At 72.7% G+C, this 457,966-nt stretch carries 390 protein-coding genes and 11 pseudogenes (2 of these 401 only partly in view); 218 read left to right on the forward strand and 183 right to left on the reverse strand.

All coding sequences use genetic code 11. The features are described from left to right. Positions 1 to 736 carry the 3' portion of a hypothetical protein gene (locus tag OG309_RS35030; protein ID WP_329427194.1) on the forward strand. Its footprint begins 65 nt before the window's first position, so 736 of the gene's 801 nt are visible here — the last part of the coding sequence; the start codon falls outside the window, past its left edge; its stop codon occupies positions 734 to 736. 22 nt (positions 737 to 758) lie between these two features. On the opposite strand, the gene OG309_RS35035 is transcribed toward OG309_RS35030, so the two are convergent. Continuing rightward, positions 759 to 2,084, reverse strand: coding sequence for an SWF or SNF family helicase (locus tag OG309_RS35035; RefSeq protein ID WP_329427195.1), 1,326 nt, complete (start codon positions 2,082 to 2,084; stop codon positions 759 to 761). Further along, positions 2,081 to 5,146 carry an SNF2-related protein gene (locus OG309_RS35040; protein ID WP_443067648.1) on the reverse strand — a complete coding sequence of 1,022 codons (3,066 nt, stop codon included), beginning with the start codon at positions 5,144 to 5,146 and terminating at the stop codon, positions 2,081 to 2,083. Before OG309_RS35040 ends, OG309_RS35035 begins: the two co-directional genes overlap by 4 nt. 265 nt (positions 5,147 to 5,411) lie before the next feature. Between OG309_RS35040 and OG309_RS35045 the strand changes: the two genes are divergently transcribed. The 3 genes from OG309_RS35045 (at position 5,412) to OG309_RS35055 (ending at position 8,903) form a co-directional block, all read left to right on the forward strand. Continuing rightward, entirely contained in the window at positions 5,412 to 6,518 is a 1,107-nt protein-coding gene (locus tag OG309_RS35045; RefSeq protein WP_329427197.1) for a fatty acid desaturase family protein, read from the forward strand. Between the two features lie 42 nt (positions 6,519 to 6,560). Further along, positions 6,561 to 7,124 (forward strand): MOSC domain-containing protein, encoded by a 564-nt coding sequence (locus OG309_RS35050; protein WP_329427199.1) that lies wholly within the window; start codon positions 6,561 to 6,563, stop codon positions 7,122 to 7,124. Positions 7,125 to 7,283: 159 nt separating this feature from the next. Further along, positions 7,284 to 8,903: a phospholipase D-like domain-containing protein gene (locus tag OG309_RS35055; protein WP_329427201.1), complete on the forward strand. Its 1,620-nt coding sequence runs from the start codon at positions 7,284 to 7,286 to the stop codon at positions 8,901 to 8,903. Positions 8,904 to 8,961: 58 nt separating this feature from the next. Here OG309_RS35055 and OG309_RS35060 read toward each other — a convergent pair whose 3' ends face one another. From OG309_RS35060 to OG309_RS35080, 5 genes are all read right to left on the reverse strand, one after another. Next, complete coding sequence (locus OG309_RS35060) at positions 8,962 to 9,348, reverse strand: hypothetical protein (RefSeq protein ID WP_329427203.1); 387 nt, start codon at positions 9,346 to 9,348, stop codon at positions 8,962 to 8,964. Between the two features lie 353 nt (positions 9,349 to 9,701). Further along, entirely contained in the window at positions 9,702 to 10,619 is a 918-nt protein-coding gene (locus OG309_RS35065) for a MurR/RpiR family transcriptional regulator (protein WP_329427205.1), read from the reverse strand. A 139-nt stretch (positions 10,620 to 10,758) separates the two neighbouring features. Then, a complete protein-coding gene (locus tag OG309_RS35070; protein ID WP_329427206.1) occupies positions 10,759 to 12,129 on the reverse strand; it encodes a tannase/feruloyl esterase family alpha/beta hydrolase in 1,371 nt (456 codons plus the stop codon). 300 nt (positions 12,130 to 12,429) lie between these two features. Further along, the gene (locus OG309_RS35075) at positions 12,430 to 13,284 is read right to left on the reverse strand and encodes a hypothetical protein (RefSeq protein ID WP_329427208.1); all 855 of its coding nucleotides are present in this window, start codon (positions 13,282 to 13,284) and stop codon (positions 12,430 to 12,432) included. A gap of 273 nt (positions 13,285 to 13,557) precedes the next feature. Then, positions 13,558 to 14,160: a class I SAM-dependent methyltransferase gene (locus tag OG309_RS35080; RefSeq protein ID WP_329427211.1), complete on the reverse strand. Its 603-nt coding sequence runs from the start codon at positions 14,158 to 14,160 to the stop codon at positions 13,558 to 13,560. A 184-nt stretch (positions 14,161 to 14,344) separates the two neighbouring features. Between OG309_RS35080 and OG309_RS35085 the strand changes: the two are divergent. The 9 genes and pseudogenes from OG309_RS35085 to OG309_RS35125 all read left to right on the forward strand — a co-directional run. Continuing rightward, positions 14,345 to 15,103 (forward strand): annotated as a pseudogene (locus OG309_RS35085) (MHYT domain-containing protein); the annotation flags it as partial. 299 nt (positions 15,104 to 15,402) lie between these two features. Then, positions 15,403 to 18,207: a nitrate- and nitrite sensing domain-containing protein gene (locus OG309_RS35090; protein WP_329427215.1), complete on the forward strand. Its 2,805-nt coding sequence runs from the start codon at positions 15,403 to 15,405 to the stop codon at positions 18,205 to 18,207. Beyond that, complete coding sequence (locus OG309_RS35095) at positions 18,204 to 18,638, forward strand: roadblock/LC7 domain-containing protein (protein WP_329427216.1); 435 nt, start codon at positions 18,204 to 18,206, stop codon at positions 18,636 to 18,638. The genes OG309_RS35090 and OG309_RS35095 overlap by 4 nt, the downstream gene beginning before the upstream one ends. A 12-nt stretch (positions 18,639 to 18,650) precedes the next feature. Continuing rightward, positions 18,651 to 19,067, forward strand: a complete 417-nt coding sequence (locus tag OG309_RS35100; RefSeq protein WP_329427218.1) for a DUF742 domain-containing protein — start codon at positions 18,651 to 18,653, stop codon at positions 19,065 to 19,067. Then, positions 19,048 to 19,662, forward strand: a complete 615-nt coding sequence (locus OG309_RS35105; protein ID WP_329427219.1) for a GTP-binding protein — start codon at positions 19,048 to 19,050, stop codon at positions 19,660 to 19,662. The genes OG309_RS35100 and OG309_RS35105 overlap by 20 nt, the downstream gene beginning before the upstream one ends. A 117-nt stretch (positions 19,663 to 19,779) precedes the next feature. After that, complete coding sequence (locus tag OG309_RS35110) at positions 19,780 to 20,202, forward strand: roadblock/LC7 domain-containing protein (RefSeq protein ID WP_329427220.1); 423 nt, start codon at positions 19,780 to 19,782, stop codon at positions 20,200 to 20,202. Positions 20,203 to 20,261: 59 nt separating this feature from the next. After that, a complete protein-coding gene (locus OG309_RS35115; RefSeq protein WP_329427222.1) occupies positions 20,262 to 21,338 on the forward strand; it encodes a DUF6397 family protein in 1,077 nt (358 codons plus the stop codon). 174 nt (positions 21,339 to 21,512) lie between these two features. Continuing rightward, positions 21,513 to 22,370 carry a sulfurtransferase gene (locus OG309_RS35120; RefSeq protein WP_329427223.1) on the forward strand — a complete coding sequence of 286 codons (858 nt, stop codon included), beginning with the start codon at positions 21,513 to 21,515 and terminating at the stop codon, positions 22,368 to 22,370. A 119-nt stretch (positions 22,371 to 22,489) separates the two neighbouring features. Beyond that, positions 22,490 to 23,239 carry a DUF4097 family beta strand repeat-containing protein gene (locus OG309_RS35125; RefSeq protein ID WP_329427225.1) on the forward strand — a complete coding sequence of 250 codons (750 nt, stop codon included), beginning with the start codon at positions 22,490 to 22,492 and terminating at the stop codon, positions 23,237 to 23,239. A 28-nt stretch (positions 23,240 to 23,267) separates the two neighbouring features. Here the strand turns inward: OG309_RS35125 and OG309_RS35130 are convergent, their stop codons facing one another. Then, the gene (locus OG309_RS35130; protein ID WP_329427226.1) at positions 23,268 to 23,618 is read right to left on the reverse strand and encodes a hypothetical protein; all 351 of its coding nucleotides are present in this window, start codon (positions 23,616 to 23,618) and stop codon (positions 23,268 to 23,270) included. A gap of 241 nt (positions 23,619 to 23,859) precedes the next feature. On the opposite strand from OG309_RS35130, the gene OG309_RS35135 reads away from it, so the two are divergent. Further along, positions 23,860 to 25,692 carry a serine/threonine-protein kinase gene (locus OG309_RS35135; RefSeq protein ID WP_329427228.1) on the forward strand — a complete coding sequence of 611 codons (1,833 nt, stop codon included), beginning with the start codon at positions 23,860 to 23,862 and terminating at the stop codon, positions 25,690 to 25,692. Between the two features lie 256 nt (positions 25,693 to 25,948). Then, entirely contained in the window at positions 25,949 to 27,496 is a 1,548-nt protein-coding gene (locus OG309_RS35140) for an ATP-dependent DNA ligase (protein ID WP_329427229.1), read from the forward strand. A 27-nt stretch (positions 27,497 to 27,523) separates the two neighbouring features. Here the strand turns inward: OG309_RS35140 and OG309_RS35145 are convergent, their stop codons facing one another. After that, complete coding sequence (locus OG309_RS35145; protein ID WP_443067613.1) at positions 27,524 to 28,078, reverse strand: DUF6328 family protein; 555 nt, start codon at positions 28,076 to 28,078, stop codon at positions 27,524 to 27,526. An 89-nt stretch (positions 28,079 to 28,167) separates the two neighbouring features. Between OG309_RS35145 and OG309_RS35150 the strand changes: the two genes are divergently transcribed. From OG309_RS35150 to OG309_RS35160, 3 genes are all read left to right on the forward strand, one after another. Beyond that, on the forward strand, positions 28,168 to 28,545 hold the full coding sequence (locus tag OG309_RS35150; RefSeq protein WP_329427231.1) for a hypothetical protein: 378 nt from the start codon (positions 28,168 to 28,170) through the stop codon (positions 28,543 to 28,545). A 264-nt stretch (positions 28,546 to 28,809) separates the two neighbouring features. Beyond that, positions 28,810 to 29,598, forward strand: coding sequence for a polysaccharide deacetylase family protein (locus tag OG309_RS35155; RefSeq protein WP_329427233.1), 789 nt, complete (start codon positions 28,810 to 28,812; stop codon positions 29,596 to 29,598). 397 nt (positions 29,599 to 29,995) lie between these two features. Further along, the gene (locus OG309_RS35160; RefSeq protein ID WP_329427235.1) at positions 29,996 to 30,424 is read left to right on the forward strand and encodes a hypothetical protein; all 429 of its coding nucleotides are present in this window, start codon (positions 29,996 to 29,998) and stop codon (positions 30,422 to 30,424) included. A gap of 10 nt (positions 30,425 to 30,434) precedes the next feature. Here OG309_RS35160 and OG309_RS35165 read toward each other — a convergent pair whose 3' ends face one another. The 8 genes from OG309_RS35165 to OG309_RS35200 all read right to left on the reverse strand — a co-directional run bounded on the left by OG309_RS35165 (position 30,435) and on the right by OG309_RS35200 (position 36,862). Further along, positions 30,435 to 31,160, reverse strand: coding sequence for a rod shape-determining protein (locus OG309_RS35165; RefSeq protein WP_329427237.1), 726 nt, complete (start codon positions 31,158 to 31,160; stop codon positions 30,435 to 30,437). A 103-nt stretch (positions 31,161 to 31,263) separates the two neighbouring features. Next, positions 31,264 to 32,451 carry a globin domain-containing protein gene (locus OG309_RS35170; RefSeq protein ID WP_329427239.1) on the reverse strand — a complete coding sequence of 396 codons (1,188 nt, stop codon included), beginning with the start codon at positions 32,449 to 32,451 and terminating at the stop codon, positions 31,264 to 31,266. A 75-nt stretch (positions 32,452 to 32,526) separates the two neighbouring features. Next, on the reverse strand, positions 32,527 to 32,973 hold the full coding sequence (locus OG309_RS35175) for an RrF2 family transcriptional regulator (RefSeq protein WP_329427241.1): 447 nt from the start codon (positions 32,971 to 32,973) through the stop codon (positions 32,527 to 32,529). A gap of 36 nt (positions 32,974 to 33,009) precedes the next feature. Continuing rightward, entirely contained in the window at positions 33,010 to 33,801 is a 792-nt protein-coding gene (locus OG309_RS35180; RefSeq protein WP_329427243.1) for a hypothetical protein, read from the reverse strand. Between the two features lie 143 nt (positions 33,802 to 33,944). Next, a complete protein-coding gene (locus OG309_RS35185) occupies positions 33,945 to 34,349 on the reverse strand; it encodes an SHOCT domain-containing protein (RefSeq protein ID WP_329427245.1) in 405 nt (134 codons plus the stop codon). A gap of 180 nt (positions 34,350 to 34,529) precedes the next feature. After that, entirely contained in the window at positions 34,530 to 34,985 is a 456-nt protein-coding gene (locus OG309_RS35190) for a peroxiredoxin (RefSeq protein ID WP_329427247.1), read from the reverse strand. A gap of 34 nt (positions 34,986 to 35,019) precedes the next feature. After that, a complete protein-coding gene (locus OG309_RS35195) occupies positions 35,020 to 35,598 on the reverse strand; it encodes a PadR family transcriptional regulator (protein WP_329427250.1) in 579 nt (192 codons plus the stop codon). Between the two features lie 40 nt (positions 35,599 to 35,638). Beyond that, entirely contained in the window at positions 35,639 to 36,862 is a 1,224-nt protein-coding gene (locus OG309_RS35200) for an FAD-dependent monooxygenase (protein ID WP_329427251.1), read from the reverse strand. Between the two features lie 176 nt (positions 36,863 to 37,038). Here OG309_RS35200 and OG309_RS35205 point away from each other — a divergent pair, with 176 nt between their 5' ends. The 5 genes from OG309_RS35205 (at position 37,039) to OG309_RS35225 (ending at position 40,720) form a co-directional block, all read left to right on the forward strand. Further along, entirely contained in the window at positions 37,039 to 37,542 is a 504-nt protein-coding gene (locus OG309_RS35205; RefSeq protein ID WP_329428715.1) for a TetR/AcrR family transcriptional regulator, read from the forward strand. Between the two features lie 123 nt (positions 37,543 to 37,665). Beyond that, positions 37,666 to 38,151 (forward strand): SRPBCC family protein, encoded by a 486-nt coding sequence (locus OG309_RS35210; RefSeq protein WP_329427253.1) that lies wholly within the window; start codon positions 37,666 to 37,668, stop codon positions 38,149 to 38,151. Positions 38,152 to 38,299: 148 nt separating this feature from the next. Further along, positions 38,300 to 38,863, forward strand: a complete 564-nt coding sequence (locus OG309_RS35215) for an MBL fold metallo-hydrolase (protein WP_329427254.1) — start codon at positions 38,300 to 38,302, stop codon at positions 38,861 to 38,863. A 154-nt stretch (positions 38,864 to 39,017) separates the two neighbouring features. Continuing rightward, positions 39,018 to 40,364 carry a L,D-transpeptidase gene (locus OG309_RS35220; RefSeq protein WP_329427256.1) on the forward strand — a complete coding sequence of 449 codons (1,347 nt, stop codon included), beginning with the start codon at positions 39,018 to 39,020 and terminating at the stop codon, positions 40,362 to 40,364. Between the two features lie 38 nt (positions 40,365 to 40,402). Then, entirely contained in the window at positions 40,403 to 40,720 is a 318-nt protein-coding gene (locus tag OG309_RS35225) for a CU044_2847 family protein (protein ID WP_329427257.1), read from the forward strand. Positions 40,721 to 41,002: 282 nt separating this feature from the next. On the opposite strand, the gene OG309_RS35230 is transcribed toward OG309_RS35225, so the two are convergent. The 6 genes from OG309_RS35230 to OG309_RS35255 all read right to left on the reverse strand — a co-directional run bounded on the left by OG309_RS35230 (position 41,003) and on the right by OG309_RS35255 (position 48,105). Further along, complete coding sequence (locus tag OG309_RS35230; RefSeq protein ID WP_329427258.1) at positions 41,003 to 43,525, reverse strand: ATP-dependent Clp protease ATP-binding subunit; 2,523 nt, start codon at positions 43,523 to 43,525, stop codon at positions 41,003 to 41,005. A 132-nt stretch (positions 43,526 to 43,657) separates the two neighbouring features. Beyond that, complete coding sequence (locus OG309_RS35235) at positions 43,658 to 43,822, reverse strand: hypothetical protein (protein WP_329427259.1); 165 nt, start codon at positions 43,820 to 43,822, stop codon at positions 43,658 to 43,660. 53 nt (positions 43,823 to 43,875) lie between these two features. Beyond that, positions 43,876 to 44,691: an ABC transporter permease gene (locus OG309_RS35240; RefSeq protein WP_329427261.1), complete on the reverse strand. Its 816-nt coding sequence runs from the start codon at positions 44,689 to 44,691 to the stop codon at positions 43,876 to 43,878. A 40-nt stretch (positions 44,692 to 44,731) separates the two neighbouring features. Next, complete coding sequence (locus OG309_RS35245; protein ID WP_329427263.1) at positions 44,732 to 45,634, reverse strand: ABC transporter permease; 903 nt, start codon at positions 45,632 to 45,634, stop codon at positions 44,732 to 44,734. Between the two features lie 9 nt (positions 45,635 to 45,643). Continuing rightward, entirely contained in the window at positions 45,644 to 46,843 is a 1,200-nt protein-coding gene (locus tag OG309_RS35250) for an ABC transporter substrate-binding protein (RefSeq protein ID WP_329427265.1), read from the reverse strand. A 167-nt stretch (positions 46,844 to 47,010) separates the two neighbouring features. Beyond that, entirely contained in the window at positions 47,011 to 48,105 is a 1,095-nt protein-coding gene (locus OG309_RS35255; RefSeq protein ID WP_329427266.1) for an ABC transporter ATP-binding protein, read from the reverse strand. A gap of 125 nt (positions 48,106 to 48,230) precedes the next feature. Between OG309_RS35255 and OG309_RS35260 the strand changes: the two genes are divergently transcribed. Both OG309_RS35260 and OG309_RS35265 read left to right on the forward strand, forming a co-directional pair. Then, positions 48,231 to 49,073 (forward strand): FadR/GntR family transcriptional regulator, encoded by an 843-nt coding sequence (locus tag OG309_RS35260; protein WP_329427268.1) that lies wholly within the window; start codon positions 48,231 to 48,233, stop codon positions 49,071 to 49,073. Beyond that, on the forward strand, positions 49,024 to 49,821 hold the full coding sequence (locus OG309_RS35265; protein WP_329427269.1) for a cache domain-containing protein: 798 nt from the start codon (positions 49,024 to 49,026) through the stop codon (positions 49,819 to 49,821). Before OG309_RS35260 ends, OG309_RS35265 begins: the two co-directional genes overlap by 50 nt. A gap of 64 nt (positions 49,822 to 49,885) precedes the next feature. Here the strand turns inward: OG309_RS35265 and OG309_RS35270 are convergent, their stop codons facing one another. Further along, positions 49,886 to 51,484 carry an extracellular catalytic domain type 2 short-chain-length polyhydroxyalkanoate depolymerase gene (locus OG309_RS35270; protein WP_329427271.1) on the reverse strand — a complete coding sequence of 533 codons (1,599 nt, stop codon included), beginning with the start codon at positions 51,482 to 51,484 and terminating at the stop codon, positions 49,886 to 49,888. Positions 51,485 to 51,659: 175 nt separating this feature from the next. Here OG309_RS35270 and OG309_RS35275 point away from each other — a divergent pair, with 175 nt between their 5' ends. Further along, the gene (locus OG309_RS35275) at positions 51,660 to 52,262 is read left to right on the forward strand and encodes a tetratricopeptide repeat protein (protein ID WP_329427272.1); all 603 of its coding nucleotides are present in this window, start codon (positions 51,660 to 51,662) and stop codon (positions 52,260 to 52,262) included. Positions 52,263 to 52,299: 37 nt separating this feature from the next. Here the strand turns inward: OG309_RS35275 and OG309_RS35280 are convergent, their stop codons facing one another. From OG309_RS35280 to OG309_RS35290, 3 genes are all read right to left on the reverse strand, one after another. Beyond that, positions 52,300 to 53,061, reverse strand: coding sequence for a class I SAM-dependent methyltransferase (locus OG309_RS35280; RefSeq protein WP_329428716.1), 762 nt, complete (start codon positions 53,059 to 53,061; stop codon positions 52,300 to 52,302). A gap of 111 nt (positions 53,062 to 53,172) precedes the next feature. Continuing rightward, complete coding sequence (locus tag OG309_RS35285; protein WP_329427274.1) at positions 53,173 to 53,505, reverse strand: cupin; 333 nt, start codon at positions 53,503 to 53,505, stop codon at positions 53,173 to 53,175. Between the two features lie 82 nt (positions 53,506 to 53,587). Beyond that, on the reverse strand, positions 53,588 to 54,865 hold the full coding sequence (locus OG309_RS35290; RefSeq protein WP_329427276.1) for an MFS transporter: 1,278 nt from the start codon (positions 54,863 to 54,865) through the stop codon (positions 53,588 to 53,590). Between the two features lie 89 nt (positions 54,866 to 54,954). On the opposite strand from OG309_RS35290, the gene OG309_RS35295 reads away from it, so the two are divergent. Together OG309_RS35295 and OG309_RS35300 are read left to right on the forward strand one after the other, a co-directional pair. Further along, on the forward strand, positions 54,955 to 55,869 hold the full coding sequence (locus tag OG309_RS35295) for a LysR family transcriptional regulator (RefSeq protein ID WP_329427278.1): 915 nt from the start codon (positions 54,955 to 54,957) through the stop codon (positions 55,867 to 55,869). 4 nt (positions 55,870 to 55,873) lie between these two features. Then, positions 55,874 to 56,752: a DMT family transporter gene (locus OG309_RS35300; protein WP_329427279.1), complete on the forward strand. Its 879-nt coding sequence runs from the start codon at positions 55,874 to 55,876 to the stop codon at positions 56,750 to 56,752. Positions 56,753 to 56,754: 2 nt separating this feature from the next. Here OG309_RS35300 and OG309_RS35305 read toward each other — a convergent pair whose 3' ends face one another. The 8 genes from OG309_RS35305 to OG309_RS35340 all read right to left on the reverse strand — a co-directional run bounded on the left by OG309_RS35305 (position 56,755) and on the right by OG309_RS35340 (position 64,465). After that, positions 56,755 to 57,918, reverse strand: coding sequence for an oxygenase MpaB family protein (locus OG309_RS35305; RefSeq protein WP_329427281.1), 1,164 nt, complete (start codon positions 57,916 to 57,918; stop codon positions 56,755 to 56,757). A 52-nt stretch (positions 57,919 to 57,970) separates the two neighbouring features. Then, positions 57,971 to 59,041, reverse strand: a complete 1,071-nt coding sequence (locus OG309_RS35310; protein WP_329427283.1) for a polyprenyl synthetase family protein — start codon at positions 59,039 to 59,041, stop codon at positions 57,971 to 57,973. After that, positions 59,034 to 59,312 carry a polyprenyl synthetase gene (locus OG309_RS35315; protein ID WP_329427284.1) on the reverse strand — a complete coding sequence of 93 codons (279 nt, stop codon included), beginning with the start codon at positions 59,310 to 59,312 and terminating at the stop codon, positions 59,034 to 59,036. Before OG309_RS35315 ends, OG309_RS35310 begins: the two co-directional genes overlap by 8 nt. 110 nt (positions 59,313 to 59,422) lie before the next feature. Continuing rightward, positions 59,423 to 60,775: a M20 metallopeptidase family protein gene (locus OG309_RS35320; protein WP_329427286.1), complete on the reverse strand. Its 1,353-nt coding sequence runs from the start codon at positions 60,773 to 60,775 to the stop codon at positions 59,423 to 59,425. Between the two features lie 113 nt (positions 60,776 to 60,888). Next, complete coding sequence (locus OG309_RS35325; RefSeq protein ID WP_329427288.1) at positions 60,889 to 62,541, reverse strand: acyl-CoA dehydrogenase family protein; 1,653 nt, start codon at positions 62,539 to 62,541, stop codon at positions 60,889 to 60,891. Then, positions 62,525 to 63,166 (reverse strand): TetR/AcrR family transcriptional regulator, encoded by a 642-nt coding sequence (locus OG309_RS35330; RefSeq protein ID WP_329427289.1) that lies wholly within the window; start codon positions 63,164 to 63,166, stop codon positions 62,525 to 62,527. Before OG309_RS35330 ends, OG309_RS35325 begins: the two co-directional genes overlap by 17 nt. Before the next feature lie 43 nt (positions 63,167 to 63,209). Next, positions 63,210 to 63,740 carry a hemerythrin domain-containing protein gene (locus OG309_RS35335; protein WP_329427291.1) on the reverse strand — a complete coding sequence of 177 codons (531 nt, stop codon included), beginning with the start codon at positions 63,738 to 63,740 and terminating at the stop codon, positions 63,210 to 63,212. A 140-nt stretch (positions 63,741 to 63,880) separates the two neighbouring features. Then, positions 63,881 to 64,465: a TMEM165/GDT1 family protein gene (locus tag OG309_RS35340; protein ID WP_329427293.1), complete on the reverse strand. Its 585-nt coding sequence runs from the start codon at positions 64,463 to 64,465 to the stop codon at positions 63,881 to 63,883. A 375-nt stretch (positions 64,466 to 64,840) separates the two neighbouring features. Between OG309_RS35340 and OG309_RS35345 the strand changes: the two genes are divergently transcribed. The 4 genes from OG309_RS35345 to OG309_RS35360 all read left to right on the forward strand — a co-directional run bounded on the left by OG309_RS35345 (position 64,841) and on the right by OG309_RS35360 (position 70,134). Next, complete coding sequence (locus tag OG309_RS35345) at positions 64,841 to 65,518, forward strand: TetR/AcrR family transcriptional regulator (RefSeq protein WP_329427294.1); 678 nt, start codon at positions 64,841 to 64,843, stop codon at positions 65,516 to 65,518. Next, positions 65,515 to 66,888: an MFS transporter gene (locus OG309_RS35350; protein ID WP_329427296.1), complete on the forward strand. Its 1,374-nt coding sequence runs from the start codon at positions 65,515 to 65,517 to the stop codon at positions 66,886 to 66,888. Before OG309_RS35345 ends, OG309_RS35350 begins: the two co-directional genes overlap by 4 nt. A 38-nt stretch (positions 66,889 to 66,926) precedes the next feature. Then, positions 66,927 to 68,063 carry a PP2C family protein-serine/threonine phosphatase gene (locus tag OG309_RS35355; RefSeq protein WP_329427298.1) on the forward strand — a complete coding sequence of 379 codons (1,137 nt, stop codon included), beginning with the start codon at positions 66,927 to 66,929 and terminating at the stop codon, positions 68,061 to 68,063. A 199-nt stretch (positions 68,064 to 68,262) separates the two neighbouring features. Continuing rightward, positions 68,263 to 70,134 carry an alpha/beta fold hydrolase gene (locus OG309_RS35360; RefSeq protein WP_329427299.1) on the forward strand — a complete coding sequence of 624 codons (1,872 nt, stop codon included), beginning with the start codon at positions 68,263 to 68,265 and terminating at the stop codon, positions 70,132 to 70,134. Between the two features lie 53 nt (positions 70,135 to 70,187). On the opposite strand, the gene OG309_RS35365 is transcribed toward OG309_RS35360, so the two are convergent. From OG309_RS35365 to OG309_RS35390, 6 genes are all read right to left on the reverse strand, one after another. After that, positions 70,188 to 70,406, reverse strand: coding sequence for a heavy-metal-associated domain-containing protein (locus OG309_RS35365; RefSeq protein WP_329427301.1), 219 nt, complete (start codon positions 70,404 to 70,406; stop codon positions 70,188 to 70,190). Positions 70,407 to 70,517: 111 nt separating this feature from the next. Further along, positions 70,518 to 71,882 carry an NtaA/DmoA family FMN-dependent monooxygenase gene (locus tag OG309_RS35370; RefSeq protein WP_329427303.1) on the reverse strand — a complete coding sequence of 455 codons (1,365 nt, stop codon included), beginning with the start codon at positions 71,880 to 71,882 and terminating at the stop codon, positions 70,518 to 70,520. Next, positions 71,879 to 73,030 (reverse strand): LLM class flavin-dependent oxidoreductase, encoded by a 1,152-nt coding sequence (locus tag OG309_RS35375; RefSeq protein WP_329427304.1) that lies wholly within the window; start codon positions 73,028 to 73,030, stop codon positions 71,879 to 71,881. The genes OG309_RS35370 and OG309_RS35375 overlap by 4 nt, the downstream gene beginning before the upstream one ends. 354 nt (positions 73,031 to 73,384) lie before the next feature. Continuing rightward, the gene (locus tag OG309_RS35380) at positions 73,385 to 73,969 is read right to left on the reverse strand and encodes a nucleosidase (protein ID WP_329427306.1); all 585 of its coding nucleotides are present in this window, start codon (positions 73,967 to 73,969) and stop codon (positions 73,385 to 73,387) included. 37 nt (positions 73,970 to 74,006) lie between these two features. Next, positions 74,007 to 75,443, reverse strand: coding sequence for a vWA domain-containing protein (locus OG309_RS35385; RefSeq protein ID WP_329427307.1), 1,437 nt, complete (start codon positions 75,441 to 75,443; stop codon positions 74,007 to 74,009). Next, positions 75,440 to 76,309, reverse strand: a complete 870-nt coding sequence (locus OG309_RS35390) for an AAA family ATPase (protein ID WP_329427309.1) — start codon at positions 76,307 to 76,309, stop codon at positions 75,440 to 75,442. The genes OG309_RS35385 and OG309_RS35390 overlap by 4 nt, the downstream gene beginning before the upstream one ends. A 304-nt stretch (positions 76,310 to 76,613) precedes the next feature. Between OG309_RS35390 and OG309_RS35395 the strand changes: the two genes are divergently transcribed. Then, positions 76,614 to 77,753, forward strand: coding sequence for a PP2C family protein-serine/threonine phosphatase (locus OG309_RS35395; RefSeq protein WP_329427311.1), 1,140 nt, complete (start codon positions 76,614 to 76,616; stop codon positions 77,751 to 77,753). An 83-nt stretch (positions 77,754 to 77,836) separates the two neighbouring features. Next, positions 77,837 to 78,205 carry a luciferase domain-containing protein gene (locus tag OG309_RS35400; RefSeq protein ID WP_329427312.1) on the forward strand — a complete coding sequence of 123 codons (369 nt, stop codon included), beginning with the start codon at positions 77,837 to 77,839 and terminating at the stop codon, positions 78,203 to 78,205. A gap of 15 nt (positions 78,206 to 78,220) precedes the next feature. Here the strand turns inward: OG309_RS35400 and OG309_RS35405 are convergent, their stop codons facing one another. Continuing rightward, positions 78,221 to 78,709 carry a PaaI family thioesterase gene (locus OG309_RS35405; protein ID WP_329427314.1) on the reverse strand — a complete coding sequence of 163 codons (489 nt, stop codon included), beginning with the start codon at positions 78,707 to 78,709 and terminating at the stop codon, positions 78,221 to 78,223. Between the two features lie 137 nt (positions 78,710 to 78,846). Between OG309_RS35405 and OG309_RS35410 the strand changes: the two genes are divergently transcribed. Further along, positions 78,847 to 79,320: a winged helix-turn-helix transcriptional regulator gene (locus OG309_RS35410; RefSeq protein WP_329427316.1), complete on the forward strand. Its 474-nt coding sequence runs from the start codon at positions 78,847 to 78,849 to the stop codon at positions 79,318 to 79,320. Between the two features lie 114 nt (positions 79,321 to 79,434). After that, positions 79,435 to 80,325 (forward strand): YhjD/YihY/BrkB family envelope integrity protein, encoded by an 891-nt coding sequence (locus tag OG309_RS35415; RefSeq protein WP_329427317.1) that lies wholly within the window; start codon positions 79,435 to 79,437, stop codon positions 80,323 to 80,325. 2 nt (positions 80,326 to 80,327) lie between these two features. On the opposite strand, the gene OG309_RS35420 is transcribed toward OG309_RS35415, so the two are convergent. Both OG309_RS35420 and OG309_RS35425 read right to left on the reverse strand, forming a co-directional pair. After that, positions 80,328 to 81,158 carry an ABC transporter permease gene (locus tag OG309_RS35420; protein ID WP_329427319.1) on the reverse strand — a complete coding sequence of 277 codons (831 nt, stop codon included), beginning with the start codon at positions 81,156 to 81,158 and terminating at the stop codon, positions 80,328 to 80,330. Next, positions 81,155 to 82,066 carry an ABC transporter ATP-binding protein gene (locus OG309_RS35425; RefSeq protein WP_329427320.1) on the reverse strand — a complete coding sequence of 304 codons (912 nt, stop codon included), beginning with the start codon at positions 82,064 to 82,066 and terminating at the stop codon, positions 81,155 to 81,157. Before OG309_RS35425 ends, OG309_RS35420 begins: the two co-directional genes overlap by 4 nt. A gap of 132 nt (positions 82,067 to 82,198) precedes the next feature. On the opposite strand from OG309_RS35425, the gene OG309_RS35430 reads away from it, so the two are divergent. From OG309_RS35430 to OG309_RS35440, 3 genes are all read left to right on the forward strand, one after another. Continuing rightward, on the forward strand, positions 82,199 to 83,419 hold the full coding sequence (locus tag OG309_RS35430; RefSeq protein ID WP_329427322.1) for a sensor histidine kinase: 1,221 nt from the start codon (positions 82,199 to 82,201) through the stop codon (positions 83,417 to 83,419). Continuing rightward, a complete protein-coding gene (locus OG309_RS35435; RefSeq protein ID WP_329427324.1) occupies positions 83,416 to 84,132 on the forward strand; it encodes a response regulator transcription factor in 717 nt (238 codons plus the stop codon). The genes OG309_RS35430 and OG309_RS35435 overlap by 4 nt, the downstream gene beginning before the upstream one ends. Before the next feature lie 109 nt (positions 84,133 to 84,241). After that, complete coding sequence (locus tag OG309_RS35440; RefSeq protein WP_329427326.1) at positions 84,242 to 84,742, forward strand: NUDIX hydrolase; 501 nt, start codon at positions 84,242 to 84,244, stop codon at positions 84,740 to 84,742. A gap of 80 nt (positions 84,743 to 84,822) precedes the next feature. On the opposite strand, the gene OG309_RS35445 is transcribed toward OG309_RS35440, so the two are convergent. Continuing rightward, positions 84,823 to 85,347 carry an AMIN-like domain-containing (lipo)protein gene (locus OG309_RS35445; RefSeq protein WP_329427327.1) on the reverse strand — a complete coding sequence of 175 codons (525 nt, stop codon included), beginning with the start codon at positions 85,345 to 85,347 and terminating at the stop codon, positions 84,823 to 84,825. A gap of 170 nt (positions 85,348 to 85,517) precedes the next feature. On the opposite strand from OG309_RS35445, the gene OG309_RS35450 reads away from it, so the two are divergent. From OG309_RS35450 to OG309_RS35460, 3 genes are all read left to right on the forward strand, one after another. Then, positions 85,518 to 85,754, forward strand: a complete 237-nt coding sequence (locus tag OG309_RS35450) for a hypothetical protein (protein ID WP_329427329.1) — start codon at positions 85,518 to 85,520, stop codon at positions 85,752 to 85,754. A 74-nt stretch (positions 85,755 to 85,828) separates the two neighbouring features. Beyond that, the gene (locus OG309_RS35455) at positions 85,829 to 86,326 is read left to right on the forward strand and encodes a peptidylprolyl isomerase (protein ID WP_329427331.1); all 498 of its coding nucleotides are present in this window, start codon (positions 85,829 to 85,831) and stop codon (positions 86,324 to 86,326) included. Between the two features lie 297 nt (positions 86,327 to 86,623). Then, entirely contained in the window at positions 86,624 to 87,775 is a 1,152-nt protein-coding gene (locus OG309_RS35460; protein WP_329427332.1) for an epoxide hydrolase family protein, read from the forward strand. On the opposite strand, the gene OG309_RS35465 is transcribed toward OG309_RS35460, so the two are convergent. The 4 genes from OG309_RS35465 to OG309_RS35480 form a co-directional block, all read right to left on the reverse strand. Further along, complete coding sequence (locus OG309_RS35465) at positions 87,768 to 88,523, reverse strand: alpha/beta fold hydrolase (protein ID WP_329427334.1); 756 nt, start codon at positions 88,521 to 88,523, stop codon at positions 87,768 to 87,770. The two genes, OG309_RS35460 and OG309_RS35465, sit on opposite strands and share 8 nt — an antisense overlap. Positions 88,524 to 88,710: 187 nt before the next feature. After that, complete coding sequence (locus OG309_RS35470; protein ID WP_329427336.1) at positions 88,711 to 89,547, reverse strand: NAD(P)H-binding protein; 837 nt, start codon at positions 89,545 to 89,547, stop codon at positions 88,711 to 88,713. A 122-nt stretch (positions 89,548 to 89,669) separates the two neighbouring features. Further along, a complete protein-coding gene (locus tag OG309_RS35475; protein WP_329427337.1) occupies positions 89,670 to 89,918 on the reverse strand; it encodes a type B 50S ribosomal protein L31 in 249 nt (82 codons plus the stop codon). A 118-nt stretch (positions 89,919 to 90,036) separates the two neighbouring features. Further along, positions 90,037 to 92,553 carry a SpoIIE family protein phosphatase gene (locus OG309_RS35480; protein WP_402543721.1) on the reverse strand — a complete coding sequence of 839 codons (2,517 nt, stop codon included), beginning with the start codon at positions 92,551 to 92,553 and terminating at the stop codon, positions 90,037 to 90,039. A gap of 161 nt (positions 92,554 to 92,714) precedes the next feature. Between OG309_RS35480 and OG309_RS35485 the strand changes: the two genes are divergently transcribed. Next, positions 92,715 to 93,479 carry an alpha/beta fold hydrolase gene (locus tag OG309_RS35485; RefSeq protein ID WP_329427340.1) on the forward strand — a complete coding sequence of 255 codons (765 nt, stop codon included), beginning with the start codon at positions 92,715 to 92,717 and terminating at the stop codon, positions 93,477 to 93,479. A gap of 83 nt (positions 93,480 to 93,562) precedes the next feature. Further along, the gene (locus OG309_RS35490) at positions 93,563 to 93,877 is read left to right on the forward strand and encodes a hypothetical protein (protein ID WP_329427343.1); all 315 of its coding nucleotides are present in this window, start codon (positions 93,563 to 93,565) and stop codon (positions 93,875 to 93,877) included. On the opposite strand, the gene OG309_RS35495 is transcribed toward OG309_RS35490, so the two are convergent. Continuing rightward, positions 93,868 to 96,885: a protease pro-enzyme activation domain-containing protein gene (locus tag OG309_RS35495; RefSeq protein ID WP_329427345.1), complete on the reverse strand. Its 3,018-nt coding sequence runs from the start codon at positions 96,883 to 96,885 to the stop codon at positions 93,868 to 93,870. The two genes, OG309_RS35490 and OG309_RS35495, sit on opposite strands and share 10 nt — an antisense overlap. 349 nt (positions 96,886 to 97,234) lie before the next feature. On the opposite strand from OG309_RS35495, the gene OG309_RS35500 reads away from it, so the two are divergent. Next, positions 97,235 to 98,899: a GMC oxidoreductase gene (locus OG309_RS35500; RefSeq protein WP_329427347.1), complete on the forward strand. Its 1,665-nt coding sequence runs from the start codon at positions 97,235 to 97,237 to the stop codon at positions 98,897 to 98,899. Between the two features lie 57 nt (positions 98,900 to 98,956). On the opposite strand, the gene OG309_RS35505 is transcribed toward OG309_RS35500, so the two are convergent. The 4 genes from OG309_RS35505 to OG309_RS35520 form a co-directional block, all read right to left on the reverse strand. Next, on the reverse strand, positions 98,957 to 99,436 hold the full coding sequence (locus tag OG309_RS35505; protein ID WP_329427349.1) for a carboxymuconolactone decarboxylase family protein: 480 nt from the start codon (positions 99,434 to 99,436) through the stop codon (positions 98,957 to 98,959). Further along, on the reverse strand, positions 99,433 to 100,512 hold the full coding sequence (locus tag OG309_RS35510; RefSeq protein WP_329427350.1) for an NAD(P)H-dependent amine dehydrogenase family protein: 1,080 nt from the start codon (positions 100,510 to 100,512) through the stop codon (positions 99,433 to 99,435). The genes OG309_RS35505 and OG309_RS35510 overlap by 4 nt, the downstream gene beginning before the upstream one ends. A gap of 100 nt (positions 100,513 to 100,612) precedes the next feature. Next, entirely contained in the window at positions 100,613 to 102,460 is a 1,848-nt protein-coding gene (locus OG309_RS35515; RefSeq protein WP_329427351.1) for a hypothetical protein, read from the reverse strand. Positions 102,461 to 102,542: 82 nt separating this feature from the next. Continuing rightward, positions 102,543 to 103,061, reverse strand: coding sequence for a GNAT family N-acetyltransferase (locus tag OG309_RS35520; protein WP_329427353.1), 519 nt, complete (start codon positions 103,059 to 103,061; stop codon positions 102,543 to 102,545). A 155-nt stretch (positions 103,062 to 103,216) separates the two neighbouring features. On the opposite strand from OG309_RS35520, the gene OG309_RS35525 reads away from it, so the two are divergent. After that, complete coding sequence (locus OG309_RS35525) at positions 103,217 to 103,999, forward strand: L,D-transpeptidase family protein (RefSeq protein WP_329427355.1); 783 nt, start codon at positions 103,217 to 103,219, stop codon at positions 103,997 to 103,999. A gap of 117 nt (positions 104,000 to 104,116) precedes the next feature. Here the strand turns inward: OG309_RS35525 and OG309_RS35530 are convergent, their stop codons facing one another. The 3 genes from OG309_RS35530 to OG309_RS35540 form a co-directional block, all read right to left on the reverse strand. Beyond that, positions 104,117 to 104,566, reverse strand: coding sequence for a DUF523 domain-containing protein (locus tag OG309_RS35530; protein ID WP_329427356.1), 450 nt, complete (start codon positions 104,564 to 104,566; stop codon positions 104,117 to 104,119). Positions 104,567 to 104,618: 52 nt separating this feature from the next. Next, positions 104,619 to 105,986, reverse strand: a complete 1,368-nt coding sequence (locus OG309_RS35535) for an NAD(P)/FAD-dependent oxidoreductase (RefSeq protein WP_329427358.1) — start codon at positions 105,984 to 105,986, stop codon at positions 104,619 to 104,621. Between the two features lie 313 nt (positions 105,987 to 106,299). After that, a complete protein-coding gene (locus OG309_RS35540) occupies positions 106,300 to 108,348 on the reverse strand; it encodes a phosphocholine-specific phospholipase C (RefSeq protein WP_329427360.1) in 2,049 nt (682 codons plus the stop codon). Between the two features lie 230 nt (positions 108,349 to 108,578). Between OG309_RS35540 and OG309_RS35545 the strand changes: the two genes are divergently transcribed. Both OG309_RS35545 and OG309_RS35550 read left to right on the forward strand, forming a co-directional pair. Next, on the forward strand, positions 108,579 to 109,004 hold the full coding sequence (locus OG309_RS35545) for an ester cyclase (protein WP_329427361.1): 426 nt from the start codon (positions 108,579 to 108,581) through the stop codon (positions 109,002 to 109,004). A 60-nt stretch (positions 109,005 to 109,064) separates the two neighbouring features. Beyond that, positions 109,065 to 111,101, forward strand: coding sequence for a prolyl oligopeptidase family serine peptidase (locus tag OG309_RS35550; protein WP_329427363.1), 2,037 nt, complete (start codon positions 109,065 to 109,067; stop codon positions 111,099 to 111,101). Positions 111,102 to 111,183: 82 nt separating this feature from the next. Here the strand turns inward: OG309_RS35550 and OG309_RS35555 are convergent, their stop codons facing one another. The 3 genes from OG309_RS35555 to OG309_RS35565 all read right to left on the reverse strand — a co-directional run bounded on the left by OG309_RS35555 (position 111,184) and on the right by OG309_RS35565 (position 113,607). After that, entirely contained in the window at positions 111,184 to 112,434 is a 1,251-nt protein-coding gene (locus OG309_RS35555) for an amidohydrolase (protein WP_329427365.1), read from the reverse strand. Between the two features lie 127 nt (positions 112,435 to 112,561). Further along, positions 112,562 to 113,236 carry a class I SAM-dependent methyltransferase gene (locus OG309_RS35560; RefSeq protein ID WP_329427367.1) on the reverse strand — a complete coding sequence of 225 codons (675 nt, stop codon included), beginning with the start codon at positions 113,234 to 113,236 and terminating at the stop codon, positions 112,562 to 112,564. Positions 113,237 to 113,295: 59 nt separating this feature from the next. Beyond that, positions 113,296 to 113,607, reverse strand: a complete 312-nt coding sequence (locus tag OG309_RS35565) for a hypothetical protein (protein ID WP_329427369.1) — start codon at positions 113,605 to 113,607, stop codon at positions 113,296 to 113,298. Positions 113,608 to 114,045: 438 nt separating this feature from the next. On the opposite strand from OG309_RS35565, the gene OG309_RS35570 reads away from it, so the two are divergent. The 6 genes from OG309_RS35570 (at position 114,046) to OG309_RS35595 (ending at position 120,521) form a co-directional block, all read left to right on the forward strand. After that, on the forward strand, positions 114,046 to 115,263 hold the full coding sequence (locus OG309_RS35570) for an RNA ligase (RefSeq protein WP_329427371.1): 1,218 nt from the start codon (positions 114,046 to 114,048) through the stop codon (positions 115,261 to 115,263). Between the two features lie 2 nt (positions 115,264 to 115,265). Next, on the forward strand, positions 115,266 to 116,180 hold the full coding sequence (locus tag OG309_RS35575; RefSeq protein WP_329427372.1) for a phosphatase domain-containing protein: 915 nt from the start codon (positions 115,266 to 115,268) through the stop codon (positions 116,178 to 116,180). Between the two features lie 231 nt (positions 116,181 to 116,411). Then, positions 116,412 to 117,728 carry a radical SAM protein gene (locus OG309_RS35580; RefSeq protein ID WP_329427373.1) on the forward strand — a complete coding sequence of 439 codons (1,317 nt, stop codon included), beginning with the start codon at positions 116,412 to 116,414 and terminating at the stop codon, positions 117,726 to 117,728. 117 nt (positions 117,729 to 117,845) lie between these two features. Then, positions 117,846 to 118,799, forward strand: coding sequence for an adenosine kinase (locus tag OG309_RS35585; RefSeq protein ID WP_329427375.1), 954 nt, complete (start codon positions 117,846 to 117,848; stop codon positions 118,797 to 118,799). Between the two features lie 29 nt (positions 118,800 to 118,828). After that, complete coding sequence (locus OG309_RS35590) at positions 118,829 to 119,521, forward strand: ribonuclease H family protein (RefSeq protein WP_329427377.1); 693 nt, start codon at positions 118,829 to 118,831, stop codon at positions 119,519 to 119,521. Positions 119,522 to 119,795: 274 nt separating this feature from the next. Further along, positions 119,796 to 120,521, forward strand: a complete 726-nt coding sequence (locus OG309_RS35595; RefSeq protein ID WP_329427379.1) for a GNAT family N-acetyltransferase — start codon at positions 119,796 to 119,798, stop codon at positions 120,519 to 120,521. 30 nt (positions 120,522 to 120,551) lie between these two features. Here the strand turns inward: OG309_RS35595 and OG309_RS35600 are convergent, their stop codons facing one another. From OG309_RS35600 to OG309_RS35615, 4 genes are all read right to left on the reverse strand, one after another. Next, positions 120,552 to 120,965 carry an STAS domain-containing protein gene (locus tag OG309_RS35600; protein WP_329427382.1) on the reverse strand — a complete coding sequence of 138 codons (414 nt, stop codon included), beginning with the start codon at positions 120,963 to 120,965 and terminating at the stop codon, positions 120,552 to 120,554. Positions 120,966 to 121,134: 169 nt separating this feature from the next. Continuing rightward, positions 121,135 to 122,055, reverse strand: coding sequence for a universal stress protein (locus OG309_RS35605; protein WP_329427384.1), 921 nt, complete (start codon positions 122,053 to 122,055; stop codon positions 121,135 to 121,137). A gap of 239 nt (positions 122,056 to 122,294) precedes the next feature. Beyond that, positions 122,295 to 123,941: an FAD-dependent oxidoreductase gene (locus OG309_RS35610; protein ID WP_329427386.1), complete on the reverse strand. Its 1,647-nt coding sequence runs from the start codon at positions 123,939 to 123,941 to the stop codon at positions 122,295 to 122,297. A 36-nt stretch (positions 123,942 to 123,977) separates the two neighbouring features. Then, a complete protein-coding gene (locus OG309_RS35615; RefSeq protein WP_329427388.1) occupies positions 123,978 to 124,931 on the reverse strand; it encodes an AurF N-oxygenase family protein in 954 nt (317 codons plus the stop codon). 367 nt (positions 124,932 to 125,298) lie between these two features. On the opposite strand from OG309_RS35615, the gene OG309_RS35620 reads away from it, so the two are divergent. Both OG309_RS35620 and OG309_RS35625 read left to right on the forward strand, forming a co-directional pair. Beyond that, positions 125,299 to 125,643 carry a nuclear transport factor 2 family protein gene (locus OG309_RS35620; protein ID WP_329428718.1) on the forward strand — a complete coding sequence of 115 codons (345 nt, stop codon included), beginning with the start codon at positions 125,299 to 125,301 and terminating at the stop codon, positions 125,641 to 125,643. A gap of 79 nt (positions 125,644 to 125,722) precedes the next feature. Beyond that, positions 125,723 to 126,631 carry a sigma-70 family RNA polymerase sigma factor gene (locus OG309_RS35625; RefSeq protein ID WP_329427389.1) on the forward strand — a complete coding sequence of 303 codons (909 nt, stop codon included), beginning with the start codon at positions 125,723 to 125,725 and terminating at the stop codon, positions 126,629 to 126,631. A 67-nt stretch (positions 126,632 to 126,698) separates the two neighbouring features. On the opposite strand, the gene OG309_RS35630 is transcribed toward OG309_RS35625, so the two are convergent. Continuing rightward, positions 126,699 to 128,291: a serine protease gene (locus OG309_RS35630; RefSeq protein ID WP_329427391.1), complete on the reverse strand. Its 1,593-nt coding sequence runs from the start codon at positions 128,289 to 128,291 to the stop codon at positions 126,699 to 126,701. Positions 128,292 to 128,424: 133 nt separating this feature from the next. Between OG309_RS35630 and OG309_RS35635 the strand changes: the two genes are divergently transcribed. Both OG309_RS35635 and OG309_RS35640 read left to right on the forward strand, forming a co-directional pair. Beyond that, a complete protein-coding gene (locus OG309_RS35635; protein ID WP_329427393.1) occupies positions 128,425 to 129,450 on the forward strand; it encodes an RNA polymerase sigma factor in 1,026 nt (341 codons plus the stop codon). Beyond that, entirely contained in the window at positions 129,447 to 130,505 is a 1,059-nt protein-coding gene (locus tag OG309_RS35640) for a CU044_5270 family protein (protein WP_329427395.1), read from the forward strand. Before OG309_RS35635 ends, OG309_RS35640 begins: the two co-directional genes overlap by 4 nt. Here OG309_RS35640 and OG309_RS35645 read toward each other — a convergent pair. Then, positions 130,450 to 131,706: an MFS transporter gene (locus OG309_RS35645; RefSeq protein ID WP_329427397.1), complete on the reverse strand. Its 1,257-nt coding sequence runs from the start codon at positions 131,704 to 131,706 to the stop codon at positions 130,450 to 130,452. The two genes, OG309_RS35640 and OG309_RS35645, sit on opposite strands and share 56 nt — an antisense overlap. 275 nt (positions 131,707 to 131,981) lie before the next feature. On the opposite strand from OG309_RS35645, the gene rpmG reads away from it, so the two are divergent. Further along, a complete protein-coding gene (gene rpmG, locus OG309_RS35650) occupies positions 131,982 to 132,146 on the forward strand; it encodes a 50S ribosomal protein L33 (RefSeq protein WP_046910080.1) in 165 nt (54 codons plus the stop codon). A gap of 2 nt (positions 132,147 to 132,148) precedes the next feature. Further along, positions 132,149 to 132,271 (forward strand): type B 50S ribosomal protein L36, encoded by a 123-nt coding sequence (gene ykgO, locus OG309_RS35655; RefSeq protein ID WP_329427399.1) that lies wholly within the window; start codon positions 132,149 to 132,151, stop codon positions 132,269 to 132,271. A 69-nt stretch (positions 132,272 to 132,340) separates the two neighbouring features. Here ykgO and OG309_RS35660 read toward each other — a convergent pair whose 3' ends face one another. The 3 genes from OG309_RS35660 to OG309_RS35670 are packed head-to-tail and all read right to left on the reverse strand — an operon-like array spanning position 132,341 to position 133,547. Beyond that, a complete protein-coding gene (locus OG309_RS35660) occupies positions 132,341 to 132,925 on the reverse strand; it encodes a GNAT family N-acetyltransferase (protein ID WP_329427401.1) in 585 nt (194 codons plus the stop codon). After that, positions 132,922 to 133,125 carry a hypothetical protein gene (locus tag OG309_RS35665; protein WP_329427402.1) on the reverse strand — a complete coding sequence of 68 codons (204 nt, stop codon included), beginning with the start codon at positions 133,123 to 133,125 and terminating at the stop codon, positions 132,922 to 132,924. Before OG309_RS35665 ends, OG309_RS35660 begins: the two co-directional genes overlap by 4 nt. Then, on the reverse strand, positions 133,086 to 133,547 hold the full coding sequence (locus OG309_RS35670; protein WP_329427403.1) for a hypothetical protein: 462 nt from the start codon (positions 133,545 to 133,547) through the stop codon (positions 133,086 to 133,088). The genes OG309_RS35665 and OG309_RS35670 overlap by 40 nt, the downstream gene beginning before the upstream one ends. A 387-nt stretch (positions 133,548 to 133,934) precedes the next feature. Here OG309_RS35670 and OG309_RS38195 point away from each other — a divergent pair, with 387 nt between their 5' ends. After that, a complete protein-coding gene (locus OG309_RS38195) occupies positions 133,935 to 135,158 on the forward strand; it encodes a chitosanase (RefSeq protein WP_402543710.1) in 1,224 nt (407 codons plus the stop codon). A gap of 400 nt (positions 135,159 to 135,558) precedes the next feature. Here the strand turns inward: OG309_RS38195 and OG309_RS35685 are convergent, their stop codons facing one another. Next, the gene (locus OG309_RS35685; RefSeq protein ID WP_329427405.1) at positions 135,559 to 135,915 is read right to left on the reverse strand and encodes a hypothetical protein; all 357 of its coding nucleotides are present in this window, start codon (positions 135,913 to 135,915) and stop codon (positions 135,559 to 135,561) included. A 243-nt stretch (positions 135,916 to 136,158) separates the two neighbouring features. On the opposite strand from OG309_RS35685, the gene OG309_RS35690 reads away from it, so the two are divergent. Next, positions 136,159 to 136,863, forward strand: a complete 705-nt coding sequence (locus tag OG309_RS35690; RefSeq protein WP_329427407.1) for a restriction endonuclease — start codon at positions 136,159 to 136,161, stop codon at positions 136,861 to 136,863. A 51-nt stretch (positions 136,864 to 136,914) separates the two neighbouring features. Here OG309_RS35690 and OG309_RS35695 read toward each other — a convergent pair whose 3' ends face one another. Next, positions 136,915 to 137,469 carry a GNAT family N-acetyltransferase gene (locus OG309_RS35695; RefSeq protein ID WP_329428719.1) on the reverse strand — a complete coding sequence of 185 codons (555 nt, stop codon included), beginning with the start codon at positions 137,467 to 137,469 and terminating at the stop codon, positions 136,915 to 136,917. A 48-nt stretch (positions 137,470 to 137,517) separates the two neighbouring features. On the opposite strand from OG309_RS35695, the gene OG309_RS35700 reads away from it, so the two are divergent. After that, entirely contained in the window at positions 137,518 to 138,135 is a 618-nt protein-coding gene (locus OG309_RS35700) for a TetR/AcrR family transcriptional regulator (RefSeq protein WP_329427408.1), read from the forward strand. Positions 138,136 to 138,190: 55 nt separating this feature from the next. Here OG309_RS35700 and OG309_RS35705 read toward each other — a convergent pair whose 3' ends face one another. After that, positions 138,191 to 138,862, reverse strand: coding sequence for an FAD-dependent oxidoreductase (locus OG309_RS35705; RefSeq protein ID WP_329427409.1), 672 nt, complete (start codon positions 138,860 to 138,862; stop codon positions 138,191 to 138,193). 319 nt (positions 138,863 to 139,181) lie between these two features. On the opposite strand from OG309_RS35705, the gene OG309_RS35710 reads away from it, so the two are divergent. Continuing rightward, a complete protein-coding gene (locus OG309_RS35710) occupies positions 139,182 to 140,054 on the forward strand; it encodes a SigB/SigF/SigG family RNA polymerase sigma factor (protein WP_329427410.1) in 873 nt (290 codons plus the stop codon). 100 nt (positions 140,055 to 140,154) lie between these two features. On the opposite strand, the gene ehuA is transcribed toward OG309_RS35710, so the two are convergent. The 8 genes from ehuA to ectA form a co-directional block, all read right to left on the reverse strand. Next, complete coding sequence (ehuA, locus tag OG309_RS35715; protein WP_329427412.1) at positions 140,155 to 140,943, reverse strand: ectoine/hydroxyectoine ABC transporter ATP-binding protein EhuA; 789 nt, start codon at positions 140,941 to 140,943, stop codon at positions 140,155 to 140,157. Then, complete coding sequence (gene ehuD, locus OG309_RS35720; protein WP_329427414.1) at positions 140,933 to 141,568, reverse strand: ectoine/hydroxyectoine ABC transporter permease subunit EhuD; 636 nt, start codon at positions 141,566 to 141,568, stop codon at positions 140,933 to 140,935. The genes ehuA and ehuD overlap by 11 nt, the downstream gene beginning before the upstream one ends. Continuing rightward, positions 141,568 to 142,314, reverse strand: a complete 747-nt coding sequence (gene ehuC, locus OG309_RS35725; RefSeq protein WP_329427415.1) for an ectoine/hydroxyectoine ABC transporter permease subunit EhuC — start codon at positions 142,312 to 142,314, stop codon at positions 141,568 to 141,570. The genes ehuD and ehuC overlap by 1 nt, the downstream gene beginning before the upstream one ends. 13 nt (positions 142,315 to 142,327) lie before the next feature. Beyond that, complete coding sequence (gene ehuB, locus OG309_RS35730; protein ID WP_329427416.1) at positions 142,328 to 143,251, reverse strand: ectoine/hydroxyectoine ABC transporter substrate-binding protein EhuB; 924 nt, start codon at positions 143,249 to 143,251, stop codon at positions 142,328 to 142,330. A gap of 50 nt (positions 143,252 to 143,301) precedes the next feature. Next, the gene (gene thpD / locus OG309_RS35735; protein WP_329427418.1) at positions 143,302 to 144,201 is read right to left on the reverse strand and encodes an ectoine hydroxylase; all 900 of its coding nucleotides are present in this window, start codon (positions 144,199 to 144,201) and stop codon (positions 143,302 to 143,304) included. 57 nt (positions 144,202 to 144,258) lie between these two features. Further along, the gene (locus tag OG309_RS35740; protein WP_329427420.1) at positions 144,259 to 144,663 is read right to left on the reverse strand and encodes an ectoine synthase; all 405 of its coding nucleotides are present in this window, start codon (positions 144,661 to 144,663) and stop codon (positions 144,259 to 144,261) included. A 48-nt stretch (positions 144,664 to 144,711) separates the two neighbouring features. Continuing rightward, positions 144,712 to 146,001: a diaminobutyrate--2-oxoglutarate transaminase gene (ectB, locus tag OG309_RS35745; protein WP_329427421.1), complete on the reverse strand. Its 1,290-nt coding sequence runs from the start codon at positions 145,999 to 146,001 to the stop codon at positions 144,712 to 144,714. A gap of 99 nt (positions 146,002 to 146,100) precedes the next feature. After that, the gene (gene ectA / locus OG309_RS35750) at positions 146,101 to 146,628 is read right to left on the reverse strand and encodes a diaminobutyrate acetyltransferase (protein ID WP_329427423.1); all 528 of its coding nucleotides are present in this window, start codon (positions 146,626 to 146,628) and stop codon (positions 146,101 to 146,103) included. A gap of 538 nt (positions 146,629 to 147,166) precedes the next feature. On the opposite strand from ectA, the gene OG309_RS35755 reads away from it, so the two are divergent. Continuing rightward, positions 147,167 to 147,631, forward strand: coding sequence for a hypothetical protein (locus tag OG309_RS35755; RefSeq protein ID WP_329427425.1), 465 nt, complete (start codon positions 147,167 to 147,169; stop codon positions 147,629 to 147,631). A gap of 72 nt (positions 147,632 to 147,703) precedes the next feature. Here OG309_RS35755 and OG309_RS35760 read toward each other — a convergent pair whose 3' ends face one another. Next, complete coding sequence (locus tag OG309_RS35760) at positions 147,704 to 148,297, reverse strand: CGNR zinc finger domain-containing protein (protein ID WP_329427426.1); 594 nt, start codon at positions 148,295 to 148,297, stop codon at positions 147,704 to 147,706. Between the two features lie 66 nt (positions 148,298 to 148,363). On the opposite strand from OG309_RS35760, the gene OG309_RS35765 reads away from it, so the two are divergent. After that, positions 148,364 to 149,590, forward strand: coding sequence for an MFS transporter (locus tag OG309_RS35765; protein WP_329427428.1), 1,227 nt, complete (start codon positions 148,364 to 148,366; stop codon positions 149,588 to 149,590). Positions 149,591 to 149,676: 86 nt separating this feature from the next. Here OG309_RS35765 and OG309_RS35770 read toward each other — a convergent pair whose 3' ends face one another. From OG309_RS35770 to OG309_RS35790, 5 genes are all read right to left on the reverse strand, one after another. Continuing rightward, positions 149,677 to 150,135, reverse strand: coding sequence for a GNAT family N-acetyltransferase (locus OG309_RS35770; RefSeq protein ID WP_329427430.1), 459 nt, complete (start codon positions 150,133 to 150,135; stop codon positions 149,677 to 149,679). Positions 150,136 to 150,339: 204 nt separating this feature from the next. Continuing rightward, a complete protein-coding gene (locus OG309_RS35775) occupies positions 150,340 to 150,756 on the reverse strand; it encodes an SRPBCC family protein (RefSeq protein WP_329427432.1) in 417 nt (138 codons plus the stop codon). Next, the gene (locus OG309_RS35780) at positions 150,753 to 151,067 is read right to left on the reverse strand and encodes an ArsR/SmtB family transcription factor (protein ID WP_329427433.1); all 315 of its coding nucleotides are present in this window, start codon (positions 151,065 to 151,067) and stop codon (positions 150,753 to 150,755) included. The genes OG309_RS35775 and OG309_RS35780 overlap by 4 nt, the downstream gene beginning before the upstream one ends. A 106-nt stretch (positions 151,068 to 151,173) precedes the next feature. After that, positions 151,174 to 151,365 (reverse strand): ferredoxin, encoded by a 192-nt coding sequence (locus OG309_RS35785; protein WP_329427435.1) that lies wholly within the window; start codon positions 151,363 to 151,365, stop codon positions 151,174 to 151,176. 14 nt (positions 151,366 to 151,379) lie between these two features. Continuing rightward, positions 151,380 to 152,570, reverse strand: coding sequence for a cytochrome P450 (locus OG309_RS35790; protein WP_329427436.1), 1,191 nt, complete (start codon positions 152,568 to 152,570; stop codon positions 151,380 to 151,382). A gap of 611 nt (positions 152,571 to 153,181) precedes the next feature. Here OG309_RS35790 and OG309_RS35795 point away from each other — a divergent pair. The 3 genes from OG309_RS35795 to OG309_RS35805 all read left to right on the forward strand — a co-directional run bounded on the left by OG309_RS35795 (position 153,182) and on the right by OG309_RS35805 (position 157,237). Continuing rightward, positions 153,182 to 155,386: an RICIN domain-containing protein gene (locus tag OG309_RS35795; protein WP_443067614.1), complete on the forward strand. Its 2,205-nt coding sequence runs from the start codon at positions 153,182 to 153,184 to the stop codon at positions 155,384 to 155,386. Between the two features lie 63 nt (positions 155,387 to 155,449). Continuing rightward, the gene (locus OG309_RS35800) at positions 155,450 to 155,818 is read left to right on the forward strand and encodes a VOC family protein (RefSeq protein WP_329427437.1); all 369 of its coding nucleotides are present in this window, start codon (positions 155,450 to 155,452) and stop codon (positions 155,816 to 155,818) included. 186 nt (positions 155,819 to 156,004) lie between these two features. Continuing rightward, positions 156,005 to 157,237, forward strand: coding sequence for an alginate lyase family protein (locus tag OG309_RS35805; RefSeq protein ID WP_329427438.1), 1,233 nt, complete (start codon positions 156,005 to 156,007; stop codon positions 157,235 to 157,237). A 61-nt stretch (positions 157,238 to 157,298) separates the two neighbouring features. Here the strand turns inward: OG309_RS35805 and OG309_RS35810 are convergent, their stop codons facing one another. Further along, the gene (locus OG309_RS35810) at positions 157,299 to 157,844 is read right to left on the reverse strand and encodes an HAAS signaling domain-containing protein (RefSeq protein ID WP_329427439.1); all 546 of its coding nucleotides are present in this window, start codon (positions 157,842 to 157,844) and stop codon (positions 157,299 to 157,301) included. A gap of 640 nt (positions 157,845 to 158,484) precedes the next feature. Between OG309_RS35810 and OG309_RS35820 the strand changes: the two genes are divergently transcribed. Then, positions 158,485 to 159,678 carry a hypothetical protein gene (locus OG309_RS35820; protein ID WP_329427441.1) on the forward strand — a complete coding sequence of 398 codons (1,194 nt, stop codon included), beginning with the start codon at positions 158,485 to 158,487 and terminating at the stop codon, positions 159,676 to 159,678. 75 nt (positions 159,679 to 159,753) lie between these two features. On the opposite strand, the gene OG309_RS35825 is transcribed toward OG309_RS35820, so the two are convergent. Continuing rightward, positions 159,754 to 160,317 (reverse strand): antibiotic biosynthesis monooxygenase, encoded by a 564-nt coding sequence (locus OG309_RS35825; protein WP_329427443.1) that lies wholly within the window; start codon positions 160,315 to 160,317, stop codon positions 159,754 to 159,756. A gap of 127 nt (positions 160,318 to 160,444) precedes the next feature. Between OG309_RS35825 and OG309_RS35830 the strand changes: the two genes are divergently transcribed. Then, complete coding sequence (locus OG309_RS35830) at positions 160,445 to 161,455, forward strand: alpha/beta hydrolase (protein WP_329427445.1); 1,011 nt, start codon at positions 160,445 to 160,447, stop codon at positions 161,453 to 161,455. Between the two features lie 48 nt (positions 161,456 to 161,503). Here the strand turns inward: OG309_RS35830 and OG309_RS35835 are convergent, their stop codons facing one another. Next, positions 161,504 to 161,911, reverse strand: a complete 408-nt coding sequence (locus tag OG309_RS35835; protein WP_329427447.1) for a hypothetical protein — start codon at positions 161,909 to 161,911, stop codon at positions 161,504 to 161,506. A gap of 233 nt (positions 161,912 to 162,144) precedes the next feature. On the opposite strand from OG309_RS35835, the gene OG309_RS35840 reads away from it, so the two are divergent. Together OG309_RS35840 and OG309_RS35845 are read left to right on the forward strand one after the other, a co-directional pair. Continuing rightward, positions 162,145 to 162,513 carry a BlaI/MecI/CopY family transcriptional regulator gene (locus OG309_RS35840; protein WP_329427448.1) on the forward strand — a complete coding sequence of 123 codons (369 nt, stop codon included), beginning with the start codon at positions 162,145 to 162,147 and terminating at the stop codon, positions 162,511 to 162,513. Next, entirely contained in the window at positions 162,510 to 163,424 is a 915-nt protein-coding gene (locus tag OG309_RS35845) for a M56 family metallopeptidase (RefSeq protein WP_329427451.1), read from the forward strand. The genes OG309_RS35840 and OG309_RS35845 overlap by 4 nt, the downstream gene beginning before the upstream one ends. Positions 163,425 to 163,445: 21 nt before the next feature. On the opposite strand, the gene OG309_RS35850 is transcribed toward OG309_RS35845, so the two are convergent. Together OG309_RS35850 and OG309_RS35855 are read right to left on the reverse strand one after the other, a co-directional pair. Continuing rightward, positions 163,446 to 164,483, reverse strand: coding sequence for a C40 family peptidase (locus tag OG309_RS35850; protein ID WP_329427453.1), 1,038 nt, complete (start codon positions 164,481 to 164,483; stop codon positions 163,446 to 163,448). A 465-nt stretch (positions 164,484 to 164,948) separates the two neighbouring features. Beyond that, a complete protein-coding gene (locus OG309_RS35855) occupies positions 164,949 to 166,271 on the reverse strand; it encodes an MFS transporter (RefSeq protein ID WP_329427455.1) in 1,323 nt (440 codons plus the stop codon). Positions 166,272 to 166,481: 210 nt separating this feature from the next. Here OG309_RS35855 and OG309_RS35860 point away from each other — a divergent pair, with 210 nt between their 5' ends. The 6 genes from OG309_RS35860 (at position 166,482) to OG309_RS35885 (ending at position 171,979) form a co-directional block, all read left to right on the forward strand. Continuing rightward, positions 166,482 to 167,870 carry an MBL fold metallo-hydrolase gene (locus OG309_RS35860; RefSeq protein ID WP_329427457.1) on the forward strand — a complete coding sequence of 463 codons (1,389 nt, stop codon included), beginning with the start codon at positions 166,482 to 166,484 and terminating at the stop codon, positions 167,868 to 167,870. Between the two features lie 122 nt (positions 167,871 to 167,992). After that, positions 167,993 to 168,595, forward strand: coding sequence for a rhodanese-like domain-containing protein (locus tag OG309_RS35865; protein ID WP_329427459.1), 603 nt, complete (start codon positions 167,993 to 167,995; stop codon positions 168,593 to 168,595). After that, positions 168,592 to 169,434 carry a sulfite exporter TauE/SafE family protein gene (locus OG309_RS35870; protein ID WP_329427460.1) on the forward strand — a complete coding sequence of 281 codons (843 nt, stop codon included), beginning with the start codon at positions 168,592 to 168,594 and terminating at the stop codon, positions 169,432 to 169,434. Before OG309_RS35865 ends, OG309_RS35870 begins: the two co-directional genes overlap by 4 nt. 50 nt (positions 169,435 to 169,484) lie before the next feature. Further along, on the forward strand, positions 169,485 to 169,751 hold the full coding sequence (locus tag OG309_RS35875) for a metal-sensitive transcriptional regulator (RefSeq protein ID WP_132916395.1): 267 nt from the start codon (positions 169,485 to 169,487) through the stop codon (positions 169,749 to 169,751). Positions 169,752 to 170,057: 306 nt separating this feature from the next. Continuing rightward, the gene (locus OG309_RS35880; RefSeq protein ID WP_329427468.1) at positions 170,058 to 171,368 is read left to right on the forward strand and encodes a threonine/serine exporter family protein; all 1,311 of its coding nucleotides are present in this window, start codon (positions 170,058 to 170,060) and stop codon (positions 171,366 to 171,368) included. A 164-nt stretch (positions 171,369 to 171,532) separates the two neighbouring features. Beyond that, on the forward strand, positions 171,533 to 171,979 hold the full coding sequence (locus OG309_RS35885; RefSeq protein ID WP_329427470.1) for a DUF7144 family membrane protein: 447 nt from the start codon (positions 171,533 to 171,535) through the stop codon (positions 171,977 to 171,979). Positions 171,980 to 172,027: 48 nt separating this feature from the next. On the opposite strand, the gene OG309_RS35890 is transcribed toward OG309_RS35885, so the two are convergent. Further along, complete coding sequence (locus OG309_RS35890) at positions 172,028 to 172,666, reverse strand: response regulator transcription factor (protein ID WP_329428721.1); 639 nt, start codon at positions 172,664 to 172,666, stop codon at positions 172,028 to 172,030. Between the two features lie 8 nt (positions 172,667 to 172,674). Then, positions 172,675 to 173,970, reverse strand: coding sequence for a sensor histidine kinase (locus tag OG309_RS35895; protein ID WP_329427471.1), 1,296 nt, complete (start codon positions 173,968 to 173,970; stop codon positions 172,675 to 172,677). 174 nt (positions 173,971 to 174,144) lie between these two features. Here OG309_RS35895 and OG309_RS35900 point away from each other — a divergent pair, with 174 nt between their 5' ends. After that, entirely contained in the window at positions 174,145 to 174,684 is a 540-nt protein-coding gene (locus tag OG309_RS35900; RefSeq protein WP_329427473.1) for a hypothetical protein, read from the forward strand. An 84-nt stretch (positions 174,685 to 174,768) separates the two neighbouring features. On the opposite strand, the pseudogene OG309_RS35905 reads toward OG309_RS35900, so the two are convergent. Then, positions 174,769 to 175,530 (reverse strand): annotated as a pseudogene (locus OG309_RS35905) (collagenase); the annotation flags it as partial. A 344-nt stretch (positions 175,531 to 175,874) separates the two neighbouring features. Between OG309_RS35905 and thpR the strand changes: the two are divergent. After that, positions 175,875 to 176,459 carry an RNA 2',3'-cyclic phosphodiesterase gene (gene thpR, locus OG309_RS35910; protein WP_329427475.1) on the forward strand — a complete coding sequence of 195 codons (585 nt, stop codon included), beginning with the start codon at positions 175,875 to 175,877 and terminating at the stop codon, positions 176,457 to 176,459. Between the two features lie 28 nt (positions 176,460 to 176,487). Here thpR and OG309_RS35915 read toward each other — a convergent pair whose 3' ends face one another. Next, positions 176,488 to 177,078, reverse strand: a complete 591-nt coding sequence (locus tag OG309_RS35915; protein WP_329427477.1) for a TetR/AcrR family transcriptional regulator — start codon at positions 177,076 to 177,078, stop codon at positions 176,488 to 176,490. 51 nt (positions 177,079 to 177,129) lie between these two features. Here OG309_RS35915 and OG309_RS35920 point away from each other — a divergent pair, with 51 nt between their 5' ends. Beyond that, the gene (locus OG309_RS35920; protein ID WP_329427479.1) at positions 177,130 to 177,879 is read left to right on the forward strand and encodes a class I SAM-dependent methyltransferase; all 750 of its coding nucleotides are present in this window, start codon (positions 177,130 to 177,132) and stop codon (positions 177,877 to 177,879) included. A gap of 12 nt (positions 177,880 to 177,891) precedes the next feature. Here OG309_RS35920 and OG309_RS35925 read toward each other — a convergent pair whose 3' ends face one another. Then, positions 177,892 to 179,163 carry a GNAT family N-acetyltransferase gene (locus tag OG309_RS35925; protein WP_329427480.1) on the reverse strand — a complete coding sequence of 424 codons (1,272 nt, stop codon included), beginning with the start codon at positions 179,161 to 179,163 and terminating at the stop codon, positions 177,892 to 177,894. A 297-nt stretch (positions 179,164 to 179,460) separates the two neighbouring features. Here OG309_RS35925 and OG309_RS35930 point away from each other — a divergent pair, with 297 nt between their 5' ends. Genes OG309_RS35930 through OG309_RS35940 form a run of 4 tightly spaced genes read left to right on the forward strand, consistent with a single transcriptional unit; the run spans position 179,461 to position 182,550 of the window. Next, the gene (locus OG309_RS35930; RefSeq protein WP_329427481.1) at positions 179,461 to 180,597 is read left to right on the forward strand and encodes an ABC transporter permease; all 1,137 of its coding nucleotides are present in this window, start codon (positions 179,461 to 179,463) and stop codon (positions 180,595 to 180,597) included. After that, on the forward strand, positions 180,594 to 181,274 hold the full coding sequence (locus OG309_RS35935; protein ID WP_329427482.1) for an ABC transporter ATP-binding protein: 681 nt from the start codon (positions 180,594 to 180,596) through the stop codon (positions 181,272 to 181,274). The genes OG309_RS35930 and OG309_RS35935 overlap by 4 nt, the downstream gene beginning before the upstream one ends. Further along, positions 181,172 to 181,714 carry an alpha/beta fold hydrolase gene (locus OG309_RS38200; RefSeq protein WP_443067615.1) on the forward strand — a complete coding sequence of 181 codons (543 nt, stop codon included), beginning with the start codon at positions 181,172 to 181,174 and terminating at the stop codon, positions 181,712 to 181,714. Before OG309_RS35935 ends, OG309_RS38200 begins: the two co-directional genes overlap by 103 nt. Then, positions 181,711 to 182,550 carry a crotonase/enoyl-CoA hydratase family protein gene (locus tag OG309_RS35940; RefSeq protein WP_329427484.1) on the forward strand — a complete coding sequence of 280 codons (840 nt, stop codon included), beginning with the start codon at positions 181,711 to 181,713 and terminating at the stop codon, positions 182,548 to 182,550. The genes OG309_RS38200 and OG309_RS35940 overlap by 4 nt, the downstream gene beginning before the upstream one ends. 27 nt (positions 182,551 to 182,577) lie before the next feature. Here the strand turns inward: OG309_RS35940 and OG309_RS35945 are convergent, their stop codons facing one another. From OG309_RS35945 to OG309_RS35960, 4 genes are all read right to left on the reverse strand, one after another. Then, positions 182,578 to 183,123 (reverse strand): GNAT family N-acetyltransferase, encoded by a 546-nt coding sequence (locus OG309_RS35945; protein ID WP_329427486.1) that lies wholly within the window; start codon positions 183,121 to 183,123, stop codon positions 182,578 to 182,580. 793 nt (positions 183,124 to 183,916) lie between these two features. Beyond that, a complete protein-coding gene (locus OG309_RS35950) occupies positions 183,917 to 184,144 on the reverse strand; it encodes a hypothetical protein (RefSeq protein WP_329427487.1) in 228 nt (75 codons plus the stop codon). Between the two features lie 28 nt (positions 184,145 to 184,172). Beyond that, positions 184,173 to 185,534 carry a hypothetical protein gene (locus OG309_RS35955; RefSeq protein WP_329427489.1) on the reverse strand — a complete coding sequence of 454 codons (1,362 nt, stop codon included), beginning with the start codon at positions 185,532 to 185,534 and terminating at the stop codon, positions 184,173 to 184,175. 46 nt (positions 185,535 to 185,580) lie between these two features. Further along, complete coding sequence (locus OG309_RS35960) at positions 185,581 to 185,880, reverse strand: hypothetical protein (protein WP_329427491.1); 300 nt, start codon at positions 185,878 to 185,880, stop codon at positions 185,581 to 185,583. A gap of 444 nt (positions 185,881 to 186,324) precedes the next feature. On the opposite strand from OG309_RS35960, the gene OG309_RS35965 reads away from it, so the two are divergent. Continuing rightward, a complete protein-coding gene (locus OG309_RS35965) occupies positions 186,325 to 186,867 on the forward strand; it encodes an NUDIX domain-containing protein (RefSeq protein WP_329427493.1) in 543 nt (180 codons plus the stop codon). Positions 186,868 to 187,100: 233 nt separating this feature from the next. Then, the gene (locus OG309_RS35970; protein WP_329427495.1) at positions 187,101 to 187,598 is read left to right on the forward strand and encodes a hypothetical protein; all 498 of its coding nucleotides are present in this window, start codon (positions 187,101 to 187,103) and stop codon (positions 187,596 to 187,598) included. 31 nt (positions 187,599 to 187,629) lie between these two features. Here OG309_RS35970 and OG309_RS35975 read toward each other — a convergent pair whose 3' ends face one another. After that, positions 187,630 to 188,313, reverse strand: a complete 684-nt coding sequence (locus OG309_RS35975) for a helix-turn-helix domain-containing protein (RefSeq protein WP_443067616.1) — start codon at positions 188,311 to 188,313, stop codon at positions 187,630 to 187,632. Between the two features lie 181 nt (positions 188,314 to 188,494). Between OG309_RS35975 and OG309_RS35980 the strand changes: the two genes are divergently transcribed. Next, a complete protein-coding gene (locus OG309_RS35980) occupies positions 188,495 to 189,685 on the forward strand; it encodes a cytochrome P450 (RefSeq protein WP_329427499.1) in 1,191 nt (396 codons plus the stop codon). Here OG309_RS35980 and OG309_RS35985 read toward each other — a convergent pair. Continuing rightward, positions 189,646 to 193,608: an nSTAND1 domain-containing NTPase gene (locus OG309_RS35985; RefSeq protein WP_329427502.1), complete on the reverse strand. Its 3,963-nt coding sequence runs from the start codon at positions 193,606 to 193,608 to the stop codon at positions 189,646 to 189,648. The two genes, OG309_RS35980 and OG309_RS35985, sit on opposite strands and share 40 nt — an antisense overlap. Before the next feature lie 161 nt (positions 193,609 to 193,769). Here OG309_RS35985 and OG309_RS35990 point away from each other — a divergent pair, with 161 nt between their 5' ends. Next, positions 193,770 to 194,174: a peptidase inhibitor family I36 protein gene (locus OG309_RS35990; protein WP_329427504.1), complete on the forward strand. Its 405-nt coding sequence runs from the start codon at positions 193,770 to 193,772 to the stop codon at positions 194,172 to 194,174. Between the two features lie 162 nt (positions 194,175 to 194,336). Further along, entirely contained in the window at positions 194,337 to 194,999 is a 663-nt protein-coding gene (locus OG309_RS35995) for a HutD/Ves family protein (RefSeq protein ID WP_329427506.1), read from the forward strand. A gap of 6 nt (positions 195,000 to 195,005) precedes the next feature. On the opposite strand, the gene OG309_RS36000 is transcribed toward OG309_RS35995, so the two are convergent. Together OG309_RS36000 and OG309_RS36005 are read right to left on the reverse strand one after the other, a co-directional pair. Continuing rightward, positions 195,006 to 196,457, reverse strand: a complete 1,452-nt coding sequence (locus OG309_RS36000) for a purine-cytosine permease family protein (protein WP_329427508.1) — start codon at positions 196,455 to 196,457, stop codon at positions 195,006 to 195,008. A gap of 160 nt (positions 196,458 to 196,617) precedes the next feature. Then, positions 196,618 to 197,004, reverse strand: coding sequence for an ArsR/SmtB family transcription factor (locus OG309_RS36005; protein ID WP_329427510.1), 387 nt, complete (start codon positions 197,002 to 197,004; stop codon positions 196,618 to 196,620). A gap of 93 nt (positions 197,005 to 197,097) precedes the next feature. Between OG309_RS36005 and OG309_RS36010 the strand changes: the two genes are divergently transcribed. Next, the gene (locus OG309_RS36010; RefSeq protein ID WP_329427511.1) at positions 197,098 to 199,074 is read left to right on the forward strand and encodes a heavy metal translocating P-type ATPase; all 1,977 of its coding nucleotides are present in this window, start codon (positions 197,098 to 197,100) and stop codon (positions 199,072 to 199,074) included. 34 nt (positions 199,075 to 199,108) lie between these two features. Here the strand turns inward: OG309_RS36010 and OG309_RS36015 are convergent, their stop codons facing one another. Beyond that, the gene (locus tag OG309_RS36015) at positions 199,109 to 199,711 is read right to left on the reverse strand and encodes a DUF1700 domain-containing protein (protein WP_329427513.1); all 603 of its coding nucleotides are present in this window, start codon (positions 199,709 to 199,711) and stop codon (positions 199,109 to 199,111) included. Then, positions 199,708 to 200,082, reverse strand: a complete 375-nt coding sequence (locus OG309_RS36020; RefSeq protein WP_329427515.1) for a PadR family transcriptional regulator — start codon at positions 200,080 to 200,082, stop codon at positions 199,708 to 199,710. The genes OG309_RS36015 and OG309_RS36020 overlap by 4 nt, the downstream gene beginning before the upstream one ends. A 308-nt stretch (positions 200,083 to 200,390) precedes the next feature. Between OG309_RS36020 and OG309_RS36025 the strand changes: the two genes are divergently transcribed. Further along, the gene (locus OG309_RS36025) at positions 200,391 to 201,521 is read left to right on the forward strand and encodes an AraC family transcriptional regulator (protein ID WP_329427516.1); all 1,131 of its coding nucleotides are present in this window, start codon (positions 200,391 to 200,393) and stop codon (positions 201,519 to 201,521) included. A 115-nt stretch (positions 201,522 to 201,636) separates the two neighbouring features. Continuing rightward, positions 201,637 to 203,169, forward strand: coding sequence for an alpha/beta hydrolase (locus OG309_RS36030; RefSeq protein WP_329427518.1), 1,533 nt, complete (start codon positions 201,637 to 201,639; stop codon positions 203,167 to 203,169). Positions 203,170 to 203,246: 77 nt separating this feature from the next. Here OG309_RS36030 and OG309_RS36035 read toward each other — a convergent pair whose 3' ends face one another. Further along, positions 203,247 to 203,714, reverse strand: a complete 468-nt coding sequence (locus OG309_RS36035) for a MarR family winged helix-turn-helix transcriptional regulator (protein ID WP_329427520.1) — start codon at positions 203,712 to 203,714, stop codon at positions 203,247 to 203,249. A 248-nt stretch (positions 203,715 to 203,962) separates the two neighbouring features. On the opposite strand from OG309_RS36035, the gene OG309_RS36040 reads away from it, so the two are divergent. The 6 genes from OG309_RS36040 (at position 203,963) to OG309_RS36065 (ending at position 209,210) form a co-directional block, all read left to right on the forward strand. Beyond that, entirely contained in the window at positions 203,963 to 205,210 is a 1,248-nt protein-coding gene (locus OG309_RS36040) for an MFS transporter (RefSeq protein ID WP_329427521.1), read from the forward strand. A gap of 76 nt (positions 205,211 to 205,286) precedes the next feature. Beyond that, positions 205,287 to 205,727, forward strand: a complete 441-nt coding sequence (locus OG309_RS36045) for a GlcG/HbpS family heme-binding protein (protein WP_329427522.1) — start codon at positions 205,287 to 205,289, stop codon at positions 205,725 to 205,727. Beyond that, entirely contained in the window at positions 205,724 to 206,071 is a 348-nt protein-coding gene (locus OG309_RS36050; RefSeq protein WP_329427524.1) for a nuclear transport factor 2 family protein, read from the forward strand. Before OG309_RS36045 ends, OG309_RS36050 begins: the two co-directional genes overlap by 4 nt. A gap of 17 nt (positions 206,072 to 206,088) precedes the next feature. Next, complete coding sequence (locus tag OG309_RS36055) at positions 206,089 to 206,931, forward strand: aldo/keto reductase (protein ID WP_329427526.1); 843 nt, start codon at positions 206,089 to 206,091, stop codon at positions 206,929 to 206,931. A 101-nt stretch (positions 206,932 to 207,032) separates the two neighbouring features. Beyond that, complete coding sequence (locus tag OG309_RS36060; RefSeq protein WP_329427528.1) at positions 207,033 to 208,043, forward strand: aldo/keto reductase; 1,011 nt, start codon at positions 207,033 to 207,035, stop codon at positions 208,041 to 208,043. A gap of 129 nt (positions 208,044 to 208,172) precedes the next feature. Continuing rightward, positions 208,173 to 209,210 carry a vWA domain-containing protein gene (locus tag OG309_RS36065; protein WP_329427529.1) on the forward strand — a complete coding sequence of 346 codons (1,038 nt, stop codon included), beginning with the start codon at positions 208,173 to 208,175 and terminating at the stop codon, positions 209,208 to 209,210. Between the two features lie 381 nt (positions 209,211 to 209,591). Here the strand turns inward: OG309_RS36065 and OG309_RS36070 are convergent, their stop codons facing one another. Next, positions 209,592 to 210,854, reverse strand: coding sequence for a cytochrome P450 family protein (locus tag OG309_RS36070; RefSeq protein ID WP_329427531.1), 1,263 nt, complete (start codon positions 210,852 to 210,854; stop codon positions 209,592 to 209,594). Positions 210,855 to 211,085: 231 nt separating this feature from the next. Here OG309_RS36070 and OG309_RS36075 point away from each other — a divergent pair, with 231 nt between their 5' ends. The 4 genes from OG309_RS36075 to OG309_RS36090 all read left to right on the forward strand — a co-directional run bounded on the left by OG309_RS36075 (position 211,086) and on the right by OG309_RS36090 (position 214,977). Beyond that, the gene (locus tag OG309_RS36075; RefSeq protein WP_329427532.1) at positions 211,086 to 211,868 is read left to right on the forward strand and encodes a hypothetical protein; all 783 of its coding nucleotides are present in this window, start codon (positions 211,086 to 211,088) and stop codon (positions 211,866 to 211,868) included. 215 nt (positions 211,869 to 212,083) lie between these two features. Further along, positions 212,084 to 212,239, forward strand: coding sequence for a hypothetical protein (locus OG309_RS36080; RefSeq protein WP_329427534.1), 156 nt, complete (start codon positions 212,084 to 212,086; stop codon positions 212,237 to 212,239). Between the two features lie 464 nt (positions 212,240 to 212,703). After that, positions 212,704 to 213,204 (forward strand): DUF1269 domain-containing protein, encoded by a 501-nt coding sequence (locus OG309_RS36085; RefSeq protein ID WP_329427535.1) that lies wholly within the window; start codon positions 212,704 to 212,706, stop codon positions 213,202 to 213,204. A 132-nt stretch (positions 213,205 to 213,336) separates the two neighbouring features. Further along, entirely contained in the window at positions 213,337 to 214,977 is a 1,641-nt protein-coding gene (locus OG309_RS36090) for a hypothetical protein (protein WP_329427536.1), read from the forward strand. A 91-nt stretch (positions 214,978 to 215,068) separates the two neighbouring features. Here the strand turns inward: OG309_RS36090 and OG309_RS36095 are convergent, their stop codons facing one another. From OG309_RS36095 to OG309_RS36105, 3 genes and pseudogenes are all read right to left on the reverse strand, one after another. Beyond that, positions 215,069 to 215,515 (reverse strand): discoidin domain-containing protein, encoded by a 447-nt coding sequence (locus OG309_RS36095; RefSeq protein WP_329428723.1) that lies wholly within the window; start codon positions 215,513 to 215,515, stop codon positions 215,069 to 215,071. Further along, positions 215,489 to 216,280, reverse strand: a pseudogene (locus tag OG309_RS36100) (Tat pathway signal sequence domain protein); the annotation flags it as partial. The pseudogene OG309_RS36100 and the gene OG309_RS36095, both read right to left, overlap by 27 nt. A 159-nt stretch (positions 216,281 to 216,439) precedes the next feature. Next, positions 216,440 to 217,495 (reverse strand): YncE family protein, encoded by a 1,056-nt coding sequence (locus OG309_RS36105; protein WP_329427538.1) that lies wholly within the window; start codon positions 217,493 to 217,495, stop codon positions 216,440 to 216,442. A 148-nt stretch (positions 217,496 to 217,643) separates the two neighbouring features. On the opposite strand from OG309_RS36105, the gene OG309_RS36110 reads away from it, so the two are divergent. From OG309_RS36110 to OG309_RS36135, 6 genes and pseudogenes are all read left to right on the forward strand, one after another. Continuing rightward, a complete protein-coding gene (locus tag OG309_RS36110) occupies positions 217,644 to 218,597 on the forward strand; it encodes a LysR family transcriptional regulator (RefSeq protein ID WP_329427540.1) in 954 nt (317 codons plus the stop codon). 263 nt (positions 218,598 to 218,860) lie between these two features. Further along, positions 218,861 to 236,659: an SDR family NAD(P)-dependent oxidoreductase gene (locus OG309_RS36115; protein ID WP_329427542.1), complete on the forward strand. Its 17,799-nt coding sequence runs from the start codon at positions 218,861 to 218,863 to the stop codon at positions 236,657 to 236,659. Positions 236,660 to 236,825: 166 nt separating this feature from the next. Further along, a pseudogene (locus OG309_RS36120) lies at positions 236,826 to 247,010 on the forward strand (type I polyketide synthase); the annotation flags it as partial. Beyond that, positions 247,010 to 259,108: a type I polyketide synthase gene (locus tag OG309_RS36125; RefSeq protein WP_329427545.1), complete on the forward strand. Its 12,099-nt coding sequence runs from the start codon at positions 247,010 to 247,012 to the stop codon at positions 259,106 to 259,108. The pseudogene OG309_RS36120 and the gene OG309_RS36125, both read left to right, overlap by 1 nt. After that, a complete protein-coding gene (locus tag OG309_RS36130) occupies positions 259,105 to 259,560 on the forward strand; it encodes a nuclear transport factor 2 family protein (RefSeq protein WP_329427548.1) in 456 nt (151 codons plus the stop codon). Before OG309_RS36125 ends, OG309_RS36130 begins: the two co-directional genes overlap by 4 nt. Positions 259,561 to 259,689: 129 nt before the next feature. Then, positions 259,690 to 260,058, forward strand: coding sequence for a PRC-barrel domain-containing protein (locus OG309_RS36135; protein WP_329427550.1), 369 nt, complete (start codon positions 259,690 to 259,692; stop codon positions 260,056 to 260,058). 102 nt (positions 260,059 to 260,160) lie between these two features. On the opposite strand, the gene OG309_RS36140 is transcribed toward OG309_RS36135, so the two are convergent. Next, the gene (locus tag OG309_RS36140; RefSeq protein ID WP_329427552.1) at positions 260,161 to 260,973 is read right to left on the reverse strand and encodes a universal stress protein; all 813 of its coding nucleotides are present in this window, start codon (positions 260,971 to 260,973) and stop codon (positions 260,161 to 260,163) included. A 324-nt stretch (positions 260,974 to 261,297) separates the two neighbouring features. Here OG309_RS36140 and OG309_RS36145 point away from each other — a divergent pair, with 324 nt between their 5' ends. The 9 genes from OG309_RS36145 to OG309_RS36185 all read left to right on the forward strand — a co-directional run bounded on the left by OG309_RS36145 (position 261,298) and on the right by OG309_RS36185 (position 272,057). Next, on the forward strand, positions 261,298 to 262,758 hold the full coding sequence (locus OG309_RS36145; RefSeq protein WP_329427554.1) for a basic amino acid/polyamine antiporter: 1,461 nt from the start codon (positions 261,298 to 261,300) through the stop codon (positions 262,756 to 262,758). Positions 262,759 to 262,801: 43 nt separating this feature from the next. Continuing rightward, positions 262,802 to 264,067 carry an arginine deiminase gene (locus OG309_RS36150; RefSeq protein ID WP_329427556.1) on the forward strand — a complete coding sequence of 422 codons (1,266 nt, stop codon included), beginning with the start codon at positions 262,802 to 262,804 and terminating at the stop codon, positions 264,065 to 264,067. A gap of 391 nt (positions 264,068 to 264,458) precedes the next feature. Further along, positions 264,459 to 265,814, forward strand: coding sequence for a lamin tail domain-containing protein (locus OG309_RS36155; protein WP_402543975.1), 1,356 nt, complete (start codon positions 264,459 to 264,461; stop codon positions 265,812 to 265,814). Between the two features lie 257 nt (positions 265,815 to 266,071). Next, positions 266,072 to 266,749 carry a macro domain-containing protein gene (locus OG309_RS36160; protein ID WP_329427559.1) on the forward strand — a complete coding sequence of 226 codons (678 nt, stop codon included), beginning with the start codon at positions 266,072 to 266,074 and terminating at the stop codon, positions 266,747 to 266,749. A gap of 70 nt (positions 266,750 to 266,819) precedes the next feature. Then, entirely contained in the window at positions 266,820 to 268,487 is a 1,668-nt protein-coding gene (locus OG309_RS36165; protein ID WP_329427561.1) for an ADP-ribosyltransferase domain-containing protein, read from the forward strand. A gap of 234 nt (positions 268,488 to 268,721) precedes the next feature. Continuing rightward, a complete protein-coding gene (locus tag OG309_RS36170; protein WP_329427563.1) occupies positions 268,722 to 270,386 on the forward strand; it encodes an acyltransferase in 1,665 nt (554 codons plus the stop codon). Between the two features lie 62 nt (positions 270,387 to 270,448). After that, the gene (locus OG309_RS36175; RefSeq protein ID WP_402543664.1) at positions 270,449 to 270,991 is read left to right on the forward strand and encodes a hypothetical protein; all 543 of its coding nucleotides are present in this window, start codon (positions 270,449 to 270,451) and stop codon (positions 270,989 to 270,991) included. Positions 270,992 to 271,104: 113 nt separating this feature from the next. After that, complete coding sequence (locus OG309_RS36180; protein ID WP_329427567.1) at positions 271,105 to 271,443, forward strand: thioredoxin family protein; 339 nt, start codon at positions 271,105 to 271,107, stop codon at positions 271,441 to 271,443. A 221-nt stretch (positions 271,444 to 271,664) separates the two neighbouring features. Next, a complete protein-coding gene (locus OG309_RS36185) occupies positions 271,665 to 272,057 on the forward strand; it encodes a hypothetical protein (RefSeq protein WP_329427568.1) in 393 nt (130 codons plus the stop codon). 101 nt (positions 272,058 to 272,158) lie between these two features. Here the strand turns inward: OG309_RS36185 and OG309_RS36190 are convergent, their stop codons facing one another. The 3 genes from OG309_RS36190 to OG309_RS36200 all read right to left on the reverse strand — a co-directional run bounded on the left by OG309_RS36190 (position 272,159) and on the right by OG309_RS36200 (position 275,985). Next, entirely contained in the window at positions 272,159 to 273,676 is a 1,518-nt protein-coding gene (locus OG309_RS36190) for a glycosyl hydrolase family 18 protein (protein WP_329427570.1), read from the reverse strand. Between the two features lie 363 nt (positions 273,677 to 274,039). After that, positions 274,040 to 275,329 (reverse strand): ATP-binding protein, encoded by a 1,290-nt coding sequence (locus OG309_RS36195; protein WP_329427572.1) that lies wholly within the window; start codon positions 275,327 to 275,329, stop codon positions 274,040 to 274,042. Beyond that, positions 275,326 to 275,985, reverse strand: coding sequence for a response regulator transcription factor (locus tag OG309_RS36200; RefSeq protein WP_329427574.1), 660 nt, complete (start codon positions 275,983 to 275,985; stop codon positions 275,326 to 275,328). Before OG309_RS36200 ends, OG309_RS36195 begins: the two co-directional genes overlap by 4 nt. 89 nt (positions 275,986 to 276,074) lie before the next feature. Between OG309_RS36200 and OG309_RS36205 the strand changes: the two genes are divergently transcribed. Genes OG309_RS36205 through OG309_RS36220 form a run of 4 tightly spaced genes read left to right on the forward strand, consistent with a single transcriptional unit; the run spans position 276,075 to position 279,860 of the window. Further along, positions 276,075 to 276,572 carry a hypothetical protein gene (locus OG309_RS36205; protein ID WP_329427576.1) on the forward strand — a complete coding sequence of 166 codons (498 nt, stop codon included), beginning with the start codon at positions 276,075 to 276,077 and terminating at the stop codon, positions 276,570 to 276,572. Beyond that, entirely contained in the window at positions 276,569 to 277,732 is a 1,164-nt protein-coding gene (locus tag OG309_RS36210) for a peptidoglycan-binding protein (RefSeq protein ID WP_329427578.1), read from the forward strand. The genes OG309_RS36205 and OG309_RS36210 overlap by 4 nt, the downstream gene beginning before the upstream one ends. Then, on the forward strand, positions 277,729 to 278,595 hold the full coding sequence (locus OG309_RS36215; protein WP_329427580.1) for an ABC transporter ATP-binding protein: 867 nt from the start codon (positions 277,729 to 277,731) through the stop codon (positions 278,593 to 278,595). The genes OG309_RS36210 and OG309_RS36215 overlap by 4 nt, the downstream gene beginning before the upstream one ends. Next, on the forward strand, positions 278,592 to 279,860 hold the full coding sequence (locus OG309_RS36220; protein WP_329427582.1) for an ABC transporter permease: 1,269 nt from the start codon (positions 278,592 to 278,594) through the stop codon (positions 279,858 to 279,860). Before OG309_RS36215 ends, OG309_RS36220 begins: the two co-directional genes overlap by 4 nt. Before the next feature lie 250 nt (positions 279,861 to 280,110). On the opposite strand, the gene OG309_RS36225 is transcribed toward OG309_RS36220, so the two are convergent. Next, entirely contained in the window at positions 280,111 to 281,169 is a 1,059-nt protein-coding gene (locus tag OG309_RS36225) for a mechanosensitive ion channel family protein (RefSeq protein ID WP_329427584.1), read from the reverse strand. A gap of 292 nt (positions 281,170 to 281,461) precedes the next feature. Between OG309_RS36225 and OG309_RS36230 the strand changes: the two genes are divergently transcribed. Beyond that, positions 281,462 to 284,839 carry a FlgD immunoglobulin-like domain containing protein gene (locus tag OG309_RS36230; RefSeq protein ID WP_329427586.1) on the forward strand — a complete coding sequence of 1,126 codons (3,378 nt, stop codon included), beginning with the start codon at positions 281,462 to 281,464 and terminating at the stop codon, positions 284,837 to 284,839. A 142-nt stretch (positions 284,840 to 284,981) separates the two neighbouring features. On the opposite strand, the gene OG309_RS36235 is transcribed toward OG309_RS36230, so the two are convergent. Continuing rightward, positions 284,982 to 285,539 carry a TetR/AcrR family transcriptional regulator gene (locus tag OG309_RS36235; protein WP_329427589.1) on the reverse strand — a complete coding sequence of 186 codons (558 nt, stop codon included), beginning with the start codon at positions 285,537 to 285,539 and terminating at the stop codon, positions 284,982 to 284,984. Positions 285,540 to 285,544: 5 nt separating this feature from the next. Beyond that, a complete protein-coding gene (locus tag OG309_RS36240) occupies positions 285,545 to 285,907 on the reverse strand; it encodes a DUF1304 domain-containing protein (protein ID WP_329427591.1) in 363 nt (120 codons plus the stop codon). Between the two features lie 205 nt (positions 285,908 to 286,112). On the opposite strand from OG309_RS36240, the gene OG309_RS36245 reads away from it, so the two are divergent. From OG309_RS36245 to OG309_RS36270, 6 genes are all read left to right on the forward strand, one after another. Continuing rightward, positions 286,113 to 286,700: a 3'-5' exonuclease gene (locus tag OG309_RS36245; RefSeq protein WP_329427593.1), complete on the forward strand. Its 588-nt coding sequence runs from the start codon at positions 286,113 to 286,115 to the stop codon at positions 286,698 to 286,700. A gap of 234 nt (positions 286,701 to 286,934) precedes the next feature. Next, a complete protein-coding gene (locus OG309_RS36250) occupies positions 286,935 to 288,161 on the forward strand; it encodes a hypothetical protein (protein WP_329427595.1) in 1,227 nt (408 codons plus the stop codon). 28 nt (positions 288,162 to 288,189) lie between these two features. After that, entirely contained in the window at positions 288,190 to 288,915 is a 726-nt protein-coding gene (locus OG309_RS36255) for a hypothetical protein (protein ID WP_443067617.1), read from the forward strand. A 112-nt stretch (positions 288,916 to 289,027) separates the two neighbouring features. After that, a complete protein-coding gene (locus tag OG309_RS36260; RefSeq protein ID WP_329427598.1) occupies positions 289,028 to 289,390 on the forward strand; it encodes a helix-turn-helix transcriptional regulator in 363 nt (120 codons plus the stop codon). Between the two features lie 112 nt (positions 289,391 to 289,502). Next, positions 289,503 to 290,696: a PP2C family protein-serine/threonine phosphatase gene (locus tag OG309_RS36265; protein ID WP_329427600.1), complete on the forward strand. Its 1,194-nt coding sequence runs from the start codon at positions 289,503 to 289,505 to the stop codon at positions 290,694 to 290,696. Next, complete coding sequence (locus OG309_RS36270) at positions 290,672 to 291,007, forward strand: hypothetical protein (RefSeq protein ID WP_329427602.1); 336 nt, start codon at positions 290,672 to 290,674, stop codon at positions 291,005 to 291,007. The genes OG309_RS36265 and OG309_RS36270 overlap by 25 nt, the downstream gene beginning before the upstream one ends. A 239-nt stretch (positions 291,008 to 291,246) precedes the next feature. Here OG309_RS36270 and OG309_RS36275 read toward each other — a convergent pair whose 3' ends face one another. The 11 genes from OG309_RS36275 to OG309_RS36325 all read right to left on the reverse strand — a co-directional run bounded on the left by OG309_RS36275 (position 291,247) and on the right by OG309_RS36325 (position 300,669). Further along, on the reverse strand, positions 291,247 to 291,798 hold the full coding sequence (locus OG309_RS36275; RefSeq protein WP_329428725.1) for a hypothetical protein: 552 nt from the start codon (positions 291,796 to 291,798) through the stop codon (positions 291,247 to 291,249). Positions 291,799 to 292,029: 231 nt separating this feature from the next. Further along, the gene (locus tag OG309_RS36280; protein WP_329427605.1) at positions 292,030 to 292,869 is read right to left on the reverse strand and encodes a class II glutamine amidotransferase; all 840 of its coding nucleotides are present in this window, start codon (positions 292,867 to 292,869) and stop codon (positions 292,030 to 292,032) included. A 79-nt stretch (positions 292,870 to 292,948) separates the two neighbouring features. Then, positions 292,949 to 293,842: an SDR family oxidoreductase gene (locus OG309_RS36285; RefSeq protein WP_329427607.1), complete on the reverse strand. Its 894-nt coding sequence runs from the start codon at positions 293,840 to 293,842 to the stop codon at positions 292,949 to 292,951. Between the two features lie 31 nt (positions 293,843 to 293,873). Beyond that, positions 293,874 to 294,503: a flavodoxin family protein gene (locus OG309_RS36290; protein WP_329427609.1), complete on the reverse strand. Its 630-nt coding sequence runs from the start codon at positions 294,501 to 294,503 to the stop codon at positions 293,874 to 293,876. Between the two features lie 267 nt (positions 294,504 to 294,770). Beyond that, positions 294,771 to 295,178, reverse strand: a complete 408-nt coding sequence (locus OG309_RS36295; protein ID WP_329427611.1) for an STAS domain-containing protein — start codon at positions 295,176 to 295,178, stop codon at positions 294,771 to 294,773. Then, positions 295,175 to 295,492 (reverse strand): hypothetical protein, encoded by a 318-nt coding sequence (locus tag OG309_RS36300; RefSeq protein WP_329427613.1) that lies wholly within the window; start codon positions 295,490 to 295,492, stop codon positions 295,175 to 295,177. Before OG309_RS36300 ends, OG309_RS36295 begins: the two co-directional genes overlap by 4 nt. 666 nt (positions 295,493 to 296,158) lie before the next feature. Continuing rightward, positions 296,159 to 297,069, reverse strand: a protein-coding gene (locus tag OG309_RS36305) for an IS5 family transposase (RefSeq protein ID WP_329427615.1) whose coding sequence is annotated in 2 segments (ribosomal slippage) — positions 296,159 to 296,997 and positions 296,997 to 297,069 — 912 coding nt in all. Because the reading frame shifts where the segments join, the coding sequence is not laid out codon by codon here. A gap of 31 nt (positions 297,070 to 297,100) precedes the next feature. Beyond that, the gene (locus OG309_RS36310) at positions 297,101 to 297,673 is read right to left on the reverse strand and encodes a S1 RNA-binding domain-containing protein (RefSeq protein WP_329427617.1); all 573 of its coding nucleotides are present in this window, start codon (positions 297,671 to 297,673) and stop codon (positions 297,101 to 297,103) included. Between the two features lie 123 nt (positions 297,674 to 297,796). After that, positions 297,797 to 298,117 carry a hypothetical protein gene (locus OG309_RS36315; RefSeq protein ID WP_329427619.1) on the reverse strand — a complete coding sequence of 107 codons (321 nt, stop codon included), beginning with the start codon at positions 298,115 to 298,117 and terminating at the stop codon, positions 297,797 to 297,799. Positions 298,118 to 298,554: 437 nt separating this feature from the next. After that, the gene (locus OG309_RS36320) at positions 298,555 to 298,851 is read right to left on the reverse strand and encodes a hypothetical protein (protein WP_329427621.1); all 297 of its coding nucleotides are present in this window, start codon (positions 298,849 to 298,851) and stop codon (positions 298,555 to 298,557) included. A gap of 756 nt (positions 298,852 to 299,607) precedes the next feature. Further along, a complete protein-coding gene (locus tag OG309_RS36325; RefSeq protein ID WP_443067618.1) occupies positions 299,608 to 300,669 on the reverse strand; it encodes a MerR family transcriptional regulator in 1,062 nt (353 codons plus the stop codon). 880 nt (positions 300,670 to 301,549) lie between these two features. Here OG309_RS36325 and OG309_RS36330 point away from each other — a divergent pair. Both OG309_RS36330 and OG309_RS36335 read left to right on the forward strand, forming a co-directional pair. Next, positions 301,550 to 301,675 carry a hypothetical protein gene (locus tag OG309_RS36330; RefSeq protein WP_329427623.1) on the forward strand — a complete coding sequence of 42 codons (126 nt, stop codon included), beginning with the start codon at positions 301,550 to 301,552 and terminating at the stop codon, positions 301,673 to 301,675. A 592-nt stretch (positions 301,676 to 302,267) separates the two neighbouring features. Further along, on the forward strand, positions 302,268 to 302,951 hold the full coding sequence (locus OG309_RS36335) for a hypothetical protein (protein WP_329427625.1): 684 nt from the start codon (positions 302,268 to 302,270) through the stop codon (positions 302,949 to 302,951). Positions 302,952 to 303,514: 563 nt separating this feature from the next. Here the strand turns inward: OG309_RS36335 and OG309_RS36340 are convergent. Next, the gene (locus tag OG309_RS36340; RefSeq protein ID WP_329427627.1) at positions 303,515 to 304,816 is read right to left on the reverse strand and encodes an MFS transporter; all 1,302 of its coding nucleotides are present in this window, start codon (positions 304,814 to 304,816) and stop codon (positions 303,515 to 303,517) included. Positions 304,817 to 304,952: 136 nt separating this feature from the next. Between OG309_RS36340 and OG309_RS36345 the strand changes: the two genes are divergently transcribed. Continuing rightward, the gene (locus tag OG309_RS36345; RefSeq protein WP_329428728.1) at positions 304,953 to 305,834 is read left to right on the forward strand and encodes a winged helix-turn-helix transcriptional regulator; all 882 of its coding nucleotides are present in this window, start codon (positions 304,953 to 304,955) and stop codon (positions 305,832 to 305,834) included. Positions 305,835 to 306,048: 214 nt separating this feature from the next. On the opposite strand, the gene OG309_RS36350 is transcribed toward OG309_RS36345, so the two are convergent. Together OG309_RS36350 and OG309_RS36355 are read right to left on the reverse strand one after the other, a co-directional pair. Continuing rightward, positions 306,049 to 306,378: a hypothetical protein gene (locus tag OG309_RS36350; protein WP_329427629.1), complete on the reverse strand. Its 330-nt coding sequence runs from the start codon at positions 306,376 to 306,378 to the stop codon at positions 306,049 to 306,051. Between the two features lie 597 nt (positions 306,379 to 306,975). After that, positions 306,976 to 309,003, reverse strand: a complete 2,028-nt coding sequence (locus OG309_RS36355) for a tetratricopeptide repeat protein (protein WP_329427630.1) — start codon at positions 309,001 to 309,003, stop codon at positions 306,976 to 306,978. A gap of 176 nt (positions 309,004 to 309,179) precedes the next feature. Between OG309_RS36355 and OG309_RS36360 the strand changes: the two are divergent. Further along, a pseudogene (locus OG309_RS36360) lies at positions 309,180 to 309,475 on the forward strand (hypothetical protein); the annotation flags it as partial. Positions 309,476 to 309,524: 49 nt separating this feature from the next. On the opposite strand, the gene OG309_RS36365 reads toward OG309_RS36360, so the two are convergent. Then, entirely contained in the window at positions 309,525 to 310,265 is a 741-nt protein-coding gene (locus tag OG309_RS36365) for a class I SAM-dependent DNA methyltransferase (RefSeq protein ID WP_329427632.1), read from the reverse strand. Positions 310,266 to 310,523: 258 nt separating this feature from the next. On the opposite strand from OG309_RS36365, the gene OG309_RS36370 reads away from it, so the two are divergent. After that, positions 310,524 to 311,288, forward strand: a complete 765-nt coding sequence (locus OG309_RS36370; protein ID WP_329427634.1) for a maleylpyruvate isomerase family mycothiol-dependent enzyme — start codon at positions 310,524 to 310,526, stop codon at positions 311,286 to 311,288. Between the two features lie 136 nt (positions 311,289 to 311,424). On the opposite strand, the gene OG309_RS36375 is transcribed toward OG309_RS36370, so the two are convergent. Next, a complete protein-coding gene (locus OG309_RS36375) occupies positions 311,425 to 311,943 on the reverse strand; it encodes a hypothetical protein (protein WP_329427635.1) in 519 nt (172 codons plus the stop codon). A gap of 434 nt (positions 311,944 to 312,377) precedes the next feature. Between OG309_RS36375 and OG309_RS36385 the strand changes: the two genes are divergently transcribed. Further along, the gene (locus tag OG309_RS36385) at positions 312,378 to 312,887 is read left to right on the forward strand and encodes an NmrA family NAD(P)-binding protein (RefSeq protein ID WP_329428730.1); all 510 of its coding nucleotides are present in this window, start codon (positions 312,378 to 312,380) and stop codon (positions 312,885 to 312,887) included. 324 nt (positions 312,888 to 313,211) lie between these two features. On the opposite strand, the gene OG309_RS36390 is transcribed toward OG309_RS36385, so the two are convergent. Next, positions 313,212 to 314,204, reverse strand: a complete 993-nt coding sequence (locus tag OG309_RS36390; protein WP_329427638.1) for a GlxA family transcriptional regulator — start codon at positions 314,202 to 314,204, stop codon at positions 313,212 to 313,214. Positions 314,205 to 314,256: 52 nt separating this feature from the next. Here OG309_RS36390 and OG309_RS36395 point away from each other — a divergent pair, with 52 nt between their 5' ends. Further along, a complete protein-coding gene (locus OG309_RS36395; protein ID WP_329427640.1) occupies positions 314,257 to 314,652 on the forward strand; it encodes a cupin domain-containing protein in 396 nt (131 codons plus the stop codon). A gap of 251 nt (positions 314,653 to 314,903) precedes the next feature. Here the strand turns inward: OG309_RS36395 and OG309_RS36400 are convergent, their stop codons facing one another. Continuing rightward, complete coding sequence (locus OG309_RS36400; RefSeq protein WP_329427643.1) at positions 314,904 to 315,236, reverse strand: hypothetical protein; 333 nt, start codon at positions 315,234 to 315,236, stop codon at positions 314,904 to 314,906. Between the two features lie 515 nt (positions 315,237 to 315,751). On the opposite strand from OG309_RS36400, the gene OG309_RS36405 reads away from it, so the two are divergent. From OG309_RS36405 to OG309_RS36485, 17 genes are all read left to right on the forward strand, one after another. Beyond that, a complete protein-coding gene (locus OG309_RS36405) occupies positions 315,752 to 317,542 on the forward strand; it encodes a hypothetical protein (protein ID WP_329427644.1) in 1,791 nt (596 codons plus the stop codon). Between the two features lie 289 nt (positions 317,543 to 317,831). Next, entirely contained in the window at positions 317,832 to 318,644 is an 813-nt protein-coding gene (locus OG309_RS36410; protein WP_329427646.1) for an SAM-dependent methyltransferase, read from the forward strand. A gap of 183 nt (positions 318,645 to 318,827) precedes the next feature. After that, complete coding sequence (locus OG309_RS36415; RefSeq protein ID WP_329427648.1) at positions 318,828 to 319,916, forward strand: alpha/beta hydrolase family protein; 1,089 nt, start codon at positions 318,828 to 318,830, stop codon at positions 319,914 to 319,916. A 195-nt stretch (positions 319,917 to 320,111) separates the two neighbouring features. Beyond that, complete coding sequence (locus tag OG309_RS36420) at positions 320,112 to 321,032, forward strand: hypothetical protein (protein ID WP_329427650.1); 921 nt, start codon at positions 320,112 to 320,114, stop codon at positions 321,030 to 321,032. Between the two features lie 541 nt (positions 321,033 to 321,573). Continuing rightward, positions 321,574 to 323,253, forward strand: a complete 1,680-nt coding sequence (locus tag OG309_RS36425) for a condensation domain-containing protein (protein ID WP_329427652.1) — start codon at positions 321,574 to 321,576, stop codon at positions 323,251 to 323,253. Between the two features lie 917 nt (positions 323,254 to 324,170). After that, positions 324,171 to 325,559: a hypothetical protein gene (locus OG309_RS36430; protein ID WP_329427654.1), complete on the forward strand. Its 1,389-nt coding sequence runs from the start codon at positions 324,171 to 324,173 to the stop codon at positions 325,557 to 325,559. A gap of 83 nt (positions 325,560 to 325,642) precedes the next feature. Then, positions 325,643 to 326,149: a TOMM precursor leader peptide-binding protein gene (locus OG309_RS36435; protein ID WP_329427656.1), complete on the forward strand. Its 507-nt coding sequence runs from the start codon at positions 325,643 to 325,645 to the stop codon at positions 326,147 to 326,149. Then, entirely contained in the window at positions 326,146 to 327,345 is a 1,200-nt protein-coding gene (locus OG309_RS36440) for a YcaO-like family protein (protein ID WP_329427658.1), read from the forward strand. Before OG309_RS36435 ends, OG309_RS36440 begins: the two co-directional genes overlap by 4 nt. 15 nt (positions 327,346 to 327,360) lie before the next feature. After that, positions 327,361 to 328,146 (forward strand): SagB/ThcOx family dehydrogenase, encoded by a 786-nt coding sequence (locus tag OG309_RS36445; RefSeq protein WP_329427659.1) that lies wholly within the window; start codon positions 327,361 to 327,363, stop codon positions 328,144 to 328,146. Beyond that, positions 328,133 to 329,188, forward strand: a complete 1,056-nt coding sequence (locus OG309_RS36450; RefSeq protein WP_329427661.1) for a JmjC domain-containing protein — start codon at positions 328,133 to 328,135, stop codon at positions 329,186 to 329,188. The genes OG309_RS36445 and OG309_RS36450 overlap by 14 nt, the downstream gene beginning before the upstream one ends. Positions 329,189 to 329,190: 2 nt before the next feature. Continuing rightward, complete coding sequence (locus OG309_RS36455; RefSeq protein ID WP_329427662.1) at positions 329,191 to 330,306, forward strand: insulinase family protein; 1,116 nt, start codon at positions 329,191 to 329,193, stop codon at positions 330,304 to 330,306. After that, positions 330,306 to 330,878 (forward strand): hypothetical protein, encoded by a 573-nt coding sequence (locus OG309_RS36460; protein ID WP_329427664.1) that lies wholly within the window; start codon positions 330,306 to 330,308, stop codon positions 330,876 to 330,878. The genes OG309_RS36455 and OG309_RS36460 overlap by 1 nt, the downstream gene beginning before the upstream one ends. Next, entirely contained in the window at positions 330,872 to 332,125 is a 1,254-nt protein-coding gene (locus OG309_RS36465) for an MFS transporter (protein ID WP_329427667.1), read from the forward strand. The genes OG309_RS36460 and OG309_RS36465 overlap by 7 nt, the downstream gene beginning before the upstream one ends. Continuing rightward, on the forward strand, positions 332,122 to 333,579 hold the full coding sequence (locus OG309_RS36470; RefSeq protein WP_329427669.1) for a class I adenylate-forming enzyme family protein: 1,458 nt from the start codon (positions 332,122 to 332,124) through the stop codon (positions 333,577 to 333,579). The genes OG309_RS36465 and OG309_RS36470 overlap by 4 nt, the downstream gene beginning before the upstream one ends. Then, positions 333,576 to 334,058 carry an acyl carrier protein gene (locus OG309_RS36475; RefSeq protein WP_329427670.1) on the forward strand — a complete coding sequence of 161 codons (483 nt, stop codon included), beginning with the start codon at positions 333,576 to 333,578 and terminating at the stop codon, positions 334,056 to 334,058. Before OG309_RS36470 ends, OG309_RS36475 begins: the two co-directional genes overlap by 4 nt. Then, positions 334,055 to 335,482 carry an AMP-binding protein gene (locus OG309_RS36480; protein ID WP_329427672.1) on the forward strand — a complete coding sequence of 476 codons (1,428 nt, stop codon included), beginning with the start codon at positions 334,055 to 334,057 and terminating at the stop codon, positions 335,480 to 335,482. The genes OG309_RS36475 and OG309_RS36480 overlap by 4 nt, the downstream gene beginning before the upstream one ends. Positions 335,483 to 335,536: 54 nt before the next feature. Further along, positions 335,537 to 336,556, forward strand: a complete 1,020-nt coding sequence (locus OG309_RS36485) for a serine hydrolase domain-containing protein (protein WP_329427674.1) — start codon at positions 335,537 to 335,539, stop codon at positions 336,554 to 336,556. A gap of 282 nt (positions 336,557 to 336,838) precedes the next feature. On the opposite strand, the gene OG309_RS36490 is transcribed toward OG309_RS36485, so the two are convergent. Continuing rightward, positions 336,839 to 337,267: a hypothetical protein gene (locus OG309_RS36490; RefSeq protein WP_329427676.1), complete on the reverse strand. Its 429-nt coding sequence runs from the start codon at positions 337,265 to 337,267 to the stop codon at positions 336,839 to 336,841. Positions 337,268 to 337,510: 243 nt separating this feature from the next. Between OG309_RS36490 and OG309_RS36495 the strand changes: the two genes are divergently transcribed. Next, positions 337,511 to 338,536, forward strand: a complete 1,026-nt coding sequence (locus OG309_RS36495) for an ArsR/SmtB family transcription factor (RefSeq protein WP_329427678.1) — start codon at positions 337,511 to 337,513, stop codon at positions 338,534 to 338,536. A gap of 43 nt (positions 338,537 to 338,579) precedes the next feature. Here OG309_RS36495 and OG309_RS36500 read toward each other — a convergent pair whose 3' ends face one another. Next, positions 338,580 to 339,404 (reverse strand): class I SAM-dependent methyltransferase, encoded by an 825-nt coding sequence (locus tag OG309_RS36500; RefSeq protein WP_329427680.1) that lies wholly within the window; start codon positions 339,402 to 339,404, stop codon positions 338,580 to 338,582. A gap of 98 nt (positions 339,405 to 339,502) precedes the next feature. Between OG309_RS36500 and OG309_RS36505 the strand changes: the two are divergent. Next, a pseudogene (locus tag OG309_RS36505) lies at positions 339,503 to 339,906 on the forward strand (pyrroloquinoline quinone biosynthesis protein PqqE); the annotation flags it as partial. 143 nt (positions 339,907 to 340,049) lie between these two features. Here OG309_RS36505 and OG309_RS36510 read toward each other — a convergent pair. After that, positions 340,050 to 341,093 carry an Lrp/AsnC family transcriptional regulator gene (locus OG309_RS36510; protein WP_329427682.1) on the reverse strand — a complete coding sequence of 348 codons (1,044 nt, stop codon included), beginning with the start codon at positions 341,091 to 341,093 and terminating at the stop codon, positions 340,050 to 340,052. Positions 341,094 to 341,206: 113 nt separating this feature from the next. Between OG309_RS36510 and OG309_RS36515 the strand changes: the two genes are divergently transcribed. From OG309_RS36515 to OG309_RS36525, 3 genes are all read left to right on the forward strand, one after another. Continuing rightward, positions 341,207 to 342,457, forward strand: a complete 1,251-nt coding sequence (locus OG309_RS36515; RefSeq protein ID WP_329427683.1) for an MFS transporter — start codon at positions 341,207 to 341,209, stop codon at positions 342,455 to 342,457. Next, entirely contained in the window at positions 342,454 to 343,761 is a 1,308-nt protein-coding gene (locus OG309_RS36520; RefSeq protein WP_329427685.1) for an amidohydrolase, read from the forward strand. Before OG309_RS36515 ends, OG309_RS36520 begins: the two co-directional genes overlap by 4 nt. Before the next feature lie 84 nt (positions 343,762 to 343,845). Next, on the forward strand, positions 343,846 to 345,315 hold the full coding sequence (locus OG309_RS36525; protein ID WP_329427686.1) for an amidase: 1,470 nt from the start codon (positions 343,846 to 343,848) through the stop codon (positions 345,313 to 345,315). A gap of 344 nt (positions 345,316 to 345,659) precedes the next feature. On the opposite strand, the gene OG309_RS36530 is transcribed toward OG309_RS36525, so the two are convergent. Both OG309_RS36530 and OG309_RS36535 read right to left on the reverse strand, forming a co-directional pair. Further along, entirely contained in the window at positions 345,660 to 346,385 is a 726-nt protein-coding gene (locus OG309_RS36530; protein WP_329427688.1) for a response regulator transcription factor, read from the reverse strand. A gap of 3 nt (positions 346,386 to 346,388) precedes the next feature. Continuing rightward, positions 346,389 to 347,543: a sensor histidine kinase gene (locus OG309_RS36535; protein WP_329427690.1), complete on the reverse strand. Its 1,155-nt coding sequence runs from the start codon at positions 347,541 to 347,543 to the stop codon at positions 346,389 to 346,391. 620 nt (positions 347,544 to 348,163) lie between these two features. Here OG309_RS36535 and OG309_RS36540 point away from each other — a divergent pair. Then, positions 348,164 to 349,300 (forward strand): erythromycin esterase family protein, encoded by a 1,137-nt coding sequence (locus tag OG309_RS36540; protein ID WP_329427693.1) that lies wholly within the window; start codon positions 348,164 to 348,166, stop codon positions 349,298 to 349,300. 162 nt (positions 349,301 to 349,462) lie between these two features. On the opposite strand, the gene OG309_RS36545 is transcribed toward OG309_RS36540, so the two are convergent. The 3 genes from OG309_RS36545 to OG309_RS36555 form a co-directional block, all read right to left on the reverse strand. Further along, positions 349,463 to 349,810 carry a MazG-like family protein gene (locus OG309_RS36545; RefSeq protein WP_329427695.1) on the reverse strand — a complete coding sequence of 116 codons (348 nt, stop codon included), beginning with the start codon at positions 349,808 to 349,810 and terminating at the stop codon, positions 349,463 to 349,465. A gap of 688 nt (positions 349,811 to 350,498) precedes the next feature. Beyond that, entirely contained in the window at positions 350,499 to 351,104 is a 606-nt protein-coding gene (locus OG309_RS36550; protein WP_329427697.1) for a GOLPH3/VPS74 family protein, read from the reverse strand. A 170-nt stretch (positions 351,105 to 351,274) separates the two neighbouring features. Further along, positions 351,275 to 354,211, reverse strand: a complete 2,937-nt coding sequence (locus tag OG309_RS36555; RefSeq protein ID WP_329427698.1) for an AAA family ATPase — start codon at positions 354,209 to 354,211, stop codon at positions 351,275 to 351,277. Between the two features lie 700 nt (positions 354,212 to 354,911). Here OG309_RS36555 and OG309_RS36560 point away from each other — a divergent pair. The 3 genes from OG309_RS36560 (at position 354,912) to OG309_RS36570 (ending at position 357,633) form a co-directional block, all read left to right on the forward strand. Then, positions 354,912 to 356,528 (forward strand): S8 family peptidase, encoded by a 1,617-nt coding sequence (locus OG309_RS36560; protein WP_329427700.1) that lies wholly within the window; start codon positions 354,912 to 354,914, stop codon positions 356,526 to 356,528. A gap of 219 nt (positions 356,529 to 356,747) precedes the next feature. After that, positions 356,748 to 357,206: a DUF4279 domain-containing protein gene (locus tag OG309_RS36565; RefSeq protein ID WP_329427702.1), complete on the forward strand. Its 459-nt coding sequence runs from the start codon at positions 356,748 to 356,750 to the stop codon at positions 357,204 to 357,206. A 61-nt stretch (positions 357,207 to 357,267) separates the two neighbouring features. Then, positions 357,268 to 357,633, forward strand: a complete 366-nt coding sequence (locus OG309_RS36570; protein ID WP_329427704.1) for a hypothetical protein — start codon at positions 357,268 to 357,270, stop codon at positions 357,631 to 357,633. An 83-nt stretch (positions 357,634 to 357,716) separates the two neighbouring features. On the opposite strand, the gene OG309_RS36575 is transcribed toward OG309_RS36570, so the two are convergent. Continuing rightward, positions 357,717 to 358,379 carry an HSP18 transcriptional regulator gene (locus OG309_RS36575; protein WP_329427706.1) on the reverse strand — a complete coding sequence of 221 codons (663 nt, stop codon included), beginning with the start codon at positions 358,377 to 358,379 and terminating at the stop codon, positions 357,717 to 357,719. A gap of 129 nt (positions 358,380 to 358,508) precedes the next feature. Here OG309_RS36575 and OG309_RS36580 point away from each other — a divergent pair, with 129 nt between their 5' ends. The 3 genes from OG309_RS36580 (at position 358,509) to OG309_RS36590 (ending at position 359,933) form a co-directional block, all read left to right on the forward strand. Further along, positions 358,509 to 358,943: an Hsp20/alpha crystallin family protein gene (locus OG309_RS36580; RefSeq protein ID WP_329427708.1), complete on the forward strand. Its 435-nt coding sequence runs from the start codon at positions 358,509 to 358,511 to the stop codon at positions 358,941 to 358,943. Positions 358,944 to 359,048: 105 nt separating this feature from the next. Beyond that, a complete protein-coding gene (locus tag OG309_RS36585) occupies positions 359,049 to 359,444 on the forward strand; it encodes a DUF2267 domain-containing protein (protein ID WP_329427709.1) in 396 nt (131 codons plus the stop codon). A gap of 45 nt (positions 359,445 to 359,489) precedes the next feature. Further along, the gene (locus OG309_RS36590; protein WP_329427711.1) at positions 359,490 to 359,933 is read left to right on the forward strand and encodes a DUF2267 domain-containing protein; all 444 of its coding nucleotides are present in this window, start codon (positions 359,490 to 359,492) and stop codon (positions 359,931 to 359,933) included. A 308-nt stretch (positions 359,934 to 360,241) separates the two neighbouring features. On the opposite strand, the gene OG309_RS36600 is transcribed toward OG309_RS36590, so the two are convergent. Further along, positions 360,242 to 361,132, reverse strand: a complete 891-nt coding sequence (locus OG309_RS36600) for a squalene/phytoene synthase family protein (protein ID WP_329427713.1) — start codon at positions 361,130 to 361,132, stop codon at positions 360,242 to 360,244. A 373-nt stretch (positions 361,133 to 361,505) separates the two neighbouring features. On the opposite strand from OG309_RS36600, the gene OG309_RS36605 reads away from it, so the two are divergent. Next, positions 361,506 to 362,804, forward strand: coding sequence for a phytase (locus OG309_RS36605; RefSeq protein ID WP_329427715.1), 1,299 nt, complete (start codon positions 361,506 to 361,508; stop codon positions 362,802 to 362,804). Between the two features lie 380 nt (positions 362,805 to 363,184). On the opposite strand, the gene xdhC is transcribed toward OG309_RS36605, so the two are convergent. The 3 genes from xdhC to OG309_RS36620 are packed head-to-tail and all read right to left on the reverse strand — an operon-like array spanning position 363,185 to position 367,888. Continuing rightward, a complete protein-coding gene (xdhC, locus tag OG309_RS36610; RefSeq protein ID WP_329427717.1) occupies positions 363,185 to 363,988 on the reverse strand; it encodes a xanthine dehydrogenase accessory protein XdhC in 804 nt (267 codons plus the stop codon). Position 363,989: 1 nt separating this feature from the next. Continuing rightward, positions 363,990 to 366,398 (reverse strand): xanthine dehydrogenase molybdopterin binding subunit, encoded by a 2,409-nt coding sequence (xdhB, locus tag OG309_RS36615; protein ID WP_329427719.1) that lies wholly within the window; start codon positions 366,396 to 366,398, stop codon positions 363,990 to 363,992. Beyond that, positions 366,395 to 367,888, reverse strand: a complete 1,494-nt coding sequence (locus OG309_RS36620; protein ID WP_329427721.1) for a xanthine dehydrogenase small subunit — start codon at positions 367,886 to 367,888, stop codon at positions 366,395 to 366,397. Before OG309_RS36620 ends, xdhB begins: the two co-directional genes overlap by 4 nt. 923 nt (positions 367,889 to 368,811) lie before the next feature. Here OG309_RS36620 and OG309_RS36625 point away from each other — a divergent pair. Beyond that, positions 368,812 to 369,084 carry a hypothetical protein gene (locus tag OG309_RS36625; RefSeq protein WP_329427723.1) on the forward strand — a complete coding sequence of 91 codons (273 nt, stop codon included), beginning with the start codon at positions 368,812 to 368,814 and terminating at the stop codon, positions 369,082 to 369,084. Between the two features lie 244 nt (positions 369,085 to 369,328). On the opposite strand, the gene OG309_RS36630 is transcribed toward OG309_RS36625, so the two are convergent. The 4 genes from OG309_RS36630 to OG309_RS36645 form a co-directional block, all read right to left on the reverse strand. Next, entirely contained in the window at positions 369,329 to 370,549 is a 1,221-nt protein-coding gene (locus OG309_RS36630; protein WP_329427725.1) for a metallophosphoesterase, read from the reverse strand. A gap of 214 nt (positions 370,550 to 370,763) precedes the next feature. Further along, the gene (locus OG309_RS36635) at positions 370,764 to 371,969 is read right to left on the reverse strand and encodes a vWA domain-containing protein (RefSeq protein WP_329428733.1); all 1,206 of its coding nucleotides are present in this window, start codon (positions 371,967 to 371,969) and stop codon (positions 370,764 to 370,766) included. A gap of 143 nt (positions 371,970 to 372,112) precedes the next feature. Beyond that, a complete protein-coding gene (locus tag OG309_RS36640; RefSeq protein ID WP_329427727.1) occupies positions 372,113 to 373,378 on the reverse strand; it encodes a MoxR family ATPase in 1,266 nt (421 codons plus the stop codon). A 253-nt stretch (positions 373,379 to 373,631) separates the two neighbouring features. Then, positions 373,632 to 375,134 carry a hypothetical protein gene (locus tag OG309_RS36645; protein ID WP_329427728.1) on the reverse strand — a complete coding sequence of 501 codons (1,503 nt, stop codon included), beginning with the start codon at positions 375,132 to 375,134 and terminating at the stop codon, positions 373,632 to 373,634. Between the two features lie 341 nt (positions 375,135 to 375,475). Here OG309_RS36645 and OG309_RS36650 point away from each other — a divergent pair, with 341 nt between their 5' ends. Beyond that, positions 375,476 to 376,693 (forward strand): phospholipase D-like domain-containing protein, encoded by a 1,218-nt coding sequence (locus tag OG309_RS36650; protein WP_329427730.1) that lies wholly within the window; start codon positions 375,476 to 375,478, stop codon positions 376,691 to 376,693. Here OG309_RS36650 and OG309_RS36655 read toward each other — a convergent pair. Continuing rightward, the gene (locus OG309_RS36655) at positions 376,684 to 377,607 is read right to left on the reverse strand and encodes a YihY/virulence factor BrkB family protein (protein ID WP_329427732.1); all 924 of its coding nucleotides are present in this window, start codon (positions 377,605 to 377,607) and stop codon (positions 376,684 to 376,686) included. The genes OG309_RS36650 and OG309_RS36655 overlap by 10 nt on opposite strands. A gap of 134 nt (positions 377,608 to 377,741) precedes the next feature. On the opposite strand from OG309_RS36655, the gene OG309_RS36660 reads away from it, so the two are divergent. Continuing rightward, the gene (locus OG309_RS36660) at positions 377,742 to 377,981 is read left to right on the forward strand and encodes a hypothetical protein (RefSeq protein WP_329427733.1); all 240 of its coding nucleotides are present in this window, start codon (positions 377,742 to 377,744) and stop codon (positions 377,979 to 377,981) included. A 109-nt stretch (positions 377,982 to 378,090) separates the two neighbouring features. On the opposite strand, the gene OG309_RS36665 is transcribed toward OG309_RS36660, so the two are convergent. Both OG309_RS36665 and OG309_RS36670 read right to left on the reverse strand, forming a co-directional pair. Next, positions 378,091 to 379,524 (reverse strand): MFS transporter, encoded by a 1,434-nt coding sequence (locus OG309_RS36665; protein ID WP_329427735.1) that lies wholly within the window; start codon positions 379,522 to 379,524, stop codon positions 378,091 to 378,093. Next, the gene (locus OG309_RS36670; RefSeq protein ID WP_329428734.1) at positions 379,521 to 379,883 is read right to left on the reverse strand and encodes a MarR family winged helix-turn-helix transcriptional regulator; all 363 of its coding nucleotides are present in this window, start codon (positions 379,881 to 379,883) and stop codon (positions 379,521 to 379,523) included. Before OG309_RS36670 ends, OG309_RS36665 begins: the two co-directional genes overlap by 4 nt. A gap of 233 nt (positions 379,884 to 380,116) precedes the next feature. Between OG309_RS36670 and OG309_RS36675 the strand changes: the two genes are divergently transcribed. After that, complete coding sequence (locus OG309_RS36675) at positions 380,117 to 381,481, forward strand: glycosyl hydrolase family 28-related protein (RefSeq protein WP_329427737.1); 1,365 nt, start codon at positions 380,117 to 380,119, stop codon at positions 381,479 to 381,481. A 212-nt stretch (positions 381,482 to 381,693) separates the two neighbouring features. Then, positions 381,694 to 382,296 (forward strand): hypothetical protein, encoded by a 603-nt coding sequence (locus OG309_RS36680; protein ID WP_329427739.1) that lies wholly within the window; start codon positions 381,694 to 381,696, stop codon positions 382,294 to 382,296. Here the strand turns inward: OG309_RS36680 and OG309_RS36685 are convergent. Beyond that, positions 382,255 to 382,887, reverse strand: coding sequence for a TetR/AcrR family transcriptional regulator (locus OG309_RS36685; RefSeq protein ID WP_329428736.1), 633 nt, complete (start codon positions 382,885 to 382,887; stop codon positions 382,255 to 382,257). The two genes, OG309_RS36680 and OG309_RS36685, sit on opposite strands and share 42 nt — an antisense overlap. A 77-nt stretch (positions 382,888 to 382,964) precedes the next feature. Between OG309_RS36685 and OG309_RS36690 the strand changes: the two genes are divergently transcribed. The 5 genes from OG309_RS36690 to OG309_RS36710 all read left to right on the forward strand — a co-directional run bounded on the left by OG309_RS36690 (position 382,965) and on the right by OG309_RS36710 (position 393,548). Next, positions 382,965 to 384,611: an FAD-binding oxidoreductase gene (locus OG309_RS36690; protein WP_329427740.1), complete on the forward strand. Its 1,647-nt coding sequence runs from the start codon at positions 382,965 to 382,967 to the stop codon at positions 384,609 to 384,611. 383 nt (positions 384,612 to 384,994) lie between these two features. After that, a complete protein-coding gene (locus OG309_RS36695; RefSeq protein ID WP_329428737.1) occupies positions 384,995 to 386,731 on the forward strand; it encodes an immunity 49 family protein in 1,737 nt (578 codons plus the stop codon). An 891-nt stretch (positions 386,732 to 387,622) separates the two neighbouring features. Then, on the forward strand, positions 387,623 to 388,630 hold the full coding sequence (locus OG309_RS36700) for an FG-GAP repeat domain-containing protein (protein ID WP_329427742.1): 1,008 nt from the start codon (positions 387,623 to 387,625) through the stop codon (positions 388,628 to 388,630). Further along, positions 388,627 to 391,053 carry an FG-GAP-like repeat-containing protein gene (locus tag OG309_RS36705; RefSeq protein ID WP_329427744.1) on the forward strand — a complete coding sequence of 809 codons (2,427 nt, stop codon included), beginning with the start codon at positions 388,627 to 388,629 and terminating at the stop codon, positions 391,051 to 391,053. The genes OG309_RS36700 and OG309_RS36705 overlap by 4 nt, the downstream gene beginning before the upstream one ends. Before the next feature lie 443 nt (positions 391,054 to 391,496). After that, a complete protein-coding gene (locus OG309_RS36710) occupies positions 391,497 to 393,548 on the forward strand; it encodes a serine/threonine-protein kinase (RefSeq protein ID WP_329427746.1) in 2,052 nt (683 codons plus the stop codon). Positions 393,549 to 394,079: 531 nt separating this feature from the next. Here OG309_RS36710 and OG309_RS36715 read toward each other — a convergent pair. Further along, the gene (locus tag OG309_RS36715) at positions 394,080 to 394,550 is read right to left on the reverse strand and encodes a Dps family protein (protein ID WP_329427748.1); all 471 of its coding nucleotides are present in this window, start codon (positions 394,548 to 394,550) and stop codon (positions 394,080 to 394,082) included. A 121-nt stretch (positions 394,551 to 394,671) separates the two neighbouring features. On the opposite strand from OG309_RS36715, the gene OG309_RS36720 reads away from it, so the two are divergent. Further along, a complete protein-coding gene (locus OG309_RS36720; RefSeq protein WP_329427750.1) occupies positions 394,672 to 394,848 on the forward strand; it encodes a hypothetical protein in 177 nt (58 codons plus the stop codon). Positions 394,849 to 395,333: 485 nt separating this feature from the next. On the opposite strand, the gene OG309_RS36725 is transcribed toward OG309_RS36720, so the two are convergent. Together OG309_RS36725 and OG309_RS36730 are read right to left on the reverse strand one after the other, a co-directional pair. Continuing rightward, positions 395,334 to 395,993: a response regulator transcription factor gene (locus tag OG309_RS36725; protein WP_329427752.1), complete on the reverse strand. Its 660-nt coding sequence runs from the start codon at positions 395,991 to 395,993 to the stop codon at positions 395,334 to 395,336. Positions 395,994 to 396,022: 29 nt separating this feature from the next. Then, positions 396,023 to 397,264, reverse strand: coding sequence for a sensor histidine kinase (locus tag OG309_RS36730; protein ID WP_329427754.1), 1,242 nt, complete (start codon positions 397,262 to 397,264; stop codon positions 396,023 to 396,025). 142 nt (positions 397,265 to 397,406) lie between these two features. Between OG309_RS36730 and OG309_RS36735 the strand changes: the two genes are divergently transcribed. Together OG309_RS36735 and OG309_RS36740 are read left to right on the forward strand one after the other, a co-directional pair. Next, entirely contained in the window at positions 397,407 to 398,600 is a 1,194-nt protein-coding gene (locus OG309_RS36735) for a serine hydrolase domain-containing protein (protein WP_329427755.1), read from the forward strand. A 62-nt stretch (positions 398,601 to 398,662) separates the two neighbouring features. Continuing rightward, entirely contained in the window at positions 398,663 to 399,838 is a 1,176-nt protein-coding gene (locus OG309_RS36740; protein WP_329427757.1) for a serine hydrolase domain-containing protein, read from the forward strand. A 209-nt stretch (positions 399,839 to 400,047) separates the two neighbouring features. On the opposite strand, the gene OG309_RS36745 is transcribed toward OG309_RS36740, so the two are convergent. Together OG309_RS36745 and OG309_RS36750 are read right to left on the reverse strand one after the other, a co-directional pair. Then, on the reverse strand, positions 400,048 to 400,617 hold the full coding sequence (locus OG309_RS36745; RefSeq protein WP_329427759.1) for a hypothetical protein: 570 nt from the start codon (positions 400,615 to 400,617) through the stop codon (positions 400,048 to 400,050). 45 nt (positions 400,618 to 400,662) lie between these two features. Beyond that, positions 400,663 to 401,016 (reverse strand): abortive infection family protein, encoded by a 354-nt coding sequence (locus OG309_RS36750; RefSeq protein ID WP_329427761.1) that lies wholly within the window; start codon positions 401,014 to 401,016, stop codon positions 400,663 to 400,665. A gap of 337 nt (positions 401,017 to 401,353) precedes the next feature. Here OG309_RS36750 and OG309_RS36755 point away from each other — a divergent pair, with 337 nt between their 5' ends. The 9 genes and pseudogenes from OG309_RS36755 to OG309_RS36790 all read left to right on the forward strand — a co-directional run bounded on the left by OG309_RS36755 (position 401,354) and on the right by OG309_RS36790 (position 408,023). Then, entirely contained in the window at positions 401,354 to 403,261 is a 1,908-nt protein-coding gene (locus OG309_RS36755; RefSeq protein ID WP_329427763.1) for an RNase A-like domain-containing protein, read from the forward strand. A gap of 10 nt (positions 403,262 to 403,271) precedes the next feature. Further along, on the forward strand, positions 403,272 to 403,931 hold the full coding sequence (locus OG309_RS36760) for a hypothetical protein (protein ID WP_329427764.1): 660 nt from the start codon (positions 403,272 to 403,274) through the stop codon (positions 403,929 to 403,931). 24 nt (positions 403,932 to 403,955) lie between these two features. After that, complete coding sequence (locus OG309_RS36765; RefSeq protein ID WP_329427766.1) at positions 403,956 to 404,363, forward strand: WXG100 family type VII secretion target; 408 nt, start codon at positions 403,956 to 403,958, stop codon at positions 404,361 to 404,363. A 22-nt stretch (positions 404,364 to 404,385) separates the two neighbouring features. Beyond that, positions 404,386 to 404,688 carry a WXG100 family type VII secretion target gene (locus OG309_RS36770; protein ID WP_329427768.1) on the forward strand — a complete coding sequence of 101 codons (303 nt, stop codon included), beginning with the start codon at positions 404,386 to 404,388 and terminating at the stop codon, positions 404,686 to 404,688. A 1-nt stretch (position 404,689) separates the two neighbouring features. Continuing rightward, positions 404,690 to 405,022 (forward strand): RNase A-like domain-containing protein, encoded by a 333-nt coding sequence (locus OG309_RS36775; protein WP_329427769.1) that lies wholly within the window; start codon positions 404,690 to 404,692, stop codon positions 405,020 to 405,022. 8 nt (positions 405,023 to 405,030) lie between these two features. Continuing rightward, positions 405,031 to 405,693 (forward strand): contact-dependent growth inhibition system immunity protein, encoded by a 663-nt coding sequence (locus tag OG309_RS36780; protein WP_329427771.1) that lies wholly within the window; start codon positions 405,031 to 405,033, stop codon positions 405,691 to 405,693. Between the two features lie 348 nt (positions 405,694 to 406,041). Further along, positions 406,042 to 406,326 (forward strand): annotated as a pseudogene (locus OG309_RS38205) (NAD(P)-binding protein); the annotation flags it as partial. A 51-nt stretch (positions 406,327 to 406,377) separates the two neighbouring features. Next, positions 406,378 to 407,574 carry a hypothetical protein gene (locus tag OG309_RS36785; RefSeq protein ID WP_329427773.1) on the forward strand — a complete coding sequence of 399 codons (1,197 nt, stop codon included), beginning with the start codon at positions 406,378 to 406,380 and terminating at the stop codon, positions 407,572 to 407,574. Between the two features lie 14 nt (positions 407,575 to 407,588). Next, positions 407,589 to 408,023 carry an ester cyclase gene (locus OG309_RS36790; RefSeq protein ID WP_329427775.1) on the forward strand — a complete coding sequence of 145 codons (435 nt, stop codon included), beginning with the start codon at positions 407,589 to 407,591 and terminating at the stop codon, positions 408,021 to 408,023. A gap of 170 nt (positions 408,024 to 408,193) precedes the next feature. On the opposite strand, the pseudogene OG309_RS36795 reads toward OG309_RS36790, so the two are convergent. Further along, positions 408,194 to 408,934, reverse strand: a pseudogene (locus OG309_RS36795) (TIGR03557 family F420-dependent LLM class oxidoreductase); the annotation flags it as partial. Between the two features lie 527 nt (positions 408,935 to 409,461). Here OG309_RS36795 and OG309_RS36800 point away from each other — a divergent pair. The 15 genes from OG309_RS36800 (at position 409,462) to hypE (ending at position 424,343) form a co-directional block, all read left to right on the forward strand. Continuing rightward, positions 409,462 to 411,159 carry a hydrogenase maturation protein gene (locus OG309_RS36800; RefSeq protein WP_329427776.1) on the forward strand — a complete coding sequence of 566 codons (1,698 nt, stop codon included), beginning with the start codon at positions 409,462 to 409,464 and terminating at the stop codon, positions 411,157 to 411,159. Between the two features lie 57 nt (positions 411,160 to 411,216). Next, entirely contained in the window at positions 411,217 to 412,299 is a 1,083-nt protein-coding gene (locus tag OG309_RS36805) for a hydrogenase expression protein HypE (protein ID WP_329427778.1), read from the forward strand. 90 nt (positions 412,300 to 412,389) lie between these two features. Continuing rightward, positions 412,390 to 414,174: a nickel-dependent hydrogenase large subunit gene (locus tag OG309_RS36810; protein ID WP_329427779.1), complete on the forward strand. Its 1,785-nt coding sequence runs from the start codon at positions 412,390 to 412,392 to the stop codon at positions 414,172 to 414,174. Continuing rightward, complete coding sequence (locus tag OG309_RS36815) at positions 414,171 to 414,728, forward strand: hypothetical protein (protein ID WP_329427781.1); 558 nt, start codon at positions 414,171 to 414,173, stop codon at positions 414,726 to 414,728. Before OG309_RS36810 ends, OG309_RS36815 begins: the two co-directional genes overlap by 4 nt. Next, the gene (locus OG309_RS36820) at positions 414,725 to 415,384 is read left to right on the forward strand and encodes a DUF5947 family protein (RefSeq protein ID WP_329427783.1); all 660 of its coding nucleotides are present in this window, start codon (positions 414,725 to 414,727) and stop codon (positions 415,382 to 415,384) included. The genes OG309_RS36815 and OG309_RS36820 overlap by 4 nt, the downstream gene beginning before the upstream one ends. Beyond that, complete coding sequence (locus OG309_RS36825) at positions 415,381 to 416,019, forward strand: DUF6084 family protein (protein WP_329427785.1); 639 nt, start codon at positions 415,381 to 415,383, stop codon at positions 416,017 to 416,019. The genes OG309_RS36820 and OG309_RS36825 overlap by 4 nt, the downstream gene beginning before the upstream one ends. Beyond that, positions 416,016 to 417,413 (forward strand): hypothetical protein, encoded by a 1,398-nt coding sequence (locus tag OG309_RS36830; protein ID WP_329427787.1) that lies wholly within the window; start codon positions 416,016 to 416,018, stop codon positions 417,411 to 417,413. The genes OG309_RS36825 and OG309_RS36830 overlap by 4 nt, the downstream gene beginning before the upstream one ends. After that, positions 417,410 to 417,934 (forward strand): hydrogenase maturation protease, encoded by a 525-nt coding sequence (locus OG309_RS36835; protein WP_329427788.1) that lies wholly within the window; start codon positions 417,410 to 417,412, stop codon positions 417,932 to 417,934. Before OG309_RS36830 ends, OG309_RS36835 begins: the two co-directional genes overlap by 4 nt. Before the next feature lie 20 nt (positions 417,935 to 417,954). Next, positions 417,955 to 418,071, forward strand: coding sequence for a DUF6893 family small protein (locus OG309_RS38210; protein WP_402545665.1), 117 nt, complete (start codon positions 417,955 to 417,957; stop codon positions 418,069 to 418,071). A gap of 138 nt (positions 418,072 to 418,209) precedes the next feature. Beyond that, the gene (locus OG309_RS36840) at positions 418,210 to 418,605 is read left to right on the forward strand and encodes a hydrogenase maturation nickel metallochaperone HypA/HybF (RefSeq protein WP_329427790.1); all 396 of its coding nucleotides are present in this window, start codon (positions 418,210 to 418,212) and stop codon (positions 418,603 to 418,605) included. Between the two features lie 2 nt (positions 418,606 to 418,607). After that, positions 418,608 to 419,303, forward strand: coding sequence for a hydrogenase nickel incorporation protein HypB (gene hypB / locus OG309_RS36845; RefSeq protein WP_329427792.1), 696 nt, complete (start codon positions 418,608 to 418,610; stop codon positions 419,301 to 419,303). Beyond that, positions 419,300 to 421,747, forward strand: a complete 2,448-nt coding sequence (gene hypF / locus OG309_RS36850; protein WP_329427794.1) for a carbamoyltransferase HypF — start codon at positions 419,300 to 419,302, stop codon at positions 421,745 to 421,747. Before hypB ends, hypF begins: the two co-directional genes overlap by 4 nt. A gap of 10 nt (positions 421,748 to 421,757) precedes the next feature. Further along, a complete protein-coding gene (locus OG309_RS36855) occupies positions 421,758 to 422,075 on the forward strand; it encodes a HypC/HybG/HupF family hydrogenase formation chaperone (RefSeq protein WP_329427796.1) in 318 nt (105 codons plus the stop codon). Continuing rightward, positions 422,072 to 423,256, forward strand: coding sequence for a hydrogenase formation protein HypD (hypD, locus tag OG309_RS36860; protein ID WP_329427797.1), 1,185 nt, complete (start codon positions 422,072 to 422,074; stop codon positions 423,254 to 423,256). Before OG309_RS36855 ends, hypD begins: the two co-directional genes overlap by 4 nt. Next, positions 423,249 to 424,343 (forward strand): hydrogenase expression/formation protein HypE, encoded by a 1,095-nt coding sequence (gene hypE / locus OG309_RS36865; RefSeq protein WP_443067619.1) that lies wholly within the window; start codon positions 423,249 to 423,251, stop codon positions 424,341 to 424,343. Before hypD ends, hypE begins: the two co-directional genes overlap by 8 nt. 2 nt (positions 424,344 to 424,345) lie before the next feature. Here the strand turns inward: hypE and OG309_RS36870 are convergent, their stop codons facing one another. The 3 genes from OG309_RS36870 to OG309_RS36880 all read right to left on the reverse strand — a co-directional run bounded on the left by OG309_RS36870 (position 424,346) and on the right by OG309_RS36880 (position 425,805). After that, positions 424,346 to 424,576: a hypothetical protein gene (locus OG309_RS36870; protein WP_329427798.1), complete on the reverse strand. Its 231-nt coding sequence runs from the start codon at positions 424,574 to 424,576 to the stop codon at positions 424,346 to 424,348. Beyond that, entirely contained in the window at positions 424,560 to 424,817 is a 258-nt protein-coding gene (locus tag OG309_RS36875) for a DUF6400 family protein (RefSeq protein ID WP_329427800.1), read from the reverse strand. The genes OG309_RS36870 and OG309_RS36875 overlap by 17 nt, the downstream gene beginning before the upstream one ends. A 382-nt stretch (positions 424,818 to 425,199) precedes the next feature. Continuing rightward, positions 425,200 to 425,805, reverse strand: a complete 606-nt coding sequence (locus OG309_RS36880; protein WP_329427802.1) for a hypothetical protein — start codon at positions 425,803 to 425,805, stop codon at positions 425,200 to 425,202. A 1,596-nt stretch (positions 425,806 to 427,401) separates the two neighbouring features. Between OG309_RS36880 and OG309_RS36885 the strand changes: the two genes are divergently transcribed. Continuing rightward, entirely contained in the window at positions 427,402 to 427,941 is a 540-nt protein-coding gene (locus tag OG309_RS36885; RefSeq protein ID WP_329428739.1) for an SMI1/KNR4 family protein, read from the forward strand. Positions 427,942 to 428,006: 65 nt separating this feature from the next. Here OG309_RS36885 and OG309_RS36890 read toward each other — a convergent pair whose 3' ends face one another. Further along, positions 428,007 to 428,738, reverse strand: a complete 732-nt coding sequence (locus OG309_RS36890) for a transposase family protein (protein ID WP_329427804.1) — start codon at positions 428,736 to 428,738, stop codon at positions 428,007 to 428,009. 445 nt (positions 428,739 to 429,183) lie between these two features. On the opposite strand from OG309_RS36890, the gene OG309_RS36900 reads away from it, so the two are divergent. Continuing rightward, positions 429,184 to 429,561 carry a hypothetical protein gene (locus tag OG309_RS36900; RefSeq protein ID WP_329427806.1) on the forward strand — a complete coding sequence of 126 codons (378 nt, stop codon included), beginning with the start codon at positions 429,184 to 429,186 and terminating at the stop codon, positions 429,559 to 429,561. A gap of 273 nt (positions 429,562 to 429,834) precedes the next feature. Here the strand turns inward: OG309_RS36900 and OG309_RS36905 are convergent, their stop codons facing one another. From OG309_RS36905 to OG309_RS36915, 3 genes are all read right to left on the reverse strand, one after another. After that, positions 429,835 to 429,966 carry a hypothetical protein gene (locus OG309_RS36905; protein ID WP_329427807.1) on the reverse strand — a complete coding sequence of 44 codons (132 nt, stop codon included), beginning with the start codon at positions 429,964 to 429,966 and terminating at the stop codon, positions 429,835 to 429,837. A 134-nt stretch (positions 429,967 to 430,100) separates the two neighbouring features. Next, positions 430,101 to 430,493 carry a hypothetical protein gene (locus OG309_RS36910; protein ID WP_329427808.1) on the reverse strand — a complete coding sequence of 131 codons (393 nt, stop codon included), beginning with the start codon at positions 430,491 to 430,493 and terminating at the stop codon, positions 430,101 to 430,103. Positions 430,494 to 431,266: 773 nt separating this feature from the next. Continuing rightward, on the reverse strand, positions 431,267 to 431,860 hold the full coding sequence (locus OG309_RS36915) for a hypothetical protein (RefSeq protein WP_329427810.1): 594 nt from the start codon (positions 431,858 to 431,860) through the stop codon (positions 431,267 to 431,269). A gap of 202 nt (positions 431,861 to 432,062) precedes the next feature. Between OG309_RS36915 and OG309_RS36920 the strand changes: the two genes are divergently transcribed. Continuing rightward, the gene (locus OG309_RS36920) at positions 432,063 to 433,199 is read left to right on the forward strand and encodes a hypothetical protein (RefSeq protein WP_329427812.1); all 1,137 of its coding nucleotides are present in this window, start codon (positions 432,063 to 432,065) and stop codon (positions 433,197 to 433,199) included. Between the two features lie 131 nt (positions 433,200 to 433,330). After that, a pseudogene (locus OG309_RS36925) lies at positions 433,331 to 433,450 on the forward strand (hypothetical protein); the annotation flags it as partial. Between the two features lie 129 nt (positions 433,451 to 433,579). Here the strand turns inward: OG309_RS36925 and OG309_RS36930 are convergent. The 4 genes from OG309_RS36930 to OG309_RS36945 all read right to left on the reverse strand — a co-directional run bounded on the left by OG309_RS36930 (position 433,580) and on the right by OG309_RS36945 (position 435,954). Beyond that, entirely contained in the window at positions 433,580 to 433,882 is a 303-nt protein-coding gene (locus OG309_RS36930; RefSeq protein WP_329427813.1) for a hypothetical protein, read from the reverse strand. After that, the gene (locus tag OG309_RS36935) at positions 433,879 to 434,094 is read right to left on the reverse strand and encodes a hypothetical protein (RefSeq protein WP_329428764.1); all 216 of its coding nucleotides are present in this window, start codon (positions 434,092 to 434,094) and stop codon (positions 433,879 to 433,881) included. The genes OG309_RS36930 and OG309_RS36935 overlap by 4 nt, the downstream gene beginning before the upstream one ends. A gap of 1,073 nt (positions 434,095 to 435,167) precedes the next feature. Further along, positions 435,168 to 435,536 (reverse strand): hypothetical protein, encoded by a 369-nt coding sequence (locus tag OG309_RS36940; RefSeq protein WP_329427815.1) that lies wholly within the window; start codon positions 435,534 to 435,536, stop codon positions 435,168 to 435,170. A gap of 247 nt (positions 435,537 to 435,783) precedes the next feature. After that, positions 435,784 to 435,954, reverse strand: a complete 171-nt coding sequence (locus OG309_RS36945) for a hypothetical protein (protein WP_329427817.1) — start codon at positions 435,952 to 435,954, stop codon at positions 435,784 to 435,786. 472 nt (positions 435,955 to 436,426) lie between these two features. On the opposite strand from OG309_RS36945, the gene OG309_RS36950 reads away from it, so the two are divergent. Both OG309_RS36950 and OG309_RS36955 read left to right on the forward strand, forming a co-directional pair. Beyond that, complete coding sequence (locus OG309_RS36950) at positions 436,427 to 442,678, forward strand: DNRLRE domain-containing protein (RefSeq protein ID WP_329427819.1); 6,252 nt, start codon at positions 436,427 to 436,429, stop codon at positions 442,676 to 442,678. An 81-nt stretch (positions 442,679 to 442,759) separates the two neighbouring features. After that, positions 442,760 to 443,248, forward strand: a complete 489-nt coding sequence (locus OG309_RS36955; RefSeq protein ID WP_329427821.1) for a hypothetical protein — start codon at positions 442,760 to 442,762, stop codon at positions 443,246 to 443,248. Between the two features lie 134 nt (positions 443,249 to 443,382). Here OG309_RS36955 and OG309_RS38215 read toward each other — a convergent pair whose 3' ends face one another. Next, a complete protein-coding gene (locus OG309_RS38215; protein ID WP_402545681.1) occupies positions 443,383 to 444,153 on the reverse strand; it encodes a hypothetical protein in 771 nt (256 codons plus the stop codon). A 575-nt stretch (positions 444,154 to 444,728) separates the two neighbouring features. On the opposite strand from OG309_RS38215, the pseudogene OG309_RS36965 reads away from it, so the two are divergent. Further along, positions 444,729 to 445,070 (forward strand): annotated as a pseudogene (locus tag OG309_RS36965) (response regulator); the annotation flags it as partial. Between the two features lie 263 nt (positions 445,071 to 445,333). Further along, positions 445,334 to 445,501 (forward strand): hypothetical protein, encoded by a 168-nt coding sequence (locus OG309_RS36970; protein ID WP_329427825.1) that lies wholly within the window; start codon positions 445,334 to 445,336, stop codon positions 445,499 to 445,501. A 134-nt stretch (positions 445,502 to 445,635) separates the two neighbouring features. On the opposite strand, the gene OG309_RS36975 is transcribed toward OG309_RS36970, so the two are convergent. The 3 genes from OG309_RS36975 to OG309_RS36985 all read right to left on the reverse strand — a co-directional run bounded on the left by OG309_RS36975 (position 445,636) and on the right by OG309_RS36985 (position 448,244). Further along, a complete protein-coding gene (locus OG309_RS36975; RefSeq protein WP_329427827.1) occupies positions 445,636 to 447,144 on the reverse strand; it encodes a SulP family inorganic anion transporter in 1,509 nt (502 codons plus the stop codon). A gap of 14 nt (positions 447,145 to 447,158) precedes the next feature. Then, the gene (locus OG309_RS36980; protein WP_329427829.1) at positions 447,159 to 447,740 is read right to left on the reverse strand and encodes a carbonic anhydrase; all 582 of its coding nucleotides are present in this window, start codon (positions 447,738 to 447,740) and stop codon (positions 447,159 to 447,161) included. A gap of 69 nt (positions 447,741 to 447,809) precedes the next feature. Then, positions 447,810 to 448,244, reverse strand: coding sequence for a hypothetical protein (locus tag OG309_RS36985; RefSeq protein ID WP_329427831.1), 435 nt, complete (start codon positions 448,242 to 448,244; stop codon positions 447,810 to 447,812). 365 nt (positions 448,245 to 448,609) lie between these two features. Between OG309_RS36985 and OG309_RS36990 the strand changes: the two are divergent. After that, positions 448,610 to 448,965, forward strand: a pseudogene (locus OG309_RS36990) (cryptochrome/photolyase family protein); the annotation flags it as partial. Between the two features lie 484 nt (positions 448,966 to 449,449). Here OG309_RS36990 and OG309_RS36995 read toward each other — a convergent pair. After that, positions 449,450 to 450,064, reverse strand: coding sequence for a TIGR03086 family metal-binding protein (locus tag OG309_RS36995; protein WP_329427833.1), 615 nt, complete (start codon positions 450,062 to 450,064; stop codon positions 449,450 to 449,452). Between the two features lie 207 nt (positions 450,065 to 450,271). Between OG309_RS36995 and OG309_RS38220 the strand changes: the two genes are divergently transcribed. Continuing rightward, entirely contained in the window at positions 450,272 to 450,358 is an 87-nt protein-coding gene (locus OG309_RS38220; protein WP_443067649.1) for a hypothetical protein, read from the forward strand. 203 nt (positions 450,359 to 450,561) lie between these two features. Here the strand turns inward: OG309_RS38220 and OG309_RS37005 are convergent, their stop codons facing one another. Both OG309_RS37005 and OG309_RS37010 read right to left on the reverse strand, forming a co-directional pair. Next, positions 450,562 to 451,218, reverse strand: a complete 657-nt coding sequence (locus OG309_RS37005; protein ID WP_329427834.1) for a response regulator transcription factor — start codon at positions 451,216 to 451,218, stop codon at positions 450,562 to 450,564. After that, positions 451,215 to 452,354 carry a sensor histidine kinase gene (locus OG309_RS37010; RefSeq protein WP_329427836.1) on the reverse strand — a complete coding sequence of 380 codons (1,140 nt, stop codon included), beginning with the start codon at positions 452,352 to 452,354 and terminating at the stop codon, positions 451,215 to 451,217. The genes OG309_RS37005 and OG309_RS37010 overlap by 4 nt, the downstream gene beginning before the upstream one ends. A 162-nt stretch (positions 452,355 to 452,516) precedes the next feature. Between OG309_RS37010 and OG309_RS37015 the strand changes: the two genes are divergently transcribed. Both OG309_RS37015 and OG309_RS37020 read left to right on the forward strand, forming a co-directional pair. Continuing rightward, complete coding sequence (locus tag OG309_RS37015) at positions 452,517 to 453,002, forward strand: DUF6326 family protein (RefSeq protein WP_329427838.1); 486 nt, start codon at positions 452,517 to 452,519, stop codon at positions 453,000 to 453,002. 398 nt (positions 453,003 to 453,400) lie between these two features. Beyond that, positions 453,401 to 453,778, forward strand: coding sequence for a hypothetical protein (locus tag OG309_RS37020; protein WP_329427839.1), 378 nt, complete (start codon positions 453,401 to 453,403; stop codon positions 453,776 to 453,778). Positions 453,779 to 454,003: 225 nt separating this feature from the next. Here the strand turns inward: OG309_RS37020 and OG309_RS37025 are convergent, their stop codons facing one another. Further along, a complete protein-coding gene (locus OG309_RS37025; RefSeq protein WP_329427841.1) occupies positions 454,004 to 455,254 on the reverse strand; it encodes an MFS transporter in 1,251 nt (416 codons plus the stop codon). Here OG309_RS37025 and OG309_RS37030 point away from each other — a divergent pair. Beyond that, positions 455,253 to 455,600, forward strand: a complete 348-nt coding sequence (locus tag OG309_RS37030; RefSeq protein ID WP_329427843.1) for a hypothetical protein — start codon at positions 455,253 to 455,255, stop codon at positions 455,598 to 455,600. The genes OG309_RS37025 and OG309_RS37030 overlap by 2 nt on opposite strands. A 189-nt stretch (positions 455,601 to 455,789) precedes the next feature. Here OG309_RS37030 and OG309_RS37035 read toward each other — a convergent pair whose 3' ends face one another. Continuing rightward, positions 455,790 to 456,371: an IS5 family transposase gene (locus OG309_RS37035; RefSeq protein ID WP_329427844.1), complete on the reverse strand. Its 582-nt coding sequence runs from the start codon at positions 456,369 to 456,371 to the stop codon at positions 455,790 to 455,792. A 928-nt stretch (positions 456,372 to 457,299) separates the two neighbouring features. Here OG309_RS37035 and OG309_RS37050 point away from each other — a divergent pair. Beyond that, on the forward strand, positions 457,300 to 457,966 hold the 5' portion of the coding sequence (locus OG309_RS37050; RefSeq protein ID WP_329427845.1) for a substrate-binding domain-containing protein. The gene runs 377 nt beyond the window's last position; the window shows 667 of its 1,044 coding nt (coding positions 1-667); the start codon lies at positions 457,300 to 457,302; its stop codon lies off the right edge, out of view.

The following is a 457,966-nucleotide window of genomic DNA, read 5'->3' on the forward strand; positions in this document are numbered from 1 at the left end:
CGCTCTGCTCGTCGCGGCGCTCGCCGCGGTCCTGCTCCTCTCGGTCGCCCTCACCGCGCGCGACGGCCACGACGTCCGCGCGCCGCGTGCCGTCGGCTCCGCTCGCGCCGGGGCCGGCACGGCGGCTCCGCCGGACGCGGGACCCGCCGGAGGGCGTGCCGACACCCCGTACGACACGCCCGGCCAGCATCCCTCCGCGCAGGGCGAGAGCCCCTCGCCCCTGCCGACGCGGACGGCCGCGCCGACCCGATCGGCGAAGCCCCGCCAGGCCCGCACCGCCTCCTCGTCACCCACCGGCTCCGGTTCCGGTGCGGGTTCCGCCCCCACGGCGACCCGCGGGACGACCGCGCCCCCGCGGTCCACCCCGGGCCCCTCGGCGGCGCCCTCCGGCACCCCGTACGACCGGCTGCGCGTCGGCGACTGCTTCGACATCGACCGCGACGCGCCCGGCACCGTCGTCCGCCGCACCTGCGGCAGGCCGCACGACGCCCAGGTCGTCGCCCGGCTGCGGCTCACCGGCCGGTACGCCGACGACGGCGCCGTACGGGACGCCGCCGCCGTCCTGTGCCGGGGGCTGCTCCGCCGCAAGGCCGCGGACCAGCCGCTCGGCACCCGCTGGACGACCTTCGTCCAGTACCCGTACCGCACCAGCTACCTGCTCGGCGACGACACCACCGTCTGCAGCCTCGCCGCCCCTTCCGGCTCGGGCCGGCAGCTGACCGCGCCGCTGCAGTGACACCGCCCGGCGGAGGCCCCGGTCAGGGCGCCGCCACGGCCGCGAGCGCCGCCGCCGGGTCCTGCTCCGCCGGGCCCGCCGGGGTCCAGCGGCCACGCTCCTTGCGGTACGGCCACCAGCGGCCGTCCACGCCGAGCCGCAGCTGGGCGTCCGCCGCGGCGACCGTCCAGCGGGCGGCGCCGACGGGCCGCAGCTCCGGCCGCTCGCCGTCCTCCCAGGCCTCCGCGAGCTGCGCACCCGCCCGCACCAGCACCTCGGGCGCCGGGACCCGCTCCTCCTCCAGGACCTCCAGCGCCGCCGCGCCGCCGTACCGCCAGGCCCGCACGGCCAGATCGAGCTCGGTCCGCCCGCGCCCGGACCCCTCGGCGAGTCGCGCCGCGATCCACGGCACGGGATCGCCCGCGGCGAGCCGTACCGCGTCCTGGGACGGCGACAGCGGGGCGTCGTCGAGGGCACCGGCGAGCATCCGCAGGGCCCGGGCCGCCGCGTCCCCCGCCAGGAACTCCAGTGCCACCGGGTCGATCCCCGGCTCCGGGCCGTTCTCGGTGTCCAGCGACGGCGGCTCACCCGCCGCCGCGGGCGGGAACGGCAGGTCGGGCAGCGGCGGCAGGATGCCCCCGGCCGCGAACGCCTCCTCCGCCGGCACGGCCGCCGCGTGCGACCCGCCGGACCCGCCGACCGACCCCGCCAGCGCCGACACGCCCGAGTCACCGGACCAGCCGGGCGCACCCGGTCCGCCGACCCCCTCAGGGCCCTCCGCCCCGACGGCCCGCGCCGCGCTGCGCTCCTGCAGCGCGTCGAGCAGCGCCCGCTCCCCGCGCCCCCGCATCAGCAGGAGCACGAACGGATCCTCGTCGAGCAGCCGCGCCACCTGGTAGCACAGCGCCGCCGTGTGCGGGCAGTGGTCCCACGCATCGCAGCCGCACTCCGGCTCCAAGTCGCCTACTCCCGGCAGCAGTTCGAGTCCGGCCGCCGCGGCGTCCTCGACCAGGTGCGGGGGCATCTCCCGGTCGAGCAGGGCCGCGATGTGCCCCGCGCTGTCCACCGCCAGGTCGAGCAGCCGGTCCCACTCCGCCCCGGACAGCTCCTGGAGCAGCACGTCGCTGCGGTACGCCGTGCCGTCGCGGTCCTGCACCACCGCCGTGATCCGGCCCGGCCGCACCGACACCGCGCCGACCGCCCCCGCCCGGGCGTGTCGCCGCCCCTGCTTCAGCTGCTGCCCGTCGAGCGCCGTGTCCTCCAGCGCCTGCAGCCACGCCCGGCCCCACCAGGTCCGGGCGAACGCCGAACCCTGCACCGACGGCAGCGCCGCGAAGGTCCGCTCGTCCTCGGTCCCGTACTCGCTCATCGTCCGTCCTCCCCGCGCAGCCGCACCAGCTCCGCGAGTTCCGCGTCGGTCAGTTCCGTCAGGGCCGCCTCGCCCCCGCCGAGCACGGCGTCCGCCAGCTCGCGCTTGCGCTCCAGCATGGCCGCGATCCGGTCCTCGATCGTGCCCTCGGCGATCAGCCGGTGCACCTGCACCGGCTGGGTCTGGCCGATCCGGTACGCACGGTCCGTGGCCTGCGCCTCCACCGCCGGGTTCCACCACCGGTCGTAGTGCACCACGTGCTCGGCCCGGGTCAGGTTGAGCCCGGTGCCCGCCGCCTTCAACGACAGCAGGAAGACCGGGACCTCGCCGGCCTGGAAGCGCGCGACCATCGCCTCCCGCGTGGCGACCGGCGTGCCGCCGTGCAGGAACTGGGTGGCCACGCCACGCCCGGCGAGGTGCGCTTCGAGCAGCCGCGCCATCTGTACGTACTGCGTGAAGACGAGGACGCTCGCGCCCTCCGCGAGGATGGTGTCGAGGAGCTCGTCGAGCAGTTCCAGCTTGCCCGAGCGGCCCTCCACCCTCGGGCGTTCCTCCTTGAGGTACTGCGCCGGGTGGTTGCAGATCTGCTTGAGGCCGGTCAGCAGCTTGACCACCAGGCCGCGCCGCTCCATCCCGTCGGCCTCGGCGATCGCGGCCAGCGTCTCGCGGACCACGGCCTCGTAGAGACCCGTCTGCTCCTTCGTCAGGGCCACCGCCCGGTCGGTCTCCGTCTTCGGCGGCAGCTCGGGGGCGATCCCCGGATCCGACTTGCGGCGCCGCAGCAGGAACGGGCGCACGAGCGAGGCGAGCCGCTCGGCCGCCGCGGGGTCGCGGCCGCCCTCGACGGCGGAGGCGTAGCGGGTCCGGAACGCGCCGAGCCCGCCGAGCAGCCCCGGCGTCGTCCAGTCGAGGATCGCCCACAGCTCGGAGAGGTTGTTCTCCACCGGCGTGCCCGACAGCGCCACCCGCGCCGCCCCCGGGACGGTGCGCAGCGCGCGGGCGGTCGCCGAGTACGGGTTCTTGACGTGCTGGGCCTCGTCCGCGACGACCAGGCCCCAGGTGCGTTCCGCGAGCCGCCGCGCGTCGAGCCGCATCGTGCCGTACGTGGTGAGGACGAACTCGCCGTCGGCGAGGGCGTCCAGGTCGCGCGCCGGGCCGTGGAAGCGGCGCACGGGCGTGCCGGGGGCGAACTTCTCGATCTCGCGCTGCCAGTTGCCCATCAGCGAGGTCGGGCACACCACCAGGGTGGGGCCCGCGGAGTCCGGGTCGGTCTGCCGGTGCAGGTGGAGGGCGATCAGGGTGATCGTCTTGCCCAGGCCCATGTCGTCCGCGAGGCAGCCGCCGAGCCCGAGCGAGGTCATCCGGTGCAGCCAGCCGAGTCCGCGCAGCTGGTAGTCGCGCAGGGTGGCGGCGAGCGCGGCGGGCTGCTCGACCTCCTGCGCGCCGCCCTCCGGGTCGGCGAGCCGGGCCCGCAGCCGCTCCACCCAGCCGGTCGCCTCGACCTCGACCCGCCGCCCGTCGACCTCGGTGGTGCCGGTGAGCACGGCGCCCAGCGCGTCGACCGGGGTGAGCTTGCGGTCCTGGTGCGTACGGGCCCGCCGCAGCTCCTCGGGATCGACGAGCACCCACTGGTCCCGAAGCCGTACGAGCGGCCTGCCCGCCTCGGCGATCCGGTCGAGCTCGGCGCGCGTGAGCTCCTGGTCGCCGACGGCGAAGCGCCAGTCGAAGGAGAGGAGGGCGTCGGCGGACAGGAACGAGGGGAGGCCGTCCCCCCGGTCGCGCCCGTCACGTCCGCCGGGCGTGCCGTCCGGCTCGCCGGATGCGCCGAAGGCGGCTCCGCCGAGGGCTCCTTCGGCTCCTGCGTGTGCGTCCGTGGGGCCGATCACGGCGCGGGCCGTGAGCCGGTTCGCGAGCTCGCGCGGCCAGTGGACGCGGACCCCCGTCGCGGTCAGCGCGCGGGCCGCGGGGCCCAGGAGCTCGGCGATCTCCTCGTCGGCGAGGTCGACCGCGTCGGGGACGGCCGCCGAGAGCAGCGGGGAGAGTGCGGGCCAGGCCCGCGCCGCCCGGCGCAGCGCGAGCAGGGCGTCCATCCGGGCCCGGGGCCCGAAGGCGGCCCCCGCCGGTGACGCCCCGGCCCACACCTCGGCAGCGTCCGCGACCAGGGCGGGATCGGCGACCGAGTGCATCTGGAGGACGGCCCGGAAGGAGGGACCGGGGGAGGGGGAGGTGGTGCCGGTCTCGGCCGGCTCCGCGGGTCCGGGGGCCCCGGCGGACCGCTCCGCCGCCTCCGCCCCCACCAACTCCAGCCGCAGAGACAGGCGTACGCCCGCGTCATGACCCGCCGCCACGTCCGCCGCCCAGCCCCGCTGCTGCGGCAGCTCCTGCGGCTCGTGGCTCTCGTCGGCGGCGAAGGCGGGGCCGCCCGCGGCGAGGGGCGCGGCCGGGGTGCGCGGGAGCACGTCGGCGACGGCGTCGGCGAACGCCCGCAGCAGCCCCTCCTGTTCGGGGAGCAGCAGCGGTTCGTCCCGCGCCCCGGCCGCCAGCGGTACGGCGTGCGCGGCCGGCGGCATGGAGGCGGCGAGGTCGCGCAGCGCGCCCAGCTCCTCGGGCCCCAGCGGCCCGGCCCGCCACGCGTCGCGGTCGGTCGCGGTGAGCCCGGGCAGCAGCAGCCCCCGGGCGACCAGGCCGAGGGAGAACAGGGCCGCGGCGCCCCAGAACGCGGCCGCGGGCGAGGCGTCCCCGGCGGACCGCGCGCGCACGAGTACGGGCAGGGCCTCCCGTACGGGCAGGAGCAGTGCGGGCACGGTGTGCGGCAGCACGTCGTCGCCGAGGACGGTCAGTTCGGCGGCGGCGTGCGCCGGGGGCCGGAACTCCGGTCCCCAGAAGGCGATCCGGCCCGCGCGGGGCGGGTCGGCGGGCAGGAAGACGGCGGAGCAGCGGCGGAGTTCGTCGGGGTCGGGGAGGGAGGGGGCGGACGACGGGGACCGCGGGGACGACGGAGAGGGCGGAGGCGGCGACGGAGACGACGGAGGGTTCGGCTCAGACGAGGACGACGGCGACAGCGACAACGCATTCCTCAAATTTGACTACCGGTGGGTCGAGCGGCCGAGGGTACCGGAACGCGCCACCCTCACGCGCCGATCGACACCGTGATCCGGGTCACCCCGTCCCGCCCGGGGTGGGGCAAGCCCCACCCCCCACCCCAGGGCCGCCCCCTGACGGGCCCGGGTGGTGACGCCATGGCCCGCAGGGATCACCGGTCCGTAGGTTTCGAGTGGCCGCCACGACCCGTGCGGCGCCCCCTTCCACGGATCCCGGAGCCCGCCCATGTCCCAGGCCACCGCGACGCTCGCCGCGCCCCTCGCCGCACCCGACCCGCGACCCGTCCGCCGCCAGGGCAAGGGTGGCGGCAGCGAGTTCGCCCCGCTGCTGCGCACCATCAAGGAGCAGGGGCTGCTCGAACGCCGGCCCGGCTGGTACGCCCGGGGCATCGTGGTCAACCTGCTCGGCATCGCCGCCGTCGTCACCGGCCTCGCGCTCGTCGGCCCGTCCTGGTGGGCGCTGCTCCTCGCCGTGCCGCTCGGGCTGCTCTCCGCCCGCGTCGCCTTCGTCGGCCACGACGCCGGCCATGCCCAGATCACCGACCGGCGCGGGCTCGGCCGCGTCATCCAGCTCGTCCATGCCAACCTGCTCCTCGGTATGAGCCGCGAGTGGTGGAACGACAAGCACAACCGCCACCACGCCAACCCGAACCACCTCGACAAGGATCCGGACGTCGCCGCCGACATCCTGGTCTTCGCCGCGCACCAGACCGGCGGACGCACGGGCCTGCGCGGCTGGCTCACCCGCCACCAGGCCTGGCTGTTCTTCCCGCTGACCACCCTGGAGGGCATCGCCCTCAAGGTGTACGGCGTCCAGGCACTGCTCGCGAAGGACGGCCCCTACCGCACCCGCCGCGAGCGCCTCGTCGAAGGCGGCCTGCTCCTCGCCCACCTCGTCGGCTACGCGACGCTGCTCCTGACCCTGCTGAGCCCGCTCCAGGCCCTCGCCTTCGCCCTGATCCACCAGATGCTGCTCGGCGTGCACCTGGGGATGGCCTTCGCCCCGAACCACAAGGGGATGGAGATGCCGGACGCCCACCCGGACGGGGACTCCTGGGGGCATCTGCGCCGCCAGGTGCTGACGTCCCGCAACATCCGCGGCGGGGTGCTCACCGACTGGTTCCTCGGCGGTCTCAACTACCAGATCGAGCACCACCTGTTCCCCAGCATGCCGCGGCCGCACCTGCGCCTCGCCCAGAGCGCGGTGCGTGCGCACTGCGCCGAGGTCGGCATCCCGTACACGGAGACCGGTTTCGTCGCCTCGTACCGCGAGGCGCTCGGCCATCTGCACGAGGTGGGCGCCCCCCTCCGTGCGGAGGACCACGTCGCATAGGGTCGAGGCGCGCGACACCCGAGGAGAGGGGAGCTCCACGTCATGAACGGTCCGAGCAGTGAGAACGAGCCCGTGGTCACCACGGTCAGCAGCAACGGTGTCTACTCCTTCACCAAGCCCAACCGGGAGAGCATCACGCTCCTCGCGGGCCTGGGCGTGGAGGGCGACGTGCACGCCGGGGTCACCGTCAAGCACCGCTCCCGCGTGGCCAAGGACCCGACCGTGCCCAACCTGCGCCAGGTCCACCTGATCCACGCGGAGCTCTTCGAGGACGTGGCCCTCGCCGGGTTCGAGGTCACCCCAGGCGCCCTCGGCGAGAACGTCACCACCCGGGGCATCGACCTCCTCGGCCTGCCGACCGGCACCCGGCTCCACCTCGGCGCCGAGGCCGTCGTGGAGGTCACCGGGCTGCGCAACCCGTGCGCGCAGATCGACAACTACCGGCACGGACTGCTGAAGCAGGTCCTCGGCCGCGACGAGGAGGGCCGCATCGTCCGCAAGGCGGGCATCATGTCGGTCGTCCTGACGGGTGGCGAGGTGCGCCCCGGCGACACGATCCGCGTGGAGCTGCCGGCGGAACCGCACCGCGCGCTGGAGATGGTCTGACGGAGGCGAATGGTCGGTCGGATGGCTGGATGGCCGGATTCCGACCGGTTCGCGTGAACCAATGAGTACTTACTGGTAACTTGCGCGAGTTGATCAAGGTCGGGGGGCCGCTTCGTGGTGCCCTCCGGCCTGAGCCACTCCCCATTCCAAGGAACCACATTGGCACGCACCGTCCGCACGACGGCCCTCGCCCTGACCCTCTCCCTCGCCCTGTTGCCGGCCGCGCCGGCGACCGCCGCGGCGCCCGCGCCCGCGCCTGCGACCGCCGCGGCCGCCGCCACCCCGCACCTGGACGCCGTCGAGCAGTCCCTGCGCCAGGTGTCCCCGGGTCTCGAGGGCTCCGTCTGGGAGCGCACCGCCGGGAACAGGCTCGGCGCCTCCACCCTCGGCGGCTCCGACTGGCTGCTCCAGACCCCCGGTTGCTGGGGCGACCCCTCCTGCGCCGACCGCCCCGGCTCGCGCCGCCTGCTGGAGAAGGTGCGCGAGGACATCGCGCAGGCACGGCAGAGCGTCGACATATCCACTCTCGCCCCGTTCCCCAACGGCGGCTTCCAGGACGCGATCGTCGCGGGCCTGAAGGAAGCGGCGGGGAAGGGCAACCGGCTGACCGTGCGCGTCCTGGTCGGTGCCGCGCCGGTCTACCACGCCAACGTGATCCCCTCCTCGTACCGCGACGAGCTCGTGGCCAAGCTGGGGCCCGACGCCGCGAACATCACCCTCAACGTGGCCTCGATGACGGCCTCGAAGACGGGCTTCTCCTGGAACCACTCCAAGCTGGTGGTCGTGGACGGGGAGACGGTGATCACCGGCGGCATCAACAGCTGGAAGGACGACTACCTCGACACCGCCCACCCGGTGAACGACGTCGACCTCGCCCTGTCCGGTCCGGCCGCGGGCTCCGCGGGCCGCTACCTCGACACGCTGTGGGACTGGACCTGCCGCAACAAGAGCAGCTGGAGCAGCGTCTGGTTCGCCTCGTCCAACGGGGCCGGCTGCCTGCCCACCCTGCCCCGGACGGCGGCCCCGGCCGGCGGCGGTGACGTCCCCGCCATCGCGGTGGGCGGCCTGGGCGTCGGCATCCGGCAGAGCGACCCGGCCTCGCCGTTCAAGCCGGTCCTGCCGGACGCCTCCGCCGCCAAGTGCGGCCTGACCGGGCGCGACTACACCAACGCCGACCGGGACTACGACACGGTCAACCCGGAGGAGAGCGCCCTGCGCGCGCTGGTCGCGAGCGCGACCGAGCACATCGAGATCTCGCAGCAGGACCTGAACGCGTTCTGCCCCCTGCTGCCCCGCTTCGACATCCGGCTCTACGACACCCTCGCGGCCAAGCTGGCCGCCGGCGTGAAGGTGCGCATCGTCGTCAGCGACCCGGCCAACCGGGGTGCCGTCGGCAGCGGGGGCTACTCGCAGATCAAGTCGCTGTCCGAGGTGAGCGACATCCTGCGAAGTCGCCTCACGGCCCTGACGGGCGACGACCGCACGGCGCGGGCGGCCATGTGCCAGAGCCTCCAGCTCGCGTCGTTCCGCGCCTCCTCCAAGGCGACCTGGGCGGACGGGAAGCCGTACGCCCAGCACCACAAGCTGGTCTCCGTCGACGACGCGGCCTTCTACATCGGCTCGAAGAACCTGTACCCGTCCTGGCTCCAGGACTTCGGGTACGTGATCGAGAGCCCCGCCGCCGCGCGGCAGCTCGCGGACGGCCTGCTCGCCCCGCAGTGGACGTACTCGCAGGCGACCGCCACGTACGACTACGCGCTCGGCGTCTGCCAGGGCTGACGGACGCCCCGGACGCCGGACGAGCTCCGTCCGGGCCGGGAACGTGCGTTCCCTCCGGTCAGCGCCTGCGCTGACCGGAGGGACCCACGAGGAGCGCTTCGGAGACCAGGCGCACGCCCCGGGAGAGCCGTCCCAGCTGGTCGAGCTCCATGGCGTACATCCTGATCGCGTTCTCGATGACGACCTCGGCCACGCCCATCCTCGGCAGCTCGGCCCGGCTGGTCTGCAGGGCCGCGCGCACCGTGCGTATCTCGTGCTGGAGCTGCAGCTGCACGTGCCGGGTCAGCACGGCGGGGTGGCGGGTGAGGGTCGCGTAGCCGCCGTAACGGGCCGGGAGCAGGTCCCGGAGCCATCGGGTGGCGGTCCGTTCCCAGTCGTGCGTGCCGGGGGCCTTGACCTGGAGGGGCCAGTCAGGGCTGCGCGTGAGGGTGGCGGTCTGGGACATTCTCGTCACTTCCGAGGGTGTCGAAGCTCTGATCGAGACGGTGAGGCAGGCGGCCTCGGCCCAGGGGGGGTTGGCCGAGGCCGCCACGGGCGTTCCATGCGATCCGCCGGCCTGAACGTCACCCGGTCGCACCGCGAGGAGGTGCGGCGCGCTGGGTGGCTGATTCGACGAGGACATGGGGTCGTCCTCCCTGGCTCCTGGCGGATCCGGAACGCCGGAGTCAGTAAATATATATACCGTCGAGTACGCAAGGGTATGAAAAATTTCATGCAGATCGCGGTGCTGAATATCCCTCTGCGAAGGACGCCGCGCCGCCTCCGTGGAGACGGGTTCCGCACCGCTGTGACCTGCTGCTAGAGGAAGAATCCGTGCTGGTCGGCGACCTGCTCGTACTGTTCGAGGCGGGCCTGGGTCCGCTCGGGATCGGCGTCGGCCATGGCCTGGAGAAGCGCCGCCGAGAGCATGCCGGGAGCCGCGTACGAGTCGAAGACCAGACGCGACCCGGTGCCGGCGGTCAGCACCACGTCGGCCTCCTCCACCAGCGGGCCGACCGTCGGGTCGGTGATCAGCACCACCCGCAGGCCGGCGCTGCGGGCGGCCCGCAGGGCGGCCAGGGTCTCGTGGGCGTGCCGGGGCATGGCGAAGGCCAGCACCCAGCCGCCGCCGGCCGCCCGCGCCTGGAGCAGCGCGTCGTAGGCCACGCTGCCGCCGCGCGTCACCAGCCGCACGTCCGGGTGGATGCGGCGGGCGGCGTACGCGAAGTACTCCGCGAGCGAGACCGAGATGCGCAGGCCCAGGACGGTCAGCGGGACCGAGTACGCCAGCTCGCGGCCGATCTCCAGGACCTGGTTCGTGTCGGCCAGGAGGCGCCGGACGCTCTCCAGGTTCTCGATCTCGGCGTCGACGGCGGCCTGGAGCTCGTTCTGCCGGATCTGCTCACGGCTGTCGGGGGTGCCGGCCACCGCGCTCAGGGCGATGGGCTGCAGAACGTCACGCAGGGCGGGATACCCGCTGAAGCCGAGGGAGACCGCGAAGCGGGTCACCGAAGGCTGGCTGACGCCGACCCGTTCGGCGAGCTCGGTGATGGAGAGGAAGGCGGCCTCGGTGAGGTGGTCGATCAGGTACTGGGCGATCCGCCGCTGGCCGGGGGAGAGCCGGCGTCCGTCGAAGAGCGCGAGCAGCCGGTCGGCGGGCGCCTTCTCCTGCCCCGGCGGGGTTCCGCCGGGCGTGATCGCGGCCGCCTGCGCGCGTGCCTGCTGCCCCGATGACACCGGCGGACCTCCCTCTCATGTCGCTCGTGTTCCAACATAGCCCACGCCCTGCAGGCGGATGATCATTGCGCCGTGCGGGGCGGTGCCGGTGGTCCGCGCTGGACCTCTCCCGCCGGGCCGATCTCGCGCTCCCGGGCCACTACCCTTGCACGGAGCAGGAGTTGACCACGTCGCCGTCCGTCGGCCGGGCGATCACGTGGTCCGCGGGCGGCGTCTCGCCCGCCTCGACCCAGCGCGTCAGCGCGGTGAACGCCGAGCGGTAGCAGGGCAGGATCGGCCGCAGCCTGTCCGGGTACGTGTCGTACAGGCCGTCCGTGTGGGTGCCGTCCTGGACCGTGTAGGAGTGGTGCAGCGCGCCCCGCCCCCGGCCGTCGATCATCCGCGCGTACACGTCCGAGTCGGTGGCGATGGGCAGCAGCGTGTCCAGGTCGCCGTGGAGCGTGATCAGCGGCCTGCCGATGCGGCCGGTCAGCGCCACCTTCGCGACCGCCCTGCGGACGGAGGCCGGCCGGCTGGCGTAGGCGTACGAGGCGTCCGACGCGCACGGCGCGAGGATCTCCGGCAGGGTCGTGCCGGCCGTCGCACCCGGGCACTTCGGGTCGTACGAGGGGTCGAACTCGGCCCGGAACATCTTCTGGGTCAGGCCCCAGTAGGCCTTCTCGTGGTACGGCCACAGGAAGCGCGAGCCGGGCGCGAAGCCGGCGCGGATCAGGTCCTCGTCGGAGGCCGTGCCGAAGGTGCGGGCCACCGTGACCGGCAGGCTCGTCAGGAGGTTGGGGCCGCGGGTCGTCCAGAGCACTCCCTCCCAGTCCACGCCGCCGTCGTACAGCTCGGGCCGGTTCTCCAGCTGCCAGCGGGTCAGGTAGCCGGCGTTGGAGATGCCCGTCATGTACGTGCGCCGCGGCGCCTTCCCGTAACGCTGGCGCACCGCCTTCTTCGCGGCCTTCGTCAGCTCGGTCACCCGGCGGTTCCACTCGGCGACCGCGTCGCCGGGCTCCCGCCCGTCCGTGAAGAAGTCGGCGCCGGTGTTGCCCTTGTCGGTGGCCGCGTAGGCGAAGCCCTGGGCGAGGACCTGGTCGGAGATCAGGGTGTCCGAGGAGTACTGCCGACGGGTGCCCGGGGCACCGGTGACGACGAGGCCGCCGTTCCACTCGTCGGGCAGCCGGATCACGAACTGCGCGTCATGGGCCCAGCCGTGGGTGGCGTTGGACCGGGAGTCGTCCGGGAAGTACCCGTCGATCTGCACACCGGGCACGCCGGACGGATTGCGGGTCCCCTTCGCCGAGAGTCCCGCCTGGTCGGCCATGTCGGTGTAGGGGGTGCCGGCGAGTCCCGCCGTCGTCAGATCGGCCAGGCACGCGGACTCCTGGTGCTCGGCGCCCGGCACGGCCGGCCGGTCCTGGTGGGCGCAGTGCGCGGGCACCCGCGCCCCGGCGGGGGCCGCGGGCCCGAGGACGGTCAGCCCCGTCAGGAGCGCGGCGAGCAGCGGAACGCCTGGGGACAGGCGCATGGTGGGCCTCCGGAGTGACGGCGGTACGGATGCCCGGCGCCGTACGGACGTGCGCCGGGGCACGCCCTGGTGCGTCGGCGTACACCTCGGCGTGCCGCCACATCGTGCGCGGGACGCCGATCACCGGACCATGGGGCCGGGCCACACCTCGGCCCACCGTGCCATGTGGACCTCGGGGGTCTCCCCGGCGCCCGCGAGGGCCCTTGCGAGACACCTGCGAGGGGCTCAGCGAGGGGCTCGGCGAGGGGACCCCGTACGACGGACTCGACGAGGAACCCCGCGAACGGCTCGGGAGGGCCCCTACGAGGGCCGGACCGCCATCGCGTCGAGTGCGTCGAGGAGCGCGGGGAGCTTCGGTCCCGGGGTCACCGGAAGCACCTCGTTCGGCTCGGCGTCGAGGAGGACGAAGGCCATGTCGCCGGTCCGCGCGACCAGCGACCAGCCGGGTCCGTCCGCGCGCAGCATCCGCGCGTCGCCCCCGGCGAAGCTGGACCGGACCCGCCCGACGGGCGGCGCCTCCTCCAGGTAGGCGCCGAGCTCGGCGAGCGCGCGGCGCACGCCGTCGTCGGGGCCGGGGGGATGGGAGGCGTCGGCACCACGACCGGCACCGTCCGTGGCGGCCGCCCCGTCCCCGGCGTCCTCCTCGTCCGCGGAGTCCATCCGCACGCGCCACTCGGCCCACTGGAGGGCTACCATGTCCGCACCGAGCCGCCGCTGGGCAGGCCCCCACGCCCCCTCGTCCGGCGGCGTCAGCGGAGCCGGGGAGCCCTCCTCCGGCTCGGGATCGTGGGGGGCGGGAAGGCCCTGCGCGGCCGCGGCGACCGCGAGGGGCCAGCCGGGGAGCGCCGAGACGACGGAGCGCTCGTCGGGGGAGAGGTCGTACTCCATCCCGCAGTCCCAGGAGGAGATGGCCACCGCGACCAGCGACACGTCGTCGACGATCACGGTCCACCGGGCGCCCGTGCCGTCCTGTCCCAGGACGAGCCCGTAGCCCTCGGCGTACGGTTCGAGTCCCAGGGCGGCGCAGGCAGCCGGGTAGTCGTCACCGAGCACGGTGGGAAACCGCGCGGGTGTGAGCAGCGCCGCCGTCAGCACGAACAGCGCGTCGTCGTCGCCGTCCGCCGCGCCGGTCACGGCGGAATCCGGTTCACCCACGGCAGCCTCCCCATCTGGTCGTCGGCGCACCCTAACCAGTGAGTAACCCGCCCGTCGAGAGCTGCCGCCGGAACATCCCGACGGGCGGGTGGGGGCGCGCGGGCGTGCAGCGCCCCTGGAGTCAGCCGCGCTCGAAGACGGCCGTCAGGGTGCGCCCTCCTGCTCGAAGCGGATCGCGCCCTCGCCCCCGGAGCGGTCCCCGTCGCCGCGGTACGGCTTGCCGTCGAGCAGCCGGTCCGTCCTGCCGCACCGGGCGGACCGGCATTCCGTCAGTCACTCCGCACGGCGCTCCGCGAGGGCCAGGTAGCGGTCGTCCTCGTCCACGTAGCTGCTCAGTGTCCACCCCGAACCGGCCAGCAGGATGCGGAGGTTGGGTTCGGCGCGGAGGTCGTCGGGGGTGATCCGGCGCCCGTGGCGGGCGGCGAGCGCGGCGCGGCCGATCGGGTGGAAGAGCGCGAGCCGTCCGCCGGGCCGGACCACCCTGGCCAGCTCCCGCAGGTCCGTGGCCGGAGCGGCGAGGTGCGAGAGGAGTCCCGCGCCGAACACGGCGTCGAGTGAACCGGCACGCAGCGGCAGCCCGGCGACATCCGCGAGGAGCAGGGTGGCGGCCTGCCCGCGCCCCGCCCGTACCGCCTCGTCCAGCATCTCGGGCGTCAGGTCCGCACCGATCACGGTGCCCGTGGGGCCGACCGCCTCGCGCAGCGGGGGCAGTGCGCGGCCGGTGCCGCAGCCCGCGTCGAGCACCGCGTCACCGGGGCGCAGTCCGAGATCGGCCACGGCGGCTGCGTAGGCGGGGCCGTCGTCGGGGAACCGGGAGTCCCAGTCGGCGGCACGTGCGCCGAAGAACTCGCGTACCTGTGTGGGGTCATCGCTCATGCGCCCATGATCGCGTACCCGGTCGTCACCCGCAGGTGTGAGGTTCCGCCCCCGCACGAGTGAACGTTCTGTGTGCACGTTCGAGTGCGCCGTGATCGTTCGGGAACGTCTCTCTGTCATATTCCATCAGCTTTCGAAATGCGCCCCTTGTGCGCCCCAGGGGGCGCACTAGCGTCCCTGAGTCATGGGACACCTGGACCACGCCACCTTCGGCTGGCTGACCCCCGTGCTGTCGTACGCGATGGCCTGCATCGGCGCCGCCCTCGGCCTGCGCTGCACCGTACGCGCCCTCGACGCCACCGGCCGCTCACGGCGCAACTGGCTGATCACCGCCGCCTCCGCCCTGGGCACCGGCATCTGGACGATGCACTTCGTCGCGATGCTCGGCTTCGGCGTGACCGGCACCGACATCCGCTTCGACGCCCCGCTCACCCTCCTCGGCCTGCTCATCGCCATAGGTGTCGTGGGCGTCGGGGTCTTCGCCGTCGGATACGGACGCGACAGCCGCCGCTCCCTCCTGATCGGCGGCCTCACCACCGGCCTCGGCGTCGCGAGCATGCACTACATGGGCATGGCCGCGCTCCGGCTGCACGGACAGGTCCGGTACGACCCGATGCTCGTCGCCCTCTCCGTCCTCATCGCGGTCGTGGCGGCCACGGCCGCGCTCTGGGCGGCCCTCAACATCCACGCACCGGTGGCCGTGGCCCTCGCCTCGCTCGTCATGGGCGCCGCGGTCACCAGCATGCACTACACCGGCATGCTCGCCGTCCGGGTCGAGGTCACGCCCTCGGCCGCACCCCTCCCGGGCGCCACCGCCATGCAGTTCATCTTCCCGCTCGCCGTCGGCCTCGGCTCCTACCTCTTCATCACCTCGGCGTTCGTCGCCCTCTCCCCGACGGCGCGCGAACGCGCCGCCTATGCCTCCGCCGGCCGCCTCACCGAACCCGACGACCGCGCCGTCGACGTCGCACCCCCCGGCTTCCACCCCGCGCCGCACGACCCCCGCGACACCGTCCCACCGACCCGCGCCTACCCGTCCGGCCCGGTCGACGACACCCCCGCGGACCCGCGACACGCGCGGGCCTAGCCGGGCTCGCGGAACAGGCCGACTCGTCCACACAGCCCCCAGAGGGAGATGTCCGCCATCCGGAGCGCCACAGGCGCCGTCCCCGCACCGTAAGCCCCGAGCACCAGGCGGACCGCCCCTTACCGGCAGACCGTGAACGAAGGAACGAGGAGGCCATGCGAACTCCCCGCAAGACCCCGGAGGCCGAACCCCCGCCGCAGGCCTCCACAGCGGCCCGCGGACGCCGCGCCCACGCCGGACGGCCCGCCGACGAGACGGTACGGAGCGAGCCCGCCGCCCCCCGCCCGCCCGCCGCCCCCGCACCCACCGGCGTCCGAGGCACCGGCGCCCCCGCACCGGGAGCCCCGGCGCGCGGCCACCTGCGCGGGCTGCGGCCCCGTACCGTCCGCGCGAAGATCGTCTCCCTCCTCATGGTCCCCGTCGTCTCCCTGCTCGCCCTGTGGGGATTCGCCACCGTCACCACCGCCCAGGACATCGCGCGCCTCCGGCTCCTCCAGTCCGTCGACGCCGACATCCGGCAGCCCGTCCGCGCCGCCGTCACCGCGCTCCAGGACGAACGCCGGGCCGCCGTACGCCAGGTCGCCGCCCCCGGCGCCGGGCGCGTCGCCGAGCTCAAGGACCGGATCGCCCGCACCGACACCGCCGTCGCCCGGCTCCGCCTCGACGCCCGGCACACCGTCGGCGACACCGGAAACCTCCCCGAGGACGTCTCCGGGCGGGTCGCCGCCTTCGTCACGAAGGCCGAGGGACTGGGCCTCCTCCGCACCGCGGCGGCCGACGGCCGCGCCGACTGGGACCAGGTCTACGCCGCGTACACCTCCGCCATCTCCGCCGGCTTCGGCGTCGACGGCGCGCTCACCGGAATCCAGGACCCCCAGGCCGGATCCGACGCCCGCGTCCTCCTCGAACTCGCCCGCGCGGGGGAGATGCTCGCCCGCGAAGACGCCCTCCTCGGCTCGGCGCACCTCACCGGGCGGCTCGACGGCGACCGCCTCCGGGCGTTCGGCGGCGCCGTCGACGCCCGCCGCGCCCTCGTCGACGCCGCCACCGCCGACCTGCCCGCGCCCCAGCGCACCGCCTGGCACGCGCTCACCGCCCAGCCCGGCTACCGGCAGCTCACCGCGGCCGAGGACCGCGTCCGCGCGGCCGACCCCGGCCGCCGGGCGGCCCAGGCCGCCCCCTCCGGCGACTGGGACGACGCCCACGCCCGCGTACGCGACGGCATCGCGGGCGTTGAGGCGGGCGCCCACCGCGCCGCGGCCGAGCGCACCGACCCGTTCGGCGGAGGCGCCTTCAGCACCGGAGGCGCCGCCGTCCTCCTCGGCCTCGCCGCGGTGGCCGCCTCCCTCGTCATCTCCGTCCGCATCGGCCGCGGCCTGGTCGTCGAACTCGTCAGCCTGCGCAACTCCGCTCTGGAGATCGCCCGCCGCAAACTCCCCGCCGCCATGCGCCGACTGCGCGCCGGCGAGGAGATCGACGTCCAGGCCGAGACCCCGCCGGGACCCGCCCCCCAGGACGAGATCGGCCAGGTCGGCGAGGCACTCACCACCGTCCACCGGGCCGCGCTCTCCGCCGCCGTGGAGCGCGCCGAGCTCGCCAACGGCATCTCCGGCGTCTTCGTCAACCTCGCCCGCCGCAGCCAGGTCCTGGTGCACCGGCAGCTCAACCTGCTCGACACCATGGAGCGGCGCGCCGACGACCCCAACGAACTCGGCGACCTCTTCCGGCTCGACCACCTCACCACCCGGATGCGCCGTCACGCCGAGAGCCTGATCATCCTCTCCGGCGCCGCCCCCGGCCGCGCCTGGCGCACGCCCGTGCCCCTCACCAACGTCGTCCGCGCCGCCGTCTCCGAGATCGAGGACTACGCCCGCGTCGAGGTCCGCCGGCTCCCCGAGACCGCCATCGTCGGCGGCGCCGTCGCCGACCTCACCCACCTGCTCGCCGAACTCATCGAGAACGCCGCCCAGTTCTCCCCGCCGCACACCAAGGTCCGGATCAGCGGCGAACCCGTCGGCAACGGCTACGCCCTGGAGATCGAGGACCGCGGCCTCGGCATGGGCAAGGACAGCCTCACCGAGGCGAACGCCAGGATCGCCCAGTCCGAAGCCCTCGACCTCTTCGACAGCGACCGGCTCGGACTCTTCGTCGTGAGCCGCCTCTCCGCGCGGCACGAGATCGCGGTCCACCTGCGCACCTCGCCCTACGGCGGCACCACCGCCGTCGTCCTCCTCCCCACCGACCTGCTGCAGGGCGCCCTCCCGCCCGGCCGGAGCACCGCCCCCGACCGCCCCGACCCGGCCGTGAACGGTCCCGGACCCGCGCGCGAGCCCGAAATCCGGCACGCCTCCGGTGCACCCGTACGCGAGGAGCCCCCTGCCCCCGCCCCCGTCGCCCGCACGGCCGGGGCCGTCCACGGGCGGGACCCCGAAGCGCCGCGCCCGCCCCGGATACCGGCGCTTCCCGCGCCCCGGGAAGGACGGGGAGCGCCGATATCCGGGGACAGCCCCGAGCAGGGGCAGCCTCCTGCCGGCGTCACCGCCATCGGCCGCCGCCCCCGCTCCGTCCCGCCGGCGCCCCCGGCACGGCCCGCGCCCGTCCTCCCGCCGCCACCGGCCCCGCCCGCCGGCGCGACCGACGGCCGGGCTCCCGAGGCGGACGGCCACGAGGGACCGGACCCGAGCGCGGACCTGCCCCGACGGGTGCGGCAGGCCAGCCTCGTACCGCAGTTGCGCGAGGCACCGGCCTCCGCCCCGTACAGCGCGGCGGACCCCGCGCCCACCACGGCCGAGCGCACCCCCGAACAGGTCAGGGACCGCATGACCGCCTACCGCGACGGCTGGCAGCGCGGCGGCGGCCCCACCCCCGGCACCCCGCTCGCCAGCAGACGCCCCTTGGGCACCGGCCACCACGGCCGTCCCGCATCCAGCGCCCCCGGCAGTGAAGGAGACGACGCATGATCGACCACGAGAGGATGTCCCACCACCGCTCCGGCGAGCTCGACTGGCTCCTCGACGACCTCGTCACCCGCGTCCGGGAGGTCCGCCACACCGTCGTCCTCTCCAACGACGGTCTCGCCGTCGGTGCCTCCAGCGGCCTCAGCCGCGAGGACGCCGAACACCTGGCCGCCATCGCCTCCGGCTTCAACAGCCTCGCCAAAGGCGCCGGACGCCAGTTCCACACCGGCGGAGTGCGCCAGACCATGGTCGAGATGGACGACGGCTTCCTCTTCGTCGCCGCCGCCGGAGACGGCTCCTGCCTGACCGTGCTCAGCTCCGCCCACGCCGACATCGGCCTCATCGCGTACGAGATGGCCCGCCTGGTGAAACGGGTCGGCGAACACCTGCACACCCCGCCGCGGCTCACCGTGCCCCCACCGGCCGCCGGCTGACCGGAGACCGCCATGAACGTGGACAGCACCGGCGCGCCCCAGGACGGGCCGGGCAGCCGGTGGTACGACGCCGAGGCCGGGCCGCTCGTCCGGCCGTACGCCCTGACCGGCGGCCGCACCAAGCCCGGACCGAGCAACGTACGGTTCGACCTCATCGCGCTCGTCGTCGTCGACGACGACCCGCCGGGCGGGGCGGAGGAGTCCCTGCTCGGCCCCGAACACCGGTCCCTGCTCGCCCTGTGCCGGGTCGAGACCCAGTCGGTCGCCGAACTCTCGGCCGACGCCGACCTCCCGGTCGGCGTCGTGCGGGTCCTCCTCGGCGACCTCCTCGAAGCGGGATTCGTGCGGGTCAGCAGACCGGTGCCTCCCGCGCAGCTCCCTGACGAACGCATCCTGAGGGAAGTAATCGATGGCCTACGAGCGCTCTGAGAGCACCCCGGCGGGCGGCGTGGACACCACGGCCCTCGCACTGAAGATCCTGGTCGCCGGCGGGTTCGGGGTCGGCAAGACCACCCTGGTCGGCGCGGTGAGCGAGATCCGGCCGCTGCGGACGGAGGAACTGCTCAGCCGGGCCGGGGAGTCGGTGGACGACACCGGCGGCTGCGCCGAGAAGACCACCACGACGGTCGCCATGGACTTCGGCCGCATCACCATCCGCTCCGGGCTGGCCCTGTACCTCTTCGGAACGCCGGGACAGGACCGCTTCTGGTTCCTGTGGGACGAGCTGTCCCAGGGGGCGCTCGGCGCCGTCGTCCTCGCCGACACCCGGCGCCTGGAGGACTGCTTCCCCGCCGTGGACTACTTCGAGCACCGGGGGATCCCCTTCGTCGTCGCCGTCAACTGCTTCGCCGGCGCCCGTACGTACGGCGCGCACGACGTCTCGCGCGCGCTGGACCTGGACCGCGGAACCCCCGTGGTGCTCTGCGACGCCAGGGACCGCGACTCCGGCAAGGAGGTGCTGATCCGCCTGGTCGAGTACGCGGGCCGGATGCACACCGCACGGCTCCTGGACTCGGTGGGCTGAGGCCCGGAGGGCGTCGCGCCACCGGGGCGGCGCGCAGGTCGTGACGGGTGCTTGCCCTGCCCACGACAGTGCGTAAGGCTGGCAGGTGACACGCACCAACAGGGGGAGGACCACACAATGGCGTTGGACCGAGGACTCGACTGGCTTCTCGACGACCTGACCGGTCGGGTCGAATCCATACAGCACGCGCTGGTGTTGTCGAACGACGGCCTGGTCACCGGGGCGAGCAGCGGACTGGCACGGGAGGACGCGGAACACCTCGCCGCGGTCTCCTCCGGTCTGCACAGCCTCGCCCGCGGCTCCGGCCGGCACTTCAAGGCCGGCCGGCCACGGCAGACCATGGTCGAGTTCGACGAGGCACTGCTCTTCGTGACGGCGGCCGGCGACGGCAGCTGCCTGAGCGTGCTGAGCGCCGCCGAGGCCGACGTCGGCCAGGTCGCCTACGAGATGACGCTGCTGGTGAACCGGGTGGGCGAGCACCTGGGCGTGGCGGCGCGGCAGCCCGGCGGCGAGGTTATCCACAGGCCGAGCGAAGGATAGTCACCAGCGGTTACGGTCATCACCGAGAGTATTCAGGACTCGCGGGGGAGACCGACGACATGACCACGCAGGACCGCACGACACCGCAGGTACGCACCACCACGCAGGACCGCACGACATCACAGCACCTACGCACCACCACGCAGGGGAACGGCTCGCAGGCGGTGACGCCGGGGCGGGCGGCGGAAGAGCTGGGACTGCGGCGCGACGAGTTTCAGCTCGCCGTCCAACTGGGCATCGTCCGGACGGTGTCGGCGGCGACGGGCTCCGCGTCCGCCGCCGGCCCGGACGGGCCAGGCGCCGGTGCGCGCCGACGCGTGCACCGGAGCGAGATCGAACGCCTCAGAGCAGCCCCGGACTTCCCCGAAGGGCTGCGCGAACGGGTCCGCGTCGTCGGCGCCACGGAGGGCGCCCGACTCCTCGAAGTCACCCGGGACCGCTTCACCCGACTCGCCAGGACCGGGCACTTCAGCCCCCTCCGGTTCTACGTCAACCGCTACCGGGCGGTCGTCTGGCTCTACCCGGCCGCGGAACTCGCCGAGTTCGCCCTGAACCACCCCGGGCTCCTGAGCGGCCGCCTCCCGCTCGACGTGCGCTCCAGGGAGGACGGTCACGAGGACTGGCGGCCGCGTAACTGGCGTGCCCGGCGGCTCGGTTCGCTGCTGCGGGCGAGCAGGGACCCCTGGGTGCGGACGGCCGCGATCGCCTCGCTGCTCGACCCGCTCCAGGTGGCCGAGGTCGTCGACGACCCCTACGAGCGCGCCTATCTGGACCGCCTCCGCCCGGAGCCGCCCGCGTGGCGCCCCACGGGCCCGACCGCCCGTGAGAGGGCCGACCGCCTGATGCTCGCCGACGACCCGGACGAGATCCTCTGGCACCGGATGAGCCTCGCCCTCGCCCTGGACGAGGCCCGCGCCGACCGCCCGGCCCCACTCCCGGACGGACGCGGGGCACCACGCGTCGCCGTCGTACGGCGGGAGTCGGAGCCCGCGCGCGAGGATGCCCGGAGCGCCGCCGCCGCGACCGGGTCTCCCGGTCCGGTACGTCCGGCGGGCGTCGCCCGGCCGCCGGGGAGGCGCATGCGACGCGGCCTGCTCGACCGGCTGCGCCGGCGCAGGGAGGTGGGGCGCGGCTAGGGCGTCTGCTTCGGATCTTGCCGGGCCCGCGCCTGGTCCGCGACGCGCGGTGCGACTCGGGCCGGTCGGGTCGGACTCGTGCTGAGACCCGGGGCGGGTTGGGGCCGCGGGGCGTAGGAGGATGGCGGCGGGGCCGCTGTTGCCGAGGGCCGACGACTTCGCCGGAGGTGCCGTATGGACGCAGCCCGATCGCTCACGCTCACGCCGCCCGGGCCGCTGGTCGGTGCCGACTGGCTCGCGGCGCGCCTGGGAGCACCCGGGCTGGTCGTCTTCGACGCCTCCGTCGGCGCCCACCGCGGCGCGGAGCGCAGGATTCCGGGTGCCCGCCCCTTCGACCTCGACGGCGCGCTGTCCGACCACGCCGCCCCCGCCCCGCACACCATGCCCGGCGCCGCCGCGTTCGCCGAGGCGATGCGCGCCCTCGGCGTCGACGACACCGCCACGGTGGTCGCGTACGACGGGGCCGGCATCTACTCCAGCGCCCGCGCCTGGTGGATGCTGCGCGCCATGGGCTTCGACCGGGTCGCCGTCCTCGACGGCGGGCTGCCCGCGTGGCTCGCCGCCGGGCAGCCGGTGGAGGAGCACGGGCCGGCGTACGAGGGCCCGCGCGGGTCCTTCACGGCCCGTCCGCGGGCCGGGCTGCTGGTGGACGGCGCCACCGTCTCGGCGGCCCTGGCCGACCCGGCCGCCGCCGTGCTCGATGCCCGTACCCGCGGACGCTTCGCCGGTACCGCCCCCGAGCCCCGCCCCGGTCTGCGCGGCGGCCACATGCCGGGCGCGTTCAACCTTCCCTTCGGGGAACTCCAGCGCCCCGACGGCCTGATGCGGCCCGCCGCCGAGCTCCGCGCGGCGTTCGAGGGGCTGGTGGGGGAGCGGGAGCGGCTGTACTTCAGCTGCGGCTCCGGGGTCACGGCCTGTGTGCTCGCGCTGGGCGCCGAACTGGCCGGGTACGAGGACCTCGCGGTGTACGACGGCTCCTGGAGCGAGTGGGGCGTGCCGTCGCCGGACAGGCCGGTCACCGTGGAGGTGTAGACGGCTCGCCGCGTTCCCTCGTACGGGGCCCGACGCGTCTTCGGGGTGGTGCCAGCCCCACCCCGAAGACGGGCACAGCCACCATGGTCGGCCCGCTACCGCACGGGCACGATCAAGTCATGACCAGGACCTCGCGCACCGCTTCCGTCTCCCTCACCGTCACTCTGGCCGCCGGACTGCTCCTGACCGGCTGCTCGTTCGACGACGGCCCGAAGAAGACGGCGAGCGCCGACGCCACGGTCACCGAGGCCATCACCGCGGTCGACGTCTCGGACGCCCGAAGCGGCTCCATCGAAGTCACCCCGGGCACGGGGCCGGGCGTCACGGTCCGCCGTACCGTCCACTACCGCGGCGACACCGTGCCGGAGCCCGCCCAGCGGGTCTCCGGCGGCGTACTGACCCTCACCAACGGCACCTGCTCCGACAGTTGCTCGGTCGACTACCGGCTGGAGGTGCCGGCCTCCGCCAAGGTCACGCTCGACAGCAGCAGCGGGGACATCACGGTGGCGGGGGTCGCGGCGGCCGAGATCGAGACCTCCTCCGGCTCGGTCAGGGCCGACCGGATCGCCGGCCCGCTGAAGATCAGTACCTCCTCGGGCCCGATCACCGCCGAGAACCTGGGCGCCCCTAGCGTGGACGCCCACTCCGACTCGGGCGACGTCCGCCTGGTCTTCCCGAAGGCTCCGAACTCGGTCGCCGTGGAGACCACCTCGGGCGATGCCACGGTGCAGGTCCCCCCGGCCCCGTACCGGGTCGACATCGACACCTCCTCCGGCTCGCGAGAGATCACCGTCCCCACGGACCCGGCCGCTCCCTCGCACCTCTCGGTGAAGACGACGTCGGGCGACGTCCGCATATCCCGGCTCTGAGCCCCAGCCCTAGGCCGTTTCGTTCGGATCACCTGGAGGACCAGAGGAGGATGCCCGCGACGTGCACTCCGGCCGAGCGGACCGTCGCTGTCTGCTCGTGGCGGGTGTCGATGCCTCGCCAGTGCTTCAGGCGGCTGACGCAGCGGTCGACGGTGTTGCGCTGCTCGTACGCCTCGCGGTCGAAGGCCGACGACGCGCCACCCCAGTTGCCCGGCGGCGCCCCGCCGCCCCGGTTGTCGCGCCGCAGCCGGTGGCCGCGCTGATCGGCGGGAGCGGGGAGGGCCGCCTGGATCCCGCGGTTGCGCAGGTGCTCGCGGATCGCGAGGGAGGGGTACGCCTCGTCAGCCGCTTCGACGAAGGCCGACGTCCGGAACTCCACGCGGTCGTCGTGGACGGTGGCTCTGGTGGCGGCCGACCACCTCGTCCCTCGTCGACCGCGTGCGCGTGCGCGTGCGCGTCCGCGTCCGCGACCAGGCCACGCCTTGCTGGTGCCGGAGCGACCGGGCTCCGGGCGCTGCACCGGCCGGGTGCACCAGGCAGGCCGATCATTGGGTACCCTCGCGGTTGACTTCGGGGGCGTCGGCAGGAGCTGAATCGCCGTCAACAGGGGATGGTTCCTTATGGGCAGTGCACCTTCGGCCGACTTCTTCCAACCGCTCAGGGCCGACGATCCGGCCGTCGTGGGCGGCTACCGCCTGGCGGCCGTCCTGGGGGCGGGCGGCATGGGCAAGGTGTACCTCTCGTACACGCCGGGCGGCCGGCCCATCGCCATCAAGGTGATCCGGGCCGAGTTCAGCGAGGACCCCGAGTTCCGGCGCCGCTTCCGGCAGGAGGTGCAAGCCGCGCAGCGGGTCCAGGGCCTCTACACGGCGCCGGTCATCGACTCGGACACGGAGGCCCCCCAGCCCTGGCTGGCCACGGCCTACGTGCCCGGCCCCTCGCTCGCCCACGCCGTGTCCCTGTATGGCGCACTGCCCACACGCAGCGTGCTGTTGCTGATCGTCGGTGTCGCCGAGGCCCTCCACGTGATCCACGGCGCGGGCATCGTCCACCGCGACCTGAAGCCCGCCAACGTCCTCCTCGCCTCCGACGGCCCGCGCGTCATCGACTTCGGCATCGCTCGGGCCGCCGACAGCACCGCCTTGACCAACACCGGCGTCAGCGTCGGTACTCCGGCCTTCATGGCGCCCGAACAGGCCTCGACCGGTACGGTCACGTCGGCCACCGACGTCTTCGCCCTCGGCCAGATCGCGGCCTTCGCCGCCCTCGGGGCCTCCGCGTACGGCGACGGGTCCTCGCACGCCGTGCTCTACCGGATCGTCCACGAGGACCCCGACCTCAGCGGGCTGCCCGGCGAACTGCGGCCCGTGGTGGCCCGCTGCCTCAGTCGTGACCCGGCCGACCGCCCCTCTCTGACCGAGGTCATCGAGCTCTGCCACGAGGCCGCGGACGAACCGCTGCGCCAGGGCGAGCACTGGCTGCCGCAGGCCGTGGTGGGTTCCATCACCGAGCGGCTCAAACTGCCCGCCCCCGCGCCCACCCCCGCGCCGACAGGTGCGCCTCAGACGCCGACCGAGGTCTCCTCACCGTCGCCGGCCCCGGGCACGCCTGCGCCGTCCGCCGCCGTGTCCCCGTACACGCCGACCGGCTTGGCCGCCGCGCCGACACAGGCCGCGCCGACGCAGCCCGCTGTGGGGACGCCGCCCGCCTATCCGACGCCGCCCCCGTACGCGCAGCCCACCCAGCCCCAGCACTCGTACCCGCAGCCCACCCACCCCCAGCACTCGTACGCGCCGGGCTACAGGACGCCGCCGGCCTTCCACGCCCCGGGATTCGCGCCGCCGCAGCCACCCCGTCGCAAGCGGACAGGGCTGATCGTCGCCGGATCCATCGTGGCCGCGGTGATCGGACTCGCGGTCATCGGCTCCCTGCTGCCGGACGGCAAGGACAAGACCGGCGACTCCAAGGCGTCCGGCGGTGGTGCGACGGGCGCCGGCGCTTCGCCGGGCTCGGGCCAGAAGCAAGCCGACCCGAAGCCGGTCTCTTACCAGGGGATCGACGTGCCGCAGAACCACCAGCTGCAGCTGGCCGACAGCCCGCCGCGCCCGGCCGAAGAGCCGACCGGCGCGGGCGTGCTGTACGGGCACGCGGACCTCTACTACTACCGGGACACCCTTTTCGGGGACGAGAAGGTGGGCTCCTCGAACGGGAAGCTGGTCCTGCTGAAGAACTCCGAGAAGGGCTCGCTCAAGACCTGCCGCGAGGTGACCCGATTCACCGAGAAGCTCGGTCTCGACCAGCTCACGAACGGATCGCAGATCTGTGTGCTGAGCAAGGCCGGCCACATCTCGTTGGCGACCTACCGGGGCAGGTCCGGCGAGAAGGATTCGACCACGTACGTCAAGTTCGACCTCACGATCTGGCGCAACGCCGAGGACGTGCAGCAGGACTAGGCCTCGACAGCGGCAACGGGGCGCGTGTGGCGCGGTCGCCCGGGTCCCTGGCGGCCGCGTTCCGAACAAACCTCGCGCCCGAGCCCCGCCCCCTGTCCGTCGCCGTGGCCGACACGGTCCGCACGGGCGGGGCGAGCGTGGTGGCGTGGCTGCTGGTCGAGGGGGTCGGTCGCGCGCGGTGATCCGCGTGCCGGCGGCCGCGCCGCCGCGCTCCTGCCGGGGTGCGGCGGGGCCCGGGCGCGGGCACGATGGGCGCATGTTGCTGGCCCGGGTCGCGGAGGTGTCGGGAGAGGTCGCGGCCACCTCGGCGCGGTCGCGGAAGATCGGCCTGCTGGCCGAGCTGTTCGCGGAGGCCGTGCCCGAGGAGAGCCCGCTGGTCATCGCCTATCTCTCCGGGCGGCTTCCCCAGGGGCGGATCGGGGTCGGCTGGAGCGTGCTCAAGCACGTCGTCCCGCCGGCCGTCGGGCCCGCCGAGCGGCCGACGCTGACCCTCACCGGCACGGACGCGGTCATGGCGGAGCTCGCCGGGGTCTCCGGCGCGGGAGCACAGGCCCGGCGGGCCGAGCTCGTGCACGGGCTGATGGAGGCCGCGACCCTCGCGGAGCAGGAGTTCCTGGTCCGGCTGCTGTCCGGGGAGGTGCGCCAGGGCGCCCTGGACGCCATCGCCCTGGAAGGGGTCGCCCGAGCCGCCGGGGTGCCGCCGGAGGAACTGCGCCGGGCCGTCATGCTCGAAGGGTCGCTGCCGCGGGTCGCGAGGGCCGTGCTCGCCGAGGGCGCCGCCGTGCTCGGCACGTTCACGCTGCGGGTCGGCAGCCCGGTGCAGCCGATGCTCGCCCACACCGCCGCCAGCGTGACGGAGGCCGTCGCCGCGCTGGGGCCCTGCGTGGTGGAGGAGAAGCTGGACGGCATCCGGATCCAGGTCCACCGCCTCGGCGACGAAATCCGCGTGTTCACCCGCTCCCTCGACGACATCACCGACCGGCTCCCCGAGGTCGTGGCCGTCGCCCTGGAGACGCGCGGCGACGGGTTGGTCCTCGACGGCGAGGTCATCGCGGTCGACCCCGCGAGCGGGCGGCCGATGCCGTTCCAGGACATCGCCTCCCGGGTCGGCTCCCGCCTCGACGTCGTCGGCGCGCGGGCCGGGCTGCCGCTGTCGCCCGTCTTCTTCGACGTGCTCGCGGCGGACGGCCGGGTGCTCGTCGACCTGCCGGGGGAGGAGCGCCACGAGGTGCTCGCCCGGCTGCTGCCCGAACCGCTGCGGGTGCGCCGCAGTGTCGTCGCCCGCCCCGGGGAGCCCGGCGCGGCCGAGGCGGCCGAGCGGTTCTTCCGGGACACGCTCGCCCGGGGCCACGAGGGCGTGCTGGTGAAGGCGCTCGACGCGCCCTACGTCGCTGGGCGCCGGGGACGCAGCTGGCTGAAGGTGAAGCCCGTGCACACCCTGGACCTGGTCGTGCTCGCCGCCGAGTGGGGCCACGGGCGGCGGACGGGGCTGCTGTCCAACCTGCACCTGGGGGCACGGGCCGCCGACGGCACCTTCGTCATGTTGGGGAAGACCTTCAAGGGACTGACGGACGAGATGCTCCGCCTGCAGACCGAGAGGCTCCGCGAACTGGCCGTGTCCGACGACGGTTTCACCGTGCGGGTGCGGCCCGAGTTCGTCGTGGAGGTCGCCTACGACGGGCTCCAGCGTTCGACCCGCTACCCGGCCGGGGTGACCCTGCGCTTCGCCAGGGTGCTGCGCCACCGCCCCGACAAGAGCGCCGCCGGGGCCGACACCGTCGAGCGGGTCCTCGCGGGCGACTGAGCCGGACCGGCCGTGCCGGCGGGGCGGTCAGTCGTCGTCCGACGGGTGACGGCCGCGCACCCAGAGCGGCAGGACGAACCAGCACAGCACGTACCAGACGAACAGGCTCCCGACGAGCCAGGGCACGTAGACGCCCCCGGTCGCCACCCGGAGCACCAGCAACAGGGCCGCGGTGAGGGTCGCGAGGAGCAGCACCAGCCCGATGAGGATCAGCCGGGAAGTCCAGGCCACCACCCGGGGCTTGAGGCGCCGGCCGGCGAGCATCCGGTGGAAGGAGACCGGTCCGATCAGCGCGCCGATGGCGGCGGCGGAGAGCGAGATGGTGACCACGTAGATCGTCCGGTCGGTGTCGGGAAGCTCCGCGAAGCGGGGCGTGAACACGACGGTGAGGAGGAAGCCGAAGAAGATCTGCACGCCCGTCTGGACGACCCGGATCTCCTGCATCAGCTCGCCCCAGCGCCGGTCGGCCCGCTCCTCCGGCGTCTCGTGGCGCCCGCGGATCAGCCCGTCGTCGTGCCGGTCCGGTTCCGCAGGCCCGGTCGCTCCCGTGGGCCCCGTGCGTCCCTCCGGTGTTCCGGCCACGTGTCCTCCCGTGTCGCTCCCCTCCACCGTGGCACGAACCTCGCGGGATGCCCTGCCGGGAGGCATCCTGGAAAGCGGGACACGAGGAGATGAGCGACGTGTACGACTTGCACATCGACACCGATGTCACCGTGCAGCTGGACGACTGCTGCCGGGAGGACGCCCAGGCCGTCTTCGAGGTCCTCGACCACACTTACCAGGTCGAGGACACGACGGCACCGGGTCCCAAGGCGGCCACCGGGCCCGCCACCACCGTCTGGATGGCCACCTTCGACACGGCGGGCGGCCGGCACGAGGCGACCCCGCCGGTCAAGCTGAGCGCCATGGTCGGCGCCACCCTCACCGGCGGTTACCACGCCGTCGACGAGGTCGAGAAGGTGTTGGCGCGCAACTTCGCCATCCAGTCCCTGCAATCCGTCTCCGGCGACCAGGAGACCGAGGCGCGGATCCTCCTCGCCTCCCGATGACCTGAAGGCCCGAAGGCCCGAAGATCTCGTCACTCGATGACTTCTTGACCCCGTGACCCCCGAGCCCCCGGGCGGAGCGGACGGGCGCCGCCCGGGGCCGTCGTGTGCCCGAGGGGGTGCGCACCTGCCTGCCCGGAGCAGGGCGGGGACCCCCCGACCGGACGGCTATACACCGTGTGTAGAGTGCTGGCTGTGCCGCAGGGCCCCGTCATGACCCACGTGGGCCCCGGTACTCGAACCATCATCGGGGAAAGCGGGTTGATCATGTTCCGAACCACGTCGGGCCGTCGCCGGGGGCCGGCTGTCGCCCTCCTTGCCGCGGCCTCGCTGGTCCTCACCCTCGCCGGCTGCTCCGCCGACACGGTCACTCCCGGTGACGCGCGCGGCGGAGCAGCGGCGGGCCTCAAGGGTGCGGCGCCGGCCGGCGGTGTGGACTGCGACAAGGTCAAGTGCATCGCGCTGACCTTCGACGCCGGGCCGGGCAAGGACACGCCCCACCTTCTCGACGTGCTCAAGGAGAAGAAGGTCCACGCGACCTTCTTCCTTCTCGGCAAGAAGCACGTGGAGCGTTACCCCCAGGTCGTCAAGCGGATCTCGGACGAGGGTCACGAGGTCGCCAACCACACCTGGTCCCACGAGATCCTCACCGACCTGGACGCCTCCGAGGTCCGTGAGGAGCTCTCGCGCACGCAGGACGCGATAGCGAAGATCACCGGCCGCAAGCCGACCCTCATGCGCCCGCCGCAGGGCCGCACCGACGACACCGTCGCCGAGGTGAGCCGCGAACTCGGTCTCGCCCAGATCCTGTGGAGCATCACGGCCAAGGACTACTCCACCACCGATTCCGCGCTCATCCGCAAGCGCGTGCTGGAGCAGGCGCACCGGGACGGGATCATCCTGCTCCACGACATATACGACGGCACCGTCCCCGCCGTGCCGGGGATCATCGACGAGTTGAAGCGCCAGGGCTACACCTTCGTGACCGTGCCCGAGCTGCTCGCCCCGGGGAAGGCCGAGCCCGGCGCCGTCTACCGCCCCGAGAAGGACGACTGACTCGTCCAGGACGGTGGTATCGGGCGCCAAAACGGGTGAGGTGACTCACATGCGGCACAGCGGACACCCGGGAACAATGGGTGAAGGTTTACCGTTCATCAGTATGTGACAGCGAAGGGGCCCGGCGCCCTAGGTCCCCCCCATGTGGCGGCCGCCCTTCACAGGTCACGGCAAACGGCCCCGGTTGGAATCCCCCGTCCAACCGGGGCTTTGTCGTGGGTGCGGCGCACGCCGCGAACGCCTCTCCGGCGGCGCGCGCTCCGGCGCGTTCTACCCCTTCGAGTGAGTCGCGCGAACCCCTCGCATGGCCGGTCCGGCGCCGGGCATGGATCGCCACGAACGGTGGCCGCCAAGCCGCCGGACCGCACCGATCAGGCCCGCCACCAGGGGGAACTCCTTGCGCCATGGAACCCGCCGCGCATTCGTGACGGCCGCCGCCGCCCTCGTTCTGGCCGGCTGCACCACCGTCCGACCCGGCCCGTCCGGACCCCCCGCCGACACCACGCGGCTGGGGCAGGACCGGCTCCTCAAGGTCGCCGAACGGAGCCTGGTCGCCGACTGCATCGGCGGCCGCGGCCTCGCCCTCCCGTCCAGGGCGCGCGCCCCCGCCGAGGACCGCCGACTCCCGGCCGCGCTCTTCGGCGGCGACCCCCGCGAACCGTCCCTGACCCTCACCAACGGGCTCACCGTCACTGCCGACGGCGACGGCTGCACGACCACGGCCCGCGCGAGCCTCTACGGCGACCAGACGTGTTGGTTCCACGCCCAGGTCGTGCCGCCACCGTGCCGACTCCCCGGTACGCCCGGGGAGGCAGGGGCCCGGTGAGGCCGGAAGGTCAGCGGCCGCCCGGGTGCCGCAGGGCAGAGGAGAGCAGTAGGCCCGCGCCCCGCACGGTGCTCGTGGCCGGGTCGTTCGCCAGGCGCAGCCGGACGCCGAGGCGCAGTGCGAGGCGGCTCGTCAGGTCGAGGCGCAGCGCGCCGCCGCCGGTGACGAGGACGCCGCGGCCCAGCGCACCGCGGACCGCGCCCGTGGAGTCCCGCCACCACAGTTCCCGCACCATCTCCGCGGCCGCGCGCACCACGGCGTCCGCCGAGCCGCCGGCCTCCGCGAGGTCGTCGAGGCCCACCTCGGCCAGCCGGGCGTCCTGGACCATGCCGTCGACCAGGAGGGTGACCTCGGTGAGCTCCGCCCCCAGGTCGACCACGAGCAGCGGGCCGCCGCCCGAGGGGCCGGCGTAGGCCGCCGCGGCACGGGCGCTGTTCACCGAGACGACCCGCGCGGCACCGAGACCGGCCACCATCCGACGGGTCTCCTCGCGCTCCGCAGGGCCGGCGAGGACCGGGTGGCAGAGCATCACGACGGCGTCGTCCAGCCCCCCGAACGCCGAGTCGACGACCTCGCGGAGGAGGTGCCGGTGCGGGGTCGCGTCGGTGACCCGCCCGCGCCGGACCGGTCCGCTGGGCACGTCCGCGACGACGCCCGCCCCGGGCGCCCACACCCGGGTACGGGAGCTGCCGATGTCCAGGGCGAGTCCGTGAACCGCCTTCTGCGTCGTGCCCATTCGCCCGCTCCTGCCGCTGATCATGAGGTGATTTAGCGGCATCACTATGCAATATCCCGGGCGGAAACGCCATGGCCCATCGGATTGCAGGCGATGCGACCGCTCAGGCCTCGGTGCCCAGCCACAGGTCGGGCCCGAACACCTCGTAGTGCACGGCCGCCGGGGCGATGCCGCGGGCGAGGAGATCGCCGCGCACGGCGCGCATGAAGGGCAGCGGGCCGCAGAGGTACGCCGTGACGTCCTCCGGCAGGTCCAGGGTCGAGACCTCGGCCCGGCCCCGCCCCGCCGCTTCGGTGCCCGGCTCCTCGTACCAGAGGTGCAGCGAGCCCTGCGGCAGCGCGTCGACGAGGCGGCGCAGCTCCGCGCGGTGCGCGTGGCTCCCGGGCGTGCGGTCGGCGTGGACCACGGTCACGCGGCGCTGCGAACCGGTGGTCACGAGGTGGTCGAGCATCGCCAGCATGGGCGTCGAGCCGATGCCGGCAGAGGCCAGCAGTAGCGGTCCGTCGCCCTCGGGCAGGACGAGGTCGCCGAACGGGGCCGACACGGTGACCCGGCCGCCGACGCCGGCGTGCGCGTGCAGCCAGGACGAGACCTCGCCGGCCGGGTCGCCCTCGACGCGCTTGACGGTGATCCGCCATTCGGGTCGGCCGGGCGCGGCGGAGAGGCTGTACTGGCGGATCTGCCGGGCGCCGTCCGGGAGCGTGACCTGGACGCTGACGTACTGGCCGGGCCGGAAGCCGCCGGTGGGGCGCCCGTCGACATGGCGCAGCACGAGGGAGACGGTGTCGGGGGTCTCGGTGCGGCGCTCCGCGACCTCCATCGGCTGCCACACCTGGCCCTCCGCGACGCCCTGCTCCTGGTAGAGGCGGGCCTCGATGGCGATGAGGGCGTTGGCCATCAGCCAGTACACCTCGTCCCAGGCGCGGGCGACCTCGGGGGTCACGGCGTCGCCGAGCACGGACACGATGGCGGCGAAGAGGTGCTCGTGGACCACCTTGTACTGCGCGGAGGTGACGCCGAGCGAGGCGTGCTTGTGGGCGATCCGGGAGAGCATCACGTCCGGGCGGGCCTCGGGCTGCGCGAGCAGGGCGCCGGCGAAGGCGGCTATGGAGCCGGCCAGGGCCTTGCGCTGGTCGCCGGTGGCCTGGTTGCCGCGGTTGAAGAGGTCCCGCAGCAGCTCGGGGTGGGCGGCGAACAGCCCCGCGTAGAACCGTTCGGTGATCTCGTCGAGCGCTCCGCCGACGACGGGGAGGGTGGCTCGGACGACCGGGGTGGCCTGCTCGGACAGCATGACGGCTCCATATCTGGTAGATGATCTGCGTATTTAAAACGATGCGGAAACCCCGCGTGGTGCGCGGGGGTGCCGTCAGTCGGCGGGGCGGCTCACGGACAGGGCGAGGAGCACCGGTCCGGTGGGGGACTCGACCAGCTCCGCGACGGTGAGGGGGTCGAGGGTGCGGTAGAACGCCTCCTGTGCCTCGCGCAGCGCGCCGCGCAGCCGGCACGCCGTACGCAGCGGGCACGGTGGATCGCCGTCGCAGGCGACGACCTCCTCCTCGCCCTCCAGCGTTCGGGCCAGCCAGCCCACCGAGGACCGTCGGCCGAGATCGGTGAGCGTCAGTCCGCCGCCCCGGCCGCGCCGCGCCTCGACCACGCCGAGGTGTTGGAGGCGCGTGACCACCTTCGCCATGTGGGCGTAGGGGACGGCCATGGAGTCCGCCACCTCGCGCGTGGTGGGGGTGTCGTCCCGCCCGGAGACCGCCAGACGCATCACGGCACGCAGCGCCAGGTCGGTGAATTTGGTCAACCGCACGGAACGACCGTATCAAAGGCGTATTTCCCATACGTATTAAGGGTGTGGCTCACGGGTGTGCCGTCCGTGGTGCCGCCACACCCACCAGCCGCCCACCACCATCGACGCCGAGAAGAGAGCGATACCGAGGACCGGCCACTGCCGGTCGGCGATCCGGGCGTCCGTGAACGCGACCAGCGTGAGCGCCACCAGCGGAACGATCAGGGACAGCGCGGCCCGCGCCGAGGCCGCCGCCACCGCAGGGGACAGCCGGCCGCTGCGGCGCGGCAGCCGCGCGCCGGAGTAGAAGAGCGTCGCCCGGTCCGCGACCCGGGCCGTACCGCGGTAGTACGCGGAGGCCAGGTACGGCAGCCACACCAGCGGGGCCACGAGACCGACCAGGAACACCGCGCCGACCAGCACCCACTGGCCGAGCCGTACGAGAAGCCCGGTCCCGCCGTCCGAAGGGGTGACGAGTCCGAGCAGCCGTGCCATCCGCATGACCATGTCCCACAGGGCGGCGAACCGCCCCGGCCGTTTCGCGGCCGGGGCCTGCGGGGCGGCCAGCGCGGCCCGCGCGGCGTCGGTGTCCTCGTACACCCCCTGCAGGACCAGCAGCTCGGCGGTCCGTTCGTCGTCGGTCGGATCCCGGCCTTCGAGGGCCGCCAGCTCCAGCATCATCCGCGCCTGCGAGAGGAGCGCCGCGCAGAACGCGACCGGGATGAACACCAGGAACGGCCCGCCCACGAACGCACCCTCCGACGTCGCCGCCCGGGTGCCGCGCGCCACGATCCTGGCGCGCAGCCGCTCCGGAGTCTCGTCGGGGTGCCCCGCGCGCAGCCGCTCCACCGTCCGGCCGGCCCCGTGGCCCAGCCGGCGGGTCGCGAAGTCGGCGAGGAGCTCCGGCAGCCGCCCCGGCTGCGCGCTCGCCGCGCGCAGCAGGGAGCGGGTGAGTTCCGCGGGCGCCTGGTGCTCCTCGCCGTCCGATCCGGTCAGGACAGGACCTTGGCCTTCGCCTTCTCGAACTCCTCGTGCGTGATGGCTCCCTTGTCCTTCAGCTCCGACAGGCGGGCGAGTTCGTCCACGCTGCTGCCCGAGCCGCCGCCCGGCGAGGTTCCCGCGGTCTTGCGGATGTAGTCCTGGAACGCCGCCTCGCTGTCCTGGGCCTGCTTGATGTCGCGCTTCCCCATCCCCTTGCCGCGTGCGATGACGTAGATCAGCACGCCCACGTAGGGCAACAGGATGCAGAGGATCAGCCAGCCCGCCTTGCCCCAGCCGCCGAGTTCGTGGTCGCGGAAGATGTCCGTGATGACCTTGAACAGCAGGAAGAGCCACATGATCCAGAGGAAGAACCAGAGCATGGTCCAGAAGAGGTTGAGCAGAGGGTAGTCGTCCATGCCTGTACTCCGTTTCCCGCCGACCTCGAACGGCCCGACGTGAAAGCGAGTCTTGTCGACCCCACGTGGTCCCGCATGTCGTGGCAGCGCCGGGGTGCGGACCGGCTGAGGCCGTGTTCGGATGGGCGGGCACACGCGAACGGCACGCGCACACGAGGGAATCACATGGGACGCGCGGGCTCAGTGCACGCGCGCCCGGAGCGCCGCGAGCGCGCGGTCCGCGTGGGCGCTCATCCGCAGCTCGCTGCGCACGACCTCCAGTACCTTCCGGTCCTGGTCGATGACGAACGTGACGCGCTTCGTCGGCGCCAGCGAGAAGCCCCGCTTCACCCCGAACCCGTCCCGGACGGAACCCGTGGGGTCGGAGAGCAGGGGATAGCCGAGCGAGTGGCGTTCGGCGAACTCCTGCTGCCGCTCCACCTCGTCCGTGCTGATGCCGACGGGCCTTGCCCCCAGCGCGCGGAACTCGCCCGCCAGGTCGCGGAAATGGCAGGCCTCGGCCGTGCACCCCGGAGTGAGGGCGGCCGGGTAGAAGAAGAGGACGACCGGCCCCTCGGCCAGCAGGCCCGAGAGGGAGCGGGGCGTCCCCGTTTCATCCGGAAGAGTGAAGTCCTCGACGATGTCACCGACGTTCATGCGCAGCGACGCTACCGCACGGTAGTCCCAGGCGTCATTGGGCCTGGCGCACCCGGGACGAGGCCTCGCGCGCGGTGAGGACCGCGAGGACCCGCTCGCCCCAGCGCACGTTCTCCTCCTCGAAGGCCCGGCCGCGCATCAGGTTGAGGTACGGGCCGATCCGCTCGGCCTCGCGGAGGTAGGTCTCCTCGTCGCGTCCGTCGAGCAGCCACTCCCGCAGCCGCTCGTAGCGCGCGATCTTGCCGCGGGCCCACTCCATCCGATCCCGCACGTGCTGCCGCACCGCCGCCGTGTCGCCCTCGTCGCAGGCCTGCACCTGCACCATGAGCTCGTCGCGTACCGCCGTCGGTTTCGGCGGGTGCGAGGTGTAGGCGACGAGGTCCTCGCGGCCCGTCTCGGTGAGGGTGAACATGCGCTTGTTGGGGCGTCGTTCCTGCTGCACCACGCGGGCCTCGATCAGGCCGGCCTCGGAGAGCCGGTCCAGCTCCCGGTAGAGCTGCTGCGGCGTGGCCGCCCAGAAGTTGGCCACGGACACGTCGAAGAGCTTGGCCAGGTCGTATCCGGACGCCTCGCCCTCCAAAAGGGCCGCAAGGACCGCGTGCTTGAGAGACATCCGGACAAAGTAGCAGTTCGTTCAATAGTTTCCTCCGCACCTATTCACCGGTGAAAGCCCTGGTGAGGGGCGGGGTCCAGTCGGCGTGGCGCAGGATCATCCGCAGGGCGACGCCCGACGGGGTCAGGCGCAGGAGGGCGTTGCGCAAAGGTACGGCGAGCGGGTGGGCGAGCTGCTGCCCCATCCGCCCGGCCTGCCGGGCCGCGGAGGCCACGGCCGTGGTGCGCGGGCGCCGTTCGGCGTCGTACCGGGCGAGCGCGGCCGTCACGCCCGGCTCGGTGTCGAGTGCCGCGGCCAGCACCACGGCATCCTCCAGTGCCTGGCAGGCGCCCTGGCCGAGGTTCGGGGTCATGGCGTGAGCGGCGTCTCCGAGGAGTGCCACCCGGCCGGCCGTGAACGACGGCAGGGGAGTGGCCAGTTCGGCGATGTCGTGGTGGAGGACGTCCTCGGGCCGGGTCGCGGCGAGGAGGCCGGGGACCGGCGCGTGCCAGTCGGCGAAGCGCCGCCGCAGCACGGCGAGGGGGTCCTCGTGCCGGACCCCGGCCGGGGAGTTGAGCACCGCGTGCCACTCCGCACGCCCGTCGGCGAAGGCGAGGTGCCCGAACTCGGCCCCGTGTCCCCAGGTGAGCTCGAAGTCGGTACGCAGTTCCACCGGCCGCTCCGTGATCGCCCGCAGCACCGTCGAACCGCTGTGGACCGGGCCCGGATGGGCGGGGAACAGGGCGCCGCGCAGGCGGCTGCCGACGCCGTCCGCGGCGACCACGAGATCCGCCTCCGGACACCCGCCCGGATCCCCTTCCGAGCGGGCGGCGCCCACCGTGTCCGCAGCCCCCGACGTGTACGTCAGCCGCGTCCGGCCGTCCTCCCCGGGCGGCTCCACCCCCGTCACGGTCACTCCCGTACGTACCGTCCCGGGCGGCAGCGCGCCGCGCAGCAGGCGGTGCAGTTCGGCGCGCGGGAGGCCCACGATGGGGGAGCCGAGGGCGCGTTCGAGGGCCGAGCCGTCCATCCGGGCGAGCCAGGAGCCGCGCGGGGTGCGGGTGCCTCCCGTGTACTGGCCGCGCCCGGCTGCCCGTACGGCGGCGCCGAGACCCAGGGCGTCCAGCGCGCGGATGCCGTTCGCCGCGAGGGAGATCCCGGCCCCCGCGTCGGCGAGGGCGGGCGCGCGGTCCACCACCCGCACCTCCCAGCCGATGCCGCGGAGTCCGACCGCGGCGGCCAGCCCCCCGATGCCCGCGCCGACGACGACGGCGGTGTGTCCCATGGTGCGCCCCCACTCCCGTACGACGCCTTCTACATCCGTAGAAGGTGATGGCGGGAGCGTAGCGCCGCTCTCTACAGGTGTAGAAAGAGGGGGTGACTTCCGCATCCCCGGCACCCGCCCCCGCCCGCCGCACCCTGCTCGCCGACGCGGCCCTCGGCGTCCTCGCCGACGCGGGCATGCGCGGCCTCACGCACCGGGCCGTGGACGCCGCCGCCGGGCTGCCGACGGGGACCACCTCCGCGTACTTCCGCACCAGGTCCGCCCTGCTCACCGGCCTGGTCCTGCGGCTCGTCGAACTGGACCAGGCCGAGCTCCGGGCCGCCGCGGAGAACGCCCCCGCGCTCCGCACCCCCGCCGATCTGGTCCACGGCCTCGCCCTGCTCGTCGCCGCGCGGACGAGCGGGGAGGGACGGCGCCGCTCCCTGGCCCGCTACGCCTGCGTCCTGGAGAGCGTGCGCGACCCCGAGCTGCGCGCGATCCTGGTGCCGAGGAGGAATCCCGGGCGCGAGGCGGTACGCAGCTTCCTCGCCGCACACGGCGTGACGGACCCCGAGGCACGCACCCTAACCCTGCTCGCCTGCGTGGACGGCCTGGTCCTGGACCGGGTCGTGGCCGCCGGGCGGGCGCCGGGCGCGGTGCGGGAGGAGATCGAGGGGCTCGTGGCCGCCGCACTCCGCTGACGTGCGGCCGAATGGCTGTCCGTCGCGGTGCGACGCGGCCGGTGGCGGGAGAAGCTGCACTATCCGAAGGCCGCCCCGGTCAACGCCCCCGCCGACCTGACGTCCGCAATGGAGCAAGCCCCGATGGACAGCAACGCGTTCGTCTACACGACGTACATCCGCACCACACCCGACGAGCTGTGGGCGGCGCTGACCGAGCCCGAACTCACCCGCCGCTACTGGGGCGTGGCCTTCGAGACCGACTGGGCCGCCGGTTCCGCCATGGTCTGGGACGAGAACGGCCGCAGGACCAGCGACCCCGAGCAGGTCGTCCTCGACGCCGAGCCCGGCCGCCGCCTCGCCTACACCTGGCACACCTTCACCCCCGCCTGGGCCGAGGCCGTCCGGATCGACCCGGAGGTCTACGCCCGCCTGGCCGGGGAGCGCCGCTCCAAGGTGACGTTCGGGATCGAGCCCGCCGGGGACATGGTGAAGCTCACCGTCGTCCACGACGACCTGGAGCCCGACGGCACGATCCGCGGCCTGGTGGGCGAGGGCTGGCCCGCCCTCATCTCCAGCCTGAAGTCCCTCCTGGAGACGGGTGAGGAACTGCCGGAGGTCCCACGCTGAGCCCGGGCACTCCGCCCGTCCGCCGGCTCCTCGCCCACCAGTCGGCCCTCGGGCGTTCGCCCGTCCGCCGCGCCACCGGTCGTGACCAGGTGCCGCGGTCCCGTGGAATTCCCCCGAACGGCCCAGCGTGACGCGCTAGCGTGCGCGCATGACCGCCACCGTGACCGTCCTGACCGCCGGCTACGTCGGCCCGCGCACCGCCTCCACCGTCACCCTGCTCCGCGACGGGGACACGGTCGTCGTGGTCGACCCCGGCATGGTCGCCGACCGCGCCCTCATCCTGGCGCCGCTCGCCGCCGCCGGCCTGACCCCCGAGCAGGTCACCGACGTCGTGTTCAGCCATCACCACCCCGACCACACGCTCAACGCGGCGCTCTTCCCCGCCGCCCGGTACCACGACCACTGGGCGATCTACCAGGACGACCTGTGGACCGACCGCCCCGCCGACGGCTTCGCGCTCTCCCCGTCGATCCGGCTCGCCGCCACCCCCGGGCACACCCCGGAGGACATCAGCACCCTCGTCGACACCGACGGAGGACTCGTCGTCCTCACCCACCTCTGGTGGTCCGCCGACGGCCCGCCCGAGGACCCCTACGCGACCGACCCGGAGGCCCTGCACGCCTCGCGCCGGACCGTCCTCGCCCTCGGCCCGGTCCTCGTCGTCCCCGGCCACGGGGAGCCCTTCGCCCCCACCGCGGCGACGCCCGGCTGACCTCCGCACCCGCCCCCTCGTTGGTGCTTTCGAGTCGTCTCGCGGGCCTCTCCCACGCCACGCCCGGTCAGTTGATCATCTTTTCCGTCCCCGATCGGTTTTGATGCACCAGTCGGACCGGATCGGCGCAGGCGAGAAGGGGTGGGTGCCCGACGTGGCGTCACGCAGCAGCATCAAGGGGTGGGGGGCGCTCTCCCTCGCGGCGGGAGCCCTCCTCGCCGCCAACGCGGCCCAGCCGCCGGCCGCCGACGCCCCCGACGTCCCGGCGGCGGCCCCCGCCCTCGTCTCGGTCGACGCCTGCCCCGTCGACGACGGCGGACTGTGCGCCGTCCCCCGCCGCACCCTCCTCCTCGACGGACCCAGGCCCCCGATCGCCCTCGACGGACGCACCGCCCTCGGGCCGCTGGCCCTCGCCCTCCGCACCCACGGACGGCTCGCCGACGTCACCGTCACCGACCACAAGGGCCACCGCGTCGCCGGAGCGGTGAGCGCCGACGGCGCCCTCTGGACCAGCACGGCGCCGCTCCCCGCCGGCGCCCGCTACACGGCGCGCCTCGTCGTCGAGCGCACCGACGGCGGCCGGTTCCGCCGCCGGCGCGCCCGGCTCGACCTGGGTATCGGAGCGGCCCCCCAGGGCGAACGGCTCACCGCCGAGTTCGGCCCCACCCGAGGGGCAGGCTCCGGCGACGACACGTACGGCGTGGGCCAGCCGATCACCGCCGAACTCAGCCACCCCGTGCCCGCCACCGACCCGGAGGCCCGGCGCTCCGTCGAACGGGCCCTCGACGTCCGCTCCACCCCCCGGGCCGTCGGCGCCTGGCACTGGGTCGGCCCCACCACCCTCCACTACCGTCCGCGCACCTACTGGCCCGCCCACGCCACCATCCGCGTCCACAGCGCGCTCGACAGGGTCCGGGTCACCGACGGGCTGTTCGGCGCCCCCTCCGCGCCGCTCACCCTCACCACCGGCGACCACGTGGAGGCCGTCACGGACGTCACCGCGCACACCATGACCGTCTACCGCAACGGCCGGCTCATCCGCACCATCCCGGTCACCACCGGCAAGGAGGGCTACCGCACCCGCGGCGGCGTCAAGGTCGTCCTCGGCAAGGAGCCCACCGTCCGCATGCGCGGCGACTCCATCGGCATCACCCGTGGCAGCAAGGACTTCTACGACCTCAAGGTCCGCTGGGCCACCCGGGTGACGTGGAGCGGCGAGTACCTGCACGCCGCCCCCTGGTCGCTGGACGCGCAGGGCAGCGAGGACGTCAGCCACGGCTGCACCGGCATGAGCACCGAGGACGCGGCCTGGTTCTACGGCACCGTCCGAGAGGGCGACCTCGTGCGGGTGGTCAACGCGTTCGGCGAGCCGATGAGCCCGTTCGACAACGGCTACGGAGACTGGAACCTCAGCTGGGCCGAGTGGCGCCGGGGCAGCGCACTCGGTCCCGGGGCCTCCGGCGCGGGGCACGCCCCGGGTGCGCTGCGGCCCGACCTCTGAGCCCGGACCGGCCGCCCGCCCCGTACCCAGGAGTGACGATGACAGAGATGACCAAGGTCGAACTCGCCGACGGCGTGCTGTACGTGGAGGTGGAGCCGCTCGTCCCGGCGCGCGGTTCCGACGAGCTGGAAGGCCTGCACGACCGGCTGCCCGACCTGTCGGGAGTCACCGCCGCGCTGTCCTCCTTCGCGGGCCAGCTCGGCGACGCGCTGCACCAGGCCGCGCCCGACCGGGCGGTGGTGGAGTTCGGCTGCCAGCTCGGCGTGGAGGCGGGCAAGCTCACCGCGCTCGTCGTCCAGGGCACGGCGACCGCGAACCTGAAGGTCACCCTGGAATGGGCCAAGGAGCAGGGGTGAAGGCCCCGCAGCGGTGCAGTCCGTGCGGACCGCGCCCCGACCGGCCGCCGAGAGCAGCGAGCCGATCGTGACGCCGATCGCCAGACGGACCGGCTCGACCCGAGGTCCCCGGGCGGGCTCCTGGGCGGACTCCCGTGTCGACGGCGGTCCTTGGGGCGACTGCTGCGGCTCCATGGGCTCCCCTCCGGTGGTGCGGCGGAGTGTGCGGCCGACGCGTCCTTCCGATCGGCACCCGGTACGGACCCGCCGCAAGCCGGGCGGGTCCGTACGGGTCCACGGAGGCTAGGCGTCCGTCCCGGCCCGCTCCGGCTTCTCGGTCCGGCACACCAGAGCGTCGTTCTCGACGTCCGCGACGATCGTGTCCCCGGGGTCGGCCACTCCGCCCAGCAGCAGCGAGGCGATCCGGTTGTCCAGCTCCGTCTGGATCGTGCGGCGCAGCGGGCGGGCGCCGAACTCCGGCTGGTGCCCGTGGGCGACGAGCAGCTTCTTCGCCGCCTCCGTCACCTCCAGGTCCAGCCCCTGCGCCTTCACCCGCCGCTTGCTCTGGTCGATCAGCAGGTCGAAGATCCGCGACAGGTCCGCCTCGCCGAGACCGTGGAAGATGATCGTCTCGTCGATCCGGTTGAGGAACTCGGGCCGGAAGTAGTCCCGCAGGTCCTGCTTGAGGTCCTCGCGGATCTCCGACACGTCGCCGTGGTGGGCGAGGATCCGCTGGGCGCCGATGTTCGAGGTCATGATGACCACGCAGTGGCGGAAGTCGACCGTGCGGCCCTGCGCGTCGGTCAGCCGCCCGTCGTCGAGGACCTGGAGCAGCGTGTTGAAGACGTCCGGGTGCGCCTTCTCCACCTCGTCGAAGAGGAGCACGCTGTACGGCTGGCGGCGCACCTTCTCGGTGAGCTGCCCGGCCTCCTCGTGACCGACGTATCCGGGCGGGGCGCCGACCAGCCGGGAGACGGTGTGCTTCTCCTGGAACTCGCTCATGTCGAAGCGGATCAGCCGGTCCTCCTCGCCGAACAGCAGCTCCGCCAGTGCCTTGGCCAGCTCCGTCTTGCCGACTCCCGTGGGGCCGAGGAAGAGGAAGGAGCCCACGGGCCGCTTCGGGTCGCCCATGCCGGCCCGGTTGCGGCGCACGGCCTGGGCGATCGCCACGACCGCCTCGTCCTGGCCGACCACCCGACTGTGCAGGGCGTCCTCCAGCTTGAGCAGCCGCTCCTTCTCGTTCTCGGTCATCTGCGTCACGGGGATGCCGGTGCGCCGGGACAGCACCTCGGCGATGTCGGCGGGCGTCACCTCCAGGACGCCCTCGCGGCGCTCCTCGATGCCCGCGAGCTCACCCTCGATGCGGGCGATGTCCTGCTTGAGGCCGTTGGCGCGCTCGAAGTCCTCCGCCGCCACCGCCTCGTCCTTCTCGCGGCGCAGCTTGGCCAGCCTGTCCTCGCGTTCGACGACCTCGGTGGACCGGCCGAGCGAGCGCAGCCGCACCCGGGCGCCGGTGTGGTCCATGAGGTCGATCGCCTTGTCGGGCAGGAAGCGGTCGCGGACGTAGCGGTCGGAGAGCTCGGCCGCCGCCGCGAGGGCGTCGTCGCCGTAGCGCACCTGGTGGTGGGCCTCGTAACGGTCCCTCAGGCCCTCCAGGATGCCGATGGTCTCCTCGACGGTCGGCTCGGGGATCAGCACCGGCTGGAAGCGCCGCTCCAGGGCCGCGTCCTTCTCCACGTACCGCCGGTACTCGTCGATCGTCGTCGCGCCGACGACATGCAGTTCGCCGCGCGCGAGGGCCGGCTTGAGCATGTTGCCCGCGTCCATCGAACCCTCGCCGGTGGCGCCCGCGCCCACCACGGTGTGCAGTTCGTCGATGAACAGGACCGTCGAGTCGGCGGCCTCCTTCACCTCGTCGATGACGTTCTTCAGCCGCTCCTCGAACTGGCCGCGGTACTGCGCCCCGGCGACCAGGCCCGACAGGTCGAGGGCCACGACCCGCTTGCCCTCCAGGGTGCGCGGCACCTCGCCCGCCACGATCCGCTGCGCCAGGCCCTCGACGATGGCCGTCTTGCCGACGCCCGGCTCGCCGATGAGCACCGGGTTGTTCTTCGAGCGGCGGGAGAGGATCTCCACGGTCTGCTCGATCTCGTCGGCCCGTCCGACCACCGGGTCCAGCTTGCCCGCGCGGGCCTCCTCCGTGAGGTCCCGCCCGTACTCGTCCAGGGTCGGCGTCTTCGACTCCGGCTTGGCCGCGGGCGGGGCCTCGGCACGGGCCTGCCGGTCGGCGGTGGAGCGCAGCGTCCCCACGTCCGTGCCGTACGAGCCGAGCAGCCTGGCCGCGGCGGAGGACGGGCTGTCGAGCAGGGCGCCCAGAACGTGTTCGGGGCCGATGTACGAGACCCCCGACTCCTGGGACCGTTCGAAGGCGCGCAGCAGCACCCGCTTGGCGGCCGGAGTGAGCCCCGGCTCGGCGGACGGCACGCCGCTCTCGCCGGGCAGCACCTGGGCGACGGCCTTGCCCAGCTCGTCGGGGTCGGCCCCCGAGCGCGCGAGCAGCCCGCGGGCCGGTTCGACCTGGGTGCACGCCCACAGCAGGTGCTCGGTGTCCAGATCGGCGCTGCCGTCCTCGGCGGCCTTGGTGGTGGCCCGGCCGAGCAGGTCACGGGCCGAATCGGTGAGCAGCCGGCCGATCGGCACCCGCTGCACGGCCGGGGGAGAGGCTGCGGGGGTCATGCCGAAGAAGCGGTTGAGCAGGTCGTTGAAGTGGTCGGAGCCGCCGAACGGGTCTGAGCCGCCGAAGGATCCGAAGGGGGACATGGTCATGGAGTGCCGTCCAGATGCGTCGACTTCCGGGCAGTTCCCGTCCACTGGAACAGCAACGGGCGCCCCTCACCCGCCGGGCGCCGCGGTCACGGGCCGTGGCCGGGGCCGGCACGGGCCCCGGACCGTACGGATTCAGGCCGGGCGGTCCGGCGCGGAAGCCTTCGTGTCCTCTGCGCCATCCGGGTCAAGGAGGCCGGACGGGGACGGTTCGCCGACCCTCAGCCGGGTCCTGCGCTGCAGACCGGCGCCGACCAGGACGCCCAGGGCGATCGCGGCGACCGTCACGACGGTGCTCACCAGACCGGACAGACCGCCGTCGGTGCCGCCCTCGACGATGATCTCCGGATCCCTCAGACCCGCCCGCCGCCCGCCGTGTCCGAGGACAGCCGCTGCGCCGCGTAGATCGGGATCACCGACAACAGCACCAGCACCGCCGCCACCACGTTCACCACCGGGGCCTGCTGAGGCCGCGTCATGTTGTCGAAGATCCACAGCGGCAGGGTCCGCACCCCGGGGCCCGCCGTGAAGGTGGTCACCACGACCTCGTCGAAGGAGAGCGCGAAGGCCAGCAGACCGCCGGCCAGCAGCGCCGAGCGCAGCAGCGGGAAGGTGATGTCCCAGAAGGTGCGGAAGGTGTGCGCGCCCAGGTCCATCGCCGCCTCCTCGTACGAGCCGGGCAGCCGCCGCAGCCGTGCCGTCACGTTGTTGAAGACGACCACGATGCAGAAGGTCGCGTGCCCCACGATCACCGTGAACAGCCCGAGGCCCACCCCGAGCGGCGCCAGGACGGTCCCGAAGGCGGAGTTGAGCGCGATGCCCGTGACGATGCCGGGCAGCGCGATCGGCAGCACCACCGCGAAGGAGACCGCCTCCCGCCCGAAGAACCGGTGCCGCTGCACGGCGAAGGCGATGAGCGTGCCGAGCACCAGCGCGATCGCGGTCGCCGCGAGGCCCGCCCGCACCGAGGTCCACAGGGCCTCGCGGGCCCCCTCGTTGTCCCAGGCCGCCGCCCACCAGTCCAGGGTGAGCCCGGGCGGCGGCCAGCTCGCCGAGCGGTCCGGGTTGAGCGAGCCGAGGAGGACGAGCAGCAGCGGCAGGTAGATCACCGCGAAGCCGAGCCCGGCCGCGGTGCGCAGCGCGATCCGCGCGGGACGGGAGAGGTTCATCGGGAGCGGTCCTTCCGCAGGTTCGGGTTCCGCGGCCCGGTCACAGGCTGCGCAGCGCTCCGGTGCGCCGCACCGCGAGCAGGTAGAGCACGATGACGGCGACCGGCACGGTGCCGAGCGCGGCGGCCAGCGGCAGGTTGAGGGTGACGTTGGAGTACACGAGGTTGCCGAGCAGCTGGGTCTTGCCGCCGACGACCTGCACGGTGATGTAGTCGCCGAGGCTCAGCGAGAAGGTGAACACCGAACCCGCCGCGACGGCCGGCCACACCATCGGCAGCACCACCGAGAAGAAGGTCCGCCCGGCCCGCGCGCCGAGGTCGGCCGAGGCGTGCAGCAGGTTGTCCGGGAGCTGCTCCAGGGCCGTGTGCACCGGCAGGATCATGTACGGCAGCCAGAGGTAGGTCAGCACCATGACCGTGGCGGTCAGCCCGTACCCCGGGCCGCTGAGGCCCAGCGGACGCAGCGCCCAGTCGAGCGGACCGCCCTCCGAGAGGATGAGCCGCCACGCGTACACCTTCACCAGATAGCTGGCCCACAACGGGGTGAGGATCGCGACCACCAACAGCGGGCGGCGGCGCGGGCTCGCCACCCGAGCCGTGTAGAACGCGATCGGGAAGGCGATCAGCGCGCACAGCACGGTCACGGCCAGGGCGACGCCGACCGTGCGCAGGGCGACCGTCCGGTACACCGGCGAGGACACCAGCTCCTGGAAGTTCTGCGCCGACCAGACCCGTACCACCTCGGAGGTGAACGAGTCGGTGGTCCAGAAGGCCGAGAGGAACAGCGCGGCCAGAGAGCCGAGATAGGCGAGCACCAGCCACAGCAGCGGCGCGGTGAGCAGCGCGGCGAGGCGGACCCGGGGCCTGCGGTGCAGGGCCCCGGCGAGCCGCCGGACCGGACCGGCGGCTCGCGTGGCGGTGGAGATCGGGGAAAGGCTGGTCATGGGACGGCGTCAGCCCTTGATCTCGTTCCAGGCCTGCACCCACTTGGCGTACGGCACGCACGTCGCGTCCGTCCGCCCGTCGAGGCACTGCTCGATCGGCGTGGTCCAGAAGTGCACCTTGTCCCAGTAGGCCTCGTCGCCGGCGTGGAAGGTGGCACAGTGGGTCTTGTCCGCGGTCTGCGCGCAGGACCCGGCATTGGCGGGCGCCTCGCCGAAGTACTCGGCGACCTGGGCGTTGGCCTTGGGCGAGACGATCCAGTCGAGCCACTTGTAGGCGCAGGACGGGTGCTTGGCCTTGGCGGACACCATCCAGGTGTCGGACCAGCCGGTGGAGCCCTCCTTCGGCAGCACCGCCTCCACCTTGGCGCCCTCGGCCTCGGCCAGGTTGGCGATCACCTGCCAGCTGGTGCCGACGACCGAGTCGCCGCTCTTGAAGGCCGAGACCTCCTTCAGGTAGTCGCTCCAGTACTCGCCGACGTGCTTGTTCTGCGCCTTCAGGAGCTCGACGGAGGCGTCGAACTGCTTCTGGTCGAGCGCGTACGGATTCTTGATGCCGAGCTCCGGCTTGGTGGCCTTCAGGTAGAGCGCGGCGTCGGCCAGGTAGATGGGGGAGTCGTAGGCGGTCACCTTGCCGCTGTGCGCGGACGCCTTGTCGAAGACGGCCGACCAGGAGTCGGGCGCGGGCGTGACCTTCTCCTTGTCGTACATCAGGAGGTTGGCGCCGCGGCCGTGCGGGATGCCGTAGGAGACGCCCTTGACGGAGTTCCACTCCTTGTTCTTGAGCCCGGCGAAGACGTCCGCGTAGTTCGGCACGAGCGCGGTGTTGACGGGGGCCGCGTCGCCGGAGGCGATCAGGCGCAGCGAGGCGTCGCCGGAGGCGGAGACGGCGTCGTACTCGCCGGTCTTCATCAGCGCGACCATCTCGTCGGAGGTGGCGGCGGTCTTCGCGTTGACCTGGCAGCCGGTCTGCTTCTCGAAGGGCGTCACCCAGTCGACCTTGGGGTCGTTGGAGCCGTCTTCGACGTACCCGGCCCAGGCGACCAGGTTGACCTGCCCCTCGGGCGCGCCGAGCGATGTGGGCGCCTTGAGGGCGGGCGGGTGGAGACCGCCGGACTTCCCGGAACCGGCCTGGTCGGCCGAGCCGCAGGCGGTGAGGAGGAGCAGTCCGGAGACGGCGGCGGCCGTCAGGAGCGAGCGGTGCAGACGCACGTGGTTCTCCGTTGCTTGAGAGTGCGGGAGGTGCAGGGGAGTACGGGAGGCGCGGGAGGCGCGGGGAGTACGGAATGTGCGGGGGAATGCGGGAGGGTGCCGGAGGTGCGTGGGAGAGGGTGGGGTGCGGTACGGGGGTGCCCGGGGCCATCCGGGGGCCGCCCCGACTAGGTCCGGGGCTCGGCCGTCGGGGTCTCCGTCCGCTCCGGCTCGGGGGACGGGGCCGGTACGGGTGCCGGAACGCTCACGGCGTGCCGTGGGTCCCACCGGAGTCCCACCCGGGCGCCCCGGAAGGCGGCGAGGTCGGCGGAGGAGGTCTCCAGGTTCTGCTGGACGGCGGTGAGCCGTCCGCCCGCGTCGAGGTCGACGAGGAAACGGGTGGCGTCGCCCAGGTAGACGACCTCGGCGACGGTGCCAGCGGTGCTCGTGTGGCCCGCCTCGGCGGGCGCGGCAGGGTCCTTGACGACGCGGATCTTCTCCGGCCGGATGCTGTACGTGCCGGAGGCGCCGAGGACGGCCCGCGCGCTCGCGCCGCTGAGCAGGTTGGAGGTGCCGACGAAGCCGGCGACGAAGGGGGTGGCGGGGCGCTCGTAGATCTCGGCGGGGGAGCCGACCTGTTCGATCCGGCCCTGGTGGAAGACGGCGATCCGGTCGCTCATGGTCAGGGCCTCCTCCTGGTCGTGGGTGACGAACACGAAGGTGATGCCGACCTGCCGCTGGATCGCCTTGAGCTCCACCTGCATCTGCTCGCGCAGCTTGAGGTCGAGGGCGCCCAGCGGTTCGTCGAGGAGGAGCACGCGCGGGCGCCCGACGAGGGCGCGGGCGAGGGCGACCCGCTGGCGCTGGCCGCCGGAGAGCTCGCCGGGCCGGCGCCTGCCCAGGCCTTCGAGGCGGACCTGGGCGAGGGCGGCGCGGGCCCGGACCAGACGCTCGGCCTTGGCGACCTTGCGCACCTTCAGGCCGTAGGCCACGTTCTGTTCGACCGTCATGTGCGGGAAGAGCGCGTAGTCCTGGAAGACGGTGTGGACGTCCCGCTCGAACGGGGCGAGCCGGGTGACGTCCCGGCCGGCCAGCTCGACCGTGCCCGCACCGGGGGTCTCGAACCCGGCGATCATCCGGAGCACGGTCGTCTTGCCGGAGCCGGAGGGGCCGAGCATCGAGAAGAACTCCCCGTCGGCGATCTCCAGGTCCACCCCCGCCACGGCCTCGGTGCGGCCGTAGCTCTTGCGCAGTCCTGAGAGCCGGATCGCCATTCCCTCCATGGGCGGGAACCTTTCTGGTGCGGTGGAGCGTTGTGACGAGCGTGAGCGTAAACATATGAAGTCATAGTTCAAATCTCAAGACCCCCTTAAGGTAAAGGCTGAGTCAACGCGCGAGGTGGTACACCGTGAGGCCAGACGGCAGACAGGGCGCGGGCGCGCAGGGGAGCGCCCGCAGGACCGTGTTCACCCCCGTCGACACCCGTGCGCGGGTCGACACCGTGGTGCGCAGGCTCGGCGACGCCATCGAGCTCGGACTCCTCGCCGACGGCGAGCAACTCCCCGGCGAGACCGAGCTCGCCGCCCAGCTGGGCGTCTCCACCGTGACCCTGCGCGAGGCCCTCATGGCCCTGCGCCAGCAGGGACTCGTCACCACCCGCCGCGGCCGGGGCGGCGGCAGCTTCGTCACCCTCCCCGAAGGGCCGCCCGAGGACCGGCTGCGCGCCCGCCTCGCCGACTGGTCCACCGAGGAGCTGCGCGACCTGGGCGACCACTGGGCCGCCGTGTCCGGAGCGGCCGCCCTCCTCGCCGCCCGGCGCACCCAGCTCGGCGACCTGCGTCCGCTCTCCCGGACCGTCGACGAGCTCGCCGCGGCCGAGGATCCCGCGACCCGCAGCCGCCTCTACGGACGCTTCCACGTCGAGCTGGCCGCGGCCGCCCAGTCGGCCCGCCTCACCCGCGAGGAGATCGCGCTCCAGACCGAGTTGGGCGCCCTGCTCGTGCTCGTCCTCGACGACGCCGCGTATCTCGAATGCGTGGCGGATCGTCACCGCTCCGTGATCTCCGCCGTGCAGGATGAGGCCGACGAGCGGGCAAGAATGCTGGCCGAGCAGTGCGTACGCGAGTCCGTGGGCCGGTTGGTCGCCCTGCGGCTCGCTCCCCCCACCCGCGCACCCGAGCCGCGTCCCGAGGAGGACACCGATGGCCAGGAGTACCGGGCTCGCCCACCCCGTGGGGGCCGCCGCCCCTGACCCGGCCCGCGTCCTCGGGCCCGACGCCGTCGGGCGGCGCGTCCGCGACACGCTCGAGGACGTCTTCGCCGCCGTCGCCGCCACCCGCGCCGACACGGCGGCGCTGCTCACGGCGGCCGGTGGCACCGGCCGCGCTCCCTTCTCCGCCGACCTGGCCGCCCTCCGGCCCGGGCTGCACGGCAGGCTCGCGGCCCAGGACCTCGTGTCGGGTGCCGGGTTCGTCGCCGCGCCCGGCCTCCTGGCCGACGTGCCGGCCTGGCTGGAGTGGTGGCAGCGCGGTCCCGACGGCACCGTCCGGCCGCTCCTGCTCGACCTCGACCCGGCGCACTCCGCGTACTCCGACTACACCCACTGGGACTGGTACGCGCTGCCCCGCGAGACCGGGCAGCGCGCCGTCGCCGGGCCGTACGTCGACTACCTCTGCTCCGACGAGTACAGCCTCACGCTCTCCGCACCCGTCCACGTCGGCGGGCGCTTCGTCGGGGTGGCCGCCGCCGACGTCTACCTGCGCCACTTCGAGGCGGCCGTCCTGCCCGTGCTCCTGGAACTGCCCGTCCCCGCACGCCTGGTGAACGCCCGCGGCCGGGTCGCCGCCTCCACCGACCCGGGTCACCTCGCGGGCTCCCTCACCAAGGGACCCGACTTCGCCGCCGTCCTCGCGGCCCCGCCGGGCGTCCACCGCCACGGCGACCTGCACCTGACGCCCTGCGCGGGGACCCCGCTGGTGCTGGTGACCCCCGAACGGTGAACGGCCCTCACCGGACCACGGTCCGGCCCGCGGCCCGCACCGGACCAGGAGCCGGACCCAGGGGCTAGCGGTACTCGACCGTCAGCGTCACCGGTGCCGCCTGGTTGACGAAGAGGTACGCCGTCGCCGCCGGGGCGGAGGCGAAACCGAGCCGCACCTGCGTCGTCCCGCTGCGGTCCAGGGCTGCGAGCGCCGCCGGTGACAGGTCCGAGGACACCGCGCTCCCCGACGAGAACGCGCCGAACTCCGCGGCCCCGGCGACCGTCGCAGGAGCCGCCCAGTCGGCGGCCTCCACCGCGCAGCCGCCGAAGCAGCCCGTACGGACGTCCGCGAGCAGCCGGTTGCCGACCGGCGAGGACCACGGGTCCCCGGAGCCGCTCGACCGGGCCACCGTCAGATACGCCCGGGTGATCTCCTTGCCCGCCGGGATCGCGGACGTGTCGAAGGAGAGCAGCGTGCGGTTCACCTTGCCGTCGGTGCCCCGGCCGAGCGCGAAGCCCAGGGAGTCCTCCAGGGTGCCGAGCACCGCCCCCGAACCGTCCGCCGCCGCCTTCACGTACCCGTCCTGCGCGTCCACGCTCGACAGCGTCACCGAGCCGCCGCCCGAGGGCGGCGTCGTCGTGCCGCGCAGCGCCCGCACCATCCCCATCACGGCCTCGATCTGCTTCCCGCCGTGCCGCGCGTACGCCGAGTCCCCGAGGTAACCCCACCAGTTCCAACAGGCGTTGGGGTTCTCCAGCGTCCCGGTCGCCGCGGCCTGCGGGTACAGCACGATCATGCCGTTGGTGTCCGCGTACTCGTTCAGATGGGCCCCGTCGAGGAACCGGCTTCCGAAGCCCTGGTACCCGTACGCCTGCTTGCAGCCGTGCAGCGCCACCATCAGCGTGCAGGCGGCGCCGTCCGCGCAGGACTTCGGCACGTAGGCGAAGCCGTCCTCGCCCATCGACAGGGCGGCGGCCGAGCCCCCCGGGGCGTAAGCGTTCTGGTCGAAGCGGATCAGCGAGCCCGAAGGGGCGGCGGCGGGCGCGGAGACCGTGCCGAGGAGCTGCCCGAGCAGCTCCCGTTCGGCGTCGGTCCCGCAGTCGTTGATCCACGGACTCTGCGTCGCCGCGCAGGAGTTGGGGCCGAGCGGACTGATCCACGCGTGCCCGGCGGCGGTGGAGCGGTTGTAGCGCACGCGGGCCCCGAAGTGCCCGTAGAAGTCGGCGAGCGCGGTCGCCACCGGCTGCTTCACCGTGGTGTCGCCCGTCCCGCTGAACACGTACACGGGGTCGCCCGACAGGTTCGCCACCGGGTCGACGAGTCCCTGCGCCGACCAGTCGCGGGTGGTCTGCTCCAGCGCGGCGAGCTGGAGGTCCTGCGTCGTGTTCATGCAGGCGTCGAGTGCGGTGGACAGCGCGTTCCGGGCGCAGTTGTACGGGCCCGAGGCGAAGACGGCCGACCCGGAGATCTCGCCCGAGTACGCGACGTGCAGCTGTGTCGCCATGAACCCGCCGGCGGACACCCCGGCGGTGTAGACGGAGCCGATGGCGTACGGCGTGAGGGCACCCGGCACCGGCGCGGGCGCCGCCGCCTCGGCGGGCGACGCGGGCCCGGCGAGGAGCAGGGCGGTGACGGCGGACAGCAGAAGTGCCGCGAGGCGGCGTGGACGTGAGGGGCGCATGGGGGCTCCTGTGCGGCTCGGCAGGTGGGGACAGGGCCGGAGGCTAGAGGTGTCCGGAACCCGCCCCCTATGGGCCGGGCAGCCACAAACAACGGGCCGGAGTATGGCGTTCCACGACCTGGCAGCCGGGGCGGCCCCTGTCGGAGCGACCGCGCCGGGCTGCGAGGATGCGCCTATGAGCAGCGAGGAAGACCGCCCCCCGAAGGCCCAGGAAGACCGCCTCCTGAGCACCGAGGAAGCCGCCCCCCGGAGCACCCGGGAAGAAGCCTCCCCCGGCACCCGGGAACGAGACGCCCTGCTGGCCGAGGCGATCGGTCTGCGCGAGCGCGGCAGCCGCGAGGAGGCCCGTGACCGGCTCCTCGTCCTCTCCGCGCGCCACCCGGACGACCCCGAGATCGCCTACCAGACCGCCTGGGCCCACGACGTGCTCGGCCTGGAGGCCGAGGCGGTGCCGTACTACGAGAAGGCACTCGCCGCCGGTGCAGAGGGCCTCGGGGCCGAGGAACGCAGAGGGGTGTTCCTGGGACTCGGCAGCACCTACCGCATCCTGGGCCGCCACGAGGCGGCCGTCGCCACCCTGCGACGGGGCACGGAGGAGTACCCGGAGGACGGCTCCCTGCGCGCCTTCCTGGCCATGGCCCTGTACAACACGGGCCGCCACCACGACTCCACCCGGATCCTGCTCCGCCTCCTCGCGCAGACCAGCACGGACCCGTTCGTACGCGAGTACCGCGAGGCCATCGAGTACTACGCGGAGGACCTCGACCGCGTGGAGTGAGAGGGCGAGGGCCGGACTGCCGGGGGCGCGGCCCGTGTCAGGCCGCGCCGAGGAAGACGTACGCCGTCATCGGGGCGGTGACCGGCCCCCGGCCCAGACGGGCGGTCGTCTCCTCGACGACGACGGCGTGCTCGTCCGGTCCGCCGCCCCGCTCCTCGACGGCCGCGCGCACCGGTGACCCGGTCAGGAAGCCGATGGCGACGTCGGCCGCCGAGGCGGCCCGGCCTTCGAGCGTCAGCTCCCACTCCTCCTCGAGGGCGAAGCCGGCCGCCGCCAGGTCGTCGGCCACGACGGAGGGGTCCGCGTAGCCGTGCGGGACGCTCGGGAGGAACAGGGGCGGGTCGACGGGAAAGGCCCGTTCGAGCCCTGCCTGCACCGCGTCGTCGAAGCCGTGCGAGGCGATCGGTCCCCAGGTGTTGAACAGGAACCTGCCGCCCGGGGCCAGCACGCGGCGGACCTCGCCGAAGGCCGCGACCCGGTCGGGGAAGAACATCACGCCGAACTGGCAGACGACCAGATCGAAGCCGCCGTCGGGGAACGGCAGCCGCTGCGCGTCGGCCCGCCGCCACACCGCGCCCGGGACCCGGGCCGCCCCGAAGGCGACCATGGCCTCGTTGAGGTCGGTGGCCGTCACCCGGGCCGACGGCACCGACGCGAGGAGGCCGGCGGTCAACGCGCCCGTCCCCGCCGCCACCTCCAGGACGCGGAGGGGGCGGAGGGCCGCCGCCCGGGCGGCCAGGTCCTCGGCGAAGGGCCGGAAGAGCACCGGAACGAGGTACCGCTCGTACGCCACCGGCATGGACGCGGACCAGCGCCGGTCGGCATCGATTCCTGTCACCCTCGGGACGCTAACGCCGTCGCGGCGGACGTCCGGTGCGCCGCGCCGCCGGCGCTCCCGGACGGACGCGAGCTAGTCGTTCACCGCCGTCAGCAGCACGACCGCGTCCTCCAGGGCCGTCAGACCGTGCCGTTCCTTGGGAATCATCTGGAGTCCGCCCGTCTCCAGTTCCTCCGAGCGGCCCGAGGCCGTCAGTTCCACGCGGCCGCGCAGGACCTGGAGGCTCGCCGCGGGCGGTGCGTTGTGCTCGTCGAGGGAGGTGCCCGCCGTCAGGGCGATCACGCTCTGACGGAGCACCCCGTCGTGCACCACCAGATGCGCGCTGCGCCCGTGGGGCGCGGTGCGGGCCTTGGTCAGGTGCTCGTCGGCGAGGGCGCCCAGGTCGAGGGGGGCGGGCTGCTGCATCGTGTCTCCTGTGAGGGACGCGGACCGGTACCTCCAGCCTTCCGTGTGCCGGGCGTGGCGCAAGTCGGGGGCCCGGGCGCCGTCAGGCCCGGAAGGCGGACCGCCGCCACGAGGCCGCCAGCACGCCCAGCGCCGTGAACGACGCGGCGCCGAGGACCGTCGCCCGCCAGCCGTACGCCCCGTACAGCCAGGCCGCCGTCAGCGAGCCGAGCGCGCCGCCGCCGAACGTGGCCAGCATGAAGACCGTGTTGACCCGGGCCGCCACCTCCCGCCCCAGGCCGAGCACCCGGGCCTGGTTCGCCACCTGGCAGGCGCTCGTGCCCAGGACGACGAGACCGGCGCCCGCCGCCAGCGCCACCGGCGCGTACGGCGCCAGGCCCGCGGCGGCCAGCCCGAGCCCCACGCAGCCGAGGGCCCAGCGGCCGACCCGGCCCGTGCCGAAGCGGTCGGTGAGCGGCCCCGCGTACGCCGAGGCCAGCGCGGCAGGCACGGTCAGCAGCCCGAACAGGCCCGCCGCCCCCGGCCCGTACCCCAGCGGCGGGGCCGCCAGATGGAAGACGAGCGCGGCCCAGAAGACGCTGTACGCGGCGAACACGCACGCCCCGACGAGTGCCGAGACCCGCAGCGCCCGGTGCACGCCGAGCAGCCGGGGCAGCCCGGCGAGCATCCGCCCGTACGGCACCCGGCACGCACCCGGGACGCCGAGCCGCTCCGGCAGGGCCCGCGGCAGCACGCACAACAGGCCGGCCGTGGCCACGGCGGCCACGAGGTAGGCCGTGCGCCAGCTGCCGCTCGCGTCGGACACCGCGCCCGAGACCGTACGGGACAGGGTGGAGCCGAGCGTGAGGCCGAGGCCGATCAGGCCGACCACCCGGCCGCGCCGCTCGGCACCCGCCAGGACGGCCGCCACCGGCGTGAGGATCTGCGGCAGCACGGTCGTCGTCGACAGGGCGAGGGTCGCGAGCAGGAGCGTGAGGGCGTTCGGGGCGGCGGCCGCCACCAGCAGCGCGCCACTGGTCAGGGCGAGCAGGGTGCCGGTCAGACGGCGCAGCCGCGCGGTGTCGGCGAGCGGCACGAGCAGCAGGATGCCCAGCGCGTACCCGGCCTGCGCCGTGGTGGCGAGGAGGCCCGCCGTGCGGTCGGAGACGTCGAGGCCACGGGCGACGGCGGCGAGCAGAGGCTGTGGGAAGTAGATGTTCGCGACCGTCACGGCACCGGCGACGGCGAGCGCGAGGACGTTCACGGGAGCAGGAGCAGGAGCAGGAGCAGGAGCAGGAGCAGGAGCGGTCGCGCCGACGGCGGAGGCGGCGGGCGCCGCCGCTCGGACGGGAGTGCGGGCGCGGGAGGAGGGGAGCGTCACGTCCCTCAGGCTTCCGCCGGTCCCCCACGTGCATCAAGGTGCAACAATGCAATCGGCGTTGAGCGAGGCTAAACGATTGGAGCGGTCCCGTGCTCGAACGGCATGAACTCGAGGCGTTCCTGACCCTCGGCGACGAGCTCCACTTCGGGCGCACCGCGGAACTCCTCGGCGTCTCCACCGGCCGGATCAGCCAGACGATCAAGAAGCTGGAGCGCCGCGTCGGCACCCCGCTCTTCGTCCGCACCAGCCGCAGCGTCGGCCTCACCCCCGTCGGCGCCCGCCTCCACGAGGAACTCCGCCCCGCGCACGGGCAGATCCTCGCCGCCCTCGAACGCGCCACGGCGGCCGGCCGCGGCACGCTCGGCACCCTGCGCGTCGGCTTCGCCTCCCCCTGGGGCGGCGCCCTGCTCACCGCCGCCGCGGACGCCTTCCTCACCCTCCACCCCGGCTGCGAGATCACCCTCCGCGAGATCCCCCTCGACGTCGGCACCCGCCCGGTCGAGGAGGGCGAACTCGACCTCCAGTACGCCACCTTCCCGGTCGCCGTACCCGGCCTCGCCACCGGACCGGTCCTGATCCGCGAGGACCGGGTGCTCGTCGTCCCCTCCGGCCACCCGCTGGCCCGCCGTCCCTCCGTGGGCCTGGAGGACCTCGCGGGGCAGACGCTGGTGACCAGCGGTGCGGGCCAACCCCGGGCCTGGCACGAGGCCCACTACCCGACCCGCACCCCCTCCGGCGCACCCGTCGGGCACGGCCCCTCGGCCGCCACCTGGGAGGAGGTGCTGTCCCTGGTCGGTGCGGGCCGCGGCGTCTCCCCGGGAGCGGCCCGCGGCGCCCGCTACCACCCGCGGCCCGGCGTCGCCTACGTGCCCTTCCACGACGCCCCGCCCCTGGAGTACGGCCTCGTCTGGCCGACGGCCACGGAGTCCTCCCTGGTCAGGGCCTTCGTCGAGACGGCGGTGCGTGTCCCGGCGGGGAGCGGCACGGCGCCGGGTCTACGGTGAGGCGGTGCAGCGTGCCGAGGACCGGCTGACGCTCGCCGCGTTCACGGCCACCGCGCTCCTCGCCGGCGGCAACGCGGTCGGGGTCCGCTTCAGCAACCGCGAGCTCGACCCCCTGTGGGGCGCGGCCCTCCGCTTCGGCGCGGCCTCCGTCGTCCTCATCGGCGTCATGGCGGTGATGGGCCTGCGGCTGCCGCGCGGGAAGGCCCTCGCCGGGGCGGCCCTCTTCGGCGTCCTCGACTTCGGCGTGACGTTCGCCCTCGCGTACTACGCCCTCGTCCACGTCCACGCCGGACTCGCCCAGACGCTCCTCGCGCTGACCCCGCTCGCCACCCTCCTCCTCGCCGTCGCCCAGCGCCTCGAACGCTTCCGGCCGGCCGCCGCCGTAGGGACCCTCCTCGCCGCCGCAGGGGTCGCCGTCATCTCCCGTGCCCCGCTCAGCGGCTCGGTGCCCGTGCTGTCGTTCCTCGCGATCCTCGGCAGCATGCTCTGCTTCGCTCAGGGGGCGGTGCTGGTGCGGCGGCTGCCCGAGGTGCATCCCGTCACCATGAACGCCGTCGGCATGACCGCCGCCTCCGTCCTCCTCTTCGCGGGCTCGGCCGCCGCCGGCGACTCCTGGCGCCTCCCGGAACGGACCGCCACCTGGTGGGCGCTGGCCTACCTGGTGCTGGCCGGTTCCGTCCTCACCTTCGTGCTCTTCCTCTTCGTGCTGCACCACTGGGACGCGTCCCGCGCCGCGTACGTCTTCGTCGTCGTTCCCGTCGTCACGATCGTGCTGTCCGCCTGGCTCGACGCCGAACCCCTCACGTCCTCCCTGCTCCTGGGCACGCCGCTGATCCTGGCCGGGGTGTACGTGGGCGCTCTGTGGCGGCGGCGCCCCGCGTAGCGCTACGACCCGAGCACCGCCGCGGGCGGGGTCCAGCGCCGGGAGCGGGGGACCGTGGACGAGACCCCGAAGTCGGCCTTGAGGTGCTCGGGGATGGCGTAGTGCATGACCCGTCCCCGGGTGAGCGAGGACAGCTCGAAGACCGTGGTGAGGTGCCCGATCCGGTCGAGGGCCCAGGCGCCGAGCGGGGAGCGGTCCTCGATGGTCTCCAGGACGCCCAGGAGGTGCGGCACGGCCTTGACCACGGTGTCCCACGGGGTGCGCGGGACCTCGAGCCAGTCGGCGGAGGTCTCGCCGACGAGGAAGCGGATGAGGGCGGAGACGATCGGGTCGAAGAAGGTGCCGGGCACGACCTCCTCGTACAGGTCGATGAGCTGCCGGGTCAGCACCGCGCCCTCCTCGGACGGGCCCATGTACCGGAGCATGTACCGGTCGAGGAACGCGCGGGCCTCGGTGAGGTCCTGCGGCACGGCGTCCTGGTCGACCCCGAGGATGGCGCCGACCACCTTCCACGCGTAGTAGTAGGCCTCCGCCCCCTCGGTCGACATGTGGACACCGAGCCGGTGCAGGCTGTCGAGCACGAGGATGGAGAAGAACATCTGCCCGCCGATCATGTCCTCCTGACAGATCGGCACCCCCAGCGCGGCGGTGTCCCAGCGGTCCTCGCGGACGAGGTGGTGGCGGATCGAGGCGTGCAGCAGCCGCACCTTCTGGGCGGCGGGGATGAAACGGCCGCCGGCCTCGAACGCGTCGGGCTGCATCAGGTGCACGGTGAACTGGCCGGTCTCCGCCATCCGCTTCGACGGGTACTTCAGGCCGTGGGTCGTCGACAGCAGCTTCGCCACGTGCGGGACGAGGTAGCAGGCGGGCATCGAGGCGAAGGACAGCGCCGTGGTGATGTGCACGTCGTTGTCGATGAAGAACAGCCGGGCCTTCTCCATCTCCTCCCAGTCCACCCACGCCGGAGCCGCGCTCGTGACGTGCAGGTACTCGCGCGCCACCTCGGGCAGCCCGTCCGGCAGCGGAGCGCCCGCGACGGAGACGTACCGCATCAGGGTGTTGAACTTGCCCACCTCTCCGCGTTCGAAGAGCGTGGCGACGGTGGCGTCGGCGAGTTCGTCGCCGGCCCGGCGCAGGGCGTCGTGGGACGCGTCGGTGGAAGGCATACGGGGGCTCCTTCGGGCTCGGGGAGGTGGTGGGGGAGGGCGGGCGCGGCGGTCAGGACGGCCGGATCGCGGCCGAGTGGGCGAGCGCGGTCAGCGCGGCGGCGCTCGCCGGGGGCACGTCGAGGCCGTCGAGTGCGCCCAGCGCCTCCTCGACCCGCGCGGCGATCATCTCCTCGACCCGGTCGGGCGCCTTCAGCCGGAGCATCAGCGCACGGACCTCGTCCAGGGCGCCGTGCTCCGTCCCCGCGTTCCCGCCCGGACCGTCCCGCCCCAGGAGGGCGCGCAGCCGGTCGCGCTCGCCCGGACCGGCGAGCCGCCAGGTCTCCGCGAGGAGCGCCGTGGGACGGTGGCCGCGCAGGTCGTCGCCGTTGGCCTTGCCGGTGCGCTCGGGGTCGCCGAACAGCCCGAGCAGGTCGTCCCGCAGCTGGAACGCCTCGCCCAGCGGCAGCCCGTACGCCGCGTACCCCTCTCCCAGCGGCCGCCCGGCCCCGGCGAGGGCGCCGCCGATCAGCAGGGGCTGCTCCACGGTGTACTTGGCCGTCTTGTAGCGGATCACCTTCAGCGAGGCCTCCGTGTCCGGGACGGCACCCGTGTGCAGGATCTCCAGGCACTCGCCCGCGACCAGCTCCCGCGCGAGCAGCGCCCACAGCGGGCGGGCCCGGCCGAGGTAGGCGGCGGGCAGGCCGCTGGTCACGAACAACTGTCCGGCCAGCGACATCAGCAGATCGCCCAGCAGCATCGCGAGCGACCGGGCGGCGCCGTCGGCCCCCGGATGGTGCGGCACGGCGGCGCGCAACGCCAGGTGCGCGGTGGGCCGGCCGTGCCGCAGCGGGCTGTCGTCGACGAGGTCGTCGTGCACGACGGCCGCCGCGTGGACCAGCTCCAGGGCGGCCGCCGCCCGCACGAGGGCCTCGCTGTCCGGCTGCCCGGCGCCGCGCCAGCCCCAGTAGCAGAACGCCGCCCGCAGCCGCTTGCCCGCCGCGACCGCCGTCTCCAGCTCGACGGCCACCGGTTCCAGGGCGGGGTCGACCTCCGCCAGAAGATCGGCCTCCTGGGCGACGAACCGGTGCAGCGCCGTGTCGACCCGGGCCTTGAACCCGGCCGGGTCCCAGGCCTCAGACATCGTCGGTGCCCCGGCGAGCCACCACGTGCCGGGCGAGCACCTCCAGATGGGGCGGCGGCGCGGCGGCGTACCGGTCCAGGGCGAGGCGCCCGCGCGCCATCAGGTCCCGCTCGGCGTCCGAGGCCAGCTCCGCCGTGTCCGAACGGCGCAGCAGCCCCCGGAACGTGCCGAGCGCCGACCCCAGCGTGCCGATCGCCAGATCGGCGAGTCCCGCCACGAGCAACAGGGCCTGGTCGTCCAGGCCTTCGCGGTGCCCCGCGTCCCCCGTCATGTCGTCCTCCCACCGTCGGAACCGTCCGTCCCAGCGTGGCGCGGTGTGGCAGAGGGAGAACGCCGGAACTCACGAACGAGTGAAGCGCTTTCCGGTCGTCGTCCGGGGCGTCATCCGGCCGTCAGCGCACCGGTGAGGTGGGCGTACGCGACCTGCGCGTGCAGCCGGACCCCGGTCACCAGGGTGGCGTCGTCGGCGTAGAAGCGCGGGTTGTGGTTGGTGACGAGGCCGCGGCCGTCCGGCTCGGGGACCGGGCGCCCGTCGGCGTCGAGGGTCGCGTCCTGGACGCCGAGCATCACGTACAGGCCGCCGAAGCGGTTCACGAACTCGGAGACGTCGTCGTAGCCCAGGGTCGCGCCGGTCTCCACGACCCGCTCCGCACCGACGACGCGCCGCAGCGTCGGCAGGCCGGCGGCCACCCACGCGGCGGTGTTGTGCACCGGCGGCACCGCCTGGAGGTAGTCCACGGCCGCGGTGGCGCCGTACGCCGCCGCCGTGTGCTCGGCGAGCGTCGTCAGCCGCCGCTGGACCTCCGCCATGTCGGACTCCACCGCGCAGCGGACCGTCCCCCACAGGGTGACGGTCTGGCCGATGATGTTGAAGCGGCCGACGTCCTCGACGTGCCCGATCGTCACGGTGACCGGGTCGAAGGCGGAGACCTGGCGGTAGATCTGCCCGATGCCGGTCATGATGCCGCCGGCCGCCGGCATCGGGTCGACACCCTGCCACGGCGTCGAGCCGTGCACCTGCTCGCCGGTCACGACGATCCGCACGAGCGTGGACGCCGCGTACTGGTTGCCGACGCGGTAGCCCACGTACCCCTTGGGATACGGCGTGACGTGCATCCCGAACACCATCGAAGGCACCGGATCGGTGAACGCGCCCGCCGCCAGCATCGCCCGCGCCCCGCCCTCCTCGGTGACCGGCGGCCCCTCCTCGGCGGGCTGGAAGACGAACAGCACGGTCCCGGGGAGCCGTTCGCGCACCCCGGCGAGGACGGTCGCCGCGCCCATCAGCATCGCGGTGTGGCAGTCGTGCCCGCAGGCGTGCGAGACGGGGAACGGGCCGCCGGGGTAGTCCGCGTCGACGGCCTCGGAGGCGAAGTCGGTGCCGCACAGGTCCTTCACGGGCAGGGCGTCGATGTCGGCCCTCAGTGCCACCGTGCGCGGGCCCGGCAGGCCGCCCCGCAGCACGCCCACCACCCCGTGCCCGGCGATGCCGGTGCGGACCTCGTCCAGACCGAGCCCGCGCAGGTGGTCCGCGACGAGACGGGCGGTCTCGACCTCGCGGTTGGACAGCTCCGGATGCCGGTGCAGATGACGGCGCCAGGCGATCACCTGGGGCGCCGTCCTCTCCGCGCTCCGGTCCAGCTCTTCGAGGATCCGGTCGGCCCGGTCGGCCCGGTCGGCCCGGTCGGTTCCTTCGGTCCCGGCGTTCCCGTCGAGGTGCGGTTCCGTGCTCACAGGGCCTCCGTCTCGCCATGACTGAGGGTGGGGACGTGCGCCACCAGACTGCCACGCGACCGGGCCCGGTGCGCCCGGACCCGGTCGTGCGGGGGCGGCCCCGGAGAGTCCGGTCAGGCCGACGGGAAGCCGGGGGCGCCCCGCTCGATGATCGCCGCCGTGTCCAGGCCCGGCGGCAGGGTGCCGAAGGCGATGCCCCAGTCACCGTCCAGGCGGGAGGCGCAGAAGGCGTCGGCGACGGCCGGGTGCCCGTGCCGGACGAGGAGCGAGCCCTGGAGGACGAGGGCGAGGTGCTCGACGATCCGGCGGGCGCGGTACTGGAGGGCGTCCAGGTCGCCGAGGCCCGCGAGGTCCTTGCGGAGGCGGGCCGTCGCCGCGTCCAGGCGCCGGTCGGTGCCCGCCGCGCGGTCGACCTCCGCGAAGAAGGCCTCCACCGCCTCGGGCTGACGGGCCATCGCGCGCAGCACGTCCAGCGCGGCCACGTTGCCCGAGCCCTCCCAGATGGAGGGGAGCGGCGACTCGCGGTAGAGGCGGGGGAGCCCCGAGTCCTCGACGTAGCCGTTGCCGCCCAGGCACTCCAGGGCCTCGGCCGCGTGGGCGGGGGCGCGCTTGCACACCCAGTACTTCGTGACCGCGAGACCGAGGCGGCGCAGCTGCTCCTCCTCGGCGTCCCCGGCCGTCGCCCGGTCCACCGCGCCCGCGAGGCGCATCGCGGCGACCGTCGCGGCCTCGGCCTCGACCGCCAGGTCCGCGAGGACGTTGGTCATCAGCGGCTGGTCGACGAGGCGGGCGCCGAACGCGCTGCGGTGCGTCGCGTGGTGCACGGCCTGGACGAGCCCCTGCCGCATCCCGGAGGCCGAGCTGACGGCGCAGTCGAGCCGGGTCATGTTCACCATCCGGATGATGGTGGCGACCCCGCGGCCCTCCTCGCCGACGAGGTGCCCGAGCGCGCCCTCGTACTCGATCTCGCTGGAGGCGTTGGAGCGGTTGCCCAGCTTGTCCTTGAGCCGCTGGAAGCGGATGGCGTTGCGCGAGCCGTCCGGCAGCACCCTCGGCACCAGGAAGCAGGACAGCCCGCCCGGGGCCTGCGCGAGGGTCAGGAAGACGTCCGACATCGGCGCCGACGTGAACCACTTGTGCCCGGTCAGCGCGTACGTCCCGGCCTCGCCCGTCGGCACCGCCCGGGTGGTGTTGGCGCGGACGTCCGAACCGCCCTGCTTCTCGGTCATCGACATCCCGGCGATGATCCCGCGCTTGTCCGTCGGGACCCGCAGCCCGAAGTCGTACGAGGGGGAGGTGAGCAGCGGCTCGTAGACCGCGGCGAGCTCCGGCTCGGCCCGCAGCGCGGGCACCGCGGCGTACGTCATCGAGATCGGACACAGGTGGCCCGGGTCGGCCTGACCCCACACGAACACCTTCGCGGCGCGGGCGACGTGCGCGCCCGCTCGGCCGTCGGCCCAGGGCGCGCCGTGCAGGCCGTGCTGCACGGCCACGTTCATCAGCTCGTGCCAGTACGGGTGGAACTCGACCTCGTCGATCCGGTGGCCGTACCGGTCGTGGGTGTGCAGCACCGGCGAGTGCCGCTCGGCGAGCCGCCCCCACTCCTGCGCCTGCTGCCCGCCCGCCATCACGCCCAGCTCCCGGACGTCGGTCTCCGCCCACTCGGCGCCCTCGCGCCGCAGTGCCTCCAGGAGCGCGGAGTCGGCCGAGACGTCGTGACCGGTCAGCGGCGGGACTTGGTTGGTGACCTCATGCGTGGTGGGCATCGGGAACTCCCAGAGCTCGGAGGGTGAAGGTGACCAGGGCGGGTACGGTGCCGGGCCCCACGGCCTCCCCGCCCGTCTCCCCGGCGGACGGGCCGGTCAGGGGGCCGATGAGGGCCTCGGCTCCCGCGCCCACGAGCGCGGAGGCGGTCAGCCGGGGGTCCTGGGGCGGGAGTTCGCCGCTCTCGACGCCGGTGGTGACGAGCGCGGCGAAGACGTCGCGGAACGCGCGCCGGAAGACGAGGCGCTCGGCGTCGACCGCCGGGTCGACCGGCTCGGCGAGCAGCGCGTAGGCGAGCCGGGGCGCCTTCAGGGCCCGGGTCGCGAAGGTCTCTATGACGGCCACCACGCGGTCGGCGGAGCCCCGGTGCGCGCCCAGGGCGGCGGCCTCGGAGACGGCGGCGACCTCGCGCCCGACGACCGTGCGGAAGAGCTCGACGGAGAGCTCGGCCTTGCTGGGGAAGTGGCGGTACACACTGCCGGTGGCGATCCCCGCCCGCGCGGCCACGGCGGCCATCGTGCAGCCGGCGTAGCCGTGCTCGGCGAGCAGCCCGAGGCCCGCCTCGACGAGGGTGGTGCGCTGGGCGTCGAGGCGGGCCTGGACCGCCGGCGTGCGTCGGTAGGGCATGGAAGGAGTGAAGCAGTGATTCAGTCCTTCAGCAAGGATCCGCTCAGGGCTGCGTCAGATCGCGCAGCGCGAAGTCCTCGAAGCCCGCGTCCCGTGCCCCTTCGGACCCGTCGAGCGCGTTGAGGGCGGCGACCAGCTTGCGCTCCTCGTACGTGAAGTGGGACTCCACCAGGGCGACCAGGCCGTCCAGCTCGCCGCTGATCCGTCGCACCTCGGCCGGGTCCGGCTCGGGGCCCGCGCCGAGCCCGTCGACCAGCTTCCGGACGGCCCGGAGGAGCTCGGTCACCTGCTCGTGGTCCCGGGAGAGCTCGTCGAGGACGGGCCGCAGCTCGGGGTGGCGCCGGGCGAGGGTGGGGAAGACGCCCTCGTCCTCGGCGGTGTGGTGACGGGTGAGGGCGGAGCAGAAGGCGAGGCAGTGGGCGCGCAGTTCGCGCGGGCGCTCCCCGCCGGAGGTGAGATGGGCGGCCACGTCCGCACGCAGGCGGGCCAGTTCCTCGCGGAGATAGAGGTGGACGTCGACGAGTTGGTTGCCGAACGCCGTGAGGCGGTCGGAGGGTTCAGGACGGAGGGGCATGCCCGCAGGGTAGGCAGGCGGGCATGCCCCTCGGTGGCCGATCGGCTGCATCGGCCGGTCCGGCCGGTCCGGCCAGTCCGGCCGTTCCGGCAGCCGTGGCGGCGTCGGCCGTCCGGGTCGCCCCGCGCGCCCCGGCGGCCTCAGCCCGTGAAGACCTCCACCAGCGACCAGATCGCGAGCGCGGCCATGCACACGCCGCCGATCCGCTGCACGGTCTTGAGCGGGACGCGCTTCGCGATGAAGCGGCCCGCGACGAGCGCGAGGGCCGACACGCTCATCAGGGCGGCGGCGGAGCCGATCGCGGTCGACCAGGTGCCGTTGGTGGCGGCGAGGTTGGCCGTGGTGATCTGGGTCAGGTCGCCCCACTCGCTGATGAAGACGGCCATGAAGGCGGTCGAGTAGACGGGCCAGAAACCGGTCACGGTCTTGCCGCCGGCGTCGCCCTCCTCCTCGTCGTCCCCGGCGCGCAGCAGCATGAAGGCGCCGAAGCCGAACATCAGGGCGGAGACGAGTTTGACGCTCCAGCCGGGCAGGAGCCCGAGCAGGCTGCCGGCGCCCACGGCGATGGCCACATGGACGATGAACGCGGTCGAGGTGCCGAACCACACGTACAGCGGACGCATGCGCGTGCCCATGGCGAGGGACGCGAACATCGTCTTGTCGGGAAGCTCGGCGAGGAAGATCAGCCCGAAGGCGGTGATGATCGCCAAGGGGTCGAGGTGCATACCGGGAGCTCTCTGCTCGGACCGGGCCCGGGCCCGACACGGCGCCTGGATGGGCGACGGGAGGACCACTCGGCCCGGCATGACGAACCACGCCCACAGATGCGGACGTGGCGTTGATGCCTGGCCGAAGGTCTCGCCCGTCCGTGCTTCCGCACGGACCCGGTCACCGGGAACCCGGGGGTTCCAGTGTGTCGACGACCGGTTCGCAGGGCTACTCCCCTTCGCTGCCCATCAGTGTAACGGACGGTCCAGTGCGGGCTTCCTGGTGCCGACGCTCTTCTTGCCGCCCCCTCCCGCCCACGGCCACCCCCGCGCGGTAGACACTGTCTACGAAAGGTGTAGACAGTGTCTACGAAGATCGGATAGACAGGGATCATGTCCGCAGACCCCATTCCGCCCCCGCCTTCCGACCCGACGCCCTCCACCCCCTCGCCCTCCACCCCCGCCCTCACCCCCACGCCCCCCGCACCCACGCCTGAGCCCGAGACCGGTCTGCGCGACCGGCTCGTCCGGGCCGGAGTCGAGCTCGTCGACACCGAGGGCGTCCAGGCCCTGTCGCTGCGCGAGATCGCCCGCCGGGCCGGGGTCTCGCACGGTGCGCCCCGCCGCCACTTCCCGACCCATCTCGACCTGCTCTCGGCGATCGCCCGGGAGGGGTTCCGCGAACTCGGCGCACGCGTGGCGCGGGCCGACGAGCGCGAAGGGGAGGCCCGGGCACGGATCGAGGCCCTCGCGCGCACCTACCTCGACTTCGCACGGACCCGCGGCGGGATGTACGAGCTGATGTTCCGCCACGACCTGCTGGAGAGCGGCCGCCTCGGGCTGCGCGACACGAGCCTCCCGCTCTTCGCCCGCTTCGGCGCCCTGGTCGCCGAGGCCCGCCCGGACGCCGCCCCCGCCACCGCCGCGGGCGCGCTCTGGGCCAACCTGCACGGCATCGCCCAGCTCTGGCGCTGGGGCAGCCTGCGCCTCGCGACGGGCGCGGACGACGTGGAGCCGCTGCTCGCCGCCGCGCTCCGGGCGCACCTGGGCCCCGCGGGGGAGACCCGATGAGCACCGGCTCCGCCGTCGCCGCCCGGCCCGCCGCGGCGGCCCGGCACCGTGCCCTCGCCCTCACCTGCAGTGTCGTCGGCGCCGCCGTCGTCGCCCTCGACGGGACCGTGCTGACCGTCGCCCAGCCCGTCCTCCAGCGCGACCTCGGCGCCGGTCTCGGGCAGGTGCAGTGGACCAGCACCGGCTACCTCGTGGCCGTCGCCGGTCTGCTGGTGTTCGCCGGACGGCTCGGCGACCGGTACGGGCACCGCCGGGTCTTCGCGGCCGGCTGCCTCGGCTTCGCCGCGGCCTCCGCCGGGATCGCCGCCGCCCCCGGGATCGGCACCGTGATCGCCCTGCGGGTCGCGCAGGGCGTCGCCGGCGCCCTGCTGCAGCCCGCCACGCTCGGCATGCTGCGCGCCGCCTACCCGCCCGAACGCCTCGGGATGCCCGTCGCCCTGCGCACCAGCGCCATCGGCCTCGCCGCCGCGGCCGGACCGCTCGTCGGCGGCGCGCTCGTCGGGGCCTACGGCTGGCGCGCGGTCTTCCTGATCGGCGTGGTCCCCACGGCGGCGCTCGCCCTCCTCTGCCTGGTCGTGCCCGAACCGCGCCCCGCCCGGCCGACCGCGGACACCCGCGGCCTGGGCGCCCTCGACCTTCCCGGCGCCTGCCTGCTCGGGCTCGCCCTCGCCTGCCTCGTCCACGGCCTGGTCACCGGGACCCCCCTCGCCCTCGCCGCCGCCGCGCTCGCCGCCCTCCTCCTCGTACGGCACGAACGGCGGGCCCCGCACCCCCTGCTGCCGCCCGGGCTGCTGCGGACGGGGCCGGTCGCCGCCGGGCTCGGGGCGCTGCTCGCCGTGTCCGCCGCGCTCTCCGGCACCCTCTTCGCGGCCACCTACCTCTTCCAGGACGCCCTCGGCCTCACGCCGATGGAGACCGCGCTGCGGATGGCCCCGCTCGCCGTGGCCATGGTGCTGGGGGCGCCGGTCAGCGCCCTGCTCCAGCGGCGCCTCGGCGCCCGGGTCACAGCCACCGGGGGAGCCCTCCTGACCGCGCTCGGCGTGTTCCTCCTCGGCCGGCCGGAGGTCACGGACTCGGGGCCGGTGACGGGCGCCTGCGCCGCGCTGCTCGGGGCCGGGTTCGGTGCCGTGATGGTGACCGCGACCTCCGTCGTCGTGCACCGGGCGCCGCCCGAGCACGCCGGGGTCGCCGGCGGACTCCAGCAGACCGCCATGAACACGGGCCCCGTCCTCGGCGTCACCCTGGCCTCCCTGCTGCCCGCCCCCGGACACGCCCTGCCCGCGCTCGCCGCCGTCGCCGTCCTCGCCGCGCCGGCAGCGCTCGCCCTGCCGGGACCGCGCCGGGACGCTGACACGCCACCGGCGTCGTAACGCCCGGGTCCGCCCCGTCCCGTACGTACGATCAGGAAATGCCCACAGGTGGTCACCGTCTCGCCAGGTCCAAAGGGACGCGTACCCAGTTCACCATCGGTCTCGCGCTGCCCCTGCTGGCCCTCGCAGTCGTGGTGGTCGTCGATCTCGCCACCTCGCAGGGACAGCACTTCGACCGGCTCCTCGTCATCGGTCCCGCGCTCGCCGCCGTCACCTGGAACACGCGCGGCACCGTCGCCATCGGGGTGCTGGCGATGGTGCTGCGGCTGGCCCTCGCGATGGCGCAGGGGGATCCCGCGCAGGACATCCTCGCCGCCGAGGCCGTCCTGGCCGCCGTCATCGGCGCCGCCGTCTGGGTCAGCCGGGTGCGCACCCGCTACGAACAGGACATGCGGGAGGTGCTGGCCGTCGCCGAGGTCGTCCAGCGGGTGCTGCTGCGCCCGCTGGCGCCCCGTCTCGGCCGCGTCGAACTGCACCTGCTGTACCTCGCCGCCGCCGCGAAGGCCCGTATCGGCGGCGACTTCTACGAGGCCGTACGGATCCCCGGCGCCGTCCGTGTCCTGCTCGGCGACGTCCAGGGCAAGGGCCTGGGCGCCGTGGAGAGTGCCTCCGTGCTGCTCGGCGCCTACCGCTCGGCCGTCACCGACGCGCCCGACCTCCCCGCGCTCGCCGACCGTCTCGAAGAGGGCCTGGCGCGGTACGGGGCCTGGGACCCCGACGCCGACTCCGCCGAGCGCTTCGCCACCGTCCTCCTCCTCGAACTCCCCGACGGCGAGGACGTCGTACGCCTCCTGAGCTGCGGCCACCCGGCCCCGCTCCTCCAACACGACGGGCAGGTGCGCCCCGTCGTCCTCTCGGACCCGTCCCTGCCGGTCAACCTTTCCGGTCTGTTCGCCTCCCGGCACCGGGTGGAGGAGGTGCCGTTCGGCCCGGGGGACCGGCTGCTGCTCTTCACCGACGGCGTCAGCGAGACCCGGGACCGGGAGGGCGTCTTCTACCCGCTGGAGGAGCGGCTCGGCCGCTGGGCGGACCAGCCGGACGCCCGGGTGCTGCCGCTGCTCCAGGAGGACCTCGCCCGCTATTCCGTGGACGGCCTCGACGACGACGTGGCCGCGCTGCTCGTCGTACGCCCGCCGGAGCCGGCCGTCGAGGCCGCCGCCCCCGCTCGGCGCTGACGGCCGGGCACCGTTTCAAACGTGCGAAACCGGGCGGCCGGTGTCGCCGGTGTCCCGGTGCGGTGTCTCACGCGCCCTTCACGCGCTCCCTGGTGACGCCGTCCCCCATGGGTCAGGCTTGCTGACCGTGCGTCACCCGTCCGCAATGCGGACGGGCCGTACGCGGAACCGCCGGACCAGACGAGAGGACCGGGTGCACGTGCCCGACGACACCACGCACACCACCTTCAGCTCCTTCCTCACCGAAGCCGTCACGGAGGCCGACGTCGCCCATGTCGCGGCGCACGGCCTGTGGGCGCCCGACGGGACGGTCGACCCCGACGCCGCCCGGATCGGCCAGACCCTGGCCGCGGCCATGGAGCCCGGGGGACGCACGGACCTGCTCACCGACGAACTCGCCGAGCTCGTCGGGCAGGTGCGGGGGATCGCCCTCCCGCTCGTCACCGCCATCGAGGCCGACGACGGCATCGCGCTCTCCGCCTTCACGCTCCGGCAGCTCGCCCCCGGACCGCACCCGCTGGTGGTCCTCCCGGCCGGCTGGTCGCCCTTCGGCTGGGCGCCCTTCATGTACGCGTACCTCACGCTCGCGCTCAAGGGCTACCACGTCATCGCGTACACGCCCCGCGGCCTCGGGCTCAAGGGCCTGCCCTCCACCTCCGAGGGCTTCATCGACGTGGCCGGGCCGAACGACTGGGCGGACGGCTCCGCCGTCGTCGACTACGCCGTCGAGCGCTTCGGGCCCACCGCCATCGGTTTCCTCGGCGAGTCGTACGGCTCCGGCATCAGCCAGCTCGTCGCCGCCCACGACGAGCGGGTGGCGGCCGTCGTCGCCCTGAGCACCTGGGGCGACCTCGCCACCGCGCTCTACGACAACGGCGTCCGCCACATCGCGGCCGTCAACGCCCTGCTCGCCCTGACCGGCGGCACGGTCGAGGAGAAGTTCGACGCGCGCAACCGCGCGATCCTCGCCGAGTTCCTGAACGGCCCCGACATGGACCGCGTGGTCGCCTGGGGGAAGCTGCGCGCCCCGCGCTCGTACCTCGCCCAGACCAACGACCACGGCACGCCGACCTTCTTCTCCCACACCTGGCACGAGAGCCTGTTCCCGGCCAACCAGGTCGTGGAGACCTTCGAGGGGCTCACCGTGCCCAAGCGGCTCAACATGTGGATCGGCGATCACGCCGTCCCGGAAGGGCGCGGCCTCATCGCCCCGCCGGCCAGGCCCGGTGACGTCAACCTCCCGATGCAGGAGGCGTACGCCTGGCTCGACCACCACCTCAAGGGCGAACGCAACGGGGTGGAGGACTGGCCCGCCGTCAGCAACCAGGTGATGTTCACCTACCGGACGGTCCCGCTGCGCGACCCGGAGACCGGCCGGCCGACCGCCGAGCGCGAGATCGTCGATCCGGCGCTGCGGGAGGGCCGGGCGAGCTGGAGCGAGGTGACCACCGGAACCGAGCGGCTCGTCCTGACCGGCGGCGGAGCGGGCGGGGCGGACGGCGGACTCGTCGCGGCGGAGGGGGCGGGCGTCGGGGAGACGGGCTGGGAGCGGTCCTTCATCGCCGGCGTCGACACCGCGGCCACCGCGATGGACAGGATCATGGAGACGGGCCGGAAGGAATGGGCCGGCAACCCGAAGACCTACGACACCCGGAAGATCGACCGCACCCACGCGCTGGTCTGGACGTCGGAGCCGCTGACCGCCGGCGGGGCAGGAAGGGCCGGTGGGGCCGGCGGGGCGGCGGCCCGGCGGATCCGCGGCATCCCGGTCCTGCGGCTGACCGTCCGCTCCTCGACCCACTCGGTGAGTCTCTTCGCCCACCTCTTCGACGTCGCGGAGGACGAGACGGCCCGGATCATCACGCACGAGCCGCTGAACGTCGACGATCTGGGGCCGGGCGAGGCGCGCGAGGTCGAGTGGCGCCTGCAGGCCGCCGCGTACGACCTGGCGGAGGGGCACCGGCTGATGCTGGTGATCGACAGCAAGGACCCGCTGTACGGGGACGTGTCGGTGGTCTGGACGCAGACCGTCGTCGTCGCCCCGGCGCGGCTGGAGCTGCCGCTGGGCTGAACGCGGGGGAGGGGACGGGCGTGCCGCCCGCCCCCTCCCGGGACCCGCTTCGGTCAGGCGCGGCCGTGGAAGTCGTAGCCGGCGTCGTCGATCGTCGTGGAGATCAGCGCGTCGTCCGGCTCGGCGCTGGTGTGGACGGTGACCAGGCCGGTGGAGATCTCCACGCTCACGGTGTCGACGCCGTCCAGGTCGCGCAGGGCCTCGGAGACGATCGCCTTGCAGTGACCGCTGTTGACACCGGAAACCTTGTACGTGGTGGAGAAAGCGGACATGGGAGCCTCCTGGGCTTGGCGTGTGCGCGTGATACCCCTGGGGGGTATTCCGTTGATCCATTTCTACCCCCAGGGGGTATCCCGCGCAAGGAGGAGTTCCGGCCGACCGGGTCAGGCCAGGGGCGCCAGGCCGAGGTGCTCCCGCAGGGTCGTCCCCGTGTACGCCGTGCGGTACGCCCCGCGCTCCTGAAGCTCCGGGACCAGCAGGTCCACGATGTCGTCCAGGCCGTCCGGAACCAGGTACGGCGAGATGTTGAACCCGTCCAGGGCACCGTGCCGCACCCAGTGGGCGAACCGGTCGGCGAGCCCCGCGGCGGTGCCCACGTGCCCGCGCTGGGGGCCCAGCTCGATCACCGCCTCCCGCAGTGACCACCCGTTGGCCTCCGCCTTCGCCCGCCACTCGGCGACCACACCCCGCGGGTCCGCGACCCGCGCCGAGCCGAACGCGCCGGTGTTCTCCTCGACGACCGGGTCCTCGGCGGGCAGCGGCCCGTCGGCGTCGCGCTCCGACAGGTCGATGTTCCACAGCCGGCTCGCGACGGCCAGCGCCGTCGCCGGGGTGACCTGCTCCAGCCGCACCCAGCGGGCCTTCTCCTCCGCCTCCTTCTCGGTCGCGCCGATGACGATCTCCGTCGCCGGCAGGATGCGCAGCGCGTCCGCGGGCCGGCCCGCCGCGCGCAGTCGCCGCCGGATGTCCTCGGCGAAGCCGAGCGCGTCGTCGAAGTCCCGCCCGTGCGCGGAGAAGATGACGTCCGCGTTGCGCGCCGCGAAGTCCCGGCCGTCCGGCGAGTCACCCGCCTGGAAGATCACCGGATGCCCCTGCGCGCTGCGCGGCAGCGCCGGCACCAGGTCGACGTCGAACTGCGCGCCCGCCGACCGCACCCGGCCTATCGTGCCCGGCACGGACCAGGTGCGGGCCTCGACGGAGTCGGTCACCGCACCGTCCGCCCAGCCGTCCCAGATGGCGCGGGCCACGGTCAGGAACTCCTCGGCGCGCCGGTAGCGGTCGGCGTGGTCCAGGAAGCCGCCGCGGCGGAAGTTGGCGCCGGTCCAGGCGTTGTCGGTGGTCACGACGTTCCAGCCGGCCCGGCCCTCGGAGAGCAGGTCGAGACCGGCCAGACGGTGGGCGAGGTCGCCCGGCTCGTTGAAGGTCGTGTTGGACGTGGAGACCAGGCCGATCCGGTGGGTGACGGCCGCGAGCGCGGCGAGCTGCGCGAGGGAGTCGGGGCGCCCGGCCACGTCCAGGTCGTGGATGTGTCCGTCGGTCTCGCGCAGCCGCAGCCCGTCGCCGAGGAAGAAGGCGTCGAACAGGCCGCGTTCGGCGGTCTGGGCGACCTTCCGGAAGGAGGCCGGGTCGATCTGCGAGCCGCTGGCGGGGTCGGACCAGATGGTCCAGTGGTTGACGCCCTGGAAGAAGACGCCGAAGTGCAGCTGGGCGTCGGGGCGGGGGACGTCGTGCGGGTCGGTGCCGGTCATCGGTTCCCCTCCCGGGTGGTGGCGGACGTGGCGGCGGAGGCCGTGGCGGCCGTGGTGGCGAAACGGCTCTCGGGGCGGGGGAGTCCGAGGGTGGTGCGCAGGGTGGTGCCCGGCAGCGGGCGTGCCGCCACCCGCCGTGCGAACAGCTCGGGCAGGACGAGCCGGGACAGCACCGCGAGGTCCTCGTCGAGGACCAGCGGGTGCAGGCGCACCCCGTCGACCAGGGCGCTCAACTCCTCCAGGAGATCGGCGAGTCCCCGCGCGGATCCGGTGTACCGCAGGCGGCCGGGCGGCCGGCCCGCACGCTCCTCCCACGGCGCGAACCGGTCCAGGTCCGCGATCCGCTCCGCGGCCGTCCCGCCCGGGGTGTCCAGGGCGATCTCGAGCTCGGCGAAGGCGAGCGGCGCGCCCGAGGCGGCGGCGGCCGCGCCGAGCAGCGCGGGCGAGGCGCCCTCGACGAGCGCCACGTCGACGAGCCCGGGCGGGACGAGCCCGGCGGGGGCCAGGACCACCGGCCTGCCCTGCGGCGGGCGCGGCACGATCGCCGGGCCCTTCACGCTGTACGTCTCGCCCTCGAAGTCGACGTAGTGCAGCCGCTCACGGTCGAGGTAGCGGCTCGTGGCGACGGACCGGACGACGGCGTCGTCCTCCCACGAGTCCCACAGGTCCCGCGCGACCTGGAGCCCGTCCACGGCCTCGCGGCGCAGCGCCGGTTCGCCCTCGACGCGGGGCCGCCCCCAGGCGCGGGCGGCCTCGGCGCTCTCCTCCACGCCGAGCACCCAGCCGGCCCGGCCCACCGAGACGTGGTCGAGCGAGGCGATCCGGGTGGAGACGTGGAACGGCTCGGCGTAGGTCGTCGCGAGGACCGGCGCGACGCCGATCACGCTCGTCGACGCGGCGATGAACGCGGCCCGCTCCACCGCCCCGATCCGCCCCGCGGGGCCGCCGACGGCGGCCGAGGCGGGCGGCAGGACGGAGTCGTCGAGGGTGACGAGGGTGAAGCCGGCGTTCTCGGCGACGGCCGCGACCTTGGCGATCCGGCGCGGCGTGAGCAGTTCTCCGGGGGCGTGGGCGGCGCGGCGCCACGCGGCGGGATGGGCACCGTCACCGTCGATCTCGACGGCCAGGTGCAGGGCAGGGTGAGGCATGGGGGTCCTTCCGGAACGACACGGCGAAACGCGACGGCGCGCCGCCCGGAGCCGTGAGGGCACGGCACGGCGGACGCCGGCCCGAGACCGCGCGCGGGCGCGGCGTCGGGGTGGGATTCAGCGGTGTGCGGAAGGACAGATGGCGGAGGCGGTGCGGCAGAAGTCGACATGCCGCCGGCAGCTCAGCAGAGCCCCCGCCCGCACGACACCACGACCGCGACGCGGCGCGGCGAGGGGTGCGGGCACGGGAGCCTCCAGGATCCGGAAGGGGATGTCCCAGCTTAGGCAGGCACGGTTCCGGGATGTCAAGGTGGTTCTGACTGGCGGACGTTCGGGCCGGGGCGGCCCTCCGCGTTACGCCCGGTACGGCGTGTTCGCCGCCGCCCAGTCGGCGAGCGCGCGGGCGCAGTCGGCCACCGACTCCCGCCAGCTGCGGGCCGCTCCCTCACCCGCCTCGTCGCTGACGTGCTTCACCAGGCGGAGCGGGACGCCGGCGAGGCCGGCCGCGGTGGCCAGGGCGTACCCCTCCATGTCGACCAGGGCGGCCCGGGCCGCGAGCCGCATCCGCGCGGCCTCGTCCGAGACGAAGGTGTCACCGGTGGCGAGGACCACGTCGCCGCCGGCGGGCAGGGTGAGCGGGGCGCCGTACGTCTCGCCGGTGAGAGTGGCGAGCAGCTCGCCGTCCAGGTCGTGCTGGATGACCGTGCCGACGACGTGGGTGCCGCTCCAGCCGGGGCGCAGCGCGCCCGCCGTGCCGAGGTTGACGACCTCGGAGGGGCGCGGCCCGCGGGCGAGCACGCTGGAGAGCGCCGTCGCCGCGTTGACCTTGCCCATGCCCGTGAGCAGGATCGGCAGATCCGTGTCGAGGTACTGCGCCTCCTCCTTGACCGCGAGGACGAGCAGGGGACGGCCGGCGGTGATCTCACCCGAGAGTTCCATGCGCCTCACGCTACCCGTACGGCGCAGCGGTCGGTGCTCAGACCGGGAGCAGGCGCCCGATGAGCTCCCCGAGCTGCCGCGCGTCCCGGCAGGGGCGCATGTCGACGAGCTCGGCGTAGGCGTGCGCGACCGAGTCGCCGGTCGACCACAGGGAGCGCTGCTCCGGATTGAGCCAGTACACCCGCCGGGCCCGCTCGGCGATCAGCGCGAGCGCCGGAAGCCGGGGGTCGCTGTTGTTGGTGCGGGCGTCGCCGAGCACGAACACGACGGTACGGGGGCCCAACGCGTCCAGGTAGCGCTCGGTGAACTCGTCGAGCGCCGTCCCGTAGTCGCTCTGCCCGTGCCAGCCGGTCACCGTGGCCTCGGCGAGGATCCGCGCACCGAGCCCGGCCGGGTCCGCCCGGCCCCGGGCCACCAGGTCCGTGACCTCGTCGGTGCGGTTGACGAAGGCGAAGACCCGGACCCGGCTGAACTGGTCGTGCAGCGCCTGCACCAGCAGCATGGTGAAGTGCGCGAAGCCCGCGACGGAGCCCGAGACATCGCACAGCAGCACCAGTTCGGGCCGCCCGGGCCGTCGCTGCCGCAGCACCGGGCGCATGGGCACGCCGCCGGTCGACAGGGAGCGCCGCAGCGTGCGCCGCAGGTCGATCTCCCCGCGGGCGGCCTTGCGGCGGCGCGCCGCGAGCCGGGTCGCGAGTCGCCGGGCCAGCGGGCGCACCGTACGCCGCAGCTCGTCGAGCTGGTCCCGGCCGGCGAGCAGGAAGTCGATCCGGTCGGGCGTCGTGCCGACCGCCCGGCGGGCCACCCGGTCCCGGCCCTGGCGCTCGGCGACCCGGCGGCGCGCCTCGGTGCGCACGCGGGCGCGGAAGTCCTCGATGCGGCGCCGGATCTCGTCGTCGGTCAGCCGGTCCGCGAACTCCGGCTCCCCGTCGGCGCCCTCGCGCAGCATCGCCCGGACCCGGACGAGCAGCGTCTCGGGCCGCAGCCGGGACAGCGTCTGGTACGAGGACCAGCCGTCCGAACCGGGGGAGGAGCCGTATCCGCCGAGCCCGCCGACCGCCTCGCCGGCCAGCTGGTTCAGGGCCGCGTCGTCGCCGGCCGCGAGCGCGGCGGCGAGCCGCTCGCGCAGCTGCTCGCGCAGGTCGGCGGGGTCGGCGGATCGGCCGGCTGCCGGGTCGTCGTCGCCCGAGCCCGCGCCCGGCGGGTCGCCCTCGGGCCCCGTCCGCCCGTGGGCCTCGGCTCCGGGCAGCGCTTCGACGAGCGGGAAGTACAGGTCGAAGACCCGGTCGAAGACGGGGCGCCGGTCCTCGCCGTGCAGGAGCGTGGCGGCGAGCGCCGCCCGCATCCGCTCCCGGTCGTCGAACCCGACGGCTTCGAGGGCGAGCCCCGCGTCGACGGTCTCGCCCGTGCCGATCCCGAAGCCGTGCGCCCGCAGCGCCCGCACCAGGCCGGTGACCCGGTCGGCGGCGGTCACAGCGCGTCCAGGTCCAGCTTGGCCGCGGCCTTCAGGATGTCCTCCTGGTGCTTGAGGATGACACCGAGGCTGCTGCGCACGACCTCGTCGGACAGCGTGTCCGCGCCGAGCGCGAGCAGGGTGCGGGCCCAGTCGACGGTCTCCGCCACCGAGGGCGCCTTGCGCAGGTCCATGGCGCGCAGCGCGCCCACGACCCTCACCACCGAGGCGGTGAGGGCCTCGTCGATGCCGGGCACCTTGTCGCGGACGATCCGCCGCTCCAGCTCCTCCTCGGGGAATCCGATGTGGAGGAAGAGGCAGCGCCGGCGCAGGGCCTCGGAGAGCTCGCGGCTGGCGTTGGAGGTGAGGACGACGAAGGGGCGCCGGGTGGCGGAGATGGTGCCCAGCTCGGGCACGGTGACCTGGAAGTCGCTCAGCACCTCCAGGAGCAGGCCCTCGACCTCGACGTCGGCCTTGTCGGTCTCGTCGACGAGCAGGACGGTGGGCTCGTCGGAGCGGATCGCGGTGAGCAGCGGGCGGGGGAGCAGGAACTCCTCGCCGAAGATGTCGGTGCGGGTCTCGTCCCAGCTCTCGCCGCGGCCCGCGGTGATCCGCAGCAGCTGCTTGGCGTGGTTCCACTCGTACAGGGCTCGGGACTCGTCGACGCCCTCGTAGCACTGGAGGCGCACCAGGCGCGCTCCGGCGACCTGGGCGACGGCCTTGGCGAGTTCGGTCTTGCCGACCCCGGCGGGGCCCTCGACGAGCAGCGGCTTGCCGAGCCGGTCGGCCAGGAAGACGGTGGTGGCGACGGCGGGCGAGGCCAGATAGCCGGTGGCGGCGAGCCGCTCGGCGACCTCGTCGACGGAGTGGAAGTACCCGGTCGTCATTGCTGTTCCCCCGGAGATACACGTGAGTTACCGGCCAGTAGTGTCAGGGTACCCGCGGGGTGCCCCCACGTGAGGGGTGTCGGCCCCGAACATCGGGTGGCGGTCCTGACCGGCCGCGGGACCCGCGCCCGCGTCCGACCCGCGTCCGACCCGCGTCCGACCCGCGTCCGACCCGCGTCCGACCCGCGTCCGCCCCTGCCCGTGCCTCGCGGAGGGTGACCCCGGCCTGGTCCGGGGGGTGCCGCGCGCGCGGCGGTCGGGCCGCTGATGGAATGGGGGTGAGGGGAACGGCGGTGGAGGTGCGGTGGCGGAGCGAGCTGGGGAGCGGGCCTGGCCGGAAGGGGAGTACGAGGCCGTCCTGGCCCGGCTCGACGCCATGGAGCACGCGGCGGCGGAGATAGGCACCGCGCTCGACGAGCGGACCGTCTGCGCGGAGCTGGCGGACTTCCTCGTCCACCGGGTCGCCGACGCGGCGGACATCGACCTCCGACCGCTCGACGGTGCCCCGCCGCTGCGGGCCGCGGCCGCCGGAGACGCCGGGCTGATGGACGGATCGCCCGTGCCCGCGGTGCTCGTGCTGCCGATGCTCGCGAGGGACGGGGCGGACCTGGGGCGGGTACGGGTGGCCAGGAGCGGGCGCGCGTTCACGGAGCACGAGAGCGCGGTCGTCGCCCATGCCGTACGACTCGCCGCCCTGCACCTCGGCCACGCCCGCCGGCTGGCCGCCACCGAGGCCACCGCCCTGCACCTGCAGCGCGCCCTGGTCGCCGAGCCGGGCCGGCCGCACCCCAACCTGGAGATCGCCGGGCGCTACCTCCCGGCCGGTCCGCGCACCCTCGTCGGCGGCGACTGGTTCGAGACCGTGCGGCTCCACTTCGGGCGCAGCCTGCTCGTGGTCGGCGACGTGATGGGACACGGCCTCGACGCCGCCGTGGACATGAACGCCTACCGGAGCGCCCTGCGCGAGGTCGCCGGCACCGACCTGCCCCCGCACCGGGTGCTGCGCCAACTGGACGCCGTCGTCGCCGAGGACGAGGGCCGCAGGCCCGCGACCTGCCTGCTGATCCAGGTCGACCCGGCCCGCTCGACGGCGACCTTCGCCAGCGCGGGCCACCTCCCGCCGGTCGTCTTCGCCGCCGACGGCTCGGCCGAACTCGTGGACCTCCCGGTGGGCCCGCCGCTCGGCACCGGCCTCGGCGGCTACGAACCCGCCGTCCGCACCGTCACCCCTGCCGACACCCTGCTGATGTTCACCGACGGCCTCGTCGAACGGCGCGGCGAGGACATCGACCACTCCCTCGCCCGGCTCGCCGCACTCCGGCTGCCGGCAGGATCCGGCCCGGAAGCCGTAGTCGACGAGGTGCTCCGCCGGCTCGACGCCCACACCGCGGAAGACGACGTCGCGGTGCTCGCCGCCCGGGTCCGCGAACGCCCCGCACCCTGAGCGGAGTCGACTGTTGTGCGCCTCGGCGGGATTCTTTCCGCAGGACGCTTGTGCACGCCCCCGGGGAGGGGCACGCTCCTCGTATGAACACAGCCAGGCACGCCAGTGAACGCCTGATGAGCTGGCCCTCGCTGATCGCCGACCGCGCGCCCTGCGGCGCCGAGCTCGGACTGCGCACCGCGACGCAGGAGATCGTGCACTTCCACGGTGAACACGAGGCCGACGTCCACCTCACCCGTGCCATGATCGCCCGGCTGCGCCCGGCCCTCCTCGGGTCGAGCGCGCTGCGCCTGCGGGCCGGCTCCGGCTGGGTGACGGTCCGTCTGGACATGGGCTCGGACATCGACCTGCTGGCCACGCTGGTGAGCGCGGCCCTCCAGGCGACCGGCGAGCCCTATCCGGCCCACGACCCGGCCCCGGACCACTGCACGCGCACCCGCATACGCTGCTGACGAGCCGCCCGGGCGCTAGCCCACCGGGAAGATCATGCACGTGCTCGTCGCGTGACCGAGCAGCCGGTCCTGGGCGTCGTACAGGCCCGCCTCGGCGAGCGCCGTGCGCCGGCCCTGGCTGAGGACCGTGCCGATCGCGCGGACCTTGCCGGTGTCCTTGGTGATCGGCCGCAGGAATCGGGTCGACAGGTCCAGCGAGGTGTACGCCATGCCCTGGGGGAGCGTGGAGTGCACCGCGCAGCCGGCCGCCGAGTCGAGCAGCGTCGCGTACACGCCCCCGTGCACGCTGCCGATCGGGTTGTAGTGCTCCTCGCCCGGCTCGAAGCCGAACACGGCCCGGCCGTGCTCCACCTCGTCCAGGCCGAAGCCCATCAGGGCGCCGAGCGGAGCCGCGGGGAGGCGGCCCGCGGCGATCTCGCGCAGGAAGTCCAGTCCCGCCATCCTGCCCGCGGCGTCCGCGGTGGCCGCCGCGTCCTGCCAGTGCACCGTCCGTGACCGCTCCATCGTGCTTCCTTCCGCCGGGGCCCGTCGGTGGCCCGGAGTGCCCGTGATCCTTTGATTCCCACCTGACTTCGAAGATCGAAGCTAGAGGGGGTCTCGGCTGACTGTCAACATCGCAGCCAGCTGACTAGAGTGTGACGATGCAGTACCTGGAGATGGACACCGAGAACTGCCCGGTCCGCCGCGCGCTCGACGTCGTCGGCGAGAAGTGGTCCCTGCTGATCCTGCGGGACGCCTTCAACGGGGTGCGCCGCTACGACGACTTCCGCCGCCACCTCGGACTCTCCGAGGCCGTCCTCGCCGACCGGCTCCGCAAGCTGGTCGCCGCCGGCATCCTCCGCGTCGAGCCCTACCGCGAGCCCGGCGCGCGCACCCGCTCCCAGTACCGCCTGACACCCAAGGGACGTGACCTGTGGCCCGTCCTGCTCGCCCTCAAGCAGTGGGGCGACAGCCACGCCGGAGACCCCGCCGGCACCCCCCTGGACATCCGCCACACCGAATGCGGCGCCCCCGTCCGCGTCGAGGTCGTCTGCACCTCCGAGGAGCGCGCGACCCTCACCCCCCGCGAGGTGACCGTCCGCCCCGGCCCCGCCGCCCGCCCCCGCCACCCCTGACCCACGCGAGCACGCTCCGCCGCTCCCGACCGCCCGGCCCCGACCGGTCCCGACTCCACCCGATCGGCGGCATGCCGGACGGGTTCGGCCGACGAGCGGGGTACTCGACGAGACATGCCCCCCACTTCCGGTGCGCCGCACGACAGAGCCCCCGCCGAGCACGGCCACTGGTTCCACCGGCTCCACGAACGCGTCCTCGCCTCACCGGTCGGACTCGCCTGGAACCGCGGGCGCGAGATGGAACTCATGCACCGCGCCATGGGGTTCGCCGCACTCAGCCTCCTCACCCTCGTCCCCCTCCTCATCGTCGTGGCCGCCGCCGACCTCGCCAGCGGCCAGGGCTTCGCCCGCTGGCTCATCCAGGGGCTGGGCGTCTCCCAGGTCTCCCAGGAAGAGGTCGAGCGGCTCTTCGGCCAGCCGGGGCAGGCCCTCCAGCGCACCACCGCCTTCGGTCTCGCCGCCCTCGCCGCCTTCGGCGTGACCTTCGGCTCGGCCGTCCAGACCGGCTACGAACGGGTCTGGGACCTGCCCACCGCCCGCTGGCACACCATGTGGCGCCACGTCGTCTGGCTCGCCGTCCTCGTCGCGGCCCTGCTCCTCTTCGTCGCCAACCCGGCCCCCGAGGACTCGCCCGCCGGCGTCACCGTCCTCGTCGCCCTCGGCGACCTCGTCGGCACCTTCCTCTTCTTCTGGTGGTCCCAGCGCTTCCTCCTCTGCGGCCGCATCCGCTGGCGCGCCCTGCTGCCCGGCGCCGTCCTGACCGCCCTCGGCCTCCTCGGCCTGCGGGTCTTCTCCCAGTTCGTCTTCTCCCCGCTCATCGCCTCCAACGCCGTCACCTACGGCCAGTTCGGCACCGTCCTCGTCCTGCAGTCCTGGCTCGTCGGCGTCGGCTTCGTCGTGTATGGGGGCGCCCTCGCCGGCCGCCTCGTCCACGAGTACCTCCTCCCGCGCCGCCTGCGCCGCGCCGCGCGCGACACGGTCGGCCCCGGCCCCCGGCGCCGCTGAGCTCACTGGTCCCGGTGCTGCACCGAGAACACCGTCACCGCCGCGGCGGCCAGCGCCCACGCCCCGTACACCAGCCACGCCCCGCCGACCGTCCAGGGGAACGGCGCGGGCCAGTCGCCGATCTGCAGCAGCCGCTGCCAGGCCTTCTGTGGCTGCAGGTGGGCCAGCACCGCCGACCAGTGACGCTTCTCGCTGATCACGGCCGGCACCACCAGGAGCAGCACCACACTCGACACGATCGTCGACGCGCTGTTGCGCAGCAGCGTCCCGAGCGCCATCCCCACCAGCGCACTCACCGGCGCGAGCAGCGCCGACGCCACCACGATCCGCACGGCTCCGGGATGGCTGATCGGCAGGCCGACGCCGTGGACCGACAGAATGGCCTGACTCGCCCAGAACGACATCCCGGCGACCACCAGGCCGAAGCCGGTCATCACCGCCGTCACCACACCGACCTTCGCGGCCATCACCGAGCGACGGGCCGGCACCGCGGCGAAGGTCGTGCGGATCTGCCCGCTGCCGTACTCGCCGACCACCGTCATCGCGCCCATCGAGGCGGTCGCGAGGATCAGCACCATCCCCGCGTTCCCCGTGAACGCGTCCAGCAGCGCCATGCCCTCCCGGACGAACTGCGCCTGACTCTCGGCGTCGTACGCCGTCCAGTACCGGTAGTGGTCCCAGGCCTGGCCCGCGTTGAACCCGATCACCACCAGCGCGCCCAGGAGCAGCGACCAGCCGGTCGAGCGCAGCGACCACAGCTTGAGCCACTCGGACGCCAGCAGGTCACGGAAGCGGGCGCGGGGGTCCGCCACGGGAAGGGCGAGCGCGGTCATCGGACGTCTCCTGCCAGGTACTCGACGCTGTCGGCGGTCAGTTCCATGAATGCCTCCTCCAAGGAGGACGTGCGGGTCGTCAGCTGGTGCAGCGGCACCCGGTGGCCGAGGGCGAGGTCGCCGATCCGGGCGGCGCTCAGCCCCGTCACCGTGAGGAGCCCGCCGTCCTCCGCCTCCACCGCCGCGCCCTCCGCGACGAGCAGGGCGCTCAGCGCCTCGGCCGCGGGCGTGCCGACCGTGACGCTCAGTCGCGTGCCGCGCGCCGCGAACGCGGTGAGGCTCTCCGCCGCGATGAGCGCACCGCGGCCGACCACCACGAGGTCGTCAGCGGTGTGCTCCATCTCGCTCATCAGATGACTGGAGACGAAGACCGTGCGCCCCTCGGCCGCCAGCCGTCGGAACAGGCCCCGCACCCACTTCACACCCTCCGGGTCCAGGCCGTTCAACGGCTCGTCGAAGAGCAGCACCGGCGGATCGCCCAGCAGCGCCGCGGCGATCCCCAACCGCTGCCGCATGCCCAGCGAATAGCCCCCGATCCTGCGCCGGGCGGCGCCCGCGAGCCCGACCTCTTCGAGGAGTGCGTCGACCCGGGCCCGCGGGATCCGGTTGCTCCGCGCGAGTATCCCCAGATGCGCCCGGGCCGTCCGGCCGCCGTGCACGTCCCCCGCGTCGAGCAGGGCACCCACGTGCCGCAGGCCGCGGGGCAGCGCGCGGAACGGGCGACCGGACACGGTCACCGAACCGCCGGTCGGCGCGTGCAGCCCGAGGATCATCCGCAGCGTGGTGCTCTTGCCCGCCCCGTTGGGCCCGAGGAAGCCCGTCACCCGGCCCGGGTGGACGGTGAACGTGAGTGAATCGACGGCGGTCGTGGCGCCGTACCGCTTGGTGAGGTCCCTGACTTCGATCATGACACCACCGTGCCGCCCGGACCCCACCACCCACATCGGACCACGGACGACATTCCCGCCCGACCGTTGTCACCCCAGGGTGTACCCCTCAGGGTCAATGTGCCGGACCCGCCCCGCGTCTACGATCACCGTATGTCCGCCACCCCGCCTCCACCGGCGCTGAAACGGCTGCCGCCGGGCGCTTTGGCGGCCGCCGGCTGGGCCGCCGGCCTGCTGTTCACCCTGCTGCTCCGGCTCCGGCTGCCAGGCCAGCGATCCGCCGACGTCCCGGCCGGCGTGTTCATCGCCCGCTGGGACGGCATCTCGATCCTCGCCCTCTCCACCCTCCTCGCGCTGAGCGGTTGCGCCCTCCTCGCCCGGCGGCCGCTGACCGCGGTCGCCTTGCTGCTCGCCGCCGCGGCGGCAGCCTCCTTCCCCCTCGGCGTGGGCGAGATCCCTCTCGCCCAGTTCCTCGCCGTCGACGTCGCGCTCTACGCGGTCGCCGCGACCCGCCCGGCGCGCGCCGGGACGGCAGCCCTGCTCCTCTCCCTCGGCACCCTCGCCGGCTATCTCGGCACCCGACTGCTCCTCGGCTGGGCCGTGGGCACCACGGCCGAGCTCGCCGTCGCCCTCACCGCCGTCATCGCCTGGCTCCTCGGCCGCTCTGCCCGCCAGTCCCGCAGCCACGCCGCGCAGGCCCGCGACCAGGTCGCGGAGCGGGCCGTCACCGCCGAACGGCTGCGGATCGCCCGTGAGATGCACGACATGGTCGCCCACAGCATCGGCATCGTCGCCCTCCAGGCCGGTGCCGCCCGACGGGTCATCGACACCCAGCCCGACCGCGCCCGCGAAGCGCTCACCGAGGTGGAGAAGGCCAGCCGCGAGACCCTCGCCGGACTGCGCCGGATGCTCGGCGCCCTGCGCCGGGCGGACGCCGTCGGGAGCGGGCGGCCCGCACACCTCCCCGAGATGCCCGGACTCGCCGACCTGGAGCGGCTCGCCGAGGCCACCACCGCCGCGGGCGTGCCCGTGCGCGTCCGCACGGTCGGCGAAGCACGACAACTGCCCCCGGAGATCGACCTTTCGGCCTTTCGCATCGTCCAGGAGGCCGTCACCAACGTCCTCCGCCACGCGGCCGAAGCGTCTTGTGAGGTCACCGTCTTCCACGGCGCCGACCTGGTCACCCTCACCGTGGAGGACGACGGCCCCGGCCCCCGGGCCGGCGCGCGGACCCCGGGTTCCGGCCTCGGTCTCGCCGGCATGCGCGAGCGCGTCACCCTGCTGCACGGAGAGTTCACCGCCGGGCCCCGTCCCGGCGGGGGCTTCCGCGTCCACGCCCGCCTGCCCATACCCACCGGAGTGCACGTCCCATGACCCAGGCCCCTTCCCCCTCCCGGCCCGCTGCCCCGAGCCCCGCCCCCGCGCCCGTCCGTGTCGTGCTCGCCGACGACCAGCCGCTCGTGCGCACCGCCCTGCAGATGGTCATCACCGACGCTCCCGACCTCGACGTCGTCGGCGAGGCGGGTGACGGAGCGGAGGCCGTGCGGCTCGTCGAGGAGACCGGAGCCGACGTCGTCGTCATGGACCTGCGCATGCCCGGTATGGACGGCATCGAGGCCACCCGGCTGCTGACGAGCGGCGGAGGTCCCGTCCGCGTGGTGGTCCTGACCACCTTCGACGACGACGACAACGTCTACGCGGCGCTGCGCGCCGGAGCCTCCGGGTTCCTCGTCAAGGACATGGCGCTGGAGGACATCCTGGCCGCCGTCCGGGTCGTGGCCTCCGGTGACGCCCTGATCGCCCCGAGCGTCACCGGGCGCCTGATCAAGGAATTCGCCGACCGTCCGTCCGCTCCCGGTGCGCGACGCAGCGCCGAGCGGCTCGCCGGGCGGGTCACCGAGCGGGAGCGGGAGGTCCTGACCCTCGTCGGACGCGGGCTCTCCAACGCCGAAATCGCCGCCGAGCTGCATCTCAGCGTGGCCACCGCCAAGACGTACGTCACCCGGCTGCTGGCCAAGCTGGACGCCCGTGACCGGGTGCAGCTGGTCATCCTCGCGTACGAGACGGGTCTGGTCTCCGCCTCGTGAACCGAAGTGATCACACGATCCGGTGATGCCTCCCCGTGGCGCCCGGCCGGGCCACGCCGACCGCTTGGATGGGAGGTGATCCCACCGCTCCGTCGAGAGAGAGCCGCCCATGGCGAACACCTGGCTGCCGCCCGCCGAGTACATCGCGACGCTGCCGCGAGCGACCGCGTACGCATGCCTCTACTTCACCGACACCCAGGGCCGTCCGTTCCAGCTGCGCGCCACCTACGAGACCGGGCTGTGGCAGTGGCCCGGCGGGAACATGGACCCGGGGGAGACGCCCTGGGAGACCGCGGTACGGGAGTGCCGCGAGGAGACCGGTCTGGTCTACGAGGGGGAACCGCGGCTCCTCGGGACGCACTTCACCTGTGACCGCGGCGAGCACTGGCCGGCCAACCACATCGGCTTCATCTTCGACGGCGGCGAGCTGACCGACGCCCAGATCGCCGCGGTCGTCCTCGACCCCGAGGAGCACAGCGCGTACCGGCTGCGGACGCTCGCGGAGTGGGAGCGGGAGATGCACCCGCAAAACTTCCGGCGGCTCGCCGAGATCGACCGGGCCCGTCGGACGGGCACGACGGTGTACGTGGAGACGACCGAGGACCTCTGACCGGCCGGACCACGAGGACGAGGACGGGGGCGGGGCCGACTCTGTGGACGGTCCCGCCCCGGGACGGACGGTAGGGGGGCTCACCTCGGGCAACCGGCCGGGTGGTGGGCGATGTCGAGCACGAAGCGCTCGGGCGAGTGCAGGGTGAAGGACTTGAACACGGGCTTGCTGTCGAAGGCCGCTCCGATGGTCACCACGCCCTCGAAGTCGCCGGTCAGGGCGACGCCCTTGAGGGCGGGCAGGTGGATCCGCGTGAGCCGGGGCCCCTGGTAGACGGACCGTCCGGACTGATCGTGGGCGGCGGCGGGCGAGAGCTTGATCTCCAGGAAGAACCTCCCCGCGAGCGGGACCCGGTGCCCGGAGCCGTCGTAGCGCAGCACCTTCACCGGTCGGACGCTCACCGGGGGCAGGGCGCCCCGGACGTCGACGACCAGCCGGTCGAAGGTGGAATGGGTGCCCCAGCGGACGTCGACGACCTGGGCCGTGGCCGGAGGGCGCGTCGTACGGGGCGGGGCGGCCCCGGCGTCGGCCGGGATCGTGGCGCCGATCCCGGCGGAGAACACGATGCCCGCGGCCGCGGCCGCGAGACTCTGACGGTGAAGCATGGCGTCCCCCGGATCTCTTCTGCGATGGGGACAGTGGTGTCACTGGGAAAGACATTCGCCCCAGCCGTATGGTTCCGTCCTATTTGCGAATTTCCGGACTTGATGCAGTATGCGCGAGAGAAACTGCTCGGCAGCCGTAACCTCGGCGCCGCTCGGCAGTTGACCAGGCCATGAAGAAGCGCAGCATGCTCGCCATCGCCTCCCTCGCCGCCGGTGTCGTCACCGCCCTCGTCTCCCCGGCCCCGCACGCCGACGCCGCGGCGCCCGGCCCTGGCGACGCCGTCACCGGCCTCCTCCAGGACGACCAGGTCCTGCAGGACGACCAGGGCGTCGGCTCGCTCCTCGACGACACCGTCCAGGGCGCCGACGGCGCCGTCCAGGCTCCGGAGGCCGGCGGCCTCATCTGACGACGGGCGGTCCCACCACCCGGCCGGGGGTGGCCCGTGCGCGAGGAGTGCCGGAGGAATGACAGGATGTCCTCATGAGCGAGAACGTTTACTTCGACATCACCATCAACGACGAGCCGGCCGGCCGGATCGTCTTCAAGCTGTTCGACGACGTCGTCCCGAAGACGGCGCGCAACTTCCGTGAGCTGGCCACCGGCGAGCACGGTTTCGGCTACGCGGGCTCCCCGTTCCACCGCGTCATCCCCTCCTTCATGCTCCAGGGCGGTGACTTCACCAACGGCAACGGCACCGGCGGCAAGAGCATCTACGGCGAGAAGTTCGCGGACGAGAACTTCACCCTCAAGCACGACCGCCCGTTCCTGCTGTCGATGGCGAACGCCGGCCGCAACACCAACGGCTCGCAGTTCTTCATCACCACCATCGTGACCGACTGGCTCGACGGCAAGCACGTCGTCTTCGGCGAGGTCGTCGAGGGCTCGGACCTCGTCAAGAAGATCGAGGGCCTCGGCTCCCAGTCCGGCGCCACCAAGGCCAAGATCAAGGTCGCCGAGTCCGGCATCGTCAAGGCCTGACCCGACCGCACCGGCCCAGGCCGAGCAGTCCACCGACCCGCCCCCGTGCCCCAGGCCCGGGGGCGGTCGAGCGTGACACAGGCGCGCCGGCGCCCATCGGGATGCGCCGCGCCGCCACGGCCGGTAGGTTCGGAAACCAGCACGGTCCGCGGCCCACGCCGCGTCGACCCCACGCCGTACCGGGAGGTGAGCCCCACATGCACGAGCAGTACCCCGCACGGGCCCTCCCCGCCGCCGCGTCACGCTGACCCGCGCCGGGAGCGCCCGCACCGTCGAGCACTCCCCAGCGAAGGAACCATGAACGCCACCCCCTTCCGGATCTCCGTGTCCGAGGATGTCCTGCGCGATCTGCGCGCCCGACTCACCCGTACGCTCTACACCGAGCCGTCCGACTCCACCTACTGGGCCGCGGGCACCGACCCCGGCTGGCTGCGCGAGCTCGTCGCCCACTGGGCCGACGGCTTCGACTGGGCCAAGGCCGAGGCACAGCTGAACGCCTTCCCGCACTTCCGCGCCGACATCGCCGGCCGCGCCGTGCACTTCGTCCACCTGCGCGCCCGGCGAGGTGCCGCCCCCGAAGGGCCCGCGCCGCTGCCGCTCGTCCTCACCCACGGCTGGCCGAGCAGCTTCGTGGAGATGCTGCCGCTCGCCGAACGGCTCGCCGACCCGGCCGCGCACGGCGGAGACCCGGCCGACGCCGTCGACGTCGTCGTCCCGTCGCTGCCCGGATTCCTCTACTCGGACCTTCCCGACGGCCCGTTCACCCGCCGGGGCGCCGCCGAGACCTGGCACACCCTGATGACCCAGGTGCTCGGCTACGAGCGCTACGGAGCCTTCGGCGGCGACATCGGGGGCGGTGTCACCCAGTGGCTCGGCGCGCTGCACCCGGAGGCGGTCGCGGGCGTGCACATCACCTCCGCCGTCGTCTCGGCGGACTTCGCCGCCCAGCCGCCGACCGCCCGGGAGCGCACCTACCTGGACGCCCTCGCCGCCTACGAGGAGGGGGACCAGGGCTACAGCGAGATCATGTGCACCCGGCCCGACACCCTCGCGGCCGCCCTGCGCGACTCGCCGGCGGGGCTGCTGGCCTGGATCGCCGACAAGTACCGCGACTGGAGCGACTGCGGCGGCGACCTGGAGAAGCGCTGGGACCGCGAGAGCCTGTTGACCGTCGCCACCCTCTACTGGGCGACGGGCACGATCGGCTCCTCCTTCCGGCAGTACTACGACTACCACCACAACCGGACCGTGCCGCCCGTCCGGGTCCCGGCGGCCGTCACCCTCAGCCACGAACCCGCCTACGCCGACTACCCCCGCAGCCTCGCCGAGCGGGTCTTCCGTGACCTGAGGCACTGGAGCACCCCGGGCCGCGGCGGCCACTTCATGGCCTACGAGGAACCCGACCAGGTCGCCGGAGAACTGCGCGCCTTCTTCCGGCCGCTCAGCTGAGGGCGCGGGCCAGGGCGCGGGCGAAGCCGTCCGGATTGTCGATCATCATGTTGTGACCGGCCGCCGGGACCTCGATCACCGGTACGCCCAGGCCCGCGACCTTCTCGGCGTCGGCGTCCGGCAGGCTGAGCGAGCCGACCAGGAAGGCCTTCGGGCGCTGGAGCGCCGCGAGCAGCTCGCCGGGCGCCGCGACCGAACTCTCCACCAGGGCCACCGCGCTGCGGTGCACGGCGAGCGGATCGGCGAGCCGGAGACGTGCCGCGTAGTCCGCCCGGTCCTGGGCCGCCACCATCGCGGCGAAGCCCTCGCGGACGAAGGACTCCTCGTCCTGCGCCGCGACGGGGGTGGAGAACGCGCCCCCGCCCGGATACAGGTTGGGCTCGGCCACCACGAGACGGTCCACCAGATCCGGGCGGGAGGCGGCCAGATGGACGGCGACGGCGCCGCCCATCGAGTGCCCGACGAGCTCGACGCCGGTCAGTCCCTCGTGGTCGAGGATCCGGGCGACGGCCGCCGCCTGCGACTCCATGCGGTAGTCGAAGGTGTGCGGCCGGTCGCTCAGCCCGTACCCCAGCAGGTCCACCAGGAGTGAGCGGCGGCCGGCGAGCGCCGGATGGGTGGCGATGTGCGCGAAGTCGGAGCCGCCCGTGCACCCGAGACCGTGAACGAACACCCGCGCGGGCCCCTCGCCGGGCAGATCGAGCCAGCGCACGTGCCCCTGCGCCTCCGTCAGAAACAGCTCCCGCATGGCCCCTCGCTCCTCGTCACGCCTCGTCGGCCCGGCTCCCCACCGGTGCCGATCACCCTACGAGGCGGCACTGACAACGACCCGGAACGACGTCTCGCGCCAGCGATCCGGGGCGACGCCCCCCGGGTAGCGGCCTCGGACAGCGGCCTCGGACAGCCCCCTCGGACGCCCGTCGCACGGCAGCGACTCACGCGAAGGCGAAGGCGTTGCGCTCCGCCCAGGCCGAGAAGGGGCGTCCGGGGCGCCCGAGCACCCGCTCCACGTCCGGGCTCACCCGCCGCTCGTCGGCGCGCGGCTCGCCCATGACGTCCAGCATCCCGTCCACGGCCGCCTCCGGCAGGAACCGCACCAGCTCCGCCCGCGCCTCGGCCCGGGACTGCGCCACGAACCGCACCGGCGCGCCCACGGCGCCCGCCAGCGCCGCCTGTTCGCGCGGGGTGACGGCGGCAGGGCCCGTCAGCACGTACGTACGCCCGTGGTGGACGTCCTCGCGCAGGGCCGCCGCCGCCACGTCGGCGATGTCCGCCGGGTCGACGACCGGCATGGCCACGTCGGCGAAGGGCGCGGCGACGCTCCGAGCGGTCCGCACGGACTCGGCCCACAGGAAGGCGTTGGAGGCGAAGCCGGAGGGGCGCAGCACGGTCCATTCCAGACCGGAGGCGCGCACCGCCGCCTCGAACTCCCTCAGCGGGCCGTGCGACGCCGACTCCGGCCGGGTGCCGAGGAGCTGTGAGGACTGCAGGACGAGCCTGCGCACCCCCGCGGCCACCGCCGCGTCCACGATCTCGCGCGGACGCAGCTCCTCGCCGACGCCGCCGACCAGCAGGTACACCGCGTCGGCGCCGTCGAACACCGCCTTCAGCCGCTCCGGGCGGCCCAGGTCCGCCACCTGGTGGCGCACCCCGGCGGGCAGTGCGGCCTCCGGGGCGCGGCGGCTCACCGCCGTGACGTCCTCGCCGGCCGCGGCCAGCGCCTCCACCAGCGCGCGGCCGACGTTCCCGGTGGCTCCGGTGACAACGATCATGATCGATTCCTTCCGAGGAGAGACGAAGAGACGACCGGGTGGAACGGGAGCGCCCCGCCGCGGTCATGACACTCATCCTGGAAGGTGAACAGGCCATCCTCTGGCCAGTTATGGGAGCGGGTTCAGCTCTCCTCGCCGAAGCGGCGTTCGAACTTCGCGATCCGGCCCTCGCTGTCCACGGTCCGCGCCTTGCCCGTGTAGAAGGGGTGGCTCTCCGAGGAGATCTCGACGTCCACCACCGGGTAGGTGTTGCCGTCGTCCCACTCGATGGTCTGGTCGCTGCTCGCCGTGGAACGGGTCAGGAAGGCGAACCCGGCGGAGCGGTCCCGGAAGACCACGGGCCCGTACTCCGGCTGCTTGTCCTGCTGCACTTGTCCTCCTCGGACGGCCTGACACGGTTCCCCCGGTGGTCCCAGCCTCTCCGGGCCCGGCCCCGGCGACCAGCGCCGCACGCCCGACCGGGTGACGGCCGCCGCCCCCGGGACGCGGTCAGGAGTGGTGCTCGTGCGGCCGCCAGCGGGCCGCCAGGAGCAGGGCGATGTCGTCCGGGCGGTCGGCGGACTGGCGGGCCTCGCGGATCAGGCGGTCGGCGGTGTCCGGGAGCGCGGCGGTGCCCGTGGCGGCGAAGGTACGCCGCAGGCGCTCGATGCCCTCGTCGATGTCGGTGCCCGGGCGTTCCACCAGACCGTCCGTGAAGAGCGCCAGGACCTCGCCGGGGTCGAGGTGCAGCCGCGTCACCGGATAGGTAGCGGTGCTGTCCACCCCCAGCACCACACCGCCCGCGAGCTCCACCACCTCCGTGGTGCCGTCGGCCCGCCGGACGAGCGGCTGCGGGTGCCCCGCCCGGGCCGCCTGCACCGCACCCGTCTCCGCGTCGAGCACCACGTAGCAGCAGCTCGCGAACTGGCCGGGGTCCAGGTCGATCAGGAGCCGGTTGGTGCCCCGCACCACGTCCTGCGGCCGGTGCCCGCCCAGGGCGAACGCCCGTACCGCGCTGCGCAGCTGGCCCATCGTGGCGGCGGCGGCCACCCCGTGGCCCTGCACGTCGCCGATGACCAGCGCCAGTTGCCCCTGGCGGCCCGTCTCGATCACGTCGTACCAGTCGCCGCCCACCTCCATGCCCTCGGTGCCCGGCAGATAGCGCCCCACCGTGTCCACGCCCTCGTGCACCGGCAGCCGGTGGGGGAGCAACGCGTCCTGGAGACCGCGGGCGAGCGCCGACTCGGAGTCGTAACGCTGGGCCCGTTCCAGGGCCTGGGCGATCAGCCCGGCGAGCGCCGTGAGCACCGTCCGCTCCTCGGCGGTGAAGCCCCGGGGCCGGTCGAAGCCGAGGATGCACGATCCCACCGGCCGCCCCGAGGCGATCAGCGGCAGGAACGCCCGCGCACCCGAGTGCGCGTCCAGCGGCAGCCCCGGATAGGCCGCGCCCAGCTGCTCCATCGACTCGAAGAACAGCGGGCGGCCCGTCGTCAGCGTCTCCACCCCCGGCATCCGCGCGTCCAGCCGCACCCCGTCGAAGGGCTCCAGGAACCCCGTCGGGAAGCCCGTCTCCCAGGCCAGGTAGAGATGCCGCTCGCTCAGCAGGTAGATCGCGAGCTGCCGGCCGCCGAAGGCCGGCAGGAGCTCCTCGGTGACCACCGCCGACACCTGCCGGGCCGTCACCGCCTCCGACAGCGCGATGGCGAGCGCCACCGGACGGTAGAGCGCCGCGGCCCTCCCCTCCGGGGAGAGCCCGTCGGCGTCGTCGACCTCGGCGCCCGCCGGCCGGTGCGCCGGATCGCTCTCCGGGACCAGCACCATCGTCACCCCGTCGTGCCCCGGGTACAGCGACACCGACAGCCACTCGCCACGCCCCGGGTGGGCCAGGAAGTGCGTCGGCCGGTCCGAGAGCAGCGCCCCGCGCAACTGCTCCTCGTGGTACGGATGCGCGAACCAGGGCAGCGCGTCCCACAGCGGACGCCCGGCCAGGGCACGGCGCGGCATGCCGAGCAGCGACTCCGTCCGGTCGTTCAGATAGGTGATCCGGCCGAGCCGGTCGATCGCCAGGATCGCGCGGGGCAACCGGTCGGTCGCGTCCGAGCCGACGAGCCCGGTCCCGAGGTCGACCAGCGAGCCGGTCAGGACCTTGCCTCCGCTGCCGCCCGGCACCGTGCGCGCGGTCACCTCCAGCAGGTGCAGTCCGCCGTCGGGCCCCTTCAGGCGGATCCGGCGCGCCGCGGGACCGCCCGAGCCCGCCGCCTGCCGGGCCAGCGCCCACAGCGCGTAGGAGTCCTCCGGCATGAGCCGGGAGGTCAGCGCGTCGACGGTCCAGGGGAACGGGGTCGTCTCCCCGAGGATCGCCCGCAGACCCGCGTCGGCCGTGACCGTCCCCGTGTCCAGGTTCCAGTCGAAGTAGCCGATCCGTACCGGGGGCGACGTCCGGGTCGGCAACTGGACGCCGACCGGCTCGCCGGGCCACTCCACCGTCGTCCCGGCCGCTTCGAGGGCCGCGAGCTCCGCCCCGAGCAGCCGAGCCTCCTGGAGCATCCGGCCCCGGTCCCGCGCGGCCACCGGCACCCCCGGCGTCGGGGCCCGCAGCACCACCAGCACCCCGTACCGCTCCCTGCCGCCGACGACCGGCGCGTACAGGGAGGCGAAGGGGAACGGCAGGCTCGCCACCAGTTGCGGGAAGAGCCGCATGGCCTCCTCCACGTCCCCCAGGTGCACCGGCTGCCCGGACCGGTGGGCCTCCGCCACCGGGAACGGCCGGTTGATGTGCATCCGCCACCACGGGCGGAACAGCGGCCCCGGTAGCCCCGCCAGCATCGCGAGCCGCAGCAGCCCCGGCGTACCGGACCGCAGATAGACCCCGCCCGCGTACCCGCCGACCGCCTCCACCGCCCGCAGCGCCGACTCCGTGAGGACCAGCGCCAAGGCGTCCGGCACCCGCCCGTCGACGCCGGCGCCCCGGGACGGGGGGCCGGCCTCGGCCGACGGGGCGGGACCGGCCGCGCCGTACGACGTCACACAGCCAGGATGCTCCGGCCCGCGGGGCCCACGCATCCGGAGGTGCGAACGTGTGAACCGCACGCCGGACCCATTGACCCGCTTCCCCGGGTCTCGCCAGACTCGGTCCTCGGCTGCCGCGGCGGGCGCGCAGCCCCACCACCTCGCGACCAGGGGGCCTGATGACCGGCCGGGTTCTTCCGTACGACGTACAGGGCAGCGGTCCGCACCGCGCGCTCGTGCTGCACAACTGGTTCGGCGACCGCACCAGCTTCGCCCCGCTGCGGGCCGAGCTCGACGACGGCGGCGGGACCTACGCCTTCCTCGACTGCCGCGGTTACGGGGAGGCGATCGACGCCGACGGTGCGTACACCATGGAGGAGGTCGCCGCGGACGCCCTGGCCGTCGCCGACGACCTCGGCTGGGACTCGTTCTCGGTCATCGGCCACTCCATGGGCGGCAAGGCGGCCCAGCTGATGCTGCTCGACGCGCCGCACAGGGTGCGCTCGATCGTCGGGATCTCCCCGGTCTCCGCGGCCGGATTCCCGCTCGACCCGGAGACATGGGAGCTCTTCTCCGGGGCCGCGGAGAACCACGACAACCGCCGGGCCATCATCGACAACACCACCGGCGGCCGGTACGGCGACGACTGGCTCGGCGGCCTCGTCGACCGCTCCGTGCGGCGCTCCTCGGCGACCGCCTTCCGCGCCTATCTGGACTCCTGGTCCCGCACCGACTTCCACGAGCGCGTCCGCGACAACCCGGCCCCCGTCCTCCTCGTGGTCGGCGCCCACGACCCGGCGCTGGGCAAGGAGGCGATGGAGGCCACCTGGCTGCGCTGGTACCCCAACGCCCGCCTCGAAGTGCTGCCCGACGCCGGTCACTACGCCCCCGAGGAGACCCCGAAGGCCCTCGCCGACGCCATCGAGGCCTTCCTGGCGGCCTGACAGGGAGCGGACCGCCGCCCGCCGGGGGACGATGGGGTCATCCGGCGGACGACGGATGACCCGCACGCGGCTCGGAGGCGGACGTGACCTCGATGTTCCTGACGGCGGCGGTCGCGGCGGCCGCCCTGGTCTGCGCCCTGGCCGTGCGGGAGCTGCGCGCCCCTGGCACCGCCCGGCGCACGCTCTCCTTCGTCCGGGACCGGCGCGCGCTGGCCGCGGGGCTCGTGGCGGCGGTGCTGCTTGCCGTACCCGGCTGGCGGGCCGCCGGCCCCGGTGCCCTGGCCTGGGCCGTGCTCGTGGGCGTGCTGGTGGCGGCTCTCTCCGGGAACGGGAAGGGCCCCGCCCTCCGCGCCGGTGCGCGGGGGACGGGGCCCGAAGGCTCCCAGGATCAGGAGTAGTAGCCGAACAGGTCGGCGATGACGTGCACGTTGCCGGCGTTCGGACGGAAGTCGATCTTTCCGTTGACGACGGGCACGGTCACGAGGTTGGCCACCGTCTGACCGGCGGTCCAGTTGATGTTGGACGCGTTGGGCAGCGTGGTGCCGTCCGGCCAGACCGTCAGGAAGCCGCCCGAGGACGGGGCCGTGACGGTGACGTTGAGCACGACCGCCTTGGCGTTCGCGAGGGTGTGGCCGTCGTTCAGGTTCAGGACCTGGGTGACGCCGCCCTTCATCGGGGTGGCCGAGGCCGCGCCCAGGGCGTACCGGGTGTCGAGCAGACGCGCCGGACCGGCCGAGTGGAAGGAGGCACCCTCCGCGCCGGCCGTGTAGTAGCCGAAGACGTCGGCGATGAAGTGCACCGAGCCGAGACCGGCGTTGTACAGGTTCACCGTGCCGTCGGGGCCGATCGGCAGGACGACCATGTTCGGCCGGGTCTGACCGGTCAGCCAGTTGATGTTCGACGAGGTCGGACGGGTCGCGCCGCCCGGGTACGCGATGAGGTGACCGGTCGACTTCGGCGCGGTCGCCGTCACGTTGAGCACCACGGCGGTGGCACCCGTGGCCGGGACGCCGCCGCTGCCCGCGACGGTCAGGGCGACGGTGCCCTTGCCGTCGACCGGCGCGTTGCCGGCGCGGCCGATGCCGTAGCGCGTGTCGAGGATGCGGGCCGGGCCGGTCGGCAGGTAGGTGCCGCCGCCGGTCGCGGTGGAGAAGTAGCCCGAGATGTCGGCGATGAAGTGCGTCGTGCCGCCACCGGCGTTGTACAGGGAGACCGTGCCGTCCTTGCCGACCGGGACGGTCACCAGGTTCGGGACGATCTGGCCCTTGAGCCAGTTCATGTTCGACGAGGACGGGCGGGTGGTGCCGCTCGGGTACGCGATGAGGAAGCCGGACGCGCTCGGCGAGACCGCGGTGACGTTCATGACCACGGAGGTCACGCCGGTCGCCGGGACACCGCCCACGCCGGTCACCTTCAGCTTGACCGTGCCGTTCGCGGCGACCGGGGTGGTGCCGGCGCGGCCGATGCCGTAGCGCGTGTCGAGGACACGGGCCGGGGTGAGCGCGTTGAACGTGGCGGCGGGGGAGGGCGCGACGGCCTTGCACAGGCCGGCGACTATCTCGCGCCCGTTCGGCGTGCCGAGGCCGGTGGCCAGGTCGTAGCCCGCGCCGGCCTGGTAGAGGCCGCTGTAGTTGCCCGACTGGGTCTCGTTGTTGTGGCCGGTGGTGACGTCACGGAAGGCGGTCGCCGGCAGCTTGTAGAGCGCCGGGTGGACGTAGCCCACGGCACCGTTGGCCTGGCAGGCGAGGTCCTGGTTGGCCTGGCCGATGAGCGCGGCCCACACCGGGGCGGCGCCGCTGGTGCCGCCGATCACGTTCCAGTACTGACCGGCGCCGTAGGCGACCGGGTAGCCCGTGTAGTAGTCGGCGAGGCCCGCGACGTCCGGGACCTGACGGCAGGTGCCCGACGCCGTGGCGCAGGCGTTGGTGTAGCCGGCCCCGCTGACGCCGGCCTGGAAGCCGCCGGCGGGCACCGTGTAGCGACGGGAGACGCCGCCGCCCGAGCCCACCCAGGTGGTCTGCGCGGAGACGGAGCCCTTCATCGTGGTGCCGCCGACGCTCAGGACGTACGGCGAGGAGGACGGGAAGTCGACCGCGAGCTGGTTCTGGTTCGGCACGCCCGAGGTGGGGTTGCCGTTCTCGTCCGGGACGAAGCACCCGGTCGAACCGCTGTCGCCGGAGGCGACGACGACCGTCTGGCCCTGTGCGGCGGCCTGCTGGAAGATCAGGTTCTCGGCGTCCTGCGCCGAGGTCGGCGTGTTCAGCTCGCACAGACCCCAGCTCACCGAGATGACCTTGGCGCGGTTCTCGTTGACGATCTGACGGTAGACGGCCGTGCCGTCGTTCCAGGTGTTCTTGCCCTGGTAGACGAGGATCTTGGACTGCGGGGCCTGACCGATGATGGTCTGGACGTCCAGCGCGGTCTCCAGGCCGACGCCGCCGGTGGCGGCTTCGGTCGGGCCGCCGTTGACCCGCACCGGGGTGACCGGCACCTTGGTGCGGAAGCAGCGCTGGAACTCGGCGTTGTCCCGCGGGTCGTAGTTCTCGAGCGAGTAGACCGCGATGGTGGTGCCGGTCTGCACGTTCGGCTGGTTCGCCATGTTGTACTGCGTGGCCAGCGAACGCGGCGCCCAGTAGTCCTGGGTGTCGTACATCGCCGGGTAGTCGGGGGTCGACGTGGCGAACAGGGTCGAGACGTCGCCGCACATCGCCGGGGTGGTCCCGGTGAGACGCGGCTGGGGGCCCGTCTGGGCCGCGCCGGTGTCCTCGGTGCCCTTCTTGCGGGGCTTGGCCTTGGCGCCGGTGTTGAGCGGCTTGTACGACCCCAGCGTGCTCAGGCCGCCGACCGTGCGGACCTCGTCCGCGATCCGGCCGTCGACGGCGGGAGCGGTGGTGTTGACGAGACCGGTGGTGCCGTCCGTCAGCCGGTAGCCGTCGAACTGGGTGCTGAACGCCTCGCCCGCCTTCGCGACGGTCGTCGTCACCGGCAGCGTGAGGCCGTCGGCCTCCAGCGCGCCGACGGTCAGCCCCTTCGCCTCCAGCTCGGCGCGCACGCGCGCGACCGTCGCCGGCTCGGCCCCGAAGACCTTCGCGAACTCGCCCGTACCGAGGTACTGGCGGTAGCGCGGGGATCCGGGCGTGGAGACCTCGGCGACGAAGCGCTTCAGCGCCTCCGGGTCACGGGGTTCCAGGACGACGCTCAGTTCGAGCGCCTTGCCGGGGGCCGGGTCGGCCGTGCGGACGGCGCCCTGCGGGACCTTCGGCGCGGCGCCGACCCGCTGCGGGCCCGGGTCGTCCGAGACCGGCGCGGCGACCGCGGTGGCCGGGACGACGGCCGTGGCGACCGCCAGGGCGGCGACGGTGGCCGCACCCCATCTGAATGCCTTCTCACGGGCGGTTCGGCCCATGCACACGCTCCCTTTCACGTTCCGCGTCGCGCGACCGCGCGGGCAGGGAGCAGTCCGGGAAGGAGAAGTGGCAAGGCGGTTCTCCGGGCGCGGCATGCTGACGCCACGGCCCGATATGCGTGAAATCCCCCCGGCGCCCTCCCCGCGCCCGTGCAGGCGGCAGAGCGACGACCAGAAGTGAAGATGTATCAGCCCCGTACTCGCGTTCGGTGTGGCGGGGTGGTGTTCTTTACCGGACCGTGATCATGGGGGCGGTTTCCGGCCGCAAGTTACCCGGCGGTTTCTCGTGACTTCCCAAGAACCCGCCAGTAGAACATGTTCCCATTCACTCAAGAGTGAGGAACATCACGTGAGTGATACACCCGTTCCGGCCTCCCCCTCTGGAGGCATCACCCGTCGCCGGTTCGTCAGTGGAACCGGTTCCATTCTTGGCGGTCTCGCCCTCGCCGGACAGGTCACGGCGGCGAGCGCCGCGACGCCGGTGAGCGCCGCCGAGGTCGCGTCCGCGTCCGCGTCGATCCCGTCCGGCGCCCACGTCCCCGCCCTCGTCGTCGGCACCGGCTACGGCGGCTCAGTCGCCGCGCTCAGACTCGCCCTCGCCGGCGTCGACGTCCACATGGTCGAAATGGGGATGGCCTGGGACACCGCCGGACCCGACGGAAACATCTTCGCCAACACCACCAAACCGGACTACCGTTCCTACTGGCTGCGCACCCGGACCAAGCAGCCCCTCAGCAACTTCCTGGGCTTCCCGCTCGACAAGGACGTCCCCCGGTACACCGGCATCCTCGACGCCGAGGACTTCGCCGGCATCACCGTCTACCAGGGCCGCGGCGTCGGCGGCGGTTCGCTCGTCAACGGCGGCATGGCCGTCACCCCGCGCCGGGAGCTCTTCCCGGGCATCCTCCCCACCGTCGACCCCGCCGAGATGTACGGCACCTACTACCCGCGTGCCAACACCGGACTGGGCGTCACCGAGGTGGACCGGTCATGGTGGGAGAGCGCCGACTGCTACCAGTACGCGCGCGTCGGCCGCAAGCACGCCGAACGCTCCGGCTTCCCCTTCGTCTTCGTGCCCAACGTCTACGACTGGGACTACATGAAGCAGGAGGCCATCGGAACCGTTCCCAAGTCCGCGCTCACCGGCGAGGTCATCTACGGCAACAACCACGGCAAGAAGAGCCTCCAGAAGTCCTATCTGGCCCGGGCCGCCGAGACCGGCCGGGTCTGCATCTCCCCGCTGCACAAGGTCACCACCGTCACCCCCGCGGCCGGCGGCGGCTACACCGTCGTCATGGAGCGGCTCGACAACGCGGGCGCCACCGTCGAGACCAAGACGGTCACCGCCGACCGGGTGTTCTTCGCCGCCGGCAGCGTCGGCACCAGCAAACTGCTCACCCGCCTCAAGGCCACCGGCGCCCTGCCCGCCCTCAACGACCGGGTCGGCAAGAACTGGGGCGACAACGGCAACGTCATGTGCGGGCGCGCCAACCACATGTGGGACCCCACCGGGAAGCTGCAGTCCTCGATGCCCACCGCCGGCATCGACAACTGGGACGCCGGCGGAGCCTTCGCCGAGGTCGCGCCCCTGCCCACCGGCATCGAGACCTACGCGTCCTTCTACCTCTCCATCACCAAGACCCCGCACCGCGCCGAGTTCAGCTGGAACGCGGCCGCCGGGCGCGTCGACCTCAACTGGGACCGGGCCTGGAAGCAGACCTCCATCGACGCGGCGAAGACCATCTTCGACAAGATCAACGCCAAGGAGGGGACGATCTACCGCACCGACCTCTTCGGCACCTACAAGATCTGGGGCGACCACCTCACGTACCACCCGCTCGGCGGCGCCGTGCTCGGCGAGGCCACCGACAACTACGGCCGCCTCCACGGCTACGACGGCCTGTACGTCATCGACGGCGCCCTCATCCCGGGCAGCACCACCGTCAACCCGTTCGTCACCATCACCGCGCTGGCCGAACGCAACATCGAGAAGATCATCTCCACCGACCTGTGACGCGGCCGAACGCGAGGGGGTCGGCCGGGCGGATCGCCCGGCCGGCCCCCTCGGCGTTCAGTGGGTCGGCAGCACGCACACCGTGTCGAGGCCCAGCACCCGGTTGAGCCGCCCGAAGGCCAGCCACGAGCCCAGGCTCATCGTCAGCTCCACGATCTCGACCTGGCTGTACGCGCCGGTCATCCGCGCCCAGAACTCCTCGTCCAGGTGGTGGTGGTCCAGCGCGTACCGCTCCGCGTACTCCGCGGCGAGCCGGGTCCGCTCGTCGAAGGCGTCGGTGGTCCGCCAGGCCAGGACGGCCTCGGGGAACTCGTCCTCGACCTTCTCCCCGTCCCGGTCGGTCCGCCAGTCCAGGCAGAACCGGCACCCGTTGATCTGCGCGATCCGCAGCCGCGCCGCCTCGAACTCGCGCAGTCCGAGCGTCGTGTGGGAGTACACCGACAGCGAGAAGTTCGCCGCCGCCATCCCGATCCCGGGCACCATGTCGCCCCACACGTACCCGATCGGCTCCTGCCCCTCGGGGATGTCGATGATCACCGTAGTCTCCTTCCCAGTTTCCCGACCGCCGGCCTCAGCGGCACGTCCAGCGCGTCGTACAGCCCCGGCTCGGCCGCCACGAGCCAGTCGATCGCCCCCACCAGACGGCCCACGGCGGTGGCGTTGCCGCCCGCGGACCGGTTCTCGCCCTCGTCCGTCGCCTCGACCGTGACCTCGATCCGCGGCCGGCCCTCGACGATGACCCGGTGCGCCCCCGAACCGTCCGGCGGGACCGGCCAGTCCGGCGCGCACTCCGGGTGGATCCGGGTCACGTGCTCGATGACCAGGCGCGGCTCGCCGTCGACGATCCCCTGCACCTCGAAGCGCACCGCGCCCTGCGTGCCGGCCGCGAACTCGCCCATGGTCCGGGTCCTCACCGTCGCCTCCAGGGGGCGCCGCTGGAGCGTCTCGCGGATCTCGTCCAGCTCGACCCCGAGCGCCCGGGCCATCAGCCGCAGCTGACCGCCCCACACCATCGTGGGCACCGAGGGCAGCAGCATCGGCGGCTCGTACTCCATGGGCTGCCCCATGCCGACGAGATAGCGGACCGACTCCTCCTGCTCGTACGTCGAGTAGTCGAAGATCTCCTGGCAGCGGATCGCGTCCACCGTGCTGCCGAGCCCGCTGACCAGCAGCGGCAGCACGTCGTTGCCCCAGCCCGGGTCGACACCGGACGCGAACAGCGAGCCGCCGCCCTCCTTCACCGCCGCGAGCACCGGCTCGCGGAACTCGTCGGGCGCGCCCCGCTGGTCGTACAGCGGGTAGAGCGCGGGCGTGACGACGACCGCGCCCGCGCGCACCGCGCGCACGACATCGGCGAGCGCCTCGTCGGGGCGCATGTCACCGGAGGCCGCGTACACCACGGCGCCCGGTGCCTGCGCGAGGACCGCCTCGACGTCGTCCCGGGCCGTGACGCCCAGGTCGTGCCCGAGCCCGGCGAGCCGGCCGGCGTCTCGGCCGACCTTGTCCGGGTTGGCGACGAGGACGGCCGAGAGTTCGAGCTCCGGATGGGCCGCGACGGCGCGGATGGCCGCGCGCCCGACATTTCCGGTTCCCCACACCACCGTCGGAATCATGCGCGGAGGGTAGCGCCGGGGATGCGAGGTTCCCAGAGCCGTGACACCCCTTTGCTGACGGTCTTTCAGATATGGGTGCCGGGCTCGGGGGAACCCGCCGCTAGCGACCGCCCCCGCGACACTCGGCGTACCCCCGCGGGTCCTCCTCGGCGAGCCGACGCAGTGCCGCCGCCGCCCGCTCGTGCGGCTCGGCGCCGTCGTCGGGCAGCCGCCAGACGAACGGGAGCCACGGCCCCCGCTCGTCGTCCTCGCCCTCGAAGATCCCCGGCCGGTACAGGAACCACAGCACCGTCGTGTACGGGTCGCGGGTGTCGACCCCGGCGTGGAGCGGCCGCGCGTCCCAGCGGGCCAGCAGCTCCGGCCGCGCGCGCAGCCCGGAGGAGAGCAGCCGCCCCGTGTCCCTGGCCGGCCACGACCAGCCGTCCTCACGCACCGCGCGGGCGAGCTCCGCGTCGTACGCGGCGGCGTCGAAGCGGTACGCGGGCAGCGAGGGCGCGGGGGAACCGTCGGGCAGCCGGGCCGGGAGCCTCCAGTCGCGCCACACCACCTCGCCGCCCTCCCGCACGACGGTCACCCCCAGCGCCCCGCAGCAGCCCTCGCTGCACCAGGCCTCCGCGAGCTGCACCTCGCGGGGCTCCTCGGTCGCGGCCAGGTCGCCGCTGTCGAGGAGGTACTCGGGGGAGTGGCCCGGGCCGCGCCCGAACACCTCCGGCACGAGGGGACGCCCGTCGATCAGGAACCTGGTCTCGACCGGCTCCCGGTCGACGGGGTCGTGCGCGACCACCTCGATCCGCAGCCGCCCCGGCGGTGCCTGCCGCGGGGCGGGCAGGCGCTCCGCCGCACCGCGCAGCCACGCCGCCCGGTGCCGCTCCCCGGGCGGCGCGGAGCCGTCGGCCCGGTCCGGGAGGGCGGCCCACTCGGGCGAGGTGAGCAACGCCCCCAGCGCGTCCAGGAGCTGCTCGCGCTGCCCCGCCCGCCAGGGCAGCAGGTGGGAGGGCCCGCTGTCCAGGTCCAGGGCGAGCGACAGCAGTACCGCCGCGCGCTCGACCGTCGGCGGCAGCCCGCAGGCCCGCCGGACCACGGTGTCGAAGACCTCCACCGCGTCGCGGTAGCGGAGCAGCTCTGTCCGGTAGTCCCGTTGGCTCGCCATCCGGACGAGCAGCCGCCCCGCCTGCACCGACAGCCGGGGATCGACCCGCCCGCCGCGCAGCAGCCCGGCCAGATCCGCGGCCTCGGCGAGCAGCCGGGCCTGGGTGGGGGAGACGGCGTCGATGCCGAGCGGGTCGTCGATCAGCGCGGCCGCCGCGGCCCGTGGGTCGCCGGACGCGCACGCGTCCGCGAGGACCCGTAGGCCGGGCCGTTCGGTGTGGCAGGTGAGGTGGAGCAGGGCCGCGGCCCGGGCGTCCAACCGCTCCAGGGCGCGCACCGCGCCCCGGGTGAGACCCCTCACCAGGCCCAGAACGCGCAGAGACGGCACGTCGGCGGGCTCCCCGACCCGTTGCAGCAGCGCGACGCCGACGTGGGCGGAAGCCAGGTCCGGCGCCGTACGGACCAGATGGCGTCCGAGCGCGCGGGCGGCCGGTTCGTCGGGCAGCGGCAGGTCGGCGACGGCGGCCGCCACCGACCGGCCCGTGACGGGCAGTCCGGCGAGGCGGTGCCGTACGAGCCCGGCGGTGGTGCCCAGGTCGTCGCCCGGGGCCGGGCCCGGCGAGCCGAGGAGCGGGCCCAGGGCTTCCTGGACGGCGGCGACGGCCTCGCGGTGCCGAAGCGGGGCGGCGCGGTCCGAGGCTCCGGCGTCGTCCGGAGGGAGGGCGCGCTCCGGAGGCGGATAGCAGCCTTCGGGCCATCGTCCGTCCGGCTCGGCGTCGAGCCGGGCACGGGCATAGGAGTGGAGAGAGGGCGGGGAGGGCCGGGAGGTGAGCGGGCGGCGCTCGTCCAGGGCGCTCACCGGGCGGAGGTGTACTCGATTCCGTCGATCATGCCCCCGATGCTGCCGCACCGGGGGTCGACCCGTCCAGCGCTTTGCGGCCCTACTCGGTGGGAGCGGTGGGGCCGGTGGGGCCGGTGGTGCCGTCGGCGTCATCGGCCAGTCGCAGCGTCACGAACGGCACCGTGTCCCCCGGCAGGACGTAGCGCTCGGTCTCCACGAACCCGCGGGCCAGCGCGAAACGCAGTCCCTCCGTGTTGCTGGCGAGCACCACCGTCTCCACGCCCTCGTCGCTCAGCGTGCGGGCGTGGGCGAGACCGTGCGCGTACAGCGCCGTCCCGTATCCCCGGCCACGGTGTCCGGGCAGCACGCGGGCGATGACCGTGGCGGCCGGGGTCTCCTCGTCGGGCGGACGCACCGTGGAACAGCCGACGGCGACCCCGTCCGCGTACGCGACGTCGAGCCGGTTGCGGCCCGCGCGCTCGCGGACGTCCTCGGGGGAGAGCGGGGCGGTGGGGATGATCGCGTTGTGGATCAGCCGCCAGTCCTCCAGGAGCGCGAGCCCGGCGGCGGAGCCGGCGGGATCCACGGGGCCGGCCGTCTCGATACGAAGATCGTTCATTGCCGCAGGAAAGCGTGCGGGTTCGGCCCCGTCAACTCCTTTCCCTTCCTTCGCCCCGTGGCCCGGACGGGTGAGGAGGCGGGGACGCGCGACAGGCCCGCAGCCGACCGGGTACGGATCCCCGCATTGCCCCGAGCCTCGGAGGTGGCCGATCCATGCCCGTCCGCAAGGGCACCGCAACGGTGCTGACCTGTGCCCTGTCCGCGGCCCTGCTGCTGACCGGCTGCACCGCCGGCCGCTCCCCGGCCCCCGCGCCGCCCTCCGCCCGGGACGTGCACGACGGGAGGGACGGGGGAGCGGGTCCGGCGGCGGCGAGCCGCGCCCCGCGACAGGAGCGCCGCACGCCCGAGCGCATCCCCGGCATCGGCCCGACCACGCACACCCGCATCCCCGACGGCACCACCCAGGCGCTCGTGGTGAGCGGCGAGAGCGCCGACGGCAACGTGGTGACCGCCGTTCTCCACGAGCGGGACCGGGCCGGCCGATGGCACCGCGCCGCCGGGCCCTGGAGCGGCCACAACGCCCTGCGCGGCTGGACCGACGCCCACGAGGCCGGCGACCTGCGCTCGCCCATCGGGGTCTTCCGGATCGGCGACGCGGGCGGGCGCCTCCCCGACCCGGGCGCGCGGATCCCGTACGACCAGGACGAGGAGTTCTCGGTGTCGGGCACCGGCTTCCTCGGCGAGCCCCTGGAGGGCTCCTTCGACTACGTCGTCGCCATCGACTACAACCGCGTCGCCGGGACGACCCCGCTGAACAAGGAACGCCCGCTGGGGCCCGAGAAGGGCGGCGGCGTCTGGATCCACGTCGACCACGGCGGCCCCACCCAGGCCTGCGTCTCGTTGCGCCGGGAGAACATGACGGAGCTGCTCCGCGCCCTCGACCCGGCCCGCGAGCCCGTGGTCGTCATGGGCCCGGCGGGCGAACTCGCCCTCTGAGCCGCAGCCCGGGTGGGGCCGCATCCCGAGCGGGGCCGCATTCCGCGAATGGCCCCAGTCCCGGCGGGGCCGCCGCCGTCGGGAGCCGAGGCACGGGCGGGGCCGTGCGACGTGGTGTCAGACCCCGGGCGCGGGCGTCACGGTGATGCCGTGGCGCTCCAGGAGCGCCGCCGTGACCCCGTCGCCGGGCACGAGACCGCCGCCGAACGTCCCGTCGTACACCAGGCCCCGCCCGCAGGAGGGACTGCGCGGCATCAGCACCGCCTCGGCGCAGCCCGCCGACCGGGCCCGGGCGAGCGCGAGGCGGGCTCCGGCGAGGAACTCCGCCGTCACGTCCTGGCCCAGGTCGTCGACGACCTGCGCCGTGCCGTCCAGGACGTCGTGCCCGTCGCCGCCCACCAGCTCGGCGGGCCTGCGCGGGGTCGGCAGTCCGCCCGCGCTCTCCGGGCAGAAGGGGACCGTGACGCGGCCCGCGAGCCGGGCGTCGAGCCCGGCGGACGGCTTGTCGCGCGCGTCGTAGCGGCACGGCACGCCCCGCAGACAGGCGCTGACCAGTACGGAATCCATCCGGCCAGGCTAGCGAAACCCACGTGCAGGCGGAGCGGGCCCGTGAGCCGGCTCAGGAACCGGCGGCCCGCAGCGACGCCGTGTGCGAGCGGACCTGCTCCGGGGTGAGGTAGGCGTCCGTGTACTCGAAGTCCCGCAGGGTGCCGGACTTCGAGGCCAGGAAGCCGGTGCGGACGAAGTCGTCGCCCGCCACCGCGTTCAGCAGCCAGTTGGTCATCACCCGGGTCTTCGCCACGTTCGTCCGCAGCGCCGCCCAGTGGTAAGCGCGGGCCACCGCCTGGGCCGGCATGCCGTGCAGCTCGACGCCGAGGGGCTTGGACACCCCGTCCAGGCCGCCCAGGTCCACCACCAGGCCCAGGTCCTTGTGGACGTACGGGTGGGTCTGATCGCCCCGCAGGGTCGCCACGAGGTTGTCGGCGAGCGCCTTGCCCTGGCGCATCGCGTGCTGGGCGGTGGGCGGGCAGATCGCGTCGGCCTCGCCCTTGGCGAGGTCCGGCACCGCAGCCGCGTCACCCAGGGCCCACACCCCGTCCAGGCCGGGCACCGACATGTCCGAGCCGACGACCAGCCGGCCGCGCATCGTCTCGGCGCCCAGCGTGCCGATGAGCGGGCTGGCGGCCACGCCCGCCGTCCAGATCAGGGTGCGGCAGGGCAGCACCCGCCCGTCGGTGAGGGTCACGTTCTCGTCGTCGACGGAGGCCACCGACACCCCGAGGGACACCTCGATCCCGCGCTTGCGCAGCACTTCCAGGGCGGCTCCGCCCAGTTTGGGGCCGAGCTCGGGCATGAGCGTGGGCGCGATGTCGACCAGGTGCCACTTGATGAGCTTCGGGTCGAGGCGCGGATAGCGCTTGACGGCGGTGCGGGTGAGGAGCTGGAGGCAGGCCGCCGTCTCCGTCCCCGCGTAGCCGCCGCCGACCACCACGAACTGCAGCCTCGCCGTCCGCTCGGCCTCGTCCTGGCTGGCGTCGGCGAGGTCGAGCTGGGCGATCACGTGGTCGCGGATGTACGCCGCCTCGGCGAGCGTCTTCATGCCCCGGGCGTGCTCGGCGAGCCCGGGGATGTCGAAGGTGCGGGTGACGCTGCCCGGGGCGAGGACCAGTTGGTCGTACGGCTCGGTCAGCAGCTCGCCCGAGATGGTGCGCACGACGCAGACCTTGGCGGCCGTGTCCACGCCGATCGCGCCGCCCGGGATGATGCGGGTGCGGTGCCGCTCGCTGCGGCGCAGCGACAGCGCCACCGACTGCGGGGTCAGCACGCCGGAGGCGACCTGCGGAAGCAGCGGCAGGTACAGCTGGTACGAGAAGGGCGACAGAAGCGAGATCGTCGCCTCCCGGGGGGTCAGCCGCCGTTCCAGGCGCCGCACGCACCCGACCCCTGCGAAACCGGCGCCCACCACGAGGATCCTCGGTCGAGACACGGTGTCAGCCCGCCCTTCCACGTTCCTGGCCGTCGACGGCCCTTGAAGGCTGACTAACCGTGCACACCATCCTGAAACCATTCATATCCGCTGAACGGGTGAGGAATATGTGATGAACGAGGCGGCGCCGGGAGGCTGAAGGCACCGGTGCGGCTGAGGGTGCGGGCCGCCCGGGCTGGGGCGGTGGGGTACCGGGTGGCCGTTCTTCGCGGCGCGGCGGACAACCCCTGACTCACCCTGCCCGGCGGCTGCGCCGCCGCCCTCCTCACGGTCTCCGGGCTCCGGCACCGGAGCCCGGACCGTCGTCGGGCCGTCAGCCGGTGACGCTGGGCGCCCCCGTCTCGATGTGGCCGGTGTACCGCCGCGACCAGGTGCCGTCGGAGTCGGCCAGGATCGTGAAGTCGTACCAGCCGTCGCTGTACGCCACGGCGTTGAAGTAGTCCTCGCGGGAGGAGTTCGCCGGGACGGTGTACGTCCAGGGGCCGTCCGTGCGGTACGCGTTGGGGCGGACGGTGAAGGTGACCGCGGACGCCGAGGCGTTGGTCATCTTGAACCAGATCGCGGTCTTGCCGGTGCCGGACTCCGTCGCGAACCGGGCCGCCACCTCGATGTCCTTGCCCGCCTTGGAGGCGTCGCCGATGAAGCGGCGCAGGAAGCGGTTGGGGCCCATCATCGAGATGTCGTACTTCCCCGAGCCCGAGCCGAGCCCGATGTTGAAGTAGTCGGTGGCGGTGCCGCCCGGGTCGACCGTGTACTGCCAGGCGGCGGTGTCCCGGTGCTGGTGCGGGTGGATCGAGAAGTGCGCGGGGCGGCGCGCCTCGGCGCCCTGGTTGGTCATGGAGAACCAGGCGAGGATCTTCCCTGCGGCGCCGAACTCGAAGCGGTCCAGGTTGCCGTTCACCTGGTACGGGACGGAGCGCGCGGGGCGCGTGCCCGTCTCCTGCGGGGGCAGGGCGTTGTCCTGGGGGGCCGGGTTGGGCAGCGGGCCGCAGGTGGACTGGCCGATGACCTTGGCGGTGGACGGCAGGTTCGCCGGGACGCCGTACACCGGCCGGGAGAAGTCGAAGACGCCGGTCAGGTCGCCCACCACCTTCCGCCGCCAGGCGCTGATGTTGGGGCAGGTGGCAGGCGTGCCGAGGGCGGCCGTCCAGGTCTCCATGAAGCGCAGCACGGAGGTGTGGTCGAAGACCTCGGAGCTGACCCAGCCGCCGCGGGTCCACGGCGACATGACGATCATCGGGACGCGGAAACCGAGGCCGATCGGCAGCCCGTCGAGGTACTCGCCGGCGGTGCCGGGCGGCGCGACCGGCGGCGGGACGTGGTCGAAGAAGCCGTCGTTCTCGTCGTAGTTGAGGAACAGCACGGTCGAGTCGAAGACCTCGGGGTTCGCGGAGAGCGCGCGGTACACCAGGTCCACGAAGTGCGCGCCGTCGCCGGGCGGGGCGTAGGGGTGCTCGGAGAACGCCTCGTTGGCGACCACCCAGGAGACCTGGGGCAGCGTGCCGGCGACGACGTCCGCGCGGATCGCGGCGGCGATGTCGTCGGGGGTCGAGCCGGTGACCTTGGGCACCGAGCCCATGCCCCGGTCGTACAGCGGGTCGCCGGGCTTGGCGTCGGTGAACTTCTTGAAGTACGCGAGCCCGTTGTCGCCGTAGTTGTCCTGGGCGTTCTGGTAGACCTTCCAGCTCATCCCGGCGCGCTGGAGGGCCTCCGCGTACGTCTCCCAGGTCAGCCCGGACTCGTCGCCGCCGTCCTTGCTGGAGCCGTCGACCTTGCCGCTCCACAGGAAGGTGCGGTTGGGGCCGGTGGCGCTCAGCGTCGAGCAGAAGTAGGCGTCGCAGATCGTGTACGAGTCGGCCAGCGCGTAGTGGAACGGGATGTCGCCGCGGTCCAGGTGGCCCAGGGTGCGGGTGTTGCCGACGCCCGTGACCCAGTTGTCCATGCGCCCCTTGTTCCAGGCGGCGTGCTGCGAGCTCCAGCTGTGCGGGAGGTCGCCGTTGCACTGGGCCAGGGTCTCGCCGTCCACGCCACCGGCCGGGGGCGTGGAGCTGAGCTTCCACGGGTACTGCCGGCCGCCCCAGTTGGGCTGGTTGAAGGTGCCCCAGCCGCCCGGTATGTTCCCCGCGGCCCGGTCGCCGAAGCCGCGCACGCCGCGCAGCCGCCCGAAGTAGTGGTCGAAGCTGCGGTTCTCCTGCATGAGGATCACCACGTGCTTGACGTCGGTGATGGTCCCCGTGGCCCCGGCCGCGGCGGCCGAGACGGCCTCCCCGGCTGCGGCCGCGGCCCGTCCGGCCGGCAACGCCGCCCCGGCGGCGAGCCCCGCCCCGATCCCGACGAACCCTCTGCGGCTGATGGGAAGCATGCCCCGCCCCTCATGTCACATGGCTGCCCCGGTGGCACGCCGAGGACAGGATGGAGGACGGAGCCCCAAAGGTATACGGCCGTGCAGTAATCGATTGGTTAACTTACGGAGGACGCTCAGGTGTTGGGGTGACGGGGCTCGGGGATTGGTCCGGATTCGAACCAATGCGATGCGGTGGGAGAATGAGAACACGGGACGCACCCGGATCCGGACCACCACGGAGGTGGATCATGGGCGAGGCACGTGACGTCATGGACCGTTTCACCGAGGCGGTGACCCATGCGGACCTCAAGGCGATCGCCGACCTGCTGGCCGAGGACGCCGTCGCCCTCACACCCGACGGGGGCGAGATCGAGGGACGTGACGCCATCGTCGAGTACTGGCGCACGATGACCACGTCGATACCCGATGCGACGTTCACCTACCGGAACCGCTTCGAGATCGACGACACCGCGGTGGACGAGGGGATCTTCACCGGCAAGAACACCGGCCCGATCCCCCTGCCCGACGGCGAGACGCTGCCCGCGACGGGCAGGACCGTCAACATCCGCGGGATCGACCTGGCACAGGTGAAGGACGGCCGGATCCAGAGCTACCGGCTCTACTTCGACCAGATGGAGTTCCTGGACCAGCTCGGACTGCTGTCGGAGGACTGACCAGGGCCGATCCCGGGGCGGAGCGGCGCGGGGCCGGTCGCGTGGTACACAATCGTCGGCATGACCGAGACGAGCGCGGACACCGGCAGCACCGACCCCTACCTGTGGCTGGAGGAGGTCGAGGGCGAGCGGGCGCTCGCCTGGGTGCGGGAGCGGAACGCCGAGACGAAGGCCGAGCTCGCCGACGCCGACGGCGACGCCTTCGGCGCGCTCGTCGCCGAGCTGCGCGAGGTGCTCGACGCGCCCGACCGCATCCCGTACACCCGCCGGCGCGGCGAGCACCTCTACAACTTCTGGCAGAGCGCCGAGCACACCCGCGGCGTGTGGCGCCGCACCACCCTGGACGACTACCGCACCGACGAGCCCCGCTGGGACGTCCTGCTCGACCTCGACGCGGTGGCCGCCGCCGAGGGCGAGGACTGGACCTGGGCCGGGGCGCAGGTGCTGCGGCCCGCCTTCCGGCGCGCCCTCGTGAGCCTGGCGCGCGGCGGCGGCGACGCCGTCGTGGTGCGGGAGTACGACCTGGAGGAGCGGGCCTTCGTCGAGGACGGCTTCCGGCTGCCCGAGGCCAAGACCGACATCGGCTGGATCGACGAGGACCACGTCTACGTCGGCACCGACCACGGCCCCGGCTCCATGACCGCCTCCGGCTACCCGCGCACCGTGCGCCGCTGGCGCCGCGGCACCCCGCTCGACGCGGCGGCACCCGTCTACGAGGGCGCCGAGTCCGACCTCGCGGTGTCCGCCTGGCACGACCCGACCGAGGGGTACGAGCGCGACTTCGTCGCCCGCTACCGGGACTTCTGGCACCAGGAGACCCACCTCGTCACCGAGGACGGCGCACTGCGCCGCATCGAGGTCCCCGACGACGCCGACAGCTCCGTCCACCGCGACTGGCTCCTCGTCACCCCCAAGGCACCCTGGCTCGGACAGCCCGCGGGCGCCCTACTCGCCTTCCGCCTGGACGCCTTCCTCGCCGGACGGCACGAGCCCGAGGTCCTGTTCACGCCCGACGAGCGCACCGCTCTCGCGGGCCACTCCTGGACCCGCAACCACCTGGTCGTCGAGACCCTCCAGGACGTCGCCAGCCGGATGCACGTCCTCACCCCGCCCACGGGTCCGGGCGACTGGAAGCGCCAGGAGCTGGCCGACATCCCGCCGCTGGCCTCGGCCGCCCTCACCGACACCGACCCCGACTCCGGCGACGAGTACTTCCTCTCCGTCACCGGCCACCTCATCCCGCCCTCCCTGCACCGCGGCGAGATCGGCGGCCCGGGCGAGCGGATCAAGCAGGCCCCGGCGCGCTTCGACGCGACCGGCCTCGACGCCCGGCAGTACTTCGCGGTCTCCGCCGACGGCACCCACGTCCCGTACACCGTCGTCGGCCGCCACCAGGAGCTCCCCGGCCCCACCCTCCTCACCGGCTACGGCGGCTTCGAGATCTCCCTGACCCCCTCCTACGACTCCGTGCGCGGCCGTGCCTGGCTCGCCCGCGGCGGTACCTACGTGGTCGCGGGCATCCGCGGCGGCGGCGAGTACGGCCCGCGCTGGCACCGCAGCGCCCTCAAGGCCGACCGGCCCCGCGCCTACGAGGACTTCGAGGCCGTCGCCCGCGACCTGGTCGCGCGCGGCATCACGACCCCCGACCGGCTCGGCATCACCGGCGGCAGCAACGGCGGCCTGCTCATGGGCGCGATGCTGGTCCGCAGCCCCGAACTGTTCGGAGCGATCGTCGGCCACGTCCCGCTGCTCGACATGCTCCGCTTCCACATGCTGCTGGCCGGTGCCAGCTGGACCGCGGAGTACGGCGACCCCGACGACCCGGCCGACCGGCCGCACCTGGCCGCGCTCTCCCCGTACCACCACCTCGAAGCCGGCCGGCCCTACCCGCCGGTCCTGCTCACCACCTCGACCCGCGACGACCGCGTCCACCCCGGGCACGCCCGCAAGGCCGCCGCCCGGCTGCGGGAGCTCGGGCACCGGGTGCTGCTCCACGAGACCCTCGCCGGCGGCCATGCGGGCGCCACCGACCACGAGCAGACCGCCCACAACAGCGCCCTGGAGCACACCTTCCTGTGGCGGACCCTCGGCTCCTGAGAGCCGCCGGACCCCCGAGGCGGCCTCCCGCCCGCTGAGGCCGGGAGCCCCGGTGGCGCGCCCGCCGGGGCACGCGGGAGCCTCAGACCAGGGCGCCGCCGCGGGCCACGATCCGCCCCGCCCGGACCACCAGGTCGCGGCGCGGCACGTCGACCACGGCCTGCGGTACGCACTCGCCGTCGACCAGCATGAAGTCGGCGGGCGCACCCGGGCGCAGGTCGGCCCGGTCCAGGCCCAGGAGCTCGGCGCCCCCGTGGGCGGCGAGCTCGAAGCAGGCCGCCAGCTCCTCGTCGAGCCGCGCGCGCAGCGCCCAGCCGGCCAGCCAGGCCCGGTGCAGCATGTCCGCGTTGCCGAACGGGCTCCAGCTGTCCCGTACGCCGTCCGAACCCAGCCCGACCCGCACCCCGCGCTCGGCCAGGCGCCGGAACGGCAGGATCGTGGTGGCCGACAGGGCGACCGTGGTGAGCGCGACCCCGGCCCCCGACAGCACGTCCGCCATCGCGTCGAGCTCGTGCCCGGACAGCTGGGCGACGGCGAAGGCGTGCGAGACGGTCACCCGGCCCTGGAGCCCGAGGGCCCGGGTCCTGGCGGCGATGTCCCGCAGTGGCGCGAGGCCGGTCTCGCCCCGGTCGTGCAGATGGATGTCGAGCCCGAGGCCGTGGCGCTCGGCCAGTGCGAACACCGTCCCGAGCTGCTCGCCGTCGGCCGCGCCGCGCTCGGCGTCGAATCCGGCCGGGTCGATCCCGCCGACATGCGTGATCAGGCCGCTCGTGGCCGCCTCCTCCAGGAGTTCGGTGACACCGGGGGCCCGGACGACCCCGTGCTGCGGGAACGCGACCAGCTCGACGTCCACGATCCCGCGCAGCTTCTCCCGTGCCTCGGCCAGCCCCTCCAGGCCCGAGAGCCCGAACGCGGGCGCGACGTCCGCGTGCGCCCGCATCGCCCGGGTGCCCTGCGCCGCCGCGTGCGACATCAGCCGCAGCGCCCGCTCGCCGACCGGCGTGGGCATCGCCCGGGCGAGCTCCACGTCCCCCTCGACGTACTCCCCGATCCCCGCCGCCGCCCGGCGGCTGTGCCAGGGCTCGCCCCAGGAGGTCTTGTCCGGGTGGATGTGCGCGTCGACCAGGGTGGGCAGCGCCATCCTGCCGCCACCCTCGACCACCTCGACCGCCGCGCCGTCCGGTACGGCGTCGACCAGGACCCCGTCCACGGCCACCAGTTCGGCCACGGCCCCGCCGAACGGGCGGACGTCCCGGTAGACCGTCGCCGAGACCGAGGAGGGGGCGGAGGGAGCGCTGGACGCGGCGGACGGGACGGACTCGGGTGAGGACACGGCGAGGTCTCCTGGGCTGCTGCGGCGGAACGGGGGGACGCCGTTTGGTATACCACGGTTTTGTATACCAAGATGTGCCCGCCGGGCCGTCGGCCGCGGAGCGTGGGATCGGGAAGGCCCCGGGGCGTCAGTCCTCGCGACGCGCCAGCAGACAGCAACGCCGGGTCTCGGCCTCGTGCGGGTACGGGCCCCGCTCCAGCTCGGCCTCGATGCGGAAACCGGCCCCGCGCAGCGCCTCGGCGACGTCGGCCGGCCGCAGGAAGTGGAAGTCGACGTCCACGTCGTGACCCCACCACTCGGTCAGGGTCCGCACCTCGGTGCCGATGTGGAAGGAGACCAGGAGCAGGCCGCCGGGCCGCAGCGTCCGCCGGATCTCGGCGAGGGCGGGGGCCAGCTCCCCGGGCGCGAGGTGGATCAGCGAGTAGAGGGCGACGGCCGCGTCGAACTCGCCGTCGCCCGCCGGCAGCCGCAGCAGGTCGCCCTCACGGAACTCGACCTCGGGGTGCCGCTCGCGGCCCAGGGCCACCATGGCGGGGGACAGGTCCACGCCCACCACGCGCCCGGCCCTGCCGAGACCGGCCATCCAGGCGGCCACGTGCCCCGGCCCGCAGCCGAGGTCGGCGACCACCGCCCCGTCGCCCGCCTGCTCCACGACCGCGCCGATCAGCGCCCGGTCGAGCGGCTTGCCGTCGAGCTCGTCGCCGATGCGCGCGAGGTACTCGCCGGCCACCGTGTCGTAGCTGCGCCGCACCCGCTCATGGCCGGGCCGCCCCGCCCCCGCCGCCCTGTCCGTCCCCGTCACCGCTCCGGCCCCCTCCGTCGTACGGTCCCTGGCTGCTGCGCCTGCTGTGATCGCCGCTACTACTGCATGGGGTGCTGCATCGGCTGCTGCACGCCCTGCGGGAGCTGCGGCACGCCCGGCGGGAGCTGCTGGACACCCGGGGGCAGCTGGTGCATGGGCTGCTGCATCGGGCCACGGGCCTGGGCCATTCCCGCGGGGGCCATCCCGGCCGGTGCCATTCCGGCCGGCGGCATCCCGGCCGGCGGCATCTGGATCACACGGCTGAGGTCGCGCAGCACCTCTTCGGCGGTCCGGCGCGCGTCACCGGGCACGTCCCCCTGCTCGCGTATCAGCTCGGAGTAGATGGGGGCGGTGGTGTCCGCGTGATTCATCGGGTTCGCATCCTCGGTGTTCTCGGGCGTTCTCGGGCGTGCTGGGGAGTCGTGCGGGGAGGTACACGTGTGGCCGGCCGGGCGGTGCCGGGGCCCCGAGGGCGGCCACAAGACGGCGAGTCTACGGGGCCGGGCCCGCGCTCGGGGGCACGGGTTCATCCCTCGGCCGTGAACCCGACCCTCTTGTGCGTCCGGATCGGCAGGCCCGTCTCCGTCAGGTACAGGAGGCGCGATTCCCTGAGGCGGGCCGGCCGGCGGCGGGCCGTCGTCCCGCCCGTCCGCAGCCCACGCGCGGGCCGGGGCGTCGGCACGCCGAGGTCATCCCCGGCCGGGCCACCGCCACGGACGACCGCCGTGCTGGGCGGCGATCATAAATCAGCTGGTCAGTGCGGCTCACCGACCGGAAGAATGGGCCCCCTTGAAACCGGGAGGGAACCCATGAGCCAGGCCTACCTGACTCTCGACGCGCTGCTGCCGGCGCAGGAGCTGGCGGCAGCCGTCGAAGCCGGGCATGTGACCCGCAAGTCGCACCCCGAGCTGCCGCTGTCCATCTACACGTACACGCGGGCCTGTCAGTACGAAGGCGTGTGGAACGAGGTCACCGTCCGCTGCCGCGGCCTCGTCGCCGACGACAGCACCGGCCGGATCGTGGCCCTGCCCCTGCCGAAGTTCTTCAACGTCTCCGAACACGAGTCCGGCCGCCCCTACGCGCCCACGCTGCCCGACGAGCCGTTCGAGGTGTACGAGAAGGTCGACGGCAGCCTCGGCGTCCTCTTCCACTACGCGGGCCGCTGGCGGGTCGCCTCCAAGGGCTCCTTCATCAGCACCCAGGCCACCTGGGCGCAGCGCCGCCTCGACGCCGCCGACACCTCGGCCCTGGTGCCCGGTGTGACGTACCTCGCCGAGATCCTGTACCCGCAGAACCGGATCGTCGTCGACTACGGCGACCGCCGGGACCTCGTCCTGCTCGCCGCGTTCGGCCCGGACGGCACCGAGATCGCCCTCACCGAGGCCGCGGCCCACTGGACGGGCGTCGGCTCCGTCGTCACGGTCCACCCGCCCATGCCGCTCGACGCCCTCGTCAAGCTGACGGAGTCGAGCACCCTGCCCGACGGCGCCCCCGCGACCGGCACCGACGCCGAGGGCTTCGTGCTGCGCTTCGCCTCCGGCGTGCGCGCCAAGGCGAAGATCGCCGAGTACGTGCGCCTCCACAAGGTCCTCACCGGCGTCACCGAGCGGGACATCTGGCGCGGCCACGGCATCCAGCGCTTCGCCGACGCCCCCGCCAAGGCCCTCGCCCAAGGACTCGGCCTGTCCCCGGCGGAGCTCTCCGACGCCCGCGCCAAGGGCGGCCGTCCGCTGGACGCCCTCCTGGAGCAGGTGCCGGACGAGTTCGACACCTGGGTGCGGTCCGTCATCGCCGGACTCGAGGAGGCCTTCGCCGAGCGCGAGCGCGCCATCGACACCGCGTACGCGGCGCTCGCCCCGCTCGGCGGCGACCGGGGCGCCTTCGCCCGGGCGGCGAGGGAACTGCCCGACCCGAGCCTGCGCTCGGCCCTCTTCCTGCGCCTCGACGGGCGCCCCACCGAGCTGCTCACCTGGCGGTCCCTGCGTCCCGAGACCGCCGACCCCTTCACCACCGACGAGGAGAACTGACCGTGCCCGTGGTCCACGTCATGACCGGACTGCCCGCCTCGGGCAAGACGACCGCCGCCCGCGCCCTGCAGGAGGGGTCCGAGGGCCGGATGCGCCGGGTCAACCTCGACGACCTGCGCAGCATGCTCGACGTGCCGGGCGGCGACCGCCGCTCGCACGCCCACGAGCAGACCGTCCTCGAGATCCAGGACGCGGCCGTCCGCGCCGCCGTCGACGACGGCTTCGACGTGGTCGTCGACAACACCCACCTCACCCCGCACATCCCCAAGCGCCTCAAGGCCGCCGTGGCGGGCCGCGAAGCCACCTTCGTGGTGCACGACTTCACCGACGTGCCCGTCGACGAGTGCGTCCGCCGCGACGCCGCCCGCGAGCGGCCCGTCGGCGAGGAGATCATCCGCATCCTGGCCGACAAGCACACCAAGGCCACCCGCGGCGGCTGGCGGCTCACCGAGGCCTGGCTCAACGACCGGCCGGCCGTCACCCCGTACGTCGCCGACCCCGCACTGCCCTCCGCCGTCATGTGCGACATCGACGGCACCCTGGCGCTGCGCGGGGACCGCGGCCCCTACGACTTCAGCCGCTGCGACCTCGATCTGCTCAACGAGTCGGTGCGCGAGGCCCTGCGCGCCTTCCAGCGCTCCCACCGGGACCGGATCGTGCTGCTCTCCGGCCGCAGTGAGGACCACCGGGCGCTGACGGAGGCCTGGCTGGAGCGGTACGAGGTGCCGTACGACGAGCTGTGGATGCGTGCCTCCGACGACGGCCGCTCCGACGACCTCGTCAAGGCCGAACTCTTCGACGCGCACGTGCGCCACCGCTACGCCGTCCGCGTGTCGCTGGACGACCGGGACCGGGTGGTCGCCGTGTGGCGCCGGATGGGCCTGCCCACCTGGCAGGTCAACTACGGCAACTTCTGACCCGGGACGGCCGAGTTCCGGCCCGGGATAGCAGAGTTCCGGCCGGGGATGGCCGAGTTCCGGCCGAGGAAGGCCCAGTTCCGCCCTGGGCACCCGGTCGTATCCGGCCTCGGTCTCGCGACCTAGGCCCGGTGCGACCGTAGCCGGATGCCGCACCGGCCTCCGCCGTCCTAGGGTGGCGGGGGCCCACCACGGCTGATGACCCGCCCGACCGAGGAGATGTAACCGCGCATGATCCGCCGCACCGACGAGGTCGAAGACCTCATGCACCGCTTCCCCCACGTTCCCAGGGAGGCGGTGATCAAGGAGGATCTGCTGCGCGGCGGCATCGCCTTCGACGACTCGGCCCTCACGGACAGCGCCAACGATGCGTCCGGCGAGGTCAAGCCCAAGTCGTACTTCATCTTCTCCTTCGACCACCGCACCCTGCCGGAGCTCGGCGAGGCCGCCCTGCGCCGCCCGCCGGAGGAGATCGTGCTCACCGGCGGCCCGTACGAGCTGCGCCGCACCGTCGTGTCCGTCCGCGTCAACCCGGCCTCGCCGTACCGCGTCGCCGCGGGCGAGGACGGCATGCTGGGGCTGTACCTCGACGGGCGCCGCATCGCGGACGTCGGCCTGCCGCCCATGCCGGAGTACTACCGGCACACCCTCGCCAGCGGGAAGTCCGTGATGGAGGTGGCCCCCACGATCCAGTGGGGCTACCTGATCTACCTCACCGTCTTCCGCGTCTGCCAGTACTTCGGCGCGAAGGAGGAGTGCCAGTACTGCGACATCAACCACAACTGGCGCCAGCACAAGGCGGCCGGACGCCCCTACACCGGCGTCAAGGACGTGGAGGAGGTCCTGGAGGCACTGGCGATCATCGACAAGTACGACACGACCGGCGCCTCGACCGCGTACACCCTGACCGGCGGCGCGGTCACCTCCCAGGTCGGCGGCAAGGACGAGGCGGACTTCTACGGCCAGTACGCGCAGGCCATCGAGGAGCGCTTCCCCGGCCGCTGGATCGGCAAGGTCGTCGCCCAGGCGCTGCCCAAGGCCGACGTCCAGCGCTTCAAGGACGACGGCATCCAGATCTACCACCCCAACTACGAGGTGTGGGACCGGCGCCTCTTCGAGCTGTACTGCCCCGGCAAGGAGCGCTACGTCGGCCGCGACGAGTGGCACCGCCGGATCCTGGACTCCGCGGAGGTCTTCGGGCCGCGCAACGTCATCCCCAACTTCGTGGCCGGCGTCGAGATGGCCGAGCCCTTCGGCTTCACCACGGTCGACGAGGCCATCGCCTCCACCACGGAGGGCCTGGAGTACTTCATGTCGCGCGGCATCACGCCCCGCTTCACCACCTGGTGCCCCGAGCCCACCACCCCGCTCGGCAAGGCCAACCCGGAGGGCGCCCCGCTGGAGTACCACATCCGGCTCCTGGAGGCCTACCGCGCGACCATGGAGTCGCACGGCCTCAGTTCGCCCCCCGGCTACGGCCCGGCGGGCCCCGGCCGCGCCGTCTTCTCCGTGAGCTCCTTCATGGACAGCCTCCCGTCGAACGACTGACGGGCACCGCCCGACCGCTCCCGGACCGCGCCGCAGGACGCGGACGGTCCGGGGCGGGCTTGCGGAATTTCTTGCAGGATCTTGCAGGGGTTCGGCGGGCGCTGTTTGACTGCGCGCATGAGCAGCGACAGCCCCAGTGATGCCGAGACCGACATCGACGTCCTCGTCCTCGGTGGTGCCGGCGTCGACACCATCGTGTACGTGCCCGAACTCCCCCTGCCCTTCGCCGACAGCCACATGATCCGGCCCGGCATCGAGACCCGGGCCGGCCAGACCGGCGACTTCGTCGCTCTCGGGCTGCACCGGCTGGGGCTGCGGACCCACCACCTCGACCTGGTCGGCGCCGACCCCGAGGGCGAGCTCGTGCGCGGGTTCCACCGGGAGCAGGGCATCCCGCTCACCGACGTGCCGCACCCCGCCGGGACCAAGCGGGCGGTCAACCTCGTCGGGCCGGACGGACGCAGGCTCTCGCTGTACGACGCGACCCGGGGCGACGACGACGACCGGCTGCCGCCGGAGACGGTGAAGGCGCTCGCCGCCCGCAGCGGGCACGCCCATGTCTCGCTGACCCAGCCGTGCGCCCACGCCCTGCCCGCGCTGCGGGACGCCGGGCTGACCCTCTCGACCGACCTGCACGACTGGGACGGCTCCTCCGCCTACCACGAGGCCTTCGCGTACGACGCCGACGTCGTCTTCCTCTCCACCGTCGCCCTGGACGACGTGGAACGCACCATGCGCGGCATCGCCGCCCACGGGCGCGCGTCCGTCGTCGTCGCCACCGCCGGCGCGGAAGGCGCGTACCTCCTGAGCGGTGCGGGCGCCGAACTCGTCCATGTGCCCGCCGTCACCCCGCCCGCCCCCGTCGTCGACAGCAACGGCGCCGGCGACGCCTTCGCCGCGGGCTTCCTGGCCGCCTGGCTTTCCGGGGCTCCCGTACGGGAGTGCGCCCTGCACGGCTCCGTGGCCGGGGCGTACGCCTGCACCGTGCCGGCCACCCGGACCGACGCCATCGGACGGGACGCGCTCAGGGCGGAGGTGGCACGGCTGCGCGCCGCACCGGGTGGTCACTGACCTGTCGGGGGACATGTCAGGATCGGAGGATGACAGAGAAGATCATCGCGGCGTGCGACGGCGCGTCCAAGGGCAATCCCGGACCCGCGGCCTGGGCCTGGGTCATCGGCGCCGGGGACGGCGAGGTCGCCCACTGGGAGGCCGGACCGCTCGGCACGGCGACCAACAACGTCGCCGAACTCACCGCGCTGCTCAGGCTGCTTGAGCACATCGACCCCGCCGTGCCCGCCGAGGTGCGGATGGACTCGCAGTACGCGATGAAGGCGGTCACCACCTGGCTGCCGGGCTGGCGCCGCAAGGGCTGGAAGACGTCGGCCGGCACCCCGGTGGCCAACAAGGAGCTCGTGGTGCGGATCGACGAGCTGCTCGCCGACCGGCGGGTCGAGTTCGTCTACACCCCCGCCCACCAGGTCGACGGCGACCCCCTCAACGACGCCGCCGACCGGGCCGCCAGCCACACCGCCCGCACCCAGGAGCCCGCCGGTTCCGCCGCCGGCTCGCCCCTGCCGCCGCCGGAGCCCGGATCCACCCGCCCGGCGGCCGCGAAGCGTGCCCCGAAGGCGGCGGGCGGAGCCCGCAAGGCGGGTACCTCCGGAAGCCCCACGCTCAAGGCCCGCTTCCCCGGTCGCTGCCGCTGCGGAAAGGCGTACGACAAGGGCGAGACGATCACCAAGAACCCCGACGGCTGGGGCCATCCCACCTGCGCGGAAGCGGTTTCCTAGGGCCCCTCGGAAGGGGGCTCCGAGGGGGGTTTGCGCCATGTGAGGGATCGGGGTGAACCGGACATTCACCCAGCCGTGCGCTCGGGTTCGTGTGGGGTTCTGTTCAGGACGCGCCGCGGGCTGCATACTGTCCTCCTCGCACCGGTGACGAACCGTTTCATGGCCCGTTTTGCCCATCAGGCGAAGTGGTCGGCATCCGGCGCGAACCTCACCCCGTCATTCCCGCCGTGATCCGGCGTGGGATGTCCCCTGCCCGTGAAAGACCCGAGGTTCCGTGCCAGTACCTGTAGTCCTTGCCGGGCGCACCGTGCGCCTGGAGCCGCTGGCCATGCGCCACGCCGAGGGCATCGCCTGGGCGGGCGCACTGGATCGTGCGGCCTATGCCTACACCGCCGTGCCCCACGGCCTTGACGCCTCCTGCGACTACATCGCCCGCGCGCTCGCCGATCAGGCGGCGGGCAGGGCGTTGCCCTTCGCCCTGGTCAATCCCCGCAACGGCCGGGTTCTCGGATCCACCCGGTTCCTGGAACTCGACTACTGGCGCGGGCCCCTCGTGTGGCCGCCGACCACCGGCACGCCCCACGGCGACCCCCTGACGGCCGTGCCCGACGCGGTGGAGATCGGCAACACCTGGATCTCCACCGAGGCGCGCGGGACCGGCGTCAACACCGAGGCCAAGTACCTCATGCTGCGTCACGCGTTCGAGAGCTGGGGCGTACGCCGCCTCTCGATGCGCGCCGACGCCCGCAACAGCCGCTCCCGGGCCGCGATCGAACGCCTCGGCGCCACCTGCGAGGGTGTGCGCCGGGCTCACTCCCGCGGCCTGGACGGGGTCGTCCGCGACACCGCGTTCTACTCCGTCCTCGACGACGAGTGGCCGGCCGTGCGCGGCATCATCGAGCTCCGCCTGCCGGGCCTGCGCCCGCAGGGCGTGCTCGGGCGCGCCTACCCCGGCGAGACCCGGGAACACGGGGGCGCCGGGGAGCTGCAGCCCGCGTAGCGGGACCGCGGACCGCACGAGGGCGGCGGCTCAGACCCGCAGCCGGCCCGGGCGCCCCACGCGGGGCGCCGGAGGCCGGGCCGGCCCCGAGGGCGCACCACCGCCGGGCTCCGGGGCGGACGGCTCCGGGAGCAATACGTCGTCGAGGCCGGCCAGCCGGATCAGGCGCAGGATCGCCGGCTGGTCGCACACCAGGCACCAGGTCGCGCCGCGCCCCCGTACGCGCTGCGCACACCGCACCAGGAGCCCGAGCCCCGACGCGTCGCAGAAGTCGAGATGGCGCAGATCGACCGTGAACGCGGCGGCCTCGCGGGTGAGGTCGTCGAGTTCCGGCCGGACGTGCTGCACCAGCACCAGGTCGAGCTCGCCGTACAGCTCGACGGTGGTCAGGCCCTCGCTCGACCGGACGGCGAGGTGCGGTTCGCGGCGTCGGATCAGATGCATGGACACGCTCCAGTGGATCGGCCCCCGTGAGACGAGGTTCCCGGTCACTACAGAGGCAGACACGTTTCTCCACATCCGCCATCACCCGAAGAGGTGAATTCGGCGCATTTACGCCCGCTTGCGCTCCGGTGGCGCGCCAGGTGGCGTGAGGCGCTGCCCGTCTGAGCGGTCAGGGCCGCTTCACGGGCGGGACGACGGCGACCGGGCAGGCCGCGTGGTGCAGCACGGCGTGCGCGACGGACCCGACGAGCAGGGTCTCGACCCGGTGCCGGCGGTGCCGCCCGACGACCACGAGACCCGCCTCCTGGGAGTCCTCCACCAGCCGGCCGGCGGCGTCCACGGGCGTGACGGTGCGGACGACCTTCACCCCGGGATACCGCGCGGTGAAGGGGCGCAGCCGCTCCTCCTGGTGGCGGCTGGTCGACTCGACCAGCTCCGGGGCCTCGTCGGGCAACGGCGGGGGCACCTGCAGGGCGGGCGCCGGTGCGCCGATGAGCAGGGCGGGGGAGGGCGGCACCGGATAGGCCGTCACCACCTCCAGCGACACCCCGCGCCGCCGCGCCGCCTCGAAGGCGAAGTCGACGACCTCGTCCGGGGTTTCCTCGACGTGCAGCCCGAGGAGCACCCGTCCCGCCCCGGCGCCGCCCTCCAGGGACGCGGCCCGCGCCTCGTGCGGGACGACCACCACCGGGCAGGGCGCCGACGCGGCCAGGCTGCGGCTCGTCGACCCGAGCAGCAGGCTCGCGAAGCCGCCCCGCCCGCGTGCGCCGACCACGAGCAGCCGGGCGTCGCGCGCGGCCGCGGTCAGCGCGTCGATGACGGAGCCGTCGAGCGAGGCGTAGCGCACGTCGAGCCCCTCGGCCTTCGGCCCGATGCGGTCGGCGAGCGCGTCGAGGACGGTGTCGGGGATGGTGGGGCCGGGGCCCAGGGAGGAGATCCGGGCGCTGCCGAGCTGGAGCGCGTCGGAGCGGACGTGGGCGACGGTCAGCGGCGCCTCCAGGTGATGCGCGACGCCGAGGGCCCATTCGAGTGCCCGCAGGCTGTGCTCGGAACCGTCCACGCCCACCACGACAGCTGTCTTCTCAGTCATGCTTCGCACTCATATCGGGATCATCCGACCATATTCGGATGCCACGCCGGAAGCGCCCTGCGCCGTTCGTCACGTGCCCCGGGTGCCCCGGGTGCCCCGCGTGCCCCGCGCGCCCTGGGTGTCACGCGTGTCCTGTGTGTCTCGTGCGTCCCGTGGATCCGGTGAGCCCGGAGTGTCCTGCCCGTGCCGCCCGCCCCCACCCCCATGGGGGAGGGGGCGGGGGCGGGGACGGGGTGCGTTCAGCGCGACAGCCGACGGCGCCCTCGGGCCGCGGCGACCAGCTCGGGTACCGTCCCCAGCTTCACGCGGGGCCGTCCCGCCGCTCCGCCCCGGGCGAGCTCGGCGCGTTCGATGGCGGCGAGCCCCCGGGCGTCGACGACCGTCCTCGCCCGGCCGCGGGCCAGCCGGTCGAAGGCCCGGGCGCCGCCGGAGGGCAGGGGCAGGGTCCCGTCGACGGCGTCGGCGAGGAGGGTGCCGACGGTCTCCGCGGCGCAGGTGCGGTTGGCGCCGATGCCGCCGGAGGGGCCGCGCTTGATCCAGCCGACGACGTAGGTGCCGGGCCGGCCCGCGACCCGTCCGTTCTCGTGCGGCACGGTGCCCGTCGCCTCGTCGAAGGGCAGCCCCGCCACGGGCATGCCCCGGTAGCCGACGGCCCGCAGCACCGTGCCGGCGGGGATCTCGACCGTCCCGTCGGGGTCCGGGCCGGTCACCCGCACCGCACCGTCCAGGATCTCCTCGGGCGCGGAGTGGAACCGGAAGACGATCCGCCGCTCCGGCCCGGGCGTCGCTGACCAGTCCACGCGCTCGCGGTCCGCGCAGCGCAGCAGCGCCGCCTTCTCGTGGGGCGCGGCGGCCTCGACGGCGGCCCAGGTCCGCGGGTCCCGGTCGTCCACGACCAGCCGCACCCCGGGCAGCTTGCCGAGGGCGAGCAGTTCGGACGCGGTGCAGGAGGCGTCCTCGGGGCCGCGCCGGGCGAGCAGCACCACCTCCCGTACGGAGGAGTCCCGCAGGGCGGCCAGCGCGTGGTCGGCGATGTCGGTGGCGGCGAGGGCCTCGGGGTCGGTCACGAGGATGCGGGCGACGTCGAGGGCGACGTTCCCGGTTCCGACCACGACGACCCGCTCGGTGCCCGAGAGGTCGACGGCGTCCGGCGCGACCTCCGGGTGCGCGTTGTACCAGGCGACGAACGCGGTCGCCGAGAGGCTGCCGGACCGGTCCTCGCCGGGAATGCCGAGCCGTCGGTCGGTCGCGGCGCCCACCGCGTACACGACGGCGTCGTGGTGCGCGGCCAGTTCCTCGGCCGTGACGTCCGTACCGACGTCGACACCGAGGTACATGCGTACCCGGGGGTGGTGGTGGAAGCGGGCGAAGGTGTCGCCGATCCGCTTGGTCGCCGGGTGGTCGGGCGCCACGCCGTACCGGACGAGTCCGCCGGCCACCGGCAGCCGGTCGACCAGTGTCACCTCGGCGTTGGTGTGCAGGAGCAGGTCCTCGGCGGCGTACATCCCGGCGGGCCCGGTGCCGACGACCGCGACCCGGACGGGTGCGAAGTCGGAGGGCAGGCTGCGCGGGAACGACGGCTGGCCCCAGGGGTGGAAGGTGGGTCCGGCCACGGGCTCGGGGCGCGCCGCGCGCTGATCGTAGTAGGCGGCGTTGACGGCGGTGTACTCCTGCTGCCCGGGCGCGAGGGCGTCCGCGGGGAAGATCGCGTCGACCGGGCAGGCGTCGGCGCAGGCGCCGCAGTCGATGCAGGACCGGGGGTCGATGTACAGCATCTCGGTGCGGCCGAAGTCCGGCTCGTCCGGGGTCGGATGGATGCAGTTGACCGGGCAGACGGCGATGCAGGTGGCGTCGTTGCAGCAGGTCTGGGTGATGGCGTACGTCATGGCGTCGTCGGCTCGTCCGCTCGTCGCTCGGGCAGGTCAGATGAGGTGGGCGCGCTTGTAGAAGGCGAGCGCGGGGCGGGTGAGGAGGCGGCAGGAGGCCAGGAACTCCATCAGGCCCGAACAGCTCGACCGCATCAGCGACTTGTGGTGTTCGTTGGCGCGGGCTTCTGCGAGCGCCCGCTCGGTGTCGAGGCCGGCGTTCGCGTACACCTCGCGGTTCACCATGCTGGTGACGATGAAGTACGACGCGATGGAGACGACCAGCGCCTGGACGTGCCGGCGCACCGGACCGGCGTGGCGAAGCCGGGCGCGGGTCTCCTCGCGGGCGAACTTCATGTGCCGCGACTCCTCGACGACATGGATGTTGTTGATGGTCCGGACGAACGGGGCGACCCGCTCGTCGCGCATCCAGTCGCGCTGCATGACGTCGAGCACCTCCTCGGCGACCAGGATCGAGGCGTACGCGGCCTCGCCGACGGCGAGTGTCTTGAAGGCGCGGCCGAGTTCCAGGACGAAGCGGGCCGGGCGGTAGGCGGGCGCGCCCAGCTTGGCCGCGCCGCGTCCGAACATGATCGAGTGCCGGCACTCGTCGGCGACCTCGGTCAGGGCCCACTGGAACCGGGGGTCGGTGGGGTCCTTCGCGTACATGTCGCGCAGCACCATCTGCTGCAGGATCATCTCGAACCAGATCCCCGTGCTGGCCACCGACGCGGACTCCTGCCGGGTCAGCTCCCTGCGCTGCTCCTCGGTCAACTCCTGCCAGTAGCGGGTGCCGTAGAGGGTGCTCCACTCGGGGCTCATGCCGTGGAAGCCCTCGTCGAGCGGGGTGTCCCAGTCCACCTCGGTGGCCGGGTCGTAGGACAGCTTGGCGGAGGAGTCGAGCAGCCGCCGGGCCGCCTCGCGTTCGGGCGCGGCCGCAGCGGGCGTCGAGGGCGTCGCGGTCTGGGAGGGGTGGGCCTGGTCCGCCGGCCGGGCGGTGCTGCTTGCCATGGTGCGGCTCCTTGGTGACCTCGGGGGGCAGGAACGCTCGCTTGTTAGACACCCCGTCTAGCAAGCTATTAGACGGAAGGTATAGCAAGAGCGTCCGGCCGCCTACCCATCGGTACGAAATTCCCTGGGGAACGGCTCCTGGGCGGGGGAGGATGACCGCATGCGCCACGAAGACGAACGCAAGCCTCACGAGGACGAACGCAAGCCTCACGAGGACGAACGCCCGCATCGCGAAGACGAGCGCCCGGACCGCGATGGCGAACGCCCACATCAGGAAGGCGAACGCCCGCATCAGGAAGGCGAACGCCCGCACCAGGAAAGCGAGCAGGAGGCGATCGCCGCCGCCCTCGCCGGTGAGCTGCGCCTCATGGACCCCGCCGCCCGCGTCTCCGCCGCGGAGGCCCGCCGCCTCCTCGACCCCGAGTTCGTCGAGGTCGGCGCCTCCGGTCGGCGCTGGACGTACGAGGAGATGCTCGCCGCACTCCCGGAACTCGACGGCGGCACCGAGGACGGCCCGCGATACGAGCCCTCCGGCCTGCGCGGGGTGCTCCTCGCGCCCGGCCTCGTCCACGTCACCTACGAGACGCTCATCGACGGCCGGCGGGCGCGCCGCAGCTCCCTCTGGCGCAAGGCAGGGGGAGAGGGAGCGGAGACGGGACGGAAGGGCTGGCGCATGTACTACCACCAGGGCACCCCCGTCGCGGAGGGGTGAACACCCGGGCTGCCATGATGCGTTCTGCCGATCGGACGTGATCATGAACGTCCGACGGGAGAGAGACAGGCGGGGGACCATGGACGAGAAGAACGACAGCGAGCGGCTCACCCGGCGGTTCGAGCAGGACCGGAGCCATCTGCGAGCGGTGGCCTACCGCATGCTCGGCTCGCTCGCCGAAGCCGAGGACGCCCTCCAGGAAGCCTGGCTGCGGGCGAACGCCGCCGGCATCGAGGGCGTCGACAACCTCGGCGGCTGGCTCACCACCGTCGTGTCCCGGGTCTGTCTGAACATGCTCAGGTCCCGGGACCGGCGCCGTGAGGACGCCCTCGACGACCTGGTGCGCGAGACGGAGTCCGACCGGCCCGGCCGCGATCCCGAGGAGGAGGCCCTCATGGCCGACTCCGTCGGCGTCGCCCTCCTCGTCGTCCTCGACACGCTCGCCCCCGCCGAGCGCCTCGCCTTCGTCCTGCACGACATGTTCGCCGTCCCCTTCGAGGACATCGCCCCCCTCCTCGACCGCAACACGGCGGCCGTACGGCAGCTCGCCAGCCGCGCCCGCCGCCGGGTGAAGGGCGGCGCCGCCCCCGCGCCGTCGGGGGCCGCCGACCTGGCGCGGCGGCGCAGCGTCGTCGACGCCTTCCTGGCCGCGACCCGCGGCGGCGACTTCGCCGCCCTGGTCTCCTTGCTCCACCCGGACGTCGTCCTGCACGCGGACCGCCGGGTCATCCCGACGCCCGAGCCGATCGTCGTCACGGGCGGCCACACCGTCGCGCAGGGCGCGATGGCCGCGATGGGCCGCGCCCGCTTCACCGGCGTCGCGCTCGTCGACGGCACGGTCGGCCTGGCGATGGCGCCCATGGGCCGCCTGAAGCTGGTGCTCACCTTCGCCGTGACGGACGGTCTGATCACCGGCATCGAGGTGATCGCCGAGCCCGAGCGGCTCGCGTCGATGCGTCTCGACGTCCTCGGGGGCGAGGAGCACTAGCGCGTACGCTCCGGAGCCGGTCGTCCGAGCGGCCGAGCGGGTCGGTGACCTGCTCGGCCGCTCGGGATCAGGCGGCGGTCACGCGGTACGCGCCGATCTGCGTCTGGGTGAGCGTGTTGCCCGCGGAGTCCGTCAGCTCGGTGCGGAACGACACCGTGCCGCCCGCACCCGGCGTACGCACGGATGCCCGGCCCCCCACCATGGGCACCCGGGCCCAGGTGGTGCCCGCGTCGGTGGACACCGAGACGGCCAGGCACCGGACGCCCGACACCGAGGCCGCGCCCTGGACCGTTACCGGCACGAGCGAGGTGGTGTACGGCGCAGCGGTGCCGTCCGGGCGCAGCTCCGGCGTGAAGCGGACGACGCTGAGCGGGAGTTCGGCCGGTGCCGCGGTCGCCGCCGAGGTGAAGGTCCAGGCCGCCGTGACCCGTCCGCCGGGGCGGGCCGCCGTGGTGGAGAGCCGGTAGTCGCCCCGGGCGGACGGCACGGTGAACTCCGCCCGTCCGGGCGTCCCGCGCCGGGTGCCGACGAGCACGCCGTTGCGGTGCAGCGTGGTGACCGCGCCCTCGAACAGGGGCGCGGTCGGCAGATGTCCGTCGCCGTCCGCGAGGAGGGCCAGGTCGAGGCCGAGCGTGTTCCCGGTGCGCAGACCGGCGGGCCGGGCGCCCGGCGCCGGGTCGAGGGCAGGGCCGAAGACCGGGCCGTCGAAGGTGACCAGCGTGGTCGCCCCGGCCCGCACGCGCACGCCGGAGGCGAAGTACCGGTTCGGCGTGTCCTCCTCGGAGGCGGTGGGGGCGCTGTAGAGGAGGTCCCAGGCGCCGCGGTCGGGCGTCATCAGGAACGTGGTGGTGCCCGGGACCTGGAACGGGTGGGGCAGCGCCACGGCGGTGTCACCGACCGGCGAGAGGTCGACGAATCCGTACCCCGCGCCGGTCTCCGGGGCGACGCCGCGCACCGCGAGGGTGCCCAGCTCGGAGGTCTTCGGGTGCCGGACGATACCGGTCATGGCCCGGTCGGACGTGAAGGTGTAGCCGAGGGCGTACCCCTGCTTCTCGCCCTTCCAGTAGGTGTCGAACCACTGCTGCACCGAGCCGGGTTCGGCCGCCGGGCCCTGGTGCGCCGTCCGCAGGTACGGGGTGGCGTTGATGATGGTCGCGATCGCGGTGCCGCCCTCGTGGGAGACCTGGACGTACGTGCCGCCCAGCCGGTACTCGGCCCCGGCCTCCGGAGGCCGGATGTCGACCGGCGCGGCCGTCCGCGCGTCGAAGACGACGGTGGTGTCGCCCTCCACGTCCAGCCGGGGCTGGACGATCCAGTCCGTCTCGATCCGCGGGTCGTACACGCTGATCGAGGAGTGCAGCAGGTAACGCCCCTTGGGGACCTGGAGGGTGACGGTGGCGGGCGATTGGTCGATCTTCTCCTTGACGCCGGCGGCCGCGCCGGAGACGCCCACCACGTAGGTGACGTAGTCGGTGGTCGGCGCGCCGGTGCGCCCGAGGTGGGTGAGCGTCAGCGTGTACGTCTCGGTGGAGGCGTTCGCGGCGGGGGCCGGGGTGGCGGCGTGCGCGACGGCGGTGGGGAGGCAGGTGCCGGCGGCGGCGAGCGTGAGCCCGCGCAGCAGGGTCCGACGGGTCGTGAGCTTCTGAGCGATGTCGTTCATGATCAGCACTGGGCCGAAGGGCGGCCCCCGTTCCCGTGACCTGCGCCACACGGGAGGGAGCCCTGGGGCGGGTGTGGCGCAGGTCACGGGAACCCGGGCGAACCGGCGCCCAGTACTCCATGTGGAATCACCTATGAGGAATCGTTTCCGTGCCGGGGACACCACGGCACTCGGCGAGGCCTACGACGAGCACGCGCAGGTCCTGTTCCGGTACGCCCTGCGCGTCTGTGGCGACCAGGCGGCCGCCGAGGACGTCGTCTCCGCCACCTTCCTGGAGGCCTGGCGCTGCCGCGAACGGCTGCGCCCCGATGGTGACGGCCTGCGCCCCTGGCTGCTCGGCATCGCGACCAACGTCCTGCGCAGCACCGCCCGCGAGGCCCGCCGCCGCGACACGGCCCTGGCCCGGCTCGCCGACCGCGGCGTCCTCCCGGACTTCGCCGACGACGTCGTGACCCGGCTGTACGACACGGAGCAGCTGGCCGCCGCCCGCGCCGCCCTGAAGCGCCTGCGCCGCCGCGACCGCGAGGTCTTCGCCCTCGTGGTGTGGGCCGGACTCGACTACGCGGCGGCCGGCGAGGCCCTGGGCATCCCGACCGGCACCGTCCGCTCCCGCCTCTCCCGCGCCCGGGACCGGCTCCGGGCGCTGGCGGACGCGGAACTGAAGGCGGCGCGGAAGGCGCGACGGGGCGGTGGGGCCGGTGGCACCGGTCCCACCGCCGGCGCCGGGTCCCGAACCGCGCTGGGCGACGCCGGAACCGGCGGTGGTGAGCTCTCGGAGCCGGGCTCCGCCCGAACCGCTCCCGCAGACGCCCGCTCCGGCCGAACCGCTCCCGCGGGCGCCCGCTCCGGCCGAACCGCTCTCGCTGACGCCCGCTCCGGCGGCAGCGCGGCCGGGCTGCCCGGTCCCGGGCGTACCTCGATCGCCGAAGCCCGCCCCACTCACCCCCACCGCGCCGTCACGGCCACCGCTCCCGTCCCCGCGGCACCGTCCGCCGGCGCTCCCGCTCCCTGTACCCCTGTCCCTGTCCCTGTCCCTGTCCCTGTCCCTGTCCCTGTCCCTGTCCCTGTCCCTGTCTCCCTCCCCGTCCCCGCCCCCACCCCCGTTCCCGTTCCCGTCCCCGCCCTCGCGCGCCGACCCGCCCCGGAGAACTCGCTGTGAACACCCCCGCCGACGATGCCCTCCGCGCCGAGCTCGCGGGTCTGCTGCCGCCCCCCGAGGTGCCGGACCTGCCCCCGCTGCGCCACCAGGCGCTCAAGCACCGGATCCTGAACGCGGCCGAGGGGCCCAGCCCCCTCCGCGGGCGGCGCCGCCTCCCGCGCTTCGCCTTCCCGGCGGTGGCCTGCACCGTCGCCGTGACGGCAGTCGCCCTGACCGTGGTCGCCGGTGAGTCGCCCGCACCGTCCACGCCCGTCCCGCGCGCCGGGGCCGCCGCGCCCGGACCCGGCCAGATCCTGTCGCGTGCCGCGCTCGCGGCGGCGGCGAGTCCGCGGGCCGAGGCGCGTCCCGAGCAGTTCGTGTACATCGAGAGCCTGGTCGCCTTCGCCGCCAGGAGCGCGGCCGGCGGACCCGCCGCGCTGCCGCCCGCGCACCGGCGCCAGGTCTGGCTCTCCGCCGACGGCAGCCGCGAGGGCCTGCTGCGCGAACAGGGCGGGCCGGACAGCCCGCTGGGCGTACGGGCCCCCGTGTACACGCTCGACCACCGGGGCGCCACGCCCCGTCCTGCCGAAGGCGGCGCTCCGACGGCGTCGGTCACGGACCCGACCCACACCTACGTCGCCTCTCTGCCGACGGACCCGGAGGCCCTGCTGAGCCTGGTCTACGCGCAGACCCGCACCACCGGTGGCGGCGACGCGGACCAGCGGGCCTTCACGGCCATCGGCACCCTGCTCACCGAGACCTGGGCGCCCCCGCAGGTGACGGCCGCGCTGTACGGGGCCGCGGCGCGGATCCCGGGGACGACCGTACTGCCGTCCGCGCAGGACGCGGCGGGCCGCGAGGGCGTCGCCGTGGCCCGTACCGCTCAGGGCGAGCAGACCCAGTGGATCTTCGACCGGAAGACCTCGGCGTTCCTCGGGCAGCGCACGGTGCTGGCGCGTGCGACGGAGGCGGGCCCGGCCGGCACGGTCCTCGGCAGCTCCGCCGTCCTCGGCAGGGGGGTCACGAACCGCCCTGGGGAACTCCCGCTCGGGGCCTCGGCGGCACCGCGGGCGTGACCGCGCCCCCGTCGGGCCGGGTCCGCCGCGCCCACCGGACGGCGAGTGGGGCGGCGAGGCCGGTGACGGCGAACATCGCCCCGGCGACGTACCAGCCGGGGCGGCCCCAGCCGATGCACAGCGCGATGAGCAGGGCCGGACCGAATCCCTCGGCGAGCCCGGCGCCGAGGCCGAAGACGCCCAGGTACTGACCGGTGGCGTGTTCGGGCGCGAGCGCGAAGGAGAGTTCGAAGCCCGCGGCGGCGTGCCACAGTTCGCCCACGGTGTGGATGACCACGGCGGTCAGGACGAGCGTGGCCGCCGCCCACGCGGGTGTCCCGGCGGCCAGGGAGACGAGCGCGCAGGACACCAGGAAGGCGACCCCGGCGCGGCGGTAGGCCCGCGCCCCTGCGGCGGGGGAGTCGATGCCGCGGCTGGCCCGCACCTGGAGGGCGATCACGATGAGGGTGTTGACCAGCATCGTGCCGCCGATGAGCCACCGGGGCGCGCTCGTCGCCTCCACCAGCCACAGCGGGATCGCCACGGTGAGCACCTTGAACTGGACGGCCATCACGCCGTCGACTGCGGTGATCAGGAGGTAGGGCCGGTCCTTGAGCGCGAGCCGCCGGGGTCCGGCGGTCGCGGGCGCGGGCGGCACCGGCGGGAGGGGGAGGAGCGCGGCCGCCGAGGCGGCGAAGGCGACCGTGGTGCCGACGATCAGGAGCTGGTACGCCGTCAGGGTGCCGACCTGCACCACCCAGCCCGCGACGAGCGCGCCCAGTGAGATGCCGACGTTGGTGACGGCCCGCAAGTAGGCCCGGAACTCCTGTGGCCGCTCACCGCCGTACCGTCGGATGATCGGGCTGCGCGCGGCGAGCCCGGCGGCCTGCGCGGCCCCGGCCGCGGAGATCGTCAGGACGAAGAGCCACAGCCGGTCGGCGAACAGGAACCCCCCGGTCGCCGCGGCCCGCACCACGAGCGTGACCGCGTACACGCCCCGCGCCTCGCGCCGGTCGGCGAGATGCCCGACGGCGATGCCGACGACCAGTGACACGAGCCCGGCTGCCCCGAGCCCGAGCCCGACCTGGGCCGCCGGGAGGTGCACCGCCTGGGTGAAGTACAGGACACCGGCGGTGAGGTACAGCCCGCTGCCCATCGTGTTGACGAGATTGGAGGCGGCGATGACGCGCTGCGGTCCGGGGGCGGGCAGCAGTGTGGGCATGACGGGCTCCGGATCCTGGGCGAAGGAGGCAAGGAGGCAAGGAGGGACCGCGGGCGCGCGGGAGCGCGGGACGCGGGCAGGGGGAAGCAAGGAGGGGAGTGGGGAAGGCAGGGCGAGGGGATGTAAGGGCTCGTCTAGCTTGTTGCTTATTACTCGCAAGAGCAAGAGGTTTGCGAGAAGTGGGAATGCGGCGCGCCGATGCTCTGTTACACCGACCGAAGCTGGCATGCCCGACTCAAAAGATCTCGGGGTGTGCCGGCCGGAAGGAGCACAGCATGGCCCGCACCACCCAGCGCCCGGTGGTCACCCTCCGGTCCACCGCCGGCACCGGTGTCACCTACGTGACCAGGAAGAACCGCCAGAACGACCCCGACCGCCTGGTCCTGCGCAAGTACGACCCGGTCGTGGCGGCACACGTCGAGTTCCGCGAGGTCCGCTGACGATGAAGGTACGCAACTCCCTCCACGCCCTGAAGGCGAAGCCCGGGGCCCAGGTCGTCCGACGCCGCGGCAGGACGTACGTCATCAACAAGAAGGACCCCCGCTCCAAGGCCCGACAGGGCTGACCTGTTCCGGCCCCCGCCGCACCCCGTGCGGCGGGGGCCGCCGTCGTGCCGGAAGCGGACCGGACCCGGTCAGCTCCCTCCGCGGCCGCGGCCGCGGCCGCGGCCGTGGCCGTGGCCGTGACCGTGACTGTGGCCGTGAACGTGCAGGTGCATCGCCCGCGGCCGCGCCGGCGGGGCCGCCGGCAGATCGCCCTCCGCGCGGAAACCGCCGGAGACGGCGGTCCGGCACGAGGCGTCGTTGCCGGTCGCGTGCACCAGCTCCAGCCGGGCGCCCGTGAAGGGACTGTCCGGCGCGTCGCGGGCCCACTCGGCGGCCAGGGCCAGCGCGCCGGAGGCGATCCCGCGCCCGCGCGCCGAGGCGGCCGTCCAGTAGCCGACGCGCACGGCACCCGCCGCGGCCGTCAGAGCGAGGTGCCCGACGGGCTCGCCCGGCGCGGTGCCGTCGTCCGCCACCTCGACCACTGCGAACGCGGCCCGCGAGCCTGCTTCCCGGCCCCGCCGCTGCTCCGCGATCCACGCCCGCGCCTGCTCCACCGAGTCGAGGTGCGTGGCGAGCCAGCGCCGCATGGCGGGGTCGCCGTGGTGCCGTACGAGGGTCTCGGCGTCACCGTCCTCCCACGGACGCAGCACCAGCGCGGCCCGGGCCCCGCTCACGCCCGCGCCCGCCCGTCCAGCAGGACCCGGGCGGTGCGCAGCAGCAGGCCGGGACGGGTGAGCGCGCGCGGGTGTTCGACCATGTGGACCACGTTCATGTACGTCGTGTAGCAGTCGCGCCGCAGGCTCTCCGTGAAGGGGAAGGTCTCGACCCCGCCCGTCATCTCGCACGCGTCCGCGACCGTGCGCAGCGGCTCCATGGACCGTCGTATCCGGCGCATGAACTCCTGCGGATCGGGGCCGGGCCGGTGGCTCGGGCGCCGGCGGGCACGACCGACCAGCGGTCGCCCTCCACGGGGGCGAGCGCGCCGGGCTCGGTCAGCGTCGGCTGGTAGCCGCTCGCGGGGCCAGGGGTGGAGTGGGCGATCACGGTGCCGCCCAGCTCGCCGCCGCGCCGGAACGCGGCGGTGGCGCAGCCGAGGTCGATCCGCCAACGCTCCAGCTGTGCGTGCCCCATGGCCGGCAGTGCGTGCGGCCGGCGCCGCCGGGGCGCCAGCCGCCCGAGCCCGTCCGCGCCGATCGTGTCGGCTTCGAGGACGACGATCTCGTCGGCGTGGGCGCTCAGCACCCGTGCGGCGAACAGCCCCGCGTAACTCCCGCCCAGGACGGCAGCCCGCTTCATGAACCCTCCGCTGTCCCCGGCCCCCACCCCGCGGGCCGCTCTTCCACGACACAGGCGACCCTACCCGCACCACCGCAAGCCGAGCCCCTGGCACGGCACTTCACTTCACTGCCACCCGCCCTGCGACGAGAGTCCGAGGAGGTCAGGACCGGCGCGGGTCCGGCACGGAGGTCCGGCCCGGAGTGAGATGGGCCCGCGCGGGGCGGAAGGCGCGCGCTCCCGCGCGCACGGTTTCCGGGGGCGCCTCAACTCCCCTTCCTGCCGCACCTCTTGCGCCGCCGGAACCCGCCCCCTACTCTCGCTCTCGCCTCACCGAAAGTTAGGAACCTTTCCTATTAGTCTCGTTCCGAGACGCTCTCGGGCCTCCCACCTCACAGATGGAGCGACATGCCCCCCACGATCAACGCCCTCCGGCGCCGCCGCCTGGCCGCGCTCGTCGTCGCCGCGGCCACCGGCGTCCTGCTCCCCGCCGTGTCCGGCCTCACGACCGCCACCGCGGCCGCCGGCAACCTCGCCCAGGGCCGCCCGGTCACCACCTCGACCACCGAGAGCAGCACGCTCGGCGGCGCCAAGGCCGTCGACGGCTCCACCTCCACTCGCTGGGCCAGCGCCGAAGGCGTGGACAACCAGTGGATACGGGTCGACCTCGGGCCCTCGACCACGGTGAAGCGCGTCGTCCTCAAGTGGGAGGCCGCCTACGCCAAGGCGTACCGCGTCGAGCTGTCCGACGACGGCTCCACCTGGCGCCAGGTCTACGCCACGACCACCGGCGACGGCGGCACCGACGACCTCGCCGTCGACGGCACCGGCCGCTACCTGCGCGTCTTCGGCACGAAGCGCGCCACCACGTACGGCTACTCGCTCTGGGAGGTGGAGGCGTACGGCTCCGGCACCACGCCGCCGTCCACCGGCACCAACCTCGACGACCCCCGCAAGAAGGAGGTCGCCATGAAGCTGGTCTCCTCCTTCGAGAACTCCTCCCTCGACTGGCGCGCCCAGTTCTCCTACATCGAGGACATCGACGACGGGCGCGGCTACACCGCCGGCATCATCGGCTTCTGCTCCGGGACCGGCGACATGCTCGACCTGGTCGAGCGCTACACGGCCAAGAAGCCGTCCAACCCGCTCGCCCCCTACCTGAGCGCCCTGCGCGCCGTGAACGGGACCGACTCCCACCAGGGGCTCGACCCGGGCTTCACGAACGCCTGGCGCCAGGCCGCCCAGGACTCGGTGTTCACGCAGACCCAGGAGGAGGAGCGCGACCGCGTCTACTTCAACCCGGCGGTCTCCCAGGCCAAGCAGGACGGCCTGCGGGCCCTCGGCCAGTTCGCCTACTACGACGCCGCCGTGATGCACGGCGAGGACGGCTTCCGCAGCATCCGCTCGGTCGCCCTCTCCCGCGCCCTCCCGCCCTCCCGGGGCGGCGACGAGCGCGCCTACCTGAACGCCTTCCTCGACGCCCGCGAGGAGGAGATGCGCAAGGAGGAGGCGCACAGCGACACCACCCGGGTCAGCACGGCCCAGCGCCGCTTCCTCAACGAGGGCAACTTCGACCTCAACACCCCGCTGTACTGGAGCGTCTACGGCGAGGCCTTCTCCCTGACCAGCTGACCAGCCGGCGGGGCGACCAGCCGCCCGACTGCCGCCGCCCGCCCCACACCCGTACGGGGCCGCTCCCGCGAGCGGCCCCGTACGCGTGCGTCCGCGGTCTTGGCGAGGTGCTCAGAAGGGACTCGGCGGGTGGGGCACGAGAGGTAGAGGGGGCGCGCGTCGTCGGCCTGGGCGGTGAGGAAGAGGTCGCCGATCGCCCGTTCCAGGGTGGGGCGGTCGGCATCGATGAGTGTCTGGACCTCGAATGCGCCGATCCCGGGGTCGCGCAGGAGCGCGTCCAGGCGAGTGCAGTCGACCTCGGGTGAGCGGAGCGCGTGTAGTTCCGGGTGGTCGTACGTTCCCGTTCCGATGAGCAGGGCCCCACGGTTTCCGCTGCCGAACGACTGGGTGGCAATGTGCGTCAGGTCTGCTCGGTGGAACGGTCTTCGAGCCGGCGCTCGGCTGGGACCTCGCGGTGAGCGAGGAACGCGTCGATCAGTCGCTCCCGCTCGGCGGTCGAGGCGTCACTCCATTCGGTCACGCGGCCTTCCACCTCCACCTTGATGCCTCGCACCGGTCGGTTCTTCAGCCAGGTGTCGGCGACGAGGAGAACGTGACGCAGGGCAAGGGATGTTGCCGTGACGACTACGGACCCGGCTGCGATCAGCTCGCCGCTCTTGGCTCCGTTCGAGTTCTGGTCGACGGTCCACCTGCCGCACCCGGTGCGGGAACGGATGTCCGGGCGGCAACCGGACAGTGTCCGGTGGGGTTTCGCCATTGCCTACCGACCGGCTGCACCCGGAGGGCGTCGTCGGCTGCACTGGTCCGGGGCGTCGGATCGGCGCGCGGGGCGTGCGGGCAGGAGTGAGTTGCGCGTGATGACGATCGACGTTATCGGTCAGCTGGTGCGTGGCATCTCGCAGGCCGGATCGTGAGCGCGCGAGCCCGCGCGGGCGGTCGTCGGCCCCGGACGCGGACCCGCTCCCGCCGTCGGCCCGCCCGGACCACCTCCCGACGCGGCATGCCCACCCGCCGCCCGAGGGGCGGTGTCGGCTGGGAGCGGGCCGGATTGGGCCTGCTGCTCCTCGTGGCGGTGTGGACGGTCGTCGCCGGTGCCCTGCGGTGGCTGGCCGCGCATCCCTGGACGCTGATCGTGCTCCTGCTCACCGCCGCAACGGGCGTCGCGGCATGGGTGCACCGGAAGAGAGAGGTCGCACGGTGGAACCGGGTGCGGGACCAGGGGCTGCGGTTCGTGCTGCCGCAGATCGATGCCCTGCATCACCGGCAGTTCGAGGAGGCCGTACGGGATCTCATGCGCCGAGACGGCTGTCCCCGGACGGTGAGGGTCGGCGGGGCCGGAGACGACGGCGCCGACGTGAAGGCCACCGATCCCTTCGGTCGTCTGTGGGTCATCCAGTGCAAGCACCGCAGGGCCGGTCTGGCCGGCGCCGCGGTCGGGACTCCGGACCTGCATGTCCTCAACGGCACCGGGCGCCCCGTCCACCACGGTGATGTCGTGGTCCTGGTCACCAACGGCCGATTCACCAGCAAAGCCGTCGCCTTCGCCCGTTCCCAGCGTCTCCACCTGGTGGACCGCCACCTTCTCGCCCAGTGGGCCGCAGGCTCCGCGCCGCTGTGGGAACTGCTGGGTACCGTGCCCTCGCCGCGTCGTCCCGCCTTCGACTCCTCGTGGCGGCCGCCGCATGCGCCGCCCGGGCAGCCCTAGGAGCCGAAGGGCGGGCCCCGCCTTGCGCCCTTGGCGCGGGGCCGAGCGTTTCTACAGCCCCCGACGTGCCCGCCACTCCGGTGCGAGGACCGCCCACACCTGCTTGTCGTGCCGGGTGCCGGCGTACGCCCAGGTCTCGCGGTTCACGCCCTCCAGGGTCATGCCGAGGCGCTGCGCCACCGCCGCGCTGCGGGCGTTGTCGGCGCGGCAGTGCCACTCCGCTCGGTGTGCGCCGCGCTCGATGAGGGCCCAGTCCAGGAGGATCTCGCAGGCCGGGGTGATCAGGCCCTTGCCCTCCGCGGCCGGCTCCAGCCAGCAGCCGACCTCGCACAGTTCCGTCGCGGTCGAGAAGTCCGTGAACATCACGCCGCCGACCAGCGTGTCGTCGAGCCAGATGCCGAAGAGGCGCGCGCCGTCCGCGGCCTGGCGGTCGGCGTAACGGCGCAGGGTGGCCCGGGCGCCCTCGACGTCGGACGAGAGGAACCCCGCGCCGACCCACGGGCGGATGTGCTCGCGCGCCCGGTCCATGTGGGCGGCGAACTCCTCGGCGTGGTGGAGCTCGAGCGGGCGGAGCGTGGCGCCGTCCCGCAGCGGGAGGGAGAACATGGTGACCCCATTCACACAACAAGCGTTACGGTTATGTACCGTAGCAGCATGCCACGCACCAAGGGGGACCACGAAGCCCGCCGCCGCGACGTCTCGGAGGCCGTCTGGCGCGTCCTCGCCGCGCACGGGTTCAGCGGCCTGACCATGCGCGCCGTCGCCGCCGAGCTCGGCGCCACCACCGGCCTGCTCACCCACTACTTCCCGGCCAAGCGCGACCTCGTCGTGCACGCCCTCGACCTCCTGGACGAGCGGACCGCCGCCCGGCCCCGGCGCGCCTCCGGCCAGGGGCTGGCCGCCTTGCGGAGCGCCCTGCTCGACATCCTGCCGCTGAACCCCGAGGCCACCGCGAGCAACCGGATCTGGGTCTCCTCCTGGGACACCGCCCTCGCCGACCCGGCGCTCACCGAGGACTACGCCGGGAAGTACGGCCGCAGCCGCGTCCGCCTGGCCGAACGGGTCGCCGCGGCCCAGGACCTCGGCGAGCTGCCGCCCGGCGACCCGGGGAGCATCGCCTCGGGTGCCCAGTCCTTCGCCCTCGGCCTGGTGGTGCAGGCGCTGTTCGCGCCCGCTGAGTTCACCCCCGAGCACCAGGTCGAGCTGCTCGACGCCTACCTGGGCGCGCTCGCGGCACCCCGTGACACGACCCCGGCCGCACCCCTCCCGTAAGGGGGGGAAGGGGCGCGGCCGGGGTTGTCTCACCGGGGTGCTCGTCGTGCCGCCGTCAGCGGCCGCCCGGTGAGGTCGTGAAGGCCGTCGCCAACACCTTCGCCGCCACGATCGGGTGGAACGGCACCGCCGGTGACGCGGTCATGTTCACGACCCGCACGAAACGCGACCACACGGCCGCGTCCCGCACCGCCACCCGGAACAGCCGGCTGTTGTACCAGTGCGCGAACCGGGCGCCGTCGAGCGCCCGGCCCGAGGCGCGCCGCCGGGCGAGCATCCGGCCCAGCAGCTCGGCCTCCATCGCGGCCACGGTGAGCCCCTGCCCGTACACCCGGTTGAAGACGCAGACCGCGTCGCCCACCGCGAGCAGCCGGTCGGGCCAGCCCTTGACCAGGGGGTACGGCCGCCAGCGGTTGTCGACGTTGGTGTAGCGGTACGTGGGCTCCTGGAGGCTCCGCCGCGCGAGCTGCTCCGCCAGATGCGGGTTGTACCCGGCGTCGTCGGTCGGCGGCTGCTGCTGGAAGCCGAACAGCGAGCACGTCCACCGGCCGCCCAGGGAGCCCAGCCACTTCTCCAGCGCACTGGATCGGCCCGAGGCGTCGACCACCAGATCGGCGGCCAGCTCGCCGGTCTCGCCCGCGCCCTGGGTGTCACCCTGGCGGTACGACACCCCGCTCACCCGGCCGCGCCCGTCGCGCAGAAGCCCCGTGCACGAGGTGCCCGACATCAGCGTCACCTGCGGCCGGATCCCGTTAGAGCAGGACGACCTCGTCGAAGAAGTCCGCCAGGACCCGTGCGGTCACCAGCCCCGCGCAACTCCCGCCGACGACCGCCGCCCTGCCCCACCGCTGATGCTCCGTCATGCGCTCCAGCATGGTCAGGGAGCACCACCCCTCTCAACGGCACGCGCCCCGAGGAGCCCAGCGCACGGGAGACGCCCCCTTACGTCCGGAACGCCGTACGCGTGCGCCCGCGAAGTCCGGGTAGGCGCAACCCGAACAGGCACCAGCAGGCGAACGTCCCGCGAGCAACAGGAGGTTGTCCCCGTGCGCACCGAGGTGGCCAAGGTGACGACGACGTACGTGGGGAGCGAGGTGAGTGAGCTGCCCCTGTTGGAGACCCCCCGCGAGGTCGCTCCCCAGGACGCCCGTGCCCTGTCGAAGCTGTTCCTGCGGGAACTGGCCGTGCGGGAGGAGGGCACGGAGGGGTACCAGTACGCCCGCAACACCCTGATCGAGATGAACACCTCGCTGGTCCGGTACGCCGCCAGGCGGTTCAGGGCCCGGGGTGACGAGATGGAGGACATCGTCCAGGTCGGCACCATCGGTCTGATCAAGGCGATCGACCGTTTCGACCTGGCGCGCGAGGTGGAGTTCGCGACCTTCGCCGTGCCGTACATCGTGGGCGAGATCAAGCGCTTCTTCCGCGACACCACCTGGGCGGTGCACGTCCCGCGCCGGCTCCAGGAGGCGCGGGTCGAACTCGCCAAGGCGAACGAGGAACTCGGCTCGCGGCTCGGCCGGTCACCACGCGTCTCGGAGCTCGCGGAGGCGATGGAGCTGTCGGAGGACGAGGTGATCGAGGCGCAGATCGCCTCGAACGGCTACCACTCCGCCTCCCTCGACGCCGTGATCGACGGTGACGACACGGACGCTGACGCCTCCCTCGCCGACTTCCTCGGCGAGGAGGACCCGGCGCTGGAACTCTTCGAGGACTTCCACACGCTCGCCCCGCTCATGGAGCTCCTCGACGAGCGCGAACGGCTCCTGCTGCACCTCCGGTTCGTGGAGGAGCTGACCCAGGCCGAGATAGGCAAGAGGATCGGCGTCTCCCAGATGCACGTCTCCAGGCTGCTGGCCCGCTCCCTGGAGCGTCTGCGCGCGGGCATGCTCGTCGGCACCTCCGGCGACGAGGCCTGAGCAGGCAGGCCGGGACCCGACGGGCCGCCCGGGGACGCGGACGCTCCTCAGGGGCCCGCGGCGCGCGCCCCTGAGAGCGGGCCCGGGCCCCTGGGAAGCGTCATCGCACGGTACGGAGGAACGCCCGGGTCCGTTCGTGCCCGGGCGCGTCGAGCAGTTCGTCGGCCCGGCCCGACTCCACGATCCGGCCGCGGTCGAACATCAGGATCCGGTCCGACACGTCCCGCGCGAAGCCCATCTCGTGCGTCACGCACAGCAGGGTGATGTCGCTGCCGTGCGCGATGTCCCGCAGCACGTCGAGGACTTCCGCCACCAGCTCGGGGTCGAGCGCCGACGTCACCTCGTCGAGGAGCAGGATCCCGGGCCGCATCGCGAGCGCGCGGGCGATCGCCACCCGCTGCTGCTGACCGCCGGAGAGACGGGTGGGCCGGGCGCCGGCCCGGTCGCCGAGACCGACCGTTTCCAGCAGGTCCCGGGCCCGCGCCTCCGCCTCGTCCCTGCTCTCGCCCAGCACGTGCACGGGTGCTTCGACGATGTTCTCCAGCACGGTCATGTGGGGGAAGAGGTTGAACTGCTGGAAGACCATGCCGATGCCCCGCCGCCGCGCCGTCAGCCGGCGCTCGCTCGCGGGCACCAGCCGGCCGTCCGGCCCGCCCGGCATGTGGGAGTAGGGCTCGCCGTCCACGTGGATGACCCCGTCGGTCACCCGCTCCAGCGTCATGAGCAGCCGCAGGATCGTCGTCTTGCCCGACCCGCTCGGCCCGATCAGCGTCACGCGCTCGCCGCGCCCGACCGTCAGGTCGAGCCCGTCGAGCACGGTGTGCTCCCCGTACCGTTTCGTCACCCGGTCGAACCGGACCGCCTCGGGGACGGATGTCTCAGCGGGCAAGGCGTGCCTCCAGTCGGCGTACCAGCAGGGACGTGGGCCAGCTCGCGAGCAGGAACACCGCGGCGGCCAGGGTGAGGCTCTCCAGATAGGCGAAGTGGGTGCTGCCGAACGTGTTCGCCTCGTGCACCATCTCGTGCACCGTGATCACCGACAGCAGGGGCGTCTCCTTGAACATGGAGACGGCGTAGTTGCCCAGGGGCGGCAGCACCTTGCGCACCGCCTGCGGCAGCACGACCGCACGCCACACCCGCCGGCGCGGCAGCGAGAGCGCCGTGCACGCCTCCCACTGGCTCCTCGGTACGGCGTCGATGCCCGTCCGGTACACCTCGGAGAGATACGTCGCGTAGTGGACGCCCAGGACCAGGACGCCCAGCGCGAGCGCGTCCAGGGCGGGCACCAGCACCCACGCGGCGAACAGCTGTACCAGGAGCGGTGTCGAGCGGACGAACGCGGCCGCCCCGCTGACCGGCAGTGCCAGCCACCGGGGGCCGGCGCGCTGGACCAGGGCGAGGACCAGCCCGAGCGCCGCTGCCACGGCGAAGCCGAGCGCGGTCGCGGCCAGCGTCACGCCGAAGCCCTTCAGCACGGCGGGCAGTGCGGCCCACGCCGCTTCCCCGTCCCACATCACGCACCCCCGCCCTGCCCGAGCCGGGCCTTCGCGGCCCGCTCCAGCGCGTTCATCAGCAGGCTCAGGACCATGGCCAGAGCCCCGTACACCACGAGGAGCAGTACGTACGCCGCCGCCGTGTCGCCCGTCGCCGACCGCAACTGGTCGATCTCGAAAGTGAGGTCCGGCACCGTGACCAGCGAGAGCAGCGGCGTCGCCTTGAGGAGCTGGACGAGCAGGTTCTTGAACGGGGCGACCATCAGGGCGTGCGCCTGCGGCAGGACCACCCGGCGCAGCCGGAGCCCCGGCCCCATGCCGAGCGCGACGGCCGCCTCGCTCTGCGCACGGGGCACCGCCGCGACCGCCCCGCGCACCACCTCGGCGCCGTACGCCCCGTAGTTGAGCCCGAGCGCGAGGACGGCGCAGGCCAGCGGCTCCAGGCGGAAGCCGAGGATGGGCAGCGCGAAGAACAGCCAGAACAGCTGTACGTACAGCGAGGTGCCGCGGAAGAACTCGACGACGAACCGCGCTCCGCCGCGTACCGGCCACCGGGCGGAGCGCGACAGCAGCCCGAGCGCGTAGGCGAGCACGAGGGCGAGTGCCGCTCCCAGCACCGTCGCCTCCACGGTGACGAGGAGCCCCTCGCCGAGCCGGGGCAACGCCTGCCGGACCTCCGGGAGGAAGTCCGTGGCGAAGCGCTCGGGGAAGTCCGCGGCCAGGGGTCCGCCCGAGCCGGTGGCGAGCCGGATCGGGAACCCGCTCATGCCGGCCACCCGCTCAGGCCGCGCACAGGTCGGCGGTGCGCAGGGAACGCGGCGGGACCTCGCGCGCGGTGAAGCCGTAGCGGCCGATGAGCTCCACATAGCGGGCCGGGGCACCGGTGATCTTCGCGAGCTCGCGGTCGAAGGCGTCCCGCAGCCCGTCCGCCCCTGGCCGGAACACGGCGCCGCCCGCGCTGAACTGCCGTACGCCGTCGATCTCCGGGAAGAACGGGGCAGCCACCTCCACGGCGGCGCTCCGGTTGGTCCGCGCGAGCCAGCGCAGCGAGATGCCCGTGAGCGCGAAGGCGTCGATCCGGTCCGCGAGCAGCGCGTCCAGACCGTCCTGCTGCTTGGCCAGGGTCTTCACCGCCCCGTCGGGCACGCCCGCGGCCTTGGCGTACGAGGCCTCCACCGCGGCGGTGAGCACACCCACCGTGGCGCCCTTCGCCTTGCAGGACGCGAAGTCGGTCAGGCCCTTGGGGTTGCCCTTGCGGACCATCAGCGCGGTGGGGGAGACGAACTCCGGCTCCGAGAAGATCACCTTGGCGCAGCGCTCGGGTGTGATCGACATGCCCGCGCTGACCACGTCGAACCGGTCGGCGAGCAGCCCGGGTATCAGGGTGCCGAACTCCGTGAGCGTCGGCCGCAGTTCCGGCACGCCCAGCGCCTTGAAGATCTCCCGGTGCAGCGTCGGGGCCTCACCGGTGAGCTCGTCGCCGTCCCGGAACCCGTACGGGGCCTCGCCGGCGAAGCCCACCCGGACGAAGCCGCGTTCGCGGAGCCGGGCCAGGAGCCCGCCGTCGTCCTTCGGCGCTCCCGTCCCGGCCTGGGTGCGGCTGCAGCCCGTCACGGCGAGGCCGGACGCCACGGAGAGTGCGGCGCCGAGCCGCACGGATCTGGTCAGAAAGCCGCGGCGGTCGAACGGAGCGGGACTGGGCATGACCGTCCTCTTCTTCGGTGGAGGGGGGAGGTTGGCGAGGGCGCGGGGTGTCAGCCGACGGGGGTGAGCTCCCGCGCGGCGATGAAGGAGGGCCGCCGGACCGGAGCGGCGAACGGGGCCTCCGGCGCGTTCTCGACGCTGTTGAACACCAGGAACACGTTGCTGCGCGGATACGGGGTGATGTTGTCGCCCGAGCCGTGCAGCGCGTTGCAGTCGAACCAGGTCGCCGATCCCGCCGGGCCCGTGAAGTGACGGATGCCGCAGGCGTCGGCGAAGGTGGTGAGGGATTCGTGGGACGGCGTCCCGGCGTCCTGCATCCGCAGCGACTGCTTGTAGTTGTCGCGTGGCGTCTCGCCCGCGCAGCCGAGGAAGGTCCGGTGCGAACCCGGCATGATCATCAGGCTGCCGTTGGTGGTGTGGTTCGGGGTGAGCGCGATCGAGACCGAGACGGTCCGCATGCGCGGCAGGCCGTCCTCGGCGTGCCAGGTCTCGAAGTCGGAGTGCCAGTAGAAGCCGCTGGCGCCGAAGCCGGGCTTGACGTTGACCCGCGACTGGTGGACGTACACGTCGGAGCCGAGGATCTGGCGGGCGCGCCCCACGACCCGCGGGTCGGCGGCCAGCCGGGCGAAGACCGGACTCGTCTTGTGCACCTCGAACACGGAGCGGATCTCCTGTGAGCGGGGTTCGACGACGGCCCGCTCGTCCTGCCGCACCTCCGGGTCGGCCAGGATCCGGTCCAGCTCGGAGCGGAGCTCCACGACCTCGTCCGGGGCGACGAGTTCGTCGACCGTGGCGAAGCCGTCGCGCTCGAAGTCCTCCAGCTCGCGCGCCCAGAAGGGACCGGGGGTGCCGGGGGAGGACCAGACGACGGGGTCCTTGCGGCCGATCAGCACCTCCTTGGGGCCGCGGGTGGGGTAGAGGTCGACGGGACGGGTGGGTGCGGAGGTCATGAGGGCGGGTGCCTTCCTTTCCCTGCTCGTGTACGGGGGTGTGGGCTCCGGACGGGCTCAGTCCTGGCCGGGCTCGGTGAGGAGCGGGTAGACGCCGTTCTCGTCGTGGTCCTCGCGGCCGGTGACCGGCGGGTTGAAGACGCAGAGGCAGCGGAAGTCCTGCTTGACCTTGAGGGAGTGCCGCTCGTGGCCGTCGAGCAGGTACATGGTTCCGGGCAGGATGGTGTACGTGCGGCCCGTCTCGTGGTCGGTGAGCTCGGCCTCGCCGGCGGTGCAGACCACGGCCTCGACGTGGTTCGCGTACCACATGGAGGTCTCGGTCCCCGCGTACAGCACGGTCTCGTGGAGGGAGAAGCCGACGCGCTCGCGGGCGAGGACGATGCGCCGGCTCTCCCAGGTGCCGGACGCGGCCCTCACGTGCCGTTCGGTGCCGTCGAGCTCGTCGAAGGTACGGACGATCATCGGTCGCCTTTCGCTGGGGGAAGGGGGAAGGGGGAGTGGCCGGAGGGGTCAGGCGGAGCGGCGGTCGGCGGTGTGCCGCACGGAGCGGGCCAGGATGCCGAGGCCCTCGTCGAGCTCGTCGTCGGTCGCGGTCAGCGGAGGCAGCAGCTTGACCACCTCGCCGCGCGGACCCGAGGTCTCCAGGAGCAGCCCCAGCTCGAAGGCCCGCCGGCACACGGCCTCGGCACGCGCCCCGTCGGTGAACTCGAGCCCCCACACGAGGCCGCGACCCCGTGCGGAGAGCGCCGTCCGCCCGTCGTCCCCGCACAGGTCGAGCAGGGCGCGCTCGACGCGACCGGCCCGGCCCAGCGTGCGCTCGCGCAGCCCGGTGTCGCCCCAGTACGCGTCGAGGGCGGCGGTGGCGGTCACGAAGGCGGGGTTGTTGCCGCGGAACGTGCCGTTGTGCTCGCCCGGCTGCCACAGGTCCAGCTCGTCGCGGAAGAGGCAGAGCGCCATGGGCAGGCCGTAGCCGCTGATGGACTTGGAGAGGGTGACGATGTCGGGGGTGATGCCCGCCTCCTCGAAGGAGAAGAAGTCGCCGGTGCGGCCGCAGCCCATCTGGATGTCGTCCACGATCAGCAGCATGTCGCGGCGGCGGCACAGATCGGCCAGCTTGCGCAGCCACTCGGCCCGCGCGACGTTGATCCCGCCCTCGCCCTGCACCGTCTCGACGATCACCGCCGCCGGGTGGTCGAGGCCGGAGCCGGGGTCCTCCAGGAGCCGCTCGAACCAGAGGAAGTCCGGCATCCGGCCGCCGAGGTAGTGGTCGAACGGCATCTGGGTGGCGTGGTTCAGGGGCACGCCCGCCCCGGCGCGCTTGGCGGCGTTGCCGGTGAGCGCGAGCGAGCCGAGGGACATCCCGTGGAAGGCGTTGGTGAACGACACGACCCCTTCGCGTCCGGTGACCTTCCGGGCCAGCTTCAGGGCGGCCTCCACGGCGTTCGTGCCCGTGGGCCCCGGGAACATCACCTTGTAGGGGAGTGCGCGCGGTTCCAGGACCGTCGTGCGGAACGCCTCCAGGAAGGCGCGTTTGGCGGTCGTCGACATGTCCAGGGAGTGGGTGACTCCGTCCGCGGCGAGGTAGTCGAGGAGCGCCCGCTTGAGGACCGGGTTGTTGTGGCCGTAGTTCAGCGAGCCGGCCCCGGCGAAGAAGTCCAGGAAGGGCCGCCCGTGCTCGTCGTACAACCGGCTCCCCTGGGCCCGCTCGAAGACCACGGGCCAGGCGCGGCAGTAGCTGCGTACCTCGGATTCGACGGTCTCGAAGACGGACGGGGCGGCGATGTCGGTGAGGGTGGTCACGGTTCTCCCGTAGGTGGGTGGAGCGGAGTGGGTGCGGCGGCGTGTGCGCGGAGCCACGCCGTCCGAGGTCAGGGCGTCGCGGCGGGGGTGTCCCGGGCGTCAGCGCGCCGGCAGGGCGATGCGGTAGAGCACTTCGGGTTCGTGGGAGGCGTCGGCGGGGGGAAAGGCGGCGGGCGGGAACAGCACCTCTCGGGTCACGACCGCGCCGTGGCGACGCGCGTACGCACGGAAGAGCCGGTCGGAGGCCACGTTCCCCGGTGTGACGGTCGCCTCGACCAGGCTCAGCCCGTGTTCCGCCGCCACGCGGGCGGACAGGGCGTCGAGCAGTGCTCCGGCTACCCCGGATCCGCGGTGTGAATCCTCGACGGCGACCTGCCAGACGAAGAGGGTGCGCGGTGCCTCCGGCCGCAGGTATCCGGTGACGAAGCCGACCGGCCGCCCGGACGCGTCACGGGCGACGGCGGTGGTGTCGGCGAAGTCCCGGCACCACAGGAGGTAGCTGTAGGGAGAATTGAGGTCGAGTTCCCCCGTGCCGCGAGCGATGCGCCAGAGCTCGGCACCGTCCGCCACCTCGGCACGTCCGATGGTGAGGTCCTTGATCGGGGATGTCGCGTGGGCAGTGGTCATGGGCGCCGAAGCTACCGAGTTGATCAGCGAACTGCCTCGACCTGAGGGCTTGTGCGGGGTCGGCGGGCGTGATAGTTGCGCGACGGGTCCCGAAGGGGTGAATCCGCGCTGGGCGCCCCGTGAAAACCATACAAACGGCACTGAACTACCCGTTTATAACGGCTGGGTAACGGCTCCTCGGTGTCCATTCCGCCCTTGCTCAAGGTATGGGAATATCCCGCGCTTCAGGTTTGGATACGGTGGGCGGGGTGAGACGTACGGGTTCGGCGGACGAAGCCCGCCGGAGCCCTCTGCGCCTCGCCGTGACTCGGAGGGAATCGGCCGACCGGGCCATTCCGGGGCCTTTGACCCGGCCCCGGATGTGAACCTCCGCCGCCTTCGGGGTAAAACCATGACCAACACCCCTCTCATTCGAACGGACACGCGCGCGTTGAGCATGCTTCCCGGATCACGTGTCCCAGGCAGAACCTGGACCATCCGACTCACCGGCAACGCGGACCACTCCGCCACGGTCACCTGTACGACGGAGGGCTGCCGCATGCCCGCGCGGTCCAAGGACATCGCGGGCATGCGCGCCTTCGCCCGCGAGCACGCCCGCGCCCACGCCCGTCTCGCCGCCCCGCGCCCGAACGCCGCCTGCGCGTGCGGGGCGAGCGGCTGCCGCCACCACACGGCGCGTGCCACGTGCACGGGGACGACGCTGCTCGTCCTGATCCACAACCCGATCGTCGCCGAGGTCTGGACCCTCGCCGAGATCTGCCAGGCCTGCGCGCCCCACATCACGCACGCCACCGTCCTCGCGGGCGGCCGGACCGTGGCCGCCCAGCCGAGCCCCGGCGCGGCGCGGACCGCTCCCGCCACCCCCGCGGGTCCGCCGCCGGTGGCCGTCGGCTTCTCGTCGCCGGGTGCCGCCGGGGGCGAGGCCCCGACCCCGCCCGCGGGCCGGCGCCGCACCGGCCGGGGCAAGCCGCGCGGCAACCGCTCGGGCCGCGGCCCGTTCTGACGGGCGCTCCCGCCTGTCACGCCCTCCGGGCCCGGACGGCGCCCGGCCGGCGACGCCGGGCGGCCCCTCACCTCATCCCGCCGCGCCCTTGCGTGCCCGGAAGGCCGCGGCCTTGGTGCGGTTCTGGCAGGCGGTCGAACAGAACTGACGCGCCGCGTTACGCGAGGTGTCGACGTAGACGCGGTCGCAGCGGTCGGCCCGGCAGACGCCGAGCCGGCCGGCGAGGCTGCCGCCCACCGCCAGCGCGAGCGCCGTGGCGCAGCCGGCGGTGCAGCCCGCGGCGAAGGTCTCGTCGGCGCCGTGGAAGTGCAGCTGCCAGGGCTCGCCCTCGCGCCGGTCCAGGTGCGGCCGCGCGCCGCTGAGCCGCAACAGGTCGTTGACCGTGGCGGCGGCCGCGTCCAGGTCGCCGTCCTGCACGGCCTGGAAGACCGTGCGCATGCGCCCCGACGCCGCGACGAGGTACTCCGCCTCCGCCCCGTCCGTGGTGCGCGGGAGCGAGGACGAGGCGCGGGGCACCGCCGCTTCGACGGCCGCCGACAGGTCGGCTCCGCGCGGTGCAGGGTAGGCCCGACCGTGCGCCTCGCCTTCGGTCAACGTGTTCACGAGCGCCACCGCCTGATCCAGCAGCACCGCCACGTGACTGTCGAACATCACTTGACCAGTCACCCCCTCGATGGTCTGATACGTGACTGACATTACTTGATTCGACGGTTACGCGAGGGGGGTCGGCGCATGCCGAGGGTCGTGTGGTTACTGGTGATCGCGCGGGCGATCAACAAGCTGGGGGCCTTCTCCCTGCCGTTCCTGACGGTGCTGATCAGCAGCGACTTCGACGCGAGCGTGACCACCGCCGGGCTGCTCTCGGCCGCGTTCGGCCTCGCGACGATCCCCTCACGGCTGGCCGGCGGCCGCCTCGCGGGAATCCTCGGGCGCCGCCGCACCATCGTGCTCGGCCTCACCGGCTGCGCCGTCGCGCAGGTGGCGATCGCCGCCGCCGGCTCCCTGCTCCAGGTCGCGATCTTCGCGGTCGTCCTCGGACTCGCCTTCGAGCTGTACGAGCCCCCGAGCCAGGCGATGATCGCCGACGCCGTCGGCCCCGCCGACCGGGTCCGTGCGTTCAGCCTGCTCAACGCCGCGCTGGCCGTCGCCGGCACCGGCGCGGGCCTGATCGCGGCGGCCGTCGGCCGCTGGGACCTGCGCTGGCTCTTCGTCGTCGACGCGCTCACGTGCCTGGCCTGCGCCGTCGCCCTGCGCCTCGTCCTGCCCGCGGACCACCCGGGCCGCCGCCCGGCCGCCGCCGGTGAGGACCTCGGCGTGCCGGTCCACCCCTGGCGGGACCGGGCGCTCTGGGCCATGTTCGGGTGCGGCACGGTCTTCGCGCTCGTCGCCATGCAGGTCGTGATGGGGCTGCCGCTGACCCTCGCCCGCCGCGACCTCGAACCCGCCGACGCGGGACTGCTGTTCACGGCCTCGGCCGTCATCGTCGTGGCCGCCCAGCCCGCCCTGCGGCTGCGCAAGATCGCCGCGCTCTCCGACACCGCCGCCCTGGCCCTCGGGTACGCGCTGATGACGCTGGGCCTGGCGGGGTACGCCCTCGCGTCCTCCCTGACCGCGTTCCTGATCGGCACCGGGTTGTGGAGTCTGGGAGAAGTGTTCGTCCTGGGCCGGGTGTTCGGCGTCGTGGCGGCCCTGGCCCCGCCCGGCGGCTCGGACCGCTATCTCGCCGCGTACGGCATCAGCTGGGGCATCGCCACGACCGCGGCCCCGATCACCGCCACCCAGCTCCTCGACCGTTTCGGTCCGACGGCCCTGTGGGCCTGCACGGCTGCTCTGTGTCTCGTCCTCGCCGCCGCGCAACCGCTGCTGGTCGCCCCCTTGATCGGCCGGGAGCGCCCGGCCGGACCGGTCCCGGAGGCCGACCCCGCCGCCGGCCGCCCCAAGCCCGCCCGCGCGGACTGAGAGCGGGGCGCGGGCCGGGGGGAAGGGGGGAAGGGGCCGGGGTGCGAGGGTCAGGGACAGGGGGCAGGCGGCAGGTGCCGCGGGGTTCAGGCGCCGGGCGTCATGTCGTACGTGACCCACATCGTGCGGGTCGCCACCTGGTCGTACTTCGCGCGGGCGCGGTGGTTGTCGTCGGCGGTGATCCAGCGGACGACGCTCCAGCCGCGCTCGGCGGCGATCTCGCGCAGCGCTCCGAGGAGCCGGTCGGCGGCGCCGGAACCCCGGCTCTCCGGGGCGACGAACAGGTCGTCCAGGAAGCACCCCGTGGTCGCCGAGAGCGGGCGCGCGAAGGGCCGGTAGTGCGCGAGGCCGATGAGCCGCCCGTCGAAGTCCTCGGCGACCAGGGCGTTCACCTCGTGTCCGGCGTCGTGGATCCACGCCCAGACCTGCTCGGCGGCCTCGTCGGTCTGCTCGACCCGGTAGAACTCGGCGTAGCCGCGGTAGAGGGCACGCCATTGCGTGAAGTCCTCGGTGGTGGCGGCACGGACCTTGATGTCGGTCGACATGGACTCACACTCTCTCGCTCTTGCGGGTGGCACGGTGCCGCGGTGCCGCGGTGCATCGGTGATGCGGAATCCGCGGGTTCCGCACGGAGTCGATCATGCGGGTCCGGCGCCGCCGCCACCCCTGACGCGGCGTCCAAAGAGGCGCCCCCCGAGCGCCACGATGGACAGTTGGCGCCCGGGCGACACCGCGCCCGTGCGGCGGCGTCAGGCGGCCTCCAGAAGTGCGGCGTCCAGCCGGTCCAGGACGCCCGGCCAGCCACGGCCCATGTCTTCCCGTGCCTGTCGGCCCATCGGGGAGTCGAGGTCGAACCCGCTGTGGGTGAGCAAGAGGCGCGTGCCCGTGCCCTCCGGTTCCAGTCGCCAGGTGATCGTGGTGTCGAGCGTGCCCTCGGCGAACCGGTAGGCGAGCAGCCGCTCGTCCTCGACGGCCGTGACCTCGCACTGCTGGCTGCCGAAGGCGCCCATGTCCAGAAGGAAACGATGGCCGACGAGCGGCTTGACATCTCCGGCGGCCCACCAGCGGGCGTGCAGCTCGGGATCGGTCAGCGCACGCCAGACCGCGGCCGGCGGGTGGGCCAGGAAGCGGGCGCAGTGGATGGTGTCGGGGGCGGTCCCGGTCATCTCGGGTTCTCCTCGTCCAGAAGGTCGGCCAGGGCGTCCATGCGCTGGTCCCAGTAGTGCTCGAACGGGTGCAGCCACCGGCTCACCTCGGCCAGCGGCGCCGGCTGGAGGTGGTAGAAGCGGTGCCGCCCCCGCGGCTCCTCACGCACGAGGCCGGCGGTCTTGAGCACCGAGAGGTGCTCGGAGACCGCCGGCCTCCCGAGCTCGAACATCGCGGCCAGCTCACCCGTGGAGCGGGGCCCCTCGCGCAGGCTTTCGAGCAGTCTGCGGCGTACCGGATTGGCCAGCACGCCGAACACGTCGGTCGGCATGCCTCCACCATAGGTCGGAAAATTCCGACGCGTCAAACTTTTCCGACGCGTTCTGGTGGCCCACCCGCCGCCGGCCCCTCACCCGAACCAGCGCCCGGACCCGGCCCTACTCCTCGACCGTGATCGCCTGTACGGGACAGGCGCGGGCGGCCTCGCGGACCAGCGGTCCCTCGGCGTCGTCCGCGCGGTCCGGGACGACGGTGCCGAAGCCGTCGTCGTCCTGGGTGAAGAAGTCGGGGGAGGTCAGGGCGCACTGTCCGGCGCCGATGCAGATGTCCCCGTCGATCGAGATGCGCATCCGTGCGGGTCCTTTCACCATGTGACAGGGAGTTCGAGCATGCCCTGGATCGTGTCGCCCGGCTTGAACGGGATCTCCTCGGCGGGTACGGCGAGCCGGAGCCCCGGCAGGCGCCGCAGCAGGGTCCCGAGCGCGATCTCCATCTCCGCGCGGGCCAGGTTCTGTCCCAGGCACTGGTGGATGCCGAAACCGAACGCCAGGTGGTGGCGGGCCGGGCGGGCCCAGTCCAGGGCGTCGGCGTCGGCGTAGGCGGCGGAGTCCCGGTTGATGACGGAGGTGGAGAACACCACCCCCTCGCCCGCGCGGATCACCGTGCCGTCGATCTCCACGTCCTCGCGCGCGACCCGCAACAGCCCGTCCGCGATCGACAGGAACCGCAGCAGCTCCTCCACGGCCGCCGGTACGAGCCCGGGGTCGGCCCGCAGCTCGGCCAGCCGCTCGGGGTGGCGCAGCAGGGTGAACGTACCGAGCGAGATCATGTTCGCGGTCGTCTCGTGTCCGGCGACCAGCAGGATCGTGGCCAGCTGCACCAGTTCCTGGCGGTCCGGCCCGCCGTCCTGGAGCTGCCGGGCCACCAGGTCGTCGAGCACCCCCTCGCCGGGCTTCTCCCGCTTCCGCTCGATCTGGTCGCCGAGGTAGCCCTCCAACTGGGCGAGCGCCTCCTCGGCGTCCGCGCCCGTCGGGCCGCGCAGCAGCCGCCGGGACTGCGCCTCGAAGAAGTCGTGGTCCTCGTAGGGCACGCCCAGCAGGTCGCAGATCACGATCGACGGCACGGGCAGCGCGAACGCGCTCACCAGCTCGGCGGGCGGGCCCGCCGCCTCCATCGCGTCCAGGAGCCCGTCCACGGTCGACTGGATGCGCGGGCGCAGCCGCTCGGCGCGCTTGAGCGTGAAGCTGGGGATCAGCATCCGGCGCTGGGCGTTGTGCTCGGGGTCGTCCCAGCCGAGCAGTGCGGCCCGCCGTGACCTGCGCAGGTTCGCTGCCCGCTCGGTCGGCAAGGGGAAATCGGGCCGGGTGGAGTCGGTGGACAGGCGCGGGTCGGAGAGCAGTGCGCGGGCGGTCGCGTGTCCGGTGACGGCCCATACCGGGCGCCCGTCCCAGAGTGTCACCCGCGACAGCGGGCGCTCCTCGCGCAGCGGCTCGTAGGCGGTCGGCGGGTGGTAGGGGCAGGTCCGGTCCTGGGGGAACGCAACGGCTTCCGTCATGGGGGGCCTCGCAAGGGCGAATCGGTGGCTCTGACGTGGGTTGCCGTCTCCACTACATGCCTCAGGCACCTATCTGGTCTACGCACAGTTCGGCCAATCCACCGGAAGGGGGGTCGTCCGTTCGGCTTCCGGTCGGCTTCCGTCCGTGCCGTTCACCGGCGTGCATCCGACGGCGACCGGGGCGGCGGACGGGGGTGCGGACGGGGGTGCGGACGGGATTGTGGACGGGACGCCGGGCCGGCGCGGCGGGCCGAAGCGGCGACCGGGGGTGGCGCCGGAGCATGAGAAGAGCCCGGCCTCGTACACGGGGGAGGTACGGGGCCGGGCCTGAGAACACAGTACCGCCGAAACTCCCTTTCGTGGTGCGATGGCGGCAAATCGCCCCCGGCCTTCCGAAATCCGACGCCAGGAGCGGCTCCCTCCTCGCGGACCCCCGACGTCAAGACTTCACGCCGGGACAGGCCGAAATCCAAGTGCGAGGCCGGCAAAGGGACTTGTGTGTTCAGGATCTGAACGCACAGGGTCTTGACGGCGGCTCGTCGCGGCAGTTCACTCACGCCTCAGTTCCCTCGGACCAACGGCCCCACACGCTCTCCGGGAAAGGCCCCCGCATGCCCATGTCCTCCCCACCGCTCCGTCGCCCCCGGCTCGGCGTCGTCGTCGCCCTGGGCGCCGTGCTCTGTTCCGGTCTCGTGGCGCTGGCGCCGCGCACCGCCGCCGCCCAGACCGCCGCGCTGCCCACGGGTTGGGCGACCGTGGTCAACGCCGGCAGCGGAAAGTGCCTGGACGCCCGTGCCGCCGCGACCGTCAACGGGACCGCCGTGCAGCAGTACGCCTGCAACGGCACCGCCGCCCAGCAGTGGAGTCTGACCGCGACCTCGGACGGCTACGTACGGATCGGCAACCGCAACGACTCCGCCCAGGTCGTCGACGTCAGCGACGTCTCCACGGCGGACAACGCCGCCGTGCACCTGTGGAGCTACGGAGGCGGCCTCAACCAGCAGTGGCGGGCCGTCGACGACGGCGGAGGGGCGTACCGGTTCGTGAACCGCAACAGCGGGAAGTGCCTCGACGTCCCCGCCGCGTCCACGGCCGACGGTGTGCAGCTCGTGCAGTACACCTGCAACGGCACGGCGGCCCAGCGCTTCCAGGTGAACGCGGCGGACCTCCCTCCCGGTGACGTCGACCTCGGCCCCAACGTCGCCGTGTTCGACCCCTCGATGTCCTCCGCCACCATCCAGAGCCGCCTCGACACGATCTTCCGGGCCCAGGAGACGAACCAGTTCGGGCCCCAGCGGTACGCCGTGATGTTCAAGCCCGGCACCTATGCCAACGATGTCAACGTGGGCTTCTACACCCAGGTCCTCGGCCTCGGCCAGTCCCCGGACGCGGTGACGATCAACGGCGCGGTGCACGTGGAGGCGGACTGGTTCCCGCCGCAGAACGCCACGCAGAACTTCTGGCGCGGCGCCGAGAACCTCTCGGTCACCCCCTCCGGCGGCACCGACCGCTGGGCGGTCTCGCAGGCTTCGGCCTACCGCCGCATGCACGTCCGCGGCAACCTGGAGCTCAGCGACGGCGGCTGGTCCAGCGGTGGCTTCCTCGCCGACACCAGGATCGACGGCCAGGTCCGCTCGGGGACCCAGCAGCAGTGGCTCACCCGCAACGCCCAGCTCGGCAGCTGGACCGGCTCCAACTGGAACATGGTCTTCGTCGGCAGCCAGGGCGTCCCCGGCACCAGCTTCCCCAACCCGCCGTACACCACGGTCGACCGCACCCCCGTCGTCCGAGAGAAGCCCTTCCTGTACGTGGACGGCACCGGCGCCTACAAGGTGTTCGTGCCCGCCACGCGGACCGACTCCACCGCGACGAGCTGGGCGGCGGGCGTCCCCGCCGGCACCTCGCTCGGCATGGACGCGTTCTTCGTGGTGAAGCCGGGCGCGAGCGCGGCACAGATCAACGGCGCCCTCGCCGCGGGCAAGAACCTGCTGGTGACGCCGGGCGTCTACCACCTCGACCAGACCCTGCGGGTCACCCGCCCCGACACGGTGGTCCTCGGCCTCGGGCTCGCCACCCTCGTCCCTGACAACGGCGTCACCGCCATGACCGTCGCCGACGTCGACGGAGTGAAGCTCGCGGGCGTCCTCTTCGACGCCGGACCGGTGAACTCGCCGACCCTGCTGGAGCTCGGCCCGGCCGGCTCCGGCGCCTCCCACGCGGTGAACCCCACCTCGCTCCACGACGTGTACTTCCGCGTGGGCGGCGCGGCCGTCGGCAAGGCGACCACCAGCCTCGTCGTCAACAGCGACCACGTCATCGGCGACCACATGTGGATCTGGCGCGCCGACCACGGCACCGGCGTCGGCTGGAACACCAACACCGCCGACACCGGACTCGTCGTGAACGGCGACGACGTGACCATGTACGGCCTGTTCGTCGAGCACTACCAGAAGCACCAGACGATCTGGAACGGCAACGGCGGCCGGACGTACTTCTACCAGAACGAGATGCCCTACGACCCGCCGAACCAGGCGGCCTGGATGAACGGCTCCACCCAGGGCTACGCCGCCTACAAGGTCGCGGACTCCGTCACCAGCCACCAGGCCTACGGCCTCGGCAGCTACTGCTACTTCAACGTCAACCCCGGGGTCGCGGCAGAGCGCGCCTTCGAGGCCCCCGCCAACGCCGGGGTCCGCTTCCGCGACATGGTCACCGTCTCCCTCGGCGGCACCGGCACCATCCGCCACGTCGTCAACGACCGCGGCGGCCCCTCCAACGCGAGCACGAACGTCGCCAACCTGGTCACCTACCCCTGACGGAAGCGCCTTCGCCCCGCTTCTAGGGTGGGCGGACGATCACCGACCGTCCAGGAGGAGCCCATGCCCCCGCTCATGAAGCTGAGCGCGATCACCCTCGACTGCCCGGACCCCGAGGCCCTGGCGGCCTTCTACCGGGCGGTCACCGGGCTCGAACCCCACCCCACGTCGGACGCCGAGTTCGCGAGCCTCCTGCCGCAGGATGGACCGCTGCTCGGCTTCCAGCGGGTCGACGCCTACCGCGCCCCGACCTGGCCCGACCAGATCGTCCCCCAGCAGCTCCACCTTTGCTTCGACGTCGCCGACCTGGAGGAGGCCGAGGCGCGCCTGCTGGAGCTGGGCGCGGGCAAGCCGGCCGGGCAGCCGGACGAGGAGAGGTGGCGGGTCCTGACCGACCCGGCTGGACACCCCTTCTGCATCGTCGCGGTCTGATATGCGACAGAGCGCGCTGTTCATGTCCTTGAACGGCGCGCTCTCCGCTGCTCGACGTCGACGGTGTTCCCATCTTCCCCCTGGGGCGGCGCAGTTCGGCTGGGACGGTTGACCGCACTGGTTCAGACCTTTACTTTCGCAGTGCGAGAACACGACCAGAGTTCACATAGTCGAACTGGAGTCGCGATGCGAAGCCACCCCCACACCGGCCCCCACGCCCGCCCGCACCCCCACCGCCGTGCCCGCCGGGCGCTCGCCGCCGCCCTGCTGCTGGCCGTCCTCGGCGCCCTCGCCGGACTGCCCTCCGCGGGCCGGGCCGAGGCGGCGCCCAGCGCGTTCGTCCACCCCGGAGTCCTCGTCTCCCGCGGCCAGCTGGACTTCACCCGCGAGCAGGTCCAGGCCGGGGCCCAGCCATGGAAGGGCGCCTACGACCAGATGGCGGCGAGCAAGTACGCCTCGCTCACCCGTACGCCCAAGCCCCGGTCCGTCGTCGAGTGCGGCTCCTACTCCAACCCCAATCACGGATGCACCGACGAGCGCGAGGACGCCCTCGCCGCGTACACGCTCTCCCTCGCCTGGTACGTCACGAGGGACAGCCGCTACGCCCGGAAGGCGATCGAGATCATGGACGCCTGGTCGGCCGTCATCACCGACCACACCAACTCCAACGCCCCGCTCCAGACCGGCTGGGCCGGCTCCTCCTGGCCCCGTGCGGCAGAGATCATCCGCTACACCTACACGGGCTGGCCGCAGGACCGCGTCGACCGCTTCAAGACCATGCTCCGCACCGTCTACCTCCCCGAGGTCGCCAACGGCTCCCAGTCGAACGGCAACTGGGAGCTGAGCATGACCGAGGCCGCGATCGGCATCGCCGTCTTCCTGGAGGACCGGGCCGCGTACGACAAGGCCGTCGCCAAGTTCCGCGGGCGCGTCCCCGCGTACATCTACCTCGCCACCGACGGCAGCCTGCCGAAGGCCGCCCCGGGCAGCGGCCTGGACACCCGCGACGAGATCGTCCGCTACTGGCAGGGACAGACCACCTTCGTCGACGGCCTCACCCAGGAGACCTGCCGGGACCTCACCCACACCGGATACGGCCTGTCGGCCATCTCCCACATCGCCGAGACCGGTCGCATCCAGGGCCAGGACCTCTACCCGGAGGTCGCCGACCGGCTGCGCCACGCCCTCGGCCTCCAGTCGCGCTACGAGCGCGGCGAGACCCCGCCGAGCTGGCTGTGCGGTGGCACCCTCAGGGACCACCTCGGGCCCGTCACCGAGGTCGGCTTCAACGCCCTCCATCAGCGCATGGGTTACGCGATGTCCCACACCCAGGCGCTGACCGAGCAGAGCCGTCCGGCCGGTTCCAACAACCTCTTCGTCGCCTGGGAGACGCTCACCCACGCGGCCAACCCCCGCTGACCGGAGACGGGTCGGCCCGGCGCCGTGGAGAGGGACGGCGTACGGGCCGGCACCGCCCGGCTCAGCGGCGCGCCGCCCGGCTCAGCACCGTGGCGCCGGCGACCGGCACGGCCAGCGAGAGCCCCGCGAGCACCAGCAGCTCCATCGGCCCGATCCTGGAGCCGTAAAGGGACAGGACGGCGAGGACCACGACGAACGGGACGGCCGCGCAGGCGACCGTCGCGATCGCCTTCTGGCGGGTGCTCCACTGCGGGGAGCCCCACAGCAGCGCCAGGCCGACGAGCATGGCCGCCGCCCCGACGAACGAGTTGAACAGCACCAGCAGTCCGGCCACGGCGAGCAGGACCACGGTGAGGCGGGTGCGGCCGGGTCGGACCGCCGGTGCGGTGGCCGGCTCCTCCGCCAGCGCGGCGCCGGCGACGGCGCGGGGATCGCCCAGCCCGTCCAGGACCCGGCGGACCTGGATGTCCGTCTCGGCGCCGCTGACCTCGACGTGCTCGCGGAGGTCGGCGAGCAGCTCGGCCCTGCGCTCGGCGGGGAGTTCGGAGGTCTCGCGGGCGACGGCGTCGAGGTAGGCGGTCACCAGTGGATGGTCGATGGCGTTCATACGGATTCCCCCTGCGGGTCGTTGAGAAAATGGTCGACGGCGTCCCGGAACGACGGCCACGCCCGGGCGAGCTCGGCGAGGGCCGCATGGCCCTCGCCGGTCAGCGTGGCGGCGCCGGGCGGCGGCCCGCTCGGGGACTCGCGCAGCTGGGTGCCGGCGAATCCTTTTTGCGGCGCAGCCTCGACAGCCAGGGACGGAAAATGCCCTGACTGGTGGTCATGAGGCTGACCGCGGAGAGCTCGGCGAGCGGTTCGACACCGTGTCTCGGCGCGTCCCTGAGCGGCGCGAGGAGGCAGCGCTCCAGCACTCCCTCACGGAGCCGGCTGGGAACCTCGCCTCCCGTCCCGTTCTTTGCGTCGCCAGGAACCATGCAATGCAAGATAGTGCGGCCGCGCGTCTCCCCGCAAGCGTGGACGCGCCACGGGCGGTGTGTCCGTCGCGCGGACGCGTGGGCGTGGCCCCCAGACCGGCGAGGAGCCCGGCCTGGCCGGCCGGCACCTCGGAGAGGATCGACCGGGCGACGGAGAGCAGGTCCGCGATCGGCGGGGACACCCGACCCGACGCCCGGCGATCCCGGCACCCCGTACCCTCCACTGACCAGGCGCATCGCACGATGCGCGGCGACAACGGGGGACAGCACATGACATACCGGCGTGCGGCGATACCGGCACTGCTCGGGGGACTCCTGCTCACGGCACTCCTGTGGTGGGCGGGCGCCAGCGCGGACGCGCTCCACCTGCCGGGCAGCGGCGGCGCGCTCGGCGGGCAGACGGCCGCCGAACTCGAACGCTGGCTCGCCCCTTGGGCGTACGACCCGCCGACGGCGCTTCCCCTGGGCGCCGAGACGGCCGGTGGGACCGGCGACGCGGCGGTCACCGACAACGACCGCTACCTCTCGCTCTACACCACCGCCCTGCAGATCCGTTACTGCGCGCTGTTCGCCTTCTTCGTACCCGGGGCGCTGCTCCTGATCCGCCGTCTGCCGCCGGTGCAGGGTCGCACGCCCGCCACGGTGCTCGCGCTCTGGGCCTGGGCCATGGTCGCCGGAACCCTCGCGGTCGGCGTCTCCACCCCGTGGCTGATCGCCTCGATGGGCCGCGGCAGCTACCGCTTCCTGCCGCAACTCGCCGGCGGAATCGCCGCGGGCCGCCAGATGCTCGTGGTGACCGGGCTCGTCGTGGCGGCGGTGACCGCGCTCGTCGCGCGTGTCGCCGCCAAGGGCGCCGGCCCCCTCCCGCGCACACCCGTCCCCGCACGCGTCGCCCGCCGGGCCGCCACCGCCGGGACGGCCGTGATCGCGGTGTCGCTGGTGGTCCTCTCGTACGAGAAGGTCGCCGCAGCCCTCCAGTCGGTCCCCTCGCCCGGCGGACTGCTCGACGAACCGGGCGACCTGCTGCGCCAGTGGCTGCTGCTCGGCGCCTGGTCGACCCCGGCCGGCACGGCGTTCGACGACTGGCTCCTCTACCGCGCCGTCGACCTGCTGGTGCTCGCCCTCGTGTGGACGGCGCTGCGGCTGCTGCCCGGACTGCTCACCCGGGTCACCGTCCCCGCGATGGCGGCCGGGGCCGTGGGCGCGACCGTGCTCGCGCTGCTGGTGAGCCAGGTGCTGCGGATCGCCCTGGACACCACCGGCATGCGGTACGGACTCCTCTACGTCTCCGGCAACCTCGGCAACGGCGTACCGGCCGCCCTGACCTGGGGCGTCCTGGCGGGGGCCGTGGCGGCCCTGACGGTGAGGGCCGCCAGGGGCGGGCCGGAGCCCGCGGAAGCACTGGAGCCCGAGACGCCCACGGCGCCCGAGACTCCGGAGGCGAGGGCGACGGAGCGGCCCTGACGGAACGGGCCGGAGGACGGGTATGAGTGCGCGTACGAGGACGGGCGGTGCCGTGGGCGCGCGAACCCGGCGCGGCTATCTGCCGAGCCACCCCCGCAGCAGTCTGCTGACCGTCGGCATCGTCACGTACGTCATCAGGACGTTGAAGACGCAGGCGGTCAGGACGGTGCTCACTGCCAGGGGCAGCCCGGTGAGCCGAGGGACGAGGAAGTAGCCCCCGAGCAGGGAGACCGGGTAGATCGCGAGGGTCGCGCTGATCGCCATCTTCCACCGGGGCGGCGCCGGACGCGTCGAGCCCGGCTCGGCGAACCACGTCTCCATGCCCGTCAGCTTGCGGCGCGCGATCTCGGTGTGGTGGTGCCCCTCGCAGTGGGCGAACCAGGCCGCACGCTCCGGCGACTCCTGCCACACCCGGCAGGCCTCCGCGTCCCGGAACCGGTGGACGAGGAACCACGGGGCGTCACCGCCGGACGAACGGAAGAGCCCGTAACCCAGATGCCCGGGAAAGGCGGCCGCGCTGTCGAGAATGCCCTTCGCCCACTGCTCGAAGGCGGCTTCGTGGCCGGGCTCGACCCGACGGGCTATCAGCAGCGTCACCTCACCGGCGTCGGCGGGGACGGTCGCGTGCTCAAGGCTCACCGCGGTCACTACAGCTCCTGATGGTCACGCCGCGCCGCCCGCCACCCTACGCGGTCGGCGGCCGGGACCCCGCTCTCGGGCCTGCCCCCCGGTTCGCCCACGGAAGGCGCCCCGGGATACTGCCCCCATGACCGGCACCCCTCGCCCCGCACCGGCGCCCCCGCCCCCGTTCGACCCCGAACTGCGTGTGGCGCTCGGCGCCTTGGGGGAGGCGGCGCGGGAGCCGTACACGCCGGAGAACCTCGCCGCCCGGCAGGAGCGGGACGCGGCGGCGCGGCCCCGGCCGACCGTCGAACAGCTCCGGGCCGACGGGCGCTTCGAGGTGGCGGAGCTACGGGCGCCCGGCGGGCCCGGCGGCCCTGAGGTCACGCTGGTGAGCGCCCGCCCGGCCGGCACGGACGGCCCGCTGCCGCTGCTGTACTACCTGCACGGCGGCGGCATGATCATGGGCAACGCGTGGTCCGTCCTCCCGCAGCTGCTCCGCGGGTGGGCGCTCCCGCTGGAGTCGGCCGTGATCTCGGTCGAGTACCGCCTGGCACCGGGCACGCGGTACCCGGGACCGCTGGAGGACTGCTACGCGGGGCTCGTCTGGGCCGCCGCGAACGCCGCCGCTCTCGGCATCGACCCGGACCGCATCGTCATCGGCGGCAAGAGCGCCGGCGGCGGACTCGCCGCCGCGCTCGCCCTGCTCACCCGCGACCGCGGCGGACCCGCCCCGGTCGGGCAACTGCTCCTGAGCCCGATGCTCGACGACCGGGGCGACACGTTCTCCAGCCATCAGATGGCCGGTGTCGACACCTGGGACCGGAGCTCCAACGCGACCGCCTGGCAGGCGCTGCTGGGCGACCGGTACGGCACCCCGGACCTGCCGCCCCACGCGGCACCCGCGCGGGCGACCGACCTCTCCGGCCTGCCGCCGGCGTATGTCGAGGTCGGCTCCGCCGAGACGTTCCGGGACGAGGCAGTGGCCTACGCCGACGCGATCTGGCGGTCAGGCGGCCAGGCCGAACTCCACGTGTGGCCCGGCGCCTTCCACGGCTTCGACACCGTGGCCCCCGGTGCCGCCCTCAGCCGGGACGCGCGCGACGCCCGCACCCGCTGGCTGAGGCGCGTCCTCGCGAGGGCGGTGCAGAGCTGACCGGTCGAGGACGGGGCGTGCGCGCGGGCGGGCCCGGGGCCGTGTCGACTACTGCGGGTCCCGGTTGGGGGCCCACGCGCTCCAGGAGCCGTCGGCTCCGCGCTCGCGGAACCAGCCGTGGCCGTCCGTGCCGATGACGTGGATGGAGAACTGCCAGGGCAGCGACTGCTGCCACACGGAGGTGACGACACCGCTCATCGCCACGCCGCCCATCGACAGCCAGCTGCTCCAGTCGCCGTCGGAGTCGGTCCAGCGGGTCCACACGGAGCGGTCGGGGTCGACCACGAAGACCTGCTTGGTCCCGTCCGGGAGGACCTTGGTGTTGACGCCGTACTCGCAGATGTAGGCGTGACCGCCGGTCTTGCAGCCGGTGGCGGCCTGAGCGGTCGACGGCACGGCCACGGCGAGCCCTGCGACGGCGGCGAGGGTCACGAGGGTGGCCTTGAACTTCTTCATGGATACGGATTCCCTGACATGCGTGCGTGAAGGGTGACGACGACGATCCTGCGCGACACCTCTCACGCCTCGCTCACGTTCCGCTTGCGTCCGCGGATCCCTTGGGGAGCGCTCCAGCGGTGGCGCCCGCTCGGCGCGCACGGCTCCTCCGGGCCAGGGGCCCGGCAGGCCCGCGGATAGGATGGGAGCACCGCGGCCCTACGGTGCGGCCGCCGGGGGCGAGGGGAGCGGGCGTGCGTCAGTTGGGCGAGCTGGAGGCGGAGATCATGGACCGCCTGTGGTCCTGGGGCCGCCCCGCCACCGCGCGCGAGGTCCTCAACGACCTGAACAAGCAGCGCCCCCTCGCGTACAGCACGGTCAAGACCGTCGCCGACATCCTCTACGGCAAAGGCATGCTGACCCGTGAGAAGGACGGCCGCGCCTGGCTCTACGAGCCGACGTGCACCCGGCAGCAGTACACCGCCGCCCGCATGCAGGACGCCCTGGAGGGCAGCCCCGACACGGCCGGAGTGATGGCCAGCTTCGTCGAGCAGATCTCAGCGAGCGAGGTGGAGGCCCTGCGCGCCGCTCTGCGCGCCGCCAAGCGCCGGAGCGAGTCGTGATCACCGCCGCCGTGCTCGCCGGGTACGCCGTGCTCGTCGGCGCCGCCGCTCCCCACCTCCTGGCCCGGGCCCGCTGGCCGCACCGCGCGCCCGTCCTCGCCGCAGCGGTCTGGCTGCTGCTGATGGTCACCTTCGTCGTCTCGGCCGCACTCGCCGTCTACCACCTCGTGATGACGGAGCAGCACGTCCACGACGGTCTGACGGGCCTGCTCAGCCTCTGCGGACTCACCGAGGACACCCCGGCGGGCGCCGCCACGGACCCGACCCTCCGGGACTCCGCCGTCCTCCTCGCCCCGACCGGTGTCGTCCTCCTCCCCGTCTTCTGGCTGCTGCGCACGGCCTGGACGGCACGGGCCGAGCGGCGCCGTCAGCTCGAAGCGCTCCGGCTGATCGGCCGCTCCTCGACCACGTACGGGGCGACGATCGTCGAGCACCCCGTCGCCGCGGTGTACTGCCTCCCGGCGCGGCTGGCCCGCGTCGTCGTCACCCGGGGCGCCCTCGACGCCCTGGACGACGAGCAGTTGCGCGCCGCCCTCGCGCATGAACGCGCCCACATCGACGGCCGCCACCACTTGGTCCAGATGGTGCTGCGGGCGTTCGCGCGGGCGTTTCCGAAACTGCCGCTCGCCCGGCACGGGCAGGAGCAGACGCTGCTCCTCCTGGAGATGGCCGCGGACGACCACGCCCTGCGCCTGCACTCGCGGGACGCCCTCGCGACGGCGCTGTGCGAGGTGGCGGCGGGGCGCGTGCCCCGGACCGCCCTGGGGATGGGCGGCCCTAGCGCGCTGATCCGGCTGCGGCGGGTCCTCACCCCGCAGCCGCGGCCGCACGGCGCGACCCGGCTCGGCGTCGCCCTCGCGGCGGCCGGGGCCCCGCTGTTCCCGATGCTCCTCGGCTGCGGCCCCTTCTGACCCTGGACCCGCCCCCCGGGGTCAGAGCCTCACGCCCCACATGAACGGCATCCCGCTGCGCGCGATCGACTCGTACCGCACCTGCGCCCCGGGCTTGGGGGAGTGCAGGATCTGCCCGTTGCCCGCGTAGAAGCCCACATGGCTCAGGTCGGTCCGCATGATGATGAGGTCGCCCGGCCGCAGGTCGCCGAGCGAACCGATCCGGGTGCCCACGTTCGCCTGCGCCTGGGACGTACGGGGGATGGTCACGTTCGCCTGCCGGAAGGCCCACGACGTCAGCCCCGAGCAGTCGAAGGACCCCGGACCGGCGGCCCCCCACACGTACGGCATCCCGACCCTGCTCTTGGCCGCGGCGAACGCGGCGGCGGCGCGCGACGACGCGCTCGACTCGTTGCCGAGGTCGGCCCGGGCGCCCGCCCGGTCGGCACGGTCCTCCGCCCGGGCGATCCGCGCCCGCTCCTCGGCGGAGAGGGTGTTCAGCAGCTTCCGGGCCTTCTCCAGCTTGCCCTGCACCTCCGCCTTCTTGCGGCGCTGCTCACCGCGGGTGGCCTCCAGCTCGGCCAGCTTCCGCGCGGCCTCCGTGCGCTGCTGCTGGAGCTCCCGGCGCTGCGCCTCGAAGAGCTGGAGCGCGTTCACGTCCCGCTCGCCGAGGCGCTGCTGCAGACTCGCGCGTTCCAGGAAGGTGTCGGGGTCCGCGGAGAGCATCAGCCGCATCGACGGATCGAGCCCGCCGCCCCGGTACTGCGCGGCGGCGAGCGAACCGACCCGGTCGCGCAGCCTGTTGAGCTCGCCCTGCTTGCGGGCGGTCGCGTCCTGGAGGGTGCCCACCTGCTTCTGCAGCGCGTCGGCCTTCTCCTTGGCTCCGTTGAACTTCTCCGTCGCCTGCGTGGCCGCCTCGTAGAGCCGGTCGATCTCGGCCTGCACGCCCTTCTTCCGGGGGTCGGGCGCGGGGTCGGCCCACGCGGTCTGCGCCGAGAGGGCCACGGCCGCAGCCGCGGTCGTCGTGAGGACACCCGCGTAGCGCGGGCGTGAGGGCTTGGGACGGCGGTGGGACGCCACGATGGGCCGGCTCCTTCTTCTGGGGAGGGCTCCCCCGGCCGGGGCCGGGGCACGGGCCCGGCAGGCGACCGGAGGAGCGCCTGAATGCTAAGCAACTTAGCTGACGGGTGGCAAGTGCCGATGCTGAAGCTCTTGGCTGCTGAGGCTCCTGCCGGACCTTGTGCTTCTGGCGCCGTTTTTGCACGGTGCGGCGCTAGCCTTCGAGAAATGTGAAACCACTTAGCAGATTGGCTGTGGTCTGTGGTCTGCGGTCTGCGGTCTGCGGGCTGTGTGCGGTGAACGCGGGGAGGGCCAATGGTTCCGGTCCGATCGCGGGGAGTCGTGGCGCCCGCGCTCACGGCCTGTTCCGGGCCCCCGGCCGCCCCGAGCGGCGCTCCGTCGCTCGTCGGCGCCTCCGGGCCCGAGGTCGCGACGCGTACCCCGGCGAGGCGGGGATGATGGCGCTCGTCGCCTACCGTGCCTGACTCACGCGGCGTCGGGTGCCGGAACCGTGCCGGGGGTCTTCTCCCGGCCGGACATCCAGCGCCCGGCGAGCAGACCGGAGGCCGCGGTCAGGGCGGCGGCCACCATGACGGTCGCGTCCAGGCCGATCGCATCGGCGAGTACGCCTGCGAGGAGGGCGCCGGCGGCGTAGCCGATGTCGCGCCAGAAGCGGTACGTGCCGAGCGCGTTCGCCCGCCACGAGGGGTGCGCCCGGTCGGAGACGGCGGCGATGAGCGCGGGGTAGACCAGCGCGGTTCCGATGCCGAGGCCCACGGCGGAGAGGAGCCCGGCGAGCAGGGGGCGGTCGAGGAGCGCCGGCGCGACCAGGAGGCCGCCCGCCTGGACCAGCATGCCGGTGACGATCAGGGGCTTGCGCCCGATCCGGTCGGCGAGGTGGCCGGCCGGGATCTGCCCGAAGCCCCACAGGAGCGGGTAGAGCCCCTTGATCAGTCCGATCGCGGCGATGCCGAGCCCGTGGTCGGCGAAGAGCAGCGGGAAGACGCCCCAGGTCAGGCCGTCGTTGAGGTTGTTCACCAGGCCCGCCTGGCTCGCACCGCGCAGCGAGCGGTCCCGCCAGGAGGTGCGGGCGAAGGCGCCGGCGAAGGAGACCTTCGCCGCTTCCCCCGCCGGGGCGGGGTGCCGGGCGAGTTCGAGTGCCAGATGGGCGCCCGTGTCCTTGGCCAGGAGGGAGAGTCCGAGGCCCGCCGCGATGAAGACGACCCCGATGAGTTCGGGGGCGGGGCGGAGCCCGTACCGGGTGGCCAGGTAGCCGGTGAGCAGGGCGGACGCGCCCACGGCGACGTAGCCGGCGGCCTCGTTCAGGCCGGTGGCCAGGCCCCGGCGGGCGGGACCCACCAGGTCGATCTTCATGTTCACCGTCATCGACCAGGTCAGGCCCTGGTTGACGCCGAGGAGCACGTTCGCGGCCACGATCCACCACCACGACGGCGCCCACGCCAGCACGAAGGGCACCGGCACGCCCGCCAGCCATCCGGCGAGCAGCAGCTGCCGGCGCCGGAAACGGGCCGTGAGGGCACCGGCGGCGAGGTTGGTGAGCGCCTTGGTCAGGCCGAAGGCCACGATGAACGAGAAGACCGCCAGGTTGCTGGTGAGCCCGAACACCTCCGTGCCGATCAGCGGGACCGTGGTGCGCTCCAGGCCGACGAGCGCGCCGACCGCCACGGTGACGACGACGAGCAGGACGAACTGCGCCCGGTTCTCCCGCAGTCCCAGCCGCACCGTGCCGCCCGTGGAGGCGGCCGCCGACACCGGCGCGGGGGCGGTCGTCTCCGTCCGCTGAGTCATCTCGATGCACCGTCCTGTTCGTGTTTCAGCTGGCCACAATACCCCCATGGGTATTTTGATGATGTGATCCAGGATACCTGGGGGGGTATTTGACTCAAGGCGGCCCGTCTGTCTACGGTCGGATGCATCGATACCCAGGGGGGTATGGAAACCCGGCGCGTCCGCCCCTTTCGTTCCGACCGGATGCGCGTCCCCGATGGAGGAATCGGCGTGTTCTTCGCCCAGTACTACCTCGACTGCCTCTCCCAGGCGTCGTACATGATCGCCGACGAGACGACCGGACAGGCCGTCGTCGTCGACCCCCGCCGCGACGTCTCCGAGTACCTCGCGGACGCCACCGCGCACGGGTTCACCGTCGTCGGCGTGATCAACACCCACTTCCACGCCGACTTCGTCGCCGGCCACCTGGAGCTGGCCGCCGGCACCGGCGCGTGGATCGGCTACGGCAGCGGCGCCGAGACCGAGTACCCCATCCGCCACCTGGCCGAGGGCGAGCGCATCGGGCTCGGCGACGTCACCCTGGAGATCCTGGGGACGCCCGGCCACACCCCCGAGTCGATCAGCGTCCTCGTGTACGAGCGGGCCGCCGACACCGTGCCGTACGGCGTGCTCACCGGCGACGCGCTGTTCATCGGCGACGTCGGCCGCCCCGACCTGCTCGCCTCCGTCGGGGTGACCGCCGAGGAACTCGGCGCCATGCTCCATGACAGCGTCCAGAACAAGCTGATGGCCCTCCCCGACGACGTGCGGGTCTTCCCCGCCCACGGCGCGGGCTCCGCCTGCGGAAAGAACCTCTCCACCGAGAAGTCGTCCACGATCGGCGAACAGCGCGCCACCAACTACGCCTGCGCCCCGATGGGGCGCGAGGAGTTCGTCGCGCTCGTCACCGCCGGACAGTCCGCCGCGCCCGGCTACTTCGCCTACGACGCCGAACTCAACCGCAAGGACCGCCTCCTGTACGACGCGACGTCGGCGCCGCGGCCGCTGTCCGCGCCCGACTTCGCCGCACTGCGCCGCTCCGGCGCGGTCGTGGTCGACGCCCGCTCCCCGCAGGAGTTCGCCAACGGGCACCTGCGCGGCGCGGTCAACGTGCCCGCCGAAGGCCGGTTCGCCGAACAGGCCGGCACCGTCCTCGACCCCGCCGACGAGCTGATCGTCATGGCGCCGGAGAACCGCGAGGAGGAGGTCGTCACCCGCCTCGCCCGCATCGGCTTCGACCACGTCGTCGGCTACCTGCGCAACCCCGAGGACGCCCTGGCGGCCCTGGCCGACGACGTCACCCCCGCGAGCCGTCTGACCGCCGCCCGGCTGCGCACCGCACTGGCGGGCGAGGCGCCCCCGCTCGTCGTCGACGTGCGCACCTGCGGGGAGCGGAGCGCCAACGGCTTCATCGACGGCGCCTTGCACATCCCGCTGAGCGAACTGCCCGCGCGCACGGATGAACTGCCCACCGGCCGGCCCCTGGTCCTGCACTGCGCCGGCGGCCACCGCTCGTCGATCGCGGCGAGCCTCCTGCGCCACCGCGGCTTCGCAGACGTCTCCGACATCCTCGGCGGCTACGCCGCCTGGGCCCTGGCGTCCGAGCGCGCCGAGGCCTGACGCGCCCCTGCTCGCCCTCCGTCTCCCCTCCCCGCGTCAGAGGCGGACCCGTGGGGCCCCGTACACGCCCGTGAATACCCCCCTGGGTATTTTCCCCTTGTCTGCACAGGAGCCACGCCCACATGACCGAGAACTCCGACCGGACCGCCGCCCCCGCCTCGACCTCGTCGATCACCCCCGCCGTCCTCCACGCGCTCGTCCGTGAAGGGCGCGCGCCACGGCTGCTGGACGTGCGCACCCCCGGTGAATTCCGGACCGTCCACATACCGGGCTCGTACAACGTGCCCCTCGCCACCCTGCGCGAGCACCGCGCCGAGCTGCTGTCCCACCTGGACGAGGAGGTCGTGCTCGTCTGCCGCTCCGGCGCCCGCGCCACCCAGGCCGAGAAGGCCCTCGCGGAGGCGGGCCTGCCCAACCTCCGGGTCCTCGAAGGGGGCATGAACGCCTGGGAGGCGTCCGGGGCGCCCGCGAACCGGGGCCCCGAGCGGTGGGACATGGAGCGCCAGGTGCGGCTCGTCGCGGGCTCCATGGTGCTCGTCACCGGCGTCATCGGCGTGTTCGTGCCCGGCGCCCACCTGATCGGCACCGCGGTCGGCGCCGGTCTGACCTACGCGGCCCTCAGCAACACCTGCGCCATGGGCGTCCTGCTCTCCAAGCTGCCGTACAACCGGGGGCCGCGCACCGACATCCGTGCCGTCATCGCGGAACTGCGGAACACCCCGTGACCGCCCTCGTCGTCGTGGCGTCGCTGTTCATCGGCCTCACCCTCGGCGTCCTCGGCGGCGGAGGCTCGATCCTGACCGTGCCCATCCTGGTCTACCTGGCGGGGCAGGGCACGAAGGAGGCCATCGCCACCTCGCTCTTCGTCGTCGGTGTCACCAGCCTCGCCGCGCTCGTGCCCCACGCCCGCGCCCGCCGGGTGCGCTGGAAGGCCGGGCTCCTGTTCGGCGCGTTCAGCATGGCGGGTGCGTACGGGGGCGGCCGGCTCGCCGCTTACGTCCCCGGTACGGCGCTCCTCATCGCGTTCGCCCTGATGATGCTCGCCACGGCGGTCGCGATGCTCCGCCCGTCGCGGCGCGGCGGCGAGCCGAGGCCCCGGCACCGGGACCTGCCCCTCAGGCACATCGCCGTCGAGGGTCTCGTCGTCGGCGCGGTCACGGGCCTGGTCGGCTCGGGCGGCGGATTCCTCGTCGTCCCGGCGCTCGCCCTCCTCGCCGGCCTGCCCATGGGCATCGCCGTCGGCACCTCGCTGCTGGTCATCGCGATGAACTCCTTCGCCGGCCTGGCCGGGCACCTCTCGGGCGTGGGGATCGACTGGGGCCTCGCCCTGACGGTGACCGCGGCGGCGGTGGCGGGCAGCGTCGTCGGCGCCCGCTTCGCGGGCCGCATCCCGCAGGAGTCGCTGCGCCGGGTCTTCGGCTGGTTCGTCGTGGTGATGGGTGTCTTCGTCCTCGCCCAGCAGCTCGGTACCGGCCTGTGGGTCCACCCGGCGACCTGGGGCGTGCTGGGCGCGGTGCTGGTGGCCGCGACCGTGGCCCGATGGCGGGCGAAAAGTAGCGGTTGATACCCCTGGGGGTATCCTGGTGTGGGGGGTGAGAGTGGAGGAGGATCTCCGTGCAGGTGGAAGAAGGGGCCGTGCGCCCCGTCCTGAACCGGCTTCGCCGTGCCCAGGGGCAACTCGCCGCCGTCATCGCGATGATCGAGGCCGGCCGCGACTGCAAGGACGTGGTCACCCAGCTCGCCGCCGTCTCCCGGGCCCTCGACCGGGCAGGGTTCAAGATCGTGGCGAGCGGGATGCGGCAGTGCCTCGCCGAGAGCGCCGCCGACGCCCCGCCCATGTCGGAGGAGGAACTCGAGAAGCTCTTCCTCGCCCTGGCCTGACCGCCGCTGCGGCGTGACGGCGCACGCCGCCGTCCGGGCTCCCCGGCCGCCGCCCGGCCGCCGCAGCCCCCGGCCGCAGCCCCCGGCCGCAGCCCCCGGCCGCAGCCCCCGGATGCCGACCGGGTACATCCGGGGGACGCTGGTCACCGGCGTCGCCGAACGTCGGAGGGAGCTCGGCGTGGAAGAGTCAGGGCCGCCCGGGAAACCGTCCGGCGGTGCGGGGGAGCGGCCGCCCGGGGATGCGTCAGGAGGTCGGCGGCACGGCCGCCCGGGCAGGCGCCCGTGCTGCCCGCACACGAGCCACCGGTGTCCGCCGTCGCAGCGGCCCGGCCTTCGGCGCCGGATCCGGACCCGGCATCGGCCCCGATCGACGACCTCACCGCCTTCCTGGTCCGCCTCACGGGCCTCCTGCTGCGCTCCTCCGGCGAGGGCGCCCACCTCATCGGCGTCGCCGTCACCGACTCCGCCCGGGGCCTGGGCGGCGACGCCTCGCTGCTGCTCGTACCGGAGGCCGCCACCCTCACCGTGGTGGCCGCCGACGGCCGGACCCGGACCGAGACCGTGCACGGCTTCCCCGAGGTGTTCCGCCTCGACCGGGTGGCGGCCCTCAAACCGCTCCTCGCCGACGTACGGGCGGGCCGTGCCGACGTGGCGGAAGCAGGGCGCCGCCTGGCCCGGATCGAGAGAGCGCCGGCCCCGTACCCGTGGTGGCTCACCTTCCTGGGCATCGTGCTCTTCTCGCTCGGCTTCGCCCCGCTGATGCAGCCCACCTGGTACGAGGTGGGCACCACCGCCGCCCTCGCCTCGATCGCCGCCGCCCTCGCCGTCGCCGCGGACCGGGTGCCCCGGCTCGCCCGGGTGCTCCCGCTCGTCGTGTCGACCACGGTCTCGATCGTCACCCTCGGGTTCTTCGCCGGGGATCCGGCCCACGGTGGACCGGTCCTGCTGATGCTGCCCGCGCTCTTCTTCTTCGTGCCCGGCGACTACCTGAGCGCGGCCGCCGCCGAACTCGCCGCCGGACTCGTCACCACGGGGGCGATCCGCCTCGTGTACGCGGTCTTCCTCCTGGTGCAGCTCTGCGTCGGCGTCCTGCTCGGCGTGTACGTCACCGGCACCTCCACCCGCGCCCTCTTCGACGTCGCCGCCGCGTCCGACCTGCCCCGCTGGGCCCTGTTCCTCGCCTGGACCGTCTTCACGGCCGGCACCGTCCTCGCCTTCGCCGTCCCTCTCCGCTTCTTCTGGCCGGTGCTGCTCCTCGTGTACGTCACCGTGGGCGTGCAGTCGCTGGCCACCGGACTGGTCGGCGAGGTGGCGGGCACGTTCTTCGCGGCCGTGGTGCTGGCGGCCGCGGCCACGGTCCTCTCCCGAGGGGCCGGCCGGCCGCCCCGGCTGATCCTCGTCCTGCCCGGCTTCTTCACGCTCACCGTCGGTTCGCTGGGCATGCGGGGCCTGACCACCCTGGCCGGCGGCTATGTGGTGGAGGGCTTCACGGACCTGCTGAACATGCTCGTGATCGTCACCGCGATCGCGGTCGGCATGGTCGTGGGCGCCACGCTGGTGCCCGAGAGCGGCCCGCGTCGCGCCGCCGCCTCACCGGGCACCCGTAGCGCGGCATGACGGCGCCCCTCCCGCCCGTGACGCACGCCCCCACGCTTCTGCGATCACCCGTTCGGCGGATTCCATGTGGTTGCGCGGCGGCGCCCCGAGGAGGCTCGAAGCAGCGCGTGCCACTCGGCCTCCGGGGGGCGCACGGGGCAGGAGCAGCAGAAGGGAACACGGGCATGAGTCAGCAGACAGCGCGGCCGTCAGGGGCACCCCGGGGAAGCCGGGACACCGGCGGCTGGGTGGCCGGCGGGGTGACGTTCGCGGCGGTGCTGATGCTGTGCAGCGGCATCCTCGGGGTGCTGGAGGGCATCTCCGCCGTGGCCGAGAACGACGTGTACACCCGCATCGGCTCGTACGTGTACGAGCTGAGCCTCACCGGCTGGGGCTGGATCCACATCGTCCTCGGCGCGCTCGTCGCCGCCACCGGCGCCGGCCTCCTGAAGGGCGCGACCTGGGCACGCTTCGCCGGCCTGCTCCTCGTCTCGCTGAGCCTGCTCGCCCAGTTCCTGTTCCTCCCGTACGCGCCGTTCTGGTCGATCCTCGTGATGGCCATCGACGTGTTCGTGATCTGGGCCCTGGCGAGCAGCCTGGACGATCCCGGGAGCGGCACCGCGCCCCGCTGAGCCCCCGGACCCCGTCACCGGGCGGGCAACGAGACGGGCGGGAGCGCGTCAGCCCGCCACCCCCAGGAAGCGCAGCACGGCCAGTACGCGCCGGTGGTCGGCGTCCGCGCGGGGGAGGTCCAGCTTCGCGAGGATGCTGTTGATGTGTTTGGCGACCGCGCTCTCGCTGACGACGAGCCGGTCGGCGATGCCCGCGTTGGAACGGCCCTCGGCCATCAGGGCCAGGACGTCGCGTTCGCGGGACGTCAGGCGCTCCAGCGGGTCGCTCGGCCTGCGGACCAGCAGCTGCGCCACGACCTGCGGGTCGAGCGCGGTGCCGCCGTCGGCGACGCGGCGCAGCGCGTCCACGAACTCCTCCACGTCCGCGACCCGCTGCTTCAGGAGGTAGCCGACCCCGCTCGTGTTGGTCGCGAGCAGTTCGGCCGCGTAGCGCTCCTCCACGTACTGGGAGAGCATCAGGACGGCGGTCTCCGGACGCTCCCGCCGGATGGACAGGGCGGCGCGCACCCCCTCGTCCGTGAACCCGGGCGGCATCCGCACGTCCACGAGAGCGAGGTCGGGCCGGTGTTCCTCGACGGCGGCCAGCAGGCCCTGCGCGTCCCCGGCCTCGGCCACCACCTCGAAGCCGGCCATCTCCACCACCTTGACCAGACCGATCCGCAGCAGCACGGAATCCTCGGCGATCACGGCACGCCTCACGTCGGGCACGGCAACTCCACGCTCATCATGGTCGGTCCCCCTACGGGACTGCTCATCCGGAATGTCCCGTCCACGGACCGCACGCGCTGGGCGAGCCCCCGCAGACCGCTTCCCCTGGACGGATCGGCCCCGCCCACCCCGTCGTCGGCGATCACCACCCGCAGTATCCCGCCCAGCCGCGTGACGGTCACGTCCGCCCTGCTCGCCTCACGCGCGTGCTTGGCCACGTTCGTCAGCGCCTCGGAGACCACGAAGTAGGCGACGGCCTCGACGGCGGACGCGGCCCGATCGGCAGGACGCGCCTCCGCCTCCTCGGCGGTCGACCGGTGGGGCGGCAGGTCGACGCGCAGCCGTACCGGCAGCGGCGAGCGCGCCGCGAGTCCGGACAGGGCCGCGTCGAGGCCCAGTTCGTCGAGGACCGCCGGATGCAGCCCGCGCACCAGGTTGCCGAGCTCCTCGATCGCGTCCTTCGCCTCCTGGTGGGCCGCCTCGATCACCGCCCGCGCCTCGGGCGGCAGGTCCTTCAGCGTCGCCTTGGCGATCCCCAGGTTGAGTGCGAGCGCCACCAGCCGCTGCTGGGCGCCGTCGTGCAGGTCCCGCTCGATCCGGCGCCGCTCGGCGTCCGCCGCGTCGACGGCGCCCGCGCGGCTCTCGGTGAGGTCGGCGACCCGCTGCGCGAGGTCCTCGCTCGCGTCGGGGCCCAGCAGCCGGGGCCCGAGGTGGGTCTCCATCCGGACCAGGGCCTCGGAGAGGGCGGGCACGAGGGCGAGCGCGCCGAGTCCGGCCAGCGTGACGTAGAACGCCTGGGTGCTGTACCCGCGGTGCTCGATCCGCCACTCGAAGGGCACCGCCCAGACCCACACGTACACCGTGGCCGCGGCCAGCCCGGCCGCCAAGAGCGCGATCAGCAGCGCTTCGAGCGCGCCGAGGAGCAGACCGGTGAAGGAGTGGTAGCCGGCCTGCCGCAGCGGCCGCCGCCACCCCGGGCGGGGGATGTCGATGCCGAGCAGCCGCCGCCACCCCGGGCGGGGGATGTCGATGCCGAGCAGCCGCCGGAACCGCCAGATCTGGGCCGCCGTCAGCGCCGGCACGACGAGGACCGCGAGCACGACGACGACCCCCAGGACCACCGGCGCCTGGGCGTCGCCCCCGTCGACGGTCTCCCAGAGGAGGCCGGAGGCGAGGAACAGCAGGAACCCCATGAGGAGATGGAGGGGTATCCCCAGGGCGAGGAAGGACTTGTCTCGGGCCACGCGGGTGAGCGCGCGCCGCGTCCGGGGCGGGACTTTCATGATCCAACCGTACGGTCAGCCCTCGCGCCCGCGATATGCAGCTGGTGTCCGGGCCGGGGGTACAGCCAGTGCCACCCCAAGTCGGACACCGGTGTTACTGACCGGAGCGGGGCCGCGGAGGAGTGTTGATCACGAGCCCGGACACCGGGTCAGCGACCCCGAAAGGCACCCGCCATGGCCCTGATCACCGCCCACCCCGTGACCGCGTCCGAGGGCCGCCGCACCGACGGACGGATGGTCGGGCGGGTCGCCGACCCCATGGCGGCGCGGGGCGCTGACCGGAGGGCCGACCGCACCGGCGGCCGCGTCGCCGGGGCGACCGACGGGGCCCCGAAGGGCCCCGAGCGGGTGGGCCGTTCCCGGCGCCGCCAGGGTCGTGTCCTGCTCGGCGCGGGCCTGGTCCTGCTGCCCTGGCTCGGCTACCTCGCCGGCACCCTGCCGCCCGTCGAGGCGGCGGCCTGGGTCACCCTCGACGCCCTGGAGGCGGCCGCCCTCCTGACGGCCGGGAGCCGCCTCCTCACCGGAGACCCCCGCCACCGCGCCCCCGCGGCGGCGGCGGCCGCTCTCCTCCTCGCCGACGCCTGCGTCGACCTCGCGACCGCGGCCCCCGGCCCCGAGCTGATCACGGCCGTCGCCATGGCCGCGCTCGCGGAACTCCCGCTGGCTGCCCTCTGCGTGACGCTGGCCGCGAGGGGGCGGGGAGCGCTGACCTGAGCGGCTCGTCTCTCCGCCCGTCGGCGCCCGTCGGCGCCCGGCGCCGACGGGCGTGGCGGGCCGTGCGGGCGGTGTGGATCAGGCGCCCGCGGCCACGGCCGTCAGCCAGGCGTTCCAGTCGTTCTCGTAGTCCAGCGAGGTCAGGAACGTACGCGCGGCGGTCCAGTTCCCGGTGCGGTAGAGGGCGAGCAGGGTGGCGACGTCGTCCGGGTGCTCCTCGACCATGTAACGGGCGGACAGGTAACCCCAGTTGTAGGTGCGGTTGACGTCGGTGTTGTCGTAGGTGGTGTCGAACAGCGTGCGGAGGGAGTAGGTGTGGTTGCCGGCCTCGGCCGTCGCCTTGGTGTAGGGGATGCCGCGGTACGAGTAGGAGACGTACTCCGCTATGCCCTCGCCCCACCACACGGTGGGGGTGGTCTGACTGGCGCCGAAGTCGCCGTACAGGTCGTAGCGGCCGTCGAGGTAGTGGGTGTACTCGTGGTTGAGGTTCCAGATCTGCCAGCCGGGGCTCACGTCGGTGCGCTCGTAGCAGATGAACCGCGGCTGGTTGTTCTTCTTGGCGGGGTCGCCCTCCAGGTACATGCCGCCGTTGTTGGTGTCGATGCCGTAGATCTTGCCCGCATAGGCCTTGTAGTCGGCGCTCGAGTCGAAGACGTCGACCTCCAGGGTCGTGTTGGAGTCGTTCGCGACGGGCCCCGCATCCTTGACCACGCCGTGGAAGAACGCGTCCTGGTCGGCCAGGCTCGCGCAGGTCGCGGCCAGTTGGGCGGTGGTCATCTCCTGGGCCCGGATCCGCAGCGAGGGGCTGCAGTCGTGGACGACCGGCAGGATGCGCGACTCCAGCCTGCCGCCGGCGGCGCCGGTCGCGGCAAGGGTGCCCGAGGCCTTGCCGTGGGCCGGCCGCTGGCCCGGGTCCGCGAACGCGTGGTCCGGGGAGGGCTCGGCCCGGGTGGCTTGGGCGGCCTGGGCGGGAGCGGCCGCGACGGCGGCGATGAGCAGGGCGGTGGCGATGGCCATGGCGCGCAAGATTCACTCCTGGAGATGGGCGGAGGGAAGCCCCGTCCGTAACGGGCTGCGCAGTAAAATGGCACATGTCACATGTCTTTTCAATACGTGGAGCAGCCGGGTGCCGTGCTCCTCGACAGGGCCCGGTGTGACCGGGGCGGGTCCGGCAGGGTACGAAGGCTCCTGTGAAAGAAGAGACCCCTGAGGCGACCGTCCGCGTGTTCATCGCGCTCGCCCCGCCCGACGACGCGAAGGACGAGCTGGAGCGGGAACTGCTGCCCGCCTACACGGCGTACCCCCGGATGCGCTGGAACCGCATCGAGGACTGGCACATCACCCTCGCCTTCCTCGGCGAGCTCCCCGTCTCCGCCGTGCCTCCCCTGCGGCGCCCCCTCGCCGAACTCGCGGCGTCCCGCGGGCCGCTCCGGCTCGCGCTGCACGGCGGCGGTCACTTCGACGAGCGGGTCCTGTGGAGCGGCATCGACGGCGACCTCGACGGGCTCCACCGCCTGGCGGCGGACGTGCGGTCCTTGGTGAACGACTGCGGCATCCCCTACGAGGGGCGCCCCCTGCGCCCCCACCTGACCCTCGCCCGGGCCCGGCGCGACGACCTGTCGAGCGTGGTCGAGACGGCCGCCGCCCTCGCCGGGTTCCGGGGCCGCACCTGGCGCACCGAACGCCTCCACCTCGTCGGCAGCAACGTAGGCCGGGGACCCGGACCGATCCGCTACCGGGACATCGAGGCCTGGGAGCTGGGCGGCGGCGAGTGACGGCCGGACCTGGTCTGCCGCGCGGGCGTCACGGGTGGGAGACTCCACCGAGGGCCGCGACGGCGAGCCGTACCGCTCGGTCGTTCACGACGTCGTAGTCGGCGCCGCCCTCCAGGGCGCTCGTCGCGGCGTTGACGAACCCCTGGAGCAGGCGCGCGGTGATCAGGGGGGCGTCGTCGCCGAGGTCGCGCAGGGCTCCGACGAGCGGGTCGAGCAGGGCCCGGTGCGCCTCGTCCGCGCCCGCACGCAGGGCGGCGGCGTCCTGGTCGTCGGCGGTGGCGCGGGCGATGCGGTGCTCGCCGTCGCGGACCATCTCCAGCTGCGCGGTGACGTAGGCGGCGACCCGCTCCTCGGGTGAGTCGCCGGCGGCGGCGAGGGCGGCGTGGATGCGCTCGGTCCAGCGCGGCGCGGCCTCCCGCACCACCTCCGTGAGCAGGTGCTGCCGGTCCGGGAAGTACTTGTAGACGCTGTTGCGGGCCAGCCCGGTACGCCGGGCCACGGCCGCGAAGGTCACCTTCGAGGCGTCGCCCTCCGCGAGCAGCTCCCGCGCGGCGTCGAGCAGGGCGGAACGCTGCTGGGTGCGGTGGTCGGCGACCGTGGCAGCGTGGATCTTGGGCACGGGCCCAGTCTAGGCCTGTCCCGGGGGTCGGGTGACTCCTAGGCTGGGCCGATGGATCCGGCAGCCGCGGTGCCCGACGAGACCGCCAACGACTACGACCGTTTCGCGGAGGAGTACGCCGCGGAGAACGAGCACGGCCTCGTGAACGCGTACTACGAGAGGCCCGCGATGACGGCCCTGGCCGGAGACGTCGCCGGCCGTCGGATCCTGGACGCCGGGTGCGGCTCGGGCCCGTTGACCGCGGCCCTGCGCGACCGTGGAGCGGTCGTCAGCGGTGTCGACGCCAGCACCGGGATGCTGGCGCTGGCCAGGCGCCGGCTCGGAGCGGACGCGGACCTGCGCGTCGCCGATCTGCGCGACCCGCTGCCGTTCGCGGACGGCGCGTTCGACGACGTGGTCGCGTCGCTGGTGCTGCACTACCTGGAGGACTGGGGTCCGACGCTGGCCGAGTTCCGGCGGGTGCTCCGGCCGGGCGGCCGGCTGATCGCGTCGGTGGACCATCCCTTCGTCGCGTACACGATCCAGGAGCCCCGGCCCGACTACTTCGCGACCACCAGCTACACCTTCGACTGGCCGCTCGGCGGGCAGCTCGTGCCGATGAGGTTCTGGCGCAAGCCACTGCACGCGATGACGGACGCCTTCACGGCCGCCGGTTTCCGCCTGACCGCCGTCGCCGAGCCACAGCCCGACCCGGCCGCCCGCGACCTGTTCCCCGACTCCTTCCAGGCCCTCGCCGACAGCCCCTGCTTCCTGTTCTTCGTCGTGGAAGCGCCGCAGCCGCCCGGACGCGCGAACGGCTGAGGTGCCGGCGGGTCAGAACCAGTGCAGGCAGTGCGGCGGGCGCTCCGCGCGGAAGAGCGCGTCGGCGAGGGCGGCCGCGGCCGGGTGGTGGGCCCGGATGTGCCCCGCGCGTACGAGGGCGCTCGGGGCGGTGCCGCCGAGGTAGACCGCGCCCAGGTCGTTCACGTCGAGCGTCAGGTCGGGCGCCCGGTCGGTCGGGACGCAGTCGGCCTTGCCGTCCCGGACGGTCAGCAGGTGGCGGCCGCGCTCGCCGAGGAACGGGTCGGCGACGTCGAGGACGAGCTCGCCGTCGCCGAACCACCCGCGCGCGGTCAGCGCCCGGGGGACGTCGAGGAGCCGGACCCACAGCCAGTCGGTCTCGCCGCTCAGCGTGCCCGCGCGGAAGTCCGTGAGCTGCCAGCGCAGCGGGTGCTCGGGCGGGAGGTGCTTGAACACGACCTGGCCGACCAGGTCGTGGCCGAGCAGGAAGCGGGCCAGGGCCGTGAAGGCGGCGTCGTCGGTGGCGACGGTCTCGTCGACGGTCAGGGTGTCGGCGTCGCCGATCGAGTAGCTCGCGTAGCCGTCCGGGACGCCGTCGGCGCCCCGGTGGACGGCGACGTAACGCGGCGCGCGGGAGACGGGCGGCTGCCCCGCGCCCAGGGCCCACCAGCGGGCCGGCCGGGACAACGCGCCGGGCTGCGCGCGGCGGTAGCGCTCGTAGACCTCTTCCAGGACCTCCCCGCACTCGGCCCGGCGCAGGACCTCGACCGAGGCGCCGCGTGATCCGTCCGCCGGGGCGGCGTCCGCGCCGTCCGCGCCGTCCGCGCTGTCGACGCCGTCCGCGCCGTTCGCCCGTGGCGGGGCGAAGGCCGCCTGGTCGCGCCGCACCGTGAGGCGCCGGGTGTACGTCGCGGGTCCGTAGCCGAACCGGCCGTAGATCGTGGCCTCCGAGGCCAGCAGCACGGAGAGGAACTCCCCTCCGGCCCGCAGCTCGGTGAGCTGATGCCGCATCATCGCGCTGAGCACGCCCCGGCGTCGGTGCGAGGGCAGGACGCCGACGGCGGTCACCCCGGCGGCGGGTGCGAGGGCCCCGCCGGGCAGGGTGAGTTCGAAGGCGTACGTGCCGGCGGTACCGACGGGCCGGCCGTCCGCAGCCCGGGCGAGCAGGCACCGTTCCGGTTCCAACGCCGCCCACCAGACATTGCCGCCGTCCTCGGCCGGGGTCTCCGGGAAGCGTCCGAACGCGGTGTGGAGCGTGTCGACGAAGACGGCGTGGTCCTGGTCGGTCGTGGGACGGATGTCCATGGCTGCTGCCTCCCCGGGATGCCTGTCGGACAGGCCCTGCGCGCCACGGCCATGGCGCCCGCCACAGTGCACCCTCGCCCGGAGGGAAGAGCAACCGATTAACGCGGCGGGCCGGGGCGACCCACGACCCCACTTGGGGACGCCCCGTCGCCATCATCTATCTTAGGGACGCCTAGTCCCCATCCTTGCTCCTGCCACCCCTCTTCATGCGCACCGCCGCCCCCGACTCCACCCCCGACTCCACCCCCGTCCTCACCTTGACCCAGCTCCCGATCCTGGACTTCTGGAGGGAACACCGTGTTCCTCGCCCTGCTGGAACTGAAAGCGGCCCGGGGCCGCTTCCTGCTGATGGGCAGCGTCGTCGTGCTCGTCGCCGCGCTCGTCGGCATCGTGTCCGGCTTCACCACAGGCCTCGGCGACGACACCGTCTCCGCCCTGCGCAGGCTCCCCGCGACCCACATCGCCTTCGCGGCCGGCTCGGCCTCCGACCAGTTCGCCCGCGGGCTGATCGACGCCCCGACCGCCGACGGCTGGCGGAAGGACCCGGCCGTCGAGAGCGCGGAGGCGACCCCGCTCGGCGTCTCGATCACCCGGGGCACCACGAGTCGGGGCACCGAAGTGGATCTCGCCGCGTTCGGCGTCGAACCCGGCGCCTTCACCGACCCGGGCGCCGACGACGGCACGCCCCTGGACGCGGCCACGCCCCTGGGCGTGGTCGTCTCCCGCCAACTCGCCGACGAAGGCGTGCGGATCGGCGACACCCTCGTCGTCGACCGGCTCGGCATCCGCCTGGCGGTGGTCGGCACGACGGGCCGCTCCTCGTACGGGCACGTCCCCGTCGCGTACGTCACCACGGACACCTGGCGTCGCATCCGCTTCACCGTCCCCGGCGCGAAGGCCCTCCCCGCCGACCTCCCGCTCCAGTACAGCGCGATGGCGCTCCGCCTCCCCGAAGACGCCGACAGCACCACCCTCGCGGCGGCCGACCGCCGCCACGGCACGACGACCGTCCCCCTGGAGAAGGCCTTCGCGGCGGCCCCCGGCTACGAGGGCGAGCGCCTGACCATGACGTCGATCCAGACCTTCCTCTTCCTCATCGCCCCGCTCGTCGTCGGCGCCTTCTTCGCCGTGTGGACCGTCCAGCGCACCCCGGAACTCGCCCTGCTCCGCGCCATGGGCGCCTCCCGGAGCCGCCTGCTCGGCCACACCCTCGCCCAGGCCGCCGTCGTGGTCGCCGCCGGCACCGCGGCCGGAGCGGCGCTGGCCTCCACCGTCGGCCTGCTCGTCGGCGGACAAGTGCCGTTCAGCCTGCCCGCGAGCACCCTCGCGACCACCATGGCCGCCGTGGCCCTGGTCGGCCTCGCGGGCTCCGCCCTCACCCTGCGCCGCGTGACCACCGTCGACCCGATGACCATGCTGGGAGCCGCCCGATGAGCCTCCACCTCCACGCCGTCACCGTCACCCTCGGCCGGGGCGACTCCCGCACCACCGCCCTGCGGTCCGTCACCGCCGGCTTCGCACCGGGCGTCCTCACCGCCCTCGTCGGCCCCTCCGGCTCCGGCAAGTCCACCCTCCTCGCCGTCGCCGGCGCCCTGCTGCGCCCCGACAGCGGCCAGGCCCTCCTGAACGGCACCGACCTCGCCGCCCTCACCGACCGGGAACGCGCACGGGCCCGCCGCGAACGCATCGGCTTCATGTTCCAGAGCGGCAACCTCCTCAGCGGACTCACCGCCGAGGAACAACTCCTGGCCGCGGCCTCTGTCGCGGGCCGCCCGCCCCGGTCCCTGCGCGCCAGAGCCCGCGAGCTCCTCACCGAAGTGGGGCTCGCGCACCGCCTGACCCACCGCCCCGACCAGCTCTCCGGCGGCGAACGCCAGCGCGTCGCCCTCGCCCGAGCCCTCCTCCTCGAACCGGAACTCCTCCTCGTCGACGAACCGACGGCCGCCGTCGACCGCACCCGAGCGGAGGACCTCACCGCCCTGATCGCCCGCACCACCCACCAGTACGGATGCGTCACCGTCGTGGCCACCCACGACCCCGTGGTCAGCGGCGCGGCGGACACCACCCTCGACATGCTGGACCAGGCCGCGTCGGCGGCGACGACGGTCTGATTCGGCAACGCCCCGGGAGGCGAGGCGGCGACGCGTCCCCGCGCATCGACCCGGCGCGAGTGTGGCCGTTCGAACGCCGGACGGCGGGGGAGCAGGGCATCCCGCAGACCTGCCTGCACTGGCCGCCCTCCCGCGCCGACCGCCCCGCCCCCGGCCGCACCCTGACCATGCCGGTCCTGCTCCTGGCAGGGGACCGGGACCCCTCGACACCGCCGGCGTGGGCCCGGGACCGGGCCGCGCGGACCCCGAAGGCCGAGCTCGTCCTCATCGAGGGAGCCGGCCACTCCACCCAGAGCCGAAGCACCGGCGGCGCCCGCGCGGCAGAGAGGTTCCTGCTGCGGCAGGCGGACCGAGGGAGGGCAGGAGCGCGGTGCGGGCGGACGGGGTTCCGCCCGCGGGGGTGGCCTGGCCCGGAGCGCCGCGTGAGAATGCCGCCATGACCGACACCCCGGTGCCACCCGCAGACCCGAACCCCAACCCTGCACGGCCGGCCGCCCCCGCCGCCGTCCCCGCCGTCCGTACCGAACGGAACGGCCCGGTGACGACCGTCGTGCTGTCACGACCCGCCGCCCGCAACGCGGTCGACGGACCCACGGCCCTGCAACTCGCGGACGCCTTCCGGGCGTTCGAGGCGGACGACGAGGCTTCGGTAGCGGTGCTGTGGGGCGAGGGCGGAACGTTCTGCGCGGGCGCCGACCTCAAGGCCATCGGCACGGACCGGGGCAACCGGGTCGCGCCCGACGGCGACGGCCCGATGGGCCCGACCCGGATGGAGCTGTCCAAGCCCGTCATCGCGGCCGTCGCCGGTCACGCCGTGGCCGGCGGGCTCGAACTCGCCCTCTGGTGCGACCTCCGGGTGGTCGAGGAGGACGCGGTCCTCGGCGTCTTCTGCCGCCGATGGGGAGTCCCGCTGATCGACGGCGGCACGGTCCGGCTGCCCCGGCTGATCGGCGAGAGCCGCGCCATGGACCTGATCCTGACCGGCCGCCCCGTCCCGGCCTCCGAGGCGTACGGGATCGGGCTCGCCAACCGTCTCGTACCCCCGGGGCAGGCCCGCGCCGCGGCGGAGGAACTCGCCCGGGAGATCGCCGGGTTCCCCCAGCTGTGCCTGCGCCACGACCGGCTGTCGGTACGGGAACAGTACGGCCTGCCCGAGCCCGAGGCGCTGGCGGCGGAGCTCCGCCACGGCATGGTGCCGCTGTCGGCCGGGGAGACCCTCTCGGGCGCCGCGCGCTTCAGCTCCGGGGCGGGACGGCACGGGTCCTTCGGCGACTGAACGGCCGCGCCGGGCGACCGAAGCGGCTCACGCCGCCGCGCCGTCCTGCTTCCACTCGTGGGCGAGGAGCCCGAGCAGCACCTCGTCCAGGACCTCGCCCATCACCCAGGCCGAGGCGCGCAGCACGCCCTCGCGGACGAATCCGTTGCGCTCGGCCGCGCGGAGCATCGCGGTGTTGTCCGCGAGCGTCTCGATCTGCAGCCTCCGCAGGCCGCGCACGACGAAGCCGTAGTGGCAGAGCGTCGCGACGACGTCGGTCCCGTACCCCTTGCCGCGGTAGGACGGCCGCAGTCCGATCCCGATGTGCGCGATCCGGTTGTGGGTGTCGATGCTCCAGAGCTCCGCGCTGCCGACGAGCGTGCCACCGTCCAGCTCCACCACCGAGAACGGGACGTGCCGCTCGTCCGTGTCGTCCATGACGAGCCGCGGATTCTTCGATCCGGGGGCGATCGGCCGCCACGGGCGGCTGTCGGCCCGCGAGGAGTTGACCACGTCGTCGTAGAGCTCGGTCCGCAGGATCGGGAGATCTTCTTCGTGTCGGGCCCGCAGCCCGACTCTGTCGCCTCGCAGCATGTCGGATTCCTATCCGACCGCGCCGGACGGCGGCAATCGAATTACGTACCCCCGACGTTGACAGCGACAGCGACAGCGACGGCGGTGTCGGGGGCTCAGGCGCAGGATTAGGTGGAGGTGCCCGCCGCCTCGACCGGCGCTCCGGACGGGCGCAGGACCTGGAGGCGTGCGGTGTCCCGTCGGCGGTCTGACCGCAGCCCAACTGGCGCACCGGAGCCTCGACCCGGACGGTCGCCACGGCGGGCCCGGCCGCCGGACGCGTCACGGACCACGCGGGCATGGCGGCGCGGCACGCTGCCGTCGGTCAGGACGACGTCGTTCTCGGCGCCCCCGGCCCGGCGACGTGACCTCACCGGTCAACGGCACGACCAGGCCGGGGTCGTCGACGCCGCGCAACCGGGGCGGGGCGGACGACGTGGGCGCCGCGCCGCGGCGGAGCGTGCCGCAGCGGAGGCAGTACGGGAAGTCGCGCCGGACGTGCACGCGACAGGCATGACAGAGCATCGTGCGGGATCCGTCGCCTCAGGAACCGCTGACGAACGTGCCACCGGGGGCGTCGTGCCCAGGCCCGGCGGTGTGCAGCCCGGGCCCACCGAGCCGGTCGAGCCCGGGCCGGAACACCCCACTGCGCCGCCCGTCGCCCACGGGCGCGACACCACTCTCACGCCCACCACCCCGCCCGCCGTCCCCGTCACCGGCTCCACCGCCGGAGTTCCCCCCCCGCCAGCGCCACCCCGGCCGGGGCCACGCCTGCATCCGCTGTCCGGTCCTCCAGATCGACCCGCGACAGCGATCACGGCTCATCGAGATCATCCAGAACCTCCGTGAGCGGATCCGCGAAGCCCGCGGCAACGGCTGGCTGGGCGAAGTCGAAGGACTCCAGGTCAGCCTCGACGCCGCCACCACCAAGCTCAACAGCCTCGGCCGGGGCGTTGCCGACGGCCGACCCGAGCTGGTCGATCTCGGCATGCCCGTCTTCACGGACCCTGCACCGCCGCCTCCGCGAGAACCGGGAGAACACGAGGCCCGGGCCTGAGCCTCTCGTGGAGTCACAAGCCAGCATCGGTGAGCATCCGATACATCTGTGTCGGCCGCAGCGCGGGGTTGGCAGCGGCATCGTCGACTACCTGGGGGTCCGGGTCAGAGAGCAGATGCTCCAGCAACGCGTCCGTGATGTTGGGGTGACGGGCGACTCCGCGGCGCAGGAAGGACTCTTTAGCGGCGGCGAGTTGCTGAAGGTCTGGCACCGGTAGTTCTGGGTTTTGCAGGGCGAGGTAGCGCACGTTCGGGCTTGGTTCGTCAACGAACGTGCGCAGCATGTGACGGGGGAAGTTGGGGTGTTCGACGAGTAGCGGTCGAATGTGGAATACGTCGCCGTGTGTGCGTACCAGTGCTTCCAGGACCTCCGGTGGTGTGGTCGGCCGGCGGGCGGCAGCACGACGGACCGCGAGTTCCGGGTCGTTGTCCAGCCGACGCCATGCCTCTTCGGGTAGGTCATGACAGGAGGCCAGTACGCGCCGGAATGTCATGTATCGGCAGTCCAGGTAGGTCATCCGCTCGTTGAGGGGCGCTTCGCGTAGCCAGTCCGGTTCGGCGAAGTTCCAGTTCAGAGCCACCTCGGCCTCGATGCTTCCGTCCGCGCGTTCGGCCTCTACGAGCGCATACAGTCGGTCCCGGGTTTCGGCGTCCACATGACGACTCTGCGCCGCCGCGACCCGCACGAGCGGGTCGGCGATGTCCAGTAGCCGGGCAACCATCTCTGCCGATAGATGAGGGTTCCCGGCGACAGCCTGATGGACCTCCTCTTCCTCGCTCCGCATGAGCTGCGCAAACTGCTCCGACGTGAGCGGGACGTAGCGTGCCACGTTGACGCGCACAGCAGCGTCAGCCAGGCAACGCTCCCTCCACTCAGGCGGGACACCCGGTTGCTTGCGCTCGGTGGCGGCTGCACGGACCTGCGGATCCGGGTCGGCGAGTAGTTCCACTTGCACGGCGAGAGGCCGGTCGTACCAGGCTCGTGCGACCGCAGCACGCAGGCTCGGACTCGGCGCGCTGACGAGTGCCGTCCGAGGCTGGCCGTAGGCTTCCTCTAGATCATCGATACCGAGCGACACTTTGCGATCCACCATGTCGCGGACAAAGTCTGTGTAAGCGTCACGGATCGCCGGATCGGGATGCGCGGTGATCCTTCGGCGCATCTCCGGGGAAATCCGGTCCCCGTGAAGGCTCGCTGCGGCGTTGTCGTCGCCGTGCGTGAGCAGAGCCTCGACGATAGCGTCTTCCAGCCGCCCGCGACGCAGCGATATCCCGTGTCGGCCGGCCTTGTGTGGGGCCAGGCGTATCAGGACGTCTTGAGGCGCTGCTGCGTTCCGCCCTAGCCCGGACAGCTGGGGGTGATCGAGGCTTGTCATGCGCCCAAACTAGTCGGGCCGCTGCATGCCAACCTTCCATCGGTCCTTAGTCCGGAAGAGCAAGGCTCGCGTCGTGCGGGACGTGGGCGACCGGGACGTCGTGCGAGGCCAGGGCGTGCGCGGCGTTGCCGAAGAAGAGTGACGACTTGGACAGTCGCGCGTCGAGGGCGGCCGGCCCGTCCGCCGTACCGGACTCCACGCGAAGACGCGGCAGCTCGGCGACCTGCTCGGACGTCACGCCGAGGCGTAGCGACACCTCTTCCGGGTCGCCGTCGAGCTGGGCGGCGAAGTCGGGGTCGACGGCGAGACGGGTCATGGCATGGCGAAAGGCGTCGTTGTCGGTCATGGCCTCACGTTCTCCGTCGGTGCGTGTGCACGCTTGTGGTGATTCCGTCGGGAAGCGGAGGTCCCCCTGGCCGGCGGCATGGATGCCATTCCGGCCATCCCAACCGATGCCTGCAGGATTCCTGTAAGGGCTGTCGACCGACTGCGCAAGGCCGAAGGGGGGCATGACAGGGGAGCAGGGTCGGAGCCGGGAAGCAGTCGAGTTCCGGCCAGAGCCTTTCTCCGTGCCGCGCCGTGGCGCGAGGAGCGCGGAGGCGAGAGACGGGCAGCGTCGCAGCCAAGGGTCCGGCTGCCGGTGGCGCCTTCGCGAGACGTGTCGGCTGGTCGGACGCCGACAGGACCTCCCGGGCGACCACGATGCGCTGCTCGGGCCCGTGGTCCGCTGCCGCCCCGCCGATCACGCCCCGCCCGGCCGGGCCCACCGTACGAGCCGGATACTTGCCCCATGGCGAACACCGAGGCACAGCCCCTGCCCCAGCCCTTCAGCACGCTGAAGGTCCGCGTAGCAGCCCTGGTCTACTGCGGCGACGACGTGGCCCTCCTCCGCCGCGACCGTCCCGACTCCGTGCACTACACGCCCATCGGCGGCAACGTGGGGCCCGGCGAGGACCTCCAGGTCGCCCTCGCGCGCGAGCTGCACGAGGAACTTCGCCTGGACGTCGCCGAAGCCGACGGGGGCGAACTGATCTGGATGGTCGACCAGAGGGTCAGCCGCCCCGGCCCCACCGCGCCGCCGCGCAAGCTGCACCTGATCCACCGGTTCCGCATCACCCCGGAGGTCCGCTCCACGCTCGCCACCGAGGAGTACGACGAACAGCCCGACGGCAGCCACGAGATCGGCCACATCGAGTGGATCGCCCACGGCGAGACCCACGACCTGCCGATCTTCCCGCCCCTGGGCCCGCACCTCGCTCGGCTCGGCCCCCGCACCCCGGTCACCGACGCGGCCCTTCCCGCCGTCACCGACGCCGACTACCGGTGGGTCTAGACCCACCGGGCGCAGGCGCGACCGGCGTCGACTCGTCCTATCCGGCGCTGCGCCGCACCCGCGTATGGGCTGACGTGCATACGCGGGCACCTCATCCACCATCAGAACCGCAGCCATGCGCCGGACGGAACGCGCAGCCCATAGGCGGGCGGCGACGCGCCGTCGTCATCAGCGCCTGCGCCTGCGCCCGGCCGGAGGGCGCGCCCGGGACGGGCGCGCGAGCGGGGCGGATCTTGCCCGGCCTGCTGCTGGCCGCCCTGCCCGGGCCGGCCGCCGTGGCCTACGTCCGCGCCCACGCCCGCCTGCACGCCTCCGGCGCCGGGCCCCGGGCCGCAGGTGCCGATGTCCCCGAGCACTTGTCCGTGGACCTCCAGGCAGCCGTGACCGTACCGGCCAACCGGCCCGTCGACAGCAACGACACCACACGGCTCCCACTGCGCTACGTCGGCCTGCGAGCCCTGGCCGACATGGGCGACCTGGACCGCGCCCGACAGGACCCCAACGAGGTTCACTCCGACGGCCTCACCCTGCGGAGCCCCGTATACCGGGCCAATCTCCTCCGCCCCGACCTGCCGGAGGCGGACCTGAGCGGCGCCCGCCTCGCGGGGGCCAGGAGGGAGGGAGCCGGCATGACCCGGGCGAAGCTCATCGGCGTAGACCTGGACCCCGGCGATCAGGCGCCCCCGCGCGGAACTCCGCCGCCGGGTGCCCCGTACGCCAGGGAGCCGTAGCCGTCCTTCCACCGCCGGCCCCGGGAATCCGTCAGGACAGCAGCGGGCGCCATCGGTCGGCCGATTCCATCGTGTCCTGGACGACCTGCCGAAGGAATGTTCCCGCCCGGGTGAGCCGCTGTGCGGCGGGGCTGTCGGGGGCGAGGGTCTCCGCCGCCGTGATCGCGGCCTGGGCCACTTCGAGGGTCTGCCGTGAGCTGATCAGGATCGAGTGGTACCAGGCGTCGTCGTCGATCACGTACACGTCGCGCCGCCGCTGCGGGTCGCGTTCGCGGCGTGCGTAGCCGTTCCGGACCAGGAAGTTGACGGCGACGGAGACGGATGCCGCGCTGAGCCGCAGCCGGCGGGTGAGCTCGGCGGCCGTGCGTCGGCCGTCCTCGGACATCAGGAGGTCGATGTGGACGCGGGCCGTCGTCCTCGGCATCCCCGACCTGACGGCCAGCTCGACGATCCCCTCGTCGAGGGCGTCGGGAGCCGGGCGGTCCGCCGCGCCGGCGCGCGGAGGTGGCGGTGTGCTGCGGCGCGCCCGTTGTGCCGTCACCTCGTGGGCGTGCTGCGGCCGGTAGCCGCCGGGGCCGCCGTTGCGGGTGACCTCGCGGCTGATCGTCGACGTCGGCCGGCCGAGCCTCCTGGCGATCTCGGCGTACGCGAGTCCGCCGGTCAGTCCGGCCGCGATCCGGTGGCGTTCCTGCTGGGTCAACCGTCCTCCTGGCATGCGCGCAGTATTGCCTTCGCCGCTCCTCATTGCAACGGCCGTTGCATTCGTCCGCAGCGTCATTGCATCAATTTGGCGCCTCCTACCTGCAATAACGCTTCGAATTGATTGACCAGAACTTGAACGCAACGTAGCTTTCGGAATGTGTCAAACGTTTGACGTCGCGAGATGAGGAATGGTCATGAGCGAGTCCCTCCACACCGTCCCGGCCCTGCCGACGGAGCGTCCGGCCGGCTGTCCCTTCGACCCGCCCACGGAGCTGACCGAGGCCCGCCGGCACGGACCCATCAGCCGCTTCGTCCACCCCGGAGGCAAGCCCGGCTGGATGATCACCGGACACGAGCTGGTCCGGTCGGTCCTGGCCGATCCGCGCTTCAGCTCGCGCAAGGAGCTCCTGAACGTCGTCGACTTCGAGATCCCGGCCGCACCGCCCGGCGAGTTCCTCCTCATGGACGACCCCCAGCACAGCCGCTACCGCAAGCCGCTGGTCGGCAAGTTCACCGCGCGACGGATGCGGCTCCTCACCGAGCGAGTCGAGCAGATCACCCACGACTGCCTGGACGCCATGGAGCGCACCGGCCCGACGGCCGACCTGGTGACCGCCTTCGCCAAGCCCATCCCCACCATGGTCATATGCGAGATCCTGGGAGTGCCGTACGAGGACCGCGCCTCCTTCCAGGAGCAGATCGACACGTTCATGAACGGCGAGACGAGCGACGAGGAGCTCATCGCCGCGTACACCGCGACCCAGGAGTACCTGGCGGAACTCGTCGTCGCCAAGCGCGCCGCCCCCACCGACGACGTGCTCAGCGAGCTCACCGACAGCGACCTCAGCGACGAGGAGCTGCGGGGGATCAGCCTCATCCTGCTCGCCGCGGGCTTCGACACCACGGCGAACATGCTCTCCCTCGGCACCTTCGCGCTGCTGCAGAACCCGGCCCAGCTGGCCGAACTCCGCGCCGACCCCTCGCTCGTCGACAGCGCGGTGGAGGAGCTGCTGCGGTACCTGAGCGTGGCCAAGTCCTTCATGAGGACGGCGCTGGTCGACGTCGAGCTGGGCGGCCGGCGCATCGAGGCCGGGACCACGGTCGTCCTCTCGTACCACACCGCCAACCGCGACCCCGAGCGCTACGCCGACCCCCACGTCCTCGACCTGGACAGGAACGCCGGCGGACACCTGGCGTTCGGCCACGGCGTCCACCTGTGCCTGGGCGCGCAGTTGGCCCGCGTCGAGATGCGCGTCGCGTTCTCCGCCCTCCTCCAGCGCTTCCCCACGCTGCGCCTCGCCGTGCCGGCCGAGGAGGTCGCCCTGCGCCCGGAGACGGCGGACATCTACGGGGTGAAGAGCCTTCCGGTCACCTGGGACGCGTGACCTCGCCCGGCCCCCTGTCCCCGTGCCCCCGGATCCCCGGGGCACGAGTCCGCATACGGAACGTCGGGCAGCAGCGCCCGCCACTCCGCGCGCGACAGCCCCGCCCCGCCGACCCGGCGACAGACCACCGCCGCCGTACGGTCCGGGGCGAGGGGGTAGGACTGCGGCGGCGTGCGGTCGCCCGCCGCGCGCAGCACGGTGCCGTCGGCGTCGAACGCCAGGGCCAGGATCCTGTCGCCGGGCGTGGACAGCGGCCCGCCGATCCGCTGGTGGGACGCGGTGTCCCAGAGCTGAAGCGTGCCCTCGTCCCCGGCCACGGCGAGAGTGCGTCCGTCGGGGGAGAACGCGAGGGCGGAGACGAACTGGTACGGGTGGCTCTCCTCGCCCGGCAGCACGCCGAGGCGCCGGCCGAGCCGCCCGTCCCAGAGCGCGACCCGCCCGGACGCGTCCCCCACCGCCAGCAGCGCGCCGTCCGAGCTGAAGGCGAGCGCCGTCGCCTTCCCCGGACTCCGGGTGTTCGGCAGCAGGGCGCCCCCGGGCATGCGGTAGGCCTGCCCCCGCGCCGTCAGCAGCAGGCTGCCGTCCGGGTGCAGCGCGGTCCGTCCGAAGCCGCCGGTCAGGGTGGTCGTCGTCCACCCGCGCCGCAGGTCCCGCACGCGGGCCGGAACGGCGCCGGGGCCCGGCGGGCCGGACACGACCAGCGACTCCGCGCCGCCGCCGAACGCGACGTACGACCAGGGCTCGGGGCCCAGTTCCCGCGCGCCGAGCTCGGAGAGCGCCCGGCGCCCGCGTACGTCGTAGAGGGAGACCCGAGGCGACTGCGCGGCCCCCGCCCCGTACGCGAGGCGCCGCCCCGCCGCGTCGAACGCCAGAGTGACCCCGCAGTCCTCGGCGAGCGGCCACTCCGCGGGCAGCCGGCAGGCCGCACTGCCCGGCTCCGCCAGCGGCTTGCCGGTGCGCGGGTCGAAGAGGCGGAAGCGGACGCGGTCCCGCTCGCCACGCGCCGTGGCCAGGACGCCGCCGCCCGGACCGAACGCCGCCGCCACCGCCGGGACGGCGTCCCACCGGCCTTCCATCGACCGGTCGAGGGAGAGCGTATGGACCGTGGGCCCCCACGAGCCCTCCGGGCCGCCCAGGTACCGGACCACACCGGCGCGCGGGTCGATCCGCAGGTCCTTGACGACCTCCCCGACCAGCCGGTGCCGGAAGACGGGCAGCGGTGCACCCACCCGCCACACCAGCAGCTCCTTGCCGTCCGAGGCCCCCAGGAAGGCACCGTCCGCGGCGAGTTCGACGGTCTCCAGGCCCGGGTGCTCGACCTGCGGGAGCTCCCGCCCGGAGGCGACGTCCCAGGCCCGGTACCCCGTGTCCCCGATCAGGCCCAGGTACCGGCCGTCGGCGGAGAACGCGACCCGCTCCTGAAGGCACTGCCGGTGCGTGACCTCCGGCAGCCGCGGCGCCGACACCCGGCGCCGCCGGGCCACGTCCCACAACTGGAGCCGCTCGCCCGGCACGCACAGGGCCACATACCGGTCGTCCGGGCTGACGGTGGCATCGGCGAGCGCCGTACCCGCCGAGAGCGAGGGCTCACGACGGTCCCTCTTCTGCTGGTTCCGCAAGGCGGTGAGATGCTCCCACCGGAGGCCACCGGACGTCGTGTCGCCGGAGTGGGGCGTCCGCGACCGCCCGGCCCCGACCGTCCACTCCAGCAGCGGGCGCCGCACCCCCAGGTCCCACAGCTGTACGCGAAAGCCGTCGCGGGTGGTGTCGTACGCGAGGAGGCTCCGCCCGCCGGCACCCATCTCCACACCTGCCCTCGCCACGACGGGCATGCTCAGGAGGCCGCCGCCGTCCAGGTCCCGCACGCTCACCCGTCCCGCCGGGCCGAACTCCGGCAACCAGCGCGCGCCCGCCTGCGGAAAGGCCACGTCCCCGGCCGCCTTCCCCAGGCCCGGCGCCGTGCCGGTGCGGCGCCGGCCGGCGACGTCCCACCAGGTGACCTGGTCGGCGCCGACGCTGATCAGCGTGCGCCCGTCGCCGCTGAGACGGCGCATGGTCCCGTCATCGCCGTCGGGGTCGGTGAAGACGTCCTGCTCCCGCTGCGCCATGGCGCTCGACAGGGCCGCACGGGTCTCGGGCAGGTCCGCGACGCGCCAGGCGGCGAGACCGAGCCGCATGGCCTGCTGCGGATCGCTCGCCTGGAGGCTGTACGAGACGCCCGCGACGCGCCGGGCCTCCGCCTCGACGTGGCGGCGCTCGGCGGCCCGGTTCTGCTGCCAGGCGACGAGCGAGGCGACGAGGCTCAGAACGAGCAGCACCGACCCGACGCCTGCCCGGGCCCGCCGCCCCCGGTGTTCGCGGCGGCGCGCGGCGGCGGACGTGGTGAGGAACGCGCGTTCCGACGGCGTCAGGCCGACGCCGCCGCCCACCTGCTGCTCGGCATCGGCCAGTCGTACGCCCCGGTACAGGGCCCCCGGGTCCCGCCCGAGCGCCTCCCAGGCGTCGGCGGCCTCGGTGAGCCGGCGCAGGGTGCGGAGGCGCTCGCGGTCCTCGTCGAGCCAACCGCGCAGGCGCGGCCAGGCGGCCAGGACGGCCTCGTGGGCGAGGTCGACGGTGTCGCCGTCGAGCGTGATGAGGCGGGCCCGGGCGAGCCGTTCGAGCACGAAGGCCGTTCCGGCGTCGGAAGGGGCACTGGTGCCGGTGCCGGTGCCGGATCCGTCGGGCTCCGTGTCGGCGTCGGCCGACGCCGCGATCTCGGCCCGGGTGGTCGGCCGTCGGGTGTCCGGGGTTCCCTCGCCCGGGCTGACGAGCCGCAGCAGGATGCGCCGTGCGGTCGCCGCCTGCCCGGGGGTGAAGCGGGCGAACACCTCCTCCGCCGTGTGCGCGACCGCCCCGTGGATGCCGCCGGCCGCGTCGTACGCGGCCTCCGTCAGCACCCGGCCCCGGCGCCTGCGCCAGGTCTCCAGGAGCGCGTGGGACATCAGCGGCAGGCCGCCCGGTTCCTCGGCGACCTCGCGCACGATCCGGGCCGTGAGGGTCCGTTCCACGACCAGCCCGTCCAGTGCCGCGGGCCGGACGACGGCCTCGCGCAGCTCGGACTCGTCCATGGGGGAGAGCAGCAGGGTCGCCTCCCGTGCGGCCTCGGACAGGCGCCGGTGCCGGGCGAGATGGGCGTGGAAATCGGCACGGACGGCGAGGACGACCCGTACGCCCCGGTCGGGTTCGGCGGCGTCCAGCAGCACGTCGATGAACCGGTCCCGTGCGGCCTGGTCGGCGCACAGGGTGAACACCTCCTCGAACTGGTCGACCACGACCACCGTGCCCGGGCCCGCGTCGCCGATGTGCCCGTGGGCGTCGGCCGGATGCGCCCCGGGCGTGAGAATCCGAACGGACGCGGTCCTGCCCGGCCCGCCCGTCGTGCCCGCCGCCCCGCCCGGGTGCCGCCGCAACCGTGGAATGAGCCCCGCCCGTAAGAGAGACGACTTCCCGCTCCCGGAGGGGCCGGTCAGGACGACCAGGCGCCGTTCGCGTACGAGCTCCACCAGCCGGGCCACGAGCCGGTCCCGCCCGAAGAACCGTTCCTCGTGCCCCGTGCCGTACCGGGCGAGACCGAGGTACGGAGGCTCGGCGTCCTCCTCGTCGGCTCTGGCCTCCTCCTGCGTCCCGCGCAGCGCCTCGTGCCAGCGCCTCTCCCACTCCTCCGGATCCCCGCCGCACGCCACCACATAGGCCCGCACCACCGACAGCGAGGGCAGCCGCTCTCCGGCGGCGGCCTGGGCGAGGGTGGCCGTGGAGTAGTGCGCCCGCGCCGCCATGGCGCGGTAGGTGAGGCCGCCGGCCTCCTGCCGTAGCTTCCGCAACGCGTGGGCGAACCGCGCGGTGGCTCCCGCGGTCGGATCCAGCGGTCGTTCCCTACGCCCCATGACATCCCCCGTTCCGTCCGTGGCAAGGCCGGGACGACGCTAAGGAATTGTCCGAACTGGTGAAACAGGCCTGCCGGACAATCTGCGACCCGCCGAATCTGGTCCCACCGCCCTGTGGCGGACGTATCGAGGAACCCATCGACGAAGAACGGGAGTTCACCATGCAGCGGAACAGGCTGGCCCTTGCGGTCGCGACGGGCGCACTGGCGGCGGTCGCCACCCTGGGGACGGGCGCGGGGACGGCGAGCGCGGGAACGACGGCGGTGTGGCAGGGTTGCCAGTCCGGGCAGATCTGCGTCTACCCGGAGCTCAACGGCGGCGGCACCCCCTGCGTCTGGTACGGCGACGACCGCGACTGGCGGTCGGGGTCCCCGTACTGCGACAAGGTCGTGAAGTCGATCTGGAACCGGGGCGTGGGCGGCGCCGGCAGCTACCGCCACGTGAAGTTCTACTTCAACGCCGGATACGACAAGTACTACGCGTGCGCCGCCCAGGGCTTCAAGGGCAACACCGGCCCGACCGCCGGCGTCGTGCTCAGGTCCCACATCTGGGCGACGAGCTGCTAGCGAGGCCCCTGCCGCCGGCGACGTACCACGCCAGCCGGGCGTGGTACGTCGCCGGCCGCAACCCCCGGCCGCAACCCCCGGCCGCGACGGGAGCCCTGCCGCATCCCCCCTAGACTCCGTCGGTGATCCGCCCCGTACCGCCACCAGGCCAGGAGCCACCCGATGGACCCCACGGACCACACCGCTCGTACCGCGCACACCAGCCCTACCGGCCCCACCGGCCGCATCGACTCCTTCTTCGATGTCGAGACCCTGACCGCCGGCCGATGGCGCAACGGGGGTGGTGCGACGAGGGAGATCGTCGTGCGCCCGCCGGACGCGGAGGAGTTCGGGTGGCGGGCGAGCGTCGCGGACATCGACGCGGACGGCCCCTTCTCGGCGTTCCCGGGTGTCGACCGGACGCTGACGCTGCTGGCGGGCGAGGGCGTGCGCCTGGTCTGCCCGGGGGAGTTCGACCGCCTGTTGACGCGGGCGGGGGAGCCGTTCGCCTTCTCGGGGGACCTCGCGCTGGACGCCGAGCTGGCCGGTGGGCCCTGCCGGGTGCTCAACCTCATGGTGCGGCGGGGCCGTTGGACGGCCCGGGTGGAGCGGGTCTCCGATCCGGTCCTGCCGGGCCCGGGGCACGCGGGCCTGCTGTACGTCCTGCGGGGACGCTGGCGGACGGGTGCTGACGACGACGGGGGCGTCCTCGCGCCCGGCCAGGGCGTGTGGTGGGACGGGGCGGAGGACGGGCGAGGCGGCGGCGGGCCGAGCGAGGCGACCGCACCGCGACCGCTCTCGCCCGACGCCGCCGCCCTGTGGGCGGATGTCTCCCCGGCGGGATGACCGGGTTCAGCCGACCCGCGCCGCCCCCGCCCGGTCGCCGCTCCCGGCCGAGGCCGGGTGGATGGTCGCGGCGGGCGGGTCGGCGGTACGGCGCGCCCACGCCCAGTACAGGGCCGCGGTGACGACGAGTCCGACGATCCAGGAGATGTCGGCGCCGCCCAGCTCCTCGGTGAGGGCGCCGGTGTACAGCTTGGTGGCGAGGAACGGGACCTGCGCGGCGATGCCGACGGCGTAGCAGGTCAGCGCGGTGACGTTCCAGCGCCCGTAGCGGCCGGCGGGGTCGTACAGGGCGGGGATGTCGACGCGTTCGCGGGAGATCAGGTAGTAGTCGACCAGGTTGATCGCGCTCCACGGGGTGAAGACCATCAGGATCAGGAGCACGAAGTTCTTGAAGTTGGTGAGGAAGTCGGCGCTGGCGGCGAGCGCGATGACCACCGACAGCGCGGTGAAGCCGACGATGTACGCGGCGCGGGCGGCGGCCGAGATGCGGGAGCGGCCGTCGAAGGCGGTGACGGTGGTCAGGATCGACATGAAACCGCCGTACGCGTTCAGGCAGTTGACGGTGAGCTTGCCGACGACGACCACGAGGTAGATGAGGAACGCGAGCACCGCCGGACCGGCGAGGCGCCCGAGGAAGCCCACCTGGTCGGGCAGGAACGCGTCGCCCGCGACGGCGGCGGTGAGCGCGCCGAGGGTCATGGCCCACTGGGAGCCGATGACGGATCCGGCGAAGGTGGACCAGAAGGTGGCGCGGGTGCTGGTGTCGCGCGGCAGGTAGCGCGAGTAGTCGGCGACGTACGGGCCGAAGGTCAGCTGCCAGCCGGCGCCCAGGCCCACGGCGAGCAGGAACGTCGCCGTGTCGAAGCCCTTGGCGCCGACGTGCGCGCCGACGTCGTACTGCGTGAACAGCCGCACCAGCAGGTAGCCGAGGCCGAGCACGCCGACGACGGTGGCGATGCGCCCGGCGAGGTGGATGAGCCGGTAGCCGGCGACGGCGACCACGGCGGTCAGCGCGCCGAAGAGGAGGATGCCGACCTGCGTGTTGTCGATGTGCAGCAGCTCGGAGACCGCCTGGCCGGCGAGCACGCTGCCGGTGGCGGCGAACCCGAGGTACATCAGGATCACCAGGAGCAGCGGCAGGACGGCGCCGTAGACACCGAACTGCGCCCGGCTGGACACCATCTGCGGTACCCCGAGCCGCGGCCCCTGCGCGGAGTGCAGGGCCATGACGATGCCGCCGAGCACGTTGCCGATCAGCAGGGCGGGTATCGCCCACAGCGCGTCGGCCCCGAAGACGACCGCCAGGGCGCCGTCGACGATCGCGGTGATCTGCATGTTGGCGCCGAACCACAACGTGAACTGGCTGCGCGGCGTCCCGTGCCGCTCGGCGTCCGGGATGACCTCGATGGTCCGTCGCTCCATCGCGATCCGTTCCCCGGAGGCATGCTCGACCGGCATGGTGATGTCCCCTTCCGCAGCGATTCCGGCGCAGCGCGAAGCGGCGCCGGTGTTGACCCAGGTGGTGCTGCGCCGAATCTGGCATAGGGGTGAACAGACATCAAGACTCTGAATGGAATCTTTCAGTGGCAGTCGGGGGTGCGCCGCCGGTGCGCCGCGCTCACTCGGCGGTCGCCGTCCCCCGTCGCCCGGCCGGGACGTCGCGGACGCCGAGGCGGAGGTGTTCGACGTGGTAGAGCGCCTGGTCGAGGAGTTCGGCGACGTGGTTGTCGTAGAGCGCGTAGATGATCGACCGGCCGCGCCGCTCGCCGGTGACCAGGCCGAGGTTGCGCAGCAGGCGCAGCTGATGGGAGCAGGCGGAGGCTTCCATGCCGACCGCGTCGGCGAGCTCGCCGACGGAGCAGGCGCCTTCCTGGAGGCGGGCGAGGATGTGCAGCCGCGAAGGTGTGGCCAGGGCCTGGAGGGTGGCGGCGACGTCGGACGCGCCGACGGCGTCGAGCCGTTCGCGGGTGGTGGCGTTGCTGCGGCTGTCCGTTCCGTGACCCATGACCCCATCATACGGATGACATATGAAGACCTATTCATGTGTTCCTGTATGGTGAAACCGTTGCTCCAACCGCCCGTGAAGGGTCCCTTCGCCATGTCTTCCGCTCTGGACCGGCGGCCCTCGCCGCCCCTGTCCCGGCTCCGCGCGGCGGCGCCTCGGCGCCGGACGCGCCTGCTGGCGCTCCCGGAGGCCCGCTGGGCACTCGCGGCCCTGGCGCTGTTCCTCCTCGCCCTGCCCCTGTACCTGCTCGACGGCCCCGCCTGGCTGTGGGGACCGCTGTTCGCCGCGACCTACGTCACCGGCGGCTGGGAGCCCGGGTGGGAGGGACTGCGGGCCCTCAAGGGCAGGACCCTGGACGTGGATCTGCTCATGGTCGTCGCGGCGCTCGGTGCCGCCGCGATCGGCCAGGTCCTCGACGGCGCCCTGCTGATCGTCATCTTCGCGACCTCCGGCGCCCTGGAAGCCGTCGCCACCGCCCGCACCGCGGACTCCGTACGGGGCCTGCTCGACCTCGCACCGGCCACCGCGAGCCGCCTTCTGCCCGACGGTACGGAGGAGACGGTCGACGCCCGGGCCCTCGCCGTCGGGGACACCGTCCTCGTGCGCCCGGGAGACCGGGTGGGAGCCGACGGCCGGGTGACCGGCGGCACCAGCGACGTCGACCAGGCCACCATCACCGGCGAACCGCTTCCGGTGACCAAGCGGGTGGGCGACGAGGTGTTCGCCGGCACCGTGAACGGCACGGGCGCCCTGCGCGTACGGGTGGAGCGGGACCCGTCGGACTCGGTGATCGCGCGCATCGTGAAGATGGTGGAGGAAGCCTCCGGGACCAAGGCGCCCACGCAACTGTTCATCGAGAAGGTCGAGCAGCGGTACTCGATCGGCATGGTCCTCGCGACCCTCGCCGTCTTCGTGGTCCCCCTGGCGTTCGGCGACGGCCTCCGGCCGGCGCTGCTGCGGGCCATGACCTTCATGATCGTCGCCTCGCCGTGCGCGGTGGTGCTCTCCACCATGCCGCCGCTGCTCTCCGCGATCGCCAACGCCGGTCGCCGGGGCGTGCTGGCCAAGTCGGCCGTCGTCATGGAACGCCTGGGCGAGATCGACACGGTCGCGCTGGACAAGACCGGCACCCTGACGGAAGGCACCCCCCGGGTCACCGACATCCGTCCCCTGCCCGGCACCGGCGTGGACGACGTCACCCTCCTCGCCCTGGCGGCGTCCGCCGAGCATCCCAGCGAGCACCCCCTGGCCCGCGCCGTCGTCGACGCCGCCCGCGAGCGCCGCCTGCCCCTGTCCGCCGCCGCGGACTTCTCCTCGGCCCCCGGCGAAGGCGTCACGGCCACCGTCGGCGGTCACGCCGTCCGGGTCGGATCGCCCTCCCGGCTGCCGGCCGGTACGGGGCGCGCCGGCCACCTCCACCAGGCGGTGGTGGCCGAGCTGGAGGAATCCGGGCGGACCGCCGTGACCGTCGTGCGGGACCGCGCCGTCGTGGGCGTCCTGGGCATCGCCGACCGGCTGCGGCCCGACGCCCGGGCCACCGTCACGGCGCTCACCGAACTGACCGGCCGCGCCCCCGTCCTCCTCACCGGCGACAACGAGCGCGCCGCGCGGCACCTGGCCGCCGAGGTGGGCATCACCGACGTACGCGCCGGGCTCCTGCCCCAGGACAAGGCCGCGGCCGTCAAGGAGTGGGAGGCGGAGGGCCGTCGGGTACTCGTCGTCGGCGACGGCGTCAACGACGCCCCCGCGCTGGCCGCCGCCCACTGCGGCATCGCGATGGGCAGGGCGGGCTCCGACCTCGCACTGCGGACCGCCGACGCCATCGTCGTCCGCGACGAACTCGCCACCGTCCCCGCCGTCGTCCGGCTCTCCCGCAGAGCACGCCGCCTGGTGATCCAGAACCTGGCCATCGCCGGGACCTTCCTCACCGTCCTGGTCGCCTGGGACCTCCTCGGCACGCTCCCGTTGCCGCTGGGCGTCGCCGGGCACGAAGGCTCCACGGTCATCGTCGGCCTCAACGGCCTGCGCCTGCTGCGCGAGGCGGCCTGGCCCGTACGCGCCCCGCGGTAGCCGTTCTCGGCGCGGAAGTCCGCTCAACTCGCCCTCAGGCGCGACGAACCCGCCAGAGCCAGGCCGCAGTGCCTGCCATCACGGCGAGCATCCCGAGGTTGGCGAGAAGGGTCGGGGTGCCGGCCGCCGGGCCGCCGCCGGACAGGTTCGAGGTGGCGATGGCCACGCTCGGCAGGACGGCGGTGAGCAGGACTCCGGTGGTCTTCTGGACGCCGGTCCAGTGCACCGACGTGCACAGCAGCACGGCGCCGACGACACGGAACAGGACGCCGAACAGCGGGCCGGGCAGGTCGGGGAAGACCATGATGAAGGGCAGCGAGAGGGTGAGCATGAGGAGCGGCACCAGGGGATGCACCTTGCCGCGCCGGGCGGACTGTGCTTGCGCACCACCCCGGGCCGGGACCCCGGCGGCCGCCCTGACGCCCGCCTCGGACAGGGCCGTCGCCGCGATCGTACGAGGGTCCCCGAGTGCCGCCAGGACCTCGGCGACCGAGGCGTCGGGGCGCTCGGCGCGCGTCACCTCGATGTGTTCGGCGAGGTCGGCGAGGAGTTCCTGGCGCCGGTCGGCGGGGAGCGTGGAGGCCTCGCGCTCGACGGCGGCGAGGTAGTCGTGTACGGGGTCGGCAGAGGTCTTCATGCGGGGTCTCCGGTGAGGTCGTTCGGGGTGGCGAGGAAGGCGTCCACGGCGTTGCGGAAGCCGGGCCAGACGCGGGTGAACTCGTCGAGCGCGGCCCGGCCGCTGTCGGTGAGCGCGTAGTAGCGGCGGGGCGGACCGGACTCGGACTCCTGCCAGGTGGTGCTGACCAGGTCGTCGCGGCGGAGCCGGGAGAGCAGTGGATAGACCGTGCCCTGGCCGGTGGCGAGGGCGCCGGACTCCTCCAGGGCGCGCAGGAGCTCGACGCCGTAGCGGGGGCGGTCCCGCATCAGGGCGAGGACGCAGTACTCCAAGACACCCTTGCGCAGCTGGGCGGCTGCCCGGGCCTGCTTGGTCGAATCACCTGGTTCCATGCAATGCAAGATACCTGGTGGGGCAAGAGGCAGGGAGGGGAGGGGGCGCCGGGGAGTGAGGCCGGGCGCGCAAGCGGCTCGCCCGGTCCGTGGCTCCGCCCCACTGCGCGGCTCATGGCTCCGCGCCACGGCGCGGCTCATGGCTCCGCGCCACGGCTCGCATGGCTCCGCGTGACTCCGCGTGACTCCGCGTGACTCCGCATGGCTCCGCCCCGTCGTTCCGCCCCATCGGGAAGCGCCTCGCGCGGTAGCCTCCCCGGTGACCAGGAAGATCACCGGACGCTCGGCACGAGAGCAGGGATGAAACCTTGAAGTGCACGCGACACGGCCGCCGTCCCCCCGCGCCGCTCCCGGCAGCGCACACCCACCCCGGAACGAAGCCCGCGTTCTTCACCCGGCTGATGCTGCACGGCGCCTCGCTCCTGGGCATCCGGGAGAGGGCGGGCATCGATCTCCTGGGTCTGGCGCCTGAGCACCTGACCGGCGACCGGTACCGCACGCCCTCCGCCGCGAACGGGCGGATCTGGGAGCTGATGACGACCAAGGCCCCCTGGGTCGACGTCGCCGCGGTCATGACGCAGCAGTCGGCGCTCGGGCAACTCGGCCCCTGGGACTACCTCGTCGCCTCGGCGGCGACGCCGCTCGAAGGCATCCAGGACGCCGCCCACTACCTGGCCGCCGCCGGCGACGTCCGCAGCCACACCCTCCTCGTCGACGACGACGGACAGGAGGTCACCATCCGCCACCTGAACGACGCGGACCTGAGCCACGAAGCCGCCAACGCCGTCCGGGCGTACATCCTCGGCGTGGTCTCGCGACGCCTGAGCGAAGCGCGACAGCTGTCGATCGCTCCGGTCCGCGTCGCCCTGGCCGCGCGGGCGCCGCAGCGCCACGACACCCTGACCGAGCTCTTCGGCACCCGCGCCGTCGACTTCGAGCAGCAGGTCAGCTCGCTCACGTTCCGAACCGCCGACCTGAGAGTGCCGAGCCCCTACGCCCAACCAGGCCTGTCGACCGTCCTCCGCCAGAACACCGAACTCGCCCTCGCCCGCGCCATTCCACTGCACGACTGGCTGGATCTCTTCCGTACCGTCCTCAAGGCCGCCATCGAGGGTGACGGCCACGGCATCACCCTCGCCGCGGCGGCGCGACGGATGACGCTCAGCAGTCGCACCCTCCAGCGTCGCCTCGAAGAACACGACACGACCTGGCGGGCCGAACTCGAAACCGCCCGCTGCGCACACGTCACCCGCCTGCTCGCCACCACGGACGAGACCACCGGCTCGATAGCCGCCCGCACGGGGTACGCCGACGCCCGAACCCTCCGCCGCGCCGTCAGCCGCTGGACCGGCCACACCCCCAGCGAACTCCGCCGGAACCTCCCGCCCGCCACCGCTCCCCAGCGGGCTCCGGCCACGGCCGCGATTCCCCGAGCGTAGGCAGTGCGGTGTCACGGATCCGCCCCAGTGGCACGGGCGGTGGAGCTGACCCCACCCCCGCCTCGGGGGTCGGCACCCGTGTGCCGGCACACGGGCCGCACCTAGCGTCCTCCGTATGAAACGACCTCATATCGCCCTACTGGGCGCCGGGTTAGCCCTGACCTTCACCTTCGCGGGCGTCGCCGCGGCCGAGGCGGCGACCGGAGCCCTCCCGCCGACACCCCAACCCCGCTGGGGCAGCTGCGTCCTGGGGCCCGACGACCGCGAAGGCCAGGAGCTCGCGGCCGCCGGGGCCGAGTGCGCCGGAGTCACCGTCCCGCTCGACTACCGGCGGCCTCAGGGGCGCACGCTCACCATCGCGATCTCGCGGATCAAGGCCACGGACCGCGCGCACCGGATCGGGGCGCTGCTGCTCAACGACGGGGGACCCGGCGGGCCGACGATCGGCGCGCCGCCGCGTGTGCGCGACGCCCTGAAGGACGTCGCCAAGCGGTACGACATCATCGGCATGGACCCGCGGTTCGTCGGCCGGAGCAATCCGCTGGACTGCGCGTGGCCGGTCAGCAGCGGGATCTCGGGGGCGGGGAACAGCCGGGCCGCCTTCGACCGGCAGGTGGCGTTGAACAAGGACCTGGCCGCCAGATGCCGGGCGAGCGCCGGTGACCTCCTCCCGTACGCGAGCACCCGGAACACCGCGCGGGACATGGACGTCATCCGGGGCGCGCTTGGGGAGCGGAAGCTCAACTACCTGGGCGTCTCCTACGGCACGTACCTCGGCACGGTCTACGGCCAGATGTTCCCCGGCCGCACCGGCAGGATGGTGCTCGACGGGGCCCTCGACCCGCACGCCTACGGGCCGACGATGCTGCCGGCGCTGATCGGGCCGAGCGAGCACGCGCTGAGCGACTGGGCGGACTGGGCGGCGGCCCGCGACAGCACCTACGGGCTGGGCGGGACCGGTGCGCAGGTGCTCGCCGTCGTCCGGGGTGTCGCCGAGGCGGCCGGGCGGGCGCCGCTGACCCTCGGGGAGGGCGCGGACACCTTCCGGCTCGACGACACCCAGGTGCCGTTCCTGCTGTTCGGGCCTCTCATGGACGACGGCGACGAGAACCGCGGGTTCCTGGCCGACGCGGTGAAGGCGCTGAGGACCGCGGCGGACGGGCGGCCGACCGGTCCGCTGTCGGCGGGCCTCGTGGGGCTGCTGCGGCACTCCTTCACCGACGTGGACTCGGCGTCGGCGAGCGCCCAGATGGCGATCCTCTGCGCGGACGGGTCCGCGCCCCGTGACCCCGAGGTGTACTGGCGGGCCATCGAGGCGAGCCGCGCCGCGCACCCCGTCTTCGGGCCCGCGTTGAACAACCTGAACCCCTGCGCGTTCTGGGAGCGCCCGCGCGAACGGCGCACCGAGGTCCGCCACGACGTCCCCGCCCTGATCGTCTCGGCGACGGGCGACCCCCGCACCCCGTACCCGGGTGCCGTCGCCCTGCACGGGCTGCTCCCCAGCTCACGTCTGGTGACGCTCGAAGGCGTCAACAGCCATGGCCTGTACGGGTTCTACGGCAACGCCTGCGTCGACGAGTCCGTGAACGCGTACCTGGGCACCGGCCGGCTGCCGCAGGAGGACGTCACCTGCGCCAAGCAGCGCTGACCGGTCGGCCGGAACCGCGCTCCCGGCCCGGCCCGTGCTGCGCGGGGGAGAGGAGCCGCTGACGCAGGGGCCTGCCGTCAGCGGACGGGGACCGGCTCCGCCGCGGCCTCCACCGCCGCGACCAGCGAGGTGAGCTCCGGGTTCTGCGCCGCTTCGCCGAGCGCCGCCCGAAGGGCCGCCTCGTTGGTCGGCCGGGCCTCGTCGAGGAGCGCCAGACCGGACTCGGTGACATCGGTGTAGATGCCGCGGCGGTCGGTGGGGCAGAGGTAGCGGGAGAGCAGGCCGCGGTCCTCCAGGCGGGAGACCAGGCGGGTGGTGGCGCTCTGGCTGAGCACGACGGCGTCGGCGACCTGCTTCATCTGCAGGTGACCGCCCTCGCCGTCGTGCTGGCGGCTGAGCACGTCGAGGAGCGAGTACTCGCGCACGCTGAGGTCGTGCCCGCTCTGGAGGGCGCGCTCGATCCGCGTCTCGATCTTGCCGTGCAGGAGGGAGAGCGCGCCCCATCCGCTGGCGAGGGCGGTGAGGGCGGGGTCCGTGGCGGTCATGGCTCCGTGTCTCCTTCCAGGGGACCGGACCCAGGATACGCGCGGAGGAAATTACCGGCCAGGGCCCATAGGCAGCTGCTGCAAGCAGGGAACCGGTGTGGGGCGGGTGTCGGAGCCCCTGGAAACCGGGGGCGCACGACCCGGGTCGCACCGGACGAGGGCTGGCGGCGTTTGCGCATATAGCGCGTGTGCAAGTATTGTCTAAGCGTCTAAGGAGCTTGCTCAAGTAATCGTAGAAGGTCGAGTCCATGCCCCTCGCACTCCTCGCCCTGGCCATCGGGGCCTTCGGTATCGGCACCACCGAGTTCGTGATCATGGGGGTGCTGCCCCAGGTCGCCGACGACTTCGGTGTCTCCATCCCCACCGCCGGTCTGCTGGTCACCGGATACGCGCTCGGCGTCGTCATCGGCGCGCCGGTGCTCACCGTCCTCGGGAACAAGGTGAGCCGCAAGCGGATGCTCATGCTGCTCATGGGCCTGTTCGTGGTCGGGAACGCGGTCTCCGCGCTCGCCCCGAACTTCGGACTGATGCTCACCGGCCGCGTGATCGCCTCCCTCGCGCACGGCTCGTTCTTCGGCATCGGGTCCGTCGTCGCGGCGGAGCTCGTCGCCCCGCACAAGAAGGCCGGCGCCATCGCCACCATGTTCACCGGCCTGACCGTCGCCAACATCGTCGGCGTGCCGCTCGGCACCTTCATCGGGCAGGCCGTCGGCTGGCGCGTGACCTTCGCAATCGTCGCCGCGCTCGGTGTGGTCGGTCTGCTCGGCATCGCCAAGCTGGTGCCCGCCATGCCCCGCCCCGAGGGCGCCCGCCTGCGCCGCGAGCTGACCGCGTTCCGCAACCCGCAGGTCCTGCTCGCCATGGCGATGACCGTGCTCGGCTTCGGCGGCGTCTTCGCCGCGATCACCTACATCGCGCCGATGATGACCGAGGTCGCCGGCTACTCCGAGGGTGCCGTCACCTGGCTGCTCGTCCTCTTCGGTGCCGGCATGTTCGCCGGCAACCTGCTCGGCGGCCGGTTCGCCGACCGTGCGCTGATGCCCTTGCTCTACACCACCCTCGGCGGGCTCGCGGTCGTGCTGGCGCTGTTCACCGTCCTCGCCCACGACAAGATCCTCGCCGCCGTCGCCATCCTCCTCGTCGGAGCGCTCGGCTTCGCCACGGTGCCGCCGCTGCAGAAGCGCGTCCTCGACCAGGCCCACGGCGCGCCGACCCTGGCCTCCGCCGTCAACATCGGCGCCTTCAACCTCGGCAACGCGCTCGCCGCCTGGCTCGGCGGCATCGTCATCGCCGCCGGCTTCGGCTACACGGCCCCGAACTGGGTCGGCGCCGCCCTCGCCGCCGCCGCTCTCGGCCTCGCCTTCTGGTCCGCCGCCCTGGAGCGCCGCACCCGCGCGGCCGCACCGGCCGGGACCGCAACGGACGGGGCCGCGCCGTCCGGGACCGCATCGGCGGCGACGGTCGGCACCCCCGCCCGGACGCCCGTGCACCACTGACCCCCTCCCACCTCACCTGCCCCCCCGCCTCACCTCCCCCCCCCGCGACTCGCACGTACCCCCCAGGAGAAGCACCATGAGCACCACCGCCACTGCCCTCCCCACCTCCGTCACCCCGCTGAGCACCACCGAAGCGGAGGCCCTCATCTCCTCCGCTCGCCGGGCCGCCGAGGCGGCCGGGGTCTCCGTCAGCGTCACGGTCCTGGACGCCGGCGGGCACCTGCTCGCCTTCCGCCGCGACGACCGGGCCGTGCTGATCTCGGGCGAGACCAGCACGCGCAAGGCGTACACCGCCCTCCAGCTCGACGCCCCCACGGCCGACCTGGTCGACCTGGTCAAGCCGGACGGGCCGTTCCACTCGCTGCCCACCGCGCTCGACCGCCCGCTGCTCTTCATCGCCGGCGGCATCCCCGTCCACCGTGACGGGCGCCTGATCGGTGCGATCGGCGTCGGCGGCGGTGCGCCCGAGCAGGACCACGGCTTCGCCACCACCGCGCTGCAGGAGCTCTCCCGATGACCCGCACCCCGCGAGAGGTCTTCGCCGACCACGGCGAGCGCCTCGGCACCGGAGACCTCGACCTCATCAGCCTCAACTACACCGAGGACGCCGTCTTCATCACCCCCGAAGGCGTCCTGACCGGGCGCGCGGGCGTACGCGAAGGCATCGGCCGGCTGCTGGCCGACCTGCCCGACGCCGCGTGGCGACCGAGCCCGCAGTTCGCCGGAGACGTCCTGTTCCTCCAGTGGACCGCCATCAGCACCGCCCACGAGGTCCTCGACGGTGTCGACACCTTCGTCTTCAGGGACGGGCTCATCAGCTCCCAGACCGTCCGCTACACCCTCACCCCGCGCACCAAGTGAAGGAAGAACCCCGCACCATGGCCCCCTCCGCCGCCCCCGCAGCCGTCCCCACCGTCACGCTGAACAACGGCGTCGAGATCCCCCAGCTCGGCTTCGGCGTCTTCCAGGTCCCCGACGACGAGACCGCCGCCGCCGTCACCACCGCACTGGAGACCGGGTACCGCAGCATAGACACCGCCGCTGTCTACGGAAACGAGACCGGCGTCGGGCGCGCACTGGCCGCCTCCGGCCTGCCCCGCGAGGACCTGTTCGTCACCACCAAGCTGTGGAACGCCGATCAGGGGTACGACGCCACGCTCCGCGCGTTCGACGCCGGCCTCGCGAAGCTGGGCCTCGATCACGTCGACCTCTACCTGATCCACTGGCCCACTCCGGCCCGCGACCTGTACCGCGACTCCTGGCGCGCACTGGAGCGCCTCGCCGAGGAAGGCCGCATCCGTGCGGCCGGCGTCTCCAACTTCCAGCCCGCCCACCTCGCCCGCCTGATGGACGGCGCGAAGCTGACCCCCGCCGTCAACCAGATCGAGCTGCACCCCGGCCTGCAGCAGGCGGAGCTGCGCGCCTTCCACGCCGGGCACGGCATCGCCACCGAGGCGTGGAGCCCGCTCGCCCAGGGGGCCGTCCTGAACGACGCCGTCGTCGGCGAGCTGGCGGCCCGGTACGGCAAGTCCCCGGCGCAGATCGTCCTGCGCTGGCACCTGCAGCTCGGCAACATCGTCATCCCCAAGTCGGTCACCCCGGCCCGGATCCGCGAGAACTTCGCGGTCTTCGACTTCGCGCTCACGGCCGAGGACGTGCAGGCCATGACCGCACTCGACCGCGGCCTCCGCACGGGCCCGCACCCCGACGAGCTCAACTGAGCCGCAGCTCCCCGCACCCCCCGAGGGGCTCCGTGCCGGGCCGGTCGTCACCGATCCTCCCGACTCACTCCACCTCCACGCATCCACACGAAGGCACAGTCATGTCGCTCAAGGAAATCCTTCCCGGCCGTCTCGGCTTCGGCACCGCCCCGCTCGGCAACATGTTCCGCGCGATCCCCGACGAGGAGGCCCGCGCCACCGTCGTGGCCGCCTGGGACCACGGCATCCGCGTCTACGACACGGCCCCCTTCTACGGCGCCGGACTGGCCGAGACCCGCCTCGGCGAGGTCCTCGCCGCCAAGCCGCGCGACGCCTACGTCCTGTCCACCAAGGTCGGCCGGGTCATCCTCGACGAGCCCGAGACGGCCGCCCGCGACCTGGGGGAGAAGGGCGGACTGTTCGAGCACGGCAACCCCCACAAGATGGTCCACGAGTGGACCGCCGAGGCCACCGAGCGCTCCATCGAGGACAGCCTGAAGCGCCTCGGCACCGACCGTCTCGACATCGTCTGGGTCCACGACATCGCCCAGGACTTCCACGGCGACCTGTGGCTGCAGAAGTACGAGGAGGCCCGCACCGGCGCCTTCCGCGTCCTGTCCCGGCTGCGCGACGAAGGCGTGATCAAGGCCTGGGGCCTCGGCGTCAACCGCACCGAGCCCATCGAGCTCACCCTCGCCCTCGACGAGCCCCGCCCCGACGGCTTCCTCCTCGCCGGCCGCTACACCCTCCTCGACCACGAGCACGCCCTCCAGCGCCTGCTCCCCATGGCGCAGGAGCAGGGCGTCGACATGGTCGTCGGCGGCCCGTACAGCTCCGGCATCCTCGCCGGCGGCACCCACTTCGAATACCAGCAGGCCCCGGCCGGGATCATCGAGCGCGTCGGGAAGCTGAAGGCGCTCGCCGAGAAGCACGGTGTCGGCATCAAGGCCGCCGCGCTGCAGTTCTCCCTCGCCCACCCGGCCGCCGCCGCGGTGATCCCCGGCGCCACCCGCCCCAGCCGGATCGCCGAGGACACCGCGGCCCTCAGCGAGACCGTCCCCGCCGCGTTCTGGACGGATCTGCGTGCCGCGGCACTCGTCAGCCCGTCCGCCCCCCTCCCGCACGACGCCTGACCCGTCACGCATCCGGCCCGCAGGACCTGCATCCACCAGGCCTCATCGCACAACTGATCGATTGTCAGTGGTGGGTGAGACGGTAGGTACATCGATCCGAACGAGGGATCCGAACGAGGGGGATACGTCATGTCCGGGACCCAGAACTACATCAACCACGTCGCACTCGTGCTGGACGCCAGCTCGTCCATGTCGCGCCTGCGGAACAAGGTCATCGAGGTCGCCGACCAGCAGATCGCGTACCTCGCGCGGCGGTCGAGGGAGCTGGACCAGGAGACCCGGGTCACGGTGTACGTCTTCGCCGACAAGGTGGAGTGCGTCATCTACGACAAGGACGTGCTGCGGATGCCGTCGCTGAAGCAGCTGTACCGGGTCGGCGGGATGACCGCACTGTTGGCGGCGGCACTGAAGTCCCAGCGGGAGCTGGCCCAGACGGCGCAGCTGTACGGCGACCACAGCTTCCTGACCTTCGTCCTGACCGACGGCCAGGAGAACGCGAGCCACCGCTCCCCGGACGCACCGGCGAAGGATCCCCGCGCGCTCGTCGCGGCCGTGGCCGAGATGATCGAGTCGCAGCAGGACAACTGGACGCTCGCGGTCCTGGTCCCCGACCAGATGGGCAAGCGCGAGGCCACGCAGTGCGGATTCCCGAAGGACAACATCGCCATCTGGGACGCCACGAGCACGCAGGGCCTGGAAGAGGCCGGGCAGGTCATCCAGGAGGCCACCGAGAAGTTCATGGTGGGCCGTACGAAGGGCATCCGGGGATCCCGGTCCGTGTTCTCTGCGGGCGCGGCGGTCAGCAAGCAGAGCATCGAGGCGGCCGGCCTCACCCCGGCGAACCCGTCGACGTTCGAGCTGATCCCGGTGGCCCGTGACGCGGCGATCCGGGAGTGGGTCGTCGAGAGCGGACACACCTACCGGACCGGCTGCGCCTACTACCAGCTGAGCAAGTCCGAGCGGATCCAGGCCCGCAAGCAGATCGCGGTCCTGGAGAAGAAGACGGACCGGGTGTACACGGGCCCGCAGGCGCGTGCCCTGCTCGGCCTGCCGGACGACGAGGTCCGCGTGAAGCCGGACCACAACGACGAGTTCACGATCTTCGTGCAGAGCACCAGCGTGAACCGGAAGCTGGTCGCGCAGACGCGGCTCCTGGTGATGGTCTGACGCCACCGCCGCAGCCCTTCGACCGGCGAGCCCCGCCGGCCGAAGGGCCACTTCGCGGCCACCGCCACACGGACGGACCGCGAGACCTCCGCGCCGCCCGTCGGCGGGAGCCGACGCGAAGGGAGCTCCGGCATGGCGTCCACCGTTCCGCCGCCGTGCCACGGTGCCGGGTGGGCGTGCCGTAGGCCGCCCGGATCACGGTGGAGCCTCCTGTCGTGTGCTGGAGGTGGCGACGCACGGCCACCCCCTCAGGAAACCTACGGCCGATCGTGTGCCGAACCAGGTGGAACCGGGGAAAGTTGGCGACCAGGCGCCACTCGTGACACTTTTCCCGCCGAAGTCGGCCTCGGCGCCAGGTGGGTTGCTCGGCCGGACGGCAGGTCAGGCGGGTACGGCGCCCACGGGGCGGACCGGGAGTGCTTCGACGCTGTTGCCGATGAAACTGCGCTGGTGGGGCAGTTCTGCTTCGGGGACGGCGAGGTCGAGGCCGGGGAAGCGGCTGAAGAGCCGCTCCAGGGCGATGGTGGCCTGGAGGCGGGCGAGCGGCGCGCCCACGCAGTAGTGAAGGCCGTGGCCGAAGGAGAGGTGCCGGGCCGCACCGGGCCGGGTGATGTCGAAGCGGTCGGCGTCGGGGCCGTGGAAGGCCGCGTCACGCCCGGCGGCGGTGTAGGCGGCGAGGACGGGCGTGCCCTGAGGGATCACGGTGCCGCCGAGAGCCAGGTCGCGGGTCGGGTAGCGGAACGGGAACCAGCTGACGGGACCGTCCCAGCGCAGCGTCTCGTCCACCACGTCCGACCACGTGGCCTTCCCGTCCAGGACCAGCGCCAGCTGGTCACGATGGGTGCACAGCGCCCGTACCGCGTTGCTGATCAGGTTGAGGGTGGTCTCATGGCCGGCGACGAGCATCAGGCGCATCATGCCGATGAGTTCGGCCTCGCTCAGCCGGTCGTCGCCGTCCTCGCGGGCGGCTATCAGCGCGCTGGTGAGGTCGTCGCCGGGATCGGCCCGACGGGCGGCCGCGATCGTCCCGAGCAGGTCGACGAGCTCGCGCACCGCGGCCATCACCTCGGCCGGAGTGGTGTCGGTGGCGATGATCACCGTGTAGGTGAGGTCGTGCAGCCGGCCCCGGTGCTCGGCGTCCACGCCGAGCAGTTCGCAGATGACGCTCATCGGGAGCGGCAGCGCGAAGTGGGTCCGCAGGTCCGCGACACCGTCCGGGTCCTCTGCGGCGGCCCGCCCGAGGTCGTCGAGGAAGCCGGCCGTCAGCTCCTCGATCCGCGGCCGCAGCCGCTCCACCTGGCGGGCGGTGAAGGCGTTGCCGACGAGGGACCGCAGCCGACGGTGGTCGGTGCCGTCGGCGGTGTGCATGCCCTGAGCGTCGGCGAAGACCCGCAGCGGCCAGTTCGCGGGGATCGTGCCGTCGCTCAGGGCCGGGCAGTGACGCGAGTCCTTGGCGACATCGGGGTGGGAGAGGAACTCCTTGAGCGCGTCGTGCCCCAGGACGACCGCGGCGGGCACCCCGCCGGGCAGGACGATGTCCGCGACGGGCCCCCGGGCCCGCAGGTCGGCGTTCAGGGCGTGCGGGCAGCCGCCGGCGGGGTCGACGACGTGCGCGGATGCGGGAGCGGGGGAAGGGGAGGACAAGCCGGGACTCCTGACCGTATGGACGAAATTTCGGCCAACAGTGGGGCCTCGGGGGCGGGTTGCACAACTCCGCGTCGCTCGGAGGCCGGCCGGACGGGAGCGGGCCCCGGGCGGGCACGCGGCGTCCGGCTTCAGGCGCCGTGGTGGTGGGGATCTTCCGGGGGAGGACCCTACCCGGCTTCGGGGGTTTCCCTGACACGTCCGAGCGGCACCGCGCCCTAGCGTCCAGGCATGGCAACTTCCCGACGCATCAAGGCCTTCGTGGCCTGCGCAGCGGCGTTACTCGGCGTCACCGCGACGACGGCATCCACCACCGCGGCCACGGCCGCCACCCGTGCCCAGGACCCTCCGGCCCGCTTCCACCACCAACGACTCACCTGGCACACCTGCACCCTCGACGTGGCCGACGAGCTCGGCCGGGCGCTGGACGCGGCGGGCGCGGACTGCGCCGACATCATCGTGCCGCTCGACTACACCGACCTCGACGGCCGCACCATCACCGTGGCGCTGTCCCGCATGAAGGCCACTGACACCGCCCACCGCGTCGGCGTGCCGCTCCTGAACGACGGCGGCCCCGCCGGCCCCGGTCTCCACATGCCGCTGACCAAGTCGCGGGTGATGGGGGACGTCGCCGCCCGCTACGACCTGTTCGGCATGGACCCGCGCTTCGTCGGCCGGAGCACCCCGCTGGACTGCGGCTGGGACGTCGGCTCGGCATTCGCACGCTCCGCGGGCTCCGGCGTGGCCGCGTACCGCGAGGAGGCCGCCGTCGCGCGCGAGCTGGCGGCCCGGTGCAAGCGGGCCGAAGCTCCCGGCTGCTCACGGTCGAGGGCGCCCGCCAGCACGGCCTGTACGGGGAGTACGGAAACGCCTGCGTCGACGACCGCGTCACCGCCTACCTCCGCACCGGACGCCTCCCCGTGCAGGACCCGACGTGCACGGTGTAGTGGGTCACCGCCGGATCGCCGGGCCCGTGGTGCGCGTACGTCTCCCTGGACGGCAGCAGGATCGTGACCGACCGACCCATCGGCCCGAGCGGCCGGTCGACCGGGTCGGTGCGCTGCGGCATGATGACCCGCATGGACGACCAGGCTTTCGAATGGGTGACCCTCTTCCGCTACGAGAACGTCGCCGGCTGCCCGCGGGCGGGCGACCTGATGGCGGTTTGACTGCGGGACCGGGGGATCGACTGGCACCCGTTCGCCGAGGATGAGATCAGGAACGACCTGATGTGCGGCGTGGGCTCGGACGGGCACTGGCACGGCACGATCGCCGTCCGCTTCCGCGCCGACGCCCTTCATCGACTCGGGCTGCACCCCGACCAGCCGACATCGGCCGCGGCTGACCCGCTGCCACCGAAGTGGTGGGGCCCCTGGGCCCGGTGAACAGGTCGTGGCGGTGCTCGCCGCCGTGTCCGGGAGCCGCTCGGCTTGCGCAACCGGGCGTCGTTCCGCGGTGCGGGAACGAACCGCCTCCGCCGAGGAACGGGTCCTGCCCCGTGGGCGACGGCGGGCCCGTCGCCCACGCGAGGCTGCTCCAGGGGCCGCCTCAGCCGTCGCCCCGCCCCGGTCGCGAGAAAGGGGCCGGCGGGGCAGGATGAGATCTTGTGGGCGCCCTGCGGGGCGCGCGTACCGCGTGGCTTTCGGGCGTCGGGGCGAAGCCGCCCGACCAGGAGGAGTCGGTTGGCTGAGCTCATCGTCATCGGACGAGACGAGCTGCGTGTGGCCGAGGTCCGCTTCGTGCCCGCCGACTCCCTGAACGGCCGGGGGCGCATCGCGGGGGTGCTCCGGTACTGAGCCGGAGTGCCGTCGTACCTGCCGTATCGCCGCTCCCCTCCGAAGGAGAAACGATGTCCGAGCTCATCATCATCGGGTACGAGGAACGCGCGGTCGCCAACAAGGCGTTCGCGGAGGTGCAGAAACTGAAGGACGGGCACGTCGTCGACCTGAACGGTCTGGCCGTCGTCACGGTGGACGAGGACGGCACGACCCATGTCGACACGCCCAAGAGGAGCGAGGAAGTGGCCCTGTCCGCCACCGCCGGCGCCCTGTGGGGCATGGTCTTCGGCATGGTCATCCTCACGCCGGCCATGGGTGTGGTGGGCGCCGCGGTCGGCGGCCTCATCGGCAAGCTGAACCAGATGGGCGTCGACAGCAAGTTCCGGGGCAAGGTCCAGGAGATCCTCCGCCCCGGCTCGTCGGCCGTGGTCATCATGGCCTCCAAGGTCACGGAGGACAGGTTCGCCGCGGCGATGGCGCCCTTCGGCGGGACCGTCCTCAAGACCTCGCTCTCGGAGGAGAACGAGAAGGAGCTCGCGGAGCAGCTGGCCGGCCCCGACGCGCCGGAGTGACCCCCGCGGTTCACGGCAGGCCCGACCCCGCGGTTCAGGGCGTGCACCCCGCAACCCGCGGCGCGCACCCCGTCGCAGTGGCCGGGCACCCTGCCGCAGCCGGCGCGTCCGGCCGTGGTCGATACTGCCTGCATGATCGAGTACGAGACCGTCCGGACACGCCTCCGCGCCGCGGTGCGCGCCGATGACCCGTGGGGCGCGCTGGAAGCACTCGGCGCCGAGCGGCCGGATGGTCTCGCCGAGGCCGCCGAGGAGCTGTACCGGTCGGACACGGAGCCGGCGACCTTCCGCCGGTACCTCACCTGGCTCCTCCGGATCCTCGGGGATCGCGGCGACGCGGCGCTGCTGCGCCTGCTCACCGAGCAGGGGTTCGCCGCCGCCGACCGGCGGGACCTGCTCGGGACCGCGGTGTCGCGCGAGCTGCGGCTCCCCGCACCCCTGCTGCACGCGTTCGCAGAGGACCTTCCGCCGTCCGATGGGGACGATGCCCGCCGGGGCGGCTCGCTCGGGCGCGAGCTCGTCGATGCCATGGGGCTTTCCGGAGACCCGTCCTTGGCGGCGCGCCTCGGCGCCCTCCTCGACGACCCCGCCGCCCCGCGCGGCCCCGCCGCGCTGGCGCTGGGCCGCCTCGGCGCGTGCGATTGGACGGTACCGATCGCCGAACGGCTGCCCGAGGTGACCGGGCTCGACCACACCGCGTTCGCCGTCGCCCTGGAGCTGATGGGCGACCCCACCGCCGTCCCGCACCTGCTGCGTCGGCTGGCCGACTGCGACGACGAGCGGGTGTTCGACGTCCACCACGCGCTCGTACGCCTCACCGGCCGCGACCCCCTCCTGCCCGAGCGGGCCAGGGGCGCGGCCTACGCGGCGGCCGTGCGGGCCGCCTGGGCCGACGGCCGCACCGAGCGCGCACCCGCGGTGGTGCGGGACGTCGTCGTGGAGTCCGGCACGCGGGCGCGGTTCTCCGTCGACGGGGGCGCGGGACGGATCCGGGTCGTCTACGACCCGCCGTCGCCCGGGTCCTCCTGGCCGCGCTGGGACCGGTCCCTGACGTTCGACCGGAAGCCGCTGTACCGGGTCGGCTCGATCTGTGACACCTGCGAGCTGGGCCTGACCCTGCTGAACTGGCCGGACGCCGAGGCGGCCCGGATCGCGGCCGGGATGCGCGAGCGGCTGGCCGGCCTTGACCGGCTCGACGCCGATCTGCTCGGCGAGTGGAGTCCCGTACTCGGCGAGCTGACGACCGGTCACTACCACGCCCTCCTCCTGGACCTCCCGCTGGAGCAGGTCACCGAGCCGGACCGTTCGTGGTGGCACCGCCGTGCGGCGGACCGGGAAGCGGAGGACGGCGACGACCCGGCGTACGGCGGCGGGAGTCGGGAGGAGTCCTGGCCGGGCGTCGCGCACTTCCAGCTCACGGCACCCGTCCCGGGCGGCCGGGTGCCGTGTACGTACGGTGCCTTCCTGCCCTCGCAGCCGCCGGAGGCGCTCGACCCGGCGACCGTCGCCCGGCACGCCGCCGCGGTGGCGGCGGGGGAGCGGCCCGCCGCCGTGGTCCTCGGCTGGATCGACGACCGGTACCCGGAGGCCGGGGACGAGCAGCGGTGGCTCGTCGGCATCGTCCTGGACGGGCACCACAGGCTCGCCGCGTACGCGGCCGCCGGCGTGCCGGCCCGGGTGCTCCTGATCGCCCGCGTGGACGGGGGCATGGGCGCGGACGGCGGTCTGGAGGGACTGGCCGAGGTGGCCGCGGCGTACGGCTGCCGGGACTGATCCCTTCGCCGCAGCCGCAGCCGCAGCCGCAGCCGCAGCCGCAGCCGCAGCCGACCGGCCCGAGGCCCGACGCGGCCCGCTCACCGGCGGCTCACGCCGTCGGGGTGCCGTACACCTTCAACTCGTAGAGGGAGTAGCCGTACGGGGTGGCCCGCTTGGTGCCGTACACGCGGATGTAGCGGGCGGTGCCGGAGAGTGTCAGGTCGTCGGTGGCGCCGTCGCCGGTGGTGGTGGTGTAGAGGTCGGTCCAGGTGGTGCCGTCCAGGGAGCCTTGGACGCGGTAGGCGCTCGCGTGGGCGGCTTCCCAGTCGAGCCGTACGCGGGAGAGGGCGGCGGGGGCGCCGAGGTCGACGCGGAGCCATTGCGGGTCGGCGCCTTCGGCGGAGGCCCACCGGGTGCTCGCCGACCCGTCGACGGCCTTGCCGGGTTCGAAGCCGGCCGCCTCGGTGGACGAGGCCGTGACGGGGCGCCCCTGGGAGAGCAGGCTCTCGGAGCCGCCGCCGGTGCCGGTGAGCTGGTAGGCCTTCAGGTTCTTCAGGAGCAGGTACGTGTCGCGCAGCGAGCCGGAGGTGTCGCCGAGCGAGCGGTAGATGCCCCACTTGGGCCGGACCCGGTCGGCGAGGAAGGTGTCGACGCCCGTCTTGGTGGCGTCCACGACGGTGGTGCCGCCGCTCTTGACCACCCAGCGCACCGAACCGGCCGTGCCGTCGCCGATCTTCATCTCGTACTCGATGTCGATCCACTTGTTCTGCAGCGGCTCCAGGTTGGTCCGGCCGACCAGGATGTCGCCGTCGAAGATCTTGTGCTCGATGGTCTGCACCCCGTTGACCCGGCGCAGCGACGTCACCGTGATCGGTGACGTGCCGCTGCCCGGCTGCTTCGTCTGCATGATGTGGGTGAAGGTCGTCGTGGCCATCAGCGAGCTGGGGATGTACATGGAGTACGTCACACGCCAGGTCTCGCCCGGCCGCCACTCCAGGTAGCCGGAGGGCGAGGTGCGGTTGCCGGTGACCTCCTGGCGCTGCCGGTCGTCGTACGAGTCGCGGTCCACGGTGTGCATGTCGAACCGGTACGCGTCCCCGGCGACCTTGATGTGAGGCGCACCCCCGGGGTGGGAGCCCGCGCGGTCGTCCTCGACGGTCTCGAACGCGCCCAGGCCGCTGGTGGCGGCGTCCGGCGACCACTTGAGCGTCCAGGCGGCCGCCGCCTGGGCGGTCGAGGGCGGGGAGGGCAGGCCGAGCAGGGGCAGGGCGAGGGCCGCCAGGGTCGCGAACGCCACGGGGAACGCGCGTCGGCGTGTCATGTACCGCCTCCAGAGGGGGAGTTGGTGCTGAAGTCGAGGACGCGCGCCATACTGCCCGCAACGGCTGTGGTTAGTAAAGGTTCCTGACAGTTCTGGGCTCCGAGTGGCGGATCGCTCCTGCCGCCACCCGGGTGGCGCGCTGCCAGGCCCGGCCTCGGCTCAGGCTGCCGGGCGCGGGATGTAGGCCAGGCCGTGGGCGCCGGGTTCGGCGAGCTTGGCGACGTCCAGCCGGGCCAGGGTCCGCAGCGTCTCCAGGTCGACGACGTCGACGGTGGACGAGACGACGCAGGCCACATAGGCGATCCGGCCGTCGGGCGACGAGGTGACGGTCAGCGGGAAGCGCCCCACCTCGACCTGGCCCAGCCGTTCGCGGGTGTCGGCGCGGAAGACGGTGAGGCGTCCCGGTGCGTGGCGTCCCAGCGAGGACGTCGGGTCGGGTGCCATGCGCAGTTCGCCGGCGAGCAGCATTCCGGTCGAGGTCAGATGCACCGGCAGGACGATGCCCTCGGTGGGGAGCAGGTCGACGACCGATGCGGTCCTGGCGTCGATCACCCGGATTCCCGCCACGGGTCGCTCCCCGGCGGCGGAGAAGGAGCCGGCGTACGGCGCGGCGACGAAGACCTCCATGCCGTCGGCCGTGACGGCCAGTCCCTCGCTGCCCGGCACCTCGACCTTCGCGGTGAGGACGCCCCGTTCGAGGTCGACGACCGAGACGAACGGCGCCTCCTTGTTCGTGGCGTAGCCCGTCGTGCCCGACGGGTCGATGGCGAACCAGTGCGGTCCGGGCGCGTCCGTGTCGATCCGGCCGACGGGTCGGCGGGTCCCGGTGTCGATCACGACCACACCGCCGGGCCGGTCCGCCGACCCTTCCACGCTGACGTAGAGGCGGCGTCGTGACGTGTCCAACGCCAGTCCGTGCGGGCCGTGTTCGGGGGAGAGGTCGACGACCTCGACGACGCGGCGCGTGTCGGGGTCGATGGCCGTCAGCTCGGTACGGCGACCACTGTTGGCGTGGTAGTAGCCCGACTGGTACGCCGTGGTGCACCACAGCAGGCGCTGCGTCGGATCGAAGCGCAACTCGTGCGGCTCGGCGGGGACTTCCACCGCTCCGAGAAGACGGTCGGAGGCGGCGTCGAAGAACGACACGGTCGGGCCGCTCTGGCTGATCACGGCCAGGACATCGCCGTCCCGGTCGGCGCGGGGAGACTGCTGCACGGAGGACTCCTGTGAGGAAGGGGAAGGGGTGCGTCACGCGTTCTCGCGGACACCTCACTCTCGGCTCGGAGCACCGTCCGCGACAATGCAAAGATTGACAGCCCATCATTGCCCCAGACGCAAAGATGCAGCTCAGGAGCGTGAATGCATGGACCTCAACCTGCTGCGAGCCCTGGACGCCCTGCTCCAGGAGAACAGCGTGACCCGCGCCGCGGAACGGCTCGGCACGTCCCCCGCGGCGGCCAGCCGCACCCTGGCCCGGCTCCGCCGCGCCGTCGGCGACCCCCTGCTGGTGCGGGCCGGCCAGCAGATGGTCCCGACCCCACGCGCCCTCGAACTCCGCGAGGAGGTCGCCGTGTTGCTGCGCGGCTGCGACAGCGTGCTCAGACCGGGCGCCGGATTCGACGCCGTGCACCTCCAGCGCACCTTCACCGTCCAGGCCGCCGACCTGCTCCTGGCCGGACTGGCCGGCACCCTGAGCGAACGCATCCATGCAGAAGCCCCCCACGTGGACGTCGTCTTCCTGCCCGAGGCTCTGGAGGGCGGGCCCGCGCTCCGCCAGGGCGGGGTGGACGTCGAACTCGGCGTCCTCGGGCACCTGGACCCCGAGATCCGGACCCGACCCCTCACCCGTACGCCCCTGGTCGGCATCGCCCGCAGCGGCCACCCCCTGTTCGACGGGACGATCGACGCCGTCCGCTTCGCCGCCGCCGACCACATCGGCATCTCCCGCCTCGGCAAAAGGCACGGGCCCATCGACAGCGCCCTGGCCGAACGCGGCCTGCGGCGCCGGGTCGCCGTGGTCGTCCCCAGCCACACCAGCGCGATGATGCTGGCCAGGGACACCGACCTCGTCGCGCTCACCCTGGCCGACTGGCTGCCCCGGACCACCGCGGCACTGGGACTGCGCACCTTTCCGCTCCCGTTCGGCCTGCCGCCGCTCGACCTCGCCATGGCCTGGCACCCCCGCAACGCGGCCGACCCGGCGCACCGCTGGTTCCGCGACCACCTGGCAGCCGCCGTCCTGACCCCGTCGGGGACGGACGGGACGGACGGGGAGGGTGGGCAGGGTGGGCAGGGACGGGGAGAGGCGGGGCCGTGAGCCGGTGATCCCCGAGCCGCGCCGCCGGATCCGCAAGACGGCGCCTCGGGCACGGACTCCGGGGGCGCCGCACGCCTCGGGCACGGACTCCCGGGGCGCCGCACGCCGAGATGGCTTGTCGCGGACTTGACGCCCGACCTGACAAAGAAAGCGGCGGATGCATGCTCCCGCCACGGAAGGGTACGGACACCCCGCGCGACGCGTCGCGCACCACCCGGAGCAGCGGCCACACGCTCCGCACCGGAACCAGGGGGGGACACGACATGGCCGGCGCCGCCGACCACATAGCCGACGCTGCCCGTGCCGACCGGCACGAGCCCGCTGTCACGCCGAAGCAGACCGGGGGCGACCCGCTCGGGCCCCGCCGCCCGCACGACACGCCCATCGCGGTCGTCGGAGTGGCGTGCCGATTACCCGGGGCGGCGAACCCGGAGGAGTTCTGGCGGCTCCTGCGGGACGGCGTCGACGCCGTCGTCCCCACCCCACCCGAACGATGGGACGCCGACGCCCTCGCGGCGGCGGCGAACGGTCCCGGCGGCAGCGCCGCAACGGAATCCTCCAGCGCCGGTCTGCGGCACGGCGGCTTCCTCGACTGGTCCACCGTCACCGGATTCGACGCCGCCTTCTTCGGCATCGGGCCCCGCGAAGCCGCGGCCATGGACCCCCAGCAGCGGCTGATGCTCGAACTGGGCTGGGAAGCGCTCCAGGACGCCCGCATGATCCCCGGACACGTCGCGGGCAGCCGGACCGGCGTCTTCGTCGGCGCCATCTGGGACGACTACGCCACCCTGCTGCGGCGCCAAGGGCCCGGCTCCGTCGGACGGCACGCCCTGACGGGCCTGCAGCGCGGCGTGATCGCCAACCGTCTCTCGTACCGCCTCGGACTGCGCGGGCCCAGCCTCACGGTCGACTCCGCGCAGTCGTCCTCCCTCGTCGCGGTGCACCTGGCCTGCGAGAGCCTGCGCAGCGGCGAGAGCGAACTCGCTCTCGCCGGTGGCGTGAACCTCGCCCTGGCCGCGGAGACGGCGGCCGTCGCCGCCGCCATGGGCGGACTCTCCCCGACCGGCCGGGTCCGCACCTTCGACGCACGCGCCGACGGCTACGTACGGGGCGAGGGCGGCGCACTCGTCGTCCTCAAGCGCCTCGACCGGGCGCTCGCCGACGGCGACCCGGTCCTCTGCGTGATCCGGGGCAGTGCCACCAACAACGACGGCGGCGGCGAGGGCCTCACCGTCCCCGACCCCCGCGCCCAGGAAGACGTCGTCCGCCAGGCGCACGCGCGCGCCGGCACCACCCCCGACGCCGTCCAGTACGTCGAACTGCACGGAACGGGAACGCCCGTCGGCGACCCCGTCGAGGCCGCCGCACTCGGTGCCGCGCTCGGCCGCAGCCGCGACGCGGCCCGGACCGTTCCGCTTCGCGTCGGTTCCGTCAAGACGAACATCGGCCACCTCGAAGGCGCCGCCGGCATCGCAGGTCTGCTCAAGGTCGTGCTCAGCCTGCGCCACCGGCAGCTCCCGCCGACCCTCCACCACCGGACACCCCCGCCGCACATCCCCCTGGACGCGCTCCACCTGCAGGTGCAGACCGGACTCGGGGCGTGGCCCGACGAGCAACGCGAACTCGTCGCCGGCGTCAGCTCCTTCGGCGTGGGCGGCACCAACTGCCATGTGGTGCTGAGCGAGGCGCCGGGCGCGGTGCGCCCGGAGAGCCCGGAGAGCCCGGCGCGCCCGGAGAGCCCGGAGAGCCCGGCGCGCCCGGAGAGCCCGGAGGCGGAGCGGGAGCGGGAACCGGGCTCGGGTCCGGAGGCCGAAGGGGCCCCGGACGCGGACGCTCCTGCTCCTGTACGTGAACCCACCCCCGTTCCGTGGGTGCTCTCCGCCCGCGATCCCGAGGCCCTCCGCGCGCAGGCCGCTCGCCTCGCCGAGCTCGTGACCCGGCGCCCCCGCCTCGACCCCGTCGACGTGAGCCACTCCCTGGTGACCACCCGGTCGCTGTTCGACCACCGCGCGGTCGTCGTCGGCGCCACCCACGAGGAACTGCTGAGCGGCCTCGCCGCCGTCGCCGAGGGCAGGCCCGCCAGGACCGCGATCGTGCCGCAGGGACCGGCCACCCGCGGAAAGACCGTCCTCGTCTTCCCCGGCCAGGGGTCCCAGTGGGCCGAGATGGGCCGCGACCTGCTCGACCAGGACGAGGTCTTCGCCGAGCACATCGCCGCCTGCGCCCGCGCACTCGCCCCCTTCACCGACTGGTCGCTCACCGCTGTGCTCCGCGGCGAGCCCGGAGCGCCCTCGCTGGAGCGGGTGGACGTCGTGCAGCCCGCGCTGTGGGCCGTCATGGTGTCGCTCGCGGCCGTGTGGAAGGCCCACGGCGTGGTGCCCGACGCGGTCGTCGGCCACTCCCAGGGCGAGATCGCCGCCGCTCATGTCGCGGGCCTGCTGAGCCTCCGCGACGCCGCGAAGACCGTCGCGCTGCGCTCCCGCGCACTGGCCCGGCTGGCCGGGACCGGCGGCATGCTCTCCGTGCCGCTGCCCGCATCCGAGGTCGTCGACCGCATCGCGCCCTGGCAGGACCGCGTCGCCGTGGCCGCCGTCAACGGCCCCTCCTCCACGGTCCTGGCCGGCGACGCCGCCGTACTCGACCGCCTGCTCGCGGCCTACGCGGCCGAGGACGTGCGGGCCCGGCGCGTCGACGTCGACTACGCCTCGCACTCGCCGGGCGTCGAGGCGGTACGGGACGAACTCCTCACCGCCCTCGCCGACATCACCCCCCTGCCCGTCACGGACACCGCCTTCTACTCCACCGTGACCGCGTCCCGCACCACCGACGCCACCCCGCTGGACGCCGCGTACTGGTACCGCAACCTGCGCGGCACCGTGCGCTTCGAGGAGACCGTCCGCGCCCTGCTCGCCGACGGGCACCGGCTGTTCGTCGAGTCCAGCCCGCACCCCGTCCTCGCCGTCGGCGTCCAGGAGACCCTCGACCTCGCCACCGACGCGGACGACCCGGCGGCGGTCGTCGGCACCCTGCGACGGGACCAGGGCGACCGGGTCCGGCTGCTGACCTCCCTCGCCCAGGCCCACGTGGCCGGCTCGGCCGTCGACTGGACCCCCGCGATCCGCGGCGGCCGACCGGTCGACCTGCCCACGTACCCCTTCCAGCGGCGGACCCACTGGCTGCCGACGGGCGGGCCCGCGCCCGACGCCGCTGCCGGCCCCGCCGCCCCGGTCGCTCCCGCCCCCGCCGCGGCGGCTCCCACCACAGCCGCGAGCACCGGGCCTTCCTGGCGGCAGCGGCTCGACGCGGCACCCGACGCCGAGGCGACGGCCACCCTGCTGCTCCGCCTCGTCCAGGACGAGGTCACGGCCGTCCTCGGACTCGACCCGGCGGCTCCGGTCGACACCCACCAGGAGTTCAAGGCGCTGGGCTTCGACTCCCTCGCCGCCGTCGAACTGCGCAACCGGCTCGCCGCAGCCACCGGCCTCCGGCTGCCCACCACCGTCGTCTTCGCCCACCCGACGCCCCGCGCCCTGGCCACCCGGCTCCGCGACGAGCTGTCCGGCCGTGCACCGGAGGGCACCGCCCGGGCAGTCCGGCCGGCGGCCCCCGCCCTCGGCGGCGAGGGCGGCGAGGGAAGCGACGGCGCCGACGGCCACCACGACCCCGTGGTCATCGTCGGCATGGCCTGCCGCTACCCAGGCGGCGTCACGAGCCCCGACGACCTCTGGCGCCTGGTCGCCGAAGGCCGCGACGCCGTCACGGCCTTCCCCGACAACCGGGGCTGGGACCTCGAAGCGCTCTACCACCCGGACCCCGCCCACCCCGGCACGACGTACACCCGGCACGGCGGATTCCTGCACGCGGCCGACCGGTTCGACGCGGAGTTCTTCGGCCTGTCGCCGCGCGAGGCCTTGGCGATGGACCCGCAGCAGCGGCTGCTCCTGGAGACCGGCTGGGAGGCCTTCGAGCGCGCGGGCATCGCCCCGGCCACGCTGCGCGGCAGCAGCACCGGCGTCTTCACCGGACTCATGGCGTCCGACTACGGCCCGCCCCTGCACGAGGCCACCGGCGACACCGAAGGGCACCTGCTCACCGGCAGCGCGGGGAGCGTGGCCTCCGGCCGCATCGCGTACACCCTGGGCCTGGAAGGTCCGGCGGTGTCGGTGGACACGGCCTGCTCCTCTTCGCTGGTGGCGTTGCATCTGGCGGCGCAGTCGTTGCGTCAGGGGGAGTGTTCGCTGGCGCTTGCGGGTGGTGTGACGGTGATGTCGGGTCCTGGCGTCTTCTTGGAGTTCTCGCGTCAGCGTGGCCTTTCTGCGGATGGGCGGTGCCGGGCCTTCTCTGCGGATGCCGACGGTACGGGGTGGGGTGAGGGTGTCGGTGTCGTGGTTCTGGAGCGGTTGTCGGACGCGCGGCGCCTTGGGCATCGTGTGTGGGCGGTGGTGCGTGGTTCGGCGGTGAATCAGGATGGTGCGAGCAATGGTCTGACGGCTCCGAACGGTCTGGCGCAGGAGCGGGTGATCCGTCAGGCGCTGTCCAACGCGGGGCTCGCCCCGGGCGACGTGGACGCCGTGGAGGCGCACGGCACCGGCACCCGACTCGGAGACCCCATCGAGGCCGAGGCGCTGCTCGCGTCGTACGGGCGGTCCCGCCCCGAGGACCGGCCGCTGTACCTCGGCTCGGTCAAGTCGAACATCGGGCACTCCCAGGCCGCGGCCGGTGTCGCCGGTGTCATCAAAATGGTGATGGCGATGCGCCACGGCGTGCTGCCGAGGACACTGCACGTCGACGCCGCGTCGCCGTTCGTCGACTGGGCCTCCGGCGCCGTGGAACTGCTCACCGAACGGACCGCCTGGCATCGGGAGAGCGGCCCGCGCCGGGCCGGGGTCTCCTCGTTCGGGATCAGCGGCACCAACGCCCACGTCATCCTCGAAGAACCCGCGACAGCCGACGACCCCGCGCAGCGGCCTGAGCCCGCGGCCGGTGCGCCGCTGCCCCTCGTCCTGTCCGCGAAGTCGCCCTCCGCCCTGCGCGAGCAGGCCCTGCGTCTCGCGCGCCGCCTGGACGCCGAGGACACGCCGAGCCCGTCGGACACGGCGTACACCCTCGCCGTCGCCCGCGCGGTGTTCGAGCACCGTGCGGTGGTGCTGGGCACCAGCCGAGAGGAACTGCTGGCAGGACTCGCGGCGGTGGCGGCCGGTGCCGAGGGAGTGGTGGCATCCCCCTCCGCTGATTCCGCGCGGGAGGGCGGGCAGGTCGCCGCGCTCTCTGGGGAGTTCGCCCGGGGCGGGGACGTCGACTGGGCGCCGTTGTTCGCCGACGGAGCGGCTCGCACCGTCGAACTGCCCACCTACCCCTTCGCGGGGGAGCGCTACTGGCTGACGCCCCGGACCCAGAGCCCGGTCCGGTCCCCGGCCCGGATCGCGGACCGGACGCCGAGCCGGCCGCCGGCCGCGTCCGGCGGTGCGACCGGCGAGGCCGAGCAGCGCTTCTGGGCCGCCGTACGTGCCGAGGACCCGAAGGCCCTCGCCGAGGAACTGGGCCTCCTCCCGGCCGCCGCATCCGGCCGCCTCGACGAGGACCACGAGCCGGGCGCCGGCGCGACCCCCGAGACCGGTCGGGAAGAGGCGCAGGCGCTCGCCGCGCTCGGTGCGGCGCTGCCCGCGCTGGCACGGTGGGACGGACAGCGGCGCTCCGAGGCCGCTGTGGACGCCCTCCGGTACCGGATCGGCTGGCGGCGCGTGGACGTCGCCGCCGGAGCCGTCGCGGACGGCCCCTGGATCGTGGTCGTGCCCGAGGGACCGGGGCCCCACCCCTGGGCGGGCGCCGCGCAGGCAGCGCTGACCGCGCGCGGCGGCGCCGTACGCGTCGTCACCGTGGACCCGGCGGCGGACCGCGAGGCGATGGGCGCCCTGCTGCGCCCGCACCTCGACGCGCCGCGCCCGGTCGGGGTGCTGTCCCTCCTGGCCTTCGCCGAGGGCCACTCGCCCGCACACCCCTCCGTCCCCGCCGGCCTCGCGGCCACCCTCGCGCTGACCCAGGCGCTCGGCGACGATCCGGCGGCAGCCCGTACCCGTCTCTGGTACGCGACGACGGGCGCCGTCACCACCGGTGCCGAAGACCCGTCGACCGAACCCGAACAGGCCCACATCTGGGGCCTGGGGCGGATCGTGGCCCTGGAACACCCGGAACGGTGGGGCGGCCTCCTCGACCTGCCCGAGCGACCCGACGGAGCCTCCGCCGACCGACTCGGCGCCGTCCTCGCCGGCGCCGTGGCCGCCGAGGACCAACTCGCCCTGCGCCCCGGCGGCGACCTCCTCGCGCGCCGCCTGGAGCGCGCTCCTGTCCGTACGCCCGCGTCCCCCCGTACGCTCACCGGCTCGCGTACGGCCGGCCGCCTCCGCCGACCGGCCGGGGGCACCGCCCTCGTCACCGGCGGCACCGGAGCCCTGGGGGCCCAGGTCGCGCGCCGGCTGGCCGAAGCGGGGGCCGAGCATCTGCTCCTCGTCAGCAGGAGCGGTGAACGGGCGCAGGGAGCGGAGGAGTTACGTGCGGAGCTGACCGGCCTCGGCGCCCGCGTCACCTTCGCCGCATGCGACGTCGCCGACCGCGACGCCCTCGCCGACGTCCTCGCCGACCTGCCGGACGCCCTTCCCCTGACCACCGTCGTCCATGCGGCCGGGCAGCTCGACGACGCCCTCCTCGCCGCGCTGACCCCCGCCCAGCTCGAACGGGCCCTGGGCGCCAAGGCGTCGGGCGCCCGGAACCTGGACGAGCTGACCCGCGACGCGCGGCTGGACGCCTTCGTCCTCTTCTCCTCCGTCGCCGCGACCTGGGGCCTGCCCGGCCAGGGCGGATACGCCCCCGGCAACGCCTTCCTCGACGCGCTCGCCGAGCGCCGCCGTGCCGCCGGGTTGCCCGCCACCTCGATCGCCTGGGGTGCGTGGGAGGGGGCCGGAATGGCCGCGGAGACCGCCGTGGCCGACGAGTTCGAACGCGTCGGCCTCGGCCGGCTCCGGACTCAGGAGGCCCTGGCCGCCCTCGACCAGGCCCTGACCGGCGACGACGTCTGCGTCACCGTCGCCCGGGTGGACTGGGCCCGATTCCTGCCCGCCGCCACCGCGGGCGGCCCCCGGCCCCTGTTCGCCGAACTGCCCGAGGCGCGGTACGCGACCGGCGACACCGCGCGCGGCGGCGCGGAACCGGCCCGCGAGGGCCTGGCCGTCCGGTTGGCCGGCCTCGACGCGGCCGAGCGCGAGCGGGAGGTGTCCGGCGTCGTCCGTGGCGTCGTCGCCACCGTCCTCGGCTTCGCCTCTCCCGAACGCATCCGGGACGGGCGGCCGTTCTCCGAACTGGGCCTGACCTCCCTCACCGGCCTGGACCTGCGCAACCGGCTCGGTGCCGCCACCGGACTCGTCCTGCCCGCCACGCTCGTCTTCGACCACCCCACTCCGAAGGCGGTGACCCGGCTCGTCCTCTCCCTGCTCACCGGCGAGGGCGACGGCGGCGGCGCGGGCACCGGAGGCGGCGCCGTCGTTCCCGTGCCGTCCGCCGCGCGCGCCTCGTCCGTCGACGATCCGGTCGTCATCGTCGGCATGGCCTGCCGCTACCCCGGCGACGTCACCGGCCCCGAGGACCTGTGGGAGCTCGTCGCCTCGGGCGGCGACGCCATAGGCGCGATGCCGCGGGACCGTGGCTGGGACGTGGACCGGCTGTTCCACCCGGAGCCGGGCCGGCCGGGGACCACGTACACCCGCAGCGGCGGATTCCTCTACGGCGCCGCCGAGTTCGACGCCGAGTTCTTCGGGATCAGCCCGCGCGAGGCGCTGGCGATGGACCCGCAGCAGCGGCTGCTCCTGGAGACGTCCTGGGAGGCCATCGAGCGCGCGGGGATCGACCCGACCTCCCTGCGCGGCACCGGCACCGGTGTGTACGTCGGCACCTCCCTCGGCGAGTACGGACCCCGCCTGTCGGAGCCGGCCGAGGGCGCCGACGGCTACGTCCTGACCGGCAGCGCGGGGAGCGTGGCCTCCGGCCGCATCGCCTACGCGCTGGGTCTGGAGGGCCCTGCCGTGTCCGTCGACACCGCCTGCTCCACCTCCCTGGTGGCGTTGCATCTGGCGGCGCAGTCGTTGCGTCAGGGGGAGTGTTCGCTGGCGCTTGCGGGTGGTGTGACGGTGATGTCGGGTCCTGGCGTCTTCTTGGAGTTCTCGCGTCAGCGTGGCCTTTCTGCGGATGGGCGGTGCCGGGCCTTCTCTGCGGATGCCGACGGTACGGGGTGGGGTGAGGGTGTCGGTGTCGTGGTTCTGGAGCGGTTGTCGGACGCGCGGCGCCTTGGGCATCGTGTGTGGGCGGTGGTGCGTGGTTCGGCGGTGAATCAGGATGGTGCGAGCAATGGTCTGACGGCTCCGAACGGTCTGGCGCAGGAGCGGGTGATCCGTCAGGCGCTGTCCAACGCGGGGCTCGCCCCGGGCGACGTGGACGCCGTGGAGGCGCACGGCACCGGCACCCGACTCGGAGACCCCATCGAAGCACGCGCCCTGCTGGCCACCTACGGCCGCGGACGCGACGCGGGCACCCCCGTCCGTCTCGGCTCCCTCAAGTCGAACATCGGCCACACCCAGGCCGCGGCCGGAGTCGGCGGCGTCATCAAAATGGTGATGGCGATGTGCCACGGCGTGCTGCCGAAGACCCTCCATGCCGACGAGCCGACCCCGCACGCCGACTGGTCCACGGGGGCGGTGGAACTCCTCACCGAGAGCCTTCCCTGGCCCGCGGCGGGCCGCCCGCGGCGGGCGGCGGTCTCCTCGTTCGGGATCAGCGGCACCAACGCCCACGTCATCCTCGAAGAACCCGCGATACCGGCCGTCTCGGCCGTCTCGGCCGGTTCGGCTGCCCCGGCGGAGCGGCCGGAGCCCGAGGAGACGCACGGCGCCGGAGACACCGTCCCCTGGGCGCTGTCGGGCCGGACGCCGGACGCGCTGCGCGCACAGGCCGCCCGGCTGCGGACGGCACTGACCGGGCGCGTGGACGTTCCGGACCCCCTGGCGGTGGCCCGTGCGCTGACCACCACCCGTACCGTCTTCGAGCACCGTGCGGTGGTGCTCGGCACCCGCCGAGAGGAACTGCTCGAAGGGCTCGCTGCCGTCGCCGCCGGTGCCGCAGGGGTCGTGGCCGCGGCCGTGACCGGCACCACCGACGGGCCCGTGACCGCCGTCGCCGAGGAGTTCGCCCGCGGCGGCGACGTCGACTGGACACCGGTCCTGGGACGGGCCGAAGGCACATGGCCGGCGGAACTGCCCACCTACCCCTTCCAGCGCAGGCGCTACTGGCTGCCGACGTCCGCCGCCCACGCCGAAGCGCCGCAGGGTCCGGGCCAGGAGTCGCTGGACCACCCCATGCTGTCGGCGGTGCTGCGACTGGCGGGGACGGACGAGTACGTCCTCACCGGCCGGGTCTCCGAGGCCGCGCAGCCCTGGCTCACGGACCACCGGGTCGGCGACACCGTGCTCCTGCCCGGCACCGCCTTCGTGGACCTGGCGCTCCGCGCGGGCGGCCTGGCCGGCTGCGGCGTGCTCGCCGAACTCGGCGTGACCGCACCGCTCGTGCCCCCGCCGACCGGCGCGGTCGCGCTCCAGGTGGCGGTCGGTTCGGCCGGTGCGGATGGGCGCCGTTCCGTACGGATCTTCTCCCGCCCCGAGAACGCCGCCGAGGGCCAGGCGTGGCAGCAGCACGCCACGGGCCTGCTCGCCCCCGTCCCCGAGGAACCCGCTCCCTCGCAGGAGACGCTCGGCGCGTGGCCGCCGCTGCACGCCTCGGCGATCGACGTGACCGACCTCTACGACCGGTTGGCACGGCGTGGCTACGGCTACGGGCCCGCCTTCCAAGGGCTCACACGGGCCTGGCGGACCGACGGAGCCGTGTACGCCGAGGTCGCCCTGGCCGAAGCCGAAGCCGAAGCCGAAGCCGAAGCCGCGGAAGCCGAGCCCGGCCTCGGGCCCGATGGCGGCACCGAAGCCGCCGCGAGCGGCGGGTACGTCCTGCACCCCGCGCTCCTGGACGCGGCCCTCCACACCCTCGGCCTGGCGTCCGACGGACCCGAGTCGGGCGCCCTTGACGAGGCCGACGTCCTGCTGCCGTTCGCCTGGCAGGACACCACGGTCGACGTCGAAGGGGCGACACGCCTGCGCGTCCGGCTGACGACCGAGGGGCCCGATGCCGGGCGGCTGACCGCGTACGACGAGCAGGGCCGGCGCGTCGCGTCCGTCGGCTCCGTCGTCCTGCGGCCCGCGCCGGACGACCTGACCGCCGGACCGGCTGCACCGGCCGGACAGGCCGACTCCGGGGGCCCGGGGCTCTACCGGCTCGACTGGCCCGTCGTCCCGTTCCCCGCGTCCGTGGGGGACCCGCTGAGCGGTGTCGTACTGCTCGGTGACACCGACGTGCCGATGCTCGCAGCGGTGGCGCGCCGTCACACCGGTCTCACCGCCCTGCGCGCCGCGCTCGACGCGGGCGAACCCGTACCCGGGCTCGTCCTCGCCGACGCCGGGCACCGGACGGACGGCCGGCCGTCCGGCGGCGCGCCCGAGACGGCCGCCGCCACGGCGGCACGCGTCCTCGCGCTGGCCCAGGAGTGGCTTTCCGACCCGCGACTCGAAGCCTCGCGCCTCGTCGTGGTGACCCGGTCGGCCGTCGCCGTGGCGGCGCACGAGGCCGCCGATCCCGCCCAGGCCGCCGTATGGGGCCTGATCCGCTCCGCCCAGACCGAGCACCCCGGCCGGTTCGTCCTGGCCGACCTCGCCGGCCCCGCCGGCCCCGCCGAGCGCGCCGACCTGGCCGACGTCGCCGCCCTCGCGGCGGGCGAGCCGCAACTGGCCCTGCGAGGCGGGGCAGCGCACGTGCCCCGTCTGGTACGAGCCACCCCGCCCGACGGGGACACCTCCACCGCGCCCACCGCCTTCGACCCCGACGGCACCGTGCTCGTCACCGGCGGCACCGGGCTGCTCGGCCGACTCGTCGCCCGGCACCTCGTGACCCGGCACGGCGTACGCCGTCTGCTGTTGGCAGGACGCAGCGGTGCCGCGGCACCGGGAGCCGAGGAGTTACGCGCCGAGCTCGCGGCCCACGGCGCGCACACCACCCTGGCCGCCTGCGACGTCACGGACCCCGACGCCTTGGCCGCACTGCTCACGAGCATCCCGGACGCGCACCCCCTGACCGCCGTCGTGCACGCGGCCGGTGCTCTCGACGACGGGGCGATCACGGCGCTGACCCCCGATCGGCTGCGGCGCGTCCTGCGACCGAAGGCCGAAGCCGCCTGGCGCCTCCACGAACTGACCCGCGATCTCCCCCTGTCCGCGTTCGTGCTGTTCTCCTCGGCCGCCGGAATCCTCGGCTCGGCCGGGCAGGGCAACTACGCCGCCGCCAACGCCTTCCTCGACGCCCTCGCCACCCGGCGGCGTGCCGCGGGGCTTCCCGCGACCGCTCTCGCCTGGGGCCTGTGGGAAGAGCGCAGCGAGCTGACCGCCGGGCTCGACGCGACCGCCCTGCGACGCCTCGCGCGCACGGGCCTTCAGCCGCTGGCCACGGCCGACGGCCTCGCCCTCCTCGACGCCGCCCTCGCGGCGGACGAGCCGGCCCTCGTGCCGCTCCACCTGGACCTCGCCGGTCTCGCTGAAGCGGCCGGACCCGCAGGACCCTCCGGGCCTGCGGGCACCGCCGACCCCGCCGGCCCCGCCGATCGGGATCAGCCCGTTCCGGCACCCCTGCGCGAGCTGGTGCGCGACCGGGCGGCAGGCCCGGCCCGCCCGCTGCGCCGCCCGACCGCCACGCGCCGTACCGCCCCCGCTCCCGCCGACGCCCTCGCCGAACAGGTGCGGTCCATGGCGGACGCCGAGCGTACGAGGACGCTCACCGCCCTCGTACGCGCACAGGCCGCGGCCGTGCTCGGGCTCGACGCGCTGGACGAGACGCAGGACGAACGGGCCTTCTCGGAGCTGGGCATGGACTCGCTCACGGCCCTCGAACTGCGTAACCGGCTCGGCGCGGCGACCGGACTCACCCTGCCCGCCGGGCTCGTCTTCGACCGCCCCACCCCGCGCGAGCTCGCCGCCTACCTGGCCTCCCGACTGCACGGCGCCACCCCGGGTTCCACCGAGACGACGAAGAGCGGCCCCGGGCCCGTCACCGCGCCCGCGGACGACGACCCGATCGCCATCGTCGCCATGGCCTGCCGCTACCCCGGCCGCCCAGGGGACACGGCCGGCGGCGACGCCACGGGTGACATCACCACCCCGGAAGCGCTGTGGGCCCTGGTCGCCGCAGGTGGCGACGCCGTCGGGGACATGCCGCGCGACCGGGGCTGGAACCCGGACGAGCTGTACGACCCCGAGCCGGGCCGCCCGGGCCGCAGCTACACGCGGCGGGGGTCCTTCCTGCGGGGAGCGGCCGAGTTCGACGCCGAGTTCTTCGGGATCAGCCCGCGCGAGGCGCTGGCGATGGACCCCCAGCAGCGGCTGCTCCTGGAGACGTCCTGGGAGGTCGTGGAGCGGGCGGGCATCGACCCGGCGAAGCTGCGCGGCTCCCGGACCGGTGTCTTCGCCGGCGTGATGTACCACGACTACGGGTCCTGGGTGCGCCGGGTCCCCGAGGAGGTCGAGGGCTACCTCGGGTCGGGCACGGCGGGCAGTGTCGCCTCCGGCCGGATCGCCTACACCCTGGGGCTCGAGGGTCCTGCCGTGTCCGTCGACACGGCCTGCTCCTCCTCGCTCGTCGCCCTGCACCTCGCCGTACAGTCCCTGCGGTCCGGCGAGAGCGAACTCGCCCTGGCCGGCGGTGTGACGGTGATGGCGACCCCGACGCCGTTCGTCGAGTTCTCCCGGCAGCGCGGCCTCGCGTCCGACGGGCGCTGCAAGCCGTTCGCCGCCGCCGCCGACGGCACCGGCTGGGGCGAGGGCGCCGGAGTACTGCTCCTCGAACGCATGTCGGACGCGCGCCGCAACGGGCACCCCGTCCTCGCCGTCATCCGCGGCTCCGCCGTCAACCAGGACGGCGCCAGCAACGGCCTCACCGCTCCCAACGGGCCCTCGCAACAGCGCGTGATCCGCCAGGCGCTGGCCGGCGCCGGACTGACCCCGGCCGACGTGGACGCCGTCGAGGCGCACGGCACCGGCACCTCCCTGGGCGACCCCATCGAGGCCGAGGCGATCCACGCCGTCTACGGCGAGGACCGCGTACCGGACCGCCCGCTCTTCCTCGGCTCGGTCAAGTCGAACATCGGCCACACCCAGGCCGCGGCGGGTGTCGCGGGTGTCATCAAGATGGTGATGGCGATGCGTCACGGGGCCCTGCCGAAGACCCTCCACGTCGACCAGCCGACCCCGCACGTCGACTGGTCCTCCGGCGCGGTGGAACTCCTCACCGAGAGCCTTCCCTGGCCCGCGGCGGGCCGGCCGCGCCGGGCCGGGGTGTCCTCCTTCGGGATCAGCGGCACCAACGCCCACGTCATCCTCGAACAGGCCCCCGCCGAACCTGCCGCGAGCACGGCCCCGCGACCGCGCGGGCCCGTCGGCTCCGCCGCCGTGCCGATGCTGCTGTCCGGCCGCACCCCCGCACACCTGCGGGACCAGGCCGCGCGGATACGCCGGCGGCTCGACGAGCGTCCCGACCTGCGCCCGCTCGACGTCGGCGCCGCACTCGCCACCGGACGCACGGCCTTCGAGCACCGGGCGGCACTGCTCTCCACCTCCCGCGAGGACTTCCTGGAACGCCTCGACGACCTGATCGAGGGCGAGGACACGCCAGGACCGCCCGGACAGGCGTGGGGACGCCCGACCGGCGGCGGCCTCGCCCTCGTGTTCGCCGGCCAGGGCAGCCAACGCCTCGCCATGGGCCGGCAGCTCGCCGCACACCACCCCGTCTTCGCCGAGGCCTTCGCCGAGGTCCGCGCCGCCCTCGACCCCCACCTCCCGCGCCCCCTGCACGAAGTGATCGACGCCGACACCGACGCCCACGAGGACGCGGACGAAGCCGCGGCACTGCACTCCACCGCGTACACCCAGCCCGCCCTGTTCGCCGTCGAGGTCGCACTCTTCCGGCTCCTCGACCACCTCGGCGTACGACCCGACGCCCTGGCGGGCCACTCCGTCGGCGAGCTCGCCGCCGCGCACGTGGCGGGGGTGCTCGACCTCGCCGACGCCGCCACCCTGGTGACCGCCCGAGGCCGTCTGATGCAGGCCCTCCCGCACGGCGGGGCGATGGTCGCGGTGGACGCGCCCGAGGAGAAGATCCTGCCGCTGCTCACGGCGGGCGTGTCGGTCGCCGCCGTCAACGGCCCCTCCGCCGTGGTCCTCTCCGGCCCGACCGAACCGGTGCTGGCCCTCGCCCGGCGCCTCGGCGACACCGGGCACCGGGTCACCCGGCTCCGCGTCAGCCACGCCTTCCACTCGGCGCTGATGGACCCGATGCTCGACGGACTACGGTCCGTCGCGGAGAAGCTGACCTTCCACCCGCCCGTCCTGCCCATCGTGTCCACGGTGACCGGAGAGCCGGTGACCGCCGAGACCCTGTCGTCGCCCGCGTACTGGGCGGAGCAGGTGCGCAGGCCGGTACGGTTCCACGACGCCGTGCGCCGACTGGCCGAGAACGGTGCGCGGACCCTGCTGGACGCCGGGCCGGACGGTTCGCTGGCCGGGCTCGTCGCGGGCTGGGGCGACCCCTCCCTCGCCCCCGTCGCCGCCCTGCGCCGCGACCGGCCCGAGGGCGACGCCCTGGCCGACGCGCTCGGCCGGCTGCACGTACGCGGGGTGCCCGTCGACTGGGACACCTACTTCGCGGGCACCGGCGCCCGCCGGATCGACCTGCCGACCTCCGCTTTCCGCCCCGAGCGCTACTGGCTGCCGACGGACGCCGAGAACGGCCTCGGTGACGGCAACCAGCCCGGCAGCGGGAACGGCACGGGGAGCGGTACCGCGGGCGGCACCGGCACCGGGACCGGGGTCGGGGCCGGGACCGGGGCCGGGGGTGGTTCCCGGGACGCCCTCGACAGCGCCGGTCTCCAGACCCCCGGCCATCCGCTGCTCGGCGCCCGCCTCGAACTCCCGGACACCGATGAGCTCGTGCTCACGGGTGCCCTGTCCCTCGCCACCCACCCCTGGCTCGCCGACCACCGGGTCGGCGGCGAGGCCCTGCTGCCCGGCACCGCGTTCGTGGAGCTCGCGCTCTGGGCCGGCGCCCGGGCCGGCTGCGACCGCCTCGCCGAGCTCACCCTCGACCGGCCGCTGTACCTGCCCGAGCACGGGGCCGTCCAGCTGAACGTGCGCCTGGCGGCGGCCGGCCCCGGTGGCGGGCGCCGCCTGACCGTTCACGCGCGCCCCGCCGCCGCCGAAGGCGCGGCCTCCGACGCCGCCTGGACGTTGCACGCCACCGGTTCCCTGACACCTCCGGACGCGGCGGACTCCCCGTCCGATACCGCTCCTTGGGCGGACGGCGCCGCCTGGCCGCCCCCCGGGGCCACCCCCGTCCCCGTCGCCCCGCTCTACGAGCGGCTGGCCGCGGCGGGCGTCGGCTACGGGCCGGCGTTCCGGGGGCTGCGCGCGGCGTGGAGCCTCGGCGAGCACCTCTTCGCCGAGGTGGCCCTGGAGCCGGAGGAGGGCGCCGATGCCGCGCGGTTCGCCGCGCACCCCGCGCTGCTGGACGCGGCCCTGCACGCCGCCGCGCTCCGCACGCTCCAGGACCACGCCGGAGCGGCGCCGGCACCGCTGCTGCCCTTCGCCTGGAGCGGAGTGACGCTGCACGCCGAAGGCGCCGACCGGCTGCGGATCCGGCTCACCGTGCGGGAGTCGACCGTCGCGCTGGAGCTCGCGGACCCGACGGGCCGGCCCGTCGCCACGGTCGGCTCCCTGGTGCTGCGGCCGGCCCAGGAGCGCACGCCTTCGTCCACCGCGCGGCCGTCCGGCGGATCGGCGGGCGCGCTGTACGCGGTGCGTTGGCGACCCGGCCGGCCCGGACCGGAACCCGCCCTCGCCCCTCCCGTACGGCTCGCCGTCGTGGGTCAGGACCCGTCGCACGGTCTCGCGGACCTGCCCGGCAGCACACGTCACGCCGACCTCGACGCCTTGATGGTCTCGCTGGAGCTCGGTGGCCCTGCGCCGCGGTTCGTCCTCGTCCCCGTACCGACCGGTGGCGCGGAGGGGGAGGAGCACGCGGACCTCACGCAGAGGACGCGCACCGCTCTGCGCCGCGTCACCGCGCTGCTGCGGTCCTGGGCGGCCGAACCGCGCCTCGACTCGACCCGCCTGGTCCTCGTGACCCGCGGCGCCGTGGCCACCGGCCCCGACGACGCTCCCGCCGACCCGGCGACGGCGGCGGTGTGGGGCCTCGGGCGGTCCGCGCAGCGTGAACACCCCGGCCGCGTGATCCTGCTGGACACCGACGCGACGGCCGCTTCCACGGCTGCCCTGGCCGCGATGCCAGGCGCGGTGGAGACCCGACTGGCCCTGCGCCAGGGCGCGTTCCTCGTCCCGCGGCTCGTCCGCGAACCGGACCCGGCCTCCCGTACGCCGGGAGGGCAGCGGCCCGCTCCGGGCTTCGGGCCCGACGGCACCGTCCTGATCACCGGCGGCACCGGAGCGCTGGGCGGCACGGTCGCGCGTCACCTGGTCGTGGAGCACGGCGTACGGCACTTGCTGCTCACCGGCCGCCGCGGCCAGGAGGCCCCCGGCGCCGACCGCCTGGCCGCCGAACTCGCGGAGCTGGGCGCCCAGGTGCGCGTCGAGGCCTGCGACGTCTCGGACCGTGACGCGCTCGCCCGGCTGCTCGACTCCGTCGCGGCCGAGCGGCCGCTGCGGGCCGTCGTGCACTGCGCCGGCGTCCTCGACGACGGCGTCCTCGCCACCCTCACCCCCGACCGCCTCGCCCGGGTCCTCGGCCCCAAGGCCGATGCCGCCGGGCACCTGCACGAGCTGACCCGGGACCACGAGCTGACGGCCTTCGTGCTGTTCTCCTCGGCCGCCGGGGTGCTCGGCTCGGCAGGGCAGGCCAACTACGCCGCCGCCAACGCCTTCCTCGACGCGCTCGCCGCCCACCGCCGCCACCTCGATCTGCCCGCCACGTCCCTCGCCTGGGGCTGGTGGGACGACGCCCAGGGCATGGCGGGCGGGCTCGGCGCGGCCGACCGGGCCAGGATGAGCGCCTCCGGAGTCGCGCCGTTCGCGCCGGGGGAGGGCCTCGCGCTGTTCGACGCGGCGCTCCGGTACGGCGGGGCCGCCCTCGTCCCCGTCCGGCTCGACACCGACGTCCTGCGCGAACAGGCCGCACAGGACCGGCTCGACCCGTTCCTCGCGGAGGCCGTACCCGACTCCGACACGGGCCTGGCCACGGGCACCCCCCGGCGCCGGGCGGCCACCTCGGCAGGACAGGGCTCACGCGTCCCGGTCTGGCGCGAGCGCCTTCGGGGCACCGTGCCCGAGCGGCGCGCGGACCTGCTGCTCGACCTGGTCCGCCGGGAGATCGCCAAGGTGCTCGGTCGGCGTTCGCACGTCGGCGTCGACGCCCACGACCGCCTCCTCGACCTGGGGCTCGACTCCCTGACGGCCGTCGAACTCCGCAACCGCCTCACCGAGTCGAGCGGACTCCAACTGCCGACCACCTTCGTCTTCGACCATCCGACCCCGGCCCGGCTGACCGACCGCCTGGGGGAACTGCTCGCCGCGTCGGCGCCACCGGAGGAGAAGGCGGCCGACGCCGGGAGCGGGGACGCGGAACCCGGCCCGGACCCGGCCGACGACGTGCTCGCCGCGCTCGACCTGCTGGAACGCTCCCTTGGTGTCGCGCCCCCCGACCCACGGGTCCGGACGCGCCTGGCGGCGCTGCTCGGCGCGCCCGGGGGAGGCCCCGTCCAGGACGTCGGCAACCCGACGGCGGCGGGCCTTCCGCCCTCGCCCGGGAACGGCGCCGGGCCGTCGCCTTCCGGGCCGTCGCCCGCCGGTCCGCCACCGGCCGCCGCCGACGAACTGCTCGCCTTCATCGACGAGAACCTCCGAAGGCGCGGACCCGCACGCTGATCCGAGGGCTCACGTGAGGGGGACGGCCGCTCCGCCCGGCAGCCCCGCACCCCCCTCCGCCCCGTCCGTCCCACCAGCACAGCACGACACACATCCGCCCCGCGCGACCACGAGTGAGGATCCGATGGCCGACGACGAGAAGCTCGTCGAGTACCTGCGATGGATGACCGCGGACCTGCAGGAGACCCGCCGCAGACTCGACGAGGCCGAGACGGCCGCCCAGGAGCCGATCGCCGTCGTGGCGATGAGCTGCCGCCTGCCCGGCGGTGTCCGGTCGCCCGAGGAGCTGTGGCGGCTGGTCGCCGACGGCACCGACGCCGTGACCGGCTTCCCCACCGACCGCGGCTGGGACCTCGACGGGCTGTACGACCCCGACCCGGACCACCCGGGGACCTCGTACACGCGCCACGGCGGGTTCGTCGACGGCTACGCGGACTTCGACCCCGCGTTCTTCGGCATCAGCCCGCGCGAGGCCGTCGCCATGGACCCCCAGCAGCGGCTGCTCCTGGAGGTGGCCTGGGAGGCGTTCGAGCGGGCGGGGATCCCCGCCGAGCGGATGCGCGGCAGTCGCACCGGGGTGTTCGCCGGAGTGATGTACCAGGACTACGGCAGCCGCGTGCGGCAGCCCGACGAGGAGACCGAGGGCTACCTCGGCACCGGCAGCGCGGGCAGCGTCGCCTCCGGCCGCGTCGCGTACACCTTCGGCCTGGAAGGTCCGGCCGTCACGCTCGACACGGCCTGCTCCTCGTCCCTCGTCGCCGTGCACCTCGCCGCCCAGGCGCTGCGCCAGGGCGACTGCGACCTCGCCCTGGCCGGCGGGGTGTCGCTGATGGCCACCCCGGCCACCTTCGTCGGGTTCAGCAGGCAGCGCGGCCTCGCGCCCGACGGGCGCTGCAAGGCGTTCGGCGCGGGCGCCGACGGCACCGGCTGGGCCGAGGGCGCCGGGTTGCTCCTCCTCGAACGCCTCTCCGTCGCCCGCGCCAACGGGCACCCCGTCCTGGCCGTCGTCCGGGGCAGCGCCGTCAACCAGGACGGCGCCAGCGGCGCGCTCACCGCCCCCAACGGACCCGCCCAGCAGGCCGTCATCGCCCGCGCGCTGGACAACGCGGGCCTTCTGCCCGCCGAGGTCGACGCCGTCGAGGCGCACGGCACCGGCACCACCCTCGGCGACCCCATCGAGGCCCAGGCGCTGACCGAGGCGTACGGGCGCGACCGGCCGGCCGGACGGCCGCTCTGGCTCGGCTCGCTGAAGTCGAACATCGGCCACACCCAGGCCGCCGCCGGAGTCGCCGGCGTGATCAAGACCATCATGGCGATGCGCCACGGCGTGCTGCCCCGGACCCTGCACGCCGACGACCCCACCCCCCACGTCGACTGGGCCGCGGGCCCGCTCGCCCTGCTCACCGAGGCGCGCCCCTGGTCCGCCCCCGCCGGCACGCCCCGCCGCGCCGGCGTCTCCGCGTTCGGGATCAGCGGCACCAACGCACACGTCGTCCTCGAAGAGGCCCCCGCGACCACGCCCGAGCCCGCGCCGGAGGCGGAACCTGGTGCCGGCACACGTACCGGTACGGCGGACCCGCAGAGCAGCGGCCCGTCGGCAACCGGACTCCCGCCCCTGTGGACGCTGTCCGCCCGGACCGCCGAAGCCCTCCAGGCCCAGGCCGAACGGCTCGCCGGGCACGTCCGCGCCCACCCGGAACCAACACCCGAGGACATCGGCTGGTCGCTCACCCGGACCCGTACCCCCTTCCCGTACCGTGCCACGGCCGTCGGCGGCGACCGGGAGGAACTCCTGGCCGCCGTCGACGCGCTCGCGGCCGGCGCTCCCGCCCCCGGAGCCGCGCGGGCGCTCGCGGGCAGCGGCCGGGCCGCCCTCGTCTTCCCCGGCGCCGGGGCCGGCTGGTCCGGCCGCCTGGCCGGCGGACTGCTCGACTCCTCACCCGTGTTCGCCCGGCGGATCGACGAGTGCGCGCAGGCCCTGCGCCCCTTCACGGACTGGTCGCTGACCGACGTCCTGCGGGGTGCGCCCGACGCCCCGGCGGCGGACCGCGTCGACGTCGCCCAGCCCGTGCTGTGGGCCGTGATGGTCTCCCTGGCGGCCCTGTGGGAGTCCTGCGGCATCGAGATCTCCGGGGTCGTCGGACACTCCCAGGGCGAGATCGCCGCAGCCGCCGTCAGCGGGGCGCTGACGCTGTCGGACGCGGCGCGCGTGGTGGCCCGGCGCGCCCAGGCCCTCGCCGCCGTCACCGGCAGCGGCGGACTGCTCTCGGTCGCCGCCTCCGCCACCGGCGTGCGCGCCCTGCTCGCCGAACTCCCCGCGACGCACGCCACCTTGGCGGTCGCAGTGGTCAACGGCCCGCGTTCCGTCGTCGTCTCCGGAACCCCGGCCGACCTGGACGCGCTGCACGCCCGGTGCGAGGCGGCGGGGGTCCGGGCCCGGCGCCTCTCCATCGACTACGCCGCCCACTCGCCGGAGGTCGAGGCGGTACGGGAGGAGCTCTCCGCCGCCCTCGCGCCCGTGGTGCCGCGCGCGGCCCGACTGCCCGTGTACTCCGCGGCCACCGGCGCACCCGTCGAACCCGCCACCCAGGACGCCGCGTTCTGGTACCGGAGCCTGCGCGAGCCCGTGCGGTTCGAGGAAGCCACCCGCAGCATGCTGGAGGACGGCTTCGACCTCTTCGTCGAGTGCAGCCCCCACCCCGTCCTCACCCAGGCCCTGTACGAGACCGCCGAGGACGCCGGTGCCGACATCGCGGTCGTGGGCTCGCTCCACCGCGACGACGCCACCGCGCGCCGGTTCGCCGGTGCGGTCGCCGAGGCGGTGGCCGCCGGCGCACGACTGGACGCCGACCGGTACTTCGGCCCGGCCCGCCCGGTCGAGCTCCCCACGTACGCCTTCCAGCGCACCCGCGTCTGGCTGCCCGGCGACGACGCGCCCTCCCCCGCCCCCGCCCCCGTCGCCGCCGGTGTCCCGGGCGCGGACACGGAGGCGTGGCGCCTCGCCGTCACGGAACCCGGCAACCTGGCCAGCCTCGCCCCCGTGTCCGCGCCGGACGTCCGGCGCGCTCTCGCCCCGTACGAGATACGGGTCGGGGTGAAGGCCACGGGTCTGCACTTCGGCGACGTGCTGACGGGGCTCGGCCTCGCGGCCTTCGGCGCGGACGGTCCGGGCCGTCCGGCCGGCGCGGACGGTGCGAACGGAGCGGCGGGCGCGGCGGGCGGAGGACTCGGGGCCGAGGCGGCCGGAGTGGTGCTGGAGACCGGGTCCGAAGTCACCGAACTCGCCCCCGGCGACCGGGTCATGGGCCTCTTCCCCGAAGGCGCCGCCGGGCCCGTCGCGGTCACCGACCACCGCTTCGCCGCCCCGATGCCCACGGGCTGGACCTTCGCCCAGGCCGCGGCCGCCCCGCTCGCCCATCTGACCGCCCACCACGCCCTGTTCGGGCTCGGTGCGCTCGCCCCGGGCGACACGGTCCTGGTCCACGCGGCAAGCGGCGGCACCGGCCTCGCCGCGGCGCGGCTCGCCCTCCACCACGGGGCCCGGGTCCTCGCCACCGACACCCCCGGCGCGAGGGCGGCCCTGCTGGCGCTCGGACTGCCCGAGGACGGCATCGCGTCCTCCACCACGCCCGCCTTCGTCGGAACGCTCCTCGACGCGACCGACGGGCGAGGCGCGGACGTCGTGGTCAACTGCCTGACGGGCGAGCACCTCGACGCGGGCCTGCGGATGCTGCCGCGGGGCGGGCGCTTCGTGGAGACCGGCCGCACCGAGCGCCGCGAGGCCGCCCGGATCGCCGCGGACCACCCCGGCGTGCGGTACCTCGTGGCCGACCTGGCCGAGGCCGGACCCGACCGCGTCCGGTCGGCCCTCGCCGAGCTCGCGCCGCTGTTCGCCGACGGCACGCTGCCCCCGCCGGACGTCCCGGGCTGGCCGACGGAGCGGGCGGCCGAGGCCCTGGACCACCTGGCCGCGGCCCGCCACACCGGACAGGCGGTCCTGCTCGCCCCGCCCGCCGCCGCGCCCGCGCGGGCCGCCACGCCGCAGCCCGCCCCGGCGGGCACGGCGCTGCGCGAGCTCGCGGCCGCCGACCGCCGCCCCCATCTGGTCCGCCTCGTCCGCGCGGAGGCCGCGGCGGTGCTCGGCCACGCGGACGCCGACGCGATCGGCTCCGACGCGCGCTTCCAGGACCTCGGGCTCGACTCGCTCACCGCCGTCCAGCTGAGGAACCGGCTCGGCATGGCGACCGGACTGCGCCTCCCGGCCACGCTCGTCTTCGACCACCCGACGCCGGGAGCCGTCGCCGACCACCTCCTGACGCTCGGGGCCGGGGAGCAGCCGCCCGCCTCGCTCCCGGCACTCACCTCCCCGGCCACCGGCGACTCGTCCGAGACACCTGACGCGTCCGTCGCCGCCGACCCCATCGTGATCGTCGGGATGAGCTGCCGCTTCCCCGGAGGAGTCAGCTCTCCCGAGGAGCTCTGGCGCGTACTCGACACCGGTGCCGACGTCATCGAGGAGTTCCCCCGCGACCGAGGCTGGAACCTCGCCGAGCTGTTCCACCCCGACCCCGACCGCCCCGGCACCACGTACGCGCGGTACGGCGGGTTCGTCGACGGCGTCGCCGACTTCGACGCGGGCTTCTTCGGGATCTCGCCGCGCGAGGCCCTCGCCATGGACCCGCAGCAGCGCCTGCTCCTGGAGACGACCTGGGAGGCGTTCGAACGCGGCGGCATCGACCCGGAGTCGGCCGCCGGTGCGTCCGTGGGCGTCTTCGTCGGCACCAACGGCCAGGACTACCCGAGGGTGCTGGCCACCGGGAAGGACGACCTGGAGGGGTACGTCGGGACCGGCAACGCGGCGAGCGTCCTCGCCGGGCGCCTCGCGTACGCCTTCGGCTTCGACGGTCCGGCCGTCACCCTGGACACCGCCTGCTCCTCCTCGCTCGTCGCCCTGCACTGGGCGGCGCAGGCGCTGCGCCGGGGCGAGTGCTCGCTCGCCCTGGTCGGCGGCGCCACCCTCATGGCCAGCCCGCTGCTGTTCACCGAGTTCAACCGGCAGAAGGTGCTGTCGCCCGGCGGCCGGGCCCGGTCCTTCTCGGCCGACGCGGACGGTACGAGCTGGAGCGAGGGCGTCGGGGTGCTCCTCGTCGAGCGCCTGTCGGACGCCCGCCGTCTCGGGCACCGGGTGCTCGCCGTGGTCCGGGGCTCCGCCGTCAACTCCGACGGTGCCAGCAACGGCCTCACCGCACCCAACGGCCCCGCCCAGGAGCGGGTGATCCGGCGCGCCCTGGCCGACGCCGGGCTGACACCCGGACAGGTCGACGCCGTGGAGGCGCACGGCACCGGCACGAAACTCGGCGACCCGATCGAGGCCCAGGCCCTGCTCGCGACCTACGGGGCCGAGCGCCCCGGGGACCAGCCCCTGTGGCTGGGCTCCGTGAAGTCGAACATCGGTCACACCCAGGCCGCCTCCGGCGTCGCAGGCATCATCAAACTGGTCGAGGCGATGCGGCACGAGCGGCTCCCGAAGACCCTGCACCTGACCGAGCCGAACCCGCACGTGGACTGGGCGTCCGGAGCGGTCGAGCTGCTCACGGAGGCCCGCCCCTGGCCCCGGGGCGAAGCCCCGCGCCGGGCCGGCGTGTCCTCGTTCGGCATCAGCGGCACCAACGCCCACGTCGTGATCGAGGAACCGCCGACGGAGCGCGGTGCGGGGACGTCGGGGCCCGGGACCGCCGTGCGGGAGTCGGTGCCCAGGACCGCCGTGCCGGAGTCGGTGCCCGGGACCGCCGTGGGGGTGTCAGCGCCGCAGACCGCCGTGCGGGAGTCGCCGCCCGAGACCGCCGTGCGGGAGTCGCCGCCCGAGACCGCCGTGCCGGAGTCGGCGTCCGGAACCGCCGTGCCGGAGTCGGCGTCCGGGACCGCCCGCTCCGACGCCCGCCCCGTCCCGTGGGTGCTGTCCGGCCGGACCCCGGAAGCCCTGCGGGCCCAGGCCCGTTCACTCGTCGCCCGACTGAGCGACGCCCGACCCGAGCCCCGCCCCCTGGACGTCGGCTGGTCCCTCGCCACCACCCGCGCCGCCCTCCGCCACCGCGCGGTCGTCACGGCCGAGGACCCGGCAGCCGACCTGGCCGCGCTCACCGCGCTGGCCGAGGGCCGCGAGACGCCCGGGGTCGTGCGTGCCGAGGCGCGCGAAGGGCAACGCCTGGCCTTCGTCTTCGCCGGGCAGGGCAGCCAGACCGTCGACATGGGCCGGGACCTGTACGCCGCCCACCCCGCCTTCGCCGCCGCCTTCGACGCGGCGTGCACCGCGCTCGACCCGCACCTCGCGCGTCCGCTGCGGGACGTCGTCTTCGCCGATGAGACGAACGAGGCGGATGCCGCCGGGGGTCCGGAGGACCGGCAGGCCCGGATCGACCGCACCGAGTACGCCCAGCCCGCCCTGTTCGCCTTCGAGGTGGCGCTGTTCCGGCTCCTGGAGTCCTGGGGGCTCGTACCCCAACTCCTCGCCGGCCACTCGGTCGGCGAGATCGCGGCCGCCCACGTGGCGGGGGTGCTCTCCCTCTCCGACGCCGCCGAACTCGTCGCCGCCCGGGGCCGACTGATGCAGGCACTGCCCGAGGGCGGCGCCATGGCCGCCGTCGGTGCCGACCCGGCCGAGGTCACCGCCCTGCTCGGCGAAGCACAGGCCAAGGCCGGGGCGGGCGGCGAGGGCGGCACCGACCTGGTCGGGATCGCGGCCGTCAACGGCCCCCGCTCCACCGTCCTGTCCGGCGCACGCGACGCGGTGGCGCCCCTGGTCGCCCAGCTCGCGGACCGGGGCCACCGCGTGTCCTGGCTCCGGGTGAGCCACGCCTTCCACTCCCCGCTGATGGACCCGATGCTGGACGCGTTCGCGCGCGTCGCCGAACGGCTGACCTACCACCCGCCGCGCATCCCGGTCGTCTCCACGCTCACCGGTCGCCCGGCGAGCGACGAGGAGCTGTGCTCGCCCGAACACTGGGTCCGCCATGTCCGGGGCACCGTACGGTTCCACGACGCGGTCCGCGCCCTCGACGAGGCCGGCGCGACCGCGTACGTCGAGGTGGGGCCGCTCGGCGGGCTCGCGTCCGCCACCGCCGACTGCCTGGACGGCGGCCAGGGCGCGGTCGTCGTCGCGGCCCAGCGCAAGGACCGCCCCCAGGAGGCCTCGCTGCTCCACGCCGCCGGCCTGCTGCACGCGCACGGCGTCCCGGTGGACTGGCGCGCCGTCCTCGGCGGGCGCGGTGCCCGGGTCGTCGACCTCCCCACGTACGCCTTCCAGCGCAGCCGCTACTGGCCGCGCCGGGACCTCGCCGGACGCGGCGCACCGGGTGCCTTCCCGACCGGTGCGCAGGACACCGGACACCCGGTCCTGGACCCGTTCGTACGGCTCGCCGACGGGGACCGGTGGCTGGCCACGGGCCGGGTGGCGACGTCCGCGCTGCCCTGGCTGGCCGAGCACGAGATCTTCGGCGCCACGGTGGTGCCCGGCACGCTGTGGGTGGAACTCGCCGTACGGGCCGGGGCGGCCGTCGCCCTCCCGGCGGTACGCGAACTCACCCTCCACGCACCACTGCTGCTGGCCTCCGCCGACATCACCGACGGCACCGATCCCCACGACGCCACCGACACCACCGACACCACCGACACCACCGACACCTCCGTCGGTGTCGTCGCCCTGCAAGTGCTGCTCGGCGAGCCGGACCCGGACGGCTCAGGCGCGCGGCCGCTCCACATCTACGCCCGCCGCCCGGCCGATGACGCCGCGGCCGACGCGGGGGAGTGGACCCTGCATGCGAGCGGCACGCTCGCCGCCGACTCCCCGTCCGTGCCGGCGCCCGCGGCGCACGCCCTGCGCGACTGGCCGCCGACCGGCGCCGAACCCGTGCCGGTGGATGGCCTGTACGAGGACTTCGCCGCCCAAGGCGTACGCTACGGCCCGCTGTTCCGGGGCGTACGGGCGGCGTGGCGGGACGGCGACGTGCTGTACGCGGAGGTGGCCCTTCCGGACGACGCCGACCCCGGGACCTTCGCCTTGCACCCGGCGCTGTGGGACGCGGCGCAGCACCTGGCCGCCATGGACGGCCTGGGTTCCGGGTCGGGGGCGGCCGTGCCGTTCTCCTGGGCGGGCGTCCACCTGCACGCCGCCGAGTCCACGCGGCTCCGGGTCCGGATCGCACCGGCCGGCGAGTCCACCGTGACGATGGAGATCGCCGACGCCCACGGCGACCCGGTGCTCGCGGTCGAACGCCTCACCGCACGCCGGGCGTCCGCCCAGCAGATCGGCGGGGCGGGCCCCCGGCGGACCGGCGCCCTCTACCGCGTCGACTGGCTGCCGCAGGACCTGCCCGGGCCGGCCGAACCACCCACGCTGACCTGGCTCGGCGAGGGCCCGCCGCCCGAACCGCTCGGCCCCCTGCCCGCCGCTCCGGCCGACCGAGCGGCCGCCTTCACCCTCGTACCGGTCACGGCCCCGGACGACGCCGACCCGGCACGGTTCACGGCCGCCGCGGCGAGGGCGCTCGAAGCGGTACGGTCCTGGCTCGCCGACGAGGAACGCTCCGCCCACGGACAGTTGGTGCTGCTCACCACCGGGGCGATCGCCTGCGCCCCCGACGAGCGCGTGGACAGCCCGGCCGGCTCGGCGGTCTGGGGCCTGGCCCGCGCCGCCCAGGCCGAGTACCCCGGGCGGGTCGTCGTGGCGGACGTGGACGGCGCCGACGCGACCTGGGCGGCCCTGCCGGCCGCTCTCGCCTCGGGCCACGTGCAGTTCGCCCTGCGTGCGGACCGCCTGTCCGTACCGCGCCTGGCCCTGGCCGACGAGCCGGTGCGCGGACCCGCTGACGCGCCTGTCGCCGGAGTGGACGCCGTCCGCTCCGGTGACGGCCCGGCGAGCGAGCTCCGGCCCGCCCTGGACCCCGAGGGCACGGTGCTCGTCACCGGCGGTACGGGGGACCTCGGCGCGCTCGTCGCCCGCCACCTCGTCACGGCGCACGGCGTCCGGGCGCTCCTGCTCGCGAGCCGTCGAGGGCCCGACGCCGAAGGGGCCGCCGAGCTCGTCGCCGAACTGCGCGCGGCGGGCGCGGAGGTGACGCTGGCGGCCTGCGACGTGGCGGACCGCGAGGCGCTGACCGCGTTGCTCGCGGCCGTACCGGCAGAGCGGCCGCTGACGGCGGTGGTGCACGCCGCCGGCGTCCTCGACGACGGCGTGATCGCCGCCCTCACCCCGGAACGCCTGGCGCGCGTCATGGCCCCCAAGGCCGCCGCCGCCCTGCACCTGCACGAGCTGACGAAGGACCGCGGCCTCGCCGCCTTCGTCCTGTTCTCCTCCGCGTCTGCCGTCCTCGGCTCCGCCGGGCAGGCCGCCTACGCCGCCGCCAACGGCTTCCTCGACGGACTCGCCCGGTGGCGGGCGGCCGAGGGCCTGCCCGCGACCTCGATCGCCTGGGGCCTGTGGGAGCAGGCGGGACGCGGAATGGCGGGCGGACTCACCGAGGCCGAGCGGAACCGGATCGTCCGGGCGGGCTTCGGGGCGATCTCGCCGGACGCCGGACTCGCCCTCCTCGACCGGGCCCTGAGCCGGCCCGAACCCGAGCTCGTCGCGGCCCGCTTCGACGTGCCCGCGCTCAGGGCACGCCGGGCCGAAGCCGCCTTCCCCGCCGTCCTCGGCGCCCTGGTGCGCCCCCTGCGCGGGCCGGCCACCGGCACCGCGCCCGGCGCGGCGGCAGCGCCGACCGGCCGGGCGGACGCCGAGGGGCCCGCGCTCGCGGAGCGGCTGCGAGCGCTGGACGACGCCGGGCGCGCGGCCCTGCTGCTCGACCTGGTGCTCACCCAGGCCGCCCTGGTCCTCGGCCACAGCACACCGAGGGCCGTCGCGGCGGACCGGCCCTTCACCGAGTCGGGACTCGACTCCCTCGGCGCCGTCGAGATCCGGGGCCGGCTGGAGACGGCGACCGGGGTCCGGCTGCCGGTCACGGCGGTCTTCGACCACCCCACCCCCGTGGCCCTCGCCGCGTGGCTCACGGACGAACTCGTCCCGGCCGGCCCCGGGGCCGCCGACACCGCACTCGCCGACCTCGACCGTCTCCGGGACGCGCTGCCCGAGCTCGCCGCGGACCCCGGAGCCGCCGAACCGGTCCGGCTGCGGCTCAAGGCCCTGCTCGCGGCCTGGGACCAGGCCACCGCCCGGGCGGACGCCTCGACGGACCCGGCCGACCCGACCGTACGGAACGGCGTCGACGACCACGACGCCCTGGACGACGACGCGCTCGACTCCGCCGACATCGACCAACTGCTCGCCATCATCGACGAGGAACTGGGGGACGCCTGATGACGGGCACCACGGGCACCACGGGCACCACAGGCATCACGGGCACCACGGGCACAGCCGGGAGTAGCAACACTGCGAGCGCTGCGAGCAATCCGGGCCATCCGGGCACGACCGCTACCACCGCTACCACCGGTACGACCGCTACGCCCGGCACGGCTCCTGGCTCCGACAAGGTCCTGGACTCGCTCAAGCGGCTGACGGCCGAACTCCGCCAGACCCGCAAACGCCTGCGCGACACCCAGGACGCGGCCCGCGAGCCCATCGCCGTCGTCGGCATGGCCTGCCGCTACCCCGGCGGTGTCCGCACCCCCGAGGACCTGTGGCGGCTCGTGTCGCAGGGTCGCGACGCGGTGTCCGCGTTCCCCACCGACCGCGGCTGGGACCTGGAGGCCCTGCACGGCCCCGATGCCGACGCCGCGGGCACGAGCGACGCCCACGCCGGCGGATTCCTCTACGACGTCGCCGACTTCGACCCCGCTCCCTTCGGCATCGGTCCGCGCGAGGCGACCGCCATGGACCCCCAGCAGCGGCTGCTTCTGGAGACCGCGTGGGAGGCGTTCGAGCACGCGGGCATCGACCCGGCGACCCTGCGCGGCAGCAAGACCGGCGTGTACGCGGGGATCATGTACCACGACTACGCCGCCCGGCTGCCCGAGCTCCCCGAGGAGGTCATGGGCTACCTCGGCACCGGGACCTCCGGCAGCATCGCCTCCGGACGCGTCGCCTACACCTTCGGCCTGGAGGGACCGGCCGTCACCGTGGACACGGCCTGCTCCTCCTCCCTCGTCGCCCTCCACCTCGCCGTCACCGCGCTGCGCCGCGGCGAGTGCTCCCTCGCCCTGGCGGGCGGCGCGACGGTCATGGCCTCGCCGCTGCCGTTCGTCGACTTCAGCCGCCAGGAGGGCCTGGCCTCGGACGGCCGCTGCAAGTCCTTCTCGGCCACCGCCGACGGGACGGGCTGGGCGGAGGGCGCCGGCATGCTCCTGGTGGAGCGACTGTCGGACGCCCGCCGTCTCGGGCACCGGGTGCTCGCCGTGATCCGCGGCACGGCCGTGAACTCGGACGGGGCGAGCAACGGCCTCACCGCGCCCAACGGACCCGCGCAGCAGCGGGTGATCCGGCAGGCGCTCGCCGACGCGGGTCTCGCCGCGGGCGATGTGACGGCGGTGGAGGCGCACGGCACGGGCACGAAGCTGGGCGACCCGATCGAGGCGCAGGCGCTCCTCGCCACCTACGGCGCGGGACGCCCCGAGGACCGGCCCCTGTGGCTGGGTTCCCTGAAGTCGAACATCGGCCACACGCAGGCCGCCGCGGGCGTGGGCGGCGTGATGAAGATGATCCTCGCCCTCAGGGAGGAGGAGCTGCCGAGGACGCTCCACGTGGACGCGCCCAATCCGCACGTGGACTGGGCGTCCGGGGCGGTCGAACTCCTCACGCAGGCCCGCCCTTGGCCCCGGGGGGAGGCCCCGCGCAGGGCGGGGGTGTCCTCGTTCGGGTTCAGCGGCACCAACGCCCACGTCGTGGTCGAGGAGCCCCCGGCCGCCGACGGCGTACCGGAGGGTGCGGCGTCCGCCCGCACGACGCCGCCCGCGGAGGCTTCCCGAACGGCGGATCGGGAGGCGGCGGCTGCGGAAGCGGCTGACGTCCCCGCCTCCGCCGAAGCTGCCGCCGCCGACGCCGCCGGTGCGCCCGCCGCGTCCCCCGGCCCGGCCACGCTCTGGGCGCTGTCGGCCGTCACGGAGCAGGCCCTGCGCGCCCAGGCCGGGAAGCTCTCCGAGCACCTGCGCCGCCACCCGGGCCACCGTCCCGTCGACGTCGGGTACTCCCTGCTCACCACCAGGACCGCCCTGGAGCACCGCGCGGTCCTGGCCGGCCGCGACCGGGAGGAACTCCTGCGGGACCTGGAGGCCTTCGCGTCCGGCCGCCCCACCACCGCGCTGCGGCACGAGCGCACCTCTCCGGGCCCCCTGGCGATGATGTTCACCGGCGGCGGCAGCGGCCGTCCCGGCATGGGCCGCGACCTGTACGCCGCGTTCCCCGCCTTCGCGGAGGCGTTCGACGCCGTCTGCGCCGAGCTGGACCGGCACCTGCCGCATCCGCTGCGCCCCCTCGTCCTGGGCGAGGGCAGGGGCGGCGGCCCCGGTGCGGAGCATGCGGACCGCCTGCTCGCGGGGCAGGCGTACGCCCAGCCCGCGCTGTTCGCGATCGAGGTGGCGCTCTACCGGCTGTTCGCCTCCTGGGGCGTCGAACCCGACCACGTCCTCGGCCACTCGGGCGGCGAACTGGCCGCCGCCCACGTCGCCGGGGTGCTCACCCTGCCCGACGCCGCGGCCCTGGTCGCGGCGCGAGGACGCCTCACCCAGGAACTCGCCCCCGGCGGGGCGATGGTGGCGGTCGCCGCCTCGGCGGACGAAGTCCGCCCCCTGCTGACCGACGGCGTCGAGATCGCCGCCGTGAACAGCCCGGGCGCGGTGGTCCTGGCGGGCGACGAGGAGCCGGTCACGACGCTCGCCGCCGCCTTCGCCGGTCAGGGCCGCAGGACCCGCCGCATCGACGTCAGTTACGCCTCGCACTCCGCCCGCGTCGAGCCCATGCTCGACGCGCTGCGGGACGCGGCCACAGGCCTGGACTACCGGCCGCCCCGCATCGGCTTCGTCTCCACCGTCACCGGCCGCCCGGTGGACGAGAAGGAGCTGTGCACCCCGGACTACTGGGTACGCAACGCCCGCCGGCCCGTCCTGTTCGCGGACGCCGTACGCCACCTGGAGGGCGCGGGCGTCCGCACCTTCCTGGAGCTCGGCCCGTCCGCCGCCCTCACCCCCATGGCGGAGGCGTGCCTCGACGGCACCGGCGCGGCGGCCCTGTCCGCGCAGCACGCCGACCACGACGAGGTGCTCGCCGCGACGACGGCCGCGGGCCGGCTCCACGCCCGCGGCGTCACCGTCGACCGGCACGCCCTCTTCCGGGGCACCGGTGCGCGGAGCGTCGAGCTCCCCACGTACGCCTTCCAGCGCACCCGCCACTGGCTGGAGGCGCCCGCCCGGCGCCGCCTGGACGTGTCCGCGGCCGGGCTCGGCTTCCCCGATCACCCGCTGCTGGGCGCGAGCGTCACCGTGGCGGACTCCGAGGAGCTGCTCCTCACCGGGCGCCTCGCCCCGGGCACCCAGCCGTGGCTGTCCGACCACGCCGTCGGCGACCGGGTCCTCCTGCCCGGCACCGCGTTCCTCGAACTCGCCCTGCGCGCCGCCCGGCAGGCCGACTGCGACACCGTGGACGAACTCACCCTCACCGCACCGCTGGTGATCCCCTCCGACGGTGCGGTACTCCTCCAGATCCGGGTCGGTACCCCCGACGGGGACGGGCGCCGGGCGATCGAGGTGTACGCGCGCGAGGAAAGCGACCTGCCCGACCGGGCCTGGGCACGCCATGCCTCCGGCGTGCTGTCCGGCGCCGGGCAACCGGCCGACGGCGTCGGTGACGGTCCGGCCGGCGAGTCCCCTTCCGGTGACCGTACGGGCGGAGGCCTCGGGTCCGGCCGGTCCGGTGAGCCCCGGTCCGGCCGGCCCTGGTCCGGCGACTGGCCGCCCGCCGCCGCGACCGCGCTCGACCTCAACGGGCTGTACGACCGACTGGCCGCGGAAGGGCTGCGCTACGGCCCCGCGTTCCAGGGCCTGCGGGCCGCCTGGCGCCGCGAGGACGAGACGACGGCCGAGGTGTCCCTGGACGCCGAACAGCACCGGACCGCCGAGGCCTTCGGTCTGCACCCCGCCCTGCTCGACTCCGCCCTCCACGCCCTGGCCCTGGGCGCGCTCCCGGAAACGGCGGACGGACCCCTCCTGCCGTTCGCCTGGCGCGGGGTCCGCCTGCACGCCACCGGCGCCGGCCGGGCCCGCGTGCGCTTCACCCCGGCCGGTGCCGGCGCGGTCTCCGTCGAGGTCGCCGACCCGGCGGGCCGGCCGCTGCTCAGCGTCGCGTCGCTGGCCCTGCGCCCGGCCGGGCAGCTCGCCACGAGCGCACCCACGACCACCCGCGAACCGCTCCTGCGCGTGCTGTGGTCCCCGTTCACGGTGCCGACCGACGCGGCGGCGTACGGCGTGACCGCACCGCTCGACGAGGCGCTGGGCGCGACGACCGCGACCCCGCCCGACACCGTGCTCCTCCCGCTGCTCGGCCCGCCCACCGCTGCCACCCCCGCGCACGCCGCGAGCGAGGCCGCCGCGTACGTCCTGGAGCGCGTGCAGGCCTGGCTCGGCGCACCCCACCTCGCCGACACCCGTCTGGTCGCCGTCACCAGCGGTGCCGTGGCGGCGGCGCCCGACGAGGACGTCACGGACCTGGCGCACGCCGCCGCGCTGGGCATCCTGCGCTCGGCGCAGTCGGAGCACCCGGGACGGATCGTGCTCGTGGACACGGACGACCCCGAAGCACTGCCCCGCGAGCTGCCGGCGCTCCTCGCCACGGACGAACCGGCCCTCGCGCTCCGCATGGGCCGCCTCCTCGTCCCCCGCCTGGCGCCGGTACCGGTCCCCGACGTGGTCCTGGCGTCCGACCTGGACCCGGCTTCCAGCGCGGGACACGGTCTCGGCCCGGACGGCACCGTGCTGATCACCGGCGGTACCGGAGCCCTGGGCGCGCTCCTCGCACACCACCTCGTCGTCGAGCACGGCGTGCGCGGACTGCTGCTGACCAGCCGCAGCGGTCCGGCCGCCCCCGGCGCCGCCGAACTCGCCTCCCGGCTGGAGGAACTGGGCGCCAGGGTGACGGTCGCCGCCTGCGACGCCTCCGACCGCCAGGCGCTCGCGGACCTGCTCGCCGGCATCCCGCAAGAACACCCCCTGACCGCCGTGGTCCATGCGGCGGGCGTCCTCGACGACGGCACCGTGGAGTTCCTCGACCGGGAGCGGATACGCGCGGTGATGGCCCCCAAGGCCGACGCCGCCTGGCACCTCCACGAGCTGACCCGGGACCTGGACCTCGCCGCGTTCGTGCTGTTCTCCTCCGCGGCCGGTCTGCTGGGCGCACCCGGCCAGGCCAACTACGCGGCGGCCAACGGCTTCCTGGACGCCCTCGCCGTCCACCGCCGCCGCCTCGGCCTGCCCGCGCTCTCCCTGGCCTGGGGCCTGTGGGAGGGCGCGTCCGGGATGGTCGCCGACGCCGACGACGCCACCCGGCGGCGGATGGCCCGCCTCGGAATGCGCCCGATCCCGGCAGCGGAGGGCCTGGCGCTCTTCGACGCCGCTCTCACCAGCGGCGTACCGGTGGCGGCCCCGCTCCACCTGGACCCGCGCAGGGCCGCTGCCGACGCCGCCTCCGTACCGGCACTGCTGCACGATCTCGTACGGCCCGCCCGGCGCCGCTCCCGGTCCGCGACGGCGGACGGTCGCGGGCACGAGGGGCCGGCACCTGTGCAGGGCCTCGCCGCCCTCCCCGAGGCCGACCAGCTGCGCGAACTGACGGCGCTGGTACGGGGCGAGGCCGCGGCAGTCCTGGGCCACGCCGCCGCGGCGGAGATGGCGGACGGCCGCAGCTTCGCCGAACTCGGCTTCGACTCGCTCGGCGCGATCGAGCTCCGCAACCGGCTGACGGCCGCCACCGGCCTGCGCCTGCCCACGACCATGGTCTTCGACCACCCGACCCCCGGCGCACTCGCCGCCCATCTGCGCCCGCGCCTGTTCGGCCCGCCCACGACCGCCGGCCGGCCGGGCACGCCCGCCCCTGCCCCCGCCCACCACCGCGCCGCGTCGGACCGGGACGAGCCCATCGCCGTCATCGGCATGGCCTGCCGCTACCCGGGCGGGGTGACCTCGCCCGAGGACCTGTGGGAGCTGGTGGTGTCCGGCCGCGACGCCGTCGCCGAGATGCCGCGCGACCGGGGCTGGGACATCGACGGACTGTACGATCCCGCCCCCGACCCGGCGGGCCGCCGGCGGGGCACGTTCAGCACGCGCCAGGGCGGATTCCTGGACGCAGCGGCCGAGTTCGACGCGGGCTTCTTCGGCATCAGCCCGCGCGAGGCCCTGGCCATGGACCCGCAGCAGCGCCTGCTCCTGGAGGTGTCCTGGGAGGCGATCGAGCGGGCCAGGATCGACCCGCGTACGGTCCGGGGCACCGGCACCGGCGTCTTCACCGGCGTGATGTACCACGACTACGGATCCTGGGTGAAGCAGCCCCCGGAGGAGGTCGAGGGCTATCTCGGCGCCGGCACCGCGGGCAGCGTCGCCTCGGGGCGGGTCGCCTACGCGCTCGGCCTGGAAGGCCCCGCGGTCACGGTGGACACCGCCTGTTCGTCCTCCCTGGTCGCCCTCCACCTCGCCGCGCAGGCACTGCGCGCGGGGGAGTGCTCCCTGGCCCTGGCCGGAGGGGTCACCGTCATGGCGACGCCGGGCCCCTTCATCGAGTTCAGCCGCCAGCGCGGCCTCGCCCCGGACGGCCGCTGCAAGTCCTTCGCCGCCTCGGCCGACGGCACCGGCTGGGCCGAGGGCGTCGGCGTCCTGCTCGTCGAGCGCCTCTCCGACGCCCGCCGCCTCGGACACCCCGTCCTCGCCGTCGTCCGCGGATCCGCCGTCAACCAGGACGGAGCCAGCAACGGCCTCACCGCGCCGAGCGGACCCGCGCAGCAGCGGGTGATCCGCCAGGCACTCGCCGCCGCCGGCCTCACCCCCGGACAGGTCGACGCGGTGGAGGCGCACGGCACCGGCACCGTCCTCGGCGACCCGATCGAGGCGCAGGCCCTCCTGGCCACGTACGCCAGCGAACACACCGCCCGACAGCCCCTCTGGCTCGGCTCGCTCAAGTCGAACATCGGGCACGCCCAGGCCGCGGCGGGAGTCGGCGGCCTGATCAAGATGGTGCAGGCGATGCGCCACGGAACGCTGCCCCGCACGCTCCACGTGGACCAGCCCACACCGCACGTGGACTGGTCGGGCGACGGCGTACGCCTGCTGACGGAGCCGACCATCTGGCCGGACACGGGGGCGCCGCGCCGGGCCGGGGTCTCGTCCTTCGGGATCAGCGGCACCAACGCCCACGTCATCATCGAGCAGGCACCCGAGGACGTGCCCGCCGACCTTCCCGTCCCCGGACAGGCCCCGGCCCCGGCCGAGGCCCCGGACCAGGCCGCAGCGCCGGTGACGTCGCCGGGCGCGGACGCGGCCCTCGCCGCTCCCGTACGTCCGGGGGACACCCAGGACGAGGCCGAGCCGTGGCTCCTGTCGGCCGAGACGCCGCAGGCGCTTCGCGCGCAGGCCCGCCGGCTGGCCGCGCACGCCAGGAGGTCGACCTCGACGCCTCCGTCCGTGGCCCCGTCCCCGTCCCCCTCCTCCCCGTCCGAGGTCACGGACCGCGACCTCGCGTTCAGCCTGGCCACCACCCGAGGCGCGCTGCGCCACCGGGCGGCCGTGCTGACCGGCGGCGGCCTCCTGGAACGGGCCGCCGCGCTGGAACGGTTCGCCGACACCGGCGCGACCGTCCCGGGGCAGCTGGTCGCCGGGCGGGCCGGTGAGGGCACCCTCGCGTTCCTCTTCAGCGGCCAGGGCAGCCAGCGCCCCGGCATGGGACGCGAACTGGCCGCCACCGAGCCGGTCTTCGCCGAAGCCCTGGAGGAGACCTGCGCCGCCTTCGCGCCCTTCCTCGAAGTCCCGCTGCGCGACGTCCTGTTCGCCGAACCGGGCACCCCCACCGCCTCGCTTCTGGACCGGACCGAGTACACCCAGCCGGCGCTCTTCGCCATCGAGCGGGCGCTGCTGCGCCGCCTCGCCACGTGGGGGCTCACGCCCGACGTCGTGGCCGGGCACTCGGTCGGCGAGTACGTCGCCGCGCACGCGGCCGGCGTGCTGGACCTCGCGGACGCCGCCAGACTGGTGGCGGCACGGGGCCGCCTGATGCAGGAACTGCCCGGCGACGGGGCGATGACGGCCGTGCAGGCCACCGAGGAGGAGGTCGCCCCGCTGCTGACGGACGGGGTGGCGCTCGCCGCGGTCAACGGCCCGGCCTCGGTGGTGCTCTCGGGCGACGCCGTCGCCGTGGAGGCGGCGACCGCCCGGCTCGCCGAGTCGGGCCGGCGGATCCGTCGACTTCGGGTCGACCGGGCCTTCCACTCGGCGCACATGGACGCCATGCTCGACGCCTTCCGGCACGTAGTGGAGGAGACCGCCTTCCGCCCGCCCACGCTGCCGGTCGTCTCCACGCTGACAGGGCGGCCCGCGACCGCCGAGGAGCTGTGCTCGCCCGCGTACTGGGTACGGCAGGCGAGGCAGCCGGTGCGGTTCAGGGACGCCGTCGCGCGCCTGGAGGCCGACGGTGCGACCGTGTTCGTCGAGATCGGACCCGGCGCCGTCCTGACCGCGGCGGCCCGTGACAGCCTCACCGACCGCGACCGTGCCGTGGTCCCCTTGCTGCGGCCCGGGACGCCGGAACCCCGGGCGCTCGCGGCGGCCGTGGCCGAGGCGCACGTCGGCGGAGCGCCGGTGGACTGGACGGCGTACTTCGCCGACTCCGGCGCCCGTCCGGTGGACCTCCCGACGTACGCCTTCCAGCGGCGCCGGTACTGGCTGCCCGCCGAGCCCACAGCGTCCACCGAGTCCCCGCAGTCCACGGCCCCCGCCCGGGTCCATCCCGTCCTGGCACCCGGGGTGTCCGCGCCGGACCTGGCGGGCACCGTGTTCGCCGGCGAACTGGACCCGCGTCCGTTGCCCTGGCTGGACCAGCACAGGGTCGCCGGCGCCGCGCTGCTGCCCGGCGCGGCCGTCGTGGAACTCGCCCTGCGGGCGGGCGCCGAACTCGGCTGCCCTGTCGTCGCCGACCTCGTCCTGGAGAGCCCGCTCCCGGTGGACGGCTCGGGCCCGGTGCCGTTGCGGCTTTCCGTCGGGGAACCGGACGGGGGCGGAGCACGCTCCTTCACCCTGTACGCCGCGACCGGGGGAGCGGACTGGAGCCGCCATGCCACCGGCACCCTCGCCCCGGACGCCGACGGGACGCCCGCCCCGGTCACCGCGCCCTGGCCGCCCGCGGCGGCCACACCCCTCGGACTCGACGGTGCGTACGAGCGCTTGACCGAGGCCGGCCTTGCGTACGGCCCCGCCTTCCGGGGCCTGCGGGCGGCGTGGCGCGACGGCGAGGACCTGCTCGCCGAGATCGTCCTGCCCGAGGACACAGCCCCCGGACGGTTCGGTATCCATCCGGCCCTTCTGGACGCCGCCCTGCACGTGCTGGGCCTGGCCACGGACGAGGCGTCCGCCCCGGCGGCGCTCCCCTTCTCCTGGCAGGGCGTACGCCTCCACACCACCGGCGCCCGGGAACTCCGGGCCCGCCTCACGCCGTTGACCGCGTCAGGCCCGTCGGGCCCGTCCCGCGCGCTCGGCCTGCACCTGACCGACCGCGCCGGATACCCGGTCCTCACCGCGACGTCCCTGACCCTGCGCCCGGCTCCGGGGGCCACCGGGTCGCTGTTCCGCCTCGACTGGCCGGCGCTGCCGCTGCCTCTGGATCAGCCGCTGCCGCTGCCCCTGCGTCAGCCTCTGACCGAGGCGGACGACGGGCGGATCGCCGACCCCACCACCTGGGTGGTCCTCGGACCCGACCTCCCCGCCCCGCCGACGGCCGACGAGGACGGCTTCGCCGAAACCCTGGGGACGCTCACCCGGGTGCCCGACCTGTCCCGCGTACCGGTGGACGCCGACGTCGTCCTCGTAACGTTCCCCGAGTCCGGCGACTCGCCGGCCCCCGGGCCGGTCCTGCGGGCGCTGGAGCTCGTGCGGGGCTGGCTGGCGGACGAGCGGCGGAAGGCCTCGCGGCTCGTGGTGGTGACCCGGCGCGCGGTGGCGACCGGAGGCGACGAGGAGGACGGGCCCGACCTGGCGCAGGCGCCCGTGTGGGGTCTGCTGGGGTCGGCCGCGGCGGAGCATCCGGGGCGGTTCGCGGTGGTCGACGTCGACGGCACGGCCGCGTCCTGGCGCGCTCTTCCGACGGCCGTGGCCGCGGGGGTGGACGGGGTGGCGATCCGCGACGGACAGCCGCGGGTACCGCACCTGGCGCCCTCCGCGAGCGACCCCGGCGACGCCGCTTCGCCGTTCGGCCCCGACGGCACCGTGCTGATCACCGGAGCGGCAGGCGCGCTGGGCGGCCTGATCGCACGCCACCTGGTCTCGGTCCACGGCGTCCGCCGCGTCCTGCTCGTGGGGCGCCGGGCCGACGACCCGCGCTTCGCCGCGCTGGCCGCGGAGGTGGCGCGGCAGGGCGCCACGGCGACCGTCGCCGGCTGCGACGTGGGGGACCGGGCAGCCCTGTCCGCGCTCTTGGACGCGGTCCCCGCCGAGTACCCCGTCACCGGCGTGGTGCACTGCGCGGGTGTCCTGGACGACGGGGTCGTCGCCTCCCTGACGCCCGAGCGGTTGGAACGGGTGCTGCGTGCGAAGGCCGCGTCGGCCTGGCACCTGCACGAGCTGACGCGCGAGCGGAAGGTCTCCGCCTTCGTGCTGTTCTCGTCCGCCGCGGGCCTGCTCGGCGCGCCCGGGCAGGCCAACTACGCGGCGGCCAACACCTTCCTGGACGCCCTGGCCGCCCACCGCAGGGCGCACGGCCTGCCGGGCGTATCGCTGGCCTGGGGGCCGTGGGCCCTGGCGGGCGGGATGGCGGGCGACGCCGAACGGCGCAGGACCGCCCGCGCGGGAGTGGAGGCGCTCACCCCCGAGCAGGGTCTCGCGCTCTTCGACGCCGCCGTCGCCTCGGAGTCGCCGGACCCGGTACTGGCTCCGCTCGCGCTCACCCGGGGACGACTCGCGGCCCACGCCGACGACCCGGCACTGCCGCACCCCCTGCGCGCCCTGGCCCGGCCACGGCGACAGGACCGCACTCCGCCGTCCGAGGAACCCACCGCGCTGACGGGGCCTGACCGGGAGAGCGCGCTGCGGGAGCTCGTACGGACCGAGACGGCGAACGTCCTGGGCTTCCCCTCCCCGGACGAGGTGGACGCGCACAGGTCGCTGCCCGAGCTGGGCCTGGACTCCCTCACGGCCGTGGAACTGCGCAACCGGCTGGACCGGGCGACCGGCCTGCGCCTCGCGGCGACGGTGGCCTTCGACCACCCGACGCTCCCGGCGCTCGTCGCCCACCTGCGGGACGAACTGGCGCGCGGCGCAGCGTCGTCCGCGCCGCAGGCGGAGCCCGCGCTCCTTGCGGGGCCCGCGCCGGCGCCGGCCCCCGAGCCCGTTCGGACCCCTTCCCCTTCCCCAGAGGACGGCGTCGGCGCGCTGTTCCGCCGGGCGAGGGACACGGGACGCACCCTGGAGGGCATCGAACTGCTCCGCACCGCTTCCCGCTTCCTGCCGTCGTTCGCCCACGCCGCCGACCTGCCGTACCTGCCCGAGCCCGTACGCCTGGCCGCAGGCGACGGAATCCGGCTGCCGCTGCTCTGCTTCCCCCCGGTCGTGGCGCTGTCCGGACCGCACCAGTTCGCTCGCTTCGCCGGTGCGTTGCGCGGGCGGCGTGAGGTGGTGGCCCTGGCGCAGCCGGGCTTCCGGCCGGGCGAGCCGCTCCCGGCCGACTGGGAGGCGGTCGTGGAGGTGCAGACGGCGGCGGTGCGCCGGTACGCGGCCGAGGGGCGGGTGGCGTTGCTGGGCTACTCGTCGGGCGGTTGGATCGCTCATGCCGTGGCCGCCCGTCTGGCCCGGACGGGGCAGCCGCCGCACTCCCTGGTCCTGCTGGACACCTATCTGCAGCACGAGACCTCCCCCACCCTCGCCGCCGCCCTCACGGACGGCCTGTTCGCGAGGCACGGGGAGCCGGCGACGGTCGAGGGCCCGTCGCTCACCGCGATGGGCGCCTACCTGCGGGTGTTCGAGGACTGGTCCCCCACGTCGCCCGGCACCGGCACCTCCACTTCGCCCGGCACCCCCACCCTCTTCCTGCGCGCGGCCAGGCCCCCGGCCGGCGCCGAGGCCGAACCGCGGCCCTCCTGGGCCGCGGACGCCACGACGCAGGACACCCCCGGCGACCACTTCTCGATGCTCGAGGAACACGCCGCGACCACCGCGCAAGCCGTCCACGACTGGCTCGATGGCCGGCCCGGCACCACCCACCACGTACAGGAGCCCACACCATGACCGACATCACCCCCGCCCTCGTCGAGAAGGCCTACATCGCCCTCCTCTCCTGCGACCGGGACGAGGCCTCCCAGTACTGGTCGGAGCACGTCCGCTTCTCCGTACCCGGCCGCCACGCCCAGGCCGGCTGGCACGAGGGGATCGACGAACTGCTGGCCTTCCGGCGGGCGTTGACGGACGCGGCCGGCGGCGACTTCCAGGTCGAACTGGTCACGTCCATGATCAGCGGCAACGAGTCGATGGACGTCGTCAAGGTCCACGCCCGGCGCCCGGGCGCCCCCGCCGACAGCACCTCGCCCTTCGACGTCCTGGACGCCCTCGGAGTCCAGGTGTTCCGCTGGGAGGACGGCCGCGTCGTCGAGGGCCGCGCCGGCTTCTTCGGCGACGGGGCCACCAACTACGACCAGTGGTGGTCGCCCCTCGACGCGAACGGCAACCGCCGCGACCGGTGACGTGCATGGTCCGCCGGGACCGGGGCAGGCGGAGCTCAAGCGGGGCGATCCCGTGGTGAAAGGCACACGGAAGAGAAGGGCGGCCGTGATCCGCGGGCCGTCCTCGTCTACCGGAGGAGTTGTTTTCGCGTGACTGAGCACGTCTGGAACTACAAGTCGACCTCGGGCCATCTGGCCGGGACCGATCTGACCGGCTACAAGGTCGAGGCGACCGACGGCAGCATCGGCAAGGTGGACAAGCATTCCGACGAGGTCGACGACGCCTATCTGGTCGTGGACACCGGCGTCTGGATCTTCGGCAAGGAGGTCCTCCTGCCTGCCGCCGCCGTGGTCCGGATCGACGTGGACGACCGCAGGATCTTCGTCGAACAGACGCGGGAGCAGGTCAAGGACGCTCCCGAGTTCCACCGTGAGAAGCACCTCGGCGATCCCGACTACCGCCGTGAGCTGGGGACGTACTACGGACTGGGCGGCCCGTTCGGCGGCCCGATGCTCTGAGACCGGTGTGCGGGAGGGCCCGGACTCGACGAGTCCGGGCCCTCCCGCATCGTGTGGTGGATGCCGGGCCGCCGCGTCTGGGCCCGTACCGCGCCCACGGTCTCAGGCCGTCCTGCGGACGGTGACGACGGGGCAGTGCGCGTGCGTCATCACCGCCTGGCTCACCGATCCGAGGAGGAGTCCGGCCAAGCCGCCGCGCCCTCGGCTCCCGACCACCAGCAGCTGGGCCCGTTCGCTCGCCCGCAGCAGCGCGTCACGCGCTGCTGCGTCCACCGGCTCACGTCTGACGGTGACGTCCGGGTAGGCGTCGGCGCGGCCGGCGGTCGCCTGGCCCAGCAGCCGTTCCGCCGACTCCCGGGCCGTGCCCGGTGCGGCCTCGTCCGGCTGCCACGCGTGAACGGCCACGAGCTCCGTCCGGCGCTGCGCGGCTTCGGCGAAGGCGACGTCGGCGGCCTCGTCGCTGTCCGGCGAGCCGTCGATCCCCAGGACGACCGGCCCGTCCCCGGCCGACGCCCGGTGCGGCTCCCGGACCGTCATCACCGGGCAGTGACCGCGCGCGGCCAAGGACACCGGGGTGGACCCCAGCATCAGGTTCGCGAGGCCTCCCGTGCCCCGGGAGGCGACGACGATCAGCTCCGCGGACCGCGACTCGGCTTCCAGCACGTGCCCCACGTCGCCGGTCACCACCGCTCCGTTCACCACGAGCCCGGGTTCCACGGCGCGGGCGTGGGAGACGGCTTCCTGGACCAGCGTCCGGGAGGCCGGGTCCGGCACCGCGAGCCTGGGTTTGATCGGCACCTCGGCATGCACCACGCGCAGCTCCGCGCCGCGCCGTACCGCCGACGCGGCGGCGGCTTCCACCGCGGCGAGGCTCATCGTCGAACCGTCCACGCCGACCACGACCAGATTGCCCATAGCTGGCTGCTCCGCTACTCCATCGCTGCACTGCTCCGGCTCCGGGTTCTCAGCCTGGCCCCGCCACCGGATCGCTGCAATTCCTCAGCACCACCGCACCACCGCACCGCCAAGCCGGGTCGGCCGACCCGGGACAGGCCATCCCGACGGATCACCCGACGGGACAAAGGGTTCACACCGGCATAGATTTCTGATCCATCGGGCAGGCCGGTCCGACGCCTGCCGTCAGCTTCGACCATGGGCGCGATGAGGGCGGCCGGTCCGCCGTGGGCGCAAGGCCGACGGCGGACCGGCTGCGGCCCCCGCGGCGCCACGAGGTGCGCCATGACCCATGCCGACCAGCATGCCGACACCGCCCCGGGCGAGTCCCCGCCGACCGCCAAGCTGACGCTGCTGACGCTCACGGCGATGGTCGTCGGATCCATGGTGGGCGCCGGCGTCTTCTCCCTTCCCCGGCGGTTCGCCCAGGAGACGGGCGTCGCCGGTGCGCTGATCGCCTGGGCGGTGGCGGGTGTCGGCATGCTGATGCTCGCCTTCGTCTTCCAGACCCTCGCGGTGCGGCGACCCGACCTGGACGCCGGCGTCTACGCGTACGCCAAGGCGGGCTTCGGCGAGTACCTGGGCTTCTTCTCCGCCTTCGGGTACTGGGCGAGCGCCTGCGTGGGCAACGTGACCTACTGGGTGCTGATCATGTCCACGATCGGTGCGATCGCACCCGCCCTCGGTGACGGCGACACGGCCCTGGCGATCATCCTGTCCTCCGTCGGACTGTGGGGCTTCTTCCTCCTCATCCGCCGCGGGGTGAAGGAGGCGACGGCGATCAACAGGATCGTGACCGTCGCCAAGCTGGTCCCGATCATCGTCTTCATCATCCTCGCGCTCGTCTTCTTCGAACCGTCCGTGTTCGCGGACAACTTCGGTGGCGCGGACTACGCGGGGTCGCTGTTCAACCAGGTGCGCGGGACGATGCTCGCGACCGTCTTCGTCTTCCTCGGTGTGGAGGGCGCCAGCGTCTACTCCCGCCACGCCAAGCGCCGCGAGGACGTGGGGCGGGCGACCGTCCTGGGGTTCCTGAGCGTCTTCGCGATCTTCGCCTCCGTCACCATCGTGTCGTACGGCATCCTGCCGATGAGCGAGATCGCCCAGCTCCGCCAGCCCTCCATGGCCGGTGTCCTGGAGGCGGCGGTCGGCACCTGGGGGAAGGCGTTCGTCAGCGTCGGCCTGATCATCTCCGTCCTCGGCGCCTATCTGGCCTGGACGCTGATGGCCGCGGAGGTGCTGTTCGTCGCCGCCAAGGACGACGACATGCCGCGCTTCCTCGGCCGGTCCAGCGGCGACGACGTACCCGTCCCCGCTCTGTTGTTCACCACGGCCCTCAGCCAGATCGTCCTGGTCGTCACGGCCTTCTCCGACGACGCGTTCAACTTCGCCCTCGACCTGACCAGCGCACTGAGCCTGATCCCCTTCCTGCTGGCCGCCGCGTTCGCCGTGAAGATCGCGCTGAGACCGGAACGGGAGAGGGTGACGGGCCGGACCACCCGCCGGGAACTGGTCGTCGCCGTCGTCGCCACCGTCTACACGGCCTTCCTGCTCTACGCGGCGGGGCTCAAGTTCGTCCTCGTCTCCTTCATCGTCTACGCCCCCGCCACGTTCCTGTTCGTCAAGGCCCGCCGCGAGCAGAACCGGCGGCTCTTCTCGCCCAAGGAGGGCGTCATCTGCGCGGTCTCGGTCGCCGGGGCCGTCCTCGGGGTCGTCGCCCTCGCCGCCGACTGGATCGAGCTGTGACCCGTCCCGCCCCGCATCCGCCACGCCACCGGAAAGGCTGCCCATGACCACCCCCGAGACCGGCACCGCCAAGGCCCCGCTCGGCGTCCACTCCGAGGTCGGACGACTCCGCAAGGTGCTCGTCTGCTCCCCGGGACTCGCTCACCGCCGGCTGACCCCGACCAACTCCGACGACCTCCTCTTCGACGACGTGATGTGGGTGGAGAACGCCCAGCGCGACCACGCCGACTTCGTCAACAAGCTCACCCAACGGGGCGTCGAGGTCGTCGAGCTGCACAACCTCCTCGCCGAGACGATGGCCATCGCCGAGGCCCGGTCGTGGCTCCTGGACCGGAAGATCGTGCCCAACGAGGTGGGCCTCGGGCTCGTCGACGACACCCGCGCCTACCTCGACTCCCTCGCGCCGCGCGCACTCGCCGAGTTCCTCATCGGCGGGCTGTCCACCGCGGACCTGCCGGAGGACTTCCGCTCGGGGTACGTGGCCCTGGCCCGGGAGGGCATCGGCGCCCGCGAGTACCTGATGCCGCCGCTGCCCAACACCCTGTACACCCGCGACACCACCTGCTGGCTGTACGGGGGGCTCACGCTGAACCCGCTGTACTGGCCGGCCCGGCACGGCGAGACCCTCCTGATGAAGGCCGTGTACACCTTCCACCCGGACTACAAGGGCTCGACCGTCTGGTGGGGCGACCCGGAGCGGGACTGGGGCCAGGCGACGTTCGAGGGCGGCGACATCATGCCCGTCGGAAACGGCGTCGTCCTCATGGGGATGAGCGAGCGCACCTCCCGCCAGGCCATCACCCAGGTCGCCCGCTCGCTCTTCGAGAAGGGGGCCGCCGAAAGGGTCGTCGTCGCCGGCATGCCGAAGCTCCGCTCGGCCATGCACCTGGACACCGTCTTCACCTTCGCCGACCGCGACATCGTCACCCTGTACCCGGCGATCATGGACGCCGTCCACACCTTCTCGCTGCGCCCCGGCGACAAGGCCCCCGGAGTCGAGATCACCGACGAGGGCGACGCCCGCTTCGTCGACGTCGTGGCCAAGGCCCTCGGCCTGCCGCAGCTGCGCGTGATCGAGACGGGGGGCGACGTCTACGCCTCCGAGCGGCAGCAGTGGGACAGCGGGAACAACGCCGTCGCGCTGGAGCCGGGCGTCGTCTTCACGTACGACCGCAACACCCAGACGAACACGCTGCTGCGCAAGGCGGGAGTCGAGGTCGTCACCATCGTCGGCGCCGAACTCGGCCGCGGTCGCGGCGGTGGCCACTGCATGACCTGCCCGTTGATCCGCGACGCCGTCGACTTCTGAACGGAGGAGCGGAGGGAACGGAGGGAGCGACGGGGACGGAGGGCGGCGGAGGGAGCGACGGGAACGGAGGGAGCGACGCGAACAGAGGTCGGCGGGCGGAGTGCCGGTGTCGGAGGAGCGGTGCGATCACGGAGTCGGGGCGTCCCGTCATGCGGCTGGTGTCTGTTGCGCCGCCGTCCTATCGTCCTGTCGTTCGGCATGCGTTCACGCGGGAAGAGGGCCGATGCCGGCCGCCGTTCGGCATCGGCCGGGAGCCTCGACTCGCTCAGCCTCCCCCTGCTCCCCTTCCTCCAGGACGGACATCGTGCTCGAAGTGCGTGCTCTCGGCGGGCGTCGTCGCCTCGCCCCATCCCGGCCCGTCCGGCAGCGTCTGGCCGTCGCGGGCTCCGTCATGGCCGCCGCCTTGGCGATGACGGCGCCCGTCGCCCAGGCGGCTCCGGCGGACGACATCCGCATCAACGAGGTGGTGACGACCGGCAGCGTCAACGACTCGATCGAGCTGTTCAACAAGGGCACGGCCGCCGTGGACGTCTCCGGCTGGATCCTCAAGGACGACAACAACAGCTCGAAGTTCACCGTCCCGTCCGGTACGACGCTCGCCGCGGGTGCGGTCCGCGCCTTCGACGTCTCCGCGTCGTTCGGTCTCGGCTCGGGTGACAAGGCCCGCCTGTACCTGCCCGGCGGCAGCACCCTCGTCGACAGCTTCACCTGGAGCAGCCACTCCGCGCCGTCCTGGTCGCGCTGCCCGGACGGCACCGGCGCCTTCGGCCAGGCGTCGCTGACGCTCGGCGCGCCGAACAACTGCGGCTCCGGCGGCGGTACGGGCCCGCAGGCCTGGCCCGGCGGCAGCACGGTGGCGACGGCCGACGGCTCCAACGTGTTCGGTGCGGACCTCAGCGGTCTGTACGAGGAGGGCTCCGTGCTGTGGGGCGCCCAGAACTCGGGCAAGCTGTGGCGCCTGGTGCGTGACGGCTCCGGCGGATGGCGCCCGGACACCGCGAACGGCTGGACCTCCGGCAAGACCCTGCGCTTTCCCGGCGGCACCGGCTCGCCCGACAGCGAGGCCGTCGCCCTGACCGGAGCGGGCGCCGCGGGCGGCGCGTACGTCGCCAGCGAGCGGAACGGCGACGCGTCCGGCACCAGCCGCCTCTCCGTCCTGCGCTACGACGTCACCACCGGCACCGGCAGCACCCTCACCGCCACGAAGGAGTGGAACCTGACCGCCGGCCTGCCGGCCGTGGGCTCGAACGCCGGCTTCGAGGCCCTCACGTGGATCCCCGACGCCACCCTGACGGCCGCGGGCTTCAAGGACGAGTCGACGGGCGCGGCCTACGACCCCAGCCGCTTCGGCGCGCACACCGGCGGCGTGTTCTTCGTCGGTGTCGAAGGCACCGGATCGGTCCACGGGTACGTGCTGGAGGACGGCGGCGCCGCCACCCGCGTCGCCACGATCGGCAGCGGCATGGCCGGTGTGATGGAGCTCCAGTGGGAGCCGCAGGCCGCGCGCCTGTGGCTGGTCTGCGACGACACCTGCTCCGGCCAGCACCGCACGATGAAGATCGGCGCCTCCGGCGGCTTCGCCCTGGACGCAGTCCACAACCGCCCGGCCGGCATGTCCAACCTGAACAACGAGGGCTTCGCGCTCGCCGCGGCCGACGAGTGCGTCGGCGGCACCAAGCCGGTCTACTGGGCCGACGACGGCAACACCAGCGGCCATGCGATCCGCAGGGGCACCGTCACCTGCTGAGCCGGTTGCGCCGCGTCGAAAGCGCGGCGGCGGCGCGGTGACGGTCGTGGTGACCGCGTGGGCCCGAGCGGGCCCGAGGGCGTCCGGCCCGGCGAAAGCCGGTGTCGGGCGCCCTTCGGCGTGCGGGGAATCCGGGTCGCCGACCGCGCGGAAGAGGTGAGGGGCTGTCAGCACCCCATCGGCCCGGCGGCGTTGTCAGTGGCCCCCACTAACGTCGGAGGTGTTGGAAGAGGCTGTTCCTGACAGGGGGATATGTGATGGCTGAGGGCTGCGCGGAGACGACGCTCAGGGTGGTTCTGACGGACGTCAACGACGGCGTGGTGAAGGCGTGGCGAGCGGCGTTCGCCGACACGCCGGGCATCGAGATCCGCCGTGGTTCGATCCTCGACGAGAACGTGGACGCGTGGGTCACGCCGACGAACGCGGCGGGCAGGATGGACGGCGGGGTCGACGCCGTGATCAAGCGGCATCTCGGTGCGGGTATCCAACTGCGGGTGCAGCGGGCGATCAAGGACAGGTTCGCCGGGGGCATGCCGGTGGGCAGCGCCGTGTGCGTCCCGTCGGGGGCGACCGTCCCTCGCTTCGTGATCTCCACGCCGACGATGGTGGCCTCCTCGCAGAACGTGAGCGAGACCCTGAACGTGGCGATGGCCTGTGCGGCCGCCTTCCAGGCCGTGCACCGGCAGAACCGGCGGGCGCCGGGAAGCATCCGCTCGGTCGCGCTGGTCGGGATGGGCGCGCGGACCGGCGGCGTGCCGGCCCGGGTCTGCGCGAATCTGATGTGGACCGGCTACACGCTCTTCCACGACCACTGGTTCGAGGACGACGACGAGCTGCGCGCCACGATCACCACCCAGCTCGCCGGCATCGAGCAGGCTCCGGCCACGACGAGGGTGCGGATCACGCCGCCGAAAGGGCATTCCTTTCGCCGCTGACGCCGGGCCCGCCGCGCCGACCGCCGGCCCTGACCCCCTCTCCGCCACGACGACCGGGAGTTCCTCCTCCATGAGCGACAGCACCCCGCCCACGCCTCCCGCCTCCCCGGCCTCGCCGGAGCCCGACGCGAACGACCCGCTCGGCCTGACCGGTCTGTTCACGGGCGGCGGAGAGCCCTGGCTTCCGGTCCTCAAGCCGGTCATCGAGGCGCGGCCGGACGCCGCCACGTTCATCGGCCCGGGCCGCAGCCCCCAGGTCGTCCCCGTGCGCGAGCTCACCTTCCAGGCGCTCAAGCCCAACCCGCCGCACAAGTGGAAGGTCGTCGCCTTCGGCCAGAACCCCTACCCGCGGCCGGAGAGCGCCACCGGCATCGCGATGTTCGACAACACCTTCAACGACTGGAAGGACAGCCAGTTCGGACGGGTCGTCAGCATCCGCTGCCTCATCAAGGCGGCGGCCATGTGGAAGTACGGCATCCCCAAGAAGACGCCCGTCGGCGACGTCCGCGCCCTGCTGAAGGAACGGGACACGGTCCAGCCCCCCGAGTGGTTCCAGGCGATGCTCACGCAGGGCGTGCTGCTGCTGAACGCCTCGTTGACCGCCAGCGCCGACGGTGCGATGGGCACCGACCAGCACACCGGGTTCTGGCGCCCGGTGGCCGAGCGGATCGTCGAGGAGATCCTCCGGGCCAAGCAGGAGGCCGTCGACGAGGAGGACCGCGGCGTCGTGTTCGCCTGGTGGGGCGCTCACGCCCGCAGTCTGAAGCGGACCGTCCTGCGCCTGCAGAAGAAGTATCCGGGCGTCGAGGTCCGGCACATCGACCACGCCAATCCGGCGGCACAGGGTGACCTCTTCTGCGAGGGAGACCACTTCACCACGGTGAACGACGCCCTGCTGTCGCTCGGAGCCGAGGCGATCGACTGGCTGCCGAGCAAGGGCTGGGACAAGCAGCCCACCGGCGAAGGCGGTCCCGGTGCCGCCGGCGGTGCAGGCACGGACACCGGAGTCGCCGCACGGATGGGGGCCTTCATCGCCTCGACGATGGAGCTCCACCAGCTCTACCTGGAACGGCTCACCAGCGTCCAGGACGAGGGCCACGTCCTGCCGCCGGTCACCGGGGTGTTCGACACCCCGCTGATGCCCTTCGAGGACGCCGTCGCCCCGGTCACCGGCGTGCTGTCCGGGCTCGCCCGCCACATCGAGCGCTCGCGTGACTTCGGCAAGCGGCGGGCGGACGAGCAGAGGGGGGCCGGGCTGTCGGCCGACGCCATCGCCGCGCTCTTCCTCTACACCTGCGAGTCGGGCTTCTACCGGAACATCAACGCCGTCCTGCGGTCCGCGGACCGCAGCCGCGTCGTGCCCTACCTGCCGTACCTGCGCCTGCTGTTCTCCGCGGTCTCGGAGCTCCCCGCCCACGACCGACCGCTGTGGCGGGGTGTGGGCCTGGACCTGCGGCGGCAGTACCCGGTCGGCGAGACCGTGACCTGGTGGGGCGTCTCGTCCTGCACGTCGGAGCTGAGCGTCGCCCGCTCGTTCCTCGGCAGCCGGGGCAAGCGCACGCTGTTCGAGGTGACCCCCGCCCGCGCGGTGGGTATCCGCAGTTTCTCCGCGTTCACCGGGGAGGAGGAGTACATCCTCGCCCCGGGCACCCAGCTGGAGGTCACGGACGTGACGACCGAACGCGGCGGACTGTGCACGGTCAAACTGACCGAGGTGGAGACCCGGCTCGTCTCCTGACGCAGGGAGGTTGTGGTGGCCCCGGCGGGCACTGGTGGTCGCCGGGCAGCCGCATCGTGGCGTACTGCCCGCACGTAGGGTCGGAGCGTCACTCCTCCGTGGGCGGGTCGCGTGGCGTGACAGATGCCCCGCGCGTGGTCCGGAACGGCGTGCGCGAGCACGAGCTCCCGTCCTGGATGCGCGTTTCGGATGCTGAATGCGGAAGACGCATACGCCTTTTGCTAGTGTCACGCCATGATGGGTACGGAAGACGTCCTCAGGCTCACGGTGTCCGCGCTGATGACGCGCACCGGCGAACGGCAGGGCGATCTCGCCGCCGGCCTCGGGCAGTCGCAGGCACAGGTCTCGCGCAAGCAGGCCGGCAAGTCCCACTGGTCCCTGGAGGACGTGGATCTGCTCGCGGCCCACTACGGGCTGCATCCCCTCGACGTGCTGGCCGGTCCCACGCACGCGGTCGGGGTCCTGCACGGAGCCGTGCCCAGCCTCCAGGCGGGCGCGCAAGCGCTCGCCGTGCCGCTGCCGCCCCGAGCGCAGCCCGAGTCGGCCCCCACCGTCGAGCCGCCCGCACCCGATGACCCCTCCGCGGCGCCGGACCAGGCGCCCGCGCCGGCCGGCACGGAGCCGGAGGAGGCGCCCCAGCAGCCGTGCGTGCTGTGTGGGCAACCGGCCACCCTCGAACTCGACGGCTTCCCCCAGCACCTGACCGCGGAGGAATGCGCGGCGGCCGTCGCCGCAGCCGCCGGAGCCGTGTCCCCTCCCGACCCCCGCCCCGCCCCCGCGGCGCCCGCGGCCGATCGCGAACAGCCGGTCGGCGCGGCCCCGGAACCATTCCCGACCGTGCCGGCCACCGCCACCCCGGCTGCTGAGCCCGCGGCCCCCGAGCCGGTCCCGCCGGTCGGGCCGACGGCACCGGTTCCGGCGCGCCCTGTGCGCAGTGCTCCGGGGTACGCCTCCGGCACGCTCGTGGAGCAGATCACGGACCGCGTGCACGAGGTCCTCGCCTCCTGCTCCGGTGAGGTCGACATGGCGCAGGCGGAGCTGGTCAAGGCGGCGATCCCGGACGTCATGACCCTGCTGAAGGCCTCGCGGGTAGGCGGCCGGTACGAGCACTCGGAGTTCCCGCCCACAGCGGAGATCCTGCGGAAGAAGTCGCAGAAGGGCGCGGACGACATCTGGGAAGGACGCCCGAAGTGGCGCAACCCGGAGCTCTTCGCGGCGGCGAAGAAGGGCGAGCGGATCGAGGTGACCGCGCTGGACATGAATGCGGCCTACCTCTCGGCGCTCAAGTGCTGGCTGCCGATCGGCCAGCTCCGCGAGGACACCAGCGGCGTGCACGACCCGAAGAAGGCCGGCGTCCACCTCGTCACCCCGCCCGACTGGCATCACGACGACCTGCCCAGCCCGCTCGGGGCCCGGATGGAACCGGGCGAACTGTGGGTCAGTGAGTCCACCCTGCGCCTCCTGCTCGACTGCACGCGCCAAGGCCTCGCCGACGCACCCGTCATCCACCGCTCCCTCGTCTCGGGCGCCTCGGAAGCACTCCTGGAAAAGCTTCGACGCGCTCTCGCGGAAACCCGGAAATCGGCTCTGGCGAATGGCGATGAATTGACCGTGGCCTATGTGAAGGCCATGTACTCTAAGTTCGTGTCGACGATCGGCGAGTCCAGTGCGAACCGTGAAATCCGCCGCCCGGACTGGATGCACATCATCCGCTCGAAGGCGTTCGCGAATCTCTGGATGAAGGCGCACAAGGCCTACAAGGCCGGACTCCAGGTCGTGGAGATCTCCGGCACGGACGAACTCCACATCGCAGGCGACTGGCGCACGGTCTTCCCGGAGGGCCGGGAACTGAACCAGGTGAAGGAAAAGCAGACGTACGTGCTCGGGGGTAAGCGCTGATGACCGGATCTCCGGACCTGTGGTCCCGCTGGGGAGAATTCCGCAAATTCAATGCGCAGGGAATGAAGGGCGGCGAAGCCCTGATCCTGGAACTCAACCGGATCGTCTACTCGTCCGGCATCTCCTCGCCGATCACCTCGAAGCGCGGACTCGCCGCCCGCCTGCGCTACCTCGACAGCACGGCGGGCCGCGCCGCCCTCACGGAGCAGGGCGTGTCGGCCCGCACGATCCGGTCGTGGATGAAATCCAAGGGGAAGGTGACCCCCACGGCGGCGAACCGCGAGCGGATCGATGCCGCCTACTGGTTTCGCCGACGGGAGAACCTGATCCGCTCCGGCTGGCTCAAGCGCCACCTCGACAACGACGGCCGCGGTCGCCGGATGGAGATCTACCCCGTCGACCAGAGCCACGTACCCGCCGAACGCCTGCGCCCCGGTCTGTCCCAGCGCTCCATCACGGTCCGCTACGTCTGGGGCGACCTCGTCGATGCCTGGGCCGCCCAGGACCAGGCCACCGTCGACGAGATCTGGGACGACGTCATCAGCGACCTCGACTCCGACTACAACGCGTACAGCTACGTCTCGTCCGTCGGCATCGGGGCCTGACCAGCCGTACGTCCTGGTTTCCGGCTCTCCCCCCGAAGTCCACCCGGGAAGGCCGGTCGCACCGCGCGGGGGATGATGGGGAGGAACGACGGAACACGAGGTCAGGAGTCTCCATGGCGAAGCCGGTTCACCAACCCCGTGAGGACGCGGAGTTCGATTTCATCCTCAGGATGAGTGGGGTTCCGGTCCTCGCGTACTTCACGGGTACGTGGCCCAAGGCGATCGAGCCCTGCCGGGCGATGGACGAGGTCGTGGGCGGCGTCGCCGTGGAGTACGCGGGCCGCCTGACGGCCGTCCGCACCGACATCACCCGCTGCCCGGCCGCGACCCAGCGATACGGGATCACCGCGGCAGCCTCGTACGTCCTGTTGAAGGGCGGGGAAGCGGTGGCACACGGCACCGGCCCCGTGACCGCCGCCGAGGTACGGGAGCTCCTGGACAGCCACCTCTGAGGGGGCTGCGGAGCGGCCGGTAGCCTCGGGCGCCGTGGGTATACAGCTGGACCCCGACGAGGCGCACTGGCTCCAGGAGCAGGCCCGCGACGCCCGCCCAGGCTTCATGGAAGCAGAGGGCGGCGTTCGAGGAGTTCCTTGCCCGGCAGGCGTCCCCCGATGGACAGTGAACCTCTCCACGTGAGGTGACCACGCCTCGACCTGAGGTGAGAGAGGGCTCCATGAGTGTCGACGTCTTCGTGTGCCGCTTCGAGAACGGCGAGCCGGCACCGCTGGACATGAGTGCCGCGCACGAGGTCCTCGGCCCCTACGTGGTGGCGCGGGACCGCGGGACGGATTTCCTGTCGGTGAGTACGGGGGACGGGGAGGAGGCGGACGTGTACCTCAACAGCCCGGCCGGCGTCACCTTCAACCGCTTCGGCGGGGACGGGATCATGGACCTCCTGGCCGTCCTGCTGCGACGGCTGGGTGCCGTGCTCGTCGTCCCGGGCGGGCCGACCGTGATCCAGCGGGACGAGGAGAGCGAGCATCTGCCCGCCTCCCTGAGGGACGAGTGGCCCGTCGTCGTGGCCCGTACCGGCGCGGAGATCGACCACGCGATCCGGTCCTCCTGAGTCCCTCGACGCCCTCGCCTGGGCATCTGCCGTGAGCTCGCCGTCGGTACGGCTCCGGGGCCCGCCTCACGACGGGCCCCGGTCCGTTCACCGACGGGGGATCAGCAGGCGCCGAGGTCCTGCCAGACGCCCCACTCGCCCGTGGTGCCGGGCTCCTCGCCGGTCGTCCACCACTTGGCCTTCCAGGTGTGGCCCTTGTGCGAGACCTGCTGGCCACCGGTGTACACGCTGGAGGAGACCCACGGGGCCGCCGTGCACTGCGTGGCGCCGCCCGTGACGGTCAGGGAGAAGACCGCCGCGTGGCCGGCCGAGGGGCTCGCTCCGTTGACCACGATCTGGTAGGTACCGGAGACCGCGGCCGCCGTGGTGTTCACGGTGAGGGTCGAGGAGCCCCCGGCCGTCACCGAGGTGGGGCTGAGCGTGGCGGAGACGCCGGCCGGCAGGCCGCTGACCGTGAGGTTCACCGTCTGCGCCGCACCGGCGGTGACGGCCGTCTTCACCGTGGTGGAGGTGGACGCTCCGGCGGTGACGGTGGCGGACGCCGGGGTGGCGGTCACCGAGAAGTCGTCGGACGGAGTGGTCGTCCCGCTGGTGAAGGGGGCGAAGATGTGGGAGAAGTCCCAGGTGTTCTGCTGGATGCCGGAGCAGCCGTCGGCGGCCGCGCCGCCGGGGCAGCTTCCGTTGTCCCGCTGGAGCGCCCAGAACGAGAGGGTGTTGATGCCCTTGGAGATCGCCCAGTCGTAGATCGTGCGGGCGTTGGCGAGGGTGAAGGTCTCGGCCGGGCCGAAGTCGTCGACGCCGATCATCTCGATGATGCCGACCATGCCCCAGAGCTGGGTGGCCGTCTTCGTGGGGTAGAGCTTGGCGAGTTGGTCGTAGAGGCCCTGGGCGGCCGTCTTGGTGTCCGCGGCCATGTCGTGGGCCGCGTTGTCGTAGTAGTCGAAGGTCATGAGGTTGACGACGTCGACGCGAGCGCCGTTGGTCACGGCGTTCTTGAGGACCGCGAGCCCGCTGGCGGCGAGGCCGTGGGTGGTCGTCGGCAGGGTGTACGAGATCTGGATCTGGCGCCCGTTGGCGGCGGCCCGGTCCTGGACCAGCTTGATGGCCTTGTTGCGGCGGTCGATACCGGCGGTGTTGTCGAGGGCGTCGACCTCGATGTCCATGTCGAGCCGGGTGATGTCGTAGGTCGTGATGACCTTCTCGTACACGGCGGCGATCTGGTTGACGTCGGTGCAGCTGTCCGCGATCTCGGTGCCGGTGGTGTCGGCCGTGTAGCCGCCGAACGACGGGATGACGTCGCCGCCGCGGGACTGCATGGTCTTGATGTCGGCGCCGAACGAGGCCTGGGCGATCGGCAGTCCGGTGTCGCCGTTCCAGTACGCGGTACAGGATCCCTTGGCCGCGGTCTGGAGGAACGCCATCGTCAGGTGCTTGGCACCCGACTGCGCGCTGAGCGCGGCGGGGCTCTCCCCGGTCCAGGACTCGAAGTAGGGGGCGAAGACCCGGGCGGGGAGGGGGGTTGCCGCCTGGGCGGGAGCGGAGGAGAGGGTGGCGAGCCCGAAGGCGGCCACGGCGGTCACGGCGGCGGCGAGAGCCGAGCGGAGCGAACGTCGTCTCATGGCGATCCAATGGATGTGGGGGAGCGGGGAGTGCGTCGACGTCCTTGTCACGCACGACTGTCGGGATACGGAGTAACCCCGCGGCCATGGGCACGTCAATGGCCTGGACCAAACTTGGACTAGACCAATTTCGCGACTCGTTGCGTGGTACATCCAGCCGGTGCGGGCACTTGCTGGAGCGATGCGCACGGGCGGCCCGATTGGTCCAGCGAGCCAGGGGCGGCGCTCCGCTCGCCCGGAAGCGGTCGAGCGGGGCGCTTCGGTTCAGGACCCCAGCGCCCCCCGTCGCTCGACCGTGCCGTTGCGCGGGCACTGGCGTACCGCGCGCCCCGGGCCCCGTTCGGGGAGGCCTCCGGGCACGTGTCACCGTCCGTCTGACCGAGGTCGCCCGAGCTCAGGACCACGACCGCCCTCTCGGAAGCGGACCCGGACGGTCAGCCCACCGCCCTGGCGGTTCGCCGTCGCCGTCGCCCGTGCCCCGTGGGCCCGCGCGATCGAGTCGACGATCGACAGGCCGAGGCCGACGCCCTCGCCCTCGCCGGGCCCGTGGGTGCGGGCGGCCGAGCGGCGGAACGGCTCGAAGAGGAGCGGTACGGTCTCGGGCGGCACGGCGGGCCCGGTGTTCGTCACCGCGATGCCGTCCGGGCCGGTCCGGACCTCCACCCGGCCGCCCTCGGGGACGTTGTGGCGCACCCCGTTCGCGATCAGGTTGTGCAACAGGCGTTCCAGCAGCACCGGGTCCCCCTCGACGGTCAACGGCCCGGGTCGTACGACGACGGTCACCCTGCGTTCGGCCGCCTCGCCCGTGAGCGCGGCGGCCGTCTCCCGGGCGACCTCGTCCAGGGCGACCCGGCGCCGCTCCTGGAGCCCCTGGTCGGAGGCGGCGAGCAGGAGCAGCCCCTCGATGATCCGCTCGCTGCTGTCGGCGACCTCGATGAGCTTGGAGCGGATCCGGGCCACCCGCTCCGGCGAGGGGTCCCCGGCGAGTCCGATCTCCGCCGCCGCGCGCTGCACGGCGACCGGGGTGCGCAGCTCGTGGGCGGCGTTCGCGGCGAACCGCTGCTGGGCGGAGACGAGCTGCTCCATCCGCCCGAGCATGCCGTCGAAGGTGTCGGCGAGCCGCTTGAGCTCGCCGGGCGGCGCGTCGAGGGCGATCCGCTCGTGGAGGTTGGCGGCGGACAGCCGGCGGGCGGTGTCGGTGATCACGGCGATCGGCCGCAGCACCCGCCCGGCCGCCCACCAGGCGAGCGCGACCGAGAGGACGGCGTAGCAGGCGAGCACGATCACCGAGACCGTGAGGAGGCGGTCCAGGGCGGCGGACTCGGCGGCGTCGCTGACCGACCGGGTGATCGCGAGGGTCTGGGACGGAATCAGACTCGCGCCCGGGCTCGGGGCGGGGCTCGCCGGGACCGCGCTGGGCAGCGGGGTGGTGGGCAGGAAGCTCTGCGAGGCGTCCGGCGGATGTTCGAACCGCTGGGCCGGCACCGCGACGCCGACGGCCAGGCTGATGGAGGAGTACAGGCTCTCGTACACGAGCCAGTACACGAACCCGGTGAGCAGCGCGCCGGCCAGCACGAGGAGCCCGGCGTACAGGGCGGTGAGCCGGGTGCGCTCCCCGCCGAGCGGGACGCGCGCGAAGAGGCGGCGGCTCATGACGCGATCCGGTAGCCGGCGCCGGGCACCGTCTCCACCACGGGCGGCTCGCCCAGCTTGGCCCGCAGCTTGCTCAGGGTGACCCGTACCGCGTTGGTCCGGTAGCTGGTGTGCTCCTCCCAGACCTGCTCGATCAGGTCCTCGCCGCTGACCACCGCACCCTCCGCCCGCAGCAGCGCCTCCAGGACGCCGAACTCCTTGCGCGACAGGTGCAGGTGCCGGCCGTCCCGGCTGGCCTGGCGGCGGGCGGTGTCCAGCACGATCCCGCGGCGTTCGAGGACGGGCGGCAGGGCCGGCCTGGCGCGCCGGCCCAGCGCGAGCACCCGGGCGAGGAGCTCGTCGTAGGCGAAGGGCTTGGTGAGGTAGTCGTCGGCGCCCAGACCGAGGCCCTCGACCCGGTCCCGTACCGTGCCGGCCGCCGTCAGCATCAGCACCCGGGTCATCAGCCGCTGTTCGACCACGCGGCGGCACACGTCGTCGCCGTGTATCCCGGGCAGGTCGCGATCGAGGACGAGGACGTCGTACTCCCCGAGCTGGAGCTTCCGCAGCGCTTCGAGGCCGTCGGCCGCCACGTCCACGGCGAGCGCGTCGCGGCGCAGCCCTTCGGCGATCATCTCGGCGAGGAACGCCTCGTCCTCCACCAGTAGTACGCGCATGCCCCCTGTGTATCCGAAAGGGACCTTTCGCCGGTGTAAACGAAACCGCTGAGAGAAGCGAAACATCCCTTCGCGGCACCGTCACCGCCATGACGATTCGACGTATGACCCGCGTGGCCGCCGCCGGTTCCCTGGCCGCGGTCCTCGCCCTGTCCGCCGCCGCCTGCTCGGGTTCCACCCCGGGAGGAGGGGACGACGGCGGCGTGAGCGAAGAGGGCAAGAAGGCCGACCAGGCCTTCGAGCACCGCAAGTGCCTGCGCGAGCACGGCCTCGACGTACCCGAGCCCAAGCCGGGGGAGAAGGGCGTCGGACTCACCGTCGGCGGCGACGGCATGTCCAAGGAGAAGATCGAGCAGGCGTTCAAGGCCTGCCAGGGCAAGGCCGGCGGCGCCGGCCTCGGCAAGGAGCCGACACAGGCCGACAAGGACAAGGCGCTCGCCTACGCGCGCTGCATGCGGGAGAACGGCTTCAACATGCCGGACCCGAAGTTCGAAGGCGGCGCCCAGCAGGCCCTGCCGATACCGCAGGGGGCGGAGATGCAGAAGTTCGAGAAGGCCGCCAAGGCGTGCGAGGGCGTGGCCCGATGAGCGAGCGCAGCGACCGCAGCGAGGGTGAGCGCCCGCTCGGCCGGCGCCGGCTGCTCGTCGCCCTCGGGGCGATCGTCGCCGTCGCGGGCGCCGGAGCCGCCGCCACCGCCCTGAGCGCGGACCGGGACCAGGATCCGCAGACCGCCGCCGCCGGCTCCCGCGGGCTGCCGCCCGCCACCGCCGCGGTCACCCGCGGCGACCTGAGCGACAGCTCCCAGAAGGACGGCACCCTCGGTCACCTCGGCGAGCGGAAGATCAACGCCGGCGGCGCCGGCGGCACCCTCACCTGGATCGCCCCGACCGGCTCGGTCGTCGAGCGGGACGGACGCCTCTACGAGGTGGACGGCGAGCCGGTCCGGCTGATGTACGGCGACGAGCCCATGTACCGGACGCTCAAGACCGGCGACAAGGGCAAGGACGTACGGCAGCTGGAGGAGAACCTGGCCGCGCTCGGTTTCACCGGCTTCGACGTCGACGAGGAGTTCACGGCGAAGACCGCCGCCGCCGTCAAACGCTGGCAGAAGTCCCACGACATGAAGCAGACCGGCACGGTCGGCCCCGACCGGATCGCCTTCGCGGGCAGCGCGATACGCGTCAAGGACGCCGGCGCCGGCTCGGGCGGCGGTGCGGGGAGCGGAGGCGGCTCCGGCGAGGGCCGGCTCGCGCCCGGCGACCGGATCACTTCCGGCAGCCCGGTGCTCACGGTGACGGGATCCGAGCGGGTGGTCCGCCTCGAACTGCCCGTCGCCGAGGCCGAGTCGGCGAAGACCGGCACCCGTGTGAAGGTCCGGCTGCCGGACGGCACCGAACAGCCGGGGAAGGTGTCCGCGGTCGGCAGGACCGCGTCGGCGGGCGGGGACCCGCAGGACAAGACCCCGAAGATCGAGATCACCGTCTCCTTCGACCAGCCGGCCAAGGTGAAGGGCGTCGACCAGTCCCCGGTCACGATCGAACTCACCGGCCGCACCCGCCAGGACGTCCTGTCCGTCCCCGTCAACGCGCTGCTCGCGCTCCCCGGCGGAGGCTTCGGCGTGCAGGTCGTGGAACAGGGCGGAACGCGTGACGTCCGGGTCGAACTCGGCATGTTCGGCCAGGGCCGGGTCGAGGTCACCGGCGGAGGACTGCGCGAAGGCATGAAGGTCGGGGTGCCGAACGCATGAGGGGCGAGAGGAACGCCGAGGCGTACGACACCGGGCCCTTCGGTGACACGGCGGGCGGTGCCCATGACGCCCGGTGCGGTGACACGCGCGGGGACGAGCCCGCGGACGTGCACGGCACCGCGGAGCTCCACGCGCATCCCACCGAGGCCGCCGACGCGCCGCACCGCCCGGTGCCGCGCGTCGTGGACCTCAAGGGCGTCGTCAAGGAGTACGCGGGCGGGGTACGCGCCCTCGACGGGATCGACCTCGACGTCGGCCAGGGCGAGTTGGTCGGCATCGTGGGACCCTCGGGCTCCGGCAAGTCGACCCTGCTGCACATCGTCGGGACCCTCGACCGGCCCACCGCCGGGACCGTGGCGATCGCCGGCCACGACATCGCCGCGCTCACCGACCGGAAGGTCTCCGCGCTGCGGGCCCGGCACATCGGCTTCGTCTTCCAGGCCTTCCACCTGGTGCCGGGCGTCGCCGCCGTCGACAACGTCGCGGAAGGCCTGCTGTACTCCGGCTTGCCCCGCGCCCGCCGCCGCCGGATGGCCGCGGACGCCCTGGCCCGGGTGGGGCTCGCCGACCGCATGCGGCACCGCCCGCACGAGCTCTCCGGCGGGCAGAAGCAGCGCGTGGCCATCGCCCGGGCGGTCGTCGGGGAGCCCGCGCTGCTGCTCGCCGACGAGCCGACCGGCGCGCTGGACTCGGCGTCCGGCGAGGCGGTGATGGAACTGCTGCACACGCTGAACGACGAGGGCGCCACGATCGCGGTCATCACGCACGACACCGAGATCGCGGGGCGGTTGCCGCGGCAGGTCCGGATCCGTGACGGCCGGGTCGTCGCGGACACGGCCCGGGGAAAGGTCGTCGTCCGATGAGGCGCAGGACCGACCCGAGGGCCGGCCGTAGGTCCGGCCCCAGCACCGCCCCCGTCGCCGGGTCCGCCCGTCGGAACGGCCTGAGGGCCGCCCGGCTCGGTCCGCGCGACGTCCTGCACGTCGGCTCGGCCGGGCTGCGCAGCCGCCCCGTCCGCGTGGTGCTGTCCGCGCTCGGGATCGCCATCGGCATCGCGACGATGATCGCGGTGGTGGGCATCTCGGCCTCCAGCCAGGCCCAGTTGCTGCGGCAGCTCGACGCACTGGGCACGAACATGCTGGTCGCCAAGGCGGGCGAGGGGATGTTCAGCGGGCAGGACGTCAAGCTGCCCAAGGACGCGGTGGGCACGGTCTCCCGCATCGAGGGCGTCGAGAAGGCCGGCGCGACCGGCGACCTCGCGCGCTCGGTGCGCCGCTCCGAGAAGATCCCGGCGGCCGAGACCGGCGGCATCGCGGTCAAGGCCGCCACCGAGGGCATGCTCGACGTGCTGCGCGGCCGGGCGGCATCCGGCACCTGGCTGAACGCGGCGAACGGCCGCTATCCGGCGGTGGTGCTGGGACATGTCGCCGCGGAGCGCCTGGGCATCGACCGGCCCGGGCGGCAGGTCTGGATCGACGACCGCTACTTCACCGTCGTCGGCATCCTCGACCCGCTGCCGCTCGCCCCGGAGATCGAGCGCTCGGCGCTGGTCGGCTGGGACGCGGCCCAGCGGCTGCTCGGCTTCGACGGACATCCGACCGCGGTGTACGAGCGTTCCACGGACGCGTCGGTACGCGAGGTCCAGCGGCTGCTCGCCCCGACGATCGACCCGCGGAACCCGCAGAACGTGGCGGTCGGCGACCCGTCCTCGGCGCTCAAGGCGAAGGCCGCCACGGAGGGCGCCTTCTCCACGCTGCTGCTCGGCCTGGGCGGCATCGCCCTGCTCGTCGGCGGCGTCGGGGTCGCGAACACCATGATCATCTCGGTTCTCGAGCGGCGCCACGAGATCGGCCTGCGCCGTTCGCTGGGCGCGACCCGGGGACAGATCCGGATCCAGTTCGTGACCGAGTCCCTGATGCTCTCGGGCCTCGGCGGCCTGGCCGGCGTGGCCCTCGGAGCGGCCGCCGTGGCCGCGTACGCCACCGCCGGCGGGCTGCCGTGGGTCGTCCCGCCCTGGGCGGCCGCGGGCGGCTTCGCGGCGACCCTGGCGATCGGCACGGTGGCGGGCCTCTACCCGGCGTTACGGGCGTCCCGACTGTCGCCGACGCTGGCGCTGGCGGCGGGGTAGGGGAGCCGAAGGCCCCGCGGGGCGCTGCGGGGGCCGGTGCGATGCCCGGCCCCCGCGGCGGTCCCGCCGCCACGTTCCGGTCGACGGTCGACGGTCGACTGCGGTGCCGGACGCCGGCGCCGCCGCGTGAGTCGATGGGCGCCCGCGACCGGCTCGTCCCGGTGCGGGCGCCGAGCCCGTGCGGGCCGGATGCGGGCCGGGTCCCGGGCAGGACGACGACGGCGTCGCGGCCGCGTCGGCCGGGCGGTTCCTAGGGCCGGTCGAAGGCGTCGGGTGCGGGAGCGGTCACGACCTTGGGGAGGGCGCCCGGGTGCTCCCGCGCGAGCCAGCCGACGAGCTCCTCCCGGACGGCGCAACGGGTCGCCCACAGGTCGTCGGCGTCCTTGGAGGTCACGATCGCCCGCACCGTGATGCCGGTCGGCGAGGTGTCGGTGACGGCGAGGTCCCAGCCCCGCCCGTCCCAGGTGCCGCACGTGGTGAGGAACTCCTCGAGGTGCGCGCGCACGAGCGCGACCGGTGTCGTGTGGTCGCAGTGGACGAACACCGACCCCGTCATCTCCGCGCCGCCGCGCGACCAGTTCTCGAACGGCCGCGAGGTGAAGTACGAGACCGGGAGCGTGACACGGCGCTCGTCCCAGGTCCGCACCGTGAGGAAGGTGAGGGTCACCTCCTCCACGACACCCCATTCGCCGTCCACGACGACGGTGTCACCGATGCGGACCATGTCGCCGAACGCGATCTGGAAGCCGGCGAAGAGGTTGCTCAGCGTCGACTGGGCCGCCACGCCGGCCACGATGCCGATGATGCCGGCCGAGGCGAGCAGGGAGGTGCCGAGGGTACGGAAGGAGGGGAAGGTGACGAGAGCGGCGGCGGCGGCGAGCACCCCGACGGCGACGGACACGGCCCGCATGATCAGCGTGACCTGGGTACGGACCCGGCGAAGCCGTGCGGCATCGCGGGAGCGTCCGGCGTACCGCGCGTACGAGGACTCGACGACCGCCGCGACCGACCGGATCGCCAGCCAGGCTCCGCCGCCGATCAGGCACAGCAGCAGGACGCGGCTCACCGCCTCCGTGTGCGCGTGCAGCACCCCCCGTCCGGGCGCCGCCAGCGGGTAGGTCCATCTGAGCAGGACGGCCAGCACGACGACGTACAGCGGCGTGCGGCAGCGGCGCAGCAGCCCCCACAGCGGGGTTTCCGGATGCCGCGCGTCGGCGAACCGTGCCAGCAGGTCCGCCGCACGGCACACGACGAAGGCCGCGAGCGCCGAGACGCCGACGGCGATCGCCAGCCGGAAAACGCTCTCCATGTGCTCCCCAGGTGATGAGTCGAACAGGCCCGTCAGCTACGCCTCACCGCCCGGGAGTACGCCAAACCTCGACCCGGGAACCGGCGCCGCGCAACTCCGGCGCGGTCGGGCCCGCATCGCCGGTGCCGCGGACGGTGACGCATCCCGATCATGAGGAAACACCCTGCGTCAGACGACCGCACCACTGTTACTGTCAAGGGAGTTGAGGCAGGTGGGGGTACGGACCGGGGGGTCCCCGCGCGGAGCGCGGCCGCCACCTCCGCATGGACTCATTCGGGGAGGGACCCTTCTTTTGCGACAGATACGAACGCGCCGTCGTGCGCGTATCGCGGCGATCGCCGTCGCCCTGAGCGCGGCGCTTGCCACGGTGTCACCGCTCGGCGCGGGCACCGCGATCGCGGCACCCTCGGCGCCGGCGGAGCTGGTGATTCCGGCCGAGCGCCACGCGGCGCCGGACGCCGGACGCCTGCAGGTCGCCGGTTCGACCGGCTTCCTGAGGGGTGACGAGGCGTCGGGGCTCAAGTGGGTCCCGTACGACGGCGGAACGGTCATCCCGTACGCGAACCCCCACGGGGACCGGCTCTTCGGCACCGGACGCGACCTGATCGCCCGGCTGAGCGGCGCCCAGGACAAGGTCGACTTCACCGACGTCCTTGGCGAGACCACGATGACCGTCGCCATCCCCTCGGGCCATCGGTTCGCCGCGGTGATGGGGACCGAGGTCGTCACCCAGGAGTACAAGGACGGCGCGGTCGTCGCGGTCCACGCGCTGTCCGTCGTCGACGGAGTCGCCAAGGACCGTACGGTCTGGGGCTTCCGGCCCGGCACCACCGACATCTCGGTGTGGAGCGGGGACAACCCGAAGGGCTTCTTCCTCTCCTACCAGCTGGACGGGCTGAAGAAGACGGCTTGGATCAGGGCCGAGACGCTCGGCCAGTGGACGCTGGAGAACGCACGGAGCGTGAGCGCGGCGGGCGGCTACGTCTTCATCGTCACGCCGGAGAAGCGGCTCCAGGTCTGGGGCGCCGACGTCTTCGGGGGCCAGGGCCCCCTGCGCGAGCTCGACTGGCCGGACGACGTGACCCCGGTCGGCATGGTCGGCAACCAGGTGATCACCCGCTCGGCCTATGACCCCGACGAGGCCACGCTGACCGCGTACTCCGGCGACGGCGGGCTGGGACGTGTCGTCCTCACCCAGGTGCGAGGGGACATCCGGATCACCCCGGACGGGCGCCTGCTGGCCGTCCGGTTCGGCAGCGAGGGCATCCGTACCGTCCAGGCGCTGCGGGTCGAGATCAACGGGGGAGCGCTCCGCGTCGACACGGTCCACCAGATTCCGCTCGTCCCGACCTCCCGTCACCGCATCGCGGTCGCGCAGGGCGAGCTGAGCTCCGTGGACCAGATCCCGTGGGAGCAGCCCCACCTGAGAGGCACCCGGCTCTCCGCCACCGAACCGGTCACGGCCGAGCCCGTGCAGGACCGGGGCACCGGCCCCGACTTCGACGCCCACTGCGGGCAGGAGTCCGACTGCCCCACGCTCGTACCGACGGGCGACGGGCGGGTCGTCTACCGGAACTCCCGGCAGGACCTGGTCCTCATGGACTCCGGCAAGCAGCTGCCCGGCACCACGGTCGTCGAGGGGGGCGTCGTCGGCGACGTCGAGGCATCGGGCCGGTACGTCTCCTTCCTCTCCCCGAACAGCATGCAGAAGGTCCTGGACCTCGACACCGGCAAGATCGTCTTCGCCCGCGGCGGGTTCGCCGGGCAGGCGACCTCGCTCGAGGGCGGAAGCCTCTGGGTGGAGGGCGCGACCGCCGGCACCGTCGACGCCCTCGACGTCCGCACCGGCGCGACCCTGCGCTCGGTGAAGGTCGCCGACTGCTCCCTGAAGGACCTTCAGGTACGCCGCAGCGCCGTGTACTGGAAGTGCGACGCGACCTCCGGTGTCACCGATCTCGACACGAAGACCACCACCGCCCTGCCCGGCCACGACACCGCGGTCCTCGGGGAGGGCTACGTGGCCCACGCCGAGGCGGGCACCCTGTCGCTGACCCCGCTCAGGGGCGACGACAGGGCGACCCGGACCATCGGCCGGCCGGCCGACGCCCGGCCCGGCTTCGGCTGGGCCGTGGACCGCTTCGGCGGCCATCTGGCCTGGGTGGACGACCTGCAGCGCACGCACGTGGCGCCGAGCGGCGTCCGGACGCCGGACGTCTTCGTCGTCGACTCCGTACAGCCCAGCGGGATCCTGGACCGCAAGGCGACCACGCCGCAGAAGTGGTCGGCGAAGTGGTGGTTCTCCAAGCCGGTACGCCGCTGGAGCGTCACCTTCGTGAGCGAGTCGGGCGCCCACCAGCGCACGCTGCAGGGCTGGGAGCAGATCCGCGGCGCGCTGGAGGTGAACTGGGACGGCACGGACCCGGCCGGGCAGCCGATGCCCGACGGCCTGTACAACTGGACGCTGACCGCCGAGCCCGAGGACGAGCTCATCGGCCCGGCCACGCGCCTGTACGGGGAAGTGGCCCTGACCCGTCTGAGCTCGCTGGCCTCCGGCCGCTACCAGCCGGTGACGCCGGCCCGGGTGATGGACACCCGCAACGGCACCGGCGTCGCCAAGGAGAAGATCGGCCCGGGCGGAACGGTCTCCCTCCAGGTGACCGGACGCGGCGGAGTTCCGGAGTCGACCGCCGTCTCGGCGGTGGTCCTGAACGTGACCGCGACGAACCCGACGGCGTCGACGTTCGTGTCGGCGTACCCGTACGGGACGACCCGGACCAGCGCCTCGAACCTGAACGTCGTCGCGGGGCAGACCGTCCCCAACCTGGTCGTGGTGCCGGTCAAGGACGGCAAGGTCACCTTCTACAACCGCAGCGGCAGCGTCGACCTCATCGCCGACGTGGCCGGCTACTACTGGCCGGGACAACTGGGCTCGCTGTACGAGCCGGTGACGCCGGCCCGGCTGATGGACACCCGCTCGGGCATCGGTGTGCCGAAGGCGAAGGTCGGCGCGGACCAGACGGTCACGCTGACGGTCGCGGGTCAGGGCGGCGTGCCCGCCTCCGACGTGACGGCCGTGGTCCTGAACGTGACGGCGACGAACCCGACGGCGTCGACGTTCGTGTCGGTCTACCCGTACGGGACGACCCGGACCAGCGCGTCGAACCTGAACGTGGTCGCGGGGCAGACGGTCCCGAACCTGGTCGTGGTGCCGGTGAAGGCCGGCAGGGTCACCTTCTACAACCGCAGTGGCAGCATCGACCTGCTGGCCGATGTCGCCGGGTACTTCACGAGCGCCACCTCGGGCTCGCTGTACGAGCCGGTGACGCCGGCCCGGCTGATGGACACCCGCTCGGGCATCGGCGTGCCGAAGGCGAAGGTCGGCGCGGACCAGACGGTCACGCTGACGGTCGCGGGTCAGGGCGGCGTGCCCGCCTCCGACGTGACGGCCGTGGTCCTGAACGTGACGGCGACGAACCCGACGGCGTCGACGTTCGTGTCGGTCTACCCGTACGGGACGACCCGCACCAGCGCGTCGAACCTGAACGTCGTCGCGGGGCAGACCGTCCCCAACCTGGTCGTGGTGCCGGTCAAGGACGGCAAGGTCACCTTCTACAACCGCAGCGGCAGCATCGACCTGCTGGCCGACGTCGCCGGGTACTACAGCCCCTGACGGACGAACGGACCGCGGGAAAGCCCGAGGGCCGGGTGCGCACCGAGAGGTGCGCACCCGGCCCTCGGGCTTTCGGGCCGTGCTCACACGGCTGCGCAGGGCAAGGACCGGATTGCCGGCGCGTCCGCGCGGTGCGGGGCGATCAGGGCAGCGGTGTGCGGTGCAGGCTGATGAGCAGGCGCCAGACCCTTCCGGTGATCTCGGCGGGGGTGGCCTCGATCATGCCGTGCAGCCAGTCGGCAAGCACACCGGCGAAGGCCGAGGCCACGGCCGAGGCGACCAGTTCCGGCTCCGGCGCTCCGGCCAGCGCGCGCTCGGCCTGGCTGCGGGCGCGCAGGTCCCGGTGGAGGACCTGGCCGAGCGGACCGCCACCGCCGGGGCGGAGCAGCGTGCTGTAGAGCGCGCGGTGCCGGGGGAGCCGCTCGAAGAAGTCGACCAGCGCGGGCGGCGGACTCGCGGGGTCGGGCAGCCCCCGCCAGGCGTGCAGGGCGTCCACCGCCTCGCGGACGATCTCGGCGCACGCGTCGACGGCGAGCGCCTCCAGGTCGGCGTAGTGCACGTAGAACGTGGCCCGGCCGACTCCCGCCCGGCGCACCAGCGCCGCGACGCCGACCTTGTCCAGCGGGCCGTTCGCGCACTCCTCCAGCAGGGCCTCGCGCAGCCGGGCGCGGGTCCGCTCGCTTCGAGGGTCCTCGGGCACGGAGGTCACCCGGCCAGCAGGACGGCGGCGAGCGCCAAGGCGCCGGGCAGGGCCTGCGCGAGGAGGATGCGGCGGTTCGCGGTGAAACCGCCGTAGACACCGGCGACCACGACGCACACGAGGAAGAACACCCTGACCTGGAAGGAGGTCGGGTCGCCGGCGAACAGGCCCCAGACCAGGCCGGCCGCCAGGAAACCGTTGTAGAGCCCCTGGTTCGCCGCGAGCGGAGCGGTGGCGCGGGCCAGGTCCGCGTCGAACCCGGAGAGCTTGCGCCCGGGTGCGCGCTCCCACAGGAACATCTCCAGCACCATGATGTACGCGTGCAGTACGGCCACCAGGCTCACCAGCACGGTCCCGGTCGTCTCCATCGACGTCCTCACTCCTTCTCCTTGCGCGTGATCCCCGGAGCCTGGTCCCGGGTAGGGGCACCCGCCCCTACTTAATGGACAGCTGTCTTGAATGTATGGACACCTGTCCAGAAAGTCAACGTCGGATGGGGGCGGACGCGAACCCCCCGGCCGGGAGCCCGAAAATCGAATGCCCCGGCCCTGTGCGCCTCCTTACGCTGCCGCCATGGACAGCGGACCCGTACTACTGAACGTCGTCGACGTGGAGGCCACCTGCTGGGAAGGGCAGCCGCCGCCCGGGCAGGTGAGCGAGATCATCGAGATCGGCCTCACGGTCGTCGACCTGGCGGCCCGCCGTCGGGTCTCCCGGCACCGCGTCCTGGTGAAGCCCGCCCGCTCGGAGGTGAGCGCCTTCTGTACTGACCTCACCGGACTGACCCCGGCCGAGGTGGCCTCGGGTGTCAGCTTCGCCGAGGCCTGCCGGACGCTCGCCGAGGCCTACGGCGCCCGGCAGCGCCGCTGGGCGAGCTGGGGCGACTACGACCGCCGTCAGTTCGACCGCCAGTGCCGGGCCACGGGAACGCCGCACCCCTTCGGGCGGCCGGCGGAGCACGGACACACCAATGCCAAGGCCGTGTTCACGGAGGCGTACGGGCTGCGCAAGCGGCCCGGCATGGCGGGCGCGCTGAAGATCGCCGGGCTGCCCCTGGAGGGGCGCCATCACCGGGGCGAGGACGACGCGTGGAACATCGCCGCCCTGGTCCTCGACCTGGTGGACCGCGAGGCCTGGCCCCGGACGGGCTCGCCGGCATGAAGCAGCCGGGTGGTCGTCCCAGGCCCTGGGCCCACCGGTCCCGTTCGTGTCCACTGGCCGCGGCGCAGAGCCCGTTGTCCGCTGTCGCGCCTCCGTGGGAGCATCGATGATCAACGGTCCGACTCCTTTTCGTCTGCGCCTCGCGACGCGGACGAAAGAAGGCGGGCCGTTCCCATGTCCACGGATTCGAGCAGTCACACACGATCTGCGAACGGCGGGTACCGTCTGGTGCACATGACAGAGTTGGCGGAAGCCTGCCTCGAGGATGCGAACAACATCTTGGTCGCGCCTCCGCCGTTGCGGGACAATGAACTGATCAGGACCTTCTTCGGGTCCGTGATCACACCGGAGGAGCTCGACTCCGGTGTGCCCGACCTCGCCCGGAAGACCGTCTACCTGTGTGGCGACGTGTCCGGGATCAGCAGGCGCCAACTGGACGCGGCCGCCCGGGTCTTCGTGGTCCGGGAGCTGTCCCGCGGTTACCACGAGGACGCTGCCCAACCCTGGACTCTTGTCGACCTCGGACGCGTACCCGTCCGTGTCCACGGCGTCGGCGTGTACTACCGCGACTTCTTCGGAGCCGACGGCGCCGAACACTTCGGACGGATCCGTGCGGAGCACGTGTTCCAGTCCCTGACGGAGTCCACCAAGCCCGGAACGGCCCATCGCCGCGGAATCTACCTGACGCCCGTCACGCGCGAGGGCGACGACCTGCATTTCCGCCTGCTCCGCTGCTCCACGAATCTCTCGGGGCCGACCGAGGGCTTCGGTCCGACCGACACGCACATCGTCGAGACGCTGAACCGCGAGGCAGCCGTCGTCTTCCGGAACCAGGCGCCTTTGAACCACGTGCTCGCCCAGATCTACCACAACACCCTTGCCACGCCCGACCGCAAGCAGTCCAAGGCCAGGATCTCGTCCCATGCAGACAAGACCAAGGACATGCCCGTCAACGGAGTCATGGCCTTCTGCACCTTCTACGAGGGGCTCGACAAGCTGGAGCGCCTGGCCGAAGACACCTTCGACTACGGAGTGAAGGGTGCCAGTGGCCTCACCAGACTCCACTTTCGCCTCAAGGAGCCGGTCGAGGCGCGTGACGGAGTCGATCTCCCTCCGCAGTTCACCCTGACCCTCTATCCCGGCTCCGTGTTCTTCATGCCGCTGTCCACCAACCGGCTGTACACGCACGAGATCCGGCCCTCGATGCTGGATGCCGAACTGCTCCCGACCCGCCTGGGATACGTGGTGCGTTGTTCGAGCGCCGAAGCCTTTCACAGGAACGGCCACACGTACCTCAAAGGGGCCGGCGATCCGGTGAAGCTGGGGCCGCCCACGGCGGCGGGCATGGACGATCTGCGCAGACTGTACGCCGAGGAGAACAAGACGTCGTCCTTCATCGACTACGGCGATGAATTCCCCTTCAGCATGAACACGGGAGATTACCTTGCCCCCCGAGCCTAGGATCGCGGACGGGATCCTCTCGTGTGCCGTGCCCGCCGAGGAGGACTTCTTCGCGGAGCTGTCCGCCTCGACCCGGATGGAAGACGTGGGAAAGGGCCGGCAAGGCGCCGTGCTCGCCAGGATCGACGGCGCGGGCGGTGTGCCCCTCGTACGCACCACCACCCGATACGGCAGCCCGGCACAGCGTTTCCGGGCCGTGCACGAACGACTGGCGCGACGGGTTCAGGAACGTGCGGGAATCCCGGTCGCCTTCAACAACGCGCTCATCGAGAAGTACGCGAACACGTACAGGACGATGGGCGGTCATTCCGACCAGGCCCTCGACCTGGCCGGCGATTCGTTCATCGCCGTCTTCTCCTGCTATCGGCATCCCGAGGCGAGTCCACCGAGGAAGCTGATCTTCGAATCGAAGGAGGAAGGTGGCGAGAGGTTCGAGATCCCCCTGGCTCACCAGAGTTTCGTCGCGTTCTCCGTCGACTCGAACAGACGACTCAAGCACAGAATCGTGGGGGACACGTCGGCCCCGAGGGCGGACAACGAATGGTTGGGTGTGACGTTCCGGACGTCGAAGACCGTCGTACGGTTTCGCGACGGACATGCGTACCTCCCGCAGGGCCCGCGCCTCATGGCGGCCGACGAGGACCAGGCGCAGGAGTTCTACCGACTCCGGCGCCGTGAGAACGCCGAAGCGGACTTCACCTACCCCCTGCTGACGTACACCCTCAGTGAGAGTGACCTGATGCCGCCCGTCTGACGTGAAGGGTGCATTCCCTCGACTCTCCGCAGATCAGGAAGGCGGCGAGCGAGTCATGGGATCCGTGGTTCAGGACTGGCGAAACCGGAATCGCAAATCGTATAATTACGGCATGGAGTCAGATGGGCCTCGGACCAACTGGACGTTCGTCACGAACCACGCCCGGATCCTCGCCATGATCTTGCGCGACCCGGAGGTCCGGCTGCGTGATCTGGCCGCGGATTGCGGGCTCACGGAGCGGGCGGCCGGGGCCATTGTCCGGGACCTGGAGAGCGCGGGATACCTCACCCGGGTACGCCACGGCAGGCGCAACCACTACGAGGTCACGCCCGGAACCCTCTTTCGCCATCCGGTCGAGGGCCACCACGAGATCGCGGACCTCCTGCAGTTGCTGGTCGACCTCGGTCCCCGGGCCGGATCGTCCGGCCCCTCTTCCCTGAACGGTGAATACCGTGAGCGCGACCCCCACCTCTGAACCCGCGCGCCGGCGCGGGATCCGGGCTCGCCGCCACCGGCCGGCGGATCCCCTTCCCGATGTCTCGAGGTTCCGAGTTTCCGAGGTTCCCAGGTTCCGAAGGGAGCAGGCCATGACGGCTCTTTCCGACCGCGAGGCCGTCGCGGTGAATGACCGGTTCGGGCTCGGCGACGTACTGGCAGCGGCCGAGAGCGCCGCGCCCGTGCACTCTCTCGATGTCGTGGCGCCCTATCTGCGGGACCGGTTCGCGGCCGGGTACGTGTCGTTCCTGTTCGTCGACGTCGTCGGCCGACGCATGCTGAGGGTCCACGACACAGCCGCCGTTCCCCACGGGGAACCCGCTGAACCGGTCCCTCTCGCGGGCAGCAGCGTCTACGACTACGTGCTGCACAGCCAGGACGTGGTGGTGGCAGAGGGGGACGGCGGGTATCGGGTGCTGGCCCCGGTCACCAACCGCGGCGACACCATCGGCGTCCTGGAGCTGTTCCTCACTCACGTGACGCCGGAGGTACGAGCCCAGATCCAAGAGGCCGCACACGCGCTGGCGTACATCATCGTGACGGACCGGCGCTTCACCGACCTCTACCACTGGGGCAACCGCACGACCCCGGTCAGCCTCTCCGCGGAGATCCAGCGCCAGCTGCTGCCCTCCGCCTCCTGCTGTGAGGCGTCCGAGTTCGCCCTGGCCGGCGCCCTGGTCCCGGCGTCCGACATCGCGGGGGACACCTACGACTACAGCCTGGACGCCCACACCCTGCACCTGTCGATCACCGACGCCATGGGCCACGACGTCAGGGCTTCCCTCATGGCAACCCTGCTGGTGAACGCCTCCCGCGGCGCCCGCCGTGCCGGCGCCGCCCTCGCCGAGCAGGCACGCCAGACCCACCAGGCCCTCCTCGACCACGGACTCCACAGCATCGCCACGGGCCAACTCCTGCGCATCGCCCTCGACGGGAGCGGCTGCCGCCTCGTCAACGCCGGCCACCCCTGGCCGTACCTCCTGCGCGACGGCACGGCCACCGAACTGCGACTGGCCGTGAACCTGCCCTTCGGGGTCGCGGAGCAAGGTCCCTACCAGGTCCAGGACCTCGACCTGCGCCCCGGCGACCGCCTCCTCCTCCACACGGACGGCATGCGGGAACGCGATGCCGAAGCGGTGGACCTGGCCGCCCTCCTGCGCAAGACCGAATCCGAGCACCCGCGTGAGGTCGTGCGCACCATGGTCGGCGCGGTCACCGACGCCTACGGCGGCCACCCGCCGAAGGATGACGCCACCGTCCTGTGCCTGGACTGGTACGGGCCCTGAACACGACCCTGGAGCACGGGAACGGCCACGGACCGTCACGAGACTTCGAAGGCGCCCTCCTCGACGAGCACGCGCTGCGCCCCGGCCAGGGCTGGCTCATCGACCAGTGCCTGCGCTTCTTCGCCCAGGCGCCCGCCCCCGGCTGCCGCGGCTGGCTCCGGACGGTCCGCACCGTCCGCTGCGGACCCGAAGACGCGAACGCCTCCGCCTCACCCTCCTCTGCTCCTCCGCACTCCGGGACCCTTCCGTCTTCCCCGCCCTCGACGACCTGCTGCGACGACCCGGCCCCACGGGACTCGCGGACCGCGTGACCGCATACCGGGCCCTCGCCCGCCCGGAGAACCCCCGGGCGGAGGGCATGCTCGACCAACGCCCGTCCGACCAGTGCGTCGGACACGGCACAGCCGCCTCGGCGCTGAATGCCATCCGTCGCCGTCACCCCAAGACAACGGTGCGGCCGGACGACCCCGCAGACAGTGCGGCCGGTGGGTGCGGTGGCGGCTGGTGAGGCCACCATCGGGGCGTGCACCGAGTGCCGACGCGCCGCGGGTCAGGGCAGGCTGACCGCCCATGCAGTGAGCGCGGTGAAGTCTTCGCTGGTCAGGCCGTGTCGGGGGTCCACTCGGTGCAGGAGGGCGGGACCGTCGTGATGCTCCTTCACCCAGGCGCGGTCGAACTCGGTGATCTCGTCGTCTATCCATGCGAACGCCCGGCCCTGTGCCCACGCGACGATCTCCGGTGTCTTCCAGAACACTCCGTCCTCGGGCTCGATCCGCGGCGAAGGCCAGGGGATGAAGGGCAGCTCGGGCAATCCCAGGACCGGCCCGACGAAGGCGTTGGCCTCCTCCTCCCAGGTCGTCGCCCACACCAGGTCGAAGGGGAGTGAGTCCAACGCCGGTCCGTGAGCGGGGTTGAGCCACACGCGCAGGGGCCTCACCGGCCTGTTCGGCAGTCCCCACTCCGTCAGCCGAAGCCGCTCGGCGGCCTCCCAGCGGGGCGTCACGAGCCGATGCGTCTGATAGCCCTCGGGCCGTCGATGCGGTTTCGCGGCATACGGATTGAGCGGTCCATCCACATCCACCAACAGCACCGGTCGCACCAGCCGACTCCTCCGCTCCGCGTCGGACTCCGATTTTCTAGGCTAGGGCCTGTCCGGGCCGGCCTGGCGCCCCCGGGGGCCGTCCAGAAACGCGTGCGAGGCGGCATCCCGTGAGCCGCGTGTGCCGGCAACGGCGCCACAGCGCCCTCCGCAAACGGCATCCACCTGCCCGTGCGCCCCGACGTTCGCACAGGTAGAGCAAGAGGCGGCAGGAGTCGCCGGGGAACCGGTCCGTCACGGGAGGGCCGGAAGAAACGGAAGGTAGTCCGTTTTCGGGTCGGAAGGGATCACCGCATAGCTCGACTCGGGCAGTTCGTTCCACACACCGGGCAGGTCGCCCAGTGGCTCGGAGACCACGAGGCGGGTGTCATCGGAGATCTCCCGGAGATAGTCCAGCTCGGGGTGGAGGCGCCGGACGGTCTCGGCCCTGCTGCTGTAGAAGAGCGAGCGGGAGCTTCCCTGGCTGGAATAGCGGAACGCCCACACGCGCTCTCCGTCACTCACGGCCACCGTCATCTGCAGGGGGTCCGGTACGCCGTGTTCCTTGCCCAGCCGCTCGACGAGGCCCGCAGTACGGGCCACCGCGCCCGGAACGTCCTGGTCGAGGCCGAAGGTGATGGCCAGGTAGAACATCACCTCGGAATCCGTCGATCCCTCTATCGAGGGAAACAGCGCCGGGTCGACGGCCATGCAGAGGTCACGCTGCAGCCGGGGGAAGTCCGCGATGGCCCCGTTGTGCATCCACAGCCAGCGACCGTGGCGGAACGGATGGCAGTTGGTCTGCTGGACCGCGGAGCCGGTAGAGGCACGGACGTGAGCGAAGAACAGCCCGGAACGGACGTGCGCAGCGAGCTCACGCAGGTTGCGGTTGTTCCAGGCCGGTCCGACATCTCGGAAGACCGCCGGTGTCCGGTCACCGTCCGCGCTGTACCAGCCGACCCCGAAACCGTCGCCGTTCGTCGACTCGACGCCCATTCTCGCGTGGAGGCTCTGGTTGATCAGCGAGTGCTCGGGTCGGTAGAGCACCGTGTCGAGAAGGAGGGGCGACCCCGAGTACGTCAGCCAGCGACACATACGCACCATCCCTTTCAGGGCCCTTCCGAGCCTACGCCGCCGAGGTTTCGCGTCCGTCGCTGCACGGCTGCGTCCGGTGTCACGGCAGGGGCTTTCCGCCCGTGGCGTTGACGATCTCACCGGTGATGTAGGAGGCCTGGGGGGAGGCGAGGAACACGTACGCGGGTGCCATCTCCGCGGGCTGCGCGGGCCGCCCCAGGGGTGACTGCTCGCCGAACTTCGTCGGGTCGGGCATCGTCGCGGGGATCAGCGGGGTCCAGACCGGTCCTGGCGCGACGGCGTTGACCCGGATGCCCCGCTCGGCGAGCATCTGGGCGAGGCCGTGGGTGAAGGAGACGATCGCGGACTTGGTCATGGCGTAGTCGAGGAGGTGCGGGCTGGGCTGGTAGCCCTGCACGGAGGCGGTGTTGATCACCGAGGCGCCGCGCGGCATGTGGGGCAGGGCCGCCCGGGTGAGCCAGAACATCCCGTACAGATTGGTCTTCATCACCCGGTCGAACTGCTCGGTGCTGATCGCCTCGATCCCGTCCGGCTGCGCCATCTGGTACGCGGCGTTGTTGACGAGCAGGTCGATGCCGCTCAGCTCGCCCACCGTCTTGTCGACGAGGGCGGTGCACTCGCCCTCGTGCCGGATGTCGCACACGACGGCCACCGCGGTGCGGTCGGCCTGGCGGATCAGACGGACCGTCTCCTCGGCCTCCGCGGCCTCCTCGGGCAGATGGGTGAAGACGACGTCGGCGCCTTCCCGTGCGAAGGCGAGGCAGACGGCCCGGCCGATCCCGGAGTCGCCTCCGGTGACCAGCGCCTTGCGGCCGTACAGCAGGTCGTGCCCCTGGTAGGTGTCTTCACCGTGGTCGGGGCGGGGATCCATCGCCTCGGTCGAGCCGGGATGGTCCTGGTCCTGCTCGGGGAACGGGGGCTGCGGGTGCAGCGTCACGGGGTCGGTGAGGCCGGGCTGGTCGTGGGAGGGCATCGTGGTCTCCTTCCGGCAACGGTCACGGGAGTCACGTGGAGGGCGGATAGGGGGCGCTCTTGAGGCGGCGCGCGAGGTGCGCGGTGTTCGCGGCGACCGTGGCCGTGGTGGCGGCGGTCTTCTCGGGTGTCTTGTCGAGGTCCTGGTAGTCGGTGCCCTGCATGGCCTCGCCGACCCAGTAGGTGACGGCGTTCGGTGCGAGGGAGAAACCGACGTCGTTCAGGCCCTGGAAGATTTCGGCGCTGACGTGGTGGGCGCCGTCCTCGTTGCCGACCACGCACACCGCGGCGGCCTTGCCGTAGGTGAGCATGCGGCCCGCGTCATCGGTCTCGCCGAGCTCGGCATCGCGACGTTCCAGGACGCGCTGGGCGACGCTGGAGGGGTGGCCGAGCCAGATGGGTGTGGACAGGACCAGGATGTCGCAGCCCAGGACCGTGTCCCGGATCTCCGGCCAGGCGTCACCGGCACCCATGTCCACCTGGACGCCGGGCCTGACGTCGTGGTCGGCGATCCGGATCACCTTGCCGGTGACACCGTGATCGGCGAGTGCTTCCATGGTCTGTTCCGCCAGCAGCTGGGAGCTGGACCGCTCCGGCGGCGGCGAAAGAGTGCAGACCAGAGCGACGGCGCGCAGCGGCGTGGTTTCGGTGGTGGCGTCCATATGGTCCGGCTACCCCGATGAGCATGCCGTATCCGCTCGCCCTGGAGACGCCCGCCGATCGAGGGTGGGGCCGCCCCAAGGGGGGCTGGAGGTCGGCGGAGCCGGGTTCCGCCACCCCCGACTCACCCCGCTGTGCCTCGGCGCCAAGGGGACTGGCGCCGAACCCCCTCGCCTCAAGGTGCCGGTCGGCGGTCGCCAACCGGCTCGCGACGGTCAGGAGGCGGACGACCGCGTCGCAGCCCGGTTGCGGCAACACCGCGGCTGGGCTCATGCCGCGGTGTCGTTGTCCGCGATGTGGAAGAGGCGGGTGGCGCCGGTGAGGTCGAAGAGGTGGCGGAGGTGGTCGGGCAGGGGGCCGGTCAGGATGAGCTGTCCGGGCTTGTTGCGGGCGGTGAGAAGGGTGTTGAGGAAGGTGGAGTCGCCGAACGTGACCGCGGTCAGGTCGAGCAGGATGCGGGTGGCGCCGTCGTTGCGGGCGTCGGTCAGTGCCTGGCGCAGGCATCCGACGCTGTCCAGGTCGAGCTCTCCGCTCGCCGTCAGCACCGCGGTGCCGTCGGGCCGGGTGGCGCGCCGGTGGACGCCGGCCCGGCCGGGCGCGCTGTAGAGGTAGAGGTTGTGGTCGTCCGCGCCCGGCGTGGACAGGACCTCAGGCCGAGTGCGGTCGTTGCTCGTCATGACGAGGTGCCTCCATCGGGTAGGCCGAGAGCCAGGGGGCCGGCCGCCCGTACGGACGCGGGCGGGGGCCAGGGCCGGTCGGTCAGGACCAGAGGGATGCCGAGGGCTTCGCACAGCCGGCGTACCCGCGCGAGGACGCTGAGTGTCGGGCGGGTGGCGGGCCCGTGGGGCAGGTGCAGGTGCACGCCGAGTGGCCGGTAGGCCAGGACGAGGGTCTCCAGTTGCAGGGCCGCGGCGGCGCGGTTGGTGACGTCGAGGTCGGACGGGACGCTCAGGGCCAGGATGCCGCCGTCGGCGGTGTGTTCCACGGGCATGGCGCGCTGCCTTCCACCAGGCCCGCACACAGCCGCATGGTCATCGGACGGCGACAGAGGGTGCGGGCCCGGGAGACCGGGTCGTCGGATTCAGATGTGACGGGGGCCGTCACAACGACGTCAACGACCTGGGCCAGGAAAGAGGGGGCTTCCCGGCCGTTCGACCGGCGGAAGAACCAACCCTCCGGGGTTGGACTGAAGCGCACCGATGCGCGTCCGCCGGTCTTCGGGTACTTCCTACGTTACGCGCCTACCCGCTCTGCGCCAGAGCACTGGCCGTGGAGGGATGTGGAGGGGTGTTCGTACTGGTCCTGGCGGAGGTTGCGCGGCTGGAGCCTTGCGGGTGGTTCATGGTCGTGCCGTCGGGATTGCGTCCGAAGGCGGCCTCCGGAACGGCGGGGAGGTCTTCCTCGGGGACCGTGCTGCGCGCCTCAGCCAGAACTCGGGGTACGAAACGGCCGGACCCGGGGCGTGCGTGAACGTGACTGTGAGTCAGGCGAGGACGTTGATGGCGCGGGCGACCACCAGCCCGAGGATGACGAGGGAGACGAGGGACTGGATGCCCATGGCGATCTTGGCCCAAGGCGCCAGGGGCATCACGTCGGTCGGACTGAAGGCGGTGGCGTTGGTCAGGGCCAGAGGTAGAGGTAGGACTTGTCCGGTCGATCAAGTTCGTAGCCAGATGGTCAGGGCTACTGCTGTAGCGGTGCCGAGGTAGACGTAGCCGCGCTTGTCGTAACGAGTGGCGACGGCCCGGTGCTGCTTCAGGCGGTTGATCGTTCGTTCGACGGTGTTGCGCTTCTTGTAGCGGTCCTCGTCGAAGCCGGGTGTCCGTCCGCCGCGTGAGCCTGTGCGCAGGCGGGCGGCCTGACTGTCGGCCTTCTCCGGGATCGTGTGCCGGATACCGCGGCGCCGTAGATACTCGCGGCATGGCCCGTTGCTGTAGGCCTTGTCGACGGCGAGGCTGTCCGACTTCTTACGGGGCCTTCCTGACCCGGGCCGTGGCACGCGGATCTTCTCCAGGACGGGCTTGAACTGGGTGCAGTCAGCCCGCTGGCCTGCGGTGACGATCAGGGACAGCGGGCGGCAGCGGCCGTCCGCGCTCAGGTGGAGCTTGCTGGTGAACCCGCCCCGCGAGCGGCCCAGGCCCTCACCTCCAGCACCACCTCCACCAGGCGGGCGACGAGACTGTGCCACGGCGTCTCGTCCTGGTGTTCCACTTCCGCGGCCCCCTTTGGTCCCGGGGCCGCATGCTGATGGGCGCGGACGATGGACGATGGTGGAGTCGACCGAGATGTCCCAGTCGATCTCACCCGCTGCATCGGCTGCGGCCTGGACCTGCTGGAGCAGTCGTTCCCAGGTGCCGTCGGCGGACCACAGCCGGTGGCGTTCATAGACGGTCTTCCACGGGCCGAACCGTTCGGGCAGGTCACGCCACTGAACGCCGGTTCGCACCCGGTGCAGAATCCCGTCGATCACCTGCCGGTGATCACGCCACCGGCCTCAACGCCGGTTGCTGACAGTAGGAACGGCCGCAGCAGTTCCCACTCGGCATCACTCAGATCACCCCGCCCCATGCTCACATCAACGGCTGGGGCACGCCGGGCGTCACGACACCGTCGCGCCGGGCCCCTTCGGCCTGGAAAGAAAGACCCGGCGGGCCGGCACCTCGATTTCCGTGAAGATGACGGCAATCTCCTGTCCGGCCTCGAACTCTTCCACCGGACTCACCGCGGGCCGACCGTAGACTTCTTTGGAGGGAATCAGCCCGACGATCCCGCCCCCGAGGTCGACAAAGACGCCGATGGGAACCGTCTTCTCCACCGTCCCGCGGATCTCCTGGCCCACCGGCGTACGGTCGGCGAAGGTCTGCAGGGGGTCGGGCTCCAGCGCCTTCAAGGACAGCCTGGCCTCCGCGTTGTAGGTGTCGAACTGGAGGAATTCGCACGAGACCCGCTGGCCCACCTGAACGACATCGGTCGGAGCGTCGATGTGCCGCCAGGACAGTTCGGGGATGACGATGAACCCGACACCGGGCAGGGTGGGATGGGCAGGTCCGTTGTCTAGGGCCACGAAGACCCCGAACCGTTCGATCGCCACGACGGTGCCGGACAGGATATCGCCGCAGTGCAGGGACTCCAGGAACGCCCAGAGTTCCGGGCTTTCAGACGGCCAATCCATGCCGCCACCCTGGCACACGACCTCGTGGGTCGACCATGCCCTCGACGAGCTGCCGAGCTGCAGACCCCGCCATGACTCAGTAACCGGGACCTTGATCGGCCGGACAGGTCCTAGGGGAAACCTCTAGCCAGCCTTGTCAAAAAGAGCAAAAAGATCGTCCACGCCGGTGATGCCCAGAAGCGTGAATGATGCTACGGCGATCCCGAATACCGTCGTCCAGTACGTGGCCCGGGAGATCTTTTCCTGGGCTACCTCGTCGTGCAGGTGGCCGCCGATCGCCCCGAAGAGGAGCCCGCCGCCGAGCATCGCACCGGCGATCACCACGCTCTTTAGCGGTTCCTCGTGGGGCATGGCCCTGGCGGCGTGCATCTTGGCGAGCAGAACAAATCCTGTGGCCAGCCCGAAGATGAACCAGACCAACTGCTGGTTGTCCCGGTTCGACACACTTCCCCCAATTCGCTTCCAGTCCCTCGCGAGAGGGCGCCTTGCAGCATTTCAGGGTACTCGCGCAGGTCCAACCACCGTATGTCAGTGCGGCACTTGAGCTCGGGGTGTCCGCACCCCGCCCTCCCTGACGACACACCAACCAACGGTCAGATGACCCAAAGGCAACGCCCTGGAAGGGATCACCCATGAAGGACTCCACACGGCGGACGATCCGGACGGTCTTCCAGACCGCCGTCGCCGTCGCCGCCGGTGTGCCCCTCCTCCTGGACGCCTCCGGCATCCCGGAAACGGCCCCCCGCCACCTGCCACAATGCCCGTTGCTGACGGGCAGGAACGGTCGAAGCCGTTCCAACTCGGCATCCGTCAGATCACCCCGCCCATGCCCACAGCAACGACTCGGGCACGGAGTAGTCGCATGATCGACCGGACAAGTCCTAGTCGACGAACCGGGGCCGCCAGTCGGGGCTCGCCAATTCGGGGTTGAGGTGCTGGGGGAAGGCGAGCGCGGGCGTGTGGGGCATGTGGTGGGCGCGGGTAACCGGCCCGCCGCGGTCGAGCTCGAAGTACAGCAGCGAGAAGGCCAGGACGGTGCCTGCCCACACGGTGCTTCCTGACTGCAGCAGGCTGGTGGCGGAGGCGGTCTCCTTGCCGCCTTGGAGGATGTCGTCGATCAGCTGGATGGTGGACCAGACGGCGCTGAGTGCGAGGACGCCCCCGAGGGTGATCGACATGGTGCGCAGCGCCGTCGAGCGCCGGTCGATGCGGCCGGGTCGCCGGCGATGAGGGCGAGGAGGAGCAGTCCCTCGACGGCTGGGATCACCCAGCGAGGTGCCAGGCGGAGGTCGTCGGGGAGCAGGACGGTCAGCGCCATGGCGACGACGATGGCCGTGGCCATCGGCCAGCGTGCCTCGCCCACGGGCTCGGTGATGCGTCCGGTCACGGGTGGCGGCCCTTATGGTCGAGGGCGACGGGTTGTCGCCGTCTTGTCCTCGGAAGATAGAGAGACGCGGCAGGCCGGCGGCGGATCTCGGGCGTGGGTACGCCCGGGCGGTGTCAGGTGCCGGCTGCGACGGTCCTACTGGGGGATCTCAGAGGACCGGAGGTTTCGATGGATCACCGGTCGGCGGCCCGCCACGTCGCTTCGGTCAGGAGTCCGCCCCGCATGCCGAAGATCAACGCCTCCACAGCCGCCGAGCACCGTGCCCAGCAATGCGAGGCGCTGATCGAGGCCCCTCGTACCGCCGAAAGCACCTCGTCCGACTGGAGCCCGGCCGACTGGGGCGGGCCCGGCACACCTCCCCTGGACTCGTCAGCCGGGCGCAGGGTGTGCGAGGCCCGCCCATCGAGGGGAGGCATCCGGAGAACGTCGTCACGCGGACGGTGTCAGTGTGATGTGAAGGGAGCCGAGATCCGCAGGCTGTCCTTCCAGCGCCGCTCGATGGGAGCGTGGCCGGCCCTCGAGCGGGGGCTCCCCACCACCGCTCCTCCTACGCGGGCACCACGTCCGCGACCACGCACGCCACGTTGTCCGGGCCGCCCCGCTCCATGGCCAGGGTGACCAGGGCGTCCGCTGCGGTCTCCGGGTCGTCCGCCCCGGCGAGGGCGCGCCGGACAGCGTCCGGCGTGACGACCGCCGACAGCCCGTCCGTGCACAGCAGGAGGCGGTCGCCCGGCCGGGTCCCGTGCACCCCGAGCTCCGGATCGGGCGGCACGTCCCCTCCGTCCAGGGCCTTGAGGAGCAGCGCCCGGTCGGGGCGGTCCGGCGCCTCGGCCGGGTCCAGCTCGCCCGCGTCGACCAGGGCCTGCACGAGGGTGTCGTCCCGGGTGAGCCGGACCAGCGCGCCGGCGCGCAGCAGGTACGCCCGGGAGTCGCCGATGTGGGCGACGGCGAGGCGGGTGCCGGTCCAGGCGGCGGCGGTCAGGGTGGTGCCGGAGCCGCCGAGGTCCGCGAGCGCGGCGGCGGCCCTGCGTACGCCGTCCTCGAGGGCGTCGACGACGTCACCGGTCCGGCTCGACGTCGGGACGGTGAGCGCCTCGATGGCCGCCCGCGCGGCCCGGTCGCCCTCGGGGCCGTAGCCATCGGCGACGGCCAGCAGGTGGGGGCCCGCGTGGGCCGCGTCCTGCTGGGAGGCGCGGACCCGGCCGCGGTCGAGACGGACGGCGGTATGCAGCACGTGTCCGGGTGTGGTCATGGCAGCGGTTCCCTTCAGCTGGTCGACCAGGGAGGACGCCAGGTCCCGCTTGGCGGCCGTCTCGGACTCCACGCCCGCCCAGTACGCGCGGATCGCGCGGGCCGCGGCCCCGGGGTCCGTCGCGTACCGCTCGCAGACCTGTCCCACCTCGGCGAGGGGCATGCCGATCCGCCGCAGCCAGGCCACCAGCCGGGCCGCCTCGATCTGCTCCTCGGCGTAGTACCGGTAGCCGGTGAAGGGGTCGACGCGGGCGGGCGGCAGCAGGCCGAGCTCGTCGTAGCGGCGCAGAGCCTTGGCGGAGAGCCGGGTGGCGCGGGCGAAGTCCCCGATGGTCAGCATGGCCATAGCGTCGCGCATGACGGATGTGGCTCCTCCCCGTTGCCGGGCTCCCTGCCCGGCACTGCCGATGCTGGGCCTTCCCGGCGGGGGAAGGTCAACGGGAGCCGGACGCCATAGGACGGCGTCTCCCCTGCGTGGCGGAGACGGCTGGTGGCGGAGGCGGTTTCCTTGCCGCCTCGGAGGATGTCGTCGATCAGCTGGATGGTGGACCAGACGGCGCTGGGATCACCCAGCGAGGTGCCAGGCGGAGGTCGCGTGGGAGCAGAACGGTCAGCGCGCGTCCTCCGCCCAGTGGCCATGCTGCTTGCGGCTGTCGAGGGAGTCCTCGTGGGCCGGGCCGAAGTAGGCCGTCGAGAGGGATGTGAGGGCTGCGTACGACCGAGCGGCCTCGGGGGCGTCGCCGCGGTCGGCGGAGGCTTCGGCCTCTGCCTTGAGCTGGAGGGCGGGTTTGTTCGCCGTATCTGGGCTGGTCAGCGGATTGTCCGGAACAAAGCAGCGCCTCTGGCACGGGTGCGGTGCTGCCGATGATCTCGATGCTGACGCGGTCGTTGGTGTCCGCGAGCTGATCTGGCTGGTGGAGCAGCCGACCTGCTGAGGCAGCGCCGCGAGGGTCTTGCCGGACTCGTCGACCCGCAGCCGCAGGAAACTCCGCCGGCAACCCGGCGTGCGTGTTCACGGGGCGGACCGGCGCCCACCCGCGCCCGCGCTTCCTCGGCTCCGCCACGCGTCCAACCCCCGGTCTCCCACCCGCGATTGTCCGGCCTGTCCTGGACAGCGCTCCGTATATCCGGAACCTACCTGCGATGTCCGGTCCGCAGAGCCTGTACGAACCCACTCGCCTTCATGGTCTGTCCCACGGCCACCACCCGGTGACCGCCCATCCCATGAAGGGCTGACCATGAGCGACGCCATCTCTCTCGCCGCCGACATCGTGACCGTTCTCGGCGCCCTCCTGAGTGCCGGCCTCGAAATCCACCGTGCCCGCCGCGAGGCCCGCGGCGACAGCGAGCCGCCGAAGGAGTGAACCGCCGGCGCCCACTGCGACGATCCGGCCCCGCGCCCCACCCTTCGGCGCGGGGCCGAGCCTTTCCCGGCCCACCGTTGGCTCTGGGACGTCCTCGCGAGTCGGTGGACGGCCGGGGCGGTGTGCTCGCTGCGCGCCGAACGTGTGGATGCCGACTTCGATCATCTGGTCGGCGGAGTGCTCGCACTGCCCATGGGTAGCGTGAACACTCGTCGGAGGTGTAGGGGTGGGTCCTGTCAGCAGAAGCCCCCGGCCTGCCGCAGCGGTGGGCTGCCAAGGCGCGTCGTGTGCTGCTTCAGCCACTGCGTGTTCCAGAACTGCAACGGAACCAGATGCAGGGTGACGGCGTTACAGATATCGCCTGTGACCCAGGGAGAACCGACAACGGAGGGCGACGTATGTCCAGGAACCAGTGGATCGGCGTTGGGACCATCACAGCCACGATCCTTGCTGCGGTGATCACCGGCGGGGCGATGGTCCTGACGGACTCCGACGAGGGTGGCGTCAGGAACGATTGCAGTAACTCTTCCACGTGCGCAGGCCGCGATATCAACGAGAACGGACGATGAGGGACTTACCACGAGAGGTGAGGGTGGGTGTCATCCGCGGTGCCATCCCGGCACTGAGCGCCGTTCTGGCTTTGTCGGCGTGCGGCGGAACGGAGATCGGCACGCAGAACAACTGCAGTACGGGCGCCGACTGCATCGGTCGTGACCACAACGGGTCCGGCCACACCGCCCCCGCGCCGTCCGCAAGCTCGCCTTCGCCATCGTCTGCCGGATCGGCCGAGTCTGCAGAGGCTGTGACCTACTCCCTCGTCTACGAGCACAAGACCGTCGGCCTCACGCTGCCGGACTGCGGCGGAAGTTGGTACGCCGACTTCGAGGACCGGACATCCAAGTACTACTCAGACGAAGACCTCAGGAACATGAGGACGCAGGCAGCCAACAACGGTCAGCAGGTGCCGCTCGACTTCTACTACGGAAACTGCGTCTGGGGGGCCTTCGGCAGCAACAATCCCTGGGGGATCGTCTCCTCGAAGCCGACGGGAGCGGCAGACTGCGCCGATGCGGCGCACAGCGCCGGGATGGACTACGTCAACCTCGCCCCGAGAAAGAACCAGGGCCAGGTGAAGCCGGGCACGCTGATCTGCTCTGCTACCGATGCCGGGGTGGCCCTCCTCCAAGTGAAGAGCTTCGGGGGAGAGACGCGCTCAGGCTCGATGAGTACCCCAGACCGTGTGGTCCTCGACGTGACCCTCTGGAGGAAGGGCTGACGGGCGGCGACGGCGACGGCGAGGTCGGGCTGGGGTCTCCTGGAGGAGATCGAGCCGCCAGGTGATCGACGGGACCCGGTCGCGGGGTCAACCCCGGCCCACGACCGCCGCCCCGGGGTGGGCGACCGTGGGCCGCGCAACCCCGCAGGACCCCGGAATTCTCCCTGACCGGGGCCTGATCCGCCCCCGGGCCCGCGGGGCGCCGCGGTTCGTCCGCCGGTACGACTCGCCCGGGCCCCGCCCGCCCTACCCGTGAGCACCGGGACAGAGGATCGCGGACGTCGGCTAGGACTCGTCCGGCCGATCATGTGGCTACTTCGCGGTCGTTTCGTTGATGTGGACGTGGGGCGGGGTGAGCTGACGGATGCCGAGTGGGACGGCTGCGGTCGTTCCTGCCGGTCAGCAACAGGCGTTGTGGCAGGCAAGGGGCGGGAGCACCGGCAGGTGATCGCACACGGTCCCGGAGAGGACCGACAGCCAGGCCGCCCGCCTGCGCCGCAGCCGAGGGGGCATCCCCGCACGAGCGGGGAGCGCGTCGGCGCAGGGCAGGACTCCGGTTCTGCTCATTCCGTGGAGCCGGAGCCGGAGCCGGAGCCAGCGCCGGAGCCGGAGACGAGGTCGCGGTGGCGGCCCACTCCGGTCGAGAGGAGGTAGAGGGGGGGTAGGAAGGCGGCGGCGCAGACGGTCCACAGGGCGGTGTGGGCGCCGGTGTGGGTGGCGAGGAGACCGGCGGTGAGGGCGCCGAGCGGCATCGCACCCCAGGAGACGAAGCGGACCGTGGCCATCACGCGGGACAGCAGCTCCGGGGGCGACTGGGTCTGCCGGTAGGTGCGGGTGGTGATCGAGCCGATGACGGTCCCGAAGGCGAAGCCGGCGTTGCCGAGGGCGAACCAGTACGCGTCCCCCGCCGACGTGGTCAGCGGGGCGAGGAGGAGCAGCGCGCCGCCGGCCAGGTCGGCCGCGATGATGCCCCACGCGGTGCCGAGGCGCGTGGTCACCCGGACCGCGACGGCGGCGCCTGCGAGCGCGCCGACCCCGTCCATGGCCAGGACGAGGCCGAGCTGCACGGCGTCCAGGCCGGCCTCGCGGACCAGGTAGAGGGGGGTAAGGGCGACGAGGGCCGCGTTGAGGAAGTTGGCGGCGGTCGCCCAGATCATGCAGGGGCGCATGACCGGGTGCCTGGTGACGTACCGCCAGCCCTCGTGCATCAGCCGGAGCGGGCTCTCGCCTGTGCGGGGCGCGGGCAGGCTCTCGGGGAGGGTACGCAAGAGGACGGCGGAGGCGAGGTAGCTGGCGGCGTCCACGACGAGCGCGCCGACGGGACCGGTCACGCCGATCAGGACGCCGCCGAGGGAGGGACCGCCGGTGTCGGTGACGGCGTGCGTGCCGGACATGACGCTGTTGCGGGCGGCCAGCTGCCGGGCGGGGACGACGGCGGGCAGGAAGGTCGAGTTGCCGATGTCGAACAGCACCGTTGCCGCGCCGGTGACGAGTGCGGCGAACAGCAGGTGCGGGTACGTGAGGGTGCCGAGCCACCAGGCGAGCGGCAACGATCCGAGCGCCGCGAACCGTACGAGGTCGAGCGTGACCTGGAGTCGGCGGAGCGGTACGCGCTGCGCGACGACGCCTGCCGGGAGGCTCAGCAGCAGCCACGAGACTTGTCCGGCCGCGGCGAGCAGGGCGACCTCGAAGGCGGTGGCGTCGAGGACGGTGAGGGCGACGAGCGGCAAGGCCAGAGCAGTGACGGCGGTGCCCGCGCCGCTGACGGTGGCGGCGCCCCAGTAGCGCCAGAAGACGCCCGGTGGCGAGCTCTCCTGCTCGTCGTCGCGTCGGTCGTGCTCCTGGATCGCTCGTGCCCCGCTCATACGGCGCCCACCCCCTGGATTTAGTTAGTCTCTTTTGGGAACTCACATGTTCAAGGGAGTTTCTATCGGGACTGGCCTCATGGCGCAAGATGGTCCCTATGAGCGACGCCGTGCGCGGAGGAGTGGAGACGTGGTGATGCGGTCGGTGCCCGAGCGGGACGCGGCCTGCGCGATCGCGCAGGCGGCAGCGGTGGTCGGCGACTGGTGGAGCCTGCTCCTCATTCGGGAGAGCGCGCGCGGGCACCACCGGTTCGACGCGCTCCAGGAGGAGCTGGGCATCTCCCGGAAGGTGCTCACCGAACGCCTGGTGCACCTGGTGGAGACGGGGATCCTTGAGAAGGTCCCGTACCAGGACCGGCCGGTGCGGCACGAGTACCGACTGACGGAGAGCGGCCGGGGGCTGCTGCCGGTGCTGTTGTCGATGCAGGACTGGGCGGACCGCTGGGTCTTCGGCGACGGCTCGCTCAGCGGCACCGCCGACGAGGCAAGCACGGAGGCGCGGCGCGTCGCGGGCCTGGTGGGGGAGCGGCTGCCCCGCCTGGAGCTGCCGGGCCACCGGGACGGCGTACCGGTGGACCCGGTGGCCGACAGCGTGGCCACCGTCCTGTTCTGCTATCCGGCGACCGGGAGCCCCGGCCCCCTGCCGGACGGTTGGTCGGGCATCCCCGGCACCGTCGGCTGCACGCTGGAGAACCGGCTCTTCCGGGACGCGTACGAGGACTTCCGTGCGGCGGGCGCGGAGGTGCGCGGCATCAGCACCCAACGCCCGGACGAGCAAAGGGTGTTCGCGGTCGAGGAAGGCATTCCCTTCACGCTTCTCTCGGACGTCGACCTGCGCCTCGCCGCCGCCCTGCGACTGCCCACCTTCCGCGCCGGGCAACTGCTACGGCTGAAGCGGGCCGTTCTGGTGGTGGACCGCGACCGCACAGTGCGGCACACGCGCTTCCCGGTGACGGACATCCCGGCGGCGGTGGGCGAGGCGCTGGCGGAGGTGCGGCGCCTGGCGGCGCAGGACTGACGGCATCCCCCCTGCCCCCTGCCCGCTGCCCGCGAGGCATGACGTCGGCCTCTGTGTCCGAAGTCGTCGTGGTCGTGGCGCGCAGGTCGCGCGGGGCAGCACCTGGCCGGACGCGTCCGCGTCGTATCGTTCGGCGCTCGCGCGTGCCACACATTGCCGCTGCGGTGTGGTGTCGAGGACGGGCGGGTTCCGCCGGTGTGCGTGTGCCCTATCGTCAGCCGGCGTCCCAGACGGTCACCGTGACATCGAACTCGGCAGGGCCGGACACGCGGGTCACCGTGAAGGAGCCGAGGCGGCCGTTCTGCGTCCTCAGGCAGGCCATGGCCCCTTCCTGGACCGCGAGGGCGCGCCTTGCCAGCCGCCCCCTCGTCGCGGAGCAGTCCTCGTAGCCCGGTGGCGTCGCGCCGTCCCACGCCGCGAGCGCGTTGCCGACGACCTCGCCAGGGTGGCAGTCGCACTCCAGGCCGAGATCGCCGATCATCGCGTTGGAGGGTGGCACGCTGTCCAGCCACCAGCCGACTGGCCCCCCGTTGCTGTAGAGCAACAGGGTTCCTTGCCAGCGCACCTTCGTGGCTCGGGCCGGTTCCGACGAGGTGGCCGGCGCGGATGAGGTGGAACGCGGCGGGTCCGGGAGCGATGACTGCTCCGGCTCCGACGGGGCAGCGGGGGGCGAGGTGCTGTCGTCGCCGGTGGTCTTGCCTTGATCAGCCTGGTTGTGATCGCGGCCGGCACAGTCGGCGCCCGTGCTGCAGTTGTTCTGCGTGCCGATCTCCGTTCCGCCGCACGCCGACAAAGCCAGAACGACGGCCGCCGCCAGCGCGGTACCTCGGATGAGCCTCGACCTCAGCACTCTCATCGTCCAGCCTCAATGCGGAACCGACGGGCATACCGGGCCCCACCGTAACGGGCCTGGACTGGGCTTTCCAACAGGTCCGCAGGACCAGTTGGGTCTGGAAGATCCTACGCGGGGTCCGCGTCATGCAAGAACTCCGGGGGCCGGATCGAGCCGCTGATGCCGGCCGATCCGGTCCGTGGTCGGCGGTGGTTCGATCGACGCCGAACCCTAGAGGTCATCGCGTGCAACCGTCCGCCGCGCCCGCCGGCACGCCGCCGGAGCCAGGACCTCTGGAGCGGCGCATGCTCACCAGAGCTCGTCGGCTCTGTTGATCCAGTGCTTGTGCTGGCGGCGGATGTTCAGGGTGGTTGCGTGGTCGGGGCCGAGGACACGGCTGTATGTGGGAAGGAGGTCGGCGTACAGGTCCCGTGCGGCGGCGGGGTCGCCGGCTTCACCGATCCAGAACGCATGCTGGCGGCGGTTGTTCAGGGTGGTTGCGTGGTCGGGGCCGAGGACGCGGATGGAGTCGGGAAGGAGGTCGGCGTACAGGTTGCGTGCGGTGACGGGGTCGCCTGCCTCGCCGGTCCAGAAGGCATGGTTGTGGCGGCTGGTCAGGGTGGCTTTGTGGTCGGGGCCGAGGGTGCGGGTCCGGTCGGTGGCGACGCTCGCCAGGAGGTCGCGTGCGGTGGCGGGGTCGCCTGCCTCGCCAGTCCAGTACGCATGGTTGTGGCGGCTGAGCAAAGTGAGTGGGTGGTCGGGTCCAAGGACGCGGGCCAGGCCGGAGATTACGCCGGTGTACAGGTCGCGTGCTGCGGCCGGGTCACCGGCCTTCCCCGTGAAGTCCGCGTGCTCGTTGCGACTGGTCAGAGTGTATTTGTGGTCGGGGCCGAGGATGCGGGTCCGGTCGGTGGCGACGCTCGCCAGGAGGTCGCGCGCGGCGGCGGGGTCGCCTGCCTCGCCAGTCCAGCATGCATGGTCGTGGCGGCTGAGCAGGGTGCTTGCGTGGCCGGGGCCGAGCACGCGGATGGAGTCGGGAAGGAGGCCGGCGTACAGGTCGCGTGCGGCGGCCGGGTCGCCGGCCGCCCCCGTGTAGGACGCAAGGTCCCGGCGGCTGAGGAGGGTGCTTGCGTGATCGTGCCCGAGCACCCGGATGCAGTCGGTGACGAGTCCGGCGTACAGGTCGCGTGCGGCTTCGGCGTCGCCCGCTTCGCCGGTCCAGAACGCCTGGTCATAGCGGCTGGTCAGCGTGTTCGTGTGATCATGGCCGAAGTGGGCCGTGGAAAGTCCTGCGATCGCGCCGTAGAGGCGCGCGGCCTCAGGAGCGTCCGCGCGGGCTACGGCGGCGGCGGCCTCTTCTTCGAGCTGGGCGGAGGGCTTGTTCGTCGCGCCCGGGCTGGTGGGGGAGGTCTCCGGAACAACAGACAGCGTTTCGCCTGCGGGGGCCGGGCTGCCGGTGATCTCGGTGCTGATGCGGTCGATGGTGTCCGCGTCCTGGTCGTTGACCGTCGCCGCGCGGGCGAGCGCGGCGTCGATGTCGTCGGCCTCGGCATCACGCTCGCCCCCCACATCCTGGGAAGCACCGGCGAGGGTGGGGAGATGATCGTGGGGCGAGGGCCCGTCACCGCGCAGGCGGTCGAGGTCGTCGGTCAGCGCCTCGATCTCCCGTCGGAGCCGGTCGGCCAGGTCCTCGGCCTGCCGCCGTTTGTCCTGCGCCCGGGCCAGCTCCGACTCCGCCGTCGCCCGCTGTTCCTCTGCCCGCTCGATCCGTTTCTGCGCTTCTTCCAGCTCGCCCCCGGCCACCTGGGCGGCGAGCCCGTCACGCTCGCCGGACAGCTTGTGCACGCGCTCTTCGAGGGTGTTCACCACGCCCAGCAGCACCCATACCAGGCGGGCCGAGTTCTCCGCCGCCTGACGCAGCTCGCCCTCCTGCTCCAGGGCCCGTGTCAGGCGTTCGTACACCTGGATCTGCTCGGCCTGCGTCTGCGCCAGGGCCACGGCGGAGTCCTGCGCCGGCGCCGGAGCGGGCTTGGGGGCGGGGCCCGGCGGGTGCTCGGCATCCTGTAGCAAGCGCAGGGCCTCGGCCTGCCGGCGTTCGCGCAGCATCGGCGGCACGGTGACCTCGACGAGCCGGATGACGAAGTCCCGCGGCGGGATCCGCCCGCTCAGGAGCGTGCTGACCTGGCTCGTGGAGTAGCCGACGTCCTTCGACAGCACCGCGAGGGTCTTGCCCGACTCCTCGACCCGCAGCCGCAAGAACTCCGCCAGGAGCCCGGCATGGGTGTTGACGGGACGTACCGGCGCCCACCCACGCCCTCGCTTCTTCGACTCCGCCACTCGTTCGACCCCCGGTCATGTATCCGTGATGGTCCGGCCCGTCCTGGACCTGCCCCCTGCATCCGGAACGTACCTGCAATGTCCGCTCCGCAAGGTCCGTACAAACCAACTCGACTTCGTGGAGGAAGACCGAAGAACTCTGATACCTCCTCGCCGCCGACCTCGTTGCACCCACCGATGCCACCGGTATCCCGCTCGCCGCCACCTTGACCGGCGGCAACCGCAACGACGTCACCCGGCTGATCCCGCTGCATCAGGCGGTGCCGCCGGTGAGGGCTCGGGCCCGGGCACGCAACGCCGGTTCGTGGAGCGAGCATTCGCCCACCTGCACTGGTTCCGCGACCTGCGGATCCGCCGGGAGATCCGCAACGACATCCGCCGGGAGATCCGCGACGACATCCACGACGACATCCACGAAGCCCTCCTCGCCCTCGGATGCGCACTGATCCGCTGGCGCCGCCTGAACTCCCGATGGAAGTTCAAGACGGGCACGGCCGACGTTGATGGCCCGGTGGCCGACCTCAGGCCGGCTTGCGCCACACGGAGACGTGCTTCGCGGAGTCCTGGGTGAATGGGGACCCGTCCCAGTCCGCAACGCGACGTTCCAGTTCGAGCCCAGCGATCCGCGCCATCAGGTCGAGCTCGGCCGGCCAGGCGTACCGGTGCCGGGAGTTCTCGCGGCGGTAGCGGCCGTCGTCGCCGTCGCGGGTGAAGTGGTGCGAGACGAGCATCTGCTCGACCAGGTCGAAGGTGTCGAAGCCGAGATGCTGCCGAGAGACGTCGAACGGCACCGCGACCTGGCCGGGCGGCAGGAGCCGCAGCGGCGGCACACCCAGCTCGATGACGAACCGACCGCCGGGCTCCAGATGCCGTGCGGCGTTGCGGAAGCACTCGACCTGCTCGTCCTGCGTGAGCAGGTTCGTGAGGGTGTTGTAGACGAGGTAGACCAGGGCGAACCCGCCGGGAACGACGGTGGTGGCCATGTCCCCGATGACTACCGGGAGGGTGTCCTCGTCGACCTTGCGCCGCAGCACCGCCGCCATGTGCTCGGACAGTTCGATGCCCACCACCGGCACGCCGCGTTCCCGGAGCGGGACTCCCACCCGTCCGGTTCCGATGGCGAGCTCCAGCGCCCGGCCGTCTCCGGCGAGCTCGGCCAGGAAGGCGAGGGTCGGTCCGAGAACGGCAGCCGAAGACGCCTCGGCCTCCTCGGCGTCGTAGCGGTCGGCGGTCGCGCGGGTCCACAGTTCACTGCTCGTCACGGGTGGCCACTGTGCCGGGTGCCGAGGGGTGCTGTCGACGCATTTGGGCTTCCGCGGCGCAGCATGCGCCGCCCACGACTCGTCGTCGCCTTGCAAGGGCTTCGGCCGAACTGTCCCGCACCCCGGATCATCAATCCCGAAGTGATCCGAACACCTTGGAGATCATTTCGCCAGGAGTTCTTGGAGCGCCCGGGAGGAGGCGTGCTGGGCGGTCTTAACCGAGTGCGAGAGTGCCGGTCCGGGTGATACAAGATCTGCGTGCCTGAGCATCTCAACTTCCCCACCCTGCTGCGGATGATCGACGAGCGGTCCGCCGCGTTTCGCGCCGCTGTCGCCGCGGCCCCCAGCCTCGACGCCGACGTCCCGTCCTGTCCGGGCTGGACGCTGTACGACCTGGCGAACCACCTCAGTGAGGGGGACCGCTTCTGGGCCTACATCGTGCTGAACACCGAGCCGGGCGACGGGCGGCCGAGCAAGGACGGGCTGGCGGCGCCCAGGGAGCGCGAGGCCCTCATCACCTGGCTGGCCGACTCGACGGAGCAGCTGCTCACCGCTCTGCGCGAGGCCGGCCCGGACCGGGGCTGCTGGGCCTGGTGGGAGCCACTGGCCTCGCCGCACACGGTGGCCGCCGTGGCCCGCCGCCGCGTCCCGGAGACGCTGATCCACACCTACGACGCCCAGCTGGCCTCCGGTACCCCGAAGGAGCTGCCGACGACCGAGGCGGGCGACGCCGTCGAGGAGTTCCTCGCCACCGTCTGCACCGGCACGGTCCCGTGGCCGGGCGAGCCCGCCACCATGGACTACCACGCAGCCGAGGCCGGCTCCTGGCGCCAGACGGTGGACGCCGCCGGTTCCCGCTTCACCCGCCTCACCGCGGCGGAGGCCGCCGAGAGCAAGCCCACCGCCGCCATCTACGGCACGGTGAGCGAGATGGCCCTGCTCATGTACATGCGCATCCCGGCCGGCTCGCTGCGGATGGAAGGCGACGCCGACCTGCTCCAGCAGCTGCAGGACTGGGGCTGAGACCGCGCAGCTGCCCCCCCCCGTGTGGGAGGGGAGGGTCCCGGCCTCGCCGCCGGGGCGGTCAACTCGAATACGGGGCAAGCCGTTCCACTCCCCGCACCTATGGGGATGGCCCCCTGGCGTGCCCCACGGCTGATCACACCGGATTCTCCGAGCGGCAGCATCCGTACCTGTTGGTCATGTCGTACTCGTGGCCGACCAGGATGCGTGCGCCGCAGGTGGCGCAGACCGCGGGCGTCGTCGGGTTCACCCGCAGGACGTAGGTGTGCTCCAGGTCCAGGACGGCGTCCACGGACTCCTTGCCGTGCTCCTTGATGCCCTGTCCGATGAACTCGAAGGCGCCGTACTGGGCTCCGCACTCGCAGTCGATGCGGTTGGAATGGGCGGGCCCGATGTCCTTGACGCCCAGCTCCGAGGTGATCCTCTCCCGCTCCTCGCGGGACACCGGCTCCATGCCCCGGTCCTTGATCCGTCTCGGGCTCCAGTACCACGCCTTGAACGTCTCGGCCTGTCCGGGGGAGAGGTAGAACGTCACCGATCTGCCGGCCCTCAGCGCGTCCTGCACGGCCGCCACGACCGCGGTGTCGTCCCCGGACATCACGATCCTCCCGTCGCGGACCAGGGCATCGATCTCGGCGAGCGAGCTGCTCTTCATGGACGTCCTTCCGGTGGGCTCCGTCTGTTCCGACCGTTCGATGCTCACCCGTGATCACGCCGTGGGCCAGCGGGGGCGGGCGACCGGGGGCGCCCCTCCGTCGAGCCGGTGGCCGCACTGAGGCGATTCCGGCGGACCGCTTGTTGATCCTGCTAGCGCGACGGGCCGTTCGTGGGAGCCGGGGTCAGTGCGCGCGTACGCCGTCGATGGCGATCGACAGCAGGAGGTCGGCCTCCGCCGGGCCGTCGAGCTCCTGCTCGGTGGCCAGCGCGATGGCGCCGACGAGCTTCAACACGCGACCGGCCTGCAGGGCAGGGCCGTGACCCATCACCTGCTCCGCGACGGCTGGAAGGTGCGCGCGCTGACGCGCGACCCGAACGGCCCGCAGGCCACGGCGCTGGCGCGGGCCGCCGCACCTGGTCAGCAAGTGGCGGATCGAGCGCCACGTCGCCGCGCTCGGCCTGCCCGCGACGATCCTGAGGCCGGTGTCCTTCATGGAGAACTTCACCGGCGGATACGCGCTGCGGAACGGGAACCTCTCCACCGGTCTCGCGCCGGAGGTCCCGCAGCAGATCATGGTCGTCGACGATGTCGGCGCCGTCACCGCGCTGGCGTTCTCCCGGCCGGAGGAGTGGATCGGCCGGGCCGTCGCCCTGGCCGGGGACGGACTCACACCGGTTCAGATCGCCGCGGCGATCGGGAAGGCACTCGGCATACCGCTGCCCTACGTTCAGATCCCGATCGACGCGATCCGGGCGCTGAACGAAGACTTCGCCTACGCCAACGAGTGGCTCAACGAACTCGGCTACCGCGCGGACATCCCCGCCACCCGGGAGATCCACCCCGGCACGATGGACTTCAGCACATGGCTGGAGCGCACCGGCGCGTCCCAGATCGCCTCGTTCCTCGCCACCGCCGCACGTACCGCCGGGCAGCGCGGATGAGCGCCCGTACGCACGGCCTGCGGCGCGTCGGGACCACGTAGGCACACCGCCGACCTGGCCCGCATCACAGCCGCGGCCGCCCTGCCGAACGGCCGTGACCCCATACGTGGACTCGGGCACACGGACCCGGACGCGCTCGACGGCCGGCTGGTCGATGCACTGGTGGTCCACGGCCGCGCCGAGGACATCGCCCACCGCGTCCGAGAGCGTACGAGTAAGGCCCGAGAAGCCGTTGTCGTGCCGGTCATGACGGGCGCGCGTTCGCCTGTGCCGACTCGGTCGTGTGATCTCTCAGCCGGCTCGGCGTGCAGGGCGTCCTTGCCGTCAGTTCACCTCGGATCCGAAGCGGCGCTTGTACGCCGATGGAGTGATGCCCGTCTCGCGACGCATCAGCGTGCGCAGGTTGGTGGCGGTGCCGAGACCGCTCCGCCGTGCGACTACCTCGAAGCGGGATTCGCCTCGCTCGATCAGTCGGCAGGCCAAGGCGAGCCGTTCTCCCGTGAGCCACGTCAACGGGGTCGTTCCCAGCTGTGCCCGGAAGCGGCGGTGGAGCGTCGCCGGGCTGACCGCCGCCCGCGCCGCGAGGTCCGAGATCGCGAGTGGTGAGTCCAGCCGTTCCTGCGCCCAGGCCAGGACGGGTGCCAGGGACTCGTCGGGGAGGTCGGGCAGGGGACGCTCGACGAACTGCCGCTGCCCGCCGTCGCGGTGCGCCGCGAAGACCAGTCGTCGGCTCACGGAGTTGGCGGCCTCGGCGCCGTGGTCGCGGCGGACCACGTACAGGCCGAGGTCGAGTGCAGCCGCGCTTCCTGCAGCGGTGAGGATGTCTCCGTCGTCCACGAACAGCACGTCTGATTCGAGGTGGACGGCAGGGAAGCGGGCGCGGAAGGCATCGGCCCACTGCCAGTGGGCCGTGGCCCGGCGCCCGTCGAGGACTCCGGCCTCCGCCAGAGTGAAGGCGCCGCTGCAGAAACCGATCAAGCGTGCGCCGCGCGCGTGCGCCCGTCGGATGGTCTCGAGCACGGCGGGCCGGCGGGGCACCTCGACGTCGGGGCGGTTGGGGACGATCAAGGTGTCTGCCGTATCGGCTGCCTCCAGGCCGGCGACTCCTGTGAGGGTGAAGAATCCGTCTCGCATCGGAGTGGAGGGCTCGGGGGAGCAGAGTCGGAAGTCGTAGAGGTCGCGGCCGATCTCCGGCCTGCGCAGGCCGAAGATCTCGGTCGCGCAGCCGAGCTCGAACGGGTTCGAGTTCTGGTCCACGATCACGACCACGCGGTGGATGTCTGCCCCGTGGGCTGGGTGCGAGGATTCTTTCGCCATGTGCAATTCCTAGCACTCACGCTGTCCATGCGAAGGTGCCGAGGATGGGGCCATGAACAACCAGCCGATCTCCCTTCGCCAGGCCCTGGACTCCTTCGACGCGTTGTGGAGTCCGCGCATCGTCACGCGCGTCAACGACTACGACGTCCGGATCGCCAAGGTCGAGGGCGAACACATCTGGCACGCCCACGACGACACCGACGAGTTCTTCCTGGTGCTCGACGGGGAACTGCACATCTCCTTGCGCGAGCCCGAGGGCGAGCGCACGGTCCTGCTGCAGCAAGGGGCGGTCTTCACCGTCCCCGCAGGTACGGAGCACAAGCCGTACGCGCCGTCCGGAGCCGCAATTCTCATGTTCGAGCCGACGGGGACGCCGACCGTCGGCGACCGCCACGATGAGATCCCCGCCCACGTGGACGCGACGACCGGACACGTCCTCCCCGCATGAGCGGACGGGCAGAGGTCGGGGCCGCCGACGGGTGATCCTGCCGCAGCCCGGGCGTGAAGGCGGGGACTCCTGACCGACTCGGACGGTCGGATTACCCCGTCCGGCTTCGCCGAGCCCTGCCGTGTGGAGCTGCCTCCGCAGGAGGACCGAGACCTCCTGCGGAGGGTGAGCCGGTGCTGCGCGGCTTCCGCTCGCCCTCGGGTGACGGGTGTGAGGCCGGTGTCCGAGGTCTGGAGTGGGCGCAGAGCGGGTCAGGCGTGGCTGATCCATCGCTGGAGCGCGGCATGGGTGGTGTCGTCCAGCCGGCACAAGGCCTCGATGGCGTCGAGGTCGCCGGGCCGGGGCGCGATGCCTGCGGTCGTGAGGACTGCGTGCAGTTCCAGACGACGGCGGTCGGCCGGCTCGAGCGGCGGGTGGAGGCGGGTCCCCGGGGTGGGTGCGAGGAGTGGGCTGTCGTCGCGCTCCATGACGCCGTAGACGGTCGGGGTCGGCTGGGGCAGGTCCTCGAGTGCGGCGGGGAAGCGGTAGGGGTCGAGATCCATCAGCTCGGCAGAGCTCGGGGTGAAAGCCTGAAAACCAGTCATAGGTGCCTCCTTGGTCGTCATGCCACTGCACAGGACGACTGCGGGGGCAGTGTGGTCAGTTGCGGTGCGCGACGGATCCCACCCGGATGTCCCCTATGGCATCTCGTCACAAGTCCGATGAACCAACCCGTCATTCGACCGGCAGGACGTCCGTCCCATGGCCGGGTGATGGAGTACGGCACTCGACGGTCGGCGCCGGGGCCATCACACGGCTGCGCCCGGCCGCTCCCGTGGTACTGCCCATGCACGGGTCGGCGCTGACGTCCCCCGGCCTGGCTGGTCGGCGGCCTGCTGGTGGGCCGGCCCCCAGGCCTTGCTCGCATCGGACGGTCCGGCTCTTCGTTCTGGTTTTCGATGCCGGCATGGGTGTGCTCATCATCTTTTGGTCAGAGCTGTTCTGTTCCGGTCGTTCATGACGGATAAGAGGTTCTTGGTGTGTTTGGCGGGATAGGGCTGGGTCGGCGGGGACCGCGCCTATGGGGGAGCGCCCGCGGAGTGGACAGGGAGATGTGGCGATGGCCAACCTGCACTACGAGATACTCACCGATCCCGGGCAGCTCCAGGTGTCCGGGAAGGGCAAGGACGAGGAGTCACCAGGGGTGGTGCACATCGTCGTCTCGAATCCGAGCGCCTGGTCCGTGACGCTCTACGAACTCGAGGTGACGGTCCCCTTCGGCAGCGGGAAGACCCACCTGACCGCGCATGTCGACAGGATCCGAGCTCGTCTCGGCGCCAGCACCCTGAGCTCCTCGGTCGGCCTCTCGGAGAACTGGAACGGCACCACCGGGACTTACCGGTTGGAGGCGCTCTCCGGTGTGCGCCTGCGGAAGGGCGAGGTCATCGTCATCGAGATCGCCGACTTCCCTGTCTCCTCCGAGGAAGGGCTGGTCCTGCTGTCCGTGGCGGAGGACTCGCACGGCCGTGGTCCCAGGAGCGACCACCTCGTCACGTTGAGCCTGCTGAAGCATGCCCCGCGCATCCCGCGCAACTTCCGCGCCGACAGTACGCTGCTCGGCGCGACGGAGCAGGTCACCCTGCGGTGGGACGGTCCGGAAGACCTCGACTACAAGATCCAGGGCCCGGTCGGATCCCCGCAGCCCGTCCCGCAGACCTCGGGCGACTGGCACTGGTCACCGAAGCAGGGCGAGGAACCCAAGCGTGATGCCACGTACATCCTGATCGCCACCCCCAAGAGCCCGCATCAGCCCGGGTACTACCTCACCACCACCGTCCACCTGCGAAATCCCGAGTTCGAGAGCGTCAGCGCGACCGCCGGGCTCGCCACCCCGTGGGTGAAGGGCATCGAGCACGAGGGGCGGATCGAGTTCACCGACCTCGGCGCGAAGGTCCTGGACAAGCAGCGGGCGGCGGGCACGGTCGAGGTCAAGGCGGCGGTCGCGGAGACGGTCCTTGCGACCGCGGGCGTGAACGCTCCGTGGGTGAAGGGCACCGACCACGAAGGCCGTATCCGCTTCACCGACCGGGGCGCCGAGATCCTCGACAGCGGGCAGGCATCGGGCACGGTCACCGCGGCGACCGCGGACGTGGACAGCGTGCGTACGGCGCTGGTGCGAGGAAGGGACGGAGGGGCGGGCTGGATCCGTCTGCCCGCCGACGGGATCACCGTCGGCCACGGTGACGGCGGTGACCTGGGTGTCGTCACGGCGGAGCGAATTCGGGTGACCGGCGTGAACACCACGTGGGTCGGGGACGTCGACGGCGGTAAGGGGTGGCTCGAGTTCCCGCGGTCGGGCGTGAACGTCCGCAAGGACGGAGGCCAGGAGTGGGGCACCGTCGCCGCTGACAAGGCCGACCTGAACGGCATCAACACCTCGTGGGTGCAGGGCCGCACGACCGCGGATGGGTGGATCGAGTTCCCGACCGGCGGGCTGAACGTGTTCCAGGGCGCCGGTGATCGTCAGTGGGGCACCGTCGCGGCGGGCACCGCGGACCTCAACGACATGGTCACCCACCGCGCCAGGGTCAAGGAACGCCTCCACCTGGAAGGCGGTCTGACCGTCGACGACGTCCTGGAGACGCAGGACGGTCCGCCTCGGCTGATCGTCCACGGCCGCCTCGATGCCGAGGGCGAGGTGCTGGCCGCCCGTACGGTGACCGTCGCCGGCGACCTCACCACCAAGGGGATCCTCCGTGTCTTCGGGGAGTCCCGGTTCAGGGGCAAGGTCAACGCCAACGGACACCTGTCCGTCCGCAACGGGGAATCCTGGATCCTGCACACCAATGACGGAAAGGTCGCCATCCAGGGAGACCTGCGCGTCCACGGAGCCTTCCGCTCCGACAGCTGACGCGGTCCCGCCCAGCCTGCTCCGCCGCCCGCCCTTCGCGGCCGGCGGAGCAGGTGTCACCGGGCAGCCGGAGCGTGCCCGGGCAAGACGGCGTCACTCCTTAGGGGCGGCATGTCACGTAGGGGGCCGTATCACGGGACGGAAGGATGGCTGCGGCTTCGAAGCCGCACCGCCGTCGCACGGACGGGTGAGGTCCGCCCTCGGCACCGATCTCTCATGCCGTCGGCGGGTTCCGCGGACGGCGAGGCCGCTGACCGTCCGGTCCTGTCGAGACTGCCTGTGAGGCTTCATGTCCGGTATTCCGTCCTACATCGACCCGACCAAGCCCAGTATCGCCAGGGTGTACGACGCCTTCCTCAGTGGCACCGACAACTACGAGGTGGACCGCGAGGTGGTCCGGGGTGTGATGAAGGCAGCTCCGGAGGCCGCGGACCTGGCGGTGGAGAACCGTGCCTTCCTCATCCGCGCGTGCCGCTTCCTGGCCGGCGAGGCAGGCGTCACCCAGTACCTGGACTGCGGCTCGGGCCTGCCCACCGCGGAGAACACCCACCAGGTGGTGCAGCAGGTCGACTCGGACTCACGGGTCGTCTACGTGGACAACGACCCCTTGGTGCTCGCGCACAGCCGCGCGCTGCTGGAAGGGAGCGAGAACGCCGTCATCGTCTCCGAGGACATCTTCGAGCCGGAGCGGCTGCTCTCGAACGAGCTCGTGCGCTCCCACCTGGACTGGGACAAGCCGATCGCGTTGCTGCACATGGGCACACTCCACCACTACAAGCACGAGGAAACCCGCACACGCAAAGACATCATGCGTGCCTACATCGACGCCCTTCCGCCCGGCTCCTATGTGGCACTCAGTCACTTCCTGGACCCGGAGGACGAGTACAGCGAGACCGCCCGAATGATGGAAAGCATGTTCCTCCACAGCATGATGGGCAGTGGCACCTTCTCGACCACGGACGAGCTGAAGGACCTGTTCAACGGTCTGGAGATGGTCGACCCGGGGCTGGTGCGATGCACCGACTGGCGACGGGACGATCCGCAGACCGAGCAGAACGCTGCCCAGCGGTGCATCGCCGGCGGCGTCGCGCGCAAGCCGTAGGCCGTAGGCCGTAAGCCGTAAGCCGTAAGCGGTGAGCCGTGAGCCGTGAGCGGTGAGCGGTGAGCGGTGAGCCAAGCGGGCACCGTCAGTTGCCAAGCGCGCAGGCTCGGCGAGCACCCCGGAATCGCACATCGGGGATCTCCCCGATGGCGCACTCGGGCTCGGCCGACGACCATGCACCGCATGGCCACACCCACCCTGCCGGCACCGACCGGGCCGCACCCGGTCGGTACCACGTCGGCGTACCTTGAGGATGTCTCCCGCCCGGACCCGTGGGTCGCGGACGTGCCGACGCGCGAGCTGATGATCTCGATCTGGTACCCGGCCGCACGCCCGTCCGGTCCGCGCGCCCGTTACCTGACGCGGACCGAGTCGGCGCACGTCCTGGCCGGCCGGCCCGTGGCCATCGCGCCCGAGGCGCTGAGTTCGGTGCGCACCAACGCCTTCCCGGACGCTCCGCTCGACCCCGGACTGCGGGAACTGCCGCTGATCGTTCTCTCGCCCGGCTTCACCCGGCCGCGTGCCACGCTCACCTCGATCGGCGAGGACCTGGCCAGCCACGGTTACGTCGCGGTCGCGATCGACCACACCTACGAGACCGCGGCCACCACCTTTCCGGACGGGCGGGTGGCCGCCTTCGCCCTCGGCCGCGGGTTTCCGCGCACCGCCGAGTTCTGGCACAAGGTGAAGACCGGGCGCGCCCGCGACGCCTCGTTCGTGCTGGACCAGCTCCTCGGCAGCGACCCACCGTGGGCAGGCGCGGCCGGGCTGGCCCCGGACCGGATCGGCATGGCCGGACACTCCGCGGGAGGCGCGGCCACCATCGCGGCGATGCTCGCAGACGAGCGCATCCGCGCGGGCAGCAACGTGGACGGCAGTACCGGCCCCCTCATCCCGCACACCGGCCTGGACCGGCCGTTCCTGTTCCTCGGCCGGGACGGCCAGTACTCTCCCGGCGACGGGCCCGCCGCTGACACGTGGGCCCGAGACTGGCCCCTATTGACCGGCTGGAGGCGCTGGCTGGTGGTGGCGGGAGCCAGGCACCCGTCCTTCACTGATGTCGGCCTGTTGGCGGACCAGCTCGGCCTGCCGCTCGGCGCGGCCACCTCGGGGCTGCGCACGATGACGATCACCCGCACCTACCTGCGTGCCTTCTTCGACCAACACCTGCGCGACACCCAGCAAACACCGTTCGACCATCTCCACGCGGACCACCCCGAGGTGCGGTCCTGCCTGCCGCCTGACCATCGGACCGACGGAGGATCGACGTAAGGCTTGATCCCGGCCTGCCAACATCGGGGGAAGAAGACGATGCTTCACGGATATCGGCCGCGCTGATGCGCGGAGGGGGGTGCGAGCCGTGGACCGGGACCGTCCGAGCAGCGCGCCCGCGGCAGGGCGTACGTGCCGTCCATAGCCGGGCACCGAGGGGTTCCGCTGTGCGGGGGACGGCGGGATTCTGGGTGTATGAAGGCGACGGGGCGGGTCATCGGTCGGTGGGTGTGCGCGGGAGTCGGGATCTGGGTGGCGGCCGAGGGGGTGGACCGGTTACGGGTGGCTCCGGCTGCGGCGGTCGTCGAGCGGATGTCGGCGGTGGCGGTGGTCGCGGCCGTGCTCACGGCCGTCGTCGTGCTCGTCCCCGTGCCGCTGAGGCGACTGCTCGGGCGCGTCGTGGCGGCCAACCAGAGAAGGCTGGCCGAGGAGTTCGACCACGGCTCCGACGCGCGGTTCATGGCACTGATCGGCAGGCAGTTCGGCTACGTCGGGCTCGGCCTGCTGCTGTCCGTGTTCGTCACCGCCGTAGTGGGGCCGGTCGGACTGTGGGCCGGGACAGAGCTGGCTGCCGGGCTGGGTCTCGACGTCGAACTCGGGGGAGGGGCCAAGGAGGTCGTGGCCGCGGCGCTCGTGGTCGCAGCGGTGGAGCGGGTGCTGCTCCTCGTGCTCGTCGTACCGGTGAAGGGCCGCGCGGCCGCGGCGTTGCGCGCCCTGGCCGGCTACCTCGCCTGCCTGGGCGGCCTGGCCCTCGCCGTGGCCTGGCTGGACGGCGTGACCGCCGACGCCCCGCACTGGCTGACGCTCGCCGTCGTCGTCGCCGTCTTCCAGCTGCGCCCGGCACTGACCTTGACCCTGCCCGTGCCGGGCATCGCCTCGCTCGTCCTCGTCTGCGCCAACGCCCTGGTGCTCTGGCTGATCGCCTGGCTCACCGGTCTGGTGGACATCACGGGCTTCTGGCCGTTGGTCGGGGCGGTCGCCCTGATGTGGGTGACGGAATGGCCCATCCGCCTGCTGTCCGCGGTGGCCGAGGCCCGCAGGAACCCACCGGCACCCCTTCCGCCGCACGACCCGTTCTGGCCCGACAGCCAGATGCCGCACACGCCTCTGTACTGACTGGTCACCGGCCCGTTGCCGCGGGTCAGCCCTCGTCCCGCGGGTCAGCCCTCGTCCGCCGGGTCAGCCCTCGTCAACGCCGCGGAAGGTTCGTGAGCCATCAGCGGCGTCGGTGAACTCCGCGACGTCCACGGCGCGCTTCCCCGGGCTTCCGGGCACCGACTTGGCGGCGGTGACCGACGACGCCCCGTTCGCCGATCGCGTTCGCCCTGCGCCGTCGCTGTGCGCTCCGTCGAAGTGGGACGGCCGATCTGCGCTGTTGACTTCCGCTCGCCGGATTGCCGACGATACGAGTCCGACTGTCGATCAACCGACGGCTGCCGCGAGCCTCGCGTCAGAGTCGTAGGCGGCCTTCTGCCCGACCGCCTTGATCGTCACGCCGGGGCAAGCCCGCGCCCGAGCGCGCCGCGCCCGGACGGCCACCGCGCCGAGGGCGTCGCCCCCGGGGAGCCCCGCCGTCGCCTCCGTATCGATCTCTCTGCGCCGATCAGGCCCCGTCTCCCCTCTCGTACCGTCCCCCCCTCGTGCAAGGGAGCACGCCGTGACCCGTTCCCGTTCCGAATTCCGTTCCCATTCCGCCGAGCCGCCCCGAGCTCTCGAGCGCACGGGCCCCCTCACCTTCGGGCAGCTCGCGCAGCTCGTGGAGTACGAGGAAGTGCTCGTCGGCGCCCCGGAAGCCGCGTGGACCCGGACGCTGACCCAGCGATGGGCTCTCCCTGCGGACACCGAGGTCTCCGCGGTACGCGACGCCTTGGCGCTGCTTGCCCGCCGGCACGAGATCGTCCGTACGACCTTCGAGCGGGACGACTCCGGAGACCCGGTCCAGAAGGTGTGGAAACCGGGAGCCGAGCGGATCCGGACGATCGACCCGGGAGCTCTTGCGAGCGAGGCCGGATGGACAGAGTCCTACCTGGCGTCGCTCCGGCGAGAGCCGCTTCCCGTCGGCATGGAGCCGCCGATCACCTTCGACATCCTTGCCGAGGGAGACACGGCGAAGGACGTGCTGATCGCGTTCCACCACATCGTCGCCGACTACCGGAGCATGCAGATCCTCCACCGCGAGTTCCTCAGCGCGTTGACGCTGCTGAGCCAGGGGAAGACGGATCTGGCGGTCGCGCCGCCACGGCAGCCGATCGACGAGGCGCTGATCCAGGCGGCTCGCGCCGGCCAGGAGGGCGACGGTCTCGAGCCCTGGCGGGAGGTGCTGGACGCGACGGCCCCCACCTCGTACCCGCGGTGGGACGAACGCCGCTCGGCGGGCTACACGGCCACGTTCGCATCGGAGTCGCTCCAGCACGCGGTCTCCGTCCTGTCCCAGCGGAACGGGCTGTGGCCGGCCCAGGCGTTGCTGGGCCTCTACGCCTTCGTCATCGCCCGCTACACCGGCTTGCCCTCCACGTCCCTGTGCGTCATCTCCTCCAACAGGTTCACCTATCCGACGGGCGTCCACTGCTGCGCCCTGCGTGTGCCCGTCGTCCTTCCCACGGGAGCAGTGGCTCCGGATGAGCTCATGAAGACCGTGGAGGCCGCGACAAGGAATCTGCATCGGAACGCCGACCACGACGCTCGCGCTCTTCGCAGGATGCTGGACGGCCGCCAGGAGAGCACGGGATTCAACACCCGCCTGAGACTGGAGTACAACTTCTTCTCCCGACGCGGTGGGGCCATCCGTACGGGCATGCCGTACGGCACGCGATCCCCCAGCACATTCCGTCACGAACCCACGGAACCGGCCGACCCGACCCTCACCTATCTCGCGGCGCGGCCCGGCAGAGGAACGGAACCCATGGTGCTCTCTCTCGAAGCCAACGAAGCCTTTCTGCCGCTGCCGGCCGCCTCGGCCCTCTTGCGTGCCTTGGAAAGCCTGGGTGCGGAACTCGCGGCGGCCGGAGACGAGGAGAAGGGTCGGGAAGAGGAAGGAACCGTCAGCTGGGCCGCGCACATGGACCTCGCGCTCAACGCGCGGCCCGCGGTGTCCGGGCTGCTCGCCTTCCGGTCCGGGTACGTCGACGCGCACCGGATCGTACGGGCCGTCAACGCCGAGCTGGGTGACGGGTGCGTGGTCGATGTGGCGGTACGTGGCCGGGGAACACCGCGCGAGCGGCTCGCGGTCCGTCTGTCAGAGTCTCCAGGGCACGAGGCGACAGCGGATCTGCTGGCGAAATTGCGTCGCCGGGCACACCGTGACCCGTCGCTGGTGATCCCGACCGAGGTAATGTGACATTTTATTGGGCGGATACCCTGCGTAACGAGAGGGAGTGCGGGCTTCGGTCCGCCGACCGGGTGGTCGAGGTCCTGGTAGCCCCCACCAGCCAATCTCTGTTTCTGGGAGTCTCAGAGTCAACTGGCCTTAATCCGCGCTGTAGTGACAGACGGTCAGCTCCGGTGTTCGTTCGGCCCTGCTCCCGGACCACTACTCCTTGACCGTCGTTGAGCAGGCCTCCTAGCGTGATGCCACGGCGATCTCGTCGTGCCATGCGAGGCAGACATGGCGCGGGGGGACCGTTCGTTGTCCGTGTTGGCAGACAAGAAGGGCTGAAAATGGCTATGACTGACGGTCGGGCGATGGTCCCGGCTTCGAGTGACAACGGTCGTGCGCGGGCGATGGTCCCGGCTTCGAGTGACAACGGTCGTGCGCGGGCGATGGTCCCGGCTTCGAGTGACAATGGCCGTGCGCGGGCGATGGTCCCGGCTTCGAGTGACAATGGCCGTGCGCGGGCGATGGTCCCGGCTTCGAGTGACAACGGCCGCGTCCGGGCGATGGTCCCGGCTTCCAGTGACAACGGCCGCGTCCGGCCGACGGCCCTGGCCTCCCGTCACAACGCTCGCTGACACCAGGCCGTTTGGGCTTCTCCCGCGGGTTCCGGGTGCACGCGTGACTCGTTCCCCGCGATGAGCGGCCCGGCGTGATCGCCGCAGAGAGAAGGGCGCTTCGTTCGCCCCTCCGTGCGACAGCGACAGAGGCCGCCCGTTCGGGCCGGCGTGAAGTGCGTACCGCGCTTCGGACGGGCGGCTGCCGTCAGGCAGCGCATATCAGCACAGTCCCACGTCAACGACGTCCGCACGCGGTCGTCCAGGTTCTCGACGACGGCGTGCGACTGGTGCTTCCGGGACACCGACACCCCTAGTGAGGAAACCGTGCCGACCAAGAGCGCGAACTTGGGCGAGGCGCTCGACGGTTGGCTCGACGCGACGACGCACGGACTCGGCGACGTGCCCGCCGACCTCGTCGACGATGCCGCCGCGGCGTCCGCGGACTTCATGCTCTGCGCGTTGATCAGCCGGCTGCTGCCGGCCGAAGACGGGCGGGAGCGCGATCAGGGCATGGAGGCTGCCGGTCCGGCCGTGTGGTGGACCGGAGCGGTTCACCGTGCGGAGGTGGCGGCGGAGGCGAACCTGCTGGCGGGGATCGCCGCCGACTTCGACGCGGTGCACTACCTGGCCGGTGGTCATCTCTCGGCCTTCCTGGCGCCGGCGCTGCTCGGCCGCAGGGACCTGCCCCTGGACGCGGCACTTCGGCTGCAGGCCATCGCCACGGAGTTCGCCGTCCGTGTCGGCCAGGTGATCAAGGACCGTGCACGCCTCAAGGGGCTGCACGTCACCCCCCTCGTGGGCGGATTGAGCAGTGTGTACGCGCTCGCGCTCGCCAACGGCTACTCCCCGGACCGGGTGAAGTGGTGTCTGCGGCTCTTCCTTTCGACGTTCCGGTCCGACTACGGGCTCCTGGGCAGCGACGGGCGCCTCTACCAGATGGCCCAGGCCATGCGGCAGGCCCATGCCGCCGTCGCCGAGGGGGGTGTCCACACGCGCCTCGACCTCGCCTCGGCCCGTGAGTGGTGGCGGCCCCTCACGACGCTCGGCATCCCGATCGACTCCCCGACTGAATCGAACGCAGCCCATGACCTCCCGGCCGGTCTGCCGGACGGCTGGATCTCCGGCGACAGGTTCACCGACCTGAAACCGATGCCGTGCTGTGCGTACTTCTTCTCCGTCCTCGCGGTGGTCGCCGGGCTGCGTGGCCGTGTCGCCACCGATTCCGTCCGCCGGCTGGAGGTCCACGTCCCCCGGTACGCGTTCGTCGCCCACCGTGGTGCGGGCGACGGCTCGTGGCTGGCGCCGTTCGACCTGGCCCACAACGTCGCGATCTGCTGGCTTCTGGGGCGGGACAGCTGGACCCCGCTGCCCGAGCTGACCCGTGACGAGGTCCGCGCGATGCGCGAGCTGGTCCACCTGCGCGTCACCTCCGACGACCTGCCGGTGACCGCCGTGGCCGTGACGGCGGACGGAACCGGCGCCGAAGTCACGCTGGCGGCAGGGGACTTGCCCCCGGTCGACGGTGCCGCCCGACGCCACGCTGCCCTGCGGCAGAAATGCGACGTCGTCCGGCGGCGCCTCGGACCCGCGTGGAACGCGCCGCGTGCCGACCAAGGGGCGGGCGAACTCCTGCGTGAGCTGCTGGACAGGAGCGGACAGGACGTACGGGGCCTGGCGACCGGCCTTCCCACACTGAACGGAGCATTCCAGTGACTTTTCCTCCGGTTGAGATATCCCGTCTGTACCTCCATTCCTCACCGTCCCGCGAGGCGGTCCGCCGGGAGGTGGAGTCGCTGGTGAGCGGTGACGCGCGACTCGGCGCGGTGCCTGCGGCCGGGTCCTACGGTCCCGGAGTGCTGTGCGTGGACGTGGCCGGATTCGAGGAACGGCAGGACGTGCTCGCGCGTGCGCCGCACGTCGTGCGTCGAGGTGGCCTGCACCTGCCCGTCGTCATCGACGACGAGGGCACGTCGATCGGTCCGCTCACGACGCCGGGCTTCTCGGCCTGTCTGCAATGTGCCGCGCACGTCGCGGACCGGGCGGCCCCGACCCCGGACCCCGCCGCCGTGCCGTCCCCCGCGCCCGCCGCCCTCACCCCCCTCGTCGCCGCCCTCATCTCGGCCACCGTCGCCCTCGAGGCCGGCAGGATCGTGTGCGACCCCGACCGGCTGCCCCTCTCCCTCGGCCACGTCGTCCGCGTCGAGCACGACACCGGGGCGGTGGCGATACTCGCCGTCACCCAGGTCGACGGGTGCGAGGTGTGCGGGTCCCTCATCGAGCTCGCCCTGGGGGGAGAGCTGTGAACGACGGCGTACGCCCGGCCGCCCCCGACACCCTTGGCCTGCTGGAGGACCTCCTCGTCCGGCGGAGCGGGTCGATCTCCTCGCTGCAGCCCCTCGACGACTTCTACAACGACGAGCCCCGGGGGCAGGGATGGGTCGCACAGCTGCCGCCGAACGCCCACCGGCCGCAGGGGACCGCAGCCCTTCCCCGGGCCACCGGAGGCCGTGGCCGTGACCGCCTCGCCCGGCTGAAGGCGGTGATGGAGGCGGCCGAGCGCATCAGCCTCAGTACGGTGCCGCCCGAGCGCCTGACGTACGGCACGGCCGCCGAGCTCTCCGACCGCCTCGGTCCCGAGGCCTTCCCCGAACCCTGGCGCGGGTCCCCGGCCTGGGAGCGGCCCATGCACTGGTGCCGTGCCGTCAGGATCGGCGCCGAGGAGGCCGGTTTCGTCCTGGTGCCCGCCCAGTTGGTCTACTGCCCCTACTGGGAGCCGGACCGGCAAGCCATGCTGTGGGATCCGAGCAGCAACGGCGCGGCGGCCGCGTTCTCCTACGGCGACGCGGTGGCGCGTGCCTCGCGGGAGGCCTTCGAGCGCCATGTGATCCTGCTGGCGCACTACCTCCGGCTCGGCGGTGAGGAGCTCGACTGGCTCGACCTGGCGCTGGAGCCGGGGGCGCTGCTGATGGGGCTCGAAGCCCGCACTCTCGGCCTGCGCGTCCGGGTCGCCTGCCTGGTGCGCACCCCCTTCCCCGTGGTGGTCTGCGTCGTGGTCGACCCGACGAAGCGTTTTCCCGCGCTCACCACGGGAAGCGCGTGCGCGGTCACCGTCGAGCAGGCGGCGAGCTCCGCCATCAGCGAGGCCCTCCACGCCCGCAGGCAGGCACGGGACTTCCTCACGGACGTGCCGCCGGTGGAGGCGTCCGACCTCGAGACGATCGAGGAGCGGGTCGTCTACTGGGGACAGCCGGACGCGCCCGGGCGACTGGAGTACCTCTTCGGCGGCTCCAGGCCCCTCGAGGGCACGTACACGCAGGGATACCTGGACGAGGGGTACGCGGCCGAGGTGACGGCCCCGCAGCTCGCCGACGCCGGTGTCAGCGTCGTGAAGGTCGTCCATCCGCGGCTGCAACCCCTCTTCTTCGCCGAGAGCGACAAGCTCCTGCTGGAGCAGGCACGCCGTTCGGCCATGTCCACCGATCCGCACCCCTACGCCTGACAGGACACGATGACGATGGCGGACAAGGAAGCGACGGCCACCGCGCTCGACTTCCACCGCGGCACCCACGCCGATGCCGCGATGCTGGCCGACTGGCAAATGCTGCCGACCGACCAGTGGCCGGACGAGTGGTTCACGTACAACGAGAAGGTCTACCCACGCCTGGACGGCACCCCGCTGCCGGTCCCCGGATCCCCTCCTTCCGCGGCGGGCGCCGACTGGCTCGAACGCCGGACCAGCACCCGCACCCCTCTCGACGAGATGACGCTCGCCGACCTCGCCCACGTCCTCTGGTACACGACGCACTCCCGGCCGGCCGACCAGGACGGCCCCCTCGACTGGCACCGCCCGTACCCCTCGGCCGGCGGCCGGCTGGGGTGCGAGTTCTACGTCATCGCGCAGAACGTTTCGGGACTGACCTCCGGGGTCTACAACTACCAGGTAAGACAGCATGAGTTGGTGCGCCTCCGGGCGGGACTGACTCCGAAGGTCCTGCGCTTCCTCTTCGGCGACGGATGGACGGCACGCACCTGCGCCTTCGTCGTCGCGACGGTCTCGCTCGACCGGCTGGAGACCAAGTACGGCCAACGGGGCTACCGGTACGGCCTCGTGGAAGCCGGCGCGGCCGCCCAGACGCTCTGTCTCGTCGCGGCCTCGGCATCCCTGGGCACCTGCGTCATCGGCGGATTCGCCGACGTACCGATGGGCCAACTCCTCTTGTGCACACCGAACTCGGAACTCCCCGTGCTGGCCGTCGCCTTCGGCGACATCGAGGAGGGACGAGCCGATGCTCGTGACTGACCACGCGGTCGACAGCGTCCTGGGCGTGTCGCATGCCGAGCTGTCCGAGGCCATGGGCAGACGGTGGTTCCACAAGACAGGCGCCCTGAGGCCGGAGGCCACGTTCGGATGGAACGCCCTCAACAAGGCACTGCGGTACGGGAATCTGGGCACCGACCAGGTCCGCCTGGTCGGCGGCGACGTGGCGACCGAAGAACTGTTCCACCGCGCCGTCGCGGGCGGCTCCCGGGTGTACCACCGGATCGCCCCGCAGGCCGTACACCGGGGGCTCGACAGCGGTGGCACCCTCGTCATCGACCAGCTCGACCTGGTGGACCCCTGGGCCGACCAGGTGGCGCGCGCCCTGTCGGGGGTCTTCTCGGCGCGGGTCCAGGCCAATGTCTACGCCTCGCTGCGCGGCGCGCCGGGCTTCGGCGCGCACCGTGACACCCATGACGTCTTCGTCGTCCAGGGCAGCGGGCGCAAGCACTGGACCGTGGCGCCGGGCGACGGCACCGACGAGGTGCGCCTCACCATGGAACCGGGCGACGTCCTGTATCTGCCCGAGGGCACGACCCACGACGTGGCCACGCACGCGCAAGGATCCCTGCACATCACGTTCGCCGTCCCCCGGCCGAACCTGCAAGAGCTCCTGACATGGCGGGCCGCTGATTCGGGCGGCACCTTCCTGCGCACCGCCGTCGACCCGTCCGACCCCGCGGCCGCCGCCGCGTCCGTCGCGCAGTGGGCGGGACGTGTCGTCGGCGAGGCCGACATCCGCCGCTTCCTGGAGGACGCTGTTGGCGGCGCCATGGCACCCTCCTGCACGAACCTGCCCTATGCGTGCGGTGACCCGTCCGTTCTGGAGGGACTGTCCGCGCGGCGGTCGTTCGTCTGCGTCCTGCCCGACGGGGCCACCGACCACGCGCGGGTCCTCGCCCGGCTGACGGCGACCGACCGTACCCCTGTGAAGGAACTCCTCGCTGGCGTCGCGGTGGACGACCCGGTCGCCGTCGTCGGCGATCTCATGCGGTGGGGCCTGATCGACGTGTCGGAGACGTGAGCATGCGCCGCACACGAGAAGCGGAGGCCGGTTTCGGCTGGTCCGAGCAGCGGGGTGACACCGCGGCCCTCGCGCTGGTGTTCCCGGCGGGCTTCGCTGCGGAAGGGGCCGACCGGCCGGGCCTGGCCCACTTCACGGAACACATGATCATGGCGCCGTCGGGGGGACGCGCGGAACCGTACGCGTCCCTCGAAGAGGCGGGCTGCCTCCTGGAGGCCCGGACACGAAGGGACCACATGACCGTCACGGTCAGCGGGCCCCAGGACTCCTTCCTGGACGCCGTCGGTACCGTCGTGGCCCATCTCGCCGACCTGGAGCGGCCCGACGGCACCGCCGACCGCCAGGCGGAGATCATCCGCAACGAGGTGCTGGACAAGACCCGGCTCGCGCCCCAGTCGGACACCTGGCGCTGGTGCGTGCCCACCCCCGACGGGCCGATCGGACTCGACCACGACCCGATCACCTCACCGGCGCTGTCGGGATCCGTCGGCCATGCCGGGACCTGGCGGGCCTTCGCCGCGGAGCGGGTCCGCCTGGACGGGTGCGCCGTCGGGCTGGCGGCGGACCCGACCAGGGTCCGCCCCGAGGACGTGGCGTCGTTGCTCGGTCCGAGGACGTGGGGAGAGCGGGCCCCGGCCTCGGCGCCCGCGCACTTCAGGGCCGCGGGCGTGCGGCGGCACGCGCTCGTCGTCCCCGTCGTGGACGACGGTCCGTCCGGGCAGGCCGCCGCCCTCGTGGCCGGACACCTGTTCGCGGCCAGGGCCGCGACGGTCCATCGGCGGCGGCCCGCACCCGTACGGTACGGCCTGTTCGACGAGTGGTTCAGCGAGAGCGGACCGACGGCCCTGGAAGTTCCGCTGCCGGTCGGATTCGACCCGACGGCACACGAGCACGAGCTGCTGCGAAGCCTCCGCGCCGCTGTCGACCCCGGCCGGACGACACGTGCGGGTGAGCAGCTGTCCGAGCAGTGGCGTACGCGTACCGAAACGGCCTCGGCAGGCGCCCGATCGATCGCCTGGGCCGCGTTCGCGCGACATCACGGCGACCCGTTCGTCCACGTCGACCTCGACCTCGTCGCGCGTCACCTGGAGACGATCACCGTCTGGGAGGAGCACTGATGCCCGGCCCCGCGACCCGGACGACCCGCTGGGGCGAGGGCATGGACCTGCTCCGGCGGCCCTCGCACTTCGCCGCGACCGTGCCGGTCCCCCTCGCGGGCCCCGATGACGTCCTGGCGTGGCTGTGCCTGTGCGAAAGCCTCGCCGGAGGGTTCACGAGCCCGTTGACCCGCGCGGGACGGCTCGACGGCACGCTCTTCCGCGTCAGGCTCGCGCTCCTGCCCGGTGCAGGGGAGGAAGGCGTCCTGGCCCTGACGTTCACAGCGTCCGCGCACACCGAGGCGGCCAATACCCGGGCCGTGCTCCACGCCCTGACCGCGGTCGTGCACCAGGACCCGGTCGCGCTCCCTCCATGGCGGAGCGCGGCACGACGCCTCTCCACCCGCCTGGCCACCACCGACCCCATGCCGCCGTACTCGCCTTGGCGGCGTCACCCGTACGACGCGCACCTGGACGACCCGGTGGCCTGGGCCACCCGCACCCCGCCGCCCCAGTCCCACCGGCAACGGCTCGCGGTGCTCCTGCGGGCACTGTCGGAGCACGGCGCGGGCACGGAAGGACACGCATGCTGACACCCCCCTCCGCCCCCGAGAAGGCGACGGACCGCGTCCGCCTCCTCCGCCGCGTCAGTACGGTCTCCAGCCTTGAGGACGGCGCCTTCACCGTCGTCCTCCCGGTCCTCGCGCAGAAGTCGGCCGGCAGCATGGGCGTGGCGGCCGTCTTCATCGCCGTCACCGCTCCCTGGGCCCTGGCATCGCTGCCCCTCGGCTACCTCGCGGACCACCTGTCGCGGACACGGCTCGCGAAGGCGGCCGCGCTCGGACGCCTCGGCTTCGCCGCGCTCCTCGCGACCCTGCCCCTCTGGGGCGGCTACGACCAGTGGCTGTTCACCGCCGTGGCATTCGGCCTGGGCACCTGCGGCGTGGCCTCGGAGATCGCGCGTCAGTCCCTCGTACCGCAACTCGTCGCCCAACCCGAGGACCTGGTCGCGGCCAACGTGGAGATCGCGAAGGTCTCCCAGCTCTACGGGGCGTTCGTCGGGCCCCTGCTGGCCGGGACGCTCCTGTCCTGGAACCAGTCGCTGACCACGACGGTCCTGGCCGTCCTCGCCGTTCTCACCCTCCTGTTCACCCTGCGGCTGCCACCCGTCCCGCCCTTGCGGGACGAGCCCATGCGGCCGCGGACCATGGTCGGAGACGGCCTCGGCGGATTCCGGTACATCTGGCGCACCCGCACCCTGCTGGCCCTCGCCGCGTCGAGTTGCCTCGTCTCCGTCATCTGGTACGTCTGGGAGACCTCCTTCACGGCCTACGCCCTCGCCGACGACGGCCTCGCGGCCTCCGACCTCGTCTACTCGCTGCTGCTCCTGTCCGGGGCAGCCGGCGGGTTCGTCGGCGCCCGGCTGGTCCAGCGGATGCTGCGCGCGTTCCCCCTGAGCACCGCGCTGTCACTGAGCCTGGTCGGCTGGACCGTGTGGTTCGCCGTGCCGGCCTTCACGTCGAACTGGTTCGCCGTGGCCGGCAGCCTGCTCGTCGGCGGCTGCAGCGGCCTTCTGTGGAACACCATCTCGATCTCCGTACGGCAGCTGGTGACGTCCGTCGAGATCCTCGGCAGGACCACGGCCGCCTACCGCGTCATCACCAGGACCGGCCGCGTCATCGGAGCCGCGCTCGCCGCCCTCCTCATGGCGCACATGCCGTGGCAGCACATCCTGGCCGCGTGCGCGGGCGCCATCGCCCTGACAGCCCTCGGCCTCCACCTCCTGTACCGCGACGGCACCGCGAACGGTGCGGAGCCGCTGACGAAGGAGCAGGGATGACGACACCCGCGTCCGTTCGTGGACCGCGGCCACCGGCCACGGACTGGACACCCCGCGCGACCCTGGTGCTGCACACCCAGGACGAGGGCATCGAGGTGCTGCGCCCCGAGCACCTCGCGGAGCGCCTTCCGCACGTGAGGGAGCGGCTTCGCCGGTCCGCGGGCGACGACCGAAGCGTCTGCCTCGTGCCCGACCCGCGACAGCCGTTCGCGCACTACCTGACGGAGCTCCTCGCGGCACTCGCGATGCCGCACCCGGTGGCCCTGCTCCACGCCGGAAGCCACGCCTCGCCACTCGCCGAGCTGGCCGGGCACGGAATCCGGGCCTGCACCCTCCGCACAGCCGCCGGCCACGAGCCCCTCCCCGCCGCCCCCGCGCCCCTGCCCGACCAGGCCCTCCTGCTGAGGACGGGCGGCTCCAGCGGCCGGTCCCGCTTCGCGGTCAACACCAGCATGCGCCGCGCGCTCGTACGCGACCGCAGACTGAGCCTCGCGCGCGCTGTCGGCCTGCGCGACGGGGCACGGGTCCTGCTCGCCGGCCCGGTCGGCCACGCCGCCCACCTGAGCATGCTCCTGGACACGGTGAACCACGAGGCCGAGGTGCATCTGTACGAGAGCCCCGACCCGGCGCGGGTCCTGCCCGACATCCGCCGCCACGGCATCCAGTGGCTCACCGCCACCCCCTTGCACCTGCGCATCATGATGCGCCAGATGCGAGACGCCCGCGGCACGGCGGAGCTCGAAAAGCTCGTCCACATGAGCGCGGCCTGCGGCGAACCGGTCAAGAGGTTCTGGCACTCCGTCCTCGGCCCCGAGAACGTCTACGAGGTGTTCGGCTCCTCCGAGGGCATCGGCACCACGATCGCCCGAGGCGACGAATGGGAACGCCGTCCCGGCACCGTCGGCAGGGGCTTCTACACCTCCGTGGCCGTCCTCGACCCCGCGGGCCGCCCCGTACCGGCAGGTGAGCCGGGCGACGTCTACTTCGCCTACGGCGCTCCGGCGCGCCCTCTCCACGTCGGCCACGGGGACCACGTCCGGTGGACGGGCAACGGGCTGGTCGGCATCGGCGACCGCGGCTTCCTCGACGACGACGGCTTCCTCCACCTGGAGACCAGACCGCAGCTCCGCATCACGGTCGGCGGCACCACGGTCGTGGCCACGGACGTCGAGGACGCACTCCTCGCGTTCCCGTGGGTCCACGACGCGGCAGCGGCCGGCATCGCCAACCAGGTGACGGGACAACGCGTGATCGGCTTCGTCGTGCTCGACGCCCACGCCCCGGCCACCTGGGCGGCCGAACTCGCCGCGGAACTGCGCCAGAACCTCCCGGCGGCAGCCGTACCCCGCCACGTGTTCGCCGTCGACTCCGTCCCCCGGGCCCCGTCCGGCAAGGTCGACCGCGCCGCGATCGCAGCCCTGGCCGACGCACACTCCAGGAAGGAAACAGAATGACGCACACGCTCCTCGACAACCCGAACTTCAGCGGCATCCGGCGCCGCACGCCCGACGGCCGGCACGTGGTGGCCGTGTCCCTCCGGTCCTACATGTCCGTCCCCGAGATCAGAGCCGCGCTGGCGGAGCTCCTCGGCGACCAGGCGGGCGAGATCGACTTCGCCGTACTGCACGCGGGGGAGGAGGCGACCGCCGACGCGGTCAGTGACACCACGCTGCTCACCGGGAACTTCCACGCCATGCACGCCCCAGGGAGCGTCGTGGAGACCGAGCTCGCGGAGCGGATCACGCTGATGATGACCGAGGACGCGGTCGTGAGCATGTCCGACAGCATCGGCGACCTGGGAGGGGACTCCCTCATGTGCCTGGAGCTCAGCGAGGCACTCATCAGCATGTGGGGAGTGGAGATCGACCCGGTGGAGATCTTCCGCATGAACTCCCTGAAGGAACTGGCCGACGACATCGAGGCCAGGCGGTGACGTCCCGGTCGCTGGACCTCCTGGCCGGCGCCGCACCCGACGCACCGGCCCTCCTCGAGAAGGCCCGCGTGGTGACGCGCGGGCAGGCGCGCACGATGACCGAGGAGACGGCCCGCTTCCTCGGCGACGACCGCAAGAAACTCGTGATGGTCGAGAACCCCCGCTCGCTACCGGGAGCCCTGGCCTGCCTGGCCGCGCTGCGCGCGGGACACGCGGTGCTGCCGGTCGAGGCCCTCACCCCCGACGACGCCCGGACCTACATCGACAGGCTGCGCCCCGACGTGCTGGTCGGGCCCACGTGCACAGCCGCAGCGGACACCCCGGCCGGATACGGCCGCCCCGAGACCGCCCCGCACATCGGGACGGTCCGCCGCGCACCCGGCAGTCAAACCACCTCACTCGCAGAGGAGTTGGCCCTAGTACTGCGCACCTCCGGATCCACCTCCCACGGCAGGCTCGTGCGCCTCTCGTACGACAACCTCGCGAGCAACGCCGCAAGCATCGGCACGGCGACGAGCATCCGACCCACCGACGTCGCGGCGACATCGCTGCGCATGGACCACAGCTTCGGACTGTCCCTGTTCACCTCCCACCTGGCCGCCGGCGCCGCCGTGGGACTGCTCACCGCCACGCCCAGCTCCGACCGCTTCTGGGCAGAGGCCAGGATCCTCGGCGCGACCTGCGCGGGCCTGGTCCCCTCCACGGCCCGGTTCATCCTGCGCAGCCACGAGTCCGCCGCGAAGCTGGCGACCCTCAGATCCCTCCTGGTCGCCGGAGGGCCGGCGAGCCCCGACGAACTGCGCCGGCTGCGAGAACACGCCCGGTCGGTGTACTACATGTACGGGCAGACCGAAGCGACGGCACGCATGACCTGTCTGGACCCGGCCGCCGCCGCCGACCACGAGGGCAGCGTCGGGACCCCCGTGCCGGGCGGACACATCGAGATCCGCGGCCACGACGGAACCCCGCTCCCCGAAGGGCGCCTCGGCGAGGTCTACTACCGGGGACCGAACGTCATGCTGGGATACGCCGGTTCGCGCGCCGACCTGGCCCTGCCGGACGTCACCGGCGACACCCTGCGGACCGGCGACCTCGGCCGCGCCAGGGGCGGCATGCTGTACCTCGAAGGCCGTATCGACCGGCAGGTCAAGGTACTCGGGCAGCGGGTGAACCTCGACGCCGTCGAGGCGACGGCGACGGCGACGCTCGGCGGAACGGCCACAGCCGCCGTGCACACCGCGCCCGACGAGGTCTCCCTCTACGTGGAGGGAGACCCGGAGCACATGGAGTGCCTCCGCGCAGCGGACCTCGCCTACCTGGGAGTCCCGCGAGGATCCCTGAGACTGCGTACCACGCCACGGCTCCCGAGAACACCCTCGGGAAAGATCAGATACGCGGCCGTAGGCCGTCACGGCACCGCCTAGAAAGCAGCGGGTATCGTGACCCTGCCCCGACACGCAGCGAAAGGCGCATCAGCCATGAGCCTGTCCGAACCCGCGGCACGGATCCGCTCGTTGCTGGAAAAGTGGGTCGCACGCAGGACGCTCCTCGGAGCCCAGGTCTTCCACCGGCACGACGGCGACGTGACCGACATCGCGGTGGGAGAGGCCGCTCCCGGAGTCGCGGCCACCCCCGATGTCGTCGGCCGTGTCTACTGCGCCAACAAGTCCGTCCTGGCCGTCACGGCCGGAGTCGCCTCGCAGGAGGGGCTGCTCGACCTGAAGGACCCGATGGCGCGCTTCTTCGACAACTGCGCCCCCTCCATGGCCACGGTGACGGTCGCCGATCTCCTCGGGCACACCTCCGGTCTCCCTACCGCACTCCACAAGAGCACCGGTTCCCTGGAGGAGCGGGCCCGCCGCATCGTGGCCTCCGGCTCGCGCCAGCCGGGCCCCGCCCGCTACAACACACAGAGCGCCGCGGCCGTACTCGGGTCGGTCCTCGAGCGCCTGTACGGGCTCCCGCTCGCGGACGTCGTCGACGAGAAGGTGGCCCGCCCCCTGGCGCTGCGCGACCTGGCGCTCGTCCCGCGCCCGCACCAGCAGTACGTCCCGCTGCACCGCCGGGACGGCACCATGCGCTTCGTCCCGGTCGCCGACGAGGACATGGGTCTCCACCCCGCGAACCCGGGGCAGGCGGGCGTCTCCACGGCATCCGACATCGGCCGCCTCCACGCGGACCTCGTGGACTCCCTGCGTGGCGGAGGCAAGCTCCTCGACCGCCCGACGGCCGCGGCGCTGTGCGCGGTGAACGCCACGGTGCAGCTGCACGACCTCGGCGCCCGCAGCTGGGGCCTCGGCGTCCAACGCGACCTGCACGAGGGCATCCTCGGCGAAGGCTGGAGCCCCGAGACCTTCGGCCACATCGGCACCACCCCCCGCCGCATCGTCACCCTCCACGCCGCCGACCCGGCCTCCGGCCGCGTGATGGCCCTGCGCCTGTTCAGCGTCGCGGAGATCAACGACCGCTGCGTCCAGGAACTCACCAGAATCGCGTGACAGCCGCCCCGCCGGGCAAGACCACCTTCGGGAAGCATGAAGCCCATGGCCGAGGTCCCCGGCTTCCGCCGGGGACCTCGGCTGCCGGGCCGGGCCGGGTGGCGTGGCCCGGCAGCGGCATGCCTGCCGTCGGCCGGGCGTGATGCCCTGCCCCGTCGGTCGCCGTGCCGCCCGACCGCCTCGCCGCAGCCTCGAACGGGGCACTCCGCCTTCCCCTACGCCAGATCCTCCCTACCCCCGAATCGAGGGAGGAGCCAGCGCCTTGGAGGCGGCGGCGCCGCGTCAGTAGACGCGGAGGCAGTTCAGGAGAGTCGTCGTACCGATCTCGCGGTCGCACGCCCAGACCCGTATGTTCTTCTTGTAGTTGAAGCTCCACGAGTCGAAGGTGTTGACCTTGCTCGCGTAACGGTTCTTGTGCGTCCACGCGCCGTTCGCCCACGTGTCGAACTCGAGGGCCAGCACGGCTTCGAGCTTGTTGTTCGGGATCGCGTCGCGGGCGCCGGCGTAGGAGAAGCTGCCCGCGTAGTAGGTGTAACCGCCGGCCGTCCCCGCCGCGTGCCACTCGTACCCGCCGCTCACCTCCGCGTTCTTGCTGGAGCTCAGGCCGTACAGGTTGACACTCGTCGCACTGGCGGGGCCCGCCAGTGCGACGACCAGCGCGGATGTCAGCGCTGCGGATCCGAGAACCGTGCGCTTGAGAACGGGTCGCATGTCTTGCTCCTCATGAGTCGGGGCCGGCGCAGGAAAGCCGAATCAGGTCCACGTGCAGCGGCGAGGTGCCTGCTCAGGCGCCCTTCTCCCTGCCTCGCCGCCACAACGATCCTCACGGCTGCCGCTGCCGACGGCCACGCCTTTCGGTCTCGACCGAAGCGCCTGACGCAAAAGGATCTGGGCTTGTTCCGATCAAGGGAGGAAGGTCAGTTCTCGGCCGGTTGAGCGAGAGGGAGGAGTGACGTGTCGATGCTTCGCATCCACCTCAGCCAGGAGGATCTGGCCAGGACCCGTGTGATGGACACGTGGGGGCCGCTGGGGGAGACGCTTCTCAGCCTCACGACCCTGCAGCAGGTCAAGGGGCCTACGGTGCTCGGCAGTTGGCGTCAGCAGGTGCGGCAGGCATGGGGCCCCGTCCTCCACCCGGCTGCGACGCTGTTCCAGAGTGCCTTCCTGGACCTGTTCACGTTGACCGGGCCGACCGCGTCGTGGGAGGAGGGCCTGGAGGCGCTGCGCGGCGTTCGCCCGGACCTGATGCGCGAGGAGCTCATCGGGGCAGGCGAGTTACGTGAACTGATGACGGGGAGCACCGAACGGTGGACGGGGCTGGCATGGGGAGATCCCGCACACGACCGCGCCGACCGGCGGGCGCTGGTGGACTTCCTGGACGGATATCACCAGGTGGCGGTGGCTCCTCACTGGTCGCGGATCCGAGCCCGGCTGCAGCAGGAACAAGCCGCCCATGCCCGGGCCTTCGCCGAGAAGGGGGTGGAGGCGCTGCTGGCCGGGCTGCCGCCCGGGTTCCGCTGGCGCTCGCCGGTACTGGAGATCGGACGCGGCGCACAGGTCAAGGACCTCCGTCTCGACGGACGTGGGCTGATGCTGGTGCCGTCGGCGTTCTACCAGACCCGGCCGAACGTCTTCCTCAGCCCCGTCGACAGCCAGCAACCCGCGGTGCTGTTCGTCCCCGTCCTGCGTACCGTCGGCGATGTCGCCGGTGTGCTGACCACCGCACCGGGCGGGACCCTGAAGGCCTTGAAAGCGCTGCTCGGCCGGACCAGGGCCCACGCCCTGGACGCCATCGGGGTGAGCGCTTGCACGACGAGTGAGCTCGCTCAGCGCTTGGGGATATCTCTGGCCAGCGCCAGCGAACACGCCACTGTGCTGCGGCAAGCCAATCTGATCGCCACCACCCGGCACGGCAGCGCCGTCCACCACGCCCTCACGCCCCTGGGGTCCAGCCTCCTCAACGGCACACCCTCCTCCTGAACGGTGGAGTTGCGCAGTCGGCGGCCGGGCGCGCCGGCGCCCGCTAGGGGCGGCTGGCGGTGATGACGTAGTAGTCGAGGAAACCCTTCTCCCAGGCGTGGAGGAAGTTCCTCGGCCAGGTGCCCGGTTTCCACTGGGCGGACAGCCAGTGGTCCCAGCCCGGCCAGACCGAGGGGCCGATGGACTCGCAGCGGACGTCGACCATGCCCGACCAGGCCAGAGCGTCGGTGAGTTCGGACGGTGTACGGGCGATGTCCAGCCCGTCCGCGAAGGTGTCGAGCAGCTCGGCCAGCCGAGGCGCGCCGGCGGGGTCCGGGGTGAAGAAGCTGGTGATGGCGGTCCGCCCTCCGGGCCGCAGCACCCGGGCGGTCTCCGCGGCGAAGAGTGCCAGGTCGTCGAAGTGCTGGGCGGCCTCCACGCTGTAGACGCAGTCGAACTCGGCGTCCCCGAACGGCATCCGCTCGGCCGCCCCGCGCGCCAGCCGCAGCCGCTCGACCCCGCCCACGTCCAGCAGATCCGCGTTCGCCCGCCGGGCGCGGTCCAGCTGCTGGGGGTGGATGTCCATGCCGGTGACCTGGGCGGGACCGTACTCCGCCAAGGCCAGCGCGCAGCCGACACCCAGCCCGCACCCGACCTCCAACAGCCGGGCACCGCCGAGGGGCCCCGCGGAGTCGAGCACCTGCCGGTACAGGTCCTGCTGGCTGCGGATCCTGTCCTCCACGGTCGGCGGACGGTCCAGGTCCTCGGGCTGCCAGTAGCCGAAGTTGATGAACCCACCCGCGAAGACGGGCACCGCACTGAGGTCGGCGGGGCCGTACGTCTCGTGTACAGCGGCCCGCATCCCGTCGGGCCGGTCGGCTTGAGTCATGAACACACCTCCGTGCTCAGTGTGTCCAACGGGTGACGTTCTGTCGATGTGGTGCGTCGGTGCGTCGGTGCGTCGGTGCGTCGGTGCGTCGGTGTCGGAGAGCCGCAGCGCTCGTACGCTCCTGCGGCCTGCCCCTAGGCCTCAACGTCGTCCTGCACCGGGGGAACCTCGACGCGATCGACACGATCATCGAACTGGGCCTGTCCTGGGGCGTGGACCGTATCGAGGTGGCCAACGTCCAGCTCTACGGCTGAGGTGGGTCGGCCCCGACCACTTCGACGGCGTCGCCAAGCCGTGGATGGGCGGCTGGGGCGCAGTCTCCCTCACCGTCACCCCGGAGGGGACCGCCCTTCCCTGTCCTGCCGCGGGAATCCTGCCGGATCTCGACCCGCCCAACGTCCGCGGCCACGCGCCGGCCTGGATCTGGGACCACGCCGCAGCCCTCACCCGCTATCGCGGAACCGAGTGGATGACCGAGGCCTGCCGCACGTGCTCCCGCCGCCGGCACGTTCCGACCACGAGGACGGCATGGCCGAGCCACCTGAGGAGCCCGCGCGCGACTGGTCACGTCGCCGTTCGGCTCTGCGGTGCCCGGCTTCGACGTGGCCCGCGTCACGGGACCCCTTCGCCTGCTGGAGCCGTGGGTCATACGCGGGGCAGTGCGAAGGGGATGTGTCCCGTCGCGAGGCCGGTGGTGTCGAGGAGGCGGCCCATGCGCTTGCGGGAGCGGAGGAAGACGGTGCGGTCGCTCACCTTCAGCTGGGGAAAGCGCTCGGCGAGCTGCGCCTCGAAGGGGTCGATGGCGTGCAGGCCGCGGAGCCAGAGCATCACGAGGAGGTTGTCGGAGCCACTGACGGAGACGGCGAGGCGGACTTCCTCCATCCGGGCCAGCGCGCTGCCCGTGGCCGCGAGGTGGCTGTGGGGGACCGCGGTGCGGTAGAGCACCACCGTCGAGAGTCCCGCGAGGGGATGGGCCAGGTCGCAGCGGAAGGTGATGTCGCCGTCGCTGATCATCCGCTGGAGCCGACGGCGGGCGGTGTGTTCACTCATCCCTGCCTGCACCCCGAGCTCGGTGTAGCCGAGGCGTCCGTCGACGCCGAGGGCCGCGAGCAGGGCCTGGTCCTCCGGCGCCGGCGGGTGGTGCATGCGGGCGCTGTAGACGGTCGAGCGCGCGGTGCGCGGCGCGGAGAGTTCCGCGTGTCCGGCGGGTTCCATGGCCCGCATCCGCCAGTCCCCGCCTTCGCCGTACAGCGTGATCCCGAGCCGGGTCCGGGTGGACCGGACGCCCTTCAGGCCGCCGATCAGGCCGTGTACGGAGCGGCCGAGGGAAGGCAGGTCGGCGGCGGCGACGGACGCCAGGAGGTCGAAGTCGCCGGCGGTCTCGTCGACGCTGAAGACCCAGGGCATGTCGGCCAGGGCACGGCTGATTCCTTCGAGGGACCGCGGCCGGCACCGCACCTCGACGTAGGCGACGGTGGCCGATTTCGCCGCGTCGTACGCGGTGACCCAGGCCAGACCGTTCAGGCGCAGCCGTTCCCAGCGCCGGGCCACCGTCGTCGCGTCCACACCGAGCGCCCGGCCGATCTGCGACCACGGTGCCCGGGGGGCCGCCTGCAGGGCGTCGACGAGCGCGAGGTCCAGTTCGGAGAAGCGTACGTCCGCACGGGTGTCGCGGGAATCGGGTGTCACGGCGCCCTCTCTGATGCTTTCCTGCAATTCTCCGGCGATTCCGGTTACAGGCCGGATCGTAGGGGCACTTCCGGCCGATGCCCAGTTTCGGCCACGGTGATGAGGAGTGCCTCGTGTCTGCTCCGTCCCCGCAGTCCGCCCGGAGAACCGTCCGGATCACGATCGTCCTGTTGTTCGCTGCCTGGCTGGTCGACTACGCCGACCGGCTCGTCATCAATCTGGTCCTGCCCTCCCTCGGAGCCGAGTTCGACCTCAGCCGGGGCCAGCAGGGCCTGGTCGTCTCCGCGTTCTTCCTCGCCTACGCCCTCGCCCAGATACCCGGCGGGATGCTCGCCGACCGGTACGGCGCGCGGCGCGTCACGCTCTGGGCCCTGCTCGCGTGGTCCGTCTTCACCGCGCTGACCGGCTTCGCCTGGTCGTTCGCTGTCCTGCTCGTGCTGCGGTTCGCGTTCGGCGCCGCCGAGGGTGTCTTCCCACCCGCTTCCCTGAAGGTCCTCGTCGAGCGGACCACGCCGGACGAGCGCATGGCCGCCAATGGTCTGGTCATGAGCTCCAACGCTGTCGCCGGCGTTCTCACCCCGCTTCTTGTCGCTCCCCTGATCGCGGCCTTCGGCTGGCGGTCCGCGTTCTTCTCGACGGCGGCGCTCGGCGTCTTCGTCCTCGTGGCGGTACGGCTGCGGCTCCCCGCTCCGCTGCCCCGCGTGCAACCGGCGACGGGCACCCTCCGCACGGGCGCGGGCGGTGTGCTGCGGCTGGGCGTGGTCTGGCGCTTCAGCGCCATGATGTTCGGTTACAGCGCGATCGTCTGGGGCTTCAACACCTGGGTCCCCTCCTACCTCGTCGAGGAGCACCAGGTCTCCCTCGCCGCGGCCGGGACCCTCGTGGCCGTCCCGGCCCTCGCCGCGGCCGCCGCGATCGTCCTAGGGGGCCGGATCTCGGACCGGCTCGGCGGCCATCACCGCAAGGTGATAGTCCCCGGCATGACGGTGGCCGCCGTCACGCTGCTCCTGACCGCCTTCTCGTCCTCGCTCACCGGCTTCCTCGTCTTCGGCACGCTCGCCTCGGTCGCCGTGGCCCTGTGCTACATGCCCATCTTCGTCGTCCCGCTGAGCGGACTGGCCCCGGAACAGGTCGGCGTGGGCAGCGCCGTGGTCGTCCTCGGAGGCCAGGTGGCCGGCATGGCCGTCCCGCCCGTCGTCGGCGCCCTCGCCGACGCCTTCTCCTACCAGGTGGCCTTCGCCTCCTTGGTCCTCGGCGCCGTCATCGCCGCCGCCATGGCCCTGCTGACCCCGCAGGACGCCGCCTCCTTCCGGACCGCCACCGGAGCGTCCCCCCTTCCCGCACCCGCTAAGGAGCTCTCATGACCGCCGCCCCCCTCACCCGCCTGCTGGCCGCCCTCCCGGAGCGGCTGCCGGACCTGCGCGCCCTCTACGAGGACCTGCACGCCCACCCCGAACTGTCGTTCCAGGAGTTCCGCACGGCCGGGATCGCCGCCGACCGGCTGCGGCAGCAGGGCTGGGACGTCACCGAGGGCGTCGGCGGCACCGGCGTCGTCGGCGTCCTGGCCAACGGCGAGGGACCGGTGGTCCTGCTCCGTGCCGACATGGACGGGCTGCCGGTCCAGGAGCGGACGGGACTGCCGTACGCCTCCCGCGAGACCGCCGTCGACGGCGAGGGCCAGGAGGTGCCCGTGATGCACGCTTGTGGACACGACATGCACGTCGCCTGCCTCCTGGGCGCCACCGCCCAACTGGCCGCCGCCCGCGAGGAGTGGCGCGGCACGGTCGTCGCCGTGTTCCAGCCCGCCGAGGAGGTCGGCGGCGCGCCGGCGATGATCGAGGACGGTTTCCCGGAGCGTTTCCCGCGCGCCGACGTCTGCCTCGGCCAGCATGTGGCCCCCGCGCCCGCGGGGTTCGTCGGTACCCGGTCCGGTCCGGTGATGGCCGCTTCCGACAGCCTGCGGGTCCGTCTCTTCGGACGCGGCGGGCACGGCTCGACGCCCGAGTCGACCGTCGACCCGGTCGTCATGGCCGCCGCGGTCGTCATGCGCCTCCAGACGATCGTCTCCCGGGAGACGGGAGCGGCACAGACCGCGGTGGTGACGGTCGGTTCGCTGCACGCGGGCACCAAGGAGAACATCATCCCCGACACCGCAGAGCTGCGGATCAACATCCGTTCCACGACTCCCGCGGTACGGGACCGAGTCCTCTCGGCCGTCGAACGGATCGTCCGCGCCGAAGCCGCCGCATCCGGGGCTCCGAAGGAGCCCGAGATCACCGAGCTCAACTCCTTCCCCGTCACGGTCAACGACGAGCGGGCCACGGACACCGTCCTGACCGCGATCGGCGAGGCCCTCGGCCGGGAGCGCGTCTTCACCCTGCCCCAGACCCTCACCGGCAGCGAGGACTTCGGCGTCTTCGGCACCGCCCTCGGCGTCCCCTCGGTCTTCTGGCACTTCGGCGGCGCCGATCCCGCCCTCTTCCGGGACGTCGACCCCGAAGCACTGCTGACGGACGGCCTGCCCGGGACCGTCCCCGCGAACCACTCGCCGTACTTCGCCCCCGTGCCCGACCCCACGATCGGTATCGGCGTGACCGCCCTGCTCGCGGCGGCGGCGGCGTGGCTGTGCCACCAGGACCCCCGAGCCACCGACGGCCGGGCAGGCTGACCCACCGCTCCTCCCACTCGTCGCCTCCACCCCGCTCCGCACCTCCTTCCCGCCACCCCACCCGCCACGAGGAAAGGCTTCCGCATGAACGTGTACGACCCCGGCGCCGATCTCGCCTACCTCAGTGCCACCGAGGCCCGACGGCTCTTCGAGGCCCGCGAACTGTCGCCCGTGGACCTGATGCGTGCGGTCATCGACCGCGCCGAGCAGACCGAACCCGTCGTCAACGCCTTCACCGAGCGACTCTTCGACGAGGCACTCGAACAGGCCCGGCACGCCGAGGACCGATTCCTCGGCAAAGGCGGCCTGATGCCGCGACCGCTGGAAGGCATCCCGGTCGCCACCAAGGAGAAGCATGCCATCGCCGGGCGCTCCCTCACCGAGGGCTCACTCGTCAACGTCGCCGCCACCGCGACCGAGAACGCTCCGGTGATCGACCGCATCCTGGAGGCCGGCGGCATCATCCACGCCCGCACCACCACCCCCGAGTTCTCCATCGCCACCTTCACCCACAGCCGTCTGTGGGGCGTCACCCGCAATCCGTGGAACCCCGAGTTCACTCCCGGCGGCTCGTCCGGCGGCGCGGGTGCCTCGCTCGCGGCGGGCACCACGCTCCTGGCCTCCGCCTCCGACATCGGCGGCTCCACCCGCATCCCCGCCGCCTTCACCGGCACTGTCGGTTTCAAGGCCCCGTACGGCCGGATCCCCGGCACCGCCCCGCTCTCCGCCGACCACTACCGCGGCGACGGCCCGATGGCCCGCACCGTGGACGACTGCGTCGCCTTCGCCAACGTTCTGGCCGGCCCCGACCCGCGCGACCACGTGTCGCTGCGCCCGAAGCTGGTCCTGCCGACCGAGTACGACACGGTCGTGGGGATGCGTGTGGCGCTGTGCCTCCGCCTCGGCGCGTACGACGTCCATCCGGAGGTGGAGGCCAACACCCGGGCGGTCGCACGCGCCCTCATGGACGCGGGCGCTGTCATCGAGGAGATCGAACTCCCGTGGACCAGGGACGACCTCCTCATCAGCCTGGCCGCGCACTTCTCGACCGTCTTCGGTGCCCTCGTCTCCGAGATCGAGGCGGACCACCGCGATCGGATGACCGCCTACGCGGCGGCCTTCGCCGACACCATGGCGGAAGCCCGCGAGCGTGTCTCGTACCTCGACGGCCTGCGCGTCGAGACCCGGCTGCAGCGCGAACTGGCCGAGGCGATGACCCCGTTCGACGCGCTGATCTGCCCGACGACGGCAGTGCCCGGCCTGCCCGCCGGAGACGACCTCCTGGGCCGCCTGGTCGTGAACGGCGAGGACCACGGTGAACCCCTATGGGCGGCCATGACCGCCCCCTTCAACATCAACAATCGCTGCCCGGTACTCAACGTCCCCAGTGGGCATTCCAGTTGGGGTGTTCCCACGGGCGTCCAGATAGTCGGCCACACCTACGACGACCCGACCGTCTTCCGCATCGGCAAGGCCCTGGAGCACCTCCGTCCCTGGGCCTACACCCCCGACCGCCGGCCTTCGGTCGGGTCAAGTTCCGCGAGCAGCTCCTGAGTGTGCTCGCCGAGAGCCGGGGCGGCCCGGCGGAAGGTGTCGAGGCCGGCGCCGAAGGCGACGGGGAATCGCGCCTGGGGGAGGGGCCGGTGGCCGGCTCGTGGAAGAGGCCCCGGGCCAGGGCCTGGCAGTCGGTGAGGAGATCGGCGGAGCGGGGTGATGACGGGCGCCGAGGGGGCGCCGGTCGTGTCGAGCCACTTGTGCCACCAGTGGCGCGCTCGCCGCGGGTCAGCGGCCGCAAGCACGTCTCCCACTGCTCCGGGGGGGGGGCGTGGGCGATCTCGTCGCCGCTCAGACCCGCGATCCCGCTCGTGGTCTCCCCGAGGCCGTAGCCGAGAGCCGGTTCAGCCCGCATCAGCCGCCTGCGGAGATACGACCAGGCCGGACTCGTAGGCCGCGATCACAGCCTGCGCCCGGTCGCGCACGTCAAGTTTCTCGAAGACGCTGGTGATGTAGTTTTTGACAGTGGAGACACTGATTTCCATGGCGCGCGCGATCTCCTTGTTGTCCAATCCGGTAGCCAGTAGATGCCAGACCTCCACCTCGCGCGGGGTGAGCCCGAAGGCGGTTTCGCCGGGCTGCCGACGGTCCGGAGGCACGACCTGGTCGTTCTTGATGTAGGTGGAGATCAGCCGGGTCAGCAGACGTGGCGCGACGGCGGCGTCGCCCGCACGGACGGTGCGGATCGCGGCGACCAGTTCCTCGGGCGAGCTGTCCTTGGGGAGGAAGCCGTACGCGCCGGCGCGCAGTGCGGCGACCACGTACTCGTCCATGTCGAAGGTACTGAGGGTGAGCACCCTGCACTCGGGCAGGTCGCGGGCCAGTCGCTCGGTGGCGGACACCCCGTCGAGGACGGGCATCCGGATGTCCATCACGACGACGTCAGGGCGATGCTCACGGGCGAGCACAAGGGCCTGCTCGCCATTCTCGGCCTCGGCAACCACGGTGATGGCCGGAGAGGGCGCGAGGATCAGCGCCAGCCCGCGCCGCACCAGTGGCTGATCATCCGCGATCAGCACCCGGATCACCGGCTCGGTTGCGGCCTCGCGTCCGACGTCCGTCCTGTTCACCGGTCAGCTCTCCTCGTCCGTCGGAGCTTCCAGAGGCAGGCTGGCCATGACCCGGAAGCCGGCCTCGGGGAGCCGGCCTGTCTCCAGCGTGCCGCCGTGCAGGGCGACCCGCTCGCGCATGCCGATCAGGCCGTATCCGGTGCCAGGTCTGATGCCGGAGGCAGGGGGTGCCTCCGCGGAGCTCATGCCACCCTGGTCGGTGATGGACACGAGGACGCTTTCCGGTAGGCAGGCGAGGCGGACCTTCACCGGGATGTCGGGGCCGGCGTGCTTCCGGGCATTGGTCAGTGCTTCCTGGACGACGCGGTAGAGGGTGAGACCGGCCACCGGGGGCAGTCGTCCGGGCTCGCCTTCCACGGTCAGCTCAACGGGCTGTCCGGCCTGCCGGGTCTCCTTGATCAGGCGGTCGAGGTCGGCCGGGCCGGGCTGCGGCGCCTCCGGAGCGCCGTACGGGTCGACCGCCGCGTGCTCGTCGGTCCGCAAGACATTCAGGAGCTGCCGCATTTCACGCAGGGCGAGCCGCCCTGAATCCTCGAGAGTGACCAGGGCGTCGCGGACGGCGCCGGGGTCGTGGTCGAGGTTGGTGCGGGCGCCACCTGCCATCAGCTGCATGGTGGTGATGCGATGGGCGACGATGTCGTGCAGCTCCCGGGCGATTCTGCGGCGCTCATCGGCCACCGCTCGGTCGGCGACGAGGCGACGGTTGGCCTCCGTCTCCTGCTGCCACCTGTCGAGCGCGAGACCGGTGGCGGCGATGAGGCAGGCGGCGAGGCCCGCGCTGGTCACGTCCAGGAACCCGCGCGGGGCGGCGAGGCCAGGGGAGAGCAGGGTGACGCCGGTCGCTCCGATCGTCAGGGCTGCCGTCGGCCATGGGCGGCCGGTTCGTGCGGCCGAGTAGAGGGCGACCGCGAGGGTGGCACCGAAGTGATGGCTCACGGCTGTCGTCAGGTTCAGCAGCGCGCCGAGCACCAGGCTGACGCCCATGACGGTGAGCGGAAAGCGTTGCCTCACCAGCAGCGGTAGTGCGGAGACGGTCACCAGCAGGACGCCGACAGTTGATACGGGCGCGCTCGCGACCTGCGAGAACGCGAGGCAACCGATGAGGTCCACGACAGCCGCGCCGACGGCCAGCAGGGCGTCGTTACGGGACCACGGCAAGGAGTGGGCTCCTGACGCAAAGAGGCGCGCGGACCTTCCCTGGCGCGACGGCAGGGCGTTGCGACGCGTCGCCATGTCGGTCCTTCCTTGTCGTTCTTTGCTGCGATGTCGGACGGTTCGCACGGCATCAATCCCGCTGGTGCCATTGTCGCCGGGCGCAGCGCCACCCGGCTCCACCCCAAGTCTGAGACCGGACCAGGACCAGGGTCCCGGTCCGGCGGTGGGCCCGGGTCCAGGGCCCCGTACGGCTACTCGTCCTTCGCTCGTACGATCCCCGCACATTCAGGTGATGTGATGAAGGGGAACTTTCCGAGAGCGTGCGGGGCGTGGCTTCTGCGTCTATCGCGAGTCTCCTCCTGAAAACGACACGCAATTCAACCCAAGGGACACATCAGATGCCCGCTCATAAAAAGCGCATCAGCCGTCGGGTACTCCTCGCCACATCGGCGATCGCAGCGGGAGCTTTCTTCACTCCTGTCGCGGTCAACGCAGCCACCGCCGGTAGGGCCCCCGTAGGCAGAGAAAAGGAGAACGAGGTCCGCGCGCTGGAATCGGCCGCGAACCCGCTGCGTTCGACCGAGCCGGGAGGCAGTACAGCGGACCTGCGACCTCTTTCCTCCATGATCGGCAACGCCAAGGTGGTGGGATTGGGTGAGGCCACTCACGGCTCCCATGAGTTCTTCACCATGAAGGAGCGGGTCTTTCGCCATCTCGTGGAGAAGAAGGGTTTCACCACCTTCTCCCTGGAGATGAGCTGGCCATCCGGGCTCCAGGTCGAGGAATATCTCCAGAGCGGCAAGGGGGACGTTCGCAAGATCGCCGAGGAGGCGCTGGGCGGCTCCCCTTGGGAGCGAGAGGAGTTCGTGAGCCTTATCGGGTGGATGCGGGATCACAACCGCAACCACCCGAACCGCGCCGTCCACTTCATGGGCAACGACGTCGGCGCTCCCACAGTGAGCGACGAGTTCTTCGGCCGGGTGACCGGATACGTACAGCGCAACCACCCAGATGCACTGCCACGGCTCAACGAGCTCTACGCGGGTCTGCGCCCGATCGACAACGTCTTCGCCTATCTGGGCAAGCCCCTCGCGGAACGACAGGAGCTCGCCACCAAAGCGCAGCGAGCCCTGGAACTGGTCAGCAGCCAAGCGAGCTCCGACGATGAGGGTTTCGTGTGGGCCGAGCAGGATGCCCGGTCGATCGCCCAGACTGCGAAATTCCTCACCATAGACGTCACAAGCCCCGAGTCGGTGGCAACCGCGCAGCGCTTCCGCGACCAGGTGATGGCCGACAACGTCACCTGGTGGCAGCGGCAGACCGGCGGCAAGATACTCGTGTCCGCACACAACGACCATGTCGGCTACCTCGCCGCCGACCCCGAGATGTATCCCAAGACGCAGGGTTCATTCCTGCGCGACGCCATGGGCAAGAATTATCTCCCTATCGGCTTCACTTTCAACCAGGGCTCCTTCCTGTCCAAGGACGCCGCCCTCGGCGGCGAATGGAAGAAATTCACTGTCGGTGCCGCCGGCCCTGGCAGGAACGAGCACACCCTCGACCAGGTCGGGTACCGGGACTTCTACCTCGACCTCCGGCGCACCCCGGCCCCCGCACGCGCCTGGCTGAACAGCGCTCGTCCCACCCTCAGCGTCGGCACCCAGTTCCCCGCCGAGCCGCGTGACATCGCGCTCGCCAAATCCTTCGACGTCCTCATCCATCTGCACGAAGTCCGGGAGGCCGACAAACTGAAGCCGTGACCACTGGAGCGGGATCAGACGCGCGCGGCCGTCGGGGGACCGCACGAGGGACCATGTCGGAGTCGGTGTGACCCTCGTGCTGTGTCTTCTCGGGGAGGCGGGCGGCACACTCGCGACCCGTCCGCGCGGGCCGTCCACGATCCGGTGCTGAGCCATCCTCCTTCAGGAGCTGCTCTCGGCAGGACGGGCCGACAGGAACTTGGAAGACTTGGCCTGCAGCTGGCCGGCGAGGAACGAAGCGGCGTCAGGGCGCATGCGGGCGAGGGCGACCATGCCGGTGATGACGACATCGGCGACCTCGTCGTGAACGTCCTCCCAGGTGTGGGAAGTTCCCTTCCGTGGGTTGGTTCCCCTGACGCCGATGACCGCTTGGGCGGCCTCACCGAACTCCTCGCCGATCTTCAGGACCTGCAACGTCCACCGTTCCTCCCGGGTCATGCCCTTGTCCGTGTCCGTGGCGTCGAAGGCGTCGGCAAGTGCCTGGATGGTGCCCCAGGGGTCGAGAGTCATGCAGAGGTCTCCTCGAGGTCGTAACCGAAAGGTCGAGACTGCCCGGCGCATACGGAGTGCGGGACACGTTCAGGCGCCGATCACTCGAACGAGAACGCGAAAGCCAATGCGCGCGGACCCTTTGGCTGGAGCGTGAAGTCGATCTCTCATGCCACACAGAAGAGTGCCTCAGGAGGCCCGCGGTCGGTTGCGTGCCCACTGGCGGAGATCGTGTGCGTGGGCTCATCTCGGTCGTGGCGTCGTCGAGTGGGGGACGCCGAAGTCGTCAGGATGACCCGGTCCTGGGTGGGCCAGGTGCCCGTGGTCCGGCTTGATGCCGCGGTGGACGATCCGCGCCGCATGGGCCTCGCGGTGAGCGCGTCGGGCACGGCAGCGCTGATCTCCGGCCCCTGCCATACGGGCAGTCGGCCGTGGCGGCGATCGCAGTGGCCGGGGACCGGCCGCGGACCAGTCGGGCACCGACTCCATGACGATGACGGGGCGCGGCGGTGTTCCAAGACGTCATGGACGGCGATGGCCTCCAGATGGCCGTGCGTGACCGCAGCGCGTCCCTCGCCGGTGAACCGACTGAACAGCGAGCCTCGCCGTCCGCGTCGACCATGCCCGGCAGGAAGAGGGGTTCCTCGGTGGCGGCTTCGCGTCCGAGGAGTAGTCGGCCAAGGCTGAGCCAGACCCGGTCAGCGCCCCCTCACGGCCCCCGCCAGAGGTTGGCGAAGGCCGAGTTCTCGATGGTCCGGCGCTGGCGTACGGCCTCCAGTTCCATGACCGCGTCGTGCGCGGCGGCGACCACGACCGTGGCCGCGTCGTCGTCGAGACCCGGCGCGGCGTCGGACGGGCCGCCGCCGAGGCCCACGACCGAGGCGAGGGCCGCCAGGACGGGTTCCTTCCGCTCCCAGCGGTCGACCGCCCCGTGGCGGGCCGGCGTATCGACCGGCTCCATGCGTCGCGCACCGAACGACAGGCGGCCGCTGCGCGCCGGGATCAGCTCACCGTCCCCCTCCATCGCGGTCTGGTAGACGGCCGCGAGGCCCTCGCCGCGGCGCCACAGCCAGTCTTCGACGCGCTCGTACGGTGTCTGCCGGGCGAGCCGCGCCGCCGCCTCGCCGAGGAGCCGGTCGTCGAGGGCCGACGGTGTACCGGGCACGACACGGACGCCGTCCAGGGTGACGTCCCCGGAGCCGAGGAGGTCGATCAGTTCGGCTCCCGCGAGCGCGAGAGACAGGTCTCCCTGCCCGACGACGGGTTCCTGCCCGGTGTCCATGGCGATGATGAACAGGTCTTTCGCCGTGGTCATGAACGGCTCCCCTCGGATGCATCGACGAAGACGCGGCCTGCCACTGCCGGCGGTGGAGCCGGCACGGTGGTGGGACGCTGCCTCTGCCAGTATCGTCCCGGCCGGCCGCTTCCAGCACGGTTTCGGCCGCAGCGCGATCCCCGGTCACCCCGACGTCCGCGGCGCCCCGCTCACCCCGGCGCCCCCCGTCCCGCCCGGTGCGCGGCGGCCGGAGCCCGGGCCGCTTCCGTCCCCTCCGGCAGCGCGATGTCGCCCCTCGACGAGGCGTTCTGCTTCCGCATGATGCGTGCCACGTGGTGCTCCACGGTGCGGGTGGACAGCACCAGGCTCTCGGCGATGTCCCGGTTGGCGCGGCCCTGGACGACGAGAAGGGCCACCTCCTCCTCGCGCGGGGACAACCGGTCGCCGTAGCCGAGGCGGCCCCGGCGGTGGGTGGTGACGATGGCGTGGCGGCGCAGCAGCCGTCGGCAGCGGGCCACGTCCCAGCGGGCGCCCAGCGTCTGGTACACCTCGACCACGTCCTGGACGTCCCGGGCCGCGGCCTCCCCGTGGAGGCCGAGCAGGCAGCGCCCCCGGGCCTCCGCCGCGCGGGCGGCGTCGAGGGGGCGGCCGAGCGACCGCCACTGCGCCTCCGCGTCCGTCAACAGGCCGACAGCCTCGCCCGTCCGGTCCACGGCCTGCGCGAGGAGTGCCCTGCACACGGTCAGGGCCGCTTGTGCGGCGGGCGCGTCGCCGTTCGCGGACCCGGCCGCGAAGTCGGCGACGAGCCGCCGGGCGCGCGCCGTACGGCCGCTGCCGTGGAGTGCCTCCACGGCCACGGGCACCACCTCGCTCGCCCACACCCAGCCCTGGGTATGGGCGAGCCGGCGCAGCACGTCCTCCACGGCCTCGCACGCCTGCCCGGGGCGCCCCGCCTCCAGATGCACGCGGGCGGTGGCGGCGGCCGACGAGGTGAGGACGAAGCCCGTGTCGTAGCAGGTGGTGCGGGCGGCCTCCGCGAGGTCGTGACGGGCCCGGGGGACGTCGCCGAGCACGTGGAGCGAGATCAGTCCGCGCACCAGCGTCGCCTCGGCGGTCAGGTCGGGTATCTCCTGGTAAAGCCGGGCCGTGTGGTCGGCGGCCGCGTGCAGACCGTCCCAGTGGCCGCCGTGCCAGGCGAGGACCAGGCGGGCTGTCCGGACGAGCCCTTCCAGATACGGGCTGCTGGTGTCGGCGAGCCCGGCGACGGCCCGATCGAGGAAGTCCCGTGCCCGCGTGCCGTATCCGAGCGCGCTGGACGCGTGGGCCAGGTTGGTCCAGCCTCGGGCGTGGTGCGCGGCCGCCATCGCGGACTCGGCCGGCCCGCACAGCGCCTGCGCGGCCTGCCAGGCGCGCGGGTCGCCCACGAGCATCAGGGCGGTGGCCCGGTTGGCGGCGATGGCGGCCCGGGCGACGGGATCGGTGACTTGCTCCGCGAGAGTCTCGCCGCGGTCCAGCCAGTGTCGGTGCCGGTCGACGGGCCAGCCCTGGATGGAGGGGATGGCGGCGACCGCCATCGCCCGTGCGGCGGTCTGCGGGTCGGACACCTCCAGGTCGGGGATGGCACGAGCGACCTCTTCGAGGCTGTCCAGCGCCCCTCCGGTCTGGTTGCGCAGGACCACGCTCAGGTGCAGGCGGATCTCGCCGCGCAGGCGCGGCGGCGGGTCGTCCTCGTCGAGGACCGTGCGCACGGCGGCGACCACCTGCGCGCCGGTCCGCGCCAGTTGGGCGGTACGGGCCAGTTTCGCGGCGGTGCGCACCCGTCCCTTGGCGCGCGGATCCTCGACGAGCGCCCGGGTGTACAGGCGGGTGGCGGTGGCGTAGTCGCCGGTGGCGGCGGCGCGATCGGCGGCCACCACCAGGCACCGCAGACCTTCACGGACGTGCCCGGCGGCCGTGTACAGCCGGGCGAGGTCGACCAAGGGCACCGGGCCGTCCCCGGCGCGGTGCAGGACCCGGGCCGCGCGCACGCCGAGCCGTGCCGCCCGGGGTCCCGGCACCCGCGCCAGCGCGGCCCGGCGGTCCAGCGGATGCCGGAAGGCGAGCGACGACCCGTCGGCCCGCAGCACCGACCGCCGTACGCACACGTCGACCGCTGCTTCGGCCAGATCGGGCGGGCACTGCGCCACCTCGGCGAGAACGCTGACGGGAGCCGGCCGGTCGAGGACCGCCGCCGCTTCGACGATCCGCCACGCGTCCTGCGCCAGCGGTGCGCACCGCCGGGCGAACTCCCTGACCACGCGCCCGGGCACTCCCGCCTCCTGTACGGCGGCGAGCGCCGCGAGCCCCCGTGGGCCGTCCGCCCCGCCCGCCGACAGCAGCTCCCCGGCGGCGTCGAGAAGAGCGCCTGCGGCCCCGGGCAGCCCGCCGGACAGCTCGTACACGAGTCCCGCCAGTTCCGGCAGTTCCGGCAGTTCGTCCGAGCGTAGCTGCGGGTGCCCCCCTGCCCACAGACGGACGAACTGCTCCGTCTCCTGCGTCGTCCAGGGGCGTACGCGGATCTCCTCGCATCGCCCTCCTGACGGGACGCGGACACCGAGGACCGGCAGCGCGGGTGCGGCGTCCTCGGTGACGACCAGCCGCAGCCCGGCGGGCATCGCGTCCGTCAGGTGGTCGAGGAGCCGGAGGGTCGCGGGCTCGGCGAGGTGGATCCGCTCCAGGACCAGCACGGTGTCACCGAGCGAGGCGAGCAGCGTGCCCACGGCACGGGGCAGCAGTCCACGTCGTATCTCCGGGTCCGCGGCCGACGCGGGTGGGTGCGGCAGCCGGTCGGCCAGCTCGGGCACGACGAGCCCCACGACTCCGGCGATCGGCGGCATCCGGCCGGCCAGGCCGGGACGGTAGGGGAGTTGGGCCAGGGCCGAGGCGACGGCCTCGAGAGGTACCGGCTCCGCACTGTCCGGGCAGGTCCCGCGCAGCTGCGTCCACTCCGCGAACTCCGCCCCACCGAGCACCTCGTCCACGAGGCGCGAGGTCCCCGCCCCGGCCTCCCCGCGTACGACGACGACGCCCCGCCCCGCGCGAAGGGCCGCCCGAAGCCGCCGCGCCTCCTCGGCCCGGCCGACGAACCCGGCGCCCTCAGAACGCATTTCGCCGTCTCGGGCTTCGAAGGGACGTCTCTCCACGGCTCCGCCTTTCTCCGGCCACTCACCCGGCCACTCACCCGGTCGCTCCGTCGCACGTCGTGGACGCCCCTACGGACCGGACTCCGCGCGTGGGCGTGCGGGCATGGCGGCCGTCTACGTCGGGCAGGTGGGTCCATCGGCAGGTGGTCTACCCGCACCAGCGCCGCCGTCGCAATAGGGGGCGACTACCCAGGGAATTCAGCCGGCCCGGCCGGTCGCGACCGGACGACAGGCAGCGAGGGCCCGCCCCCACTCTTTGGGTAGCACTACGCATTGCCGGCCTCCTCCCGAGTGACCGAAGCTCTGGGCGGTCCGGTCGCGCCGTACCCGTCCACCACGGTCCCCAACCGATGGAGGCGATGGGCGGCAGCACCCCACGCAGCCGTACGGCGTGACCGGATCAGTGCGCCGCGGAGCCCGCTCCGTACGCCATGTCACCCCGTCCCGTCGTCTCGGGCGCCGCCATCAGAGGCACCCGTACGACCGCCCTCGGCCGACGGACCGTCACGATCCCGACCTGGATCGACGTCCCGGCGGACCGGACGCCACCCTCCGGGCGCGCCCTCCCCACCCCTGACGGAGCGCGCCCGGAGAAACCGGCGTGACGGATGCCGCCCTCCGGACATCGAGCCAGGTCCGGACACCTCCCACGAAGGAAGCAGTCATGGAGATCGACGCTCGCGCCCTCCGGCGCCTGCTCGCCATCAGTACCAGTGCCGCCTTGCTCGCCGTGGCGTCCGCGACCGGCGCGACCGCCGCGGCCACCGCCGCTCCCGCGCCGCCGGGCGGCGGGGAAGACCGCATCGTCGGCGCGGACCGCCCCGGCGCGGTCGAAGGCTCCTACATCGTCACCTTCAAGGACTCGGTCGCCTCGGCCGACGTGCCCGCCTCCGCACGGGCCCTGACGGAGCGGCACGCGGGCAGTCTGCGCTACACCTACACCAACGCCCTGCGCGGCTTCGCCGTCCGGATGGCGGAGAGCGAGGCCCAGGAACTGGCCGCCGATCCCACCGTGGCCCGTGTGGAGGCCGACGGCGTCGCGTACGCCGTCGACACCCAGCCCTCGCCGCCCTCGTGGGGCCTGGACCGCGTCGACCAGCGCGACCTTCCCGTGGACAAGAGTTACACCTACGGGACCACCGCCTCCAACGTGAACGCGTACATCGTGGACACCGGCATCCGCATGAGCCACCGCGACTTCGGCAACCGCGCGGTCAGCGGCTACGACTTCATCGACAACGACGCCAACGCCTCCGACTGTCAGGGGCACGGCACCCACGTCGCGGGCACCGTCGGAGGCGGCTCCTACGGCGTGGCCAAGGGCGTCAAGCTGGTCGGCGTCCGCGTGCTGAACTGTCAGGGCACCTCGGGCGACACATGGGCCCCGGTCCTGGCGGGCATCGACTGGGTCACCAAGAACGCGGTCAAGCCGGCCGTGGCCAACATGAGCATCGGCGGCGGAAAGACCCAGTCGGTGAACGACGCGGTCGCGGCCTCCATAGCCTCCGGCGTCACCTGGGTCGTCGCGGCAGGCAACAACAACGCCGACTCGTGCTCCTACTCCCCGTCCTCCACGCCGACGGCCATCACGGTCGGCGCCACCAACAGCCGCGACGCCCGAGCCACCGGCTGGTCCAACGGCCAGGGCTCCAACTACGGCTCCTGCCTGGACATCTTCGCCCCCGGCGACAGCATCGTCTCCACGTCCAACTCGGGTGACACCGGCTCCCAGACGATGAGCGGCACCTCCATGGCCGCACCCCACGTCGCGGGCGCCGCCGCCCTGATCCTCGCCGCCAACCCGACCTGGACCCCGGCCCAGGTCCGCGACAAGCTGTCCGCCGACGCCACGTCCGACAAGGTCACCGACGCCCGCACCGGCTCGCCCAACAAGCTGCTCTACACCGGCACCGGCGGCACCACCCCGCCGCCCACCGGCAAGAAGTTCGAGAGCACCGACGACTACCAGATCCGCGACAACGCCACCGTCGACTCGCCCCTCACGGTCACCGGAGTCACCGGCAACGCCCCCTCGAACCTCGCCGTCGCCGTCGACATCCGCCACACCTACCGCGGCGACGTGAAGCTGGAACTGGTCGCCCCGGACGGCACCGCCTTCCTCCTCAAGGACTACAACTCGAGCGACGGCGCCGACAACATCCAGGGCACCTTCACCGTCAACGCCTCCGGCGAGTCCGCCGACGGCTCCTGGAAGCTCCGAGCCACCGACAACTGGACCAACGACACCGGCTACATCAACGCCTGGTCGCTCCAGTTCTGACCCTGCCGCGTCCCGCGTGGCGCGGGTCCCGTGCACAGGGGACGGCCCCGTCCCGGCGAACTCCGCCGGGACGGGGCCGTCCCGCCGCGTCACGTGCCTGCGCGACGGCGTTCTCCTGCTCGGACGCGGCGTGGACGTCCTGGACGAGCCGAGGCCGTCGACCATCGAGGCACGCGTGATCACGACCGGTCGGCTCCTCGCGCGGCTACCCTCCACGGGATGCCCCTTCACCAGTACGCCTACTTCGCCCTGTTCAGCCGGCACATGTCGGCAGACGCCATGACCTCGCACCTGGGGATCGCTCCCGACGAACTAGCCGTTCGAGGCAGCCGGACCACCGAACCGGCCGTGATCCCCGTCGACCACGCGTGGATGGTCGTATGCCGGGACCCGGGCCTGCGCGTCGACGCGCAGATCACCCACATCGTCGACAGACTCCGACCCCACACGAACCGCATCGCCGACCTCAGCAGACATCTGGCCGGCACTGGCGGCGGTGCAGTGCTCAACGTCGTGCGCTACTTCAATGACCCCGACCAAGCCCGGCCTGGCGCTGCTGACACCCCCAACCTCTTCGGTTGGCACCTGGACCGCGGACTCCTGGACTTCCTCCATGCCACTGGCGCGGAGCTGGGCGTCGACGAGTACGACATGGCCGAGGCCGAGGACGACGGGTGAGTACGCGCCCTCGTACGCACCTGGGCCGATGAGCCGTACTCCGCCGGCGGAGAATCAGCCCGTGAGCCTCAACGTGGATACCTACGTGTACGAACCCAACGGCGAGTGGACCCTTCTGGACGATCCCGACGACGACTACAGCAGGACCATGGCCGGGTTCGAGAGGTCGCGCAGCAAGCTGTGGGGCTCTGAAGCGGTGCGGGCGCTGGGGGCCCGCTTCCTTCCCCGGCTCGACGGCAGCGACCTCAAGGTCGAGCCGGGGGACATCGACGCCTTCCTGGCCGAGTGCGAAGCGCTGCGCCCGCACGTCGATCACCTTGGCGAAGTCAGCGGCTACGGCACGGAGTACGTCGCGCGATGCCTCGACAACATCGTCGCCGCTTCCGTGCGGGCCAAAGCCGAACGCGGCGGTGTCATCGTCTGGTGAACTCGATCGCTACCCGCGCCCGCCCGCCCGCCAGTGGCGCGTCGGCCACCCGCCGCCGGGCGCGCAGTCAGGCCCCCCGCAGGTCATGTGCTGCGCTGATCGCGGGTGTCGCGCCGGAGCTTGTCGGTGTGCTGGGTCACGGCGTCGATGCGGTCGGTGAGCTCGGCGTCCTGGGGGCGCAGGTGGGCGCGGCTGTTGGTCAGGGGGCGGAGGAGGCGGGCGGCGTCGTCGTCCGCGAGGGCCAGGTTCAGGTCGCTGATGGCGCTCTCGGCGGTGGTGGGCAGGCTGGTGAGGGCGGTGATCTGGCCGGCGAGGCGGCGCAGGTCGGCTGCGTTGTCACGGGCCCAGGCGTTGACACTGCGGTCGGCGGCGCGGGTGTCGCGGGTGGCCTGGACGCGCTCCTCTCCGGTGCTCCCGGCCTTGCCGGGGCGCAGGCGCAGGTAGCGGCGTTCCGCGGCCTGACGGCTGGAGACCCCGAGGGGGCCCGCGAGGTCGGCCCAGCTGGCGCCCTGGTCACGGGCGGTTTCGATCAGGCCGGTCTCCCACTGTGTGAGCTGCTCGCGGACCTCGCGCAGCATCAACAGTGCCGCCAAGGCCGGGTGAGGGCCCTGGCCGGGTTCCGGCGTGACGGCCGGGGTCCGCCCTTGGGGGCGCTGTGCGTCCTGGACGGCCTGGTTGATGGTCTCCAGTGCGGCCGCGGCGGCGAGGAACGTGACGGGCATGGTCGGCTCTTGAGGCTCGGGCATGTCGGTCTCCGTGATCTGTCATCCTCCAGATGACGTCGCAAGTTGTCATCGTTTCGATGACATGCTACAACGGAAGCACGTTGAAGCGCATTGGCAGTCTCTGCCTGAACCAACTGGAGGTGTTTCGCGATGTTGATGCGCACCGACCCGTTCCGCGAGATGGACCGGATCATTCAGCAGATCTCCGGCGCGTCGGGGACGTGGTCGAAGCCGTCCGTGATGCCGATGGACGCGTACCGCGACGGGGACGCGTACGTGATCGTCTTCGACCTCCCCGGCGTGAGCACCGAGGCCATCGACATCGACGTCGAGCGCAACATGCTCACCGTCAAGGCCGAACGCCGGCCCACGCACACGTCCGGCGGCGTGCAGATGGAGCTCTCCGAACGGCCCCTCGGCGTCTTCTCCCGCCAGGTCATGCTGGCCGACACCCTCGACACCGAGCACATCGAGGCGGACTACGAAGCCGGCGTCCTCACGCTGCGTATCCCGATCGCCGAGCGTGCCAAGCCGCGGAAGATCACCATCGGCGGCGGATCCGGCCGCAAGGAGATCTCCGGCTGACAAGGCCGGCGCCGGCCGCGGAGGACGGGGAGCCTGATGTACCCCCTCCAGCGCCCCGTCCTCCGCATGCCTCGCCCCTTCACCCCGCCCCGGAGGTGACGTGAGATGTCGATGCGCCGGGAAGCGTTCCTGGAGCACGTCCAGGAACGTGGCGAATACCGGACCCCGCGGGAAGCCGAACGGGTCGCCCGCGTCGTCCTGGCCCTGCTGGGCGCCCACCTGGTCGGAGCCGTACGAGCGGCACTCGCCGCTTGCCTCCCCGAGACCTACGCCCTGATCCTTCTCAACCCGCTGCCGGCCGCCGAACCACTCTCCCCGGAACGCTTCGTCCGCGCCACGGCGGCCTGGATCGACGGCGCCACCGAGAAGACGGCCCTGTGGGACGTCGGCGCAGTCCTGTCCACCGTGGCCGACGCGGCGGGAGACACCCTCGCGCACGAGGTCCTGCTCCAGCTCCCACCCGGCTACGAGCTCCTCTTCGGCCACCCCGAGCCCGCCTGAGCACCGCCTCACCGGACCATCACCGAGAAAGGAACCCGCACCACCATGTACGACCAGCCTCGACCGAACCCGGCTCAGCCCGCCATGACGTTCGAGCAGATGCTGGAGCGCGTGCGCTACGAAGGCGCCTACCCCACCCGGGAACGAGCCGAGGAAGCCGTCCGCACCGTCCTTGCGGCTCTCGGACGCCAGCTAGTGGGGGAGGAACGCGTCGACCTCGCGCAGAGCCTGCCCGTCGAGGCCGCCCTCGCTCTGACCGCCCAGACCCCCGACATCGAACAGCTCGGCGGCTGGCAGTTCGTCAAGGACATCGCCACCCGCAGCGGCACCAGCCCGGCCATCGCCCGCTGGGACACCGGAGCCGTACTGGCCGTCGTCACCCGGCTTACCGGCCCCGACCTCCTTACCCGCATCCTCAACCAGCTGCCCGACGGCTATGCGCTCCTCTTCGGCCAGGCAGAACTGCGCCGGCCCCACCTCGCCGCCTGATCCCTCCCCGAGCCGGGAAGTACAGTCCTGCCCCACGTCCACGGGCCCGCCCGCAGCGTTCGGGCAGGTCACGCCAAGGAATTCCCGGCCGCTTCTTCCGGTACAGCCCACCGTTGACGACGGTCCGGGTCGGTCGGCTCACCGCCCACCCGCCGCCCCGGTCTCCGGCAGCAGCGGAGCTGTCCGTTCCCCCTGGGCATTCGTCGGTTCACGCCGGCGCACCCTGGCCGACCCGTGCCCTGAACCGCAGCAGAAGACACTGCCCAGGCCACGGCCCTGATCGGCTCACGCGACCCATCGGACACGACCTAGCCCCGAACCCGCCTTGCCAGCTGTCCGAGCAGCAAAAGCACGGCGGCCGGTGCCGAAGGGCCCGAGGTGCGGGTCGCCAGGGAGGCGCCTGCGCGGCGTACGGCGTCGAGGCGGAGGCGTTGGACGCCGACCAGAGCGCGGACGAAGGGGCGGTACGGCGGGGCCACCAGGGTCGGGAGCGGGGTGGCGGCCGTGAGGTCGGCGGCGGCACGGTCGGCCTGCTCCTCGACGAGCCGGCCGAGTGCCGGGCCGGGCAGGGTGAGGTCCGCGCCGTGGCGGGCCACGGCGTCGACGGGGACGCCGTGGCGGCCCGCGGGCACGTCCTCCGACAGGTCCTCCAGGAAGTCGATGCGCTGCATGGCGCGGATGAGCAGGTGGCAGCGTTCGATGAACGACGTCTGGGTGGAGGCGTCCTCGGGCGCGAGGAGGCCGGCCGTGAGCATCAGCGCGGGCAGTGAGTACTCCCGCACGTACTGGCCCAGTTCCTCGTCGTCGGCGATGGTCCGCCACGTGACCTCGCGCTCGCAGCCCCGCAGGAACCCGTCGACGTGGGCGCGCACGTCCGGGTGGCACTCGGACGTGCGCGCCAGGCAACGCAGGACGGGCAGGGCGGAGTCGCCTTCCGCGAGGGCCTTGCGTACGAGGCCGTTCCACTCGGCGAGCGCGGCCGCGCGTTCGTCCGGCGTGCCGCGGTCGATCCGGTCGTCGGTGTCGTGCATGAACGCGACGGCCGCCACGACGTGCGGCAGCAACGCGGTGGGAAGCAGGAGCCGTGCCGCCGCGTACTCGGCCGCCGCGAACCGCCGTACCGCCCGCCGCTGCTCGGTGTAGTCCCGCCGCAGCCGCGGTTCCCGCACCCCGGCCCGGTCGAGGGCCCGCTTCCACATGCCGGTCTCCCGTCGTCGGCTGTGAGCCTACGGCTCTCGGAGCGGAAACCCCCAGGTGCCCCGACCATTCGCCTTGTCCGATCGGCAGGCCAAGCGCCGGCGGGGGGCCAGGACGGATCCGCGTCACGGACCACGCGGCAGCCAACGGCGTGAAGTGTGCGGGGACGAAGGGAGCAGGGGCGTGGCCGCATCGAGCGGCCCTGCCGGGCGCGCTCGATGCTGGAGCCCGCCGGCACCGATAGGGGTGGCCCGGTCTTCGCCCAGCGGGTTTCGCAAGCTGTTCAACCGCCGTCCACCGTTCAGCCGTGGACATGACAGGGGTATCAGTAAATGTCTTCCTTATAAGAGCAAATTCCTCACACAAGGAAGAACTATGACGATACGTCTGGCAGCTCGTGCCTCCGCTCGTGCCTCCGCGCTCGTTCTCTGCATGACGCTGGCAAACTCGTTCGCCCTCCCGGCGCAGGCCTCCGGGATCGACAGCGTTCGGCCGAAGGCCGAGACCGCGCCGTTGTTCGACGACGAGGCCGGCGGCAACGCCAACGCCGACGACCCGGCGATCTGGCGCAACGCCGCCGCCCCGGGCCGTAGCCTGGTGATCGCGACCGCCAAGCAGGGTGGCCTGCGGGTCTACGACCTGGACGCGCGCCAGGTGCAGTCGATCCCCGCCCCGGTCGGGCCCGGCGCCGACGACAAGCCCGGTCGCTTCAACAACGTCGACCTGGTGCAGGGGCTGCGCCTGAGGGGCGTGCGCGCGGACGTCGCGGTGGTCAGCGACCGCGGCAACGACCGGCTGCGGATCTACCGCATCGACCGCGACAAGCCCGGTGGCCCGCTCACGGACGTCACCGACCCGGGAGTGCGGCCCGTGTTCTCCGCCGACCAGGCCGAGATCAACGAGCAGCAGACCGCGTACGGCCTGGCCACCTGGACCGACCGCGCCACCGGCCGCTCCTATGCCCTGGTCAGCCAGCGCAACCGCACCCGGATCGCCCTGCTGGAGCTGATCTCCACCCCGGCCGGCACGGTCGACTACCGACAGGTCCGCACGCTCGACCTGCCTTCCTCCTTCCGCCTGCCCAACGGCACCACCTGGACGCCCTGCGCCGAGCCGGGTGAGCTGCCGCAGGTCGAGGGCATGGTCGTCGACCCGGCGGACGGCACGCTGTACGCGGGGCAGGAGGACGTCGGCATCTGGCGCGTCGACGCAGGCCTCACCGGCACGCCGCTCCTGGTCGACGAGGTCCGCGAGTACGGCGTACCGGGCACGTACGACGAGGAGACCGAGGAGTGCACGCCCGGCGTCGACCCCGGCTTCGGCGGCACGCACCTCAGCGCCGACGTCGAGGGTCTGACGCTCGTGTCCGAGCCGGACGGCGACGGCTACCTCCTCGCCTCCAGCCAGGGCGACGACACCTTCGTCGCGTACGACCGCGAGCGTGACGAGGACAACGAGTACGAGGGCGGTTTCCGCATCGCCGCGGCCTCCGCCACCCTCGACGGCTCCGAGGTCTGCGACGGCGCTGCCGCGCTCAACGCTCCGCTCGGCACGCGCTACCCCCACGGCCTCCTCGTCGTCCAGGACGGCCAGGAGACCCCCGGCAACGGCGACCGCGAAGCCACCGGCTTCAAGTTCGTCGACCTCGGCGAAGTCGTCGACACCATCGACTGATTCACGAACGCCGCAGGCGCACGGTGACGACACCGTGCGCCTGTGATCGGCGCAGGGCCGATTCCGGTGCCGGTGCCTGGCCGGGTGAGGAGGGCGTGGACCGGACGGCGGGGGACGGAGACTTGGGCATCGTCGGAGGTGGCGGTGTGGGACCGGCCGACGAAGGCGGATCGCCGGTCGGCAACGCCGCTGGAACTTCGCAAGGCGACCCGCTGGCCCCGTTCACGACCGGACCGGCGTCCGAGCCTCCGGCCCCTCCATGGGTGTCGCCAACTCCCCAGGTCAACCGGGGGCGCACTGGACGGTCTGGGACGCCCCGCGCGGAGAGAGTGGCGCCCATGAACACGCCCCGCACCGGCCCACCTCTCCCCACCCGCCCCTCAGCCGCCCTCGAACGTGCGCAGCAGATCGGCCGCGACGCCGACCGCGATCGTCGCGGGCTCCTTGCCGGTGATGTCCGGCAGGCCGATCGGGCACTTGATACCGTCGATGACGGCGTCGTCATGACCGCCCTCGGTGGCGAGGCGCTTCCGGAACCGTGACCACTTGGCCGCCGACCCGATCAGTCCGATGGAGCCGAGGTGGCTCGTACGCAGGGCGGCGTCGCACAGGGCGGCGTCCTCGGCGTGGTCGTGGGTCATGATCAGGACGTGGGTGCCGGGTGGCAACGCCTCCAGGACCTCCTCGGGCAGCAGCGGCGTGTGGTGCACCCGTACCTGCGCCACGGCGTCCGCGAGCACGGAGAGCCGCTGCGGGGTGAGGGTGTCGGCCCGGCTGTCGATCAGGTGGAGGTCCAGGTCGTGGCGGGCCAGGATCCTGGCCAGTTCGAGCCCCACGTGCCCGACCCCGAAGATCGCGACCGCCCGCACCACCGGGAGGGGTTCGAGCAGCACCGACACCGTGCCGCCACAGCACTGCACCCCGTGCCGGTTGTTCACCTTGTCGTTGAGGGCGAAGTCGATGAGCTCCGGTTCCGGCGCGGTCGCGGCGATCATCTCCCGGGCCCGGTCCGTCGAGACGGCTTCCACGTTGCCGCCGCCGATCGAGCCCCAGGTCTCGGTCTCTCCGACCACCAGCTTCGCGCCGGCGTTGCGCGGGGCGTGGCCGCGCACGGACGCGACGGTCACGAGCACGCCGGCTTCCCGGCGTGCCCGCAACCGCGCGACCGCGGCGAACCACGTCATGTCAGGCACCGCTGAGGGCTTCCGCGCCGGCCCTCGTACCGTGTTCGGCACCGGATTCGGCACCGTCCCCGGTACCGTGCGCCGCGCCGCGCCGAGCGGTCTGGAGCGCCCAGTACACCGCCTCCGGAGTCGCGGGCGAGGCCAGCTCGACGCCGATCTCGGCCGGCCCGAACGCCGCCGCGGCCTGCCGCAGAGCCTCCCGGACGGAGAAGGCCAGCATCAGCGGGGGCTCGCCCACCGCCTTGGAGCCGTAGACCGCGCCTTCCTCCGCCGCGTTCCGCAACAGCGTGACGTGGAACTTCTCGGGCATCTCGGAGAAGCTCGGCAGCTTGTACGTACTCGCCGCCTGGGTGAGCAGACGCCCACGGTTCGGCCCGTCGCCGGTGTCCCAGCGCAGGTCCTCCAGCGTGAGCCAGCCCGCGCCCTGGACGAACCCGCCCTCGATCTGGCCGATGTCGATCAACGGGGAGAGGCTGTCGCCGACGTCGTGCACGATGTCCACCCGCCGGATCCGGTACGCCCCGGTGAAACCGTCCACCTCGACCTCGGCCGCGGCGGCGCCGTGGGCGAAGTACTTGAACGGGGAACCCTGGAACGACTTCGCGTCCCAGTGCAGCCCCTCGGTGCGGTAGAAGCCGGCCGCAGACAGCTGGACCCGCTGGAGGTACGCCGTCCGCACCAGCTCGTCCCAGCCGAGCTCCGTGTCGCCGCCCAGGCCGCGCGCGACGCCCTCGACGATGCGGACGTCCGCGGCGTTCGTGCCGAGCCGGGTCGCGGCCACCCGCAGCAGCCGCTCGCGCAACTGCTCGCAGGCGTTCTTCACGGCGGCGCCGTTGAGGTCGGTTCCCGCGCTGGCAGCGGTCGCGGAGGTGTTGGGCACCTTGTCGGTACGCGTGGGCGCGAGGCGGACCTTGTGCAGCGGGATGCCGAGCGTGGTGGCCGCCACCTGGAGCATCTTGGTGTGCAGGCCCTGGCCCATCTCGGTGCCGCCGTGGTTGATCAGGACGGAGCCGTCCTTGTAGATCAGCACCAGCGCGCCGCCCTGGTTGAACGCGGTGAGGTTGAAGGAGATGCCGAACTTGAGGGCGGTGAGCGCGAGGGCCCGCTTCGTGTGCGGGTGCGCGGCGTTGAACGCGGCGATCTCCCGCTGCCGCTCCGCGATGCCGCCGTTCTCCTTGACCTGCTCCCAGACGGCGGCGATGCGTTCCGGCTGGACGACCGGCTGCCCGTACGGCGTGCACTGGCCCGGCCGGTAGAAGTTGCGCTCCCGCAGCTCCGTCGGGTCCAGGCCGAGGTGTGGCGCGCACCGGCCCATGATGTCCTCGATCACCAGCATGCCCTGGGGTCCGCCGAAGCCACGGAAGGCCGTGTTGGAGACCTTGTTGGTCCGGGCGATCCGGCCCGTGACGCGGGCGTTCGGGAGCCAGTACGTGTTGTCGATGTGGCACAGGGCGCGGGCCACCACCGGTTCGGACAGGTCCAGGCTCCAGCCGCCGTCGGCGGTGAGCGTCGCGTCGAGGGCCTGGATGTGACCCTCGGCGTCGAAGCCGATCCTCCAGGAGGCGTGGAAGCCGTGCCGCTTGCCCGACATCGTCAGGTCCTGGGTGCGGTTGAGCCGGACCCGGACGGGCCGGCCGGTCAGGCGGGCGCCGAGCGCGGCGACCGCCGCGAAGCCGTGCGGCTGCATCTCCTTCCCGCCGAAGCCGCCGCCCATCCGCAGGCACTGGACGGTCACCTCGTGACTGTGCAGGCCGAGGACGTGGGCGACGATCTCCTGTGTCTCGGAGGGGTGTTGGGTGCTGCTCTGGACGAAGACCTGGCCGGCCTCGTCGATGTGGGCGAGCGCCGCGTGGGTCTCCAGGTAGAAGTGCTCCTGGTCGGAGAACCGCAGCTCGCCGGTGAACACGTGCGCCGAGTCGGCGAATCCGGCGTCCACGTCGCCGGTCTCCATCACGGGCCGGGCACCGTGGAAGCTCTCCGCCGCGATCGCCTCCTCCAGGCTGATCACGGAAGGCCGTTCGTCGAGTTCCACCTCGACGGCCGCGGCGCCGAGCCGTGCGGCCTCCAGCGTCTCGCCCAGCACCCAGGCGACCGCGTGCCCGTGGAACATGACCTCGTCGGGGAAGAGGGGCTCGTCGTGCTTCATCCCGGCGTCGTTGACGCCGGGCACGTCGGCACCGGTCAGCACGCGCACCACTCCGGGGACGGCGAGCGCGGGCTCGGTGCGCAGCGCGGTGATCAGGCCGTGTGCCGTCAGGACCTGCACCGGGTACGCGTGCAGGACGTCCTTGGTGCGGTGGATCAGATCGTCGGTGTAGAGCGCGGTGCCGGTGACGTGCTGGCGCGCACTCTCGTGCGGCATCGACAGGCCGACGACGGGCTGGTCGGGGCGTTCGGACAACTGGCTCATGCGGGCACCGCCTCGGTGGTTCGCGCGTACAGCTTGAGGAGGCTCTGGCCGAGCATCGCGGAGCGGTAGGCGGCACTGGCCCGGTGGTCGTCCATCGGTGTGCCCTCTTCCCGCAGCACCGGTGCGACGGCCTCGACGGTCTCCGCGGTCCAGCGCCGGCCCTCTAGGGCCGCCTCGGTGGCCAGGGCACGGATCGGGGTGGCGGCGACGCCGCCCAGCCCGATCCGTGCCTTGCGTACGACCCCGTCCGCGATGTCGAGCGCGAAGGCGGCCGCCACGCTGGAGATGTCGTCGAATCGACGTTTGGCGATCTTGTGGAAGGCGGTGACCGGTGCCAGCGGCAGCGGTACGCGGACGGCACGGATGAGCTCGTCGGGGCGGCGCACGCTCTGCCGGTAGCCGGTGAAGTACTCGGCGAGGGGCACCTCGCGCTCCGCGTCGGCGTCGGCGAGCACCAGGGAGGCGTCGAGCGCGAGCAGTACCGGCGCGCTGTCACCGATGGGGGAGCCGGTGCCGAGGTTGCCGCCGAAGGTGGCCCCGTTGCGGATGAGGCGAGAGGCGAACTGCGGGAACAGCTCGGCGAGCAGCGGCACCCGGCCGTCCAGACGCCGCTCGATCTCGGTGAGGGTCAGCGCCGCCCCGATCTCCAGGACGTCGGAGCCGACGCGCAGCTCGCGCAGCTCGGGAAGGCGGTCGACGGCGACCACGCAACCGGCGCGCCGGGAGCGGATGTTCACCTCCACACCCCAGTCCGTCGATCCGGCGACCACCACCGCGTCGGGCCGCTCGCGCAGCAACCGCAGCGTCTCGGTGAGGCTCTCCTTGCGGACGAACAAGCCGTCGCCTTGGGCGTAGGAGGTGGCCACCGGCGCGGGCGGTGCCTGCTCGCGGCGCAGTGCGAGGGGATCCCCGTCCGTGGGCGCGCCGACGGCGAACGCGGCGTCGCGGATCGGCCGGTAGCCCGTGCAGCGGCACAGGTTGCCGCTCAGCGCGTGCAGGTCGAAACCGTTCGGGCCGTGCTCGGCGTCATACGCGCTCTCGGTGCCGGTGCCGGTGCCGGAGTCGGAGTCGGCGTCGGAGTCGGCGCGGCGGTCGGGCCGGTAGTACTCGGCGGCCATGCTGCAGACGAACCCCGGGGTGCAGTAGCCGCACTGGGATCCGCCGCGGACCGCCATCTCCTCCTGCACGGGGTGCAGGGTGGGCGGGGTGCCGGGGGCCCCGGGAGTGGCGAGGCCTTCGGAGGTGACGACCTCCTGGCCGTCGAGGGCCGCGACCGGAACCAGGCAGGCGTTGACCGCCACCCAGTCGGTGGGCTTGTTCACGCCGGGTCGGGCCACCAGCACCGAACAGGCACCGCATTCGCCCTCGGCACAGCCCTCCTTGGTGCCGGTCAGGCCGCGCTCTCGCAGGAAGTCCAGCACCGTGGTGTGAGGCGGGGCCGGTGCGAGGGGCGCCTCTTCGCCGTTGACAGTGATGTGCGCCGCTACCATGCCGGGCCCCCGATGAGGAGCGCGACGCGTCGATGGATCATGTTCGCCAATGTCGGGCAGCTTTCTGTGCTCGGACGCGCCACGGGTCGGAAACGGGCGCGGAAGGGCACGCGGCCAGGGCGTGCCGGGAGAAGGAAAGGGGTGAAGGCGACAACCCGAGGCGGCCCCGGGCAAAGGCGCGGTGAACGGCGCCGTCAGCAGCCGTGGGCGATACGCCCGTGGACCCAGGCCGTGGTGTGGGCGAGGCGATTGAGGTCGGAGCAGGTGTTCATCCGTCGGTCGCCTCCTCGCGGTCGCCATGGGTCGATGATGACCGCAAGTTAACGGCCGGCGATCACAGCGTCAAGAGCGATCCGGACCGTCCGCCGTGCCGTACACGGCTCTCAGGGAGGGCGTCGCCGCCCGGATGGATGAAGCGACGTGGAGGCGGGAGCGGGCGCGTCGCCCGGTCGAGCACCAGCTCCACGCGACCTTCGGTACGGCCCTGAGGCCAGGGGCGCAGGGTCCACGGCGCGGTCACCTAGGACCTGTCCGGTCGATCATGTGGCGACGCCGTGCCGTCCACTGGCTGGCCGATCAAGTGAGTGGCCGCTTCACAGGCAGGGTAGAGTCGGCGCCTCTGTAACCCTCACCAAACGGTCTATCCGCCTCTGCCGCATGATCGGCCGGACAAGTCCTAGGTGAGCTCCAGGGATTACGGATCCCCTGGGGCGCGGAATTCCACCCTCGCTCGGCCATTCGTGTAGAGCTGGACACCTGCGATCTGACCTGCCGTGGGGCCGGATCAGACAGTGGCGCTACCTGCTCTGCACCCGGACAGGCGTCAACCGTCGTGGAAGTCGAAGCCCCGCCCGCCGAGCCTCTCGACACGAGCCGTCCAGCCGGGGCCGTTTGTCCCGGCGGTCACGGGTAAGGCGGGGTCCATGAGAGGCATCGACTCCGTCATAAGAACCGTGGCCCACGTGTTCGCGGGCATCCTTGTCGCCTGGATACTCCTGGACCTGCTCGACGCCAACAGGGGCAACACCGTCGTGGGGTGGTTCCATTCAGCCGCCGACTGGCTCGCCGGCTGGTCGATCGGGCTCTTCGACGTCGCCGGACACACCCTCCAGGTGCTGCTTGACTACGGCATCCCCGCGGTCGTCTATGTCGCCGTCGCGAACCTCATCGCCAGCAAAGCGTTCGCCCGGGCCTAGAAACGCCTGGAGACCTAGAAACACCGCCGAACCGGCCCCCTCCGCCGTACGCCTGGCGTGATCGCCGATGGACAAGGGCGCGCGGGAAGCCGATGGACAAGGGCGTGGGAATCCGCGCTCTGCACCCTTACCCGCCGCCGACGCCGACGCGCGCGACGGCGGGATCGGCCCGTCAGGCTCGTGGAGTACCGGCCGCTGCCCCGTCCGCCCGCCGTCGGGGCCTGAAGCCCCTGGACGGGACTCGTCAGGAAGAGGCGGGCTGCTGCGGGGAGCGGAGGACGAGCAAGGTGATCTCGCTCGGGGCGAAGACGCGGAACGGCGGGCCCCAGAACCCGGTGCCGCGGCTGGTGTAGAGGAGAGTGCGAGCGCCGTGGTGGCTGAGGCCGGCGACGGTGGGCTGGTCGATGCGGACCAGGTAGTGGAAGGGCCAGATCTGGCCGCCGTGGGTGTGGCCGGAGAGCTGGAGGTCGATGCCGTGCTCGGCCGCCCGGTCGACGAACTTGGGCTGGTGGGCGAGGAGGAGGACGGGCAGGCCGGGGTCGGCGCCCTGGAGGGCCCCGGCGAGGTGGGCACGGTGGCCTTCCAGTCCGGAGGACTCGGCCGTGACGTCGTCGACGCCCGCGACCACGAGGGTGTCACCGCCGCGTTCGAGCAGCAGGTGACGATTGCGCAGCGGCTCCCAGCCCAGCTCGTCCATCAGGTCGACCCAGCCCTGAGCCTCGCTGTAGTACTCGTGGTTCCCGGTGACGTAGACACGGGCGCGCGTCGCCTTCACCGTGCCGAGCGGGGCCGCCTGGGCACGACGGCGTCCGGCCGTGCCGTCCGCGATGTCGCCGGTGTGGCAGACGAGATCGGCTTCCAGGGTGTTCACCGTCTCGCAGACCCGTTCCGACCACCGGGCGCGGTCGAGCGGACCGTAATGGGTGTCGGTGATCAGAGCGACACGTGTGCCGTCCAGCCCGGCCCCCAGGCGCGGGAGCGTCACGTCGAGGCGCCGCACGCGGGGCACGCGTCGGGCCTCGACGTACCCCCAGGCGAGCAGGACGGCCGTCACACCGAGGACGGCCCAGGTGACGACGCGCGCCCGGTCCTGTCCGTCACCGACACCGACCACGGCCAGGGTGAGCCGCAGCAGGACGCCGAGCAGCACGGACCAGGTGAACAGGACCCAGACACCGCCCAGCAGCGTGGCACCGACGATCGCCGCCCGGTCCTGCTGGCGACGGCCGTGGCCACGCATCATCGCGAGCGGCATCCCGATCAGGCCCAGGACGAACAGCGCGGTGCCGCTCAGTGCCACGGGAACCGGCCAGCGCTGACCGGTGTGGAGGAGAACCCAGCACGGTACGGCCCACAGCAGGAGGGGGGCGACCAAGGGGATGTAGCGCATCAGGCGCTGCAGGGGGCTCCGAGACGCCCCTGGCGCCTCACCCGCGGCGGATTCGGTGTTGCCGGTCTCGGTCATGCGTCCCCTCCGGAGGCTCTGTCCGGCGGATCCCGAGGAGCGGAGCCGGGTGTCGGCCGCGGTACAGCCGTCGTCCCGGCCATCCGCCAGTGGCCTCACATGAAACCGCCGTCGCCCTGCTTCCGCTCCGGCCTCCCTTGCCGGAAACTCTTGCACCGCCCATTGTCCGCCTTCGCGGCCCTGACCCCGTCGACCGGCCCCGCCGCCCTCCTCGCTACCCGACGGGGACGACACGTGCCCAGACGGGCGGAGCATCAGGCGTGTAGTCCGGGTCGTCCTCTTTCGCGGAGCCGGACGCACGCGGGAAGAGACCGACGACCGTGCGGCAAGGCGGCTGCGCGGAGGGCCACGGCGTCTGCCCGTCCGTCAGGGCGACGATCACGTCCGGGCGGGGCTGGGAACGCAAGGCCCGGGCGAAGCCCGACCGCAGGTCGGTGCCGCCGCCACCGATGAGTTCGAGGTTCTCGGCGCGGCATAGCGGAACGGCGACCCCCGCGGCCGCGTCGCAGGAGATCACCGAGACGAGATCCCTCCGTCCGCCCACCGCCCGCGAGATCGCCGCCACCTCCAGCAGCGCGCTGCCCAGCTCCGCGTCGCTCACCGACCCGGAGGTGTCGATCACGACGCAGACCCGGGGTGGCATGCGTCGCAGGCTCGGCAGCACGACGCCGGGCACGCCGGCCGAGCGCCGTGACGGGCGACGGTAGCTGTGGTCCTCGCCGACCCCCGGAGCGCCCGCGGCCGCGCGGACCGCCGCGCCGAGCAACTGCCGCCACGGCTGCGGGGGGTGGAACGCCTCGTCCGCCCACCGCCGCCACCCGTCCGGAGCTTCACCAGGCCGGCCGGTGATCGCCTCGGCCACCCGGAAGCGCACCGCGTCCCGCTGCTGCCGGCTCAAGCCGTTGGACCCTTCGGGCCCCAGCTCCCAGGGCCGCACGTGCCCGTCCGCACCGCTGCCGCAGTCCAACCAGGCCAACCGCGGGGTGCGGCTCGCCATCGAGAACCTCCGCAGGTACTCCTCCATCAGCAGCCCGTCCGGCAGGCCCAGCATCGACGGCCGTACCGCCCCCGCCGGCATCGGAAGGCCGTCACCGTAGATGTCGTCGTTGATCTCGAAGTCCGCCGCGATGTTCTGCCGCAACCGCTGCCCGGCCCCGCTCTCCCCCTGCTCCCGTGCGTACCGCACGCTCCGCTCGTGATGATCCCGCAGCAGGTGGGAGACCTCGTGCACCCATACGCCGGCCAGTTCCTCCAGCGGGGTGCGCGCCACGAACGACGGCGAGACGTAGCAGCGCCAGTGCGCGTCGACCGCCATGGTCGGCACCGACCGGTCCTCCACCACGTGCAGCGCGAAGAGGGCACTGGCGAGGTACGGGCGCACCGCGACCGCGTGCAGCCGGGCGGCCAGCAGCTTCTCCAGGTCCAGAGGCGCGACCGGCCCCGGCGGCGGACCGGGGACGGTCGCCCGCACCGGACGCGGCGGCGGAGGCGGCGCCATCGGGCGCGGCAGCGGGCGCGCCGACGGGGCCACCGGGCGCGGCTCCGGCTGCCTCATGGACCCGGTCATGCGCGCCCACCCGCGGCGCGGCCGGACGCCGCGACCCGGGACACCGAATCCTCAGCCCGCCGGTGGAGGCCCACCACGGACGAGAGGCGTTCCACCGCCTCGGGTACCTCCCAGCCCTCGCGCCGCAACGAGGCCAGCGCCTTCGCCGGCCCGACCAGCAGATCCGGCGCCCCCGTCTCCAGCGCCCTCACGAGCACGGCCCATCCCGCCTCCCAGCGCTCCTGCTCCGGGCGCGCCCCGACAGCGGCCACCACCGCCTCCAGCGTGGCCTGGCGCAGGTCACCGCGCTCGGGGAGCATGGCGGCGGCGGGGTCGGCCAGCAGCACCTCGGGGTCGGGCAGCTCCATCCGGTCGATGTGGGCGAGCAGTTCGAGGCCGGGACCGTCCCCGACCGCACCCCGGACCAGCAGCGCCAGCACATCCCGGGAGACGGCCGCGGCCGTGCCGAAGGCGAGCAGCGTCATCGCCGCCTCCCAGCTGCGGGGCGACGGCCAGGCACCGCCTCGCCGGGTCTCGGTGGTCGGCAGCCGGTGGATCAGCGTCGGCCGGGCACCGAGGAAGCCGCACACCGCCCGACGCGCGAACGCCACCGCGTCCGCCAGCCCCGCCTCTTCCAGACGCGGCAGCTCCGCCCTCGGCCACACCCCGCCGAGACCACGCACCACCACATCCACGTCGTGCACCCAGTACAGGTGCACGAACCGGTTCGCCAGCGGCGGGCTCAACTCCCAGCCATCCGCGGCCGACGCACGCGGATTGGCCGCAGCCACGATCCGCACCCCGGGCGGCAGCTGCAGCGCGCCTACCCTCCGCTCCAGGACCACGCGCAGCAGCGCCGCCTGGACGGCCGGGGTGGCGGTCGACAGCTCGTCCAGGAAGAGCAGCCCGCGCCCGGCCCGCACCAGCTCCACGGCCCACTGCGGCGGGGCCATGGGCACCCCGTTCGCTGCCGGGTCCTCGCCCACGATGGGCAGCCCGGAGAAGTCCGTCGGCTCGTGGACGCTCGCGATCACCGTGGTCAACGGCAGGTCGAGGGAGGCGGCCAGCTGCGTCAGCGCGGCGGTCTTGCCGATGCCGGGCTCGCCCCAGAGGAGCACGGGAAGATCCGCCGCGACGGAGAGCGTCAGCGCCTCCAGCTGCTCGTCGCGGCGGGGCTCGGTGGCCGTCGTCCGCAGGAGGCTCAGGAGGTCGTCGGCAAGGCCGAGCTGGGGCCGGCCGTCCGCCGCGGGCACGGGGACGGAGGGGAGGGTGCTGGACGTCATGGGCATCACCTGGGTGGAGTCGTGGACGGGGGACCCGTCGCGGGTGAGGGCGGGTACAGCGCGCAGGGCGCCGTACCCGCAGGAGATTCGGCGGTACGTCGGGCATCCGTTGCCGGCCGGACGGGCCGCCGGGGCTGTTCGGGGGCCGGGTCGGCTCCCCCGCGGCGAGCCTGGTAGGGGCGGTCGATGGGGGAGTGGCCGTCGGGCGTGAGTGGTCGGTCGAACCGCGGCTCGGGAGGATCCCCGCAGGCCGTCAGCTGCGCAGTCCGGTCCGCGGCCGGGTGCGGCTGTCACGTTTGCGGCGCAACTCCCACGGCAGATGACGGTCGAGGCGTGGCCGGAAGCCGTCGTCGCCTTCCGCGTCCGCGGCAGGGTGCACCGGAACGAGCCCCGAGCGGAACAGTCCGTGCTCCAGACGACCGGCAACCGCCGCGTCCAGGGCCTCCCGCAGGGGCCCCGCGCGCAGCACGGCGCCGGGACCGAGCAAGCCCTCGACCACGGCCAACGCCCCGTGCACGTCACCGTGACCGAGCCGCTCGCGCACCGCGGGCACCGCCTCCGGGCTGCGGTGCACCGCGTCGATCGCCCGCAGGCAGGGCAGCACCGGACCGCCCAGCGCCCTGAGCAAATCCTCACGGGCCAGCTGGGCAGGGTCGTGGTCGATCGCCGCCAGCACCCCGTCCCGCAGTGCGATCCGGTGTACCTCGCCCCTGCACTCGACCCGGTGCGGGTCCGAAGCCCCGTGGTCCAGACCGGCGTTCGAGCCAGGGGATAGTTGCGCGTGCCGGCCGATGTCCAGCCCCGGACCCCACCGCGGACCGGCCGCAGCCGGCCCGGAGGGTGGCGGCGACGTGCCCGAAGGGCCGACGAGGCTCGACGTCGACAGTGCCGCCCCTACCAGCGGATGAAGCCGCTCCCTACGGAACAGCCCGGCCTGCACAAGCTCCAGGTCCGGAAGTACACGTACGGCGGCCTCCGGGAGCACGGGAAGCGCCGCGATCAGCTGCGGCGACCACGCCTCCCGTACCTGCCGGAGCACGGGGGCATGACTGTCGTCGGGAGCGACGAGTTCGAGAACCGCGCGGCTGCGCGCTCCCAGCCGTACGGTCAGGGCGCCCCGCGGGAGGCCCTCGGCCCGCAACAACAGCTCGGCCTCCGCCGCCCATCGTTCCGGGGGCTCAAGAAGGTCGTGGCCGCCGGGCTCGTACGGCCGGTCCGCACCGCACCGCCGCCCCAGTTCGGCGCTGCGGGTGACGTCCCAGAGATGGCGGTGCAGATCGAGACGGAAACGCCGGTCGGGGTGAGGGTGCGGATGGTGCCTGGGCACGTCCTCCCGAGACTCCTCCCAGAGCGCCAGGGACATCCGCTGCCCCGCGTCGGCCCACGCCGGCGGCGTCCGCACGACGAGGTGCGCCGCCGGGGTGCCCAGGCTTCCGTACCGGGCCAACGACAAGGTGAGGCCCGGCCGCAGACGCCCGTCGGGGGCGATCCGGGGCATGTGCCACCGCAGCAGGTCCGGCGCCAGCCGACGCAGATCGGCGCGGAGACGAGCAGCGAGGTCGGTGCCGTGGCGGACGCGCACGGCGCGCAGATCGAGATCGACGTCGACCCGTGCGGCAGCACAGGCCCCGGCCCAGTCACCGGCCAGCCGGCGGGCGGTCGCGGTTTCGATCATGGACGGTGGAACGGCGTACTCGCGTACGCGTCGCCACATCGACAGGCGGGCGGAAATCGGCTCCGCGAAGTGAGATGCCATCAGCACTCACCTTGCGCGGACGATTCCCCCCATCCGAAAGAGGGGAAGTTCTTCATCGCCCGCAGCATAGACACCTCCCGGATGATCTGTCAGCCGCATATCGGCGGGGCCGCCCTCCCTCCCTCCTGGTGGGACGGACGCTGCGACTGGCGGGCGGTCACGGTGCGGCCCGGTACGGCAGCTTCGGCAGCAGGCGACGCTGCATGGTCTCGGTCCGGACGGCAGCCGAGGCGCGTGGACCCACGGGTGGGGTGCGGTTCACCGGGCTCCGGAACCGACGCCGGAGGGGACGCCGTCGGATATGGTCCTGGGCGCCGACGAACCGACCGAGGAGGACTGGCATGTCTGACAGAGAGCCACAGCTCGGCGGCGCGACGACCGCGAACGCCGACGGCGGCCCCGCGGACGAGCGGATCCACCGCATACGCCGGCGTCTGGAACGCCTCATCGGCGTCGCCGCGACCGAGGGCAACGCGGTACGTCCCCTGCGCAACGGGGACCAGATCTTCGCCGCGATGCTGGACGCGATCGGCAGTGCCCGTCACACCGTCGACATGATGACCTTCGTCTACTGGCGGGGCGAGATCGCGCGGCGTTTCGCCGAGGCCCTGTCCGACCGGGCGCGTGCGGGGGTGCGGGTGCGGCTGCTGCTGGACGGCTTCGGCAGCCGTCTGATCGAGCGGGACCTGCTGGACGGGATGAGCGAGGCCGGAGTCGAGGTCGCCTGGTTCCGCAAGCCCCTCTACCTCTCGCCGCTCAAGCAGAACCACCGCTGCCACCGCAAGGTCCTCGTCGTCGACGAGCGGACCGCCTTCACCGGAGGCGTCGGGATCGCCGAGGAGTGGTGCGGCGACGCGCGCAACCCCGACGAGTGGCGGGACACCCACGTCGAGGTCCAGGGCCCCGCCGTGGACGGCATCGCGGCCGCCTTCGCCCAGAACTGGGCCGAATGCCATGCGGAACTCTTCGACGACCGCGACCGGTTCGTGAGCCACCTCCCGGCCGGGAACGCCATCGTCCAGGTGGTCCGCGGCTCCGCCAGTTTCGGCTGGCAGGACATGCAGACCCTGATGCGCGTCGTCCTCGAATCGGCCGAGGAACGGGTCCGGCTGGCCACCGCCTACTTCGCCCCCGACGACTACTTCATCGACCTGCTCTGCGCCACGGCCCGCCGCGGCGTGGAAGTCGAGATCCTGCTGCCGGGCCCCCACACGGACAAGCGGGTGTGTCAGCTGGCGGGTCAGCACCGCTACGAGGAGCTGACCGCCTGCGGGGTGCGCATCCACCAGTACCAGCCGACCATGATGCACGCGAAGGTCATCACCATGGACGGCGTCGTGTCCCTGATCGGCTCCACGAACTTCAACCGCCGCTCCCTCGACCACGACGAGGAGGTCATGCTCGCCGTCATGGACGTCGAGCTCACCGCCACCCTCGACGCGCACTACGACGAGGACCTGAAGGTCAGCGAACTCATCCGCCCGGACCGCTGGAAGCGGCGGTCGCTTCTGCAGCGGGCCCGGGAGACGGCGGTGCTCCCCATCCGCCGTTACCTGTAGGAGGAGACGGTCCCGGCTTCGGCCGGGGCCTCGTCGGTTCGTTCTCCCGGCCGGGCGCGCACCGCGTTGAACTGCGCGCCGGCGAGCAGGGCCAGGTTGCCGAACCACAGCCACACGAGGAAGACGACGATCCCGGCCAGCGAACCGTAGAGGCGGCTGTAGGTCCCGAACTGCGTGTACAGGGTGAAGATCCCCGAAGCGCCGAGCCACAGGAGGGCCGCCAGGAGCCCACCCGCAGACCCCCGGCGAAGACCGCGGCCCTGCACCGGGCCCGTCCGGTAGAGGATCAGGATCAGTGCGGTGACGATCACCAGGAGTACCGGCCACCGCAGAAAGGCCATGGCGTCCGTGCCCGGGTAACCGGCGGCCGCGGCGAGCCGGCGGGCCACGGGGCCGGTCGCCACGAGGCTCGCGGCGCCCGCGACGAGCAGGGCCAGCAGCACGCCGGCGGTGAGGACGAGGACGTGAGCCGAGCGCAGCGGCGGCCGCGTGTCGGGCAGGCGGTGCATCGTGTGCAGGGCACGTCGGAAGACCGCCAGATAGCTGGAGGCCGACCACAGGGCGCTCAGGACGCCGCTGACGAGCAGCGGCCACAGGGAGGAGGGTGCCGAGGTGAGGCCCTCCAGGGCCTCCCGGAGCACCTGGGCCGACTCGGGAGGGGCGTACGAGGTGAGGTCGCGGATCAGGCGCCCCCGGGTGTCGGTCCCGGCCAGTCCCACCAGGGAGACCGAGACGAGCAGGGCGGGCACGAGCGCCAGCACCGCGTAGTACGTGAGGGCTGCGGCGAAGTCGGCGATGTTGTCGTCCCAGAGACGCACGGCCGTCTTCCGCAGGTTCGAGCGGGTGCGCCTCATCAGCTCGACGGACCGGTTCCCCTGAGTGCTCCGGTGCGTGCGGAGAGTGTTCGATGTCACGGTGGACTCCTGCCCTGCGTCACCGCTCTCACCCTTCGTACGCGGTGGTGAGTGCCGTCGACGGAGGAGTGAGGACGGCGACAGGGGGCAGCCGCGGAATCGAACCCCTGTCCCTTCGAACGAGGGAGACCCTGATGCAGGGCACACACGAGCCGGAGCTTCCCGACCCCGTTCCCGCGACGCAGGACCCCGTCACGCCGGACCTGCCCGCACGGGGGCCGGAGGCACCGGGCATCCGGATCGCCGCCAGGGAGCACCCACGGACCGGCGACGCCGACGAGGGGGACGAGCCGAAGAAGCATGCCGGGGGACGGGACGAGGACCGCCCGGCCGCCGGCCCGGGCACACCGGCGCCCCAGGAACAGCCCGGCTAGGACGCCCTTCCGGCACCTCCTGCGGCCATCCCCGGCAATACGTCGCTCGACGGTCTACGACTGGCCAGGGAACGGGGCAACCTCCAGTGTCGGGGTGAGCGCATCTGACTCACGGGTTGGTCTCGGACGAGCGTCGGCGGGCGAGAGCGAGGCTTGTCAGCGTCGTGATCGCCATGGCGCCGACGCCGATCAGTGCCGCGGCGGTGTAGGCGCTGTCGTCGGGGAAGAGGCGGCCGGGGCCGGTGCCCGCGGCGAGGATCAGGCCGCCGATGGCGCTGCCCAGGGAGTACCCGACGCTGCGGACCACGTAGTTGAAGCTCATGGCGCTCGATGTCTCGCTCTTGGGCGTGACGGCCAGGATGACGCCGGGCATCGCGGCGGAGAAGCCGCCGACGCCGAAGCCGAGCACGCCCATCGCTGCGAACAGGTCGGCCGGGTTCGACCGGGCCGCCGCGAACAGGGCGAAGCCGGCGCCGACCACGACGGCGCTGCCGGCCAGGAGCAGGGGGTCGGTGATGCGCGTCCGGACCCGCGGCGTGAGCTTGCCGGCGACGAACCCGAGGACCGAGAACGGGATGAGGACCAGCCCGGCGACGAAGGTGGTCAGCCCGAAGCCGTAGCCGGTGCTGTGCGGCGTCTGCGCGTACCGGGTGATGAGGGTGAGCAGGAGGTACATGCCGATCCCGCCGACGAACATGGCGAGGTTCGCCCCGGCGACCGCCGGGTGCCGCAGCGCCCGCACGTCGACCAGGGGCGTCGTGCTGCGCAGCTCGACGACGGCCCAGACGCAGAGCAGCGCCACGGTGACGACGGCGAGGCCCGCCGCCACGGCGAGGTGCCGGCTCCACAGATTCCGTTCGCCGGCGAGGAACAGCACAAGGAGCAGCGCGGCGGCCAGGAGGACCGCACCTGCCACGTCCACGTGGGCGGAGCGGCCTTCGGGGGCCTGGGGCATGGAGCGCCACGCGGTCAGGAGGGCGGCGGCGGTGACGACCAGGCCGAGGCCGTAGGCGGCCCGTACTCCGCCGAGCTCGGCCAGCAGTGCGGCCAACGGGTAGCCGACACCGGCTCCGATGATCGAGACCACCGAGATCAGGGCGATCACAGCCGCGCCGCGCTCCTCGGGGAGGTGGTCCCGGGCCACGCCCATCATCAGCGCCGTCAGCCCGAGCCCGACGCCCTGGGCGGCCCTGCCGGCCAGCAGCCACGCGAACGGCAGCGGCAGTACGGTGAGCGCGCTGCCCGCGACGACGACCGCCAGCGTGGCGAGGATCGTGGTCCGCCGGTGCGGGCCGGCTCCGAGCCGGCCCAGGACCGGTGTGGCGACGGCGCCGCTGAGCAGCGCGATGGTCAGCGTCCACTGCGCGCTGCCGAGCGTGACGTGGAACGAGGTCGCCACACTGGTGATCAGCGGCGTCCCGAGGCTGGCGACCGCGGCCACGACCAGAGCGATGAACATCAGGGCGGGTACCAGCAGCCGCGCCTCGGAACGCGCTACCGGGGGCGCCTTCACCGTGCCCCCGCCCACCGGCTGCCCGGTCACTGCTTCGGCCCTTCGCGGCCCTGACTTTCGAGCTCTGCCAGATGGTTCAGCGCCGGAAGGGCCGCCACCAGCGTCTCGATCTCGTCGCCGGTGAGCTCGCCGATCAACCGCTCGAACGCGTGGACGCCAGCCTGGCGCCGCGTCCGGACGTAGGAGGCGCCGGCCTCGGTCAAGTACACCAACGTGACCCGCTTGTCGGAGGCGTCGCCCCGCCGCTCGACCAGGCCGGACTCTTCCATCACCCGGACCAGGGCGGTCATCGCGGGCTGGGTGACGCCCTCGACCGCGGCCAGATCGGTGATGCGCCGCGGGCCGGTCCGGTCCAGGGTGGCCAGGGTGGCGGCGGACGTCAGGCTCATGTCCCGGGGCAGACGTCTCGTGGCCCTGGTGGCCAGGCTGTAGAGGGCTGCCCCGATGGCGGCGGACGGGCCAGGAGTGGCGTCTTGACGACTCATGCCCGAAGCATAGCAATTTTATATTCATAATTTATGTAAATGAGGACCCGGCTCCCCGTACGTGGCCGGGACCTCTCGTCAGCGGCCGACGGGATGGCAAGATCATCTGTGTTGTCCGTCAATTCAAGGGGGAGACCATGACCGAACAGCCGAAGACAGCCCGCCGTGCGTTGCTCACGGGAGCGGTGGCCGGGCTCGCGGGGACCGCGCTGATATCCGGCGGTGGTACGGCCGCCGCGGCGACCACGGTGGCGGGAACGCCGGATTGGTTCGACGTCAAGGGCCACGGCGCGGTCGGGGACGGTTCCGCGGACGACACCGCTGCCGTCCAGCGCGCGCTCGACGCGGCGGCCGCGGCCGGCGGGGGCACCGTGTACTTCCCCGTCGGGAAGTACCTGGTCAAGCCCACAGGCGGGACCCCTGCTCTGGCCGTGAAGGGCGACGGCATCCGTCTGGCCGGCGCCGGGGCGAAGGCATCCATGCTCATCAAGGGGGGCGACGGCATCCTGCTGCGGATGTCCGGCACGGGAGCCGCCTACTCCACCGGGTCCACCCACCGCCGCTACTGCTCCGTGGAGAACCTCGGCTTCAACGGCAACGGCAAGACCGGTCTGCTGCTGGAGCTCTACTACAACAACAACTCCTACTTCCGCGACGTGTTCATGACCTCGAACAAGGACATGTGCATCGACGCCGTGGAGTTCTGGGACTCCCGCTTCTACAACCTGGTCATCGAGGAATGCACGGGTACCGCCGCCAGCTCGACCCAGCCCAACATCTGGCTGCGCAATGCCTCCTCCGCCACCGAAGGCGCCTGGGGTCACAGCAAGGACAACATCAACCAGATCCACTTCATCGGCTGCCGCCTGGAGGCATTCGGCACGGGCGCGCTGTGGGTCGGCCAGGGGGCCGTCACCACCAACAACCCCAACGGCGTCTACATCACCGACTGCAAGTTCGAGACCTCCCGCATGCAGGGCGGCCCGCACCTGAAGACCGACGCGGGCTGCAGACACGTCTACGCCACCAACATCTACTGCTACGCCGGTGACTTCGCGGCCGGCACCCCGGCCACCGCACGGAACATCATCAGCTGGGCGGCGAGTTCCAGCGCGCTGGAGAACGTGGTCATCGCCAACCGGGACAAGGCCACCGTCAACGCGGGCGTCGCGCTCTACTCGGGTCCGGGCTCCACCGCCGTGCTACGCAACGTCGTCGGGATGTACGCCACCGCGCCCACCGGCACGCACATCTACTACGAGCAGTCCTCGACCGGCGACTTCCGGGTGGAGAACAGCTACGGCACCCTCGGCGCCCAGGCGACCGGAACGATTCCCGTCAAGAACGCGCCGAACCCGCCCCTGCGGCTGGTCCCCGGCCCGGTGACCGACGCATCGTTCACCCGTCAGCCTCTGGACGGCACCATGGCCGTGGACTCCGCGAACAAGAGGCTCTACGTACGGGTCGGGGGTCAGTGGCTCTGGTCGGCGCTCAACGCGTAACCCATGACGCGCCCCGGCGGCGCTCACCTGCACCCCCAGACGCGCCGCACCCCGGACGCCCGGTGGATCGCGGTCCGCGCGTCCGGGATCGGCGGTGCGCCCCACTCCGGAGCGATCCGTCGGACCTCGGGGTCCATCGGCTGGCCAGGTGAGGACACGGCGGTGGCAGGGGCGAGTGGCCGCCGCCGCGGAGGCGCCGCTACTGTGCGCGCATGTCGTACCGACTCGACGCTGTCGTAGGGGACTTCGACCGTCTGCGCGCGTGGGCCGGAGGAGCGCCCGGAGCGGTGGTGGCCCCGCTCGGGCAGCGCCTGGGACTCCTGCCGCTGTCCGCCGCGCTCCGCGGTGACCTGCCGCGCGTACTCCGCGAGCTCTCGGGCCCCGGCGCACCGGAGCACCGCGATCTGTTCGTCGAAGTGGGACTCGGCCGCGGACGGGACGAGGAGGACTGGCGTCGGGCCGCTCTGGGGGCCCAGGGCGTGGCCGACTATGACGAGTGGTGCGCGACAGCGCGGGTTGAGCGCGACTCGGAGGAGCGTGCCGCGGCGGAGAGAGCCGCACATGAGCGGCTGCGTGGTGTTCCCGTGCCTCTCGACGGCAAGGCGATCATGACGCTGCTCGGTATGCCCGAGGGGCGAACCGTAGGGGCGGCCATCCGCCACCTCCAGCAACTCCGCATCGACCACGGCCCCCTGACCCGCGAGGAAGCCGCATCCGCGCTGCGTGCCTGGGCGGCGGAGCAAGGCGCTCGGCCGTCGAGCCGGCGCCGGCCCTCACCCGGCTCCGAAGGCGGGGGTGGCGGCGAACAGGCGTGAGCAGCGCCGCGTCATGGCCTCGGCGGACTGGTCCGGATGGGCGATCCACCAGCGCACCAGGGCGGTGCACAGCCCTCGCCAGGCGTGCTGGAGGGCGTCGGCGTCCAGCGGGTCTCCCGACATCGGGGCGAGGACGTCGGCGGCGCCCGTCGCGGCGAGCGCGTCGATGGCCTCCCTGTAGTGGGCGGCGCGGCGGGCGGCGGCGCTGTCCGGCGGCAACGTGGTGTCGTAGAGGACGAACCATGCCTCGCGCCGTCCCTCCAGGGCGTCGAACAGCGCGGACAGGACCCTCAGGTGCACAGGGGCCGACTGGGGGGAGTCGTCGGACATGGCGGCCTGAATGGCATGGATCAGCTGCTCCCCGACGGGTTCGAGGCAGGCGATGTAGAGATCCTGCTTGCCGCCGAAGTACTGGTGCAGCAACGGCTTGGTCACGCCCACGCTCGCGGCCACGGCGGCCACGGTGGTGGCGCCGTAGCCCCGGCGGCCGAACTCCTTCGTGGCCGCCTCCCGGACCTGATTCTCGCGCGTGGCTCTGGGGACGCCCTTGGTTCCGGCCCGGGGGGAGCGGGTGGTCGGCCCGACGCGCATCGTTGTCACGTCCTTGATATTACCCTAGGGTAAATTACCTCAGGGTAAATTCCATGGAGAGTTCAGGGAGCACCCGCATGGCCGCTGCCGCCCCAACTCGTCGTGACGCCGACCGAACCCGCTCCTGGTGGGGCTGGGGATACACCGACGCCCAGCCGGACGACGCCGAGTGCGCCGCTCTCGGCGCCCTTCTGCCAGGCACCCTGTCCCGCCCCCTGCCGGTACCGCGCGTCGCGGACCTCTCCATAGGCCGCCCCGCCGTGACACCCCCCACCTCCCTCACCCATCTGGTCACCGCCGACCCCAAAGAGCGCGCCGCACACGCGCAGGGCAAGGCGTACCGGGACATCGCCCGAGCCCTCCGGGGGCGACCGGCGAGACTCCCCGATCTGGTCGCCCACCCCCACTGCGACCAGGACGTGGCCGACCTCCTGCACTGGGCGGGCGAGCACCAGGTGGCCGTGATCCCCTTCGGCGGCGGCTCCTCGGTGGTCGGGGGAGTGGAATACCGCGGGGACGCCCACCGCGCCGTGCTGTCACTCGACACCACCCGCATGGACCGGGTGCTGGAGATCGACCACACCAGCCGCTCCGCCCGCATCCAGGCCGGCGCACTCGGCCCCGCACTCGAGGACCAACTGCGCCCGCACGGAATGACCCTGCGGCACTTCCCGCAGAGCTTCGAGTTCTCGACCCTCGGCGGCTGGCTGGCCACCAGGGCCGGCGGACACTACGCCACCGGCCGCACGCACATCGACGACTTCGTCCAGTCCCTCACCGTGATCACCCCCGCGGGCACCGGCACCTCCTGGCGTCTTCCCGCGTCCGGCGCGGGCCCCTCCCCGGACCGGCTCTTCCTCGGATCCGAGGGAACCCTCGGCGTCATCACCGAAGCCTGGATGCGGCTCCAGCAGCGCCCGCGCCACAAGAGCTCGGCGGCCGTCGCCTTCGCCGACTTCGGCCGGGCACTCGACGCGGTACGGGACATCGCCCAGTCCGACCTCGCCCCGGCCAACTGCCGCCTGCTGGATCCCGGAGAAGCCCTCCTGGCCGGAGCCTCGCGCGACGGATCCAGCATCCTCGTCCTCGGCTTCGAGTCCGCCACCGCGCCCACCGACGCCCACCTCGAGGCCGCCCTGGACCTGGCCCGCGCCCACGGCGGCACGACACCGCCCCACGACGCCCCCGGCACACCGACGCCCCCGGATTCCCCTGGCGCACCGTCGCCCCGGAACGCCTCCACCACGGCCGTCGACGCGTGGCGCTCGACATTCCTGCGCATGCCCTACCTCCGCGACGGCCTCGCCCGCATGGGCGCCGTCGTGGAGACCTTCGAGACGGCCACCACCTGGGACAGGCTCCCCGCCCTGGTCGACGCCGTCCGCACGGAGATCGGACACGCGGCGCAGAAGGCCACCGGCCACCAGGCCACGATCAACTGCCGCCTCACCCACGTCTACCCCGACGGCGCGGCCCCCTACTTCACGGTGGCCGTCGCGGGCCGCCCGGGAGACGAGGTGGCCGTATGGGACGACATCAAGGCGGTCGCCGCCGACGTCCTCCACCACCACCGGGCGACGATCACCCACCACCACGCCGTGGGCCGCGACCACCGCCCCGCCTACGACCTCCAGCGCCCGAACCCCTTCGCCCTGGCCCTTCAGGCCACCAAGGACGCCCTGGACCCCCACCACATCCTCAACCCGGGCGTCCTCATCGACTGACCCGCACGACACCGCGCCTCGCGACGGGCGGTGACGCATCCCGCCTGACGCCCCAGGACCGTGGCGGGCGGCGCCCACGCTCCGCCGCCCGCCACGGTCCTCGCGCCGTAGGACGGAGTCGCCGCGTGCCACCACGACGCCCCCGGCGACTCCGCCTCCACCCCGACCGGCCCCACCAGCCCGCCCTGTCTGCCACGACGCAGTGCCTGGCCTGGCAGGCCGACCGGCCGGCGCCGCTGCTCACCGCACCGTGGGCGCCTGGGAGCCGTGATGTGCGCCCTGCTGGCCAAGCCGTGGTCGTAGCGCCGGTCTGTCAGACCTCGCACCTAGGCTGGTGCAGAAATCGATCAAGGAGCAGAGCAGTGCGTATAGAGCGTCACCAGGTGGGCGAGGCCGTTGTGTCGGCAGCGCGCGAGGACTTCACCAACCGCATCGGGCGCCAGGTGCACTCCATGTCGAGGGCCGGCCGGATGGCCACCTACGAATGGCAGGCGATCGCGGACGAGTTCCTCGACTACCTGGGCGCCCTCTCCCTCGCCACCCCCGACCTCGACACCCCGGAGGCCGAAGCCGCCCTCAAGGACGCCTCCGAGGCCGCGGCCGGCGCCGTCGCCTACGCCGCGTACCACCCGCATTGCACGTTCAACGTGTTCCTGGAGTACGTCAACTTCGGCATGAGCTATGACCCGGGTGACGACTCCCCCGAGGAGAGGGTGACACCGGGGGAGTGGAACGACGCACTGTGCCTGGCGGTGCTCCGGGACAAGGCGAACTGGCACGGCGAGGCCTTCCACTTCGCCCGGCAGAAGTTCGCTGAGAAGGCGCAGGGCACGCCTGCCGGTGAACTCGTCACGGGATGGACGGCCGTGGTCCTCGACTACACCGGCGACGACCAGGAGTACCCGCCCAGCGCGCGGGCCAAGCTGGCTGCCGTCGACGGAGCCCTGGACCGTATCCGCGCCCGTGCCGCTGACACCGGTGAATCCCTTCTGGACCGGCCGGACAGTGTCGCCCTGCACGCGTTGCGCGCCCTGGTCGACGAGGACCGGGAGACATTCGAAGCCACCCTTGCCGACCTCCTGACGCGGCACGCCGCCCTGCAGGGCCCGGCGGCCTCCCCGAGCACGCTCATCCCTCTGGTCCCCCTCGCGCTGGCGGCGCTCGCGTACCGGACGCTCGGCTGGGCGCCTGCCGTCCGCACCGACTACCTCCCGCATGCGCTGGTGACCGGCTTCGAGACGCAGGGACCGCGCGTCGCGGGGTTCGGCGGGAACCGGCGGCCGGACGCTGTCGCCGCGCTTGGCGCGGGCCCGTTGGTGGTGGAGCGGCCGGCCTGCGAGCGGGGCGGGCTCCAGCGGGTCGAGGCCATGTACGAGGAGCACCTCCGGGAGGCGCTCACTCACGTCGAGGGCAAGCCCCTTGCCGTCGGGCGTCTGTGCAGCGTCTTGGACGACCACAGGCGCCTGTTCCTGTGGCGGGCGGGCGATCCCGGCGACGTCGAGGAGGCGCAACTCGCCACTCTTCGACTGGCCTCTCAGACGGGGGCGGCCCTCTTCCGCATCGCGCTGGCGGAGCCGGACACGGAGGTCGAGGTGTCCATCGGCGGACGCACCCTGCGTTACGCGGCCGAGCGGGGCAGGGCAGCGGGCCCCGGTTACTGGCAGACGGCCGTCACGTTCGCTCTGATCACCGGCGTGCGCGAGGACCTCGCCCCCCTGGTCCTCACTGGCCCCACCTTCGCCCACCCGGACGGATCCGCGTCCACCGCGTACCGCGCGGCCCTCCACGCCTACCTGAAGGGCGCCGAACCCGAAGCGGCCGCGCAACGGGCGCTGCAAGAGGCCGAGAAGGCCAAGGACTGGGGCTTCGCGATGCCGCCGGCCGTGCTGCTCTCGCAGCTCGTGGAGGGTGACGAGGAGAGCTTCAACCTCGCCCTGGCCGACGCGCTCGAAGCCCACCGCGCCTATTACCAGGTCGCCGACCGCGCCGACGGCCCCGAGGTCTCGGTCAACCTCGACGTCCTCGCCCTGGCCTGCCACGCCCGTCGCCGCGGCTGGGCCATCCGTGTGGAGTCCCCCTACCTTCCGCCCTACCTCCTGCGGGCCGCCGAACCCATCTAGCAGTCCCACGACCGCAGCCTGCTGCGTTTGCACCCGGGCCGAGGGGCAGGGGCCGTACGTCTGTCAGGGCCACGTCTGTTCGGGGCTTCGGCTGCCGGGTGACCGGGTGGTGCTCGCGTCGGCAGCGTGATGGTCTGCGGACCGGCCGGGGGAGGCCCGTGGTGATCCCGGCGGTGCAGCGCCGGCCAGCGGGCCGGTGGCCGGCAACGCCTCGCGGGGCGCGGCCTGGGAAGGCACGGGCCCTGTCGTCGTCGCTCACGCCGGTACCGCCGCGGCCGGCCCCGCTCGAGCGCATCGATCCTGGGCTGTGACAGCGCGTCATCGACGTCGGCGTGGGCGTCGGCATCGCCTACGTTCATTGGACAGGCACCGACACGATCGGCGCCGTCGACGATCACCCGGAGGTGAACGCCGATCGTGCCCATCCCACGCGCACCCCTTCACGGGAGGGGCCGGCATGCAGCCACCGGCCGGCCTGCTCGGCGGCTTCCTGGCGCGGGCACCCGGCTTCCTCCGCTGCGAGCCGCACGATTACGGCCTATCTGTCAGGCCCCCACCTCGCGCCGGTCGCAGGGTGTTCGGCCGGGTCCCCGGCGCGGCCCCGGCTCTGCCGACGCCAACGGACCATATGTTCGAAGCCTCCGCGGCCGCCCGCCGCGCATGGCCCTCCGTACGGGACCTGGTGGATCGCCTTCTGCTTCTCCGAGGCTGAGAATGATCGTTCCGTTTGACAGTTCACGGGCAACTGGGTTTCCCCTGGAGACCCGGGTGCGTTCGGCGAGCCATGTGTGGACGCGCCCTGCCGAAGCCTTGCGCCCGGGCCCCGACCACGAACCCGGGCGTACCGTCCCGGGCGGGCAGGCTCGACCCGTCCACGCCAAGGAGCACTTCATGCGACTGACCACCCGCACCCGCCCCGGCCTCGGCAGGAGCGGCTTCGACCGGCGAGGGAGGAGCTCTCCGACCCCGCGCAGCCGCTCCCTCGTCGTCACCGCCGCGCTGGCCCTCGTCGCCGCCGTCGTCCCGTCGATGGCCGCGCCCCAGGACGCGGCGGCCCTCGGGCTCTGCGGCGAGCGGCACGGCTGGGTGCCCCAGGGGGAGATCGCCCCCGCGATCCCGGGGATCACCGACCCTCACCTGATCCGCTTCGCCGATCTCGACGGAGACGGTGACGACGACCGCCTGCTGCTCGACGAGATCGGCGGCATCCGCGAGTGGCGCAACGACCGCGACGGCAAGTGGTCCTACCGCGGCCGGATCGCGCTGGGCACCGGATACACCCCCGACCGCGTCAAGTTCGCCGACCTCGACGGCGACGGCAAGGACGACTACCTGGCCGTCAAGGGCGACGGCGCCCTCGACGGGTGGATCAACGAAGGCGGCGACCTCACCACCCCGTCGGGAATCACACCCGGATGGAAGCCCGTGGGACAGATCGCCCGGGGCACCGGCACACCGCCCGGACAGGTGTACTTCGCCGATCTCGACGGTGACGGCGACGACGACTACCTCACGCAGTCCGCCCCGCAGGACGACCTGCTCGCCTGGCGCAACGAGGGCGGCGACCGGCCCGGCCATGACGGGTGGGTGGCCTGGGGCAGGGTCTCCCAGGGGAAGGCACTGCTCGCGACCTCCCGCCCCGAGTTCGGCGACTTCGACTGCGACGGCCGCGACGACCGGCTGTTCCTGTACCCCGACAGCACGCTGCTCAGCCTCGCCAACGCCGGGATCAAGGACGGTGTCCTCCTCGACGGCCACGCCGGCGGCGCCAACGGTACGCACGATCCGACGGAGCGCATCATGCTCGCCGAACTCAACGGTGACGGGCGGATCGACTACCTCGCCATGATCGGGAGCGGCGCGATCGTCGGATACCTCAACGACGGAGGTGACCGATGATCGCCGCCACCACCGCCGGCCACGCCCTTCGCCGGCGCCGCTTCCGGGGCGCGGGCGTCCTGGGCACCCTGCTGCTCCTGCTGGCCGCGTTCCTCGTGATCGTCCCGGCGAGGCCGGCCTCGGCCGAGCAGCGACCCCTGGCCAGCACCCCACTGATGACCTGGAACATGCAGGGAGCCAACGAGTCGGGGCCCAACACCAACAAGTGGTACAACAACGTGCGCACCTACGCACGGCAGTACAGGATCGTGATGCTCCAGGAGGCCGGAGCCACTCCCGCGGACAGTTCGACCCGCAAGGACGATCTGATCCGCACCACGGTCGGCGAGGACCGGACGATCACCACCCATGCCGTACGGCACTACGTGTGGAACCTGCACACGCAGGCCTACCCCGAAGAACGCCACGTCTACTTCCTGCTGACGCAGAACGGCGAGGGCGGCCGGGTGAACCTCGCGATCGTCGTCAACGGCGAGCCGGACGAGGTGAACGTCGTCCAGAACCCGATCGCGGCGGGCCGCACCGCACTCGGTGTACGGTACGGCGCCCACTGGTACTTCACCGTGCACGGCCTGTCAGGCGGTGGGGGCGACTCCGCCCCGCTGCTCGACGCGATCGACACCCAGGTGGACACCTGGGCACGGGAACGGCGGGTGGAGTACGAATGGACGGTCGGAGGTGACTTCAACGTCGAGCCGAACGTCATCATCGACCGCGAGGGATTCCCGCCCGCCCGGACCATCCACACCACGGTGCAGACCCACCGCGAAGGCGGACGACTGGACTACTTCGTGACCAGCGACATCGCCGCCGCGCAGCAGCTCGGTCACGCGCACGTCGTGCAGTGGGCACCGCCGTCCGACCACCTGCCCACCACCATCGGGCACCCGCGTGCCGCCGCCGATCCGCCCAAGTCCATCAGGCTGATGCCCGTGGGCGACTCGATCACCCAAGGCCTCGGCAGCTCCAACGAATCAGGGGCGCGCGACGAGATCCAGGACGGCCTGGGCAAGATCAGCCAGAACGAGCTGTTCGGAAACGACATCCTCTCGCCTTGGTACGACCTGCCGTTCAAACGGGACATGGTCGGTGAGCGCAGGAACGGGATCGGCATCCCCGATCCCGACCACGAGGGCTGGCCCGGCTACACCATCGACCAGATCGCCGCCGAGGCCTCCGACGCCGTTCCGCAGATGCGGCCCAACGTGGTGACGCTGCTCGCCGGGACGAACGACATGGTGCGCGACGTCGACGTCGCGAACGCCCCGGCCCGGCTGAGCAGGCTGATCGACCAGATCTACCAGGGGTCCCCCGGCGTGACGATCGTGGTGGGCCTGCTGACACCCTCGACGAACCGGGCGATCCAACAGCGGATCGACGTCTACAACGCGTCCGTCGCGCAGATGCTGGACGCGCGGATCGCCACGGGCGACCACATGGTCAGGGTCGACCTGAGCGCGGTGACGACCGGCGACCTGGTCGACGAGGTGCACCCCAGCGACGCCGGATACCGCAAGATCGCCGACGCCTTCGTCGCCGGCGTCGGCTCCGCGCTCGACAACGGCTGGGTGCGTGAGGCGGCGCCCCCGGGCGACCCCGGGGGGCCGCGCGGAGGGTACGAGCCGAAGGGAAGGATCTGGGACGGGCTGCCGGGTGACCCGGACGTCGCGGGTGCGATGAAGTACCCCGACCTCGACGGGGACGGCCGTAGCGACATCGTCTGGGTCTCCCCGACCGGCGCGGCGACCGTCTGGCTGAACCGCGACGACCACGGCAGGATCGCCTGGACGTACCGCGGCGAGATCGCCATGGGAACCGGACACGGACCCGACCGGGTCTTCTTCGCGGACCTCAACCGCGACCACCAGGACGACTACCTCGTCATCCGCCCCGATCACACGATCGACGCCTACATCAACCGGGGTGGCGACACCGTGGACGCCGCCGGGTGGAGGCCCGGCTGGGAACCGCACCCGAACTACGGGCGGGGGACGGACACACCGGTGGACCGGATCAGGTTCGCCGACATCGACGGCGACGGCCAGGCGGACTACGTACGGCTGCTCGACTTCGGAACGAAGGTCGACGTCTTCTACAACCGGGGCGGCGACACCCCCGGGCACGACGGCTGGGAACCGGGCGGTGCGATCCTGACCAACCTCAAGGCCCGCACCAACAAGCAGATCGAGTTCGCGGACCTCAACGGCGACGGCAAGGACGACTACATCGCCCTTGACGGAGATGGCGTTCCCAACGCCTGGTTCAACACCGGCCGCAGCGACTGGACCGAGCGAGGCAAGATCGCCCGCGGCACCGGCGGAGTGGTCGCCCTGCCTCACCTGGACAGCGACGGCCGGGCCGACTGGGTCAAGATCGCTCGCAATGGCGCCCTCGACGCGTGGATCAACAAGGGCGGTGACTAGGACGTGTCCGGGCGATCACGTGCGGAGCCCCACGGTGAGGGCTGCGGCGGCTGCGGTGCCGGGGTAGACGTACCTGCGCCGGTCGTAGCGGGGAGGGACTCGGGGGAGGGTCGGTCGCAGTACGCCTTGTCGGTGGCGTTGCTGTCGGGCTTCCTGCCGCGATCTCCCAGGCCGCAGGCCTCCACACCCCCACAGAACCAGGCGGGCTCCTGCGCATCACATCCGCGCCCGAACCGGAGCCCACATCGCAGACCCTCCGCACGAGCAGGGTGCGGCTGGGCTTGCGGGCAGCGGTGTCCGAATCCCAGCCATGCCCGCCGAGAAGGGGGCGATTCGCGCTGGCTGCACGTCAGGCGAGGACACGCCAGGTCCGACGGCCGACCGCTCTGGAAGAAGGCCGTCGGACCCATCGGCGCCGGTCAGTTGGACTACCCTCTCTCCTCGTGGACCAGTTGACCGCCGAAGACCCGCCTCGCATAGGCCCCTACCGCCTCATTGCCCGCTTAGGCGCCGGCGGCATGGGCCGGGTCTACCTCGCCCGTTCCGAAGGCGGGCGCACCGTCGCGGTGAAGGTGGTGCAGGCCGAGTTCGCCCAACACGCCGAATTCCGCGCGCGGTTCGCGCGGGAGGTCACCGCCGCGAAGCGGGTCGGTGGGTCCTGGACCGCGGCAGTCCTCGACACTGACACGGACGCGGAGACGCCCTGGGTCGCGACCCAGTACATTCCCGGACCCGATCTGCACGCCGTCGTGGCCGAGCAGCACGGGCCGTTGCCCGAACAGTCGGTACGGGTCATGGCCAACCGGCTCGCGCTCGCCCTGCAGGCCATCCACGACGCAGGCCTGGTCCACCGCGACCTCAAGCCGTCCAATGTTCTGGTCACCGTGGACGGGCCCAGGGTCATCGACTTCGGCATCGCCCGGGCGCTGGACAGCATCAGCGGGGACAGCCTGCAGACCCGCACGGGCATGGTGATCGGCTCGCCGGGCTTCATGTCGCCGGAGCAGGTGCGCGGTCTCCACGTCACCCCCGCCTCCGATGTGTTCTCCCTGGGGTCCGTCCTCGCTTACGCGGCCACGGGACGACAGCCCTTCGACGCGACCGGCCACGGGCTGCACGCCCAGTTGTTCCGGGTCGCCGAGGAGGAGCCGGACCTGGACGGGCTGCCGGAGGCGCTCCTCGGACTCGTACGGGCGTGCCTGCAGAAAGACCCGACACAACGTCCCACGCCAGAGCAGGTCGCCGCCCGCACCGCCACAGAAGGCGCCGACGAATGGCTGCCAGGCGCGTTGCTCGGGCAACTGGGACGGCACGCAGCGCAATTGCTGGACTTCGACCCGCTGCGGCCGCACACGGCCCTCGTGCCGGGCCAGGGTCCCCCTCCGTCGGCGCCTGCGCGGCCCGTGCCCACAGCCCGGCCCGCGCACGCTCCCGCCGCAACTCGGCCCGTGCAGAAGCCCCCCGAGCGTCAGCCCGCGCGAGCGCCCGCCGCGTCCCCGTCGGACGCACTCGCGTACGCGCCCACGGTGGGGCCGGGATACAGCGAATCGGCACGCTCGCACGTTCCGGCGCAGCCCCCGGACCTGCGGCGTCGCCCGGCCGTCGTGGCAGGGGCGGCAGCGGTCGTGGTCCTCCTCACCGTCGGCAGCCTGCTCGCGCTCCGCCCGTGGCAGGGCGGGGCGGGGGACTCACCGTCGCTGAGTGCTCCGAAAGCGTTGCAGGGGAGCTGGGAGGCGCCTCTCGACCTGAGGGACAAGGACGGTCTTCGCATCGAGGGGGTGCTCGCACGCCTCCTCATCGACGCGAAGGGCACCGCCGAGTACTCCCTGCTGAACGAGGAGCGGCTGTGCGTCTGGGAGAGCACCATCACCGGCTCCAAGAGCGACGCGATCGCGCTCGGCTCGAGCCGGCTGAAGAGGGCAAGCCCCACGTCAGAGGCAGAACATTGTGAGGACAACACCGATGACTACGGCTCCTCCGCCCCGGACGGCACGGGGGCGTTCGTAGCGGTATGGAACGGCGCGTTCGAGTGGGAGGACGACCCGGGCTTCTACGACCACCAGAACGACGGGACCACTTCCTACGAACCTGAGATGTTCGAGAAGGTACCGCCCGCCAAGGGCGCGCTGCCAGAGAACTTCCGAGGCTCGTGGGGCGGCCGGGGAGAGGACGGCACCTACCGCTTCGAAGTCACGATGGGCGAGGGGGCGACGCGGCGCGACATCCGTCTCGTGTCCACCAACGTGGTGGGGGAGAGGTGCGCGTACAAGGCGGAGGTGTTCTCCCAGGAGTCGGCCCGGATCCGCACCGCGCCCGCGGAACTCGCCGACAGCAAGCAGCCGTCGGGCTGCGCCAAGAGCACCTCCGCCTTGACGTTCTGGGAGAGCAAGGACAAGGGAAAGCGGAAGCTGTCGAGCGGTCCCCTCCGCGGCGCCGACACACCCCTCTTTGAAGCCGGGCACTGGGTGGGGGAGCTGACCGCCACGGGCACCTGACGAGCTCGTGCACGGTGAGCGGGGAGACGTCGGGGCTGTCAGCGCGGCTAGGTGTTCACCTCTTCCGTGTGGGCATCCGGTCTGCCGTCTGCCGGCGGGAGAGCAGGCCGGCGACGGTGTGGACCATGTCGGACGTGTGCTCGCGGCGGCTGAGGTTGCGGGCTGGAGCGTGTTGGCGAGGTCGTGTCCGTGGGCGACGGTCTGGGCCCGGCCGGGGCGTTCGCGACGGTGGAACGGAGGAGTCCGGCCGAGAGGGCCGGCAGCGGCCCTATCCAGGCGCAGCTCGCCGGCCAGACGCAGCGGCCCTCCGCCACTCCCGCGAGTGTCGGAGGACCATGCTCGGCCCCCCCCGATGGGAGGGACCGACACGGACGGCAACGTTCAAGTGCTGTGCCGGGGCTGCCACCGGCTCAAGACGAGCACGGACTTCAAAACGGCCTACGCCAAGCTCCATGCCACGTGACTACTGGAAGCGGACGGAAGAAGTCGAATCCGCCGTCGGGCGTCGGGTCGTGGACAGCGCCGCCGCCATCAGGCACTCTCCGCCTGGTACATCCAGCTGTGCTTCTCGAGGTCGGCCGTGAGCGCGATCAGAAGGTCCTGGCTCACCGGATCCGGGTCACCCGTCACGTTGATGCGCTCACGCATCCGTGCCACGACCGCGCCGAGTGCGTCCACGAGGATCCGTACGGCCTCCTCGTCCTTGATCCATCCCTCGGGAACGGGGCCGATGATGCTCCCGGACGCCACCGTCGACGCACGGCCGTCCGGGTTCACCCCGATCGCGGAGGCGCGTTCGGCCACGGTGTCGGAATGGGTACGGGCGGTGGTGACGACCTCGTCGAGCTGGAGGTGGACCGAGCGGAAGCGAGGGCCGACCACGTTCCAGTGCACCTGCTTGGCCACTAGGGCCAGATCGACCAGGTCGACCAGCGCCCCTTGCAGGGCGCCTCCAACCGTCTTCAGCTCGGCCTCGGACAGCGGGCTCTTCACCACGGACATGCGCAATCTCCAAACAGTCGTTCGTTCCCCCTACCATCCGCGTCTCGCCCGAATGCAACATTTCAAACCGACCCGCTCGAAGCCGGGCCAGTTGCCCTCCTCCGCGTCGAAGGTGCCAGTCGTGGAGGGCAAGGGAGAAGCCGCGGTCGGCACCGACATACCGGCGACTATGAGGGTCAGCCATCAGGGACGTGGTACGCGGTCTTTGAAGGCCGGACTGCTCTCTGAGCACATCGACGGGACCGGCAAGGTCACCGCGGCCCTCGCCAATCAGGGCACCGGGCCGGGCAAGATCTAAGCGCACACCCTGTACCCCCGGCGCCTCCGACTGAGAACCTCGGCCCCGAGCCTGCAACAGGCCGTACGCCTACTCGTCGTCCGAGGCCCTTCGCCACGGCCGGCTCTCGCCGCCCGGGCGCAGCGTCACCTCCGGCGGCGGGCCCGTACGTCGCTGCCGCGCCGTCGCCGTCACCGTAGCGCCCGGCAGCGAGGCTACGGCGGCGCACACGAGTCCCGGTTCCGGCCCGGTGTCCTCGCACGGGACCCGATCTGCGTCCTGTGCAACACCGCGCGCAGCGCTCACGCCGCCCCCTCAGCCGACGCGAGCCCGTCGAGCAAGGCCTCGCCCCCGACGCCCCGGCCAACGGTCGCGGACTCTGCGGCCCTGCCACTCCAGCGAGACCGCCCGCCTCCAGCCCGGAGGATGGAACGCATGGGCGGCTGGGACGACATCGCTGAGACGCCCCTCGCGAGGATCGGTCACATCAGGGGAGCGGAAGCCGGTCAGCCGGGGAAGCCCGGGACCACCAGGCCGGACTCGTATGCGATCACGACCGCGTGGGTCCGGTTCTGCGCGCGGAGCTTGGTCAGCACGTTTCCGACGTGGGTCTTGACCGTCTCCAGGCTCACCGTGAGGGTTTGCGCGATCTCCGGATTGGAGAGTCCGGTGGCCATCAGGCGCAGCACCTCCTCCTCCCGGCCGGTGAGGGCGGCCTGCGGCAGTGCCTCGGCGGAGCCCAGCGGGCGGGGGGCGACCATGCGGCCCAGCGCGGCCGGAAAGAGGACCGCTTCGCCGGCCGCCACCACGCAGACCGCCTCGGCGATCTGGCGGACCGGGAGGCGCTTGAGGACGAAGCCGCTGGCGCCCGCGCTGAGGGCGGCGGTGACGTACCCGTCGTTCTCGAAGGTGGTGATCACCACGACCTTCGGCGGGTCGGCCGCTTCGGCCAGCAGTGTGCGGGTGGCCTCGATCCCGTTGAGACGCGGCATCCGGACGTCCATCAGGACCACGTCCGGCCGCAGGCTCCGCGCCCGTTCGACCGCCTCGACGCCATCAGCGGCCTCGCCGACCACCGCGATCCCCGGCTGTGCGGCAAGCAGCAGGCACAGGCCGCTGCGGGTGACCTCGTCGTCGTCCGCGATCAGGAGGGTGACGGCAGGCATGACCGTGCCTTCGCCCGCGTCGGATCCACTCACACCGACCCCCGTACCGGCAGCCGGACGGCCAGCCGCCAATGCTGCGTCCCGTCCGGACCGGCCTGAAACTCGCCGTGCAGCAGCCGGACGCGCTCGGCAAGTCCGGGCAGTCCGTGGCCGGAGGTCGGGAAGGCTGCCGGGCCCGGGCACGTACGTGCCCCGGTCCCGTTGACCACCGTGAGATCCAGCGCCTCCGGCCCGACCGCCACCCGGACCTCGATCGGGCCGCCCGACCCGTGGCGCAGCGCGTTCGTCAGACCCTCCTGAAGGACCCGGTACGCCGCCCGGGAGAGCGTCCCCTGCACCTGCGCCAGCTCGCCCGACAGCTCGGGTTCCACCACGGCCCCCGTGTGCCGCAGGCGGTCCAGCAGCTCGGGGAGGTCGGCCAGGGTCCGGGTCGGCGCCGTCCCCGACTGTTCCTCGCGGAGGACTCCGAGTACGTAGTCCAGGTCCTCCAGCGCGGCCCGAGTCGACTCCTCGATGCTGCGCATCGCTGCCCGCGCCGCCGTCGGGTCGGCGGAGAGCACCTCGCCCGCCACCGCCGCCTGGATGGTGGCCGCCGTCAGCGTGTGCCCGATGGAGTCGTGCAACTCGTGGGCGATCCGGTTGCGTTCGGCCAGGAGAAGTTCCCGCTCGGCAGCGAGCGCGAGCCGTTCGGCAGCCGACGGTCCCAGCAGTCGTGGCGCCGACCACCGAAGGGACTTCGTCACAAGTACGCAGACGGTCACCGCCAGCAGGATGCACACGGCCGCCGCCACCCAGCTCCATACGCCCGACACCTGGACCGACGTGCCGAACAGGCTCACCCGCGCCTCGCCACCGAGCCAGTTCCCCGGCAGAGAAACCCCCATGATGAGGAGCACGCCGCTCGCCAGCGCCCCCGTCCACCCGACGGCCACGTGCAGCACCAGCCAGAGAGGGGTCCGCCAGCGGTCGAGGCCGAGGGGACCGGAGGTCCGGCGACCGGCCGCCGGATTCGGCATGGGCACCCGCAGCAGCCGGCGGGCGGACACGACCAGCGCCCGCCGTACGGGGCGCGCCAGTCCGACCGCGCCGACCAGCGCCGCCCAGACCGACAGGACCAGGATGATCTGCGCGCTCTCGGGTGCGGATGGCCATGAGAGCGCCGGCAAGAGGGCGAGGGGCAGCAGGGGAAGGCTCGCCAGCGCGCCGCAATAGGCGAACAGCACACCCGAATACGTGGAGCCGCGCAGCAGCGGCCGGATCATCCTGATCATGGTCGTCAGTATCGCCGGGCAGCCCGGCGGCAGCCTCCCCCGATCGAGGGAGCGTCTTCTCCCGCCTTCCCGCGATGCAGTCGGAGGGCCTTGGAAGCCAGGATCGTGCCTCGACCCGACACACTTCCTCAGGAGTTGACACATGCGTACTCAGTCCCGGCAGGGCTTTCCTTCCTCGATCCGGCAGCAGGGCAGCAGGCGGCGACGCGCCGTGTCGGCCGCGGCCGCGGTGGCCGTCGGCGTCATGACGCTGGGTACCCTCGCCCCGCCCGCCGCCTCCGATTCCGCCGCCACACCTGCCGCCGCCAGGCCGGACGCCGTTCAGCAGAGCCTGAACGCGCTGGTGCGCGACGACGGGATGCCCGCCGCGCTGGCGAGCGTCCAGGACCGGAACGGCCGAACCCGCACGTACACCGCAGGGGTCGGCGACCTGGCCACCGGCTCGAAGGTGCCCAAGGACGGTCAGGTGCGGATCGGCAGCAACACCAAGACGTTCACTGCGGTCGTCGTCCTGCAGCTGGTCGCCGAAGGGAAGGTCGGCCTCGACGCGCCCGTCGACACCTACCTGCCCGGCCTCGTCCGCGGGGAGGGGATCGACGGGCGCAACATCACCGTCCGCCAGCTCCTCCAGCACACCAGCGGACTCCCCGAGTACGGCAACCACATCGACGACGACGAGATCAGGTACCGGTACACCGAGCCCCGAGAGCTGCTCGACATCGCCCTCCGGTACCCGGCCGACGCGGCCCCCGGGACGACCTGGGGGTACAGCAACACGAACTACGTCCTGGCCGGCCTGATCATCCAGAAGGTCACCGGCCGCCCCCTCGCCGAGCAGATCGACCGCCGCATCATCAAGCCGGCCGGGCTGCGCCACACCTACTTCCCCGCCCCCGGCGACATGACCATCCGGGAGCCGCACCCCAAGGGATACCACCGCAACCCGGCGGACGGACCGCTGCGCGAATTCACGCAGATGGACCCTTCGTGGGCATGGGCCGCAGGCCAGTTGATCTCCACCAACTCCGACCTCAACCGGTTCTTCGGCGCACTCCTCGGCGGCCGCCTCCTCCCGGCCGCCCAGCTTGCCCAGATGCGCACCACCGTCGCCGTCGGCGGGCCCTCCGGACTCCGCTACGGACTCGGGCTCACCAGCAGGCCGCTGTCGTGCGGCGGCGTCTACTGGGGCCACGGCGGTGACATCGCGGGGTTCGAGACCCGGGGCGGCGTCACCGACGACGGCCGCGCCGCCAACGTCGCGGTCACCAGCATCCCGACGGACGAGGGTGCCACGCAGCACGTGAAGGACGCCGTGGACAGGGCCCTGTGCGGATGAATCAGGCACCCGGCAACCCGGTGGCCCGAACGACGATCCAACGATTCCTCAGGAGTTGACTCATGCGTGGACAGACACGGCAAGGGCTTTGCTCGCCGGGTCGGCAGCAGGGCGGCAGGTGGCGGCGAACCCTGTGCGCCGCGGCCGCGGTGGCCATCGGCGTCATGACGCAGGGCGCCCTCGCCCCGCCCGCCGCCTCCACTGTCGCCGCCGGCCCAGGCGCCGTTCAGCAGAGCCTGAACGCGCTGGTGCGCGACGACGGGATGCCCGCCGCGCTGGCGAGCGTCCAAGATCGCAGCGGCCGAACCCGCACGTACACCGCTGGGGTCGGCGACGTGGCCACCGGCTCGAAGGTGCCCAAGGACGGTCAGGTGCGGATCGGCAGCAACACCAAGACGTTCACCGCGGTCGTCGTCCTGCAGTTGGTCGCCGAAGGGAAGGTCGGCCTCGACGCGTCCGTCGACACCTACCTGCCCGGCCTCGTCCGTGGCGAGGGGATCGACGGACGGCGCATCACCGTCCGCCAGCTCCTCCAGCACACCAGCGGACTCCCCAACTACAGCAACTACCTCGGGGACGACGTCCGGTACTACGCGCCCCGTGAACTGCTCGCCACAGCCCTCCGGCACCCGGCCGACTTCCCTCCCAGGACGCGTTGGAAGTACAGCAACACCAACTACGTGCTCGCAGGCCTGATCGTCCAGAAGGTCACCGGCCGCCCTCTGGGCGAGGAGCTGGACCGGCGCATCATCAAGCGCATCGGGCTGCGCCACACCTACTTCCCCGCCCCAGGTGACGCGAGCATCCGGGAGCGCCACCCCCACGGCTACTACCGGGAATCGGCGGACGCGCGGCTGCGCGACATCACGGAGACGGATCCCTCCTGGGGCTGGGCGGCCGGACAGATGGTCTCCACCAGCTCCGACCTCAACCGTTTCTTCACCGCACTCCTGGTCGGCCGCCTCCTGCCCGCGGCCCAGCTTGCCCAGATGCGCTCCACCGTCCCCGCCGAAGCGACCTTCGGCTCCGGCTCCCGCTACGGACTCGGACTCGTCAGTAGGCCGCTGCCCTGCGGCGGCCTCTCCTGGGGCCACGGCGGCAGCTTCCCGGGGTACGAGACCCGGGGCGGCGCCACCGACGACGGCCGCGCCGCTCATGTCGCGGTCACCATGCAGCTCACCGACGAGGCGGGCAGGAAGAACCTCGAACGTGCCGCGGACGCCGCCCTATGCCGCTGAACCCCGCCGAGGGCGTTCAGTGAGAACGACCCGGTGGGCCAGACATGACGTCGGGCCCACCGGGCAGCGACGGCCATGGAAGGGCCGGCGGACTGGTTCCTCTTCCCGCCGGGGGCGGCGCGGACCACGCACGCGCGAGGACCCCGCACGCGCGAGGACCCCGCACGCGCGAGGACCCCGCACGCGCGATCCTCATTCGGCACGTGTGATCACTGTGAATCGCGCTCCAGGAAGTCTGGAAGTGCTCGCTCGCTGGGCCCGGTGGATACGACGTCATCGACATGTTGGCTCTTGAGGCCCCGCGCCCGTGGTGATGTGGCTTTCGGAGGTGACTTGACCGGACGCGGGGGGCCCTTTGGCCCTCGTGGACCCCGGTCACCCGGTAGCCCTTGCGGGCCGGTCTCACCCTGAGGTCCGGCAGGCCCCTGTAGTCTTGCCCGCGCTTCGGCACCGATGGCTTCCCTCGCCGTGTTTGCGACCGCCTTGATCCCGAAGTACGCCGTGGTGATCGCCGTAACGGCGGTGAAGGCACTGGTGAGGATGGGGACGACGTGTTCGCCGTTCTTCCCCAGGTTCGCCAAACCCCAAATCCCGGCGACGACAATGGCGAGGTCACTGGCCACGACCGCGATGAGTCCGGTCGCGGAGCGGAACGCGTCAGGGTCGCGGTCCTCTTGCTGCTCGCCCCCTCTGCCCTTCCTGACCATGAACAGGGAGACGGCGGCGACCACGAGGACACCCGCGACTAGGACCAGCAGCACGACATCCAGCGGCTTCACGGGGCCCCATTTCAGCCGCGGGCCTCTCAGGGCCTGACAGCGGGATCAGGAAGCACCATCCAGGTCCAGTGTCACCCCGGGGCTCCCGATCAGCATGTCCGGCCCGAGGGCGGCGCGAGCTGATCTGGAAGCAGGCCAGGTGGTGGCCCTGCGCCACGGCTCGGCCGGGGCCGCACACGTGTCGAGGAGCAGCTCGCACCACGTCACGGCAGCGTTGATCGTCAGGCGCGCGCGACGAACCCCAGGCACGGCCGGAGCGCTCGCTGGGCCGTGGCCACCACGGAAGCCCTGGTTGCGGAGTGCGGCCACGCCGACGGCGAGACTGATCGCACAGGGAGCACCACCCTCGCGATGCCCGACCAGCGCACGCCGGCGCCGGCATGCGCCCAGAGCTGGCACCGGCCCGCCGCCTCGGCCGCCGCGAGCACATGACCGAATCGTCCAGGCCGTCGCCGGCCTGCTCTCCCCTCAGCAGACCGCTGACCTGACACCTGCACGACAGACGTGAACACCAAGCCTCGCTGGGAACCCCGACGACTCACCTCTCCTGTGCACGAGCTCGTCAGGGCCTGTCGTCGCCCGACCCGGACGGAACGTCGAATCCGGCCAACATCCCTTCGCTGTCTGGGCTTTGACAGCCACCGCTGCTAGCTTCGCGCGCAGGATTCCAGAGCCTGGGGGGACTCATGGGGCTGCGAGCGAGCACGGCACCGTACGCCGGGTCCGAGGCGATCCGATGAGCAGCCCGCCGCCATCGGGCACGGTGCCCACACCGGGCGCCACGCAGTTGCCGGGCCAGGGCGGCGCGCCGAGCGTCCCCTCACCCCAGACCACTCCGTCACCCCAGGCCAACACCGCGCCGGTCGCTCCCGGGCAGCAGGCCCCGGCATCCCCGCCCGTGCAGACGCCGCCGCTGCCGCCGCCCCCGGTGACCAGCCCCTGGTCGGCCGCGGGGATCATCGACGTCCAGCCGCTCCAGCTCTACGAGGTCTCCGCCGCCCTCGCCTTCGAGCAGGGATCGTTCCACAAGACGCTCATCCAGCTCCTGGACGCCCACGCGGGCTACGCCCGGGTGGGCGGCTCCGGCTCGGCCGCGGTCGAGTTCGCGACCGAGTACGCCAAAGTGGTCGCTCTCCTCCTCGACGTTCACGCCAGGGCCGTACTCGCCATCGGCGGGGCCGCCATCGGCTTCACCACGACCGCCAACAACTTCGGCCTCGCCGACGCCTCGACCCACCCAGGCGGCCCGCCGTTCACGCCTCAGGGGCCGCCGGTGGTCATCTGGCTCAAGCCCACGTACACGCCCCCGCCGCCCTTCGGAGTCCGCGACGGCAACGCGGTCGACGACTTCCTTGACGTCATCGACGGCGGCATCGCCGGCGATCTGATGCGCGAGGTCGTCGAGGCGGCCCTGCGCACCGGGCGCGCGCTCGAGATACTGCCGCTGCCGAACTACCTCCGAGTCAACGAGGTCTCGCAGCTCTGGCTCGGCCACCAGATGGGCATCGGAACGATCGAGGGGCAGCTCCTCACCACCGTCGACACCATCACCGACCACACCAACGCCGACTGGCACGCGGCCATGCGTCAGTTCGTGTCGTCCCTGTGGGGCACCACGGCCTGGGGGAAGCGGACGGCCGACTACGAATGGGCGCACAAACCGCCGACCGGCCCCGGCACGAGCCTCCCGGTCTTCGGCGTCCTGTCGACCACCGCCGAGAAACTGGCCGAGGTGACGCGCATCTACGCGGAGGCAGCACAGCGGGTCCGGGCAGACCTGCGCGGAATCCTCCATCGCGCCTTCAAAGAAGCCCTGGTGGTCCTCGACGTCACCGACATCAAGGGCTCGATCAAGCACCTCTTCGACCGGCTCAAGAAGCTGTCGAAGGGTCTGCTGGCCGCAGTCCTCCTCAACATCGACACCGGCGCGGTCAACCGAGCCGTCGACACCTACGAAGAGCAACTGCGGGCGCAGGCCGGCACGCTGCGCGGTCTCATCCCCGCCTTGGAGGAGGCGGCGCGCGCCGTGCCCACCTTCCAGGCCGAGGAGGCTCGGGCGGAGGCGTACGGCGCGCGATCGCTGTTCGAGTTCAACCGCAAGATCTACCCGGTGAACCCGGACGCCTGGAACCCGGCCAACCACTTCCAGGTCGACCTGGCCGCGATGGAGTGGGAGCGCAACGACTACCAGCCGAACCCGCAAGCGCCCGTGGTCCCGGGGCTGGAGGCCCACACCGTCGACAAGCACGTCGGGCTCACTCCGGAGCAGCTCACGCACCGGCTGCGCGACCAGGGCACCGACCCCGCGTCGACCTTCCGCGACCTGCCATCCGCCCAGGAGTACGTCAACGCGGCCGTGAACGACCCCGCCAAGAAGGACATGCTGGACAATTGGATACGCAGGCAGGAACAGAAGGTGTTGAACGGCACCTTCAATCCAGAGTCCACCCAGAACTGGGACTTCCCGGTCAAGGACGCCAACGGGCAGGCCGTAGAGGTCGGCACCTCCGTCAGCCAGGCGGACTTCGCCGCGCAGGGCTACGCGGCGACCGGAACCCCCGTGCACACCGTGCACGTGTCCCTCGCCTACTCGCCCGAGACCAAGTCGCTCTACGTGCTGACCGCCTATCCGAAGGCCCCCTAGCATGCCTCAGGTGACCGAACCCACCAACGCCCTGTTCACCGGCGGTGTCCTCGCCCGTGTCGTCGATCTCGCCGCGTCCTCGCGGAATCCCGGAGGCGACCCGCTGGAAGACGAACTGCAGCGCTTCGCCCGGGTCCTGCAGGACTCGCACGCGATCGCCTGGGTCATGCCGCTCGACGCGGTGGCGGCGCTGCTCGACGGCCTCGCGGAGGAATACGGCACGGAGCAGTACGCCGGCCGGCCCGCAGGCTTCCGCGCCCGGCTCGACCGGGCCGCCGGAGACGAGCCCGTGGCCGGATTCCTGCAGTCTCTGGCCTCGCTCTTCCGCGCACCCTGGTTCGCCGCCTGCCCCGGCCTGGACGAACTGCCGCTCTCGCAGTGGGAGGCGCTGGCCCGGTTCGACCTCGTGAACGGCTTCGCGTCACAGCTCCCCACGGGGGAGTACGACCGTGATCCTCGGGCGGAGGCGCGCAGGCTTGTGCGCATGGACCACCCCGACTGCCACGAGCGGATCGCCGCCCTCGCCGGGGAACTCCAGCGCGTCCTCTACATGTTCCACACCCCGGAGGCACTGGACGCCGCATTCGCGCCCGTGATGCCGTCCGTGACGCACGAGCGGCTGAGCCTCCTGCTCGACGCCGTGCACACCCACTTCGCCCAAGAGCATTGACCCGAGACGCAAGGAGCGATCACCGTGCCCATCGATCCCGACCTCGACGTGTCGGAGGAGGACCTCACCCGTCTCGCGGACGACCTGGACGCGATGCAGGAGCACCTCGACGGGCAGGTGCGCCGCATGGACGCCATCGTCGACCGGGCCGAGGCCCGCTGGCGCAGCCCGGCGGCGACGGCGTACCGGAAGCTGCACCGGGAGGCCGGCGCGGACGCGGTACGGATCAGGGAGATCCTCGGGGTCCTGGAACAGGCGGTCCGGATGAGCCGGGACGGGTTCACCCGCCAGGAGCTGGACACTCTGCGGCGGCTGCGCGCGGAGAGCGACTCGGTCGACGCGGCGGCGGAGGTGCGCGCCCTCTCCGGCGAGGGCCCCGCCGCCGGACAGGGCGGGCCGGAGGCTCCGCGCAGCAGGATCAGCGACATCTAGGAAGGGCGAGGGGGGACGACGTATGAGCGACGACGGCTCGATCTCCGTCGACATCGGCGCGCTGCGCGAGATCGCGGGAGACCTGGAGGACATCCTGCGCAAGCTGGACGAGCGTCTGAGCGCGCTGTACGACCGTACGGTTCCGGTCGTCCTCGCGTGGAAGGGCGAGGCGCGGGAGGCGTTCGTGGACGAACTCGACCGCTGGGACCGCCAGATGACGGACCTGCGCGCGGCGCAGGCGTGGCTGCACGCCATCGCGGCCACGGGGCACGCCAACTACTCCGCCGCACAGCGGGCCACGCTCCGCGGATGGGGTGGAGCCTGAGATGACCCTGCCCTCCGTCCGTGCCCGGTCCGACCGGGCCGCGACCTATCCGGACCTTGAGACCGCCCAGTGGGCGACCCAGCAGGCCATCACCCTCAACGAGCAGGTCATCCACCGCTGGCTGGCCCAGTCGGCCCGGCGGCGGCTGGTCGTCGAGGCGGCCTGGCCCACGCGCCCCGAGCCGGTGGGCTCGGTCCTGACCGTCGGCATGATGCTCGCCGGCCAGCAGCCCCTCCCTGTGCGGGCGGCCCGGGTGGTGCTGCTCAGGGCCGCCCCCGGCGACGCCGCGCCGCAAGGCTTCACCGTCCACACGAGTTTTCCCGTCGACCTGTAGAGGCCCCCGTGTCCCTGAACCCCGCCGAGCACGACCGGAAGTACGGCGAGCTCGACCAGGTCGTCCGCGCCCACCTGGGGCTCGGGCCTCACGCGCCCGAGGCCCTGACCGGTTACCTGCGCCAGGCCTGGCGCACCCGGCCCTGGGCCGTCGCCGTAGCCGCCGCCCAGCTCCGGGCCTACGCGGACAATCCACCCGGGCGGCTGCGCCTGCGGCTCGGCGAGTACTACCGGCTGCCCGACGTGGGGCTGCCCCCCGAGGAGATCCGCGACTGGCTGATCGCCTTGGCGGACCGGCTCGACGCTTCCCTGGCGAGCGGTGAGGCACCGCCGCCCGGTACGCCCGGTACTCCCTGGGAGTGGAGGGCGCGCTTTCCGGAGCTGGCGCAGCTGCTCGGCGGCTGGTTCTCTCAGGACATGCCGGACGAGTTCGGCGATCATGAGAGCGCGCTCGCCGACTACCTGGCAGGCACGGACCCGGGTCTCGCGGCCCAGCTGACGGGCGAGCTGCATGACCTGCTCGCGTTGCCGCTCGACGAGGACGACCTCGCCCTGGCCCTGACCGCCCTCGGCGGGGAGGTCGAGCCACCCGCGCCGTACGGCCCGGGCGCCTGGCTCGCCGCGCTGGCCATGCGGCTGCGCGACCGCAGCGGGGGGCCGTCGGCCGGATGAGTCCGGGGCCACCGGGAGGCGCTGAGGAGCGCGAGCTCTCCCGCGGAGTCCAGCAGCCGTTCCGCTCTTCACCGTCGACGCCACCCGGACCCAGGTCGCCGTCCACCGCATCGGCGTCCACACCACCCTCGGCACTCATGACGAAGGCGTGCAGATCGCGCAGGACCTGAACGTCAGCCTTATGCCGACCGGCGACCGCCACCGCCGACCGCCGACCGCCGAACGGCGCGCTCGCGCCTGGACCGACACGGCCCGTATGTGGCACGCGCTCGGCAACGGCGACCAGGCGTTCGCCGCGGCTCACAGGGGTCTTCGGCTGTCGGCATGCCGGCATGCCGGCATGTCGGCATGTCGGCATGCCGGCGTGACCACGGTGCCTCTGTGCCGTTAGGCCCGACGGATTGCGGTTTCGACGTGTGGTCCGTGCGGCAAAGCCCACGAGAGGCCCCCGTGTCTGCGGTGCCGGCCCTCGGCCCGGTCTCTAGGGGAGTGGAGTCACAGGTGAAGCCAGTTCGAAGCAGCAGGGGGGCGGGAGCGGGACACGCCGTGGTCGTCGGCTCGGGCATCAGCGGGCTGTGTGCGGCCCGCGCGCTCAGCGAGTCGTTCGAGCGGGTCACTCTCGTGGAACGGGACACGGTGACGGGGGACGGAACCCCCAGGCGCGGGGTGCCGCAGGGAGCGCACGTGCATTCCCTGACGTCGCGTGGTGTCAGGGTCCTGGAGGATTTCTTCCCCGGTTTCGTCGAGGAGTTGTCCGCGGAGGGGGCCTCCGTGGTGGAGGCCCTGAGCGAACTCGACATCGTGTTCTTCGGCTCCCGGTTGCGACGGGTGCCTCTGGACAGCGTCCTCCAGGTGAGCCGGCCGTTCCTGGAGGACCGGCTGCGCAGCAAGGTCTGCGCCCTTGCCAACGTCACCTTCAGGAAGGGGTTGGAGGCTGCCGAGCCGGTCGCCGGGGAAGGCGCCCGGGTCACGGGCGTGCGGCTGTCCCGCCCGGGCGTGCCGGAGTCCGGTGAGGTCCTCGACGCGGACCTCGTCGTGGATGCCATGGGCCGGGCCGGACGCGGTGCGACCTGGCTCACGTCCCTCGGGTACGACAAGCCCCGCGAAAGGCGCCTCGGTGTCGATGTCGCCTACGCCAGCCGCCGCTTCCGCATCGCTGCGGACGCGGTCCGCACGGACAAGGGTGTGCTGATCGGCGCGACGCCCGCCCGTCCTCGGGGCCTGGTCCTCACCCGCCAGGAGAACGACCTGTGGGTGCTGTCCCAGTACGGGTTCGGCAAGCACAACCACCCGCCGACCGCCCCTGAGGAGTTCCTCCTCTTCGCCAAGGAGCTGCTCCCGGGCGGCGCCTGGGAGACCCTCCAGAGAGCCGAGCCGGTCACGGACGTCACCGCGTTCAAGTACCCGGCGTCCGTACGGCGGGACTTCCACCGGCTCCGCAGCCTTCCTGACGGGCTCCTGTCCATCGGTGACGCGCTGTGCAGTCTCAACCCGATCTACGGGGCGGGCATGACGGTCGCCGCCCTGGAGGCCGCCGCGCTGCGCGTCTGCCTGGCCGAGGGCGCGCGGGACCTTCCGCGGCGCTTCTACAAGGCAGCCGCCCGGACCTCGTATCTGCCCTGGCTGTTCTCCACCCTCGCCGACAGATCGCTGCCCTTCGTGCCGGGCACCCATCCGGTCGTCGCCCGCACCCTGGCCGGCTCGTTCCAGGCCACCATGCGAGCCGCCTCTGCCGATGCCCACGTCGCCGCCGCCGTATGGAACGCCGTCAGTCTGACCGGCTCCCCGGCCGCTCTGGCCCGGCCGCGTGTCGTGGCCTCCGTGCTGCGGCAGTGGTCACCCCGCGCCGACAGCAGGCGGCCTGTCCGGACGCCGAACTGAAAGGAACGACTGCCATGCAATTCGATGAGAACGAGCGCAGGGACTTCGTGGATCGCTGGGTGGCGGTGTGGAACACGCCCACGGGCAGTAGGGACGCCCTGCAGTTCTACACGGAAGACGGCGAGATCGTGGACAAGGCGATCGACCACACCTACCGCGGTCACGAAGAGCTCTACGAGTACTTCAGCTACGCCGACCAGATCCTCTGCGACTTCGACGTGTCCAGTGAGCAGGTACTGATCGGCCCCTCACACGCGGTGGCCCATCTGCGCTTCGAGACGACCATCAAGGAGCCCTTCCTGTGCCTCCCAGAGTCAAGCCGGGGCAAGAGGATCTCGCTGTACATGATGAGCCTGCTCGAATTCGCGGACGACGGCCGGATCGTGCGCGGCACCGACGTCTACGACCGCGTGCCCGTACTCCAGCAGCTCGGCGTACTGCCCGCCTGACCCTCACCCGGGGGCCGGCCGCTGTGGACCATCGGCACCTCGTCGCGGACGTGGCCGGGTACTGCACGCTGAGCACCGCGGGCGACCGCTTCCTGCCGGTGGAGCCGGCCGCGGATCCTCGACACACGTCTATGGTTCGCGCCTGCTCACAGTTCCCGTAGGGCGGGCAGTAGTTCGTCGTTCACCGGCCACCCGGCGAGGGACCAGCGGAACTGGTCGTGTGCCCGAGCGATCGCCGCGTCGCGGTCGGTGTCGTAGCAGACGGGCAGCTGACCTATGCGTGGCTTGCCCGCCCCGCCGTGCGCGTCGAACGCCTCCAGCAGCTCCCGACGGGGTTCCGTGGCGATCACCAGGTCCCCGTACTGGCCGGCGATGGTGCAGGAGCGTTCGCCGGATACCGCGATGCCGATCGGAGGGGGCTCGTCGGCGAGGTCCCAGAGGCGGGCGTTCTCGACGTCGAAGTGAGGACCGTGGTGGCTGACGGTCTCTCCGGCCAGCAGGAGGCGGATGATCTGGGCAGCTTCTTCGAGCATGTCCAGCCGGATGGGGGCAGCTGGCCAGCCGGCGCCGACGATGTGTTCGTTGAGGTTCTCGCCCGAGCCGAGGCCGAGCCGGAAGCGCCCTTGGGAGAGGAGTTGCATGGTCGCGGCTTTCTGGGCGACCACGGCCGGGTGGTACCGGAAGGTCGGGCAGGTCACGAAGGTCATCAACGGGAGCGTGGACGTGGCCTGCGCGGCGGCGCCCAGGACGCTCCACGCGTACGGCGCGTGTCCTTGTGATTCCAGCCGGGGAAAGGAGTGGTCAGAGATCACGGAGAAGTCGAAGCCGGCTCTCTCCGCACCCACTGCGTGGGCGATCAGTTCACGGGGCCCGCTCTGCTCGGTCATCATCGTGTAGCCGAAGAGCACCATAGACACCAGAGTGAGGCCACTCACCTGTGTGCACGAGCCGGTGCGACAGACAGCCGGTGATCCCTCCCGCCTAGGCCGCCGGCAGGCCCGGCGTGTACCGCCCCGCAGGCCGATACACGACTCCTCGCTCATGCCCTCTCCCAGGAGGGCATGAGCGCTGCCACCGACGTGCCGGACATCGGCACCGGAACGGGGCTCTGGTCAACGGCGACCAGGCGTTCGCCGCACTGCGCCGTGTCTGGCCGGTGGTGGGCGCTGGGCGGCGGGCGCATTTGCCGAGGAGCCGCGACGGGCATTGCGGGCCCGGAAGGCTGCATCGGTCGAGTGACGACGGGCCAGGTTGCGCACCGGCCGACGCGAGGCAAGCGGTTGTAACGGTGTCCCAAATTGTTAACGGTGTCCCAAATGGGTGAGGTAGGGGTGCGTCGCCGCCGGTCCGACGTTCCCCGTGCCGGAAGATTGCCAAGGCTGCGGGTCACCCGGCGGCCTGAGGGCGACGGCTTCCACGGCACCTGGGAAGGGCTGTCATGCGCGTTTTGCTCATCGCCAGCAGTTACAACAGCCTCACGCAGCGCGTCGAGGTCGAGTTGAGGGATCGCGGCCACTGCGTCGCGGTAGAGATCACGCCCGACGGAGCGGCCGTGCGGGAAGCCGTCGTGCGGCACGCACCCGAGCTGGTTGTCGCCCCGCTGCTCAAGACGGTCGTGCCCCGGGACGTGTGGTCACGTCACCTCTGCCTGATCGTGCACCCGGGGCCGATGGGTGATCGGGGGCCGTCCTCACTGGACTGGGCGATTCACGAGGGGGTCACCGCGTGGGGAGTCACCGTCCTTCAGGCCGATGAGGAGATGGACGCGGGCGACGTCTGGGCGACCGCCGACTTCCCCGTGCCCGAGGTCGGCAAGAGCGACCTGTACCGAAACGAGCTTTCCGATGCAGCCATGGCCGCCGTGCACCGCGCGGTCGAGCGGGTGGCCGCCGGGGCCGCACCACGCCCACAGACGGGCCCGGTCCGCGTCCGGCCCCCTTTCCGGCAGGAGCAGCGCAGGATCGTCTGGGACGTGGACGACACCGAGACAGTCCTGCGATCCCTGAGAGCCGCCGATTCCCAGCCCGGAGTCCGGGACGAGCTGCTCGGAGCCGAATGGTTCCTGCACGGCGGCCACCCGGAGGAGAGCCTGCGCGGGCGGCCGGGCGACCTACTGGCCACCCGGTCGGGCGCGGTATGCCGTGCCACCGTGGACGGCGCGGTGTGGATCCCCGAGCTCCGCGCCCGCACCGGCCGTGGCATGCCACGTGCCTGCAAGCTCCCGGCGACCCTGGCCCTCGCCGACCGGCTGCCCAAGCTCCCCGAACTACCGGCACCCGCCGACCCGGCGCCGGGCTACCGGACCTGGTCCGACATCCGGTACCGCGAGCAGGGACCGGTCGGTGTGCTGTCCTTCGAGTTTCCCGGTGGGGCGATGAGCACGGACCAGTGCCGCCGCCTCCTCGCCGCGTATGAGACAGCCCGCGGGCGCCCCACGTCCGTCCTGGTGCTCGGCGGGCAGCGCGACTTCTTCTCCAACGGCATCCATCTGAACGTCATCGATGCCTCCGCCGACCCTGCCGCGGAGTCCTGGGCCAACATCAACGCCATGAACGACCTGGTCGAGGCGGTTCTCACCACGACCGACCGGCTTGTCGTGAGCGCGATCGGCGGCAACGCCGCGGCCGGCGGGGTGATGCTCGCCCTGGCTGCCGACGAGGTCTGGTGCCGTTCGGGGTCGGTGCTCAATCCGCACTACCGGCGCATGGGTCTGTACGGATCCGAGTACTGGACCCGCACCGTGCCTGGAAGGGTGGGCGAGGCCTTGGCCGTGCGCCTCATGGAGGAGGCCCGGCCGGTGTCCGCTGCGGCAGCCCTGGAGATGGGGCTGGTCGACCGGGTCGTGGACTGCGGACCCGAGGGCTTCGCTGGCGAAATCACCCGATCGGCCCTTCGTATGGCATCGCGTGACGGTCTCCAACCGCGGATCGCGGCGAAGAAGGCGGAACACGAGCGGCGACAGTCCGTCGCTCCCCTCGCGGCTCACCGTGAACAGGAGCTCTCCCGGATGCGGGCGATCTTCGACGATCCCGCAGCGAGCTACCACGCGCTGCGCCGGGCCTTCGTACGGAAGGAGTCGCCCGAGCCGCTCTCGGCTTCGTCCGGGTGCGAGGGCGGGTGGATCGACCGACCGTAGAACGAGACCCGGGCCCGAGACGAGGCCTTCCTCCCACCCCTCCGCAGGAGGCGACCCATGAGCGCAGCAAGGCCGGCACCGGTCGAGGACCAGAGCGCCGCACCCGGCAGTGAAGAGAAGCCGATCCACATTCTCTGGATCAACGCGGGTCTGAGCTGCGACGGCGACTCGGTGGCACTGACCGCCGCCATGCAGCCCAGCATCGAGGAGATTGCGCTCGCGGGGCTGCCGGGGCTGCCCAGGATCGCTGTCCACTGGCCGCTGATCGACTTCGAGTGTGGTCCGGTGGGTGGCGCCGACACGTTCATCGAGTGGTTCTTCAAGGGGGAGAGGGGCGAGATCGACCCGTTCGTGCTGGTCGTCGAAGGATCGATCCCGAACGAGGCCATCAAGCAGGAGGGCTACTGGAGCGGCTTCGGTGACGACCCTGAGACCGGGCAGCCCATCACCACCAGTGAGTGGATCGACCGGCTGGCGCCCAAGGCCCTCGCGGTGGTCGCGATCGGCACCTGTGCCACGTATGGCGGCATCCACGCCATGGCGGGGAACCCGACCGGCGCGATGGGCCTCCCGGACTACCTCGGCTGGGACTGGAAGTCGCACGCCGGCATCCCCATCGTGTGCGTGCCCGGCTGTCCGATCCAGCCGGACAACTTCGCGGAGACGCTGACCTACCTGCTCTATCAGGCGGTCGGCTCCGCGCCCATGATCCCGCTCGACGACAAGCTGCGGCCCACCTGGCTGTTCGGGGCGACCGTGCACGAGGGCTGCGACCGGGCCGGCTACTACGAGCAGGGCCAGTTCGCCTCGACGTACGACTCGCCCAAGTGCCTGGTGAAGCTCGGCTGCTGGGGCCCGGTCGTCAAGTGCAACGTCCCCAAGCGCGGCTGGATCAACGGCGTCGGCGGCTGTCCGAACGTCGGCGGCATCTGCATCGCGTGCACCATGCCCGGATTCCCGGACAAGTTCATGCCGTTCATGGACGAACCTCCCGGCGGCAAGGTCTCCAGCACCGCCAGCGGCGTGTACGGCTCCGTCATCCGCCGTCTGCGGACGATCACGGCCAAGACGGTGGACAAGGAGCCGAAGTGGCGGCACACCGGCGAACGGATCACCACCGGCTACCGACCGCCCTGGTGACCGCGACGCCCGCAGATCCTTCCAGCAGCAACCCCCATCCATCCCACTGTTCGCGAAGTCGAAGAGTTCACGAAGGGCATCACGGCGACCATGGCATCTCCCCCTAAGACGACGGGTGACGGCTCCGGACTGGTGGAGATGGCGTGGGACCCCATCACCCGGATCGTGGGCAGCCTCGGCATCCACACGAAGATCGATTTCAAGCAGAAGCGCGTCGCGGAGTGCTACAGCACGTCCTCCGTCTTCCGCGGCTACAGCGTCTTCATGCGGGGCAAGGACCCCCGCGACGCGCACTTCATCACCAGCCGTATCTGCGGCATCTGCGGCGACAACCACGCCACCTGCTCCGTGTACGCGCAGAACATGGCGTACGGCGTGAAGCCGCCGCACCTCGGTGAGTGGATCATCAATCTCGGCGAGTCCGCGGAGTACATGTTCGACCACAACATCTTCCAGGAGAACCTGGTCGGGGTCGACTACTGCGAGAAGATGGTCCGCGAGACCAACCCCGGCGTCCTGGAACTGGCCGAGCGCACCGAGGCGCCGCACGCCGCCGAGCACGGCTATCGGACGATCGCGGACATCATGCGCTCCCTCAACCCTCTTGAAGGGGAGTTCTACCGCGAGGCGCTCCAGGTCAGCCGCTACACCCGGGAGATGTTCTGCCTCATGGAGGGGCGGCACGTCCACCCCTCCACCTTGTACCCCGGTGGTGTCGGCACGGTCGCGTCCGTGCAGCTGTTCACCGACTACATGAGCCGACTGATGCGGTACGTGGAGTTCATGAAGCGGGTCGTCCCGCTCCACGACGACCTCTTCGACTTCTTCTACGAGGCGCTGCCCGGCTACGAGGAGGTCGGCCGCCGCCGTGTGCTGCTCGGCTGCTGGGGCGCGCTCAACGACCCCGAGTACTGCGACTTCACCTACGCCAACATGAGCGACTGGGGCCGGCGGATGTTCGTCACCCCCGGTGTCGTCGTCGACGGCAAGCTGGTGACCAACGACCTCACCGAGATCAACCTCGGCCTGCGGATCCTGCTCGGCAGCTCGTACTACGAGGACTGGCAGGGCCAGGAGCAGTTCGTCACCCGCGATCCGCTGGGCAACCCGGTCGACCCGCGCCACCCGTGGAACCAGCACACGATCCCGGCCCCGCAGAAGCGGAACTTCGACGACAAGTACAGCTGGGTCATGTCCCCGCGTTGGTTCGACGGCAAGGACCACCTGGCCCTGGACACCGGCGGCGGCCCCCTCGCCCGCCTGTGGTCCACCGCGCTCTCCGGCCTCGTCGACATCGGCTACATCAAGGCCACCGGGCACAGCGTCGTCATCAACCTCCCCCGGACGATGACCAAGCCGGAGACCACCTTCGAGTGGAAGATCCCGAAGTGGAGCAACGCCCTGGAGCGCAACCGCGCGCGGACCTACTTCCAGGCGTACGCGGCCGCAGTCGCCCTGCACTGCGCCGAGAAGGGCCTGGAGGAGGTCCGCGCCGGACGCACGCAGACCTGGGAGAAGTTCGAGGTGCCGGACGAGGCCATCGGCGTCGGCTTCACCGAGGCCGTACGCGGTGTCCTCTCGCACCACATGGTCATCAGGGACGGCAAGATCGCCAACTACCACCCCTACCCGCCGACGCCGTGGAACGCCTCCACGCGGGATACGTTCGGGACCCCCGGACCGTACGAGGACGCGGTGCAGAACACGCCGATCTTCGAGGAGAACACGCCCGAGAACTTCAAGGGCATCGACATCATGCGCGCCGTGCGCAGCTTCGACCCCTGTCTGCCGTGCGGCGTCCACATGTACACGGGCAGCGGCAGGACCGTGAAGCAGATGCACGTGCCCACCGGCCTGAGCGGTCTGGCCGGATGAGCACGACGACCGCCGAACAGGCGGGCCGACGGGTCGAGGAGGTCCTGGACCGGCTGGCCGAGAGAGGCGACGCCCAGGCCTCCGCGGCCGCGGAGGAAGTCGTACGCGTCCTCATGGAGTTCTACGGCAGCGGCATCGCCCGTGTGGTCGAGCTGCTCGGGCGTCCCGCCGTCCCTCCGCCCGCCGACCCGCTGGGCCCGCTGCTCGCGGACGACCTCGTCGCGAGCCTGCTCAACCTGCACGGACTGCACCCGGAAGACGCGCCGACCCGCATCGAACGCGCACTGTCCGCGCTACCGCAGCCCGTGGAGAACGCCGGTTTCGATCCGGCGACGGGTGTGCTGCGGCTGCGGGTCACCGCCTCGGCCGGCTGCGGCTGCTCCGGCACCCGGGACTCCGTCCGGCAGGCTGCCGTGGACGCCCTCGCCTGCTTCGCCCCCGAGGTGACCGGCGTCGAGCTGGAGAGCGGCGCCCAGCGGGGACCGGAGCTGCTCCAGATCGGCACCCGTCCGACGCTCGCGGGCGCGGACGGCCGATCGTCGGCCGCCCGGTGAACGGGCTGCCGAGCAGCGCCGTGCGGCCTCATGGGGCTACCGGGCTGCGCCGGTTCACCACCCCCCGCCCGCCCCGTGAGGAGCGCTGCGAACTGTGCGGCGTCCCGCTGGCAGCCGAGGAGCGCCACCCGCACCTCGTCGACACCGACAAACGGGCCCTGGTCTGTTCCTGCGGCCCGTGCGCGCAGCTCATGGACCGCTCGGCCGCCTCCCCGGGACGGTTCCGGGCGGTCCCGGGCCGCTTCCTGAGCGACCCGGGCCACCGGATCGACGACCGGACCTGGGAGTCGCTGCGGATCCCCGTCTCGGTCGCGTTCGTGTTCCACAACTCCGCCCTCGACCTGCCGGTGGCGCTCTACCCGAGCCCCGCCGGCGCCACGGAGAGCGAACCGGGCCAAGAGGCCTGGCGGTCCGTCCTCGAGGCCACCCGGCTCGCCTCCCTCCTCGAACCCGACGTCGAAGCACTGCTGCTGCGCCGTCACGAGGGCCGCACCGAGTGCTTCCTCGTGCCGGTCGATCTCTGCTACGAACTGGTGGGCCGCATGAGACTGCACTGGCAGGGCTTCGACGGAGGCGCGGAGGCACGGGCGGAACTCGACGGCCTCTTCGCGCACGTCCGCAGCCTCGCCCGCGAACCGCGGGGGAGCCGGCCGTGACCGAGTTCTCCTTCGCCTGCACCGGAGTCCGCGCCGACGCCTACGCGGCCGGCCCCACGCTCGTGTTCCGGCTGCGGATCACCGCCACCGGCGGCACCCGGGTCCACGCCATGGCCCTGCGTTGCCAGATCCGCGTCGAACCGGCCCGGCGCGGCTACGACGACCAAGAGGCCGCCGCCCTGGGCGACCTCTTCGGCGAACGCTCCCGGTGGGGAAGCACCCTCAACCCGGTCCAGTTCGCTCATGCCTCCGTCATGGTGCCCGGCTTCACCGACGAGATCGAGACCGACCTCGTCGTGCCCTGCACGTACGACACCGACATCGCCGCGTCCCGCTACCTCCGGGCGCTCACTGACGGCGACGTCCCGCTGCTCCTGCTCTTCTCCGGCACCGCGTTCACCGGCGCCGGCGGCTTCCACGTCGAGCCCGTGCCCTGGGACAAGGAGGTCTCCCACCGCATGCCCGTGAAGGTCTGGCACGAGATGATCGACCAGCACTTCCCCGGCTGCGGATGGATCAGGCTCCCCGGCGACGCGATGGACGCGCTGCTCGCCTACCGCTCGCGCCGGGCCCTCCCGTCGTGGGAGGCCACCGTCGAGTCCCTGCTCGAAGCGGCGGGGGAGAGGACACGATGACCACGATCGCCTTCACCCCCGCCACCGAGGCGCGGTTCGCCGTCGCCCGGCACGTCGCCGACGCCGTTCTCTTCGAGGGGTACGTGCTCTACCCGTACCGCGCGTCCGCCGCGAAGAACCGGCTCCGCTGGCAGTTCGGGGTCCTCGTGCCGCCGTCCTGGAGCGTCGCCGCCGAGGAGCACGACTTCCAGCTCACCGAGTGCCTCATGGAGCCCAGGACGGGTACCGAACTCGCCGTGGAGGTCCGGTTCCTGCACGCCCAGCGGCGCACCGTCGAGGAACGGCGCAGCGACGGCACCTTCGCGCCGACCGGCGAACTCGCCTTGGACGACCGGGTCCTGGTGCCCTGGGACGAGGGTGTCGAGGAGCGCGTCTCCCTCGTCGTTCCCGTCGCCGACCTACACGGAGACGGCACCGTCCTGCCCTTCACCCGGCCCGCCGCCGAGGAGACGGAGGAGGTCACCGACGCCGACGGCCGCATCCTCGGTCGGCTCGTGCGCCGCCGCGAAGAGATCAGCGGCGTCCTGCGGATCTCGGCGGCCGAACTCGACGGCCCGTACCGCGTCGAGCGGCTCTCGGTCACGGTGGAGAACACCAGCACCTGGACCGCCGGGTGGGACACCGACCGTCACGCGGCCCTGCCGCACTCCCTCGTCGCCACCCACACTTTGCTCCGCCTCGACGGAGGCTCGTTCCTGTCGATGACCGATCCGCCGGAGTGGGCGAAGGGTGCCGTCGCCGCCTGCCGCAACCTGCACACCTGGCCCGTCCTGGCCGGCGAACCCGGCCGCGACGACCTCCTGCTCTCCTCGCCGATCATCCTGGAGGACCACCCGGCGATCGCACCCGAGAGCCCCGGCGCCCTCTACGACGCGACCGAGATCGACGAGATCCTCGCCCTGCGCACGGCGGCCCTCACCGACGAGGAGAAGCGCGAGGCCAGGGGGACCGACGCCCGTGCGGCCGCGGTGATCGAGCTGGCGGACACCATGCCGCCCGAGGTCCTCGAACGGCTGCACGGTGCCGTACGGAGCCTGCGGAGCGTCACCGCAGCGCCGGAGCCGACCGGGAACATCCTCGAACCGGACACACCCTGGTGGGATCCGGGAGGCGACACCGCTGTCGATCCGGGCAACGACCATGTCCTCGTCGACGGCCACGCGGTCCGCGCAGGAAGCAGGGTCGTCCTGCGACCGCGGCTGCGCCGCACGGACGCCCAGGACCTGTTCCTCGACGGGCGCGGCGCGCTGGTCGAGGCCGTCCTGCACGACGTCGACGGCGGCGTCCACATCGCCGTGACCGTGGAGGACGATCCCGGCGCCGACATCCGCCGCGAGCAGGGCCGCTTTCTCTACTTCCGGCCCGACGAGGTCGAAGCCCTGGAGAACGGGTGAACGGCCCCGCGCGCCGACCTCCGGAGCACGGCACGCTCCGCACCCTCGTGGCCGGGGTGGGCAACATCTTCCTCAGCGACGACGGCTTCGGCGTGGAGACCCTGCGACGGCTCAGCCGCGAGGATCTCCCCGCCGGCGTCGAACTGACCGACGTCGGTGTGCGGGGCGTCCACCTCGCGTACGAGCTTCTCGACGGCTGGGACACCCTGGTCCTCGTCGATGTCACGGCCCGCGGCGGTGCACCGGGGACGCTCTACCTCATCGACGCCTCGGCGCCCGGCGACCGCGCTTCGGAGCCCGAGCCGCTCGACGGGCACCGGATGACGCCCGATGCGGTCCTTGCCCTGCTCGACACTCTGTGCGCGGGAACAGGGGCCGCGCCACCACGGCGGATCCTCGTCGTGGGCTGCGAACCGGCCTGCCTGGACGAGGGCATCGGGCTCAGCCCACAGGTCGCATCGGCCGTGCCAGAAGCAGTGCGGATGGTGACCGAACTCGTCCGCCAGCAAGCCGTCGTATGACTACGGAAACGGAGAGCACCATGCACAGGAACGTCCTCGGCGCCGCGGTCGCCGTCACCGCCGCTCTGGCGGTCGCGGCCGCCGTCGTCGCAGTCCTCCCCGACCTCCGGCGCTACCTGCGCATCAGCCGGATGTGACGCCCCCTCGGGTTCGGTGACGCCCGCTGCACCGAACGGACGACACCGGCGCCCGGTGCGGCGTGCCGGGCACCCTGCCCATCGCCCCCGTCCTCTAATGGCACCCGAGACCCACCCCCGCGCGCAGGACGGAAGCACATGCACGAGATGTCCCTCGCGGTGGCCGTCGTCGACCAGGTCGAGGCCGCGGCGTCGTCGCGGGGGGCCGTCGGTGTCACCAGCGTCGAACTGGACGTGGGCGAGCTGGCCGGCGTCGTCGCCGACGCCCTCGCGTTCTCCTTCGAACTGGCCTGCGCCGGAACCGTTCTGGAGGGTGCCGAGCTCATCACCCGCACCGTCCCGGGTGTCGCACGCTGCGAGCCGTGCGCCGCCGACTGGGCCGTCGGCATGCCGCCCCGGCTGCTGTGCCCCACGTGCGGCGCCGCGGCCGGCGAACTGGTTTCGGGCCGAGAACTGCAGATCCGGGAGGTCCGCTGGGCCTGCCCCGACACCCCGCACGAGCGTCAACGCCAACCGATCACCGAGGAGAGCTGAGCATGTGCCGAGCCGTCGATCTCCAGCGCGCCGTCCTCGCCAAGAACGATGCTGCGGCACACGTCCTGCGCACCGAACTGACCGCCCGCGGAACCACCGTGGTCAACCTGCTCTCCAGCCCCGGCAGCGGTAAGACGGCCCTGCTGGAGCGCGAGCTGCGCCTCGCCGGCGAACGGGGCGTCAGCGCCGCCGCGCTCACCGCCGACCTCGCCACCGAGAACGACGCCCGCCGGCTGGCCCGCTCGGGCGCCCCCGTCAAGCAGGTCCTCACCGACGGCCTGTGCCACCTGGAGGCCGACATGGTCGCCCGGCACCTGCACGACTGGCTGCCCGAGTCCACCCGCCTGCTGTTCGTCGAGAACGTCGGCAACCTCGTCTGCCCCGCCGGTTACGACCTCGGGGAGTCCCTCCGCGTCGTCCTGGCCTCGGTCACCGAGGGCGAGGACAAGCCGCTCAAGTACCCCACCGCGTTCGGCCTCGCCCAGCTGGTGATCGTCACCAAGACCGACATGGCCGAGGCCGCGGAGTTCGACGAGCCGTCCTTCCGTGCCCACGTGCAGCAGGTCAACCCCGGCGTCGAGGTCGTCCTCAGCTCGGTACGGGACGGCCGGGGAGTCGGCACGCTCCTCGAGCGGGCCCTCGCGGTGGCCGAGGGGAACCACGTCCACACCCCGGCGATGGCACAGGCCGGCGCGTGACCACGGCACCGCCCGGGCCCGCCCCCGCCACGGCCCCGCGGCGCAGCCGTGTGGTCGTCCGCGGCGTCGTGCAGGGCGTGGGCTTCAGGCCCTTCGTCCACGCCCTCGCCACCGGGCTGCGCCTGTCCGGCCACGTCACCAACACCGCCGACGGCGTCGTCGCGGAGGTCGAGGGAGACCCCGCGGACGTCGCGTCCTTCTGCGCCCGCCTCGCGCCCGACGCACCGCCCCTGGCCCGGGTCGAGTCGGTCGAGGTGGCCGAGGTGACCGCGAACGGCGGCAGCGGGTTCACGATCGTGCCCTCCCGCCAAGGCGGCACTGTGCGCACCCTCGTCCCCCCCGACACCGCCACCTGCGACGACTGCCTCGCGGAGCTCGCGGACCCGTCCAACCGGCGCTATCTGCACCCCTTCATCACCTGCACCCACTGTGGCCCCCGTTTCACGATCGTCACAGGACTGCCCTACGACCGGGCCCACACCACCATGGCCGGCTTCCCGATGTGCCCGGACTGCGCCCGGGAGTACACCGAACCGGCCGACCGGCGCTTCCACGCCCAGCCCGTCGCCTGCCCCCACTGCGGCCCCCGGCTGCGGCTGGTCACGGCACCCGGCAACCCCGCACCCCTCCGCGCCGATCAGGCACCCGACTCTCGCCGCGCCGGCCACGATCCCGGCGCGGACCCGGTCACCGCCGCACGCGCACTGCTCGCCGCCGGCGCGATCCTCGCCATCAAGGGCCTGGGCGGCTATCACCTGGCCTGCGACGCGACGAATCGCAACGCGGTGGCCGAACTACGGCGCCGCAAAGCGCGTGGTGACAAACCGTTCGCGATGATGGCCGCAGGTCTCGCCGACATCGAGCCCCTGGCACACCTCAACCCGCTCGAACGCGACCTCCTCACCGGCGCCGTCCGGCCCGTCGTCCTGCTGCGCCGCCGCTACGACGCCCAGCCCGGCCACGAGTCGGCGCCGGCGCCGGAGGTCGCCCCCGGCAGCCCCGACCTCGGCTTCATGCTCCCGTACACCCCCGTACACCACCTCCTCCTCGGCCTCGGCAAGGGGTACCGAGACGGGCCCCGGCTCCTGGTGATGACCAGCGGCAACCTCTCGGGCGAACCCATCGTCACGGACGACGCGGATGCCCTGACCAGGCTCGCCGGTCTCGCGGACGCCTGGCTCCTGCACGACCGGACCATCCACGTGCCCTGCGACGACTCCGTCGTCCGCGTCTGCGACGGCGAGCAACTGACCCTGCGCCGCTCCCGGGGCTACGCCCCGCTGCCGGTCGCGCTGCCGGTCGAGGTCGCCCCCGCCCTCGCCGTCGGAGGAGACCTCAAGAACACCTTCTGCCTCGGCGACGCACGCCAGGCCTGGCTCTCCGCCCACATCGGCGACATGGACGACCTCGCCACCCAGACCGCCCTCACCTCCGCCGAACGGCAGCTCGAGTCCGTCACCGGCGTACGGCCCCGGCTGCTCGCCGCCGACCGTCACCCCGGCTACCGGTCCACCCGATGGAGCCGCGAACACGCCGAGGGACGGCCCGTCGTCCCCGTCCAGCACCACCACGCGCACGTCGCGGCGGCGATGGCCGAGAACGGTCTCGACGGCACCAGACCCGTGATCGGTGTCGCGTTCGACGGCACCGGCTACGGCCTCGACGGCGCCGTGTGGGGCGGTGAGTTCCTGCTCGCGGACTACGCGGGGTTCGAGCGGTTCGCGCACCTGGCCTACGTCCCTTTGCCGGGCGGCGACGCGGCCGTACGACGGCCCTACCGCATGGCCCTGTCCCACCTGCGGGCCGCAGGCCTCGCCGCCGACCCCGCCCTGCCTTGCACGCGCGCTTGCCGGCCCGGAGAACTGCCCCTCCTGGAGAAGCAGCTGGCGCGCGGGCTGAACTGCGTGCCCACGTCCAGCATGGGGCGCCTGTTCGACGCCGTCTCTTCCCTTGTAGGGATCCGCCAGCACGCGCACTACGAGGCGCAGGCCGCGATCGAGCTGGAGGCGGCGGCCTTGCGCGCACCCGGCGTTGCCGAGGACGAACGCTATGTCTTCCGGATCGGCTCGCCGGAGCCCGGTGCCCCACTCACCGCGGACCCCGCACCCCTTCTGACGGCGGTGGTCGCCGACGTCCTGGACGGGACACCCCCGGCCGTCGTCGCGGCGCGGTTCCACCACGGCGTGGCCCGACTCGTGGCGACGGTCTGCGCCGCCGCCCGCAGGGAGAGCGGCGTGGCGACCGTGGCCCTGACCGGGGGAGTGTTCGCGAACACGGTGCTCTCCTCGGCCTGTGCCGAAGAGCTGCGAGCGGACGGCTTCACCGTCCTGCGCCACCGCATGATCCCGCCGAACGACGGGGGTCTGGCCCTTGGGCAACTCGTCGTGGCCGCCAGGCTGACGGACCGGGCGGACCCCGTGACACCGCTACGAGAGCGACAGTGAGGAGACACCCATGTGCCTGGCGGTTCCCGGAAGGGTGCTGGACGTCGAGGACCGGGACGGCACCCGGATGGCCACGGTCGACTTCGGCGGTGTGGTCAAGGAGGTGTGCCTGGAGTACCTGCCGGACCTGAAGCCGGGCGAGTACGCCATCGTGCACGTGGGCTTCGCTCTCCAGAAGCTCGACGAGGAGTCGGCCAAGCGGACCCTGGAACTGTTCGAGACCCTCGGCCTGCTCCAGGAGGAGTTCGCGGATCCGTGGGAGGCCGCCGAGGCCGAGTTGAGCGAGTGGCAGACGCAGGACGACGTCCACGGGGAGGCACGGCCGTGAAGTACATCGACGAGTTCCAGAACCCTGACCTGGCACGTCGGCTGCTCGACGAGATCCGGGCCGCGGTGACCCGCCCCTGGGCCCTCATGGAGGTGTGCGGCGGCCAGACCCACAGCATCATCCGGCACGGCATCGACCAGCTTCTGCCCCCCGAGATCGAGCTGATCCACGGCCCGGGCTGCCCGGTGTGCGTCACCCCTTTGGAGATGATCGACAAGGCCCTGGAGATCGCGATGCGGCCGGGGGTGATCTTCTGCTCGTTCGGCGACATGCTGCGCGTCCCCGGCACCGGCCGTGACCTGTTCCAGGTCCGCGGGCAGGGCGGCGATGTCCGCGTGGTCTACTCCCCGTTGGACGCGCTGCGGATCGCCGAGGAGAACCCGGAGCGGGAGGTGGTCTTCTTCGGCATCGGCTTCGAGACCACGGCGCCCCCCAACGCGATGACGGTCCATCAGGCGCGCAAGCGCAACATCCGCAACTTCAGTCTGCTCGTGTCCCACGTCAGGGTGCCCCCGGCCATCGACGCGATCATGCGGTCCCCGGACTGCCGCGTCCAAGGCTTTCTCGCGGCGGGCCACGTCTGCAGCGTCATGGGCACGGCCGAGTACCCCGATCTCGCACGACGCCACCGGGTGCCGATCGTGGTCACCGGATTCGAGCCGCTGGACGTCCTGGAAGGCGTACGCAGGACTGTGCTTCAGCTGGAGCGGGGCGAGCACACCGTCGAGAACGCCTATCAGCGCGCCGTGACGGCCGAGGGCAACCCGGCGGCGCAGGCGATGCTGAGCGACGTCTTCGAGATCACCGACCGGGCCTGGCGGGGCATCGGCGCCATCCCCGACAGCGGCTGGCGCCTTTCCGAACGTTACCGGGACCACGACGCCGAGTACCGCTTCTCCGTCGAGGGCATCGACACCCGCGAGCCCGCCGAGTGCCGCAGCGGGGAAGTCCTCCAGGGCCTGCTGAAACCGAACGAATGCGAGGCGTTCGGCACCACCTGCACACCCCGCTCCCCACTCGGCGCCACCATGGTCTCCAGCGAGGGCGCCTGCGCCGCCTACTACCTCTACCGGCGGCTCGACGGCGCAACCCCCGGCCGGCGGCCTGCGGCATCGGCCCGCATGACATCTGGAACCCCGTCCCCGGCCACTGCTTCCCTGGAGGGCAGCCCCCTTGCCTGACACCGTCCGCACCACCCCGGCCGCCGCCGCACGACCCGTGCCCGACATGCTCGCCTGGACCTGCCCGGCGCCGCTGCGCGACCACCCCCGGATCGTCATGGGCCACGGCGGCGGAGGAGCACTGTCCGCCGAACTGATCGAGCACGTCTTCGCGCCTGCCTACGGCGGACCGGCCCTCGCGCACACCGCCGACGCGGCCGAGATCCGGATCGGCGGCGCCCGCCTGGCGTTCTCCACGGACTCCTTCGTCGTGCGCCCCCTGTTCTTCCCCGGCGGCAGCATCGGCGACCTCGCCGTCAACGGCACCGTGAACGACCTCGCCATGAGCGGAGCCCGGGCAAGCCACCTGTCCTGCGGGTTCATCCTGGAGGAAGGCGTCGAGACCCAGGTGGTCGCCCGCGTCGCGCAAGCCCTCGGCACGGCGGCCCGCGCCGCCGGCGTCCAGGTCGTCACCGGCGACACCAAGGTCGTGGAAGCGGGCCACGGGGACGGCATCTACATCAACACCTCGGGCGTCGGACTCATCCCCGACGGCGTCGACCTGCGCCCACAGCGGGTGGTGCCCGGCGACGTGGTGATCGTGAGCGGTCCGATCGGCATGCACGGCGTGGCGATCATGAGCGTGCGGGAGGGCCTCGAGTTCGGTGTCGAGATCAGCAGCGACTGCGCACCGCTCGGCGGCCTCGTCGAGGCGATGCTCGACGTCACACGGGACCTGCATGTGCTCCGTGACCCCACGCGCGGCGGCCTGGCCGCCTCGCTGAACGAGATCGCGGCGGCTTCGGGCACGGGAGTCGTCATCCAGGAGCGGGCCGTTCCGGTCCCCGAAGCGGTCGGCAACGCCTGCGCGGTGCTCGGACTCGACCCCATGTACGTGGCGAACGAGGGCAAGCTCGTGGCGTTCGTCCCGCGCGAGCACGCGGACGCCGTACTCGTCGCGATGCGGGCCCACCCCTTGGGCGTCGGAGCGGCGATGATCGGCGAGGCGGTCGAGACCCACCCGGGCATGGTGGTGGCGCGTACCGGACTGGGCGGCACTCGCGTCGTGGACATGCCGCTCGGGGAGCAGCTGCCGCGCATCTGCTGAGCTCAGGCCCGTCCGCCGCGTCGCCCGCGGGAGGTGTCGAGGGTCCACATGTGGGTGCAGTTCGGGCACTGGAGGTGGACCCGATGCCCCTTGTTCCCGATCATGTAGCGCCAGTGGTTCCGACAGTTCCGGCGGTCCAGGCAGGTCCCGCAGTCACGGGCGTCGTCGCAGCCGGGGCACGCGACCCACGCCCGCCGTGCCGGGTCGGCGTGGGGATCAATCGGAAGACGCACCGCCCGCCACCTCCCTGGGCAGGACACCGGCCTCGACCAGCATCGCGTACAGCCGCTGCTGTTCCTCGTCCAGTCCCGAGTACAGCAGGGCGTCCGCAGCCTCCTCCTCACGCAGGACGGCCACGGGGTCCCAGTCGGGCCCGAGGGCCGCTACGACCTCGGCGCGCCGGCGGGCCTCCTCGGAGGTGAGGTCGATGTGGAAGGAGACGAGGTCGGAATGAGGGAGGTGGAACCGGTTCATGGGCGACTTTCAGGGCTAATCGAACGCATACCCGACCACGTCTACCAGAGCGCCTGTCGCTCGCGGAAGCATCCGTCCCGTGTTCACCGGTCGCTGTGGCACACCTCATGCCGAAGAAGTGCTTGGCGGAGGCCTCAGGGCCCGCCCTGCGGGCACCCGGCCCCTGACGCGCCGACATGCCCCGCCCCGCCCGTACTGAGGGCCATCCCGGCCCCGGCGCAGGCCTGGAAGGCTCGGATCCCCGCCCAGTACGTGGGTGCGCTCGGTCTCAGGTCGTGCGTACCGCTGGCGAGGCCCGACACGTCCGTCGCCGTCGGCGCCGCGGACCACCGCGTGCTCCACGCTCGTCCTCGCGTTGCCGGTCGAACCCGTCACATGATCCTCAAGGCATCCATCTGATCTTGACGAACGGTCGGTGCGACCGCCGCCGACCACTGGCCTCGGCTCGGAGAGGTGTCGGTCGGGCACTGGGCGTGAGGGTCATGGCCACTGCGGCCAGCCGTAGGTCCTCCAGCTGCCCGGCCTGCCGTTCGGCACGGTCCGCCAGGTGGTGGACCGTCGTGACGTCGATCCTTTCGTCGCTGCGGGCGATCTCGCTCAGGGACTGCCAGAGGGCCAGTTTGCCCTCGACACCTAGACGAAGAGCCTCCAGTTCGAGTACGGCGCTGAGGGGCGAGCGGGAGAAGAGCCGGCCGTTGAGCTTGGCTCGGCCGAGCTTCTCGGCGCACCGCATGACCAGGGGCCGCACCCGCGGCACGGGAACGTCGAGCGACGCCATGATCCCCTCCAGGCTCGCACGGTCCTCGGCGATCTCGCCGGCCAGCGCCCGCAGCCAATGCCCGGCGGGCCCCTGGTGGTGAGCCCGGGCCATGCGGCGGGCGAGTGCGTGGCCGGCGGCCGAGCCCGCGTAGTGATCGCTTAGGTAGATGCGCAGCAGGCGGTCCGGATCCGGTGAGGAGCACCGGAGACGGCCACGGTCGGTATGCATGTCACCAACTCCCGAACTCCCGCCGAGACGACGGCCCAGCCGCCGGGGTCGACCGCCCCGGGCGAGCACGCGCGACCCGCACGACGGCCCGGGACGCAACCTCCGCTTTGGCGGCTGCTTCCGACCGGCGACTGTCCCGTCCGGAAGCGGAGAAACGTCGAGGGAGACATCTACCCTCAATGCCTCTGCAATGCCTCTGCGCGCCGAGCGCATCCGCGAGTCGGCGCCCTCCGGACCTCTCGGAGCGGAGGAGCTCGACCACCTTCCGGTCGATGGAGCAAGACCGAGAACGCCGCCCTGCAGGACGTTCACCCAGCGCCCGCCAGCCAGGGCGGGCGGACGACGACCGCGGGCGCTGCTCTTGCTATCCGGCATACGCGGCCGCCCGGCCACGGCAGGACACGGCAGATGACAAAGCGAAATCGAGAGTTGACAACTCTCCCACCCCATCAAAAGGCGCGGTGCAGCCTTTCAGCGGCATGCCTGTACCCGCTGAACTCCGTCTCGTGGCCATGGGGGCAGACATGAAGGGCATCCGAGCCGCCCACGACGATCGCCGCGGAGCCGGAGCCGGAGCCGGAGCCGGAGCCGGTGGCGTGTGCGAGGAGGCGGCGGAGGCATTCGGCTCGGCGTGATCAGCTCAGCCGTCTGGGACGGCATCAAGGCCGTGGTCAAGGGACGTACAGGTGACGGCAAGCCGCATCCGAACCCAAGGCCCGACTCCACCTCGCCGTGCTGGGGGGAGCACCGACTACGCCCGAACGGGCACATTGCAGGGCCCGCATAGGATTCACGGCGTTCCCTCGCACCGCCAGGGGTCGGGACGTCCCATGCGCGCCAGGCCGCGCCTTCGCGGAGGCAGCTCACCACGCACACCCGCATCCGCGGCGGCTCCGGCGCCGCCCTCGCCAGCACCCGGGCCGCTGCCTACCCACGCTCAGGAGCCGCGGACCACGTCGCCCAGGTCGGCGAAGGGCTCGACAAGTGCTCCGCGTTCACGACGGCCCTGCAAGGAACAACGATGAACGTCCAGGTCATACGTCTGCCGACGCCACGATTCGGGGACGGTTCCCCAACGCTCCGTCTGTCGGCGGGACGTCGAGGTGGGCCTCTCCACCTCCAGACGGACGTGGTGGTCCTGCGCGGCGGGGACACCGTGCTGCAATTCCAGTACACCCCCATGGATCACTCCGGCCACGAGCAATTCGCATCCCTCGCCAAGCTGGCAGTGGACAAGTCCAGGGAGGTCGACCAGAGCTGAGCCTCTGCCAGCCGGCGACACACTCGCGAGCTTCGCCACTCCAGGGTGACTCCGTGGCCCTCGCTTGATCCCTGGAAGTTCCTCGGCTGGGCCCGCCGGGCACGATGGGTGGTCTGTGAAAAGTCGCGGGCGGTCACTTCGCTGAGGGGCCGACCCTGCGCTTCGGGGCGGAAGATGATCGCGAGGAGGGGAATGCATGCTCGAAGTACCATCCCTGCAAGGTTCTCCGGCCGGTACTTCCCAACCTCCGCAGCGGCGTAGTCGGACGGAGACATCCCTGTAGAGAGGACAGAGGGCACAGGGCGATGAGTGTGGCTGAGAGTTGGTCGCGCGTGATGAGTCTTCTTCGGGAGCACGCGCCGGCCGATCACGCGGATCTGCCAGGGCCCGCTACGGAGCAGATGCTCGCGGCAGCCGAGGAACGGATGGGGGTCTCCCTGCATGGGGACCTGCGGACGTGGCTGTTGCAGAACAATCTGGATCTGCCGGAGGAAGACGTCGACGACGAAGTGGCATGCTGCGGCTTCGACGGGTTCCCCGACGAGGGAAGCTTCTTTCTGGGCATCCGGGCGATGGAGAGGCTCTACGCGAACCGCTCCATGCCCGGTGGGTTCGACCCTCCGGACCAGCCGGACAATCCGTTCTGGCGTAACGAGTGGATCCCGTTCCTGTCGGACCAGGACGGCTGGAGGGGAAAGTTCATCGATGTGCGGGACGGGCGCGTCGGCAGCTGGTTCGTGGGTGACCCCACGGTCACGGGCGAGTACGAATCGATGGCCCAGTATTTCGACTCCGTAGCGGAGACGCTGACAAGGATCGCCGAGGGAAGCTCCCCGGTCTGTCGGTTCACCGAAGGTCGACTTGTCTGGTCGTGAGACGGTTCCCAACTGGAGACGGCCATGGCCAATCCGTCCTCACCCTGGAACGGCAATGAGATTCATCAGCGTTGACGTTCCGGGGCAAGGATGGCTGCGGCGATGACGGTCATCCGGGTGGGGCTGCAGCGGGCCCGGCGGAAGACCTGCCAGGACTTCAGTCGCGCGATGCTTCGTTCGACCGGTGCTCGTGCCGCTGACAGGGCACGGTTGATTGTCTGCTGGGTTGCGGTGAGATCCTGGCCGGGAAGCCGTCTGGGGCCGGCTCCGATGGAGGCGCGGTCGGTGAGCACGGGGACGCCCTGGCGTTCGCAGATCCGGATGATGCGGTGGGTGCGGGCCGCGGTCAGGTCGTGGGTGCGGCCGGGCAGCGCGGGTGAGATCCACAGCAGCTTGCCGGTGGGATCGGCGACGACCTGCAGGTTCCCACCGTGGCGGCTGTGCTTCTGGGAGAAGTCGGCCCGGCTGTCGCCGACGCGGTCGCACTCGGCAAGCGTCCCGTCGAGCAGGACGGGATCAGGATCGGCCTCTCGCAGGACCCACAGCAGTCCGGGTGCCCGGCGGGACAGGTGATCGACGACGGCCGTGACGTAGGCGTGGATGGTGCCGACGGGTATGCCGAAGCCAGCGGCGATCTGCGTGAGCGTGTCGTGCCGGCGGAGGTGGACCAGGCCGACGAGGGCCCGCTGGTGGGGCGGGAGCTTGCAGCGGCGGTCACCCTCACAGGTGACGATGAGCATCGATACCCACTCGACCAGGGCGTGCGGCAGGTCGAGTGCGGCAGGACGGGGAACCAACGAGGCTCCCGCGCTGGAGAGTTGAGACGTCGAACACCTCTCTCAACGGCACGGGAGCCACGTGCGTTGCGGGACGCTGGCCCGTCACCCGATCAGTGGCAACTCTGAAAGAGCTCAGTGTCACCGGTTTCCGGCGGTTGAACGGAGGGATGGGCCGAGGACGAATTGAGGCCAGCATCACCACCCGACCTTGATCGCGATGCCAAGCTCGACCGGAACGAGCAGGTGCTGGAACGCTCCCCGGGCCGGGTCTTCGCCTTCGACGGGTTCGGGCCGGCGCCACCAAGGCTCAGATGAGGGCCTCCCGGGTTTAGCGCCTGGGACGGGGGCGCCAGTGCAGGCGAAAATGCTCAGGTCAGGGGTCGGTACGTCGTGGGAGGATCCGGCTCGGCCTACGAAGGGGTTGCCTGCATGGGGGTTCACGTCCTGGTGGCACCCCGGCTACGTGACACTGCGCTTCGTCGCGGCCACGACGGGCATGAGTCTGGCGTTCGAGCGGTCAGCGAGCATCCGGAAGGTGTTCACCGGACTCACCGCAGCGAGCGGCGGGGTGTGTTGCCTGCTCGACACCGAGACGGTCACCTGGCAGATCTGTTGGCTGAACGGTGAACCGACGCATGACACCGTCCCAGGTTCGCGTTTCGCCGGCCACCAGGATCTGGTGGCTACCTGGCCCGCCCCGGACGGGGTGCGCGGTGGGACCGCGGGCCGGACGGACTGGACGCGGACGGTCTCGGTGGCACCGGTGCCCATGCCATTGCTCGACAGTCGCGCCGGCAGCTCGACACCGCACGCGACACCGAACACTCAACCTGCCGACTGAAGCGCTCGACCGTAGGAGTTGGCCAGACTTCGCTGAGACGCCGTCAAACTTCGATGAGACGGGTCAAGGGCGAGACCCTATAACGGCTGTGGGATCTCAAATCCCGTGTCGGAATCTCACGGCCGATGTCGGATGGAACTGAGGGGCCGTAGGTCCGGAGGAAGAGCACCGGCATGCCGTGGGGCACCTGGACGTGCCCGGCGTCCCGGTAGAGCGCAGCCAGGTCGGGACGGGGGGCGGACTGCCCTGGTACAGCCGGGCGTCGGCTCTCCCTTACCGGCGGCCGCGGATGTCCCCGAGCACGGGGTGCTGAAGGAGGTCCCAGACCGCGTACGACGCCGGGAGGCGGTCGGTGAGCATACGGGCACGGGAGGTGCCGGAGTCGTCGTTTATGTGGGCTGCCATGCCTGTCTCATCGATGCTGACCCACAGGCAAAGCGAGCCGAGACGGATCCGGCCGCGGGCTCTCTGGACGATTCCTGCCCGGACGCGGGTCCGCGGTCGCGCTGACGAGGCGCACGCGGGCGGCGTCGCCTGGCCTACCTCCGGGGTGATGACGCTGGGTGTGACGGATCATCGAAGGACGGCAGGACCCCGGTCCACGTCAGGTGACTCGGTGCTCCGTTGGGCGCCTGAAGCGAATCACGAGCGTACTTCTCGGCCCGCTTGAGCTGCTCCCGCATCTGTTCTTCGAACCGAGCCAGGTGAGGATCCAGCGTGTCAGTGCCCTCCCCTTGCCCAACGAAGTAGCTGCTGAACATGCCAAAGGTCAGTAGGGTTTCGCTGACGAGATCCGCGACGGTCTCGTCAGCCTCCAGGCGGGCTGTCATCATCACCGTGTGGAGCCCTTCGAGGGTCTCCGTGAAGCGTCGTGTTTCCGCTTCCCGCTCCTCCCGGTTCATGAACCGGCGGTTGTACATGGCCGTCGTCATGTCGCGGTGAAGCCCTCGACACGTGCCGAGCAACTGCACGTACGCCTCGCGTCGAAGCTGACGGAGCCACTGTGCATGAGCGGCTTCTGCGGTCCTGTCAGCTTGATACCTAGCCCCCTGTAAGGCGATCCTGGCGGCGCCCCAGGCTCCACCGGCGCCGAGAGCGGCACCACCAAGAGCGCCGATCAACCCCGCTAACGCTGCGTCCATGTCTCCCCCCGGCGGTGAAACGCTGTTAGCTCTCGAACCTGGCCCTGTTCAAGCGCCGGCTCAGACGCCGAGCCACGCTCTTGTGGCCTGCTCCGGCAGGTTCGTTGGTTTCGGGCACAGTGCTCGTCGTAGCTGTCTTCACGTGCAGGAACTGCCGATCCTGCCGCACGTGGAAAGCAGAGCGCCACCGGCGCAACGAGGCCGTGGCCGATCACGGCGGTCTGCACTCTGCGCTTGTCCATCGCCATGGGACCTCCCGCTGCGCCGAGACGAAGACCGCTTCTTCCGGCGCTGCCGGGGCTCCCCGCCGGTCGACCCGGCGGGGAGCCCCTCATTCAGAAAGCGGAGTGCGTCCCAGGGGGGTCAGCTCAGCCTCGGCCGTCGCACGCCTTGCAGTCGCCGGTGCCCCGGCAGCTGTCGCACTTCCACACGCCTCGGTAGCCGGAGCCATCGCAGGTGGTGCACTTTCCATCACCCTTGCAGCGCTGGCACTTGTTCCACATGGTGAGTCCTCGTTTCGACGTCTTGGACGGTTGAATGTCCTCGGCCAACAGGTAGCGGGGTCACAGGTTGACGGTGCCGCTCCACCCGGCCTTGGGCAGCAGGTTGTTGTAGTAGTGGTTGGGGGTCAGGGAGACGCCGTAGGGCTTGGGGTCGGGCAGGTGCCGACTGTTGTTCAGCCAGGGGCTGTACGCGTGGAAGACGTCCACGCTCTTGGTCAGGCAGTTGTTGCGGGCCAGGTTGTAACCGTTGCCTGCGCTCGCGCGGGCCGCCCGCTGCGCCTTGGCCACATTGGCGGACGGTGTATTGAGGCACCGGTACTTCACGTAGCGCTGGTTGCCGGCGTGCCGGGTCTTGAAGTTGTGAAGCATCCGGTTCCAGGACCCGGTCTGGATGAAGGTGGCCTTGGGCTGGCCGGTGTCGCCCTCGGTGGCGCCATACGTCCAGGTCTTGCCGCTGCTTCGGAAGGCCCAGCCGATGTGCCCGAAGGGCCGGAGCCCCCCGGGGCCGTCGACGTCGACGGAGTTGGGCGCGAGGACGAGGCATACCCGGCCGCCGGAGGCGGCTTCGGCGGGTGTGGACGCCGTGGTGAGGGCAGCGGTGGCGAGCACTGTCGCAGTCACAGTCGCCGCGAAGGCGCTCTTGATCTTGCTCATTGTGGTGGTTCTCCTGTTCTCGGTGGCCCCCAAGAGGGGGCGACGGCCGGGCGTCCCGCGCCGCTGACACTGAATGTCCCGTAGCCGCACAGGGAGATCACCAGTGCAAGGGGGGTGAGGATTTGCAGCGCAACTTGCACCTCCGTAACCTGCTTCTTCTCGGTTGCACCGCAACGAGATGTCCCTGGGAGGGGAGCCGTTGATGGGGGATCAGGCGGAGTCGTTCGCGGACTTGTCGCACCGCCTGGCGCAGGCCCTCGACGCGTGGCAGACATGCGTGGGAGAACCGACCGCTCAGGGGAAGCCGCCGCGCAAGGTCCTGGTGAAGGCTCTGGAGGCAGAGCGGGAGACACCGGTATGGCAGTCTCGCAAGAAGATCGACGAGGCACTGCTGTCGTACTGGCTGAAGGGCCGCGACCAACTGTTGCCCGGCGTCAAGCACAACCGGCTGCCCAGCGAAGACGACTGCGCGGCTGTTGCTCGGGTGCTGAAGGATCACGCGCCCGAGAATGCTGAAATGCTCCCCAAGATCGGCTGGGAGATCGCCGACCTGGCGCGCCGCCTTCGAGTTGCAGGTGGACCGGGCTGGAGGAACCGAGTCCTGGCGAGCATCACCGGGCAGCCCGCCGAGCCCGTTGAACCGGCCGAGGCCATCGAGCCGACCCTCACCACGCGGGCTTCCGGACCGGCCACGACCACCGAACCGGCCGAACCCTTCGGAACAGCCAGCACGACTGGGCGACGCCGGACGAACGGGAGGGTCTGGGCGGCGGCCACAGTCGTAGGCGTGGCTGGGGCAATCGCGCTGGTCGTGTGGCTGGAGGTTAGTGGAGGGACTTCCTCTGCGGGTAAGAGGCCAATCGGGTCGGCCAGGCCAGGCACTCAGGGCGCGGACGTGGCCAAGCCGGGTCCTGCCGCCTCCACCGAGTCTGGCGGCGTTGAGGGCAACCACCGTTGCGGAAGGGCCCGGAGTGCAGGCGCGGTGTCGTGGACGCCGTGCGCAGTCCTCGCCAAGGACGGGACGATGTCCTTCCTGGTGCAGTTCACGAACACCTCGGGCAAGCCGGTCACAGTGAAGGCGAAGCTCGCGTACGTCCAGGCCTCGGTGGAGCAGACCTGTCCAGGCTCGTGGGGGAGGTCAGTGAAGATCACCGTCCCCGCCGGAACGACGGAGACTAGCCCGCTAGATGCGTGCACCGCTTCGTTGACGCCAGCTCAAGCATTCCAGGCCAAGGCCTGGGTAGTATCCGGTGACACAGCGCACTGGGGGTATCGCGAGCACTCTCCGACCCTGCACGTGCAGGGTGACGGCACCCCGGTATGGGCCGACGAAGCGTGACGGCCCGCCCTCAGTGTGCGTTCGGCAGCGTGGAGCTGCAGGAGGCCGCGAAGCCGATCCGGATCGGGTAAGCCCGCTGCTCGACCGCGCAGCAGGAACTCCAGAGCCGACTCGACGCCCTCGCCCGCGCCACGTGGAAGCGGGGCTTCTCCGAGGAGATCTCCACCCAGGTCAGGACGCGGCCCGAGCTTGAGCAGGCGCTCAAGCTCGCGTACGACATCCAGGAGGCCGCCCCGGACCAGGTGGTCATCCTCACCGTCCACGAGCTCAAGCGTCTCGCCCGCAACGCCGCCGAGCTGATGATCCTCTATGCGTCGCAGTGTGTGTGGCTATCCCCCAGTCGCGCACGGCGACCTCCGGGTCGAGCTGGCCCGCGTCCCTCAGGGGCTGGTGCAGCGCCTCGTAACCGGCGGACAGCACCGCCGATACCGGCAGACGTCCCCGGTCCGGGCGCAGGCCCCGCAGCTCTCCCAGTCGGTGTCGTACGGCTCGACCTCCACGCGCTCCTCGGGCCCGGAGGAGGGGAGGGCCAGGGCCGAGTCGGGGCGGGCGACGCCGAGCTCGCGCAGCGACCGATCCGCGGGCAGCTCACGCACCCGCAGGGCGAGCGCGGCCACGACGGCCGGCTGGTGCTCGACCAGCCGCTTCCACAAGTCATCGGCAGTGCGGACGGGGTCGTTCATAGCTCCGCTCCCGTCTTTGTCGCCGCCGGGGTGCCGTAGGGGGCGACCGCGGGGTGGGTGTACCGAACCGGCTTGCCGAGGGCCCGGGCGTCGTCGATCTCGGAGCGGGTGGAGTCCCCGATGTAGTCGCCGACGAAAGCGCCTGAGTTCGCGAACACTGAGCACTCGGCGCCCCGAACCTGGGCGGGAGCCGCGTGTCGGTTGGCGATCATCGTCGTTCTTTCATCCAGCAGGCGGAGCAAATGATGCCGTAGGTGACGACCAAAGCCCCGACGCCTGCAAGGCTCATGGTCATCGCCCCGCGTTGCGTCATTGCGCCATGGGCATAGCCCAGCCCTTCATGCACCACGTCGCACCTGAAATAAAGAAGCACAAGTTGACAATGTTGAGCAGGCGAGCCGACGCATACGGAGTCGTTTCGGTGAGAAGACTGCCGAGCACGACACCGACACTCGCGACCTTCGTCGGTGCGTTCCGGGAACTGGGGCACGGCCGGCCTGACGGGCCCTCGCTTCATGCTGCAGTACGTGACGAGGGAGACCAGGACGAGCAGTCCCTCGCGCGACTCGGACCTCGCCCACTATGTCGAGCATGGTGACTGTTTCTGCGACACGAGGGTGCGGACGCGATCCGCAAGTGCTGGCAGTCCTGAAGCCACGATCGCGGCTGCCCGCGGGGCCGCGGCCTGTTCGCGCGGCTCTCCGACTGAGTGGTCGCCCGTCCTGTGCCACGTGCGAAGGGGACACAGGACCGGGCCACACCACGTCCCGTCCTGTCCGGGGCGCTGCTGCGACCGTACGGAATGGCTTCCGGTGGCGCACCTGCTGACGGCCCGCCGGGTGAACGGCCCCAAGCCGCCGGTTCGACGGCCGGCTGGCCGGCGTCGGCTTCGATCTCGGCGAGGACCTCGTCCAGGCGCAGGCGCGCCCGTGGCAGACGCATGGGTTGGAGCGCAGGAATCGGGCCGTGGCGCTCATGGGCGCGGGCCTGGCCGTGCTGGTGTGCCGATGGGCATCCCTCGCGGTCCCGGTCGGTGGTAGGCGCCGCAGGCAGGGGCCCCGTCCCGCAGTCGTGCTGTGAGGGTGTGGGGTCTGGCTGGGCGGGGTGTTGGGCGAGCACGCTGCCGGGTGAGGCGTCCCAGGCGCGAGGACGCTTTGGCTCGTCCCACTCGGGGCGTAGGAGGGAGAACACGGCGAGGTCGTGGCGCCGGCCGCGTGATCCCCCGGCCTGGCCTTTCTGATCCCAGATACTTCAGCGAGGCGGTGAGCTGGGGCGGGGCCGGTCCTCACTGGCGCTCGTCCAGCCGGATGGCACGCCGCAGTGCGTCAGCCGCCTCATGGCTCGTGCCTTCTTGTTGCTCCAGCAGCGCCGCGGCGATCGCGTCCAGCTTGCGCTGAACGGCATGCGTGCCGCGCAGTTCGGCGTTCTTCAGCAGGGCGAGCAGCAGAAGGTTGACCGACGTCATGAGATCTCCGGCGAAAATCAACCAGGACAACGGCGGGTGTACGAAGTGCAGGACAATCGTGCCGAGGACCAGGAGCAGGCACAGGACGTAGAAGGCCGGCGAACTGGTGACGTTCGACGCTCGATCCGAGAACGCGGCGAACCAGTGCCGTCCGTCACCGCCCCGCTCGGCGGGATGATCAGTGGTCATGCCCGTCATCTTCCCCGTGACTGACCTCGCACTCTGGGCACGCGGGGCCGCGGGCGCGTCGCCGGAGCCGCCGTCGCAGGAGCTCATCCGCGGGTGCTGCTCTACCGCAGGCGGGGTGGGGTCACCCGTCGGTTCGAACTGGGTCCGGCCGCGAGTCGTCTGAGTGGCCGCGCCGTACCGTGGGCGTACGGCATCCGACAGACACTCATGGTGCTCACTCGTCAAGACGTCGACTGCGGTGTTCGAACTACTGCAGGTAGAGGGCAGCCAGACGCGGCAGGCGGCGAGCCATCTCGTCTGAGTCGTCGAAGGCGAAGGCCGAGGCAGGGTCCGGCTGCGGGTAGCGGGTGGTGGGTCTGCCCGCAGGAAGTTGGTCACCGGTCGCCGTGATGTGTGCGTTCCAGGCGACGACCAGCATGTACTCACCTTCCAGGTCGTCGCCGTCTACTGCGACGGCTTGAACGATGGGCAGTTCTGCGAGGGCATCAGGATCAGCGGCTGCACGCCCGCGCCTGAGAACGCCGGGTGGCCTGCAGCCGTGGGGTCGTGCGGCAGTCGCGCGTCCTGCCGGGCCAACGGGCAGTCATACACGGGATTTATGAGGTCATGCACTGGCGCCAACTGTTGAAGCGTCAGTTTCTTGTGGAGGGTGGAGTGATCACGACCGGGTCCGATCGACTCGGCATCCTCGAAATGAAACAGAAGAAACGTGCTGCGAAATGAAGGCCGAGATCTTCCATGCGCCGGCACCCCACGGGTCGCCGGCGCGCGCAGCAGCGAAAGTGAGTGACTACATGCCAGGTCGCCATAGGCGGAAGCGCAAGTCCAGGAGTGCGAGAGGGTGGTCGAGGCAAAGTCTGAAGTACCTATCAGGCGGCCTTGTTCTGTTGATGGCGGTGACGGGGACACAAGGCGTCTCTGCGATCGCCGCAGATCGTGGGCGCGCCGTCAAGACGCCTGGGAAGGAACCCGCGACACAGGCTGCAGACACCGCCTCAGCGCGGATTGCGGCAAAACTGTCGGGCAAGAGAGTGGAGGCGCTCTCGGAACGCACCGAAACCTCCACGACGTGGGCGAACCCAGACGGCAGCCTCACCTCCGAGCTGTCCGCCGGACCTGTCCGCTTCGAGCGTGACGGCTCGTGGATCGATGTCGACGTCAGCCTGCACAAGACGGCCGACGGCAGCGTCGAGCCGTTTGCGCACCCCAACGGCCTGGAACTGTCCGGCGGCGGCGGGGCGAAAGCCCGCTCCCTGAGGGGGACTCGCGACGCCCCGGCCCGGGACCTCGTGACGCTCGGTGAGGGCGATGAACAGATCGTCCTGCAGTGGAAGGGCGGCCTGCCGACCCCGACCCTGTCCGGCACCCGCGCCCGGTATGCGGAGGCGGTGCCCGGAGCGGACCTGATCGTAGAGGCGACACGAAGCGGGTTCGAACAGTTCGTCGAGATCAAGCGGAAGCCGGCAACTGACGGCTACTCCTACACACTGCCGCTGAAGACCAAGGGTCTGGTCGTGAAGGAGCAGACGGACGGAAGTCTTCTCTTCCTGGACGAAGAGAAGAGCAAACAGGCGGTGATGCCGGCACCCGTGATGTGGGACGCCACCACCGATCCGGTATCCGGTGAGCACACCAACCGGGCACCGGTGACGATGAAGGTCAACAAGACCCACAACGGGGTGGACCTCGTGCTCACCCCGGACGCCACATTCCTCGCCGATCCGGGCACCAAGTTCCCCGTCACCGTGGACCCCTCGACCGGCAACCTCGGCAACGTCTTCGACACCTACGTCCAGCAGGGCGAGACCCGGGACTGGTCCACCGACAAGGAACTCGACCTCGGCAACCCCGGCACGAAGAATGCCAACGGGACTCCGCGCACCGCCCGGTCGTTCATCACGTGGAACACGGCTCCGATCGCCGACTCCCTGGTCTCCTCGGCGACGCTGAGCCTGTGGAACTTCCACTCCGGCAACACCGACTGCAAGGCCTACCCGTGGGAGGTCTGGGCGACCGGAAAGGCATCGATCTCATCTCGATGGACGGCGCAACCGGCCTGGACGGCTAAGAAGGCCACCTCCACCCAGACCAAGGGCAATCCGGGCTGCTCCACCCAGCCGGACGGCTGGGCCACCGCCAACGTCAAGACGCTGGTGCAGGAGTGGGCCTCGGCGAAGAACGCCACCTCAGGGATGGGTCTGCGCGCCTCCTCGGAGAACGTGGTAGCGCAGTGGAAGCGGTTCAACTCCGCCAACGCCGCGAAGAACCCGCCGAAACTGACGGTCACCTACAACTACCGGCCCGGTGTCGGTACCAAGCAGGAAGCCGGCCCGCCGTACTTCTCGTACAACGGCGCCTACGTGGTCAACACGCTGCGCCCCGTGCTGCGGGACACCCTCACCGACAAGAACGGTGACAAGGTCAACGCCACCTTCCAGATCTTTGACGTGGCCACCAACAAGCAGGTCGGCGGCCTCTTGGTCTCCCCGTACGCGGCCTCCGGCTCCCCGGCGTCAGTGACCGTGCCTCCCGGGATACTGACCGAGGGCAGGGCGTACAAGTTCCGCACCAACTCCTACGACGGCACGCATTACAACACCGCGTGGTCTGCGTGGAAGACGTTCACGATCGACACCAAGGCTCCCTCCGCCCCCACCAAGATCACATCGACGGACTACCCCGGCACCACGTGGATCGGCGATGCGGGAAAGCCCGGCACCTTCACGGTCACGCCGGCCTCCTCCGACATCAACTGGCTGGAGTGGTCGTTGGACGGCACCACCTGGACCAAAGTCAGCCACTCCAGCGCCGCCGCGAAGAACATCTCCGTCACCCCCAACAACGACGGCACCCACACCCTGAAGGTGCGGGCCGTGGACAGGGCTGACAACCGCTCCGAAGCAGCTGAATACACCTTCCGGGCCGGACCCGGCGGGTTCATCCAGCCGACCGACGGCGAGCGCACTGCCCGGCGCCTGCCACTGCTCGCCGAGGCAGACGCCGGCAGATTCGACAAGGCGTCCTTCTCCTGGCGCCGCTCCGAGGCCGACCCCTGGCAGCAGATACCCGCCGATGACGTCACCAGCATCGAGCGCACCCGCACCACCTGGCCGGTCGCGCTGACCGGTGGAAAGAACAAGAAACTCTCCTGGAACGCCGCAAAGACCGTCAACCCGGACGGCACCATCCAGATCAAGGCCGACTTCACCGGCCCGAACAACGCCAAGGGATCCACCGCTCCGCGCACCGTGGTCATCGACCGCGACGCCACCGGCGCCAGTGTCGATGACATCGGCCCCGGCAGCGTGAATCTACTGACCGGCGACTACAGTCTGTCCGCGAAGGACGCATCCGCCTTCGACCTGTCGGTCAACCGCTCCGCGTCCTCCCGCCGCCCCCATGCCGGAGCCAGGCAGGAGGGGCAGGCACCGATCTTCGGCAAGGAGTGGCTGGGCGGTACCACAGCCGAGACAACGGACTCCGACTACGCATACTTGCGCCGGATCTCCGACACCGCGGTGGACGTCGTCGATTCCGCAGGTGACCCGATCCACTTCACCGCCACGAAGGACAAGAACGGCTGGATTCCCGAGCCTGGCGCCGAGGACCTCGTCCTCAAAGGCAGGGTGACCGGCACCTTCACGCTGTCCGATCCCGAAGGCACCGTCACCACCTTCACCAAGCCCGACGCCGCCTCACCGACCTGGCAGGTGTCGTCGACACTGCTGGACGGCCTGTCGAACTCGGCCACCACCGTGGTCTCAGAGACCGTCACGGTGGGAGGCAAGAGACTGGCCCGCCCCAAGCGGGTCATCGCGCCCACCTCCGGGGCGACGGCCGCAGCCTGCACCGCGGATCCCTCAACCAAGGGCTGCCGGGCCCTGGAGTACGTCTACGCACCCTCCACCACAGCCACCGGCAGCGCCCTGGGCGACGTCAAGGACCAGGTCAAGGAGCTCAAGCTGTGGTCCACCGAACCGGGCGCCCCCACAGCAAGCGCCAAGACGATCCAGACCTACCGCTACGACGGCCAGGGGCGCCTGCGCGAGGCCTTCAACCCGCTGATCTCCCCGGCGCTCAAAACCGCCTACACCTACGACGACGCCGGCCGGGTCACCAGCCAGAGCCCGCCCGGTGAACTGCCCTGGACGTTCACCTACGGCAAGGCCGGCCATGCCGAGACCGCCGGCGAAGGCATGCTGCTCAAGACCTCGCGCCCCACCCTCAAGGCGGGCACCACCGACCAGAAGGACGTCACCGCCCACACGAGCCTCGTATACGACGTACCACTGGCCGGCGCCAAGGCCCCGCACCAGATGGGCCTGACAGACATCGCCGCCTGGGGACAGGAGTACGCGCCCACCGACGCCACCGCCGTCCTGCCCACCGACGCCATACCTTCCACCCACTCCGGCAAAGACCTCGACAAGACGGCCTACCACCGCGCCACCGTCCACTATCTGGACGTATCAGGACGCTCCGTCAACACCGCAGAACCCGGCGGCCACCTGAGTGCCACCGACTACGACGAGAACGGCAACGAGGTACGCGTACTGACCGCGGCCAACCGCGCCCTCGCCCTCGGCACCAGCAACGCGGACAAGGCCCAGCTTGCCGAACTCGGCATCAGCGCCCTCGACTCGGGCGAACGCGCCGAGCTGCTGGCCACCCGATCCCTCTACAACGAGACCGGTACCCGGGAGCTGGAGGAGCTCGGACCGCTGCACCGCGTCGACCTCACCGAACAAGTGCAGTCCGGCTCCAGGACCGTCATCCCGGCCGGCACACCGGTCGCCGCGCGCGCCTGGACCGTCAACGAATACGACGCCGGCCGACCCACCGACGGCACCGCCAAGATCAGGGATCAGGTCACCAAGACCACCACAGGCGCCCAGATCCGCAACCACCCCGAGACGATGGTCGACGGCAGGGTCACCCAGACCGTCTTCGACTGGGCCAAGGGCCTGTCCACCCGGTCGATCCAGGACCCCAGCGGCCTCGCGCTCACCACCACCACCGAATACGACGAGCAGGGGCGCAAGACCAAGGAGATCCCGCCGGGCTCCTCGGGCGGCGACGCCGCGGCCCGGGTCACCAGCTACTGGTCCGCAACCGGCAGCGGCGCCTGCGCCGGCCGGCCCGAATGGGCCGACCAGCTGTGCTCGGTAGGCCCCGCCGGCGCGATCAGCGGTGGCGGACCCAACCCTTCCCACATGCCGACGACGACCACCGAGTACAACTGGTGGGGCCAGCCGGCCAAGGTCACCGAAACAGCCAACGGCGTCACCCGCATCACCACGACCACCTTCGACAGCGCGGGACGCCCGATGACCAGCAAGGTCACCGGCGGCACCGGGCAGGCCGTGCCCGAATCCACCACCGTCTACGACCGCGCCACCGGCAATGAGAGCAAGGCGACCTCACCCACCGGCGGAACCGTCACCAAGGCCTACGACGAGCTCGGACGGCAAATCTCGTACACCGACGCCGACGGGGCCACCACCACCACCACCGAATACGACCACCTCAACCGGCCCTCGAAGGTCACCGACTCGGTACCTTCCACCGTCACCTACACCTACGACACGTCCATCGAACCGCGCGGCCTGGCCACCTCCACGACCGACTCCGTGGCCGGCACCTTCACCGCCCGGTACGACGCCGACGGCAACGTCACCCGCGAACAACTCCCCGGCGGATACACCCTCACCCAGGAAAAGGACCCCACCGGATCGCCCCGCACACGGACCTACACCCGTGACAGCGACAACCTCCAGCTCGTCTCCGACACCGTCAGCGAATCCATCCACGGACAGGTCACCCACCACGCCGGCTGGTCGGAGCAGAACTACCGCTACGACAAGACCGGCCGGATGACCCGCGTCGAGGACACCGTGAAATCGGCGTGCACCACGCGCAGCTACGGCTTCGACAGAAGCACCAACCGCATCTCACTCACCACCACATCCGCCCCCCAAGGAGCCGACTGCACCACCGGCAACAGCACCACACAGACCTCGAGGTACGACAGCGCCAACCGCATCACCAACGACGGCTACACCTACGACGCCTTCGGGCGAACCACAGCAGTCCCCGAACACGGCACGATCGGCTACTACGCCAACGACCTCGCCTACCAGCAGACCACCGACGGCAAACGACAGACCTGGCACCTTGATGCCGCACACCGCTTCCGCTCCTTCACCGTGGACAGAGGAAGCGGCAGCACCTGGACCCGGGAACAGTCCAAGCTCAACCACTACGACTCCGACAGCGACACACCCCGCTGGATCGTCGAAGACACCGCCACCGGCACCCTGACCCGCAACGTCGACTCCGCTGCCGGAGACCTCGCCGCGACCACCAGCACATCCGGCAACACGACCCTGCAGCTCACCAACATCCACGGCGACGTCGCACTCCAGCTCCCGCTGGACTCCTCCACCGCCCCCGTCGCGCTGGACAGCGACGAGTACGGGCAGCCGCGCACCGGCCAGGAAGCTCCCCGCTACAACTGGCTCGGCGGGAAGCAACGCTCCACCGAAACCCTCACCGGCCTCACCCTCATGGGAGTGCGCCTCTACAACCCCCAGACCGGGCGCTTCCTGTCCACCGACCCCGTCTACGGCGGCAACGCCAACGCCTACGACTACGTGAACGCCGACCCCGTCAACATGTTCGACCTAGACGGCAAATGGGGCCTCCCTAAGTGGGCAAAAAAGGCCGGCCGCTTCGTCAAACGCAACATCGGCACCATCGCCACCGTCGCATCCGTCGCCTCCATGTTCGTCCCCGGACTCGGCATGGTGGCCCTCGGCCTGAACGCCTACAGCATGTACCGCTCAGCGAGGTCGCGTGACCTCGTGGGTGTTGCTCTGGCCCTTCCTGGCATCGGAATCGCCGGCAAGTCCCTGCGCATGGCCGGTAAGGCAAATCGGGCGAAGAAGGTGTATGGGGCGGCGAAGAAGGCACGGGTGAGGAAGAAGAGCTCCACCAAACGAGCCGTAGCTCGCGCTGGCAGCCGGTACAGACACGCAGCAGGCAAGGCAGTCCGCTGGAGCCGCTACGACACCCGCTACACCACCTTCGGTGTCCACTACAGCACCGGCCAGAGCCTATGGAACAACCGCCGACGCCGGTGACAACACCACGGCGTGTACGGGGTGGAGAGCGAAACAGGTTCCTCTCCACCCCCCACGCGGCAGTATCGAGAATGAGCAGCCATGGACCCTGGTTGGTACCTTGCCGGAAGACTTCTCGCCCTCGGGCGGTTGATTGGACACAATCCCACACCGGATGAGCGGCGCGAAGAGCGCGAACTATGTCAACGGATGAACCGTCGTGAACGCCTCACCAAGAACGAACTGGACATCTGTCTGGGGGCCGCCGCATGGGCTTGGATCGGAATGTGCATGGCGGCGATGATTGCTGCACTTCCTGTGATGTTCGTCGAGGAGCTTCTGGGTGGAGACATCCGATTCCTCGACGCAGTTCTCTTCGGTCTGCTGGTGGTCTTCGGAACAGGCGGTGCGCTTGGCGTCATCTTCTACCTTCGTGATGACATGTTGATCCGATCCGATCCGGACCATGGCGCCCCTCAATTCGTCGCGAAGCTAGCCGAGAAGCTGTACTACCCACGCCCCTACGACTTCTGGGTCGCCATGGCAGCTTCTCTCTGGCCAGCCTTGCGGGCCTCCAACTTGCTTTCGTAGCCGCTGCGGCCGGTGACAATGCCGCGCCGTTGGGGTGGTGTATCCACATGACACCCCATCCCCAATAGTCCGAGACCATCAGCTGGAACAACCGCCGACGCCGATACCGTCATGGAGGTTGAAACGAGCCGGCCTCAACACACTGCGCAACGAGGGCTTCGACCACGTCGTGTTCGCCGACAGCATCCACCGCCTGGAGCCGCTGCTGAAGCGCGCCAGCAGTAGGCCGACGACCACTGACCCCGCCGACCCCGAAGGCCGCGCAGACCTGGAAACCCCGTACGCGGACGCGGTCCGCGCAGGAACCGTGCAAGCGTCTCGGTGAGCGCGCTGTGGTGTTCGGCGTCGTAGGCGCGGGGACGGGTGACGGGGCAGTCGGACGGATGGGCGTCGATGTGGACCTGGTCGGCGAGACCGAGGAGCAGGGAGGGGAGGTAGATGTCTTTGAGTGCGGCGGCGCGGTGGGGAGTGCCGGTGGCGGTGAGCACACGCAGGGCGCGGTCGCCCTCGGCGCGTGAGCGGGGCAGGTCGCTCGGGTCGGCGGCGAGTCGGCCGATCCCGATGACCGCCGGGACTCTGCTGCCGACCCGGGAGAGGAATGCGTCGGCCACCCGTGTGGCCGTCTCGACGGTGCTACCTGGCAGCACGGCGTACGTCAGATCGCCGAGGTACGCCGTGGCGGCCCGGGGATGGACCGCGGAGAGGTGAAGCGCGAGTGCCTCCGCGGTGCGACGACCCGTGGCGAGCAGGTCGGGGGCGACGTCGTCGCCCAGCACGGCGAGTGCCAGGACGCAGGCCGGCTGGTGGTGCAGTCCGAGTCGGACCGCGGGCCCGCGGCGCGGCGGCACCGCCTTCGAGGACGGTGGCCACGAGGTCGGCGCGCAGCCGGTGGCCGACGTCCTCACCGGCCCGGCGGCGCAGCAGATGCAGCACGGCGACGTTCGCGGCCTCGGCGAGGGCGCGTTCGCCGTCCGGTCCCAGGCGGTCCCGGATGATCACCCAGATGGAGCCGAGGATCTCCCCGCCGACCCGGACGGCGATCGCCGCCCGGGGCTTGTCGTCGACGGCTACAGGGGATCGGACGACGACCGCCGCCGCGCCGAGCGCGGCCACCCGCTGGGTCAGCGTGGCGACCGAGGGAGCGCCGGCGACACCGACGCAGAGGACGACGGCACCCGGGCACCGCGCGGGTTCCTCGAGAGGATCGTGGATGAGTGCGCCGCGCACCGGACGAGACGGGTCCGGGGTGCCGGCGGCGAGTTCCACGAGGGTCGACCCGAGATCGGCCAGGATCCGCCCTCCGGTACGAGCGGACCGGCCTGCGCGTCCTCGTCGAGGACGACGGGCGGGGCGGCGCGATGCCGGGATCCGGAGCGGGAAGCGGACTCGACGGCGTACGCCTGCGCGTCGCCGCCCTGGACGGTACGACGAGGATCGACAGTCCTGTCGGTTCCGGAACGACGATTGCGGTGGTACTGCCGTGCGAATCGTGATCGCGGAGGACGACGTCCTTCTCCGCGAGGGCCTGATTCTGTTGCTGGAGGACGTCGGCCACGAGATCGTCGCCGTCGTGGGGAGCGGGCCCGAGGTGGTGCCCGCGCTGCTCGAACACCGGCCCGACGCGGCGGTGCTCGATGTCCGGCTGCCCCCGGGATTCCGCGACGAGGGCCTGAGGGCGGCCATCGAGGCCCGCAGGCTGATCCCCGGCCTGCCCCTCCTCGTCCTGTCCCAGTACGTCGAGGAGAGCTACGTCGCCGAGGTGCTGGGCCAGGGCGCCTGCGGCGTCGGCCGCCTGCTCAAGGACCGGGTCTCCCGCATCGAGACATGCTCGCCAAGCGGAACCTACCCGCCAGCGACAGCGGCCACCGCCGGGTCCTCGCCGTCCTCGCGTACCTGAAGGCATGACTCCATCACGACACGTACCGGCGGTCGCCGGTTCCACCCCGCAGGTGTAGCGGGCTACACCTGCGGTCAGGGGGCAGGACCCGATGTGCAGGCAGGGGCCGGCGGCGAGAGTGGACGACGTAAGCGACCCGCTCTCGCCGCCCCTCGGGGGACGTCGGGGACACGCTCAGGAGGAATCCCATGAGGCCCGCACTCTGGCTGCTGTTCACCATCTCCACCGCCGCCGCGGTCTACGTCAGCACGTTCGCCGACTACACCGGCACCACCAGGGTCCTGGCCTCGGTGGCCTCGGGCGTCGTCTTCGTCGGCTCGTCACTCGGGCTGTGGCTGACCGACAGCAAGGAGTGATCCGCACGAGCGGGAACGAGTGAAGAGGCTGTCCGGCACGATCCGGACAGCCTCTTCCGTCTGGTCGCCCGGCCTGCAGTGGATTGATCCCCCTCGGCCCGGCCGAGCCGGGAAGGCCCGGCCGGGGTGCGGTCTCAGTGCGACGAGTCGGCCGTCTCCGAGGCCCGGGCCCGTTCCGGCAGGGAGTGCACGCGGATGGCGCCCGGGTCGTGTGGGCTGTGCCGGGCGGCCCATGCCTCCAGGGCGGTGCGGCAGGCGTGGTCGAGGTGGTGGACCTGGGAGAGGTCCAGTTCCACCGGCCGGTCCTGCGGCAGTGCCTCCAGGGCGTCCAGTATCTTCGGCAGGCGCAGGAACGTGACCGTCCCGGAGAGGCGGACCCGCACCGAACCGACGCCGTTGTCGAAGCGGTCGATGCGCAGGTGGGAGGCGTCCCAGGCGGCCTTGGCCACGGAGAGGACGAGGCCGATGAGCACGCCTTCGAACATGTTGACCGCCACGATCGACACCGCCGTCACGACCAGGATGAGCGCCTCGCCGCGCTGGGTGCGCCAGAGGGAGACGACCGCCCGGAACGGGACCAGCTTCCAGCCCGCGTGGACGAGGATGCCGGCGAGGGCAGCGAGCGGCACGTAGGAGAGGGTCGCGGGCACGAGGGCGGCGAAGAGCAGCAGCCACACGCCGTGCAGCACTCGGGACGCCTTGGTGCGGGCGCCGGCCTGGACGTTGGCCGAGCTCCGCACGATCACGGCCGTCATGGGCAGCGCGCCGAGCAGGCCGCAGAGGGTGTTGCCGACGCCCTGGGCGACGAGCTCCCGGTCGTACTGGGTGCGCGGCCCCGCGTGCAGCCGGTCGACGGCCGCGGCGCTGAACAGCGACTCGGCCGAGGCGATCAGCGCGAACGCCAGGACGGTGCCGAGCAGCGCCAGGTCGGCGAGGGCGGTGAGCGACTCCGTCCCGGGCAGGCGTACGGCGTCGAGGACGCCGCCCACCCGCACGGTGGCGATGGGCAGGTGGAACAGCCAGGTCGCGGCGCCCGCCAGCACGACGGCGACCAGCGCCCCCGGGACGGCCCGCCCGGCGCGGGGCAGCCGCCGCCAGAGCACCATGACGAGGACGGTGCCGGCGGCGACGGCCAGGGAGACCAGGGCGGTCGTACTGCCCAGGGCCTTGAACAGGGCGGCGGGCAGCCCGGCCAGCTTGGCGAGCCCGGAGGCGGGGGAGGGGATGCCGGCGGCGGCGTACAACTGCCCCGCGATGATGACCAGTCCGATGCCGGCCAGCATGCCCTCGACGACGGAGAGGGAGATGGCCCGGAACCAGCGGCCCCACTTCAAGGCACCCATGACGATCTGCAGGATCCCGGCGAGGAGCACGATGACGCCCAGGGCGGGCAGGCCGAAGGCGCGGACCGCCTCGAAGACGAGCACGGTCAGACCGGCGGCGGGCCCGGAGACCTGGAGGCTGCTGCCGCGCATCAGACCGGTGACGACTCCGCCCACGATGCCGGTGATCAGGCCGAGTTCGGCCGGTACGCCGGACGCCACGGCCACGCCGATGCACAGCGGGAGCGCGACGAGGAAGACGACGAGCGAGGCGGCGAAGTCCTGCCGGAGGTAGGGGAACCGGGAGAGGGAAGGTGACATGCGGATCTCCCCTTTCACAGGGACTCGAAGGAGTCGGTCTCGGGGCGGTACGCGCTGACCGCGCCGGTGTGCACCTCGTAGTACCAGCCGTGCAGGCGCAGTTCGCCGGCGGCCAGCCGCCGCTCCACGCAGGGGTAGGAGCGCAGTCGGAGCAACTGGGCCAGGACGTGGCCGCGTACGGCGTCGGCGACGGCCGGGTCGTCGGGGCGGCCGGGTGTGCCTTCGGGGGCCGCGTAGGCGAGCCAGTCCCGTACGGCGGGTACGGCGCTGAGGTCGTCGCCCCGGACGAGGGCGCCCACCGCGCCGCAGTGGGAGTGGCCGCAGATCACGATGTCGTGCACGCCGAGGACCTCGACGGCGTACTCGATGGTGGCGGTCTCGCCGGTGGGGGCGGCGCCGGCGTACGGGGGGACGATGCTGCCCGCCGTACGCAGTTCGAAGAGTTCGCCGGGGCGCGCTCCGGTGATGAGCGCGGGGACGACACGGGAGTCGGAGCAGGTGATGAAGAGGGCGTCCGGGGACTGGCCCTGGGCGAGCGGGGCGAACTCCTCAGGGCGCCGGCCGAACCGGCGGGCGTTGTCGATGAGGGGCTGCATGTGTATTCCTCCTGGCGCGCGTGGGGGCGCGTCGGGCTGACAGGACGGCTTCGTGTGCGGTCCTGCCTGTCAGCAGCGAAACACCTGGAGTGTGGCGGGAGCGAGGGCCTGCGCACGTGCGACGTCGGGACCGTGGGCGGAGTGCGGTCTCGCGCGTCTCCCGCTGTCGGCGGGCGTCCGTGGTTCCGGTCCGGCCGGCACGGGTGCGAGATCGGGGAGATCGGCGTGGTCCGCCGGGTACGGGGCGGGGCGGCGCGGAGTGCCGGAGCGGCGCCCCCGGCGGCGCGCCGCGGCGCGGCCGGGGAAGGTGGTGAGTTCGCCGTCCTGGGCGGGAGCCGTCTCGTACGGAGCGGGGGCGGCGGCCAGAACGCGCTGCGGGCCGGCCGGGCGTGGCCCGGACACCGTGGCGGGGCTCCAGCCGCCGCAGCTCACGATGAGGAGGAAGCAGAGCACGAGGGCGGGCAGGAGGGCGGGCGCCGGGCCCACGCGTCCGGTGGACGTCATGTGCACTTCCCTCCCTCGTCTCCCGCCGTCAACACCATTCACCAAAGCAAGTTCAAGCCGGGGTCAACGAACAGTAATACGGGCAGGTGATGTCTCCTGTGTAACACCAGGTGAACAACCCCGGTTTCCGGCTGGAATCAGTCGCAAGATGACGCACGGAGCTACGGAATCGGCGCCCAGGCGCACCCGTCGCGGAGGGCGCGGCCGTCCGCAGCGCCCGCGCACGGGGGGGCGCGGAGGGGGCGCCGCGGCACGGTCTTCGCCCCGGGCGACGACCGCGAGGGCGCCGTGGCGCCCTCCGTCGCCGAGGCCATGTCATGGCGCCGGTCAGCGGCCCCGGTCAGCGGCCCGGTCAGCGGTGCCGCGCGATGCTCGCCGGCGACCAGGTGATGAGCCACAGCCTGCTGTCCTCGTCCCTCGACCTGGGACTGATCGACCCTGCAGAGGTGGTCGGCCCCGCCGAGGACGCCTGGCGCGAAAACGTAGGGCACGCGTACTGGCACTTCGGCGAGGACTACGCCCACCGCAACGCCCTCGGGCACCGCACACCCCTGCCCGACTGGTTCCTCTAGCTCGACGCCGAGACCGTCACCGCCTGCTGCCTGTCCACCGTGCTCGCCCAGGTACGCGACACCGGTTGGACGCACCACATCCCCGCCTCATGGTCCTGGGCAGTTACGCACTCCAGCGCGGCTGGGATCCGCGCGAGGTCACCGACTGGTCGCGCCCCGCCCGCGCCGCGCAGGGGCTGGACCGGCTGGGCGACGTCGAGCAGGTACTCCGCACGGCGCGACGGCAGGACCGCGAGACGCCCTGACACGACGAGGCCCCCGCATGCCCGGCTCGCCCTGGGCACCCGAGAGCGCGCGATCCGGGCACGTCGTCTTGCTGTCCCTGTCCCTGTCCCCGGACGAGTCGTGGGCCTGGTGCTATGCCGACGAGCTCTTCCCCATGCGGGTGCCGAGACCATGAAGCCGCCCGCCGCCCGCCGCCCGCCGCCCGATTGCGCCCCGTCCGCCGTGCCCGCCGGCTTGCGCGGCGCTTCGGCGGGGGTGCAGCTGATGCTCCCCGTCGTCGTTGACGGCCTTGACGAACGGGACCCGCCGCGCACCTACCCCGCGACGCGAAGGCTCGACCCGACCCCCGAACGCGCGCGGGAGGGGCAACCCCGGCCATGGGGCCGCCCCCCCCGCATCGGGCACCGACTACGGCTTGCGTCCGCACCACGCCACGAGGCGGTCGATCGCCGGGGCGTCCGCGTCGACGTCGACCGCGGCCCCGAACGGTGCACCGTCACGCGGCCCGTCGGGCAGCCCGCGCTTCATGGCGGCGTAGGAGATCGCCACGAGCTCGGGGTCCCAGTCCGGGGTCTGGTCGGTCGCGGTGGCCACGTCCCACGTGTGCACAGTGAACTCGGAGGTCCAGACGGCCGCGGCGGCGGCACCCGGAAGGGTGCCGAACGGGAGTGTCAGTATCCGGCCCAGGACCGCGGGATCCGCCCAGGCCGTCTCGACCTCACGCACCGCGGCGTCCCACGCGTCCTGCCATGCGGTGTCCGCGAGGTCGTCGGCGACCGTGGGGAGAGTCGTCACGTCGCCGCCGCGTCCGGCGAGGGCGATCCGGCGCAGGACGGCGACGAGGTGCCCGGCCAGCCGCCGGACGGTGAATTCGGTGCAGGGCGTGGGCCCGTCGAGCTGCTCGGCCCGGACCGCGGCGACGGTACGTCCGGCCAGCGCGATCGCCTTCAGGAGGCCCTGGCGAGGGTCGTCGGCGGCGTGCGGGTTGGCAGCGGACGGTGTGGTGTTCTCGGAATGCGTCATGGCTTCATCCTGGAGGCCGAACAGGTCATCTCCTGACCTATTTCCCGGACAGAATCACCGGCATGAGAGCCGACCGCCTCGTGGCGACCCTGCTGTTCCTCCCGACACGCACCCGTGTGACCGTGGCCGAGGTCGCCGCCGAACTCGAAGTCCCGCCGCGGACGGTGCGCCGCGACGCAGCTGGCCGGGCTCGGAGCACGCGTGGAGGTGCTGGACCCGCCGGAGGCGAGAGAGCGGCTCGCACGTCTGGCGGTCGAGCCGGCAGCCGTGTACGGACCACCGGCTGAGATCTGAACCCTGGCCTCCGCTGTGCCCGCCGGCGCGACCGCGTCACGTCGCTCCGGCGGGTTCGCTCAGCGCAGCTTGTTCACGGCCGTGGTGACGGTGTTCTTGAAGGCGGCGACCGGCGGCGAGCCCCAGTTGCTCTCCCACCCTGACCGGCCGCACTCATCACTGGGCTACCGAACCCCACGTGCCTACGCCGCGATCTGTACCCACTAATCGGCTCGCACGCGTCTGGTGTCGTGTGCCCACATCGCGATCTCGACGCGGTTGCGTGCGCCGAGCTTGGTCATCAACGATGCGACGTGGGTCTTGACCGTGCTCAGGCTGACGAAGAGCTCGGTGGCGATCTCGGCGTTGGTCCGGCCTCGTGCCACGAGCGCGAGCACCTCCTCCTCGCGCTCGGTGAGCGGGTTGCTCGGCTGGACCGGTACCACCGGTGCCTGGTCGGCGAAGGTCGCCAGCAGCCGGCGGGTGACGTTGGGGGCGATCAGCGCGTCCCCGTTGGCCGCCGCGTGGATGGCCTGCACGAGGAGCTCCGGCCCGGCGTTCTTGAGCAGGAAGCCGCGGGCGCCGGCGCGTAGGGCGCCGAGGACGTACTCGTCGAGGTCGAAGGTGGTGATCACGACGACCGCCATCGGGTCCGTCACGTCTGGCCCGGCCAGGCGCCGCGTCACCTCGACGCCGTCGAGCCCGGGCATCCGGATGTCGACGAGAAGGACATCGGGACGCAGCCGGGTCGCCAGGTCGAGCGCTGCGAGCCCGTCTGCCGCCTCCCCCACGACCTCGAGGTCGGGTTGCGCGCCGAGGATCATCACCAGTCCGGTCCGGACCAAGTCCTGGTCGTCGGCCACGACAACACGGATGCTCATGCCAACGCCGCCATCGGCAGCACGGCCTCGACCACCCAGCCACCCTCGGGCCCCGGCCCCGCGGAGAGCGATCCGCCGAGGAGCTGGGCGCGTTCGGCCATGCCCAGCAGGCCGAACCCGGGCTCCGGGGCCGGCCCCGGCTCGGTCTGTCCATCGTCGCTGACACGCAGCCTGACGGCGTCGCCCTCCCGGCGTACGTCGATCGCGACGCGGGTCGCGCTCCGGGCGTGCCGCACGGCGTTGGTCAACGACTCCTGCGCGAGCCGGTAGAGCGCGGCGTCCACGGGTCGCGCCAGCCGGGCAAACGAACCGTCCAGCGAGACCTCGACGACAGGCGTCGTGTGGGCGCGCGCCAGAGCAGGCAGGTCCGCGACACCCAGTTGCGGTGAGTAGGCGACGGCTTCATCCTCACGCAGCACCCGAACCATGGATCTCATCTCTTCCAGGGTTCGCGACGCTTCAGACTCGATCGCGGCCAGAACCTCGGCAGCCTTCTCAGGCTGGATGCCGGCGACCACGCCACCGGCCTGCGCCTGCACCGCGATGGCCGAGACGTGGTGGGCCACGGTGTCGTGCAGCTCTCGCGCCAGCGCCACCCGCTCCTGGTTGCGGATCTCGCGCTGCTGGCGATGCCAGAGGTCCGCGCGGTAGCGGAACACCACCGCGAGGGCGACGAACAACAGCAAGAGGATGCTCCCGCCGAAAACGTCGGCCCAGCCCGCGGAGGTGGCGTACATCCCCAGCGCGACAACGACCGTCACGAACGCCGTCCCCAAGACGATCTCCCGTCCCGAGCCCCACCGCACCAGGGAGTAGAGCAGGATCAGGGCCGCCATCATGGAGTAGAGGCCGAGGTCCCCGGCGTGCGCAGTCAGCTGGAGGACCGAGAGCAGCCCGGCGACCCCCCACCCGACCAGGACGGCCACGAGGGGGCGGCCCCGCCGCCAGAGCAGGGCAGGCATCAGCGCCAGGGCGAGCACCGTCACAAGTGGTCGCCAGACCAAGCCCGGCCGAACGGTGCCCTCAACCAAGGCGGCGGCCGTGAACACGCCCACCAGCAGCCAGTCCAGACGACCGACGGGTGGGGCGTCAGCAGGCCGCGGCTCATGCCAGACGGAGCGCCGGAAAGTGACCACGGCTCCAGCCTAGGCATCGTCGCGCCTCGGCGTATCCGCCGAAAGAACGAGAGGGAGACCGTGCCATCGGCCAGGCGAACCGAAGCCCCCGGGCCGAGGCGCCCGCCGCCGGGCTCAGCGATCGTGGACCTAACGATCCTCACCGCAACAACGGAGCCCACGATGAGAACACGTCAACCCACCACCGCCACACTGGAAGACCAGCGGATCCCGCTGAGAGCCAAGCTCGCCGCGACGTGGACAGCCTTCATGTTCCTCTACGCCTACGTGGACATTCTCAACTTCTTCACGCCCGGCGTCATCAAAGACATCCTCGACGGCAAGGTCTTCGCGTTCGACCTCTCCCAGACCTTTTCGACCACGGCCCTGGCCCTCATGGCCATCCCCATCTTCATGGTCGTCCTGTCGACGACGCTGCCCGCCCGGGCGAACCGCATCACGAACCTCATCGTGGCCTTCCTCTACGTCCCCGTCACGGCGTTCAACGCAGTGGGCGCGTCCTGGCTGTACTTCTACGGCCTTGGCATCGCACTGGAACTGATCCTTCTCGCCCTCATCGTGCGGTACGCCTGGACCTGGCCCCGCACCGCCCCGTCGGCGACCATGGCGTTGCAGTCCCGCGGGACTTGCCGGGACCGGGGTCGGTGAGGGATTCACTTCGGGCGGGTTCGGTGTTGTCGTCCAAGGGCTGCGGAAGAGGGATCCAGACCCTGAATCCGGGCCAGACGGCCGGCCGGCCGGTGATGGGAAGGTGCCAGAGCCGGCGGATCGTGGCGGCTGTCACGTATCGGTCGGTCCACGTGTGATCATCGGGGCAGTGCACTTCGGCCGTGTGGCCGCAGGCCACCAGGACAAGACCGGTGCGCTGTCCCCATCCGAGCTCCGGGCAGGTGATCGGGGCCGGGACGCGCCGGTGGCTCGGCAGTTCCCAGCCCCGCACCGCAGGTCATCGCCCTTGCACCGACCGACACCGAAGCCCTCCCGATACTCGCTCGCAAGAGTGAATCAAGGCAGTTCCAAAGCAACCCGATGAGACACGCCCGACTGTGCCTATCACCGGCGCTCTGCGGTTTCGGGGCCGCGACGTCGAAGTGGCGGCCGCGGCCGCGGCGTGGTTCGTCCTCGCCTGGCTGGTGGTCCGCCTGCGGGGCGACGTGGGCGGGACGCGCTTCGCCGGGCGTACATCGGGGCCTTCGGCCGGCTCGCCGGGCGAGCGCGGCGCACAGGCGCCAGACGGCCGGTTCGTCGAGCTGGGCCCCGGTGGACGTGCAGGACAGCCGGCCCTCGGTACGTCCGTCGAGATGGTCCTGGAGCGCGTCCCAGGTGACCGGCGGGAAGCGAAGTGGATGGCGGCCGAGCTGGACGCGGCCACCGCCAACGACACCGACACCGACACCGACACCGACACCGAGGAGAACACCTGATGACCGACTTCGAGCAGGGGAAGACGCTCCAGATCCGCCGACCCGGCGACGTACCTGCGGGTCCTCCGCTGAGCTGGCCAAGCACCGGAACCTGAACCTGTTGGGCCGCTACAGCTTCACCCCTTCGACACCGGCCGCCGGCGCCCTGCGCCCGCTGCGCGACCCGGACGCGCCGGAGCTGGACGAGAACGACGAGGAGGAAGGCTGCCGACACCTACTCGCTGGTCATCCCGTCACTTCCGCAGCAACGCCTGGCTGCGGCCGGGTCCGCATGCCCCAGCGGGCAAGAGACGGGCCGACAGCGCCCAGTGCCGCGAAGAACAACGCCAGCAGCAGCCAGCCCGTCGTGCCGAGTCCGAGCACCACCGTGGTGAGGAGCGCGGGGGCGAGAGCCTGGCCCGCGCTGAAGCCGAGCCCGAGGACACCTTGGTACTGGCCCTGGGCATGGTCGGGGGCCAGGCCGAAGCCCAGGGCGAAACCCGCCGATGACTCCCAGACCTCTCCCAGGCTGTGGACGAAGATCGCGGCCAGGACCAGTCCCGCCGCGGCCCAGACCGGGGTGTACGCGGCCAGCGCCATCATCGGGCAGCTGACGAGGAAGAGCAGCCCCGCGTTGCGAAACGCCCGGCCGCCGTCGCGCGGGGTCTCGATACGCGAGCCGATCCTGGTCTGCATCAACACACAGAAGAGGGAGTTGACGGCGAACAGCGCGGCCACCGTCCAGCGCGGCGCTTCGGTGTGCTCGGAGATCCAGATCGGCAGGAGCAGCGAGACCACCGGGTACTGCAGTCCCATCGCCCCGTAGAGGGCGGTGAACGCCAGGTAGGGACGATCCGTAAGGACGAGCCAGCGCCGCTGTTGCGGCGGCGCCGCCAGTATCGGATAGCGGGGCAGCAGGAGCAGAAGCACCGCGCACAGGGCGAAGCTCGCCGCGTTGCCGAGGATCAGCGTGACGTAGGCGCCGCGGGTGTCCGCGGCCAGCGCCAGCCCCGCACCCACCGTTCCCAGGACGACGCCCAGGTTGACGAACGTGCGCAGCTTCGCCCGGAAAAGGGCCGGGCGATCACCCCCGACCCGGACCACCAATGCGCCCGCCGCCGCCCCGCCGGCCGCCGCGGCGACCTGGTCGAACGTCGCGATGACCGTGAGCATGGCCCAGCTCTCGACGAGGACGAGGGCCGCCATCGACACCGCCTGGACCGCGAGGGCTGACATCATGATCGTGCGTGCCCCGCGCCGGTCGGCGAGATGCCCGCCTGGTATCCCCGCGCACAGGCCGATCACTCCGGCGATGGTGAGCGCGGCGCCCACCTGCACCGCGGGCAAGCCCACGACCAACGTGAAATAGAGCGCCGACGCCGCGTTGAACAGACCATTACCGACACGGTTGACGAAACTGGCGGCAATCAGCACGCGCTCCGGCCTGTTGTCCCCCGCAATGCGGTCTATTCGGCCTGCCAGGCTGCCCCTGATCATGGACGGCAGGCTAACAGCAGTCGCTGATGCAGCAGCTGTCGGGTTGACGGGCGTGGCGGGCCCGGACGAGGAGGGTTCCACCCCGAAGATCCTGTCGTCGAACGATCGTTTGACGACAGCGCGACGGACGTCCGATGAAGCCGTGCAATCCGGGGGTTCGAGGCGGTGCGAATCCCATCAGATGCGTCAAGAACAGCTCGGGCTGTCCGAGCTTGAGGTCACCTACCCGGCTGTCGCCGCGCAGACCCGCATCGCCCTGGTGAAGAACGGTGATCGCCTGCAATGGCCGATGAGCGATGAGCAGAAGTCCCTGTTTGCCTCCCTGAACGACAAGCCCGGTAGCTGAGATCCCCGTAGCCTCGCTCGGCAGCAACACCGGCCACATGTGCTTGAAGGACGTTTCGACACGGACTGAGATCATCGGTCTGCTTGTCGGTGGGGTGCCGCGGGTAGATCCGGTCGGCCCTAAGATCTCGCCTTCCCCGGGCGGTGCGTGGCGGTGTCCGCGGACCACCCTAGGGTCTGTCGTCGAATGTCAGGACCACATCAGGAGTGAGGCGAGCGTGACGGCGGCTTCGTAGGACCGGGCGGTCTCGTCGTAGCGGGTGGTGATGCCGCACCATTGTTTGAGGCGGTTGAAGCACCGTTCCCTGACGTTGCGTTGCCTGCGGATCTCGCGGTCCAAGGCCGGCGGGCGGCCTCCGCGGCTGCCGTGCCGGGCCCGGTTGCGGGCCTGGTCGGCGCGCTCGGGGATCGTGTGCGGGATGCCGCGGCGGCGGAGCCAGCTGCGGATCGGTTTCGAGCTGTAGCCCGTGTCGCCCAGGACGTGATCGGGCCGGATGCGGGGCCCTCCCGGTCCGATCCGAGGCGCCTTGATCGCTCCCATCACGGCGGCGCACCGGGTGCGGTCGTTGCTGTTCCCGCCTGTCACGACGAAGCCGAGCGGACGGCCTTGGCCGTCGCAGGCCAGGTGAATCTTGCTGGTCAGCCCGCCCCTGGACCGGCCGAGGGCCGGGTCGCGGAGCCCCGTTACGTTCTTCTTGGCCTCGCAATGAGGCTCCCGGACTTCGGCCCCGGTATGCCTTGAGCCCCCTGAAGCGGCGTTAGCGGCGTTCACCGTGCCGTCGGACTGCTGGACCTCGACCTGGAGCCGTACGCCGAGTCCCGACGGTTGCAAGCTGACCGGCGGCTGGTCGGTGGGCTATGGCGACGGCCAGGTGACCGACCCTGCGAAGCTGGACGTCGAGCACGTGGTGTCGCTCGCCGAGGCCTGGGATTCCGAAGTGAGCGTCGGGGACGGTCAGCCCGATGTGGAACTCGGCGTCCATGTCGCCGCCGGCCACCGCCCACGGCGACAGCGCGGTCGACGAGGCCTTGGCCGCGGCCTCGGTGGCGTCCGGCTGTGCGTCGGCCCCGGCGGGGGCCGAGCTGGGGTCGGCCGTGGGCATGAACGAGCCGAAGGAGTGGTACCGGCCCTGGGCGGCGCCGTCCTGGGCCGGTGGGCAGGGCGAGCGTGCCGTGCCGGCACCACGCCGACGTCCACGGCGTCACGATCCGACCTCCGGGCCACGTCTGCGCCAGCCAGGCGGGAACTGTCGCGCCGACGTCTGCCTCGGCCGGCATGCGGCCCCCGCGCCCGAGGGTTCGTCGGCACCAGGGTCCGGTCCGGTGATGGCTGCCTCCGACAGCCTGCGGGTCCGTCTCTTCGGACGCGGCGGGCACGGCTCGACGCCCGAGTCGACCGTCGACCCGGTCGTCATGGCCGCTGCGGTCGTCATGCGGCCCCAGACGATCGTCTCCCGGGAGACGGGTCGCTTGGACGGCGGGGGCAACGAGGGCGTCCACCGGCCGTCGAACCGGAGAGGTGCTTCCCGTGTGTCTTCATCAACCACCCTTCATTCGGGGCTAGTTGAGCCATTCGAGCGCAGGGTATTGACGGTTACATGATCACCGCGTTTCCTGTGACCCGCAACGTTGGATTACGCGTGATTCTGATCGGTTGTGTCGCACTCGCTGGTTACTTCTCACCCTCAGGAGCCCCCCGAATGCCCACCCCGCGCCGCCTGGCCCCCGCGACCGCGACGGTTCTCGCCACAGCTCTCGGCCTCACCGCGTGTTCGACCGGCCAGTCGCCGTCCGGTCCGACCGGCGACGTCCGTCCGGTGACAGGCGCGATCTCCCTGACGTACTTACAGAAGCAGGGTGACCAGGAATACTTCATCGGCGAGGCCGCCGGCGCAAAGGCGAAGGCGGCCGAACTCGGCATCGACCTGAAAGTGGTCAACCTCGGCAACGACGCCAACAGGACCGTCAGCGAGGTCCAGTCCGCGATCGCGCAGAAGAGCAACGGCCTGATCATCGTCGTCCCCGACCCGGCGGTCGGCCCGCAGGTCGTCCAGGCCGCCCTGGACGCCAGGGTCGCCCTTCTCACCTCCGACGACCAGATCTGCACCACCGGCCCGGCCCCCGCCTCCTGCGCGAAGGGTGATCTGGTGCCGCGGATCGGCTTCAGTGGCGAGCAGATGGGCAGCGAGGTCGGCAAGCGGGCCGCCCAGGAGTACGCCAACGCGGGCTGGAGTGCGGCCGACACCCGGACGATCTCCGCCTGGAAGCAGGACGTCACCGTCTGCGGCGACCGGGTCAAGGCCGCGAAGACGGCGTTCACCGCAGCCGCCGGCGCCTCCGTCCAGAACATCGACGTCGCCACCGACA

It is taken from the genome of Streptomyces sp. NBC_01268 (assembly GCF_036240795.1).
Classification (GTDB): Bacteria; Actinomycetota; Actinomycetes; order Streptomycetales; family Streptomycetaceae; genus Streptomyces.

Excerpts from the sequence above, each read along its gene's own strand:
- OG309_RS35990 (WP_329427504.1), top strand. The coding sequence starts at position 193,770 with ATGCAGCGGAACAGGCTGGCCCTTGCGGTCGCGACGGGCGCACTGGCG.
- OG309_RS35125 (WP_329427225.1), top strand. The coding sequence starts at position 22,490 with ATGACCAGGACCTCGCGCACCGCTTCCGTCTCCCTCACCGTCACTCTG.
- OG309_RS36470 (WP_329427669.1), top strand. The coding sequence starts at position 332,122 with ATGACGACACCCGCGTCCGTTCGTGGACCGCGGCCACCGGCCACGGAC.
- OG309_RS36130 (WP_329427548.1), top strand. The coding sequence starts at position 259,105 with ATGACCGACATCACCCCCGCCCTCGTCGAGAAGGCCTACATCGCCCTC.
- OG309_RS38200 (WP_443067615.1), top strand. The coding sequence starts at position 181,172 with ATGCGTCACCGTCGTGGCCACCCACGACCCCGTGGTCAGCGGCGCGGC.
- OG309_RS35630 (WP_329427391.1), bottom strand. The coding sequence starts at position 128,291 with ATGAACGACATCGCTCAGAAGCTCACGACCCGTCGGACCCTGCTGCGC.
- OG309_RS35495 (WP_329427345.1), bottom strand. The coding sequence starts at position 96,885 with ATGGGCCGAACCGCCCGTGAGAAGGCATTCAGATGGGGTGCGGCCACC.
- OG309_RS35700 (WP_329427408.1), top strand. The coding sequence starts at position 137,518 with ATGCCACGCACCAAGGGGGACCACGAAGCCCGCCGCCGCGACGTCTCG.
- OG309_RS36015 (WP_329427513.1), bottom strand. The coding sequence starts at position 199,711 with ATGAAGACCTCTGCCGACCCCGTACACGACTACCTCGCCGCCGTCGAG.
- OG309_RS35755 (WP_329427425.1), top strand. The coding sequence starts at position 147,167 with ATGCCCGCGCGGTCCAAGGACATCGCGGGCATGCGCGCCTTCGCCCGC.
- OG309_RS37005 (WP_329427834.1), bottom strand. The coding sequence starts at position 451,218 with ATGAGCATCCGTGTTGTCGTGGCCGACGACCAGGACTTGGTCCGGACC.
- OG309_RS36060 (WP_329427528.1), top strand. The coding sequence starts at position 207,033 with ATGTCGCTCAAGGAAATCCTTCCCGGCCGTCTCGGCTTCGGCACCGCC.
- OG309_RS35110 (WP_329427220.1), top strand. The coding sequence starts at position 19,780 with ATGGCGTTGGACCGAGGACTCGACTGGCTTCTCGACGACCTGACCGGT.
- OG309_RS35305 (WP_329427281.1), bottom strand. The coding sequence starts at position 57,918 with ATGCCTTCCACCGACGCGTCCCACGACGCCCTGCGCCGGGCCGGCGAC.
- OG309_RS36195 (WP_329427572.1), bottom strand. The coding sequence starts at position 275,329 with ATGAGCCGCCGCCTCTTCGCGCGCGTCCCGCTCGGCGGGGAGCGCACC.
- OG309_RS36345 (WP_329428728.1), top strand. The coding sequence starts at position 304,953 with ATGCGGTCGGTGCCCGAGCGGGACGCGGCCTGCGCGATCGCGCAGGCG.
- OG309_RS36675 (WP_329427737.1), top strand. The coding sequence starts at position 380,117 with ATGACCGAACAGCCGAAGACAGCCCGCCGTGCGTTGCTCACGGGAGCG.
- OG309_RS35830 (WP_329427445.1), top strand. The coding sequence starts at position 160,445 with ATGACCGGCACCCCTCGCCCCGCACCGGCGCCCCCGCCCCCGTTCGAC.
- OG309_RS36520 (WP_329427685.1), top strand. The coding sequence starts at position 342,454 with ATGACCGCCGCCCCCCTCACCCGCCTGCTGGCCGCCCTCCCGGAGCGG.
- OG309_RS35520 (WP_329427353.1), bottom strand. The coding sequence starts at position 103,061 with ATGAACGATCTTCGTATCGAGACGGCCGGCCCCGTGGATCCCGCCGGC.
- OG309_RS36605 (WP_329427715.1), top strand. The coding sequence starts at position 361,506 with ATGACGATACGTCTGGCAGCTCGTGCCTCCGCTCGTGCCTCCGCGCTC.
- OG309_RS36250 (WP_329427595.1), top strand. The coding sequence starts at position 286,935 with ATGACAGAGTTGGCGGAAGCCTGCCTCGAGGATGCGAACAACATCTTG.
- OG309_RS35225 (WP_329427257.1), top strand. The coding sequence starts at position 40,403 with ATGACAGAGATGACCAAGGTCGAACTCGCCGACGGCGTGCTGTACGTG.
- OG309_RS35350 (WP_329427296.1), top strand. The coding sequence starts at position 65,515 with ATGAGCACCGGCTCCGCCGTCGCCGCCCGGCCCGCCGCGGCGGCCCGG.
- OG309_RS36685 (WP_329428736.1), bottom strand. The coding sequence starts at position 382,887 with ATGCGCGTCGGGCCGACCACCCGCTCCCCCCGGGCCGGAACCAAGGGC.
- OG309_RS35960 (WP_329427491.1), bottom strand. The coding sequence starts at position 185,880 with ATGACCGACAACGACGCCTTTCGCCATGCCATGACCCGTCTCGCCGTC.
- OG309_RS36035 (WP_329427520.1), bottom strand. The coding sequence starts at position 203,714 with ATGACCGCCACGGACCCCGCCCTCACCGCCCTCGCCAGCGGATGGGGC.
- OG309_RS36285 (WP_329427607.1), bottom strand. The coding sequence starts at position 293,842 with ATGCCCTCCCACGACCAGCCCGGCCTCACCGACCCCGTGACGCTGCAC.
- OG309_RS36065 (WP_329427529.1), top strand. The coding sequence starts at position 208,173 with ATGTCCGGGACCCAGAACTACATCAACCACGTCGCACTCGTGCTGGAC.
- OG309_RS35625 (WP_329427389.1), top strand. The coding sequence starts at position 125,723 with ATGGACGAGAAGAACGACAGCGAGCGGCTCACCCGGCGGTTCGAGCAG.
- OG309_RS36690 (WP_329427740.1), top strand. The coding sequence starts at position 382,965 with ATGGCCGCTGCCGCCCCAACTCGTCGTGACGCCGACCGAACCCGCTCC.
- OG309_RS36265 (WP_329427600.1), top strand. The coding sequence starts at position 289,503 with ATGACGGCTCTTTCCGACCGCGAGGCCGTCGCGGTGAATGACCGGTTC.
- OG309_RS37015 (WP_329427838.1), top strand. The coding sequence starts at position 452,517 with ATGAGAACACGTCAACCCACCACCGCCACACTGGAAGACCAGCGGATC.
- OG309_RS36410 (WP_329427646.1), top strand. The coding sequence starts at position 317,832 with ATGTCCGGTATTCCGTCCTACATCGACCCGACCAAGCCCAGTATCGCC.
- OG309_RS36550 (WP_329427697.1), bottom strand. The coding sequence starts at position 351,104 with ATGACCACGGCGAAAGACCTGTTCATCATCGCCATGGACACCGGGCAG.
- OG309_RS35465 (WP_329427334.1), bottom strand. The coding sequence starts at position 88,523 with ATGCGGGAGCTGTTTCTGACGGAGGCGCAGGGGCACGTGCGCTGGCTC.
- OG309_RS35530 (WP_329427356.1), bottom strand. The coding sequence starts at position 104,566 with ATGGATTCCGTACTGGTCAGCGCCTGTCTGCGGGGCGTGCCGTGCCGC.
- OG309_RS36490 (WP_329427676.1), bottom strand. The coding sequence starts at position 337,267 with ATGCGACCCGTTCTCAAGCGCACGGTTCTCGGATCCGCAGCGCTGACA.
- OG309_RS36180 (WP_329427567.1), top strand. The coding sequence starts at position 271,105 with ATGGCGAAGCCGGTTCACCAACCCCGTGAGGACGCGGAGTTCGATTTC.
- OG309_RS36980 (WP_329427829.1), bottom strand. The coding sequence starts at position 447,740 with ATGCAGCCCCTCATCGACAACGCCCGCCGGTTCGGCCGGCGCCCTGAG.
- OG309_RS36005 (WP_329427510.1), bottom strand. The coding sequence starts at position 197,004 with ATGGGTCACGGAACGGACAGCCGCAGCAACGCCACCACCCGCGAACGG.
- OG309_RS35380 (WP_329427306.1), bottom strand. The coding sequence starts at position 73,969 with ATGGAACTCTCGGGTGAGATCACCGCCGGCCGTCCCCTGCTCGTCCTC.
- OG309_RS36185 (WP_329427568.1), top strand. The coding sequence starts at position 271,665 with ATGAGTGTCGACGTCTTCGTGTGCCGCTTCGAGAACGGCGAGCCGGCA.
- OG309_RS35585 (WP_329427375.1), top strand. The coding sequence starts at position 117,846 with ATGAGCAGCGACAGCCCCAGTGATGCCGAGACCGACATCGACGTCCTC.
- OG309_RS35370 (WP_329427303.1), bottom strand. The coding sequence starts at position 71,882 with ATGACCGGCACCGACCCGCACGACGTCCCCCGCCCCGACGCCCAGCTG.
- OG309_RS35895 (WP_329427471.1), bottom strand. The coding sequence starts at position 173,970 with ATGAAAGTCCCGCCCCGGACGCGGCGCGCGCTCACCCGCGTGGCCCGA.
- OG309_RS36970 (WP_329427825.1), top strand. The coding sequence starts at position 445,334 with ATGAGGCCCGCACTCTGGCTGCTGTTCACCATCTCCACCGCCGCCGCG.
- OG309_RS35995 (WP_329427506.1), top strand. The coding sequence starts at position 194,337 with ATGGACCCCACGGACCACACCGCTCGTACCGCGCACACCAGCCCTACC.
- OG309_RS36770 (WP_329427768.1), top strand. The coding sequence starts at position 404,386 with ATGAGCGACGACGGCTCGATCTCCGTCGACATCGGCGCGCTGCGCGAG.
- OG309_RS36475 (WP_329427670.1), top strand. The coding sequence starts at position 333,576 with ATGACGCACACGCTCCTCGACAACCCGAACTTCAGCGGCATCCGGCGC.
- OG309_RS36110 (WP_329427540.1), top strand. The coding sequence starts at position 217,644 with ATGGACCTCAACCTGCTGCGAGCCCTGGACGCCCTGCTCCAGGAGAAC.
- OG309_RS36400 (WP_329427643.1), bottom strand. The coding sequence starts at position 315,236 with ATGACTGGTTTTCAGGCTTTCACCCCGAGCTCTGCCGAGCTGATGGAT.
- OG309_RS36000 (WP_329427508.1), bottom strand. The coding sequence starts at position 196,457 with ATGCCGGTCGAGCATGCCTCCGGGGAACGGATCGCGATGGAGCGACGG.
- OG309_RS35375 (WP_329427304.1), bottom strand. The coding sequence starts at position 73,030 with ATGCCTCACCCTGCCCTGCACCTGGCCGTCGAGATCGACGGTGACGGT.
- OG309_RS35615 (WP_329427388.1), bottom strand. The coding sequence starts at position 124,931 with ATGGCAAGCAGCACCGCCCGGCCGGCGGACCAGGCCCACCCCTCCCAG.
- OG309_RS36325 (WP_443067618.1), bottom strand. The coding sequence starts at position 300,669 with ATGCGCGACGCTATGGCCATGCTGACCATCGGGGACTTCGCCCGCGCC.
- thpD (WP_329427418.1), bottom strand. The coding sequence starts at position 144,201 with ATGACCTCCGCACCCACCCGTCCCGTCGACCTCTACCCCACCCGCGGC.
- OG309_RS36080 (WP_329427534.1), top strand. The coding sequence starts at position 212,084 with ATGTGCGGCGTGGGCTCGGACGGGCACTGGCACGGCACGATCGCCGTC.
- OG309_RS35060 (WP_329427203.1), bottom strand. The coding sequence starts at position 9,348 with ATGTCCCAGACCGCCACCCTCACGCGCAGCCCTGACTGGCCCCTCCAG.
- OG309_RS35045 (WP_329427197.1), top strand. The coding sequence starts at position 5,412 with ATGTCCCAGGCCACCGCGACGCTCGCCGCGCCCCTCGCCGCACCCGAC.
- OG309_RS35935 (WP_329427482.1), top strand. The coding sequence starts at position 180,594 with ATGAGCCTCCACCTCCACGCCGTCACCGTCACCCTCGGCCGGGGCGAC.
- OG309_RS35550 (WP_329427363.1), top strand. The coding sequence starts at position 109,065 with ATGACCGAGACGAGCGCGGACACCGGCAGCACCGACCCCTACCTGTGG.
- OG309_RS36300 (WP_329427613.1), bottom strand. The coding sequence starts at position 295,492 with ATGCCCGTGGAACACACCGCCGACGGCGGCATCCTGGCCCTGAGCGTC.
- OG309_RS35335 (WP_329427291.1), bottom strand. The coding sequence starts at position 63,740 with ATGCCCCTCCGTCCTGAACCCTCCGACCGCCTCACGGCGTTCGGCAAC.
- OG309_RS36955 (WP_329427821.1), top strand. The coding sequence starts at position 442,760 with ATGGACCCTGGTTGGTACCTTGCCGGAAGACTTCTCGCCCTCGGGCGG.
- OG309_RS36395 (WP_329427640.1), top strand. The coding sequence starts at position 314,257 with ATGAACAACCAGCCGATCTCCCTTCGCCAGGCCCTGGACTCCTTCGAC.
- OG309_RS36150 (WP_329427556.1), top strand. The coding sequence starts at position 262,802 with ATGACCACCCCCGAGACCGGCACCGCCAAGGCCCCGCTCGGCGTCCAC.
- OG309_RS36935 (WP_329428764.1), bottom strand. The coding sequence starts at position 434,094 with ATGATCGCCAACCGACACGCGGCTCCCGCCCAGGTTCGGGGCGCCGAG.
- OG309_RS36815 (WP_329427781.1), top strand. The coding sequence starts at position 414,171 with ATGAGCACGACGACCGCCGAACAGGCGGGCCGACGGGTCGAGGAGGTC.
- OG309_RS36775 (WP_329427769.1), top strand. The coding sequence starts at position 404,690 with ATGACCCTGCCCTCCGTCCGTGCCCGGTCCGACCGGGCCGCGACCTAT.
- OG309_RS35795 (WP_443067614.1), top strand. The coding sequence starts at position 153,182 with ATGCCCATGTCCTCCCCACCGCTCCGTCGCCCCCGGCTCGGCGTCGTC.
- OG309_RS36415 (WP_329427648.1), top strand. The coding sequence starts at position 318,828 with ATGGCCACACCCACCCTGCCGGCACCGACCGGGCCGCACCCGGTCGGT.
- OG309_RS36010 (WP_329427511.1), top strand. The coding sequence starts at position 197,098 with ATGTCTTCCGCTCTGGACCGGCGGCCCTCGCCGCCCCTGTCCCGGCTC.
- OG309_RS36855 (WP_329427796.1), top strand. The coding sequence starts at position 421,758 with ATGTGCCTGGCGGTTCCCGGAAGGGTGCTGGACGTCGAGGACCGGGAC.
- OG309_RS38195 (WP_402543710.1), top strand. The coding sequence starts at position 133,935 with ATGCCCCCCACGATCAACGCCCTCCGGCGCCGCCGCCTGGCCGCGCTC.
- OG309_RS35780 (WP_329427433.1), bottom strand. The coding sequence starts at position 151,067 with ATGCCGACCGACGTGTTCGGCGTGCTGGCCAATCCGGTACGCCGCAGA.
- OG309_RS35705 (WP_329427409.1), bottom strand. The coding sequence starts at position 138,862 with ATGTCGGGCACCTCGTGCACGGGGCTTCTGCGCGACGGGCGCGGCCGG.
- OG309_RS37025 (WP_329427841.1), bottom strand. The coding sequence starts at position 455,254 with ATGATCAGGGGCAGCCTGGCAGGCCGAATAGACCGCATTGCGGGGGAC.
- OG309_RS35390 (WP_329427309.1), bottom strand. The coding sequence starts at position 76,309 with ATGACGACCGGGTACTTCCACTCCGTCGACGAGGTCGCCGAGCGGCTC.
- OG309_RS35420 (WP_329427319.1), bottom strand. The coding sequence starts at position 81,158 with ATGACCGCGCTCGCCCTTCCCGTGGCGGACCCCCGCGCCCGCTTCCGT.
- OG309_RS36465 (WP_329427667.1), top strand. The coding sequence starts at position 330,872 with ATGCTGACACCCCCCTCCGCCCCCGAGAAGGCGACGGACCGCGTCCGC.
- OG309_RS35280 (WP_329428716.1), bottom strand. The coding sequence starts at position 53,061 with ATGCCGGTGGCGTACGAGCGGTACCTCGTTCCGGTGCTCTTCCGGCCC.
- OG309_RS36085 (WP_329427535.1), top strand. The coding sequence starts at position 212,704 with ATGTCCGAGCTCATCATCATCGGGTACGAGGAACGCGCGGTCGCCAAC.
- OG309_RS35485 (WP_329427340.1), top strand. The coding sequence starts at position 92,715 with ATGACCGGCCGGGTTCTTCCGTACGACGTACAGGGCAGCGGTCCGCAC.
- OG309_RS35690 (WP_329427407.1), top strand. The coding sequence starts at position 136,159 with ATGCCCACCCGCCGCCCGAGGGGCGGTGTCGGCTGGGAGCGGGCCGGA.
- OG309_RS35080 (WP_329427211.1), bottom strand. The coding sequence starts at position 14,160 with ATGAGCGATGACCCCACACAGGTACGCGAGTTCTTCGGCGCACGTGCC.
- OG309_RS35245 (WP_329427263.1), bottom strand. The coding sequence starts at position 45,634 with ATGACCAGCCTTTCCCCGATCTCCACCGCCACGCGAGCCGCCGGTCCG.
- hypB (WP_329427792.1), top strand. The coding sequence starts at position 418,608 with ATGTGCCGAGCCGTCGATCTCCAGCGCGCCGTCCTCGCCAAGAACGAT.
- OG309_RS35185 (WP_329427245.1), bottom strand. The coding sequence starts at position 34,349 with ATGGACGACTACCCTCTGCTCAACCTCTTCTGGACCATGCTCTGGTTC.
- OG309_RS35410 (WP_329427316.1), top strand. The coding sequence starts at position 78,847 with ATGCAGTACCTGGAGATGGACACCGAGAACTGCCCGGTCCGCCGCGCG.
- OG309_RS35315 (WP_329427284.1), bottom strand. The coding sequence starts at position 59,312 with ATGACGGGGGACGCGGGGCACCGCGAAGGCCTGGACGACCAGGCCCTG.
- OG309_RS36800 (WP_329427776.1), top strand. The coding sequence starts at position 409,462 with ATGCGCGTTTTGCTCATCGCCAGCAGTTACAACAGCCTCACGCAGCGC.
- OG309_RS35255 (WP_329427266.1), bottom strand. The coding sequence starts at position 48,105 with ATGGAGGGAATGGCGATCCGGCTCTCAGGACTGCGCAAGAGCTACGGC.
- OG309_RS35985 (WP_329427502.1), bottom strand. The coding sequence starts at position 193,608 with ATGGGGCGTAGGGAACGACCGCTGGATCCGACCGCGGGAGCCACCGCG.
- OG309_RS35665 (WP_329427402.1), bottom strand. The coding sequence starts at position 133,125 with ATGGAGCCGCTGCGCACGGTCGCGGACGCGTGCGAGATGACGGGCGGG.
- OG309_RS35240 (WP_329427261.1), bottom strand. The coding sequence starts at position 44,691 with ATGAACCTCTCCCGTCCCGCGCGGATCGCGCTGCGCACCGCGGCCGGG.
- OG309_RS35940 (WP_329427484.1), top strand. The coding sequence starts at position 181,711 with ATGACCGACACCCCGGTGCCACCCGCAGACCCGAACCCCAACCCTGCA.
- OG309_RS35540 (WP_329427360.1), bottom strand. The coding sequence starts at position 108,348 with ATGCTTCCCATCAGCCGCAGAGGGTTCGTCGGGATCGGGGCGGGGCTC.
- OG309_RS35100 (WP_329427218.1), top strand. The coding sequence starts at position 18,651 with ATGAACGTGGACAGCACCGGCGCGCCCCAGGACGGGCCGGGCAGCCGG.
- OG309_RS35805 (WP_329427438.1), top strand. The coding sequence starts at position 156,005 with ATGCGAAGCCACCCCCACACCGGCCCCCACGCCCGCCCGCACCCCCAC.
- OG309_RS36575 (WP_329427706.1), bottom strand. The coding sequence starts at position 358,379 with ATGCCCGAGCCTCAAGAGCCGACCATGCCCGTCACGTTCCTCGCCGCC.
- OG309_RS36700 (WP_329427742.1), top strand. The coding sequence starts at position 387,623 with ATGCGACTGACCACCCGCACCCGCCCCGGCCTCGGCAGGAGCGGCTTC.
- OG309_RS35600 (WP_329427382.1), bottom strand. The coding sequence starts at position 120,965 with ATGCATCTGATCCGACGCCGCGAACCGCACCTCGCCGTCCGGTCGAGC.
- OG309_RS35955 (WP_329427489.1), bottom strand. The coding sequence starts at position 185,534 with ATGACAAGCCTCGATCACCCCCAGCTGTCCGGGCTAGGGCGGAACGCA.
- OG309_RS35195 (WP_329427250.1), bottom strand. The coding sequence starts at position 35,598 with ATGTCTCTCAAGCACGCGGTCCTTGCGGCCCTTTTGGAGGGCGAGGCG.
- OG309_RS35405 (WP_329427314.1), bottom strand. The coding sequence starts at position 78,709 with ATGGAGCGGTCACGGACGGTGCACTGGCAGGACGCGGCGGCCACCGCG.
- OG309_RS36460 (WP_329427664.1), top strand. The coding sequence starts at position 330,306 with ATGCCCGGCCCCGCGACCCGGACGACCCGCTGGGGCGAGGGCATGGAC.
- OG309_RS35285 (WP_329427274.1), bottom strand. The coding sequence starts at position 53,505 with ATGCAGCAGCCCGCCCCCCTCGACCTGGGCGCCCTCGCCGACGAGCAC.
- OG309_RS35340 (WP_329427293.1), bottom strand. The coding sequence starts at position 64,465 with ATGCACCTCGACCCCTTGGCGATCATCACCGCCTTCGGGCTGATCTTC.
- OG309_RS36525 (WP_329427686.1), top strand. The coding sequence starts at position 343,846 with ATGAACGTGTACGACCCCGGCGCCGATCTCGCCTACCTCAGTGCCACC.
- OG309_RS35070 (WP_329427206.1), bottom strand. The coding sequence starts at position 12,129 with ATGCGCCTGTCCCCAGGCGTTCCGCTGCTCGCCGCGCTCCTGACGGGG.
- OG309_RS35785 (WP_329427435.1), bottom strand. The coding sequence starts at position 151,365 with ATGCGCATCTCGATCGACGGGGACATCTGCATCGGCGCCGGACAGTGC.
- OG309_RS35275 (WP_329427272.1), top strand. The coding sequence starts at position 51,660 with ATGAGCAGCGAGGAAGACCGCCCCCCGAAGGCCCAGGAAGACCGCCTC.
- OG309_RS35035 (WP_329427195.1), bottom strand. The coding sequence starts at position 2,084 with ATGAGCGAGTACGGGACCGAGGACGAGCGGACCTTCGCGGCGCTGCCG.
- OG309_RS35900 (WP_329427473.1), top strand. The coding sequence starts at position 174,145 with ATGGCCCTGATCACCGCCCACCCCGTGACCGCGTCCGAGGGCCGCCGC.
- OG309_RS35855 (WP_329427455.1), bottom strand. The coding sequence starts at position 166,271 with ATGACTCAGCGGACGGAGACGACCGCCCCCGCGCCGGTGTCGGCGGCC.
- OG309_RS35790 (WP_329427436.1), bottom strand. The coding sequence starts at position 152,570 with ATGACGGAAGCCGTTGCGTTCCCCCAGGACCGGACCTGCCCCTACCAC.
- OG309_RS36680 (WP_329427739.1), top strand. The coding sequence starts at position 381,694 with ATGTCGTACCGACTCGACGCTGTCGTAGGGGACTTCGACCGTCTGCGC.
- OG309_RS35865 (WP_329427459.1), top strand. The coding sequence starts at position 167,993 with ATGACCGAGAACTCCGACCGGACCGCCGCCCCCGCCTCGACCTCGTCG.
- OG309_RS35810 (WP_329427439.1), bottom strand. The coding sequence starts at position 157,844 with ATGAACGCCATCGACCATCCACTGGTGACCGCCTACCTCGACGCCGTC.
- OG309_RS36170 (WP_329427563.1), top strand. The coding sequence starts at position 268,722 with ATGATGGGTACGGAAGACGTCCTCAGGCTCACGGTGTCCGCGCTGATG.
- OG309_RS35330 (WP_329427289.1), bottom strand. The coding sequence starts at position 63,166 with ATGCCCTACCGACGCACGCCGGCGGTCCAGGCCCGCCTCGACGCCCAG.
- OG309_RS35765 (WP_329427428.1), top strand. The coding sequence starts at position 148,364 with ATGCCGAGGGTCGTGTGGTTACTGGTGATCGCGCGGGCGATCAACAAG.
- OG309_RS35400 (WP_329427312.1), top strand. The coding sequence starts at position 77,837 with ATGAACACAGCCAGGCACGCCAGTGAACGCCTGATGAGCTGGCCCTCG.
- OG309_RS36585 (WP_329427709.1), top strand. The coding sequence starts at position 359,049 with ATGTCGATGCGCCGGGAAGCGTTCCTGGAGCACGTCCAGGAACGTGGC.
- OG309_RS36020 (WP_329427515.1), bottom strand. The coding sequence starts at position 200,082 with ATGGAACCAGGTGATTCGACCAAGCAGGCCCGGGCAGCCGCCCAGCTG.
- ykgO (WP_329427399.1), top strand. The coding sequence starts at position 132,149 with ATGAAGGTACGCAACTCCCTCCACGCCCTGAAGGCGAAGCCCGGGGCC.
- OG309_RS35415 (WP_329427317.1), top strand. The coding sequence starts at position 79,435 with ATGCCCCCCACTTCCGGTGCGCCGCACGACAGAGCCCCCGCCGAGCAC.
- OG309_RS36920 (WP_329427812.1), top strand. The coding sequence starts at position 432,063 with ATGGGGGATCAGGCGGAGTCGTTCGCGGACTTGTCGCACCGCCTGGCG.
- OG309_RS35740 (WP_329427420.1), bottom strand. The coding sequence starts at position 144,663 with ATGATCGTCCGTACCTTCGACGAGCTCGACGGCACCGAACGGCACGTG.
- OG309_RS36885 (WP_329428739.1), top strand. The coding sequence starts at position 427,402 with ATGAGTCTTCTTCGGGAGCACGCGCCGGCCGATCACGCGGATCTGCCA.
- OG309_RS35980 (WP_329427499.1), top strand. The coding sequence starts at position 188,495 with ATGAGCGAGTCCCTCCACACCGTCCCGGCCCTGCCGACGGAGCGTCCG.
- OG309_RS35670 (WP_329427403.1), bottom strand. The coding sequence starts at position 133,547 with ATGAAGCGGGCTGCCGTCCTGGGCGGGAGTTACGCGGGGCTGTTCGCC.
- OG309_RS36715 (WP_329427748.1), bottom strand. The coding sequence starts at position 394,550 with ATGTCCGTGGTGAAGAGCCCGCTGTCCGAGGCCGAGCTGAAGACGGTT.
- OG309_RS35115 (WP_329427222.1), top strand. The coding sequence starts at position 20,262 with ATGACCACGCAGGACCGCACGACACCGCAGGTACGCACCACCACGCAG.
- OG309_RS35685 (WP_329427405.1), bottom strand. The coding sequence starts at position 135,915 with ATGGCGAAACCCCACCGGACACTGTCCGGTTGCCGCCCGGACATCCGT.
- OG309_RS36340 (WP_329427627.1), bottom strand. The coding sequence starts at position 304,816 with ATGAGCGGGGCACGAGCGATCCAGGAGCACGACCGACGCGACGACGAG.
- OG309_RS36485 (WP_329427674.1), top strand. The coding sequence starts at position 335,537 with ATGAGCCTGTCCGAACCCGCGGCACGGATCCGCTCGTTGCTGGAAAAG.
- OG309_RS38210 (WP_402545665.1), top strand. The coding sequence starts at position 417,955 with ATGCACAGGAACGTCCTCGGCGCCGCGGTCGCCGTCACCGCCGCTCTG.
- OG309_RS36620 (WP_329427721.1), bottom strand. The coding sequence starts at position 367,888 with ATGGTAGCGGCGCACATCACTGTCAACGGCGAAGAGGCGCCCCTCGCA.
- OG309_RS35455 (WP_329427331.1), top strand. The coding sequence starts at position 85,829 with ATGAGCGAGAACGTTTACTTCGACATCACCATCAACGACGAGCCGGCC.
- OG309_RS36805 (WP_329427778.1), top strand. The coding sequence starts at position 411,217 with ATGAGCGCAGCAAGGCCGGCACCGGTCGAGGACCAGAGCGCCGCACCC.
- OG309_RS36330 (WP_329427623.1), top strand. The coding sequence starts at position 301,550 with ATGAGCGACGCCATCTCTCTCGCCGCCGACATCGTGACCGTTCTCGGC.
- rpmG (WP_046910080.1), top strand. The coding sequence starts at position 131,982 with ATGGCCCGCACCACCCAGCGCCCGGTGGTCACCCTCCGGTCCACCGCC.
- OG309_RS36940 (WP_329427815.1), bottom strand. The coding sequence starts at position 435,536 with ATGACCACTGATCATCCCGCCGAGCGGGGCGGTGACGGACGGCACTGG.
- OG309_RS35580 (WP_329427373.1), top strand. The coding sequence starts at position 116,412 with ATGATCCGCCGCACCGACGAGGTCGAAGACCTCATGCACCGCTTCCCC.
- OG309_RS36145 (WP_329427554.1), top strand. The coding sequence starts at position 261,298 with ATGACCCATGCCGACCAGCATGCCGACACCGCCCCGGGCGAGTCCCCG.
- OG309_RS36565 (WP_329427702.1), top strand. The coding sequence starts at position 356,748 with ATGCCCCTTCACCAGTACGCCTACTTCGCCCTGTTCAGCCGGCACATG.
- OG309_RS36310 (WP_329427617.1), bottom strand. The coding sequence starts at position 297,673 with ATGGATTGGCCGTCTGAAAGCCCGGAACTCTGGGCGTTCCTGGAGTCC.
- OG309_RS36975 (WP_329427827.1), bottom strand. The coding sequence starts at position 447,144 with ATGTCACCTTCCCTCTCCCGGTTCCCCTACCTCCGGCAGGACTTCGCC.
- OG309_RS36945 (WP_329427817.1), bottom strand. The coding sequence starts at position 435,954 with ATGCTGGTCGTCGCCTGGAACGCACACATCACGGCGACCGGTGACCAA.
- OG309_RS36405 (WP_329427644.1), top strand. The coding sequence starts at position 315,752 with ATGGCCAACCTGCACTACGAGATACTCACCGATCCCGGGCAGCTCCAG.
- OG309_RS36450 (WP_329427661.1), top strand. The coding sequence starts at position 328,133 with ATGCTCGTGACTGACCACGCGGTCGACAGCGTCCTGGGCGTGTCGCAT.
- OG309_RS35090 (WP_329427215.1), top strand. The coding sequence starts at position 15,403 with ATGCGAACTCCCCGCAAGACCCCGGAGGCCGAACCCCCGCCGCAGGCC.
- OG309_RS35435 (WP_329427324.1), top strand. The coding sequence starts at position 83,416 with ATGACCCAGGCCCCTTCCCCCTCCCGGCCCGCTGCCCCGAGCCCCGCC.
- OG309_RS36215 (WP_329427580.1), top strand. The coding sequence starts at position 277,729 with ATGAGGGGCGAGAGGAACGCCGAGGCGTACGACACCGGGCCCTTCGGT.
- xdhC (WP_329427717.1), bottom strand. The coding sequence starts at position 363,988 with ATGACGTGGTTCGCCGCGGTCGCGCGGTTGCGGGCACGCCGGGAAGCC.
- OG309_RS35270 (WP_329427271.1), bottom strand. The coding sequence starts at position 51,484 with ATGCGCCCCTCACGTCCACGCCGCCTCGCGGCACTTCTGCTGTCCGCC.
- OG309_RS35310 (WP_329427283.1), bottom strand. The coding sequence starts at position 59,041 with ATGTCTGAGGCCTGGGACCCGGCCGGGTTCAAGGCCCGGGTCGACACG.
- OG309_RS36905 (WP_329427807.1), bottom strand. The coding sequence starts at position 429,966 with ATGGCAGCCCACATAAACGACGACTCCGGCACCTCCCGTGCCCGTATG.
- OG309_RS36705 (WP_329427744.1), top strand. The coding sequence starts at position 388,627 with ATGATCGCCGCCACCACCGCCGGCCACGCCCTTCGCCGGCGCCGCTTC.
- OG309_RS37030 (WP_329427843.1), top strand. The coding sequence starts at position 455,253 with ATGGACGGCAGGCTAACAGCAGTCGCTGATGCAGCAGCTGTCGGGTTG.
- OG309_RS35450 (WP_329427329.1), top strand. The coding sequence starts at position 85,518 with ATGAAGAAGCGCAGCATGCTCGCCATCGCCTCCCTCGCCGCCGGTGTC.
- OG309_RS35885 (WP_329427470.1), top strand. The coding sequence starts at position 171,533 with ATGAGTCAGCAGACAGCGCGGCCGTCAGGGGCACCCCGGGGAAGCCGG.
- OG309_RS35445 (WP_329427327.1), bottom strand. The coding sequence starts at position 85,347 with ATGCTTCACCGTCAGAGTCTCGCGGCCGCGGCCGCGGGCATCGTGTTC.
- OG309_RS36840 (WP_329427790.1), top strand. The coding sequence starts at position 418,210 with ATGCACGAGATGTCCCTCGCGGTGGCCGTCGTCGACCAGGTCGAGGCC.
- OG309_RS36200 (WP_329427574.1), bottom strand. The coding sequence starts at position 275,985 with ATGCGCGTACTACTGGTGGAGGACGAGGCGTTCCTCGCCGAGATGATC.
- OG309_RS36810 (WP_329427779.1), top strand. The coding sequence starts at position 412,390 with ATGGCATCTCCCCCTAAGACGACGGGTGACGGCTCCGGACTGGTGGAG.
- OG309_RS36245 (WP_329427593.1), top strand. The coding sequence starts at position 286,113 with ATGGACAGCGGACCCGTACTACTGAACGTCGTCGACGTGGAGGCCACC.
- OG309_RS35365 (WP_329427301.1), bottom strand. The coding sequence starts at position 70,406 with ATGTCCGCTTTCTCCACCACGTACAAGGTTTCCGGTGTCAACAGCGGT.
- OG309_RS35210 (WP_329427253.1), top strand. The coding sequence starts at position 37,666 with ATGGACAGCAACGCGTTCGTCTACACGACGTACATCCGCACCACACCC.
- OG309_RS35920 (WP_329427479.1), top strand. The coding sequence starts at position 177,130 with ATGGATCCGGCAGCCGCGGTGCCCGACGAGACCGCCAACGACTACGAC.
- OG309_RS36950 (WP_329427819.1), top strand. The coding sequence starts at position 436,427 with ATGGCGGTGACGGGGACACAAGGCGTCTCTGCGATCGCCGCAGATCGT.
- OG309_RS35135 (WP_329427228.1), top strand. The coding sequence starts at position 23,860 with ATGGGCAGTGCACCTTCGGCCGACTTCTTCCAACCGCTCAGGGCCGAC.
- OG309_RS36375 (WP_329427635.1), bottom strand. The coding sequence starts at position 311,943 with ATGAAGAGCAGCTCGCTCGCCGAGATCGATGCCCTGGTCCGCGACGGG.
- OG309_RS36175 (WP_402543664.1), top strand. The coding sequence starts at position 270,449 with ATGAAGGGCGGCGAAGCCCTGATCCTGGAACTCAACCGGATCGTCTAC.
- OG309_RS36420 (WP_329427650.1), top strand. The coding sequence starts at position 320,112 with ATGAAGGCGACGGGGCGGGTCATCGGTCGGTGGGTGTGCGCGGGAGTC.
- OG309_RS36995 (WP_329427833.1), bottom strand. The coding sequence starts at position 450,064 with ATGACGCATTCCGAGAACACCACACCGTCCGCTGCCAACCCGCACGCC.
- ehuC (WP_329427415.1), bottom strand. The coding sequence starts at position 142,314 with ATGAGCGGGTTCCCGATCCGGCTCGCCACCGGCTCGGGCGGACCCCTG.
- OG309_RS36140 (WP_329427552.1), bottom strand. The coding sequence starts at position 260,973 with ATGGGCAATCTGGTCGTGGTCGGCGTGGACGGTTCGACGATGAGCCTC.
- OG309_RS35835 (WP_329427447.1), bottom strand. The coding sequence starts at position 161,911 with ATGAAGAAGTTCAAGGCCACCCTCGTGACCCTCGCCGCCGTCGCAGGG.
- OG309_RS36155 (WP_402543975.1), top strand. The coding sequence starts at position 264,459 with ATGGCCGCCGCCTTGGCGATGACGGCGCCCGTCGCCCAGGCGGCTCCG.
- OG309_RS36225 (WP_329427584.1), bottom strand. The coding sequence starts at position 281,169 with ATGGAGAGCGTTTTCCGGCTGGCGATCGCCGTCGGCGTCTCGGCGCTC.
- OG309_RS35645 (WP_329427397.1), bottom strand. The coding sequence starts at position 131,706 with ATGCCCACACTGCTGCCCGCCCCCGGACCGCAGCGCGTCATCGCCGCC.
- OG309_RS36240 (WP_329427591.1), bottom strand. The coding sequence starts at position 285,907 with ATGGAGACGACCGGGACCGTGCTGGTGAGCCTGGTGGCCGTACTGCAC.
- OG309_RS36090 (WP_329427536.1), top strand. The coding sequence starts at position 213,337 with ATGATCGAGTACGAGACCGTCCGGACACGCCTCCGCGCCGCGGTGCGC.
- OG309_RS36735 (WP_329427755.1), top strand. The coding sequence starts at position 397,407 with ATGCGTACTCAGTCCCGGCAGGGCTTTCCTTCCTCGATCCGGCAGCAG.
- OG309_RS36880 (WP_329427802.1), bottom strand. The coding sequence starts at position 425,805 with ATGCATACCGACCGTGGCCGTCTCCGGTGCTCCTCACCGGATCCGGAC.
- OG309_RS36115 (WP_329427542.1), top strand. The coding sequence starts at position 218,861 with ATGGCCGGCGCCGCCGACCACATAGCCGACGCTGCCCGTGCCGACCGG.
- OG309_RS36455 (WP_329427662.1), top strand. The coding sequence starts at position 329,191 with ATGCGCCGCACACGAGAAGCGGAGGCCGGTTTCGGCTGGTCCGAGCAG.
- OG309_RS36075 (WP_329427532.1), top strand. The coding sequence starts at position 211,086 with ATGGCAACTTCCCGACGCATCAAGGCCTTCGTGGCCTGCGCAGCGGCG.
- OG309_RS36210 (WP_329427578.1), top strand. The coding sequence starts at position 276,569 with ATGAGCGAGCGCAGCGACCGCAGCGAGGGTGAGCGCCCGCTCGGCCGG.
- OG309_RS35205 (WP_329428715.1), top strand. The coding sequence starts at position 37,039 with ATGCGCGGCCTCACGCACCGGGCCGTGGACGCCGCCGCCGGGCTGCCG.
- OG309_RS35605 (WP_329427384.1), bottom strand. The coding sequence starts at position 122,055 with ATGACTGAGAAGACAGCTGTCGTGGTGGGCGTGGACGGTTCCGAGCAC.
- OG309_RS35565 (WP_329427369.1), bottom strand. The coding sequence starts at position 113,607 with ATGAATCACGCGGACACCACCGCCCCCATCTACTCCGAGCTGATACGC.
- OG309_RS35230 (WP_329427258.1), bottom strand. The coding sequence starts at position 43,525 with ATGACCATGTCCCCCTTCGGATCCTTCGGCGGCTCAGACCCGTTCGGC.
- OG309_RS36205 (WP_329427576.1), top strand. The coding sequence starts at position 276,075 with ATGACGATTCGACGTATGACCCGCGTGGCCGCCGCCGGTTCCCTGGCC.
- OG309_RS36670 (WP_329428734.1), bottom strand. The coding sequence starts at position 379,883 with ATGAGCCTGACGTCCGCCGCCACCCTGGCCACCCTGGACCGGACCGGC.
- OG309_RS35610 (WP_329427386.1), bottom strand. The coding sequence starts at position 123,941 with ATGACGTACGCCATCACCCAGACCTGCTGCAACGACGCCACCTGCATC.
- OG309_RS36930 (WP_329427813.1), bottom strand. The coding sequence starts at position 433,882 with ATGAACGACCCCGTCCGCACTGCCGATGACTTGTGGAAGCGGCTGGTC.
- OG309_RS35820 (WP_329427441.1), top strand. The coding sequence starts at position 158,485 with ATGACATACCGGCGTGCGGCGATACCGGCACTGCTCGGGGGACTCCTG.
- OG309_RS35945 (WP_329427486.1), bottom strand. The coding sequence starts at position 183,123 with ATGCTGCGAGGCGACAGAGTCGGGCTGCGGGCCCGACACGAAGAAGAT.
- OG309_RS35200 (WP_329427251.1), bottom strand. The coding sequence starts at position 36,862 with ATGGGACACACCGCCGTCGTCGTCGGCGCGGGCATCGGGGGGCTGGCC.
- OG309_RS36755 (WP_329427763.1), top strand. The coding sequence starts at position 401,354 with ATGAGCAGCCCGCCGCCATCGGGCACGGTGCCCACACCGGGCGCCACG.
- OG309_RS35695 (WP_329428719.1), bottom strand. The coding sequence starts at position 137,469 with ATGTTCTCCCTCCCGCTGCGGGACGGCGCCACGCTCCGCCCGCTCGAG.
- OG309_RS36540 (WP_329427693.1), top strand. The coding sequence starts at position 348,164 with ATGATCGGCAACGCCAAGGTGGTGGGATTGGGTGAGGCCACTCACGGC.
- OG309_RS36600 (WP_329427713.1), bottom strand. The coding sequence starts at position 361,132 with ATGTGGAAGCGGGCCCTCGACCGGGCCGGGGTGCGGGAACCGCGGCTG.
- OG309_RS36045 (WP_329427522.1), top strand. The coding sequence starts at position 205,287 with ATGAGCACCACCGCCACTGCCCTCCCCACCTCCGTCACCCCGCTGAGC.
- OG309_RS36390 (WP_329427638.1), bottom strand. The coding sequence starts at position 314,204 with ATGGCGAAAGAATCCTCGCACCCAGCCCACGGGGCAGACATCCACCGC.
- OG309_RS35155 (WP_329427233.1), top strand. The coding sequence starts at position 28,810 with ATGTTCCGAACCACGTCGGGCCGTCGCCGGGGGCCGGCTGTCGCCCTC.
- OG309_RS35215 (WP_329427254.1), top strand. The coding sequence starts at position 38,300 with ATGACCGCCACCGTGACCGTCCTGACCGCCGGCTACGTCGGCCCGCGC.
- OG309_RS36580 (WP_329427708.1), top strand. The coding sequence starts at position 358,509 with ATGTTGATGCGCACCGACCCGTTCCGCGAGATGGACCGGATCATTCAG.
- OG309_RS36625 (WP_329427723.1), top strand. The coding sequence starts at position 368,812 with ATGAGAGGCATCGACTCCGTCATAAGAACCGTGGCCCACGTGTTCGCG.
- OG309_RS36190 (WP_329427570.1), bottom strand. The coding sequence starts at position 273,676 with ATGAGACGACGTTCGCTCCGCTCGGCTCTCGCCGCCGCCGTGACCGCC.
- OG309_RS35165 (WP_329427237.1), bottom strand. The coding sequence starts at position 31,160 with ATGGGCACGACGCAGAAGGCGGTTCACGGACTCGCCCTGGACATCGGC.
- OG309_RS35590 (WP_329427377.1), top strand. The coding sequence starts at position 118,829 with ATGACAGAGAAGATCATCGCGGCGTGCGACGGCGCGTCCAAGGGCAAT.
- OG309_RS35430 (WP_329427322.1), top strand. The coding sequence starts at position 82,199 with ATGTCCGCCACCCCGCCTCCACCGGCGCTGAAACGGCTGCCGCCGGGC.
- OG309_RS35925 (WP_329427480.1), bottom strand. The coding sequence starts at position 179,163 with ATGGACATCCGTCCCACGACCGACCAGGACCACGCCGTCTTCGTCGAC.
- OG309_RS36125 (WP_329427545.1), top strand. The coding sequence starts at position 247,010 with ATGACGGGCACCACGGGCACCACGGGCACCACAGGCATCACGGGCACC.
- OG309_RS36555 (WP_329427698.1), bottom strand. The coding sequence starts at position 354,211 with ATGCGTTCTGAGGGCGCCGGGTTCGTCGGCCGGGCCGAGGAGGCGCGG.
- OG309_RS35355 (WP_329427298.1), top strand. The coding sequence starts at position 66,927 with ATGCCCACAGGTGGTCACCGTCTCGCCAGGTCCAAAGGGACGCGTACC.
- OG309_RS36030 (WP_329427518.1), top strand. The coding sequence starts at position 201,637 with ATGAAACGACCTCATATCGCCCTACTGGGCGCCGGGTTAGCCCTGACC.
- OG309_RS36725 (WP_329427752.1), bottom strand. The coding sequence starts at position 395,993 with ATGCCTGCCGTCACCCTCCTGATCGCGGACGACGACGAGGTCACCCGC.
- OG309_RS36290 (WP_329427609.1), bottom strand. The coding sequence starts at position 294,503 with ATGGACGCCACCACCGAAACCACGCCGCTGCGCGCCGTCGCTCTGGTC.
- ehuD (WP_329427414.1), bottom strand. The coding sequence starts at position 141,568 with ATGTGGGACGGGGAAGCGGCGTGGGCCGCACTGCCCGCCGTGCTGAAG.
- OG309_RS35800 (WP_329427437.1), top strand. The coding sequence starts at position 155,450 with ATGCCCCCGCTCATGAAGCTGAGCGCGATCACCCTCGACTGCCCGGAC.
- OG309_RS36320 (WP_329427621.1), bottom strand. The coding sequence starts at position 298,851 with ATGTCGATCACCCTCGGGGGCGTCCTCGCACTCAGCGCCGTCTGGTCC.
- OG309_RS36630 (WP_329427725.1), bottom strand. The coding sequence starts at position 370,549 with ATGACCGAGACCGGCAACACCGAATCCGCCGCGGGTGAGGCGCCAGGG.
- OG309_RS36660 (WP_329427733.1), top strand. The coding sequence starts at position 377,742 with ATGCAGGGCACACACGAGCCGGAGCTTCCCGACCCCGTTCCCGCGACG.
- OG309_RS35105 (WP_329427219.1), top strand. The coding sequence starts at position 19,048 with ATGGCCTACGAGCGCTCTGAGAGCACCCCGGCGGGCGGCGTGGACACC.
- OG309_RS35050 (WP_329427199.1), top strand. The coding sequence starts at position 6,561 with ATGAACGGTCCGAGCAGTGAGAACGAGCCCGTGGTCACCACGGTCAGC.
- OG309_RS35570 (WP_329427371.1), top strand. The coding sequence starts at position 114,046 with ATGAGCCAGGCCTACCTGACTCTCGACGCGCTGCTGCCGGCGCAGGAG.
- OG309_RS35325 (WP_329427288.1), bottom strand. The coding sequence starts at position 62,541 with ATGCCCACCACGCATGAGGTCACCAACCAAGTCCCGCCGCTGACCGGT.
- OG309_RS35095 (WP_329427216.1), top strand. The coding sequence starts at position 18,204 with ATGATCGACCACGAGAGGATGTCCCACCACCGCTCCGGCGAGCTCGAC.
- OG309_RS36220 (WP_329427582.1), top strand. The coding sequence starts at position 278,592 with ATGAGGCGCAGGACCGACCCGAGGGCCGGCCGTAGGTCCGGCCCCAGC.
- OG309_RS35965 (WP_329427493.1), top strand. The coding sequence starts at position 186,325 with ATGGCGAACACCGAGGCACAGCCCCTGCCCCAGCCCTTCAGCACGCTG.
- OG309_RS36740 (WP_329427757.1), top strand. The coding sequence starts at position 398,663 with ATGCGTGGACAGACACGGCAAGGGCTTTGCTCGCCGGGTCGGCAGCAG.
- OG309_RS36040 (WP_329427521.1), top strand. The coding sequence starts at position 203,963 with ATGCCCCTCGCACTCCTCGCCCTGGCCATCGGGGCCTTCGGTATCGGC.
- OG309_RS36160 (WP_329427559.1), top strand. The coding sequence starts at position 266,072 with ATGGCTGAGGGCTGCGCGGAGACGACGCTCAGGGTGGTTCTGACGGAC.
- OG309_RS36500 (WP_329427680.1), bottom strand. The coding sequence starts at position 339,404 with ATGACTCAAGCCGACCGGCCCGACGGGATGCGGGCCGCTGTACACGAG.
- OG309_RS36985 (WP_329427831.1), bottom strand. The coding sequence starts at position 448,244 with ATGACGTCCACCGGACGCGTGGGCCCGGCGCCCGCCCTCCTGCCCGCC.
- OG309_RS36260 (WP_329427598.1), top strand. The coding sequence starts at position 289,028 with ATGGAGTCAGATGGGCCTCGGACCAACTGGACGTTCGTCACGAACCAC.
- OG309_RS36830 (WP_329427787.1), top strand. The coding sequence starts at position 416,016 with ATGACCACGATCGCCTTCACCCCCGCCACCGAGGCGCGGTTCGCCGTC.
- OG309_RS36790 (WP_329427775.1), top strand. The coding sequence starts at position 407,589 with ATGCAATTCGATGAGAACGAGCGCAGGGACTTCGTGGATCGCTGGGTG.
- OG309_RS35150 (WP_329427231.1), top strand. The coding sequence starts at position 28,168 with ATGAGCGACGTGTACGACTTGCACATCGACACCGATGTCACCGTGCAG.
- OG309_RS35460 (WP_329427332.1), top strand. The coding sequence starts at position 86,624 with ATGAACGCCACCCCCTTCCGGATCTCCGTGTCCGAGGATGTCCTGCGC.
- OG309_RS36640 (WP_329427727.1), bottom strand. The coding sequence starts at position 373,378 with ATGACGTCCAGCACCCTCCCCTCCGTCCCCGTGCCCGCGGCGGACGGC.
- OG309_RS36650 (WP_329427730.1), top strand. The coding sequence starts at position 375,476 with ATGTCTGACAGAGAGCCACAGCTCGGCGGCGCGACGACCGCGAACGCC.
- OG309_RS35140 (WP_329427229.1), top strand. The coding sequence starts at position 25,949 with ATGTTGCTGGCCCGGGTCGCGGAGGTGTCGGGAGAGGTCGCGGCCACC.
- OG309_RS36915 (WP_329427810.1), bottom strand. The coding sequence starts at position 431,860 with ATGAGCAAGATCAAGAGCGCCTTCGCGGCGACTGTGACTGCGACAGTG.
- ectA (WP_329427423.1), bottom strand. The coding sequence starts at position 146,628 with ATGACCACTGCCCACGCGACATCCCCGATCAAGGACCTCACCATCGGA.
- OG309_RS36050 (WP_329427524.1), top strand. The coding sequence starts at position 205,724 with ATGACCCGCACCCCGCGAGAGGTCTTCGCCGACCACGGCGAGCGCCTC.
- OG309_RS35265 (WP_329427269.1), top strand. The coding sequence starts at position 49,024 with ATGGCCAGGAGTACCGGGCTCGCCCACCCCGTGGGGGCCGCCGCCCCT.
- OG309_RS36545 (WP_329427695.1), bottom strand. The coding sequence starts at position 349,810 with ATGACTCTCGACCCCTGGGGCACCATCCAGGCACTTGCCGACGCCTTC.
- OG309_RS36730 (WP_329427754.1), bottom strand. The coding sequence starts at position 397,264 with ATGATCAGGATGATCCGGCCGCTGCTGCGCGGCTCCACGTATTCGGGT.
- OG309_RS35425 (WP_329427320.1), bottom strand. The coding sequence starts at position 82,066 with ATGATCGAAGTCAGGGACCTCACCAAGCGGTACGGCGCCACGACCGCC.
- OG309_RS36645 (WP_329427728.1), bottom strand. The coding sequence starts at position 375,134 with ATGGCATCTCACTTCGCGGAGCCGATTTCCGCCCGCCTGTCGATGTGG.
- OG309_RS35345 (WP_329427294.1), top strand. The coding sequence starts at position 64,841 with ATGTCCGCAGACCCCATTCCGCCCCCGCCTTCCGACCCGACGCCCTCC.
- OG309_RS35170 (WP_329427239.1), bottom strand. The coding sequence starts at position 32,451 with ATGCTGTCCGAGCAGGCCACCCCGGTCGTCCGAGCCACCCTCCCCGTC.
- OG309_RS36280 (WP_329427605.1), bottom strand. The coding sequence starts at position 292,869 with ATGTGTCGCTGGCTGACGTACTCGGGGTCGCCCCTCCTTCTCGACACG.
- ehuB (WP_329427416.1), bottom strand. The coding sequence starts at position 143,251 with ATGCCCAGTCCCGCTCCGTTCGACCGCCGCGGCTTTCTGACCAGATCC.
- OG309_RS35770 (WP_329427430.1), bottom strand. The coding sequence starts at position 150,135 with ATGTCGACCGACATCAAGGTCCGTGCCGCCACCACCGAGGACTTCACG.
- xdhB (WP_329427719.1), bottom strand. The coding sequence starts at position 366,398 with ATGAGCCAGTTGTCCGAACGCCCCGACCAGCCCGTCGTCGGCCTGTCG.
- OG309_RS35190 (WP_329427247.1), bottom strand. The coding sequence starts at position 34,985 with ATGAACGTCGGTGACATCGTCGAGGACTTCACTCTTCCGGATGAAACG.
- OG309_RS35440 (WP_329427326.1), top strand. The coding sequence starts at position 84,242 with ATGGCGAACACCTGGCTGCCGCCCGCCGAGTACATCGCGACGCTGCCG.
- OG309_RS35525 (WP_329427355.1), top strand. The coding sequence starts at position 103,217 with ATGCCCGTCCGCAAGGGCACCGCAACGGTGCTGACCTGTGCCCTGTCC.
- OG309_RS35635 (WP_329427393.1), top strand. The coding sequence starts at position 128,425 with ATGAGGAATCGTTTCCGTGCCGGGGACACCACGGCACTCGGCGAGGCC.
- OG309_RS35510 (WP_329427350.1), bottom strand. The coding sequence starts at position 100,512 with ATGATTCCGACGGTGGTGTGGGGAACCGGAAATGTCGGGCGCGCGGCC.
- OG309_RS35975 (WP_443067616.1), bottom strand. The coding sequence starts at position 188,313 with ATGCCAGGAGGACGGTTGACCCAGCAGGAACGCCACCGGATCGCGGCC.
- OG309_RS35120 (WP_329427223.1), top strand. The coding sequence starts at position 21,513 with ATGGACGCAGCCCGATCGCTCACGCTCACGCCGCCCGGGCCGCTGGTC.
- OG309_RS36445 (WP_329427659.1), top strand. The coding sequence starts at position 327,361 with ATGGCGGACAAGGAAGCGACGGCCACCGCGCTCGACTTCCACCGCGGC.
- OG309_RS36590 (WP_329427711.1), top strand. The coding sequence starts at position 359,490 with ATGTACGACCAGCCTCGACCGAACCCGGCTCAGCCCGCCATGACGTTC.
- OG309_RS35775 (WP_329427432.1), bottom strand. The coding sequence starts at position 150,756 with ATGACCGGGACCGCCCCCGACACCATCCACTGCGCCCGCTTCCTGGCC.
- OG309_RS36875 (WP_329427800.1), bottom strand. The coding sequence starts at position 424,817 with ATGAACCGGTTCCACCTCCCTCATTCCGACCTCGTCTCCTTCCACATC.
- OG309_RS36055 (WP_329427526.1), top strand. The coding sequence starts at position 206,089 with ATGGCCCCCTCCGCCGCCCCCGCAGCCGTCCCCACCGTCACGCTGAAC.
- OG309_RS35470 (WP_329427336.1), bottom strand. The coding sequence starts at position 89,547 with ATGATCGTTGTCACCGGAGCCACCGGGAACGTCGGCCGCGCGCTGGTG.
- OG309_RS35620 (WP_329428718.1), top strand. The coding sequence starts at position 125,299 with ATGGACCCCGCCGCCCGCGTCTCCGCCGCGGAGGCCCGCCGCCTCCTC.
- OG309_RS36165 (WP_329427561.1), top strand. The coding sequence starts at position 266,820 with ATGAGCGACAGCACCCCGCCCACGCCTCCCGCCTCCCCGGCCTCGCCG.
- OG309_RS35545 (WP_329427361.1), top strand. The coding sequence starts at position 108,579 with ATGGGCGAGGCACGTGACGTCATGGACCGTTTCACCGAGGCGGTGACC.
- OG309_RS36295 (WP_329427611.1), bottom strand. The coding sequence starts at position 295,178 with ATGACGAGCAACGACCGCACTCGGCCTGAGGTCCTGTCCACGCCGGGC.
- OG309_RS36910 (WP_329427808.1), bottom strand. The coding sequence starts at position 430,493 with ATGACGACGGCCATGTACAACCGCCGGTTCATGAACCGGGAGGAGCGG.
- OG309_RS36560 (WP_329427700.1), top strand. The coding sequence starts at position 354,912 with ATGGAGATCGACGCTCGCGCCCTCCGGCGCCTGCTCGCCATCAGTACC.